The sequence below is a fragment of the Modestobacter sp. VKM Ac-2982 genome (assembly GCF_026967935.1).
In the GTDB taxonomy this organism is placed as follows: Bacteria; Actinomycetota; Actinomycetes; order Mycobacteriales; family Geodermatophilaceae; genus Modestobacter.
Window position 1 is genome coordinate 948,067 of record NZ_JAPVBL010000001.1, and the last position, 346,511, is coordinate 1,294,577.

317 protein-coding genes and 3 tRNA genes (1 of these 320 running past the window's edge) are annotated in these 346,511 nt (G+C 74.1%); 193 read left to right on the forward strand and 127 right to left on the reverse strand.

Features of this window, described 5'->3' with window-relative positions; translation table 11 throughout:
- From O2W20_RS04795 to O2W20_RS04825, 7 genes are all read left to right on the forward strand, one after another.
- Positions 1–385 carry the 3' end of an ABC transporter permease gene (locus tag O2W20_RS04795; protein WP_269170586.1) on the forward strand. The gene continues 896 nt to the left of window position 1, outside the view, so 385 of the gene's 1,281 nt are visible here — the last part of the coding sequence; its start codon lies beyond the left edge, outside the window; the stop codon is at positions 383–385.
- A complete protein-coding gene (locus O2W20_RS04800; RefSeq protein ID WP_269170587.1) occupies positions 385–801 on the forward strand; it encodes a cytidine deaminase in 417 nt (138 codons plus the stop codon). The genes O2W20_RS04795 and O2W20_RS04800 overlap by 1 nt, the downstream gene beginning before the upstream one ends.
- Positions 798–2,081 carry a thymidine phosphorylase gene (locus tag O2W20_RS04805; protein WP_269170588.1) on the forward strand — a complete coding sequence of 428 codons (1,284 nt, stop codon included), beginning with the start codon at positions 798–800 and terminating at the stop codon, positions 2,079–2,081. The genes O2W20_RS04800 and O2W20_RS04805 overlap by 4 nt, the downstream gene beginning before the upstream one ends.
- A 139-nt stretch (positions 2,082–2,220) precedes the next feature.
- Entirely contained in the window at positions 2,221–3,123 is a 903-nt protein-coding gene (locus O2W20_RS04810; protein ID WP_269170589.1) for an ABC transporter ATP-binding protein, read from the forward strand.
- A complete protein-coding gene (locus O2W20_RS04815) occupies positions 3,120–3,935 on the forward strand; it encodes an ABC transporter permease (RefSeq protein WP_269170590.1) in 816 nt (271 codons plus the stop codon). The genes O2W20_RS04810 and O2W20_RS04815 overlap by 4 nt, the downstream gene beginning before the upstream one ends.
- A 41-nt stretch (positions 3,936–3,976) precedes the next feature.
- Positions 3,977–5,056 carry an adenosine deaminase gene (locus O2W20_RS04820; protein WP_269170591.1) on the forward strand — a complete coding sequence of 360 codons (1,080 nt, stop codon included), beginning with the start codon at positions 3,977–3,979 and terminating at the stop codon, positions 5,054–5,056.
- A 228-nt stretch (positions 5,057–5,284) separates the two neighbouring features.
- Positions 5,285–6,925, forward strand: coding sequence for a DEAD/DEAH box helicase (locus O2W20_RS04825; protein ID WP_269170592.1), 1,641 nt, complete (start codon positions 5,285–5,287; stop codon positions 6,923–6,925).
- Positions 6,926–7,017: 92 nt separating this feature from the next.
- Here the strand turns inward: O2W20_RS04825 and O2W20_RS04830 are convergent, their stop codons facing one another.
- The 4 genes from O2W20_RS04830 to deoC all read right to left on the reverse strand — a co-directional run bounded on the left by O2W20_RS04830 (position 7,018) and on the right by deoC (position 11,818).
- The gene (locus O2W20_RS04830) at positions 7,018–8,448 is read right to left on the reverse strand and encodes a hypothetical protein (RefSeq protein ID WP_269170593.1); all 1,431 of its coding nucleotides are present in this window, start codon (positions 8,446–8,448) and stop codon (positions 7,018–7,020) included.
- Between the two features lie 66 nt (positions 8,449–8,514).
- Positions 8,515–9,381: an aldehyde dehydrogenase family protein gene (locus tag O2W20_RS04835; protein ID WP_269170594.1), complete on the reverse strand. Its 867-nt coding sequence runs from the start codon at positions 9,379–9,381 to the stop codon at positions 8,515–8,517.
- Positions 9,381–10,823: an aldehyde dehydrogenase family protein gene (locus O2W20_RS04840; RefSeq protein ID WP_269170595.1), complete on the reverse strand. Its 1,443-nt coding sequence runs from the start codon at positions 10,821–10,823 to the stop codon at positions 9,381–9,383. Before O2W20_RS04840 ends, O2W20_RS04835 begins: the two co-directional genes overlap by 1 nt.
- Positions 10,823–11,818 (reverse strand): deoxyribose-phosphate aldolase, encoded by a 996-nt coding sequence (gene deoC / locus O2W20_RS04845; protein ID WP_269170596.1) that lies wholly within the window; start codon positions 11,816–11,818, stop codon positions 10,823–10,825. Before deoC ends, O2W20_RS04840 begins: the two co-directional genes overlap by 1 nt.
- A gap of 195 nt (positions 11,819–12,013) precedes the next feature.
- Between deoC and O2W20_RS04850 the strand changes: the two genes are divergently transcribed.
- Complete coding sequence (locus O2W20_RS04850) at positions 12,014–13,216, forward strand: HNH endonuclease signature motif containing protein (protein WP_269170597.1); 1,203 nt, start codon at positions 12,014–12,016, stop codon at positions 13,214–13,216.
- 137 nt (positions 13,217–13,353) lie between these two features.
- The gene (locus O2W20_RS04855; protein WP_269170598.1) at positions 13,354–14,214 is read left to right on the forward strand and encodes an alpha/beta fold hydrolase; all 861 of its coding nucleotides are present in this window, start codon (positions 13,354–13,356) and stop codon (positions 14,212–14,214) included.
- A gap of 156 nt (positions 14,215–14,370) precedes the next feature.
- Here O2W20_RS04855 and O2W20_RS04860 read toward each other — a convergent pair whose 3' ends face one another.
- Positions 14,371–14,781, reverse strand: a complete 411-nt coding sequence (locus O2W20_RS04860; protein WP_269170599.1) for a hypothetical protein — start codon at positions 14,779–14,781, stop codon at positions 14,371–14,373.
- A 127-nt stretch (positions 14,782–14,908) separates the two neighbouring features.
- On the opposite strand from O2W20_RS04860, the gene O2W20_RS04865 reads away from it, so the two are divergent.
- From O2W20_RS04865 to O2W20_RS04885, 5 genes are read left to right on the forward strand one after another with little or no spacing between them, the layout of a single operon-like run.
- A complete protein-coding gene (locus O2W20_RS04865; RefSeq protein WP_269170600.1) occupies positions 14,909–15,553 on the forward strand; it encodes a maleylpyruvate isomerase family mycothiol-dependent enzyme in 645 nt (214 codons plus the stop codon).
- Positions 15,554–15,584: 31 nt separating this feature from the next.
- The gene (gene upp / locus O2W20_RS04870) at positions 15,585–16,208 is read left to right on the forward strand and encodes a uracil phosphoribosyltransferase (RefSeq protein WP_269170601.1); all 624 of its coding nucleotides are present in this window, start codon (positions 15,585–15,587) and stop codon (positions 16,206–16,208) included.
- A gap of 4 nt (positions 16,209–16,212) precedes the next feature.
- Complete coding sequence (locus O2W20_RS04875; protein ID WP_269170602.1) at positions 16,213–17,100, forward strand: Gfo/Idh/MocA family protein; 888 nt, start codon at positions 16,213–16,215, stop codon at positions 17,098–17,100.
- Complete coding sequence (locus O2W20_RS04880; RefSeq protein ID WP_269170604.1) at positions 17,097–17,525, forward strand: DUF805 domain-containing protein; 429 nt, start codon at positions 17,097–17,099, stop codon at positions 17,523–17,525. Before O2W20_RS04875 ends, O2W20_RS04880 begins: the two co-directional genes overlap by 4 nt.
- A gap of 28 nt (positions 17,526–17,553) precedes the next feature.
- Positions 17,554–17,988 carry a DUF805 domain-containing protein gene (locus tag O2W20_RS04885; protein WP_269170605.1) on the forward strand — a complete coding sequence of 145 codons (435 nt, stop codon included), beginning with the start codon at positions 17,554–17,556 and terminating at the stop codon, positions 17,986–17,988.
- A gap of 10 nt (positions 17,989–17,998) precedes the next feature.
- Here the strand turns inward: O2W20_RS04885 and O2W20_RS04890 are convergent, their stop codons facing one another.
- From O2W20_RS04890 to O2W20_RS04900, 3 genes are read right to left on the reverse strand one after another with little or no spacing between them, the layout of a single operon-like run.
- Entirely contained in the window at positions 17,999–19,627 is a 1,629-nt protein-coding gene (locus O2W20_RS04890) for a phospho-sugar mutase (protein WP_269170606.1), read from the reverse strand.
- Positions 19,624–20,478, reverse strand: coding sequence for an NAD-dependent epimerase/dehydratase family protein (locus tag O2W20_RS04895; protein WP_269170607.1), 855 nt, complete (start codon positions 20,476–20,478; stop codon positions 19,624–19,626). The genes O2W20_RS04890 and O2W20_RS04895 overlap by 4 nt, the downstream gene beginning before the upstream one ends.
- Positions 20,475–21,293: a purine-nucleoside phosphorylase gene (locus O2W20_RS04900; protein WP_269170608.1), complete on the reverse strand. Its 819-nt coding sequence runs from the start codon at positions 21,291–21,293 to the stop codon at positions 20,475–20,477. Before O2W20_RS04900 ends, O2W20_RS04895 begins: the two co-directional genes overlap by 4 nt.
- Before the next feature lie 74 nt (positions 21,294–21,367).
- On the opposite strand from O2W20_RS04900, the gene O2W20_RS04905 reads away from it, so the two are divergent.
- The 8 genes from O2W20_RS04905 to O2W20_RS04940 all read left to right on the forward strand — a co-directional run bounded on the left by O2W20_RS04905 (position 21,368) and on the right by O2W20_RS04940 (position 31,607).
- The gene (locus O2W20_RS04905; protein WP_269170609.1) at positions 21,368–22,516 is read left to right on the forward strand and encodes a glutamate--cysteine ligase; all 1,149 of its coding nucleotides are present in this window, start codon (positions 21,368–21,370) and stop codon (positions 22,514–22,516) included.
- Complete coding sequence (locus O2W20_RS04910) at positions 22,513–23,757, forward strand: amidohydrolase (protein ID WP_269170610.1); 1,245 nt, start codon at positions 22,513–22,515, stop codon at positions 23,755–23,757. The genes O2W20_RS04905 and O2W20_RS04910 overlap by 4 nt, the downstream gene beginning before the upstream one ends.
- Before the next feature lie 50 nt (positions 23,758–23,807).
- Complete coding sequence (locus O2W20_RS04915; protein ID WP_269170611.1) at positions 23,808–25,736, forward strand: methylmalonyl-CoA mutase family protein; 1,929 nt, start codon at positions 23,808–23,810, stop codon at positions 25,734–25,736.
- Complete coding sequence (gene scpA, locus O2W20_RS04920) at positions 25,733–27,943, forward strand: methylmalonyl-CoA mutase (protein WP_269170612.1); 2,211 nt, start codon at positions 25,733–25,735, stop codon at positions 27,941–27,943. The genes O2W20_RS04915 and scpA overlap by 4 nt, the downstream gene beginning before the upstream one ends.
- On the forward strand, positions 27,940–28,962 hold the full coding sequence (gene meaB, locus O2W20_RS04925) for a methylmalonyl Co-A mutase-associated GTPase MeaB (RefSeq protein WP_269170613.1): 1,023 nt from the start codon (positions 27,940–27,942) through the stop codon (positions 28,960–28,962). Before scpA ends, meaB (O2W20_RS04925) begins: the two co-directional genes overlap by 4 nt.
- A 119-nt stretch (positions 28,963–29,081) precedes the next feature.
- The gene (locus tag O2W20_RS04930) at positions 29,082–30,488 is read left to right on the forward strand and encodes an NAD(P)H-quinone dehydrogenase (protein WP_269170614.1); all 1,407 of its coding nucleotides are present in this window, start codon (positions 29,082–29,084) and stop codon (positions 30,486–30,488) included.
- Between the two features lie 208 nt (positions 30,489–30,696).
- Positions 30,697–30,870 (forward strand): hypothetical protein, encoded by a 174-nt coding sequence (locus O2W20_RS04935; protein WP_269170615.1) that lies wholly within the window; start codon positions 30,697–30,699, stop codon positions 30,868–30,870.
- Between the two features lie 374 nt (positions 30,871–31,244).
- Positions 31,245–31,607, forward strand: coding sequence for a hypothetical protein (locus tag O2W20_RS04940; RefSeq protein WP_269170616.1), 363 nt, complete (start codon positions 31,245–31,247; stop codon positions 31,605–31,607).
- 724 nt (positions 31,608–32,331) lie between these two features.
- Here O2W20_RS04940 and O2W20_RS04945 read toward each other — a convergent pair.
- The 5 genes from O2W20_RS04945 to O2W20_RS04965 all read right to left on the reverse strand — a co-directional run bounded on the left by O2W20_RS04945 (position 32,332) and on the right by O2W20_RS04965 (position 38,660).
- Positions 32,332–34,026 carry a S8 family serine peptidase gene (locus O2W20_RS04945; RefSeq protein ID WP_269170617.1) on the reverse strand — a complete coding sequence of 565 codons (1,695 nt, stop codon included), beginning with the start codon at positions 34,024–34,026 and terminating at the stop codon, positions 32,332–32,334.
- A 387-nt stretch (positions 34,027–34,413) separates the two neighbouring features.
- The gene (locus tag O2W20_RS04950) at positions 34,414–36,165 is read right to left on the reverse strand and encodes an acetyl/propionyl/methylcrotonyl-CoA carboxylase subunit alpha (RefSeq protein WP_269170618.1); all 1,752 of its coding nucleotides are present in this window, start codon (positions 36,163–36,165) and stop codon (positions 34,414–34,416) included.
- 49 nt (positions 36,166–36,214) lie between these two features.
- Positions 36,215–36,817, reverse strand: coding sequence for a Maf family protein (locus tag O2W20_RS04955; protein ID WP_269170619.1), 603 nt, complete (start codon positions 36,815–36,817; stop codon positions 36,215–36,217).
- A complete protein-coding gene (locus O2W20_RS04960) occupies positions 36,814–37,032 on the reverse strand; it encodes an acyl-CoA carboxylase subunit epsilon (RefSeq protein ID WP_269170620.1) in 219 nt (72 codons plus the stop codon). The genes O2W20_RS04955 and O2W20_RS04960 overlap by 4 nt, the downstream gene beginning before the upstream one ends.
- Positions 37,032–38,660: an acyl-CoA carboxylase subunit beta gene (locus tag O2W20_RS04965; RefSeq protein ID WP_269170621.1), complete on the reverse strand. Its 1,629-nt coding sequence runs from the start codon at positions 38,658–38,660 to the stop codon at positions 37,032–37,034. Before O2W20_RS04965 ends, O2W20_RS04960 begins: the two co-directional genes overlap by 1 nt.
- Positions 38,661–38,680: 20 nt before the next feature.
- Between O2W20_RS04965 and O2W20_RS04970 the strand changes: the two genes are divergently transcribed.
- The 4 genes from O2W20_RS04970 (at position 38,681) to O2W20_RS04985 (ending at position 44,302) form a co-directional block, all read left to right on the forward strand.
- On the forward strand, positions 38,681–39,511 hold the full coding sequence (locus tag O2W20_RS04970; protein ID WP_269170622.1) for a biotin--[acetyl-CoA-carboxylase] ligase: 831 nt from the start codon (positions 38,681–38,683) through the stop codon (positions 39,509–39,511).
- Positions 39,512–39,542: 31 nt separating this feature from the next.
- Positions 39,543–40,106 (forward strand): PH domain-containing protein, encoded by a 564-nt coding sequence (locus O2W20_RS04975; protein WP_269170623.1) that lies wholly within the window; start codon positions 39,543–39,545, stop codon positions 40,104–40,106.
- A 90-nt stretch (positions 40,107–40,196) separates the two neighbouring features.
- Positions 40,197–41,345, forward strand: coding sequence for an exonuclease SbcCD subunit D (locus tag O2W20_RS04980; protein WP_269170624.1), 1,149 nt, complete (start codon positions 40,197–40,199; stop codon positions 41,343–41,345).
- Positions 41,342–44,302, forward strand: a complete 2,961-nt coding sequence (locus O2W20_RS04985) for an AAA family ATPase (RefSeq protein ID WP_269170625.1) — start codon at positions 41,342–41,344, stop codon at positions 44,300–44,302. The genes O2W20_RS04980 and O2W20_RS04985 overlap by 4 nt, the downstream gene beginning before the upstream one ends.
- 73 nt (positions 44,303–44,375) lie before the next feature.
- Here the strand turns inward: O2W20_RS04985 and O2W20_RS04990 are convergent, their stop codons facing one another.
- On the reverse strand, positions 44,376–44,924 hold the full coding sequence (locus tag O2W20_RS04990; protein ID WP_269170626.1) for a GtrA family protein: 549 nt from the start codon (positions 44,922–44,924) through the stop codon (positions 44,376–44,378).
- Positions 44,925–45,025: 101 nt separating this feature from the next.
- Here O2W20_RS04990 and O2W20_RS04995 point away from each other — a divergent pair, with 101 nt between their 5' ends.
- From O2W20_RS04995 to O2W20_RS05010, 5 genes are all read left to right on the forward strand, one after another.
- Positions 45,026–46,231 (forward strand): 5-(carboxyamino)imidazole ribonucleotide synthase, encoded by a 1,206-nt coding sequence (locus O2W20_RS04995; protein ID WP_269170627.1) that lies wholly within the window; start codon positions 45,026–45,028, stop codon positions 46,229–46,231.
- An 11-nt stretch (positions 46,232–46,242) separates the two neighbouring features.
- Complete coding sequence (gene purE / locus O2W20_RS05000; protein ID WP_331254099.1) at positions 46,243–46,746, forward strand: 5-(carboxyamino)imidazole ribonucleotide mutase; 504 nt, start codon at positions 46,243–46,245, stop codon at positions 46,744–46,746.
- Between the two features lie 866 nt (positions 46,747–47,612).
- Positions 47,613–48,107 (forward strand): class I SAM-dependent methyltransferase, encoded by a 495-nt coding sequence (locus O2W20_RS22750; protein ID WP_442928932.1) that lies wholly within the window; start codon positions 47,613–47,615, stop codon positions 48,105–48,107.
- A gap of 103 nt (positions 48,108–48,210) precedes the next feature.
- A complete protein-coding gene (locus tag O2W20_RS05005) occupies positions 48,211–48,687 on the forward strand; it encodes an IS66 family transposase (protein ID WP_269170629.1) in 477 nt (158 codons plus the stop codon).
- Between the two features lie 319 nt (positions 48,688–49,006).
- Positions 49,007–50,161, forward strand: coding sequence for an acyl-CoA dehydrogenase family protein (locus O2W20_RS05010; RefSeq protein WP_269170630.1), 1,155 nt, complete (start codon positions 49,007–49,009; stop codon positions 50,159–50,161).
- A 33-nt stretch (positions 50,162–50,194) separates the two neighbouring features.
- Here O2W20_RS05010 and O2W20_RS05015 read toward each other — a convergent pair whose 3' ends face one another.
- The 7 genes from O2W20_RS05015 to O2W20_RS05045 all read right to left on the reverse strand — a co-directional run bounded on the left by O2W20_RS05015 (position 50,195) and on the right by O2W20_RS05045 (position 55,869).
- Entirely contained in the window at positions 50,195–51,403 is a 1,209-nt protein-coding gene (locus O2W20_RS05015; protein ID WP_269170631.1) for a PucR family transcriptional regulator, read from the reverse strand.
- A 100-nt stretch (positions 51,404–51,503) separates the two neighbouring features.
- Positions 51,504–51,884 (reverse strand): STAS domain-containing protein, encoded by a 381-nt coding sequence (locus O2W20_RS05020; RefSeq protein ID WP_269170632.1) that lies wholly within the window; start codon positions 51,882–51,884, stop codon positions 51,504–51,506.
- A 26-nt stretch (positions 51,885–51,910) separates the two neighbouring features.
- A complete protein-coding gene (locus O2W20_RS05025; protein ID WP_269170633.1) occupies positions 51,911–52,234 on the reverse strand; it encodes a TraR/DksA family transcriptional regulator in 324 nt (107 codons plus the stop codon).
- 484 nt (positions 52,235–52,718) lie between these two features.
- The gene (locus tag O2W20_RS05030) at positions 52,719–53,540 is read right to left on the reverse strand and encodes a DUF1028 domain-containing protein (RefSeq protein WP_269170634.1); all 822 of its coding nucleotides are present in this window, start codon (positions 53,538–53,540) and stop codon (positions 52,719–52,721) included.
- Between the two features lie 16 nt (positions 53,541–53,556).
- The gene (locus O2W20_RS05035; RefSeq protein WP_269170635.1) at positions 53,557–54,225 is read right to left on the reverse strand and encodes a CoA transferase subunit B; all 669 of its coding nucleotides are present in this window, start codon (positions 54,223–54,225) and stop codon (positions 53,557–53,559) included.
- Position 54,226: 1 nt separating this feature from the next.
- Positions 54,227–55,024 carry a CoA transferase subunit A gene (locus tag O2W20_RS05040; protein WP_269170636.1) on the reverse strand — a complete coding sequence of 266 codons (798 nt, stop codon included), beginning with the start codon at positions 55,022–55,024 and terminating at the stop codon, positions 54,227–54,229.
- Positions 55,025–55,065: 41 nt separating this feature from the next.
- Positions 55,066–55,869: a TIGR03089 family protein gene (locus O2W20_RS05045; RefSeq protein ID WP_269170637.1), complete on the reverse strand. Its 804-nt coding sequence runs from the start codon at positions 55,867–55,869 to the stop codon at positions 55,066–55,068.
- An 82-nt stretch (positions 55,870–55,951) separates the two neighbouring features.
- On the opposite strand from O2W20_RS05045, the gene O2W20_RS05050 reads away from it, so the two are divergent.
- The 3 genes from O2W20_RS05050 (at position 55,952) to O2W20_RS05060 (ending at position 58,855) form a co-directional block, all read left to right on the forward strand.
- A complete protein-coding gene (locus O2W20_RS05050) occupies positions 55,952–56,488 on the forward strand; it encodes a phosphatase PAP2 family protein (RefSeq protein ID WP_269170638.1) in 537 nt (178 codons plus the stop codon).
- Between the two features lie 29 nt (positions 56,489–56,517).
- Complete coding sequence (locus O2W20_RS05055; protein ID WP_269170639.1) at positions 56,518–57,501, forward strand: decaprenyl-phosphate phosphoribosyltransferase; 984 nt, start codon at positions 56,518–56,520, stop codon at positions 57,499–57,501.
- 73 nt (positions 57,502–57,574) lie between these two features.
- Positions 57,575–58,855, forward strand: coding sequence for a lipopolysaccharide biosynthesis protein (locus O2W20_RS05060; protein ID WP_269170640.1), 1,281 nt, complete (start codon positions 57,575–57,577; stop codon positions 58,853–58,855).
- Positions 58,856–58,879: 24 nt separating this feature from the next.
- On the opposite strand, the gene O2W20_RS05065 is transcribed toward O2W20_RS05060, so the two are convergent.
- Positions 58,880–60,421 carry an LCP family protein gene (locus O2W20_RS05065; protein ID WP_269170641.1) on the reverse strand — a complete coding sequence of 514 codons (1,542 nt, stop codon included), beginning with the start codon at positions 60,419–60,421 and terminating at the stop codon, positions 58,880–58,882.
- 628 nt (positions 60,422–61,049) lie between these two features.
- On the opposite strand from O2W20_RS05065, the gene O2W20_RS05070 reads away from it, so the two are divergent.
- The gene (locus O2W20_RS05070) at positions 61,050–62,687 is read left to right on the forward strand and encodes a DUF4214 domain-containing protein (RefSeq protein ID WP_269170642.1); all 1,638 of its coding nucleotides are present in this window, start codon (positions 61,050–61,052) and stop codon (positions 62,685–62,687) included.
- A 129-nt stretch (positions 62,688–62,816) separates the two neighbouring features.
- Here the strand turns inward: O2W20_RS05070 and O2W20_RS05075 are convergent, their stop codons facing one another.
- Both O2W20_RS05075 and O2W20_RS05080 read right to left on the reverse strand, forming a co-directional pair.
- Positions 62,817–64,007, reverse strand: coding sequence for an ABC transporter ATP-binding protein (locus O2W20_RS05075; protein ID WP_269170643.1), 1,191 nt, complete (start codon positions 64,005–64,007; stop codon positions 62,817–62,819).
- 3 nt (positions 64,008–64,010) lie between these two features.
- Positions 64,011–64,952 carry an ABC transporter permease gene (locus O2W20_RS05080; RefSeq protein WP_269170644.1) on the reverse strand — a complete coding sequence of 314 codons (942 nt, stop codon included), beginning with the start codon at positions 64,950–64,952 and terminating at the stop codon, positions 64,011–64,013.
- A 961-nt stretch (positions 64,953–65,913) separates the two neighbouring features.
- Here O2W20_RS05080 and O2W20_RS05085 point away from each other — a divergent pair.
- The 4 genes from O2W20_RS05085 (at position 65,914) to O2W20_RS05100 (ending at position 71,498) form a co-directional block, all read left to right on the forward strand.
- Complete coding sequence (locus O2W20_RS05085) at positions 65,914–66,144, forward strand: hypothetical protein (protein ID WP_269170645.1); 231 nt, start codon at positions 65,914–65,916, stop codon at positions 66,142–66,144.
- 11 nt (positions 66,145–66,155) lie between these two features.
- Positions 66,156–68,360: a hypothetical protein gene (locus tag O2W20_RS05090; RefSeq protein ID WP_269170646.1), complete on the forward strand. Its 2,205-nt coding sequence runs from the start codon at positions 66,156–66,158 to the stop codon at positions 68,358–68,360.
- The gene (locus O2W20_RS05095) at positions 68,350–69,468 is read left to right on the forward strand and encodes a glycosyltransferase family 4 protein (protein ID WP_269170647.1); all 1,119 of its coding nucleotides are present in this window, start codon (positions 68,350–68,352) and stop codon (positions 69,466–69,468) included. Before O2W20_RS05090 ends, O2W20_RS05095 begins: the two co-directional genes overlap by 11 nt.
- A 344-nt stretch (positions 69,469–69,812) precedes the next feature.
- Positions 69,813–71,498, forward strand: a complete 1,686-nt coding sequence (locus O2W20_RS05100; RefSeq protein WP_269170648.1) for a SpoIID/LytB domain-containing protein — start codon at positions 69,813–69,815, stop codon at positions 71,496–71,498.
- A 115-nt stretch (positions 71,499–71,613) separates the two neighbouring features.
- Here the strand turns inward: O2W20_RS05100 and O2W20_RS05105 are convergent, their stop codons facing one another.
- Genes O2W20_RS05105 through O2W20_RS05120 form a run of 4 tightly spaced genes read right to left on the reverse strand, consistent with a single transcriptional unit; the run spans position 71,614 to position 76,767 of the window.
- Positions 71,614–73,131, reverse strand: a complete 1,518-nt coding sequence (locus O2W20_RS05105) for a glycosyltransferase (protein ID WP_269170649.1) — start codon at positions 73,129–73,131, stop codon at positions 71,614–71,616.
- An 8-nt stretch (positions 73,132–73,139) separates the two neighbouring features.
- A complete protein-coding gene (locus tag O2W20_RS05110; RefSeq protein ID WP_269170650.1) occupies positions 73,140–74,657 on the reverse strand; it encodes a glycosyltransferase family 4 protein in 1,518 nt (505 codons plus the stop codon).
- Positions 74,654–75,640: an FkbM family methyltransferase gene (locus O2W20_RS05115; protein ID WP_269170651.1), complete on the reverse strand. Its 987-nt coding sequence runs from the start codon at positions 75,638–75,640 to the stop codon at positions 74,654–74,656. Before O2W20_RS05115 ends, O2W20_RS05110 begins: the two co-directional genes overlap by 4 nt.
- Positions 75,641–75,669: 29 nt before the next feature.
- Entirely contained in the window at positions 75,670–76,767 is a 1,098-nt protein-coding gene (locus tag O2W20_RS05120; protein ID WP_269170652.1) for a glycosyltransferase family 4 protein, read from the reverse strand.
- Positions 76,768–76,873: 106 nt separating this feature from the next.
- Here O2W20_RS05120 and gmd point away from each other — a divergent pair, with 106 nt between their 5' ends.
- Together gmd and O2W20_RS05130 are read left to right on the forward strand one after the other, a co-directional pair.
- On the forward strand, positions 76,874–77,860 hold the full coding sequence (gmd, locus tag O2W20_RS05125; RefSeq protein WP_269170653.1) for a GDP-mannose 4,6-dehydratase: 987 nt from the start codon (positions 76,874–76,876) through the stop codon (positions 77,858–77,860).
- The gene (locus O2W20_RS05130) at positions 77,857–78,846 is read left to right on the forward strand and encodes a GDP-mannose 4,6-dehydratase (RefSeq protein ID WP_269170654.1); all 990 of its coding nucleotides are present in this window, start codon (positions 77,857–77,859) and stop codon (positions 78,844–78,846) included. Before gmd ends, O2W20_RS05130 begins: the two co-directional genes overlap by 4 nt.
- A 77-nt stretch (positions 78,847–78,923) precedes the next feature.
- Here O2W20_RS05130 and O2W20_RS05135 read toward each other — a convergent pair whose 3' ends face one another.
- From O2W20_RS05135 to O2W20_RS05150, 4 genes are all read right to left on the reverse strand, one after another.
- Positions 78,924–80,465 carry a glycosyltransferase gene (locus O2W20_RS05135; RefSeq protein ID WP_269170655.1) on the reverse strand — a complete coding sequence of 514 codons (1,542 nt, stop codon included), beginning with the start codon at positions 80,463–80,465 and terminating at the stop codon, positions 78,924–78,926.
- Complete coding sequence (locus tag O2W20_RS05140) at positions 80,462–81,982, reverse strand: glycosyltransferase family 4 protein (RefSeq protein WP_269170656.1); 1,521 nt, start codon at positions 81,980–81,982, stop codon at positions 80,462–80,464. Before O2W20_RS05140 ends, O2W20_RS05135 begins: the two co-directional genes overlap by 4 nt.
- Positions 81,979–82,752, reverse strand: a complete 774-nt coding sequence (locus tag O2W20_RS05145) for a hypothetical protein (RefSeq protein ID WP_269170657.1) — start codon at positions 82,750–82,752, stop codon at positions 81,979–81,981. Before O2W20_RS05145 ends, O2W20_RS05140 begins: the two co-directional genes overlap by 4 nt.
- A 65-nt stretch (positions 82,753–82,817) precedes the next feature.
- Positions 82,818–83,909 carry a glycosyltransferase family 4 protein gene (locus O2W20_RS05150; RefSeq protein ID WP_269170658.1) on the reverse strand — a complete coding sequence of 364 codons (1,092 nt, stop codon included), beginning with the start codon at positions 83,907–83,909 and terminating at the stop codon, positions 82,818–82,820.
- Positions 83,910–84,085: 176 nt separating this feature from the next.
- Between O2W20_RS05150 and O2W20_RS05155 the strand changes: the two genes are divergently transcribed.
- The 7 genes from O2W20_RS05155 to O2W20_RS05185 all read left to right on the forward strand — a co-directional run bounded on the left by O2W20_RS05155 (position 84,086) and on the right by O2W20_RS05185 (position 92,686).
- On the forward strand, positions 84,086–85,813 hold the full coding sequence (locus tag O2W20_RS05155) for a glycosyltransferase family 39 protein (protein ID WP_269170659.1): 1,728 nt from the start codon (positions 84,086–84,088) through the stop codon (positions 85,811–85,813).
- A gap of 76 nt (positions 85,814–85,889) precedes the next feature.
- Positions 85,890–87,080: a glycosyltransferase family 4 protein gene (locus O2W20_RS05160; RefSeq protein ID WP_269170660.1), complete on the forward strand. Its 1,191-nt coding sequence runs from the start codon at positions 85,890–85,892 to the stop codon at positions 87,078–87,080.
- A 12-nt stretch (positions 87,081–87,092) separates the two neighbouring features.
- On the forward strand, positions 87,093–88,025 hold the full coding sequence (locus O2W20_RS05165) for a glycosyltransferase family 2 protein (RefSeq protein ID WP_269170661.1): 933 nt from the start codon (positions 87,093–87,095) through the stop codon (positions 88,023–88,025).
- Between the two features lie 50 nt (positions 88,026–88,075).
- On the forward strand, positions 88,076–89,158 hold the full coding sequence (locus O2W20_RS05170) for a mannose-1-phosphate guanylyltransferase (RefSeq protein ID WP_269170662.1): 1,083 nt from the start codon (positions 88,076–88,078) through the stop codon (positions 89,156–89,158).
- A gap of 40 nt (positions 89,159–89,198) precedes the next feature.
- The gene (locus tag O2W20_RS05175; protein ID WP_269170663.1) at positions 89,199–89,969 is read left to right on the forward strand and encodes an SDR family NAD(P)-dependent oxidoreductase; all 771 of its coding nucleotides are present in this window, start codon (positions 89,199–89,201) and stop codon (positions 89,967–89,969) included.
- Between the two features lie 41 nt (positions 89,970–90,010).
- On the forward strand, positions 90,011–90,946 hold the full coding sequence (locus O2W20_RS05180; protein ID WP_269170664.1) for a DNA-3-methyladenine glycosylase family protein: 936 nt from the start codon (positions 90,011–90,013) through the stop codon (positions 90,944–90,946).
- Between the two features lie 93 nt (positions 90,947–91,039).
- Complete coding sequence (locus tag O2W20_RS05185; protein ID WP_269170665.1) at positions 91,040–92,686, forward strand: hypothetical protein; 1,647 nt, start codon at positions 91,040–91,042, stop codon at positions 92,684–92,686.
- A gap of 30 nt (positions 92,687–92,716) precedes the next feature.
- On the opposite strand, the gene rfbA is transcribed toward O2W20_RS05185, so the two are convergent.
- Positions 92,717–93,580 (reverse strand): glucose-1-phosphate thymidylyltransferase RfbA, encoded by an 864-nt coding sequence (rfbA, locus tag O2W20_RS05190; RefSeq protein ID WP_269170666.1) that lies wholly within the window; start codon positions 93,578–93,580, stop codon positions 92,717–92,719.
- A gap of 111 nt (positions 93,581–93,691) precedes the next feature.
- Between rfbA and rfbB the strand changes: the two genes are divergently transcribed.
- Both rfbB and rfbD read left to right on the forward strand, forming a co-directional pair.
- Positions 93,692–94,687 carry a dTDP-glucose 4,6-dehydratase gene (gene rfbB, locus O2W20_RS05195; RefSeq protein ID WP_269170667.1) on the forward strand — a complete coding sequence of 332 codons (996 nt, stop codon included), beginning with the start codon at positions 93,692–93,694 and terminating at the stop codon, positions 94,685–94,687.
- Positions 94,684–95,580 carry a dTDP-4-dehydrorhamnose reductase gene (gene rfbD / locus O2W20_RS05200; RefSeq protein WP_269170668.1) on the forward strand — a complete coding sequence of 299 codons (897 nt, stop codon included), beginning with the start codon at positions 94,684–94,686 and terminating at the stop codon, positions 95,578–95,580. The genes rfbB and rfbD overlap by 4 nt, the downstream gene beginning before the upstream one ends.
- Positions 95,581–95,617: 37 nt before the next feature.
- Here the strand turns inward: rfbD and O2W20_RS05205 are convergent, their stop codons facing one another.
- Genes O2W20_RS05205 through cofD form a run of 3 tightly spaced genes read right to left on the reverse strand, consistent with a single transcriptional unit; the run spans position 95,618 to position 98,289 of the window.
- A complete protein-coding gene (locus tag O2W20_RS05205; RefSeq protein ID WP_269170669.1) occupies positions 95,618–96,220 on the reverse strand; it encodes a dTDP-4-dehydrorhamnose 3,5-epimerase family protein in 603 nt (200 codons plus the stop codon).
- Positions 96,221–96,268: 48 nt separating this feature from the next.
- The gene (locus O2W20_RS05210) at positions 96,269–97,333 is read right to left on the reverse strand and encodes a coenzyme F420-0:L-glutamate ligase (protein ID WP_269170670.1); all 1,065 of its coding nucleotides are present in this window, start codon (positions 97,331–97,333) and stop codon (positions 96,269–96,271) included.
- Positions 97,330–98,289, reverse strand: coding sequence for a 2-phospho-L-lactate transferase (cofD, locus tag O2W20_RS05215; protein WP_269170671.1), 960 nt, complete (start codon positions 98,287–98,289; stop codon positions 97,330–97,332). Before cofD ends, O2W20_RS05210 begins: the two co-directional genes overlap by 4 nt.
- A gap of 318 nt (positions 98,290–98,607) precedes the next feature.
- Here cofD and O2W20_RS05220 point away from each other — a divergent pair, with 318 nt between their 5' ends.
- On the forward strand, positions 98,608–98,937 hold the full coding sequence (locus O2W20_RS05220; protein WP_442928933.1) for a WhiB family transcriptional regulator: 330 nt from the start codon (positions 98,608–98,610) through the stop codon (positions 98,935–98,937).
- Positions 98,938–99,075: 138 nt separating this feature from the next.
- Positions 99,076–99,939: a hypothetical protein gene (locus tag O2W20_RS05225; RefSeq protein ID WP_269170673.1), complete on the forward strand. Its 864-nt coding sequence runs from the start codon at positions 99,076–99,078 to the stop codon at positions 99,937–99,939.
- Here O2W20_RS05225 and O2W20_RS05230 read toward each other — a convergent pair.
- Positions 99,914–101,410 carry a hypothetical protein gene (locus O2W20_RS05230; protein WP_269170674.1) on the reverse strand — a complete coding sequence of 499 codons (1,497 nt, stop codon included), beginning with the start codon at positions 101,408–101,410 and terminating at the stop codon, positions 99,914–99,916. The genes O2W20_RS05225 and O2W20_RS05230 overlap by 26 nt on opposite strands.
- A 40-nt stretch (positions 101,411–101,450) precedes the next feature.
- Positions 101,451–101,909: a metallopeptidase family protein gene (locus O2W20_RS05235; RefSeq protein WP_269158658.1), complete on the reverse strand. Its 459-nt coding sequence runs from the start codon at positions 101,907–101,909 to the stop codon at positions 101,451–101,453.
- Positions 101,910–102,096: 187 nt separating this feature from the next.
- Here O2W20_RS05235 and O2W20_RS05240 point away from each other — a divergent pair, with 187 nt between their 5' ends.
- The 11 genes from O2W20_RS05240 to hpf all read left to right on the forward strand — a co-directional run bounded on the left by O2W20_RS05240 (position 102,097) and on the right by hpf (position 114,301).
- Positions 102,097–102,447 (forward strand): DUF3499 domain-containing protein, encoded by a 351-nt coding sequence (locus tag O2W20_RS05240; RefSeq protein ID WP_269170675.1) that lies wholly within the window; start codon positions 102,097–102,099, stop codon positions 102,445–102,447.
- A gap of 92 nt (positions 102,448–102,539) precedes the next feature.
- Positions 102,540–103,919 (forward strand): phosphomannomutase/phosphoglucomutase, encoded by a 1,380-nt coding sequence (locus O2W20_RS05245; RefSeq protein WP_269170676.1) that lies wholly within the window; start codon positions 102,540–102,542, stop codon positions 103,917–103,919.
- Positions 103,916–104,122: a Trm112 family protein gene (locus O2W20_RS05250; protein ID WP_269170677.1), complete on the forward strand. Its 207-nt coding sequence runs from the start codon at positions 103,916–103,918 to the stop codon at positions 104,120–104,122. Before O2W20_RS05245 ends, O2W20_RS05250 begins: the two co-directional genes overlap by 4 nt.
- Complete coding sequence (locus tag O2W20_RS05255) at positions 104,119–105,261, forward strand: SIS domain-containing protein (RefSeq protein ID WP_269170678.1); 1,143 nt, start codon at positions 104,119–104,121, stop codon at positions 105,259–105,261. Before O2W20_RS05250 ends, O2W20_RS05255 begins: the two co-directional genes overlap by 4 nt.
- A 4-nt stretch (positions 105,262–105,265) precedes the next feature.
- Positions 105,266–106,513 (forward strand): mannose-6-phosphate isomerase, class I, encoded by a 1,248-nt coding sequence (gene manA / locus O2W20_RS05260; RefSeq protein ID WP_269170679.1) that lies wholly within the window; start codon positions 105,266–105,268, stop codon positions 106,511–106,513.
- Between the two features lie 159 nt (positions 106,514–106,672).
- The gene (gene ahcY, locus O2W20_RS05265) at positions 106,673–108,157 is read left to right on the forward strand and encodes an adenosylhomocysteinase (RefSeq protein ID WP_269170680.1); all 1,485 of its coding nucleotides are present in this window, start codon (positions 106,673–106,675) and stop codon (positions 108,155–108,157) included.
- Positions 108,158–108,333: 176 nt separating this feature from the next.
- Positions 108,334–109,041 (forward strand): MtrAB system response regulator MtrA, encoded by a 708-nt coding sequence (mtrA, locus tag O2W20_RS05270; RefSeq protein ID WP_269170681.1) that lies wholly within the window; start codon positions 108,334–108,336, stop codon positions 109,039–109,041.
- Positions 109,042–109,060: 19 nt separating this feature from the next.
- Positions 109,061–110,809 (forward strand): MtrAB system histidine kinase MtrB, encoded by a 1,749-nt coding sequence (gene mtrB, locus O2W20_RS05275; protein ID WP_269170682.1) that lies wholly within the window; start codon positions 109,061–109,063, stop codon positions 110,807–110,809.
- Positions 110,806–112,545, forward strand: a complete 1,740-nt coding sequence (locus tag O2W20_RS05280) for an LpqB family beta-propeller domain-containing protein (protein ID WP_269170683.1) — start codon at positions 110,806–110,808, stop codon at positions 112,543–112,545. The genes mtrB and O2W20_RS05280 overlap by 4 nt, the downstream gene beginning before the upstream one ends.
- A 73-nt stretch (positions 112,546–112,618) precedes the next feature.
- Entirely contained in the window at positions 112,619–113,530 is a 912-nt protein-coding gene (locus O2W20_RS05285; protein WP_269170684.1) for a ComF family protein, read from the forward strand.
- Between the two features lie 27 nt (positions 113,531–113,557).
- The gene (hpf, locus tag O2W20_RS05290; protein WP_269170685.1) at positions 113,558–114,301 is read left to right on the forward strand and encodes a ribosome hibernation-promoting factor, HPF/YfiA family; all 744 of its coding nucleotides are present in this window, start codon (positions 113,558–113,560) and stop codon (positions 114,299–114,301) included.
- Positions 114,302–114,485: 184 nt separating this feature from the next.
- On the opposite strand, the gene O2W20_RS05295 is transcribed toward hpf, so the two are convergent.
- Together O2W20_RS05295 and O2W20_RS05300 are read right to left on the reverse strand one after the other, a co-directional pair.
- Entirely contained in the window at positions 114,486–115,040 is a 555-nt protein-coding gene (locus O2W20_RS05295) for a GNAT family N-acetyltransferase (RefSeq protein ID WP_269171006.1), read from the reverse strand.
- Between the two features lie 5 nt (positions 115,041–115,045).
- Complete coding sequence (locus O2W20_RS05300; RefSeq protein ID WP_269170686.1) at positions 115,046–115,498, reverse strand: TIGR03618 family F420-dependent PPOX class oxidoreductase; 453 nt, start codon at positions 115,496–115,498, stop codon at positions 115,046–115,048.
- 87 nt (positions 115,499–115,585) lie between these two features.
- Between O2W20_RS05300 and secA the strand changes: the two genes are divergently transcribed.
- On the forward strand, positions 115,586–118,675 hold the full coding sequence (gene secA / locus O2W20_RS05305; RefSeq protein WP_269170687.1) for a preprotein translocase subunit SecA: 3,090 nt from the start codon (positions 115,586–115,588) through the stop codon (positions 118,673–118,675).
- Between the two features lie 90 nt (positions 118,676–118,765).
- Here the strand turns inward: secA and O2W20_RS05310 are convergent, their stop codons facing one another.
- Together O2W20_RS05310 and O2W20_RS05315 are read right to left on the reverse strand one after the other, a co-directional pair.
- Positions 118,766–119,365 (reverse strand): Rv3235 family protein, encoded by a 600-nt coding sequence (locus tag O2W20_RS05310; protein WP_269170688.1) that lies wholly within the window; start codon positions 119,363–119,365, stop codon positions 118,766–118,768.
- Positions 119,366–119,399: 34 nt separating this feature from the next.
- Positions 119,400–120,131, reverse strand: coding sequence for a hypothetical protein (locus tag O2W20_RS05315; RefSeq protein ID WP_269170689.1), 732 nt, complete (start codon positions 120,129–120,131; stop codon positions 119,400–119,402).
- A gap of 90 nt (positions 120,132–120,221) precedes the next feature.
- Here O2W20_RS05315 and O2W20_RS05320 point away from each other — a divergent pair, with 90 nt between their 5' ends.
- Positions 120,222–120,791 carry a hypothetical protein gene (locus O2W20_RS05320; RefSeq protein WP_269170690.1) on the forward strand — a complete coding sequence of 190 codons (570 nt, stop codon included), beginning with the start codon at positions 120,222–120,224 and terminating at the stop codon, positions 120,789–120,791.
- A 9-nt stretch (positions 120,792–120,800) separates the two neighbouring features.
- On the opposite strand, the gene O2W20_RS05325 is transcribed toward O2W20_RS05320, so the two are convergent.
- Positions 120,801–121,046 (reverse strand): helix-turn-helix domain-containing protein, encoded by a 246-nt coding sequence (locus tag O2W20_RS05325; RefSeq protein ID WP_269170691.1) that lies wholly within the window; start codon positions 121,044–121,046, stop codon positions 120,801–120,803.
- Between the two features lie 200 nt (positions 121,047–121,246).
- Between O2W20_RS05325 and O2W20_RS05330 the strand changes: the two genes are divergently transcribed.
- From O2W20_RS05330 to O2W20_RS05345, 4 genes are all read left to right on the forward strand, one after another.
- Complete coding sequence (locus O2W20_RS05330; RefSeq protein ID WP_269170692.1) at positions 121,247–122,011, forward strand: SAF domain-containing protein; 765 nt, start codon at positions 121,247–121,249, stop codon at positions 122,009–122,011.
- Positions 122,011–123,288, forward strand: a complete 1,278-nt coding sequence (locus tag O2W20_RS05335) for an AAA family ATPase (RefSeq protein WP_269170693.1) — start codon at positions 122,011–122,013, stop codon at positions 123,286–123,288. The genes O2W20_RS05330 and O2W20_RS05335 overlap by 1 nt, the downstream gene beginning before the upstream one ends.
- 106 nt (positions 123,289–123,394) lie before the next feature.
- Positions 123,395–124,789: a WS/DGAT/MGAT family O-acyltransferase gene (locus O2W20_RS05340; RefSeq protein WP_269170694.1), complete on the forward strand. Its 1,395-nt coding sequence runs from the start codon at positions 123,395–123,397 to the stop codon at positions 124,787–124,789.
- 122 nt (positions 124,790–124,911) lie between these two features.
- Positions 124,912–125,415: a DUF6912 family protein gene (locus tag O2W20_RS05345; RefSeq protein WP_269170695.1), complete on the forward strand. Its 504-nt coding sequence runs from the start codon at positions 124,912–124,914 to the stop codon at positions 125,413–125,415.
- A gap of 8 nt (positions 125,416–125,423) precedes the next feature.
- Here the strand turns inward: O2W20_RS05345 and O2W20_RS05350 are convergent, their stop codons facing one another.
- A complete protein-coding gene (locus tag O2W20_RS05350; RefSeq protein WP_269170696.1) occupies positions 125,424–129,599 on the reverse strand; it encodes an FtsK/SpoIIIE domain-containing protein in 4,176 nt (1,391 codons plus the stop codon).
- 180 nt (positions 129,600–129,779) lie between these two features.
- Here O2W20_RS05350 and O2W20_RS05355 point away from each other — a divergent pair, with 180 nt between their 5' ends.
- Complete coding sequence (locus O2W20_RS05355; RefSeq protein ID WP_269170697.1) at positions 129,780–130,073, forward strand: WXG100 family type VII secretion target; 294 nt, start codon at positions 129,780–129,782, stop codon at positions 130,071–130,073.
- A 63-nt stretch (positions 130,074–130,136) separates the two neighbouring features.
- On the opposite strand, the gene O2W20_RS05360 is transcribed toward O2W20_RS05355, so the two are convergent.
- Both O2W20_RS05360 and O2W20_RS05365 read right to left on the reverse strand, forming a co-directional pair.
- A complete protein-coding gene (locus O2W20_RS05360; protein WP_269170698.1) occupies positions 130,137–131,066 on the reverse strand; it encodes an MFS transporter permease in 930 nt (309 codons plus the stop codon).
- Complete coding sequence (locus O2W20_RS05365; RefSeq protein ID WP_269170699.1) at positions 131,063–131,551, reverse strand: hypothetical protein; 489 nt, start codon at positions 131,549–131,551, stop codon at positions 131,063–131,065. The genes O2W20_RS05360 and O2W20_RS05365 overlap by 4 nt, the downstream gene beginning before the upstream one ends.
- 118 nt (positions 131,552–131,669) lie before the next feature.
- On the opposite strand from O2W20_RS05365, the gene O2W20_RS05370 reads away from it, so the two are divergent.
- Positions 131,670–132,200, forward strand: a complete 531-nt coding sequence (locus tag O2W20_RS05370; RefSeq protein ID WP_269158684.1) for a MaoC family dehydratase — start codon at positions 131,670–131,672, stop codon at positions 132,198–132,200.
- A gap of 67 nt (positions 132,201–132,267) precedes the next feature.
- On the forward strand, positions 132,268–132,582 hold the full coding sequence (locus tag O2W20_RS05375; RefSeq protein ID WP_269170700.1) for a hypothetical protein: 315 nt from the start codon (positions 132,268–132,270) through the stop codon (positions 132,580–132,582).
- A gap of 24 nt (positions 132,583–132,606) precedes the next feature.
- Here the strand turns inward: O2W20_RS05375 and O2W20_RS05380 are convergent, their stop codons facing one another.
- Entirely contained in the window at positions 132,607–133,020 is a 414-nt protein-coding gene (locus tag O2W20_RS05380) for an NUDIX domain-containing protein (RefSeq protein WP_269170701.1), read from the reverse strand.
- Positions 133,021–133,120: 100 nt separating this feature from the next.
- Here O2W20_RS05380 and O2W20_RS05385 point away from each other — a divergent pair, with 100 nt between their 5' ends.
- The 5 genes from O2W20_RS05385 to O2W20_RS05405 all read left to right on the forward strand — a co-directional run bounded on the left by O2W20_RS05385 (position 133,121) and on the right by O2W20_RS05405 (position 136,593).
- Positions 133,121–133,747, forward strand: a complete 627-nt coding sequence (locus tag O2W20_RS05385; protein WP_269170702.1) for a DUF6758 family protein — start codon at positions 133,121–133,123, stop codon at positions 133,745–133,747.
- A gap of 190 nt (positions 133,748–133,937) precedes the next feature.
- A complete protein-coding gene (locus O2W20_RS05390; protein ID WP_269158687.1) occupies positions 133,938–134,093 on the forward strand; it encodes a hypothetical protein in 156 nt (51 codons plus the stop codon).
- Between the two features lie 8 nt (positions 134,094–134,101).
- Positions 134,102–134,773, forward strand: coding sequence for a PH domain-containing protein (locus tag O2W20_RS05395; protein WP_269170703.1), 672 nt, complete (start codon positions 134,102–134,104; stop codon positions 134,771–134,773).
- A 56-nt stretch (positions 134,774–134,829) separates the two neighbouring features.
- Positions 134,830–135,687 (forward strand): PHP domain-containing protein, encoded by an 858-nt coding sequence (locus O2W20_RS05400; RefSeq protein ID WP_269170704.1) that lies wholly within the window; start codon positions 134,830–134,832, stop codon positions 135,685–135,687.
- Between the two features lie 51 nt (positions 135,688–135,738).
- Positions 135,739–136,593: a RecB family exonuclease gene (locus O2W20_RS05405; RefSeq protein ID WP_269170705.1), complete on the forward strand. Its 855-nt coding sequence runs from the start codon at positions 135,739–135,741 to the stop codon at positions 136,591–136,593.
- Between the two features lies 1 nt (position 136,594).
- Here O2W20_RS05405 and O2W20_RS05410 read toward each other — a convergent pair whose 3' ends face one another.
- Entirely contained in the window at positions 136,595–137,005 is a 411-nt protein-coding gene (locus O2W20_RS05410) for a VOC family protein (protein WP_269170706.1), read from the reverse strand.
- A gap of 261 nt (positions 137,006–137,266) precedes the next feature.
- Positions 137,267–137,893, reverse strand: a complete 627-nt coding sequence (locus O2W20_RS05415) for a LysE/ArgO family amino acid transporter (RefSeq protein ID WP_269170707.1) — start codon at positions 137,891–137,893, stop codon at positions 137,267–137,269.
- A gap of 77 nt (positions 137,894–137,970) precedes the next feature.
- Between O2W20_RS05415 and O2W20_RS05420 the strand changes: the two genes are divergently transcribed.
- Positions 137,971–138,849, forward strand: a complete 879-nt coding sequence (locus tag O2W20_RS05420) for a LysR family transcriptional regulator ArgP (protein ID WP_269170708.1) — start codon at positions 137,971–137,973, stop codon at positions 138,847–138,849.
- 71 nt (positions 138,850–138,920) lie between these two features.
- Positions 138,921–139,229, forward strand: coding sequence for a hypothetical protein (locus O2W20_RS05425; RefSeq protein ID WP_269170709.1), 309 nt, complete (start codon positions 138,921–138,923; stop codon positions 139,227–139,229).
- Here O2W20_RS05425 and O2W20_RS05430 read toward each other — a convergent pair.
- From O2W20_RS05430 to O2W20_RS05445, 4 genes are read right to left on the reverse strand one after another with little or no spacing between them, the layout of a single operon-like run.
- The gene (locus O2W20_RS05430) at positions 139,219–140,091 is read right to left on the reverse strand and encodes an oxygenase MpaB family protein (protein WP_269170710.1); all 873 of its coding nucleotides are present in this window, start codon (positions 140,089–140,091) and stop codon (positions 139,219–139,221) included. The two genes, O2W20_RS05425 and O2W20_RS05430, sit on opposite strands and share 11 nt — an antisense overlap.
- Positions 140,088–141,023: an alpha/beta fold hydrolase gene (locus O2W20_RS05435; protein ID WP_269170711.1), complete on the reverse strand. Its 936-nt coding sequence runs from the start codon at positions 141,021–141,023 to the stop codon at positions 140,088–140,090. The genes O2W20_RS05430 and O2W20_RS05435 overlap by 4 nt, the downstream gene beginning before the upstream one ends.
- Before the next feature lie 45 nt (positions 141,024–141,068).
- Positions 141,069–142,217 carry an outer membrane protein assembly factor BamB family protein gene (locus O2W20_RS05440; RefSeq protein WP_269170712.1) on the reverse strand — a complete coding sequence of 383 codons (1,149 nt, stop codon included), beginning with the start codon at positions 142,215–142,217 and terminating at the stop codon, positions 141,069–141,071.
- 14 nt (positions 142,218–142,231) lie between these two features.
- Entirely contained in the window at positions 142,232–144,040 is a 1,809-nt protein-coding gene (locus O2W20_RS05445; protein ID WP_269170713.1) for a DEAD/DEAH box helicase, read from the reverse strand.
- 263 nt (positions 144,041–144,303) lie between these two features.
- On the opposite strand from O2W20_RS05445, the gene O2W20_RS05450 reads away from it, so the two are divergent.
- Complete coding sequence (locus tag O2W20_RS05450) at positions 144,304–144,978, forward strand: ferritin-like fold-containing protein (RefSeq protein WP_269170714.1); 675 nt, start codon at positions 144,304–144,306, stop codon at positions 144,976–144,978.
- A gap of 120 nt (positions 144,979–145,098) precedes the next feature.
- Here the strand turns inward: O2W20_RS05450 and O2W20_RS05455 are convergent, their stop codons facing one another.
- Entirely contained in the window at positions 145,099–145,329 is a 231-nt protein-coding gene (locus O2W20_RS05455; RefSeq protein ID WP_269170715.1) for a DUF3107 domain-containing protein, read from the reverse strand.
- A gap of 77 nt (positions 145,330–145,406) precedes the next feature.
- Positions 145,407–146,075, reverse strand: a complete 669-nt coding sequence (locus tag O2W20_RS05460) for a TetR/AcrR family transcriptional regulator (protein ID WP_269170716.1) — start codon at positions 146,073–146,075, stop codon at positions 145,407–145,409.
- A 93-nt stretch (positions 146,076–146,168) separates the two neighbouring features.
- Here O2W20_RS05460 and O2W20_RS05465 point away from each other — a divergent pair, with 93 nt between their 5' ends.
- The 10 genes from O2W20_RS05465 (at position 146,169) to O2W20_RS05510 (ending at position 161,018) form a co-directional block, all read left to right on the forward strand.
- A complete protein-coding gene (locus O2W20_RS05465) occupies positions 146,169–147,209 on the forward strand; it encodes an alpha/beta fold hydrolase (RefSeq protein ID WP_269170717.1) in 1,041 nt (346 codons plus the stop codon).
- 75 nt (positions 147,210–147,284) lie between these two features.
- The gene (locus tag O2W20_RS05470; RefSeq protein ID WP_269170718.1) at positions 147,285–148,202 is read left to right on the forward strand and encodes a DUF3152 domain-containing protein; all 918 of its coding nucleotides are present in this window, start codon (positions 147,285–147,287) and stop codon (positions 148,200–148,202) included.
- A gap of 135 nt (positions 148,203–148,337) precedes the next feature.
- Positions 148,338–149,273, forward strand: coding sequence for an ABC transporter ATP-binding protein (locus tag O2W20_RS05475; protein ID WP_269170719.1), 936 nt, complete (start codon positions 148,338–148,340; stop codon positions 149,271–149,273).
- On the forward strand, positions 149,270–150,913 hold the full coding sequence (locus O2W20_RS05480; RefSeq protein ID WP_269170720.1) for a hypothetical protein: 1,644 nt from the start codon (positions 149,270–149,272) through the stop codon (positions 150,911–150,913). Before O2W20_RS05475 ends, O2W20_RS05480 begins: the two co-directional genes overlap by 4 nt.
- Before the next feature lie 110 nt (positions 150,914–151,023).
- On the forward strand, positions 151,024–152,184 hold the full coding sequence (gene moeZ, locus O2W20_RS05485; RefSeq protein WP_269170721.1) for an adenylyltransferase/sulfurtransferase MoeZ: 1,161 nt from the start codon (positions 151,024–151,026) through the stop codon (positions 152,182–152,184).
- A gap of 96 nt (positions 152,185–152,280) precedes the next feature.
- Entirely contained in the window at positions 152,281–152,868 is a 588-nt protein-coding gene (locus tag O2W20_RS05490; protein ID WP_269170722.1) for a TIGR03086 family metal-binding protein, read from the forward strand.
- A 474-nt stretch (positions 152,869–153,342) separates the two neighbouring features.
- The gene (locus tag O2W20_RS05495) at positions 153,343–153,981 is read left to right on the forward strand and encodes a hypothetical protein (protein WP_269170723.1); all 639 of its coding nucleotides are present in this window, start codon (positions 153,343–153,345) and stop codon (positions 153,979–153,981) included.
- A 10-nt stretch (positions 153,982–153,991) separates the two neighbouring features.
- On the forward strand, positions 153,992–154,309 hold the full coding sequence (locus O2W20_RS05500; RefSeq protein WP_269170724.1) for an MGMT family protein: 318 nt from the start codon (positions 153,992–153,994) through the stop codon (positions 154,307–154,309).
- 140 nt (positions 154,310–154,449) lie between these two features.
- Entirely contained in the window at positions 154,450–157,641 is a 3,192-nt protein-coding gene (locus tag O2W20_RS05505; RefSeq protein WP_269170725.1) for an ATP-dependent helicase, read from the forward strand.
- Positions 157,638–161,018 carry an ATP-dependent DNA helicase gene (locus O2W20_RS05510; protein WP_269170726.1) on the forward strand — a complete coding sequence of 1,127 codons (3,381 nt, stop codon included), beginning with the start codon at positions 157,638–157,640 and terminating at the stop codon, positions 161,016–161,018. Before O2W20_RS05505 ends, O2W20_RS05510 begins: the two co-directional genes overlap by 4 nt.
- A 31-nt stretch (positions 161,019–161,049) precedes the next feature.
- Here O2W20_RS05510 and mnhG read toward each other — a convergent pair whose 3' ends face one another.
- The 7 genes from mnhG to O2W20_RS05545 form a co-directional block, all read right to left on the reverse strand.
- Positions 161,050–161,403, reverse strand: a complete 354-nt coding sequence (mnhG, locus tag O2W20_RS05515; protein ID WP_269170727.1) for a monovalent cation/H(+) antiporter subunit G — start codon at positions 161,401–161,403, stop codon at positions 161,050–161,052.
- A complete protein-coding gene (locus O2W20_RS05520; RefSeq protein WP_269170728.1) occupies positions 161,400–161,657 on the reverse strand; it encodes a monovalent cation/H+ antiporter complex subunit F in 258 nt (85 codons plus the stop codon). The genes mnhG and O2W20_RS05520 overlap by 4 nt, the downstream gene beginning before the upstream one ends.
- Positions 161,658–161,660: 3 nt before the next feature.
- The gene (locus tag O2W20_RS05525; RefSeq protein ID WP_269170729.1) at positions 161,661–162,083 is read right to left on the reverse strand and encodes a Na+/H+ antiporter subunit E; all 423 of its coding nucleotides are present in this window, start codon (positions 162,081–162,083) and stop codon (positions 161,661–161,663) included.
- Complete coding sequence (locus O2W20_RS05530) at positions 162,080–163,615, reverse strand: monovalent cation/H+ antiporter subunit D family protein (RefSeq protein ID WP_269170730.1); 1,536 nt, start codon at positions 163,613–163,615, stop codon at positions 162,080–162,082. Before O2W20_RS05530 ends, O2W20_RS05525 begins: the two co-directional genes overlap by 4 nt.
- On the reverse strand, positions 163,612–164,037 hold the full coding sequence (locus O2W20_RS05535) for a sodium:proton antiporter (RefSeq protein ID WP_269170731.1): 426 nt from the start codon (positions 164,035–164,037) through the stop codon (positions 163,612–163,614). Before O2W20_RS05535 ends, O2W20_RS05530 begins: the two co-directional genes overlap by 4 nt.
- Entirely contained in the window at positions 164,034–166,808 is a 2,775-nt protein-coding gene (mbhE, locus tag O2W20_RS05540) for a hydrogen gas-evolving membrane-bound hydrogenase subunit E (protein WP_269170732.1), read from the reverse strand. Before mbhE ends, O2W20_RS05535 begins: the two co-directional genes overlap by 4 nt.
- 72 nt (positions 166,809–166,880) lie before the next feature.
- Positions 166,881–167,768, reverse strand: coding sequence for an alpha/beta fold hydrolase (locus O2W20_RS05545; protein ID WP_269170733.1), 888 nt, complete (start codon positions 167,766–167,768; stop codon positions 166,881–166,883).
- A 61-nt stretch (positions 167,769–167,829) separates the two neighbouring features.
- Here O2W20_RS05545 and O2W20_RS05550 point away from each other — a divergent pair, with 61 nt between their 5' ends.
- Both O2W20_RS05550 and O2W20_RS05555 read left to right on the forward strand, forming a co-directional pair.
- Positions 167,830–169,251 carry a M20/M25/M40 family metallo-hydrolase gene (locus O2W20_RS05550; protein WP_269170734.1) on the forward strand — a complete coding sequence of 474 codons (1,422 nt, stop codon included), beginning with the start codon at positions 167,830–167,832 and terminating at the stop codon, positions 169,249–169,251.
- Positions 169,252–169,330: 79 nt separating this feature from the next.
- Entirely contained in the window at positions 169,331–170,200 is an 870-nt protein-coding gene (locus O2W20_RS05555) for a DUF2510 domain-containing protein (RefSeq protein ID WP_269170735.1), read from the forward strand.
- A gap of 9 nt (positions 170,201–170,209) precedes the next feature.
- Here O2W20_RS05555 and O2W20_RS05560 read toward each other — a convergent pair whose 3' ends face one another.
- On the reverse strand, positions 170,210–170,419 hold the full coding sequence (locus tag O2W20_RS05560; protein ID WP_269170736.1) for a hypothetical protein: 210 nt from the start codon (positions 170,417–170,419) through the stop codon (positions 170,210–170,212).
- A 112-nt stretch (positions 170,420–170,531) separates the two neighbouring features.
- Here O2W20_RS05560 and O2W20_RS05565 point away from each other — a divergent pair, with 112 nt between their 5' ends.
- Genes O2W20_RS05565 through nudC form a run of 3 tightly spaced genes read left to right on the forward strand, consistent with a single transcriptional unit; the run spans position 170,532 to position 174,186 of the window.
- Positions 170,532–171,845, forward strand: a complete 1,314-nt coding sequence (locus O2W20_RS05565) for a M16 family metallopeptidase (protein WP_269170737.1) — start codon at positions 170,532–170,534, stop codon at positions 171,843–171,845.
- On the forward strand, positions 171,842–173,227 hold the full coding sequence (locus O2W20_RS05570) for a M16 family metallopeptidase (protein ID WP_269170738.1): 1,386 nt from the start codon (positions 171,842–171,844) through the stop codon (positions 173,225–173,227). The genes O2W20_RS05565 and O2W20_RS05570 overlap by 4 nt, the downstream gene beginning before the upstream one ends.
- Positions 173,224–174,186 carry an NAD(+) diphosphatase gene (gene nudC, locus O2W20_RS05575; RefSeq protein ID WP_269170739.1) on the forward strand — a complete coding sequence of 321 codons (963 nt, stop codon included), beginning with the start codon at positions 173,224–173,226 and terminating at the stop codon, positions 174,184–174,186. The genes O2W20_RS05570 and nudC overlap by 4 nt, the downstream gene beginning before the upstream one ends.
- A 58-nt stretch (positions 174,187–174,244) precedes the next feature.
- Here the strand turns inward: nudC and O2W20_RS05580 are convergent, their stop codons facing one another.
- The 3 genes from O2W20_RS05580 to O2W20_RS05590 all read right to left on the reverse strand — a co-directional run bounded on the left by O2W20_RS05580 (position 174,245) and on the right by O2W20_RS05590 (position 175,877).
- Positions 174,245–174,760, reverse strand: coding sequence for a uridine kinase (locus O2W20_RS05580; protein ID WP_269170740.1), 516 nt, complete (start codon positions 174,758–174,760; stop codon positions 174,245–174,247).
- A 149-nt stretch (positions 174,761–174,909) separates the two neighbouring features.
- Entirely contained in the window at positions 174,910–175,509 is a 600-nt protein-coding gene (locus O2W20_RS05585) for an ANTAR domain-containing response regulator (protein WP_269170741.1), read from the reverse strand.
- A 104-nt stretch (positions 175,510–175,613) separates the two neighbouring features.
- Entirely contained in the window at positions 175,614–175,877 is a 264-nt protein-coding gene (locus O2W20_RS05590; RefSeq protein ID WP_269158725.1) for a mycoredoxin, read from the reverse strand.
- Between the two features lie 145 nt (positions 175,878–176,022).
- Between O2W20_RS05590 and O2W20_RS05595 the strand changes: the two genes are divergently transcribed.
- From O2W20_RS05595 to O2W20_RS05610, 4 genes are all read left to right on the forward strand, one after another.
- A complete protein-coding gene (locus O2W20_RS05595; RefSeq protein WP_269171007.1) occupies positions 176,023–178,083 on the forward strand; it encodes an ATP-dependent DNA helicase UvrD2 in 2,061 nt (686 codons plus the stop codon).
- A 150-nt stretch (positions 178,084–178,233) separates the two neighbouring features.
- On the forward strand, positions 178,234–178,596 hold the full coding sequence (locus tag O2W20_RS05600; protein ID WP_269170742.1) for a hypothetical protein: 363 nt from the start codon (positions 178,234–178,236) through the stop codon (positions 178,594–178,596).
- Positions 178,597–178,756: 160 nt separating this feature from the next.
- Positions 178,757–179,095 carry a WhiB family transcriptional regulator gene (locus O2W20_RS05605; RefSeq protein WP_269170743.1) on the forward strand — a complete coding sequence of 113 codons (339 nt, stop codon included), beginning with the start codon at positions 178,757–178,759 and terminating at the stop codon, positions 179,093–179,095.
- Positions 179,096–179,217: 122 nt separating this feature from the next.
- The gene (locus O2W20_RS05610; protein ID WP_269170744.1) at positions 179,218–179,382 is read left to right on the forward strand and encodes a hypothetical protein; all 165 of its coding nucleotides are present in this window, start codon (positions 179,218–179,220) and stop codon (positions 179,380–179,382) included.
- A gap of 159 nt (positions 179,383–179,541) precedes the next feature.
- Here O2W20_RS05610 and O2W20_RS05615 read toward each other — a convergent pair whose 3' ends face one another.
- Both O2W20_RS05615 and O2W20_RS05620 read right to left on the reverse strand, forming a co-directional pair.
- Entirely contained in the window at positions 179,542–180,864 is a 1,323-nt protein-coding gene (locus O2W20_RS05615; protein WP_269170745.1) for an ABC1 kinase family protein, read from the reverse strand.
- 16 nt (positions 180,865–180,880) lie between these two features.
- The gene (locus O2W20_RS05620) at positions 180,881–181,885 is read right to left on the reverse strand and encodes a ThiF family adenylyltransferase (protein WP_269170746.1); all 1,005 of its coding nucleotides are present in this window, start codon (positions 181,883–181,885) and stop codon (positions 180,881–180,883) included.
- 417 nt (positions 181,886–182,302) lie between these two features.
- On the opposite strand from O2W20_RS05620, the gene O2W20_RS05625 reads away from it, so the two are divergent.
- Positions 182,303–182,926: a M48 metallopeptidase family protein gene (locus O2W20_RS05625; RefSeq protein ID WP_269170747.1), complete on the forward strand. Its 624-nt coding sequence runs from the start codon at positions 182,303–182,305 to the stop codon at positions 182,924–182,926.
- A gap of 192 nt (positions 182,927–183,118) precedes the next feature.
- Here the strand turns inward: O2W20_RS05625 and O2W20_RS05630 are convergent, their stop codons facing one another.
- Positions 183,119–184,549, reverse strand: coding sequence for a zinc-dependent metalloprotease (locus O2W20_RS05630; protein ID WP_269170748.1), 1,431 nt, complete (start codon positions 184,547–184,549; stop codon positions 183,119–183,121).
- Between the two features lie 279 nt (positions 184,550–184,828).
- Between O2W20_RS05630 and O2W20_RS05635 the strand changes: the two genes are divergently transcribed.
- The 12 genes from O2W20_RS05635 (at position 184,829) to O2W20_RS05690 (ending at position 197,824) form a co-directional block, all read left to right on the forward strand.
- Positions 184,829–185,851: a YlbL family protein gene (locus O2W20_RS05635; protein ID WP_269170749.1), complete on the forward strand. Its 1,023-nt coding sequence runs from the start codon at positions 184,829–184,831 to the stop codon at positions 185,849–185,851.
- 237 nt (positions 185,852–186,088) lie between these two features.
- The gene (locus O2W20_RS05640) at positions 186,089–189,055 is read left to right on the forward strand and encodes a UPF0182 family membrane protein (RefSeq protein ID WP_269171008.1); all 2,967 of its coding nucleotides are present in this window, start codon (positions 186,089–186,091) and stop codon (positions 189,053–189,055) included.
- Positions 189,056–189,120: 65 nt separating this feature from the next.
- Positions 189,121–189,194, forward strand: a tRNA-Met gene (locus tag O2W20_RS05645).
- A 181-nt stretch (positions 189,195–189,375) separates the two neighbouring features.
- Positions 189,376–189,879: a hypothetical protein gene (locus O2W20_RS05650; protein WP_269170750.1), complete on the forward strand. Its 504-nt coding sequence runs from the start codon at positions 189,376–189,378 to the stop codon at positions 189,877–189,879.
- A gap of 393 nt (positions 189,880–190,272) precedes the next feature.
- Positions 190,273–192,438 carry a DEAD/DEAH box helicase gene (locus O2W20_RS05655; RefSeq protein ID WP_269170751.1) on the forward strand — a complete coding sequence of 722 codons (2,166 nt, stop codon included), beginning with the start codon at positions 190,273–190,275 and terminating at the stop codon, positions 192,436–192,438.
- Between the two features lie 51 nt (positions 192,439–192,489).
- Positions 192,490–192,566: transfer RNA gene (locus O2W20_RS05660), tRNA-Met, on the forward strand.
- A 122-nt stretch (positions 192,567–192,688) separates the two neighbouring features.
- A complete protein-coding gene (gene galT / locus O2W20_RS05665) occupies positions 192,689–193,834 on the forward strand; it encodes a galactose-1-phosphate uridylyltransferase (protein ID WP_269170753.1) in 1,146 nt (381 codons plus the stop codon).
- Entirely contained in the window at positions 193,831–194,991 is a 1,161-nt protein-coding gene (gene galK, locus O2W20_RS05670) for a galactokinase (RefSeq protein WP_269170755.1), read from the forward strand. Before galT ends, galK begins: the two co-directional genes overlap by 4 nt.
- Before the next feature lie 101 nt (positions 194,992–195,092).
- Complete coding sequence (locus O2W20_RS05675) at positions 195,093–195,380, forward strand: GNAT family N-acetyltransferase (RefSeq protein ID WP_269170757.1); 288 nt, start codon at positions 195,093–195,095, stop codon at positions 195,378–195,380.
- 42 nt (positions 195,381–195,422) lie between these two features.
- Positions 195,423–196,295 (forward strand): polysaccharide pyruvyl transferase family protein, encoded by an 873-nt coding sequence (locus tag O2W20_RS05680; RefSeq protein ID WP_269170759.1) that lies wholly within the window; start codon positions 195,423–195,425, stop codon positions 196,293–196,295.
- 72 nt (positions 196,296–196,367) lie between these two features.
- Positions 196,368–197,642, forward strand: coding sequence for a cytochrome P450 (locus tag O2W20_RS05685; protein WP_269170760.1), 1,275 nt, complete (start codon positions 196,368–196,370; stop codon positions 197,640–197,642).
- A complete protein-coding gene (locus O2W20_RS05690; protein WP_269170761.1) occupies positions 197,639–197,824 on the forward strand; it encodes a ferredoxin in 186 nt (61 codons plus the stop codon). Before O2W20_RS05685 ends, O2W20_RS05690 begins: the two co-directional genes overlap by 4 nt.
- A 4-nt stretch (positions 197,825–197,828) precedes the next feature.
- Here O2W20_RS05690 and O2W20_RS05695 read toward each other — a convergent pair whose 3' ends face one another.
- Both O2W20_RS05695 and O2W20_RS05700 read right to left on the reverse strand, forming a co-directional pair.
- A complete protein-coding gene (locus O2W20_RS05695; protein WP_269170762.1) occupies positions 197,829–198,692 on the reverse strand; it encodes a glycosyltransferase family 2 protein in 864 nt (287 codons plus the stop codon).
- 84 nt (positions 198,693–198,776) lie between these two features.
- A complete protein-coding gene (locus O2W20_RS05700; RefSeq protein ID WP_269170763.1) occupies positions 198,777–199,046 on the reverse strand; it encodes a helix-turn-helix domain-containing protein in 270 nt (89 codons plus the stop codon).
- 44 nt (positions 199,047–199,090) lie between these two features.
- Between O2W20_RS05700 and map the strand changes: the two genes are divergently transcribed.
- On the forward strand, positions 199,091–199,861 hold the full coding sequence (gene map / locus O2W20_RS05705; RefSeq protein ID WP_269170764.1) for a type I methionyl aminopeptidase: 771 nt from the start codon (positions 199,091–199,093) through the stop codon (positions 199,859–199,861).
- Positions 199,862–199,966: 105 nt separating this feature from the next.
- Here map and O2W20_RS05710 read toward each other — a convergent pair whose 3' ends face one another.
- The 3 genes from O2W20_RS05710 to O2W20_RS05720 all read right to left on the reverse strand — a co-directional run bounded on the left by O2W20_RS05710 (position 199,967) and on the right by O2W20_RS05720 (position 203,088).
- The gene (locus O2W20_RS05710; protein WP_269170766.1) at positions 199,967–201,106 is read right to left on the reverse strand and encodes a cystathionine gamma-synthase; all 1,140 of its coding nucleotides are present in this window, start codon (positions 201,104–201,106) and stop codon (positions 199,967–199,969) included.
- Positions 201,103–202,500, reverse strand: a complete 1,398-nt coding sequence (locus tag O2W20_RS05715) for a cystathionine beta-synthase (protein ID WP_269170768.1) — start codon at positions 202,498–202,500, stop codon at positions 201,103–201,105. The genes O2W20_RS05710 and O2W20_RS05715 overlap by 4 nt, the downstream gene beginning before the upstream one ends.
- An 84-nt stretch (positions 202,501–202,584) precedes the next feature.
- The gene (locus tag O2W20_RS05720; RefSeq protein ID WP_269170770.1) at positions 202,585–203,088 is read right to left on the reverse strand and encodes a hypothetical protein; all 504 of its coding nucleotides are present in this window, start codon (positions 203,086–203,088) and stop codon (positions 202,585–202,587) included.
- A 542-nt stretch (positions 203,089–203,630) separates the two neighbouring features.
- Here O2W20_RS05720 and O2W20_RS05725 point away from each other — a divergent pair.
- From O2W20_RS05725 to O2W20_RS05735, 3 genes are all read left to right on the forward strand, one after another.
- Positions 203,631–204,332: a GAF and ANTAR domain-containing protein gene (locus tag O2W20_RS05725; protein WP_269170771.1), complete on the forward strand. Its 702-nt coding sequence runs from the start codon at positions 203,631–203,633 to the stop codon at positions 204,330–204,332.
- A gap of 87 nt (positions 204,333–204,419) precedes the next feature.
- Positions 204,420–205,808: an FGGY family carbohydrate kinase gene (locus O2W20_RS05730; RefSeq protein WP_269170772.1), complete on the forward strand. Its 1,389-nt coding sequence runs from the start codon at positions 204,420–204,422 to the stop codon at positions 205,806–205,808.
- 98 nt (positions 205,809–205,906) lie between these two features.
- Positions 205,907–206,197 carry a hypothetical protein gene (locus tag O2W20_RS05735; protein WP_036340278.1) on the forward strand — a complete coding sequence of 97 codons (291 nt, stop codon included), beginning with the start codon at positions 205,907–205,909 and terminating at the stop codon, positions 206,195–206,197.
- 25 nt (positions 206,198–206,222) lie between these two features.
- Here O2W20_RS05735 and hisN read toward each other — a convergent pair whose 3' ends face one another.
- Both hisN and O2W20_RS05745 read right to left on the reverse strand, forming a co-directional pair.
- Complete coding sequence (gene hisN / locus O2W20_RS05740; RefSeq protein WP_269170773.1) at positions 206,223–207,026, reverse strand: histidinol-phosphatase; 804 nt, start codon at positions 207,024–207,026, stop codon at positions 206,223–206,225.
- 119 nt (positions 207,027–207,145) lie between these two features.
- A complete protein-coding gene (locus tag O2W20_RS05745; RefSeq protein WP_269170774.1) occupies positions 207,146–207,328 on the reverse strand; it encodes a DUF2795 domain-containing protein in 183 nt (60 codons plus the stop codon).
- Positions 207,329–207,381: 53 nt separating this feature from the next.
- On the opposite strand from O2W20_RS05745, the gene O2W20_RS05750 reads away from it, so the two are divergent.
- Positions 207,382–207,918 carry a DUF2087 domain-containing protein gene (locus O2W20_RS05750; protein WP_269170775.1) on the forward strand — a complete coding sequence of 179 codons (537 nt, stop codon included), beginning with the start codon at positions 207,382–207,384 and terminating at the stop codon, positions 207,916–207,918.
- Between the two features lie 2 nt (positions 207,919–207,920).
- The gene (locus O2W20_RS05755) at positions 207,921–208,652 is read left to right on the forward strand and encodes a peptidase E (protein WP_269170776.1); all 732 of its coding nucleotides are present in this window, start codon (positions 207,921–207,923) and stop codon (positions 208,650–208,652) included.
- Between the two features lie 12 nt (positions 208,653–208,664).
- Here the strand turns inward: O2W20_RS05755 and rsgA are convergent, their stop codons facing one another.
- From rsgA to O2W20_RS05775, 4 genes are read right to left on the reverse strand one after another with little or no spacing between them, the layout of a single operon-like run.
- On the reverse strand, positions 208,665–209,696 hold the full coding sequence (gene rsgA / locus O2W20_RS05760; protein ID WP_269170777.1) for a ribosome small subunit-dependent GTPase A: 1,032 nt from the start codon (positions 209,694–209,696) through the stop codon (positions 208,665–208,667).
- A complete protein-coding gene (aroA, locus tag O2W20_RS05765; protein ID WP_269170778.1) occupies positions 209,693–210,982 on the reverse strand; it encodes a 3-phosphoshikimate 1-carboxyvinyltransferase in 1,290 nt (429 codons plus the stop codon). Before aroA ends, rsgA begins: the two co-directional genes overlap by 4 nt.
- A complete protein-coding gene (locus tag O2W20_RS05770) occupies positions 210,979–211,434 on the reverse strand; it encodes a YdeI/OmpD-associated family protein (RefSeq protein WP_269170779.1) in 456 nt (151 codons plus the stop codon). Before O2W20_RS05770 ends, aroA begins: the two co-directional genes overlap by 4 nt.
- Before the next feature lie 55 nt (positions 211,435–211,489).
- Positions 211,490–212,959: an NAD-dependent succinate-semialdehyde dehydrogenase gene (locus O2W20_RS05775; RefSeq protein ID WP_269170780.1), complete on the reverse strand. Its 1,470-nt coding sequence runs from the start codon at positions 212,957–212,959 to the stop codon at positions 211,490–211,492.
- Between the two features lie 142 nt (positions 212,960–213,101).
- Between O2W20_RS05775 and O2W20_RS05780 the strand changes: the two genes are divergently transcribed.
- Complete coding sequence (locus tag O2W20_RS05780; protein ID WP_269170781.1) at positions 213,102–213,848, forward strand: SOS response-associated peptidase; 747 nt, start codon at positions 213,102–213,104, stop codon at positions 213,846–213,848.
- Between the two features lie 20 nt (positions 213,849–213,868).
- Positions 213,869–215,422 (forward strand): fused MFS/spermidine synthase, encoded by a 1,554-nt coding sequence (locus O2W20_RS05785; RefSeq protein WP_269170782.1) that lies wholly within the window; start codon positions 213,869–213,871, stop codon positions 215,420–215,422.
- 3 nt (positions 215,423–215,425) lie between these two features.
- Here O2W20_RS05785 and ybaK read toward each other — a convergent pair whose 3' ends face one another.
- Positions 215,426–215,905 carry a Cys-tRNA(Pro) deacylase gene (gene ybaK, locus O2W20_RS05790; protein WP_269170783.1) on the reverse strand — a complete coding sequence of 160 codons (480 nt, stop codon included), beginning with the start codon at positions 215,903–215,905 and terminating at the stop codon, positions 215,426–215,428.
- A gap of 246 nt (positions 215,906–216,151) precedes the next feature.
- Between ybaK and O2W20_RS05795 the strand changes: the two genes are divergently transcribed.
- Both O2W20_RS05795 and rsrA read left to right on the forward strand, forming a co-directional pair.
- On the forward strand, positions 216,152–216,844 hold the full coding sequence (locus O2W20_RS05795) for a sigma-70 family RNA polymerase sigma factor (RefSeq protein WP_269170784.1): 693 nt from the start codon (positions 216,152–216,154) through the stop codon (positions 216,842–216,844).
- Positions 216,841–217,224, forward strand: a complete 384-nt coding sequence (gene rsrA, locus O2W20_RS05800; RefSeq protein ID WP_269170785.1) for a mycothiol system anti-sigma-R factor — start codon at positions 216,841–216,843, stop codon at positions 217,222–217,224. The genes O2W20_RS05795 and rsrA overlap by 4 nt, the downstream gene beginning before the upstream one ends.
- A 79-nt stretch (positions 217,225–217,303) precedes the next feature.
- Here the strand turns inward: rsrA and O2W20_RS22755 are convergent, their stop codons facing one another.
- Entirely contained in the window at positions 217,304–217,378 is a 75-nt protein-coding gene (locus O2W20_RS22755) for a 50S ribosomal protein bL37 (RefSeq protein WP_014742531.1), read from the reverse strand.
- Positions 217,379–217,608: 230 nt separating this feature from the next.
- Here O2W20_RS22755 and O2W20_RS05805 point away from each other — a divergent pair, with 230 nt between their 5' ends.
- Both O2W20_RS05805 and O2W20_RS05810 read left to right on the forward strand, forming a co-directional pair.
- Positions 217,609–218,661: a biotin carboxylase N-terminal domain-containing protein gene (locus tag O2W20_RS05805; protein ID WP_269170786.1), complete on the forward strand. Its 1,053-nt coding sequence runs from the start codon at positions 217,609–217,611 to the stop codon at positions 218,659–218,661.
- Positions 218,662–218,762: 101 nt separating this feature from the next.
- The gene (locus O2W20_RS05810) at positions 218,763–218,987 is read left to right on the forward strand and encodes a biotin/lipoyl-binding carrier protein (protein WP_269170787.1); all 225 of its coding nucleotides are present in this window, start codon (positions 218,763–218,765) and stop codon (positions 218,985–218,987) included.
- 8 nt (positions 218,988–218,995) lie between these two features.
- Here the strand turns inward: O2W20_RS05810 and O2W20_RS05815 are convergent, their stop codons facing one another.
- Positions 218,996–219,490: a GNAT family N-acetyltransferase gene (locus O2W20_RS05815; RefSeq protein ID WP_269170788.1), complete on the reverse strand. Its 495-nt coding sequence runs from the start codon at positions 219,488–219,490 to the stop codon at positions 218,996–218,998.
- 88 nt (positions 219,491–219,578) lie between these two features.
- Here O2W20_RS05815 and O2W20_RS05820 point away from each other — a divergent pair, with 88 nt between their 5' ends.
- The gene (locus O2W20_RS05820; protein WP_269170789.1) at positions 219,579–221,060 is read left to right on the forward strand and encodes a sensor histidine kinase; all 1,482 of its coding nucleotides are present in this window, start codon (positions 219,579–219,581) and stop codon (positions 221,058–221,060) included.
- Positions 221,061–221,150: 90 nt separating this feature from the next.
- Here the strand turns inward: O2W20_RS05820 and O2W20_RS05825 are convergent, their stop codons facing one another.
- Entirely contained in the window at positions 221,151–221,402 is a 252-nt protein-coding gene (locus O2W20_RS05825; RefSeq protein WP_269158766.1) for a WhiB family transcriptional regulator, read from the reverse strand.
- A 289-nt stretch (positions 221,403–221,691) separates the two neighbouring features.
- Positions 221,692–222,657, reverse strand: a complete 966-nt coding sequence (locus tag O2W20_RS05830; protein ID WP_269170790.1) for a diacylglycerol/lipid kinase family protein — start codon at positions 222,655–222,657, stop codon at positions 221,692–221,694.
- An 89-nt stretch (positions 222,658–222,746) separates the two neighbouring features.
- Here O2W20_RS05830 and O2W20_RS05835 point away from each other — a divergent pair, with 89 nt between their 5' ends.
- A complete protein-coding gene (locus O2W20_RS05835; RefSeq protein ID WP_269170791.1) occupies positions 222,747–223,229 on the forward strand; it encodes a hypothetical protein in 483 nt (160 codons plus the stop codon).
- A gap of 46 nt (positions 223,230–223,275) precedes the next feature.
- Here O2W20_RS05835 and O2W20_RS05840 read toward each other — a convergent pair whose 3' ends face one another.
- The 6 genes from O2W20_RS05840 to sodN all read right to left on the reverse strand — a co-directional run bounded on the left by O2W20_RS05840 (position 223,276) and on the right by sodN (position 227,903).
- A complete protein-coding gene (locus O2W20_RS05840; protein WP_269170792.1) occupies positions 223,276–224,058 on the reverse strand; it encodes an HAD-IIA family hydrolase in 783 nt (260 codons plus the stop codon).
- A 25-nt stretch (positions 224,059–224,083) separates the two neighbouring features.
- Positions 224,084–224,566: a GNAT family N-acetyltransferase gene (locus tag O2W20_RS05845; protein ID WP_269170793.1), complete on the reverse strand. Its 483-nt coding sequence runs from the start codon at positions 224,564–224,566 to the stop codon at positions 224,084–224,086.
- Positions 224,563–225,360 (reverse strand): CDP-diacylglycerol--serine O-phosphatidyltransferase, encoded by a 798-nt coding sequence (gene pssA, locus O2W20_RS05850; protein ID WP_269170794.1) that lies wholly within the window; start codon positions 225,358–225,360, stop codon positions 224,563–224,565. The genes O2W20_RS05845 and pssA overlap by 4 nt, the downstream gene beginning before the upstream one ends.
- An 11-nt stretch (positions 225,361–225,371) precedes the next feature.
- Positions 225,372–226,037 (reverse strand): phosphatidylserine decarboxylase, encoded by a 666-nt coding sequence (locus tag O2W20_RS05855; RefSeq protein WP_269170795.1) that lies wholly within the window; start codon positions 226,035–226,037, stop codon positions 225,372–225,374.
- A gap of 77 nt (positions 226,038–226,114) precedes the next feature.
- Positions 226,115–227,347, reverse strand: coding sequence for a PP2C family protein-serine/threonine phosphatase (locus O2W20_RS05860; protein ID WP_269170796.1), 1,233 nt, complete (start codon positions 227,345–227,347; stop codon positions 226,115–226,117).
- A 151-nt stretch (positions 227,348–227,498) separates the two neighbouring features.
- Positions 227,499–227,903, reverse strand: coding sequence for a superoxide dismutase, Ni (gene sodN, locus O2W20_RS05865; protein WP_269164662.1), 405 nt, complete (start codon positions 227,901–227,903; stop codon positions 227,499–227,501).
- Positions 227,904–227,953: 50 nt separating this feature from the next.
- On the opposite strand from sodN, the gene O2W20_RS05870 reads away from it, so the two are divergent.
- Positions 227,954–228,331 (forward strand): S26 family signal peptidase, encoded by a 378-nt coding sequence (locus O2W20_RS05870; protein ID WP_269170797.1) that lies wholly within the window; start codon positions 227,954–227,956, stop codon positions 228,329–228,331.
- A 10-nt stretch (positions 228,332–228,341) separates the two neighbouring features.
- Here the strand turns inward: O2W20_RS05870 and O2W20_RS05875 are convergent, their stop codons facing one another.
- The 6 genes from O2W20_RS05875 to O2W20_RS05900 form a co-directional block, all read right to left on the reverse strand.
- Positions 228,342–229,046, reverse strand: coding sequence for a metal-dependent hydrolase (locus O2W20_RS05875; RefSeq protein WP_269170798.1), 705 nt, complete (start codon positions 229,044–229,046; stop codon positions 228,342–228,344).
- Positions 229,047–229,153: 107 nt separating this feature from the next.
- On the reverse strand, positions 229,154–229,339 hold the full coding sequence (locus O2W20_RS05880) for a DUF6104 family protein (protein WP_269158777.1): 186 nt from the start codon (positions 229,337–229,339) through the stop codon (positions 229,154–229,156).
- Positions 229,340–229,356: 17 nt separating this feature from the next.
- Positions 229,357–233,298 (reverse strand): multifunctional oxoglutarate decarboxylase/oxoglutarate dehydrogenase thiamine pyrophosphate-binding subunit/dihydrolipoyllysine-residue succinyltransferase subunit, encoded by a 3,942-nt coding sequence (locus O2W20_RS05885; protein ID WP_269170799.1) that lies wholly within the window; start codon positions 233,296–233,298, stop codon positions 229,357–229,359.
- 183 nt (positions 233,299–233,481) lie between these two features.
- Positions 233,482–234,309 (reverse strand): ankyrin repeat domain-containing protein, encoded by an 828-nt coding sequence (locus O2W20_RS05890; protein ID WP_269170800.1) that lies wholly within the window; start codon positions 234,307–234,309, stop codon positions 233,482–233,484.
- Between the two features lie 41 nt (positions 234,310–234,350).
- Positions 234,351–235,118, reverse strand: coding sequence for an ABC transporter permease (locus O2W20_RS05895; RefSeq protein ID WP_269170801.1), 768 nt, complete (start codon positions 235,116–235,118; stop codon positions 234,351–234,353).
- Positions 235,118–236,005 (reverse strand): ATP-binding cassette domain-containing protein, encoded by an 888-nt coding sequence (locus O2W20_RS05900; protein ID WP_269170802.1) that lies wholly within the window; start codon positions 236,003–236,005, stop codon positions 235,118–235,120. Before O2W20_RS05900 ends, O2W20_RS05895 begins: the two co-directional genes overlap by 1 nt.
- 409 nt (positions 236,006–236,414) lie before the next feature.
- On the opposite strand from O2W20_RS05900, the gene O2W20_RS05905 reads away from it, so the two are divergent.
- Complete coding sequence (locus O2W20_RS05905; protein WP_269171009.1) at positions 236,415–237,476, forward strand: adenylate/guanylate cyclase domain-containing protein; 1,062 nt, start codon at positions 236,415–236,417, stop codon at positions 237,474–237,476.
- A 59-nt stretch (positions 237,477–237,535) separates the two neighbouring features.
- The gene (locus O2W20_RS05910) at positions 237,536–239,173 is read left to right on the forward strand and encodes an ABC-F family ATP-binding cassette domain-containing protein (RefSeq protein WP_269170803.1); all 1,638 of its coding nucleotides are present in this window, start codon (positions 237,536–237,538) and stop codon (positions 239,171–239,173) included.
- A gap of 79 nt (positions 239,174–239,252) precedes the next feature.
- On the opposite strand, the gene O2W20_RS05915 is transcribed toward O2W20_RS05910, so the two are convergent.
- The 3 genes from O2W20_RS05915 to O2W20_RS05925 form a co-directional block, all read right to left on the reverse strand.
- Positions 239,253–239,324, reverse strand: a tRNA-Arg gene (locus tag O2W20_RS05915).
- Positions 239,325–239,453: 129 nt separating this feature from the next.
- Complete coding sequence (locus O2W20_RS05920) at positions 239,454–240,152, reverse strand: DUF305 domain-containing protein (protein ID WP_269170804.1); 699 nt, start codon at positions 240,150–240,152, stop codon at positions 239,454–239,456.
- A gap of 38 nt (positions 240,153–240,190) precedes the next feature.
- On the reverse strand, positions 240,191–241,003 hold the full coding sequence (locus O2W20_RS05925; RefSeq protein WP_269170805.1) for a DUF3105 domain-containing protein: 813 nt from the start codon (positions 241,001–241,003) through the stop codon (positions 240,191–240,193).
- A 211-nt stretch (positions 241,004–241,214) separates the two neighbouring features.
- Between O2W20_RS05925 and argS the strand changes: the two genes are divergently transcribed.
- The 9 genes from argS (at position 241,215) to prmC (ending at position 252,881) form a co-directional block, all read left to right on the forward strand.
- Entirely contained in the window at positions 241,215–242,876 is a 1,662-nt protein-coding gene (argS, locus tag O2W20_RS05930) for an arginine--tRNA ligase (protein WP_269170806.1), read from the forward strand.
- Positions 242,873–244,366 carry a diaminopimelate decarboxylase gene (gene lysA, locus O2W20_RS05935; protein WP_269170807.1) on the forward strand — a complete coding sequence of 498 codons (1,494 nt, stop codon included), beginning with the start codon at positions 242,873–242,875 and terminating at the stop codon, positions 244,364–244,366. Before argS ends, lysA begins: the two co-directional genes overlap by 4 nt.
- The gene (locus tag O2W20_RS05940; protein WP_269170808.1) at positions 244,363–245,658 is read left to right on the forward strand and encodes a homoserine dehydrogenase; all 1,296 of its coding nucleotides are present in this window, start codon (positions 244,363–244,365) and stop codon (positions 245,656–245,658) included. The genes lysA and O2W20_RS05940 overlap by 4 nt, the downstream gene beginning before the upstream one ends.
- A gap of 37 nt (positions 245,659–245,695) precedes the next feature.
- Entirely contained in the window at positions 245,696–246,787 is a 1,092-nt protein-coding gene (thrC, locus tag O2W20_RS05945; RefSeq protein WP_269158790.1) for a threonine synthase, read from the forward strand.
- On the forward strand, positions 246,788–247,747 hold the full coding sequence (thrB, locus tag O2W20_RS05950) for a homoserine kinase (RefSeq protein WP_269170809.1): 960 nt from the start codon (positions 246,788–246,790) through the stop codon (positions 247,745–247,747). It begins immediately after the preceding gene.
- Positions 247,748–248,002: 255 nt separating this feature from the next.
- Positions 248,003–250,408 carry a transcription termination factor Rho gene (rho, locus tag O2W20_RS05955; protein WP_269170810.1) on the forward strand — a complete coding sequence of 802 codons (2,406 nt, stop codon included), beginning with the start codon at positions 248,003–248,005 and terminating at the stop codon, positions 250,406–250,408.
- A gap of 167 nt (positions 250,409–250,575) precedes the next feature.
- Complete coding sequence (gene rpmE, locus O2W20_RS05960) at positions 250,576–250,806, forward strand: 50S ribosomal protein L31 (protein WP_036340197.1); 231 nt, start codon at positions 250,576–250,578, stop codon at positions 250,804–250,806.
- A gap of 123 nt (positions 250,807–250,929) precedes the next feature.
- The gene (prfA, locus tag O2W20_RS05965; protein WP_269170811.1) at positions 250,930–252,009 is read left to right on the forward strand and encodes a peptide chain release factor 1; all 1,080 of its coding nucleotides are present in this window, start codon (positions 250,930–250,932) and stop codon (positions 252,007–252,009) included.
- Between the two features lie 14 nt (positions 252,010–252,023).
- Positions 252,024–252,881 (forward strand): peptide chain release factor N(5)-glutamine methyltransferase, encoded by an 858-nt coding sequence (gene prmC, locus O2W20_RS05970; RefSeq protein WP_269171010.1) that lies wholly within the window; start codon positions 252,024–252,026, stop codon positions 252,879–252,881.
- Here prmC and O2W20_RS05975 read toward each other — a convergent pair.
- The gene (locus O2W20_RS05975; RefSeq protein WP_269170812.1) at positions 252,851–253,612 is read right to left on the reverse strand and encodes an endo alpha-1,4 polygalactosaminidase; all 762 of its coding nucleotides are present in this window, start codon (positions 253,610–253,612) and stop codon (positions 252,851–252,853) included. The two genes, prmC and O2W20_RS05975, sit on opposite strands and share 31 nt — an antisense overlap.
- 50 nt (positions 253,613–253,662) lie before the next feature.
- On the opposite strand from O2W20_RS05975, the gene O2W20_RS05980 reads away from it, so the two are divergent.
- The 14 genes from O2W20_RS05980 to O2W20_RS06045 all read left to right on the forward strand — a co-directional run bounded on the left by O2W20_RS05980 (position 253,663) and on the right by O2W20_RS06045 (position 266,588).
- The gene (locus O2W20_RS05980) at positions 253,663–254,304 is read left to right on the forward strand and encodes an L-threonylcarbamoyladenylate synthase (RefSeq protein ID WP_269170813.1); all 642 of its coding nucleotides are present in this window, start codon (positions 253,663–253,665) and stop codon (positions 254,302–254,304) included.
- Between the two features lie 442 nt (positions 254,305–254,746).
- The gene (gene glyA, locus O2W20_RS05985) at positions 254,747–256,054 is read left to right on the forward strand and encodes a serine hydroxymethyltransferase (protein WP_269170814.1); all 1,308 of its coding nucleotides are present in this window, start codon (positions 254,747–254,749) and stop codon (positions 256,052–256,054) included.
- A gap of 3 nt (positions 256,055–256,057) precedes the next feature.
- Positions 256,058–257,308, forward strand: a complete 1,251-nt coding sequence (locus O2W20_RS05990) for a glycosyltransferase family 4 protein (protein WP_269170815.1) — start codon at positions 256,058–256,060, stop codon at positions 257,306–257,308.
- Positions 257,305–257,775: a hypothetical protein gene (locus O2W20_RS05995; RefSeq protein ID WP_269170816.1), complete on the forward strand. Its 471-nt coding sequence runs from the start codon at positions 257,305–257,307 to the stop codon at positions 257,773–257,775. Before O2W20_RS05990 ends, O2W20_RS05995 begins: the two co-directional genes overlap by 4 nt.
- Before the next feature lie 334 nt (positions 257,776–258,109).
- Entirely contained in the window at positions 258,110–258,937 is an 828-nt protein-coding gene (gene atpB, locus O2W20_RS06000; protein WP_269170817.1) for a F0F1 ATP synthase subunit A, read from the forward strand.
- Positions 258,938–259,049: 112 nt separating this feature from the next.
- Entirely contained in the window at positions 259,050–259,280 is a 231-nt protein-coding gene (atpE, locus tag O2W20_RS06005) for an ATP synthase F0 subunit C (RefSeq protein WP_014377627.1), read from the forward strand.
- Between the two features lie 55 nt (positions 259,281–259,335).
- Complete coding sequence (locus tag O2W20_RS06010; RefSeq protein ID WP_269170818.1) at positions 259,336–259,944, forward strand: F0F1 ATP synthase subunit B; 609 nt, start codon at positions 259,336–259,338, stop codon at positions 259,942–259,944.
- Positions 259,944–260,774, forward strand: coding sequence for a F0F1 ATP synthase subunit delta (locus tag O2W20_RS06015; RefSeq protein ID WP_269158801.1), 831 nt, complete (start codon positions 259,944–259,946; stop codon positions 260,772–260,774). The genes O2W20_RS06010 and O2W20_RS06015 overlap by 1 nt, the downstream gene beginning before the upstream one ends.
- Positions 260,775–260,839: 65 nt before the next feature.
- Positions 260,840–262,477 carry a F0F1 ATP synthase subunit alpha gene (gene atpA, locus O2W20_RS06020; protein WP_269158802.1) on the forward strand — a complete coding sequence of 546 codons (1,638 nt, stop codon included), beginning with the start codon at positions 260,840–260,842 and terminating at the stop codon, positions 262,475–262,477.
- A gap of 2 nt (positions 262,478–262,479) precedes the next feature.
- Positions 262,480–263,448 carry a F0F1 ATP synthase subunit gamma gene (locus O2W20_RS06025; protein WP_269158803.1) on the forward strand — a complete coding sequence of 323 codons (969 nt, stop codon included), beginning with the start codon at positions 262,480–262,482 and terminating at the stop codon, positions 263,446–263,448.
- A gap of 90 nt (positions 263,449–263,538) precedes the next feature.
- Positions 263,539–264,984, forward strand: a complete 1,446-nt coding sequence (gene atpD / locus O2W20_RS06030; RefSeq protein ID WP_269158804.1) for a F0F1 ATP synthase subunit beta — start codon at positions 263,539–263,541, stop codon at positions 264,982–264,984.
- A gap of 295 nt (positions 264,985–265,279) precedes the next feature.
- The gene (locus O2W20_RS06035; protein ID WP_269170819.1) at positions 265,280–265,525 is read left to right on the forward strand and encodes a hypothetical protein; all 246 of its coding nucleotides are present in this window, start codon (positions 265,280–265,282) and stop codon (positions 265,523–265,525) included.
- 218 nt (positions 265,526–265,743) lie between these two features.
- Positions 265,744–266,133 (forward strand): F0F1 ATP synthase subunit epsilon, encoded by a 390-nt coding sequence (locus tag O2W20_RS06040; RefSeq protein WP_269170820.1) that lies wholly within the window; start codon positions 265,744–265,746, stop codon positions 266,131–266,133.
- 50 nt (positions 266,134–266,183) lie between these two features.
- Positions 266,184–266,588: a DUF2550 domain-containing protein gene (locus O2W20_RS06045; RefSeq protein WP_269170821.1), complete on the forward strand. Its 405-nt coding sequence runs from the start codon at positions 266,184–266,186 to the stop codon at positions 266,586–266,588.
- Between the two features lie 91 nt (positions 266,589–266,679).
- On the opposite strand, the gene O2W20_RS06050 is transcribed toward O2W20_RS06045, so the two are convergent.
- Positions 266,680–267,285, reverse strand: a complete 606-nt coding sequence (locus O2W20_RS06050) for a cob(I)yrinic acid a,c-diamide adenosyltransferase (RefSeq protein WP_269170822.1) — start codon at positions 267,283–267,285, stop codon at positions 266,680–266,682.
- 87 nt (positions 267,286–267,372) lie between these two features.
- Between O2W20_RS06050 and murA the strand changes: the two genes are divergently transcribed.
- Entirely contained in the window at positions 267,373–268,668 is a 1,296-nt protein-coding gene (gene murA, locus O2W20_RS06055; protein WP_269170823.1) for a UDP-N-acetylglucosamine 1-carboxyvinyltransferase, read from the forward strand.
- A gap of 1 nt (position 268,669) precedes the next feature.
- Here murA and O2W20_RS06060 read toward each other — a convergent pair whose 3' ends face one another.
- Positions 268,670–268,990 (reverse strand): hypothetical protein, encoded by a 321-nt coding sequence (locus O2W20_RS06060; RefSeq protein WP_269170825.1) that lies wholly within the window; start codon positions 268,988–268,990, stop codon positions 268,670–268,672.
- A gap of 113 nt (positions 268,991–269,103) precedes the next feature.
- Here O2W20_RS06060 and O2W20_RS06065 point away from each other — a divergent pair, with 113 nt between their 5' ends.
- The 3 genes from O2W20_RS06065 to O2W20_RS06075 all read left to right on the forward strand — a co-directional run bounded on the left by O2W20_RS06065 (position 269,104) and on the right by O2W20_RS06075 (position 271,921).
- The gene (locus tag O2W20_RS06065; RefSeq protein WP_269170827.1) at positions 269,104–271,119 is read left to right on the forward strand and encodes a methylmalonyl-CoA mutase family protein; all 2,016 of its coding nucleotides are present in this window, start codon (positions 269,104–269,106) and stop codon (positions 271,117–271,119) included.
- Positions 271,120–271,181: 62 nt separating this feature from the next.
- A complete protein-coding gene (locus tag O2W20_RS06070; protein ID WP_269170828.1) occupies positions 271,182–271,676 on the forward strand; it encodes a DUF2975 domain-containing protein in 495 nt (164 codons plus the stop codon).
- The gene (locus O2W20_RS06075) at positions 271,676–271,921 is read left to right on the forward strand and encodes a helix-turn-helix domain-containing protein (RefSeq protein ID WP_269170829.1); all 246 of its coding nucleotides are present in this window, start codon (positions 271,676–271,678) and stop codon (positions 271,919–271,921) included. Before O2W20_RS06070 ends, O2W20_RS06075 begins: the two co-directional genes overlap by 1 nt.
- A 24-nt stretch (positions 271,922–271,945) precedes the next feature.
- On the opposite strand, the gene O2W20_RS06080 is transcribed toward O2W20_RS06075, so the two are convergent.
- The 4 genes from O2W20_RS06080 to O2W20_RS06095 form a co-directional block, all read right to left on the reverse strand.
- Positions 271,946–273,013, reverse strand: coding sequence for a Gfo/Idh/MocA family protein (locus tag O2W20_RS06080; protein WP_269170830.1), 1,068 nt, complete (start codon positions 273,011–273,013; stop codon positions 271,946–271,948).
- A 61-nt stretch (positions 273,014–273,074) separates the two neighbouring features.
- Complete coding sequence (locus O2W20_RS06085) at positions 273,075–274,256, reverse strand: sensor domain-containing phosphodiesterase (protein ID WP_269170831.1); 1,182 nt, start codon at positions 274,254–274,256, stop codon at positions 273,075–273,077.
- Between the two features lie 79 nt (positions 274,257–274,335).
- The gene (locus O2W20_RS06090) at positions 274,336–275,067 is read right to left on the reverse strand and encodes a YqjF family protein (RefSeq protein WP_269170832.1); all 732 of its coding nucleotides are present in this window, start codon (positions 275,065–275,067) and stop codon (positions 274,336–274,338) included.
- A 4-nt stretch (positions 275,068–275,071) separates the two neighbouring features.
- Positions 275,072–275,722 (reverse strand): DedA family protein, encoded by a 651-nt coding sequence (locus tag O2W20_RS06095; protein ID WP_269170833.1) that lies wholly within the window; start codon positions 275,720–275,722, stop codon positions 275,072–275,074.
- A gap of 305 nt (positions 275,723–276,027) precedes the next feature.
- Between O2W20_RS06095 and O2W20_RS06100 the strand changes: the two genes are divergently transcribed.
- Positions 276,028–277,404 carry a dicarboxylate/amino acid:cation symporter gene (locus tag O2W20_RS06100; protein WP_269170834.1) on the forward strand — a complete coding sequence of 459 codons (1,377 nt, stop codon included), beginning with the start codon at positions 276,028–276,030 and terminating at the stop codon, positions 277,402–277,404.
- Positions 277,405–277,450: 46 nt separating this feature from the next.
- Here O2W20_RS06100 and O2W20_RS06105 read toward each other — a convergent pair whose 3' ends face one another.
- Complete coding sequence (locus O2W20_RS06105; protein ID WP_269170835.1) at positions 277,451–278,371, reverse strand: hypothetical protein; 921 nt, start codon at positions 278,369–278,371, stop codon at positions 277,451–277,453.
- A gap of 98 nt (positions 278,372–278,469) precedes the next feature.
- On the opposite strand from O2W20_RS06105, the gene nucS reads away from it, so the two are divergent.
- From nucS to O2W20_RS06120, 3 genes are all read left to right on the forward strand, one after another.
- Positions 278,470–279,156, forward strand: a complete 687-nt coding sequence (gene nucS, locus O2W20_RS06110) for an endonuclease NucS (protein WP_269170837.1) — start codon at positions 278,470–278,472, stop codon at positions 279,154–279,156.
- Positions 279,157–279,237: 81 nt separating this feature from the next.
- Positions 279,238–281,019: a 3-hydroxyacyl-CoA dehydrogenase family protein gene (locus O2W20_RS06115; protein ID WP_269170838.1), complete on the forward strand. Its 1,782-nt coding sequence runs from the start codon at positions 279,238–279,240 to the stop codon at positions 281,017–281,019.
- A 72-nt stretch (positions 281,020–281,091) separates the two neighbouring features.
- Entirely contained in the window at positions 281,092–281,346 is a 255-nt protein-coding gene (locus O2W20_RS06120; RefSeq protein ID WP_269170839.1) for a hypothetical protein, read from the forward strand.
- A 49-nt stretch (positions 281,347–281,395) separates the two neighbouring features.
- Here O2W20_RS06120 and O2W20_RS06125 read toward each other — a convergent pair whose 3' ends face one another.
- From O2W20_RS06125 to mce, 5 genes are all read right to left on the reverse strand, one after another.
- Complete coding sequence (locus O2W20_RS06125) at positions 281,396–282,037, reverse strand: class F sortase (protein WP_269170840.1); 642 nt, start codon at positions 282,035–282,037, stop codon at positions 281,396–281,398.
- Positions 282,034–282,936, reverse strand: coding sequence for a DUF4397 domain-containing protein (locus O2W20_RS06130; RefSeq protein ID WP_269170841.1), 903 nt, complete (start codon positions 282,934–282,936; stop codon positions 282,034–282,036). Before O2W20_RS06130 ends, O2W20_RS06125 begins: the two co-directional genes overlap by 4 nt.
- Positions 282,937–283,016: 80 nt before the next feature.
- Positions 283,017–284,363 (reverse strand): hypothetical protein, encoded by a 1,347-nt coding sequence (locus O2W20_RS06135; RefSeq protein WP_269170842.1) that lies wholly within the window; start codon positions 284,361–284,363, stop codon positions 283,017–283,019.
- Between the two features lie 78 nt (positions 284,364–284,441).
- The gene (ccrA, locus tag O2W20_RS06140; protein WP_269170843.1) at positions 284,442–285,773 is read right to left on the reverse strand and encodes a crotonyl-CoA carboxylase/reductase; all 1,332 of its coding nucleotides are present in this window, start codon (positions 285,771–285,773) and stop codon (positions 284,442–284,444) included.
- Positions 285,774–285,873: 100 nt separating this feature from the next.
- Positions 285,874–286,326 carry a methylmalonyl-CoA epimerase gene (mce, locus tag O2W20_RS06145; RefSeq protein ID WP_269170844.1) on the reverse strand — a complete coding sequence of 151 codons (453 nt, stop codon included), beginning with the start codon at positions 286,324–286,326 and terminating at the stop codon, positions 285,874–285,876.
- Positions 286,327–286,542: 216 nt separating this feature from the next.
- Between mce and O2W20_RS06150 the strand changes: the two genes are divergently transcribed.
- The 3 genes from O2W20_RS06150 to O2W20_RS06160 are packed head-to-tail and all read left to right on the forward strand — an operon-like array spanning position 286,543 to position 290,275.
- Complete coding sequence (locus O2W20_RS06150) at positions 286,543–287,748, forward strand: acetyl-CoA C-acetyltransferase (protein WP_269170845.1); 1,206 nt, start codon at positions 286,543–286,545, stop codon at positions 287,746–287,748.
- On the forward strand, positions 287,745–288,776 hold the full coding sequence (meaB, locus tag O2W20_RS06155; RefSeq protein ID WP_269170846.1) for a methylmalonyl Co-A mutase-associated GTPase MeaB: 1,032 nt from the start codon (positions 287,745–287,747) through the stop codon (positions 288,774–288,776). The genes O2W20_RS06150 and meaB (O2W20_RS06155) overlap by 4 nt, the downstream gene beginning before the upstream one ends.
- Before the next feature lie 23 nt (positions 288,777–288,799).
- Positions 288,800–290,275 (forward strand): phytoene desaturase family protein, encoded by a 1,476-nt coding sequence (locus tag O2W20_RS06160; RefSeq protein WP_269170847.1) that lies wholly within the window; start codon positions 288,800–288,802, stop codon positions 290,273–290,275.
- A 73-nt stretch (positions 290,276–290,348) separates the two neighbouring features.
- Here the strand turns inward: O2W20_RS06160 and O2W20_RS06165 are convergent, their stop codons facing one another.
- Positions 290,349–291,224 carry a hypothetical protein gene (locus O2W20_RS06165; protein ID WP_269170848.1) on the reverse strand — a complete coding sequence of 292 codons (876 nt, stop codon included), beginning with the start codon at positions 291,222–291,224 and terminating at the stop codon, positions 290,349–290,351.
- A gap of 198 nt (positions 291,225–291,422) precedes the next feature.
- Between O2W20_RS06165 and O2W20_RS06170 the strand changes: the two genes are divergently transcribed.
- Genes O2W20_RS06170 through O2W20_RS06185 form a run of 4 tightly spaced genes read left to right on the forward strand, consistent with a single transcriptional unit; the run spans position 291,423 to position 295,096 of the window.
- Positions 291,423–291,932, forward strand: coding sequence for a MarR family winged helix-turn-helix transcriptional regulator (locus O2W20_RS06170; protein ID WP_269170849.1), 510 nt, complete (start codon positions 291,423–291,425; stop codon positions 291,930–291,932).
- A gap of 49 nt (positions 291,933–291,981) precedes the next feature.
- Entirely contained in the window at positions 291,982–293,673 is a 1,692-nt protein-coding gene (locus O2W20_RS06175) for an acyl-CoA mutase large subunit family protein (RefSeq protein ID WP_269170850.1), read from the forward strand.
- Positions 293,674–293,699: 26 nt separating this feature from the next.
- Positions 293,700–294,074: a VOC family protein gene (locus tag O2W20_RS06180; RefSeq protein WP_269170851.1), complete on the forward strand. Its 375-nt coding sequence runs from the start codon at positions 293,700–293,702 to the stop codon at positions 294,072–294,074.
- A 47-nt stretch (positions 294,075–294,121) separates the two neighbouring features.
- Positions 294,122–295,096, forward strand: coding sequence for a tetratricopeptide repeat protein (locus O2W20_RS06185; protein ID WP_269170852.1), 975 nt, complete (start codon positions 294,122–294,124; stop codon positions 295,094–295,096).
- Positions 295,097–295,207: 111 nt separating this feature from the next.
- Here O2W20_RS06185 and O2W20_RS06190 read toward each other — a convergent pair whose 3' ends face one another.
- The 5 genes from O2W20_RS06190 to O2W20_RS06210 form a co-directional block, all read right to left on the reverse strand.
- Positions 295,208–296,644 carry a neutral zinc metallopeptidase gene (locus O2W20_RS06190; RefSeq protein ID WP_269170853.1) on the reverse strand — a complete coding sequence of 479 codons (1,437 nt, stop codon included), beginning with the start codon at positions 296,642–296,644 and terminating at the stop codon, positions 295,208–295,210.
- Between the two features lie 209 nt (positions 296,645–296,853).
- The gene (gene glgB, locus O2W20_RS06195; protein ID WP_269170854.1) at positions 296,854–299,916 is read right to left on the reverse strand and encodes a 1,4-alpha-glucan branching protein GlgB; all 3,063 of its coding nucleotides are present in this window, start codon (positions 299,914–299,916) and stop codon (positions 296,854–296,856) included.
- Positions 299,917–299,971: 55 nt separating this feature from the next.
- Positions 299,972–301,339, reverse strand: a complete 1,368-nt coding sequence (locus O2W20_RS06200) for a maltokinase N-terminal cap-like domain-containing protein (RefSeq protein WP_269170855.1) — start codon at positions 301,337–301,339, stop codon at positions 299,972–299,974.
- Positions 301,339–303,207: a maltose alpha-D-glucosyltransferase gene (gene treS, locus O2W20_RS06205; protein WP_269170856.1), complete on the reverse strand. Its 1,869-nt coding sequence runs from the start codon at positions 303,205–303,207 to the stop codon at positions 301,339–301,341. The genes O2W20_RS06200 and treS overlap by 1 nt, the downstream gene beginning before the upstream one ends.
- Positions 303,208–303,307: 100 nt before the next feature.
- On the reverse strand, positions 303,308–305,314 hold the full coding sequence (locus O2W20_RS06210; RefSeq protein ID WP_269170857.1) for an alpha-1,4-glucan--maltose-1-phosphate maltosyltransferase: 2,007 nt from the start codon (positions 305,312–305,314) through the stop codon (positions 303,308–303,310).
- 160 nt (positions 305,315–305,474) lie between these two features.
- Between O2W20_RS06210 and glgP the strand changes: the two genes are divergently transcribed.
- Together glgP and O2W20_RS06220 are read left to right on the forward strand one after the other, a co-directional pair.
- Positions 305,475–308,024 (forward strand): alpha-glucan family phosphorylase, encoded by a 2,550-nt coding sequence (gene glgP, locus O2W20_RS06215; RefSeq protein ID WP_269170858.1) that lies wholly within the window; start codon positions 305,475–305,477, stop codon positions 308,022–308,024.
- A gap of 156 nt (positions 308,025–308,180) precedes the next feature.
- Positions 308,181–309,149: an FHA domain-containing protein gene (locus tag O2W20_RS06220; protein WP_269170859.1), complete on the forward strand. Its 969-nt coding sequence runs from the start codon at positions 308,181–308,183 to the stop codon at positions 309,147–309,149.
- 45 nt (positions 309,150–309,194) lie between these two features.
- On the opposite strand, the gene O2W20_RS06225 is transcribed toward O2W20_RS06220, so the two are convergent.
- Positions 309,195–309,608, reverse strand: a complete 414-nt coding sequence (locus tag O2W20_RS06225; RefSeq protein ID WP_269170860.1) for a winged helix-turn-helix transcriptional regulator — start codon at positions 309,606–309,608, stop codon at positions 309,195–309,197.
- Between the two features lie 81 nt (positions 309,609–309,689).
- Between O2W20_RS06225 and O2W20_RS06230 the strand changes: the two genes are divergently transcribed.
- Positions 309,690–310,517 carry an NAD(P)H-binding protein gene (locus tag O2W20_RS06230; RefSeq protein WP_269170861.1) on the forward strand — a complete coding sequence of 276 codons (828 nt, stop codon included), beginning with the start codon at positions 309,690–309,692 and terminating at the stop codon, positions 310,515–310,517.
- Positions 310,518–310,524: 7 nt separating this feature from the next.
- On the opposite strand, the gene glgX is transcribed toward O2W20_RS06230, so the two are convergent.
- Complete coding sequence (glgX, locus tag O2W20_RS06235; RefSeq protein WP_269170862.1) at positions 310,525–312,687, reverse strand: glycogen debranching protein GlgX; 2,163 nt, start codon at positions 312,685–312,687, stop codon at positions 310,525–310,527.
- Positions 312,688–312,751: 64 nt separating this feature from the next.
- On the opposite strand from glgX, the gene O2W20_RS06240 reads away from it, so the two are divergent.
- The 8 genes from O2W20_RS06240 (at position 312,752) to O2W20_RS06275 (ending at position 321,030) form a co-directional block, all read left to right on the forward strand.
- Positions 312,752–313,552, forward strand: coding sequence for an ABC transporter ATP-binding protein (locus O2W20_RS06240; RefSeq protein ID WP_269170863.1), 801 nt, complete (start codon positions 312,752–312,754; stop codon positions 313,550–313,552).
- Between the two features lie 56 nt (positions 313,553–313,608).
- A complete protein-coding gene (locus O2W20_RS06245; protein WP_269170864.1) occupies positions 313,609–314,394 on the forward strand; it encodes an enoyl-CoA hydratase/isomerase family protein in 786 nt (261 codons plus the stop codon).
- Positions 314,395–314,437: 43 nt separating this feature from the next.
- On the forward strand, positions 314,438–315,547 hold the full coding sequence (locus O2W20_RS06250; RefSeq protein ID WP_269170865.1) for a PLP-dependent cysteine synthase family protein: 1,110 nt from the start codon (positions 314,438–314,440) through the stop codon (positions 315,545–315,547).
- Between the two features lie 117 nt (positions 315,548–315,664).
- Positions 315,665–316,444: an electron transfer flavoprotein subunit beta/FixA family protein gene (locus tag O2W20_RS06255; protein WP_269158845.1), complete on the forward strand. Its 780-nt coding sequence runs from the start codon at positions 315,665–315,667 to the stop codon at positions 316,442–316,444.
- Between the two features lie 35 nt (positions 316,445–316,479).
- Entirely contained in the window at positions 316,480–317,442 is a 963-nt protein-coding gene (locus O2W20_RS06260) for an electron transfer flavoprotein subunit alpha/FixB family protein (protein WP_269170866.1), read from the forward strand.
- A gap of 198 nt (positions 317,443–317,640) precedes the next feature.
- Positions 317,641–318,831, forward strand: coding sequence for a cysteine desulfurase family protein (locus O2W20_RS06265; RefSeq protein WP_269170867.1), 1,191 nt, complete (start codon positions 317,641–317,643; stop codon positions 318,829–318,831).
- 1 nt (position 318,832) lies between these two features.
- Positions 318,833–319,930, forward strand: coding sequence for a tRNA 2-thiouridine(34) synthase MnmA (gene mnmA, locus O2W20_RS06270; RefSeq protein WP_269170868.1), 1,098 nt, complete (start codon positions 318,833–318,835; stop codon positions 319,928–319,930).
- A gap of 41 nt (positions 319,931–319,971) precedes the next feature.
- On the forward strand, positions 319,972–321,030 hold the full coding sequence (locus tag O2W20_RS06275) for a methionine synthase (protein ID WP_269170869.1): 1,059 nt from the start codon (positions 319,972–319,974) through the stop codon (positions 321,028–321,030).
- 9 nt (positions 321,031–321,039) lie between these two features.
- Here the strand turns inward: O2W20_RS06275 and O2W20_RS06280 are convergent, their stop codons facing one another.
- The gene (locus O2W20_RS06280) at positions 321,040–321,435 is read right to left on the reverse strand and encodes a hypothetical protein (RefSeq protein WP_269170870.1); all 396 of its coding nucleotides are present in this window, start codon (positions 321,433–321,435) and stop codon (positions 321,040–321,042) included.
- 143 nt (positions 321,436–321,578) lie between these two features.
- Between O2W20_RS06280 and O2W20_RS06285 the strand changes: the two genes are divergently transcribed.
- Positions 321,579–322,778, forward strand: a complete 1,200-nt coding sequence (locus O2W20_RS06285) for an HNH endonuclease signature motif containing protein (RefSeq protein ID WP_269170871.1) — start codon at positions 321,579–321,581, stop codon at positions 322,776–322,778.
- A 69-nt stretch (positions 322,779–322,847) separates the two neighbouring features.
- Entirely contained in the window at positions 322,848–325,031 is a 2,184-nt protein-coding gene (ligA, locus tag O2W20_RS06290) for an NAD-dependent DNA ligase LigA (RefSeq protein WP_269170872.1), read from the forward strand.
- 26 nt (positions 325,032–325,057) lie between these two features.
- Here ligA and O2W20_RS06295 read toward each other — a convergent pair whose 3' ends face one another.
- Entirely contained in the window at positions 325,058–325,720 is a 663-nt protein-coding gene (locus tag O2W20_RS06295) for an ACT domain-containing protein (RefSeq protein ID WP_269170873.1), read from the reverse strand.
- Positions 325,721–325,916: 196 nt separating this feature from the next.
- On the opposite strand from O2W20_RS06295, the gene gatC reads away from it, so the two are divergent.
- Genes gatC through O2W20_RS06320 form a run of 5 tightly spaced genes read left to right on the forward strand, consistent with a single transcriptional unit; the run spans position 325,917 to position 330,011 of the window.
- On the forward strand, positions 325,917–326,216 hold the full coding sequence (gene gatC, locus O2W20_RS06300) for an Asp-tRNA(Asn)/Glu-tRNA(Gln) amidotransferase subunit GatC (RefSeq protein WP_269158853.1): 300 nt from the start codon (positions 325,917–325,919) through the stop codon (positions 326,214–326,216).
- The gene (gene gatA, locus O2W20_RS06305; RefSeq protein WP_269170874.1) at positions 326,213–327,745 is read left to right on the forward strand and encodes an Asp-tRNA(Asn)/Glu-tRNA(Gln) amidotransferase subunit GatA; all 1,533 of its coding nucleotides are present in this window, start codon (positions 326,213–326,215) and stop codon (positions 327,743–327,745) included. Before gatC ends, gatA begins: the two co-directional genes overlap by 4 nt.
- Positions 327,742–327,954 (forward strand): hypothetical protein, encoded by a 213-nt coding sequence (locus O2W20_RS06310; RefSeq protein WP_269170875.1) that lies wholly within the window; start codon positions 327,742–327,744, stop codon positions 327,952–327,954. The genes gatA and O2W20_RS06310 overlap by 4 nt, the downstream gene beginning before the upstream one ends.
- Positions 327,951–329,459 (forward strand): Asp-tRNA(Asn)/Glu-tRNA(Gln) amidotransferase subunit GatB, encoded by a 1,509-nt coding sequence (gene gatB / locus O2W20_RS06315; protein WP_269170876.1) that lies wholly within the window; start codon positions 327,951–327,953, stop codon positions 329,457–329,459. Before O2W20_RS06310 ends, gatB begins: the two co-directional genes overlap by 4 nt.
- A 9-nt stretch (positions 329,460–329,468) precedes the next feature.
- Positions 329,469–330,011: a GNAT family N-acetyltransferase gene (locus O2W20_RS06320; RefSeq protein ID WP_269170877.1), complete on the forward strand. Its 543-nt coding sequence runs from the start codon at positions 329,469–329,471 to the stop codon at positions 330,009–330,011.
- A gap of 16 nt (positions 330,012–330,027) precedes the next feature.
- On the opposite strand, the gene O2W20_RS06325 is transcribed toward O2W20_RS06320, so the two are convergent.
- Complete coding sequence (locus O2W20_RS06325; protein ID WP_269170878.1) at positions 330,028–331,209, reverse strand: PQQ-dependent sugar dehydrogenase; 1,182 nt, start codon at positions 331,207–331,209, stop codon at positions 330,028–330,030.
- Positions 331,210–331,274: 65 nt separating this feature from the next.
- On the opposite strand from O2W20_RS06325, the gene O2W20_RS06330 reads away from it, so the two are divergent.
- Entirely contained in the window at positions 331,275–332,240 is a 966-nt protein-coding gene (locus tag O2W20_RS06330; protein WP_269170879.1) for a 2-hydroxyacid dehydrogenase, read from the forward strand.
- A gap of 59 nt (positions 332,241–332,299) precedes the next feature.
- On the opposite strand, the gene O2W20_RS06335 is transcribed toward O2W20_RS06330, so the two are convergent.
- Together O2W20_RS06335 and O2W20_RS06340 are read right to left on the reverse strand one after the other, a co-directional pair.
- The gene (locus O2W20_RS06335) at positions 332,300–332,662 is read right to left on the reverse strand and encodes a PH domain-containing protein (protein ID WP_269170880.1); all 363 of its coding nucleotides are present in this window, start codon (positions 332,660–332,662) and stop codon (positions 332,300–332,302) included.
- Between the two features lie 45 nt (positions 332,663–332,707).
- The gene (locus tag O2W20_RS06340) at positions 332,708–333,535 is read right to left on the reverse strand and encodes a helix-turn-helix transcriptional regulator (protein ID WP_269170881.1); all 828 of its coding nucleotides are present in this window, start codon (positions 333,533–333,535) and stop codon (positions 332,708–332,710) included.
- Positions 333,536–333,659: 124 nt separating this feature from the next.
- Here O2W20_RS06340 and O2W20_RS06345 point away from each other — a divergent pair, with 124 nt between their 5' ends.
- From O2W20_RS06345 to ilvC, 7 genes are all read left to right on the forward strand, one after another.
- Entirely contained in the window at positions 333,660–334,637 is a 978-nt protein-coding gene (locus O2W20_RS06345; RefSeq protein WP_269170882.1) for a bile acid:sodium symporter family protein, read from the forward strand.
- Positions 334,638–334,650: 13 nt separating this feature from the next.
- Entirely contained in the window at positions 334,651–336,420 is a 1,770-nt protein-coding gene (gene ilvD / locus O2W20_RS06350; protein WP_269170883.1) for a dihydroxy-acid dehydratase, read from the forward strand.
- An 87-nt stretch (positions 336,421–336,507) separates the two neighbouring features.
- Positions 336,508–339,147, forward strand: a complete 2,640-nt coding sequence (locus O2W20_RS06355; protein WP_269170884.1) for a putative bifunctional diguanylate cyclase/phosphodiesterase — start codon at positions 336,508–336,510, stop codon at positions 339,145–339,147.
- Positions 339,144–341,918, forward strand: coding sequence for an EAL domain-containing protein (locus O2W20_RS06360; protein WP_269170885.1), 2,775 nt, complete (start codon positions 339,144–339,146; stop codon positions 341,916–341,918). The genes O2W20_RS06355 and O2W20_RS06360 overlap by 4 nt, the downstream gene beginning before the upstream one ends.
- Before the next feature lie 249 nt (positions 341,919–342,167).
- Entirely contained in the window at positions 342,168–344,126 is a 1,959-nt protein-coding gene (locus O2W20_RS06365) for an acetolactate synthase large subunit (protein WP_269170886.1), read from the forward strand.
- A 2-nt stretch (positions 344,127–344,128) separates the two neighbouring features.
- Positions 344,129–344,653, forward strand: coding sequence for an acetolactate synthase small subunit (gene ilvN / locus O2W20_RS06370; RefSeq protein WP_036340025.1), 525 nt, complete (start codon positions 344,129–344,131; stop codon positions 344,651–344,653).
- Positions 344,654–344,723: 70 nt separating this feature from the next.
- Positions 344,724–345,749, forward strand: coding sequence for a ketol-acid reductoisomerase (gene ilvC / locus O2W20_RS06375; RefSeq protein ID WP_269158866.1), 1,026 nt, complete (start codon positions 344,724–344,726; stop codon positions 345,747–345,749).
- An 82-nt stretch (positions 345,750–345,831) separates the two neighbouring features.
- Here ilvC and O2W20_RS06380 read toward each other — a convergent pair.
- Positions 345,832–346,511, reverse strand: a 680-nt coding sequence (locus O2W20_RS06380; protein WP_269170887.1) for a hypothetical protein, incomplete at its 5' end; no start/stop codon positions are given.

The following is a 346,511-nucleotide window of genomic DNA, read 5'->3' on the forward strand; positions in this document are numbered from 1 at the left end:
CGGCCGCGGGTTCATCGGCCTGGCCGCACTGATCTTCGGCAACTGGCGCCCGGGCGGCCTGGCCGCCGGTGCGGGCCTGTTCGGCTTCGCCGACGCGCTGCAGCTGCGCAGCCAGACCGCGGTGGTGGCGTTGCTGCTGCTGGTGACCTTCCTGCTCGCCGGGGTGGCCGTGTGGCAGCTGTTCCGTGGCAAGCGGATGCAGGCGGTCATCGCGGCGGCCTTCGCGGCCGCCACGCTCGCCGCCTTCCTGACCATCGAGGAGCTGCCCGACGGCATCGTCTCCTTCACCCCGCACCTGACCACGCTGCTGGTCCTGTCGCTGGCCTCGCAACGGCTGCGGCCGCCGAAGGCCGACGGGCTGGTCTACCGACGAGGAGAGCACTAGTGGACGTCGACTGGGACGCGCTGCGGACGTCCGCCCGGGAGGCGATGACCCACGCGTACGCCCCCTACTCGCAGTTCCCCGTGGGGGTGGCCGGCCTGGTCGACGACGGCCGCGTGGTCACCGGGTGCAACGTGGAGAACGCCTCCTACGGGCTCGGCCTGTGCGCCGAGTGCGGCATGGTCAGCGACCTGGCCCGCTCCGGCGGTGGGCGGCTGGTCGCGGTGGCCTGCGTGGGCGGCGACGGTCAGCCGCTGATGCCCTGCGGTCGCTGCCGGCAGCTGCTGTGGGAGCACGGGGGAGCCGAGATGCTCATCGAGACGGTGTCGCTGGGGATCGTGCCGATGCGCGAGGTGCTGCCGGACGCCTTCGGTCCCGAGGACCTGGTGGCCGCGGCGGGACGGGGGCAGGGGGCATGACGCAGCCGTTCGACGCCATCGACGTCATCCGGGCCAAGCGGGACGGGCGGGTGCTCACCCCGGAGCAGATCCGCTGGGTGGTCGGGGCCTACACCGATCGGGTGGTGCCCGACGAGCAGATGAGCGCGCTGCTCATGGCCGTCTTCTTCCAGGGCATGTCCGCCGACGAGCTGGCGGCCTGGACGCAGGCGATGATCGACTCCGGCGTCCGCAAGGACCTGTCCTCGCTGGGCCGACCGACCGCGGACAAGCACTCCACCGGCGGCGTCGGCGACAAGATCACCCTGCCGCTGGCCCCGCTGGTCGCCGCCTGCGGGGTCGCCGTGCCGCAGCTGTCCGGCCGCGGGCTCGGGCACACCGGCGGCACCCTGGACAAGCTCGAGTCGATCCCCGGGTGGCGGGCCGACGTCGGTGAGGAGGCCTACCTGGCGCAGCTCCGGGACGTCGGCGCGGTCATCTGCGCCGCGGGCTCGGACCTCGCACCGGCGGACAAGGTGCTCTACTCCCTCCGGGACGTCACCGGCACCGTCGAGTCCATCCCGCTGATCGCCAGCTCGATCATGAGCAAGAAGATCGCCGAGGGCGCCGACGCCCTGGTGCTGGACGTGAAGACCGGGTCCGGTGCGTTCATGCGCGACCCGGCCGACGCCCGCACGCTGGCCCGCACCATGGTCGGGTTGGGCGAGGCGGCCGGCGTGCGCACCGTGGCGCTGGTGACGGCGATGGACCGGCCGCTGGGCCGGGCCGCCGGCAACGCCGTCGAGGTGGCCGAGTCGGTCGAGGTGCTGGCCGGGGGTGGTCCGGCCGACGTCGTCGAGCTGACCCTCGCCCTGGCGCGGGAGATGCTCGCCGGCGTGGGACGGGACGACGTCGACCCCGCCGACGCCCTCGCGGACGGCCGGGCGATGGACGTCTGGCGCCGGATGATCGCCGCCCAGGGCGGTGACCCCGACGCCGCACTGCCGCAGCCGACCGAGCGGCACGTGGTGACCGCGCCGGCCACCGGCACGCTCACCCGGCTGGACGCCTACGCGCTCGGTGTGGCGGCGTGGCGGCTGGGTGCCGGCCGGGCCCGCAAGGAGGACCCGGTGTCGGCCGCGGCCGGCGTCGTCTGGACCGCCGGGGTGGGGGAGCAGGTGACCGCCGGGCAGCCGCTGCTGGAGCTGCAGACCGACGATGCCGCCCGCATCCCGCGCGCGCTGGAGGCGTTGGAGGGCGCGATCGGCGTCGACACCACCGACGAGCCGCTGCCCCTGCTGCTCGACCGGATCACCGCCTGAGCCCACCGGCTGCATCCGTGATCATGGAGCCGGCGTGGGGACGCGCCGCCGGGGATCGGCGAGTCGTCCCGCCGGCTCCATGATCGTCGGGGGGAGGGGTGGCGCGGCAGCACAGCCGGGGAGAGGACACTGACCGTTCGTGACCCGAACGCCCGCCGCACCCGCGCCCGGAGCGGTCCAGCCCGCCGCCCCACTCGATCCGGATGCCGCGATCAGCATCCGCGGCCTGGTGAAGCGCTACGGCGACCGCAACGCGGTCGACGGCGTCGACCTGGACATCCGGCGTGGGGAGATCTTCGCCCTGCTCGGGCCCAACGGCGCGGGGAAGACCACCACCGTCGAGGTGCTGGAGGGCTACCGCGCGCGGGACGGCGGCGAGGTCCGGGTGCTGGGCGTGGACCCGGCCGACGGCGGGCGGCGCTGGAAGGCCGAGCTCGGCATCGTGCTGCAGTCCGGCGCCGGGGACAGCCAGCTCACCTGCCTGGAGCTGCTGCGCGCCCAGGCCGCCTACTACCCCGCACCACGTGACCCGGCCGAGGTGCTGGAGCTGGTCGGGCTCACCGAGAAGGCCGGCTCCCGCGGGCGCACGCTCTCCGGCGGCCAGCGGCGCCGGCTGGACGTCGCGCTGGGCATCGTCGGCCGGCCGCGACTGCTCTTCCTGGACGAGCCCACCACCGGCTTCGACCCAGAGGCCCGCCGGCAGTTCTGGTCGCTGATCCGCTCGCTGCGCGACCTCGGCACCACGATGCTGCTGACCACGCACTACCTCGACGAGGCCGAGGAGCTCGCCGACCGGGTGGGTGTCATCACCCGGGGCCGGCTGGTCGAGGTGGCCGTCCCGTCCGTGCTGGGCGGGCGAGGGCAGGCCCCCGCCGTCGTCAGCTGGACCGAGCACGGCGTCCGGCGCACCGCGGAGACCGCCGCCCCGACGGCCTTCGTCGCGGAGCTGGCCACCCGCTTCCCCGGCGAGGTGCCCGACCTGGCCGTCGCCCGCCCGACCCTCGAGGACGTCTACCTGCGCATGATCGGTGACCCCGCATGACGATGACCGAGGAACGCTCACTGCCGTCGATCGGCAGCGTCTGCCGGACCCGGGCCGGGGTGGAGCTCAAGGAGTTCTTCCGGCAGCGGGAGTCGGTCGTCTTCACGCTGATGTTCCCGGTGATCCTGCTGCTGGTGTTCGGCGCGGTGCTGGACTACGAGCTGGGCTCCGGGGTGAGCTTCACCCAGTACTTCATGGCCGGTGTGATCGCCGCGGGGATCCTCGGCGCCAGCCTGCAGAACATGGCCATCGGCATCGCGACCGAGCGCAGCGACGGCACCCTCAAGGGCCTGGCCGGCACGCCGATGCCCAAGAGCGCCTACTTCGTCGGGAAGGTCGTCCAGGTCCTGGTCGTCACCGTGGCGATCGTGGTGATCCTGCTGGTCATCGGCGTGGTGTTCTACGGCGTCGACCTCCCGTCGGGGACGGAGTGGCTGACCTTCGCCTGGGTGGCGGCACTGGGCTCGGCGGCCTGCACGCTGCTGGGCATCGCCGTCTCGAGCCTGGCCCGCAACGGGCGCTCCGCCTCGGCGACGGTCACCCCGGTGGCGCTGGTCCTGCAGTTCATCTCCGGGGTGTTCTTCCAGTTCAGCGAGGTCCCCACCTGGCTGCAGACGATCGCCGCGGTCTTCCCGCTGAAGTGGATGGCCCAGGGCCTGCGCTCGGTGTTCCTCCCCGACGCGCTGGCCGCGCAGGAGCCGGCCGGCAGCTGGGAGCTCGGCCGGGTGGCCCTGGTGCTGGGCATCTGGTGCGTCGTCGGCCTGGTCCTCTGCGTGCGCACCTTCCGCTGGCAGGACCGCGTCGACCGGTGACGCAGCGCAGGGTCCCCGGAACGCCTGGGTAACGTGCGGGGATGCCCGCCGCGCCCCTGAACGCCGACAGTCTCGCCCGCGCGCCGAAGGTCCTGCTGCACGACCACCTGGACGGCGGGCTGCGGCCGCGGACGGTGCTGGAGCTGGCCGAGGAGGTCGGCTACCGCGACCTGCCCGCCGACGAGCCGGAGGCGCTGGGCCGCTGGTTCCGCGAGTCCGCCGACTCCGGTTCGCTCGAGCGCTACCTGCTGACCTTCGCGCACACCGTGGCGGTGATGCAACGCCCGGAGGCGGTGCAGCGGGTGGCCCGCGAGTGCGCGCTGGACCTGGCCGCCGACGGGGTCGTCTACGCCGAGGTGCGGATGGCGCCGGAGCTGCTGACCGCCGGTGGGATGTCGCTGGACGACGCGGTCGAGGCGATGCTCGACGGCTACGCCCAGGGCAGCCGGGAGGCCGCGGCCGCCGGGCACCCGATCCTGGTCGGCGCGCTGCTGTGCGCGATGCGCCAGGCCGACCGCTGGGTCGAGGTCGCCGAGCAGGTCGTGCGGCACCGGGACGCCGGGGTGGTCGGCTTCGACCTGGCCGGGCCGGAGGACGGCTTCCCGCCGGACCGGATCCCGGCGGCGATCGAGCTGCTGGACCGGGCCGGTGCCCACCGCACCGTGCACGCGGGGGAGGCGGCCGGCATCGAGTCGATCCGGGCGGCGCTGGACGGCGCCGGCGCCGAGCGGCTCGGCCACGGGGTGCGGATCGCCGACGAGGTGCCGGCCGACGGCCCGCTGGGCGAGCTGGCCGAGCGGGTGCGCGAGGAGCAGGTGCCGCTGGAGGTCGCGCCGTCGTCCAACGTGCAGACCGGCGCCTACCCGACGCTGGCCGACCACCCGGTCGACCGGCTGCACCGGGCCGGCTTCACGGTCACCCTCAACACCGACAACCGGCTGATGAGCGGGGTGTCGGCCACCAGCGAGCTGGCCGCGGTCGTGGACACCTTCGGCTGGGGGTGGGACGACGTGCAGACGGTGGCCGAGCGGGCGCTGCGCGGCGGTTTCGCCGACGACGCCGTGCGTGCCCGGGTGTTCACCGAGGTGCTCCGACCGGGCTTCGAGGCACTGCGCTCCTGACTCGCGCGAGCAGGGTCACCCGCGCTCGGGAATCTTCTGGGCGTCGGCGCTGCTAACCTGGACGTGCCGGTGAACGCCGGTCATCCTCCCGGGCGGTCCTGCCCGGGCACAGCGCATCCGTGCAGATCACGCGTCATAGCAGACGCCCCCGATCACCAGCGTGGACGCCGGGCATCCGGCGACCACCATCACCACGGGACGCGCGCCGATCTGTATCGGAGTCCCCGCTTGTCCTCGTTCGACTCTGTCGACGTCCAGAACGCCCCCGCACTGCAGGACGCCGCGGCTGACGCCGCCGTCCTCGACACGCCCCCCACCGAGGCCCCCGTGGCCGAGGCGGCGCCCGAGCCCACCGGCCCGACCTTCGCCGAGCTGGGCCTGCCCCAGCCGCTGGTCACCGCGCTGGAGCGCAAGGGCATCCGTCACCCCTTCGCCATCCAGACCTCCGCCCTGCCGGACGCCCTCGCCGGGCGCGACGTGCTCGGCAAGGCCGCCACCGGCTCGGGCAAGACGCTGGCCTTCGGCCTGCCGCTGCTGGCCCGGCTCGGTGCCGAGCCCGGTCAGGGTCGCCGCGCACCGCGTGGCCTGATCCTGGTGCCGACCCGCGAGCTGGCCCAGCAGGTGCACGACAACCTGGCTCCGCTGGGGCAGTCCAACGGCGTCCAGCTGGCCGCCGTCTACGGCGGTGCCTCGATGTACCGCCAGATCCAGCAGCTGCGTCGCGGTGTCGACGTGCTGATCGCCACCCCCGGGCGGCTCCAGGACCTGATCAACCAGGGCGAGGCCACCCTCGCCGAGGTGATCGTCTCCGTCATCGACGAGGCCGACTTCATGTCCGACCTCGGCTTCCTGCCGGTGGTCAAGGAACTGCTCGACCAGACCCGCCCCGACGGCCAGCGGCTGCTCTTCTCGGCCACGCTGGACGGCGAGGTCGACACCCTGGTGCGCCGCTACCTCAAGGACCCGGCCCGCCACGAGGTCGCCAAGGCCGAGGACAGCGGTCCGCAGGCCGAGCACCTGGCCTACAGCGTGTCCTTCCCGGACAAGCTGAAGATCGCCGAGGCGATGGCCGCCCGTCCGGGCCGGATCATCATCTTCGTGCGCACCCAGCACGGTGCCGACCGGCTGGCCGGCAACCTGCAGCAGGTCGGCATCGCGGCCGAGCCCATCCACGGTGGGCTCCCGCAGGCGGCCCGCCGCCGTGCGCTGGAGGCGTTCACCGACGCCCGCAGCCCGGTGCTGGTGGCCACCGACGTCGCCGCGCGTGGCATCCACGTCGACGACGTGTCGCTGGTCCTGCACTACGACCCGCCGGCAGACCACAAGACCTACCTGCACCGTTCCGGCCGCACCGCGCGCGCCGGTGCCGCGGGCGTCGTGGTCTCGCTGCTCCTGCCGGACCAGGTGGGCCAGGCCAAGCGCCGGTTCCGCCAGGCCAAGCTCGACCCGCAGGTGTCGCGGATCCGCCCGGGCGACGCCCCGATCACGGACCTCGTGGCCGGTGGCACGTTCGTCGAGCCGATCGTCCGCCCGGTGCGCGAGTCGCGCCGTCCGGCCGGCGGTTCCGGTGGGCGCCGTCCCTCCGGGGAGCGTCCGGGTGGCTACCGCGGTGGCCCGCGCCGTCCCTCCGGCGACCGCGAGCGCACGTACGGAGACCGCCCCTCGGGCGAGCGCTCCTACGGCGATCGGGATCGCAGCGCAGCTGGCCGTCCCTCCGGCGACCGCGACCGCTCGTACGGTGACCGCCCCTCGGGCGAGCGCTCCTACGGCGATCGGGATCGTTCCGGCGGCGGCGAGCGGCGCACCGGTGGCTACCGTGGCTCCAGCGACGGGCAGCGCCCCGGCGCCCGCCCGGCCCGCTCCTACTGAGCAGGGGGCCCCGTCCGCGAGGACGGGGCCCGAACGGCAACGGCCGGCTCCCGCATCGCGGGGGCCGGCCGTTGCCGTCTCGACGTGGTCACTCAGTCGTTGCGGAAGACCAGCACGGTGCCGACGTCGGTGAGGACGTCGCCCCACGCCGACCCCAGCGCTGAGGCGTCCTCCGCGGACAGCGGAGCCGTCGGTTCGGCCTCGCTGCGGGCGACGGCCCGGCCGAGCGGTGCACCGGGGGCGAGCAGTTCCTGCACGCGCGCCAGGCCGGCGTACTCGGCGAGGTCGAGGGCGCCCTCGGCCGGCTGCGCCAGGGCCTGGTGGGTCACCAGCCCGCCGGCGCCCTCGGCCACCTCGCGGAGCACCTCGGCCAGCGCCACCAGGTCGTAGCGGTCCTCGTCGGCCGGCAACGGCATGGTGTCGGTGTCGGCCACCTCGGGCCACGAGGCGATCTCGGTGAGGTCGTGCTCTTCGTCGCCGGCGCAGAACCGGGCCAGCTCCACCGGGGTCGAGAATACGAAGACCTTCCCGTCGCGACCGAGGAAGCGCGCCCGGTCGTCGACGTAGCAGCGCAGGGTGATCCCCGCGCCCTCCGGCACGACCAGCTCCACCGGCAGGATGCCGACCGCCTCCCAGAACTCCTGGGCGGCGGCGACGGCCGCAGGGGTCGCGGTCAGCCCGCTGCCGCTGCGGATGGTCCGGATGCCGGCGGTGGACGCCTGGGCCGGGCTGGCCGCGGTGGAGCCGGCGGCGGGGCGGGCGGCCGGGGCAGCAACGTCGTCGTCCTCGTCGTCGTCGTCACCGGGCTCGGCGGCGCGCGCCTCGGCCTCCTCGGCGGCGGAGGGGTAGTCCTCCACGGCGACGGTGCCGGCACCGGTCCAGTCCAGGTGCTCGTCGAGCTCCTCGAGGACGTCCTCCCACAGCTCGTCGACGGCGGTGCCCAGCCGCGCCCAGCTCTCCTCGCCGCTCCGCCCGAGGAACGCCCCGACGCCCAGGCCGAGGGCGGCGACCTCGGGACGGGAGACCAGCTCGGCGACGGCCTCGAAGCTGGTCTCGTCGTCGTCCAGGTCCTCGTCGTCCTCGTCGCCGGTGGTGTCGCAGCACTCGGCCAGCCGACCGACGATGTCGACGTCGGCCGCCAGCTCCTCGACGGCCCAGCGGTCGGGGTTCTCCGCGACGATGTCGTAGACGCCGTCGAGGTCGTAGCGGTGGTCCTCGTCGGGGGTGAGCTCGGCGGCGCCCAGCGTCGACACCGTCGGCCAGACCGGGTGGTCGGCCAGGTCGTGGTCGGTGCTCACCCGGCAGAACGCGGCGAGCGCGGCCGGCGAGGGGAACAGGTGGACGACGGCGGTGGGGCCGGGGGCCTCCGGGTCGTCGTCGTTGATGTCGGCCGGCACGTCGATCGTGCTGCCGAGGAACGCCTGCCACTCCTCGCCGTCCTCTTCCCACGGCGGCGCCCAGAGCGTGTAGCCCGTGCGGTCGTCGAGGGTCAGGGCGATGGGGACGATGCTGGGCCTGGGCACCCGTCCATCCTGCCCGGTGAGGCTGGGTCCTCGCAGGCCGGTATGGCTGTCTGCTGCCCGGTCCCGCTACACGCCGATCGGGTGCCAGACGGACTTGGTCTCCAGGAACGGCCGGAGCCGGGAGAGACCGGGGTCGGCGGTCCAGTCCGGCTCGTCGGTCGCGGCCCGCAGCACCCGCTTGATCGTCCCGGCGGCGGAGCGCTCCAGCTCCATCGCCAGCGGCGCCGGTGCGCCGGCCAGGTCGATCGCGTCGACGTCGGCGTGCTCGGCCAGCCAGGGGCCGATCTCCGCGGCGTCCCCGGTGAGCAGGTTGACCACGCCGCCCGGGACGTCGGAGGTGGCCAGCACCTCGCCGAGGGTGATCGCCGGCAGCGGGCGCTCCTTCGAGCTGACCACCACGGCGGTGTTGCCGGCGGCCAGCACCGGGGCCAGCACGCTGACCAGGCCGAGCAGGCTCGACCGCTGCGGGGCGAGGACGGCGACGACGCCGGTGGGCTCGGGGACGGAGAAGCCGAAGTACGGGCCGGCGACCGGGTTGGTGCTGCCCAGCACGGCGGCGAGCTTGTCGGTCCACCCGGCGTACCAGACCCAGCGGTCGATCGCGGCGTCGACGGCGGCGCGCGCCTTGGCGGTCGAGAGCCCCTCGCCGGCGGCGACCTCCTCGGTGAACTGGGCGGCGCGCCCCTCCATCACCTCGGCGACCCGGTACAGCACCTGGCCGCGGTTGTAGGCGGTGGCGCCCGACCACTTCCCGAACGCGGCGCGGGCGGCGACCACGGCGTCCCGGCCGTCCTTGCGGGAGGCCCAGGCGGCGTTGGCCAGGAAGTGGCCTCGGGTGTCGTGCACCTCGTAGGTGCGGCCGGACTCCGACCGGGGGAACGCCCCGCCCAGGTAGAGCTTGTAGGTCTTGCGCACGGTGAGCCGGTCGGACATCAGGAGTCGCTCCTCAGGTAGGCGGCGAGGCCCTGCCGGCCGCCCTCGCGGCCGTAGCCGGACTGCTTGTAGCCGCCGAACGGCGAGGTGGGGTCGAACTCGTTGAAGGTGTTGGCCCACACCACGCCGGCGCGCAGCTGGTCGGTGACCTTCAGGATCCGGGAGCCCTTCTCCGACCAGATGCCGGCCGAGAGCCCGTAGGTGGTGTTGTTCGCCTTCGCGACCGCCTCGTCGGGGGTGCGGAAGGTCATCACCGAGAGCACCGGGCCGAACACCTCGTCGCGGGCGATCCGGTGGGCGGGGGAGACGTCGGTGAAGACGGTCGGCTTGAACCAGAAGCCGCGGTCGGGCAGGTCGCCGTCGGGCTGCCAGCAGGTCGCGCCCTCGGTCTCCCCGAAGGCGGTCAGCTCCCGGATGCGGGCCAACTGCTCGGCCGAGTTGATCGCCCCCAGGTCGGTGTTCTTGTCCATCGGGTCACCGACCCGCAGCGTGCCGATCCGGCGCTGCAGGGAGGCGACGACCTCGTCGTGCACCGACTCCTGCACCAGCAGGCGGGAGCCGGCGCAGCAGACGTGGCCCTGGTTGAAGAAGATGCCGCGGACGATGCCCTCGACGGCCTGGTCGATCGGGGCGTCGTCGAAGACGATGTTCGCCGCCTTGCCGCCCAGCTCCAGGGTGAGCCGCTTCTCGGTGCCGGCGACCGCGCGGGCGATGGAGCGGCCGACCTCGGTCGAGCCGGTGAACGCGACCTTGTCGACGTCCGGGTGGCTGATCACCGCGCGGCCGGTCTCCCCGGCGCCGGTCACGATGTTCACCACGCCCGGCGGCAGGTCGGCCTGCTGGCAGATCTCGGCGAACAGCAGTGCGGTCAGCGGGGTGGTCTCGGCCGGCTTGAGGACGACGGTGTTGCCGGTGGCCAGTGCCGGGGCGACCTTCCACGCCAGCATCAGCAGCGGGAAGTTCCACGGGATGACCTGGCCGGCGACACCCAGCGGACACGGGGCCGGGCCGAGGCCCGCGTGCTCGAGCTTGTCGGCCCAGCCTGCGTGGTAGAAGAAGTGCGCCGCGGCCAGCGGGACGTCGACGTCCCGGCTCTCCCGGATCGGCTTGCCGTTGTCCAGGGTCTCCAGGACGGCGAACTCCCGGGCCCGCTCCTGCAGCAGCCGGGCGATGCGGAACAGGTACTTGCCGCGGTCGGCCGGGCGCATCGGGCCCCAGGTCTTGACGAACGCCCGGCGGGCGGCCCGGACGGCGCGGTCGACGTCCTCCTCGCTGCCGGTCGCGACCTCACTGAGCACCTCCTCGGTGGCCGGGTTGACCGTCTTCAGCGGCGTGCCGGTGCCGTCGACGAACTCGCCGTCGACGAACAGCCCGTAGCTGGGCCGGATGTCGACGATCGACCGGGACTCGGGTGCGGGCGCGTACTCGAACAGGCTGGTCATCAGTCCACGCTCACGTGGTCGGGGCCGGAGTAGTGGCCGGTGCGGAGCTTCTGGCGCTGCAGGAGCAGGTCGTTGAGCAGGCTGGAGGCGCCGAAGCGGAACCAGTCGGGGGACAGCCAGTCCGCGCCGACGGTCTCGTTGATCAGCACGAGGTGCTTGACGGCGTCCTTCGTCGTCCGGATGCCGCCGGCGGGCTTGACCCCGACCTGGCGGCCGGTGGCGGCGCGGAAGTCGCGGACGGCCTCCAGCATCACCAGGCAGACCGGCAGGGTGGCGGCGGGGGAGACCTTGCCGGTGGAGGTCTTGATGAAGTCGCCGCCGGCCAGCATCGCCAGCCAGGAGGCGCGGCGGACGGCGTCGAGGGTGACCAGCTCGCCGGTCTCCAGGATCACCTTGAGGTGCGCCGACCCGCAGGCCTCCTTGACCGCGACGATCTCCTCGAAGACGTCGAGGTAGCGGCCGGTCAGGAAGGCGCCGCGGTCGATGACCATGTCGATCTCGTCGGCGCCGTTCGCGACGGCGTCCCGGACGTCGGCGAGCTTGACCTCCCGGCTGGCCCGGCCGCTGGGGAAGGCGGTGGCGACGGCGGCGACGTTGATGCCGGTGCCGGCCAGCGCCTCCTTGGCGACGCCGGCCAGGTCGCCGTAGACGCAGACCGCGGCGACGGCCGGGCAGCTCGGGTCGGTCGGGTCGGGACGGCGGGCCTTGGCGGCCAGTGCGCGGACCTTGCCCGGGGTGTCCGAGCCCTCCAGCGTGGTCAGGTCGACCATGGAGATCGCCGTGTCGAGCGCCCACGCCTTGGCGGTCGTCTTGATCGACCGGGTGCCGAGCACCTTGGCCCGGGCCTCGGCCCCGACCTGGTCGACGCCGGGCAGGCCGTGCAGGAACGCGCGGAAGGCGTCGTTCGAGCGGGTGACGTCGGCGAACGGGTCGGGCAGGGTGCCCGTTCCGCCGCTGGTGTCGGCCAGCGCGTTCGGGTCCAGCACGTGGGTCATGCGCGCATTCTCCACTGCGGCTCCGACGGATCGGACACGGTGCGGCGCCCATCGCCCTTCTTGCGGCGCTGCTGGGTGGTCTGTCAAGGGGCTTGTCGCATCTGTGGACGGGCGTCTGACCTGGGCATTCGGCTTGCTCAGTGTCCTCCCCGGCGATAAGGTTCGTACGCACGTTCGAACGTTGCGGGAGGTGTCGTGAGCGAGTTGATGTCGGCTCTGGACGCCCTCGCGTCGGACGATCTGCACTCGCTCACCGACGGACAGGTGCTGGATCGGACGGCGTTGCTGGTGCAGCTCGGCAATCGTGTGGCGGCGGAGTTGACCCGCACGGTCCGCCGTGCGGACGTCATGCAGGCGGCGGAGCACGACGGGTTGAAGAGCATGCGGTCGTGGCTGACCGGGCACACCCGACTGTCGGCGAGCGACGCGTCGCGGATCCTGCGGTCGGGGCGGGCGTTGCAGCGCTTCCCGGCGCTGTCGGCCGGCTTCGCCGACGGGCAGATCACCGCAGGGCAGGTGAACGTGGTGGCCGAGAAGGTGGGGGAGTCCGAGGTCGCCCGGGCGGCCGAGCAGGGCATCGACCTGGCTGCGTTCGATCAGGTGTGGGCGCTGGTGGCGGCCGAGTCGCCGCACCAGTCGCTGGTGGCCGCGGTGCAGGCATTCGAGGACGCACTCGATCCCGACGGGCCGCAGCCGGATCCGACGGAGGGGCGGCGGCTGACGATCGCCAAGCACGCCGACGGCAGCGTCACCGGCCGGTTCGACCTGGACGCGGTGGGTGGGGAGAAGGTGCAGGCGGCGATCGAGTCGATCGTGCAGGCCGACCGCCCGAAGGGTGATGCGCGGACCCGGGCTCAGCAGAACGCCGACGCCCTCGTCCAGCTCTGCGACAACCAGCTCGCGTCGGGCAGCCTGCCGATCCTGCGCACGGTGAAGCCGCACGTGGTGGTGGGCATCGACCTCGACGACCTGGTCGACCCGGCCACTGGTGCCGGGGCGGCGGGGATGGGCTTCGGGGCGACGATCTCCGCCGCGCGCGCCCGGTGGATGGCCTGCGACGCGAGCATCTCCCGCATCGTGATGGGCCCCGACGGCGTGCTCCTCGACCTCGGGCGGGACCACCGGGCGGTCACCCCCGGGCTCCGCAAGGCCGTCGAGCGGCGGGACAAGGGCTGCGTGTTCGCCGGCTGCGGGGCCCCGTCCTGGTGGTGCGACGTCCACCACCTCATCCATTGGCTGCACGGCGGTGAGACGTCGCTGCAGAACTCGGCGCTTCTCTGCGAACGCCACCACACCAAGGTCCACCACGGGTTCCGGGTCCAGCGAGATCCCGGCGGACGATGGCGCACCTACCGCCCCGACGACACCGAGATCCTCATCGGTCCACCGCTGACCTGACGGCCTGGTCGGGCGTTCCACGACTCCTGGGCAGTCGACGACGCGTGCGCTCAGCCTGCTGCGGTGCGAGTCCGGCTCGGTCGGCAAATCCGTCGCGGTGGGTCTCCGCGCCGTGGTCGGATGCCCGGGTGGAGAGGATGGTCGAGGTCGCGCCGGACGTCCGGCTCTGGGTCGAGGAGACGGGCCGCGCGGACGGGTCGCCGCTGCTGCTGATCATGGGCGCCAATGCCTCGGGCCTCACGTGGCCGACCGGCCTCGTGCGCGCTCTCGGTGAGCGGCACCGCGTCATCCGCTACGACCACCGCGACACGGGACGGTCGACCTGGGCCTTCGACGTCCAGCCGTACGCGCTGCGAGACCTCGCGGACGATGCGGTCGCCGTCCTGGACGCGCTCGGCATCGCACGTTCCCACGTGGTCGGGATGTCGATGGGCGGCACGCTCGTCCAACTGCTGCTCCTCGACCACCCGGACCGTCTGCTCTCGGCCACCCTCTTCGCAACGGCGGCGTTGGAGGGCGCAGGCTCGGACGGCGCCCCTCCCGCAGCCTTCACCGACACCGATCCTCGGCTGCTGGAGCTGTGGCAGCACCTCGCGGACCCACGTGACCGGGACGCCGAGGTCGCCTGGCGGGTGGAGCACTGGCGGCTGCTGAACGGCACAGGCGTTCCCTTCGACGCGGAGGAGTTCCGCCTCATGGAGGAACGGGTCATCGACCACGCCGGGCGGCACGACAACACGGCGGCGCACGCGCGAGCCGACCAGGCTGGGCTGGCCCGCGGCGCGGAACTCGCCCGGGTGACGGTCCCGACGTTGGTCATCGAGGCGCCGAACGACCCGATCAACCCGCCGCCAGCGGCCCATCGCGCCGCGGAGGCCGTCTCCGGCGCCACCGTCGCGACCGTGCCGGGGATGGGGCACGCACTGCCATCCGCGGTGGTGGGGCCCCTGGCCGCCGCCGTGCTGGTCCACACCGGAGGCGTCGACGCCCAGCACTGAACGCGTCGGCCGACTCCACCTCCCGACGCGTCCACACCGAGCCGTGCATCCCTTCTCGGGCGGTTGGGCAGCCCGACAGGACGGTGCGTTCGCCGACTGTGGTGCCCGGCTGTCTGTCCCGGCCTGCGGTGGTAGCCGGTGGGGAGATGGCCCCGGTCAGCAGCCGTTGACAGGTGGGATGACGCCGAGGAGGTAGCGGTCGTCCTCGGGGACCACCTGCCACGCCAGACAGCTGTCGCTGCCTGCCGGCGCGCGCACCACGATGACGTCGCCTGGGCCGGAGTCCCGGACCACGGCCTCCAGATCGCCTCCCGTGGCGGGGAGCCCGGCGAGGAGCTCCTCGGCGTAGTCAGCTGGGGAGTCGTCCACCAGGAGAGCCTGCAACGCCTCGGCGTCTCGCTGGGTGAGGGACGACGCTGCCTGGGTGGCCAGTGCGTCCACCGTCGGTGCACCGGGCTCGGGCACGGTGGCGATCTCGATCACGATGAAGGCGACCCAGGCGGTCAAGGCGATCAGGCCGAGTGTCGCCAGTGCGCGGCCGGTGGGAGTGCGTGGTCCGCGAGCCATGCCGTCAGCCTGCCCGCTCGGCGGGACCGAGTCGGACTGGAGGAGTGTGACGTCCGGGTGCGATGAGTTCCTGGTGGCACGGGAGTCCTCGAACCGACCGACGTCCACCGTCCCGTGTGAGGAACCCGTGCCCGAGCCCCGCGTCGCCATGCTCCCCGAGGTCGCTGCTCAGCGGCGGGTGCTCGCCGACCTGCTCGACACCCTTCAGGACCACGAGTGGACGACGGCCTCGCTCTGCGTCGGCTGGACGGTGCACGACGTGCTGGCCCACGTGACCCTCTCCACCCGGCAGTCCACCGCCGGCATGGTGCTGCGCATTCTGCGGGCCCGCGGCGACTTCGACCGGGCCGAGGCCCGCGCCGCCCGGGAACGCGCCGCTGCACACCCGCCGACCGTGCTCACCGCGCACTTGCGCGAGACCGCCGCGCTCGACCGCCGGGTCGGGATGTCCAGCCGCTGGGACCCGCTGGTCGACGTCCTCGTGCACAGCCAGGACATCGCCCGCCCACTCGGCCGCCGGCTGCCGACACCACCCGACCTCGCCGTCCCGGCGCTGGAGCACGTCTGGTCCAACGTCTTCTACGGCCGCCCGGCGCGGCGGATGAGCGGGCTCCGCTTCGTGGCCACCGACACCGCCTGGGTGGGAGGCGACGGACGCGAGGTGTGCGGCACCGCCGGGGACCTCCTGCTGCTGGCCACCGGGCGACCGGTCTCGGCGTGCGGGGTCACCGGGCCGGGGGTCGGGGAGGCCGCCGCCCGGCTCCGCTCCTGACCTGCAGCCGCAGGCCGATACGGTGTGCGCCGTGCAGCTGACCGTCGTCGACCACCCGATCGCCCGCGCCCGACTGTCGCGAATGCGCGACGAGCGCACCGACAACGCCGCCTTCCGGGCCGCGTTGCGGGAGCTCACCCAGATCCTGGTCTACGAGGCCAGCCGCGACCTCGCGGTCGCCGAGGAGCCGATCACCACCCCGGTGACTGACACCACCGGCTACCGGCTGGCCGCCCCGCCGCTGATCGTGCCGGTGCTGCGCGCGGGCCTCGGCATGGCCGACACCGCGCACGGGATGCTGCCGGAGTCGCAGATGGGCTTCGTCGGACTGGCCCGCAACGAGGTGACCTTCCAGCCTGAGGCCTACATGGCCTCGCTGCCCGAGTCGCTCGTCGGCCGGCAGGTCTTCGTCCTCGACCCCATGCTCGCCACCGGCGGCTCGCTGGTGCACTGCTGCTCGCTGCTCACCGACCGCGGCTGCACCGACATCACCGTGCTCTGCGCCCTCGCCGCCCCGGAGGGGCTGAAGCGGCTGGAGGAGAGCGGCCTGCCGCTGCGCGTCTTCACCGCCAGCATCGACGAGCGGCTCAACGAGGACGCCTACATCGTCCCCGGCCTCGGGGATGCGGGCGACCGCCAGTTCGGCGCGGTCTAGGGCCATGCGGTTCGGGGTGCTCGGCACCGGCTTCTGGGCGACCGAGGTGCACGCCACCTCCTTGGCCGGGCACCCGGACGCCGAGCTGGTCGGCGTCTGGGGGCGGGACCTGGCCAAGGCGAAGGCCGCGGGGGCGCAGTTCGACGTCCCGGGCACCGACGACGTCGACGCCCTGCTCGCCGACGTCGACGCGGTCAGCTTCGCGCTGCCCCCGGACGTGCAGGCGCCCCTCGCCGAACGGGCGGCCGCCGCGGGCAAGCACCTGCTGCTGGAGAAGCCGGTGGCGCTGTCGGTCGCCGCGGCCGACCGGGTGGTCGACGCGGTGGAGGCGGCCGGCGTCGCCTCGGTGGTCTTCTTCACCAACCGCTTCCGGACGGCGACCTCCACCTGGCTCGAGCAGGCATCGCGGATCACCCTGGCCGGCGGGGCGGTCACCTGGCTGGGGCGGCTGGCCGGTTCGCCGTTCGAGACCCCGTGGCGGCTGGAGCACGGTGCGCTGTGGGACGTCGGACCGCACGCGCTCTCCCTGCTCGTCCCGGCGCTCGGACCGGTGAGCGCGGTACAGGCCGGCGCCGGGCTGGGCGACACCGTGCACCTGGTGCTCACCCACCCCGAGGGCCGCGCGAGCACGGTGACCGTCTCGGCGACCGTGGGAGAGCTGGCCACCGGCATCGACATCTGGGTGCACGGGGACGCCGGCCGGCTGGTGCTCCTGCCGGAGTCCGGCACGGCGGTCGAGGCCCATGCGGTCGCCGTCGACGAGCTGCAGGCGGCTGCGCTGACCGGCGGCGCGCACCCGTGCGACGTCAGGTTCGGGCGGGACGTCGTCCGGGTGCTGGAGGCCGCGCAGCGGTCGTTGCACACCGGCTGCCGGGAGACCGTCGGGGGATGAGCGGGAACGACGGCCGCGGCGGCCTGCTCGGCTGGTACGTGCCCACCGGGCGGATCCGGCGCAGCGACTGGTGGCTGCGGTACGTGCTGCTCATCGGCCTGTTCGGGCTGATGGCCTCGGTGGTGGACGCGCAGTGGTTCCCGGACAGCCACCCGCGGTTCGAGGACCGGCCGGGCAGCGTCGACGTGGCCGACGTCCTCTGGTTCTTCCCCGAGGAGGGCGGCCCGGTGACCGCGCTCGTCGCCCTGGTGCTCGCCGTGCCGAACGTCGCGGCCACCGTCACCCGGCTGCACGACCGCGACCACTCCGCCTGGTGGCTGCTGTGGAGCCTGCTCCCGGGCATCGGCTGGTTGGTCCTGTTGATCACCTGCGGGTTCCTCGGGACCCAGCCGCACCCGAACCGGTACGGGCCACCTCCTCGCTGACGCGCACGGCGCGAGGCAGACTGGGTGCGTGGACTTCTGGCAGTGGTACGTGCGCCGTGGCCGCATCGACCGGCGCACCTGGTGGTTGCAGTACGCCTTGCCGATCGGGGCGCTCAGCGTGCTGGCCCTGATGGCCGACGTGGCCCTGGGCAACAGCTCGCTGGAGAGCATCGCCATGGGCGAGACGGGCTACGGGCCGATCGTGACCACGATCGGGCTGCTGGCGATGCCGGCGTCGATCTCCAGCGGCGCGACCCGGCTGCACGACCGCGGCATGTCCGCGTGGTGGCTGCTGATCGGCCTGGTGCCGCTGTTCGGGCAGCTGGCGCTGCTGGTGATCACCGGCTTCCTGCCCGGCGACGGCGGCCCCAACCGGTACGGCCCGCCGCCGTCCGCGGCCCCGCTGGCGGCCCCGCAGCCCGAGCCGGCCCCCGAGCCGGAGCGGCCGCCCTACTGGGGCTGACGCCGGGCGGTCACAGCCCGAGCGCGGCGGCCATCTCCGCACGGAGCCGGTCCAGCTCGTCCGCGCCCCGGCTGCGGGCGGCCGGCAGCCCGTCGCCCTCGGGCACCGGGACGACGGTCTCCAGGTAGGCCTTGAGCTTCGGCTCGGTCCCGCTGGGGCGCACGATCACCCGCACGCCCTCGCCGGTCAGCCGGACCGCGTCCAGCGGCGGGGTGGCCTGGGCCAGGTCGACCACCTCGACCGGCCGCCCCAGCAGCTGGGCCGGCGGCTGGGCGCGCAGCCGGGCCATCGCGCCGGTGATGAGCGTGAGGTCCTCGACCCGCACCGAGTACTGGCCGGTGGCGTACAGGCCGTGCTCGACCGCCAGCTCGTCGAGCCGGTCGGTCAGCGTGCGTCCCTCGACCGCCAGCTCGGCGGCGAGCAGGGCGACCGCCAGGGCCGCGGAGACGCCGTCCTTGTCGTGCGCCACCGACGGGGACACCGCGTACCCCAGCGCCTCCTCGTAGCCGAAGACCAGGGGCGCTGCTGCCGACCCCGCCCGGATGATCCACTTGAAGCCGGTCGGGGTCTGCTCGAACGGCACGCCGTGCGCGCGGGCGAGCGTGCCCAGCAGCGAACCGCTCACCAGCGAGTTCGCGTAGGTGCCGCGCACCCCGCGGCGGAGCAGCCAGTCGCCCAGCAGCACGCCCACCTCGTCGCCGGTCAGCTGGCGCCCGCCCGCCACCACCGAGCAGCGGTCGGCGTCCGGGTCCTCGGCGATCGCGACGTCGGCGCCGGTGCGGTCGGCCAGCGCGGTCAGCAGGTCGACCGCACCCGGCTCCTCCGGGTTGGGGAAGGCGACGGTCGGGAACGCCGGGTCGGGCCGGTCCTGCTCCGCGACGCAGTGCAGCGCGGCGAAGCCGGCGGCCTCGAACACCTGCTGGGTGGTCGCCGAGCCGACGCCGTGCATGGCGGTGTAGGCGACCACGAGACGCCGGCGGGCCGCGGCGTCCACCCGGTCGGGCTCCAGGGCGCGCACCACCGCGGCGACGTAGTCGGCCTCGACGTCGTCGCCGAGGGTGGTCCACTCGTCCCCGAGCGGGATGTCGCGGGCCGGTCCGGTGGCCGCGATGGCGGCCTCGATCTCCCGGTCGGCCGGCGGCACGAGCTGCGCACCGTCGGCGAGGTAGACCTTGTAGCCGTTGTCCTGCGGCGGGTTGTGGCTGGCGGTGACCATCACCCCGGCGACCGCGCCCAGGTGCCGGACGGCGTAGGACAGCACCGGCGTGGGCAGCGGCCGGGGCAGCACGGAGACGGCGAACCCGGCGCCGGAGAGCACGGCGGCGGAGACGCGCGCGAACTCGTCGGAGCGGTGCCGGGCGTCGTAGCCGATCACCACGCCGCGACCGCCCTGGCCCATGTCGCTGAGGTACCGGGCCAGCCCGGCGGCCGCGCGACTGACCACGGCGGCGTTCATCCCGGCCGGGCCGGCGCGCAGCGGGCCGCGCAGCCCGGCGGTGCCGAAGGTCAGCGGGCCGGTGAACCGGCGGGCCAGCTCGGCCTCGTCCCCCGCGGCGACGAGCGCCTCCACCTCGGCGCGGTCACCGGCGTGCGGGTCGGCGGCCGCCCAGGCGCGGGCGGTGGTCAGCAGGTCGGTCATCGTGGGCCTCCACTCGGCTGGACCGGGCCCTGCGCGGCCTCGACCACGTCGACGTCCACGCCGGGCAGCGTGTACTCCCCGCCGACCCGGGCGTGCACCGGGTCGGCCGGGTCCGCCTCGCCCTGGGCGGCGATCAGCTCGGCGGCGTACGCCTCGGCGTCGTCGGCCGGCTCGTAGCCCAGCGCACGGGCGGCGGTGAGGTCCCACCAGCCGCGGGTGTTCGCCGAGACGCCCCAGACCACCCGGAAGCCGGGCGAGGGGGTGCGCAGCGCCGCGTCGACCAGCCGAACGGTGTCGCCGGGGGAGAGCCAGGTGGCCAGCTGGCGGACCGTCGTCGGCCGGGGGAAGGCGCTGCCGATCCGCAGGCAGACGACGTCCAGGCCGTACCGGTCGGCGTACAGCGAGCCGAGCGCCTCCATCGTCACCTTGGCCACGCCGTAGTAGGTGTCCGGACGCGGCGGCGCGTCGGCCTCGGTGAGCAGGCCGGAGGCCGGCCGGGAGGTGAAGCCGCTCGCGTGGTTGCTGCTGGCCAGCACCACCCGGGGGACGCCGGCCTTCCGGGCGGCCTCCAGCGTGGTGCGGGTGGTCTCGATGTGCGAGCGCACGATGGCCGGCCAGGTGGCCTCGCCGAGGATCCCGGCCAGGTGCACCACCGCGGCCGCGCCCTGCGCCGCCCCGGTCATCGCGGGCAGGTCGGCGGCGTCGGCCACCAGGTGCTCCTCGCCCGGGCGCGGGTCCTGGATCGGCGCCACGTCCAGGCTGCGCACCGCCCAGCCGCGCTCCGGCAGCCCCCCGCGCAGCGCCGTCCCGAGCCCGCCGGCCGCCCCGGTGACCAGCACCGGGCCGCTCATGGCATGCGCCCGATCAGCTCGACCAGGAAGGCGCCCAGCCGGCCGGCCGCGGCCTTGCCGGCCTCCAGCACCTCGAGGTGGTCCAGCGCCTCGCCGGTGATGCCGGCGGCGGCGTTGGTGACCATCGACAGGCCGAACACCTCCATCCCGGCCGCCCGGGCGGCGATCGCCTCCAGTGCGGTGGACATGCCGACCAGGTCCGCGCCGAGCGTGGTGAGCATCCGGATCTCGGCCGGGGTCTCGAAGTGCGGGCCGGGCAGCGCCGCGTAGACGCCCTCGGTCAGCGACGGGTCGATCTCCTTGGCCAGGGTCCGCAGCCGGGCGGAGTACAGGTCGGTGAGGTCGACGAAGGTCGCGCCCACCAGCGGCGAGCGGGCGGTCATGTTCAGGTGGTCGCTGATCAGCACGGCCTGCCCGACCCGGTGGTCCGGGCGCAGTCCGCCGGCGGCGTTGGTGAGGACGACGGTGCGCACCCCGGCCGCGGCAGCGGTGCGGATGCCGTGAACCACCGGCTCGACCCCGCGGCCCTCGTACAGGTGCGTGCGGCCCAGGAAGAGCAGCACCTTGTGCGCACCGACCTGGACCGAGCGGATCTCCCCGCCGTGCCCGGTGACGGTCGGGGCGGCGAACCCGGACAGGTCGCCGATGGCGACGCTGGCCAGCGTCTCGCCGAAGGCGTCGGCAGCCGGGGCCCACCCCGAGCCCATCACCACCGCGACGTCGTGGCCGCCGCCCAGGGCGGCGGTGAGCTGCTCGGCCGCCGAGGCGGCGAGGGCGACGGGGTCGGCAGGGTGCGCGGAGGTCGGCTGGCTCACCCCGTGAGCATAGGAACGACGGCCGGGCGGTCCATCGCCCGGCGGGTGTCCGTCGCCGTCTCTAGACTCGCGGGGTGCAGATCCCCTTCCACTCGTCCGAGCGCGCCAGCCTGGGAGTGGAGTGGGAGCTGCAGCTCATCGACCCGCAGACCCGCGAGCTGACCTCCGGCGCGATCGAGATCCTCGCCGAGCTCACCCCCGACGGCCTGGACGAGCACCCCAAGGCCAAGCACGAGCTGCTGCAGTCGACGATCGAGATCATCACCGGCATCTGCACCACCGTCGCCGAGGCGAAGGCCGACCTGGCGGGCACCCTGGCCGAGGTGGTCGGCGCCGCCGAGCGGCGCGGCCTGGGCGTGATGTGCGCCGGCAGCCACCCCTTCACCCGGTGGGACAGCCAGGAGATCTCGCCGAAGGAGCGCTACGCGGAGCTCGTCGAGCGGATGCAGTGGCCGGCCCGGCGCCTGCAGATCTTCGGTGTGCACGTGCACGTCGGCGTCCGCTCGCCCGACAAGATCATGCCGATCGTGAACGCGCTCACCCAGTACGTGCCGCACTTCCTGGCGCTGTCGGCGTCCTCGCCCTACTGGTCCGGCTGCGACACCGGGCTGGCGTCGGCCCGCACCAAGGTCTTCGAGGCGATGCCGACCGCCGGGCTGCCCTACCAGTTGGCCGACTGGTCGGAGTTCGAGGAGTACATGGGCACGCTGATCGACGCCGGCGCCATCGAGAGCGTCCGCGAGGTGTGGTGGGACATCCGCCCGCACCCGGACTTCGGCACGGTCGAGCTGCGGATCTGCGACGGCCTGCCCACCCTCGACGAGATCGGCGCGGTCGCCGCGCTCGCCCAGTGCCTGGTCGAGCAGTTCGACACCCAACTCGACCGCGGCTACACCCTGCCCTCACCGGCGGACTGGATCGTGCGGGAGAACAAGTGGCGGGCGGTGCGCTACGGGCTGGACGCCGAGATCGTCGTCGACGAGCAGGGCACCGTTCGCCCGGTGCGCGAGGCGATCTCCGACCTGGTCGAGGAGCTGCTGCCGACCGCCCGCAAGCTCGGCTGCGAGGCCGAGCTGGTCGACGCCCGGCGGGTCCTGGACGCCGGTGCGTCCTACCAGCGCCAGCGCGCCGTGGCCGCCGCACACGACGGTGCGCTGGCCCCGGTGGTCGACAGCCTGCTCGCCGAGCTCCGTGACGGGCTGCCGGCGACGGGAGCGGCGTGAGCGGCGGGGAGGCGACCAGCGCGGCAGAGGTCCTCGGCCGGGCCGTCGACGCCTGGTCGGAGGCGCACCAGCCCGAGCTGGTCGCCGTCCGCCGGCACCTGCACGCCCACCCTGAGCTCGGGTTCGCCGAGCACGAGACGACCGCCTTCCTGGAGCAGCGGCTCACCGCGGCGGGCCTGGCGCCCCGCCGGCTGAAGTCCGGCACCGGGCTGGTCTGCGACGTCGGGGGCGACCCGGACGCCGGGCCGGTCGTCGTGCTGCGCGCCGACATCGACGCGCTGCCGCTGGCCGACCTCAAGGACGTCCCGTACGCCTCCACCCGCGAGGGGCTATGCCACGCCTGCGGCCACGACGTGCACACCACGGTGCTGCTCGGGGTCGCGCTGGCGCTGGCCTCGCTGGACGACCTGCCGGGCACCGTGCGGTGCGTCTTCCAGCCCGCCGAGGAGCAGGTGCCCGGCGGTGGGCTGGAGGTCGTCGACGAGGGCGTGCTGGCCGGTGCGACCCGGGCGTTCGCGCTGCACTGCGACCCGTCGCTGACGGCCGGTTCGGTCGGGCTGCGCACCGGGGCGATCACCGCGGCCTGCGACCGGGTGGAGGTGACGCTCACCGGGCCCGGCGGGCACACCGCCCGCCCGCAGCTGACCGTCGACCTGGTGCACGCGATGGGCCAGGTGGTCACCGAGGTCCCCGGGCTGCTGTCCCGGCTGGTCGACCCGCGCGCCGGCGTCTCCCTGGTGTGGGGCGCGATCAGCGCCGGCGTCGCGGCCAACACCATCCCGGAGACCGGGCAGCTGCGCGGCACGCTCCGGGTGCTCGACCGCGCGGTGTGGAGCGAGGCCGAGGACCTGGTGCGCCGGCTGGTCACCGAGGTCGCCACGGCGTCGGGGGCCCGGGTGGCGATCGACTACGTGCGCGGGGTGCCGCCGGTGGTCAACGACCCGCGCAGCGTGGCCCTGCTCCGCTCCGCGGCGTTGGAGACGGTGGGCAGCGACGGCGTGGCGCTGTCCCCGCAGAGCATGGGCGGGGAGGACTTCGGCTGGTTCGCCGAGGTGCTGCCGATCGCCCTCGCCCGGCTGGGCACGCACGGCAGCGGCGAGACGTTGGACCTGCACCGCGGCACCTTCGACGTCGACGAGCGGGCGATCGGGGTCGGGGTGCGGTTGCTGGCCCGCACGGCGCTGCACGCGCTGGCGGCCGACGCCGTACCCGCTGGTACGCCCGTCGGTCCGGCCCTGTAGACCTCTTCCGACGCACTTCCCTCAGGCACCTGAGAGGCGGGGACCCGACGATGAGCTTCACCGACCAGCAGGGCGCACGGCCGCCGGCCGAGCCGGCCGCGCCCGACCTGCTGACTCTCGCCGGGGAGTTCCCCGCCGCCAGCCGGGACCAGTGGCGTGAACTCGTCGCGGGGGTGCTGCGCAAATCCGGCCGGGACGAGCTGCCCGACCCGGTGGAGGAGGCGCTGGTCCGCACCGTCGCCACCGGGGTGACCGTTGCCCCGCTCTACACCGCCGAGGACGCCGGGGACCTGCCCGCGCTGGCCGGCGTGCCCGGGCTGCCGCCGTTCGTTCGTGGTTCGCGGGTCGGTGCCGCGGGGGTGACCGCGGCCGGTGGTGCGGACTCCGACGTCCCCGGGGGCTGGGACGTGCGGCAGCGGCACGCCGACCCCGACGTGGCGCGCACCCGGGAGGCGATCGCCGCAGACCTGGAGAACGGCGTCTCCTCGCTGTGGCTGGTGGTCGGCGACGGCGCGGTGCCGGCCGGCGCGCTGGGCGAGGTGCTCGCCGACGTCCTGCTGGACCTGGCGCCGGTGACGCTGCAGGGCGGGCCGGCCGCCGCGGACGCGTTCCTGGCGCTGGTCGAGGGGCGCTCCGACCTGGCGCCGGGCGGCTGCCTGGGGCTGGACCCGCTGAGCGTGCAGGTGGCGACGGGGGAGCCGCAGGACCTCACCGGCCTGGCCGACCTCGCCCGCCGCGCCCCGGCGGGCTGGCGCACCGTCGTCGCCGACGGGACGGTGTTCGCCGACGCCGGTGGCTCGGTGGTGGAGGAGCTCGGCTGCGCGGTCGCCGCCGGGGTGGCCTACCTGCGGGCGCTCACCGAGGGCGGGCTGGCCGTCTCCGACGCCTTCGGCCAGCTGGAGTTCCGGCTGTCGGCCGGCGCCGACCAGTTCACGACGATCGCCGCGCTGCGCGCCGCACGGCGGCTGTGGGACCGGGTGGGCGAGGCGAGCGGCGTCCCCCCGGAGGGCCGGGCGATGCGCCAGCACGCGGTCACCTCGAACGTGATGGTCACCCGGCACGACCCGTGGGTGAACATGCTGCGGACCACGGTGGCCTGCTTCGCCGCCGGTGTCGGGGGAGCCGACGTGGTCACGGTGCAGCCCTTCGACGCGGCACTCGGGCTGCCCGACGCCTTCGCCCGGCGGATCGCCCGCAACACCCAGAGCCTGCTGGTCGAGGAGGGGCACCTCGCGCGGGTGCTCGACCCGGCCGGTGGCTCCTGGTACGTCGAGTCGCTGACCGAGTCCCTCGCCCAGGCCGCCTGGGCGTGGTTCACCGAGATCGAGCGGGCCGGCGGGCTGGCGGCGGCGCTGACGTCCGGACTGGTCGCCGACCGGATCGGCGCCGCGTGGGCCGAGCGGCAGGAGCGGATCGCGCACCGCACCGATGCGATCACCGGTGTCACCGAGTTCCCGAACCCGACCGAGGTGCTGCCCGTCCGTCGTCCGGCCGCGGAGGCGCTGCCGCCGGCCCCGGGTGGGCTGCCGCGGGTGCGGGCCGCGCAGGCGTTCGAGCAGCTGCGCGACCGGGTCGAGTCCGTCGATCCCCGACCGCGGGTGCACCTGGCCACGATCGGGCTGGTCGCCCGGCACACCGCCCGGGCCACCTTCGCGGCCAACCTCTTCGGGGCCGGGGGGCTGGCGGCGCCGACCGGGGACGGGGTGGACGGCCTCGCCGGGACGACGGTGGCCTGCATCTGCGGCAGCGACCGGGACTACGCCGACTCCGCTGCCCCGCTCGCCGCCGAGCTGCGGGCCGCCGGTGCCACCCAGGTCTGGCTGGCCGGGCCGCCGTCCCTGGCGGTGGACGGCGTCGACGGGTACCTGTACGCCGGGTGCGACGCCCTGGACGTCCTGGGGAAGGTCGTGGCTCAGTTGCTCCCGAGGGGCCAAAGTCGCGACTTTGGCCCTACAGACGGCCAGGAGGTGTCGGCATGAGCGCGATCCCCGACTTCGGTGGCATGGAGCTGGGCCGCCCGCAGCCGACGGCCACACCGGACGACTGGGCGAAGGCCTACGCCGACGCCACCGGCCGGGACGTCGGCGAGGCGACCTGGCAGACGCCGGAGGGGATCGCCGTCCCGCCGCTGTTCACCGCCGCCGACCTGGCCGACGTCGACTTCCTGGACACCCTCCCGGGCATCGCGCCCTACCTGCGCGGGCCCTATCCGACGATGTACACGACCCAGCCGTGGACGGTGCGGCAGTACGCCGGGTTCTCCACCGCCTCGGAGTCCAACGCCTTCTACCGGCGCAACCTGGCCGCCGGGCAGAAGGGGCTCTCGGTCGCCTTCGACCTGCCCACCCACCGGGGCTACGACTCCGACCACCCGCGGGTGCCCGGCGACGTCGGGATGGCCGGGGTGGCGATCGACTCGATCCTGGACATGCGGCAGCTCTTCGACGGCATCCCGCTGGACAAGATGAGCGTGTCGATGACGATGAACGGCGCCGTCCTGCCGGTGCTGGCGCTCTACGTGGTCGCCGCCGAGGAGCAGGGGGTGAAGCCGGACCAGCTCACGGGGACGATCCAGAACGACATCCTCAAGGAGTTCATGGTCCGCAACACCTACATCTACCCGCCGAAGCCCTCGATGCAGATCATCAGCGACATCTTCCGGTTCACCTCCACGCAGATGCCGCGGTACAACTCGATCTCCATCTCCGGCTACCACATCCAGGAGGCCGGGGCGACGGCCGACCTGGAGCTGGCCTACACCCTCGCCGACGGGGTGGAGTACCTGCAGGCGGGCAAGGCGGCGGGCCTGGACGTCGACGTCTTCGCCCCCCGGCTGAGCTTCTTCTGGGGCATCGGCATGAACTTCTTCATGGAGGTCGCCAAGCTGCGGGCCGGCCGGCTGCTGTGGGCGAAGCTGGTGAAGGAGGCGGGGGCGACCAAGGACAAGTCGATGTCGCTGCGCACCCACTGCCAGACGTCGGGCTGGTCGCTGACCGCGCAGGACGTCTACAACAACGTCGTCCGCACCTGCCTGGAGGCGATGGCGGCCACCCAGGGGCACACCCAGTCGCTCCACACCAACGCCCTGGACGAGGCGCTCGCGCTCCCCACCGACTTCTCCGCCCGGATCGCCCGCAACACCCAGTTGCTGCTGCAGCAGGAGTCCGGGACGACGCGGGTCATCGACCCGTGGGGCGGGTCGGCGTACGTGGAGAAGCTGACCTACGACCTGGCCCGCCGGGCGTGGGCGCACATCCAGGAGGTCGCCGAGCACGGGGGCATGGCGCAGGCGATCGACGACGGCATCCCGAAGCTGCGGATCGAGGAGGCTGCGGCCCGCACCCAGGCGCGGATCGACTCCGGCCGCCAGCCGGTGATCGGGGTGAACAAGTACCGGGTCGACGCCGACGAGGCGGTCGACGTCCTCCGGGTCGACAACGCCGACGTGCTCGCCCAGCAGAAGGCGAAGCTGGCCGAGCTGCGCGCCTCCCGGGACGGCGCCGCGGTGACCGAGGCGCTGGGCCGGCTGACCGACGCCGCCCGCGCCGCCGCAGAGGGACGGCGCGGGGACGAGCTTTCGTCGAACCTGCTCGCGCTGGCCGTCGACGCCGCGCGGGCGAAGGCGACGGTGGGGGAGATCTCCGACGCGCTGGAGGTCGTCCACGGCCGGCACTCCGGTCAGGTGCGCACCATCTCCGGTGTGTACCGCGACGAGGCAGGGGGAGCGGGCCCGGTGGACGAGACCCGTGCGCTGGCGGCGGCGTTCGCGGACGCAGAGGGTCGTCGTCCGCGGATCCTGGTGGCCAAGATGGGCCAGGACGGGCACGACCGTGGGCAGAAGGTGATCGCCACCGCCTTCGCCGACCTCGGGTTCGACGTCGACGTCGGCCCGCTGTTCCAGACGCCGGAGGAGGTCGCCCGGCAGGCGGTGGAGGCCGATGTGCACGTGGTCGGCGTCTCCTCCCTCGCCGCCGGCCACCTCACCCTGGTGCCGGCGCTGCGCGACGCGCTCGCCGAGCTCGGGGCCGAGGACGTGCTGGTCGTGGTGGGCGGGGTCATCCCGCCCGACGACGTCCCGACGCTGAAGGAGATGGGCGCGGCCGCGGTCTTCCCGCCCGGCACGGTGATCGCCGAGGCCGCGCAGGACCTGCTCCGCACCCTGTCCACCCGGCTCGGCCACGCGTGACGGGGGGCCAAAGTCGCGACTTTGGCCCCCCGGTCGGCCGGACCGTCGACGTCCCCGGGCTGACCGAGGGGGTGCTCGCCGGGGAACGGCGGGCGGTGGCGCGGGCGATCACGCTGGTCGAGTCGCGGCGGGCCGACCACCGGGAGGCGGCCCAGGAGCTGCTGGTGGAGCTGCTGCCGCACGCCGGGAACGCCCGGCGGGTGGGGATCAGCGGCGTCCCCGGGGTCGGGAAGTCGACGTTCATCGACTCCCTCGGCGTCGACCTGACCGCGGCGGGGTCGAAGGTCGCGGTGCTCGCGGTCGACCCGTCGTCGGCCCGCTCCGGTGGCTCGATCTTGGGCGACAAGACCCGGATGGCCCGGTTGGCCGTGGACCCGAACGCGTTCATCCGGCCGGCGCCCACCGCCGGCACGCTGGGCGGGGTGGCCCAGGCGACCCGGGAGTCGATGGTCGTCGTCGAGGCGGCCGGGTACGACGTCGTCCTGGTTGAGACCGTCGGCGTCGGGCAGTCGGAGGTGACCGTCGCAGAGATGGTCGACTCCTTCCTGTTCCTCACCCTGGCCCGCACCGGTGACCAGCTGCAGGGGATCAAGCGCGGGATCCTGGAGATCGCCGACGTGATCGCGGTCAACAAGGCCGACGGCCCGGGCGAGGTCGACGCCCGCCGCGCCGCCCGGGAGCTGGCGGGGGCGATCCGGATGCTGCGCGGGCACACCGAGTGGGACGTCCCGGTGCTCACCTGCGCCGGGCTCAGCGGGGCCGGACTCGCCGAGGTGTGGGCGAAGGTCGTCGAGCACCAGGACCGGATGCGGGCCTCCGGTCAGCTCGACGAGCGGCGCCGGGGACAGCAGGTGCGCTGGACCTGGCAGCTGGTCCGCGACGGGCTGGAGCACCAGCTGCGCGAGCACCCCGCGGTGCGGTCGGCGACGCCGGAGCTGGAGGCGGCCGTGCTGGCGGGGGAGCTGACCCCCGCACTGGCCGCCCGCCGGCTGTTGGACGCCTTCGCATCGTCCCTCTGACTCCTCGGTGGGCCCCGGCCGCTCCTCGGGGTGCCCGCCCGCGTGGGTGGGCGACGGCGGGCCTGGCAACAGGGACAATGGCCGGTGCACACATCGGTTCAGCACTGGGAGCAACGACCATGACCCGCATCGTCATCATCGGCGGCGGCCCGGCCGGGTACGAGGCCGCGCTCGTCGCCGCCCAGCTCGGTGCGGACGTCACCGTCGTCGAGCGCGACGGCATCGGCGGCGCCAGCGTGCTGACCGACTGCGTGCCGTCGAAGACCTTCATCGCCTCCGCCGGTGCGATGACCTGGGTCCGCGACTCCGTCGCCCTGGGGGTCACCGGCACCGAGCTGGGGCGGGCTGCGCTGGACCTGGCGACGGTGAACAGCCGGATCAAGGGGCTTGCCGTCGCGCAGTCCTCGGACATCCACCACCGCCTGGAGTCCGAGGGGGTCCGGATCATCCGTGCCTCGGCCCGGCTGGCCGACGAGAAGCTCGGGCTGACCGTGCACCGGGTCGAGGTCGTGGACGCCGACGGGCAGGTCGCCGAGACGCTGGAGGGCGACGTCGTCCTCATCGCCACCGGTGCCGACCCGCGGGTGCTGCCCGGTGCCGAGCCGGACGGCGAGCGGATCCTGTCCTGGCGCGACGTCTACGAGCTCCAGGAGATGCCCGAGCACCTGATCGTGATCGGCTCCGGCGTCACCGGTGCGGAGTTCGCCTCCGGCTACCTCGAGGCCGGAGTGCCGGTCACCCTGGTCTCCTCCCGCGACCAGGTGCTGCCCGGTGAGGACGCCGACGCCGCGGCCGTCGTGGAGGAGGTCTTCCAGTCCCGGGGCGGCCGGATCGCCGAGCGCAGCCGCGCGGAGAGAGTCGTGCGCACCGAGAAGGGCGTGCGGGTCGAGCTGACCGACGGCCGCGTCGTCGAGGGGTCGCACGCACTGATGACCGTGGGCACCGTGCCCAACAGCGGTGGGATGAACCTGGAGGCGTGCGGCATCGAGCTCACGCCCGCCGGGCACGTCGTCGTCGACCGGGTCTCCCGCACCACCGTCGCCGGCGTCTACGCGGCCGGCGACGTCACCGGGGTCTTCCAGCTCGCCTCCGTCGCGGCCATGCAGGGCCGGATCGCCATGTGGCACGCCCTCGGCGAGGCCGTGGCGCCGATCCGGCTGAAGACCGTCTCGGCCAACGTCTTCACGCACCCGGAGATCGCCACCGTCGGGGTGCAGGAGAAGTCGCTCACCGAGGACGGGGACGTCGAGGTCATCCGGCTGCCGCTGGTCACCAACGCACGGGCGAAGATGGGCGACCTGCACAGCGGGTTCGTGAAGCTCTACGCCCGCCGCTCGACCGACGTCGTCATCGGCGGCGTGGTCGTCGCGCCCGGGGCGTCGGAGCTGATCCTGCCGATCGCGCTGGCCGTGACCAAGGGGCTGACCGCCGGCGACCTGGCGCAGACCTTCGCGATCTACCCGTCGCTGTCCGGCTCGATCACCGAGGCCGGGCGCCGGTTGATGGGCATCGAGGACCTGGACTGAACCGCGTGAGTGAGCGGTAGGAGCGGGCGCGTCCGGTGTGATCGGAGTACCGAAGGGTTCGGCTCAACATCGTCCCGGCGGTGCCGAGGGTCGCTTCGGCCCGCCGATTCAGAAGTCGATGTCACCTGACCGTGTTCTCCGTATCCTCCGTGGGCCCCGCGCCTCCGGCCCTCTGCTGCGCGCCGTCGCGCTGGCTGGAGCCCTCGGCGTGTCGTTGCTGGGTGCCGTCGTGGCCTCCTCCGTCGCCGTCACCGCCGCGGACACGGGCACCTCAGTTGTCGCTGCGGACCCGGGCAGCACCGTGGTCGGTGAGCTCGTCCACGTCATGGCGGAGGACGAGAGCCCGGTACGGCTCGTCCGGACGGCGCCGCGGACCGGCTGAGCTGGGTGCAGACCGATGCGGGTCCCGTGCGCCTCCCCACCGAGCAGGTCGCCACCGTGCCCGCGGGGTCCACGGTGGCGCTGACCGTCGGCGGACCGGTCGCGGACCAGGCCGGCGAGCACGGCCACGGCACGGCTCGCACGGTCTTCGACGGTGAGGTCCTCGCGTCCCCCGGGCGTCACCGAGCCGGCGTTGTCCCCACGCGCCGGCCTGACCAACAAGGTGACCGCGATGCTGGTGGCGCTGGCGGGGACCGCGCCGGACGGCACGCGGCTGCGGGACGTGGTCGCCGCCGTCGATGGCCCCGTGGCCGACTTCTGGCCGAGCAGACGGGCGGCGCGATCACCGTCGGCGTCACCGACGAGCGGGACTGGGTGGCCACCTCCGCCGGGTGCGCGACACCCGAGGCCATGTGGGACGAGGAGGCCGCGACGGTCGGCTTCGTCGCCGGCCCCGGGAAGCACCTGCTGCCGCGGTTGAGCGGGGAGACCGCGGCCCAGTCGGGGTGCTTCTACGCGCTGGCGCAGGTGGGCGCCGCGCCCGCGTCCGACGGTCGGCTGTACGTGCGCGACACCGCGGTCTCGTTGATCGCTCACGATCTCGGGCACGACTTCAGGCTCAGCCACTCGTCGGCCGAGCAGTGCGACGGCGCGGTGGAGGCCGGTACCTGCCGGCTGGCCGCCTACGGTGACTACTACGACGTCATGGGGCCTCCGGGGGATGGCTCGGCGCGCTGAACGCGGTCCAGGCTGCGGCGCTGGGCGTGCTGGCCGACGGTGCCGCCCGGACGCTCGCCAGGGTGACGGCGGCACGACCGTCACCCTGGCATCGCTGGCGGGAATCTGAGGACTTCGTGCCGTGCGGCTCATCAACGCCGAAGGCGTGGAGTACGGGCTCGGATTTCGCTCCGCTACCGGGCAGGAGGCCTGGCTGGGCACCTCCGAAAACGTGTACGGGGTCGATGTCGGGATCCTGCTGCACGGTGCCGGCCGGCTCCCCGACACCTCCCTGCTGCTCGACGGCACACCGGAGTCCGTCGGCCCGGTGGGACGCCGGCCTGTCGTCCGCACTCCCGGTGGGCGTCTGCGGCACGGTGGACGTGGACGGAAGCCTCTCCCCGGCGTCGACTTTGGCGTCGACGGCTCCGGTCGTCCTCGCTGTGCCCCGGCCAGCGGTCGTCCTGGCGCGGAGCGCCGCCGGCGACGACTCCACCGATGGCGGCCTCGTGCCGACCTCCGTTCGCAGGCCCTGCCGCTGCCCGCCTCCTGGCCGGCTTCTTCTGCGCGATGGCACGTCGGCGTGCCGCCAGGGTCCGTAGCCGGTACTGAGTCTGAGGCCACGCGTCGGGACGTAGGAGTCGATCAGTAGGACGGGCGCGCGCAACCACCGCGAGACGGGCGTGGAGGACGGAGCCGTCAGCGTGGGGATGATGAACCCGGCTCCGGTGGAGGTCGGTAGCCGTCAGACGCCCTGCCGGTACTCGGCACTGGAGACGATGCCGGCGATGATCTCCTCGTCGCGGGCGCCTCTCTGGATGGCGCTGACCCAGTTGACCGCTCCGGTGCTGTCGATGTTGCGGCGGAGCAGGTTCACGTAGTACCCGTCGACGACGGACCGCAGGTACTCGGTCGAGTAGACGAAGCCCCGGGCGACGTCCTGCCGGCTCGCGCCCCCGTGGAGCCGGCCCTGCCAGGAGTCGACCTCGCTGGTCGCGGCTGCGCGGCCGAGGACGGACTGGTACAGGTTCGCGATCCATGTCCGGTCATCGGAACCGGCCTGCAGGTAGGACTCCTGCGACGCGATGAATCCGGCTTGCATCTGCTCGATGTGCAGCCCACCGCCCATAGCGGTCAGCCAGTTCGCCAGGCCCTCGCTGTCCGGGCCACGTCCAAGATACCTCTGGTAGGAGGCGGCAATGAGCCGGCTGCGGAACTCCTGGCTGTAGGTGATGCCGTTGGCCACCTCACCGTAGGCGACGCCCCGCGAGAGGGACGTGACCCAGGAGTTCAAGCCGATCGGGTCGGGCGCGCGCTGGAACAGGTCCTGGTAGACCTTGGTCACGTATCTCTCGATGGCTGCCGTGTTTAGTAGCCGGTACGCATCGACGAGGCCGTACCCGGTGTTGTTGTCGAAGCCGGAGGCCTCCAGGTCGATCGCGGTGGAGAGGAGGGCCGTTCGCACCTGCGCCGGGGTGCTCCCCGGACGCGCGTGCAGGTAACGGGCGACGACGCCGGACACGTACGGCGCAGCCATGGAGGTTCCGCTCAGATACCCGTAACCGCCACCGGTCTGAGTGGAGGCGGAGGAGACCCCAGGTGCGGAGATCAGGTTGGTGGGCCCGCTGTAGCTGAACGGTGCGGAGACGCGGGTGGTCCCCGTCGCGGCCACCGCGATGGCGCCCGGCGACGCGGCCGGGTAGTTCACCGCATTCCCGGTCTGCCGGTTGTTGCCGGCTGCCGCCACGACGACGATCCCCTGGTCGACCGCGTACTGCACCGCGGTGTCCAACGCGGAGCTGTAGGGCCCGCCGAGGCTCAGGTTGATGACGTCGGCGCCCTTGTTGACCGCTTCCGTGATGCCCTGCGCCGCGGCTCCGGACGTTCCGCTGCCGTCGGCGCTGAGGACGCGGATGGGGATGACGGAGGCGCTGCTGATGCCCTCGATACCCAGCCCGTTGGCGGCGGTGGCAGCGATCTGCCCGGCGACGTGGGTGCCGTGCCCGTGCGGATCCACGCAGCCGTCGCCCGCCGGGTCGACCGTCGAAGCGTCGGAGGCGAAATCCGCGCCGAGGGCGCAAAGGACACGTCCGGAGAGGTCCTCGTGCGTGGCGTCCACGCCGGTGTCCAGCACGGCGACCGTCAGCCCCGAACCATCCGGCGTGCCGGCGGGGAGACGGCCGATGCCGAGGTCGTCCAGCCCCCACTGGTAGGAGCGGAGCGGGTCCACCGTCCCGGTGAGCGCGACGGGTGTGTCCACGGAGACGTCCACAGCACCGGGCAGCGAGCGCAGCTCGGCCGTGACGGCGGCGATCTCGGAGGGGGCAGCCTGGCGCGTGACCACCTCGGCCACGCCATCGGTGACGACGATCGCCGAGACGCTGTCCAGCGTCCCCTGCGGCTGATGGGTGGTCTCCGCACCCGGCGCGACCTGGGGCACGTCGGCGGGATCCGTAGCGCCGGACCCGTCGGGGAACTGAGGGATCTCCGCTCGTGCGGGGACGCCGCCGACGACCGACCCCAGCAATGCCACGGCCAGCACGGCGGGCAGGGCCGAACTCAGGCGGAGACGGCAGGCGAGGACGGACGGCACGGGCGGCACTCCTCGGGACGGCGATATGCCTGTCCCATCGGATCGCAGCCGCGCGGACTTGAATCGAGTCATCCGGACGGGGGACATACGCAGTCCGTCGACCCGGCATCGGGGTCCGGGAGCGTCCAGCCGAGCTCGGTTGTCCGAGTGCCCCCGGGGCGAGATGGTGACGATCGCGATAGGAGCCCGCGACCGACCACGGTCACGGGGTCCTTCGTCCTGCCGGGGTCCGGCTCACCCGTCGGTGTCGGCGATCGTGCAGAGGACGGACCCGCTGGTGACGCTGGCGCCGACCTCGGCGGCCAGCCCGGACACCGTGCCGGCCTTGTGCGCCACGATCGGCTGCTCCATCTTCATCGCCTCGAGCACGACCACCAGGTCACCGGCGGCGACGGTGGCGCCGTCGGTCACCGCGACCTTGACGATCGTGCCCTGCATCGGGGCGGTGAGGGAGTCGCCGGAGGCGGCCGACCCGCCGCCGCTGCGTTTGCGCGGCTTGGCTGCACCGGCGGCCGGCGCCGCCCCGCCGGCGGCCAGCCCGGCGGGCAGCGACACCTCCAGGCGGCGGCCGCCGACCTCCACCACCACGGTCTGCCGCGGCTCGGGCTCGTCGGTCTCCGCGGCGGGGCCGTACGGCTGGACCTGGTTGTCCCACTCGGTCTCGATCCAGCGGGTGTGCACCGTGAACGGCTCACTGGTGAAGGCGGGGTCGGCCACGACCGCCCGGTGGAACGGGACGACGGTCGGCATCCCCTCCACGACCAGCTCGGCCAGCGCACGGCGGGCCCGCTGCAAAGCCTCGTCACGGGTCGCACCGGTGACGATGAGCTTGGCCAGCATCGAGTCGAACGCACCGGCCACCTCACCCCCGGTCTCGACCCCGGAGTCCCAGCGCACGCCCGGCCCCTGCGGGATCTCCAGCCGGGTCACCGGCCCGGGCGCGGGCATGAAGTTGCGGCCGGCGTCCTCGGCGTTGATCCGGAACTCGAAGCTGTGCCCGCGCGGGGTGGGGTCCTCGGTGATCTCCAGTGGCAGGCCCTCGGCGATCCGGAACTGCTGGCGGACCAGGTCGATGCCCGAGGTCTCCTCGCTGACCGGGTGCTCGACCTGCAGCCGGGTGTTGACCTCCAGGAAGGAGATCGAGCCGTCGGTGCCCACCAGGTACTCCACGGTCCCGGCACCGACGTAGCCGGCCTCGGCGCAGATGGCCTTGGCCGAGGAGTGGATCCGCTCCCGCTGGTCGTCGGTGAGGAACGGTGCGGGGGCCTCCTCGACCAGCTTCTGGTTGCGCCGCTGCAGCGAGCAGTCCCGGGTGCCGACGACGACCACCGTGCCATGCGTGTCGGCCAGCACCTGGGCCTCCACGTGCCGGGGCTTGTCCAGGAACCGCTCGACGAAGCACTCGCCGCGGCCGAACGCCGAGACGGCCTCGCGCACCGCGGAGTCGAACAGCTCGGGGATGTCCTCGAGGGTGCGGGCGACCTTGAGGCCGCGACCGCCGCCGCCGAAGGCGGCCTTGATGGCCACCGGCAGCCCGTGCTCCCGGGCGAACGCGACCACCTCGTCGGCGTTCGCCACCGGGTCCTTGGTGCCGGGCACCAGCGGGGCGCCCGCCCGAGTGGCGATGTGCCGGGCGGCGACCTTGTCGCCGAGGTCGATGATCGCCTGCGGTGACGGGCCGATCCAGGTGAGGCCGGCATCGATCACGGCCTGGGCGAAGTCGGCGTTCTCCGACAGGAAGCCGTAGCCGGGGTGCACCGCGTCGGCGCCGGACCGGCGGGCGGCGTCGAGGACCTTGTCGATGACCAGGTACGAGTCACCGGGGGTGCTGCCCCCGAGGGCGAAGGCCTCGTCCGCCGTCCGCACGTGCAGCGCGTCCCGATCAGGGTCGGCGTACACGGCGACGCTGGTGAGCCCGGCGTCCCGGCAGGCGCGCGCGACCCGCACCGCGATCTCGCCGCGGTTGGCGATCAGGACCTTCTGCACGTTGGTTCTCCCTTGACAGGCGGGGCGGGCTGAGCGGCGCCGAGCGCGGTCAGCGTCGCCAGAGGTCGGTGATCGCCAGGCCGAGCTTGGCGAGCTGGGTGCGCAGCAGCGGCATCGAGAGGCCGAGCACCGCGGACGGGTCGCCCTCGATCCGGCGCACGAACGGGGCGCCCAGCCCGTCGAGGGTGAAGGCGCCGGCCACCCCCAGCGGTTCACCCGTGGCGAGGTAGGCCTCCAGCTCCTCCGGCGTCGGCGTGGCGAAGTGGACCACGGTGGAGGAGACGCCGACGTCCCGTTGGGCCACCCCGCCGTCCCGGACGTCGAAGACCGCCTGACCGGTGTGCAGGACGCCGCTGCGCCCGCACATCCGCTGCCAGCGGACCCGCGCGTCGGCGGTGTCGGCCGGCTTGCCGAGCGCCTGGCCGCGGAACTCGAGCACCGAGTCGGCGCCGATCACCAGCGCGTCGGTCTGGTCCTTGGCGACTGCGGCGGCCTTGGCGGCGGCCAGCAGGGCGACCAGCTCGCCGACCCGGGGTGCGGTCACCGCCGTCTCGTCGACGCCGCTGACCACCACCTCGGGGTTCAGCCCCGCCTGGCGCATCAGTTGCAGGCGGGCCGGGGACTGCGAGGCGAGCACGAGACGCCGGGTCATGACGCCCGTCCCGAGGCACGCCAGCCACCGGGACCGGCCAGCAGCGGCCGGCGCAGCACGTCGGCCCGCTCGGCCCACACCCCGACCGGGGTGGGACGCCGACGGGGGCGGCGCTGGGACAGGGCCGCCACGACGACGGTCAGCGCGGCGAGCTCCTCGGCACTGGGCTCGCCGCGGACCACCTGGAGCAGCGGAGGCTGGGTCTGTTCGGTCATCAGAGTGGGATGTTCCCGTGCTTCTTGGCGGGCAGGGTCTGGCGCTTGTTGGCCAGCAGCCGCAGCGCCCGGACGACGTGGACGCGGGTGTGCGACGGCGGGATCACCGCGTCGACGTACCCGCGGTCGGCGGCGATGTAGGGGTTGGCGAGCGTGTCCTCGTAGTCGGTGACCAGCTCGGCGCGCAGCGACTCCGGGTCCTCGGCCGCGGCGAGCTCCTTGCGGTAGAGGATGCCGACGGCGCCCTGGGCACCGATCACCGCGATCTGGGCGGTCGGCCAGGCCAGGTTGACGTCGGCGCCGAGGTGCTTGGAGCCCATCACGTCGTACGCGCCGCCGTAGGCCTTGCGGGTGATCACGGTGATCTTCGGGACGGTGGCCTCGGCGTAGGCGTAGATCAGCTTGGCGCCCCGGCGGATGATCCCGTCCCACTCCTGCGAGGTGCCGGGCAGGAATCCGGGGACGTCGACGAAGGTGAGCACCGGGATGTTGAAGGCGTCGCAGGTGCGCACGAACCGCGCGGCCTTCTCGCTGGCGTCGATGTCGAGCGTGCCGGCGAGCTGGGTGGGCTGGTTGGCCACCACGCCGACCGGGCGTCCCTCGACCCGGCCGAAGCCGATCAGGATGTTCGGCCCCCACAGCGCCTGGACCTCGAGGAACTCCCCGTCATCGAGGACGTGCTCGATGACGGTGTGCATGTCGTAGGGCGTGTTCGGCGAGTCCGGGACGAACGTGTCCAGCTCGCGGTCGTCGTCGGTGAGCGCCTCGGGGAGGGCGATGTCGACCGGGGCGACCTCGATCGCCGGCAGGGGGTCGAGGTTGTTGCTGGGCAGGTGCGACAGCAGGGCCTTCACGTAGTCCAGCGCGTCGGCCTCGTCCTCGGCCAGGTAGTGCGCGACGCCGGACTTGGTGTTGTGGGTGCGGGCACCGCCGAGCTCCTCGAGGGTCACGTCCTCCCCGGTCACCGTCTTCACCACGTCGGGGCCGGTGATGAACATCTGGCTGGTCTTGTCGACCATGACGATGAAGTCGGTGAGCGCGGGGGAGTAGACGTGGCCACCGGCGGCGGCGCCCATCACCAGGGAGATCTGCGGGATGACCCCGGAGGCGTGCACGTTGCGCCGGAAGATCTCGGCGTAGAGGCCGAGGGAGACCACGCCCTCCTGGATCCGCGCGCCACCGCCCTCGTTGATCCCGATGACCGGGCAGCCGTTGCGCATGGCCAGGTCCAGCACCTTGACGATCTTCTCGCCGTAGACCTCGCCGAGGCTGCCGCCGAACACGGTGACGTCCTGGGAGAAGACGCAGACCGGCCGGCCGTCGACCGTGCCGTACCCGGTGACGACGCCGTCCCCGAAGGGCCGCTTGGCGTCCATGCCGAAGTTGGTGGACCGGTGCCGGGCGAACTCGTCGAGCTCGGTGAACGAGCCCGGGTCCAGCAGCGCCTCGATCCGCTCCCGGGCGGTCATCTTCCCGGCGGCGTGCTGCTTGTCCACCGCGCGCTGCGACCCGGCGTGCGTTGCTTCCTCCACCCGCCGCTCGAAGTCGGCCAGCTTGCCGGCGGTGGTGTGCAGGTCGAGGTCGGCGGGGACGTGCTCTCCCGCGCTCTCCAGTTCGGCGGCACTCACAGCGCCGTAGCGTAGGTGACGTGCCCGACAGCCCCCGCACCGCAGCTCCTCCCGCCGACCGGCCGGGCCTCGACGCCGCCGCGCTGACCGCCGCCCTCACCCCCGGCAGCGGTCTCTGGCGGGCGGTCGAGGTGGTCGAGGCGATCGGGTCGACGAACGCCGAGCTGGTCGCCCGTGCGGCCGACGGTGCCGCCGAGGGGCTGGTGCTGGTGGCCGAGCACCAGGAGGCCGGGCGCGGACGACTGGACCGCACCTGGGTCTCCCCGCCGCAGGCGGGGCTGACGGTCTCGGTGCTGCTGCGGCCCGACGTCCCGGCGGCCCGGCGGGCCTGGCTCTCGCTGCTGACCGGGGTGGCGCTGGCCGAGGCGGTCGGGGAGGTGGCAGGCGTCCGCACCTCGCTGAAGTGGCCCAACGACCTGCTCGCCGCCGACGGCCGGAAGCTGGCCGGCATCCTGGCCGAGAGCTCGGGCAACGCCGTGGTGGTGGGCGTCGGGCTCAACGTCTCGACCCGCACCGACGAGCTGCCCGACACCGGCACCTCCCTGGAGCTGGTGCGCCAGGAGCCCGTCGACCGGCCGGCGGTGCTGCTGGCCTTCCTGCGGGCGCTGGACCAGCGCTACGCCCGCTGGTCGCAGGTGCTCGGCGACCCGGTCTCCTCCGGCCTCGCCCAGGACTACCTGGGCTGGTGCAGCACGGTCGGTTCCGCCGTCACCGTGACGATGCCCGACGGCTCGGCCCTCGACGGGGTCGCCGAGGCGGTGGACTGGGACGGCCGGCTCGTCGTCCGCACCGACGCCGGGGTCCTGGAGCTCGCCTCCGGGGACGTGCGACACGTCCGGCGGGGCCGGTGACGCACTCAGGCGGGTAGGTCATCCTGGCGACGTGGCCTACCCCGACAAGGTGCTCGGTGCCGACGAAGAGGTCGAGCGCCACCTGCACCCCCACTGGTTGACCGTCTTCTGGCCCGTCGTGGCGTTCCTGGCGCTGGTCGGCCTGGCCTCCTTCGGCGCGGCGATCGTGCCGGCCGGGGATCAGCAGGGGATGTGGCGGCTGGTCGTCGTCGGGGTCGCCGTCCTCCTCGCGGTGTTCCTGGTCGTCATCCCGCTGCTGCGCTGGCGCACCACGCACTACGTGATCACCACCCACCGGCTGCTGTACCGGGTCGGCATCCTGTCCCGGCACGGCCGGGACATCGGCCTGTCCCGGATCACCGACGTCTCCTACCGGCAGACCGTGTGGGAGCGGCTGGTCAACTCCGGCACCGTCTCGATCGAGACGGCGGGGGAGGGCGGCCCGACCGTGTTCCGCGCCATCCCCGACAGCGAGGGGGTGCAGCAGCTGCTCAACCAGCTGGTCGAGGAGGACGCCGACCGGCGGGCGCGGGAGAGCGCGGCCCACCTCGGCGAGTACCACCGGGGCGACACCCACCCGACCGAACAGTTCTGAGCTGCACCAGCGCTCCCGGGCGCCCGCCGGACCGGTCCGTCACGGCGTGCCTGGACGGTTCTGTCGGAGGGGACACCTAACGTCCCGGGCATGCGGCTGCTGCACACCTCCGACTGGCACATCGGCCGCTCCCTGCACGGCACCGACCTGCTCGCCGAACAGGAGCAGGTCCTGGGCGGGCTGGCCGACGCCGTCCGGGCGGAGTCCGTCGACGTGGTCCTGGTCGCCGGTGACGTCTACGACCGCGCCGTCCCCTCGGCCGATGCCACCGGGGTGCTCGACCGGGTGCTCATGCGGCTGCGCAGCGCCGGTGCCCAGGTGGTCCTCACCCCGGGCAACCACGACTCGGCCCGCAGGCTGGGCTTCGGCGCGGGGCTGATGGCCCGGTCCGGGGTGCACGTCCGGGCAGTGACGCCGACGCTCGACGAGCCGGTGCTGCTGAGCGACGAGCACGGTGACGTCGCGCTGTACGGCCTGCCGTACCTCGAGCCGGAGGTGGCCCGGCACGAGCTGGGGCTGACCGACGCGCGCGGCCACGAGGCGGTCGTGGGCGCGGCGATGGACCGGGTCCGGGCCGATCTGTTCCTCCGCCCGGGCACCCGATCGGTGGTGCTGGCGCACGCCTTCGTCGGCGGCGGGCTCCCCAGCGAGAGCGAACGGGACATCTGCGTGGGCGGGGTCGACCTGGTCTCCGCCGCGATCTTCGACGGCGTCGACTACGTCGCGCTGGGGCACCTGCACCGGCCGCAGTCGCTCAGCGACCGGATCCGCTACAGCGGTTCGCCGCTGGCCTACTCCTTCGGCGAGGCCGGCCAGCAGAAGCAGGCCTGGCTGGTCGACCTCGATGCTCACGGGCTGGCAGAGGTGCGGCCCGTCCCGCTCCCGGCGCCCCGCCAGCTGACCGTGCTGCGCGGCGAGCTCGCCGCGCTGCTCGCCGACCCGGGGCTGGAGGCGGTGACCGAGCACTTCGTCTCCGCCCAGCTCACCGACGCGGTCCGGCCGGCCGACCCGATGCGCCAGCTGCAGGGTCGCTTCCCGCATGCGGTCCACCTGGAGTGGGCCGGCACCGGCACCGCCGGTGACCAGCGCAGCTACACCGAGCGGCTGGCCGGCCGCAGCGACCTGGAGGTCGCCGGGGAGTTCGTCGCCCACGTCCGCGCGGTGGCCGCCACTCCGGCCGAGCTCGAGCTGCTGGGCCGTGCGCTGGCTGCGGCCGCGCACGAGGAGTCGCTGGCATGAGGGTCCACTCGCTCTCCCTGACCGCCTTCGGGCCGTTCGCCGACCGGGTCGAGGTCGATCTCGATGACGTCGGCCGGGACGGGCTCTTCCTGCTCTGGGGCCCGACCGGGGCCGGGAAGACGACGCTGCTCGACGGGGTGGTGTACGCCCTCTACGGGACGGTCCCCGGGGCGCGCGGGGAGGAGAAGCGGCTGCGCAGCGACCACGCCGATGAGCAGGTGCGCACCGAGGTGACCTGCGAGGTGACGCTCGGCGGGGAACGGCTGCTGGTCGTCCGCCGGCCCGAGCAGCAGCGGCCCAAACGGCGCGGCACCGGCTGGACGACCGAGCAGGCCAAGCTGACCGTGCAGCGGTGGACGACCGCCGGCTGGGAGCCGGTCAGCACCCGGATCGACGAGGGCTCCGAGCACCTGCGGAGCCGGCTGGGCCTGTCGGCCGAGCAGTTCTGCCAGGTGGTGTTGCTGCCGCAGGGGGACTTCGCGCGGTTCCTGCGGGCCGAGCCGGAGGACCGCGGCCGGCTGCTGCGCACGCTCTTCGACGTAGGGCGCTTCGCCCGGATCGAGGACTGGCTCGCCGACCAACGCACCGTCGCGCGCGGGCAGTGGGACGAGGTGCGGCTGCGGGCCAGCACCCTGCTGGCCCGGGTGGCCCAGGTGGCCGACGTCGAGGTGCCCGAGGAGCTGGCGCCGGAGCTGGTCGGCGCCACGCCGCACGCCTCGGCCGGCGCCTGGGTGCAGCGCGTCCGGGCGGAGGTGGCGACGCGGCTGGCCGACCGGGAACAGGAGGCAGAGCGGGCAGCCGCCGAGGTCGAGCGGGTCGACGCCGTGCTGGCCACCGCGCGAGCCGAGCTGGACCGGCACGACCGGCGCGACCGGGCCCGGGCCGAGCTCGCCCGGCTGGAGGCCGAGGCGGCGGACCTGCTGCCGTTGCGTGCGGCGCTGGACGCCGGGGGTCGGGCCGAGCCGGTCCGGGACGTGCTCGAGGCGGCTGGTCGTGCGGCACTGGACGCCGAGGGTGCTGCGGACCACCTGGCGTCGGCCCGCGACCGCTGGGCTGCGGTGGCCGCCGGTCGTCCGGCCGACACGGTGCTCTCCCGGGCGCTGCGGGACGAGATCGCCGCACTGCGGGCCCTGCTGCCCGACGTCGACCGCGCCGCCGAGCTGGCTCGCTTGGTCGGCCAGGCCACTCGCCGGGTCGATGCCCTCCACGCCCGCTGCGCCCAGGACGAGGCCGCCGCGCTGGAGTGGCCGGCCCGGCTGGCCGAGCAGGAGGCCCGGGTCGTCGAGGCCGCGGAGGCGGCATCGAGCCTGCCCGGGCTGACCGCCGTGCTCGAGGGTCGGCGTGCCGCCCTCGCCGCGGCCCGGGCGGCCGGTGAACTGGCTGGTCGGCAGGACGCGCAGCGCAGCGCCGTCGACGCGGCCCGCGAGGCCTGGCTGGACGCCCGCGAGACGTGGGGCGACCTGCGGACCCGGCGGCTGGACGGGATGGCCGCTGAGCTCGCCGCCGCGCTGGCCGACGGCCACGACTGTCCGGTGTGTGGTGCGCTGGAGCACCCCCGGCTGGCCCAGCACGACGGTCCAGTGGTGACCCAGGCCGACGAGGACGCCGCCCGCACTGCGGCGGAAGCTGCCGAGGCCCGGCTCGCCGACCTGCGCACCACGCTGGAGGAGACCGACCGGGAGCTGGCGGTGCTCCGTGCCCAGGCAGGACCGGAGCCGCTGGCCGACAAGGAGCACGCGCTCGCCGAGGCGGCCCAGCAGGAGGCGCAGGCGCGCACCAGGGCAGGCACCTTGGACGGCGCACGCCGGGCACTGGCCACGCTGACCGCCGAACGGGACGCTGCCTCGGCAGCCACTGCCGCGGCCCGCGAGGAGCTGGCGCGGCGGACCGCCGAGCGTGCGGCAGCACAGGAGACGCTCGCGACGGTGCAGCAGCGGCTGCTCGCCGCGCAGGGCGCGGACCCCGGCATCGCCGCCCGGATCACCCGCCTCACCGCCGAGGCCGAACGGTGCGAGGCGCTCGTGGACACCGAGGGCGCGGAACTGCGCGCCCGCACGGCGGCCGACGCGGCTCGCCGGCTCGCCGAGGAACGCGTCGCCGACGCCGGGTTCCCCGACCTGCTGGCTGCCGCGGGGGCACTGTTGGACCGGGCCACCGCCGCATCGACCGGTCGGCGGGTGGCCGAGCACGACCAGCGGTGGTCGGTGGTCACCGCGACGCTCGCCGAACCGGAGCTGGCCGACCTCGCACCCCGGCCGGACCTGGACGCGCTCACCGCCGGCTGCCGCGGTGCGACCCGTACCCGGGAGGCCGCCGTGGGTGCGCTCGCCGAGGTGCGGCGCTGCGCCGACGCCCTCGAGTCGCTCACCGCTGACCTCACCGAGATCGAGGTGGAGCTGGACGACTGTCGGGCCCGCGCCGAGCAGGTCACCGCGCTCGCCGACCTGGTCAACGGCCGCGGGGCCAACACGCTGCGGATGCGGCTGCAGTCCTTCGTGCTCGCCGCCCGGCTGGAGCAGGTCGCGGCCGTGGCCAGCCGGCGGCTGCGGGACATGTCCGGCGGCCGGTACACGTTCCTGCACAGCGACGCCCAGGGTCGGCACGGGGCCCGGGGAGGGCTGGGCCTGGACGTCCTCGACGAGTACACCGGCGCTCGGCGACCGACGAAGACGCTCTCCGGCGGCGAGAGCTTCATGGCCTCCCTGGCCCTGGCCCTGGGCCTGGCCGACGTCGTCACGGCCGAGAGCGGTGGGGTCCGGATCGACACCCTCTTCGTCGACGAGGGCTTCGGCACCCTGGACCCGCAGTCGCTGGACGCGGTGATGACCGTTCTGGACGAACTGCGCCGGGGTGGCCGGACCGTCGGGGTGATCAGCCACGTCGAGGAGCTGCGGACCAGGATCAGCAGCCGCCTGGAGGTCGTCTCCGGGCGACATGGCTCCCGGCTGGCGGCCTGAGCTCTGCCCGGTCGGGTCCCGGACGCAGACCGCGGCCGGTCCCGCCCACGGAGCCCTTGGGCTGCCCGCAGGGTCAGCTGGACAGCGGGGCGCGGCGCTCCGTCTGCTCGGTCGGTCCGGCAGGCTGCGGCTGCTCTGGGACGACGGGGGAGAGCCCGTCGCGGTCAAGACCTGCGTCCACGGTTGCGAGGAACACCCAGCGGCGGTAGGCCAGGTAGCGGATCACCGTGCCCAGGACGATCGAACAGACGTTGGCCACCTGCAGCACCAGGGCGCTGTCCTGTCCCAACGGGTAGCGGACCACCGCGACCACGGCCAGGCCGAGCAGGAGCGTGACGCCGTTGATCGCGGCGAAGAGCAGGTACTCGCGCGCGACGCCCGAGCGGGCCCGGTGGGAGAACGACCAGTAGCGGTGACCCACGTACGCCGCGGTCATCGAGATGACGGTGGCCGCCGCGTTCGAGGTGACCGCTCCCACGCCGAGGTGTGCGTAGAGCAGCTGGAAGCAGCCGACCTGGATCAGGAAGCAGATGGCCCCGACCACGCCGAAGGCCCCCAGCTCCTTGCCCAGAAGGCTCGCTGTCGCGCTGACCCCGCTCAGGAGGTCACGGGGTGAACGCACCGGTCGATTCTAGGGATGGTGGCGCGTCCCGGCCCGGCGAACGGTGGGCACGTGCTGGTCAGCGCAGGCGGATGCCACGCAGTCACTAGGCTGACGGCACCATGCACGCACCTCTGCACCCAGTCACCGGCCTGCCCGTGGTGGCGATGGTCGGTGGCGGTCAGCTCTCTCGTATGACCCAGCAGGCAGCGATCGCACTAGGGCAGTCGCTGCGGGTGTTGGCCGCTGACCCGGCCGAGTCCGCCGCCCTCGTGGCCGCCGACGTGCAGTTGGGTGACCACAACGAGCTCGCCGACCTCCGGCGCCTCGCCGCGGGCGCCACCGTGGTCACCTTCGACCACGAGCACGTGCCGACCGAGCACCTGCGTGCGCTGGAGGCCGACGGCCATCGGGTCGCCCCCGGTCCTGCCGCCCTGGTGCACGCCCAGGACAAGCTGGTGCTCCGCCGGGCGCTGGCCGAGGCGGGGGAGCCCCAGCCGGCCTGGGCCGAGGTCTCCACGGTGCACGACGTCACAACCTTCGCCGACGGCGTCGGCTGGCCGGTGGTGCTGAAGACACCGCGGGGCGGCTACGACGGCAAGGGCGTCTTTGTCGTCTCCGGCCCCGACCAGGTCGCCGAGCTCCTCGAGCGGCACGGCACCCTGCTCGCCGAGGAGCGGGTGGCGATGGTCCGTGAGCTGTCGGCGCAGGTGGCCCGCTCGCCGTTCGGCCAGGTCGCGGTCTGGCCGGTGGTCGAGACGATCCAGCGGGACGGCGTCTGCAACGAGGTGCTCGCCCCGGCGCCCGGCCTGTCCGAGGAGCTGGCGATCGCCGCCCAGGAACTCGCCGTCCGGATCGCCGACCGGCTCGGCGTGGTCGGGATGCTGGCCGTCGAGCTGTTCGAGACCGCCGACGGTGTGCTGGTCAACGAGCTGGCCATGCGCCCGCACAACTCCGGGCACTGGACCATCGAGGGCGCCCGGACCAGCCAGTTCGAGCAGCACCTGCGCGCCGTCCTGGACTACCCGCTGGGGTCCACGGCGATGACCGCGCCGGTGGTCGTGATGGCCAACGTGCTCGGCGGCGCCACCGCGGACGACGGCTGGGACGGGCCCGGTCTGGACGAGCGGATGCACCACCTGATGGCGCACTGGCCCGACGTGAAGCTGCACTGGTACGGCAAGGGCCAGCGACGCGGCCGCAAGCTCGGGCACGTCACCGCACTGGGCGTGGACCTGGCCGAGGTGCGCGCCCGCGCGGTGGCCGCGGCCCGGTACCTGGCCGACGGCGTGGTCGACCCCGCGTTCGCCTTCGAGACCGAGCACTGAGGAGTGGCACCGTGAACGACCCGATCGTCGGCATCGTCATGGGCAGCGACTCCGACTGGCCGATGATGGAGCCGGCCGCCCAGGCGCTGACCGAGTTCGACGTCCCGTGGGAGGCGCATGTCCTCTCCGCGCACCGCACCCCACGGCGGATGCTCGACTACGCCGAGTCCGCGCACCTGCGGGGCCTGCGCGTGGTCATCGCCGGGGCCGGGGGAGCAGCGCACCTGCCCGGGATGATCGCCGCGGCGACGCCGCTGCCGGTCATCGGCGTCCCCCGGCCGCTGGACCGGCTCGACGGTCTGGACAGCCTGCTGTCCATCGTGCAGATGCCGGCGGGCGTCCCGGTGGCCACGGTGTCGATCGGCGGTGGCCGCAACGCCGGCCTCCTCGCGGTGCGCATCCTGGCGGCAGGTGACGACGTGCTGCGCGCGGCCGTGGAGCGGTTCCAGGCCGAGCTGGCCGACTCGGTCGTCGAGCGGGACGCCCGGCTGCAGGACCGTCTCCCGCCGCGCTGAGCCGGGTCGCCACAGCGCGACCGCAGGCAGTTCGACGAACCGGCATGTCAGCACGCTGAACAGCATGACCGCGCCCACCCAGACGGCGACGCTGAGCGCCGCCGAGGCCAGCGCCGGGACGGCGAGGGGCGCCACGGCCTGGAGGAGGCACCCGAGTAGCTCAGGACGCCGAGTTCGCGCAGCGCCCAGGGCACGCGGCGGTTCCGCAGCGCGATGCCCGCGCACAAGACCGCGTAGGCGGCGAACCACGCGGTCACCATCGCGACCAGGCTGCGCGTTCCCGTGGGGTCGCAGGCTGGGCCGAGCCCGGGGCTTGGAGGACTTCTGCGACGAGGCAGCCAACCGCCGCGTCAACTCCGCGAGCTCCGGGTCCCGCTCGGCGATCCGCGCGTCCTGCTCGGAGATCCGCGCCTGCAGCTGGGTGATCGTCCGCTCATGCGCGGTCACCAGCGCTACCAGCTGCTCGTAGGCCGGGGCGGTCTTGACCGATCCTTCAGACCCGAACGGCGATCCCGGCTACGAACGCCAGCGACCACCTGGATGGTCACGAAGCGATATGCCTGGGTATCACGAGAAAACGGGTCGCACCGGTGCAGCATCCGGTTGGCGGGTGATTACTTGCCGTCACAGTTCGGGGCTTTGAGGGCATGGGCGCATAGGTTCTTGCCATGCGGATCAAGCTGTTGGATGTAGGACGGCGCAAATTGGCTGCCTCTGTGTCGCGGAGGTCTCGGGCGCGCAAGGCGGAGTGGCTACGGCGACAGATCCAACCAGGAAGCAGTGTTCTCCTTGTAGGTGTCAGCACCCTCCGTAAGCCGGGGATCGGGGTGGGCAACCTCCGTAAGCCGGGGATCGGGGTGGGCAACATGGTCGAACGAGACGTGGCGCAATACGCCGACGTCCATGCCCTTGTCTATGGGCGTGGCGATCCTGCTCTGGGGTGCCCCGTCACCAGGGGTGACGCGTGCGCCCTGCCTTTCCGGGCCAACTCCTTCGACTACGTGTTCAGCAACGCTGTCATCGAGCACGTTGGAGGGCCTGACCGCGGACGGATGATGCTGGCCGAAAGCCGTCGCGTGGCGCGAAAGGGCGCCTTCCATACGACGCCAAACCGTTGGTTCCCGGTAGAGACGCACACCCAGGTGCCACTCCTGCATTGGCTTCCCCGCCGCTGGCAGCGACGCGCCTTCGCAATCGTGGGCAAGCATCACTGGAGTCCCGAAGCTTACTGGCTCTTCAGTGCCCGAGGCCTACAAGAGCTTGATCCCCTCTTCGAGGTTGAACGTGCCACCTTTGCAACCCTTGTCGCATCGTGGCGTCCTGCGCCAGCGGCAATGACACAGACGGTTCCGGCGACGTGACCATTCAGCTGGTGGCGGGGGATCCGGACGTTGCCGCTCGTCACCTCGGGCAGATCGGTTGGCCTGTTCGTCAGGCGGCCAGGGTGACGTCGAGGCGCGGCAGGTGACTGGCTCTGCCCGCGGTCGCACCCGCGGTCGCCACGTTCGTGATCGGGTTCGGCCGCTCCCGGCCGAGTCCCGGCCGGCCGGGACAGCGCCGCCCCGGGTCGTCGGCGGCCGGGTCATCTCCGCCGAGCTGATCGGCGCCACCACCCAGGCCGCCCCCGACGGTGCGGTCGGCCGCCGGCACCGGCACCGGGCCCTGGCCCGCCGCATCCGTCGACGCCTCGATGACCACCTGCGGTTCGCCACCGACCTACGAGTGCCGTTCGACGACAACGCCGCCGAGCGCGACATCCGTGAGGCCGAGATCAAACGGAAGGCGTCCGGCGGCATGCGCACCCTCGCCGGCGCCCAGGACTTCGCCGCCATGCGCTCCTACCTGGCCACCGCCGCCAAGCACGGCCGCCGCTCCGTCGACGGGCTCGCCGAGCTGAGCAGCGGCAACGTCTGGATCCCCCGAGCCGGTGCCGCACGGTAGTGCCAGGTCGCGACGTGCTGCAGCAGGAGGAGGCGACGGCCACGCGTGCAGCAGGTCCAGGAAGTTCCGCCGTCGTCCTGGAGGCGCCTGCTCGGCAGCCCGACCAGCGAAGGGACGGGGGCGGTCGCGGAGGGAGGCCAGGAGCGGCACCGGCTGCCCTGGGGTCCACGACGGGGTCCCGCAAAGCCGCCGTCCCGCCTGCCACCTGTCTCGGGGGTTGCCGTCTGGCTCACCCGGCACGGTGTCGGCGGGCCCGGGAACCTCCCGCGGCGGGGTGAGGATGCTGTCGATCGGGCGTCGGCGGGCCTAGCATCTACTCGTGGGTAACAACGCTGGGCCGTACGGGCTGACCGAGGAGCACGAGGCGATCCGCGAGGCGGTCCGCGAGATCGCCGAACGTGAGATCGCCCCCTTCGCCGCGGAGGTGGACGCCGAGTCGCGCTACCCGGTGGAGGCGCAGAAGGCGCTCACCGCGGCGGGCTTCCACGCCACGCACGTCCCCGAGGCCTACGGCGGTGAGGGCGCCGACGCGATCGCCACCTGCATCGTGATCGAGGAGGTCGCCCGGGTCGACGTCAGCGCCTCGCTGATCCCCGCCGTCAACAAGCTCGGCTCGGTGCCGGTGATCCTGTCGGCGTCCGAGGACCTCAAGCAGCGGGTGCTGCCCTCGATCGCCGTCGGTGATGCGATGATCAGCTACGGGCTCTCCGAGCGGGAGGCGGGCTCCGATGCCGCGGCGATGCGGACCCGGGCGCGGCTCGAGGGCGACAGCTGGGTGCTCAACGGCACCAAGGCGTGGATCACCAACGCCAGCGTCTCCGAGTGGTTCACGGTCATGGCCGTCACCGACCCGGAGAAGGGTGCCAAGGGCATCTCCGCGTTCGTCGTGCACCGCGACGACCCGGGCTTCGCCGTGGGGCCCAAGGAGAAGAAGATGGGGATCAAGGGCTCGCCGACCTGCGAGCTCTACTTCATTGACTGCACCATCCCGGCCGACCGGATCGTCGGGGAGCCCGGCACCGGGTTCACGACGGCGCTGCGGACGCTGGACTTCACCCGGCCGACCATCGGTGCCCAGGCGGTCGGGGTCGCCCAGGGCGCGCTGGACGCCGCGGTGGCCTACACCAAGGACCGTCGCCAGTTCGGCTCCGCGGTCAGCGACTTCCAGGGCGTCCAGTTCATGCTCGCCGACATGGACATGAAGATCCAGGCCGCCCGGCACCTGGTGTACGTCGCTGCCGCGGCTGGTGAGCAGGGGAGCCCCGACGTCACCCGGGTCTCCGCGGCGGCCAAGGCGTTCGCCTCCGACGTCGCCATGCAGGTGACCACCGACGCCGTCCAGCTGTTCGGCGGGGCCGGGTACACGCAGGACTTCCCGGTCGAACGGATGATGCGCGACGCCAAGATCACCCAGATCTACGAGGGCACCAACCAGGTGCAGCGCATGGTGATCGCCCGGAGCCTCCTGAGGTAGATCGCCGGCTGGTCGAGGTCGGCCGGATCCGGGTCAGGTGTCCAGTGGCAGCGGCCTGGCCGGCCACTCCAGCAGGCGGGCACCCAGGACGGCGGCGTGCAGTGACAGCCGCTGGTCGGGCCGCCCGACGCTGTAGCCGCTGAGCTCGGCGACCCGGGCCAGGCGGTAGGTGACGGTGCGCACCGAGACGTGGAGCCGCTGGGCGGCCTCGGTGGCGACGTCCCCGGCGTCGAAGTACGCCAGCAGGGTCTCCAGCAACACGCCCGCCCCGTTGCGGCTGCGCTGCAACGGGCCCAGCACGTCGCCGACCAGGTCCGCGATCGCCGCCTGGTCCCGGCCCAGCACCCGGTAGACCAGCAGGTCGCGGGCGTGCACGACGTCGGTGTCCAGGCCGAGCCGGTCGGCGAACACGAGGGCCTCACGGGCCTCCTCGTAGGACCGGGCGACGCCGTAGGCGCCGGGGAACGCGCGCCCCGCGGCCACCCGCCAGCGCCGGCCGCCGTCGACCTGGTCGAGCTGGGCACAGATCAGCGCACCGAGGTCCACCGCCCGGGAGGTCGCGGTGGCACTGCCCGCCGGCACGACGACGACCACCCGCGCGTCCTTGGTGGCGACCAGCACGTCCCGGTCGCCGAAGCGGTCCACGACGGCGCGCTCCAGCGCGATGGCCGCGCGGTCGACCGGCCCCTCGGGCCCTCGCACCGCGGCGAGGGCCACGTGGTGGGCCTTGCCCAGGTCGATGCCGAAGGGCTCGGCGCGCGCGACCATCCGGGCGACGTCGGCGTCCCCGCGGAGCAGGTCGTCGACGAACCCACGCCGCAGCGCCTCCTCGTGGCGGATCATCTCCCGCCGCTCGGACTGGTGGCCGTCGACGAGGACCCCGACGGCGTCGTCGAGGACCCGCAGCACCGCCTCGCCGGCCTGGCGCACCTTCTCCGGGTCACTCGAGCGCACCACCGCCGGCAGCTGCCGCCACAGCCGCCAGGACGCGGACAGGTAGAGGTCCACCGCACCCCGGGCACTGACGCCCTGCGCCGCTGCTCGCCGTCCCAGTTCACGGACCGCGGCCAGCTCCCACGGCGCCGGACGACGCCCGTGGATCGCCGCGTCGGCCAGCATCGGCAGGTAGTCGCCGAGGAGGTCCACCGGGGCGGAACAGGCGGCTGCCGCCGACGATGCCACGGCGTCCAGCCAGTCCTCACCCGTCGCCGGTCCTTCGCCGAGCTGCCGGTCGTCGGTCATCGGCTCTCCTCCGTCTCACCGGCACCCTGGATCCCGTTGCCCGACGTCGGCAACGCCAGCATCCCCCAGTTGACCGTGGTGGCCCGGGCCGACCGACGTCTCAGCGGTCCGGTTGCGGGAAGGGGACGTCGCCCACCAGCGAGCCCAGCCGGGTCAGCTGGAGCGGGTCCAGGACGGAGCGCCGGCCGGCGCACCGCAGGACCAGCCGGGCACCGCGCCGCCGGCAGCGACGGTGTGCCCGGGAGAGCGCGGTGACGCCGGCGGCACCCAGCACGGTGACCTCCGCGAGGTCGACGACGAGCTCGCGGAGGTCCCGCTGGGCGGTCTGGCTGTCCAGGCACAGCCGGAGGAGTGGGGCGGTGGCGCTGTCGACCTCGCCGGTGACGTCGACGAGGACACAGCCCGGCCGGTCCCCGCGCACGGCGATGACGGACAGCACCGGGTCGTCGGGCACGGCATGAGCGCCGGACGGAGCGGACACGGGGCGGCTCCTCGCGGGCAGCGTGGTCACAGGCAGGAGACGCAGGTCGCCGCGAACGGGCGGAACTCGAGTCGCTCCGGGGGGATGGCCGATCCGCAGTGCGCGCAGGCGCCGTACCTGCCGGTCGCGATCCGGTCCAGCGCCGCGTCGATCTCCTCGATCGTGCGCAGCAGGCTGTCGGCCCGGCGGAGGGCGACCGGGTCGGGCACCGATGTGACCGTCTCGGCCAGGGCGAGTTCGCGCTGACGGAGGCAGTCGGCGCGCTGGGCCTCCAGCAGCCCCCGGGAGGACGTCCAGTCCCTCCCCGGGGTCGCGGAGGGTGTGGCGCTGGCTGTGGCGGTGGTGCGCATGGACTGCTCCTGGGGACGACGGAGAGCACGCCCCACCGGATCGGGGCGCGCGAGGAGGAACGGGGGACCGCAGTGGGTCAGGTGCGCCGAGGGGGCGCGCGGTCCTGGCTGCGGCGCAGCACGTCCAGGCCACGCAGGCCGCGCGCCCGCAGGCTCGTCGCCAGGGCCAGCCGCTCGGCTCCGGTGACCGGCGACCGAGGACGTCCGGGTGGCACGGGAAGCGCAGCCGTACCGCTGTGTGGTGCGGACACCCCGGTCACCTCCTCGTCGCCGGCAGGTCCAGGCGCCAGCTGTCACGGACAGCGCCCAGCACCTGGGGACCTGGGGTGAGCCTGCCCGCACACCGGGGAGGGGGACAGGTCGGTGACCGGCCATCCCGATCGCGGTGGAGTTGCCGGTCACCGGCAACCCCGGGCACCGGACCGGCTGCCCTGTGCCCACGCCAGGGGCGGGCGTCCTGGTGCGCGACCGGGCGACGGCCTCCTCAGTCCAGCAGTCGGGAGACGGCGGAGAGGCGGGCGTCGCCGGCCATCGAGGCGAGCCACGTGGACCAGCCGGGCCGGTTCCTGACCGCCTCCAGGGCGCTGCGAGCTCCGGCCCGGTCACCGCGGCGGGAGGCGGCCAGCGCCGCGTACAGGTCCCGGGCGCCCTCCGGGGCGAAGACGGCGAGCGTCTCGTAGTCGCGCTCGTCGTAGGCCCGCTGCAGGTTGCGCAGCATGCGCAGCTGGGCGACGGGGTCGCCGGAGTCGTCGACCCGCAGGTCCACCCGGACTCCGTCGTCGTCCTCGCTGGCCGGGGCCCCGCTGACCACCTGCAGCGCGGCGGACTGCCGGCCACGCAGGTCGCCCCCGGCGTCCTGCCCCGCGGTCAGCGCGGCGATCAGCCGGTCGGCCAGCGCCCCGCCGGTCGCGGTGAGCGCCTGCGCCATCGCCGGCAGCACGTCGGGGGACGCGAGCATGTTGCCCTGCACGCTGAACCCCTCGCCCAGCACGTGCCCACTGGTGGGCAGGGACCCCGGGCCGGTGTCGGCGGCCACCCGGCCGGCCGGGTCCAGGACGGCGATCTGCCGGTCGGCGTCCTCGGCGGCGTGCGCGGCCCGGCGCACCAGGTCCTGCGGTGAGGCGCCGTCGGCCAGGCCGGCCAGCAGGGAGCTGCCCAGCCCTCGCCGGCTGCGCGCCTGGACCGCGATCACCCCCACCCCGGGCCGGACCGTGGGGACGGCCCGGCCGACCGCCAGGATGCAGGAGGAGACCGCGATGCCCAGGTCGCCCGTCGCGGCGTCCCGGGCGATGACGGAGAAGGTCATCGGTCCCGGGGCTCGGTCAGACGGTGGCCGGCAAGGCCATGGTGGGCACCTCACCGTCGACCTGCAGGGGGGCGCCGGTGGCGGCGACGACCTGCTCGACGGTGACGCCCGGTGCGGTCTCGCGGAGCACCAGCCCGGCCTCGGTGACGTCGATGACCGCCAGGTCGGTGATGATGCGGTCGACGCAGCCCTTGCCGGTCAGCGGCAGGGAGCACTCCTCGACGATCTTGGGGGAGCCGTCGCGGGCGACGTGCTCCATCATCACGATCACCTCGCGGGCACCGTGCACGAGGTCCATCGCCCCGCCCATCCCGTTGACCATCTTCCCGGGGATCAGCCAGTTGGCCAGGTCACCGCGGGTGTTGACCTGCATCGCGCCCAGGACGGCGACGTCGATGTGGTGGCCGCGGATCATGCCGAAGGACAGCGAGGAGTCGAAGAAGCTGGCCCCGGGCAGGATCGTGATCGTCTCCTTGCCGGCGTTGATCAGGTCGGCGTCCTCCTCGCCCTCGAAGGGGTAGGGGCCGACGCCGAGCACGCCGTTCTCGCTCTGCAGCACCACGTGCACCCCGTCGGGGATGTGGTTGGGCACCAGGGTGGGCATGCCGATGCCGAGGTTCACGTACTGGCCGTCCTGCAGGTCCAGGGCGACCCGGGCGGCGAGCTCGTCGCGGGACAGTGCCATCTCAGGCCTCCGTGGTCTCGGTGCCGGCGGCTGCGGGTGCGGCCGCGCCGGGGCGGGGGCGGGTGGTGCGCTTCTCGATCCGCTTCCCCTCGTCGCCGACGACGACCACCCGTTGCACGAACACCCCGGGCAGGTGCACGGCCTCGGGCGGGATCTGCCCGGGCTCCACCAGCCGCTCGACCTCGGCGATGGTGACCGCCGCGGCCATGCCGCACAGCGGGTTGAAGTTGCGGGCCGACTCGCGGAAGACCAGGTTGCCGTGCCGGTCACCGACCGCCGCGCGGACCAGGCCGAAGTCGGCGGTCAGCGCCGTCTCCAGCACAAAGTCCTGGTCGCCGAACCGGCGGACCTCCTTGGGCTCGCTGGTGGCCACCACGTTGCCCTCGGCGTCGTAGCGCACCGGGATGCCGCCGTCGGCCACCAGGGTGCCCACCCCGGTGGGGGTGTAGAAGGCCGGGATGCCGGTGCCCCCCGCGCGGAGCCGCTCGGCCAGTGACCCCTGCGGGGTCAGCTCGACCTCCAGCTCGCCGGAGAGGTACAGCCGCGCCAGCTCCTTGTTGCCGCCGACGAAGGAGCTGATCGTCTTGGCGATCCGCCCGGCGTAGAGCAGCACCCCGAGCGCCTGGTCGTCGACCCCACAGTTGTTCGAGATCGTGGTCAGGTCCTTCGCGCCCTGCTCCAGCAGCGCGTCGATCAGTGCGACCGGCACCCCGCACAACCCGAACCCACCGACCGACAGGGTGGCCCCGTCGGCGATGTCGGCCACGGCCTCCCGTGCGCTCGCGACGACCTTGTCCATGCGCTGACCACCATCCGTTCGAGGGCTGGGCAGGCGGTGCGTCAGGCGGGGCGGCCCAGCTCGCGGATCCCGTCGAGCTTCAGCCCGAGCGTAGCGGTGACCCGTTCGGCCTCCGCGCGACGTTGCAGGCCGGACGGTGCGGCCGCGCGGCAGAGCACCAGCGAGGCCCCGGCGGCCAGCGGCGCGAGCAGCCACGCCACCGGTCCGGCCTCCGTCGCCGCCTGCTGGTCGACCAGCACCCGGTCACCGGCGACGAGGCCCAGCCGCCCGGCCAGCTCGGTCGCCGTCTCGACCAGGGCGGCCAGGCTCAGCTCGCCTCCGCCGAGCACCAGACCGACCCCGGCGGGGTCGACCGGCTGCCAGGGGGCGAAGACGTCGCCGTGGCCCCGCACCTCGAGCGCGAAGTCACGGGCCGGGCCGGTGTAGCCGGTCATCCCCATGCCCAGCGGGTGCAGGGACAGGCCCAGCAGCTCGTCCAGGCCCAGCTCCTCCAGGGCGGGCAGCCGGTCGGCGTCGGCCAGCACGACGTCGGCGTCGGTGAGCCGGTCGTCGTCCTCGGCGGCGGTCTCCCAGACCGCGGCCCCGCAGCTCCACACCCCGAGCAGCACCGCAGCCGTCTGCCAGTGCACCGGCAGGGCCAGGCCGACGGTGCTGCCCGGGCCGACGTCGAACTCCTCCTGCAGCAGGTTGGCGGTCTTGGCCACCCAGTTGGCCAGGGTGGTGGCGGAGAGCTCGGTCCGCTCGCCGGAGACGTCGTCGTAGAAGGTGATCAGCGGGGCCGCGGCGTCCCGGCGGAGGGCGGTGGCGAGCAGGTCCGCCGGGGTGAGGGGAGCGGTGGGAGGCACGGGACCAGAGTGACAGGTGCGCGACGAACCTCTCCTTCACGTGCCTGTGTGGGCGGCGGGGCGCAGCTACAGTCACTCCTCGATGAGCGCAACCCCTGGCACCGTGCTGCTCCGGTTCGACCACTCCCTGCTCCGGTCCACGCGGCGGACCCTCGGCGGCACACCGGCAGTCCCGGTGGCCCAGGGGCTCTCCCACTTCGGTGAGCACGCGATCGGCTGGATCGCCCTCGGTGCCGCCGGCTGGCTGCGTGGCCGGGACCGGGCCGACTGGGCTGCCGCGGTGATCGGTGTCGTCGCTGCCCACGGGGCCGGCGTCGTGGTGAAGCGGGTGGTCCGCCGGGTGCGCCCCGCGCTGGACGACGTCCCGGCGCTGGTGGCCACGCCCAGCCGGTTGTCCTTCCCGAGCGCGCACAGCTGTTCCACCGCCGCGGCGGCGGTGGGCTTCGCCCCGATGGTGGGCCGGCCGGTCATGGCCGCGGTCACCGGCGCCATGCTGGTCTCCCGGGTGCTGCTCGGCGTCCACTACCCCTCCGACGTCCTCTGCGGTGCGGCCCTGGGTGCCGGCGTCGCCACCGTCGTTCGACGTCGCATGACCCCGACCGCCGGCCGGAAGGCGTGACCGTGAGCGTGCACCCCGACTCGACTCCCGTGACCGACTCGCCGACCACCGCGGTGGGGGCGGCGCCGGCCCCGCTCACCGCGGTCGACACCGCCGGGCCGGCCAAGGTCCCGCCGCCGCCGCGCACCCCCGGCTTCCGGGGATCGCGGCCGTGGGGCGTCGTCCGCGCGCTGCGCCCGCGCCAGTGGGTGAAGAACGGGCTGGTGCTCGCCGCCCCACTGGCTGCGGGTGAGGTCTTCGACCCGGACGTCATGGGCCCGACGGCGGTCGCCTTCCTGCTGTTCTGCCTGTCGGCCTCCGGGGTCTACCTGGTCAACGACTCGATCGACGTCGAGGAGGACCGCCGGCACCCGAAGAAGCGGTACCGCCCGATCGCCGCCGGCCTGGTGCCGCGGCCGCTCGCGGTGGCGCTGGCCGTGGTGCTCTTCGCCGTCGCCCTGACGACCGCGGTGCTGCTGACCCGGCCGGAGCTGGCCGGGGTGCTGGGCGCCTACGTGGTCATCCAGCTCGCCTACTGCGTGTTCCTGAAGAACCAGCCGGTCATCGACCTGGCCGTGGTGGCGTCCGGTTTCCTGCTGCGCGGCATCGCCGGCGGTGTCGCCGCGGGCCTAGTGCTGTCGCAGTGGTTCCTGCTGGTGGCCGCCTTCGGGTCGCTGTTCATGGTCGCCGGCAAGCGCTACTCCGAGCTCGTCCTCGTGGGCGACGAGGCGGCCACCCGCAAGACGCTGCAGGAGTACTCGGCCAGCTACCTGCGCTTCGTCTGGAGCCTGTCGGCCGGTGTGGCCGTGACGGCCTACAGCCTGTGGGCATTCGAGATGGCCGAGACCCAGGACGGCGTGCCGTGGGCGACCATCTCCATCGCGCCGTTCGTGATGGCGATCCTGCGGTACGCGCGGGACGTCGACAAGGGCGCCGCCGGCGCTCCGGAGGAGATCGTCCTCGCTGATCGCACGCTGCTGGTGCTGGGTCTCCTCTGGGTCGCCACGATGGGCGTGGGCGTCTTCACCCGCTGACCGGCGCGCGCCCCACCGGTCCCGCCGGACGGTGCGTGCCGGCCCGGGAGCGTGGCGTTAGAGTCCCTCCGACATGGTCGTGGTCAGCAGGTGGCAGGCGCTGCGCACTCGTTGGGCGCCCGTGGTGGTGCCGCTGCTCCGCCTGGTCACCGGCGTCGGGGCCTCCGCTCTGGCGACGTACGCCTACCTGATCCTGGTCGCCCGTGAGCTGGGCCCGGAGGGCTACGCCACCTTCTCCGCCTTCTGGGCTGCGGTGGTCATCCTCGGCGCCGGCGTCTACCTCCCCATCGAGCAGGAGACCGCCCGTCGGGGTGTCGGCACCCCGGACGTGACCAGGCCGCGCCGGTTGGGCAGCACCGCGCTCGTCGCCGCCCTGCTGGTGACCGCGGGGCTCGGCGTCCTGCTGCTGGGCAGCTGGCCGGCGCTGTCGGGGTTTTTCTCCGACGACGTCCTCCTGGCCGCAGCTCTGGTGCTGGGCGGGCTGGGGTACTCCGCGCAGTTCCCGGTCCGCGGCCTGCTCTCGACCGGGCGGCGGTACGGGCGGTACGCCTCGGTCCTGGGCACCGAGGCACTGCTGCGGGTGCTGCTGGTGGTCGCCCTGGTCGTCGTGGCCGACCCCGGGCCGGCTGCGCTGGCGGCGGTCGTCGGTCTCGCCGCCCTGGGGTCCGCGCTGGCGGGCGTCACCCGGACCGGGGTCGGCCTGTTCGCCGACGGGGGAGCACTGCACTTCCTGCGCTCGGCCGGCATGCTCATCGCCGGCGCGGTCGCGCTGCAGACCCTGCTCTACAGCGGCGTCCTGGTCGCTCGGGCCCTCGCGCCCCCCGGCCAGGCGGTCCTGGCCGGACAGCTGCTGGCGGCGGTCACGGTCACCCGGATCCCGATCTTCCTGTTCCAGTCGGTCGAGAGCCTCGTCATCCCGCGGATCGCCGAACTCGCGTTCAACGGTGACACGGTGGCGCTGCGGCAGGCGGTGCGGCGGCTGGTCGGCGTGGTCGCCGTGCTCGGGACGGTCGCCGCCGTGGGTTCGGCGACCCTGGGGCCCTGGCTGGTCGAGCTGATGTTCGGGCCGGAGTTCCGTGTCTCCCGTGGGGCGATGACGCTGCTGGGCGTGGGCACCGGGATCTTCATGCTCGCCGTGGCCGCCTCCGACATCACGGTGTCGCTGGCCGGCCACGCCCAGATGGCGGGGAGCTGGCTCGCCGGACTGGTCGCCGGTGGCCTGTCCTTGTGGGCACTGGACGACCTCGTGCTGCGGATCACCGTCCCGCTGATCGTCGGCTCCTGCGTGGCCGCGCTGCTGGCGGCCACCGCCGCCCGTTCCCGGCTCCTGGCTGCGGTGGCCGCAAGTCACTGATCCCGCCCGCTCTGGGCGGCCCGGTCAGTTGATGCAGCCGGTGTCAGCCGCGGTGCGCTGGTCCTCGCCCTCCGTCGTGGGCGCCGGCGCCGCAGGGGCGGTCAGTGCCTGCCCGACGCCGTTGAAGTCCTCGCCGAGCACCAGCTGGACGGTACCGCTGGCCGCGTCGTCGACGACCTTGGTGACCGCGCCCGGGACCTGGGCGGCCAGCGCCGCCGCCAGCGCCTCGTCCCCGGCGGCGTGCCGGATCTCGGTCACCTCGTAGTCCATCGAGTCGGCGTTCGCCGTCCCGGTGACCTGGAAGCCCGCCGCCGTCAGGTCGTTGCCGGCGCTGCTCGCCAGACCGGAGATGCCGGAGCCGTTGTAGACCTCCACGTCCACGTCGGCCGGGCTGACGACCTCCGGGGCCCCGGCCGGCGCTGCCTCGGCCACTGCCGGCTCCGGCTCGGGCTCGGCGTTGAGCTCGGCGAAGAAGGCGTGCAAGGCGTCCTCGTCCTCGAGCCGGAGGATGTAGCGGCCCGCGTCGTCCTCGTCGTCGCCGACGTAGGGCACGGTCTGGAAGTCGATGCTGCCCGGCGTCACCGACTGCATCTGCTGCGCCAGCTGCAACAGGTTCAGGTTCTGGTCGACGGTCAGCGCGTCGGCGGCGGCCTCGACCAGCTCGCGCTGCTTGCCGAGGTCCAGCAGCACGTTGTCGCTGAGCATCTTGCGGATCATGCCGGCGATGAAGGTCTGCTGCCGGATGATCCGGTCGAAGTCGCCGCGCGGCAGGCCCTTCCGCTGGCGCACGAAGGCCAGCGCCTGCTCGCCACTGATCGTCTGCACGCCGGCGGGCAGGTCGATGCCGGAGAAGCTGTCCTTCGCCGGTTCGCAGAGGTTGACCTCGACCCCGCCGACCACGGTCGACAGCTGGAAGAAGCCCAGCAGGTCGACCTCGGCGTAGTGGTCGATCCGCAGGCCGGTGAGCGAGCTGATCGTCTGGATCAGCAGCTGCGCCCCCGCCGCCTGCACGGCCGCGTCGGAGGCGCCTTCGGGCGCCTCCATCCCACCGTAGGCGTAGGCGGCGTTCAGCTTGTCCCAGCCGTAGCCGGGGATCTTCACGTAGGAGTCGCGGGGGAAGGAGACGAACGACGCCGCAGAGCCGTCCGCGGGGACGTGCACCAAGATCATGGTGTCGGTGTTCAGCCCGGCGTTGGCCTCCGTGTTGAGCAGGGCCAGCTCCTCCTCCGTGGCACCTGCGCGGCTGTCGTTGCCCACCAGCAGCAGGTTCATCGCCTCGCCCGTGCCGACGACCTGGTCGTTGCCCGACGTCGGGATGGCGTTGGTCCGGTTGACGCTGGCGTCGGCGACGCGGCCGAGGTACCAACCCCAACCGCTCGTGACCAGCAGCACCAACGAGAGCAGCCCGGCCACCACCCGGCCGCTGGCGGCGAGTCGGCCGTGCCCACCGTGGGCCGCCCGGTCCGCCGAGCCGGTCACGTGCCGCGGCGCCCGGCCGGCGCGGGGGTCGAGACGTGGGGGCAGTGGCCGGGAGCTGCCAGCAGGGTGGTCGTCGCTGTAGGTCACAGTCGTTCCTCACGTCGGGCGGGCCGGCTCGGTCTAGCCGCTCAGCAGTCTCGAGACCCGGACCAGGCGTCAGTGGCGACGATACGTGCCGTCACCGGGACGACCGGGCAGCTGAGGAGGCGTCATCGCGTCGTTCTGTCACTCATCCCCGCTCTGTCACATCAAGCGCACGGCCCCCAACCAGCAGGTGGCGGGAGACGAGGTGGGCCGGGTCGTGGTGCTTTCTCGCACCAGCGGCTTCAGAAGGCACGCCGCGTTGCCGATGACCTCAACGTCACCACCGCCGGCATCACCGCTGACGGACGTACCCGCTCATCGGAGGACTCCCATCGTGCGCCGACTGCCAGTCGCCTCAGTCGCCTTCCTGGCGCTGACGGGAACGCTGCTCGCGCTGCCCGTCTACGCCGCCCCCGCTCCTTCACCGCACCCGGTCGAGTCCGAGATCCAGGAGATCGCCCTGGGCTCGGTGCTCGACCCGACCGATGTCGCTGTCGTGGCGACCGACGGGGTCGTCGCACCGGACGGCGTGACGGAGGCCGAGGCGACGGCGCCGGTCGCCGAGGCTCCGGTGTCTGAGGCTCCGGTGTCTGAGGCTCCGGTGTCTGAGGCTCCGGTGTCTGAGGCTCCGGTGTCTGAGGCTCCGGTCGCCGCGGCGGACGCCGAGCTGGACGCGGATGCCGTCGTCGCCTCGGGGGACGAACTGCAGGGCGTGCCGGTGCTGACGGTCTCCGACCCGGACGCGGGCTTCTTCGAGAGCGTCGGGGTGACCTGGCGTGAGACGCCGGCGGTCGTGGACGTCGTGGTCCAGGTCCGCGTCCGTTCGGAAGGTGGCCAGTGGGGTGAGTGGACGACCCTCGAGTCGGAGGGCGTGGTGCAGACCCCGGGCACCGGAGGGGCCGACGAGGAGGTGCGCGCCGGGACCGCCCCCTACTGGACGGGCCCGGCCACCGGGGTCGAGGTGATCGTGCAGGGCGCCGGCGGGGCCGTTCCCGAGGACGTCCGGGTCACCATGATCGACCCGGGCACGAGCGAGGCTGACAGCCTCCCGTCCGCGGCGCCGGTCAGCCAGGCCGGTGCGGCCGTGGCGATGCCCCCGGTGGTCACCCGCGCTCAGTGGGGAGCCAACGAGGCGATCATGAACTGGACGCCGAAGTACGCGTCGACCATCAAGGCGGCGACCGTCCACCACACCGCCGACAGGAACGACTACGCAGCGGCCGACGTCCCCAGGATCCTGCGGTCCATCCAGGCCTACCACAGTGTCACGCGCGGCTGGGGCGACATCGGCTACAACGTGATCGTCGACAAGTTCGGCCGGATCTTCGAAGGTCGGTACGGGGGACTGAGCTCCACGGTCATCGGTGCCCACGCGCTCAGCTACAACTCCGGCACGTTCGGGGTGTCGATGCTGGGCAACTACGACAAGGTGGACGTCCCGCAGGCGACCGTCGATGCGCTGTCGGCGATCATCGCGTGGAAGTTCTCGCTCTACGGGGTCGATCCGAGCGGGACCACGGTGCTGAACAGCAGACCACTGCCGACCATCTTCGCCCATCGCGAGGTGGGCAGCACTGTCTGCCCGGGCAGGTACGGCTTCGCCCGGCTGCCGGCGATCCGCGCCTCCGTGGCCGGTGGCCTAGGGCAGGCCGCCTTCGTGCGTGCCCTGTACCAGGACATGATGAACCGCGGGCCCGATGACGTCGGCCTGGGAGGATGGACCAGCTCCCTGATCGCGGGAGTCGACCGGCGCGTGGTGTCCCGGGGGTTCTCCAACTCCTCCGAGTACCGGATGCTGTCCATCACGCTGGCGTACAGGCAGGTCTTCGACCGGGCGCCGGACCCCAGCGGCGTGGCGACCTGGATGAGCGCCATCGCGGGAGGCGCCGTGCGCATCGACGACCTCCGACCGGCGCTCATGGCCAGCGCGGAGTTCTACCTCCGGGGCGGCAGCAGTGACACGGCCTTCGTGGACAACATCTACCGCGCGGCTCTCGACCGCGGTGCGAGCACGTGGGAGGTCGGCTACTGGGCCGACGTCCGTCGCCGCTCGGGTCCGGAGGCCGTGATCAGGTCGGTGTGGGGATCGGTCGAGGCGGCCAAGCGGCGGGTCGACCAGGTCTACCAGTACTACCTCGGCCGGACGGCCGGCCCTGCGGAGCAGACCAGTTGGCTCGACGTGATCATGGGATCGGGTGACGAGCAGCTCCGCGAGGAGGTGGTCGCGAGCTGGGAGTACTTCGCCCGGTCCGGCCTGCGGTTCCCCTGACCGAACGCGACGACGGGCCCCGGGCACGTGCTCGGGGCCCGTCGTCGCGTTCCGGACCGGGGCCGGCGGGGCTGCGTGCGCGGACGCCGGTGGCGGCTGCGCCTGCCTCACCGGGTGGGCAGGGGGTGGTCAGGAGGAGGCGAGGCTCGGCTCGGCGCCGAGGAAGCCCACGGACCGCCCGTCGGTGGTGACGCTGAAGGACGCCGCCTGGGGCAGGCGGTGGATCTCGGGCCCGGCCCACACGGCGAGAGCCCCGTGGACCTCGTACTGCCCCCCGCCGAGCCACACGTTGCGCAGCTGGACCTCAAACGTCCCACGCCCGGTCAAGGGCGGCATTCTGGTCCCCATCAACTGGGTGTTGGTGCCGTACAGGCTCTGGCCGGAAGGGGTGTCGATGCCCACGCCCAGGACCCAGTCGTCGAGGGTCGACGCCGCTTCCACGTCGACCTGGACCCTGAGGTCGTCCCCAGGTGCGATCTGGGTGATGGGTGAGCCGTCGTCGCCGATCAGGCGGACGGCGGTCACCGTGGCGTGGTGCTGGGGTTCGTGGGCCAGCTCCGTGCGTTGTTCGGCCTGCCGCACCACCTCGAAGTCTGCGCGAAGCGTCCGAGCGGCGAGAGCCGGGTCGCCGTCGACCACGACCCGCCCGTTCTCCAGCACCACCGCCCGATCGCAGAGGTCGACCACCTGGTCGAGTGCGTGGGTGACCAAGATGATCGTGCGCCCCTCCTTCTGGAAGGAGCGGATCTGATCCAGGCACTTGCGCTGGAAGGGCTCGTCGCCGACGGCCAGCACCTCGTCGACGAGCAGCACGTCGGGGTCGACGTGCACCGCCACCGCGAAGGCCAGCCGGACGTACATGCCCGAGCTGTAGAACTTCACCTGGGTGTCGATGAAGCGCTCGATGCCGGAGAAGTCGACGATCGCGTCGAAGTACTCGTCCGTTTGGCGCTGGGACAATCCGAGGATCGAGGCGTTCAGGTAGACGTTCTCCCGGCCGGTCAGGTCGGGGTGGAACCCAGCGCCCAGCTCCAGGAGGGCGGCGAGGCGTCCGCGTCGTTCGACCGTGCCCGAGGTGGGCTGGAGGATGCCGCCGATCGTCTTGAGCAGGGTGCTCTTGCCGGAGCCGTTCGGGCCGATGAGACCGACGGTGGTGCCGGCGGAGATCTCCAGGTCGACGTTGCGGAGGGCCCAGAAGTCCTCCCGGTGCCGTCGGGACCGCCCTGCGTTGACCAGTCGCTCCTTGAGCGACTTGTCCTTGCGGATGACGAACCGCTTGGAGACGTCGTGCACTCGCACGACGGTCGGACTGTCGGCCACGGGTCAGATCTCCTGGGCGAAGTTGGCTTCGAGACGGGCGAAGGCGCGCTGGGCCAGCCACAGCAGGACCACACCGATGCCCAGCATCACCAGCAGTCGGGCGCCCAGCGCGTCCGGGAAGGGCTGATCGGTGCCGGCCACCCAGAGGCCGCGCTGCATGGCCAGGACGGCGGAGGTCACGGGGTTGGCCAGGTACAGGTTCTGCAGGAACCCGTCGTCGATGGCCGAACGGACCAGCTCCCAGCTGTACACGACGGGGGAGAGCCAGAAGAGCACGGTCAGGCTGATCTCGACCAGGTAGGCCACGTCGCGCAGGTAGACGTTCACCGCGGAGAGCACCAGGGCGAAGGCCGTGGCGTAGACCAGCAGCACGGCGAGGGCCAGCGGCACGAAGAGCAGTCGGGAACCGGTCGGTATGGAACCGGTGACGATCAGCGCGACGATCAGCACGATGAACTGGGTCGCGAGGGTGAAGAGGGCCGAGCCGACGACGCTGAGCGGGAAGACCTCCCGGGGGAGATAGACCTTCTTGATCAGCCCACCGTTGTTGACGATCGACCCGGTCCCTGCAGAGACGACCTCGGCGAAGAACTGCCAGGCGATCAGGCCGGTGAAAATGTAGATGGCGAACTCGGGGATCGAGCGTTCAGCGCCGAGGAACTTGCCGATTGCGACGTAGTAGACGAGCAGGATCGTGAGGGGCCTGATCAGACTCCACAAGAACCCGAGCGTGCTGTCCTTGTACCGGGCCTTTAGCTCCCGGCGGACCAGCAGGACGAGCAGCTCACGGTAGGCGGCGAGGTCCCTGACGGACTTGAGTGTGCCCTTGAGGAACCCATGTGCGGGTCCGGCCGACTCCAGCGGCTCCTCGGCAAGGCGCCGCATCCGCTCGTCCGCCGCCGAGCCGGCGGCGGCCGGACGCAGCTGTTCAGTATCGCTGCTCATCTCACTCCAACTCCAGACTTAGCACGAGCATTCTGCAGACGTGGTCGGCGTGAGTTCCCGTTGCTGCGTTCATCCGCTACCGACTCAGAACTCCTGGCGGGGGCCGTGCGGCGTGCGGGCGAGTGAATCGCGGCAGGCCTACCGTCGTCGTCGCTGCCGATGACGTACTGGGGCGAGGCCGCATCGGTGACACCGGGTTCGAGGTGAGGACCTGCGCCCACCAGAACTCGGTTCAGCCCCCTTGCAGTCGAGGTCGCCGGTCGTCTCGTGCCCGCTCTGGGCCGACTGTCGTCTTCGGGGACTGTACGCGTCGAGGGGGTGCGGATCATGTTCATCCCGGTGATCTGCGACCGGTGGCCCGTCCTGTCCCACGTGTCCCGCGAGCCCCCGCCGGTGGGGCGGTACGTGAGTCGCTCGACGGGGGCAGGTCGCACGGTGCCGTCCGTTGCACCTGGGGACGCGCGGTCCACGGGGCGGGGACGTGGCCGAGAGAGCTGCGGCCTCGGTGGCGACCGTGCGGCCGACCGCAGCGTCCACGCCCAGGCCCTAGGCGTGGGGTCGGGCGCAGCGGCCTGAGGGAGCAGCCGTGAGGGCCTCGACCGACGCAGGCCGACCGGCTCAAGTGGGCGGTGGTCCTCCGCCCGCCCCTGGGTGCTGCCGCCACTGCTCTAAGGTGGCGCCCTGGACGTGCGGGTGCCTGCGCGGCCGGCGCCGGCGGAAGCCGGTTTCCGGTGGCCGGCCAGCACCACGTCACTCGGTCCCCGTCTTCCTGTTCCAGCGCCTGGAGGCCCCTCGTCGTGCCGCGGATCGCCGGAGTCGCCGCGGGTAAGGGCGGCGGGCGCTACGTGCGGGTCCGCAGCCCGTGACGTGGGTGGCGCCTGTGGTCGGTGGGGCGCCGGTCACGGACGGCTTGCCGGACGGTCGGGCCGTCGGCCGCCACCCAGGGCACAGTGCCAGCACGATGGCGCTGCGCGGTGGGAGCGTGGCGGCGCTCCCGGCCGCATCGGGTGGGCAACGCTGCTACAACCGGATGTTCGGTGGACAGGTCGCTGGCCCCGTCGACACCGCCGCCCTGCTCGTCTTCCTGTCCGACTCCATCCAGCAGGTCATCGCACCGTTGCTGGCCGGATCGGCCACCGGGTCCACCCTGCATGCCAGGCCGGCCGGGGCGCCCATCCGTGAACTGACCTAGTCGAGGCCCCGATGCTCATGACCGTCCTGCTCGTCGCTGCCGCCTGGGGGCTGCTCGCCCTGCTCGGGCTGGCGCTCCTGGCGTCGGTGGCCCCCCAGCTCCGGCACGCGCTCCTGCCGGCGGCCCCGTTGGTGGGCGTGACGTTCCTGGTCGCCGCGCTGCACACGACCGGCCTTTTCCTCTCGGTACGCCGGGGGCTGGTGGTGGTCCTGGTACTGGCGGTGGTCGTCCTGGTCGTCGGCGTCCGTCGCGGTCGGGCTCGTCCGCTCCTGGACCGGCCCTCGGCGGGGTGGTCGCTCGCAGGGCTGGCGCTGGGGATCCCGTTCGCCCTCGTCGCGTTGGCCCCGAGCGCGATCCTGGACAGCGCGCGCGTCGTCAGCCCGTCGGCGAACAACGACGCCGTCTGGTACGTCTCGGTCAGCTCGTGGCTGGCGGACCACCCGATCACCGACGTGCCGATGATCCCGGCGGCGCCGATGGACGTGGCGGACCCGGGCGTCCCCGGCGACGGCCCGGCCGTGTCCGCGCTGACCTTCCCGCTGCGGGTCGGTCAGGAGCTCGTCCAGGCGTCTTTGAACACCGTGACGGGCACGTCGCCGGTCACCACCTTCACGCCCTGGCTGGCCGTCTGGGTGCTGTTGCTTCCGGGAGGGTGTCTTGCCGCCGCCGCCCTCCTCCGGCTCGGTCGTGCCGTCGGCGTCCTGTCCGGGGTGGTGATGGCCAGCTCGGTCGTCCTGGTCCAGCAGGTCTACAACCAGAACGCCGCCTCCGTGCTGGGCATCGCGCTGGCCCCGCTGGTCCTGGCCGGCGTGGTCGCCGCCCTGGAGCGGGACCGGCGCATGCCCGTGCTGCTTGCCGGGCTGTTGTTATCCGGGCTGGTCGGGACCTACTCCGAGTACGCCCCGTTCGTCGCCCCCGCGCTCGTGGCAGCGTTGCTGCTGCGGCGTTCGGGGCTCGGGGCTGCCGCCGCCCGGGGGGCTGGCGTGCTGCTGGCGGCCGTCGCGATCGCGCCACTGGCGTGGTACCGCGCGGTGCAGGGTCTGATCGGCGTCCGGGGAGGGGCCGCGGACGCCTTCCCGTCCCCCTTCCGCGACGCCCCGCTGCATGTCGTGCTGAACAGGCTCGTCGGGGTCGCGCCTGCCGGGGCCGGCGACGAGCGCAGCTGGTTGGCGGTGCTGCTGGCTGCGTTGGTCGTCGCCGGCGTCCTGCTGGGCATCGTGCTCGGACCACAGCGAGGCCTGTGGCTCGGACTGCTCGGGGCGGCCCTGCCCTTCATCGTCTGGCTGTCGGTCCAGCGGCTGGGGTACACCCAGCGCAGGGCGGTCGAGATCGTGCTCCCGCTGGTGCTGTTCATCGCGGTGGTGGGGTGGGTGAGCCTCGTCCGCCGGCTGTCCCGGCGCTCGGTGACGGGCGGGCAGCGGCAGGTCCGGGTGGTGCGGTGGTGGGCCGGGGCCCCGGTCGCGGTCGTCCTCGCAGCGGCGCTGCTGGGGTCCCTGGTGGTCTTCGCCGGCGTGAACGTGCGCTCGTCCCTGGCCGCTTTCGCCCGGGCCGACCTGGCGCCCCGGCACGTCGACTCGGACTTCTCCGAAGCGCGGCAGTGGGTGGCCGCCGCGGGAGAGGAGGACGTCTCAGTGCTCGTGCCGTCCTTCTTCGACCAGCAGTGGATGACCTTGGCGCTCCTGGACGACGAGCAAGTCGAGTACCCGGCGATCCGGCCCGACTACTTCCGGACCGAGTCGTTCTGGAGTGGCGGTGTGGACCGCTACTGGCTGGTCGGGATCGGCGTCCAGGTGGACGCCGATCCTGCCGTCGTCGTCCACGCCAACGACCGCTTCCGCATGCTGGACCTGAGCCGGGGTGAGGCGGTCATCGCCGCCCCCTACGGACTGACCGACTGGGACACCGGGCTCTGGGCCGACGGTGGGGCGACCACCGTGAACGCGCAGGCCCAGGCGCTGGTGGTCCGTACCCCGGGGACCGGCTCGGCGGTGACCCTCACGCTCAGGGCGCCCCTGGGCGAGCCCGTGGACGTGGCGGTAGGCGCTGCAGGCGCGCCCCCGGTCGTCGTCGACGACCTGGCGCTCCAGCCGGTCGCGGCGCCGGTGGAACTGCCCGCCGGGACGGCGCCGGTGCTCGTCGACCTCCTCCCCGAGGCGCCGGTCGGCGCAGCGGGTCCCCAACGGATCGAGATGGCAGGTGTGCAACGTGTCCCGTGAGCACGACGTGGTGATGGCCCTGACCTACTACAGCCCTTACGTGAGTGGCCTCACCGAGGCGGCGCGGGTGGTCGCCGAGGGGTTGGCGGCGGCCGGTCGCCGCGTCCTCGTGGTGACCACCAGGCACGATCAGGCGCTGCCTGCCGAGGAGTGGGTCAACGGGGTGCAGGTGCGCCGAACGCCGGTGGTCGCCCGGCTGGGCAAGGGCGTCATCAGCCCCACGTTCCCGCTGGCCGTCGCGGCTGCCGCGCGCCGTGCCGGGGTGCTCAACCTGCACCTGCCGCTGTTGGAGGCAGGCCCGATCGCGCTGTTGGTCCGAGGCACCCCGGTGGTGCTCACGTACCAGTGCGACGTCTCGCTGTCCGCTGGCCGGGCCGACCGGCTGCAGGAGTCGGTGATGGACCGGACGGCGCGGCTCGCCATGAGGCGCAGCGCCGTCGTGGTGCCGTCCAGTGACGACTACGCCGAGCACTCGCGACTCGCGGGGGCGATGGACGGGAAGTCGCAGGCGATCGCGCCACCGTGTCTGGACCGGGCCGGCGGTCGACCGGCGTTCCGGGACGGGACGGGGCTCCACGTGGGGTTCGTCGGACGGATCGTCGAGGAGAAGGGCCTGGAGTACCTGGTCGAGGGCTTCCGCCGGCTGACCGACCCGGCGGCCAGGTTGCTGGTCGCCGGAGACCACACGCGGATCGCGGGGGGCAGCGTCGTCGACCGGGTCCGGCGGGCAGCGGGTGAGGACAACCGGGTGCGCTTGCTGGGCTTCCTCCCCGACGAGTCGCTCCCGGACTTCTACGCCTCGCTGGACGTGTTCGCGTTGCCGTCGGTCAACAGCTTCGAGGCGTTCGGCATCGTCCAGGTGGAGGCGATGATGACCGGCGTCCCCGCGCTAGCCAGTGATCTCCCCGGAGTGCGCATCCCCGTGCAGCGGACGGGCTTCGGGATCGTGGTCCCGCCTCGGGACCCGTCGGCGATCCACCAGGCCCTGGTGGAACTGCAGGGATGGCCTCTCGACCGGGCCGTCGGCGCAGCCGAGACACGTAGTCGGTACGGGGCGGCCTCATCGATCGAGCAGTACGCGCGGCTGTTCGACACACTGGCGGACTGACATACCCGGAGCTCCCCGGCGTGGTGCCAGTGGACGATCGGGTTTATCAGGTCTGATGGCGCTGGTCGCAGTGTGTCGTGACCCCGCGCGACGACACGCCCACCATTGGGATCGATGGTCGTCTGCGCGGAACCGGTTTGCTCCGCGCGCCCCACGCAGGGCCCTCAGACAGTAGGTGGTTGGTGAAGGCATCGCTTCGCGACGGCATCCGCCGCCCGGTGCTCAGACGCATCCTGGTTGCATCGGCCCTCGTCCTGGGTCTGGTGATGTCGGGCCTCCCGATGGCCACCGCCGCGGACGGGGAGCTGACGTTCTCCGGCCGTGGGTACGGTCACGGTCGGGGCATGGGTCAGTGGGGCGCCTACGGATACGCCGTCGATCTCGGAGCCAACTACCGGGACATCCTCGACCACTTCTACGGCGGGACCTCCCTGGCGGGGGACGTGGGCAACCCCGCGGTCAGCGTCGAGCTGTTGAGCCTGAGGTCGCGCGAGACGGTGCTGACCGGCCCCGGCCTGGCGATCAACGGGGTGGCCCTGGGGGCCAACGCCGTCCGCATCCGCGGCGTGGCCAGCAACACCTTCCAGGTCCTCGTCGGCGACGGTTGCGGAGGTCCGTGGTCGGTGTGGTCCGGTGCCGCCAACGGCCAGCTCGCCTCCGGGCTCACGGTGACCGGTGAGCTCCGCATGTGCGAACCCGGCCAGGTGCGCGCCTACCGGGGCAACATCGCCGTGCTGGACGGCGGGGGCTTCCAGACCACCGTCAACACGGTGCTGTTGGACGACTACCTGCGGGGGGTCCTCCCGCGGGAGATGCCGGCCAGCTGGGGCTCGGCAGGCGGCGGGCGCGGCATGGAGGCGCTGAAGGCCCAGGCGGTCGCCGCCCGGAGCTATGCGCTGGCGTCCCAGTGGCGGGCCTACGCCAAGACCTGTGACACCACGAGCTGCCAGGTGTACCGAGGTGCCTACGTCCAGCCCTCGGGAGGCGCGGTCTCCTGGCTCGAGGACGGGCGGACCGATGGCGCTGTGGCGGCCACCTCCGGCCAGGTCCGCCGCTGGCCGAACGGGGGGGTGGTCCGGACGGAGTTCAGTGCGTCCACCGGCGGCCACACCGCCGGGGGGAGCTTCCCGGCGGTGGCGGACCGAGGCGACGCTACTGCGGCCAACCCCAACCGCTCGTGGACGGTCGCCTTCTCCCGGGCGGACGCCGCAGCGCGGTTGGGACTGGCGTCGATCACCGGCGTCCGGGTCACCGAGCGCAACGGCCTCGGGGCAGACGGCGGCAGAGCGGTGACCGTGGTCTTCGACACCTCCAGCGGGAGCAGGTCCTTCACCGGCGCCCAGGTGCGTTCGGCGCTGGGACTCAAGAGCGACTGGTTCTCCGTGGCGTTCGCCCACTCCACCTCGGGCCGTGCCTTCGCCCAGGCGTTGTACTCCGACGTCCTGGGACGGCCCGGCGATCCCGGCGGGATCGACAACTGGGCGAGAGCGGTGGACGCCGGCGCGGAGAGGTACGGCGTCGCCCACGGCTTCGCCAGCTCCTCGGAGCGATACGCCCAGTGGGTGAACACCACCTACGTCCTGGCCCTGCGTCGGGCTCCCGATGGGGGCGGTGCCGAGGCCTGGCTCAACTACCTGCGCGCCGGCGCGACCCTCAACGACCTCAACGCAGCCGTCTACGGATCGCAGGAAGCGCTGAACACGCTGGGCGGCGGTGAGGTGCAGGGGTGGGTCGACGCGGTCTACCGACTGCTGCTCGGGCGGGGCGCGGCGCCCGAAGAGCAGACGTCCTGGGCCCGCGTGGCGGCTCAGGCCGGCCGGAACCCGGTGGTAATGGCGATCTCGCAGTCGCCGGAGGCCCGCAACCGCCGGCTCGAGGAGTACTACCAGGTGCTGCTCGGACGCGCCCTGGACGACGGCGGCCGGAGCAGCTTCTCCGGCCTGCTCGCTGGCCGGGGAGACGTCGACGTGGTCGCCCTCCTCGCTGCCAGTCCCGAGTACCGGCAGCGCGCCGAGGCCAGGTTCCCGTGACGTGACGTGACGTGACGTGACGTGACGTGACGTGACGTGACGTCGTGCCGCGGCCGGCCGCAGCGCCCGGCGTCCTGACCTCGGTCGGGACGCCGGGCGCTGTGGCCGGTGTGGGTCAGGACGTCGGCGCCGGCCCTGCCGTCAACGTCGTCCACGTCCGGGCGGCGTAGTCGTCCCAGCTGGACGCCGGCCGGCGTCGGGCCTGCTCGGACAGCCGGGCGTGCTCGGCCTCGTCGATGAGGACGGTGCGGAGGGCGGCCGCGATGCTGTGGTCGTCGCGTGGGTCAACCAGGAGCGCGCCGCCGTCCTGGGCGATCTCGGCCATCGCGCCGTACCCCGAGGTGATCACGGGGGTGCCGCAGGCCAGGGACTCCGCCACCGGCAGGCCGAACCCCTCGTTGAGCGACGGGAACACGGTGCACCGCGCCACCCGGTAGGCCGCCCAGAGCTCCCGGTCGGTCATCGTCGTGACCGTCTCGACCGGGCGGTTGCGCCCTCGAGCGTCCTCGAGCGCCTGCTGGAAACGTTCGTCGTTCCAGGAACGTCCGCCGACCAGCACCAGGGTGAAGGGCACACCCTCACGCCACAGCAGTTCAGCCGCATGCAGCAGGGCGAGGTGGTTCTTCCGGGGTTCGTGGCTGCCGACGCAGAGCACCATGGGCACGCCCGGGACGACGTGACGGGCGTGGATGGCCGCCAGGTCCTCGGGGGTGGTGGCGGGCACCTCCGCGGGGAGCAGGTCGGCCGTGATCGCCGGACCCGTGCGCCCGGTCGAGGCGAGCATGGCCCGCCACCCCCGGTACTCCACCGCTGCGGCTTCTGAGATCGTCGACACCTGGTCCATGTGCCGGACAGCCGCCAGATTGTGGGCGAAGGCCTCGCCCACACCGAGAGCGGTCGTCTCCGCGGTCGTGACGGGCACGCAGTCGAACCCGATGACACCGGTCCGCGACCTGGCGAACTGGGCGATGGCGGCGATCCGCTCGTTGCGGTCCCGCTCAGGCGACAGCTCCGGCAGGAGATAGGTCGACCGCCAGGGCACGAGGACCACCTCCGGCGGCCCCGCGGCTGGGACCTCGCCTTCGCCGGTCAGCGCCTTCGTCCGCTCGGCACCCTCCAGCGGACGGAGCTGACGGTAGTCGGGACTCCAGGCGACGAGGGTCACCTCGTGGTCCCGCGCCCACCGGCGGGTGGTCTCCCTCGCCACCCGCTGGATGCCCGTCGCGAGCCCGGCCCGGGCGGTGTGCTCCAGGTCGACGAGGACCGTGTCCGTCACGACGCGCACCTCCGGCCAGTGCTGGCCGAGGACCCAGTTCCGCACCGTCCGGACCGGGGTGCTGCCGAAGGCGGCCGCGACGCCGTCCAGGCGGATCGCCCGGGTCGTCCGGGTGACGGTCGTCGGCGTCGTGAGCTCGCCGTCCAGGACCGAGGTCGCCAACCAGACCGACGACGGGTCGGCGTCAGCGAGCAGCTCCTCGAAGGCGGCGATCAGCTCCGACCGCCGCTGCGGTGCCGACCCGGACAGCGTCGACACGACCGTCGACAGCCGGGCGAGCAGGGTGGCTCGCTCTCTCGGCGAGGCCGCGTTCAGCCGGCCGGACAAGGAGATGGCGGGTGCAACCCGGGTGGACATACGCCTGCTCATCGAATCTCCACCTCGCTCCGGCCTGCGCTCACCAGGGCGTCCCACAGCTCACGGGCGTAGTCATCCCACGTCCGGGGTGGCCGGCGGGAGGCCTGGAGACGGAGCTCGGCGATCAGGTCGTCGTCCGTGAGCAGACGCCTCATCTGCGCGGCGATCGCGAGGTCGTCGCGTGGGTCGACGACCACCGCACCACCCTCCTCGGCCAGCTCGCGGGTGCTCCCGAAGTCACTGGTCAGGCAGGGGGTGCCGCAGGCCAGGGACTCGGCGACGGGCAGCCCGAAGCCTTCGTGCAGGGAGACGAACACGGAGAACCTCGCGCGGCGCATCGTCCGCCACAGCTCCGCATCGGAGATCGCGGTGCGGCGTCGGACCGGTCGGCCCGCGGACCGCAGCCGGTTGAGCAGGTCGTCGAACTCGGTCACCCAGCCGCTGCCACCGACGAACTCGACCTGGAACCGGAGCCCGGTGCGCCAGAGCCGCTCGGCGGCGTGCAGGACGGCGAGCTGGTTCTTGCGCGGCTCGAAGCTGCCGATGCAGAGCACGAGCGGCGGGTCGAGCTGAGCGGTCGGCTCACCGGCGGGCACCTCGACGGGGAGAGCGCACTCGGTCACGACCGGACCGGGGAGCCCCTGCGCGGCGAGCATGTCACCGAAACCACGGAACTCACCGGTGGCCGCGGCACTGATGCCGGCCACCCGGGATGCGTGCTTGACCGTCTCAAGGTAGCGCATGAAGCGGTCGGGCAGCTGGGTCTGGATGAGGTCGGGGCTGATGGCGGGGATGCAGTCGTAGCCGATGAGGTTCACGGTGTTCCCGGAGAAGCGCGCCGCCGCCGCCAGGGCCGGGCAGTGGGTGGGGGAGGGGTTCTCCGGCAGGAGCACCGAGGAACGCCAGGGCACGACCAGCCGCTGACGTTCCGCCGGTGGGGTGCCGTCCGGTGGGGGGACCGTGCGTCCCCAGCGGAGGACCCGGTCCTCCTCGAAGTCCGCGATCCGACGCATCGCACCGCCGGCCTCGGTCCAGGCCACCAGGGTCAGGTCGTGCGCCTGCGCCCAGCGGGGCACCGTCTCCCGGACCACGCGCTGGATCCCGGTGTGCAGGTTGTAGCGGGCGCTGAAGTCGACGTCGACCACTACGGCGTCGGCGACGACGTCCATCTCGACGTCGGCCGCGCCGGCGTGCCACGCGGCCGCGTGCCCCGCCTCGAGCAGCCAGCGGCTGAACTCCGCCGCGTTCATCAGGTCTCGGGCCCGGAGGGCGCCCAGGACCTCGTCGGACCCGGGCATGGCGCCGCCCATCGCGGTGAGTAGCAACCAGAGCGCCTCGGTGCCGAGCTGCGCATGGACGTGCTCGACGAGTCGGCCGTACAGCTCCGACGTCGCCACCGCGGGGTCGACCGCCCGGCTCGCCGACTCCAGCCCCAGCGTCTGCGCCGTCACCTGGAGGCGCTGGTGCAGGACCGCCAGGCTCTCCTCGGCGGCCGAGACGTCGGGCAGGGCTGCCGCTGAGGTCATCGCCATCCCCGCAACCGCCGGCTCTGGACGGCCCGGAGCGGGGCCGTGACCCGCCAGGAAACGGTGGCCTGGGTGTCGGCCAACTGCTGGCGCAGCCGGACCACCTCGTGGCCCTGGGTCGCGGTACCGGCACCGGTTGCGCTCGCCCAGCGGGCCAGCACCGCCCCCCGCCACCTGATCACCTCCTGGATCAGCTCCTCGTTCTGACTCCGCAGGAGCGCCGACTCCTCGTCCCGCCGGGCCTGCAGCTGGTGGAGCTCGCTCTCCCAGACACGTTCGCGGTGGGTGATGAAGTCGTCCAGCGGGTTGGCCGGCACGCTCAGCGCCTCGCGCAGCTCCGCGGCCCGTTCCGTGGCGACGTAGAACCGGGAGAGCCCGTCGAAGAGGCAGAACTCGTAACCGCCCGCGGTGACCAGCTCCTCCCACTCGAGGTGGGTCTGGCGCGTGCTGTTCGGCGCGGTGGCCTCCACGACCAGCACCCAGGGACGCCAGCGGCGCAGGTCGACCGTCGCCAGCACCGCACGCTCGGAGCCCTCGGTGTCGACCACCATGAAGTGGATGTCGTCGCTCGGGGTCAGGTGCTCGGACAGCACGTCGTCCAGACGTCGGGCCGGTACTTGCGCATCGCGGGTGGCCCAGCCACTGCCGCGGTGCACTCCGGCGATCGCGTCGTCCAGGGTGGAGAGGCCGGTGCCCTCGATCACGTGCATGGTCACGGTGTCGACCGCCGCGTCGGTGATCGCCGCCTGGACCACCACGTCGTTCGGACGCGCCTCACGGAACGCCTCGACGAACTCGGAGACCGGCTCGATCTCGATCCCGGACCAGCCGCGGTCGTAGAAGGCGCGGGTGATGGAGCCACCGACTGGGTGGTTGGCGCCCACCTCGACGTACCGGCCGGCCGGTACGTCTCGGAGGGCGCGCCACAGGACGACGTCCTCGGCGTTCTGGGCGTAGGAGACGAAGCGCTGGTCGGGAGGCACCTGGCGATCTTACGGTGCAGCGCCGGACCTCACCGGGTCTCGGCGGCGCTGCGGTAGGCGGCCAGGTGCGCCTGTGCACTGGCGCTCCAGGTGAACCGGGCTGCCTGCGCACGCCGGGTCTGCTCGTCACCGGTGGCGCTGGGCAGCCGGGTCATCGCCTCGGCCCAGGCGTCGGTGTCCTGGGTGGGCAGGAGGGTCGCCTGCCCACCCGCCACCTCGCGATGGGCCGGGATGTCACTGGCGAGCACGGGTCGCCCGGCCGCCAGCGCCTCCAGGACCGGCAACCCGAAGCCCTCGTAGTGCGAGGGCATGCAGACGGCCGCAGCGCCGGCCACCGTCGCCCGCAGCTCGGCGTCGGCCAGGTAGCCGGCCAGCACCACCGCGTCGGGGTCCGGCGGGTCCCCCTGCCAGCGGTCACCCCAGCCGGCCGGGCCCACCAGGACCAGACGGGGGACCGACGGGTCGGCCTCCCGGGCCGCCGCATGGGCCCGCAGGAGGGTGCCCAGGTTCTTGCGTGGTTCGAGGTTGCCCATGAAGAGGAGGTACCGGCCGGGCAGGCCCAGCCGCCGACGGCTCTCCGTGTCCGGCGGGTCGGCGGCGGCCCACCGGGGGTCGACCCCGTGGTGGGCGACGACGACCCGCTCGGACGGCAGCGAGTACTCGGCTCGGATCTCCTCGGCCATCGCCTGACTGACGGCCAGCACCGTGGCGCCGCGACCCAGCGCCTGCGGCACCAGGTCGGCGTAGGCGGCGGCGTCGCCGGTGACGGTCTCCCGGTACCTGAGGTAGGCCAGGTCGTGCACGGTGACCACGCCGGCGGCCCGCGCCAGCGGTGGGAGGACGAAGTTCGTGCCGTGGAACACGTCGACCCGCCCGGTCAGGGCCTCGGCCGGGGGCCACGTCCACCGTGCCCATGCGCGCCGCAGCAGCCGGGCCGGTGCCCGCCGAGGAGCGGGCCGGGTCCGCGCCGGCAGCACGCCGGGCACGGCACCCCGGACGCTGAACAACGTGAGCAGCACCTCCGGGCCCTCGACCAGACCGGCCAGTCCGTCCACCAGGCCGTGGACGTAGTTGCCGATGCCGCTGCGTTGGCCGAGCAGGGGAGTGGCGTCCAGGGCGATGCGCACGGGGCTCCTGTGTCAGGTGGTGGGAGGACCGGTGACTGAGGACCACGGCGTCGACACGTCCCCGTTACGCTAACCAGAGTTCCATGCCTCGAGGATTGAAGGACGTATGAAGCGCGCACTCATCACCGGCGTCACCGGCCAGGACGGTCTCTACCTGTCCGAGCTCCTGCTGTCCAAGGGGTACGAGGTCTACGGCCTCATCCGCGGCCAGAACAACCCCAAGGCGGAGCTCGTCCGGCGCACCGTCCCGGGAGTGAAGCTGCTGACCGGTGACATCACCGACCTCGCGAGCCTCATCCGGGCCTTCGGCGAGGCGCAGCCCGACGAGGTCTATAACCTGGGCGCCATCTCCTTCGTGGCGTACTCCTGGGAGAACGCCAAGCTCACGTCGGACGTCACCGGCCAGGGTGTGCTGAACGTCCTCGAGGCCACGCGGCTGTACGCGGGCGACGACATCTCCAAGGTCCGCTTCTACCAGGCGTCGAGCTCGGAGATGTTCGGCAAGGTGCAGGACGTGCCGCAGCGCGAGACCACCCTGCTGTGGCCGCGCTCCCCGTACGGCGTGGCGAAGGTGTTCGGCCACTACATGACGATCAACTACCGCGAGTCCTACGGCATGCACGCCTCGTCGGGGATCCTGTTCAACCACGAGTCGCCCCGCCGCGGTCCCGAGTTCGTCACCCGCAAGGTGACGCAGGCGGTCGCCCGCATCTCGCTGGGTCTCCAGGACAGCATCTCGCTGGGCAACCTCGACGCGAAGCGTGACTGGGGCTTCGCCGGCGACTACGTGGACGCCATGTGGCGGATGCTGCAGCAGGACGAGGCGGACGACTACGTCGTCGCGACCGGGGAGACCCACTCCATCCGCGAGCTGCTCGACGTCGCGTTCTCGCACGTGGGCATCGACGACTGGGAGGGGAAGGTCGTGCAAGACCCGCGGTTCTTCCGGCCGGCGGAGGTCGACCTCCTCATCGGTGACCCGACCAAGGCCCGCGAGCGGCTGGACTGGACGCCCAAGGTCGGCTTCCTTGAGCTGGTGCGGATGATGGTCGAGTCCGACGTCGCACAGCAGAAGGAGCTCGCGGGCCGGTGAGCGCGGTCCGCGCCCTCGTCACCGGGGCCACGGGCCAGGACGGGGGTTACCTGGTCGAGCAGCTGGTGGGCCAGGGGGTCGAGGTCCACGCGCTGGTGCGTGGGGCCGGCGGTGCGTCGAGCGCCCTGAGGAGCACCGAGCTCCCGGCAGGGGTGCACGTGCACCGCGGGGACCTGACGGACGGTCTCTCCATGGACCGGCTGGTGCAGGAGCTGGAGCCCACCGAGGTGTACAACCTCGGTGGGCTCAGCTCGGTCGCGCTCTCCTGGGAGCAGCCGGCGCTGACCGCGCAGGTCAGTGGGGTCGCCGTCGGGCACCTGCTCAAGGCGTCGTACGACCTGCAGGAGCGGACGGGTGTCCCGGTGCGCTTCGTGCAGGCGTCCAGCGCAGAGATCTTCGGCCGCTCCGAACGCGTGCCCCAGGACGAGACGACCCCTGTCCGCCCGCTCTCCCCCTATGGTGCTGCCAAGGCGTACGCGCACCACCTGGTCGGGGTCTACAGGGCTCGGGGGCTGCACGCCTCCAGTTGCATCCTCTACAACCACGAGTCCCCCCGGCGGCCGCAGACTTTCGTCACCCGCAAGATCACCGTGGGAGCGGCACGTATTGCGCGGGGACTACAGGACCAGCTGGCGATGGGCAACCTCGACGCCCGCCGGGACTGGGGCTGGGCCCCGGACTACGTAGCGGCGATGACCGCGGCTGCCAGGGACGAGGCCGGCCGGGACTACGTCGTCGCCACCGGGGTCTCGCACAGCGTCCGGGACTTCGTGGCGGCCGCGTTCGCGGCGGCGGGCATCACCGAGTGGGAGCGGCACGTCACCTTGGACCCGCGGTTCGCCCGGCCGTCGGACGCGCCCGAGCTCGTCGGGGACTCCAGCAGGGCCAGGCAGCTCCTCGGCTGGTCGCCCACGACGACCTTCCCCGAGGTCGTGACCCGGATGGTCGAGCACGACCTGGCCCTCCTGGACGCCCAGGGCGACTGAGCTGCGGACGTCATCCCGAGTGCCACCGCCCCGTCCGGGGCGGTGGCACTCGGGACCGTGGCGGCGATGCCTGCGGCTCACCAGGCGACGAGGTGGTCCCAGAGCTCGTCGGCGTAGGTGTCCCAGCCGCGGACCGGTCGCGATCTGGCGGCCCGGCTCAGCTCGGCGTGCAGCTCGTCGTCGACCAGCAGGCGGCGCATCCCGTCTGCCAGGCCGTGGTCGTCGTGCGGGTCGACCGTGAGGGCGCCGCCCCCGGCAGCCAGCTCCCGCATGCTGCCGAAGTCGGACGTGACCGCCGGCGTGCCTGCTGCCAGCGACTCCGCCACGGGCAGGCCGAAGCCCTCGTTCAGCGAGGGGAACACCGTGAAGCGAGCCAGCCGATAGGCGGCCCACAGCTGTCCGTCCGACAGCTTGCTCGCGGTGTCGACCGGCCTCCCTGACCGCTGCAGCTCACTGAGCAGGCGGGTGAAGTCGGCGCTTCCCCAGGAGTTGCCGCCGATGAAGCTCAGGCTGAACCGTTGGCCCTCGCGCCAGAGCAGCTCGGCGGCGTGCAGGACGGCGAGGTGGTTCTTCCGTGGTTCGTGGCTGCCGATCGCCAGGACCAGCGGCAGGCCGCCGATGACGAAACGCTGCCGCGCCGACGCCGTGTCGTCGTCGGTGGGGAGGGCGCCCTCCACCGGCAGCGGCACCGAGGTCACCGCAGGCCCGGACAGCCCGGTGGCCGACAACATGGCCCGCCAGCCGGAGTACTCGGTCGCCGCCGCCCCGGAGATGGCGGCGACCCGGTCGAAGTGGCGCACCGCGGCGAGGTTCCCGGCGAAGACGCCCGCGAAGCCGAGCTGGGTGGTCTCCGCTGAGGTGATCGGCACGCAGTCGAAGCCGATCACGCCGGTCCGGTTTGTGCTGAGCTCGGCCATCGCCAGCAACCGAGCACTCCGTGGCGGTTCGGCGGCCAGTTCCGGGACCACGTAGGTGGCCCGCCACGGGACGATGACGACCGGGTCGGCCTCACCTGGTGGCCGGGGGGTGATCGGCCCGCGGTCGGCGCGGCGACGTTCGACGGCACCGCGGAGGACCCGGCGCAACTCCGTGGGGGTGAGCTCGCGCATGGCGTCGAAGCCCTCCGACCAGGACACCGGCGTGCACGTGCGCGAGCCGAGCCACCGGCGGGTGGTCTCCCGGGCGACACGCTGGATCCCGGTGGTCAGATCCGTGGACGCCGTGTGCGCCACGTCGACCAGGACCTCACCCGAGGCCAGCCGTACGTCCCAGCCGGCGCTCTCGTCGGTCGTGTGCTCGGCCACGGCGGCCCACAGCGACGCCCCGGCGTCGAACTCGCTCGCCCGGGCGACCTCCACGACGGCGTGCCGATCGGGGAGCCGCCCGGTCAGTGCGGCGAGGGTCAGCCACACGTGTGCCCGGTCGCAGTGGTCGACCACGTCGCCGAGGACGGCGCCGAGCGCGGCCGGCCGATCGATCAGGGTCGGCGTCGCCGGCGCCGCGCCGAGTGCCGTGCGGACCAGGTGCACCCTGCGGGCCCAGGCTGCCGCATGGGTGGCGGGGGACAGTGGTGGCGGCGCGGCCCGGCGCATCCGGTGCCGCTCCCTCACACGGTTCACGAGCCACCCTCTCCCTCGACCAGCCAGGTCCACAGTTCCCCGGCGTACGTGTCCCACGTGCGGACCGGGCGCTCGCCGATCTCAGCCCGGAGCCTGGCCAGCTCGTCGCGGTCGGTCAGCAGTCGGCGGAGGCCGTCACTGATCGCGTCGTCGTCCCGGGGGTCGACCATGAGGCAACCCCCCTGTTCGGCGATCTCACGCTGACTGCCGAAGTCCGTGGTGAGGACCGGCGTCCCACAGGCGAGCGCCTCGGTCACCGGCAGCCCGTACCCCTCGTGCAAGGAGAGGAAGACCGCGACGTCCGCGGCGCGCAGCTCGGCGACGAGTTCGGCGTCGCTCACCCGGCCGAGCTCCAGCAACGGTCTGCCCTGGGCGTTCAGCCGCTCGATGGCCGGCCGGAGCTGGTCCTCCGACCAGCCCGGACCACCGACCAGCCGGAGCTCGAAGTCGATCCCCTGGCGCCACAGCCGCTCGGCTGCGTGCAGGACCGCACGCTGGTTCTTGTGCGGTTCACGACTGCCCGGGCAGACGACCACCGGGCGGGTGGTGGCAGGGTGGGAGGGAGCGCCCGAGGGTGGCAGGACCTCGGTGACCAGGCCGACGGTGCGGACCTGCGGACCGGGCAGCCCCTGAGCGCGCACCGCGTGGGTGAACCCCTCGAACTCCGCCGACGCCGAGCGGCTGATCCCGGCGATCCGGTGGACGTGCTTGACCACCGACAGGTACTGGGCGAAGGCGACTGCGTCCTGGAACGGCCGCGTGTCCGCGCTGGTGATCGGGATCATGTCGTAGCCGATGACGGACACCGTGTTGCCGGAGAAGCGCGCGAGTGCGGTCAGCGGGTCGCTTACCCGCCCGTTGGGGACGTCGGCGAGCACGACGACGCTCTCCCAGGGGACGGTGAGCCGGATCGGTGGACCGTCCCCGTCGGGCAGCGGGTGCGTGGCACCGTGCCGGAGCGTCCGCGCGGCCTCCGGGGCGGTGAGGGTGCGGAACGTCGAGTACTCGTCGGTCCAGGCGACCGGGCGCACCACCATGCGGTCGCGGCTGGTGTCGGCCCAGCGCGGCAGCGTCTCCCGGACAACGCGGTGGATGCCGGTGTGGGTGTCATGGCGGGCCGAGAAGTCCACGTCGACGAGGACGCCACCGGCCACGACGTCCATCGGCAGGTCCAGCCGGCCGCGGCCGCGCTCGTGGAGCATCTCGGCGAGCAGGTCCGACTCGGCTTGGTGGGCCGGCAGCAGCTCGAGTCGTCGGCCGAACTCGATCACCTGCGCCGGCGTCGGGAAGGCCCCGAAGGCCGCGGTCAGCAGCAGCCAGCGGGCACCGACCCGGTCGGCCGGGCGGCAGTGCTCGACCAGCTCGGGGAGGAGCGCCGCGGTCGCAGTCCCGGGGACGGTGCTCGAGGAGGTCGTCCACTCCTCTCCGAGCAGGGTGACGGCGACCTGGGTGAGACGTTGGTCCAGGGCGGTCAACAGCCGTGCGCTGTCCAGCCCCGGCATGCGGGCGCGGGTCATCGCACCCGGACCCGGCCGAGCAGCGGGCGCACCGCCCGCAACGGGCGGGTCACCCGCCAGGAGAGGGTCTGCTGGAAGGCGAGCACCTGCCTGCGGAGCAGTTCCCGCTCGTCGTCGCCGTCCTCACGGGCCTCGACCAGGGACACCGCATCGGCCCACCGGGTGAGAGCCTGCGTCCGCCAGTGGGTCGTCTGGTCCACCAGCTCCTGGTTCAGCTCGAGCGCGGACAGGTGGGCGCGGCTGATGAAGCCGTCCCGGGCGCAGGCCGGGTGGCCCAGTGCGTCGCCGAGCTCCGCGGCGCGGTCCGCGGCGACGTAGAACCGGGAGATGCCGTCGAACAGGCAGGCCGTGTAGCCGGCCGCGCGCAGGTCGTCCTCCCAGTCCTCGGGTCGCTCGGCCGCTGCCTCCGGCTGGGCCAGCTCCACCACCAGCACCCAGGGCCGCAGTCGCTGGAGGTCGACACCGCGCAGCAGTTCGCTGGTGGCTCCGGGGGCGGCCACGGCCACGAAGTGGAGGTCGTCGCCGGGGGCCCACCCGCCGGCGCTCATCCGGGCATCCAGCCCGGCGGCCCTACCGGCGTCCTCGGGCGTGACGTCGAGGGAGAGGCCGTGCCAGCCGCGGTCGGCGAACGCTCGTCCGACCGAGCCCTCCGCGGTCGAGCGGCTGCTCACCTCGACGTACCGGCCGCTCGGGAGGTGTCCCAGCGCCCTCCACAGGACGACGTCCTCGTGGTTCCGGGCATGGGACACGAAGGCGGTCTCGGGCGACACCGCTCGATCATAGGGAGACCGGGACGGTCCGGCGGGGACCGTCGCGGGCGGCGCGCCGCGGCGGCTCAGCCGCGGCGTGGGCCCCGCTCGGTCGCCCAGCGCAGGACGTCGATCGTGGCCTGCGCGCTGTTCGACCAGCTCAGCTGGGCAGCCCGGTGGGCCGACGCGGCACGGAGCGCCGGCTGGCGGGCCGGCTCGACGGCAGCCGCGAGCCCTCGGGCGACGTCCGTCACGTCCCTGGGGTCGACGAGGACCGCGGCCCCACCGGCTGCCTCCTCCGTTGCCGTGTCCCGGGACGTCACGACCGGCGTACCGTGCGCCATCGCCTCGGTGACCGGCATCCCGTAGCCCTCTCGGAGTGACGGGTAGCAGAAGACGAGCGCACCGGCGTAGGCGGTCTGCAGGTCGTGGTCGGAGACCCGGCCGAGCAGGCGCACCCGGCCGGCGGTGGAGCCGGTCAGCCGAGACCGCTCCGACCCCCATCCGTCCGGCCCGACAAGTACGAGGTCCAGGTCTGCCCCGCCGGCGAGCAGCTGCTCGAAGGCGGAGACGAGCGTGGGGAGGTTCTTGCGCGGCTCGCGGGTGCCGGCCCACAACACGTAGGGCCGGCTCAGCCCGAAGCGCTCACGGAAGGCCACCAGGTCCTGCGGCACCGTGGTGGCTGGTCGGACCCCGTGCGGGACGACGTGCACTCGCTCGGGGTCGAACCCCGCCTCGACGACGTCGGCTCCGGTGACCGACGACGGGACGACGACGGCTGTCGCCTCGTCCCGGGCGATCGCCAGTCCGCGCCGGAAGAACGTCACACCTCGCGGGGTGAAGTGTTCGGGGTCGTGGAGGAACGCCAGGTCGTGGACGGTGACGACCAGTGGTCGCCGGCTGCCCGGGACGGCCCAGGTGGTGGCGTGCACGACGTCGTCCGGGCCACCCGCGCGCGGCACCCTCCACCGGGACCAGGTCTCGTACAGCGCGGCGCGGGGCAACGGGACCGCCCGCACCGGGACCTCCGGGCCGAGTGGTGGCCGAGCCCCGTGCCGGTGCAGGGCGCTCACCCCGCTCACCGCGACGTCGGCCCGGCCCGCGTACTCACGAAGGAGCTCACGTATGTAGGTGCCCGAGCCGCCGGGCACCTGTTGCCAGCACTGTTCGACCGTCATCGCGATGCGGAGGGGAACGGGTCCGTGCACCCACCCAACCTAGGCGTGCGGCCGTGCGGCGCTGCTCTCGACGGCGTCGGTCCGCGGCTAGGCTGCCGGCGAGTTCGGGGCCGACGGGGACGATCGGCCGCTGGAGCCGTCGTCACCGCCCGTGCGGTCGACATCGAGGGGGCGTCGTGACGACCGAGGGGCGCAGCGCACCTCCGCCGCAGGCGGAGCCCGTGCCGTCGCCGGCCCGGTGGCGGACCGGCTCCTGGTCGCGGCCGGGTCGCCGTCGTCTGCTGGTGGACCTGCTCCTGCTCGCCGCCTGGACCGTCGCCTTCTGGGGCCGATGGGTGCTGCGCGACTTCGGGGACCTGCGGCTGTCCAACTCGGGGGACTCGGAGTCCTTCGAGTACTACCTGGTGTGGAACCTGCACGCACTGCTGCACGGCGAGAACCCGTTCTCCACGCCGCACCTGTACGCGCCGGACGGGCTGGACCTCAGCAATGCCATCTCCATCCCGTCCGTGTCGCTCCTGGTCGCACCTGTCACGGCCCTGTTCGGGGGGACGGCCGCCTACAACACCGCCTTCCTGTTGTCGGTGTTCTCCGCCGGGACTGCGGTCTTCCTGCTGGCCCGGGAGCTCTTCCACACCAGGTGGGGAGCCCTCCTCGCGGGGGCCGTGACGATCGTGAGCCCCTACTTCACCGGTCACGCCCTGGGTCATCTGAACCTGATGTGGGTGTTCGGCCTGCCGTTACTCGCCTACCTGGTCGCGCGGACGGTGCGGGGACGGCTGCGACGTCGCTGGCTGGTCCTGGTGACCGGCGCGACGGTCGCCTTCACCATCGGTGCGTCGACCGAGCTGTTCGTGACGGAGTCGGTGTTCGCCGTTGTCGCCCTGGTGGTCGCCGGGGTGGTGGCGACACCAGACCTGCGCCGACGGCTGCTGCTGAGCCTGCCCTGGCTGGCCGGCGGTGGGGTGCTCGGCCTCTTGCTCGCCGGTCCGGTGGTCATAGCCGGCCTCCGTGCGGGCATACCCGAGACGGTCGCCAACCCACCGTCGGCCTACCCCACCGACCTGACCAACGTCGTGGCACCCACCCGGACGACCTTGATCGGGGACAGCTTCTTCGCCGGTCTGCGTGCCAGCTGGCTGGGCAACGACGCAGAGAACACCGGCTACGTGCCGGTCGTCCTGCTGCTGCTCACCCTGGTCACGCTGGTCGTCGCACGGACCCGAGCGACGGTCGGCCTCGTGCTCTTCGCCGGTGTCGCCTTCCTGTGCAGCCTGGGACCGGTCCTGACCATCGCCGGCCAGCAGACAGTCCCCCTCCCGTGGACCTGGGCCACGTCCCTGCCCGGGCTGGACCACGCCCTGCCTTCGCGCTTCTCCGCCTTCGTCTTCATGGCCTTGTCGGTGCTCATCGCCCAGGCGTGGGTCACCCGCGGCGTGCCCCGGTGGGCGGTCGGCGCGACGGCAGCGGTCTCGGTCGTCCTTCTCCTGCCGAACCTGTCGGAGTGGTCCTTCCCCGTCGACGTGTCCGACCCACCGTTCGTCACCAGCGGGGCGCTGGCCGAACGGATCGAGGACGGGGACAACGTCCTCGTGCTGCCCGCCGGCCAGTGGGGTCCGGGCATGCGGTGGGTGACCGAACTGGACTTCCGGTTCGACCTGCCCACGGGGAACGGTGGAGGGGCGGAGCTGCCGCCCGCTCTGCACGAGCCGCTGCCGGTGGCGTTGTTCGTGCAGGACCTCACCTACGACTACGAGAGCAAGCTGCTGCCCTACCTGGAGGAGGTGGACGTCGAGCTGGTGGTGGTGGACGCCGCCCACCCGGAGTGGAAGGCCGTCATGGACCGGGTCCTCCCGGGAGCTGCTGAGGCCACAGGTGGCGTCTGGGTCTATGAGGTCCCCTAGGCGGCTCGCGGGTGTGCGGCGCGGCCACCTCCGGCCGGCGTCGGCCGTAGAGTGGCCCGGTGTCGGTGAGACGGGGATGACCGTGCGAGTCCTCGTCGATGTCACGGCCATCCCACAGGACCGGGGTGGGGTCGGCCGCTACCTGGACGGGGTGCTGCCGGCGCTGGGGCAGCTCGACGTGGACCTCGTCCTGGTGGCCCAGGCGCACGACGTCGCCGGCTTCCGCACGAGCGTCCCGACGGCGCAGGTCGTCTCCGCGCCGGCTCTCGTGGCCCGCCGCCCGGTCCGGTTGCTGTGGGAGCAGACCCTGCTGCCGCTGCTGGCCCGGCGCTGCGGCGCCGACGTGGTGCACAGCCCGCACTACACGTTGCCGTTGCTGGCTGGCCGGCCGGTGGTCGTCACCGTCCACGACGCCACGTTCTTCACCGACCCCGGACTGCACACCCCGACCAAGGGGCGCTTCTTCCGGACCGCCACCCGCCTCGCCGGCCGGCTGGCGGCGGCGCTGGTGGCCCCGTCGCGGGCCACTCGCGCCGAGGTCGTGCGCGAGGCAGGGGTGGACCCGGGGAAGGTGCACGTGGCCTGGCACGGGGTGGACACGTCCGTCTTCCGGCCACCGGCTCCGGGTGACCGGTCACGGGTGCCGGCGTCGCTGGGGCTGACCGGCCGGTACATCGCCTTCCTGGGCACCATCGAGCCGCGCAAGAACGTGCCTGCGCTGATCGCCGGGTGGGTCCAGGCCGTTCGTGACCTCGACGATCCGCCGGCCCTCGTGCTGGCCGGCGGGGCCGGCTGGGACGACCGGGTGGACGCAGCCGTGGCCGCCGTGCCGGGGCACCTGACCCTCCTGCGCCCCGGTTACCTGCCGCTCGCCGACCTGCCGGGCCTGCTGGGCGGTGCGGAGGTGGTCGCCTACCCCAGTCTCGGTGAGGGCTTCGGCCTGCCGGTGCTGGAGGCGATGGCTTGCGGTGCCACGGTGCTCACCACCGAGCGGCTGGCGCTGCCCGAGGTCGGCGGGGACGCCGTGGCCTACTGCGAGGTCGACAGCGACTCGATCGGCCGGGCGCTGGCGGACCTGCTGGCCGACCCGGCGCGCCGCTCGGCGCTGGCGGACCGGGCGCGGGGACGAGCTGCGACCTTCACCTGGGAGCGCGCCGCACAGGTCCACCTCGAGGTCTACCGGCAGGCTGCGGGCAGCGGCCCGTGGTGGCGCCGCTGGCCGGGCCGTCCAGCACCGCACGCCGGTGCCGGCGGCCGCCCCGTCTAGGGTCGCCGTGTGGTGACCTCGGCAGCGCGGCTGCGTGTCGTGGCGGTGACCTACTCACCCGGGGAGTCCCTCACCGCCTTCCTGGAGTCCCTGCCGCAGGCGACGAGCCGCCCGCTGGACGTCGTGCTGGCCGACAACGGCTCCACCGACGGCGCGCCGGAGGCCGCCACCGAGCGCTGGCCGTGGGTGCGGCTGCTCCGCACCGGCGGGAACGTCGGGTACGGCGCTGCGGTGAACGCCGGGCTGGAGGGGGCCATGACCGGTCACGCACTGATCGCGAACCCCGACGTCCGGTTCGAGCCCGGTGCGGTCGACGAGCTGCTCGCGGGCGCGGAGCGGTGGCCGCGAGCGGCCACCCTGGGCCCGGCCATCCGCACGCCCGAGGGCCAGCTCTACCCGTCGGCGCGGGACCTCCCGCTGCTGTCGACCGGCGTGGGCCACGCACTGCTGGGCTGGCTGTGGCCGGCCAACCCCTGGACCGCCCGCTACCGCCGGGAACGGGAGGCCCCCCGGGAGCGACCGGCCGGTTGGCTCTCTGGGTCCTGCCTGCTCGTCGACCTCGAGGCGTACTGGTCGGTGAGCGGCTTCGACCCCGGGTACTTCATGTACTTCGAGGACGTCGACCTGGCCCGTCGGCTCTCCCGGCGCGGCTGGCAGCACGTCTACGTCCCCTCGGCCGAGATCGTGCACGAGGGCGGCCACGCCACCCGGCGCCAGCCGCACCGGATGCAACGCGTGCACCACACCAGCGCGCTGCGCTACCTCGCCGCCGACCACCCCGGCATCCGCAGAGCCCCCCTGCGGGCGGCGCTCCGGGCGGGGCTGGGCGGCAGGATGCTCGTCTCCTACGTCAGCAGCCGCGTGGCAGCGGGGGCGCGGCCGCAGCACTCCGCGGCCGAGCTCCCCGGCCGACGCAGCCGGTTCCGGGCCCGCGCGCACGGCTGACCGGTTCTCCTCCACCACCACGGAAGGCAATGATGCGACACGCAGTGATCATGGCGGGCGGATCGGGCACTCGGCTCTGGCCGCTGTCCCGGGCCGAGCGGCCCAAGCAGCTGCTCGACGTGGTGGCCGCCGAGGACGGCTCCGCGCACAGCCTGCTGGCCGAGGCGTTCACCCGGCTGCAGGCTGTGCTGCCGACGGAGCAGATCTGGGTGTGCACCGCGGCCCGGTACGGCGACCAGGTGCGGGCCGCGCTGCCCGAGCTGCGGGCCGACCGACTGGTGCTGGAGCCGGTCGCCCGGGACACCGCGAACGCCGTCGGGCTGGCCGCCGCACTCGTCGCCGACGTCGATCCCGACGCCGAGCTGGCCGTGGTCAGCGCCGACCACGTGATCCGGCCGGTCGAGCGGTTCGCCGACGCGCTGCGCACCGCCTACGACCTGCTCGCCGTCCGGCCGCGGGCGCTGGTGACCCTCGGCGTCACCCCGACGTCGCCGGCCACCGGCTTCGGCTACGTGCAGAAGGGCGCGCCGACCGAGGTGGCCGGTGCGAGCGAGGCCGCCTCGTTCCGGGAGAAGCCTGACCTGGCCACCGCCGAGCAGTACCTGGCCAGCGGCGAGTACGTCTGGAACTCGGGGATGTTCGTCTGGCGGGCGCAGACGGTTCTGGACGCGCTCGCCGACCACCTGCCGGAGTCGGCCGCCGGCCTGGGGCGCATCGTGGCTGCGCCGGCCGGTCCCGAGCGTGACGCGGTGCTGGCCGAGGTCTTCCCGACCCTGCCGAAGATCAGCGTCGACTACGCCGTTCTGGAGCCGGCCGCCGCGGAGCCCGGCCGGGTGGCCGTCGTGGACCTGGACGTCGACTGGCTGGACGTCGGTTCCTGGCCGGCCCTGGCGAACACGCTGACCGCCGACGACGCGGGCAACGCCACCCGCGGGCTGACCGTCCTGCTGGACAGCTCCGGCAACGTCGTCCTGAGCGACGACCCGGAGCACCTCGTCGCGCTGGTCGGGGTGCGCGACAGCGTCGTGGTGCACACCGCGGACGTCACCATGGTCTGCCCGGTCTCCGACGCCGAGCGGGTGAAGGCGCTGCTCGGCGCGGCCCAGGAGCGCTTCGGGGCGAGGTTCGGCTGACCCCTCGGCGGGCTCGCACGGGCTGGTTAACCTCGGCGGCATGAAGAACCTCGACGTCGCCGCTGTCGTCACCGGAGGGGCCTCCGGCCTCGGTGAGGCCACCACCCGGGCGCTGACCGCCGCCGGGGTGGCGGTCACCGTCCTGGACCTGCAGGAGGACCGCGGGCAGGCGCTGGCCGCCGAGCTGGGGGGCCACACGACCTTCGTGCGCACCGACGTCACCGACGAGGCGTCGGTGCAGGCGGCGATCGAGGACGCGACCGGGAAGGACCGGCCGCTGCGGATCGCGGTCAACTGCGCCGGCATCGGCTGGGCCCAGCGGGTGCTCGGCCGCGACGGCGCCCCGCACGACCTGGCGCCGTTCACCCGCACCGTGACGGTCAACCTGATCGGCACCTTCAACGTGCTCCGGCTGGCCGCCGCCGCGATGGCCCGCACCGAGCCCGACGAGGACGGCGAGCGGGGCGTCGTCGTCAACACGGCCTCGATCGCCGCGTACGACGGCCAGATCGGGCAGATCGCCTACGCCGCGTCCAAGGGCGGCATCGTCGGGCTGACCCTGCCGGCGGCGCGCGACCTCTCCTCCGTCGGCGTGCGGGTCTGCACGATCGCCCCCGGCCTGGTCGACACCCCGCTGCTCGCCTCGCTGCCCGAGGAGGCCCGGACGGCGCTGGCCGCCGGCATCCCGTTTCCCAAGCGGCTGGGCCGCCCCGAGGACTTCGCCGAGCTGGCGCTGGACATCGTGCGGCACGGCTACCTGAACGGTGAGGTCGTCCGGATGGACGGCGCGCTGCGGATGGCACCGCGCTGACGGCAGCGCACATCAGGGACGAGCGCACCGGGGGGAACGCAGTGGGGGAGCAGCTGTCGGTCGTCGATGCACCGGCCCACGACCAGGTCTGGACGCCGGACTGGCCGCTGGACGTGCGCCGGACGCTGTCCCGGGACCGCCGGGGCACCGGCGACCCGACGCTGCGCTACGCCGAGGACGGCGTCTGGCGGACGACGACCACCCCCGACGGCCCGGCCACCGTGCGGCTGACCGGAGGGCCGTCGGCCATCCGGGTGCAGGCCTGGGGACCGGGCGCAGCGTGGGCGGGCCGGCGCGCACCCCGCTGGCTGGGTGCCGACGACCGGCCGGCGGACTTCGACCCGACCCCGCACCCGCTCGTGGCCCGGTTGCACCGCGGGGCGCCGTGGCTGCGGCTGGGCAGCACCGGGCGGGTGTGGGACGCACTGGTGCCCGCCGTCCTGGAGCAGAAGGTGACCGGCATCGAGGCGCACCGCACCTGGCGGGAGTTGCTGCGGCTGGCCGGTGAGCCGGCGCCCGGACCGGCGCCGGCGGGGATGCGGGTGGTGCCCTCGGCCGAGCGGGTGCTCGCGGTCACCGACTGGCAGTGGCACGGCTGCGGGCTGGACGGCGCCCGCCGCCGGTCGCTGCGGGCGGTCGCCTCGGTCGCGTCCCGGCTGGAGGCCGGCGTCCACGACGACTGCGCCGACCTGCGCCGCCGGCTGCAGTCGGTGCCGGGCATCGGCGTCTGGACCGCGGCCGAGGTGGCCCAGCGCGCCGTGGGCTGCCCGGACTCGGTCAGCGTCGGTGACTACCACCTGAAGAACCTGGTGGGCTGGTCGCTGGCCGGCCGGAAGACCGACGACGCCGGGATGCTCGAGCTGCTGGAGCCCTGGCGCGGGCACCGGCAGCGCGTCGTCCGGCTGCTGGAGATCGGCGGCAGCATGCCGCCCAAGCGGGGCCCCCGGATGGCCCCGACGCAGTACCGCTCGATCTGAACCGACCCGTCCACGGTGCTCCGCCGCGTCGGACGGGTCCTGGCCGACGGGGGTGACAGACTCCCCGCGACCGGGACCGGGGGGACGGAGATCATGAGCAGCGCTACCGAGCTGGACCGACCGGTGGTGGGAGGGTCGACCGTCGAGCGCGGTCGGCCCCGCAGCCTGACCGGGCTGTCGGTGCTCGCGGTGCTGCTCCCGTTCCTGGTGGTCGGCATCCGGCTCAACCTGACCGGTGCGGTCACCCCCGGCGGCGAGGCCGCCCTGGCCGACCTGCACGCCCGCGACGCGGCCGGGGTCGACCAGCTGGTCGGCCCGTGGGTGAGCGCGGAGGCGTCGCAGCCGGGGCCGGTCTGGTTCTACCTCCTCGCCGCGTTCCGCTCGGTCTACGGCGACTCGGGGGCCGGGTTGGTGGCGGCGTCCCTGACCCTGCACGCACTCGCGGCCGCGCTCCTGGTGCTGGCGGTCGGCCGTGCCCGGCCCTGGGACCGCCCGCTGCTGGCCCTCGTCGTCCTGCTGGTCGTGGTCCGGCTGCCGCCGGTCACGTTCGTGCAGGTCGAGGGCCCGGCTGCCCTGCTGCTGCCGACGGCGCTCGCCCTCGTCCTGGCGGCCCGCGCCGCGATCGGCAGCGCCCCGGCGTTGGCCGGGCTCGCGGTGGTCGGCACCGTGCTGGTGCAGACGGACGTCCGTACGGCGCCGCTGGTCGCGCTGCTGGCGGCCGTCGCGGCGGTCGGCTCGTCCCGCGCCTGGCGGCGCGGGAGCGGCGACCCACGGTCCACCGCGGGCGGCCGCGGGCTCCTGGCCGTGCTCATCGGCGCCCTCGCCACCGTGGCGTTGTGGGTCCCCCCGCTCTGGCAGCAGCTGCGGCCCGGCGCCCGTGGTGGGAACCTCGGCCGGCTCGCGCACGAGGTGTTCGGCAGCTCACCGGAGTCGGTGGTGTCTTGGCGAGGAGCGGTCCAGGCCGTCGGTCAGTTGCTCGGTGCCCCCCTCCGCGGGGAGTCCGGTGGGTCGGTGCCGCTGGACGTGGCGGGCGCGTCGCCGGCTGCCGCCCTGACCGTCGTCGCCCAGGTGGCCGCCGCCGTCGTCGTGGCGGGGGTGGCCCGGCGCCGGGGCCGGCCGTTCGTCGCCGCTCTCGGGCTGGTCCTGGCCGTCGCGACGGTGGCCGCCGTGTCAGCGGCACGGTCCGTGGTGGGGCAGCTCTCCAGCGGCAGCGTGCTGTGGGTGATGGTCCTCCCGATGCTGCTGCTCGCCTGTGTGGCGTGGTTGCTGGCCGGGGAGCTGGTCGGCAGGCGCCCGGGCACCCGGCGCTGGGGCCGTCCCGTGGTCGGGGTGGCGCTCACCGCCACTGCCGTGGTGGCGACGGTGGGGCTGTTCGGCGGGGCTGAGGACCTCACCGACCGGCCGGGCGTCGAGGCCGCCGCCGAGCTGGTCCGGCAGGCGGTGCCGGCAGAGCAGGACGACCAGGCGCTGGTCCTGGACGTCCGTGACCAGCGGTCGTGGCCGACGCTGGCCGGGCTGGCCAACGAACTCGACCGGGCCGACCGGCGGGTCACGGTGGAGGAGCCCTGGGTAGAGGCGTTCGGCGCCAGGCGCACGGCGACGGGCGAGGGGACGTGGCGGGTGACCCTGGTCACCGTGGCAGACATCCCGGCCGTGCCGTACGGATCGGTGATCGGCACGGTCCAGACCGACCTCGGCGAGACCGCGGTCGTCCTCGGCCCGCCGGCTCCGCCGGGCTGACCGCGGCCGAGCCGCCGGCCCGTGCGCGGGTCAGCCGCCGAGCAGGCCCAGCAGGTAGGCGCCGTAGCCGCTCTTGGCCAGCGGCTCGGCCGCGGCGCGGAGCCCCGCATCGTCCAGCCAGCCGTTGCGCCAGGCGACCTCCTCGATGCAGCCGATCTTCAGTCCCTGCCGCTCCTCGACCACCGAGACGAACTCGGTGGCCTGGCGCAGCGAGGCGAAGGTGCCGGTGTCCAGCCAGGCGGTCCCACGGTCCAGCACGGTGACGGTGAGCCGGCCCTGCCGCAGGTAGTGCTCGTTGACGGCGGTGATCTCCAGCTCGCCCCGTGCACTGGGGGTGATGCCACGGGCGACCTCGACGACGTCCGGGCCGAAGAAGTACAGCCCCGGGACGGCGTAGGAGCTCTTCGGCACCGCCGGCTTCTCCTCGATGGAGAGCACCCGGCCGGCGTCGTCGAACTCCACGACGCCGTAGGCCGCCGGCTCGGCGACGTGGTACGCGAAGACGTGCCCGCCGTCGGGCTCGGGCAACCGGGACAGGGCGGTGCCCAGACCGGCGCCGTAGAAGATGTTGTCGCCCAGCACCAGGGCGGCCGCCTGGCCGTCGAGGAAGTCCGCGCCGATGAGGAACGCCTGCGCGAGCCCCTCCGGCCGGGGCTGCACCGCGTACTCGATCCGCATGCCCAGCCTGCTGCCGTCACCCAGCAACCGGGCGAAGGAGTCGCGGTCCTCCGGGGTGGTGATGACCAGGACCTCGCGGATCCCGGCCATCATCAGCGTGGACAGCGGGTAGTAGATCATCGGCTTGTCGTAGACCGGCATGAGCTGCTTGCTCACGCCGAGGGTGATGGGCCACAGTCGGCTGCCGGTTCCCCCGGCGAGGATGATCCCGCGCACCCGGCGACCTTAGGTGCCGGGCGCCGTGGAGCGGGAGTGCCGCTCACCCCGGTGGATGAGGTGAGCCGTGGCACGCTCCACCGTCCGCCGGCGTCGCCTAGCGTCTCGGGCATGCGCGTCTTCGTCACCGGCGGTGCCGGCTTCATCGGTTCGCACTACGTGCGCACCATGCTCTCCGGCGGGTACCCGGGCTTCGTGGACGCCGAGGTCACCGTCTTCGACAAGCTCACCTACGCCGGCAACCTGGCCAACCTCGCCCCGGTCTCCGACAGCCCGCGCTACCGCTTCGTACAAGGCGACATCTGCGTCGCCGCCGACCTGGACGCCGCCCTGCCCGGGCACGACATGGTGGTCCACTTCGCCGCGGAGTCCCACGTCGACCGCTCGATCACCGGTGCCGCCGGCTTCGTGCTGACCAACGTGCTGGGCGCCCAGCAGGTGTTCGACGCCGCGCTCCGGCACGGCGTCCGCCGGGTCGTGCACGTCTCCACCGACGAGGTCTACGGCTCGATCGACTCCGGATCGTGGACCGAGGACCACCTGCTCGAGCCCAACTCGCCCTACTCGGCGGCGAAGGCGGGCAGCGACCTGATCGCTCGGGCCTACGCGAAGACCTACGGGCTGGACGTCTCGATCACCCGGTGCAGCAACAACTACGGGCCGTACCACTTCCCGGAGAAGGTCATCCCGCTGTTCGTCACCAACCTGCTGGACGGGCTGACGGTGCCGCTCTACGGGGAGGGCGCCAACGTGCGCGACTGGCTGTTCGTCGACGACCACTGCCGGGGGATCCAGCTGGTGCTGGAGAAGGGCCGGCCGGGGGAGTTCTACAACATCGGCGGTGGGCGGGAGTTGTCCAACAAGGAGCTCACCGAGCAGCTGCTGGCGGCCACCGGCCGCGACTGGAGCCACGTGGAGAACATCGTCGACCCGCGCGGCGGCGGTCACGACCTGCGCTACTCCGTCGACCACTCCAAGACCGCTGCGCTCGGCTACGCCCCGCGCATGAGCTTCGAGGACGGTCTCGCGCTGACCGTCCAGTGGTACCGGGACAACCGCGCCTGGTGGGAGCCGCTCAAGGCCGCCGCGGCGACCGCCCGCTCGTGACCGCCCCGACCTCCTGGCTGGTCACCGGCGCGGGCGGACAGCTCGGCACCGACCTGCAGGCCGTGCTGGCGGCGGACCGTCCGGACGACACCGTGACCGCGCTCGGCCGGGCCGGGCTCGACCTCACCGACGAGGCGCAAGTGCGCGCGCGGGTCCGCGGGTGGCTGGACCGGGCCCGGACGGCCGGTGCGCGGCCGGTGGTGGTCAACGCGGCGGCCTACACGGCGGTGGACGCGGCCGAGGACGACGAGGCGACCGCGCTGCTGGTCAACGGAGCCGCCCCGGGCTGGCTGGCCGAGGAGCTGGCCGGGCGCGGCCGGCTGGTGCACGTCTCCACCGACTACGTCTTCGCCGGCACGGCCAGCATGCCGTACCGGGTCGACGACGAGCCCGCACCGCGCACAGCCTACGGCCGGACGAAGCTGGCCGGGGAGCAGGCGATCGCGGCGGTGGACGACGACGCCGTCGTCGTCCGGACCTCCTGGGTGCACGCCGCGCACGGCAGCAACTTCGTGCGCACCATGCTCCGGCTCGAGCACGAGCGGGACACCGTGTCCGTCGTCGACGACCAGACCGGCAGCCCGACATGGTCGGCCGACCTGGCCCGCGGGCTGGTCGAGGTGGCGCTGGCGCCGGCCCGCGGTCTGCTGCACGCCACGAACGGCGGCGCGACGACCTGGTTCGGGCTCGCCCGGCTCGTCTTCGAGCTCGCCGGCGCGGATCCGGGGCGGGTGCAGCCCACCACGACCGACGCGTTCCCCAGCCGGGCGGTGCGCCCTGCCTACAGCGTGCTGGACCCCGCCGCCTGGGTGGCGGCCGGCCTGACGCCGTTGCCGCCCTGGGCGGCGTCCGTGCGCGCCTGCGTCGACCGGCTCGGCGCCCTCCACAGCTGACGCGAGGCGGCCGGAGCCTCGCCCCCGCCCCGAGGGGTCAGCTGGCACGCACCTCCGCGTACCGCGCCCGGCACTGGGCCATGGTCGGCAGCAGACCCTGATCACGGGCTGCGGCGAGGGTGGGCGCGGCGAGGTCCTTGGCCGACAGCTCGAACTCGACGTCGGCCGGCCAGGGCAGGTCCAGCTCGGGGTCCATCGGGTGTACGCCGAACTCCCGGCCGGGGGAGTAACCGGTAGACACCAGGTAGGTGACCGAGCTGGCATCGGCGAGGGAGACGAACGCGTGTCCCAGCCCCTCGGCCAGGTAGACCGCGCGCGGCTGCTCGCCGTCCAGCAGCACCGTGTCGTGCACGCCGAAGGTGGGCGACCCGACCCGCAGGTCGACCACCACGTCGAGCACCGTGCCGGCCGGGCAGTAGACGTACTTCGCCTGGCCGGGGGGCACCGAGGCGAAGTGCACGCCCCGCAGCGCGCCGCGGGCGGAGACGCTGTGGTTGGCCTGGGCGATCCGGAAGCCCGGGCCGATCGCCTCGGCGAGCACGTCGGCGCGGAACCACTCGGTGAACCGGCCGCGGGCGTCGCCGTGCGGGACCAGGTCCAGCGCGTAGGCATCGAGGACGGCGAGTTCACGGATCTGCACGGGTCGACGCTAACGACCGCCGTCGGAGGCGTGCACCGGGTCTCCCCCTCAGGTGGGGGTGCGCCCCAGCCACAGCCGGCCGGCCAGCGACGCACCGCCGAAGGTCGCGGCCGGCTCCCACCGGGTCGCCCAGCCCTCGGCCTGCAGCTGGACCAGCGCCGCACCGACGACCGCGCCGAGGGCCAGCGAGGTGACCGGGGTGATCGGGTCGGCCAGGTGGACGTCGACGACGTCGCCGTCGTCCCCCTCCTCGCTGCCGTACCGGAAGACCACGGGGAACTCCGGCAGCGCCGCCACGGCGGTCCGGAAGGCCTCCGTGACCGCGAGCAGGGCGCCGTCCCGGTGGGCGATCGAGGGGGCGCTGGTGCGGCTGCCGACCAGGTCCCGGGTGCCGGTGGGGAACAGGTCGCCGGCGCCGAGCCGGACCAGCGGACGGGTGCCCTGGTCCGGTGCCGGTGGCCGGAACCGCAGGCCGCGCACCACCGCCACCGGGAGGCCGCCGAGCTTGCCCTTGACCAGGTCACCGGCGGCGGCCAGCTCGTCGACCACCGCCACCTGGGTGGTCTCCAGCCGGTTGCCGTGCGTGTCGACGGCGCCGCGGTGGTCGACCAGTGCGGGCAGCCCCGCCGCCCCGATCGCCACGTCGGTGACGCCGTCCCGCCAGGGCCGACCGAAGGTGTCGCTGACCACGACCGCCACGGTCACCCCGAGCAGCTCGTGCAGCCGGTCGCGCAGCCGTCGGGCCGAGGCGTCGGCGTCCTCGGGCAACAGGACCAGGGTGTCGGAGGCGACGTTGGAGGCGTCGATGCCGGCGGCGGCCACCACCCAGCCGTGCCGCGTCTCGACGATCGACAGCGGCCCGCGGCGGGCGACCACCCGCACCGTCTCGGCGGTGATGGCCTGCTGGCGGGCGGACTCACGATCGGTGCCCGGGGGGACCGACACCAGGTTGCCCTCGACCTTGGACACGACCTTCGAGGTCACCACCAGGACGTCGTCGTCGCTCAACCAGGGGGCTGCGGCGGCGACGGCGCCGGCGAGGTCGTCGCCGGGGGAGAACTCGGGCAGCCCGGCCACCGGCAGCACCGAGATGCCCGCCGGTGGTGCGGTCACCGGTGTCCTGCTCCGGCTGCGTCCAGCGCGGCCTGGGCCAGCGCCCGCGTCGCCTCCGGTGAGCTCATCAGCAACGGGACGGCGCGCACGTCGACGCCGGGCACGGTGGCCTGGTCACCGGTGTGCACCAGCCAGGCGTCCAGCAGGCCGCCGGTGGACCGGGCGCCGTAGTGCCGGCCGACGCCCTCCGCGCTGACCTCGACGCCGACCACGGGCAGGCAGCGGTCGGCCATGCCGCGCAGCGCGGCGCCGTCGACGATGGGGGAGATGCCGACCACCCGGCCGGTGGCGGCGCGGACCGCGTCGCGGATCCCGGGCACCCCCAGCACGGTGCCGATCGAGACGACCGGGTTGGACGGCGCGAAGACCACCGCGTCGGCGGTGCTGATGGCCTCGACGACGCCGGGGCCGGGGCGGGCGTCGTCCACCCCGACCTGGACGAAGCCGCTGGCGGCCAGGGCGGCCCGGTGCCGGATCCACCACTCCTGGAAGTGGATGGCGCGCGGGCGGCCGGTGTCGGGGTCGTCGACCACGACGTGCGTCTCGACCCGCTGGTCGCTCATCGGCAGCAGCCGCACCCCCGGCTGCCAGCGCTGCGCGAGGGCGGCCGTGACGTCGGAGAGCGGGTAGCCGGCGTCGAGCATGCGGGTGCGGACCAGGTGGGTCGCGATGTCCCGGTCGCCGAGGCCGAACCAGGTCGGTTCCGCACCGTAGGCGGCCAGTTCGTCCTTGACCGTCCAGCTCTCGTCCCGGCGGCCCCAGCCACGGTCCTCGTCGATCCCGTCACCCAGCGTGTACATGACGGTGTCCAGGTCGGGGCAGATCCGCAGCCCGTGCAGGGTCACGTCGTCGCCGGTGTTGACCACGGCGGTCACCTCGGCGTCGGGAGCCGCCGCGAGGACGCCGCGGAGGAAGCGGGCGCCGCCGACGCCGCCGGCGAGTACGACGATGTGCACCCGACCATCGTGCCTGATCGGCAGAACTCCACGGCGGACCCGGGTCCGCGCCAGACGATCTGCACGAAACCGCCCGGTCTCGATGGCAGATGGTGTGGAAGAGCACGGCGTGTCGGGGTGGGCTGTGACCGCTCCAGGACGAGTTGTCACCTGTGGGACAGATGTGGTGCTGCGTTACACCGGCCCGACTTGACCTCGACTCAACGACACGCGTGTAATTCCGATGTCGTCATCAGGTGCTGGCGACTGGGACCCGCCCAGCAGCACGCGCCGGGACGCAGCGAGAGGGGACGCAACGTGATGGCCGAGGTGTCGTGGTTGACCGAGCACGAGAGCTCTGCAGCAGGCCCCACCCCGGCCTCCTCCGGGCGGGACGCGCTGGGGAGGGCGGACGTCTTCGACGCCGGGCTCCCGGGCGTGGACGCCGAGGAGCAGAGCTGGCAGGAGCGTGCGCTGTGCGCCGAGACGGACCCGGAGGCGTTCTTCCCGGAGAAGGGCGGCTCCACCCGGGAGGCGAAGAAGATCTGCACCGGCTGCGAGGTCCGCGCCGAGTGCCTGGAGTACGCCCTGACCATGGACGAGCGCTTCGGCATCTGGGGCGGGCTCTCCGAGCGTGAGCGCCGCCGCCTGCGTCGCCAGGCCGGCTGACGAAGACCTCGTACCTCCCGCACCTCCTCCCGCTCGGTCGGCGCAACGACGCGCCGACGTCGCTCGTCACCGAGTGCGCCACCCGACTGCTCCGCAGCCCTGGCCCACCGGCCCTCGCCCGTGTGGTCGACTGGGCCCGTGCACACCCGGGTCGCCGACGGCCGCACCGCCGTCGTCCGTGAGGTCCGCGCCGCCGCACCCCTCCTGACCGGGGTCGCCGCCCCGCTCCCCGCCCGCCCGCCATGGCTCACCGCCGCGCTGAACGTGCAGGCCGGCCACCCGTTCGGCCGGGTCCGCCCCCGGGCCGTGCTGGTCGGGGAGGACGCGGACAGCCGTCCCGTCGGGGCGGCCCTGCTGTCCTTCCGGCGTCGCGGCGTCGGCACCGTGGTCACCCTGCTGGGTGCCGAGCCCGGCCCGCTGCCCCCGGGACGACCTCAGTCCCGGCTGCCGGCCCGGGACGACGAGGTCGCCGCGCGGCTCGCCGCCGGGGTGATCGACCTGCTGGACCGGGTCCGGGGCCCGTGGACCCTCCGGCTGACCGGGCTCCCGCTCGGCGACCCGACGGTGCGGCACCTCGCTGCCGGGCTGCCGGACGCCCAGTTGGCCACCGCGCGCAGCCGGCGCCTGGTCGACGAGCTGGACACCGTCGCCGATGTCGTCCGCAGTCGGGACCCGGTCGAGGTCGAGCGCTGGCTGCCGGCCGTGCTGGCGCAGCTCCCCGCCGCGCAGCGGGACTTCGTGCGCGCCGCGGCCCGGCTGCACGCCGCGACCGGCGAGCTGGAGGTCGCCGTCGTCCCGGCGGACGACGGGCCGAGGGCCCTGCTGCTCACCCTGCTCGACCGGGGCGCCGCCGGGGAGGAGCGCTGGCCGTGGTGGGGGACGAGTGACGTCGGCGGGCTCCGCCGCGAGCTCGGTGCCCCGGCGGGCACGCTCACGGCCGTCGCCGGCCTCGCCCAGCTGGGCCGCCGGGGGGCGCTCAGCCGGGGTGCTGCAGCCGGCTGACCCCGCGGTCGGGTGCGGTGGCCGCGCTGTCCAGCCCGATCCGGACGACGCCGGTCGCCGGGGCCATGCCCTCCTGGCGCGGGCCGTCGGGCGCGATCGAGGCGGCCAGCCGGTAGGCCCGGCCGGTGTAGCTGGGGGCGCTGCCGTTCGGGCGCGTGTAGGTGGGGAAGAGGCCGGTCAGCTCGATGCGGTCGCCGTCACGGGCGACCTGGAGCTCCGGGCCGGCCAGGTCGGCGTACTCGGTGATGCCCCGGGCACAGCCGGCGGCCACCGGGTCGGCAGGGGGCTCGTCGGTCAGGCAGTTGTACGTGGGCAGCCGGACGTGCGCCAGGGCGCGTCGGCCGTCGGTGGTGAGGCTGACGCTGGGGTAGGTGACGGTCAGCCCCACGGCCCGCTCCTCCAGCACCACCCCGCCGAAGGTCGCCGTCGCCGCGACGCCGTCGGTGCCCAGCGGGACGGAGGAGAGCGCCAGGGCGCCCGCCTCGGGCTGGGCCGCGGCGTCGGGTGACCCGCTCTCCGGGGGCGGCGTGGCGGGCGCGGGACCGGCCGGGGTCGGTGCGGTCGCCGTCGTCCCGGTGGCGGCGCCGTCCGCCGCGGTGGCGTCCAGGCCGACGTCTGCGGACCGGCTCGTGGGTGTACCCACCGCCACGGCGGCGAGGACCAGCAGGGACGCCGCCGTGAGAGTGGTGGCGGACAGGGCCGTGCGCGACAGCGTGCCGCCGGGTGTCCGGACCGCGGTCGACGTGGCGCCCGTGCCGGTGGTCCGTGGCTGCGCTGCCGTCGGCCGGGCGCTGGCGGAGCCGGGCGGGGCCTCCAGGAAGCCGGGCAGGTCGTCGAGCACCTCGGCGTCGGTCGTCCGGTGACCGGCGTCGCGGGCGACCGGTCCAGCAGCCCGCCCCCCGGTCAGGAGGGCCGACGCCAGCGCGGCACACAGGCCGGCGGCGAGGGCCAGCAGCACCGAGACCAGCACCCACCGCGCTGGGGCCGGCGAGCCGGTGACGCCGGCCGCCGAGGCCTCCCGGCCCGGCTCGACGTCCACGAGCTCCTCGTCGGTGCCCCGCTCGACGAGCCGGTCGACCACGGCGCCGGCCGCGGCCACCGCGGTGTCCCGGTCGGGCAGCGTCACCCGGACCGCGACGGTGGCCGTGCCGGGAGCGTGCTCGGCAGCGGTGGCCTCCTCGAGCTCGGCCAGCGGCACCTCGGCCAGCGCCGGCTCGTCGGCCTGCGCCGCGGCCAGGACCTCGGCCGACCCGGCGAGCGCGGTGTACCGGTCGGCCAGCAGCACTGCCGAACCGGCGCCGGCCTCGGTGCGGGGGGTCACGGTCAGGGTCGCGGTGGCCGTCGTCGTCCGGGGCTGGAGGGCCAGCAGCACCAGGCCGACGGTGAGGACGACGAGGCCGGCGACGACCCCGGTCACGACGGCCCGCCGGGCACCGTGCCGGCCGGGCCGGCTCTGGTCAGCTGCGCTCATCTCGGCGCCCAGCATGGCAAAGGGGTCGGCCGCGGCCCGTTCAACCGGCGGGGTCGATCTCCTCGGGGTCCCGTCCCAGCAGCACCGCCACCTGGTCGACGACGACGTCCCGCACCAGGTCGGCGAGGTCGTCGCGGTCGGCAGCGCGGATCTCCAGCGGACGGCGGTAGACCACGATCCGGGCCGGGTGCTCGTGCCCGCCCTCCCGGTGCGCGGGCAGCACGCGAGCCAGCGGGACGCTGCCGTCCTCCAGCACGTCGGCGTCCAGCACCACGTCGTCGGGGCTGGTGTGGTCCACCCAGGGCACGTCCTCGACGGCGAACTCGACGCCGGCCAGCTCACGTTCCCAGCGACGCTCCAGGTCCTCGACCGCGTCCAGGACCAGGTCGTCGAACTGCTCGGCGCGGCTGCGGGACAGCGGCACCGTCGGTGGCACGAGACGACCGCGCAGGCCGCGGCCATGGCGGTCGCGCCGGGCGCGGGAAGGGAGGCGGTCCATCGCGGCAGGAGCCTACGGCCTCAGCGGACCGCAGCGGTGCCGGCGACCAGCCGGGGACGCCGGGCGGGGGGACGGCTGAGGCGGGTGGGCCAGGACGGGGAGGAGGGGGTGGACGTGCGTGATCCGGTGTGCCTCCTCCCCAGACGGCGTCGGCTGCGGATAGTGTGCCCGGCGTGAGGAACCGGTGGTGAGGCAGTCACGTCGCTGTTCGCGCAGCGGCTGCGCGCAACCGGCGGCGGCCACCCTGACCTACGTGTACGCGGAGTCCACGGCCGTCGTCGGCCCGTTGGCGACCTACTCCGAGCCGCACAGCTACGACCTGTGCGAGTTCCACGCCGAGCGGCTCACGGTGCCCCGGGGCTGGGAGGTCGTCCGGCACGAGATCGACGCCGACGACCTCGGCCCGACCGGTGACGACCTGCTGGCGCTGGCCGACGCAGTGCGAGAGGCGGCCCGTCCGGAGCCGCCGCGCGACCCGGCCGACGACGGCAGCGGCACCCGTCGCGGCCATCTGCGCATCCTCCCCAACCTCCCCTGAGACGCTGGGGCGCCCGGCGCCCACCGCGCCGTTAGGGTCGACCCGCCGGCGGTCACTCGGGCCGCGGTCACCGACTGCGAGGATGAGCTGCGTTGCCGGACCTGACATCGATCATCAAGGCCTACGACGTGCGCGGAGTCGTCCCCGACCAGTGGGACGAGACCGTCGCCCGCGCCATCGGGACCGCCTTCGCCGAGTTCGTGCACCAGGAGACGGGGGCGACCTCGGTCGTCACCGCCCACGACATGCGCGACTCCTCGATCCCGCTGTCCCGGGCCTTCGCCGAGGGCGTGCTGTCCCGCGGGCTCGACGTCGTCGAGGCCGGCCTGGGCTCCACCGACATGCTCTACTTCGCGGCCGGCTCGCTGGAGATGCCGGGCGCGATGTTCACCGCCAGCCACAACCCGGCCCAGTACAACGGCATCAAGCTGTGCCGGTCCGGGGCCGCGCCGATCGGCCAGGAGTCCGGGCTGGTCCAGATCCGGGAGTGGGCCGAGCAGCTGCTGGACGGTGCGACCGTGTTCGACCGCGACCCGGGCCGCCCGGGCACGGTGAGTGGTCGGGACGTCGCCGTGGAGTACGCCACCTACCTGCGGGGCCTGGTCGACCTCTCCGGCATCAGGCCACTGAAGGTCGTCGTCGACGCCGGCAACGGGATGGGCGGGCACACCGTCCCCGTGGTCCTCTCCGGGCTGCCGCTGGAGATCGTGCCGATGTACTTCGAGCTCGACGGGTCCTTCCCCAACCACGAGGCGAACCCGCTGGACCCGGCGAACCTGGTCGACCTGCAGGCGGGCGTCCGCGAGCATGGCGCCGACATCGGCCTGGCTTTCGACGGGGACGCCGACCGCTGCTTCATCATCGACGAGCGCGGCGAGCCGGTGAGCCCCTCGGCGATCACCGGACTGGTCGCCGTCCGCGAGCTCGCCAAGGGGACCGGGACGACGATCATCCACAACCTGATCACCTCCCGGGCGGTGCCGGAGATCGTCCGTGAACACGGGGGCAACCCGGTGCGGACCCGGGTGGGTCACTCCTTCATCAAGGCGGAGATGGCCCGCACCGACGCCGTGTTCGGCGGTGAGCACTCCGCGCACTACTACTTCCGCGACTTCTGGCGGGCCGACACCGGCATGCTCGCCGCGATGCACGTGCTGGCCGCGCTCGGCGAGCAGTCCCGCCCGTTGTCGGAGCTGACCGCCGCGTACGAGCGCTACGTGGCCTCGGGCGAGATCAACTCCACGGTCGCCGACCAGGCCGGCCGGGTGGCCGCCGTCCGCGAGACCTACGGCGACCACGACGGGGTGACCTTCGACGAGCTCGACGGCCTGACGGTCTCCCTGCCCGACGGCGCGTGGTTCAACCTGCGGGCCAGCAACACCGAGCCCCTGCTCCGGTTGAACGTCGAGGCCCCCGACGCAGCACGCATGGCGCAGGTGCGCGACGAGGTGCTCGAGGTGGTCCGCGCATGAGCGGCCCGGCCACCGGCGGCGGGACGCTGGGCATCGACCCCGAGCTGCTCGCGATCCTCGCCTGCCCGGACACGCACCACACGCCGCTCACCGTCGACGTCGGGGCGAGCGAGCTGGTCTGCCCGACCTGCTCGCGTGCTTACCCGGTGCGCGACGGCATCCCGGTGCTGCTGCTCGACGAGGCTCGGCAGCGGAGCTCATGACCTCCCCCGAGCTCGCCGAGGAGGTCCTCGACGACCTCGAGCTGCTGCGTGCCCGTGACCCCCGGGGGCTGTTGCCGGCGGTCGCGGGTGCCGGGGCCCAGGTCCGGGAGACGACGCAGCTGACGCAGGAGGCCGGGCTGCAGCGGGCGACCTCGGGTGGCCGCCCGCGTGGGCTCGTGATCGTCGGGCGGCGCGAGGGGGCGGTCGCCGCGGCGGTGCTGCGGGCGCTGCTCGGCCCGGCCAGCCCGGTGACCGTGGACGTCGTCCCGGGGCCGGACCTCCCGGTCTGGATGGGCCCCTCGGACATCGCCGTGGTGGCCACCCGGACCGGCGCCGGCCGGTACGCCGTCACCCCGGCCTACGAGGCCGCCCGCCGCGGCGTCGTGCTGGTCGGCATCGGCGCCGAGGGCGCCCCGCTGCACGGCGCGTGCGCCAGCGCCCGGGCGCCCTACGTGCCGCTGCCGGCCTCCCGGGTGCAGCACACCGCGCTGTGGTCGCTGCTCACCCCCATGCTGCTGCTGGCTGCCGACCTGGGACTCGTCGCGGAGGACGCCGCCGACACCGAGCTGGTGGCCGCGGCGCTGGACGAGGTGGCGGCGGAGTGCGGACCGGCCCGGGAGTCGTTCGTGAACCCGGCGAAGACCCTGGCGCTCGAGCTGCTGGACGCGCTGCCGGTCATCGCCGCCGAGGGCCCGCTGGCCGGGGCCGCGGCCGGCCGGGTCGCCGATCAGCTGGCCACCCTGGCCGGGCTGCCGGTGACCGGCTTCCGGCTGCCCGACCAGCGGGTCGCCGCGTGCACCGTCCTCGGCGGCCTGCTGGCGCCCGAGGGTGGGCAGGACGACTTCTTCCGCGACCGGACCGACGACGCCGGCCGACGGCTGCGGCTGATCACCATCCGCGACGCGGACGCCGGCGAGCACGACGCCGGGGAACGAGACCCACGGTCGGCCGGGGAGGCGATGCAGGAGGTGCTGCGCACCGCGGCGGCGCACAACGTCCCGGTCAGTGCGCTCGCCGAGCAGGCCGAGCCGGAACGGCACCCCCGGCTGGCCAGGCTGGCCCGGCAGCTCTCCGTCGCCGACTTCAGCGCCGTCTACCTGGCGCTGGCGCTGGACCACGAGCGGGCGTTCCACACCTGAGCGGGTGCACGACTCGGTGGACGTGGTCGGCGGTTCGGCCGTGGACGCCGCTGGGCCGGAGGTATCGTCCGGCGCGATGTGGCAGATGACGAACGCCGTGCGCCATTACCCCTGGGGATCCCGCACGGTCATCCCCGAGCTGCTCGGACAGCCCTCACCGGCTGACCAGCCGCACGCGGAACTGTGGATGGGCGCGCACCCGGGGGAGCCGAGCGTGCTCTCCGACGGTCGACCGCTGGACAAGGCGATCGCCATGGACCCGGAGACGATGCTGGGTGCAGAGGCCCGGCACCGCTTCGGTGACCGGCTCCCCTTCCTGATGAAGGTCCTCGCGGCAGACGAGCCGCTGTCCCTCCAGGCGCACCCGACCACCGCTCAGGCAGAGGTCGGGTTCGCGGCGGAGGAGGCCGCGGGCGTCCCGCTCGACGACCCGACGCGGACCTTCAAGGACCCGTTCCACAAGCCGGAGATCCTGCTGGCGATCACGCCGGTCGAGGCGCTCTGCGGCTTCCGCCCGCTCGTGGAGTCGCTGCACTGCCTGGCCAAGCTCCAGCTGACCGAGCTGCTGCCCACCGTCGCCGCACTCGCCCACGGGGGCCTGCGGACGGCGATCCCCCAGCTGCTCGCACTGTCCGAGCGGCGCCGCGAGTCGCTGGTCAGCGCGGTGGCGGACAAGGCGGCGAGCTTCGTCGCCAAGCACGACCCCGAGTTCATCAACACGTACCGCTGGGCGGAGAACCTCGCCGAGGCGTACCCGGGTGACCCGGGCGTGGTCATCTCGCTCCTGTGCAACCACCTCACGCTGGCGCCGGGTGAGGCGGTCTTCCTGCCCGCCGGCAACCTGCACGCCTACCTCAGCGGTGCCGGTGTCGAGGTGATGGCCAGCTCGGACAACGTGCTGCGCGGCGGGCTGACGAGCAAGCACGTCGACCTGGCGGCGCTGATCGAGGTCCTGGACTTCACCGACGGCAAGGTGCCGGTCATCCACCCGGTGCTCGGCCGCGGTGGCCTGCGGTATCCCGTGCCCGTCGACGACTTCGACCTCACCCGGTGCCAGGTCGACGTCGACCCCGGTGTGCTGACCACAGCCGGGCCGCAGGTGGTCTTCTGCGCGGAAGGCGTCGCGGTGCTCACCGGCGCGGACGGCGACCTGACCCTGCGGCAGGGACAGTCGGCGTTCGTGCCGGCCGGGCAGGCGGTCTCCGCCCGCGGGCCCGCGGTGCTCTACCGCGCCACCACCGCGCAGCCCTGACGGGACCGCGGGGCCGCCGGGTGGAGCACGCCGGCGGGTAGGCTCGACCGTGGCACGAGCCCCGCCGAAGCCTCGGCATGCTCGCTCGCCCCGCAGCCGCGGGGACACAGCGACCGACAGAGCCCGCCCGCCCCGGGCAGGGCCGGACACTGGAGCGACATGACCGCCAGCACTGGCACCCGCACCCTGACCGACGGCGACTTCAAGGTCGCCGACCTCTCCCTGCACGGCTTCGGCCGCAAGGAGATCTCCCTCGCCGAGCACGAGATGCCCGGCCTGATGGCGCTGCGCGCCGAGTACGGCGACGCCCAGCCGCTGGCCGGCGCCCGCATCGCCGGATCGCTGCACATGACGATCCAGACGGCCGTGCTGATCGAGACGCTGGTCGCCCTCGGCGCCGACGTCCGCTGGGTGAGCTGCAACATCTTCTCCACCCAGGACCACGCGGCCGCCGCGATCGTCGTCGGCGACGGCACCCCCGAGGAGCCCACCGGCGTGCCGGTCTTCGCCTGGAAGGGCGAGACCCTGCCGGAGTACTGGTGGTGCACCCAGCGGCTGTTCGAGTTCACCGACGCCGACGGCACCCTCATCGGGCCGAACATGCTGCTGGACGACGGCGGCGACGCCACCCTGCTCGTGCACCTCGGCACCCGCTTCGAGGCCGACGGCGTCGTCCCGGACACCACCGAGGCCGACTCCGAGGAGTACGGCGTCATCCTCGACGCGCTGCGCACGAGCCTCACCGAGGACGACCAGCGCTGGACCCGGATCGGTGCGGCCATCAAGGGCGTCACCGAGGAGACCACCACCGGGGTGCTGCGGCTCTACGAGCTCGCCCGCGAGGGCCGGCTGCTCTTCCCGGCGATCAACGTCAACGACTCGGTCACCAAGAGCAAGTTCGACAACCTCTACGGCTGCCGGCACTCGCTGATCGACGGCCTGAACCGCGCCACCGACGTGATGATCGGCGGCAAGGTCGCCGTCGTCTGCGGTTACGGCGACGTCGGCAAGGGCTGCGCGGAGTCGCTGCGCGGCCAGGGTGCCCGGGTCATCGTCACCGAGATCGACCCGATCAACGCCCTGCAGGCGGCGATGCACGGCTACGAGGTGACCACGCTCGACGAGGTGATCGGCAAGGCCGACATCATCATCACCACGACCGGCAACAAGGACATCATCTCCGCCGAGCAGCTGGCCTCGACCAAGCACCAGGCGATCATCGGCAACATCGGTCACTTCGACAACGAGATCGACATGGCCGGCCTGGCCCGCACGCCGGGCGTGGTGCGGACGACGATCAAGCCGCAGGTCGACGAGTGGCGGTTCGCCGACGGCCACACGATCATCGTGCTCTCCGAGGGGCGGCTGCTGAACCTGGGCAACGCCACCGGGCACCCGAGCTTCGTGATGAGCGCGTCGTTCTCCAACCAGACGCTGGCCCAGATCGAGCTGTGGGGCAACCGCGCCGCCTACGAGGGCCAGACCCCCGGCGTCACCGTGCTCCCCAAGAAGCTCGACGAGCACGTCGCCCGCCTCCACCTGGACGCCCTCGGGGTGAAGCTGACCACGCTGAGCAAGGTGCAGGCCGACTACCTCGGCGTCCCGGTCGAGGGCCCGTACAAGAGCGACCACTACCGCTACTGAGGAAGGACCGCCCTTCCCCCCACGCCTCGCAGGCTCGGCGCGGGCCCCTGAAGGGTGGCCGCTCCAGCACGTCACCTGGTCGCAGCCCGGGCCCGAGGGGGCCCGGGCTGCTCCGTCCGGGGAGTCTCCCGGGCGGGGCGGACCGCTGGGTGGACTTCGTCACGCATTATGGGTCCGTGCCACCTTCAGCTCCCACTGCCGGGACCAGCCGCGGCCGCGTCCTCGTCGTCGACGACGACGCCGCCCTCGCCGAGATGCTGGGCATCGTGCTGCGCCGGGAGGGCTACGAGCCGGCGTTCGTCTCCGACGGGGCACGGGCCGTGGCGACCTTCCACCAGGTCCGCCCGGACCTGGTCCTGCTGGACCTGATGCTGCCCGGCCGCAACGGCCTGCAGATCTGCGCCGACATCCGCACCCAGTCCACCGTGCCGATCGTGATGCTGACCGCCAAGGGCGACACGATCGACGTCGTCCAGGGCCTGGAGGCCGGGGCCGACGACTACGTGACCAAGCCGTTCAAGCCGGTCGAGCTGGTGGCGCGGGTGCGGGCACAGCTGCGCCGTGGGGAGAGCGGTCAGGCGGAGACCCTGGCCATCGGCGACGTGCAGATCGACGTCCCGGCGCACCAGGTCACCCGGGACGGCGAGCCGATCGCACTGACCCCGCTGGAGTTCGACCTGCTGGTGGCCCTCGCCCGCAAGCCCCGGCAGGTCTTCACCCGGGAGCTGCTGCTCGAACAGGTCTGGGGTTACCGGCACGCGGCCGACACCCGGCTGGTGAACGTGCACGTCCAGCGGTTGCGCGCGAAGGTGGAGCGCGACCCGGAGAAGCCCGAGGTGGTCCTCACCGTCCGCGGGGTGGGCTACAAGGCCGGCCCGCCGTGACGTGGGCACCCTGCCGGTCGTGAGCACCCCGCCGGTCGTGAGCACCCCCACCGGGGAACCGGCCGCCGACCGGGCCGGCGTGGCGGCGCCGGGCAGTGCCGCCGCCGGCGCGCCCGGGTCCCGGCCTGCCCGTCGTCCGCCGTCTGCACGGGTCCGCCGCCGGGTGCGCCGCACGCGGCGGCGCGCAGTGGTGGTCGGGGGGCGTGCCCTGCGCCGCGCGCTGCACGCCTGGCGGTCCTCGCTGCAGGTGCGGATCGGCGCCATCACCATGCTGGTGGCCAGCACGGTCGTGGTGATCGTGAGCCTGGTGCTGTTCAGCCAGATCAGCGACCAGCTGCTCCGGGTCAAGCGCGACGCCGCCATCGATCAGGCGCTGAACGGGGTGGCGTACGCCCAGACCGAGGTCAGCGGCATCGCCACCGGTGACTCGGCGAGCGTGCGGTCCACGCTGGCCCGCACGGTCACCGGGCTGACGTCCCGGGGTGGTGCAGCCGGTGACTTCGACGTCGTGATGGTCTACGGCTCCGGCGACCAGGAACGTCCGGCGTGGAGCCGGCTGGAGATCTACCCCGCCCTCCCGGCCGACCTGCGTGCGGAGGTGGCCGACGGGTCACCGGCCTACCGGTACGCGGAGGTGCCCGGTGCGCAGGGTGAACCCGTGCCCACCCTGGTGGTGGGCGCGCCCGTGCCCACCGACGCCCGCAGCGGCGACCGGGTGGAGGTCTACTTCGCCTTCCCGCTGGACCAGGAGCAGGAGAGCCTGGGGCTGATCCGCAGCACCGTGGTGATCAGCGGGACGGCGCTCGTGCTGTTCGTCGTGGGCATCGGTGTGCTGGTGACGCGGCTGGTCGTCGGCCCGGTGCGCCGCGCCGCCGGAGGCGCGCAGCGACTGGCGGCCGGGCACCTGGAGGAGCGGCTGGCCGTGCGCGGCGAGGACGACCTGGCGCGGCTGGCCACCAGCTTCAACGCGATGGCCGAGAGCCTGCAGAAGCAGATCACCCAGCTGGAGGCGCTGTCGCACCTGCAGCAGCGGTTCACCTCCGACGTCTCGCACGAGCTGCGCACGCCGCTGACCACCGTGCAGATGGCGGCGGACGTGCTGCACGAGGCGCGCGCGGACTTCGACCCGGCCGTCGCCCGCTCCGCGGAGCTGCTCCGGGCGGAGCTGGACCGTTTCGAGGGGCTGCTGACCGACCTGCTGGAGATCAGCCGGTACGACGCCGGTGCGGCGACGCTCGAGGCGGAGGCGCAGGACCTCGGCCCGCTGGTCGAGCGGGTCGCCGCCGGGATGACCGTGCTCGCCGAGCGGCACGGCTGCACGCTGGAGGTCGACGTCCCGGCGTCGGCGGTCATCGCGGAGGTGGACGGGAGACGGGTGGAGCGGGTGCTGCGCAACCTGATCGGCAACGCGATCGAGCACGGGCAGGGTCAGCCCGTCGAGATCACCCTGGCCGCCAACCGGTCGGCGACGGCGATCACGGTGCGCGACCACGGGGTCGGCCTGGACCCGGTGGCGGCCCAGCACGTGTTCGACCGGTTCTGGCGCGCCGACCCCTCCCGGATGCGGACCGTGGGCGGCAGCGGCCTCGGCCTGTCGATCAGTCTCGAGGACGCCCGGCTGCACGGTGGCTGGCTGCAGGTGTGGGGCCAGCCCGGGCAGGGTGCCCAGTTCCGGCTCACCCTGCCGCTGACCGCCGGCGCCGACCTGGCCAGTTCCCCGCTCCCGCTGCGACCGGCGCCCACGCGCCTCGTCGGGGGCGCGTCGTGACCGGCCCCCGCGCCGGCCGCCTGGCCCCACTCGTCGCGTTGCTCGCGGTGTCCGTGCTGGCCGGCTGCAGCACCGTGCCCAGCAGCTCCCCGACGGTGCGGATCACCCAGGCGGCCGCCCCGCCGGCCGGCGCTGTCGGCATCGAGCCGCCGGCGCCGGTGCCGGGCGCGACCCCGGAGGAGGTCGTCCGTGGGTTCATCGACGCCAACGCCAGCACCGTCCGCAACCACCCGGTGGCCCGCCAGTACCTGACCGAGGAGGCCGCGACGGCCTGGCGCGACACGGAGGGGCTCACCGTCATCAGCGGCGACTACGCACCGGTGCGCACCGCACCCGGCGTCGTGGAGGTCACCGCCGCCCAGGTCGGCACCGTCGACCAACGCGGCAGCTTCACCGTCGGCACCGGGGAGGTCTACAACCACAGCTTCACGCTCACCGACGAGTCGGGGGAGTGGCGGATCAGCGACCCGCCCGATGGGCTGCTGATGCTCGAGCCGGACTTCGCCCGCACCTACGAACCCGTCGACGCCTACTTCCTCGACCAGTCCGGCACCCGGGTGGTCCCCGACCCCCGCTACCTGGTCGAGGGCGGTGCCCAGCCGAACACGCTCGTCGAGCGCCTGCTCGACGGCCCGTCCCCGCAGATCTCCGCCGGTGTGCTCAACCCGCTGGCCGGTGCGGAGCTGCGCAGCACGGTGAGCACCTCCGGCCGGACGGCGACGGTCGACCTCACCTTCCCCGCCGACGTCGACGACGCGACCCTGCAAGCGGCCTCCGCACAGCTGGTCTGGTCCCTGGACCAGCTGGACGTGACCTCGGTGGTGGTGCTGCGTGACGGGCAGGAGCTCGGCCTGCCGGACGTGCCCGAGGAACAGCGGGTCGACGACTGGCAGCAGTACGACCCCGACGTCGTCCCGGCCGACGCGGTCGGGCACTACGTGGCCGACGGTGCGCTGCGTCGCGCCTCCGACGGCAGCGCCGCACCCGGGCCCGCGGGGGAGGGGGTGTACGGCCTGGAGTCGGCGGCGGTCTCGGTCGACGGCCGGACCGGTGCGCTGGGGCTCACCGCCGGGGTGTCGACCTCGGTCTCGCCGTCGGGAGCGCCGGCCACGCTGTACGCCGGTCAGTACGGCGGGGAGCTGGTGCCCGCGCTGACCGGCAACAGCTTCACCGAGCCGACGACGGCCGGCACCCGGGCCGAGGTGTGGACCGTGCGGGACGGCTCCGAGGTGATCAGGCTGCCCGAGGGTGGGGCGCCGCAGACCGTCAGCGCCCCCACGCTGCCCGGACTCGGCCGGGCGACCACGTTCCAGCTCTCCCCGGACGGCTTGCGGGCCGCCGTGGTGATCGACGGCCCCGAGGGCGGGCAGCTCTACGTCGGGACGGTCGTCCGGGCCGAGGACGCGGTCAGTGTCCGGGACCTGCGGTCGGTCGCCCCCGCGATCCGGCAGGTCGTGGACGTCGCCTGGCGGAACGCCGGGTCGCTGCTCCTGCTGGCCGGTGACCCGAGCACCGGGCGCACCGTGCCCTACGAGGTGAGCGTCGACGGCTGGGGGCTCAGTGAGCTGACCACCTCGGGGCTGCCCGCGCAGCCGACCGGCGTCGCCGCCGCACCGGGGCGTCAACCCCTGGTCAGCGCCGGCGGCACGCTGTGGCAGCTGCCCGGGGGCAACTGGGTCACCGCCGTGCGCGGGGCCGAGCCGCTGCCCGGAGGGGCGCCCTTCTACCCGATGTGACCGGGCGGCGCCGGCCGTCGTCCTCACGTTCCCCCGGGTCCCCAGCGCCGTGCCGTGTGACCGGGATCCGGCCGTGGACCGGCAGGCTGCCGGCATGGTCAGCGCCGGCGACATGGACGGGGGCGGCGGGGTGGCCGGGGTGCTGCGGGCCGGGAGCTGGGCACTGGCCGACCTGGTCCTGCCCCGCAGCTGCGCCGGCTGCGCGCGGCCCGGCGACGTCCTGTGCCCGGCCTGCCGGCGTCGGCTCACCCGACCCCGGCTGGCCGAGCCGCGGCGGCACCCGCCCGGCTTCCCGCCGACCGTGGCGGCCGGCGCCTACGCCGGGCCGGTGCGCCCCGCGGTGCTGGCCTTCAAGGAGCACGGCCGGGCCGAGCTGGCCGGGCCGCTGGGCACGGCGCTGGCGCTGGCCGTCGGCGTCGTGCTGGCCGGTGCGGCCGGGCCGGCGACCGCGCCCGTCGTCCTCGTCCCGGTGCCGAGCTCGGCGGCGGCGGTGCGCCAGCGGGGCCGGGACCACGTGCGGGAACTGGCCGACCGCGCCGTGGCCGAGCTGCGGGCAGCCGGCGTGCCCTCCCGGACGGCGCCGGTGCTGGGCAGGCTGCGGGGGCGGGCCGGGCGCACCCGGGACTCCGCCGGCCTGGACGCCGCCGCCCGGCGGGCCAACCTGGCCGGCCGGTTCCGCGTGCTGCCCGCCGGGCACCGGGCGTGGGCCGGGGTGCCCGCAGGTGGCCGGCTGGTGCTCGTGGACGACGTCGTCACCAGCGGAGCGACCCTGACCGAGGGGGCCCGGGCACTCGCCGGGGCCGAGGACACGCCGTGGCGGGACACGCCGGTGGTGGCCGCGGTCGTCGCGGCGACTCCACGACGGGTCCATCGGCCGTTCGCCGCGGCGCCACCTGGGTCGTTCACGGTGCGTGGTCGAGGTGGAGCGGGCCCGGACCCTGCTTCCACTGTCGGGACCGGGGTACAGCGTCTAGCGTCGGGTTGATCACACCCCGCTCAACTGGGAGGTCCCATGGAGATCGTGGTCCGTGGTCGTAACGTCGAGGTGCCCGAGCACTTCCGCCAGAAGGTGGAGGACAAGGTCGGCCAGCTGGAGCGGTTCGACGGCAAGGTCATCCGCATCGACGTGGAGCTGCTGCACGAGAAGAACCCTCGGCAGACAGCCAACGCCCAGCGCGTGGAGATCACGCTGCGGGGCAAGGGGCCGGTGGCCCGCGCCGAGGCGTCAGCCCCTGACTTCTACGCCGCGCTGGAACTCGCGGCCGGCAAGCTCGAGAACCACATGCGGCGGGCCAACGACCGTCGTCGCGTGCACCACGGCCGGCGCACGCCACCGAGCGTGCGGATCGACGGCGTCCCCACGGTCGAGGAGCCGGTGCTCGACGGGGTGGGCAGTGCCCCCGTCGGGGAGCCGGACGGGACGGGGTCAGCCGACGTCGAGGCCGCGCTGGCCGACGGCCCTCTGGTGACCGACCTGGACGAGCACCTGCCCGGCCGGATCGTCCGGGAGAAGGTGCACCCGGCCACCCCGATGCACATCGACCAGGCCCTCTACGAGATGGAGCTCGTCGGCCACGACTTCTTCCTCTTCCTCTGCGCCGACACCGGCGTGCCCTCGGTCGTCTACCGGCGGCACGCCTTCGACTACGGGCTGATCCGGCTCGGCGCCCCGGCCGACGCCGAGGACAGCGCGGCTCCGGCCGCCGCCGTCGCGGCATCCGCGGCGGCGGGGGACCTCCAGCCCGCGCACGCCTGACCCGCTGCCCCGGCGAGCCGCCCTCCGCACCGCGGAGGGCGGCTCCTCGCCGTTCAGCGACCGTGCCGGGTCGACTGATCTCGGTTCAGGGCGCCACCAGGTGGGTTGAGCCGGGTCGGCGTGCGTTGAGCCGGGGCGTGACGCGGCTCAACGGTCGGCCAGGCGGGTCGGCCCTCGGGCGGCGTCAGTCGCCCGGCAGTCGGGAGAAGACCGCGGCGTCGCCCCGGCTGCCGTCCCGGTAGGCCAGGTAGGAGCGCAGCACGCCCTCCTGGGTGAACCCGGCTCTCCTGGCCACGTGCTGCGAGCCGGTGTTGAGCACGTCGGCGACCAGGTACACCCGCGGGGCGCCGAGGCCGAGCGCCCACTCGGCCAGCGCGTGTGCCGCCTCCGCGGCGTACCCGCTGCCGCGGGCATCCGGGGCGATCCAGTAGCCGACCTCTGGGCCGAGCGGGTGCTGGCCGATCCGGTGCACGCCGGCGGATCCGACGAACCGCCCCTCGGCCTCGATCGCCACGGTGAGGCCGGTGCCCTCGCGGCGCATGGCCGGGGCCTCGCCGGTGACCCAGGCGGCTGCGTCCGCGCGGGTGTAGGGCACCGAGACGGCGGAGATCCAGCGGGCGATGTCCGGGCTCTGGCAGGCGGTCCACACCGGCTCGACGTCGTCCTCGCGGAAGGGGCGCAGCACCAGCCGGTCGGTGCGCACGACTTCCGTGGTCAGGTCGATGCTGCGCAGGTCCATCCCGGTCACTGCGGCTCCTCGGGACCCCGCCAGCGTTCGGCGTTGCCCAGCACCCGGTCGATCGAGATCTCCAGCACGACCCGGGCCGGGTTGACCCGTGGCTGCTGGTAGCGGACGGCGTACCGGGCCTCGGCTTCGGCGACGGAACCGGCGTCCTCGCGCACCACCGCCGTCCCCTCCAGCGTCGTCCACACCTTGCCGTCGACCTGGCAGACGGCCACCCGGGCCGGCCCGCCCTGCGCCTGCCCGCCCCGCACGTGCCGGACCTTCGCCGAGGTGCCGGAAGTGATCACCCGGGCGGTGCCGGTGGCGGCGTCGAGGGTGACGCCGACCGGCACTACGTGCGGGCTGCCGTCGGCGCGCAGCGTGGTGAGCGTGGCCAGGTGCCGCTCGGTGAAGAAGGCCACCACCCCCGGTCCGAGCAGCGGGGGAGGTGCGGAGTCTGCGGCAGAGGACACGTCGCGGAGGGTACGAGTCCGGCGGTCCGGGCAGGACGCTCGGCCGCGCCGGGACCGGTTCACAGCCGCGCCGCCTACGCTGGGGTCGTGGTGTTCAACAAGATCCTGCGTGCCGGTGAGGGCAAGATCGTCCGACGGCTGACGAAGATCGCCGACGCGGTGGAGGCCCTCGAGCCCGACGTCACCGATCTGACCGACGCCGAGCTGCGCGCGAAGACCGATGAGTTCAAGGAGCGCTACGGCGACGGGGAGACCCTGGACCACCTGCTCCCCGAGGCGTTCGCCGTGGTCCGCGAGGCGGCCACCCGCACGCTGGGCCAGCGGCACTACCGGGTGCAGCTGATGGGCGGTGCCGCGCTGCACCTGGGCAACATCGCCGAGATGAAGACCGGTGAGGGCAAGACCCTGACCGGTGTGCTGCCGGCCTACCTGAACGCGCTCAGCGGCGACGGCGTGCACGTGATCACCACCAACGACTACCTGGCCCAGCGCGACGCCGAGTGGATGGGCCGGGTGCAGCGCTTCCTGGGCCTGTCGGTCGGCACGATCGTGTCCGGCCAGAAGCCCGACGTGCGCCGGCAGCAGTACGCCGCCGACATCACCCACGGCACGAACAACGAGTTCGGCTTCGACTACCTGCGCGACAACATGGCCTGGAGCAAGGGCGACCTGGTGCAGCGCGGTCACGCCTTCGCCATCGTCGACGAGGTCGACTCGATCCTCATCGACGAGGCGCGCACCCCGCTGATCATCAGCGGCCCGGCCGAGACGAGCGCCAAGTGGTACGGCGAGTTCGCCCGCATCGCCCCGCTGATGAGGCGTGACCGGCACTACGAGGTCGAGGAGGCCAAGCGGACGATCTCCATCACCGAGGAGGGCGTGGAGTTCGTCGAGGACCAGCTCGGCATCGAGAACCTCTACGAGGCCGCCAACACCCCGCTGATCAGCTACCTGAACAACGCGCTGAAGGCCAAGGAGCTCTACAAGAAGGACCAGCAGTACATCGTCACCGACGGCGAGGTCCTCATCGTCGACGAGTTCACCGGTCGAGTTCTGTCGGGCCGGCGCTACAACGAGGGCATGCACCAGGCCATCGAGGCCAAGGAGCGGGTGAAGATCAAGGACGAGAACCAGACTCTCGCCACGATCACCCTGCAGAACTACTTCCGGCTCTACGAAAAGCTCTCCGGGATGACCGGCACGGCCCAGACCGAGGCCGCCGAGCTCAACCAGACCTACTCCCTCGGCGTCGTGCCGATCCCGACGAACCGGCCGATGGTCCGTGCCGACCGCGCCGACGTCATCTACAAGACGGAGAAGGCCAAGTTCGACTCCGTCGTCGAGGACATCGCCGAGCGGCACGAGGCGGGTCAGCCGGTGCTGGTCGGCACCGCGAGCGTGGAGAAGTCCGAGCTGCTGAGCAAGTACCTGCTCAAGCGGGGCATCCCGCACGAGGTGCTCAACGCGAAGAACCACGCCCGGGAGGCGTCGATCATCGCGATGGCCGGGCGGCTCGGCGCCGTCACCGTCGCCACCAACATGGCCGGCCGCGGCACCGACATCCAGCTCGGCGGCAACGCCGAGTTCATCGCCGACGAGGAGCTGCGCGCCAAGGGGCTGTCCCCGGCAGAGACCCCGGAGGAGTACGAGGCCGCCTGGGACGACGCCCTCGCGTCGGCCAAGGCGCAGGTCAAGACCGAGCACGACCAGGTGACCGAGGCCGGTGGCCTGTACGTGCTGGGCACCGAGCGGCACGAGAGCCGGCGGATCGACAACCAGTTGCGTGGTCGATCCGGGCGCCAGGGCGACCCGGGGGAGTCGCGGTTCTACCTGTCACTCGGCGATGACCTGATGCGCCGGTTCAACGGCCCGATGCTCGAGTCGATGATGACCACCCTGCGGGTCCCCGACGACCAGCCGATCGAGTCCAAGATGGTCAGCCGGGCGATCCTGTCCGCGCAGACGCAGGTCGAGCAGCAGAACCACGAGGTCCGCAAGGACGTCCTCAAGTACGACGAGGTGCTCAACCGGCAGCGCACGGTCATCTACGACGAGCGTCGCAAGGTGCTCGACGGCGAGGACCTGCACGTGCAGGTGCAGACGATGGTCGACGACGTCGTCATCGCCTACGTCAGCGGTGCGACCGAGACCGGCTACGCCGAGGACTGGGACCTCGAGCAGCTGTGGGCCGGCCTCAAGGCGCTGTACCCGGTGGGCCTGGACCGGCAGGAGCTGCTCGACCGGGTCGCCGATGGCGACCAGGCGGCGCTGACCGCGGACGTGCTGAAGGAGGAGCTGCTCGCCGACGTGCACACCGCCTACGCCGCCCGCGAGGAGGCGCTCGGTTCCGAGGTGATGCGCGAGCTCGAGCGGCGGGTGCTGCTCACGGTGCTGGACCGCAAGTGGCGCGAGCACCTCTACGAGATGGACTACCTGCGGGCCGGCATCCACCTGCGTGCGATGGCCAACCGCGATCCGGTCGTGGAGTACCAGCGCGAGGGCTACGACATGTTCAACGCGATGCTCGACGGGATCAAGGAGGAGTCGCTCGGCTTCCTCTTCAACCTCGAGGTCAAGACCAAGGAGCAGCAGGCAGCGGAGGCCGCGCAGAAGCAGGCGGCCGCCGAGGCGGAGGCGCTCTCCCGGGCGCAGGCCGGGACCCAGCGCGTGCTGGCCCGGCAGGCCGCCGCCGCAGCCCAGGCGGCGGCCGCTGCCCCGGCCGCGCCGGCCGCTCCCGCGGAGCCGGCCGCGCCGACCCCGCCGGCCGAGTCCACCGCACCGGCCGCCGAGCCGGTCGCCCCTGCAGCGGACGGCAACGGCACGGCTCCGGCCGTGCCGGCTGCTGCGCCGACGTCCAACGGCGGAGGGACGACGAGCTCGGCCCGGCGCACCCGCAAGGCCGCCCCCGCGGCGGCTGCCGCGCCGGCGCCCACGGAGTCGGCGGCGCCGGCGTCCACGGGCACCGGGCCGGAGCTGGACGTCAAGGGCCTGGAGGCCCCGGACCAGACGGAGCTGAGCTACAGCGCCCCCAGCCTGGACGCGTCGCCCAAGGACGGTGGCCGGGCCAAGGCGGCGAAGACGGCGACCGTCACCGGCACCAAGGAGACCCCCCGCAACGCGCCCTGCCCGTGTGGCTCGGGCAAGAAGTACAAGCAGTGCCACGGCGTCGCAGGCTGACGCACTGAACCCGGCGACGCCCCGCTGACCACCTGGTCGGCGGGGCGTCGCCGGGTGGTCCGGGACCCGCGCCACCGGGTGGGGAGCCGGTCAGCCGACCTGCAGGGCCGTGCACCGCCAGCGCCCGTCCACCCCCTCCAGCCGGGCGGCGACCGCATGCGCCCGGCCGCCGCGCCGGGCCACGGCGCTGATCTCGGCCACCCCGTCCACCGGTTCGCAGACCCGTACCGAGCTCAGCAGCAGTGGAGCGGTCCCCTCGGTGCACCAGCGCGGGCGGCGACGCCCGCTGAGGGCCTGGAACAGCGCTGGGCTCACCAGGGACTGCAGCTGGCTGATCGGCCGGCGGCCGGCGAACGCCTCCAGGGTGAGGGTGACCAGTCGGCGGCCGACGGCCTGCGGGTCGGGCAGCTCGGCCCGGCGCGTCCAGGCCGGCCCGAAGTCCGCCGCGTCACCGGCCGGCCGGGCCGGCCGGTCCAACCGGGGCCGCGGGCCGGGCGGAGGTGTCGGCCGTGGTGTGCGCCGGCCCGGGACCAGCAGCCGCACCGGCAGGCCCTCCTCCTGCAGGGGAGGTCCGGGGGTGCGGACGACGACGAGCTGCAGCCGCCGGGGGGCCGACGCCGGCGCAGCGGTCAGCGGCTCGGACGACGGGGGAGCAGGTGGTGCGGGAGAGAGCTGCGGCGCGGCGGTCATCGGTGTCTCCTCGGGAAGGCGGATCGGGGGCGGGTCAGGTGGGAGGCCGCAGCACCTGACCGGGCAGCAGCAGGTCCGGGTCGGGGCCGATGACGGTGGCGTTGGCCGCCCACCACGCCTGCACGGCGGCGGCGACCTCGGCGTCGGTGACCGGCTGCTCGGCATGGCGGTCGGTGAGCCAGTCGCGAGCGATGTCCCAGAGGCAGTCGCCGCGGAGGACGACGTGGTCGCCGGTCTCCGGCCCCGGCCAGTCGGGCGCCCGGGCTGCGTCCTCCGCCGGGGCTGTGCGTTCCGCCGCCGCCGGTGCGTCCGGCCAGTCGGGCTGCACGACGGGTGCCGCAGGCCCCGACGGCCAGCCGGCGGTGGCGGGGCTCGTCTCGGCCGAGGCGACGGCGAGGGGACCCGGACCGCTGGGCAGCGCGATGGGCGCCGCAGTGCTGAGGCCGACCCCGATCGCGATCGCCGCGACCCGCCGGGCGCCGGCCGGCAGCACCCCGCGCAGCAGCACCCCGGCCGTCCGGCCGGCCAGGCCGGGCGCCGCGGTGGCTGCGGTCAGCAGCAGGCCGAGTGCGCCCCAGGCCCAGCAGAGCCACGCCAGGGCGGTCACCGCCACCAGCACGAGGGCGTCCGCCCCGGCGGTGTCGACCAGCCGCTGGGGATCGTCCAGCGCAGCGCGGATCGTCCCCGGCTCCGACCCCAGCCGGCGCAGGCCACCGGCGACCAGGGCGAACGCCGGCGCCGTCACCGCCCAGCGCACTGCCGACATGCCCGCTCCGCTCACAAGGAGGACCAAACACCACCAATCGAAGCAAACGCAACCAAACGCAAGGATCTGTGGACGGGCTAACCTCCGGTCATGCGCTGGGAGCAGTTGTTCGCCGACCTCGAGGGCCAGTTGGCCGAGCAGGAGGCCGCCGTCCAGCAGGGCGACGAGGCGTCCCGGGCACGCGCCGAGCACGGACGGATCCGGCTGGCCGACCGGCTACGGGGCTCGGCCGGGCAGGAGGTCTCGCTGAGCTCCCGCGGTGCCGGTGAGCTCACCGGCCGGCTCGTCGACGTCGGCGTCGACTGGGTGCTGCTGGTCGATCACCAGCGTCGCGAGGTGCTGGTCGCGCTGGGGGCGGTGAGCGCCGTCTCCGGGCTCACCGCCGTGACCGCCGTGGCCGACACGGCCGGTGTCGTGGACCGGGCCCTGGACCTCCGCCGGGCGGCTCGGGCACTGGCCCGGGACCGGGCCGCACTGCACTGCCTGTTGGTGGACGGCGCCGTCCTGGCGGGGACCGTCGACCGGGTCGGGGCGGACTTCCTGGAGGTGGCCGAGCACCCGATCGACCAGCCCCGGCGCCGTGGGGCGGTCACCGGGGTCCGGGCGGTGCCGCTGGACGCGCTCGTCGCGCTCCGGACGTCGGAGCCGGCGGCCGGCTGAGCGGCTCGCTCAGCGCGCGGAGTCCACCTCGGCGTCGTCGGCGGCCGGCTCCTCGGCGACGGCGGACGAGCGCGCCTCGGCGTACTTCTGCTGGATGAAGCGCTCCAGCTCGTCCTTCTCGACCCGCCACTGACCCCGACCGCCGATCTGGATGGCGATCAGCTCCTTGCGGCGCACCAGCGCGTAGGCCTGTGACCAGGAGACGTTGAGGATCTCCGCGACGTCGTCGAGGGTCAGGAAGCGCTGGGTGGCCATGGGGTCGGAGTTCTCCCGTCGAAGGTGCCCGCCAGTGTGGCAGTCGGGTGAAAGGGGCCCGGATGGTCCACCCGAAGGTGTGGACAACCGCTGCGCACCGGCTCGTCCCTCGGTCATGATCCCCCTCCGCGACCGCGTACGGCGAGGTCAGCCGGGTGACCGGCCCGAGACGGACAGACAGGGCGAGGGATGACCGACCGATGAGCGCGCCCACCGTGGCGCCGTCCACCGTGCGCGCCGACACGGCTCCACCCTGCCCGGCGGCGCGTCGGGTCCGCCCGCCCCGCTGGCTGGACCTGCGGCTGGTGCTCGGGGTGCTGCTCGTACTGGGCTCGGTCCTGGTCGGCGCCCGGGTGGTGACGGCTGCGGACGCCACCGTGCCCGTCTGGTCGGCTGCCGGCGACCTGGCGGCCGGCACGGTGCTGTCCGAGGCCGACCTGGTCCCGGTCTCCGTCCGGCTGGACGACGTCGCGGAGGCCTACCTGGCCACCAGCACCCGCCCGGCGGGGCGGGTGCTCGCCCGCGCGGTGCGGGGCGGAGAGCTCCTGCCGCGATCGGTGCTCGAGGAGCCGGGTGACCTGGTGCAGCTCGCGCTCCCGGTGCAGGCCGGCTACGTCCCGCCCGGGCTCGACCGCGGGCAGGTGGTCGACGTCTACGCCGTGGCCGACCCGGTGGTGGGCGGGTCCGCGCCGACCGGCGGCGGGGTGGACGTCGTGGTCGCGGCTGCACCGGTGCAGGCGGTCACCGGGCGTGGGGACGGCGTCCTCTCCACGGCCACGTCGACGGTGCAGGTGGTCGTCGCCGTGCCGGCCGAGGACGCCGCCGACGTGCTCGCCTCGATCCGGGGGCGCGGCCTGGTGGTCGTGGTCCGGAACTCCGTCGAGGCTCCACCCGGCACGGGTGGGCCCACGGCCGACCGCAGCGACACACCGTCCGCAGTCGTCCCGGCCGGGCCGGTGGACTGATGGCCCTGCAGGTCTTCACCGCGGTGACCGGCGCGTCCTGGGAGTCCGAGCTCGTCGGGGCGCTGGACCGCGAGGACCACGGGGTCACCGTCGTCCGGCGCTGCGTCGACGTCGCCGACCTGCTGGCCGCCGCGACGACCGGCACCGGTCAGGCGGCGCTGCTGTCGGCCGAGCTGCGCCGGCTGGACGGCACGGCGGTGGCCCGGCTGACCGCCGCCGGCATCGCGGTCGTCGGGCTGGTCGAACCCGGGGACACCCGGGCGACCGACCGGCTCCGCCAGCTCGGCGTCGTCCGGGTGCTGCCCGCCGACGCCCCGGCCGAGGAGATCGCCCGCGCGCTCCGGGACGCCGTGCGCGGCGGGCCGGTGGGTGGCCACGAGGTCGGCGACCCGCGGTCGGCGCTGCCCGTGCTGGGGCTGCCGCCCGAGGAGTCGGCCCGCCCGGCCGGCCGGGGCCGGGTCGTGGCGGTCTGGGGCCCGACGGGCGCGCCCGGTCGCACCACCGTGGCCGTCGGGCTCGCCGACGAGGCGGCCCGCCTCGGGGTCTCCACGCTGCTGGTGGACGGGGACGTGTACGGCGGTGTGGTCGCGCAGGTGCTCGGCCTGCTGGACGAGTCCCCCGGCGTGGCAGCGGCCGCCCGGCAGGCGGCGGCCGGGACGCTGGACGTCGCGGCGCTGGCGAGACTGGCCTGGGCGGTGCACCCGGACCTGCGGGTGCTGACCGGGCTGGCCCGGGCCGACCGGTGGCCCGAGCTGCGGCCGCAGGCGGTCGCGGTGGTGCTCGAGGAGGCTCGGCGGCTGGCCTCGCTGACCGTGGTCGACTGCGGGTTCTGCCTGGAGGAGGACGAGGAGCTCTCCTTCGACACCGCCGCGCCACGCCGGAACGGAGCCACCCTCACCGTGGTCGAGGAGGCCGACGTGGTCCTCTGCGTCGGCGGAGCCGACCCGGTCGCTCTCCAGCGCACCGTCCGGGCGCTGGCCGAGCTGCGCGAGGCGCTCCCGGACGTGGAGCCGGTCGTGGTGGTCAACCAGCTGCGCCGGGGTCCGGTGCCCGGCGACGCGCGGCAGGAGATCGCCGGTGCGCTGAGCCGCTTCGCCGGCCGCGAGGTCCGGGCCTTCCTGCCGGCCGACCGGCGGGCCACCGATGCCGCCCTGGCGGCCGGACGGACCCTGGCCGAGGTGGCCCCCGCCTCCCCGCTGCGCACGGGGCTGCGCACGCTGGCCGCCCAGCTCAGCGGGGTCACCGAGCCGGCCGGGCGGCGTCGGCGTTCGCGCTGAGCCGTGCCGCCCCGACCGTTGCACCTGCCGGGCCGGGCGGGGGTGGGCTGACCGGTCGTGATGCCGGGGCCGTAGCGTGGACCCGGCACCAGTGAGGGAGGTCACGTTGGTCGAACGGCTCACCGCGTTGGACGCGTCCTTCCTGTACCTGGAGGAACCGGGCACGCCCATGCACGTCGGTGCGGTGCTGGTCCTGGAGTGCCCGTCCGGGACGCTGGACCACGACGCCCTGATCGAACTGGTGCGCGCCCGGCTGCCACTGGTGCCCCGGTACCGGCAGAAGGTGCTCGAGGTGCCCGGCCACCTGGCGAACCCGGCCTGGGTCGACGACCCCGACTTCGACGTGACGTACCACGTCCGACGCTCCGCGCTGCCCCGGCCCGGCACCGAGGAGCAGTTGCTGGACCTGGTCGCCCGGCTGACCGCCCGGCCGCTGGACCTCAGCCGGCCGCTCTGGGAGATGTACCTCGTCGAGGGGCTGGCCGGTGACCGCACGGCGGTGGTGACCAAGACCCACCCAGCGCTCGTCGACGGTCTCGGGGCGATCGACATCGGGCAGGTGATCCTCGACCCGGACCCGGAGGCAGACCCCGCGCCGGCCGCACCGGACGAGTGGCGCCCGCGCCGCCCGCCGGGGTCGGCCGCCCTGGTCTGGGAGGCGGTGGAGGAGTACCTGCAGCGCCCGTCGGCGGTGCTCGAGACCGCCCGCACGGCGGCGGGCGACCTGCGCGCCACCGCGACCCGGTTCGCCGGGGTGGCCGGTGGGCTGGTGACCGCGGTGGCGCGCACCGCGGTGTCCCCGGCGCCGGTCAGCCCGCTGAACGCGCCCATCGGCCGGCAGCGCCGGGTGGCCGTCGCCCGCGCCGACCTGGCCGACCTGCGGCTGGTGCGCAAGGCGCACGGCGGCACGGTCAACGACGTGCTGCTGACCTCGGTGACCGGCGCGCTGCGGGAGTGGCTCCTCTCCCGGGGTGAGCCGGTGGTGGGCAGCTCCTCGGTCCGCGCGCTGGTGCCGGTGTCGGTGCGGGCCGAGGAGGACGGCGGTGCCAACGAGGTCCGGTCCTTCCTGGTCGACCTCCCGGTGGGCGAGCCGAACCCACGGGTGCGGCTGGCCCGGATCAGCTTCGCGATGCGCGGCCTGGCGCCCAGCGGGCAGTCGGTCGGGGCGGACACGCTCAGCGCCCTCTCCGGGTTCGCCCCACCGACGCTGCACGCCCTCGGTGCCCGCGCCGCCAGCGGGCTCTCCCGTCGGCTGTTCAACCTGGTCGTCACCAACGTGCCCGGCCCTCAGGTGCCGCTCTACGCCGGCCCGGCGCGGATGGTCGAGGTCTACCCGGTGGTGCCCCTGGTCCGGGGGCAGGGGCTGGCGATCGGGCTGACCAGCTACGACGGCACCGTCTACTTCGGGCTGAACGCGGACCGGGACAGCGTCAGCGACGTCGACGACCTGGCCGACCTCATCGAGCAGGAGATCGCCTACCTGGTGGAGGCGTCGCGCTGACGGAGGCCGGTTGATCCCCGGCCCGGGCGTGCGTCCGGGGCCCACACAACGGCGCCTGGGAAGATCGTCGGGTCGGCGGCGTTGGTGTCGCTGGGAACTGTCGACCAGGAGGAGGCGAACCGGTGCGCGTGTACCTGCCGGCCACGACGACCGTGCTGCAGCGGTTGCTCGACGAGGGCCGACTCGAGGGGCCGCACACGGTCTTCACGGTCACCCCGCAGCTGCGGGACTTCTACGAGCTGAGCGATGACGACGAGGAGCTCGAGTACGCCGCGCTGCTCGCCGCGGCGCGGGCGAGCCTCCGGTTGATGGACGTCGACCCGCTGGCCGCCCGCCGCCGGGTGGTGCTCGCCGCGGACGTCCCGGACACCTCGGTGACCCCCATCCACGACGAGGGCGCCGACGCCGGCGCCGCGCGGACCACGGCCGACCTGGCCACCGGCGACATCGCCAGCGCGCACGTCGACGGAGCCGAGGCCGAGGCGGACGTCCGCGCGGCGGTCGCCGTCGTGCTGGAGGCCGACCTGGGCAGCGAAGAGGCGCAGTTCGTCGTCGACCAGGCGGAGGGGCACGAGCTCGCCTGGTACGCGACCCAGGAGATCGGTCCGGCGCTCGAGCTGCTCTGACCGGTCGGTCACCGGGTGCCCGGTGCGGAACGGTGCCGGGCGACCTGCACCCGGATGACCTCGTGCGGGGTCACCAGCCAACCTGATCCAGGCCGCGGGGGCAGCGGTGTCCGGGGCACCCGGAGGCCGAGCAGTTCGGCGTCGCCGGGTGCCGGCCGCAACAGCACGGCGGTGCGGTTGCGCCGCAGCGCGGCCGCGGGACCACGGAAGGCCCCGGCGACCTCCGCGGCGGTCCCGGCCCCGATGACCGTCACCCGGCCGGTCGATGAGCTCTGTGAGGCCAGCAGGTCACCGACCTCGTCGGAGAGCGAGCTCAGGTCGTCGGCGAGCACGAGCACCCGGGACGCGTCGTGCCCGGCCAACCAGCTGCGCACCCCGGCGGGGTCCGTCCCAGACAGCTGGGCGGGCAGGTGCATCGGTCCGCCGCCGCCCTCTCCGGTGACCGGTGCGGGTGCGGTGACCAGCTCGAGCACGGCCGCACCGGCCGACCGAGCGTGGCTGCCGAAGGCCCGGAGCGCGCTGGACCGGCCGCTGCCCGGTGGGCCGACCACCAGCAGGCCGCCGGTGCGGGCGAGGTCCACGCCGACCGCCTCCCCGCCGTCGCCGCCGGGGCCGACCGGCAACCACCACGTCCCCGGTCGGTCGCCGGCGGGTGCCGGAGCGGGCAGTGGCAGACCCGGGTCCGCGGGCAGCTCGACCACCCGCACCGGCGGTTCGGCGGACGACGCCCCCGGCTGGTCGGTCGCGGACGCGAGAGGGGTGCGGGGCAGCGCCAGCTGACACTCCGCGGCGTCCTCGCCGACCAGGGCGCGCCCCGGCGGCCGGTGGCCCGGCACCGCACGCGCGGCCACACCGACCACCGCGTAGTCGGCCCGGTCGGGCAACGGCAGCACCAGGCGCTCCCGGACGGAGCCCGCCAGTCGTCCACCCGGGACGGCGCGCTCGGCGGTCAGGGCGACCGTCAGGCCGACGGCAGCACCGTCCCGCGCCAGCCGCAGCAGTGCCGCCGCCCCGGTGGCGGGATCGGCCGCCTCCAGCTGCGCGGCCACGCTCTCGTAGCCGTCGACCAGTAGCAGGAGCAGCGGCGCGGGTGCCGCACCACCGCCGCGGCGCCGGTCCACCTCCTCGGTCAACCGGGCGAGCAGCCGCACGGTGCGGTGCGCGTCGTCCCGGCCGACGGCCGTGCCGGTGTGCGGCAGGGCCGCGGCCAGGGTCACGAGGCCGCCGCCCCCGTGGTCGAGCACGTGCACCTGCAGGCCACCGGGCGGCAGGTGGTGGACCGCCTCGCCCAACACGGTGCGCAGCGCGGTGGTCCGCCCGCTGCGGGGCCCGCCCACCACCAGCCACCCGCCACCGGCGTCCAGGTCCAGCTCCAGCGGTGCCTGGAGCTGCGCGTCGGGGGAGTCGCGGAGGCCGAGCCGGAGCCGGGACGCCGGTGCCTCCGGCGCCCAGCGGTCGAGCGCCGCAGCGGCGAGCTGGTCGGGCAGCGGGGGGAGCCAGGGCCGGTGCGGCGGGTCGATGGCGTCCGCCCGTGCCCGTGCCCCGAGCGCCGCGACCAGACGCTGCAGGTCACTTGCCCCGCCGTCGGGTGACGCGGACTGCGCCGGCCCCGGCCGTGGCGGCCAGTGACGGCGCGCGACGGCCAGCGGCGCACCGACCGGCGCCGCGCGCCCGGAGACCCGCGCCACCTGCAGCAGCACGGCCGGCCCGTTGCCGGTCCGCAGGTACGCCCGGCCCGGGCGGTCGGGGGGCAGGTGCGCGGGCAGGGTGCTGCCGAGCACGTCACGGGCATCACCCTCGTCGGTGGTCCGCAGGCAGATCCGCAGCGAGCAGTTGGCCCGGATCTCCGGGCTGACCACACCGGCCGGGCGCTGGGTGGCCAGCACCAGGTGGACGCCCAGCGACCGGCCGCGCTGGGCGATGCCCACCAGGCCGGTGACGAAGCCCGGGAGCTCCTCGGCCAGGGTGGCGAACTCGTCGACGACGATCACCAGGCGGCTGGCGGCGACCGGTGCCGGCAGGGCCGCGAGGTCGCGCACACCGTGCTCGGCCAGCAGGCGTTCCCGGCGGGTCAGCTCCGCGGAGAGTGACCGCAGCGCCCGCGCCGTGGACTGGGTGTCCAGGTCGGTCAGCATCCCCACGGTGTGCGGGAGCGTCGCCGCCTCGCCGAAGGCGGCTCCGCCCTTGTAGTCGATGAGCAGGAAGCTGCACCGGTCCGGTGGGTGGTGCTGGGCCAGGCTGGCGACGAGGGTCTGCAGCAGCTCGGACTTGCCCGAGCCGGTCGTGCCGGCGACGAGCGTGTGGGGACCGTCGGCGACCAGGTCGATCCGGGCCGGCCTCTCGCCGGTGGCGCCCAGCGTGGCCAGCAGGCGGCTGCGATCCCGGTCCCAGGTGCCGGACGCCTGGCTGTCCCGCGGGTCCAGCCGGAGCCCGGCGGTCGGCAGGTCGAGCAGCCGGGCCGTGTCGGGCAGTTCACCCGCGGACGCCGGGACGGCGAGCCGGGCCAGGTCCCGGGCGATCCGGTCGGCGGTCCCTGCACCGACCGCGTCGAGATCGACGAACCGCTCCTGGTCGGCGCCGGGCAGCCGCAGCCGACCTCCGGTGCCGGTCTCCCCGGTGACCTGCAGCCGGGCCAGCGCCGGCAACGCGAGGGCGGCCTCGGTCCCGGCGAGGTCCAGCCGTACGGCGTGGGCAGCGGAGCCCGCGACCAGGGCGGCGGTCGCCGGGTCGATCGGGCCGTCCACCACGACCACCGTCCGGGGTGGAGCGCCGCCGCCGCCGCCGGCGGCAGGGGCACCGGACAGCGCGGCCAGCAACCGGTCGGGGACGGGCTCGCCCGGGACGATCACGCCCTGCAGCTGGGGCAGCCAGCGGCACCACCGCCAGTCCGCGAGGTGGTCCCGGCCCGCCACCAGCACCACCCGCAGATCCGAGGGAGGGGCCAGGACGGCCAGCTGGCAGACCAGTGCACGGACCACGCCGAGGACCGCTGCCCGCGGCCCGACGATGCCCAGGCCGCACCCGTCCTGGAGCGGCAGCGCCACCGGCAGGTGCTCGCCCGGGACGGTGGCACGGTCCCCACCGGGCTCGGCGCTGGTCACCGAGGTGGGGCCAGGGCCGGTGCCCAGTCGCACGCTGAGTGCAGCGGCGGCCGAACCGGTCCGGGACCACAGCGGGCTGCTGCGCCGACGCGCGGCGGCGGCCAGCAGGGCGAGGTCGGGGTGCGCGGCCTCCTGCGCCGCGCGGTGGGCGGCGACCGCTCGGCCGAGCTCGGCGTCGGCCCGGGCGAGCGCCACGGCGTGCGCAGCCACCTCCCGGCGGTGGCCGCGGCGGCCGGACAGTCGGTCCGACGTCCAGCTGGCCACGGCGACGACGGGGCTCAGCAGGGCGAAGAAGAGGAAGTGCGGCGTGGCGAGGAGCCAGGCCATCAGCACCCCGCCGACCGCCGGGAGCGCGACGGCGACCCAGCCCAGCCGTCGCCGTGCCGGCTCCGGCGGGGCCGCCGGCCGGAGCACCGTCGTGCTCGCCGGAGCCGGCGGGGACCAGGGGAGCGGGCGGACGTGCACCCGTCCTGCCGGCGCGGCAGCGGACTCCAGGCCGGCGCCGCGTGGGCCGGTCAGCCGGAGGGCGCTGCCACCCAGCCGGAGCGTCGCGTCCACCGGCCACTCCTGGTCAGCGGGGCCCACTGCGGAGACCGCGCCGGTGCGGTCGGTCAGCGTGGTGCCGTTGGAGGACCCGAGGTCGGCGACCGTGACCCGCCCCTCGGCCACCGAGACGACGACGTGACGGCGCGAGACGTCCGGGTCCTCGAGGGTCAGCCCGCACGCCGCGCCGCGGCCGACGACGAGCGCACCCTGGCCGAGCGCGACCGTGCGGCCGGCGTCCGCCCCGGCCACCACGTGCAGCTCGAGCGCACCGCCCTCGGCCGGCTCCCGGGGCCCCGGGCGGCCCCACCCCAGGAGGGCGCCGTGGCGCAGGACCTCGGACCCCAGCGGGGTGCTGGCCGGCAGCGCACTCGAACCGGACCAGAGCTGAGCCGGCGGGAGGTGGAGCTGTTCGGAGAACCCGGCCAGGACGTCGCCGAGCACGGCCTCGTCCGGTGCTCGCACCTCGACGTCGAGAACGCCGTCGGGGGCCTGCAGCGTCCAGCAGCGGACGGTGTGCTCGACAGGCGCCGTCGTCATGCGGGACACCGCACCGGGGAGCTGGACACCCGGTCATGGTGCCGCTGGCCGGCGGCGTCGCGGGGCCTCGACGAGCATCTGTGGACGGCCGGGCCGGTTGTGGACAGCTGCGGTCCCGCCCGCTCGGGCGGTCCTAGGTTCGGAGCCCGCCGGGAGGTCCCCGGCAGGTGAGGAGCAGTCATGAAGGTCGACATCGCGACGCTGAACACGATGGCAGGACAGTGCCGGGCGGAGGCCGCCGACACCTCGGCCCGGCACGCCACGCTGTCCGCCGGGATCAACAGCTCGGTGCTGGAGGGGTGGACCGACAGCCAGGCCGCGGTCCAGTTCAGCGAGCTGTACGAGAAGTGGCGACTGTCCAGTCAGGGCATGAGCGAGGCGCTCACCGGCATGGGCCAGCTGCTGACCAGCGTCGCCTCCGCGTACCAGCAGCACGAGGCCGAGATGGCCGCCCGGATCGGCGCGATGCTCTGACGCCGGCCGGCCGGTCGGACGCCGACGCAGGCGGTGCGCTGCTGACGGGCCCGGCCGGGCCCGTCAGCCTGGGACGGGGCTCCCGGGCACGGCTGGGACGCCGCCCAGGGTGTCCCGGCGCTGGAGCACCGACAGCCGCTCCCACGGCAGGATCGACAGGATCGCGATGCAGTGCGGCAGGAAGATGATCGTGACCCCGGCGTAGACCATCGCGTGGAAGCCGAGCAGGAAGAGCACCAGCCCGATCCGGGCCCGGTCGGTGCGCACCAGCAGGATCAAGGGTGCGGCCAGCTCGAGGACGATCATCACCCACTGCGCCGTCGGCAACAGCCAGGCGACGTCCAGCGTCCACATCGACAGGTCGGTGCCCCGGCGGACCAGCGCGCGGGTCAGCGTGGCACCGGTCGCCCAGTCCCAGCCGCCGAACCGGATCTTCGCCCAGGCGGCGAGGAAGTAGGTGAGCATCACGGTGACCAGCACGGCCGCCATGGCAAAGCCGGCGGCCTCCGAGGAGCGCCGGTCCCGCAGCCGCGCCCGGCCGATCGTCGGCAGCACCGCCAGGGCGACCAGGAAGGCGATCCGGTCGTGGTCGACCTTCCCGTAGCTCATCGCGATGACCATCCACTCCGAGTAGAGGAGGAAGACGGCGAGGCCGAGCAGCCGCGGCGCACGGCCGGTGGCGGCGGCCACCGCGGCGACCACGAGTGCCCACTGGACGACCAGCACGAGGGTGTGCGTCGGGGTCGGCAGGTGCAGCAGCCGGCCGATCAGCAGCGGCGCGTACCAGTCGGTGGGCACGTCGGCGTGGGCACGCACCCACGCCGTGGTGAGGAAGACGTCGACCGGGATGAACAGGTAGGCGATCACCCGGAACACCGCGATCCGGGCCAGCGGCACGGGGCGGAACCACCAGCGGGGGGTGCCGGGGACGGCCGGCGCCACCTCCGGGCGCACCGGCGCGGCAGTGCCTGGGGTGGTCGCTGCGGTGCTCACTCGCCGTCCTCCAGCTGGTGCTCGATCAGCACCCGGTCGCTGACCTCACCGGTCCGCTGGCCGTCCTCGAGGTCGATGCGGCGCTGCACGACCTGCACCTCGACCAGCTCCTCGGCGTCGGGGTTGCGCTCGGCGTAGGAGTCGGCGAGGAGCCCGAGCAGCGAGGGCTCCCGGAAGATGCGGGGGAGCTGGCCCTCGAACTCGGCCCGTCGCAGCCCCACCTCGCCGCCGGAGAGCCGGACCTCCTCACCCGTGGCGGTCAGCCCGACCACCCGGGTCGAGACGACCGGGGTGTCGGGGTTCGCGCGGGTGGAGTACATCCGGAACGGGCCGAAGGGGAAGGTGTCGTCGTCCCCCCACACGGTGCCGGCCAGCAGCAGGGCCAGCACGATCGCGGCCGCAGCCAGCCGGATGCGCCGCCCGCCGGGGGTCAGGCGCTCGACCTCGGCCTCGGCCGGCAGGTCAGGGGCGGACTGCAGGTGCACCGGGCCATCGTAGGATCGGCGCCCGTCCAGACGGGTCATCGTCGCTCCGTGGCGGGCAGCCGGGGCGCACGTGTGCACCCGGGGCCCCGGCAGTCCCACCTGCGTCGTCCGTCGCCCGATGTCGACCAGCGGGAGCAGCCAGATGCAGTTCGGCCGGTACTACGAGGAGTTCGAGGTCGGCGCCACCTACAAGCACTGGCCCGGCAAGACCGTCACCGAGTACGACGACCACCTGTTCTGCCTGCTCACCATGAACCACCACCCGCTGCACCTGGACGCCCACTACGCCGCGGAGACCACCGACTTCGGCAAGAACGTCGTCGTCGGCAACTACGTCTACTCGCTGCTGCTCGGCATGAGCGTCCCCGACGTCTCGGGCAAGGCGATCGCCAACCTCGAGGTCTCCTCGCTCAAGCACGTCGCCCCGACCTTCCACGGCGACACGATCTACGGCGAGACCACCGTGTTGGACAAGACGGAGTCCCGCTCCAAGGACGACCGCGGTGTCGTCCACGTCGAGACCATCGGCTACAAGCAGGACGGCACCGTGGTCTGCGTCTTCCGCCGGAAGGTCATGGTGCCCAAGCGCTCCTACGGCGAGGCCCGCGGCGGGGAGCAGCCCGGGCGTCCCGAGCCCGTCCGGCGGTGACCGGCCCCGGGCACGCCGTGCCGGCGGACGCCGCCGGCCACCGCGCCGGCGGAGAGGGCGGTGGGTGATGGACCCGATCTCTGTCCTCGTCGGGGTGGGGGCGGTGCTGCTGGGGCAGGCCATCGGCTACGTGCAGGGGCGCCGCCACCGGGCTCCCAAGCCGATCCAGGCGATCTGCGGGTGCGGTCACGGCATGTCGATGCACAACGCGGAGACCGAGCGGTGCCACGGGATGATGAACGGCGACCCGCTCAAGTACGACTCCGACAAGGAGCCCACCGCGTACAAGCAGGTCCCCTGCACCTGCCAGCGGTACGTCGGGCCGCTCCCCATCGACCAGGTGTTCTCACCGCCCCTGCTGCCGCCGTCGGACCCCAGGTGAGTGCGGCTCCGGGTGCTCGCGAGCTCAGTGGGGGAGCACGCCCCAGCCGGAGAGCGCGGTGAGCACGCCGGGCGCCGTCTCCAGCGCGGTCAGCCCGGCGGCGTCCACGAAGACGGCGTCGTCGGCGTCGTCCGCGGCCACCGGCTGTCGCCCGGGCTCGACCACGGTGCACAGCCAGTCGGTGACGGTGAAGACGACGCCGTCCCCGTCGACCCGCACCCGGCCCAGCACCCGCACCGGGCGCACGGCCAGCCCGGTCTCCTCGGCGGTCTCCCGCACGACGGCGTCGGCCTCGGACTCGCCGGGCTCCACCCGCCCGCCCGGCACCGACCACAGGCCCGCGCTCGGGGCGTGGCCCCGGCGGATCAGCAGCAGGCGGCCCCGCTCGTCGTGCACCACGGCGCCGACGCACGCCACCTCCGGCCGCGGGTCGTCCACCTCGGAAAGGGTACGGGCGGCCGGGGACCCGGTGCCCGGGACGGCGGGACGCTGAGGCGATGCTTGACGAACCCACGGCAGAACAGGACGGTGAGCGGCGATGAGTGTCTCCCCGGTGTGCCCGCGCTGCGGCGAGGTGCTGGTCATCCGCCCCGGCTCGGCCGACGAGGGCTGGTGCCACGTGCACGCAGCCGTCACCCCGCTGCACCACACCGCCGTGGTCGCCCACGACGCGATCAGCGCGGTGTGCGCAGACGCCCGCGTACCGGCCTGGGTGCCCGACCCGATGCCCGGCGGCTGGGCGGTCACCGGGCTGGCCTGGGGTGGTGAGCCCGGGGCCCGGGCGATCGTCGTCGCCTGCGCCGGCCCGGCGCCGCTGGGTGGCTCCGCCGAACTGGTGCTCGTGGCCGAGGAGCCCGGCACGGGCCTCGGCTGCGGTTACGCCGGGCTGCCCGGCGTCGACCCGGGAGAGCTGGTCGGTGCCGGCCCCTCCACCGTGGCGGTCGAGGCCGCGGGGCAGCGGGTGCCGCTGTGGCTCGTGCCGGTGGGCGACGACCGCGCCGCCTACGTCGGGGAGGCGCACGGCGTCTGGCTGTGGCTGGTCACCTGGCCGGCGTCGGCCGCCTGGTTGCTGGCCGAGGACCTCGCGCTGCTGGACCTGCGGGAGCGGGTCTACCCCGACCTCCCGCTCGGCCCGATGACCGATCGGCTGCTGCCCGGCCGCTGAGCGGACGGGGCGAACCGGCCGGAGTGGATCCGTTCGACACGCCCTCGGCGTGGCGAGTGGTGTTCCGGGTGGGGCTGCTGTTACCCATGGGTCCGCGGTCCGGACGGCCGTCGAGGTGTACCGCCGTCGGCCCGCTCGCCTGGTCGCTGCCGGGTCCGCCTGGCCACCTGAGGAAGGGAACGGTGCGACCTTGCTGAAGAAGGTGCTCATCTGGCTGGCGATCGCCTTCGTCGTCTTCTACGTGATCCAGCGGCCCGAGGACGCAGCCGGCATCGTGCGCAGTGCCGGTGGCGCGCTCAGTGACGCGGCCGACTCCCTGTCGGCCTTCGTGGAATCACTGGTCTGAGCGCGGCCGTGTCCGGCCCCCGCTCGAGGCGCCCCCGCTGGGGCAAGGACGCCGAGAAGTACCTGCTCCCCGATGAACCACCGGTCATCGCCACCCGCCGCCACCCGGCGGTGCTGGCGCGCCCGGCGCTCCGGGGCGTCCCGGCGTTCGCGGTCGGGGTGTGGTTCCTGCAGCTCGACCCGGACGACGGCTTCTCGACCGTCGTCGGCCTGGTCGTGGTCCTCGGTGCGCTGCTCTACCTCGGCCTGCACGTCGGGGAGTGGTGGGTCCGGCACTTCCTGATCACCCGGCGGCGGGTGCTGATGACCTCCGGGGTGTTCATCCGGACCGTCGCCGTCATGCCGCTGCGCCGGATCACCGACCTGACCTGGAAGGAGACCGGCTGGGGTCAGGTCCTCGGCTACGGCACCTTCCGGTTCGAGTCCGCCGGCCAGGCGCAGGGCCTGGACGAGATCACCTACCTGCCGCACGCCAACGCGCTGTACAAGAGGCTGTCGGAGCTGATGTTCGGCACCGACTTCTCCACCAACCCGGTGAGCTCCGACGAGGACGCCGAGGGGTCGATGAACGCCGACGATCGGGGTGCCGAGGCAGCTCCCGAGCAGCACATGCCGCCGCCGCTGCAGTCGGGGCGCCGGCACGACACCGCCCCCATCCGGCGCACCCGCCCACCGTCCTGACCGGTCCCCGCGACCGCGCCGCGACGCACGCCGGGCCGGTGCGGCACGCTGGGGGCGTGCGCATCGACCTGCACACCCACTCCTCGGTCTCCGACGGCACCGACAGCCCCGCCGCCCTGGTCGCCACCGCGGCCGCGGCCGGGCTCGACGTCGTCGCCCTCACCGACCACGACACCACCGCCGGCTGGACCCTCGCCGAGCAGGCGCGCCCGTCCGGTCTGACGCTGGTGCCGGGGATGGAGCTGTCCTGCCGGTACTTCCCGGCCGGTGAGACGCCGATCAGCGTGCACCTGCTGGCGTACCTGTTCGACCCGCTGCACCCCGCCTTCGCCGCCGAGCGGGTGCGGCTGCGCGAGGAGCGGCTCAGCCGGGGGGAGCGGATCGTCACCGCGCTCGCCGCCGACGGCTACCCGATCGTCTGGGCGGAGATCGTCGCGCGCAGCGAGGGTGGGGTGGTCGGGCGGCCGCACGTGGCCCGGGCGCTGGTCGACGCCGGCGTGGTCGACTCGGTCGACCACGCCTTCGCCACGCTGCTGCACCACGGCAGCCCCTACTACCTGACCAAGGCGGACACCGACGTGCTCGACGGCATCCGGTTCGTCCGCGCCGCCGGCGGGGTGCCGGTGTTCGCGCACGGTCTGGCAACGAAGCGGGGCCGGGTGGTGGGAGACGACGCGATCGCCGAGATGGCGGCCGCCGGGCTGCTCGGCCTGGAGGTCGAGCACCCCGACCACACGCCCGACCAGCGGGCCTACCTGCGTGCCCTGGCGACCGGGCTGGGGCTGATCCAGACCGGGTCCAGCGACTACCACGGCACCAACAAGCGCACCCCGATCGGCGCCTGCACCACCGACCCGGCGCAGTTCGAGGCGCTGCTGGCCGCCGGCACCGGCAGCGCCGCGTTCGCCGACTGATCCTGTCGGTCACCGCGGCTACCGTGGCGGCGTGACGACGGGGGGAACGCGGTGAGCGACCAGCTCGAGATGCCGGGCATGCCCAAGCGGCTGTTCTCCTGCACGCCGAGCAAGTTGGCAACCTTCGCCGACTGCCCGCGCCGCTACCGGTTCGCCTACCTCACCCGGCCGAGCCCGCCGAAGGGCCCGCCGTGGGCGCACAACACCGTCGGCTCGGCGGTGCACGCGGCGCTGCGCTCGTGGTGGGAGCTGCCGGTGGAGAAGCGCACCCCGGCTGCGGCCCGGCAGCTGCTGTACAGCGGCTGGTCACGAGCCGGGTTCCGGGACGACGAGCAGGCAGCGCAGTGGCGGGCCAGGGCGGCGGCCTGGATCACCGACTACGTCGCCGAGCTCGACCCCACCGACGAGCCGGCCGGCACCGAGCGCACGGTCGGCGCCACCACCGAGGCGCTCGCGCTGTCGGGCCGGGTCGACCGGATCGACCGCCGCGGCGACGAGCTGGTGGTCGTGGACTACAAGACCGGCCGCGTGCCCAGCACCGAGGATGAGGCGCGCGGCTCACCGGCGCTGGCGCTCTACGTGCTGGGCGTCCGGCGCACGCTGCGGCGGCCGTGCAACCGGGTCGAGCTGCACCACCTGCCCTCGGGCACCGTGGCCGCCTTCGAGCACACCGACCGGTCGCTCGCCAACCACGTGCGGCGGGCCGAGGACATCGCGGCCGACATCGGCACCGCCACCGAGGCGCTCGCCGCCGGCGCGGACGCCGACGAGGCCTTCCCGCCGGTGCCCGGCCAGCAGTGCAGCTGGTGCGACTTCCGCTCCAGCTGCCCGACCGGCCAGGCGGCCGCCCCGGCCCGGGAGACGTGGAGCTTCCTGCCCACCGAACCGGTGGCGGCGGCCGAGTGAGTCAGCCGGCTGCCGAGCCGGCCGGGACGTCGGTGTAGCGGGCCGTCAGCACTTCCAGCAGGTGGCCGTCCGGGCCGCGGAAGTACAGCCGCCGTCCGCTGCCGTCGGGGTTGACGTCGCCCACCTCGCCAGGACGGCGCCCGGGCGGGTCGGCGGTGTACGGCGTCCCGTCGGCGTCGAAGCGGGCCCGGACCCGGTCGAAGTGCTCCTCGCCGATCAGGAAGGCCAGGTGCAGGGGTTCCACGGCCGGGGCCGGGGCGAAGTTCAGCACGATCGTGTCGTCGAGCTGCACGGACCGGAAGAAGCCGTCCGTGTAGGGCTCGCGCAGTTCGAGCAGGTCGACGAACCAGTCGACGGCGGCGTCCCGGTCGGTGACCGGGACGATCATGTGGTGCAGGGCAGCAGTGGGCACGGGTGCTCCGAGAGGTGAGGTACCGGCCACGCGAGCGGCCGGGGAGTGCGCAGGGGGAACCGGCTCAGGCCGGGCTCATGACGTGGTGCGGACGGGGCGGCACCGGGGTGGACACGGTGCGCGGGAGGCTGCTGGCGGAGGCGGCCCGCGAGGCCGCCCCGGGATCACGTGCGGGCCGGGTACCCGACTCGCTCACGGCTCGTGGCCGACCCGGCAGTCATGGCGGCGACCGTAGCGCCGGAGCCGGCCGGAGCACAACGCTCAGCCGCCGGTCGCGCCGCGGACCGCGAGGGACGCCGCGAGGGCGACCATGACCACGGCGATCCCCGCGTCGAGGACCTGCCAGGAGCGCGGGCGGGCGAAGACCGGCCGCAGCAGCCGCGCGCCGTAGCCGAGCCCGACGAACCAGACCGCGCTCCCCACGGCCGCCCCGGCACCGAACCACCAGCGACGGTCGTCGTAGGTGCTGGCCAGCGAGCCGAGCAGCACGACCGTGTCCAGGTAGACGTGCGGGTTGAGCCAGGTCAGCGCCAGGGCGGTGGAGACGGTCGCCGCCAGCCCGGCGCGGGCGCCGCTGGAGTCGGGGAGCAGGGCGGCCGGGCGCCACGCCCGTCGGGCGGCCAGCAGGCCGTAGACCAGCAGGAACGCCGCGCCGGCGAAGCAGACGACGGTCACCACGCCCGGCGCCCGGGCGACGAGTGCACCGGCGCCACCGACCCCGGCGGTGATCAGCACGACGTCGGAGAGCAGGCAGACGGCGACCACCGCGGCGACGTGCTCACTGCGCAGCCCCTGCCGCAGCACGAGCGCGTTCTGCGCGCCGATCGCCACGATCAGCGACAGCCCGAGCCCCAGTCCGGCGGCAGCGGCGAGGAGAGCGGAGGACATGACCAGGACGCTAGGTCGGCGTCGTGCGACAGACCAGCTCACTTTCCTCACGTACCTGAAGCGTGTCTGATGGTGGCATGGACCTCGACCTGGCTCAGTTGCGCGCCTTGGAGGCGACCGTCCGCACGGGCACGTTGGACGCCGCCGCGGGTGCGCTGCACGTGACGCCCTCGGCGATCAGCCAGCGGATCAAGGCCCTGGAGACCACGACCGGCCGGGTGCTGCTCGTACGGAGCAGGCCGGTGCAGCCCACCGAGTCCGGGCAGGCGCTGCTCCGGCTGGCCCGGCAGATCGACCTGCTCACCGCCGACGCCACCCGCGAGCTGGACGGCACCGCGCACGGCCGGGTCGGCCTGCCGATCGCGGTCAACGCCGACTCGCTGGCCACCTGGGTGCTGCCCGCGCTGGCGCCGCTGGCCGGTGAGCTCGTCCTCGACCTGCACCGCGCCGACCAGGCGCACACCAGCGCGCTGCTGCGGTCCGGGACGGTGATGGCCGCCGTCACCGGCGACGCCGACCCCCTCCCCGGCTGCAGCGCGACCCGGCTGGGCAGCATGCGGTACCGGCCGCAGGCCGCGCCCGCCTTCGCCCGTCGGTGGTTCACCGACGGGGGGACGGCGGAGTCCCTGGCCCGGGCGCCGGTCGTCGTCTTCGACCGCAGCGACGACCTGCAGCACGCGCACCTGCGGGCCCGTGGGGTCGACCCCACGCAGCCGCCGATGCACTTCGTGCCCTCCTCGGCCGACTTCCTGACCGCAGTGCGACTGGGCATGGGCTGGGGGATGGTCCCCGACCTGCAGGACACCGAGGGCGGCCTGGTGGTGCTCGACCCGGCCGGTGCGGTCGACGTCGTCCTGCACTGGCAGCAGTGGCGGCTGCGGTCGCCGTCGCTGGACCGGGTGGCCGACGCCGTCCTCGCTGCCGCGCGTCGGGTGCTGCTGCCCGGCACCACGTGACCGGCTTGCCCCGGCCCCGGCGGATGACCAGACTCGGGCACCTGACGGCGGACGAGTGAGGAGGTCGGGCGGTGCTGCGTTGGTCCGCGCTCGGCCTCGCCGTCCTCATCGCCGGGTGGCTGGGCGCGGAGGTCTGGCGCGACTCGGGCGTCTTCACCGTCGTGCTGCTGGGGCTGCCGGCCCTCGTCTGTCTGATCGCAGTGCTCGCGTCGGGCAGCCGGTACGCCCGGGTGGTCACCTGGGGTGCCGCGGCGGTCGTGCTCGGCTGGTCGCTGGTGCTGGGCCTGGGGGTCGGCTTGTTCTTCCTGCCGGTGGCCTTCCTGCTGGCGGCCGCAGCGGCCCGGCACGACCCGCTGCGGAGCCGCCCGCTCAGGCGCTGAGCGGCTCCAACGCGGCCACGCGGTCCCGGGCGGCTCGCACGATCGGCGACTCGCGCACCCGCGCCGGTACCGCCAGGGTCGTCTGCCGGAAGGCCTTGAGCCCGGCGGTCGCCGCGGTGTCGGTGACCCCGAACCCCGGCAGGCCGTAGAGCCGGCGGGCCCAGCCGGGCAACGTCGCAGCGCCGAGGGAGGCCAGCGTGCTCCACGCGGGCCGGGCCGGGGTCAGCAGCTGCACCCAGCCCGGCATCGGCGGCACCAGGATGAAACGGGAGGCGGTGCGCGCCGCGGGCGTGACGGCCAGCTGGGCCCGGACCCGGTCGAAGTAGGCCTCGAGCTCGGCGACCGTGCGCGGCACGTCGGCCTCCTCGGCTCCCACCAGGACCGCGGCGACCACCTGCTCCTCGACGTACCGGTCGGCGTCGGCGTCGGTCAGCGGCACCCCGGCCCGGCGGGCGGTGGACAGCAGGGAGTCCACCTCGCAGTTGTGCACCCAGAGCAGCAGGTCGGCGTCGTCGACGTTGAAGTGCCGGCCGGTGGTCTCCTCGACGCCGGACTTCCCGCGGTGCAGCCCGCGCACCCGGCGGACCTGCCGCAGCGCGTCCCGCCGGGTGCCGAACGTCAGCGTCGCGACGTACTCGGCCGTCCGGGTCAGCCGTGCCCAGGGGTCCTCGGCGAAGGCCGTGGAGAACTGGTGGACGCCGCCCATCGCCACCGGGTGCAGCGCCTGCAGCAGGAGCGCCCGGATGCCGCCCACCGAGAACGCCGGGTCGCTGTGCACCCGCCAGGTGACGCTGTCCGGCCCGAAGAAGCCGAGCAGGTCCTCCCGCTCGGTGAAGTCCTTGATCGACGGGGTCGGCTTCATCGCAGCGCGCCGGCGGTGTCGTCGGCGGCGGTGGTCAGCGAGCCGCGTGGATCGCTCCAGAAGGAGAGCAGCACCTGCAGGGTGCGGGCAGGGTTCTCGATGGCGGGGGAGTGCACCGCCTGCGGGATGACCTCGTGCCGGGCGTGCAGCCGCGCGGCCATCTCGGCCTGGACCGCCGGGCTCCACGCGTCGTCGGCGACGCCGTGGGCCACCAGCACCGGCACGCCGGTCGCGGCCAGTTCGGCCACCCGGTCGGGCTCGGCGAGCATCGCGTCGGCCATCCCCAGCAGCCCCGCAGCGGTGTTGGCCAGGAACCGGCGGGTGAGGAACGCCCGCGTCGGCGCCGGGACCGCCTGGGCCTGCGGATCGGTCATCGCCAGCTGGTCCAGGGTGTCGCTGACCAGCTGGACGCCACCGGCCTCCAGGAGCGGGGGCAGGTGCTCCAGCAGCTCGGTCCGGGGGCCGGTCAGTGCGGCCGGGCCGCTCCCCAGCAGGGTGAGCGAGTCGAACAGCGCCGGCTCGGCGAGCACCGCTGCCCGGGCGACGAGACCACCGAAGCTGTGCCCGAGCACGTGCACCGGGTCACCGGTCTCCTCGCGCAGCCGGTGGGCGACCGCGACCACGTCGGCGGCGAGGTCGGCCACCGAGTACTGCGCCGGGTCGTCCGGGCCGGGCGACTCGTACTGCCCGCGCTGGTCCATCGCCACCGTCCGCACCCCGGCCTCGCCGAGCGGCGACAGCAGCGGCGCGAAGTCCTCCTTGCTGCCGGTGTAGCCGGCCACCAGCAGCACCGTCGGGCCGTCGCAGGCGCCGGTGTCCAGCGCGGCGATCGGGCCGGCCCGGCCGGGGAAGGTCACCCGGGCTGCATCGTGCACCGCCAGCTGGCGGAGGTCGTCGGGGGCGGTGTGCTCGGAGCCACCAGGCAGGACCATGACCCGAGTGTGCCTCGCCGTCCGGCCCCGCGCCGCCACGGGTGACTACCGGTGTGCGGACACCTGCGCAGGGGTGACGTAGACGACGACCGGACCGACCAGCGACGTGCGTCCGCCGGCCGGGACGGCGTCGGCGGTGGACCAGCGCGCCAACTCGGTCCCGTCGGCGAGGCTGCGCTGCACGAACGCGCCGTCCTCCGGCACGGTGACGGCCTCGCCGTCCCCGGTCGCGGGCAGCCCGAGCGCCGGCACCTGCCAGCGCGGCAGCCCGGTCGCCTGGTCCAGGGCCAGGAGCTGACCACGTGCCCAGAGCAGGGCCACGTCGTCGACGCCGACCTGCTGCAGCGGCTCGGTCGCGGCCTCGCTCCCGGCCGGCAGGGCGGGGAGCGGGACCTCGCTCAGCGGCGTGCCGTCCAGCGGGGACAGGACGTGCACCCGGTCGCCGACCACGACGTCGACCAGCCGGTCGACCCCGGCCAGTCGTGGGGTGGCGTCGCCGACGTCCAGGTCCCGGGTCCAGATGACGTCGCCGGCGAACCCGTCCAGCAACCGCACCTGAACCGCCGCCAGGCCGCTGCACCGCTGCAGCACGACCACCCCGGAACTCCCGACGTCGGACCCGACGAGCCGGCAGCCCTCCGGCGGCGCGTAGCGCCACCGGGTGTTGTCGCCCGCCGGGTCGATCGTGACGATCCCGGTCGGGCTGCTGGCCAGCAGGATCTGGTCGGTGCTGGCCAGGTCGACGTCGGTGCGGAACCGGACGTTGCGGTACCACTCCCGGGCTCCGGTCGAGGCGTCCAGCCCGGTCAGCTCGTTGCAGCGCCCCGTGGTGCGGAAGGCCACCACCACGATGCCGTCGACCGCGGTCGCGTCGCAGAGGGTGGCGTTGGCCCGCCGGTAGTGCCAGGCCTCGTCACCGGTCGCGGCATCCAGCATGGCCACGCCGTCCTCGTCGGTGACCAGCACCCGGCCGCTCTCGACCGCGTGCCGCGGCGCCGGGCCGGTGGCCGCCGACCAGGCCTGCGCGAGCTCGGCAGCCGGTGTCTCGTCGGGGACGGCGGCCGGCGCGGCCGTCGTCCGGGAGGTCGCCGCCACGTCGGACGCACGCCACAGCAGGACGGCGACGGCGGCCACCACGAGGGTGACCGCCGTCCATGCCCACACGCGCAGCGGCAGGCGGCGTACCAGGGGCATGCGGTGGTGGTGGCTCAGGCCGAGGGCTCGGCGCCGCCGCCGCCACTGCCGCCGCGGCCACCGCGACGGCGGCGACGCCGTGGCCGGCCGCCCTCACCGCCGTCCGTGGACGCGGCCATGGCGGGCGACCCGCTCTCGGCACCGGGACCGTCGATCGCCGCAGCGGCCCCGGCGGCGGCGGCGCCGTTGCCCCGGGTGCGCTGCCGCGGACGGCTCTTGGGCGGCCCGGCCGTGGGCTGGTCGTCCTCGGCGGGGGAGCTGCTGCGGCCCGGGCCGGAGGAGGTGCCGCCGGCGCGCTGGCGCTTGCCGGTCTCCCCGAGGTCCTCGAGGGTCTCGGCGCCCAGGCCCTCGCGGGTGCGCTGGGCCCGGGGGAGCCGCCCGGTCGACGTCGTCGGGACGTCGAGGTCGCTGTAGACCCACGGCGAGGTGGAGTAGGTCTCCGGCGGGTCGGCGAAGTCCAGGTCCAGGGCCTTGTTGATCAGCTGCCAGCGGGGGATGTCGTCCCAGTCGACCAAGGTGACGGCGACGCCGGTGCTGCCGGCGCGGCCGGTGCGGCCGATCCGGTGCACGTAGGTCTTCTCGTCCTCGGGGCACTGGTAGTTGACGACGTGGCTGACCCCGGTGACGTCGATGCCGCGGGCGGCGACGTCGGTGGCGACCAGCACGTCGACCTTGCCCGCCCGGAAGGCCCGCAGCGCCTGCTCGCGGGCGCCCTGGCCGAGGTCACCGTGCACGGCGGCCGCGGCGAAACCGCGGTCGACCAGCTCGTCGGCGACCTTCTGCGCGGTCCGCTTGGTGCGGCAGAACACCATCACCAGGCCACGGTCCCGGGACTGCAGCACCCGGGACAGCAGCTCGGGCTTGTCCAGGTTGTGCGCCCGGTAGATGAACTGCGTGGTCTGCGGAACCGTCGAGCCCTCGTCGTTGCCGTGCGCCCGGATGTGCGTGGGCTGGGTCATGAACGACCGCGAGAGCGTCACGATCGGGCCGGGCATCGTCGCGGAGAAGAGCATCGTCTGCCGCTTGTCCGGGACCATCGCCAGGATGCGCTCGATGTCGGGCAGGAAGCCCAGGTCGAGCATCTCGTCGGCCTCGTCGAGGACCAGGCCGCGGACCTTGCCCAGGATCAGGTCTCCCCGCTGCGCCAGGTCGAGCAGCCGGCCGGGGGTGCCGACGACGACCTCGACGCCGGCCTGCAGCGCGGCGACCTGCGGTTCGAAGGCGCGGCCGCCGTAGATGGCCTGCACCCGGATGCCGCGCTTGGCGCCGGCGGCGGACAGGTCCCGGGAGACCTGGACGCACAGCTCACGGGTGGGGACGACGACGAGGGCCTGCGGCACGCCGTCGCCGCCCTCGGCCGGGGGGACGACGCGCTGCAGCAGCGGGACGCCGAAGCCCAGCGTCTTGCCGGTGCCGGTGCGGGCCTGCCCGATGAGGTCGTTGCCGGCCAGGGCGAGCGGGAGCGTCAGCTCCTGGATGGCGAAGGTGCGGGTGATCCCGACCTCGGCCAGCGCGGCCACGATGTCGGGGTGCACGTCGAAGTCGCTGAACAGCGGGCTGTCGGGGGCGACGGGCGCGCCGCCCAGCTCCTCGACCTGCTGCTCGAGCTCCTCGGGAGCGGGCGCGCCGGTCTCGGCGTGCTCCAGCTCCGGAGCGGCGGGGGTGCTGCTGGCAGTGGCTGTGTTCTCGGTGGAGGTCAGTTCTCTCGCCTCGGTCTGGTGGGGGACCGCGGTGCGTCGTCGGTGCCTGAACTCGGTCTCGAGTTCCAGCGTTGCCCGACTCGCTCGCCGGTCCCGGGGTCGGTTCCGGGATGTTCGATCCAAGCGCCGACGCGGCCAGCAGACCGGGCGTCGAGTGCAGACTGCCCGGGAGACGGCCCTCGGAGGGCCGGCCTCGAGGAGGTGATCCGGCGGTCATCAGCGCACACGGAGATTGCGCACGAACAACGAGCCTGGCGGCCCGCCGATTCCATCCTAGCGTGACCAGCCCGTTAGCCTCGCTGGGCTGCCGTGCGACACGGGCCCGAAGGTGTCGCGACGGCGGCCGACGGCGCACCCGCGCCGGTGGCGCACCAGGAGGGGGAGCCGTGACCAGCGTCGAGGAGAGCCCCGGCCGACCGGCCGCTGAGCCGGCGGTCATCGACCTGCTGGGCGTGCTGGCCTACGCCGAGCTGACCGCGTTCGACCGGCTCGCCGAGGACGCCCGGTTGGCGCCGACGCTCGAGGGCCGCGCCGCCCTGGCCCGGATGGCCGCGGCCGAGATCGGGCACCACGACCGGCTGACCCAGCGACTGCGCGAGCTCGGCGTGGACGTGGCCCGGGCGATGGCCCCGTTCGTCGCCGCACTGGACGCCTTCCACGACGGCACCCGGGCCAGCACCTGGCTGGAGGGGCTGGTCAAGGCCTACGTCGGTGACGGGCTGGCCACCGACTTCTACCGGGAGGTCGCGGTGTTCCTGCCGCAGCCGGACCGGGCGCTGGTCGAGGAGGTCCTCGCCGACACCGGGCACGCCGACTTCGCGCTCCGGGAGGTCCGGGCCGCCCTCGCCGCCGACCCCACGCTCACCGGCCGGCTGGCGCTGTGGGCGCGCCGGTTGGTCGGCGAGGCGCTGACCCAGTCCCAGGCGGTCATCGCCGAGCACGAGCAACTGGCCGACCTGCTCATCGCCGGCACCGGGGACCTGACCGGGGTGGGCCGGCTGCTCCAGCGCCTCACCACCGCCCACTCGGTCCGCATGCAGGCCCTCGGCCTGAACCCGTGAGGGAGGACCCCGGCGCCCCCCACACCTCGCGAGCTCGGCGCGGGACCCTGCGCCGGGGCCGGGACACGCGACAGGGCGCCACCGCGGTGCGGTGGCGCCCTGTCGTGGTCGTGCGGTCGGTCAGCTGCTGATGAAGCCCACCCGGCGCTGGTCGGCCTCGGCGATCTCGACGTAGGCGATCCGGTCGGTCGGGACGACGACGCGCCGACCGCGCTCGTCCACCAGCGTGAGCAGGCCGTCCTTGGAGCCGGTCATGGCCTTGGACACCTCGGCCGCGATCTCGTCCGGGCTCTTGGGGCTGTCGATGACCAGCTCGCGGGGGGAGTGTTGGACACCGATCTTTACTTCCACGCGGGGATGCCTCCTCAGGTCCGGCTACTGACCACCCACGCTAGTCCAGCCCGGCGGCAGGCATCCGGTCCAGCCGGTCAGCCGTCAGCGAACGTGGCCGGTCCGTCGGCGTCCTCACGCAGCGGGAAGCCCGACATGCCGCGCCAGCCCAGGGACGACGCGAGCGCCACGGCCTCGTCCCGGGACACGGTGCCCTTGCGGGCCAGCCACCACCGGGCGCTCGTCTCGGCCAGCCCGGTCATCCCTGCGGACAGCAGCAGCGCCCGCTCGGGGTCCGCGCCGGTCTCCATCGCGATGACCTCGGCGATGGCCTCGATGCACTGCCGGGCGCCGCGGTCGGCGATCCGCCGGACGTCGGGGTCGTTGCGCAGGTCGGACTCGAACACCAGCCGGAACGCCTCGCCGTCGGCGTCCACGAAGTCGAAGTAGGCGCCGACCGCACCGTCGACCCGCTCGCGGTTGTCCTCGGTGCCGGCCATCGCCTCGCGCACCCGGTCGGTGAGCTCGTCGACCTGCTGTTCCAGCAGCGCCAGGTAGAGCTCCCGCTTGCCGGGGAAGTGCTGGTAGAGCACCGGCTTGCTGACCCCGGCCCGGTCGGCGATGTCGTCCATCGCCGCGGCGTGGAACCCCTGGGCGACGAAGACGTCCTGGGCGGCCCGGAGCAGCTGCAGGCGCCGGGCACCGCGCGGCAGCCGGGCGGTGCGGCGGGCGGCCGGCGGCACGGGTACGGGTCGGCTGGGTCGCATGGCCCGGCGATGTTACCGGCGCACCGCACGGACGACGCCCCGCCCCGGTCCGTTCGCCGCGGCGTCACGGCGCGGTGATCTACCGTCGGGTGGGTGACCGACGCCCGGCTGTCCTCGGTGCCGCTGCCGCGGCCCGGTGCCCTCCTCCCGCCCTGGCCCGGTGCGATGGTGCCGATCACCGGCGGCGAGGTCTTCGTCCGGCACACGCCCTGGTGCGGCCCGCTGCCGGGCAGCGACCCGGTCGAGGGGGAGGCGCCGCACGAGCGGGCGCTCTACGTCCACGGGCTGGGTGGCGCCTCGACCAACTGGACCGACCTGGCGGCATTGCTCGCGGTCCGGTTCGACGGCTGGGCCCTGGACCTGCCCGGGTTCGGCCAGTCGGCGCCGCCGCCCCGCTACTCCATCCACCGGCACGTCCAGGCGGTCGTCGACGTCCTGGAGTGGATCGTCGCCCGGCCCGGCCCCGGGCAGGGCCGCCCCGTGCACCTGGTGGGCAACTCGCTCGGCGGCCTGGTCAGCGTGTGGGTCGCCGCCCGCCGTCCGGACCTCGTCGCGACCCTCACCCTGATCTCCGCCGCCATGCCGGTCTACCGGGTCCCGGCGGCGTTCGACCGGGCGATCGCGCTGGTGCTGCTGCCCGGCGTCCCGGCGCTGGCCGAACGGCGGCTCGCCGGCGCCAGCCCCGAGCAGCGCGTCCGCGGGCTGCTGCAGATGTGCTTCGGCGACCCGAGCCGGGTGCCGCCGGAGCGGGTCGCCGAGGCGGTGGAGGAGACCCGGCGCCGGGACGAGCAGCCCTGGGCGGGCCAGGCGCTCACCCGCAGCCTGCGCGGCCTGATGAGCTCCTACCTGCGGGTGGGGCGGGCCAACGCCTGGCGGATGGCCCGCTCGGTGCGGGCGCCGTCCCTGGTGGTCTGGGGGGACCGGGACAAGCTGGTCGACCCCGAGCTCGCGCCGAGACTGGCCGAGGTGCTGCCCGACGCCCGGTTGCAGGTGCAGGCGGGCATCGGGCACCTGGCGATGCTGGAGGCCCCGGAGCCCACGGCTCGGGCGGTGCTCGGCCTGGCCGAGGACGCCGCACGGGAGTGCGAGCGGGACCGCACCGACGGTGCCGATCTCCCCACCGGACAGGTGTGACCGACCTCCGCCGGACGACGCCGCACCGGGTCCGCGTCTCCCGGGGTGCCGCTGCGTCGTGAGATCCTGGCCGCCGTGACGAGCTCGGGACGCCGCCCGTCCGGACGACGGCCGGGAGCCGAACCGCTGGTCGCCCGCCGTGACCCGGCCCGCTCCGTGCGCCCCGCCGTGCTGCCACGCGGCCGGTTCCGCCGGTTCGTCCGCCGGTACGGCTGGCGGGCCTACGCCGTGCCGTTGCTGGCCATCGCCACCCTGGTGACCCTGGTGGACGTCGTCCGGCCGGGCGGCGGCGGGGGCCCCGCCCCGACGTCGACGGCCGCGGCCGACCTGTCCGCGCCGGCCACCCCGATCGCCCCGCAGGTCACCGAGGCCGAGGGGGAGGGGATGCCGGCCGCGGCGTCCAGCACACCGACATCGGCCCCGGCGGAGGCCGTCCCCGCCGCACCGACCTACGTCGAGCAGGGCGCCGGGAGCGTGAGCGTGGTCGACGGCACGTCCGGGGTGTACGGCACCGGGCCGCTGGAGCGCTTCGTCGTGGAGATCGAGGACGGCATCGGCGTCGACGGCGCCGCGTTCGCCGCCGCCGTCGAGGCCACCCTCGGTGATCCCCGGTCCTGGGGGAACGGCGGCCGGCTGTCCTTCCAGCGGGTGGGTGCCGCCGAGGCCGCGGCCGGCGCGTACGAGTTCCGGGTCAGCCTGGTCAGCCCGGGCAGCATGGAGGTCTACTGCCCCGGCGTCGGCACCGGCGGCTACACGTCCTGCCGCTACGGCGAGCGGGCGGTCATCAACCTGGCCCGCTGGGAGACCGCCGTCCCCGACTACGGCGGGGACATCACCACCTACCGCCAGTACGTGGTCAACCACGAGGTCGGGCACGCCCTCGGTCAGGGTCACCAGCCCTGTCCCGGCGCCGGGCAGCTGGCCCCGGTGATGCAGCAGCAGACCCTCGGCCTGCAGACCTGCGTGAAGAACGCCTGGCCGTTCCCGTCGTGACCCTCCGGACCACACCCCGGCCAGGTGCCGTTCTCGAAGGGCTCCCGACGGACGTGCAGCGGGTCTAGGGTCTCTGCTGGTGCGCCGGGAAGCCTGGTCGGCAGTCGTGTTCCCGACTGCGATCGGAGGGCTCCGATGCCCGTCCCTGCCCCTGCCGTGCCCGCGCTGCGCGCCGAGCACCTGAGCAAGCGGTTCTCCCGGACGGTCGCCGTCGACGACCTCTCCCTGTCGGTCTCCCCGGGAGAGGTGTTCGGCTTCCTGGGCCCGAACGGAGCCGGCAAGTCCACGACGATCCGGATGGTCCTGGGGCTGCTGCGCCCCTCCGGTGGTCACGTCGAGGTGTTCGGCGTCCCCGCGCACGACGTGGGCCGGGCACACCGCCACCTCGCGTACGTCCCCGCCGACGTCGCCCTCTGGCCGGCGCTGACCGGGCGGGAGTGTCTGGACCTGCTCGCCGGCGTCGGCCCGGGCACCGACCTGGACTACCGGGCCGAGCTCGTCGAGCGGTTCGCCTTGGACCCGGACCGGCGGTCGCGCACCTACTCGACCGGCAACCGGCAGAAGGTCGCCCTGGTCGCCGCGTTCGCCACCCGCGCGCCGCTGCTGGTCCTGGACGAGCCGACCAGTGGGCTGGACCCGCTGATGGAGCGGGAGTTCCGCCGCTGCGTGACCGAGGCCGCGGACCGCGGGCAGACGGTGTTCCTGAGCTCGCACCAGCTCGCCGAGGTCGAGGCGGTCTGCGGCCGGGTGGGCATCCTGCGTCAGGGCCGGCTGGTGGAGGTCGCCGGGCTGCGGGAGCTGCGGCGGCTGCGCCGCTCGGAGATCAGCGTGACCCTGGCCCACCCGGTCGCCGCGGGAGTCGGGTTCGACGGCGTCGACGGCGTCGCCGACCTGCAGTGGCGCTCGCCGGTCGAGCTGACGATGACGCTGGCCGGGCCGCCCGCCCCGGTGCTGCGTGCACTGGCCGGTCTGGAGGTCGTCGCCCTCGACGTGCGTGAGCCCTCGCTGGAGGAGCTCTTCCTCGACTTCTACGGCGACCACCGGTCCTCGCGCGAGGAGCTGCGGGCATGACCGCCGGCACCGCGGCCGCCCCCACGACGTCCGCGGCGGGGAGGGCGCCGGAGCCGGGTGCGGCCGGCTGGGTGGTGACCGCACTGGCGGTGCGGTCGGTCAGTCGGGGCGCCGTCCTGGTCGCCGGGGTCGCCGCGGGCATGGCGGCGCTGGTCGCGGTCCAGCACCGGCAGCTGGACCAGGAGCTGGCCGGGGCGTCGCTGGCGGCGCTGGCGGAGAACCCGGCCATCCGCACCCTGTTCGGCCCGCCGGTCGCCCTCGACGACCCGGGCGGTTTCACCGTGTGGCGCACCGGGACGGCGATCGCGGTGCTCGTCGGCGTCTGGGCGGCGCTCGCCGCGACCCGGGTCACCCGGGGCGAGGAGGAGGTCGGCCGCTGGGACCTCCTGCTGGCCGGCCGGCTGAGGCTGCCGGCCGTGCTGCTGCGGCACCTGGCCGTGCTCCTCGGCGCGGCCGCGCTCGTCGGCGCCGGCACGGCCGCCGGCCTGGTGCTGGCCGGCACCGCGACGACCGGCGCGGTGCTGTTCGGTGCGCTCATCGGTGGCACCGGCATGGTGGGGGCGGCGCTGGGCGCGCTCGCCGCGCAGCTGCTGGCCGAGCGCCGGGCCGCCGCCGGTCTGGCGGTGGGGGTGCTGCTGGCCGGTCTGCTGACCCGGATGGTCGCCGACGGGGTGCCCGCGCTCGGGTGGCTGCACTGGCTCAGCCCGTTCGGACTGCTCGGCCGGAGCGCCCCGTTCGCCGCCGACCGGGTGCTGCCGCTGGTCGTGCTGGCCGCCGCCGTCGCCCTGTTGGTCGCGGCGGCGGCGACGGTCGCCACGCGCCGGGACGTCGGCAGCGGGCCGTGGCGTCGCTCCGGCGCCGTCGCGTCCGGCACCCGGGAGCTGCGGTCGCTGCCCGCGCTGGCGGCCCGCCACACCGGCCGCCCGGTCGTGGGCTGGGGGGCCGCCGTGGTCGCCTACTTCCTGCTCATCGGCCTGCTGGCCACGACGATGACCGACTTCCTGACCGAGAACCCGCGCTTCGCCGAGCTGGCCGCCCGGGCCGGCTTCGCCGAGCTCGGCAGCGTGCGGGGCTACGTGGCCTCGCTGTTCACCCTGCTGGCCGTGCCCGTCGGCGGGTTCGTCGCCAGCCGGGTCGCCGCCACGGCGGCCGACGAGGTCGCCGGCCGCCTCACGCTGCTCTACTCGCTGCCGGTGCGCCGGGTCCGCTGGCTGGCCGCCGAGCTGACCGGCGTGGCCACCGGCGCCGTCCTGCTCGCCGGTGTCGCCGGGCTGGCGACCTGGCTGGGCGCCACCTGGGTGGGTGCGGACCTGTCCGCCGGTGCGGCGCTGGCGGGGGTGCTGAACGTGCTGCCGATCGTGGCGGTGTGCCTGGGTGCGGCGGTCGCGGCGCTGGCGTGGGCGCCGGCCGCCGTCCTGCCGCTGGGGGTGCTGCCGGCCGCCGGCGGCTACCTGCTGCTGGTGCTCGCCGACACCCTGGCCTGGCCGGGCTGGGTCCGCGGGCTGTCGCCCTTCGCCCACGTCGCGGCGGTGCCCGCCGAGCCGGTGGACGTGCCCGGGCTGGCCGGGCTGCTGGTGGTGGCCGCAGCGCTGACCGCTGCAGGCCTGGCCGGGTACCGGCGGCGGGACCTGCGCGGATGACCCCGGGCCGGACGCGGGAAGAGGACCGCGTGCCACGCTGTTGGGCAGATCAGGACACCGGCCCTTGGAGCCGGTCAGCCCTGTGACCACAGTCGTGTGAGGAGCGCTCCGTGCAGTTGCCACCCCTGGTGGAGCCCGCCGCTGACCTGTCGATCGACGAGGTCCGCCGCTACAGCCGCCACCTGATCATCCCCGACGTCGGGATGGACGGGCAGAAGCGGCTCAAGAACGCCAAGGTGCTGGCCGTCGGTGCCGGTGGCCTCGGTTCGCCGGTGCTCATGTACCTGGCCGCCGCCGGCGTCGGCACGCTCGGCATCGTCGAGTTCGACACCGTCGACGAGTCGAACCTGCAGCGCCAGATCATCCACGGGCAGTCCGACGTCGGCCGGTCCAAGGCCGAGAGCGCCCGTGACTCGATCAAGGAGATCAACCCCTTGATCGACGTGCGGCTGCACGAGACCCGGCTGGACTCCGAGAACGTCGAGGAGATCTTCAGCCAGTACGACCTGATCGTCGACGGCACCGACAACTTCGCCACCCGCTACCTGGTGAACGACGCCTGCGTGCTGCTCGGCAAGCCCTACGTCTGGGGCTCGATCTACCGGTTCGACGGCCAGGTGTCGGTCTTCTGGAACGAGCACGGGCCGAACTACCGCGACCTCTACCCGGTGCCGCCGCCGCCCGGGATGGTCCCCTCCTGCGCCGAGGGCGGTGTCCTGGGCGTGCTCTGCGCGACCGTCGGCGCCATCCAGGCCACCGAGGCGGTCAAGCTCATCACCGGCATCGGCGAGACCCTGCTGGGCCGGCTGATGGTCTACGACGCCCTGGAGATGACCTTCCGGGAGATCAAGGTCCGCAAGGACCCGGAGGGCGAGCCGATCACCGGCCTCATCGACTACGAGGCGTTCTGCGGCGTCGTCTCCGAGGAGGCCCAGGAGGCCGCCGCGGGCTCGACGATCACCGTCGACGAGCTCAAGGACATGATGGACGCCGGCAAGGACTTCGCGCTGATCGACGTCCGGGAGCCCAACGAGTACGAGATCGTCTCCATCCCGGGCGCCACGCTGATCCCCAAGGACGAGATCCTCTCCGGCCGGGCGCTGGCGCAGCTGCCCAACGACAAGCCGATCGTGCTGCACTGCAAGACCGGCGTCCGCTCGGCCGAGGCGCTCGCCGCGGTCAAGAACGCCGGCTTCAAGGACGCCGTGCACGTCCAGGGCGGCGTGACCGCGTGGGCCACCCGCATCGACAAGGCACTCCCCACGTATTGAGCGGACCCTCTCGCTCGGGGGCCGTTCCCTCGTGTTGCCGCCGGGCCCCGGTACGCCACTGCGCGTGCCGGGGCCCGGCTGCGTTCTACTGAGGGCATGCCCGATCCCCGCCGTGCCGACCTGCTGATGCGGTTCCAGCGTGCTCAGGCGCAGTTCACCGACCGGGTGGACGCCGTCGAGCCCGGTGAGTGGGATGCCCCCGCGCTGCCGGAGTGGAGCGTCGCGGACCTGGTGGCCCACCTGACCGGCGAGCAGCTGTGGGTCCCGCTGCTGTTGGCCGGGGAGTCCCCGGACGCCATCGGCCCGCAGGTCCCGACCGACCCGGCCGAGCTGCTGGGCGGGGACCCGTTGTCGGCGTGGGAGTCCGCAGCAGACGCCGCGCTGACGGCCTGGGCCGCCGACGACGCGCTGTCCGGGACCGTGCGGCTGTCCGCCGGACCGGCACCGGCCAGTGACCACCTGACCGAGATGACCGTCGACCTGACCGTGCACGCCTGGGACCTCGCCCGGGCGGTCGGCGGGGACACCGTCCTGGACCCCGAGCTCGTGGCGGAGGCGTTCCGCCATGCCGAGGAGCACCTGGGCGAGGACGGCGTGCCCGGCGTGTTCGACGCCCCGGTCGAGGTGCCGCCGGGTGCGGACCTGCAGACCCGGATGCTGGCCCGGTTCGGTCGCCGGGCCTGACCGGCCCCCGGGCCGTCGGCAACGCGCCGTCGGCATCCGGACCCGGGGTGACCCGCGCGGCCTAGGCTGCCGTCCCGACACAGCCGAGCCGGAGGTCGCCCGATGAGCCAGCCACCCCAGGGTCCGCCCCCGCCCGGCGCGGACGGGCCCTCGCCGTCGGGTGGACAGCCGCCGCAGGGCGGTGGCTGGGGCCAGCCGCCGGGCCAGCCCGGTGGCTGGGGTCAACCGGCACCGGGGCAGCCCGGGGGTGGCTGGAGTCAGCCACCCGGCCAACCCGGCGGATGGGGGCAGCCGCCCGGTCAGCCCGCGCCCTGGGGGCAGCCCGGACCAGGTCAGCCCGCGCCCTGGGGGCCGTCCGCCCCTGGCCAGCCGCCGGGCGCGTACGGCGCCCCCGGCCAGCCGCCGTACCCGGGTCCCCCCGACCAGGGCGGGTCGACCGCCTCCGGTGGCGGTGACGACGAGCGCACGAAGCGGGTGACGGTCTTCGCCATCATCGCCGCGATCGTGCTGCTCGTCATCGTCGCGGTGGTGCTGACCCTGACCCTGACCGGGGACGACGAGGACGACCCCGTGCCGACGGCCGGTGCCGTGAGCTCGTCGTCCGCGCCGTCGTCCTCACCGTCCGCGCCCTCGTCCTCCTCTTCGCCGTCCTCCTCCTCGCCGGCCCCTGCCCCGGCGGGTCTGCTGGCGCAGCTGCCCAGCGACTTCACCGACTGCCAGGAGGGACAGCTCGAGGGCGACGGGGACCTCGCGGCCGCCGTCTGCGGGCCTGCGCTCACCCAGCCCGGCCCAGCCGGTGCCGTCTACTACGAGTACCCGGACGAGACCACCCTGACCTCGGTGTTCGCCGACGACGCCGCGGAACTGCGGCTCGGCGAGCTGCCCGAGGGCGACGACTGCTCGACCACCACCGGCCACGGCGAGTGGACCGACCCCAGCGGCGTCACCGGTGGTCTGGTGGCCTGCGCCCTGCTGCCCGACGGCGACGTGGTGATCGTGTGGACCGACGACGAGCACCTGATCGAGGGCGCCGTCCACGCACCGGGGACGACGCAGGACGACGTCGCCGCGCTGTACGAGTGGTGGACGGTCAACAGCTACTTCACCGGCTGAGGTCGGCACCGTGCGAGGCACCGGACCCGAGTCGCACTCGGCGGAGGACGTCGACGAGGCCGTCTACGACGTGGTCGAGTCGATCCCGCCCGGCAGGGTGAGCACCTACGGCGCGATCGGGCGGTTGGTCGGTGTGGGGCCGCGCCGGGTCGCCCGTGCGCTCTCCGCCGGTGGGGCGGCGGTGCCCTGGCACCGGGTCGTGCGCGCGGACGGGACGGCGGCCGAACCGGTCCGGGTGCGGCAGCTGGAGCTGCTGGCCGGGGAGGGCGTGCCGCTGCGCGGTGCCCGGGTCGACCTCGCCGCCGTGGGCTGGCCGGACGGCGCCTGAACCGGACTGTCGTACCCCCGTGGTCTCATCGGGACGTGCGGGGGGAGACGGGGAGAGCAGCGGTGGTCACGGCGGAGTCGTCGCCGGCCGGGTCGTCGCCGGCCGGGTCGTCGTGGGCGGGGTCGTCGTCGGCTGGCCCGGTGTACCGCCTGGTGCAGTCGGAGCCGGAGCCGGTGGTCCGCCCACAGCTCGACCCGACCCAGCAGGCGGTGGTCGACCACCGGGGTGGGCCGCTGCTGGTCCTGGCCGGCCCCGGCACCGGGAAGACCACCACGATCGTCGAGGCGGTCGCCGCGCGGATCGACGCCGGCGCCGACCCCGAGCGGCTGCTGGTGCTCACCTTCAGCCGCAAGGCCGCCGCCGAGCTGCGCACCCGGATCACCGCCCGGGTCGGGCGCACCATCCGCGAGCCCGTGGCCCGCACATTCCACTCCTACGCCTTCGGGGTGCTGCGCCGGGCCGCGGTGCTCCGCGGTGAGCCCGCGCCGCGGTTGCTGACCTCCGCCGAGCAGGACGCCGTGCTGGCCGAGCTGCTGCGGGGGGACGCCGACGAGGAGGGCGCCGTCCGCTGGCCCGCCGAGCTCGCCGCCGCGCTGGGCACCGACGGCTTCCGGGACGAGCTGCGCGAGCTGCTGCTGCGGGCCACCGAACGCGGCATCGACAGTCGGCGGCTGTCCGCCTGGGGCCGTGAACGCGGGCTACCGCACTGGGAGGCAGCCGCGGACTTCCTCCGGCAGTACCAGGACGTCTCGTACTTCGCGACGGTCGCCCGCGGCGGGGCCTCCGGGTACGACCCGGCCGAGCTGGTCCGCACCGCCATCGACGAGCTGCACGGCGACCCCGAGCTGCTGCGCACCGAGCGCGAGCGGGCGGGCTGGCTGTTCGTCGACGAGTACCAGGACACCGACCCCGCGCAGGTGGAGCTGGTCGAGCTGCTCGCCGGGGGTGGCGGCGACCTGGTCGTCGTCGGCGACCCCGACCAGGCGATCTACGCGTTCCGCGGGGCCGAGCCACGCGGGATCATCGACTTCCCGAGCCGCTTCCGGCACCGCGACGGCCGGCCGGCCGACCGGCTGTCCCTGGGCGTCTGCCGCCGCTCGGGCACCGAGCTGCTCAGCGTCAGCCGACGGGTCGCCGAGGGGCTGCCCGGGCCGTGGGAGCACCGCCGGTTGGCGGCGGGCGAGCACACCGACCCCGGCGCCGCGGAGGTGCACGTCTTCGACTCACCGTCCACGGAGGCCGCCTTCCTGGCCGACACCATGCGCCGCGCGCACCTGCTGGACGGCGTGCCGTGGTCGCAGATGGCGGTGGTGGTCCGGTCGGCCACCGCCGGCCTCGGCGCGGTCCGCCGGGCGCTGAGCCAGGCCGGGGTGCCGGTGGCCGTCTCCGCGGACGACGTCGCGCTCGCCGGTCAGCCAGCCGTCCAGCCGTTCCTGGCGGCGCTGACCGCGCTGCTGCCGGCCCCCGGTGCACCAGCTGCCGAGGGCGAGTCGCCGCCGGAGACGGGGCTGGACGAGCCCGGCGCCGAGGCCCTGCTCGCCTCCCCGCTGGGTGGGGCGACGGTGCTGGACCTGCGGCGGCTTCGCCGCGCAGTCCGCCGGGAGCTCGCCACGCGGGGCGAGGACCCGGCGGTCCGCGGGGCGCCGTTGGCGGCGGTGCTGGCCGACGCCACCCTGCTCGACGCGCTGCCCGAGCACCTGGCCCGGCCGGCGCTGCGGGTGGCCCGGGTGCTGTCGGCCGGCCGGCTCGCGCTGGCGGCCGACGGCAGCGCCGAGGACGTCCTGTGGGCGATGTGGCAGGCCAGCGGGCTGGCCACCCGCTGGGCACGCGCGAGCGCAGCCGGGGGTCCGCCGGGGGCGGTGGCCGACCGTGACCTGGACGCCGTCGTCTCGCTGTTCGACGCCGCCGCCGGCTTCGTCGACCGCCTCCCGCACGCCACCGTGGCCGCGTTCGTCCAGCACCTGGGCGCCCAGCAGTTGCCCGGTGACAGCGGCGCCGCGCGGGCACCGATGGGGGAGACGGTGCGGCTGCTGACCGCGCACGCGGCCAAGGGCCTGGAGTGGGACCTGGTGTGCGTCGCCGGGGTCCAGGAGGGCGTCTGGCCCGACCTGCGCAGCCGGGTGAGCCTCCTCGGTGCCGAGGACCTGGTCGATGCCGCCGGTGGCACCGACCCGGCCACGCTGGACCGGCGCACCCAGGCGATGGCCGAGGAGCGGCGGCTGTTCTACGTCGCCTGCACGCGGGCCCGCCGCCGGCTGCTGGTCACCGCCGTCGACGGCGCACTGGACGGCGGCGACGCCGGCGCGACCGCCTCGCGCTTCCTGGACCTCGTGGTGCCGCCCCCGGCCGACGGGGACGGCGCCCGGCCGCACACCCCGTTGCCGCGGCAGCTGACCCTCGCCGCGCTCGTCGCCGAGCTGCGCCGGCACCTCACCGACCCGCACACGGCGCCGGCCCGCCGGGCCAGCGCTGCTGCGGTGCTGCGCCGGCTGGCCGAGGAACGGGTGCCCGGGGCCGACCCGGCGGGCTGGTGGGGGCTGGCCCCGCTGTCCGACGACGCGCCGCTGGTCGACCCGGCCGAGGTGGTGCCCGTCCGGCCCTCGGCGATCGACACCTTCCAGCGGTGCCCACTGCGCTGGGTGCTCGGCGCGGTCGGCGCCGAGGCGGCCCCCGAGGCCACCCGCACCGTGGGGTCGGCGGTGCACGACGTCGCCCAGCAGGTGGCCGAGGGGCTGCCGCCCACAGCGGCGCCCGCTGCACTGGACACCGAGCTGGACGCCCTGGACCTGGGGCCGGGCTGGTTCGACCAGCGCCAGCGGGACCGGGCCCAGGAGATGCTGACCAAGTTCCTGGCCTGGCACGCCCGCGCCGACCGGGAACTGGTCGCGGCGGAGGAGGACTTCGACGTCACCGTCGGGCGGGCGCGGCTGCGCGGGCAGGTCGACCGCCTCGAGCGCGACGCCGAAGGCCGGCTGGTCGTCGTGGACCTGAAGACCGGCAAGACCGCCCCGCGGGCGGTGGAGGAGCACGGGCAGCTGGCGGCCTACCAGCTCGCCGTCACCGAGGGCGCCTTCGCCGCACACGGCACGGCCACCGGCGGGGCGGCGCTGCTGCAGGTCGGCGGCTCGCAGAAGGCGGCCAAGGAGCACGTGCAGTCGCCGCTGCCCCCCGACGTCGACCCGCGGGAGAGCTGGGCGGGCGAGCTGATCGCCGAGGTCGGCGAGGGGATGGGGGCCGGGGAGTTCGTGGCACGCACCGACACCGACTGCGAGCGGTGCGCCTTCCGCCGCAGCTGCCCGATGCAGGAGTCCGGCCGGCAGGTGACCCGATGACGCCGCGGACCGCCGCCTCCGACGGGCAGCTGAGCTTCGACCTGCCGGGGATGGTGCCGGTGGTCGCGCCAGAGCCGCCGCGCCTGCTGACCCCGTCCGAGACCGCGGTCCGCAGCGGCGTCGGCCACTCGCCGTCCCCGGAGCAGGCGGGCGTGGTCGCGGCTCCGGTCGACCGGCCGCTGGTCGTGGTCGCCGGTGCCGGGTCGGGGAAGACCGAGACGATGGCCGCCCGGGTCGCCTGGCTGGTCGCCAACCAGCTCGTCGCCCCCGAGGCGGTGCTCGGCCTGACGTTCACCCGCAAGGCGGCCAGCGAGCTCAACGCCCGGGTGCGCAAGCGGCTCGGCGCCCTGGCCGAGCACCCGGACACCGACCCGGGGCTGCGGGAACGGCTCGCCGTGGCGGCGCCGACGGTCGCGACCTACCACGGCTACGCGGCCAGCATCGTCGCCGAGCACGGGCTGCGGATCGGGGTCGAGCCCGGCTCGGGCGTGCTCGGGCCGGCCATGTGCTGGGGCCAGGCGGCCACCGCCGTCGCCGCGCACACCGGCGACATGAGCGACGTCGCCCTGGGCCTGGTCACCACCACCGAGGACGTGCTGCAGCTCGCCGCCGAGCTGGGGGAGCACGACATCACCCCCGACGCCCTGCGGGCCTGGACGGCGCGGTTCGAGTCCCAGCTGCGCGGCTACGCAGACGCCGGGCGGAAGAAGGGGCCGTACGCCGAGGTGCTCAAGCTGGTGGCCCGGCAGCGGGCCCGGGTCGCCCTGCTGCCCATGGTCGAGGCGTTCCAGGCGCGCAAGCGGGCGGCCGGGGCGATCGACTACGCCGACCAGGTCTCCCTGGCCGCCCGCGTCGCCGTCAGCTCAGCGGAGGTGGGCCGGCGGGAGCGCGCCCGCTGGCGGGTCGTCCTGCTCGACGAGTACCAGGACACCAGCGTCGGCCAGCTGCGGATGCTCGAGGCGCTCTTCGGCGGACCAGGCGGGCACCCGGTGCTGGCCGTCGGTGACCCCCGGCAGTCCATCTACGGCTGGCGGGGTGCCTCCGCCGGGACGATCGAGCGGTTCGCCCGCACCTTCCCCGGCACCCCCGAGCGCCCGGCCGAGCGGCTCACCCTGTCCACCAGCTGGCGCAACGACCGGGCGGTGCTGGCCGTGGCCAACACGGTGGCCGCCGCGCTGCCCGAGCCCGAGCAGCCGCTGCCGGACCTGCAGAGCTCGCCGGTCGCCGGGGGCGGCGCGGTGCGCTGCGGGCTGTACGAGACGGTCGCCGAGGAGACCGAGGCGCTGGCCGACCGGCTCGAGCAGTGCTGGAAGGGGACGGCCCCGGCGACCGGTCGGGGCGACGGGGACACCGACGGCGGCCGTGTGCCCCGGCCGACCATCGCGGTGCTCGCCCGGCGCCGGGCTCAGCTGCCGGGCATCGCCGCCGCGCTGCGCGCCCGCGGCCTGCCGGTGGAGGTGGTCGGGCTGGGTGGGCTGCTCGACGTCCCCGAGGTCTCCGACGTCGTCGCCACGCTGCGGGTGCTGGTCGACCCGAGCGCCGGCGACGCGCTGGGCCGGCTGCTCACCGGCGCCCGCTGGCGGATCGGGCCACGCGACCTGGCGGCGCTGGAGGCACGGTCCCGGGCGCTGGTCCGGGAGCGCCGCAGCCCGTCACCGGAACCGGTCGAGGACGGCACCCCGCCGCAGGCCGGTGCCCCGGCGAGCCCGGTCCTGCCCCGGGAGCGCGGCAGCATCGTCGAGGCCCTGGACGACCTCGGCCGCCCCGAGGCGTACTCGGCAGAGGGGCACCGGCGGCTCCGGCGGCTGGCCAACGAGCTCTCCGGGCTGCGGTCCCGGCTGGGTGAGTCGTTGCCCGACCTGGTCGACGAGGTGGTGCGCAGTCTCGGCCTGGAGACCGAGCTGGCCAGTCACCCGGACGTGACCCCCGGCGGTGCCCGCGCGCACCTGGACGCGCTGCACGAGGTCGCCGCCGAGTTCTCCGAGCTCGCCGAGCTGCCCTCGCTGCCGGCGTTCCTCGGCTACCTGGCCGACGCCGAGGTGCGGGAGCGGGGCCTGGAGCCCGGCGAGGTGGCGGTCAACCCGGAGGCGGTCCAGCTGCTCACCGGGCACTCGGCCAAGGGGCTGGAGTGGGACGTCGTCGCGGTGCCCGGGATGACCGTGGGCCAGTTCCCCGCCAAGGGTGATGCGTCGGACTCCTGGATCCGCGACCCGGGCGCCGTCCCGGTCGACCTGCGGGCCACCGACCGCGCCGAGCTGCCCAGGCTGCACCTGCCGGTCCCGGGCTCCGGCGACCAGGCCGCGGTGCGCGACGCGCTGGAGGACTACGTCGAGGAGTGGAAGGACTTCGGCCTGGCCGAGGAGATCCGGCTCGGCTACGTCGCGGTGACCCGGGCCAAGCACCTGCTGCTGTGCTCGGGCAGCTGGTGGCGCGACGGGAAGACCGTCTGCGGTCCGTCGTCCCTGCTCCTGGCGGTCAAGGGCGCCTGCGAGGACGGCGCCGGCGTCGTCGACGCCTGGGCGGAACCCCCGGCCGACGACGCCGAGAACCCGGCCCTGGCCGAGTGGCCGGTGGGCGTCTGGCCGGCCGACCCGCTGTCGGCCGGCCGTCGCCGCTCGCTCACCGCCGCTGCCGACCTGGTCGCCGCGACCCAGCCGCACCCGTTGACCACCGAGGCCCTCGGCGCGACCGACGACCCGCTGGTGGCCGACTGGCTGCGCGACGCCGACCTGCTGCTGCGCGAGCGGGCCGAGCACTCCCGCGGCACGGTCGACGTCCCGCTGCCCACCCACCTGTCGGTCTCCGCGCTGGTCGCGCTGCGCCGTGACCCCGGCGAGCTGGCCCGTCGGCTGCGCCGGCCGATGCCGGCGGCACCTGCGCCGCTGGCCCGGCGGGGCACCGCCTTCCACGCCTGGCTGGAGGAGCGGTTCGGGGCCGCCCGGCTGATCGACCTGGACGAACTGCCCGGCAGCGGGGACGCCGGGGCGGCCCCCGACGCCGCGCTCACCGCGCTGCAGCAGGCCTTCCTGGCCGGGGAGTGGGCCGACCGGCAGCCCGTCGACGTCGAGGCGCCGTTCGAGACACCGCTGGGGCCGCTGACCCTGCGCGGCCGGATCGACGCCGTCTACGCCACCCCCGACGGCGGCTACGAGGTCATCGACTGGAAGACCGGTCCGGTGCCGGGGGCCGCCGAGCTCGCCGCCGCCGCCGTCCAGCTGGCCGCCTACCGGCTGGGCTGGTCCCGGCTGACCGCCGTGCCGGTGGAGCGGGTCAGCGCCGGCTTCCACCACGTCGCCGCCGGGGTCACCCTGCGGCCGGCCGACCTGCTGGACGAGGCCGGCCTGCTCGCCCTGGTCACCGGAGGTCCGGCCGGCTGAGGTGCGCCTCGTCCGCCGAGGCCCGGGCGCCTCACGTGCCGCCGGTCTCGTCCTCCGGGGCGGGAGCGTCCCGTTCGTCGCGGACGGTCGCCGGGGCCAACGGTGCGCCGGACAGGTGCGCCGCCTCGGCGATCTTGTAGCCCGCGATGGGCACGGTGAACAGCTGCAGCGCGATGGCCACCAGCAGGGTCAGCACCGCCGAGACCCCCGGTGCCAGCACGACGACGCCGAACAGGACGCAGACCAGTCCCAGGCTCGCCGCCTTGGTGGCTGCGTTGGCGCGGTTGTAGACGTCCGGCAGCCGGACCAGGCCGACGCCCGCGGCGCCGATCAGCAGGACGCCGATGACCGCCAGGCCCTGGCCCAGCACGCTCTGCAGGGTCATCGGGCCCGCTCCGCGACCAGCCGCGCGAACGCCACCGTGGCGAGGAAGCCGACCAGCGTGGCGACGAGGACCAGGTCGAGCAGCGCCGGGGTGCGCAGGCGCACGGCCAGCAGGGCGATGCCGGCGACGACGACCACGAAGCCGTAATCGACGGCCAGCGCCCGGTCGGCGTCGGTGGGGCCCGTCACCAGCCGCCAGGCGGCGACCAGGAGGGACAGGGCCAGGACGGCGAGCGCCACGTCCAGCACGACCACCGCTCAGCTCCGGCGGTCGTCGTCGGGGACCCGGGCGTCGGGCCGTGGGGTCACCGGCCGCAGGGCAGCGAGCATCTGGTCCTCCAGTTCGTGCAGTTCGGCACGGAACGCGTCGGGGTCGCCGGCGTGCATCCCGTGCACGGTCAGCAGTCGCCGCTCCCGGTCCAGCTCGATCGGCAGCGTGCCGGGGGTCAGCGCGATCAGGCTCATGAACGTCGCCACCTCGAACGGTGTCCGGCTGTGCACCGCGATGACGACCACGGCCGGCGCCACCTGCTGCCCGGGGGTCAGGACCTCGCGGGCGACCGCGACGTTCGCACGCAGGAACCGGACGAGGAACCGCGCGGCGAAGGCCGTGACCCGCCAGGCGCGGCGTGCGCTGCGCTGCGGCAGCGAGGCCGGGCCGGCCCCGGGGTCGGTGCTCATCGCCCGGTCACCGCCGCCACCCAGCCGGAGGGGTCGGCCAGTCCGGCACCGGCCGCGGCGCTGACGGAGAGCAGCGGCTCGGCCCAGAGCCCGAGGACGACGGCGGCCGCCGCGAGGAACACCGGCGGGGCGAGCACCAGCGGCCGCACCCGGCTCCCGAGGGCGCTGGTCACGGCCGGCGCACCGCCGTCCACGGCTGGTCCCTCGGTGCCCTCACCCTCGGCGTCCTCGGCAGGCGGCTCCCAGAAGACGCCGTTCCACAGCTTCACCATCGACAGCAGGGTCAGCAGGCTCACCCCGACGACGAGGGCCACCGCCAGGTGCTGCCCCGCGGAGGCGGCCGCCGAGGCCACCCCCAGCTTGGCGACGAACCCCGACAGCGGTGGGATGCCCGCCAGCGTGAGCGCGGCGACGGCGAAGGTGCCGGCCAGCAGGGGTTCCCGCCGGGCCAGGCCGCCGAGCCGGTCGAGCTCCCCGGTCCCGTAGCGGTGTTCCACCACCGCCGCACACATCAGGAGTGCCGTCTTGACCAGCACGTACTGGACCAGGAAGAAGACCGTGGCGCTCAGCCCGGCAGCGGTGGAGAGGGCCAGCCCGACGAAGACGTAGCCGATCTGGCTCACCATGTGGAAGGTGAGGACCGGCCGCATCGCGTGCTCGCCCACCGCGCCGAGCACGCCGATGACCATGGTCAGCAGGGCCACGGCCATGATCACCCACAGGTACCGCGGTGTGCCCCCGTAGACGACGGAGTACAGCCGGATGACGGCGTAGACGCCGACCTTGGTGAGCAGCCCGGAGAAGAGCACGGCGACGGCCGGCCCGGTCCGCGAGTAGGTCTGGGGCAGCCACCCGTGCAGCGGGACGACCGCCGACTTCACGCTCAGCGCGAGCAGCACCACTGCCGCGGCGAACCCGACGGCCGGCGACGACTCGCCGGCGCCGGCCAGCTCACCCAGGTTCACCGTGCCCGCGGCGCCGTAGACGAGACCGACCCCGGCGAGCAGGACGGTCGAGGCCATCAGGCTGATGCTGACGTACAGCCGGGCGGCGGCCAGCCGCTCGGCCCCGCCGCCCGCGGCGAACAGCAGGTAGCTCGGCACGAGCATGACCTCGATGAAGACGAACAGGTTGAACAGGTCGGCGGTGAGCACGGCGCCGGAGACCCCGGCCATCAGGACCAGCACGAGGGGGACGAAGGCCGCGTCCTCGTCCTCGCCGAGGGCTGCGGCGAACGGCAGGCTGACCAGGACCAGCAACGAGGTGACCGCCAGCATCACCGCACTGAAGGTGTCCGCGGCGAAGACGATCGCGATCCCCGGCTGCCAGCCACCCAGCTGGAGCACGGGCACCGACCCGTCCGACGTCGCGGCGAGCAGGAAGCCGGCGAAGACGAGCACCCCGCCGGCGGCGGCCGGCCCGACCACCCGGTCGAGGCGGGTGGTGTGCGGCCGGAGGTGGTGCACGAGCGCCAGCAGCCCGGACAGCAGCAGCGGCCCGGCCACCGGCAGGACGAGGAGGCCGCCGGTCACGACGCCCCGCCCTCGGATGCGTCGGTGCGCCGGCCGCGGTCGGCGGTCGCGTCGTCCCGATCCGCGTCGTCCCGGTCTGAGCCGTCCGCGAGGGACGGTGCATCGGAGCGGGCGGGCGGATGGCCGGTCGTTGCACCCGGATCGCCCGCCCGGGCCAGGGCGAGCATGTACACGGTGATCCCGAAGGTGATCACCACCGCGGTCAGCACGAAGGCCTGGGGGAGCGGGTCGGCGGCCACGTCGGCCTCGGTCTCCCCGAGCAGCGGGGCGCCGCGCCGCTGCATGCCGCCGGCGGAGACCAGGAGGACGTTCACCGCGTGTCCGAGCAGGACGAAGCCCAGGACGATGCGCAGGAGCCCCCGCCGCAGCAGCAGGAAGACCCCGCCGGCCACCAGGAGGCCCACCACGAGTGCGGCGCTCACGGCGCCTGCTCCGGGACTCCGCTGGTGACCAGCGGACCGGTGACCGGGGGACCGGGCGGCTCGTCCGCAGCGGTGCGGTCCGGCTGCTCGAGTCGCGTGACGGCGGCCGCGAGGAGGCCGAGCACCAGCAGGTAGACCCCCAGGTCGAAGAGGAACGTGGAGCCGATCCCGAGGGCGTGCAGCAGCGGGAGCTCGACCGGGGTCAGGAAGGCCCGGCCCTGCACGGTGGGCAGCGCCCCGACGGCCACCACGAGCACCAGGCCCGCGCCGGCGAGCCGGTCGGGCCGGGTCAGCCGGCCGAGGAAGGTGCCGGAGCCGTGGGTCAGCTGGTTCAGCGCGATCGCGGCCCCGGCGACCAGGGCGGCGATGAACCCACCGCCCGGTTCGTCGTGGCCCCGCCAGAGGAGGAAGGCCGAGAGCAGGAACATGCCCGGCACCAGCACCCGGCCGCCGACCTCGAGCACGGCGTCACCCCGGGCACCCGGTGTGACGGTGCGGCGCCGCTCGGAGCGGCCGAGCACCAGGGCCGTGCCCAGCGCGGTCGTGCCCAGCACGACGGCCTCACCGAGGGTGTCCAGTCCGCGGTAGTCGACCAGGATCGTGTTGACGACGTTCGTGCCACCGGTCTGCTCTTCCGTCGAGTCGAGAAAGTGCTCACCGACCGCGGAGAGCTCCCGGCGGCCGGTGAACGCGAGGGTGGCCAGCGTCGCGGCCACGCCGGCCCCCAGCGCCAGCGCGGCGGCCGGGACGGCCGCACGCCGCGGGCTGCGCACGAACCGGCTCGGGACGCCCCGCAGCACCAGGACCGCCACCACCGCGGTCATCACCTCCACGAGCATCAGGGTGAGCGCGACGTCGGGGGCCCCGGCGAGGAGGAACCACGTCGCCACGAGCAGGCCGGTGATGCCGACCAGCCCCACTGCCGCCAGGGTCGAGCCGGTCAGCACCGCGGCCGGCACGACCACCGCCAGCAGCCCGGCGACCACCCAGTCGAGGGGGCGGTCGGTGTCCGCGCGCGAGGGCAGCCCACCGACGACCAGGGCCCCGACCCCGCCCAGCGCGACCACCGCCACCAGCGGGCGGCTCAGGTGCGCGGCGGGGGAGGAGGTGCGCTCCGGGCCGCCCACCACGTGTCCGAGCGCGATCACCCCGTCGTGTCCCCGGTCGAACAGCCGACCTGCATCGGGGAGACGGAGGCGCTGCAGGGCTCGGTCGACGGGAGCGCGGAAGCCGAACAGGACCAGCCCGAGCACGATCGTCAGCGCGGACATGGCCAGTTCCGGGCTCAGCCCGTGCCAGAAGTACACCTCCGGGGGGTCCCCGGCCGGGGCGACGTCGCTGGCGGCCGAGACGATCATCGGGCTCAGCACGCTGACCGCGGGGCCGAGCACCAGGCCGAGCCCCGCGGCGACGGCTCCGGGCAGCAGGAAGGCGGCCGGGGGCTCGGAGACGTCGGAGTGCTGCTCGGAGCCGCCGAACCCGCCGTGCACGATCCGGGCGGCGTAGGCGAACGTCAGCACCGAGGCGGTGACCCCCAGCGCCAGGGCCACCGGGCCGGCCCACGGCGCGCCCTCGGCCTCCAGCAGTCCGATGAACAGGTACTCCTTGCTCACGAAGCCGAGCATCGGGATGACGCCGGCCAGCGAGAGGGCGGCCAGCACCGTCGTCGCCGCGGTGACCGGCATCGCCCGCCACATGCCGGAGAGCTCCCGGATGTCGCGGGTCCCGGTCTCCTCGTCGACGATCCCGGCGAGCATGAACAGGGTCGCCTTGAACAGTGCGTGGGCGAAGGTGTGCAGCACGGCGGCCGCCAGTGCCTCCGGCGTCCCGACCCCGATGACGGCGACCAGCAGACCGAGCTGGCTCACCGTCGAGTAGGCGAGGATCCCCTTCAGGTCGTTCTCCCGCAGCGCCAGGAACGCGCCGGTCACCGCCGTCAGCAGGCCGATGCTGATCAGCGCCGTCGACCAGGCGGACTCCTCGGCGAACAGCGGCGAGAAGCGCAGCAGCAGGTAGATGCCGGCCTTGACCATGGTCGCCGAGTGCAGGTATGCGCTCACCGGCGTCATGGCCACCATCGCGCCGGGCAGCCAGAAGTGGAAGGGCAGCTGTGCGGACTTCGTGCACGCCGCCAGGACGAGGAGCCCACCGATCGGCCAGGCCAGCCCGGAGTCCAGCACCCGGTCGGGCTCGGCGAGGATCGTCGCCAGGTCCGTCGTCCCCGCGGCGACGGTGAGCAGGACCACGGCAGCGAGCAGCGCCAGGCCACCGGCCGCGGTCACCAGCAGGGCCTGCCGGGCCGGGCGGGCCGCGGCGGCGCCGGCGGTGGAGATCAGGAAGAAGGAGCAGACCGTGGTCAGCTCCCAGAAGACGTACAGCAGGACCACGTCGGCCGCCAGGACGAGGCCGAGCATGCTGGTCGCGAAGAGGGTCAGCAGCAGGTAGACGGTGCCGTGCGGCTCGTCCTCGGCGAGGTAGCCGGGGCAGTAGGCCATGACCAGGGCACCGACGCCCAGCACGATGAGGCAGAAGACCCCGGCGACGCCGTCCAGGCGCAGCGACAGCGAGACGCCCAGCGACGGGAGCCACTCCCACGACGCGGTCTCGGTGTCACCGGCCCACACCCGCGGGGCGGCTGAGGCGAGCAGCGCCGCGACCGCCAGGTAGCCGGCTGCCAGCGGGTACCCGGTGTTGCGGCCGAGGCGCCGGGCCAGCGGCGGTGCGGCCACGGCGAGCGCGAGCATGCCCAGCAGGGCGAGGACGAGGAGCACCGCTCAGTCGTCAGCCGGGCAGGTGGCCGCCGCGGGAGCGGGGCAGTGCGGCGGCACGGTCACCAGGCCGCGCTACCCGAGCCCGCTCCTCGTCAACCCGGCGTCCGTCGCCGGGGCGGCCGCCCCCCGCGCGACCCGGTCCAGCACCGCCCGGGCGAGGTCCTCGGGCGCCTGCTCGGGGACCCAGTGGCTGATCCCGGGGAGCTCCACGAAGCGGTAGTCGCCGGTCACCTGGTCCGCGCACGCCTCGGCCGCGATCCGGCCCACCGCGACGTCGCCGTCGCTCCACACGTACGTCGTCGGCACCTCCACCGGGTCGACCCGGGTGGCCGAGCTCATCGCCCGGTACCAGTTCAGCGCGGCGGTGAGTGCGCCCGGCGCCGAGAGCTGCTGCACGTAGACGTCGACCGCCTCGGCGGGCACGCCCGGGGCGTCGAGCATCCGGCGCAGCCGCCGGGCACCGTCGGCCAGCAGCACCTCCTCGGCCTTGCCGGCCTGCCAGAAGAGCTTGATGTAGGCCGATCGCTCCTTCTGCTCCGGGTCGGCGCGGAAGGCCAGCGTGTAGGCCGTCGGGTGCGGCACCGAGACGGCGGTCAGCGTGCGCACCCGGTCGGGGTGCCAGCCGGCCAGCCCCCAGGCGACGTTCGCGCCCCAGTCGTGCCCGACGACGTCGGCGACCGGCACGTCCAGCGCGGTCATCAGGTCCGCGGTCACCTGCACCAGGTTGGTCAGGGCGTAGGCGTCCACCTCGCCCGGACGGGCGCCGGGGGAGTAGCCGAGCTGGTCGGGGGCGTAGGTGCGCAACCCGGCCTCGGCCAGCAGCGGGGTGACCGCCGACCAGCTCAGCGACGTCTCCGGGAAGCCGTGCAGCAACAGCACCGGCGGGCCGTCCTCCGGCCCGTCCGTCCGCACGTCGAAGGTCAGGTCGCCCACGTCCACCTGCAGCATCCCCACGGCCATGCAGGGAACCTAGCCCGGTACCTGGGCCGTCGCGTCGGTGCGGCGGGATACGGTCCACGGCGTGAGCAGCTCCGCCGAACGCGACTTCGTCACCGCCCACCTCGACGACCTGCACGCCGACCTCGACGCCTGGCTGCGCATCCCGTCGATCTCGGCCGACCCGGCGCACGCCGGCGACGTCGCGGCCAGCGCCGAGTGGCTGGCCGAGGCGCTGCGCCGCACCGGGTTCCCGACCGTGGAGGTCTGGCCGACCGCCGGGGCGCCGGCCGTCTTCGCCGAGTGGCCGTCCGCCGACGCCGGGGCGCCGGTCGCCCTGGTCTACGGGCACCACGACGTCCAGCCGGTCGACCCGCTGGAGCTGTGGGAGCACCCGCCGTTCGAGCCCACCCGGGTCGAGGGCCCCGACGGGCCGGAGCTGCACGCCCGCGGCGCCATCGACGACAAGGGCAACGTCGCCTTCCACCTGCTCGGCATGCGCGCCCACCTGGCCGCCACCGGCCGGGACACCCCCGCCGTGACGGTGAAGCTGGTCATCGAGGGCGAGGAGGAGTCGGGCTCGCCGTACTTCGCCGACCTGCTGCGCGCCCACGCCGACCGGCTGGCCTGCGACGTCATCGTGGTCAGCGACACGGGCATGGCCGCCCCCGACGTCCCCAGCGCGGTCACCGCCATGCGCGGGCTCGCCGACGCCGAGATCACCCTCCGCGGCCCCGCCGTCGACCTGCACTCGGGCTCCTTCGGTGGCGCGGTGCCCAACCCGCTGCACGCCATGGCCGAGCTGCTGGCCGCGCTGCACGACGAGTCCGGGCGGGTCACCCTGCCCGGCTTCTACGACAAGGTCCGGCCGCTCACCGACCGCGAGCGCGAGCTGATGGGCCGCGTGCCGTTCGACGAGCAGGCGTGGCTGGCCGGCCCGGCCGCCTCCCGGGTGGCCACCGGCGAGGCGGGCTTCAGCACCCTGGAGCGGATCGGCGCCCGCCCGACCGCGGAGGTCAACGGCATGTGGGGTGGCTACACCGGCCCCGGCCACAAGACGATCGTCCCCGCCGAGGCGCACGCCAAGGTGACCTTCCGGCTCGTCGCCGACCAGGTGCCCGCCGACCTGGGCGAGCAGGTGCGCGCCTGGGTGCAGGGGAACACCCCCGCCGGCATCGAGGCCGACGTGCACGTCCCGCCCGGCGGGGTCCCCCCGTGCCGCAGCGACATCGACCACCCGGCGATGGACGCCCTGCTGCGGTCGATCGGGCAGGCCTTCGACACCGGCGCCGACCAGGTGCTGTTCACCCGCGAGGGCGGCAGCGGCCCGGAGGCCGACCTGGCCGGCATCCTCGGGGCCCCGCTGCTGTTCCTCGGCGCCGGGCTGCCCACCGACCGGATCCACTCGCCGAACGAGCGGGTGCTGCTGCCGATGCTGTACCGCGGTGCGGAGGCCGCTGCCCACCTGTGGCGCGAGCTGGCCGCCGTCCCGTTCCCGGCGCGCTGAGCAGCGGCGGGGAGTGCCGAGGATGAGCGGGCCGGGCCCGGGGGTGACGGGGCGGTCGACCGGTCAGGACGGCGCACCCGTGCCCGGTTGGTACCCCGACCCGGACGGTGCCCCCGGGCTGGTCCGCTGGTGGAACGGCCTCACCTGGTCCGACGTGACCACCCCGGCCGGGCCCGGCGTCTCCGTCGGCCGGGGGTTCGAGGCCCCGCCGGCCCAGGCCCCGGCGCCGTCCTGGGACTCCTGGGGCAGTCCCGAGCCATCCCGGCCACGTCGCAGCCCGCGGCTGATCGGCCTCGGCGGGTTCCTGCTGGTGCTCGTGCTGGTGCTGGCCGGGCTGCTGGTCAACGCCGCAGGGGGCACCGACCCCGAGCCGGACGACGAGTCGCCCGTGGCCGCGGCCGCCCCTGCGCCCGGCCAGGAGTTCCCGCCGGGCACGGTGCGGATCATCGACGCGGCCGCCGGCATCTCCTACCCCTTCCTCGGCGACGGCTGGTTCGAGTGGGACCGCGGGGTGCAGCTGGAGACCACCGAGGTGGCCGGGCAGTACTTCGTCACCCAGGAGGAGCTGCCCGGCGAGAACGGCGTCTTCATCGCCCAGTGCACCTCCGGGCCACTGGTCCCCGCCTACGGCTGGGCCGGCCCGGAGAGCCTGCAGTCGACCGCGACCGCACTGGCCGACTCGGTGCGGACCCGGTACTACCCGGAGCCCAACGAGCGTGTGGTCCGCCGGGACGAGGCGGTGACCGTCGACGGGGCGGCAGCCTGGGTCGTGGAGTTCGACCTCACCTGGGACGTGCCGGGCTACGACTCCAGCGGTGAACGGGCGGCTCTGCTCCTCGTCGACGTCGGCCGGCCCACGCCTGCGCTCCTCTACCTCTCGATCCCCAACACCCACGCCGAGCTGTACGGCGCCATCGACCGTGTCCTCGCCGACGTCCAGGTGCTGTGACCGCCCCGCTCACGTCCCCGTACGCCCGAGCCGCCAGGCCACGAGTCGGTAGGTCGGCAGCAGCACGGTGAGGACGCCGAGGACGACGGCGAGACCCGGGTCGAAGGTCATCGCCCAGAGCGTCGCGGCGACGCCGACGACGGCCCCGAGCAGACACACCTGTCGGTACGCCCGGACGAAGCCGGGTCCGTCCGAGGGTGGTCCGGTCCGTCCGGTCATGGTGATCGAGCTGACAGAGCGGTGCCCGTGAGGCGACGGATGTCGTCCGGTCGGGTGGTGGGGGGTCGGTCCCGGCGGCGGCGTGTCGGGGTGCGCGGTTAGGGTCGTCGGCGTGACAGCAGCTGGGCCAGACCTGACCCTGCGGCACCCGGTGGAGCGGTTCACGCTCGACAACGGGCTGCGGGTCGTGCTCGCGCCGGACCGGAGTGTCCCCGTCGTCGCCGTGAGCGTCTTCTACGACGTCGGCATGCGCTCCGAGCCGCCGGGCCGCACCGGCTTCGCGCACCTCTTCGAGCACATGATGTTCCAGGGCTCGGCGAACGTGCCGAAGATGGAGCACGCCCGCCTCGTCCAGGCCGCCGGCGGCACCTTCAACGGGTCGACCCACCAGGACTACACGAACTACTTCCAGGCCCTGCCCGCCGAGGCGCTGGAGCGGGCTGTCTTCCTGGAGGCCGACCGGATGGCGGCCCCGGCGATCACCGAGGAGAACCTCCGGAACCAGATCGACGTGGTGAAGGAGGAGATCCGGGTCAACGTGCTGAACCGGCCCTACGGCGCCTTCCCGTGGCTGCAGCTGCCGGGGATCGCGTTCGAGAGCTTCGCCAACACGCACGACGGCTACGGCTCCTTCGTCGACCTCGAGTCCTCCACCGTCGAGGACGCGACCGACTTCTTCTCCCGCTACTACGCCCCGGCCAACGCGGTGCTGTGCATCGGTGGCGACCTGGACGTCACCGAGACCGAGGCCCTCGTCCGCCGCTGGTTCGACCAGGTGCCCGCCCGTCCGGCCCCGCCGGCGCCGGCCGTCGGTGAGCCCTCGCCCACCACGGTCCGCCGCGGTGTGGTCGAGGACCGGCTGGCGCCGGCACCGGCCGTGGCGATCGGCTGGCGGGTGCCCGACCCGGTCGGCGACCTGGACACCTACCTGGGCACGGTGCTGCTGGCCGAGCTGCTCAGCGAGGGCGACGCGTCCCGGCTCGAGCGCCGGCTGCTGCACACCGACCGGCTGGCGGTGGCGCAGAGCACCTACCTCGGCCTCTTCGGTGACCCGTTCGACGTCCGTGACGCCACGCTGCTGGTCAGCCAGGTGCACCACCCGGCCGACGTCCCGGTCGACCGGGTGCTCACGGCGGTGCACGAGGAGGTCGACAAGGTGGCCACCGACGGTGTCCCCGCCGACGAGCTGGCCCGGGTGACCGCGCGCACCGAGGCGCAGCTGCTCCAGCAGGCCGACTCCGTGCTCGGCCGCACCCTCGGGTTCGCCTCCGCCGAGCTCATCCACGGCCGGGCCGAGCTGGCTGGCGAGCTCGCCGCCCGGCTGGCCTCCGTCACTCCCGACCAGGTGCAGGCGGCGGCCCGCGGGCTCTCGCCGGACACCACCGCCGTCCTCGAACTGCGCGCGACCGGAGGAGCAGCCCGATGAGTGCCCCCGTGCTGGACCTCTCGCTGGTGCCGCCGCTGGGCGAACCGCGGCCCGCCGTGGCGCCCGAGGTGCACCAGACCACGCTGCCGAACGGGCTGCGGCTGGTCGTCGTCCCGCGGCCGGGTGTGCCGCTGGTCGAGCTGCGCCTGCGGGTGCCCTTCGCCGCCTCCGCGCCGCGGGCGGCGGCCACCCACGCAGCCCGGACCGCCCTGCTGGCCAGCGCCGTCCTGCTGGGCACCGCCCGGCACGACCAGCTGGAGATCGCCCAGCTGCTGCAGGCGCACGGCGCCGAGCTGTCGGTCTCGGCGGACGCCGACCGGCTGCTGTTCTCCACCACGATGCTCCCCGACGGGCTCGGCGCCGTCCTGGGCGTGCTGGCCGAGCTGCTCGGCGCGCCGACCTACCCGGCGGGCCTGGTCGACGCCGAGCGGGCCCGGGTGGGGGAGCGCATCCTCATCGCCCGGTCCCAGCCCGGCGTCATCGCCCGCTCGGCCCTGGCCGCCCGGCGGTTCGGTGCCCACCCGTACGCGCAGCAGCTGCCCGCGGCCGACCTCGTCGCCGCGGTCACCCCGGCGGCCCTGCGCAAGCTGCACCGGGAGCGGGTCCTGCCCGCCGGCAGCACGCTCGTGCTGGTCGGTGACGTCGACCCGGCGGCCGCGGTCGACGTCGTCGGCAGCGCTCTGGCCGGCTGGGTCGCCGAGGGCAAGGCGGTCGCTGCTGCGCCGGTGCCCACGCTCGTCCCCGGCCCGCTGGAGCTGGTGCACCGGCCCGGTGCGGTGCAGTCCAACGTGCGACTGGGTGGTCCCGCGCCGGGCCGCACCGATCCGCAGCTGCCCGCGCTCCGGCTGGCCAGCATGGTGTTCGGTGGCTACTTCTCCTCCCGGCTGGTGGAGAACATCCGCGAGCGCCGGGGCTACACCTACAGCCCCCGCAGCTCGGTCGAGCACCTGATGGCCGGTTCGTCGTTCACCGTCGAGGCCGACGTCGCCACCGGCGTCACCGGCCCCGCCCTGCTCGAGACCGTGTACGAGCTGGGCCGGATGGCGCTGACGCCGGTCACCGAAGCCGAGCTCGACTCCGCCCGCCGGTACCTGCTGGGCACGCTGGCCCTCGGGACGGCGACGCACGCGGGGCTGGCCAGCACGCTGTCTGCTCTGTTCGGCGCCGGGCTGCCCGGCGAGTGGCTCGCCGAGCACCAGCAGGCGTTGGCCGCGGTGACCATCGAGGAGGTCACCGAGGCGTCCCGGCGGTGGCTGTCGCCGGCCGGGCTGACCGCGGTCGTCGTCGGGGACGCCGAGGAGGTCGCCGACCAGCTGCGCGTGCTCGGCCCGATCGAGGTCACCGCCCCGGCCGTCGATCCGGTGCCCGAGTCGCTCGCGTGAGCGTCCCGGCCGGCGGCAGCACCCCGGCGGACAACCCCCCGCCACCGGCCCGCGGCGACTGGCCGGAGGACCGGCACGCCGGGGCCGGCACCGACGTCCCGCTGCTGTCCCGCACCGCGCACGACCGCGGCCACCTGGCCCGCTCACTGACCGACCCGGCGCAGGGTCGGCCGGTTCGTCTGCTGCGGGTGGACGAGCGACGCACGGTGCCGGTGCACGAAGGTCCCGACGGTCCCGAGCTGGTCTTCGAGGAGCAGGCGGCCTGGCCGGAGGGCGCCATCTACCTCGGGGAGGCCGAGGGCATCGCCTACGGCGCGCTCCGCGTCGCTCGCTCGCTGAGCGTGGCCGGCCGACCGGTCGACTCCTGGGCCGGCCTGCGCGAGGTCGGGGGCGCCCTCGGCGACCTGGACGCGGGTCTGCTGGTCCAGGCGGTCGGCATCATCGAGTGGCACGAGCGCAACCGGTTCTCCCCGATCACCGGCGCGGCGACCACGATCGAGCGGGCCGGCTGGGTGCAGCGCGACCCGGACAGCGGCCGGGAGATCTTCCCGCGGACCGACCCGGCGGTGATCATGCTGGTCCACGACGGGGGCGACCGCTGCGTGCTGGGTCGTCAGGCGGTCTGGCCGGCGGGCCGGTTCTCGATCCTGGCCGGCTTCGTGGAGCCCGGTGAGTCCGCCGAGGCCGCGGTGGTCCGCGAGGTCGCCGAGGAGGTGGGCATCGCCGTCACCGACGTCCGCTACGTCTCCAGCCAGCCGTGGCCGTTCCCGCAGTCGCTGATGCTCGGCTTCGTCGCCCGCGCGACGAGTGAGGAGCTGCGCATCGACCACGACGAGATCGAGGAGGCCCGGTGGTTCAGCCGGGAGGAGCTGCGCTCGGGCACCGGCCCGCAGGCGCTGCCGCCGACGGTCTCGATCGCCCGGCACATCATCGACCGCTGGGTGGCCGGCGAACTCTAGCAGGACCCCCCTGCCCCCACCCCTCGCGAACTCGCGGCGGGCCCCTGGAGCGGGGCCGTCAGCCCCAGCGCCCCTGCAGGACCAGGGCCGGCCGGTCGGCGTGGTCGGCGAGGACCACCGCGTCGGCAAGCGCCACCGGGTCCACCTCCTCGTCGTAGCGGTCGAAGGCCGGCAGCTCCCAGACCCGGTCGGCGGGTGCCCGCCGCCTCCGGGCGGCCGGGCTGATCCGCAGGTGGACGACGGCGTCGAACGCCAGCCCGAGCCCCTGCAACAGCGAACCGGCGACCAGCAGGACCCCGCCGGCCGGGGCGGGGCGGTACTCCGCCCGTGCGGCCCGGTCCCGCTGGAGGTCCCACAACGCGGGCAGGTGCTCCCCGGTGCCACGAGGCCCGCACCGGTCCAGCACCTCACGGGCCAGCGCGCCGGCGTCCAGCCAGTCGCTGTACCGGGCATCCGGGTCCGTGCGGCCGTGCTCCAGTCGCAGGGAGGCAGGTCGGTAGAAGCCCTCCGCCGGGACGACGACCGCCGGCCGGCTCAGCGTGGGCAACCGAGCGGCCACGGCGTCGGCGAGCACCCGTGGACCGGTCGTCCCGGGCGCACCGGGCAGCTCCGGTCCGTCGACGGCGACCCGGAGCGAGGCGGCCCCGGGTTCGGGCGGCAGCTGCGACAGCAGTTCGGCGAGCCGGTCGGCCAGCGCATCGGGGGAGAGCGGGAGTGGAGCGGTCAGCTGGGGGCCCCGGAGACGACGTCGCGGGTCGGGAGTGCGTCGAGCACCTCCGCGGCGAGCTCGGCGGCGGGCCGACCCTGGGACCTGGCCTGGCGGCGCAGCTCCTCGAACGCCGCGCGGGGGGTGGTGCCGTGCCGCTCGGCCAGGACGCCGATGGCCCGCTCGATCGAGACCCGGGCGGCCAGCGCGTGCTCCAGCTGGGAGACGGTGCGGCGCAGCGCGGCGACCTCCTCGGCGCGTGGGTCGTCACTCGCGGCAGCACAGGTCTCGGCCGTGGCCGACGGGCCGGCGGTGCGGGCCGCCCGTCGCGCCTGCCGGTCGGGCTCCGGCGTGGCGCCCAGCTCGCCGGCCACCAGGTCGGCCAGCGTCATCGCCTCGATCAGCGCCAGCCCGTCGACCCGCTCGCCCCAGCCCGCGGCGGAGTCGCCGACCGAGCCCCCCAGCACGTCACCGAAGGAGGGCAGGGGGCTGAGCACGGACCAGCCGCGCCTGGTGCGGACCACGAGGGCCGCCGGGCCGCCGGACGGGCCCACCAGGACGTCGGTCGGCAGCGCGACCGACACCGGCCAGCTCCCAGGCAGGGGTGCTCCGGTCATCGGCGTCATCACGGCCTCCCTCGGTGCCGGGGCCCGGTCGGCGGGAGACGATCCGCAGCTCCCGGGTGGACGATCATCGCTCCCCGGGGGCCACGGACCAGGGATCACGCGCCGGGGAGCTGCGCGAGCTGGGCCTTCACCTGGTCGATGCTGGGGTTGGTGAGCGCCGATCCGTCGGCGAACACCAGCGTCGGGACGGTGCGGTTGCCCCCGTTGGCCTGCATGACCAGGTCGGCGGCGCTCTCGTCGACCTCGATGTTGACCTCGGCGTAGTCGATCCCGTCGCGGTCCATCAGCTTCTTCAGGCGCATGCAGTAGCCACACCAGTTCGTGGTGTACATCGTGACCGCGGCCGTCGGAGTGCTCATCGGGTGGATCCTCCCTCGTGTGTCCCCCGGGAGGCCACCCGGGGAGGGTGGCCCCGTACCCGGGGTCTGCCGCTGGCGGAACGCACCGGGCCTGGGGATCCTTCCCCCGGCCGTCGGACGCGGCTGGGAGGATCGGGTCGTGGCGATGCAGCGGGTCGACGACGAGCGGGTGCACCAGGGCGTCGCCGAGGGGCCGACCGGGCCGGAGGCCGTGCTGGCGGGCCTGGACGAGCAGCAGCGGGCCGCGGCCGAGGCCGTGCGCGGGCCGGTGTGCATCCTCGCCGGTGCCGGGACCGGCAAGACCCGGACCATCACCCACCGGATCGCCTACGGCGTGCACCTGGGCGAGTACGTCCCCGAGCAGGTGCTCGCGGTGACCTTCACCGCCCGCGCGGCCGGCGAGCTGCGGGGTCGGCTGTCGGCGCTGGGCGTCGGCGGGGTCCAGGCGCGCACCTTCCACGCCGCGGCGATGCGCCAGCTGCGGTACTTCGCCCCGCGCGTGCTGGGCGGGCCGATGCCCGAGCTGATCGAGAACAAGCTGCGCGTCGTCGCCGGGGCGGCGACCCGGGCCCGGCTGACCACCGACCGGACGAGCCTGCGCGACCTGGCCGGTGAGATCGAGTGGGCGAAGACGACGCTGGCCACCCCGGAGGACTACCCGGCGCGCGCCGCGGCCGCCGCCCGGGACCTGCCCTTCGACGCTGCCGCCGTCGCCGAGGTCTACCGGCAGTACGAGTCGGCCAAGCAGCGCGACGGCGCTCTGGACTTCGAGGACCTGCTGCTCGTCACCGCCTACGCGATCGAGGAGCACCGCGACGTCGCCCGCGAGGTGCGCGCCCAGTACCGGCACTTCGTCGTCGACGAGTACCAGGACGTGAACCCGCTGCAGCAGCGGCTGCTGGACGCCTGGCTGGGCGGCCGGGCCGAGGTCTGCGTCGTCGGCGACCCGAACCAGACGATCTACTCCTTCACCGGCGCCGACCCCGAGTACCTGCTGGGCTTCGCCGACCGCTACGGCGACGCCGAGGTGGTCAAGCTCGAGCGTGACTACCGCTCGACACCGCAGGTGGTCGGGCTGGCGAACAAGCTGATCGGCCAGGCTCCGCGACGCAAGGGCCTGCCCGGGCTGCGGCTGCTGGGGCAGCGGGCCGAGGGGCCGGCTCCCCGGTTCGTCGAGCACGCCGACGAACCGGCCGAGGCCGCAGCGGTGGCCCGAGCCTGCCGTGAGCTCGTCGACGGTGGTCTCCCGGCCAGCGAGATCGCGGTGCTCTTCCGGATCAACGCCCAGTCGCAGGTGTACGAGTCCGCGCTGGCCGACCTCGGGGTGCCCTACGTGCTCAAGGGCGGCGAGCGGTTCTTCGAGCGGCCGGAGATCCGTGAGGCGGTCCTGCTGCTGCGCGGGGCCGCGGCCGGCGGCAACGACCCCGGCGCGCTCGTGCCCGCCGTCCGCGACGTGCTCGCCTCCACCGGCTGGGTGGAGCACCGGCCACCTCCCGGTGGCACCGCACGGGACCGCTGGCAGTCCCTGGCCGCACTGGTCGACCTCGCCGTCGACCTGGTGGCCGAGCAGCCCACGCTCGACCTGGCCGGCTTCGTGGCGCACCTCGCCGAGCGGGCCAACGCCCAGCACGCCCCCACGGTGCAGGGGGTGACGCTGGCCTCGATGCACGCGGCCAAGGGCCTGGAGTGGGACGCCGTGTTCGTCGTCGGGCTGGTCGACGGCGTCCTGCCGATCGCCCAGTCGCACTCGCGTCCCGAGGCGGTGGAGGAGGAGCGCCGGCTGCTGTACGTGGCGGTCACCCGGGCCCGCGAGCAGCTCACGCTCTCCTGGTCACTGGCCCGCAACCCCGGTGGCCGCCGCTCCCGACCGCGCAGCAGGTTCCTCGACGGCCTGACGCCGGACGCGGCTGCCACGCCCCACCGTCCGGCCAAGCGACCGAAGGTCGTCCTCGAGGGCGAGGCCGGGGAGCTGTTCGACAGGTTGCGGGCCTGGCGCAGCACCACCGCCGAGGCGGCGTCGGTGCCGGCCTACGTCGTCTTCACCGACGCCACCCTCCAGGCCATCGCCGAGACGCGTCCCACCACGGTGCGCGAGCTGTCGGCGCTGCCCGGTGTGGGGGCGCGCAAGCTCGACCTCTACGGCGCCGAGGTCCTCGCGGCCATCGAGGGCCGACCCGCCCCTGAACAGGGCGAACACGCGCCCTGAGGAATCTCGGTTAATTCGATTGACCGGTCTCCGGCAGCTCCCCTAGCCTTCGTGCCACCACCTGGGAGTGATCCAGGACGCACGATCCCGCAGCAGACCGCAGGGAGACCGGCCGCCAGGCCGGGCTCCGACCCCGGAAGGAGGGGCCCCGTGAACAGCACCGACATCACCACCGCCGGCGTGCGCACCGTGACCTCGCCGGCCGTCGGCCTGCGCTGCTCCACCCCGGCCGAGTGGGTCGTCTCGATGGCGACCGCCGCCGCTCCGCACCGCGGCACTGGTCTGCCCTTCGCCGGGTCGGCCACTGCCGTCCGCCTCCGCGGCCTGACCGCCGCCGCCGGCACGACCGGCCTGTCCACCACCGGCGCACGTCTCGGCGCCGATGCCCTGCCGTCCGTCCAGACCACGTCCGTCCAGAACACCGCCCTGAAGGGGTACGCCGTCATCGGCGCCCCTGCTCGGCACACCAGCAGCACCCCGGGTGACCTGCCCCCGGAAGACCCACTGGGCTAGCACAGCCCAGCAGGTCCTCCTCGAGGCCGCGGAACCCGGACACCGGGTACCGCGGCCTTCGTCTTGCTCCAGCCTCTCGACGAGCCTCCGCGGACCCCGACCACCGGTCGGCGGGGCCCCGTCGACCGGCCGCACAGACGAAGGAAGAGGAGGAGCGGCCGTGCCGACCACGATCGACCCCGCGACGTCCCATCGCCGACCCGGGCTCGACCGCACGCACGTGTCCACCCAGCGGCCGGTCCGGGAGGGCACCCGTCGGGGGCTGCCCTGCCGGGTGCAGGACCCCGACCTGTGGTTCGCCGAGAGCCCGGCGCAGCTCGAGCAGGCCAAGAGCCTGTGCGGCGAGTGCCCGATCCGGACCACCTGCCTGGCCGGGGCGCTCGACCGCGCCGAGCCCTGGGGCGTCTGGGGCGGGGAGATCTTCGACCACGGGGTGGTCATCGCCCGCAAGCGTCCCCGTGGCCGCCCGCCCAAGGTCCGGGCCGAGGCCGCGGCATGAGGCCACAGCACCCGAGCACCCGGCTCTCGCCGGTCCGGCGCCCCCACCGGGGGCGGCCGGCCACCCGATGCACCTCCACCCGGCCACCGCCCAGCGGTGCCGTCTCACCCTGAGGGACCACGATGTACTCGTTCGACCAGGACCTGACCAGATCCCACATGAACCGGCGGATGGCCGAGGCGGAGGCGTCCGCCCGGGCTCGTCGGCTGATCACCGCCCGGCGCTGGGCGCGCAAGGCGGAGCGGGCTTCTCAGCGGGCCGCCCGCGCCAGCTCCGCCGTCTGGTGACGACGCAGTCGGCGGGAGCACCGTGGAGGCACGACCGCGCGGCAGCAGCCGCTGTCCGTTCCGGCCGCTGGGCCACCGGCTCCCGGTCGGAACGGACCCCATCGCTCCGCCCGAGCCGGGGCGGCACCGGGCCGCGGTGTCGCCCGTGCGGACGACAGGTCAACCGGCGAAGCCGGGCAGCCACTCCTCGCAGACGCCGCGGTAGGGCGCCTCGGCGTCGAGCTGGCAGAGGACGGCGATCGACCCCATCGTCACCCGGTGGATCAGCAGGTAGGCCGGCGGCAGGTTGAGCTGGCGGCCCAGCCGGCTGGCGTCACTGCGCGGGTCACCGATCCGGTTGGCCTGCTCCTGTATCCACGCCCGGTTGAACTGGAACGAGGGGGCCGACACCGGGGCGAGGAAGGGCAGCAGGAAGTCCAGCACCCCCTGGGCGTCGACCTGGATGTTCTCGCGGACGAAGCCCTCGGCGCGCAGGTCGGCCAGCACGTCCTCGGCGCGGCCCTCCAGGGCCCAGCGGACGAGCCGGCCGATCGGCTCGGGGTGGCCGCCGGGCAGCCGGGCCGTGGCACCGAAGTCGATGACCCCCAGACGGCCGTCGGGCACCAGCCGGTAGTTGCCCGGGTGCGGGTCGGCGTGCAGCAGCCCGGCGCGCTGCGGCCCGGAGAAGTGCAGCACCGCCATCAGCAGTCCCGCCCGGTCGCGCTCCTCCCGGGTGCCGTTGGTGATGATTTGGGACAGCGGGACGCCCTCGAGCCACTCGGAGACGATCACCTTCGGCGCGCTGGCCACCACCCGGGGGACGACGATCTGCTCGTCGTCGGCGTACGCGGCGGCGAACGTCCGCTGGGCGTCGGCCTCCAGCCCGTAGTCCAGTTCCTCCTCCGCACGGGCCTTGAGCTCGGCGATGAGCGGCTTGACCTCCATGCCGGGGAAGAGCACCGCGAACATCCGGGCGAACCGGGCGAGCTGGTTGAGGTCGGCCATCAGGGCGGTGCCCGCACCGGGGTACTGGATCTTCACCGCGACGTCCCGGCCGTCCCGCCACGTGGCCCGGTGCACCTGGCCGATGCTGGCGGCCGCCGCCGGGGTGTCGTCGAAGTCGCGGAACCGCTGCCGCCAGCTGCCCCCCAGTTGCTGGGCCAGCACCGCGTGCACGGTGCGGATCGGCATCGGCGGCGCCGCCTCCTGCAGCTTGACCAGCGCCTCGCGGTAGGGCCCGGCCATCTCCTCGGGCACGGCGGCCTCGAAGATCGACAGCTGCTGCCCCAGCTTCATGGCCCCGCCCTTGAGCTGGCCGAGGACGGCGAAGAGCTGCTCGGCCGTCTGCTGCTGGAGTTCTGCGCTGACCTCCTCGGCATCACGCCCGGAGAGCCGCTTGCCGATGCCCAGGGTGGCTCGCCCGGCGGCGCCGAGCGGCAGGGCAGCGAGCCTCGCCGTTCGGGACACCGCCCCCCGCGGGATGTCCCGTTCGGTGTCACTCACCACACCAGTGTCCCCTCTACGGCGGCGACGTGCCCCGACCGCCCCCATGACAGGCGCATCCGGGGTGCGGCGGCCAGCGGCGGAGGCGGGGGAGGAGGCCGGGCGGGCGCAGCTCGAGGGCCGCCCCCACGGTCACCGGGTCGTCCCCGCCGTCCAGGTGGGCCAGCACCTGCACGGCGGCGGTCAGGGCGGTGAGCAGGCAGGTGACGGTCGCCCCGCTGGCGGCCGGCTCGACGGCGGCGAGCTGGGCGGCCAGGCGGGGCCACGCCGGGTCGTCGTCCCGCCGCCAGGCGTCGGCGCAGCGCAGGCACCCGCCGGCGCCGCCGGGCAGGACGAGCGGGCCGACGACGCCGGTCTCCTCGCGCACCGTGGCCACCAGGTGCGGCGTGCCCGCCTGGTGCAGGGCCGCCGAGAGGGGATCGGCGGCCGCCCAGGGGCGGCACAGGACCACCAGGTCCGGTGCGCGGTCCGGGGGGAGCGGGCGGAGGTCGGTCAGCGGACTGGCCCGCCGGACGGCGTCGGCCGCGGCCAGCGCCCGCGGGCGCCCCTCGTCGGCCGCCGTCACCCCACCGACGACGGCGTCCCCGGCGCGCGTAGGGCCCCGGTCCCGGACGTGCACCGACCCCACCCCGCTGGCGGCCAGCACCGCGGCGAGCGGGACGCCCACCCGGGTGGCGCCGTCGACGACGACCGCGCTCTGCCGGCGGGCGCTCCACCGCCCGCCCGTGCCCGCCCGGGGGACCGCCGCCGGCAGCTCCAGCCCGGCCCGGGCGAGCGCGGCCGGGCCCGGATCGGCCGCCAGCAGATCGGCGGCCGCCAGGTCGTGCAGCAGGCCGGTGCCGCGCAACCCGGCCAGCAGGCCGTCCACCACGTCGCCGGGCACGCCCTCGGCCACCCACTCGGTGCGCACCGCACGCTCGCTGCGGCGGCCGTCCAGTCCGCGCAGCCGGGCGGCGACCTCGTCCCCGGCCGGGTGGACGCGCAGCCCGTCACGCCCGTCGACGCCGCCGATCTGCAGCACGTCACGTCCGGGTCGAGCCGGAGCAGCGGCGTCGCGGCGGGCAGCAACGGGTGCGGGCTCTCGGTCATCGCAGGGAGGGTGCCAGCGCGGTGGCCCCGCTCGCAGTCGTCGTCCACAGGCCGGGGAGTGCGGCCGCCGACCTCGTCCCACAACCTGTGGACAGTGCTGTGGACGCGATGTTGACCACCAGGCGTGTCGCTGTGCACGACCCGGGGGAGCGGGCGGGGACGATGCCCGTCGAGGTCGTCCACCGGCGCGCTCACCTGCAGGAACGCGCGACCGAACCTGTGGAGGGAGCGGACCCGTCCATCGTTCGGGGGACAGCCGCCCGCCCGGTGTCCACTGTCCGTGTGCACCTGTCCACGACCGGGTGTCCTCACCCGGGAGGTCCGCCGTCCGGCCCGATACGGTGCGTGCGTGGAGAAGCGACCTGACCGCCGCGCGCCGGCTGCGTCGACGGCGGTCCCCGCCGTCCGCACGGCGCCCCGTCCGGTGCCGGAGGTGGAGGTCCGCCGCAGCGCCCGACGTCGCCGGACGGTCACGGCCTACCGGGAGAACGGGCGCACCGTGGTGCTCATCCCGGCGGCGTTCAGCGCCGCCGAGGAGCGGCGCTGGGTCGATCAGATGGTCGCCAAGCTGCAGACCCGCGAAGAGCGGCGTCGCCGCACCCTCGGCTCCGACGACGACCTCATGGCCCGGGCGATGGAACTGTCCCGGGCACACCTGGACGGGCGGGCCGTGCCGGCCAGCGTCCGCTGGGTGGACAACCAGAACCGACGCTGGGGGTCGTGCACCCCGGCCGACCGCACGATCCGGCTGTCGAGCCGGTTGCGGGGCATGCCGGAGTTCGTCGTCGACTACGTGCTGGTCCACGAGCTGGCGCACCTGCTAGAGGCCAGTCACGACGAGCGCTTCTGGGCGCTCGTGCACGCCTACCCGCGCGCCGAGCGCGCACTGGGCTTCCTCGAGGGCGTCGAACACGGCTCCGCTGGCGACCGGGCAGCCGGCGACGACGAGCTGGAGCCCGGCGCCGTCGACTGACGAAGGTCGAAGGACCCCGTCCTCCTCACCCCTCGCAGGCTCGGGGCGAGCCTCTGGACGGGGCCGTTCCCCCCACCACTCGCACGCTCGTGGCGGGTCCCTGCAGCGGGGTCACTCCAGCACGTCACCACGCTCGCGGGGCCCTGCGGCGGGGCCGACCCCCGCCACGGGCTCGTGGCGGGGGCCGGGCGGTCAGGCGCGGGGCTCGGCTCCGCCGTCCTCGTCGTCCGGTGCGCTCTCGCCCTGCTCCGGCGTCGTGCCCTCCGACTGCTCCCGCAGGCCGTCGGTGAGCTCGGCGAACGGGTCGCCCGCTCCCTGGCGGGAGACGAAGTCCAGCGGCTCGTCCAGGTCGTCCGACGTGGGCAGCAGGTCCGGGTGCGACCAGAGCCGGTCACGCTCGGCCGGGCCGTGCTGCTGGGCCATCGCGCCCCAGACCGTGCTGGCGTCGCGCAGCCGTCGCGGGCGCAGCTCCAGCCCGACCAGGGTGGCGAAGGTCTGCTCGGCCGGCCCGCCCGAGGCCCGCCGCCGGCGCATCGTCTCGGCCAGCGCCGAGTGGCCGGGCAGTCGCTCGGCGGCGGCCGCGGAGACGATGCTGTCCACCCAGCCCTCGACCAGGGCCAGCAGCGTCTCCAGCCGACGCAGCGCCATCTGCTGCTCGGGGGTCTCCTCCGGCTCGAGCAGCCCGCTGCCCAGCAGCTTCTGGATGCTCTCCGGGTCGCTGGGGTCCAGGCCGCCCTCCATGCCGCTCATCGCGTCGTTCAGGCCCCGTTCGATGGCCTCGCGGTCGACGTGGATGCCCCGTGCGTAGGCGTGCACGGCGTCGGTCAGCTGCTGACGGAGCCAGGGCACGTGGGCGTACAGCCGCTGGTGGGCGGCCTCGCGCAGCGCGAGGAAGAGGCGGACCTCGTCCTCGGGACGGTCCAGGCCCTCCCCGAAGGCGGCGACGTTCTGCGGCACCAGGACGCCGGCGCCCTGCGGTCCCAGCGGCAGGCCCACGTCGGTGCTGGTGGTGACCTCGTCGGCGAGCCGGGCCAGCGCCTGACCCACCTGGGCGCCGAACATGACCCCGCCCATCTGGCCCATGATCCCGGCCAGCGGACCGGCGAAGGACGCCGCCTCGGCCGGCAGTGCGCTGGTCATGGCGGCGACCACCCGCTCGGCCAGCGGGTCGATCAGTGCGGTCCAGGCTGGCAGCGTCTGCTCGACCCACTCCACCCGTGACCAGGCCAGGCCCCGGTCGACGCCGGAGGGCAGGTCGGTGACCTGGTCCAGCCAGAGGTCGGCCAGCCGCAACGACTCGGTCACGGCCGCCTGCTCACCGGCGGACGTCGGCTGGTGGCCGGGGGCCAGCTGGCTGATGGCGCCCTGTCGGGCGAGGTCCCAGTTCACCGGGCCGCCCGACCAGTTCATCAGCTTCTGCAGCTCGGCGAACAGCGGCATCTTGCCCAGCAGCTCCGCCGGGTTGCCACCGCCCGCTCCGCCCGCGCCGAAGAGTGCGCCGAGGCCGAAGGGGTCGTTGCCCGGCACATCGCCGCTCTGTCCGCCGCCGCCCTGCCCGCCGGGCTCGCCCCGGCGCTCGGGGTCGCGGTCAGGGGGCCCGAAGCCGAAGGGGAGATCGCTCATGGTCCCACCGTAACCGCGTGCGACCCCGGCCGACCGCCGTCCGGACCCGCCACCGGACGCACCGCCCCGACGGGGCGCTGACCTGCGTCGGACCGGCGACCTGCGCTGGTCACCTACGCTCGCCGTTCGACGGGCCGCCCGCCGGGCCGCGGGTCCGGCGACGGTGGCGGACCCGCCGAGGGCGGTCGACCGTCAACGAGGAGGGGTCGTGGTCGAGGGCGCAGGCGTGAGGACGGCGACGTCGCGGAGGGAGCCGGGCGCCGCCGGTGCGGTGCGCCGGTGACCCGGCGGACCACGGTGCTGGTGGCCGGGACGGCGCTGTTGCTGTTCTTCGGCGTACTGGGGACGCTGCTCCCGGTGCCCTTCGTGGCCCAGGTGCCCGGCCCGACCTACAACACCCTGGGCGACATCGACGGCACGCCGATCATCAGCGTGGAGGGCCGGGAGCCCAACGACGTCTCGGGCAACCTGAACCTGACCACCGTCGGCATCCCGCAGGACCAGCTGACGCTGGTGGGCGCGGTGCAGGGCTGGTTGGACGACGAGGTGGTGGTCGTCCCCCGCGAGCAGGTCTACCCGCCGGACCGGTCGGTGGAGGAGACCCAGGCGGAGAACCGGCAGGCATTCCTCACCTCGGAGCAGGCCGCCCGGGGCGCCGCGCTGGGCGAGCTGAGGTACCCCGAGGCGGTCGTCGTCCAGGAGCTCGCCGAGGACTCGGCGTCGGAAGGCAGCCTGGAGGCCGGCGACGCGATCGACGCGGTGGACGGCACGCCCACCCCGGACATGGACGCGCTGTCGGCCGTCCTGGCGGAGACCCCGCCCGGTGCCTCGGTGGTCGTCGACTACCGGCGCGGCGGCGAGCCGGGGTCGACGACGGTGACCACGTCCCCGGCAGCCGAGGGCGAGGGGTCAGCGCTCGGCGTGCTGGTGCTGCAGACCCCGTACGCGCCGTTCGACGTCGGGATCGAGGTCGCGGACGTCGGCGGCCCCTCCGCCGGCCTGATGCTCGCCCTGGGGATCATCGACCTCGTGGGCGACACCGACCTCACGGAGGGCGCCGTCATCGCCGGCACCGGGACCATCGACACCGAGGGCGTGGTGGGGCCGATCGGCGGCATCCCGCTCAAGCTCGTCGCGGCCCGGGAGATCGGGGCCGAGCTCTTCCTGGTGCCCGCCGAGAACTGTGCCGAGGCGCTGCAGAACCCCCAGGAGGGCCTGCCGACGGCCCGGGTGGCGACGCTGGACGACGCGCTGACCGCGCTGGAGGACCTGCGGGCCGGGCGGACGCCCACGCCGTGCTGACGTCGAGACCCTCCCGTGCCGACACCCCGACCTGACACCAGCTGTCAGCGATCCGTGACCTGCTCGTGACCCTGCTGGGAACCCGGCGCCGCTGACAACAGTTGGAGGGGGCGGACCCCAGCGGTCCCGCCCGCCGCCCCTGGCGGTTCCCAGGCCCCTGTGATCGTGTTCCCCGGCCGGGCCCCTGAGCCCGCGCTGCCTCGCAAGTCGCAAGAAGACAGGAGACCGACCGTGGCCATGCGGCCCCCCGTGCCGGTGCCGACGCTGTCCCGGCGCGCCAAGCTGGTCATCGGCGTCGTCGCCGTGCTGCTGGTGCTCTTCACCGTGATCGGCACGCTGACCAACGTCTACGTCGACTACCTCTGGTTCGACGAGACCGGCTTCACCGAGGTGTTCTGGACCGAGGTCCAGACCCGTGCGCTCCTGTTCGCCGTGGCCGCGCTGGCCACCGGTGGGCTGGTCGCCCTCGCTGTGTACCTGGCCTACCGGTTCCGCCCGACGTTCCGGCCGATGTCGCTGGAGCAGCAGAACCTCGAGCGCTACCGCCAGTCGGTCGAGCCGCGGCGCAAGCTGGTGCTGGCCGGGATCGGTGTCGTCCTCGGCCTGTTCGCCGGCATCACCGCCCAGGGCAGCTGGCAGACCTGGCTGACCTACCGCAACTCCACCGACTTCGGGACGGTCGACCCGCAGTTCGGGCTCGACATCTCGTTCTTCGTCTTCGACTACCCGTTCTACCGGCTGGTGCTGGGCTTCGGCTTCGCCATCGTCCTGCTGGCGCTGATCGGGTCGGTGCTGACCCACTACGTGTTCGGTGGCCTGCGGCTGCAGACGCCGGGTCAGAAGCTCACCGGCGCCGCGCGCGTGCAGCTCTCGGTCCTGGTCGGGGCGTTCGTGGCCCTGAAGGCGGTCGCGTACTGGCTGGACCGCTACGAGCTGGTCTACTCCAACCGCGGTGAGGTCTTCAGCGGTGCGTCCTACACCGACCTGAACGCCCTGCTGCCGGCGAAGAACATCCTGGTCGGCGTGGCGGCGATCTGCGCCATCGCCTTCTTCGCCAACATCCTGGTGCGCAACACGTTGCTGCCGGCCGCGGCGCTGGTGCTGCTGCTGGCCTCCAGCCTGGTGATCGGCGTGGCCTACCCGGCCATCGTGCAGCAGTTCGTCGTCAACCCGAGCGCCAACCAGCGCGAGGCGCCCTACATCGAGAAGGCCATCGCGGCCACGCGCGACGCGTACGGCCTCGATGACGTCGAGTACGTCAGCTACGCGCAGGACACCGCCGGCGATCCCAATGTCGGTGCCGTCCTGTCCGAGCTGCGCAACGACGACCAGACCATCCCGAACGCGCGCCTGCTGGACCCCAACGTGCTCAGCGACACGTTCACCGCACGCCAGCAGATCCGCAACGTCTACGGGTTCCCGGAGAAGCTCGACATCGACCGGTACACGATCGACGGCCAGACCCAGGACTACGTGGTCGCCGTGCGCGAGCTCAACAGCGACGGACTGAGCGAGAACCAGGACAGCTGGATCAACCGGCACACCGTCTACACCCACGGCAACGGCTTCGTGGCCGCCCCGGCGAACCAGGTGACCGCCGGCCGGGAGGGTGGCGAGCCCAACTTCACCACCGGGAACCTGCCCACCACCGGCAACATCCCGGTGGACCAGAGCCGCGTCTACTACGGCGAGCTGATGAGCGACTACTCGGTGGTCGGTGCCCCCGAGGGGGTGGCCCCGCGGGAGTTCGACCAGCCGGAGGGCGGCTCGGACGAAGGGCAGATCAACAACACCTATGACGGTACGGGCGGCATCGCGGCCGGGAGCTTCTTCCGCCAGCTGACCTTCGCGATCTTCTACCGCGAGCGGAACTTCCTGCTCTCCGAGGCGGTCAACGAGGAGTCCAAGGTGCTGCACGTCCGCAATCCGCGGGACCGCGTGCAGAAGGCCGCACCGTTCCTCGAGGTCGACGGCGACCCCTACCCGGCGGTGATCGACGGGCGGATCGTCTGGATCCTCGACGGCTACACCACCTCGGACTCCTACCCCTACGCCGAGCAGATGGAGCTGGGCGAGGCCGCGACCGACGCCCTCACGGGCACCGGCACCACGGCGCTGCCGAACGAGACGTTCAACTACATCCGGAACTCGGTGAAGGCCACGGTCGACGCCTACGACGGCAGCGTGACGTTGTACGAGTGGGAGTCCGACCCGGTCCTCCAGACCTACATGAAGGCGTTCCCGGGCGTCGTCGAGCCGCGGGACTCGATGGGCGAGGAGCTGGAGAGCCACATGCGGTACCCGGAGGACCTGTTCAAGGTGCAACGGGAGATCCTCACCCGCTACCACGTCGACGACCCGGTCGACTTCTACAACCAGAACGACCGGTGGCAGATCCCGGACGACCCGACGCAGGAGACCACGCAGGACCAGCCGCCGTACTACATCCTGGCCCAGCGCCCGGGTGACGAGGAGGCCAGCTTCCAGCTGACCAGCCCGATGAACGCCTTCGAACGGCAGAACCTGTCGGCGTTCATCTCGGCCTCGAGTGCGCCGGAGACCTACGGGGAGATCCAGGTCCTGCAACTGCCCGGCAACACCCCGTTCCGTGGACCGGGTCAGGTGCAGAACGCCTTCGAGACCAACAACCTGATCCGGCCCGACCTCACCCTGTTCAACAGCGACAGCTCCGAGGCGGTGTTCGGCAACCTGCTCACCCTGCCCATCGGGGACGAGGGGCTGCTCTACGTCGAGCCGCTGTACGTCCGGTCCTCGGGCGAAGGCGGGTTCCCGCTGCTGCAGAAGGTCCTGGTCAACTTCGGGGACCGGATCGGCTACGCCAACACCCTCTCCGAGGCCCTGGACCAGGTCTTCGGCGCCGGGGCGGGGGAGTCGGCCACCGACAGCAACGACATCGCCGACACCGTCGACGAGGACGCCACCCCGGACGTCGTGCCCGAGCCGATCCCGGACCCTGAGGTGCCGGTGGGGGGCCCCGCGACGGGCGACGGGCCGGGCGACGAGGCGGCGACCCCGGAGATGGCCGACGCGGTCTCGGACATCAACGCTGCGCTGGACGCGCTCCGGACGGCCCAGCAGGGTGGCGACTTCGCCGGCCAGGGCGCAGCGCTGGAGGACCTGGAGGTCGCGGTCGAGGCCTACCAGGCGGCGCAGGCGGCAGCCGAGGCGTCACCGGGCGGCTGAGCTGGGGGCGGGGAGGGGGCCTGAGTGCCCCCTCCCCGCACAGCTGGTAGGGTTGCTCTTACCGACGCGGGGTGGAGCAGCTCGGTAGCTCGCTGGGCTCATAACCCAGAGGTCGCAGGTTCAAATCCTGCCCCCGCTACAAGAGACAGTGCCCCTCACAGAGACTGTGGGGGGCACTGTCGTGTGTGGGCGTGCCCCGGTGGCGGACACGTGCCGGCGTCGCCGCATCCACGGGTGGGCAGGTGAGGTCGCGGCCAGTCCGCCGACCTCCTGACCCTGTACCGGGGGATCGGGGCGCCGTCGTCGCTAATCTGCTCGGCATGCGCGCCCGCCTCGCCGTCCGCACACTCCTGTCCGCCGGCGCGCTGGTGGTGGTCAGCGCCTGCGGCGGGGAGCCCGACGAGACGACCGTCACCACCGGCGGCGCCACGTCGAAGGCCGAGCAGGACACCGGGTCGGATGCCGACGCCGCGTCCTTCTGCTCCGACATGGACGAGGTCTTCCGGGGGCTGGAGACGTCGGCGGAGCGCGAGGACGTGGCGGCCGGCGATCCGCGTGCCGTGCGCGACGTGCTCGGCGGGTTGACCGACCAGCTCGCGGCGATGGAGCCGCCAGTGGAGCTCGACGGTCAGTTCTCCGCCGTGGTCGGGGCAGGGCAGGACGCCATCGAGCAGACCGAGGGGGCAGTTCCGGTCTCGCCGGAGGGTCTGGCGGCGTGGCAGGGGGCCTTCGACGACTACTCGGCCCGAAGTGCGCCGCCCATGGACGACATCATGGAGTACGCGCAGGACAAGTGCAGCGTCTCTCCGCCCAGCACCAGCTGACCGTCGGGCGGAGAGGTCCGCTCGAGCGGGTCACGCTGGGGCGGTGTTCGTTCGTGCCGGGTCCTCCTGCGGTGCCGGTGTCCCTGGCCGGGAAGAGGGCCGAGCAGATGGCCGTTAGCATGGGTCCAGCACCTGCCTCAGGGACCTGTCGCTCGTTCGGCGACGACGTCTCCCGTGCGGTGGGTGCCCCGGCCATCGAGTGGTGGCTGCAGGTCCCCACCGTGGGTGGGCTGTCCGGCCCCGATCACGTCGATCTGCTGCAGATCCGTGGGGCCGGGTCGTGATCCGGAGCGACCGTCCTGGTCGCCTCCTCGCGACAGCCGTCACCGCGATCGCGGACCTGTGTGCGGCACCCGCCGCGGCCACCGGGCCGGGCGTTCCAGAGGAGGATTCTTGGCTCGACGAGGCCAGGCCCAGGCGGGCACCCGCCGTGGCGCCCCACGCACCCAGCGACGCATCCGGGACCGCGACGAGGGCGACCTCATCGCGGTGCTCGCCCGCACCGTCCGGGAGGTCGAGGCGGCCGCCCAGCGCGGTCGCGTGACCCCCGCCGTGCGCGCGAAGTTCCAGGTGGTGGCGCTGCTGGTGCGCGAGGAGCACGCCCGGGTCCGGGCGGAGGAGTCCGGCAGCGACAGCCGCCGGACCGAACAGCTCAAGCGGCTCGACGGGATCGGGACGATCCTCGCGAAGACCGCCGTGCGGGACTCCGGAATGCTCGCCCTCCTCGCCGAGGACGCGGTCGTGTCCGAGGCGGCCAGGTCGCTCAAGCGGCAGCTGCTGGAGTCCGTCGGCGTCGAGCCGGTCCCCGACGAGACGCCGGCGCCGGAGCCCGCCGCCGCCGCCGTCGCCCCTGAGCGCCAGGTGGTGCCCCAGTCGGTCGTGTCGCGGCAGCTGGCCAACCCGTTCCTCGCCCCGGACTTCTCGGCCGTCCGGCCGGTCGCGCCCCGGCCACGTCGGCTGGCCGGGTGGGAGCTGATTGGTCCGCTGCTGAACTCCTTCGAGCGTGCGTCCGGTGGCGCCCCGGCCTGCCTGGACCTGCCGTTCCCGACCAGCCGGTTCACCCCGGCCGGGCTGGACCTGATGCCGCACCAGGGACAGCTGGTCGCCGCGGCTGCCGCCGGGCACCGGACGTTCCTGCTGGCCGACGAGCCCGGACTCGGGAAGACGGCGCAGGCGCTGCTCGCTGCCGAGGCGGCGGACGCCTACCCGCTGCTCGTCGTCGTGCCGAACGTCGTCAAGACCAACTGGGCACGTGAGGCCGGGCTCTGGACGCCGCACCGCACGGCGACCGTGATCCACGGCAACGGGGAGACGATCGACGGCTTCGCGGACATCGTCGTCGTCAACTACGAGGTCCTGGACCGCCACGTGGGCTGGCTGGGCGACTTCGGCTTCGGCGGGATGGTCGTCGACGAGGCGCACTTCATCAAGAACAAGACGTCGCAGCGCTCTCAGCACGTGCTGGAGCTCTCCCAGCGGATCCGCACCCGCAACCCCCGACCCCTGCTCATGGCGCTCACCGGGACGCCGTTGATCAACGACATCGAGGACTTCCGGGCGATCTGGCAGTTCCTCGGCTGGATCGACGACGCCAAGCCGCTCGCGGAGCTGATGGACGCCCTGGAGGAGACCGGCCTCACGCCCGCCGACGCCGGGTTCTACGCCACGGCCCGCCGGTGCGTCATCGACCTGGGCATCGTCCGGCGTCGGAAGGTCGACGTGGCCGCCGACATCCCGGCCCGCCGGATCGCCGACCTGCCCGTCGAGCTCGACGGGGCTGCCGGTCGGTCCATCCGCGCGGCCGAGCGCGACCTCTCGCGCCGGCTGGTGAAGCGCTACGAGTCCGCACTCGCGGCCCGCGAGTCCGCCACCGTCGTCGAGGGCATCGACGCCGGCCTGGTGCGCCAGGTGGCCCGCTGGGAGCTGAAGGACGCGACGTCGACCAAGGCCGGGGAGAACGTCTTCAGCATGATGCGGCGGATCGGCGAGGCGAAGGCCGGCCTCGCCGCCGACTACGCCGCGCAGCTCGCCCGCAGCGCCGGCAAGGTCGTCTTCTTCGCCAAGCACATCGACGTCATGGACACCGCCGAGGACGTCTTCACCAAGCAGGGTGTGCGCTTCTCCTCGATCCGCGGTGACCAGACGCCGGGGGCGCGGCAGCGGAACATCGACGCGTTCGTCAACGACCCGGACGTCTCCGTCGCGGTCTGCTCGCTGACCTCGGCCGGCGTCGGGCTCAACCTGCAGGTCGCCTCCAACCTGGTGCTCGCCGAGCTCTCCTGGACCGACGCCGAGCAGACCCAGGCCATCGACCGCGCCCACCGCATCGGCCAGACCGAGCCGGTCACCGCCTGGCGGATCATCGCCGCGCAGACGATCGACGCCCGGATCGCCGAGCTGATCGACAGCAAGGCCGGTCTCGCGGCCCGCGCACTGGACGGGTCCGACGAGGAGGTCGGTTCCTCGACCGACGTGCAGCTCGAGGCGTTGGTCGCCCTGCTGACCGATGCGCTGGAGGCGGCGGCCGCGCCGGTCCCCGCCGCCGAGATCACCCTCTGACCCCCCCCCGGTGCAGGTGGTCCGCGGCGTGGGGTAACGTTCTCCTTGCGACGCGGGGTGGAGCAGCTCGGTAGCTCGCTGGGCTCATAACCCAGAGGTCACAGGTTCAAATCCTGTCCCCGCTACCAACCGGAGGGCCCGGTCACCGTCATGGTGACCGGGCCCTCCGTCTGTGTGCGCCCAGCCGGTTGTGCAGACTCTGGCTGCTGCGGGAGGACCCGGCAGCGCCGTCGATGAGGAGGACCTCCGGATGGACGCGGGACCGATCGCCGACCGGGCACGTCGATGGCCGGGACAGGTCACCGAGCGGACGTTGGCCGACGGGCGGCCGATCCTCTACTTCGACGACGAGGCGTCCGACGGCCCGGTGCACACCACGGCCGACGCCCGTCCCTTGCTGGAGGCGCCGCGGGCGGGAGAGGTCCGCTACGACGTCCTCACCGGTGAGTGGGTGACCATCGCCGGGCACCGGATGAACCGCACGTTCCTGCCCAGCGCAGCCGACTGCCCGCTCGACCCCACCCGCGACCCGGCCCGCCCGACCGAGGTGCCCGACAGCGAGTACGACGTCGCCGTCTTCGCCAACCGCTTCCCGAGCTTCGCGCCGCAGACCGCCGGACCGGTCGAGGGGGCGCCCGCCGTCCCGTTCGGCCCGGCCGACGCCCCCGCCTACGGCCACTGCGACGTGGTGGTCTTCTCCAGCGACCACGACGCCGCGGTGGTGGACCTGCCGGCTGCGCGCATGCGCACGATCGTGGAGGCCTGGGCGCAGCGGACGGCGGCGCACTCGGCCGATCCCGGGGTCGCCGAGGTCTTCGTGTTCGAGAACAGCGGCCAGGAGATCGGGGTGACCCTGACCCATCCGCACGGGCAGGTCTACGCCTACCCCGTCGTCGCGCCGCGCACCGGCCAGCTGCTCGAGCAGGCCCGCCGGCACCGGGACGCGACCGGCGGCAACCTGCTGGCCGACGTGCTGGCCGCGGAGCAGGCCGAGGGCACCCGGGTCGTGCTGGCCGGCGAGCACTTCACCGCCTACGTGCCGAGGGCCGCCCGCTGGCCGGTGGAGGTGCACCTGGCACCGCACCGCGACGTGCCCGACCTGGCCGCCCTGGACGACGCCGAGCGCGCCGAGCTGGCCGGGCTCTACCAGGAGCTGCTGCGCCGGGTGAACCGCTTCCACCCCGGCGTCGAGCGGGTGCCCTACATCTCCGGCTGGCACCAGGCACCGACCGGCGAGCAGCGCGACCTGGGCCGGCTGCACCTGCAGCTGTTCTCGCTGCTGCGGGCCCCCGGGAAGCTGAAGTACCTGGCCGGCTCGGAGTCCGGGATGGGCGCCTGGATCAACGACACCACGCCGGAGCGGATCGCCGAGCGGCTGCGCGAGGTGGCGTCGTGACCGCGCAGGAGCAGGGTGACCTCGCCGTCGCCGAGCTGCGGGCCACCTGGGGGAGCGACCCGGACGGCGTCTGGGCCGCACCCGGCCGGGTCAACCTGATCGGGGAGCACGTCGACTACACCGGCGGGCGCTGCCTGCCCTTCGCGCTGACCCGGGTGACGGCCGCCGCGGTCCGCAGGCGGGACGACGACCGGGTCCGGATCAGCAGCACCGACCCCGACGCCGCACCGTTCGAGGGGACGCTGGCCGACCTCGGCCCCGGCGACGTCTCGGGCTGGGTGGCCTACGCCGCGGGCACCCTCTGGTCGCTGCAGCAGGCCGGCGTCGAGCTGCCCGGCCTGGACCTCGCGGTGAGCAGCGACGTGCCGCTGGGCGCCGGGCTGTCCAGCTCGGCCTCGCTGGAGGCGGCGGTGGCGCTGTCGGCGGCCGAGCTGGCCGGTCGGGCCGACGACCGCGAGCTGCGGCACCTGCTGATCCAGGCCGCGATCCGGGCGGAGAACGAGGTCGTCGGCGCCGGGACCGGCGGGATGGACCAGACCGTCGCGCTTTTGGCCGAGGAGGGCTCGGCGCTGCTCATCCACACCCGGGACTCCCGCACCGAGCCGGTGCAGCTGGGGCTGGCCGAGGCCGGCCTGGAGCTGATGGTCATCGACACCCGGGTCTCCCACACCCTGGCCGACGGCCAGTACGCCCAGCGCCGCGCCGACTGCGAGGAGGCGGCCCGCCAGCTCGGCCTGGAGTGGCTCAGCGACGCCACCCCGGCCGACGTGGCCCGGCTGGGCGACCCGCGGCTGCAGGCCCGCACCCGGCACGTGGTCACCGAGAACCAGCGGGTCGACGAGGTCGTCGAGCTGGTCCGGGCCGGCCGGGTCGCCGAGATCGGGCCGCTGCTCGACGGCTCGCACACCTCGCTGCGGGACGACTACGAGGTGTCGGCGGTGGAGCTCGACGTGGTCGTGGCGGCGGCCCGGGCAGCCGGTGCGCTCGGCGCCCGGATGGTCGGTGGCGGGTTCGGGGGCTCGGCCATCGCCCTGATCCGCTCCACCGACGCCCAGGCGGTCGGGGACGCGGTCACGGCTGCCTGCCGCGAGCGGGACCTGACCGTGCCCGGCATCCTCACCGTCACCTCCGGCCCGGCGGCCCGCCGGCTGTCCTGACGTGGGGCCCCCGTGCCCCCACCGCTCGCGCGCTCGCGGCGGACCCCTGCACGGGGGCGGTCCCGGGGAACACCCCGGCCGTGACGGGAGTTCCGCAGAGCATGGAGCCGACCGTCACCGACGCCCCCCAGGACAGCCGCTACGAGATCCGGGACGGCGACCAGCTGCTCGGCCAGGCCGTCTACCAGCGCCGCGGCGACCAGGTGGTCTTCACCCACACCGAGGTCGACAGCGACGCCGGGCAGTCCGGGCTGGGCAGCACCCTGGTCCGCGCCGCCCTGGACGACGTGCGGAGCAAGGGCGGCACCGTCGTCCCGATGTGCTCGTTCGTGCGCGGCTGGATCGAGCGCCACCCCGAGTACCGGGACCTGGTCGCCGACGAGGGCTGAGGCCGCTGCGGGCGCGCGCCGCGCGCCTGAGAAGCTGGGGGCATGCGTGTCCTGGTCACCGGTTGGTTCAGCTTCGACGAGGTGATCGCCACCATCGGCGACGAACTGGGTGCCGATGCGGTGGTCGGCTGGCTCACCGAGGCCGGCATCGACCACGACGTCGCCTGGGCGCCCTACCTCCAGCGGGGCGCGCACTGGCGCGACGTCGACCCGGCCGACTACACCCACCTGGTCTTCGTCAGCGGTCCGCTGTCGGACACCCCGTTGCTGCGGGAGCTGACCTCGGCCTTCGCCGGGGCGCAGCGGTGGGCGGTGAACGTCTCGGTGGTCTCCGAGGCCGGGCGTGGGCTGTTCCACCAGGTCTGGGAGCGGGACGCCCCCGGCATCGCCCGGCCGGACCTGGCGATCGGCACCACCACGCCCGACGTCCCGGTCCTCGCCGTGGCCTTCGCGCCGCCGCAGGAGGAGTACGGCGACCGGAGCCGGGCCGCCCAGGTGCGGGGCGCGATCGAGGGCTGGCTGGGGGCCCGGGCGATCCCGTGGTTCGAGCTGACCATGGACCTGTACGAGAAGCCGCACGAGCGGTTCCCGCTGCAGGTCGAGGCGCTGGTCCGCCGCGCCGACGTCGTGGTGAGCATGCGGCTGCACGCCCTGGTGCTCGGGCTGGCGCACGGCGTCCCGGTGGTCGCCTGCGACGCCGTCGTCGGCGGGGCGAAGGTGACCGCCCAGGCCGCGGCGCTCGGCTGGCCGGTCGTGCTGCCCGCCGAGCAGGTCGACGCCAACGCCCTGGACGCGGCGTTGGAGCACGCACTGTCGGGCACGCTGACCGAGGAGCTGGCCGAGGCCCGGCGCCGGGGCGCGGCCGGCAACCAGGCGGCGCGCGAGTGGCTCCTCCGGGAGCTCACCGGCGGGTGAGGTCAGGTCTGTGACTCCGGTCACGCCTGGGTTAACGTCGGGGTGCTGTACCCGTCTGCCTGGAGGCCGACCGTGAGCTCACCGACGCTGGACCTGGACACCGTCGACCTGTCCGACCGGTCGTTCTGGGGTGCTCCGCCGGAGCAGCGACACGCGGTCTACGACCAGCTGCGCCGCGAGCGCCCGTTCGCGTTCTTCGCCGAGCCGGTGATCCCCTACATCGAGCCCGGGCCCGGCTACCACGCGGTGACCCGCTACGCCGACGTCGAGGCGATCAGCTGCCGGCCCGCGCTGTTCTCCTCCGGCGCCGGGGCGGTCTCCATCGCCGACATGCCCCCGGACCTCAACGAGTTCTACGGGTCGCTGATCAGCATGGACGACCCCCGGCACGGCAAGATCCGGCGGATCGTGGCCAAGGCCTTCACGCCGCGGGTGCTGGAGAAGCTCGTGGGGAACGTGCAGGCCGTGGCCGACGACGTGGTCACCCGCGCCCGGCGCACCGCCGAGGACGGCGACGGCACCATCGACGTGGTCGCCGACCTGGCCGCACCGATCCCGCTGCGGGTCATCTGCGACATGATGGGCATCCCGGACGGCGACCGGGCCCTGGTGCTGCGGCAGTCGAACGTCATCCTCTCCGGCGGCGACCCGGAGCTCGTCGAGGACGAGGAGCAGATGGTCACCGCCTTCTTGAAGGCGGGCGAGGAGCTCGCCGGCCTGATGGCCCGGCTGGCCGCGGAACGGCACGCGCACCCGGCCGACGACCTGACGACTGCGCTGGTCACCACCGAGGTCGACGGTGAGCGGCTGACCCACCAGGAGATCGCCTCGTTCTTCATCCTGCTGCTGGTCGCCGGCAACGAGACGACCCGCAACGCGATCTCGCAGGGGGTGCTGGCGCTCTCGGAGCACCCGGGCGAACGCGCGCGGTGGGCCGCCGACCCCGGGCTCACCCGCACCGCGGTGGAGGAGATCGTGCGCTGGACCAGCCCGATCAGCTGGATGCGGCGGACGGCGACCCAGGACGTCGAGCTGTCCGGGCAGTCGTTCCCGGCCGGGTCGAAGTTCCTGCTCTTCTACGGGGCGGCCAACCGCGACCCCGCCGTCTTCGCCGACCCACACCGGTTCGACCTCTCCCGGGACCCGAACCCGCACGTCGGGTTCGGCTCCCGCGGCCCGCACTTCTGCCTGGGCGCGCACCTCGCCCGCCGGGAGATCGGGGTCGCCTTCCGGGCGTTCGCCGATCAGCTGCCCGACCTGGAGGTCATCGGCCCACCGGCCCGGCTGGAGTCCTCGTTCGTCAACGGGCTCAAGCGGCTGCCAGCCCGGCTGACGGGGGTGCGATGACCCGGGTGGTGGTCGACCGCGAGGTCTGCATGAGCGCGGGGGTGTGCGAGGTGGAGGCGCCGGAGGTCTTCGAGCTGGACACCGCCGGCCGGCTGCAGGTCGGTCAGCCGACCGACCTCACGGCGGTGGAGACCGCGGTGCGCGCGTGCCCGACCGGGGCGCTCTCGCTGGTCGAGGACTGACTGCTCACCCCAGCGGGCGCAGTGCGGTGGCGAACCGCTGTTCCAGCCGGGCCGGCACGGGTCGGCGCTGCCGCAGTGCGGCGGGCAGCCGGCGCAGCACCCCGGCCAGTGCCCGGCGGGCAGCCGCGTCCGCCGTCGCCCGCCGGGCCAGTCGGCCGGTCGCGGCCAGGGCCACCGGCAGCGGGCGGCGCAGCCAGTCGACGAGCACGTCGTTGCGGGTCTGCAGCGCCCACCGGGCCGGGCTGGGGGCGTCCGGGCCGGCGGGGTCGTGCCAGGCGACGACGTCCTCGCTGAACACCAGCTGCCACCCGGCGGCCGCCAGGTCCAGGGCCAGCAGGTGCTCCTCGCCGCCGAAGAACAGCAGCGGGGAGAAGCCGCCCACGGCCAGGTGGGCGTCCCGGCGGACGACGGCGGCGAACGCGGGGAAGCTCAGCACGTCGGGACCGGCGGCGGAGCGACCGAGGACGGCGGCGCGGTGCTTGCGGGTCACGGCGTCCTCGCTGCCGTCCCCGGCCAGCCGCACCCGGCCGACCACCACGGCCAGCTCCGGGTGGGCGTCGAGCAGGTCGGCGGCGGCCTCTAGGGCGTCCGGCTCCCACCAGGAGTCGTCGTCGGCGAAGGCCACGTAGCGGGTGCCGGCCCGCTGGACGCCGTGGTCGCGGGCGCCCGCCCCGGCGTTGGCCGGGAGGCGCAGCAGGTCGACCCGGGGGTGTCCGGACCGGACGGCGTCGGCGGTGCCGTCGGACGACGCGTTGTCCACCACGATCACCGGTGGCCCGCCGGGGGAGTCGAGCCGGTCGAGGGACCGCAGCAGCGACTCGCGACGGTCCATGGTGGCGATGACGACGCTGACCCGGGGCTCGCTCACGACCGGCTCCCTACCCGTCCGCCCGGCACCTGCACGGGTGGTCACGGTGTGGGACCGGCCACCCCGGACCCGCCCCGTCCGCGTTCAGGCGGTGAGGGCGGTGCCCTCGGCCGGGGTGTGCAGCGCGGCGACCAGGGAGTCCAGTGGCAGGTCCAGGGCGTCGGCCAGCGCGGCGACGGTGAAGAAGGCCGGCGTCGGGACCCGGCCGGACTCGATCTTGCGCAGCGCCTCGAGGCTCACGCCGGAGGCGGCGGCGACCTCGGCGGGGGAGCGGTCACCGCGCGCGGCGCGGAGCAGGCCACCCAGCCGGCGGCCGCGCTCGCGCTCCTCGGGGCTCAACGGCGGTCGGACCATGGTCGTGATAGTAATACCGGGATACCAATACTGGAAGGGTTGAGATGATCGAGCTGCGCACACCAGGGGAGATCGACGCGATGCGCGCCGCCGGGGCGGTCGTCGCCGACATGCACGCCGCGGTGCGGGCACTGGCCGCACCCGGGGTGCGGCTGAGCGAGCTGGACGCCGCGGCCCGCCAGGTCCTCGCCGACGCCGGCGCCACCTCGCCGTTCCTCGGTTACGCGCCCTCGCCCACGACCCCGCCGTTCCCCGGGGTGGTCTGCCTGTCGGTCAACGACGTGGCGCTGCACGGCATCCCCACCACCCAGCAGCTCGAGGACGGCGACCTGCTCAGCGTCGACGCCGGGGCGACGCTCGACGGCTGGGTGGGCGACGCGGCGACCACCTACCCGGTGGGCACCCCGCGCCCCGAGGACCTGCGGCTGGTCGAGGTCACCACCCGGGCGTTGGAGGCCGGGATCGCCGCTGCCGTGGTCGGCAACCGGGTCGGGGACATCTCCGCCGCGATCGCCGCGGTCGGCCGGGCCGGCGGCTGCGGCATCAACACCGACCAGGGCGGGCACGGGGTGGGGCGCACCATGCACGAGGCGCCGCACGTGCCCAACGAGGGCCGGGCCGGCCGCGGGCTGCCGCTGCGCGCGGGGCTGGTGATCGCGATCGAGCCCTGGTTCCTGGCCGGCGGCAGCGACGACTACCGGGTCGACGCCGACGGCTGGACGCTGCGCAGCGCCGACGGCAGCCGCGCCGCCCACGTCGAGCACACCGTGGCCGTCACGGCGGATGGCCCCCGCATCCTCACCCTCCCCGCCTGATCGGTGCGAAGCCCCCGGGCATAGGAAGCTGTTCACCCGGTTCCAGCGCGCAGAGCGGGTGGAAAGCCTCCTATGCCTGGGGCCAGGTGGCCTGCGGTCAGGCGGCTAGGCGAGCGCCTGGTCCAGGTCGGCCAGGAGGTCGTCGACGTCCTCGATGCCGACCGACAGGCGCACCAGGTCGGCCGGCACCTCCAGCGGTGAGCCGGCGGCGCTGGCGTGGGTCATCCGGTGCGGGTGCTCGATCAGCGACTCCACGCCGCCCAGCGACTCGGCCAGGGTGAACAGCGACGCGCGCTCGCAGACCCGCAGCGCAGCCTCCTCGCCGCCCTTCAGCCGGAAGGAGACCATCCCGCCGAAGCCGGACATCTGCTTGGCCGCGATGTCGTGGTTGCGGTGCTGCGGCAGCCCCGGGTAGAGCACGTCGCCCACGGCTGGGTGAGCCAGCAGCCACTCGGCGATCCGGCCGGCGTTCGCGCTGTGCCGGTCCATCCGGACGCCGAGGGTCTTCAGGCTGCGCAGCACCAGCCAGGCGTCGAAGGGGCCGTTGACCGCGCCCATCGCGTTCTGGTGGTAGGCCAGCCGCTCGCCGAGATCGGCATCGGCGACCACCAGCGCCCCGCCGACGACGTCGGAGTGCCCGCCGAGGTACTTCGTCGTGGAGTGCACGACGACGTCGGCGCCCAGCGTCAGCGGCTGCTGCAGGTAGGGGCTGGCGAAGGTGTTGTCGACGACCAGCAGCGTCCCCGAGGCCTGCGCGATCTCGGCCAGCACGGCGATGTCGGAGACGTTGAGCAGCGGGTTGCTCGGGGTCTCGCACCAGATCACCCGGACGTTCTCCGGTGCGACCGCAGCCCGGACGGCGTCGAGGTCGTTGAGGTCGACCGGGGAGTGGGTGACCCCCCACGGCTCGAGCACCCGGGAGATGAGCCGGTAGGTGCCGCCGTAGGCGTCCCCGCCGAGCACCACCGAGTCACCCGGCCGGCACACGGTGCGCAGCAGGGTGTCCTCCGCGGCCAGCCCGGAGGCGAACGTCATCCCGCGGGCGCCCTGCTCGAGCGAGGCCAGGGCGGTCTGCAGGGTGTCCCGGGTGGGGTTGGCGCTGCGGCTGTACTCGTAGCCGCCGCGCAGTCCGCCGACGCCGTCCTGCTTGTAGGTGGTGGTCAGGTGCAGGGGCGGGATGACCGCGCCGGTGGCGGGGTCGGGGTCCTGCCCGGCGTGGATGGCGCGCGTGTTGAACCCGGTCATGGCCCCACCGTAGGAGCCGGGATGCCGACCAGGTGGCCCAGCACGTCCTGCCGGGTGACGACGCCGGCCGGCTTCCCGTCCACGTGCACCAGCAGCGCGTCAGCGTCGCCCAGCGCCCCGACCGCGGCCGAGACCGGCTCGCCGGAGCCGATGATCGGCAGCGGGGGGGACATGTGCCGCTCGACCGGGTCGGCCAGCGACGCCCGGCCGGTGAACAGCGCGTCCAGCAGGGCCTTCTCCGCGACCGAGCCGACCACCTCGCCGGCGGTCACCGGCGGCTCGGCCTTCACGACCGGCAGCTGGCTCACCCCGTACTCGCGCAGGATGTCGATCGCGTCGCGCACCGTCTCGTTCGGGTGCGTGTGCACCAGCGTCGGGGTGCTGCCGGACTTCGCGTCCAGCAGTTCGCCCACGGTCTCACCGCCGCCGGCGTCCAGGAAGCCGTAGTCGGCCATCCACTCGTCGTTGAAGATCTTGTTCAGGTAGCCGCGGCCCCCATCGGGCAGCAGTACCACCAGGACGTCGTCCTTCGTCAGCCGCTCGGCCACCCGCAGGGCCGCCACGACGGCCATCCCGCAGGACCCGCCGACCAGCAGGCCCTCCTCGCGGGCCAGCCGCCGGGTCATCGCGAACGAGTCGCCGTCGGAGACCGCGACGATCTCGTCGGCGATCGACTTGTCGTAGGCCTCGGGCCAGAAGTCCTCGCCGACACCCTCGACCAGGTAGGGCCGGCCGGTGCCGCCGGAGTAGACCGAGCCCTCCGGGTCGGCGCCGATGACCTGGACCCGGCCCTCGCTGGCCTCCTTGAGGTAGCGGCCGACGCCGGAGATGGTGCCGCCGGTGCCCGCACCGGTGACGAAGTGGGTGATCTTCCCCTCGGTCTGCGTCCAGATCTCCGGCCCGGTGGTCTCGTAGTGCGAGCGCGGGTTGTTCGGGTTGGCGTACTGGTCGGCCTTCCAGCCGCCCGGCGTCTCCCTCGCCAGCCGGTCGGAGACCGAGTAGTAGGAACGCGGGTCGGCCGGGTCGACGGCGGTCGGACAGACGTGCACCTCGGCGCCGTAGGCCCTGAGCACGTTGATCTTCTCCTGGCCCACCTTGTCCGGGCAGACGAAGATGCACTTGTAGCCGCGCGTCTGGGCGACGATGGCCAGGCCGATGCCGGTGTTGCCGCTGGTCGGCTCGATGATCGTGCCACCCGGCTGCAGGGCCCCGGACGCCTCGGCGGCCTCGACCATCCGCAGCGCGATCCGGTCCTTCACCGAGCCGCCCGGGTTGACGTACTCGACCTTGGCCAGCACCAGCGGCGCGTCCGGGCCGAGGTGGGCGGTCACGGCGTTGAGCCGGACCAGCGGGGTGTTGCCGATGAGCTCGACGACGGACTCGGCGTACTGCACGGGGGCTCCTGCTCTGCGGGTGGGCCGGCGGCGGATCGCGCGCACCGGCGTACCCGACCATCCCACCAGACGTGCGGGTGCGCCTCAGTACGGCAGGTAGTAGGTGAGCAGGTCCGCGTGCAGCGGGGGGAAGAGCGCCTCGTCGAGGTCGGCGACGGCCGGGGTACACGTCCGGCCGCCGCCGGGACAGCCCGTGCGGGCCGAAGAGCAGGGCGCCCAGCCGTCGGCCCAGGCGCGGCCGGGGAAGCTGCCCGGGCGGTCGGTCACCCGGACCGGCCGGCCCGCGGCCAGCGCCGCCACACCGGCCAGCAACCTGGCGGCCGCGGCGTCGTCCACCGCGGTCGGCTCGGCCACCAGCACGTCGTCGTCCGGCTCGGGGACCCGGACGGAGGCGACGACCGCACTGTCCCGCTCCAGCACCCAGGTGGTGCTCGCCTCGTGTGCCACCAGCCAGCGCAGCCGGGCGGCCGGGTGCGGCATCGCGACGTCCGCACCGGCCTGGGCGGCGTCCTGCAGCCGGGCCAGCGCCGGCAGGTCCGCCGGCGTGGCCGGCCGCAGCCCCGCCGCCGGGGCCGGGAGCGTGTGCACCGGCCGGGCCGGGGGGACGTCGATCGCGTACTCGTAGCCGAAACAGCCGGTAGGAGTACGGGATCCCGATCATCACCTGGAGCAGGTCGCCCCGGGCCGCGGAGCGGTCGTGCGCCCAGGCCATCAGCGCCCGCACCAGGCCGCGGCCCTCGTAGGCCGCGTCGGTGGCCACCAGCTCGACCTGGCCGGCGGGCGACGGCGGTGGCCTCCCAGCCGGTGTCCGGGTCCTCGACGACCAGCCGCTGGTCCAGGGCCTCGGCCGGCTCACCGCGGTCGACCAGCAGCGCGCCGACCTGCTCGAGGTCGCCGGGACGGCAGCCCCGCAGCACGAGCCCGCCGGGCAGGACCTGCTCGACAGCCGTCGGGGTCGTCCTGCGGAACCTGGCGAAAGAGTCGGCGTGACGGCAACCGGGTTCTCCGCCCGGACGTGCCGACCGCCGCTTTACGCCGTATACCCTCGTGCGGCCGGGCGCGTCACCCCCGGCCAGGCGGACATCGAACCCACGGTCCACCCGCCGCACTGGAAAGGGACCCACGAGACGATGACCGAGAGCCTTGGCGCACTGCACCAGGAGCTGGCCGGCGTCGTCCTCGTGGGACGGGAGCTGCCTGAGGTGTTGACCGAGATCGTCAAGATCTCCCACCGTGCGATCCCTGGTGCCGAGGCGACGTCGATCACGCTGATCCGTGACGACCGCCCCTTCACCGCTGCCTTCGACGGGCAGATCGCCATGGACGCCGACGAGCTGCAGTACGAGTACGGGTACGGCCCGTGCGTCGACGCAGGGCGGTCCGGGGAGGTCTTCCTCGTGGACGACATGCGCCACGAGGAGCGCTGGCCCGAGTACGCACGGCAGGTCGCGGGGATGGGGGTGCTCAGCTCGCTGTCGATCCCGCTGCCCTTCCAGGGCGCGAACATCGGCGCGCTGAACAACTACGCCCGTCACCCCGGGGCCTTCGGCCCGGCCGACCTGACCCTCGGCGAGGAGGTGGCGGCCTTCGTCGCGATCGCCGTCGGCAACGCCGAGGCCGCTGCCCGGGCGACCGACGACGTGGCCAACATGCGTCAGGCGATGGCCTCCCGCGCGTCGATCGAGCAGGCCAAGGGCATCCTGATGGAGCGCTACAAGATCACGCCCGAGCAGGCGTTCACGCTCCTCACCCACGCCTCGCAGCGCACCAACGTCAAGCTGCGCGACGTCGCCGAGGAGCTCACCGCGACCGGGCTGCTGCGCGGCAGCTGACGGCGGCTGGCGGCCTGGTCCGGCGCGGGGCCAGGATCACGGCGTGAGGCAGATGCAGTGCGGATCCACAGCGGGGCTGGGCGCCCGATGACCGTCGTGCTCGGGGCCGACCTCGGCACCAGCGGGCTCAAGCTCGCCGCGCTGGACCTCGACGGTGCGGTCGTCGCGGAGGCCGAGGTCGGCTACCCGGTCGACCGCCCGCGGCCGGGCTGGGCGCAGACGCAGGTCGCCGTCTGGCTGCGGGCGCTGGACGACGCCCTCGCCGCCGTGGCCGGGACGCTGGGCGACCGGCCGGTGGCCGCCCTGGGGCTCTCCGGCCAGATGCACGGTGCCGTGCTGGTGGACCGGTCCGGCGCCGCGCTGGCCCCGGCACTGCTGTGGCCCGACCAGCGCGCGACCGGGGAGCTGCAGCGCTGGCGGGAGCTCCCCGGACCCGACCGCGCCGCGCTGGCCAACCCCCTGGCCGCCGGGATGACCGGACCGCTGCTGGCCTGGCTGGGTGTGCACCACCCGGAGCTGGTCGCCCGGGCGGCGACGGTGCTGCTGCCCAAGGACGCTGTCCGGGCCGCACTGGTGCCCGACGCCGACCCGGCCGTCACCGACCGCAGCGACGCGTCGGCGACCCTGCTGTGGGACGTGCCCGGCGACCGCTGGTCGGCCGCGGCCACCGTCGCGGCCGGCGCCGACCCGGCCCTGCTCCCGGCCGTCGTGCCGGGGTCGACCGTCGTCGGGGTGGCGCCTGTGCTCGGCGGGGGAGTGCCGGTGGTGGTCGGTGGCGCCGACACCCCGCTCGCGCTGCTGGCCGCCGGCACCACCACCGGCGTCCAGGTCAACCTCGGCTCGGGTGCCCAGGTCATCCGGCCGCAGGTGTCGCCGCAGCCGGCTGTCGACCCCGCCGTGCACTGCTACGCCGACGCCGAGGACGGCTGGTACGCCATGGCCGCGCTGCAGAACGCCGGCACCGCGTGGGCCTGGGTGCGCGAGGTGCTGGGCCTGGACTGGCCGGCCTTCGCCGCCAGCCTGGCCACGACCCGGCCGGGGGCCGGGGGAGTGGTGTTCTCCCCGTTCCTGACCGGCGAGCGGGGCGGGGTCGCCGGGCCGGCCGACCGCGGTGGCTGGACGGGGCTGTCGGCCGACACCACCCGGGCCGACCTCGCCCGCGCGGCGCTGGAGGGCGTGGCGTGCGCCGTGGCGGCGGCGCTGGACCTGCTCGGGCCGGGCGCCGGTGGGCCGGTCGTGCTCACCGGTGGAGGAGCGCGGGACACCGGGGTGCAGCAGCTGCTCGCCGACGTGGTCGCCCGACCGGTCCAGCACGTGCAGGTCCGGAGCGCATCGGCGGCCGGCGCCGCGGTGCTGGCCGCCCGCGGGGTGGGACTGGACCTGGTGCCCGCGCGGGCGGCCGGGCCGGTCGTCGAGCCGGGGCGGGCGGAGGAGTCCGGCGCCGTCCGCGCACGCTGGGCAGCCGCCCGGGGCTGATGCCGGCCCGTCGCGCGGAACGTCGGCGCTGCTGGCACCGTTGACGTCGACGAGCGGCCCGACCGGGAAGCGCAGGAGAGCAAGGGGGTGGGCGCACCATGGCGTCGCTGATGAACAAGGTCATGCAGTTCGCGAACAGCCCGAAGGGCAAGCAGGTCATCCGGCAGGCGACGGACAAGGCCCAGCAGCTGGCCAAGGACCCGAAGACCCGGGCGAAGTTCGACAAGGTCGCGAACAGCCCGAAGGGCAGGCAGGTGATCCGGCAGGCGACGGACAAGGCCCAGCAGCTGGCCAGCGACCCGAAGACCCTGGCGAAGATCCAGGACGTCCGGCGCCGGGTGCAGGGCGGCCGCGGCGGCTCCGGCACAGGGTCGGGCACCTCGGCCTGACCCGTTCGACCCGTGCCGGCGGCGCTCACTCCCCCCGGGGGGCGAGCGCCGTCAGCACGTCGGGGTGCAGGACGCCGTTGCTGGCCACCGCGCTGCCGCCGGCCGGCCCGGCGTTGCCGGCCAGGTCGCTGAATGCGCCCCCGGCCTCGCGCACGATGACGTCGAGGGCGGCGAGGTCCCACAGGGACACCTCGGGCTCGCAGGCGACGTCGACGGCCCCCTCGGCCACCATCATGTAGCTCCAGAAGTCGCCGTACGCGCGGGTCCGCCACACCGCGCGGGTCAGGTCGAGGAACGGCTCCAGCCGGTCCTGCTCCTCCCAGCCGGAGAGGCTGGAGTAGGACAGGCTCGCATCGGCCAGCGCGCCCACCTGCGAGACCGTGCAGCGGGTGGCGTTCTCCAGCCGGCGTCCGGTCCAGGCGCCGGTGCCCGCCGCGGCCCACCACCGCCGGTTCAGTGCCGGTGCCGAGACCAGCCCGACCACCGGCAGGTCGCCGTCCAGCAGGGCGACCAGGGTCGCCCACACCGGGACGCCGCGGACGAAGTTCTTGGTGCCGTCGATCGGGTCGATCACCCACCGGCGGTCTCCCCGGCCGGTGCTGCCGAACTCCTCGCCGAGCACCGCGTCCCGGGTGCGGGCGCGGGCCAGCGTGCTGCGCAGCTGCTCCTCGACCGCGTGGTCGGCGTCGGTGACCGGGGTGAGGTCTGGCTTGGTGTCCACCCGCAGGTCCTGCGCCCGGAACCGGTCCAGGCTGATCGCATCGGCCTGGTCGGCCAGTACGTGCGCCAGGCGCATGTCCTCGTTGTATCCCCGCTGGCCAGCCGTCATGGCCCGAACCTAGCGGGCGGGGTCGGCGCGACCCCGCCCGCCGACGGCGACGTGCTGGCGCGGCCCCCTCTCAGGGACCCACCCCGAGGCTGCGAGGGGTGGGGGGAGAGGGGGTCCTCCTAGTTGAAGACGGCCTTGCTGACCGCCGCCGGGGTGTCGTACTCCTGGTCGTCGATCCCCTTCAGGGCGTCGAGGACCTCGCCGCTGCCTCCGTGGGACTCCGCGTGCTTCACCACGTCGTCCTTCTTCGCCGGGTAGTCCATGCCGGACAGGGCCTTCTGGATGTCGATCGGGCTCACCATGGCGCATCGGGTACCCGACAGCTGTGCCGGCGATGCACGGATACCGTCGGGGCGTGGAAGCCGGGAGCATCGTCGGGCTGTTGGCCGATCCGGTGCGGCTGAAGGTCGTCGCCGCGCTGGCTCTCGGCGCGAGCACGATCCAGGACGTCGCCGACATGTCGGGACTGTCCCTGAAGGAGGTCGCGCTGGCCGCGCGGCGGTTGGCCCGGGCCGGCCTGGTGCACCGCGACGGTCACCTCCTCACGCTGCACGCCGAGCGTTTCGGGGAGGCGGCCCGGGCAGCGGCCGCCACCGCCCCGCCGGCGCCGCAGCTGTCCGCCGATCCGGGGGCGGACGCCGTGCTGCGCGCCTTCGTCCGGGACGGCAGGCTGGTCTCCGTCCCCGCGCAGCACAGCAAGCGCCGGGTCGTGCTCGAGCACCTCGTGCACGTCTTCGAGCCGGGTGTCCGCTACCCGGAGCGGGAGGTCAACGCACTGCTGGCCGCCTGGCACCCGGATGTGGCCGCGCTCCGCCGATACCTGGTGGACGAGGCGCTGCTGACCCGGGAGTCGGGGGTCTACTGGCGCAGCGGCGGATACGTGGAGGTGTGACGGTGCGACGACAGGTCTTCGCGTTCTCGGGTGTGATCCAGCCGCGGCCGGGAGAGCGGGGCAACCGGCCGCTCCTGGAGCACGTCCTGGCGCTGGGTGCGGCCCGTCGCACGGACGGCGGGCCGGTGCGGCTCTGCTACCTCCCGACGGCGGTGGGCGACGACCCGGCGGCGGTCTCGGCGTACCAGCGGGTCTTCGGGGGCCGGGACGACGTCGTCCTGAGCGTGCTGCGGCTCTTCCCGCAGCCCAGCGTCCCCGACGTGCGCAGCCACCTGCTGACCCAGGACGTCGTGCTGGTCGAGGGCGGCAGCGTGGTGAACCTGATGGCGGTCTGGCGGGCACATGGCCTGCACACGGTGCTGCGCGAGTGCTGGGAGGCCGGGGTGGTGCTCGCCGGGCCGAGCGCGGGCAGCCTGTGCTGGCACGTGGGCGGGCCCACCGACTCGTGGTCCGACCGCCTCGACCCGTTCACCGACGGGCTGGGGTTCCTGCCGTACAGCAACGGCGTGCACGACGACCTGACCGACCAGCCGCGCCGGGAGACCTACCGCCGGCTGGTCGCCGCCGGGACCCTGCCGGCCGGCCACGCGACCGAGGACGGTGTGGGGCTGCACTACGTGGGCTCCGAGCTCGCGGAGGCGGTGACGGTGCGGCCCGGAGCCCGGGCGTGGCGGGTGGACCCGGACGAGCGCAACGGCTGGACCGAGCGCGCGATCACCCCCCGCGAGATCTGACGGCGGACCCGGTCAGTGGCCGGGGGTGACGTGGCCGGGGGTGAGCTGGCCGACGGCGGTGAGCAGTCGGCGGAAGCTGCCCAACCGCTCCCGCGCGGCGGGTGTGCCCTGGGCGGCCCAGGGGTCCAGGGCGCACTCCGGGTCCGCGGCGGTGTGCCCGCAGGCGGGCGGGCAGTCGACGGCGGCCTCGGCGAGGTCGTCGAAGGCGGCCAGCACGTCCTGCGGGGTCACGTGCGCCAGCCCGAAGGAGCGGATGCCCGGGGTGTCGATCAGGGTGCCGCCCCCGGGCAGGTCCAGCAGGACCGCCGAGGAGGACGTGTGCCTGCCCTTGCCGATCTTGCTCACGTCGCCGATGGCCCGGAAGGCGCCCGGGATCAGCCGGTTGAACAGCGTCGACTTGCCGACCCCGGACTGGCCGACCAGCACGCTCATCTGGTCCCGCAGCCGGGTCACCAGCTCATCGAGCGGCGCCTCGCGGGACATCGGGACCGCGTCGACCTCCAGTCCGGCGTACCGGTCCAGCAGTGGCTGCGGGCTGGCCAGGTCGGACTTGGTCAGCACCAGCAGTGGCGACAGCCCCCCGGCGTAGGCGGCGACCAGGCATCGGTCCAGGAAGCCGAGCGCCGGCTCGGGGTCGGCGATCGAGGTGACGACGACGAGCTGGTCGGCGTTGGCCACCACGATCCGCTCGGTGGGGTCGGTGTCGTCGGCGGTGCGGCGCAGTGAGGTGACCCGGTCGGCGATCGTCACGATCCGGGCCAGGCTGTCGGTGCGTCCGGAGGTGTCGCCCACCAGCCGCACCCGGTCCCCGACGACGACGCCGTGCTTGCCCAGCTCGCGGGCGCGCATCGAGGTGACGTCGACGGGGGTGCCCCCGGGGCCCTCGACCCGGACGGTCATCCGGCCGCGGTCCACCGCGATCACCAGCCCGGGCACGGCCTCCTCGTGCGTGGGGCGGGTGCGGGTGCGCGGGCGGGAGCCGTGCCGTGAGGCCCGGACGCGGACGTCGTCCTCATCGGACCGGCTGTCCATCTTCCGGCTCACGCGGGCACCCCGGCGTCCTCGCCGAGCAGACCGGCCCAGCGTTCCCGGAAGTCCGGCAGCGTCTTGGTCACCGCCCCCGGGTCGGTGACCTCGATGCCGTCGACCGCCAGGCCCAGCACCGCCGCCGCGTGCACCATCCGGTGGTCGGCGTAGGAGTCCAGCCGGGCCGGGCGGGGCCGCCCCGGGGTGATGACCAGCCCGTCGGGCAATTGCTCGACCCGGGCGCCGACGGCGCTGAGCACCTCGTCCAGCGCCTGCAGCCGGTCGGTCTCGTGGCCGCGCAGGTGGGCGATGCCGGTGAGCCGGGACGGCCCGTCGGCCAGGGCGCACAGTGCGGCGAGCACCGGGGTCAGCTCGCCCACCTCGCCCAGGTCGGCCTCGAGGGGGGCGATCCGGGCGCCCCCGCTGACCTGGAGCCCGGCGGGGGTGCGGGTCACCGCGGCCCCCATCGCGGTGAACAACGCGTCGAGCTGGGCGCCGGGTTGGGTGGTGTCGGTCGGCCAGTCGCGCACGGTCACCCGGCCGCCGGTGACGAGGGCCGCAGCGAGGAACGGTGCGGCGTTCGACAGGTCCGGCTCGACGACGCGGTCCAGCGCGGCGATCGGGCCCGGCGCGACGCGCCACCCACCGTCGGTCCGGCTCACCTGCACGCCGTGCTCGGCGAGCGTCCGGACGGTCATCTCCACGTGCGGCAGGGACGGCAGGCTCCCGGCGAGGGTCAGCTCGATGCCGCTGTCGAAGCGGGCCGCGGCCAGCAACAGCCCGGACACCACCTGGCTGGACTCGCTGGCGTCGACGGTGACCGCACCGCCAGGCACCGCACCGGTGCCGTGCACGGTGAACGGGGCCCGGCCGCGGCCGTCGTCGTCGACCCGGACGCCGAGGTCCCGGAGGCCGGCGATCAGGCCGGCGTTGGGTCGGTCGCGCAGCCGGGCGTCGCCGTCGATCCGGACCGGCCCGGCGGCCAGTGCGGCGACCGGCGGCAGGAAGCGGAGCACCGTGCCGGCCAGCCCGGCGTCCACCTCGGCCGGCCCCCGCAGCGGCCCGGGGGTGACCAGCCAGTCCGCGCCGTCGGCGACGATGTCCACCCCGATCGCCCGCAGCCCGGCGGCCATCAGGTCGGTGTCGCGGGCGCGCAGCGGGCGCACCAGCCGGCTGGGCCCGTCGGCGATCGCGGCCAGCACCAGGGCGCGTGCGGTGATCGACTTGGACCCGGGGAGGGTCACCACGGCGTCCACCGGGGTACGGCGGGCGGGCGTCGTCCAGACCTCGGTCATACCGCTCATCCTGCCCTGCCGGCCTCCTCGGCCAGCGCCGCGACGATGGTCGCGACCCGACGCTGCCGGGTCGCCGCCGTCTTCGCGCCCTCGACGGCGAGCACGTGCCGGAGCCGTGCGCTGTAGGAGAGGGACCCGAAGCGCTGCCCGGCCGCCGGCTCGGCGTCCAGTGCTGCGGCCAGGTCCGGCGGGACGTCGACCTCGCGCGGCTCGGTGTCCAGCACGACGTCCACCTCGACCTGGTCGCCGGCGGCGACCCCGGCTGCCGAGCGACGCCCCGCGCTCAGCGGGATGAGGAAGCGCCCGCCCGTGCTGGCGATCGACGTCCGGTAGCCGTGCCCGCCGACGGTCACCGTCACCGCCGGCTTCCGCCCGCCGCCGAGCGCCTCGACCACCTCCGGCGGCACCGGGATGCCGGTGGCCGTCCTGCCGTGCAGCTCGACCGTGGAGGTGAACCTCATGGGCCAGGAGGATGGCAGCTCCGGGCACTGCCGCGACAGTGCCCGGAGCCTGGGTTCAGCCGCCGACGTGCTGGGCCGGCGCCGCCTGCTTCTTCGGCGGCATCGTGCGCACCAGCCGGCGGTTGGCGAACTCGAACATGCCCAGCTCGGAGAGCTCGCGTCCGTAGCCGGACCGCTTCACCCCGCCGAAGGGCAGCTCGGGGGAGGAGCCCGACGGCTGGTTGATCCAGACCATCCCCGACTCCAGCCGGTCGGCCACCTCGCGGGCCCGCTCGGTGTCGCCGCTGTAGACGGCCGCCGAGAGCCCGAAGTCGCTGTCGTTGGCCAGCGCGACGGCCTCGTCGGCGTCCTTCGCCCGGTAGACGACGGCGGCCGGCCCGAAGAGCTCCTCGTGGTAGGCCCGCATCTCCGGGGTGACGTCGGCCAGGAGCGTGGCCTGGACGAAGGCGCCGTCGTGCTCGGGGCGGCCGCCACCGGTGAGCACGGTGGCGCCCTTGTCCACGGCGTCCTGGATCTGTGCGGCGAGGTCCTGCGCGGCCCGCTCGGTGGACAGCGGGCCCAGCGTCGTGGCCGGGTCGGCCGGGTCGCCGGGGGAGAAGCTGCCGAAGGCCTGCTGCAGGCCGGCGACGACGTCGTCGTAGACCTCGTCGAGCACGATGATCCGCTTGGCGGCGATGCAGGCCTGGCCGGTGTTGGCCATCCGCGCCATGGTCGCGGCCTTGACCGTGCGGCCCAGGTCGGGGGCGTCCAGCACGATGAACGGGTCGCTGCCGCCCAGCTCCAGCACCGACTTCTTCAGGTGCTTGCCGGCCAGCTGGGCCACGCTGGCCCCGGCCCGCTCGCTCCCGGTCAGCGTCACGCCCTGCACCCGCCGGTCGGCGACGACCTGCTCGACGTCGGCGATCCGCAGGAACAGGTTGGTGTAGACGCCCTCCGGCGCCCCGGCGTCCCGGAACAGCTGCTCCAGGGCGAGGGCGCACTGCGGGTTGTTCTCCGCGTGCTTGAGCAGGACGGTGTTGCCCAGGGTCAGGTTCGGGCCGGCCACCCGCACCACCTGGTAGAGCGGGTAGTTCCACGGCTCGATCGCCAGCAGGACGCCGATCGGCTCGTTCACCACCTCGGCCTCGCCGCCGCCCATCACGTCGATCGGCTTGGGCGCCAGGAACCGCGGGCCGTTGGTGGCGTAGTACTCCAGGATGCTGGCGGCCAGCTGGACCTCACCGGCGGCCTCCTGGATCCGCTTGCCCATCTCCCGGGTGATCAGGGCGGCGAGCTCGTCCTGCCGCTCGCGCATCAGCTCGGCGGCCCGGCCGACGACGGCGGCGCGCTCCTCCACCGACCGGCGGCGCCAGTCGCCGAAGGCGGCGTGGGCCCGCTCGACCACGCCGTCGATGGCGTCGGTCTCCAGGAAGGGGAACTCCTTCTCCGTCTTCCCGGTGTAGGGGTTCACCGTCGCGTACGGGCGTGCGCCTGCGTCGCTGGCGGTCTTCGGCTGCTCGGTCGAGGGAGCCTGGGTGGTCGTCACGTGATGTGCCCTCCGTCGTGCTTCGTCGCGGTGCGTCGGGTCTGTGGTCTCCGTCCTACCCCTCTCTGCACCGGCGACGCACGGCGGGTCGTCGGTGGGCGCACCTACGCTCGGGGACGTCGTCGTCCGGGAGGAGCCCGTCATGTGTGGTCGGTACGCCGCCAGCCGCCGTCCTGAGGACCTCGCGCTGGAGTTCGAGGCCGTCCCGGCCGAGGGCCAGGCCCCGCTGCCGGCCGACCACAACGTCGCCCCCACCAAGGACGTGTACGTGGTCCGGCACAAGAAGGAGCGGGACGCCGAGGGTGCGCTCACCGGCGGCGGGCACCGCGAGCTCCGGGTCGTGCGCTGGGGCCTGGTCCCCTCCTGGGCCAAGGACGTCTCGGTCGGCAACCGGATGCTCAACGCCCGGGTCGAGTCGTTGGCCGAGAAGCCCGCGTTCCGCACCGCGGCGGCGAGCCGACGCTGCCTCGTCCCGGCCGACGGCTGGTACGAGTGGGCGCCCCGGCAGGACCGCCCCGGCAAGCAGCCGTTCTACGTGACCCCGCAGGACGGGTCCGGGCTGGCCTTCGCCGGGCTCTGGGAGGTGTGGGGCCGGGGCGAGGACCGGCTGTACAGCTGCACCGTGGTCACCGCACCCGCCGTCGGCGCACTCGCTGAGGTCCACCCCCGGATGCCGCTGGTGCTGCCGCCCGACCGCTGGGCGGAGTGGCTGGACCCGGCCCGCGAGGACGTCACCGAGGTCGCCGCCCCGACGCCACCGGAGCACGTCGAGCGGCTGGAGATCCGCCCGGTCGGCCCGGCCGTGGGCAACGTGGCCCACAACGGGCCGCAGCTCACCGCGCGGGTGGAGTCGGTCAGCGAGCCCGCCGACCAGCCCGCCCTGTTCTGACCGTCCCCCCGATCCCCGAGGTGAGCCCGCTGGACCCGCACCCGACCACCGCGTCGACCGACCCGGAGCACGTCCAGGTCTCCGCCCGGGCGCTGCCCGACTGGATCGCCGCGGGCGTGACCTTCCTGTCCTCCGGGGCGGTGCTCGTGATGGAGGTCGTCGGCCTGCGGCTGATCGCCCCCTACGTCGGCATCACGCTGCAGACCAGCACCGCGATCATCGGGTTTGCGCTGGCCGCGATCGCGATCGGCGCCTGGGCCGGTGGGGCCGCCGCCGACCGCACCGACCCGCGACGGCTGATCGCGCCGCTGATGATCGCCGGCGGGGCCCTGGTGGTGGCGGTGCTGCCGCTGGTCCGGTTCGCCGGGGAGCTGCTCACCGGCGCCGCGGCCGGCAACGTGCTGCTGCTGGCCGCGGTCGCCGTCGTCGTCCCGGCCGCGTTGCTCTCCGCCGTCCCGCCGATGGTGGTGGCCCTGCAGCTGGGCGACCTGGCCCGGACCGGTTCGGTGGTCGGCCGGCTGTCGGGCATCGGCACGATCGGGGGCATCGTGGCGACGTTCGCCACCGGCTTCCTGCTGGTCGCGATCCTGCCCAGCAGCGTGATCCTGGTCGGCACCGGGCTGCTCGTCGTCGTGGTCGGGGTGGCGCTCGCCGTGCTGCTGCGCCGCCGGACCCCCGGGGTGGCCGGCCGGCTCCCGGTCGGGCTGCTCGCCCTGGCCGTGGCCGCCCCGGTGCTCGCCGCGGTGGCGCCGACGCCCTGTGAGCGGGAGACCGCTTACCACTGTGCCCGGGTGGTCGCCGACCCGGCGCGCGACACCGGCCGGGTGCTGGTGCTGGACACCCTGCGGCACTCCTACGTCGACCTGGCCGACCCGACGTACCTGGAGTTCGAGTACGTCCAGGCGATCGCCTCGGTCACCGACGCGCTCGCCCCGGCGGGTGAACCGCTGTCCGCGCTGCACGTCGGGGGTGGTGGGCTGACCCTGCCCCGCTACCTGGCCGAGGTGCGGCCGGGCACGCAGAGCCTCGTGCTGGAGGTCGACCCCGGCGTCGTCGCGATCGACGAGCAGGAGCTGGGGCTGGAGACCTCCGACGAGCTGGAGGTACAGGTCGGCGACGCCCGGGTCGGGCTCGGGGCGGAGGCCCCCGGGGAGCGGGACCTCGTGGTCGGGGACGCCTTCGGCGGGCTGTCGGTGCCGTGGCAGCTGACGACGGTGGAGGCGCTGCGCCTGGTCGACGACGCGCTGGCCGAGGACGGCGTCTACGCGGTCAACCTCATCGACCACCCGCCGCTGTCCTTCGTCCGCGCCGAGCTGGCGACCCTGCAGCAGGTCTTCGACCACGTGCTGCTGCTGGCCCGGGCGCCGGCGCTGGCCGGCGAGGCCGGCGGGAACGTGGTCGCGGTCGCCTCGCAGCGTCCGCTGCCGGCGACGGAGATCGCCGCCGAGCTGGAGGAGCGCGGGCTCGCCTGGCAGGTGGCCGAGGGGCCCGAGCTCGACCGCTTCATCGGGGACGCCGGCGTCCTCACCGACGACTTCGCGCCGGTCGACCAGCTGCTGACGCCCTACGGCTGAGCATCAGCTGCGGGTGATCGCGGCGGTCCGGGCCCGGGTCAGCCGCACCAGGTCCGCCGGTGACAGCTCCACCTGCAGCCCGCGCCGCCCCGCGCTGACCAGCACGGTCGGGAAGGCCAGTGCGCTGTCGTCGACCACGGTCGGCAGCGCCTTCCGCTGGCCCAGCGGGCTGATCCCGCCCCGCACGTAGCCGCTGCTCCGCTCGGCGTCGGTCGGGTCGGCCATGGTGGCCTTCCGGCCGCCGGCGGCGGCGGCCAGCGCCTTGAGGTCCAGCTGGCCACTGACCGGCACGACGGCGACGGTGAGGGCGCCGTCGACCCGGGTGACCAGGGTCTTGAACACCTGCGCCGGATCGGCGTCCAGGGCGGCCACCGCCACCTCGCCGTAGCCGTGTCCGTCCGCGCCGTCGGCCGGGTCGTACTCGTGCAGGGAGTAGGCGGCCCGCGCCTGGTCCAGGGTCCGCACCGCCGGTGTCGCAGCCACGGCGCAGCAGCCTAGGCCGGACGCACCGGCGCCGGGAGGCGGTTTCCCCGACGACCGTCCCGGACGGGGAATCGAGCCCGGGTGCGTGCCGTTGCACCGACCGTGAGCAGCACAGTCCCGGGCGCCCCGGCGCGCATCGCGCGCGGTTCCGCGCCCGCCCGCCGTCCCCCCGGCCGCCCCGGCCGCACCCGGCTAGGATCGAGCGACGTGGTCGCCCGTTCCCGGGCGCCGCAGAGAGGACGGTCGGTGCCCGAGGAGCCCGCGAGCGACAGCCCCGTCGTCGAGACGGGGAAGCCCGATGAGACGCCAGAGGCGCGCGCCGACGGCAGTCGTGCCGAGCTCGCCGAGACCCGGGCCCAGCGCGACGCCCGCTTCGAGCGTGACGCCCTGCCCTACCTGGACCAGCTGTACCCGGCAGCGCTGCGGATGACCCGCAACCCCGCCGACGCCGAGGACCTGGTGCAGGAGACCTTCGTCAAGGCGTACTCCGCCTTCCACCAGTTCGCCGAGGGCACCAACCTCAAGGCGTGGCTGTACCGGATCCTGACGAACACCTACATCAACAGCTACCGCAAGAAGCAGCGCCAGCCGCAGCAGTACCCCACCGAGCAGGTGCAGGACTGGCAGCTCTACGCCGCCGAGGAGCACACCTCCAGCGGCCTGCGCTCCGCGGAGATGGAGGCGCTGGACCACCTGCCCGACACCGACATCAAGGAAGCGCTGCAGCAGCTGCCGGAGGACTTCCGGCTCGCGGTCTACCTCGCCGACGTCGAGGGGTTCGCCTACAAGGAGATCGCCGAGATCATGGGCACGCCCATCGGCACGGTGATGTCCCGCCTGCACCGCGGTCGACGCGGTCTGCAGAAGCTGCTGGCCGACTACGCCCGGGAACGCGGCTTCGTCGCGGCCGGAGCTGCTGAGGAGGCGACCCGCTCATGAGCACCGACGCTCACGACGGCGCCCGGCACGACCTCCACGGTGACGACGTCACCTCGTGCGACGACGTGCTCTCGCACGTCTTCGAGTTCCTCGACCACGAGACCGACGACGCCCGCCGGGCGGTCATCGCCGAGCACCTCGAGGACTGCTCGCCGTGCCTGCGCCAGTTCGGCATCGAGCAGGAGTTCAAGGCGCTGGTGCGGCGCCGCTGCGGCGGTGACCCCACGCCGATGGGCCTGCGGGACCGGATCAAGGTGCAGCTGACGACCGTCTCCTTCGAGGAGGACGGCACCCAGGTGCGCGTGGAGAAGGCCAGCTTCGAGTCGACGACCACGCACGTCTACGGCGAACAGCCGCCGGGGGAGCGCCCCACCGCCTGACGGCGGCGGAGCGCTCTCCGGCCCCCTTGCAGGGACCCACCGCGAGCTTGCGAGTGGTGGGGGGCAAGGGGGTCCTTCTTCAGGCGTTGGGGCGCTTGCCGTGGTTGGCGCCGCTCTTCTTGCGGGCGCGCCGCTTGCGTCCACGCTTGGACATCGCTGCCCCTCCTCTCTGTGCTGCACCCGGGCAGGTCGCCCCGGTGCGGATCGGTCCCGGTGCTGCGGTGCAGGACACCTCACCACCGGCCAAGCTGACCCTGCAAGGCTCTCACGGGTGGGCCGGGCACCGTGCGCTGGTGCGCGGTCGGCGCCGGTGGTGACCCGGGCCCCGGGAGGATGCCAGTACGGCCGGTGCGCAGGACGGCGCGCCGGGAAGAGGAGGACGACGTGGTCCAGGCAGTCGACAGCGTGCTCGTGGCCGGTCGCGGGCCGATGGCCTGCGCGGTGATCCGGGCGTGCGGTCAGCTGGGCGTGAAGGCCGTGGCCGTCCACTCGGAGGCCGAGCGCAACGCGCGGCACGTGCGGATGGCCGACGAGTCCGTGCTGCTGGGTCCCGCCCCGGCGGCCGAGTCCTACCTCGACGTCCGCCGGTTGGTCGAGGCCGCCCGGCGCACCCGGGTCGACGCGGTGCTCCCCGTTCCGCCCGCTCTCGCCGGGAACGCCCGGCTGGCCGCCGCGGTCGCCGACGCCGGACTGGGCTGGGTCGGCCCGGAGGCCGGGGTGCTGGAGCGCCTCGGCGGCGACGGGGTCGAGCCGGCCAGCGAGAGGGGCTTCCTGGCCTGGGTCAGCGCCGAAGGGCTGCACCACGTCACCCCGGTGCTGCGCGACCGCGCCGGGGGCACCCCACGGGTCTCCTGGACGCCCCCCGACGGGCTGGGCTCACTGCCCGCGGCCGCCCGGCGGCTCCCGGAGCTCGGCTGGCGTGGGCTGGTCACCGTGGGCATCGACCCCGGCGGTGAGCTCGCCGAGGTCGCGGCCGGCTTCTCCCTCGACATCGCCGTGCTGGAGCGGGCACACGGACTGGACGCCGTCGCCCTGGCGCTGGGCCGTGTGTCCGGTGCGCCGGCGGGCGGGCTCCCCGACGACGCCGAGGGACCGCCGTACGCCGGGCTGGCCGTCCAGCTGCGGTCGACCCTGCCGCCGGGGACCGAGGGGCGCGTCACCGGCCGGCTGCCCGACGTCCGGCCCCAGGGCGGGCGAGTCGCCGGGGACACCGAGCTGGTCGCGGTGAGCGGCTACGACGAAGGCGACCGGCTCGACGGCTGGTACGACGCGCTGCTGGCCACGGTCAGTGCTGCGGGCCCTGATGCGGCGAGTGCGGCACGGGTTGCGACGGAGGTCCTCACCGGCCTCCCGGAGACAGGCGTCCCGCACGACGGTCCGGCGGTGTGCACCGTGCTGCGCCGCATCGCCGGTGCGCTGGTCCCCGGCTGCAGCTGAGCCGGCGCTCGGCACGCTGCGGCGTCCGGCCCTCCGCGTGCTTTCATGTGCAGACCGTCGGCTGAGGCGGGTCGGGCCAGGTCAGGGAAGAGGAGGCGCCGGTGGCGGTCGAGGAGATCCACGCCGAGATGGTCTCCAGCGTGTGGAAGGTGCTCGTGGCCCCCGGCACGGAGGTCGCTGCCGGCGACACGCTGGTCATCCTCGAGTCGATGAAGATGGAGATCCCGGTGCTCAGTGAGCGCGCCGGCACGGTGGGCGAGCTGCACGTGGTGGAGGGCGAGGTCCTCCAGGAGGGCGACCTGATCGCCACCGTCCTCCCCGGCTGACGGGCCTCTCAGAGGTCCAGCGCGTAGACCCGCAGGTCGACGCCGGGCACCGGCGTCCAGTCCCGCTCGGGCAACCGGGTGAACCCCAGCTGCCCGTAGAGCCGGTGTGCCGCGGCCATCCGGTCGCCGGTGGACAGCACCATCCGCCGCTTGCCGGCCGCCCGCGCCCGGTCCAGGCAGGCCCGCACCAGCGCTGCCCCGATGCCCTGCCCGCGCGCCGCGGTGTCGACGGCGAGCATCCGGAACGCCGCCTCGTCCGCGGACTCGACGACCTCGCCGAAGTCCCCGGACAGCACCAGCGCCACGCTGCCGACGATGCGCCCGTCCTGGTCGCGAGCCACGAGCAGCTCCGCCCGATCCGCCCGGCCCGCCACGTCGGCCAGCTGGGGCAGGTACTCGGCGGGCGCGAGGTCCTCGGCGGCGTAGACGGCCACGGTCAGCTCGGCGATGCGGGCGAAGTCCGCGGGCCCGGCCGGGCCGACGACGGGTGCGGGGGAGGCCACCGGAGCAGGGTAGACACAGGACCCTGTCCCCCTTCTCCCTCGCAGGCCCGGGTGCGGCTCCGGACGGGGCCGTAGGCTCCGGCCCACGATGAGCAGCCTGTCCGAACGTCTCACCCGCGGCTCGGCGAGCCCCTCCCAGGTCGACCACGCGCGCCGGCTGGTGGCCGACTGGCAGCTGCTGGCCGACCTGTCCTTCGCCGATCTCACCCTGTGGGTGCCGCTGCAGAGCGGGGCCTGGTGGTGCGTGGCCCAGGTCCGCCCGCTGACGGCGCCCACCAGCCAGCCGGAGGACCTGGTGGGCAGCGAGGCCACCGGGGCCGATGCCGAGCCGCTGCTCCGTGCCCAGCGGGAGGGCCAGCCGATCACCGACGGGGAGCCCGATCCGGCCGGGACCAGCCTCCGTCATCGGGAGGTCATCCCCGTGCGGCACGACGGCGCGGTGGTCGCGGTGCTGGCCAAGGACACCAACCTCGCGGCGACCCGGTCCCCGTCGACCCTCGAGCTGACCTACCTCGACATCGCCGCCGACCTGTCGTTGATGGTGGCGGCCGGCACCTTCCCGCCGCGGATGCTGGACGACGCGGAGATGAGCCCACGCGTGGGTGACGGGCTGGTCCGGCTGGACGGCACCGGGCACGCGGTCTACGCCAGCCCGAACGCGTTGTCGGCCTACCGCCGGATGGGGCTGACCGGGGACGTGGTCGGCGCCGACCTGGCGGAGGTGACGCGCTGGGTCTCGGCGGACCGGGTGGCCGGTGAGGCGGTGGCCGCGAGCATCGCCGCCGCGGTCGCCGGCCGGTTCCCCGAGCCGATGGACGTGGAGAACGACGCGGCGACCATGCTGGTCCGGGCGCTGCCGCTGCAGGCCCCCGGCGGTGAGGCGGGTGCGCTGGTGCTGGTCCGGGACGTCACCGACGTGCGCCGCCGGGACCGTGCGCTGATGACCAAGGACGCCACCATCCGGGAGATCCACCACCGGGTGAAGAACAACCTGCAGACCGTGGCCGCGCTGCTGCGGCTGCAGGCCCGGCGGATGACCGAGCCGGCGGCCCGGGCGGCGCTGGAGGAGTCGGTGCGCCGGGTGGCCTCGATCGCGGTGGTGCACGAGACGCTGGCCGGCAGCCGGGAGGACGTCGTCGAGGTCGACGACGTCCTGGACCAGGTGCTGCCGATGCTCGGCGACGTGACCTCGGTGGGGCCCGCGGCGCGGATCACCCGCGCCGGCGCGATCGGGGAGCTGCCCGCGGCCTGTGCGACGCCGCTGGTGATGGCGGTGACCGAGCTGCTGCACAACGCCGCCGAGCACGCGTTCGAGGACGGCGAGCCGGGGACGATCGTGCTCGCCGCCGAGCGGACGGGTGACGACCTGGTGGTCCGGGTCCGCGACGACGGCCGAGGTCTGCCACCGGGGTTCGACCCGGCGGCCAGCACGGGGCTCGGGCTGCAGATCGTCCGAACGCTGGTGACCAGCGAGCTGCACGGGACGCTGGAGATGGGCCCGCCGTCGGACGGTGGCCCGGGGACCGAGGCGGTGCTCAGCCTCCCGGGTGCCGGTCGCCCGCGCCGGTGAACGCAGCAAGGGCCGCTCCGGTACGGAGCGACCCTTGCTGTACGGCCTCGCTGCAGGTGCCCGAGGTGGGCGTTGCTGAGCGGTCCTTCCTCAGGCGGTGCGGACCCGGGTGCGTGCGGTCCGACGCTTCAGGGCACGGCGCTCGTCCTCGGACAGACCGCCCCAGACCCCGGAGTCCTGACCGGAGGTCAGGGCCCAGTCCAGGCAGGACTCGACGACCGGGCAGCGGCGGCACACAGCCTTGGCCTGCTCGATCTGGACGACTGCCGGGCCCGTCGTCCCGATCGGGAAGAAGAGCTCCGGGTCCTCGTCCCGGCAGAGCGCGCGGTGGCGCCAGTCCATGGCGGTGTACTCCTCGATCTCGTCAGGGTGTCCGGTCGTCGGTCCGAAGACCGCCCCCGCAGGTCCGTGCGCTGGTGACAGCACGAAGAACGACGACCGCCTGCTGTGTTACCAGCAGGTTGCTTGCTTGTGATGCTTTCACGAGTGGACGCACTGTCAAGCAGTTCGCCGGGCGTTCGACGGCGCTCGTGAGCAACCTCACCACGCCCCGCAGGACCTCGCCACTCCGTCGTACCCCACTCGGCGCGTCCGTGCACCACCCCGTGGGGTCCCGTTGTCGAGCCCTCCGTCACACGACGACGCGCAGCGCCTCCGGGACCGACCGGACGCGGAGTCCGGTGGCGGTGCCCAGGTGGTCACCGTCCAGCTGCCAGCCCTGGGGGCGGGTGGACGTCAGGGTGAGCTCCCCGAGGTCGTGCCAGCGGTGCACCCCGCGGCCCCGGGCGTCCGGCCGGGCGGCCATGGTCTGGCGCAGGTGGTGCAGCATCCGGACGACGCCGACCCGACCCATCGCGAAGACGTCCAGGCCGGTGTCGAAGGACGCGTCGGGGCTGGGGTCGATCGGGCGGGCCCCCAGGTAGGTCCACGGGCTGACGTTGGACACCAGGGCGAGGAACAGCCCGTCCACGGGGGGCTCGCCGGGCAGGTCGAGGGTCATCGGCGGACGACGCCGGTCTCGGCCCAGCAGGAACGCGTTGACCCCGGCCCCGATGTAGAGGCTGCCGGTGGACCGCCGCCCCTGGGCGCGCTGGGCCTCGACCCGGGAGATCACGTCGGCGTCGTAGCCCATCCCGGCGGCGAAGACGAACCAGCGGGGCGTGGTCCAGCCCTCCGTCGTCCCCTCCTCGCCGGTCAGCGCGGAGGCGGTGCCGAGGGAGATCAGGCGGGTGCGGCCGGCGCGCAGCGAGTCGAGGATCTCCCCGGTCGCCTCGACCGGGTCGCGGGAGCGGCCGAGGGCGCGGGCGAAGACGTTGGTCGACCCGCCCGGGACGACGGCGAGCATCGGCACCCGGGGCCCCGGACCGGCCGTCAGCAGCCCGTTGGCGGCCTCGTTGACGGTGCCGTCGCCACCGAGGGTCACGACGACGTCGACGCCGTCCGCCGCGGCCTGGGCGGCGAGCTCCCGCGCGTGCCCGCGGTGCGCGGTCTCGGCCAGCTCGACCTGCAGTTGGCTGGAGAGCGCCCGGACCAGCACGTCGCGCACCTTGCGGGTGGTGGTCGTGGCCGCCGGGTTCGCCACCAGCAGCGCACGCATGCCGCTCAACATAACGACCGGCCCTGGGGCGACCGTGCGGCACGTCCGGTGCACCGGGAGGCGAGGTGCCCGCGCGTAACCTCGTCGGCGTGTCAGGTCAGGACGGACAGACCCCGGGCCGTCGTCGGCCGCGGGCAGAGGGGCTGCTCGGGAAGGCCGCCCAGCCCACCGCACCGCGCCCGGCCCGGCCCGGCACGGGGGCGCCGACCGCCGTCCGGCGGGCCGCCCTGGTGGTCGCCGTGGAGGCGCTCGCACTGACCGCCCTCGCGCTCACGCTGCTCGTGCTGACGCTGACCGGCTCACCGGACAGCGTCGGCCGGGCGCTGGCCGAGGTGGTCTACGTGGGGCTGGGGGCGGCGCTGCTGGCGGCAGCAGCGGTCGGGTTGTGGCGGGTGTCCGGCTGGGCCCGCGGCCCGGTCATCGTGCTGCAGATCCTGCTGGGCCTGCTCGCCTACAACGCGGCGTTCGAGGCGCAGCAGCCGTTGATCGGCCTGCCGGTGCTGGCCCTGGTCGCCACCGAGTTGTGGTTGCTGGCCACCCCCGAGGCCCGGCTGGCCTTCTTCGAGCGCTAGGCCCCCCTCGCAGGGTCCGGCCGCGAGCCTGCGAGTGGGTCCTTCCTCAGATCAGCTCGATGACCTCGGCGATCGAGGGCAGCACCCGGCTGGGCCGGAACGGGAACCGGCTGACGTCCTCGGCGCGGGTCGAGCCGGTGAGCACCAGGATCGTGTCCAGCCCCGCCTCGATGCCGGCCACGACGTCGGTGTCCATCCGGTCGCCGATCATCGTGGTGGACTCCGAGTGCGCCTCGATCCGGTTCATCGCACTGCGGAACATCATCGGGTTGGGCTTGCCGACGAAGTAGGGCTCGGCGCCGGTGGCCTTGGTGATCATCGCCGCCACCGAGCCGGTCGCCGGCAGCGGGCCCTCGGGGGAGGGGCCGGTGACGTCGGGGTTGGTGGCGATGAACCGGGCGCCGGCGCCCACCAGCCGGACCGCCTGGGTGATCGCCTCGAACGAGTAGGTGCGGGTCTCGCCGAGGACGACGTAGTCCGGGTCGGTGTCGGTCATCGTGTACCCGGCCTCGTGCAGCGCCGTGGTCAGGCCGGCCTCGCCGATGACGTACGCCGAGCCGCCGGGCAGCTGGGAGGCCAGGAAGTCCGCCGTGGCCAGCGCGGAGGTCCAGATGGCCTGTTCGGGCACGTCGAGGCCGCTGCGGGAGAGCCGGGCGGAGAGGTCGCGCGGGGTGAAGATCGAGTTGTTGGTCAGCACCAGGAACCGGCGGTTGCGCTCGACCAGCCGGGCCAGGAAGTCAGCGGCGCCGGGCAGCGCCTTGCCCTCGTGCACCAGGACGCCGTCCATGTCGGTCAGCCAGCACTCGGACTCGCCGCGTTCGGTGGTCACGCCGTTCTCCTGTCGGTCGGGTGGGTCAGCGACGGTCGGCCGCGAACCGGGGCAGGGCGTCACCGGTGAGCCGGAAGACGGTCCACCCGTCCATCGGCACCGCACCGGCAGCTCTGTAGAACTCGATGGACGGGGTGTTCCAGTCCAGGACGGACCACTCCAGCCGGGCGAACCCGCGGGCCACGCACTCGTCGGCCAGCGTGCGCAGCAGCTCCCGGCCCAGCCCCGTCCCCCGATGCGCCGGGGAGACGTAGAGGTCCTCCAGGTACAGCCCGTGGGTGCCGCGCCAGGTGGAGAAGTTGAGGAACCACAGCGCGAAGCCGGCGATCTCGCCGTCGCCGGCCAGCGCCACGTGCCCGAACAGGGCCGGGGACTCCCCGAACAGCGCGGCGTGCAGCTGGTCGGCGGTCATCTGGGCCTCGTGCTCGGACTCCTCGTAGGCGGCCAGCTCACGGACCAGCCGGAGCACGGTCGGGACGTCGTCGGGCCGGGCCCGGCGCACGCTCACGACAGCGCCTCCTTCACCCGGTCGGGGACCAGCCGGCCCAGCGGGGTCAGCACCGGCATCACCAGCGGGGAGACGAGGTAGCTGTAGGCGACCACCAGGCTGGTCACGGTCGGGACGGTGAGCAGGCCGACGACGACCAGGACGACCGACGTGACCAGGCCGTAGGGCTTGCCGCTCTTCGGGCTGACCAGGGACCGGAACGAGCGGTAGCGGATGTTGCTGATCATCAGCAGCCCGGGGACGACGACGACCAGCAGCACCCACAGCCGGTCGCGGCCCTGCATCAGGTCGGCGAAGGCGTACACGCTGGCCAGCACGACCCCGGCCGCGCCAGGGCTGGGCAGGCCGGTGAAGAAGCGCTTGTCGGCCGTCGGGTCGATCGTGGTGTTGAAGCGGGCGAGCCGGATGGCGGCGCAGGCGACCCAGAGGAAGCAGGCCACCCAGCCCAGGGCGTCGAGCTCGTCCCGGCCGTCGGAGAAGAGGGCGAAGACCAGCAGGGCCGGGGCCAGGCCGAAGGAGACCAGGTCGGCCAGCGAGTCGAACTGCAGGCCGAACGGGGAGACGGCGCCGACCAGCCGGGCCACCGCGCCGTCGGCGATGTCGAACACGACCGACAGCGCGATCAGCAGGCAGGCCAGCCGGTACTCGCCGCGGAACGCGACCAGGATGGCGCCGAAGCCGCACATCATGTTGGCGAGGGTGAAGAGGCTGGGCAGCCACGAGCGAGCCCGCCGCCGCCCGCCGCGCACGGACCCCCGGACGAACTCGACGGTGGTGGTGCGCCTCCCTGGCATCCGCCGGCTCCTCAGCTGGGGGAGGACCAGCGGGCGATGACGGTCTCGCCGCCCCGCACCCGCTGCCCCTTCGTGACGGTGACGGTGCACTCCGGGGGGACGAAGACGTCCATCCGGGACCCGAACTTCATCAGCCCGATCCGCTCACCGGTGGCCACCTGCTGTCCCGGCACCACGCGGGTGACGATCCGGCGGGCCAGCACGCCGACGATCTGGCGGAAGACGACCGTGCGGTCGCCGTCGCGCACCCACAGTTCGCTGTGCTCGTTGCGGTGCGCGCTCTCCGCCCGGTAGGCGGCCAGGAAGCTCCCCGGCGTGTACGTGGAGGAGGTGATCCGGCCGCCGAAGGGAGCGCGGTTCACGTGCACGTCGACGACGGACAGGAAGACGCTCACCTGCTGCCAGTCGCCCTCGGGGGCCACCCCCGGTTGGGGATCGCCGGCGACCATGACGACGCCGTCGGCCGGGGAGAGGACGTCGTCGGCCGGGGGCGGGGTCGAGTCGCACCGCCGGTCGGGGTCGCGGAAGAAGACGGCCATGTACGCCGACAGGGCGAGCAAGGGCCACGTCAGGGCACGGGCCGCACGGGGACCGCTGCCCCGCCCCAGGGCGGTGGAGACCGCCGCAGAGGCCAGGGGAACGGCGAGGAAGGGCCAGCCGGCCCGGTCGATGCGCATCGCAGACCGAGGCTACCGGGAGGGGGCCGGAACGCCTGCGGACGGCGGCGTCACGGCGGGTGTGCGCTCCGGCCGGTTCACGGGGAGGCGAGCAGGTCGCTGGCCCCGGTCTGGCTCACGCGGTCGCGCGGCGGGCCGCCGTACCAGTCGAGGCAGACGACGGAGGCGTCGTCCCGCAGGATGCCACCGGTGGCGCGCAGCACCGCCTGCCCGAGCTCGTGCACGACCTCCCGGGGGTGCAGCGCGGCCGTGGCGGCCAGTGCGGCCGCGACGTCGAGGGATGCCGCGTTGCGCTCCTGCATCCCGTCGGTCACGAAGACGACCCGGTCGCCGGGCTCCAGCACGAAGCGCTGGAGCCGGTACTCGGTGCCGGCCTGGACGCCGAACGGCAGGTCGATGGCCAGCTCCACCTCCTCGACGCGGCCGTCGCGGAGCCGCAGCGGGAACGGGTGCCCGGCGTTGACGATCTCGGCCTCGAGCGTGTGCAGGTCGACACGCAGGACCTGGCCGGTGACGAACTCGCCGGGCGCCGAGTGCGAGCTGACGGCGTCGTTGGCGTTGCGGGTCTGGTCGCCGAGGCCGAGCCCGCGACGCCGCTCGTTGCGCAGGCTGCCGACCAGCAGGGTGGCCAGCAGCGCCGCGCCCACCTCGTGTCCGACCGCATCGCTGACCGAGACGTGGAGGGAGTCCCGGTCCAGGGCGTAGTCGAAGGTGTCCCCGCCCACGGTGGCGGCCGGCTCCAGCCACCCGGCCAGGGTGAACTGACCGGCCTCGCAGGTGAAGGCGCTGGGCAGCAGGCGACGCTGGATCTCCGCGGCCAGCGAGAAGGGGGTCGTGCGCTGACCCCACTCGAAGAGGTCGGTGTGCCGCCGGTTGGCGATGATCACGTAGGCGAGCGCGTGGCCGGCCGCGGAGATGTCGGCCAGCTCCTGCTCGTCGGGCGGCTCGGGCAGCACCAGTTCCAGGACACCGATAGCGTCGCCGCGGTCGGTGACCGGGACGAGCACGCAGGTGCCCCCGTCACCGGTCTGCACGACCGCCTGCTGGGTGCGCAGGACCTGCTCGTGCACCGTGCCCGCCAGCCGCAGGGTCTCCGCGTGCTCGGGACCCCGGACACGGGAGCCCTCCGGCGCGCGGCTCGCCGTCCCGAGTCGGACCAGGGCGTGCCCGCTGAAGTCGGCGATCAGGAACGAGACCTCGGTGGCGCCGGCGAGGGTGGCGAGCTCCGCGGTGACCGCGGTGACGGCGTCGATCGGCGCGGCTGCCTCCACCCGTTCGAGCAACGAGCGCAGGTCGAAACGGGGGCTCACGGGGCTGCTGGTCTCCTGGGTCGGGCGAGCTGCCACCGACCGGCAGCAGGTACGACACTGCCGGGCCACCCCGGAGGGGATGACCCGGCAGTCCGGCCCCGTCCCGAGGTCCACCCCGAGCGTGCGAGGGGTGAGGAGGACGGGTCATCGATCAGGCGGCGGCCTTGGTCTCCCAGAAGATCTTGTCGATCTCGGCGATGTAGTCGAGCAGCTTCTGACCCTCGGCGGGGTCCATGCTGCCCTTGCCGCCGGCGGCGCCGGCCTGCTTGGTCGCCTTGTTGAACAGCTCGTGCAGCTGCGGGTACTTCTCGAAGTGCGGGGGCTTGAAGTAGTCGGTCCAGAGCACCCACAGGTGGTGCTTGACCAGCTCGGCCCGCTGCTCCTTGATCAGGATGGCGCGGGTGCGGAAGACCGGGTCCTCGTTGCCCTGGTACTTCTCCTGGATGCCCTTGACGCTCTCGGCCTCGATGCGGGCCTGGGCCGGGTCGTAGACGCCGCAGGGGAGGTCGCAGTGCGCGGTGGCCTCCACGGCGGAGAACATGCGGAACAGACGCATGGGTGTGCCTCCGGGTTCGCGGGGATGGGTCTTCTGCGACCCTACCCGCGGTGATCAACGAGGACACGTCGAGAAGTGGCAGCCCGGACGACCCGCCCGGGCTGTCGACCCGTTGGGTCTCGGCCCGGGTCACCGGGCCCTCGATGACCCCGACCGTGCGGCACGGCGACCGGCTGCTGGTGCGCCGGGTGGCGGTCGGGGCGTCCGTGCCGGGCGGCACCGTCGTGCTCGCCCGCTTCCCGGCGCGGCCGGAGCTGCTGGTGGTCAAGCGGGTGCGCCGTGCGGTGCCCGGCGGGCACTGGGTGGAGGGGGACAACCCGCTGGTCACCGACGACTCCCGGGCCTTCGGGACGGCGGTCGTCGTGGGCCGGGTGGTGGGCCGGCTGTGGCCCCGGCCGGGGAGGCTGCGCCCTGCCCCGCCCGGCTGACGGGCCGGCGTCAGCCGAGGCGGTCCAGCAGGGGGGCGACGAGGTCGTGCGCCGCGGTGTTCAGGTACAGCAGGACGACGGTGGCCACCAGGAACAGCGGGACGAGCACCGCCTTCTCCACGATCGCACCGGTGCGCAGGTGCACGGGCGCCAGTCGGCTGCGCCGGACGAGCCAGAAGACCGGGACGGGCACCCCCTCCTTGGTCAGCCAGTCGCCGGCGATGTGGGTCAGCGTGCCGAGGACGACGGCCAGCGGTAGCCACCCGGGCGCCGGGCTGTGCTCGAGCAGCAGCCACGCGCCGCCCCAGGAGAGCGCCAGGTTGCCGATCACGGTGTTCTCCGCACGGCCCGGGATGACGAAGTGCAGGGCCCGCAGCGCCAGCCCGATCGCGAGCGCCATCAGCAGCAGGGTGGACCAGCGGTGCCACGTCGCGGCGGTGGCCAGGAGCCCGAACGCCAGCGAGCCGAGAACCGCGTCGTGGGTCCCCCAGCGGTGTCCCCGCGCGACCGTGTTGACGAGCCCGGACGGGACGTCGGTCAACGGGCCCCACATCCCGGAGATCGTGGAACCCCGCTGGTCCAGGTCCGGGAGCATGGCGAACCCGCCGACGGCGGAGACCCAGGCGACCTGGGCGACCGTGCCGTGCACCGGGACCCAGGGGAGCGTCGCGGCGCCGGCGGCCAGGCCGGAGAGGGCGTGAGAGTGACCGAGCACCTACGCAGCGTGCCGCCACCGCGGCCAGGTGCCCAGGAGGCGCGCGAGGAGCGGCGGGAACGGCCACCCGCCCGGGACCCGTGCCGGGCCCGGGCGGGTGTCAGTCCTCAGTCCTCGTCGACGTCGTCCGTGCCGCCCCGGGCCAGCCAGGTGGCCAGCCGCTCGACCGGCACCTCGAAGTCGGGGTGCTGGTCGACGAAGGCCTGGAGCTGGTCGGCCAGCCAGGAGAGCGAGACCTGCTCCTCGCCCCGCCGGCCGGCCAGCTCCTCGATGCCGCGGTCGGTGAAGTACATCGTCGTGCCCCGTCGCGTCAGTCGGCGAAGGCCCGCGCGACCAGCTGACGCTGCTCGACCTCGTGCACCTTGGCCGAGCCCACGGCCGGGCTGGCCGAGGCCTTCCGGGACACCCGGCGCAGCGTGCGCCCGGCCGGCAGGTGCTCGGGCAGGTTGACGGCCATGAACTGTGCTGCGCCCATGTTGGCCGGCTCCTCCTGCACCCACACGACGTCGTTCGCCTCGGGGTAGGCCGCCAGCGCCTCGGCGATCTCCTCGTCCGGCAGCGGGTAGAGCTGCTCGACGCGGAGGATCGCGGTGTCGGCGGTGCCGTCCTTCTCCCGCTGGGCGAGCAGCTCGTAGCTGATCTTGCCGCTGCACAGCAGGACGCGGTGCACCGCGGAGCCGTCGAGGGCCTCCCCGCCCACACCCGGGTCGGGCAGCACCGGGCGGAACCGCTGCTCGGTGAAGTCGTCCACCGGGCTGACCGCCGCCTTGGCGCGCAGCAGGGACTTGGGCGTGAAGACGACCAGCGGGCGGTGCACCTCCGACAGCGCCTGGCGGCGGAGCAGGTGGAAGTAGTTCGCCGGCGTGGAGCAGTTGGCGACCGTCATGTTGTTCTCGGCCGACAGCTGCAGGAACCGCTCGATCCGGCCGCTGGAGTGGTCGGGCCCCTGGCCCTCCAGCCCGTGCGGGAGCAGCATCACGACGCCGGATCGCTGGCCCCACTTGGCCTCGCCGGAGCTGATGAACTCGTCGATGACCATCTGGGCACCGTCGACGAAGTCGCCGAACTGGGCCTCCCAGAGCACGAGGGCCTTGGGGTTGGCCACCGAGTACCCGTACTCGAAGCCGAGCGCGGCGTACTCCGACAGCAGCGAGTCGTAGACGAAGAACTTCGCCTGGTCCTCGGAGAGGTTCAGCAGCGGGGTGTGCTCGCTGGCGGTCTCCCGGTCGATGAGCACCGAGTGCCGCTGGACGAACGTGCCGCGGCGGGAGTCCTGCCCGGCCAGCCGCACCGGCACGCCCTGCATGAGCAGCGACCCGAAGGCCAGCAGCTCGCCCATCGCCCAGTCGACACCGCCCTCGCTGGCCATCGCCGCCCGGCGCTCCAGCATCCGCTGCAGCTTCGGGTGCACGGTGAAGTCGGTGGGCAGCGAGACGTGCGCGTCGCCGATGGTCTTGAGGACCTCGGGCGTGATCGCCGTGTCGACCGTGGCCTCCTGCGGCGAGCGGGGGTCCATGACCGGCTCGGGCCCGGAGGAGTCGCGGGCGTCGTGGGTCTCGGCGAAGGCCCGCTCGAGCTGCCCGCGGTAGTCCTTCAGGGCCTCCTCGGCCTCGGCCAGCGTGATGTCGCCACGGCCGACCAGCGCCTCGGTGTACAGCTTCCGGACCGAGCGCTTGCGGTCGATGATGTCGTACATCAGCGGCTGGGTCATCGACGGGTCGTCGCCCTCGTTGTGCCCGCGGCGGCGGTAGCAGACGAGGTCGATGACGACGTCCTTCTTGAACTCCTGGCGGTAGTCGACCGCCAGCTTCGCCACCCGGACGCAGGCCTCCGGGTCGTCGCCGTTCACGTGGAAGACCGGGGCGCCGATCATCCGCGCGACGTCGGTCGAGTAGAGGCTCGACCGCGCGGCCGCCGGGCTGGTGGTGAAACCGACCTGGTTGTTGATGACGACGTGCACGGTGCCGCCGGTGCGGTAGCCGCGCAGCTGGGAGAGGTTCAAGGTCTCCTGCACCACGCCCTGGCCGGCGAACGCCGAGTCGCCGTGCAGCAGCAGGGGCAGCACGGTGAAGCCGCCCTCGCCCTTGTCGATCATGTCCTGCTTGGCCCGCACGATGCCCTCGAGCACCGGGTTGACCGTCTCCAGGTGGCTGGGGTTGCTGGCCAGCGACACAGCCACCGAACGGCCCTCGTGCTCGAAGCTGCCCTCGGCGCCGAGGTGGTACTTCACGTCACCGGAGCCCTGCACGGTGCCCGGGTCGATGTTGCCCTCGAACTCACCGAAGATCTTGGCGTAGCTCTTGCCCAGCACGTTGGCCAGCACGTTGAGCCGGCCGCGGTGGGCCATGCCGATCGCGACCTCCTCGATCCCGTGCTCCGAGGAGCTCACCAGCACCTCGTCCAGCAGCGGGATGACCGACTCGCCGCCCTCCAGGCTGAACCGCTTCTGACCGACGTACTTGGTCTGCAGGAAGGTCTCGAACGCCTCGGCGGCGTTGAGCCGGCCGAGCACGCGCTTCTGCTTGTCCCGGCCGGGCTGGTCGTGCTTGACCTCGATGCGCTCCTGGAGCCACTGGCGCTCCTCGGGGTCGGTGATGTGCATGTACTCGATGCCGACGGTGCGGCAGTAGGAGTTGCGCAGCACGCCGAGGATGTCGCGCAGCAGCATCGTCCGCTCGCCGGCGAAGCCACCGACCGGGAAGGGCCGGTCGAGGTCCCACAGGGTCAGCCCGTGCTGGACGATGTCCAGGTCGGGGTGGGTGCGGACCTTGAACTCCAGCGGGTCGGTGTCGGCCATGAGGTGGCCGTTGCGCCGGTAGGCCTCGATGACCTCGATGACCCGGGCTTCCTTGTCGATCTGGCCCTCGTGGCTGACCCGCTTGTCCGGCACCCAGCGGACCGGCTCGTAGGGGATGCGCAGCGAGCGGAAGACGTCGTCGTAGAAGCCGTCCTGGCCCAGCAGCAGCCCGTGCATCCGGCGCAGGAAGTCGCCGGACTCCGCGCCCTGGATGACCCGGTGGTCGTAGGTCGAGGTCAGCGTGATGATCTTGGAGACGGCCATCTCGGCGAGGGCCTCGGGGCTCATCCCCTGGAACTCGGCCGGGTAGTCCATCGCGCCGACGCCGACGATCGTGCCCTGGTTGGTGGTCAGTCGCGGCACCGAGTGGTTGGTGCCGATGGTGCCGGGGTTGGTGAGGCTGATCGTCGTGCCGGAGAAGTCGTCCATCGTCAGCTTGCCCGCCCGGGCCCGCCGGATGATCTCCTCGTAGGCGCCCCAGAAGGCGGCGAAGTCCATGTCCTCGGCGGCCTTGATGGAGGCGACCACCAGCGAGCGGGTGCCGTCGGGCTTGGGCAGGTCGATGGCCAGGCCGAAGTTGACGTGCTCGGGCTGGACGTGGACGGGCTTGCCGTCGACCTCGGCGAAGGCGCTGTTCATGTTCGGGAAGTCGTCCAGCGCCCGGACCAGCGCATAGCCGATCAGGTGGGTGAAGGAGATCTTCCCGCCCCGGGCGCGGGCCAGGTGGTTGTTGATGACGATGCGGTTGTCGACCATCAGCTTGGCCGGCACCGCCCGCACGCTGGTGGCCGTCGGCACGGTCAGCGAGGCGTTCATGTTCTTCACGACGCTCGCGGCGGCCCCGCGCAGCGGGGTGCGCTTCGGGCCGGTGTCGTCGCCCTCGGCGCGGCCGGGACCCGGCTTGACGACCGGCTTGGCCGGCGCCGCGGGCTGCTGCTGGGAGGCGCGCTCGGCGGCCCGGGCCACGACGGTGCCCTCGGACCGGGCGTCGCTCTCGGCGGCGCGGGAGGCCGGGGCGGCAGCCCCCTTGTCGGAGGAGCCCTTGTCGGAGGAGCTCTTCGCCGAGGCGCCCGTGGCGCCCTCGTCGGACGAGCTCGTGCTGGCGGGTGCCGGCTTCGGTGCGGCGGGACCCGACTGGGTCATCTGCGGTGCGACCTCTCGGCTGGGCGCGGGGGAGGCGTAGGTGGTGGCCGACGGCGTCGATTCCGCCTGGGCGCTCCGGGGCTCGGACGGTTCCGGCGACGGGGCCGGTTCGGCCGGCTCCGTCGTGCGGTCCTGTCCGTCGGCGACCGGGCTGCCGGGCCGGTAGTCGGCGAAGAAGTCGTGCCAGGCCTGGTCCACGCTCCGTGGATCGGCGAGGTACTGCTGGTACATCTCCTCGACCAGCCACTCGTTGGTACCGAAGCCCGCCACCGGGTTGGCGGAGTGGGCAGGGGACGGCTGGGATGAGCTCACGCTTGACACGGGGTCGAGTGCCTTCTTCGTCGAGGGACGTCGTTGGACCGGGTGCCGACTTTACGCCCCGGCTCCGGCGGTGCAGTGATGCTCCGTGAGTTGCCGCACGTGTCCCGGGTCACCGGCCCTGCACGACCCACGAGAACCGGCACCGCGCGGTCCGGTCTGCGCGCTGGGCCGAGCTCATCCGGTGGCACCGGCGGTGACCAGCATCTCGACGAGCGCGTCGGCCTCCGGCGCGTCCCCGCTGGCCGCGGCGCGCTGCCGTGCGGCCGCCACCCGGGCGATGTCCAGCGCGGAGGCGCCGTCGTGGGTGGTGGCGTCCACGTCGGCCCCCGCCTCGAGCAGCAGCCGGACCACCGCCGGGGCGTCGGGCCCGGGACCGGCGACGGCGTCGTGCCCGGAGCCGGCGACGGCGGAGTGCAGGGCGGTGCGGCCGGTGGCCGCGTCACGGCGGTCGACGTCCGCCCCCGCGTCGAGCAGCGCCTGCACGACCGCCGGCGCGCCGGCGGCGGCTGCGGCGTGCAGCGCGGGGCCGGGTGCCGCACCGCGCCGCAGCAACAGCGCGACGGCGTCCAGGCGGGCGCCGGCCGCCGCCCAGCTCAGCAGGTCGACCTCGGTGTCCGGGTCGTTGAGCGGGGTGCCGTCGTCCACTGCCCGGGACAGCGTCTGCAGCTCACCCAGGAACGCCGCCGAGGCTGCGTCGACGGGGGCACCGAGCTCGCGGAGCACCTCGACCAGGTGCGGTGTGTGCGCTATGGCCAGGTGCAGCGGGGTGCGGCCGTCCTCGGTGCGGGCGCTGGTGTCGGCTCCGGCCTCCACCAGCGCGGTCACCATCGGCGCGTGCCCGGCGGCCACGGCCAGGTGCAGCGGGGTCCAGCCGTCGGCGCCGTCCCGCTCGATGCCGGTCGACAACAGCTGCGGCTGGTCCTGCACCGCCGTCCGGACGGCCGTCAGGTCGCCGTCGGTGACCAGCCGGCCCAGTCGCTGGGCGGTCATCCGGCTGGTCACGCAGCGGCCCCCGGCATGGTCGGGCCCCGGTGCGTGCGCACTCAGACCACGTCCCGGCGGACGGCCAGCAGGGTGCCGAGCAGGGCGGCGGCCAGTCCGTAGCCCAGCAGCAGGAGCACGCCCTGCCACTGCTCCAGGAGGTCCGGGCCCTGGAAGGTGGCCGTCATCGCCTCCAGGGCGCCGCCGGGCAGCCACTTGTAGGCCCCCGAGGTCGCCGGGATGCTGCGCAGCAGCGGCTCGACGACGTAGAGGTAGACGAGGGCGGCGACGATGGCCCCCACCTGGTTCTTCAGCAGGGCACCGAGCCCGACGCCGATCAGCGTGTAGACGACCAGCGCCAGACCGGCGAAGGCGAGCACCTCCAGGTTCTCCCCGGTCAGCTCGGGTGCGTTGCCGCGGGCGTTGCCGTAGACCAGCACGACCGCCACGGTGACCGCGCAGACGAGCACCGCGTAGGGGACGGCCACGAGGGCGTAGGCCAGCAGCTTGGCGATCACCACCCGGCCACGCTGCGGGGTCGCCAGGAAGGTGGGCGTCGCGGTGCGGTGCCGGTACTCCTGGGTGATCCCGATGATCCCGAGGACGACGGAGATGACCGTCGCGTTCGTGGCGATGGAGAAGGCCAGCCGCGCGTACTCGGGCGAGTCCAGCGGCGGCAGCCCGCTGTCCTGGTTGCCGGCGAAGGCGGTGAACAGCGCAGCGAACGCACCGGAGAGCACGCAGGCGCCGAGCAGCAGCCCGATCCAGACCCGGGTGGTGAACAGCTTCGTCCACTCTGCACGGACCAGCCGTGCGACGACCGTGCCCATCACGCGGCTCCCTGCTCGGCGTGGGCGGCGGCGTACTGCTCCTGACCGGCGGTGAGCTGGAAGTAGATCTCTTCCAGTCCGCTGGTGTGCGACCGCAGCTCGTGCAGCTCGATCCCGCCGGCGAAGGCCCGCCGACCGACCTCGTCGGTGCTCAGCCCGGTGACGGTCAGGCCGTCGGGGATGGCATCGGTCGGGGCCACCGTCGTCCCGGTGGTGCGCAGCAGGTCGGCCAGGGCGGTGCTGTGCGGGCTGCGCACCAGCACGCTGCCGGCGTTGCCCGAGCGCAGCTCGGCCAGCGTCCCCTCCCGGACGAGCTTCCCGGCGCCGACGATCACCACCCGGTCGGCGGTCTGCTCGACCTCGGCCAGCAGGTGGCTGGAGACCAGCACGGTGCGGCCCTGGGCGTGGGCCAGGTGGCGGAGGAAGCCGCGCAGCCACTGGATGCCCTCCGGGTCCAGGCCGTTGGCCGGCTCGTCGAGAACCAGCACGGCCGGGTCGCCCAGCAGGGCCGTGGCCAGGCCGAGGCGTTGGCGCATGCCCAGGGAGTAGCCCCCGGCCCGGCGCCGGCCGGCGGTGCCGAGCCCGACCTGGTCGAGGACCTCGTCGGCGCGGCGGACCGGCAGGCCGGTCGCACGGCAGTAGACCCGCAGGTGGTCGCGGCCGCTCCGGGCGGGGTGGAACGCCGTCTCCAGCACCGCGCCGACCTGGCGCATCGGCTCGGGCAGCCCGGCGTAACGGACGCCGTTGAACGTGGTCGTGCCGGTGTCGGGGGTGATGAGGCCCAGGGCCATCCGCAGCGTGGTGGTCTTCCCTGCGCCGTTGGGGCCCAGGAAGCCGGTCACCTGCCCCGGCTCGACGGTGAAGCTGAGGTCGTCGACCGCGCGCACCTTGCCGAACGTCTTCGTGAGGCCTGTGACCTCGACCCGGACGGGGTCGACGGCGGCCGATCTGACGCTGGTGATCTCGCCCTCCTCGTTCCGCCGGCGGGTCCGGCACCGCGGCCATCCAAGCGCACCGACCGGGTGCAGCGCGAGGACTCCGCGGGCGGAGAGTGACCGGTGGCACGTCCTCGGCCGCGAGTTCGGTAGGTTCCGCGCGGATGGGCGAACCCGCACACCGACGGATGTCCCAGCAGCGCCGTGGACGCGCCCGACGAACGTCCTCCGAGGAGGTCCGGTGAACGTCTCTCGCAGCCTCGTCGGCCCGTCGGCCGGTACGCACCGCGCGGGCTGAGCGCTGCCGACGTCCGAACCGGGTGCCGCCGGCGGCCCCGACCCCCGCGAGTCCCTGGAGCGGCTGCTCCTCGAGGGGCCCCGCCGGTACACCCGCCGACAGGTGGCCGAGCTGGCCGGCATGCCACCCGAGCGCACCCAGCGGCTGTGGCGGGCCCTGGGCTTCGCCGACGTCCCCGAGGGCGACCCCGCGTTCACCGACGCCGACGTCACCGCCCTGGCCCGGCTGTCGGCGCTGATCGACTCGGGCTTCGTCGAGCCCGGCGCCGAGGCATCCATCGCCCGCGCCATGGGGCAGTCGTTGTCCCGGCTGGCCGACTGGCAGACCGACATGCTGGCCACCCTCCTGACCGCTCCCGAGGCTGCGCCGGCGGACCGTGCGGCGGTCGAGGCCGAGGCCGTCCGGTCCACCGAGAGGCTGCTGCCGCTCATGCGCGAGCTCCAGGACTACGTCTGGCGCCGGCACCTGGCCGCCAACGCCGGCCGGCTGTTCCTCGCCGCCCCGGGTGGTGGTGACCGGCGGGAGCTGGCGGTCGGCTTCGCCGACCTCGTCGGCTATACCTCGCGCAGCCGCGGCATGGGCGGCCGGGAGCTGGGCGTGATGGTCGAGGACTTCGAGGGGCTGGCCGCCGACGTCATCGCCCGCTTCCGCGGTCGGGTGGTGAAGACGGTCGGGGACGGCGTGCTGTTCACCTGCGCCGACCCGGTGGACGCGGTGGAGATCGCGTTGCTGCTCCCCGAGGAGTGGACCGCCGCGGACCGTCCACCGCTGCGGGTGGGCGCCGCCCACGGCCCGGTGCTGACCCGGCTCGGGGACGTCTACTCGCCGGTGGTCAACCTGGCCAGCCGGCTCACCTCGATCGCCCGGCCCTCGACCGTGCTGGTCGACCAGCAGCTGGCGCGGGAGCTGCGCGGCGTCCGGGAGTACCGGGTGCGGCCGCTGCGCCGGGTGTCGGTGCGCGGCTACGACAACCTGCGCCCGTGGCTGGTCCGCCGCAGCGCCACGGGTGGCGAGGCGCCCGGGGTGGCCGCGTTCGAGGAGCTGCTCGACGAGATCGCCGACGACGTGCTGGCGGCGCCCGAGGAGGAGGAGCTGCCCGGCGGCGCCGGTCCCTTCGCCGACTGAGTCTGTCCCCGCCGGGGCCACTCGCCGGTCGTCCGGCCGCCGGGCGGCACCATGGGCGCGTGTCCGCCACGCTGCTCGCCCGTGGACTGGCCGCCGGTCACGGCGCCCGGGTCCTGTTCGCCGACCTCGACCTGGTGGTCGCCCCCGGCGACGTCGTCGGCCTGGTCGGGGTGAACGGCGCCGGCAAGTCCACCCTGTTGCAGACCCTCGCCGGGGTGCTGCCCGCCGAGTCGGGGGAGATCGCGCTCAGCCCCCCGTCGGCGACGGTCGGGTACCTCCCGCAGGAGACCGACCGCCGGCCGGGGGAGTCCGTGCTGGACCTGCTGGCCCGCCGCACCGGGGTCGCCGCCGCCGAACGGGCGATGGAGGAGGCCACGGAGGCGCTCACCGCCGGTGCCCCGGGCGCCGACGACCGGTACGGCGACGCCCTGGAGCGCTGGCTGGCCCTCGGTGGTGCCGACCTGGCCGAGCGCGCCGAGGCGGTGGTCGACTCGGTGGCCCCCGGTGTCGCGCTGGACGCGGCCACCATCGGGCTCTCCGGCGGGCAGGCCGCCCGGGTCGGGCTGGCGTCGCTGCTGCTGAGCCGGTACGACGTCCTGCTCCTCGACGAGCCCACCAACGACCTCGACCTGGCCGGGCTGGAGCAGCTGGAGCGCTTCGTCGCCGGCCTCCGCACCGGGGTGGTGCTGGTCAGCCACGACCGGGAGTTCCTCGCCCGCACCGTCACCCGGGTGGTCGAGCTGGACCTGGCCCAGCAGCTGGTCCGGGTGCACGACGGCGGCTACGACGCCTACCTGGTCGAGCGGGAGGTGGCCCGCCGGCACGCCCGCGAGGAGTTCGAGGAGTTCGCCGACACCAAGGCCTCGCTGGAGTCGCGGGCCCGGATGCAGCGGAACTGGATGGCCAAGGGCGTCCGCGACTCGATCAAGAAGTCCAAGGACGGCGACAAGCACATCAAGGCGGCCAACCGGTCCTCGTCCGAGAAGCAGGCCGCCAAGGCCAAGCAGACCGAGCGGCGGATCGAGCGGCTCGAGGTGGTCGAGGAGCCGCGCAAGGAGTGGGAGCTGCGGATGGAGATCGCCGCGGCTCCGCGGTCCGGCGCCGTGGTCGCCACGCTCCGTGGCGCCGTCGTCCGTCGTGGCGGGTTCACGCTCGGGCCGGTGGACCTGCAGGTCGACTGGGGTGACCGGGTGGCGATCACCGGGGCCAACGGGTCGGGGAAGAGCACGCTGCTCGCCGCGCTGCTGGGCCGGTTGCCGCTGGACGAGGGGACGGCGGCGCTCGGCTCGGGCGTGCGGCTGGGCGAGGTGGACCAGGTCCGGGGCAGCTTCCTGGGGGACGAGCCGCTGGCTGCGGCGTTCGGGGCCGAGGTGCCCGACCTGCCCGATGCCGAGGTGCGCACGCTGCTGGCCAAGTTCGGGCTGCGCGCCGACCACGTGGTGCGGCCGGCCGGCACCCTGTCGCCGGGGGAGCGGACCCGAGCGGCGCTGGCGCTGCTGCAGGCCCGCGGGGTCAACGTGCTGGTGCTCGACGAGCCGACGAACCACCTGGACCTGCCGGCGATCGAGCAGCTGGAGCAGGCGCTGGCCGACTACACCGGCACGCTGCTGCTGGTCACCCACGACCGCCGGATGCTCGAGGTCGTGCGCACCACCCGGCGGTTCGCGGTGGCCGACGGCCGGGTCCAGCAGGGCTGACCGGGCCCGGAGACGACGCCGCCCGCCCGGACGCGATGTCCTGGGCGGGCGGGGGGTCGTGGTGCGAGCTGGGCTGGTGTGCCCCCGGCAGGATTCGAACCTGCGCCCCTGCCTCCGGAGGGCAGTGCTCTATCCCCTGAGCTACGGGGGCTCGTCCACGCTTCCTGCTGTCCTGCGGTGCTGCGATCGTGCTGCGCTCCGCTCCCGCTCGGCGCCCGTGGCACGTTACCAGCCCGCGGCTGGCGCACCGGCAGGGGCCCCGGCGACCCCGCCGACCGGGTCAGGGCGCCGGCAGGGGCTCCCCGCCCCGGGCCCGGAGCATCGCCGCCATGGTGGTCGTCTCGGCGTCCTGGGTCTCCGCGATCGAGCGGGCCAGGCGCTCCACGACGTCCACGTCGGCGTGCTCCTGGCCGTACTCGGCCATGGCCAGCCCGCCCTGGTGGTGCCGGATCATCAGCTGCAGGAACATCCGGTCGAACGCCGTCCCGGACAGCGAGCGCAGCTCGGCGAGCTCCGCCTCGGTCGCCATCCCCGGCATCAGCGCCGCGCCGGCGGTCTCGGGGCCGGCCATGTCGTGCCCGGCCATCTCCCCGTCCGACATCCAGGCCATGGTCTCCCCGCCGGTGAACGGCAGGTCCCACAGCGCCAGCCAGCCCTGCATCCGGCCCAGCTGGTTGGTCTGCGTGGCCGAGATGTCGAAGGCGAGCTGACGGATCTCGGGGTCGGTGGTCTCGGTGAGGGCCAGGTTCGCCATCTCGACCGCCTGCAGGTGGTGCCGGGACATGTCCCGGGAGAACCCGGCCGCCACCGAGTCCGTGGTGGGCTGCTCCTCCCGGCCGACGCCCAGCGCCACGGCCAGCCCGCCACCGGCCAGCAGCAGTCCCACGGCGATCACCGCCACCAGGACGCCGGTCAGCCAGCCCCGGGGCCGGCCGGAGCTCGTCGCTCCACGGTCGTCCTCGGTCGCGGGGTGGGTCATCGGGTCCTCTCAGGTGGCGTGCCGGGGGTGGAGGTGGGTCAGGGGGTCGAGGTGGTCTCGGGCGCCGGGGTCGACGTCGTCGGTGCGTCGGTGACCATCGCGTCGGTGCCCCGGCTGCTGCCGTCCTCCACGACCGGGTCGGTGATGAACAGCGGGTTCTCGCAGCTGGCCCCGACCTCGGGGTAGAAGTCGGCGTTGTAGGTCATGAAGTCGGCGTACTGCTGCACCCGCATGTCGTCGGCGGAGTCGACGGTCAGCTGGTGGTTCCACGACTGCAGGCTGATCGGCGAACCGAGCCCGACGTAGGGCGAGAGCATGAGCCCGGACGTGCCCTCGACCAGCTCCTCCAGCGTGGCGAGGTCGCCGTCGGTGATCAGCTCGGGGTCGTAGGTGATCCACGTGGCGCCGTGCTCCATGGAGTGGACGGCGTTCTCGTGCCGGATGTCCACGTCGTAGACGGTGCCGGTGCAGTCGGCCCACTCGCCGTCGTGCGGCCCACCGACCGGCGGGTTCTCGGTGTAGCTGACCGGCGTGGTGACGTGTTCCTGGCCGGCGGCGTACTCGAAGGTCTCCAGGCCGGCGATCTGGCTGGCCTCAGTGACCCGGTTGGCGTTCGACTCGTTCACCTGGACGACGGCGTAGCTGATGACGGCCGCGGCGAAGACGACCACCGCGACGGCTGCGGCGATCAGGCCCCAGGGCTTCTGCTTGGTGACCACGTTGGCCGGCGGACGGGTCCGCCCGCGGCCGCCAGAGCCCTTTCCGGGCACCCGCTGGCTGCCGGCACCGGACCCTCCACGGGAAGCGCCGCCGGTCGCGCGGCTGTTCTCGGGCTTGGGGTCCTTGGCCACTGCCGCTCCTCGTTCGCTGTGCGTCGTGAGCCGCGCCCTCCCGTGGGAGCCGCACGCTCGCGTCCGTCCCGGGCTGCTCCCGTCCGGCGGCTGCGAGTCTAGGTCGCGGACCTGTGTGGTCCCTGACCGTCGGCGGTCACTGCAGAGGTGTCCCGGCACACAGTCGGCGGGCAGGTCGGAACGGGGATGCCCCGCTCCGTACGATCGAACGGTGACACCCGAGCAGCTCAGCGACGTCGTCCGTTCCGCAGTCGCGGCGGCCGTGGAGCGCGGCGTGCTCTCGGTCGCCGTCCCCGACGAGGTCGTGATCGAGCGGCCGAAGAACCCCGAGCACGGCGACTACGCCACCAACGTGGCGCTCCGGCTGGCCAAGGCCGCCGGCCGGCCGCCGCGCGAGGTCGCCGAGGTGCTCGCCGGCGAGCTGCGCGGCGTCGAGGGCGTCTCCGCGGTCGACGTCGCCGGGCCCGGCTTCCTCAACGTCACCCTGGCCAAGGACGCGCTCGGTCAGATCGCCGTCCGGGTGGTCGCCGCCGGGGAGGCCTACGGGTGCACCGAGGTGCTGGCCGGCCAGCGGCTGAACCTGGAGTTCGTGTCGGCGAACCCGACCGGCCCGGTGCACATCGGCGGCACCCGCTGGGCCGCCGTCGGCGACGCCCTCGGCCGGTTGCTGACCGCCAGCGGCGCGCAGGTGACCCGGGAGTACTACTTCAACGACGCCGGCGCGCAGATCGACCGCTTCGCGCTGAGCCTGCTGGCCGCGGCACACGGGCGGCCGGTGCCGGAGGACGGGTACGCAGGCGACTACATCGCTGAGATCGCCGCCCAGGTGGTGGCCGCCGAGCCTGGCGTGCTGGAGCTGCCCGAGGCCGAGCAGCAGGAACGGTTCCGGGTGCTCGGCGTCGACCTGATGTTCGCCGAGATCAAGCGCACGCTGGCCGACTTCGGCGTCGTCTTCGACGTCTACTTCAGCGAGCGCACGCTGCACGAGACCGGGGCGCTGGAGAAGGCGGTGGCCCGGCTGCGCGAGCAGGGACACGTCTACGAGGCCGACGGCGCGGTCTGGCTCCGGACGACGACCTTCGGGGACGACAAGGACCGGGTGCTGGTCAAGGGCGACGGCGAGACGACCTACTTCGCCGCCGACTGCGCCTACTACCTGGACAAGCGCGAGCGCGGCTTCGACAAGGTGGTGATCATGCTCGGCGCCGACCACCACGGCTACATCGGCCGGTACAAGGCGCTGGTCGCCGCACTCGGCGACGACCCGGACACCAACCTGGAGATCCTGATCGGCCAGTTGGTCAACCTGGTCCGCGACGGCGAGCCGCTGCGGATGAGCAAGCGGGCCGGCACGGTGGTGCTGCTGGAGGACCTGGTGGCCGCCGTCGGCGCCGATGCGGCCCGGTATGCCCTGGCCCGGGCCTCGGTGGACCAGCAGATCGACCTGGACCTGGACCTGTGGAGCCGGCAGACCAACGACAACCCGGTCTTCTACGTCCAGTACGCCCACGCCCGGATCTCCTCGCTGCTGCGCGGCGCGGCCGACCTCGGCCTGCCGCTGGGCGAGGCCGGCGACGTGGACACCGCGGCGCTCGCCCACCAGCGGGAGGGTGACCTGCTGCGGGCGCTGGGGGAGTTCCCCCGGGTGATCGCCTCGGCCGCGGAGCTGCGGGCCCCGCACCGGGTGGCCCGGTACCTGGAGGAGCTGGCCGGCACCTACCACCGGTTCTACGACTCCTGCCGGGTGCTGCCTCGCGGTGACGAGGAGGCCACGCCGGTGACGACCGCCCGGCTGTGGCTGTGCGCGGCGACCGCGACGGTGCTGCGCAACGGTCTGGCCGTCCTCGGCGTCTCCGCCCCGGAGCGGATGTGAGGGCGCACCCGGCCGGTCCGCTGCACGGGAACATCGCGCCGCCTCCCGCGGCCGGCCCGGCGCCGACCGACCTGGGCGTGTTGGACCCGCAGGTCTGGCCGCGGTCGGCCCGGCGGGTCGACGGCGAGCTGGAGCTGGGTGGGCGCCGGGTGACCGACCTCGCCCGGCAGCACGGGACGCCGCTGTTCGTGCTCGACGAGGGCGACTTCCGCGGCCGGGCCGCCGACTTCGCCGACGCCTTCGTCGACGCCGACGTGCACTACGCCTCCAAGGCGTTCCTCTGCGGGCAGGTGGCCCGCTGGATCGCCGACGACGGGCTGCACCTGGACGCCTGTAGCGGCAACGAGCTCGCGGTGGCGCTGGCCGCCGGCTTCCCGGCCGAGCGGATCGCGCTGCACGGCAACAACAAGTCGCTGGTCGAGCTGCAGCTCGCGGTCGACGCCGGGATCGGCCACGTGGTGCTGGACTCCTTCGACGAGATCGACCGGCTGGTGCCGCTCGGGGAGGCCCGGGTGGCCGCCGGCGGCGCGCCGGTGTCGGTGCTGATCCGGTCGACGGTGGGCATCGAGGCGCACACCCACGAGTTCATCGCCACCGCCCACGAGGACCAGAAGTTCGGCTTCTCGCTGGCCACCGGTGACGCGCTCACCGCGGCCGTCCGGGTGATCCGGGAGCCGGGGTTGCACCTGGCCGGCCTGCACAGCCACATCGGCTCGCAGATCTTCGACACGGCCGGCTTCGAGGCCGCCGCGCACCGGGTGGTCGGCCTGCTCGGCCAGGTGCACCAGGCCACCGGCGAGGTGCTCGGCGAGCTCAACCTGGGCGGCGGCTTCGGCATCGCCTACCTCGCCGAGGACGACCCGGTCAGCCCCGAGGACGTCGCGGTGAAGCTGCGGTCGGTCATCGCCGCCGAGTGCGCTGCCCTCGGGCTGCCGGTGCCCCGGCTGGCCGTCGAGCCGGGCCGCGCGATCGCCGGTCCGGGCACCGTCACGCTGTACGAGATCGGCACGATCAAGCCGGTGCGGCTCGGGGCCAGCGGCGCACCGGGCACCCCGCTGGTGCGCAACTACGTGTCGGTCGACGGCGGGATGAGCGACAACATCCGCACGGCCCTCTACGACGCCAGCTACACCTGCGTGCTGGCCAACCGCAGCTCCGACGCCCCGCCGGCGCTGTGCCGGGTGGTCGGCAAGCACTGCGAGAGCGGCGACGTGCTGGTCCGCGACCTGTGGCTGCCGTCGGACGTGCAGCCCGGTGACCTGCTGGCGGTCGCCGCCACCGGCGCCTACTGCTGGTCGATGGCGAGCAACTACAACTACCTGCTGAAGCCGCCGGTGGTCGCCGTGCGGGACGGGGTGGCGACTGAGATCGTGCGGCGTCAGACACTGTCCGACGTGTTCGCCCTCGATGCCGTCCTCGCCGACGTGCCCGCCCCCAGCCCGGCGATCGACCAGCCGGCGCCCGAGCACGCCGCAGGAGCCCAGTCGTGAGCGATTCCTTGAAGGTGGCCCTGCTGGGCTGCGGCACCGTGGGTGGCGCCGTCCTGCGGCTGCTGTCCGAGCAGGCCGACGACCTGACCGCCCGGATCGGGCGCCGGGTCGAGGTCGCCGGGGTCGCGGTCCGCCGCCCCGACCGGCACCCCGAGGTGCCCGCCGAGCTGCTGACCACCGACGCCGAGGGGCTGGTCACCCGCCCCGACGTCGACCTGGTGGTCGAGGTGATCGGCGGCATCGAGCCCGCGCGCACCCTGCTGCTGGCCGCCATCGGCGCCGGGAAGTCGGTGGTCAGCGCCAACAAGGCGCTGCTGGCCGAGGACGGCGTCGCGCTGCACGCCGCGGCCGCCGAGGCCGGGGTCGACCTCTACTACGAGGCCGCGGTCGCCGGGGCGATCCCGCTGCTGCGCCCGCTGCGCGAGTCGCTGGCCGGTGACCAGCTCCGGCGGGTGGTCGGCATCGTCAACGGGACGACGAACTACATCCTGTCCCGGATGGTCGAGACCGGTGCCGGCTTCGGTGAGGCGCTGGCCGAGGCGACCGAGGCCGGGTTCGCCGAGGCCGACCCGACCGCCGACGTGGACGGCTTCGACGCCGCCGCCAAGGCCGCGATCCTGGCCTCGCTGGCCTTCCACTCCCCGGTCACCGCCGCCGACGTGTACCGCGAGGGCATCTCCGCGGTCTCCGCGGCCGACGTCGCCCGGGCCACCGAGATCGGCTGCACGGTCAAGCTGCTGGCGATCTGCGAGCGGGTCGCGGGCAGCGACGGCGCCGACGACTCCGTCGCCGTCCGGGTGCACCCGGCGATGATCCCGACCACCCACCCGCTGGCGGCGGTGGGCGGCGCGTTCAACGCCGTGTTCGTCGAGGCGGAGGCGGCCGGTGAGCTGATGTTCTACGGCCAGGGCGCCGGGGGGCAGCCCACGGCCAGTGCGGTGCTGGGTGACCTGGTCGCGGTGGCCCGCAACCGGGTCGCCGGCGTCGCCGGGCCGGGGACGACGGGCTACGCCGGCCTCACCGTGCGGCCGATGGCGGACACCCCGACCCGCTACCACGTCAGCCTCGACGTCGCGGACAAGCCCGGCGTGCTGGCGACCGTCGCGCACGAGTTCGCGGCGCAGGGCGTGAGCATCGCCACCGTCCGCCAGGACGGGCACGGCGACGCCGCCACGCTCGTGATCGTGACCCACCGGGCCCCGGACGCGGCGCTGGCCACGACCGTCGCCCGGCTGCGGGAGATGTCGGCCGTCCGGGGCGTGACCAGCGTGCTGCGGGTGGAGGGGCTGTGACCGGGGTGTGCTGCGGAGGCGAACGGGTGATGTGGTCATGAGCGCAGGGCTCCCGACGGGGCTGCGCGCCCCGGTCTCGCCGTACTGGCCGGGCCTGATCGAGGCCTACCGGCACCGGCTGCCGGTGAGCGCCGCGACCCCCGTGGTGACGCTGCAGGAGGGCGCCACCCCGCTGCTGCCGGCGCCGGAGCTGTCCCGCCGCACCGGGTGCGAGGTCTGGCTGAAGGTCGAGGGGGCCAACCCCACCGGGTCGTTCAAGGACCGCGGCATGACCATGGCCATCTCCAAGGCGGTGGAGGAGGGCGCGCAGGCGGTGATCTGTGCCTCCACCGGCAACACCAGCGCCAGCGCGGCGGCCTATGCCGCCCGGGCCGGTCTGGTCTGCGCGGTGCTGGTGCCACAGGGCAAGATCGCCACCGGCAAGCTGGCCCAGGCGCTGGTGCACGGGGCGAAGCTGCTGCAGGTCGAGGGCAACTTCGACGACTGCCTGACCCTGGCCAGCAAGCTGGCGATCGACTACCCGGTGAGCCTGGTCAACAGCGTCAACCAGTACCGCATCGAGGGCCAGAAGACGGCGTCCTTCGAGATCGTCGACGTGCTCGGCGACGCCCCCGACGTGCACTGCCTCCCGGTCGGCAACGCCGGCAACATCACCGCCTACTGGCAGGGCTACCGCGAGTACGCCGCCGACGGCCCGGCCACCCACACGCCCCGGATGTGGGGCTTCCAGGCCGCCGGGGCCGCGCCGATCGTCACCGGCAGGGTCGTCGAGCAGCCGAGCACCATCGCCACCGCCATCCGGATCGGCAACCCGGCGTCCTGGACCAAGGCACTGGACGCCCGGGACACCTCCGGCGGCCGGATCGACGCGGTCACCGACCGGGCGATCCTGGCCGCCTACCGGCTGCTGGCCCGCAGTGAGGCCGTCTTCGTCGAGCCGGCGTCGGCCGCATCGGTGGCCGGGCTGCTGCAGGTCGCCGAGGCCGGCGGGCTGGAACCGGGCCAGCGGGTCGTCTGCACGGTCACCGGCAACGGCCTGAAGGACCCGGAGTGGGCGATCTCCGGTGCCCCCGTCCCGGTCACCGTCCCGGTCGACGCCGCCGCCGCGGCGGCGCAGCTGGGGCTCTGAGTGGCGCAGCTCCCAGCGGTCCGCGTCCGGGTCCCGGCGACGAGCGCGAACCTCGGGCCGGCCTTCGACTGCGCCGGCCTGGCGCTGTCCTGCTGGGACTCCGTCGACGTCGCCGTCACCGACGGCGGGCTGACCGTCGAGGTGGCGGGCGCCGGGGCCGGTGACCTGCCCACCGACGAGTCGCACCTGGTGGTGCGGGCGTTCCGCGCCGCCTCGGCCGAGCTGGGCTGGACGCCGCCCGGGCTGCGGCTGTCCGCGCACAACGCCATCCCGCAGGGGCGGGGGATGGGCTCCTCCGCCGCCGCGGTGACCGCCGGGGTGCTGGCGGCGTGGGCGCTGTGCCCCGACGTCGCCGAGGTCGACGAGGACGCCGTGCTGCGGCTGTGCTCGGAGCTCGAGGGTCATCCGGACAACGTGGCCCCGTGCCTGCTCGGTGGGGCGACGCTGTCCTGGACGACGGCCTCGGGGGCGCGCGCCGCGCGACTGGCCGTCGACCCGCGGATCGTCCCGGTGCTGTTCGTGCCGGCCACCACGCTGTCCACGCACCTGGCCCGGGGGCTGCTGCCGGAGTCCGTGCCGCACGGTGACGCCGTCCACGCCGCCGGCCGCTCCGCGCTCCTGGTGCACGCGCTCACCCGGGACCCGGCGCTGCTCCTGGAGGGGACCGAGGACCGGCTCCACCAGGCGCAGCGGGCACCCGCCATGCCGGAGAGCGCCGCCCTCCTCACCCGGCTGCGCACCGACGGGCACGCGGCCGTCGTCTCCGGCGCCGGCCCGTGCGTGCTGGCGCTGGCGGTGCTGGGTCCGGGCGAGGACGTCGCTGCGCCGGCTGCCGCGGCCCAAGTCAGGGCGCTGGAGGAGCGGACGCCGGCCGGCTGGGAGTGCCGTCCGATGGCCGTCGACCCCACCGGCGCGGTCGTCACCCCGCGGCCCGGTGATCACGATGCGGTATCGTCCTGAGCGCCCGGAACACACCCGTGACGGACTGTGTTGTGAGCACTGTCGGCCTGTGTCTAGGCTGACGACGTAGCCGCCTCCGGGCGAGCCTCACGCGGGGCGTTGCAGACGGTCGATCCGTCGCCGTTGAACCCCTCGCATCCACAGACCCGCGCACTCCCGATCGATCCGACGAGTCCTCCACCGGGCTCTCGCGTTCCGGGGCCGGGTCACCTCCTGCGCTGGTAGGCGCAGGTCACCGCAGGGAAGGACCTGTACGTGAGCGAGAGCACCGACCTCATCGACGGCGCGCACGACGCCGCCCCGTCCGACGAGGCAGCTGCCGAGAGCGCGACGGCACCCCGTTCGCGCCGCCGTGGCAGCGGACTGTCCGGCATGCTGCTGCCCGAGCTGCAGCGCCTGGCCGGCGAACTGGGCATCCCCGGGACCGGCAAGATGCGCAAGAGCGACCTCGTCGCCGCGATCTCCGAGCGCCAGGTCGGCGGCGCTCCCGCCGCTGAGGCGCCCGCCGCTGCGCCGGCCACCGCCCCGGACGTGTCGGCTCCCCGGGCCGACGAGGCCGTCACCGGTGGTGCCGCTGCGTCGGCCGCCCCCCTGGAGGCCCCCGTCAGCGGCGGCGCCAACAGCGGCCCGGTGACCGGCACCGACGCCGCCTCCACCGACGCCGCCTCCACCGACGCCGCCTCCACCGACGCCGCCTCCACCGACGCCGCCCCCACGGGCCGTCGCCGTCGCGCGGCCAGCCGTCCGGCGGGTGCGCCCACCGTCGACTCCACGGCCAGCACCCCCGACGCGCCGGCGAGCCCGGTCGCAGCGGACGAGGTCGCCCAGCCGACCGCGGCCGAGGGGACTGCCGAGGACACCGACCAGGCTCCGCCGGCCGACACCCGCACCGGCGGCGACCGGCCGCAGCGCAGCCGCAACCGGGACCGGGCCGAACGTGCCCCCCGGGAGGGTGGCGAGCGCGAGGAGCGCACCGCCCGCGAGGACCGCAACCGGGACGCCGGCAACCGCGACGAGCGGGTCACCCGCGACTCCGGCACCCGCGAGGACCGGGCCCGCGAGGACCGGCCCCGCGAGGACCGGCCCCGCGAGGACCGGCCCCGCGACGCGGGCAACCGCGACGCCGACAACCGGGACGAGCGGGGCAACCGCGACTCCGGCAACCGTGAGGACCGCAGCCGGGGCTCCAGCCGGGACGAGCGGGGCAACCGGGACGGCGCCGACCGTGACGGCGAGCAGCGCGGCGGGCGGGACCGCACCGACGGCGAGTCCGGTCGCCCGGGTCGCAACAACCGGGACGGCAACCGCACCGACGGGCCCGGGAACCGCGGCGACGCGGGAGCCAACCGCAACGACACGCGTGGCGACACCCGTGGCGAGGCCCGGACCGACGAGGACGACGACGACTTCGAGGGCGGCCGCGGTCGCCGCGGTCGCCGGTACCGCGACCGGAACCGGCGCGGTGGCAGCGCCGGTGGCCGTGAGCGCTTCGACCAGGGCGAGCCCACCGTCAGCGAGGACGACGTCCTGCTGCCGGTGGCGGGCATCCTGGACGTGCTGGACAGCTACGCGTTCGTCCGCACGTCGGGGTACCTGACCGGCCCCAACGACGTCTACGTCTCGCTGTCCCAGGTGCGGCGCTACGGCCTGCGCCGCGGCGACGCCATCACCGGGGCGGTGCGCCAGCCCCGTGAGGGCGAGAAGAAGGACAAGTACAACGCGCTGGTCCGGCTGGACTCGGTCAACGGGCTGGACCCGGAGCAGGCACGCAACCGCCCCGAGTTCACCAAGCTGACCCCGCTCTACCCACAGGACCGCCTGCGGCTGGAGACCGAGTCGCACCTGATGACCACCCGGCTCATCGACCTGGTCATGCCGATCGGCAAGGGCCAGCGGGCGCTGATCGTCAGCCCGCCGAAGGCCGGCAAGACGATGGTCCTGCAGTCGATCGCCAACGCGATCACGACCAACAACCCCGAGGTCCACCTCATGGTGGTGCTGGTCGACGAGCGGCCCGAAGAGGTCACCGACATGCAGCGCTCGGTGAAGGGCGAGGTCATCGCCTCGACCTTCGACCGGCCGCCGGCCGACCACACCACGGTCGCGGAGCTGTCGATCGAGCGGGCCAAGCGCCTGGTCGAGATGGGCCACGACGTCGTCGTCCTGCTCGACTCGATCACCCGGCTGGGTCGCGCCTACAACCTGGCGGCCCCCGCCAGCGGGCGCATCCTCTCCGGTGGTGTCGACTCCACGGCGCTCTACCCGCCGAAGCGCTTCCTCGGTGCGGCCCGCAACATCGAGAACGGCGGCTCGCTGACGATCATCGCCTCGGCGCTGGTCGAGACCGGTTCGACGATGGACACGGTCATCTTCGAGGAGTTCAAGGGCACCGGGAACGCCGAGATCAAGCTGGACCGGCGGCTGGCCGACAAGCGGGTCTTCCCGGCGGTCGACGTGAACGCCTCGGGCACCCGCAAGGAGGAGATCCTCCTCTCGCCCGACGAGCTGGCGATCATCATCAAGCTGCGCCGGGTGCTGTCGGCCCTGGAGCCCCAGCAGGCCCTGGAGCTGCTGCTCGACCGGATGCGCAAGACGCGCAACAACATCGAGTTCCTGATGCAGGTGCAGAAGACGACGCTGGGCGTGAACGAGAAGGACTGACGAAGGCCCCCTGCTCCCCGCCGGGTGCCAGCTCGCGACGGGGCTCGGCAGGGGGGCCGTACACTGGGCGATCGAGCCTCCGCCGTCACGGGTCGCCCAGTTCCCCGACGGTGCATGACCAGCAGACTGACCAGCAGACCACGAGACCAGAGAGAGGGTGTACCGGCATGAAGGCCGACATCCACCCGCAGTACAACGTCACCGAGGTGACCTGTGGTTGCGGTAACACGTTCACCACCCGCAGCACCTCGCCGTCCGGTCAGCTGACCGTCGAGGTCTGCTCGGCGTGCCACCCCTTCTACACCGGCAAGCAGAAGATCCTGGACACCGGTGGCCGCGTCGCCCGCTTCGAGAAGCGGTTCGGCAAGCGCGCCGCCGGCACCCCGGCCGACAAGTAGCACCCCCGACGGCGCCTGCGCCGCCCTGCACCAGGGCGGCGCAGGCGCCGTCGTCGTGTCCGCACCCCGGCCGGGGCCCGCGAGATCGAGCAGCAGCGGGATCGAGCAGCAGGAGGAGTGCCCGTGAGCAGCAGCACCGGAGCCGGCAGCGACCGGCTCGCCGGCCTGCTCGCCGAGCACCGTGAGCTCGAGGCCGAGCTCGCCGACCCGGCGGTGCACGCCGACGCCGCGCGGGCCCGCCGGCTGGGGCGGCGCTACGCCCAGCTCGCGCCGGTCGTGGAGACCGCACGGGCCCTGGACGCGGCGGCCGACGACCTCGCCGCCGCCCGCGAGCTCGCCGGCGAGGACGCCTCCTTCGCCGCCGAGGCCGAGGAGCTGGCCGGCAGCGTCGGTGAGCTGACCGGCCGGCTCACCGAGCTGCTGCTGCCCAAGGACCCCGACGACGAGAAGGACGTCATCCTCGAGATCAAGGCGGGGGAGGGCGGGGCGGAGTCGGCGTTGTTCGCCGGCGACCTGCTGCGGATGTACCTGCGCTACGCCGAGCGGCGCGGCTGGGCGACCGAGGTCCTCGACGCCGTCCCGGCCGAGCTGGGCGGGTACAAGGACGTCGCCGTGGCGATCAAGTCGCGCACCGACGAGGGGATCTTCTCCCGGCTGAAGTTCGAGGCCGGGGTGCACCGCGTGCAGCGGGTCCCGGTGACCGAGTCCCAGGGCCGGATCCACACCTCGGCGGCCGGGGTGCTCGTGCTCCCCGAGGCCGAGGAGGTCGACGTCAGCGTCGACCCGAACGACCTGCGCATCGACGTCTTCCGCTCCTCCGGGCCAGGCGGGCAGAGCGTCAACACGACCGACTCGGCGGTGCGGATCACCCACCTGCCCTCGGGGATCGTGGTGAGCTCGCAGAACGAGAAGAGCCAGCTGCAGAACCGGGAGTCCGCGCTGCGGGTGCTGCGTTCCCGCCTGCTCGCCGCCGCGCGGGACGAGGCCGCCGCCACCGCGTCGGACCAGCGGCGCAGCCAGGTGCGCACGGTCGACCGCAGCGAGCGGGTGCGCACCTACAACTTCGCGGAGAACCGCATCGCCGACCACCGGGTCGGCTTCAAGGCGCACAACCTCGACCAGGTGCTGGACGGCGACCTGGACCCGGTGCTCGACGCGCTGACCGCGGCCGCGACCGCCGAGCTGCTGGCGGCCGGCTCCTGACCGCCGCCCGCACCCTGCTCACCGACGCCGCGCGGCGGCTCGCCGATGCCGGGGTGGAGTCGCCGCGGGTGGACGCCGAGCTGTTGCTCGCCGCCGTCCTGGGCACCTCCCGCGCCGCCCTGCTCACCGCCGGTGACGTGCCCGCGGCCGCCGCCGAGCGGTTCACCGGGTGGATCGAGCTGCGCGCCGACCGGGTGCCGCTGCAGCACCTCACCGGCACCGCTCCGTTCCGGCACCTCGAGCTCGCCGTCGGGCCCGGGGTGTTCGTGCCCCGCCCGGAGACCGAGCTCATCGCCGGCTGGGTGCTCGAGCGCGTCGCCGGGCAGGACGCGCCGCTCGTGGTCGACCTCGGCAGCGGGTCCGGGGCGATCGCGCTGTCGGTGGCCCACGAGCACCCCGGCGCGCGGGTGGTCGCCGTGGAGCGGGACGCCGGGGCCATCGAGTGGACCCGGCACAACGCCCGCACCCGGGCCGCGGCCGGCGACGCCCCGGTCGACGTGCGCGCCGGGGACATGACCGACCCGTTGCTGCTGGCCGAGCTCGACGGCACCGTCGACGTCGTCGTCTCCAACCCGCCCTACGTGCCGGACGGCGCCGGGCTGCCCCGGGAGGTCGCCGAGCACGACCCGCCGCTGGCGCTGTGGGGCGGGCCGGACGGGCTGGACGTCGTCCGTGGCCTGCTGGGCACCGCCGCCCGGCTGCTGCGGCCCGGCGGGTGGCTGGGCATCGAGCACGCCGATCAGCAGGGGGCCTCGCTGCCGGCGCTGGTGCGGGCTCACGGCGGCTGGGCCGGGGTGGCCGACCACGCCGACCTCGCCGGCCGGCCGCGCTACACCACGGCTCAGCTGGCCGGGCACCACTCCGCCACGTAGGCAGGGTCGCCCGGTACCGAGACCGCCAGGTCGCGGCGCTGCACGCTCAGGCCCGCGACACCGCAGGCCGCGGCCAACCCCTCGTCGGTGTACTCGACGTCGAGCACCACGTCGTAGGCGTCGGTGAAGGCCGAGCACTCGTCGTAGGCGCCGCAGTCCTCGACCACGGCGAAGTCGAACCCCAGGCCCGTGCCGGCCAGCTCGGGGGCGTTCTTCTGCGCGACGGCAAGACCGGCGGCGTGCGCCCGGTCGACCAGCAGCCGCGCCATCGCCGCCGCGTCGGCCCGGTCCAGCAGACCCCCGGACCGGGTCCAGCTGTCCAGGTTGTCCAGCTCGACGGCGGCGAACCCGTCGGCGGCGCAGCCGGTGAGCCAGCCGCCCACCCGCTCGGCGAGACGCTCGCGCCGATCGGCGGTGGAGACGTCCAGCAGGTGCTCCCCGGGCCAGTCCGGGTCCTCGACGAGGGCGCCGCCGTCGCGCAGCAGCAGGTCGGCGGGGAGCTCCCTGGTGCCCGGCTGGCTCTGGAACGCGTTGACGTAGCAGACCGGGTACCCGTCGTCCGCCGGCTCGGCGGTGCGGTCACGGACCACCACCTGCACGCCGTCCGCCGGCGGGTGGGCCCCGCCCAGCTGGTAGTCGAAGCGGGCTCCGGTGGCCGGTGTGCTGACCTGCGCCGCGGGCGCCCCGGCCTCCCCGCAGCCGGCCAGCAGCAGCACGAGGGACGTCGCCACCGCCCACCTGTGCACGAGGCCGCAGCTTAGGTGGAGCAGACTGCGCACTCGTGCCCGACGTCTATGACTGCAGTGACCCCGACCAGCGCGAGGCCGGGCTGACCGAGGCCGCCATGGCGCTGTCCCGCGGGGAGCTGGTCCTGCTCCCGACCGACACCGTCTACGGCGTGGCCGCCGACGCCTTCACCCCGGCCGCGGTGGCCCGGCTGCTGGCGGCCAAGAACCGGGGCCGGAACATGCCGGTCCCCGTGCTGGTGGGGGAGGCGTCGACGCTGGCCGGGCTGGTCGTCGTCGTGCCCCCGGTCGCCCACCAGCTGGCCGAGGCCTTCTGGCCCGGCGGGCTGACCCTGGTGGTCGAGCATGCGCCGTCGCTGGCATGGGACCTCGGGGACGCCGAGGGGACGGTCGCCGTCCGGCTGCCGGACGACGACGTCACCCGGGACCTGCTGCGCCGCACCGGCCCGCTGGCGGTCTCCAGCGCCAACCGGTCCGGCCGGCCGGCCGGTACGACCGCGGCGGAGGCGGCCTACCAGCTGGGCGAGCACGCGGCGGTGGTCCTGGACGGCGGGCCACGCACCGGGTCGGCGCCCAGCACCATCGTCGACTGCACGGCCCCGACCCCCCGGGTGCTGCGTCTGGGTGCGATCAGCCTGGAGCAGCTCCGCGAGGTCGTCCCGGAGATCACTGACTGAACTGCGACCCTGACGGGCCGCCCCGCGGCCAAGGACCGTCCCCCGGCTGCGCGGAGCCGCTTCGTGCGATGCCGGCGGGACCCTCCGGGCCCGCGCCGGCCTCCCACAGTCGTCCTCCGGACGACGCCGTGGGCTGGTCTCGAGGTCGTCGTCAGGTGGTGGTCGCGTCTCGGGTGGTGTCGTCTCGGGTGGTCGCGTGATGGCTGTCCGGTCTCGCGGTCCGTGCGGTGGTGGGCCTGTCCCGAGATCGTGACCCGGTCCTGGCCGGAGGCCGCCCGCCGGCGGGGGACGAAACGGCTCGCCGCGCCCCGGGGGACGGCACCTGGCCGCGGTGCGATCCGGAGGATCGCGAGGTCATAGCGATACCGTGGTGCGACAGCCGCGCGCCTCTCACGACGAGTGCACGCGGGCACCGGCACCGAGCAGCAGGAGTGCACCCGCGATGAGCACCCCGGCCACCACCCCCTACTGGGGCCCCGACTTCGACGCCCTGGCCGACTTCGACCCGGAGATCTCCGGAGTCGTCCTCGACGAGCTCGACCGGCTGCGGGGTGGGCTGCAGCTGATCGCCAGCGAGAACTTCACCAGCCCCGCCGTCCTGGCCGCGCTGGGCAGCACGCTGTCGAACAAGTACGCCGAGGGTTACCCGGGGCGGCGTTACTACGGCGGCTGCGAGGTCGTCGACCGCGCCGAGGAGATCGGCATCGCGCGCGGCAAGGAGCTCTTCGGCGCCGAGCACGTCAACCTGCAGCCGCACTCCGGCGCCAGCGCGAACCTGGCGGCCTACGGCGCCTTCCTGCAGCCCGGTGACACCCTGCTGGGCATGGCGCTGCCGCACGGCGGGCACCTGACCCACGGCACCAAGGTCTCCTTCTCCGGCAAGTGGTTCAACGCCGTGCAGTACGGCGTCGACGAGAAGACCGAGCACATCGACTACGACCAGGTCCGCGACCTGGCCCGCGAGCACCGGCCCAAGCTCATCGTCGCCGGTGGCTCGGCGATCCCGCGGCTGATCGACTTCGCCGCCTTCCGGGAGATCGCCGATGAGGTCGGCGCGATCTTCATGGTCGACGCGGCCCACTTCATCGGCCTGGTGGCCGGCAAGGCGATCCCCTCGCCGGTGCCCTACGCCGACGTCGTCACGTTCACCACGCACAAGGTGCTGCGCGGCCCCCGCGGTGGGGCGATCGTCTGCAAGGCCGAGCACGCCAAGGCCATCGACAAGTCGGCCTTCCCGATGATGCAGGGCGGCCCGCTGATGCACGCCATCGCGGCGAAGGCGGTGAACCTCAAGGAGTGCCTGCAGCCTGAGTACCAGACCTACGCCCGTCAGGTGATCACCAACGCCCAGGCGCTGACCGAGGGCCTGGCCGCCGAGGGCCTGCGCCCCGTCGCCGGCGGCACCGACACCCACCTGGCCCTGCTGGACCTGCGCAAGGTGACCGACACCGCCGGCGAGCTGGTCACCGGGAAGGTGGCCGAGGCCCGCTGCGACGCGGCCGGCATCGTGCTCAACAAGAACGCCATCCCGTTCGACCCGCAGCCGGCCTCGGTCGCCTCCGGCGTCCGGGTCGGCAGCCCCTCGGTCACCACCCAGGGCATGGTGGAGAGCGACATGAAGTCGATCGCCTCGCTCATCGGCACCGCCATCCGGGACGCCGACGGCTCCCGGACGACCGAGGTCGCGGCCGGGGTGCGCGAGCTGGTCGGCGCCCACCCTGCCTACCCCGAGCCCACGCGCGTCGGCTGAGCCGTGCGCGAGTACGCCGTCGTCCTCCTCGCCGCCGCGCTGGTCACCTTCCTGGCCACGCCGGTGGTGCGGGTGGCGGCGGTCCGGTTCCGGGTGATGGCGGCGGTCCGTGACCGCGACGTGCACGTCATCCCGACCCCGCGGGGCGGGGGAGTGGCGATGTACCTCGGCGTGGCGGCCGGCGTCCTGGTCGCCTCGCAGCTGCCCTCGCTGCAGCGGAGCTTCGAGTTCAGCACCCAGACGATCGCCGTCCTGGTGGCCGGCGGGCTGATCTGCGCCCTCGGGGTCCTCGACGACCGGTTCGGTCTCGACGCGCTCACCAAGCTCACCGGCCAGATCGCCGCGGCCGGGGTGATGGTGCTGCTCGGCGTGCAGCTGGCGTACGTGTTCCTGCCGGTCGCCGACATCGGCACGCTGTCCCTGGGCCCGGACGTCGGGGTGCCGGCGACGATCCTGCTGACCGTCCTCACGGTCAACGCGCTCAACTTCATCGACGGGCTGGACGGCCTGGCCGCCGGGGTGTCGGCGATCGCGGCGCTGGCCTTCTTCGCCTACAGCTACAACCTGGGCCTGGTCGGCTTCGACGACGTGGCCAGCGCGCCCGCCCTGATCACCGCCGTGCTCGCCGGGGCCTGCCTGGGCTTCCTGCCGCACAACTTCAGCCCGGCCCGGATCTTCATGGGCGACTCCGGCTCGATGCTGGTCGGGCTCATGCTGTCGGCCGCGGCGGTCTCGGCGACCGGACAGACCGACTCGCAGACCCTCGGCTCGGCGGCCAGCCTGCTGCCGCTGACCCTGCCGCTCCTCGTGCCGATCGCGGTGCTCTTCATCCCGTTCATCGACCTGCTCATGGCCGTGGTGCGCCGCACCCGGCGCGGTCGGTCACCGTTCAGCCCGGACAAGATGCACCTGCACCACCGGCTGCTGTCGATCGGGCACTCGCACCGCCGGGCGGTGCTCATCATGTACTTCTGGGCGGCGCTGCTCAGCTTCGGCGCCGTCGCCCTGTCCATCACCGGTGGCACCGTCGAGGTCCTGGTCATCGTCGGCGCCCTGCTCGTGGTGGGCGTCGTCGTGGTGCTGAGCCCCCGTGCCCGCCGCGCGGCGATCGCCGCCCGCGAGGCCGAGCTCGCGGCGATGAAGGACCGCAGCCGCGCCGCCCACCCGGCCAGCCGGGCGGTCCGGAAGGGTGCCGGGGCGCCACGTCCGCCGTCTCCTGCCGCACCGTCCACCCCGGCCGGGGTGCGCCGGTGAGCGGCGTCCGGACGACCGGGGACGCACCCTGGGACCTGTCCTTCCTCCGGGTCGGCCTGCTCGTCACCGCTGCGGTGACCGGCGTGGCCGCTGTCGTCGTCGGGGTGGCGCTGAGCTGGGCAGATGCGCTCACCGTGCTCATCGGCGCGGCGGTCGTCACGGCGTTCTTCTGCGTCTCGGGGCTGGTCGTGGCCTGGGCCGGCAAGGTGGACGACACCTGGACGATGCCGGCGGCCCTGGGCACGTTCGGGCTCAAGGCGCTGGTGCTGTTCCCGCTGCTGACCGGCCTGCCCGCCGAGGGGTGGCCGGACCGTCAGGTGCTGGCCTGGACCGTCGTCGTCGGTGCGTTGCTGTGGAGCGGCGTGCAGCTGCGCTGGGTGTGGACGCGGCAGCTGTTCTACGTCCCGCCGCCCACCCCACCGGGGGGTCGGCGGCATTCCCCGGAAAACCCGGCCCCGCCCGGCTGATAGTGTCCGAACCGATGGCCGAGGACACCTCCGAACCTGGGGGCGCACGACCACGACCTGCGCGTGCAGCTCGTCAGCCCAGCGGGGCTGACATGGGCTGGGCGGTCACCGGGACGCTCCTGTCCGGGATGGCGGTGTGGGGCGGGGTCGGGTGGCTGATCGACCAGTGGCTGGACACGCGAGTGTTCTTCCCGGTCGGGATCATCCTCGGCGTGGCAGTGGCCATCTACGTGGTGGTCAAGACCTATGGCGAACCCGACCCGGTCCCCGGGCGGAGTGCCGGACACCCCCCGGGCGGACGACGGAGCCGGCCCAGGACGCAGAAGGGACAACGGTGACCTCCAGCGCCCACGCGCTCGGCGACGTGCTCGCTGTGGAGAGCGACCCCGGCGGCGGCTTCACGCCCCCGGGCATCGGTGAGTTCTACCCCGAGGTTCTGACCAGCTTCTCTGTGCTCGGTGTCGGCTTCGAGATCACCCGGATCACGATCATCGCCTGGGTGGCCACGCTGGCCATGATCGCCTTCCTGGTGGCCACGGTCCGCAAGCCGCAGATCGTCCCCGGCAAGATGCAGTTCATCGGCGAGACCGGCTACTCGTTCATCCGCGACGGGATCGCCCGCGACGTGGTCGGCCCCAAGGGCCTGCCGTTCGCCCCGTTCCTCGCCTCGCTGTTCTTCTTCATCCTGGCGAACAACCTGATGGCGATCATCCCGTTCGCCCAGATCTCGCCGATGTCGAAGTTCGCCTTCCCGCTGGTGCTGGCGCTGATCTGCTGGGTCGTCTACATCGTGGTCGGCATCAAGAACCAGGGGCTGTGGCCGTACTTCCGGGACATCATGTTCCTGCCCGGCGTGCCCAAGCCGATGTACCTGCTGATCACGCCGCTGGAGCTGCTGCAGAACTTCATCGTCCGGCCGTTCACGCTGGCGATCCGGCTCTTCGCGAACATGTTCGCCGGCCACATGCTGCTGGTGACGTTCGCGCTGGGCGCCACCTACCTGCTCTCCGTCGGCAACTTCTCGGCCGTCTTCGGGCCGATCTCCGCGCTGATGGCGATCGTGATGACGTTCTTCGAACTGCTGGTCATCTTCCTGCAGGCCTACGTCTTCACGATGCTGATGGGGACCTACCTCAACGGCTCCGTCGAAGCGGCGCACTGACCCGCACCACGGTGGCCCGCACGCCGGGCCGCCCCCATGGACTGCACCACCCGCACGACCCCGCCAGCCGCCCGGTGACCACCGGGCGACGACACAGGAGGAACACCCCGCAATGATCGAGGTACTCGCAGAGCTCGAGGGCAGCATCGGTTCGGTCGGCTACGGCATCGCCACGATCGGCCCCGGCATCGGTGTGGGCCTCGTCTGGGCCGCCTACATCCAGGCCACCGCTCGTCAGCCCGAGTCGGCTGGCCTGACCCGTACCTACGCCTTCCTGGGCTTCGCCCTGGCCGAGGCGCTGGCACTGATCGGCTTCGTCGCTCCCCTCGTCTACGGCACCTGATCCGAACTCGTCGGACGAGTTCGGTCACTGACACCCAGACGAGGACGTTGAGAGCATGAGCATCCTGGCTGCGGAGAGCGCGAACCCGCTCCTCCCGCCCGTCGGCGAGATCATCGTCGGACTGATCGCCTTCGCGGTCCTGCTCTTCGTGGTGGTCAAGTTCGTCGCCCCGCGGTTCGAGCAGGTCTTCCAGGCGCGCCGTTCGGCCATCGAGGGCGGCATCGAGCGGGCCGAGGCCATGCAGGCCGAGGCCGAGGCGGCGCTGCAGCAGTACCGGGCCCAGCTCGCCGAGGCCCGCAACGAAGCCGCCCAGATCCGGGACTCCGCCCGGGCAGAGGGGCAGCAGATCATCGAGCAGCTGCGCGCCCAGGCCCAGGAGGAGTCGGCCCGGATCGTGGCCCGCGGCGAGGAGCAGCTCGCTGCCTCCCGTCAGCAGGTCGTGGCCGAGCTGCGCGGCCAGATCGGCACCCTCGCCGTCGAACTGGCCGGCAGGGTGGTCGGCGAGTCGCTGGCCGATGACGCCCGCCGCAGCGGGACGGTCGACCGGTTCCTCGACGAGCTCGACGAGATGGCTGCGAGCAACCCCGCCGGGAACGGTGGGGCGCAGCCGGCCTCGGGCGCCGCGACCGGCAGCACGGTCTACGTCCCCGAGGGCAACCGCTGATGGACGCGTCCAGTCGGGCTGCGATGGAGGAGTCGCGGGCGAGCCTGCAGGAGAAGTCCCAGGGGGCTCGCAGCCGCAACCACGGTGACGTCCTGCTCACCCTGGCCGACGAGCTCTTCGCCGTGGCGCAGCTCCTGCAGAGCCAGCCGTCGCTCCGGCGGGCGCTGTCGGACGCCTCCGTGCGACCCGACGACCGCGCCGGTCTGGCTCGGCGGCTGCTCTCCGGTCAGCTCGGTGCCGACACCATGTCGGTGGTCGAGACGGTCGTGCGGCAGCGCTGGTCGCGACCGCGGGACCTGGTGGAGGCCACCGAGACCCTCGCCACCGAAGCCGCACTGGACGCGGCCGACGCGCGTGGCGAGCTGGAGGGCGTCGAGGACGAGCTGTTCCGGTTCGGCCGCATCGTGGCCGGGGACGACGACCTCGCCCGCATCCTGGGTGACCGGTCCGCACCGCGGGAGGGCAAGACCGCCCTCCTCGACCGGCTGCTGGCGGGCCGGGTCAGCCCGGTGACCGAGCGGCTGGTGCGGAACGCGCTGACCAGCCCGCACGTCCACAACCCGGAGAACGAGGTCGAGCGGCTCTCCACGATGGCCGCCCGGCGCCGGGGGCGCTCGGTCGCCCACGTGACCTCGGCCGTCCCGTTGACGGCCGCGCAGGAACAGCGGCTGACCGACGTGCTCGGCCGGCTCTACGGGCGGACGATGGGCCTGCAGGTCCAGGTCGACCCCGACGTGCTCGGTGGCCTGGTCGTCCGGGTGGACGACGAGATCATCAACGGCAGCATCGCTGCGCGACTCGAGGCCAGCGGCCGGCGACTCGCCGGCTGAACCAGCTCGACCGCGACCGCGGCACCGCACCACCACAGACACCAGCAGGAAGAGGACGCAGAGCCATGGCCGAGCTGACGATCTCCGCGGACGAGATCCGCAGTGCGATCCAGAACTACGTCTCCGACTACACCCCGGACGTCTCCCGGGAAGAGGTCGGGGTCGTCACCGAGTCCGGCGACGGCATCGCCCGGGTCGAGGGCCTGCCCTCGGTCATGACCAACGAGCTGCTCGAGTTCGAGGGCGGCGTGCGGGGACTGGCGCTGAACCTGGACGTGCGCGAGGTCGGCGTCGTCATCCTGGGTGACTTCTCCGGGATCGAGGAGGGCCAGACGGTCCGCCGGACCGGCGAGGTCCTCTCGGCGCCGGTCGGCGACGGCTTCCTCGGCCGGGTCGTCGACCCGCTGGGCAACGCCATCGACGGTGGCAGCCCGATCGAGAGCACCACCCGGCGCGCTCTCGAGCTGCAGGCGCCCAGCGTGGTCCAGCGGCAGTCGGTGCACGAGCCGATGCAGACCGGCATCAAGGCCATCGACGCCATGACGCCGATCGGCCGTGGCCAGCGTCAGCTGATCATCGGTGACCGGCAGACCGGCAAGTCGGCGATCGCGCTGGACACGATCATCAACCAGAAGCAGGCCTGGGCGACCGGTGACCCGGCGCAGCAGGTTCGCTGCATCTACGTGGCGGTCGGTCAGAAGGGCTCGACCATCGCGGCGACCAAGGCCGCGCTCGAGGACGCCGGCGCGATGGAGTACACGACCATCGTCGCCGCCCCTGCCTCGGAGGCCGCCGGCTTCAAGTACATCGCCCCCTACACCGGCTCGGCCATCGGCCAGCACTGGATGTACGAGGGCAAGCACGTCCTGATCGTCTTCGACGACCTGTCCAAGCAGGCCGAGGCCTACCGCGCCGTCTCGCTTCTGCTGCGCCGTCCGCCGGGTCGCGAGGCCTACCCCGGCGACGTCTTCTACTTGCACTCCCGGCTGCTGGAGCGTTGCGCCAAGCTCAACGACGAGCTGGGCGCGGGCTCGATGACCGGGCTGCCGCTGATCGAGACCAAGGGCAACGACGTCTCGGCGTACATCCCGACCAACGTCATCTCGATCACCGACGGTCAGATCTTCCTGGAGACCGGGCTCTTCAACTCCGGTGTGCGCCCGGCGATCAACGTCGGCGTCTCGGTGTCCCGGGTCGGTGGCTCGGCACAGATCAAGGCGATGAAGTCGGTCGCCGGCCGGTTGCGGCTGGACCTGGCCCAGTTCCGTGAGCTCGAGGCGTTCGCCTCGTTCTCCTCGGACCTGGACGCCTCCAGCCGGGCGACCCTGGAGCGCGGTCAGCGTCTGGTGGAGCTGCTCAAGCAGGGCCAGTACTCGCCGTACCCGGTGGAGCGCGAGGTCGTCTCGCTGTGGCTGGGCACCACCGGCAAGCTGGACCGGGTGCCGGTGCCCGACGTGCGTCGCTTCGAGGCCGAGTTCCTGGACTTCCTGGACCGGGGCGACAGCATCGCCTTCGACTCGATCCGGACGTCGAAGAAGCTCGAGGACGACACCGTCTCCAGCCTGGAGTCCTCGGTCGAGCAGTTCTACGGCCAGTTCACCACCTCCGAGGGTGAGTCCTTGCAGGGCAACGAGCCCGAGGTCGAAGCCATGGACGCTCGTGAGCGGGGCCAGGAGACCGTCCAGGTCAAGCGGGCCGGCTGACGATGGCTGGTTCCCTCCGCGCGCTGCGCCGCCGGATCCGCTCCACCCAGTCGACGAAGAAGATCTTCTCGGCTCAGGAGCTGATCGCGGCCGCGCGCATCGTGCGTGCCCAGGCCCGGGTCGAGGCCTCCAAGCCCTACGCCCGGGAGATCACCCGCGTGTTGTCGGCCCTGGCGGGCTCGGCGAGCCTGGACCACCCGCTGCTGACCGACCGGGAGAACCCCCGGCGGGTCGCCGTGCTGGTGGTCACCTCCGACCGCGGGTTCGCCGGCTCCTACAACGTCAACGTGCTGCGGCGGACAGAGGAGCTGCTCGCCCTGCTCCGCGACGAGGGCAAGGAGCCGCTGCTCTACGTCGTCGGCCGCAAGGGCGAGACGTACTACCGGTTCCGGGACCGGGACGTCGAGGAGACCTGGACCGGGTTCTCCGAGCAGCCGGGGTACGAGGACGCCCAGGAGATCGGTCGGACTCTCATCACCGCCTTCACGGCCGGTGAGGACGACGACGAGACCGGCGGGGGTGCCGACGACGTGCTCGGCGTGGACGAACTGCACATCGTCTACACCGAGTTCCGTTCCCTGCTCTCCCAGGTGCCGGTGGCCAACCGGATGGCGCCGCTGGTCGTGGAGGAGGTCGACGAACTGCGCGACGATCGCGACGTCCAGGCCGAGGAGTCCCGCAGCAGCGACATCACCCCGGCGTATGAGTTCGAGCCGTCGGCCGAGCAGCTGCTGGACGCGTTGTTGCCGAAGTACGTGACGACCCGGATCTACGCGGCGCTGCTCGAGGCAGCTGCCTCGGAGTCGGCGTCGCGCCGCCGGGCCATGAAGTCGGCGTCGGACAACGCCGAGGAGCTGGCCAAGAACCTCTCCCGGCAGGCCAACGCGGCCCGTCAGGCAGAGATCACCCAGGAGATCAGCGAGATCGTCGGCGGCGCCGACGCGCTCGTGTCGGCCAACGCCGACGACTGAGCCAACCGCCCCGTCCGCGGCGTCAGCCGCCGCGGACGGGGACACTCAACACGCGAGACCACCGAGCGCCAGGGCAGGAGAGCAGCACAGATGACCGTCACCGAGGAACGTCCGTCCAGCCAGGAGACCGTCGGCGCAGGCCGCGTCGTCCGGGTCACGGGCCCGGTCGTCGACGTCGAGTTCCCCCGCGACGCGATGCCCGAGCTCTTCAACGCCCTCAAGGTCGAGGTCACCCTCGCCGACCTGGGCAAGACGCTGACCCTCGAGGTCGCCCAGCACCTGGGCGACAACGTGGTCCGCACCATCTCGATGGCCCCGACCGACGGTCTGGTCCGCGGCGCCCCGGTGAGCGACACCGGCTCCCCGATCATGGTGCCCGTCGGCGACGTGGTGACCGGGCACGTGTTCAACGCCCTGGGCGAGTGCCTGGACACGCCGGGCTACGCCGAGGACGCCCTGCACTGGTCGATCCACCGCAACGCACCCAAGTTCGACCAGCTCGAGGGCCGCACCGAGCTGCTCGAGACGGGGATCAAGGTCATCGACCTGCTGACCCCCTACGTCCGCGGCGGGAAGATCGGCCTGTTCGGCGGTGCCGGCGTGGGCAAGACGGTGCTCATCCAGGAGATGATCCGCCGCGTCGCCCAGGAGTTCGGTGGCGTGTCGGTGTTCGCCGGCGTCGGCGAGCGCACCCGTGAGGGCAACGACCTCATCACCGAGATGACCGAGTCCGGCGTCATCAACTCGACCGCCCTGGTGTTCGGCCAGATGGACGAGCCGCCGGGCACCCGGCTCCGGGTGGCCCTCTCGGCCCTGACGATGGCGGAGTACTTCCGCGACGAGCAGGACCAGGACGTGCTGCTCTTCATCGACAACATCTTCCGGTTCACCCAGGCCGGCTCCGAGGTCTCCACGCTGCTGGGGCGCATGCCCTCCGCGGTCGGCTACCAGCCGACCCTGGCCGACGAGATGGGCACCCTGCAGGAGCGGATCACCTCGACGCGGGGCCGCTCCATCACCTCGCTGCAGGCCATCTACGTGCCCGCCGACGACATCACCGACCCGGCGCCGCACACCACCTTCGCCCACCTCGACGCGACGACCGTGCTCTCCCGGCCGATCTCGGAGAAGGGCATCTACCCGGCCGTCGACCCGCTGGACTCGACCAGCCGGATCCTCGACGCGCAGTACATCGGGCAGGAGCACTACGACATCGCCCGCGAGGTCCAGCGGATCCTGCAGCGCTACCAGGAGCTGCAGGACATCATCGCGATCCTCGGCATCGACGAGCTCGGCGAAGAGGACAAGCTCACCGTCAACCGGGCCCGTCGCATCGAGCGGTTCCTCTCGCAGAACATGTTCGTCGCCGAGGCGTTCACCGGGCAGCCGGGGTCCTACGTCCCGCTCACCGAGACCCTGCAGGCCTTCAAGGCGCTGACCGTCGGCGAGTACGACCACGTCCCCGAGCAGGCCTTCTTCATGTGCGGTGGCCTCGAGGACCTCGAGCGGAACTACGACAAGCTCAAGAAGAGCTGATCGAGGACCCCTCGCCCCCGCCGCTCGCGACGGGGCCCGGCGAGGGGTCGTCCCAGCACCGGGTCCACGGCCGGGCACCCCCTCGGGGGTGCCCGGCCGTGGCGTTCTCCGGCGTCCTGCGCCGATCCAAGGCCGGGGACCGGTGACGGTCCGCGCGCGGGTGGCGCCGGTGCGCTGGCGGCGCGCCATCCCATCGGGTGGGCCGCGGCCGAGGGCCTCAAGTTGGGGCGGCCGGGTGACGAACATGTCCATCGGAACGTCCGAGCGGCGGGCGTCATGCACAGGAGTTCGACTCGTGCACACCTGGCACCTGGCAGCGGCGCTGCGCAGCGGGACGACGATGACGGCGACCTCGATGAGCGGGACGACCCGCGACGCAGCACCGGACGACGCGATGGAGTGGAGCTGGCCGCCGTACGCGCCGCTGGCAGTGGACGGTGAACCGTTCGACACGACCGAGTGGGCGCCGCCGTCGGTGGTCTGGCACCCCCAGCTGCGGCTCGGGCGCTGGACGGTGGTCTACCGCCGCACCGCCTGCTGACCGACCCCCTGCCCGCACCGCCGGCCGGTTGACGGCGGCGCGCTCGACGGGAGCCCGCTCCTCCCCAACCGGGGTGTGTCCGCAAGGCCGGTGACAGCCTGTGGCGGAAGCAGGGCCACGCCGCCGGTACAGTGGGGGAGACCCGCTGCCGCTCCGACCGGACCGGCGGCCCGCATCACCGGCCTGGCTCGGGCGGTCGATGACCCTGGAGGACATACGTGGCGACCCTGCAGGTCGAGCTCGTGGCCGTGGAGAAGATGCTCTGGTCCGGTGAGGCCAGCATGGTCATCGCCCGTACCACCGAGGGTGAGCTCGGTGTCCTGCCCGGCCACTCGCCCCTCCTGGGAGAGCTCGCCCCCGGGGGCGTCGTGCGCATCCGCACGGAGTCCGGTGAGGACCTCGTCGTCGCCGCGCACGGGGGTTTCCTGTCGGTGACCGAGCGCGGGGTCTCGATCCTCGCCGAGACGGCGGAGATCTCCACCGACATCGACGTGGAGCGGGCCCGTGAGGCGCTCCGCCGCGCAGAGCAGGCCGGGGACGACCCGGAGGCGCTCGCCGCGGCCCGGCGAGCCCAGTCCCGGATCCGCGCCGCCGGCCAGGACGCCTGACCGCCGACCGAGTCCGTACCTGACCCGCCTCGGCTGACGAGCCCCGCCCGGTGACCACCGCCGTCCTGGTCCTCGTCGGGCTGTTGCTGGTCGCCCTGGTCGCCGCCTTCCTGCTGCGCCGGCGGTTCCTGCTCTCCGGGCTGGGGGCGGTCACCATGTGGCTGCGAGCCCCCGGCACCTCCCGCTGGGCCGTCGGCGTCGCCTGGTACTCCGGCGACACGTTGCTCTGGTACCGCGCACTCTCCCTGTCGGTCCGCCCGAACCGGCGGCTGTGCCGCGCCCAGTTCCAGGTCGACGCCCGGCGTCGACCGACCGCGGCGGACCTGTCGCTGCCCGACGACAGCGTGATCCTGACCGTGCGCACCGGAGCCGGGCCCCAGGAGCTCGCGATGGACTCCTCGACGGTGACCGGGTTCCTGTCCTGGATCGAGTCCGCCCCGCCGGTCGACCGCTGAAGAAGGACCCTCCTGCCCCCCACCGCTCGCGAGCTCGCGGCGGGCCCCTGCAGGAGGGCCGAGCACGTGCGCCGTTCGGCTCGGGCCGGTCCTAGCTCTCGCGGGCGGCGCGCTGGGCGTGCACGCCGCTGTGCGCGCCGGGCTCCCAGAGCACGTCGCCGTCCGGGTTGGCGCCGCGGGCGAGGATGAAGAGCAGGTCCGACAGCCGGTTGAGGTATCGGGCGGTCTCGGTGTTGGTCCGCTCCGCGTCGTCGTCCAGCAGTGCCCAGACGCTGCGCTCGGCCCGCCGGGCGACCGTCCGCGCCGTGTGGAGCAGCGCGGCCAGCGGGGTGCCTCCCGGGAGGACGAACGAGGTGAGCGCGGGCAGCTCGGCGTTGGCCGCGTCACAGGCCGCCTCGAGTCGCTCCGTGTACGCCGCGGTGATCCGCAGCGGCGGGTGCTCCGGCGCCTCCTGGATCGGGGTGGAGAGGTCGGCGCCCACGTCGAACAGGTCGTTCTGCACGCTGCGGAGCAGCTCGGTGACCTCGGTCGACGGCCCGCCCAGGGCGATGGCGACCCCGATCGCGCTGTTGGTCTCGTCGACGTCGGCATAGGCGATCAGCCGCGCATCCGTCTTGGCCACCCGGGACATGTCCCCGAGGTGGGTCTGCCCGGCGTCACCGGTGCGCGTGTAGATGCGGGTCAGCCGGACGGTCATGGTCCCGAGACTAGGCCGGACCAGGCGGTGCGTCGCCACCCCCGCGCCCGGTCGGGCTCCGTCCGCACGCGCCTCTAGGCTGGGCGGGTGGACTGCTTCGAGGTGACCGGCGGGTCGTCCCTGCGCGGACGCGTCCGGGTCACCGGCGCCAAGAACAGCGCGCTGAAGCTCATGGCGGCAGCGCTGCTCGCCCCGGGCCGGACGACGCTGGACGAGGTGCCCGACATCCTCGACGTCACGATCATGAGCGAGGTGCTGCGGCGCCTGGGCTGTGGTGTGACCTTCGAGCGCTACCCGCTGGAGCCCGGCGGCAGCCCGAGCGGCGGCGGCCGGGTCCTGATCGACGTCCCCGAACGGCCCTCCAGCGAGACCGACTACGACCTGGTCCGCCGGATGCGCGCGTCGATCAGCGTGCTCGGCCCGCTGGTGGCCAGGCTGGGCACCGCCAAGGTGGCCCTGCCCGGCGGCGACGCCATCGGTTCCCGCGGGCTGGACATGCACATCGCCGGGCTGGAGCGGCTCGGCGCGACCGTGGTGAACGAGCACGGCTTCCTGATCGCGACCGCCCCCAAGCTCGTCGGCACCTCGATCTGGCTCGACTTCCCCTCGGTGGGGGCCACCGAGAACCTGGTGATGGCCGCCGCCCTCGCCCAGGGGACGACGATCGTGGACAACGCCGCCCGCGAGCCGGAGATCGTCGACCTGTGCCGGATGCTGGTCGCGATGGGCGCCCAGATCGAGGGTGCCGGCACGTCCACCATCACCGTGGAGGGCGTCCGGGAGCTGCGGCCGGTGGCCTACTCGACCGTCCCGGACCGCATCGTCGCGGGCACCTGGGCGATCGGTGCGGTGATGACCCGGGGCGACCTGGTGATCGAGCGGGCGGTGGCCGAGCACCTCAGCGTGCCGCTGGAGAAGCTCGTCAACGCCGGGGCGACCGTGGAGTCCCGGGACGACGGCATCCGGGTGGCGATGGCTGACCGGCCGCGGGGCATGGACATCGTCACGCTCCCGTTCCCCGGCTTCCCCACCGACCTGCAGCCGATGGCCGTGGCGCTGGCCGCGGTCTCCAGCGGCACCGCGCTGATCACCGAGAACGTCTTCGAGGGCCGGTTCATGTTCGTCAACGAGCTGGTACGGCTCGGGGCCGACGTGCGCATCGACGGCCACCACGCGGTCGTGCGGGGCCGGGAACGGCTCTCCAGCGCGCCGGTGCTCGCCACCGACATCCGCGCCGGCGCCGGGCTGGTGCTCGCCGGGCTGTTGACCGACGGCGTCACCGAGGTGCAGGACGTACACCACGTCGACCGCGGCTACCCGGACTTCACCGAGCAGCTGCGCGGGGTGGGCGTGCAGATCGAGCGGACCCAGCGGCCGGGCTGAGTCAGCGCCCCCCGAAGGACAGCGCGAGCGCGCGGGCGCGCTGGAGGTCCTCGGGGAAGACGAGCACGTCGGCCCGGTGCGCGGCCGGCTCGCGGATCGTGGACCGGATGCCGGCGTCGCTCAGCACGGCCCGCAGGGCCAGCGCCGACTCCCGGCGGGTGAGCGTGGCCACCGGTGTCAGCAGCTCCTCGCGCTGCACCGGGGTGCCCGACGTGCTGTCCGAGGCGAAGGCCCAGCGGAGGAACAGCCCGATCAGCAGCAGCATCAGGAAGGCGATGACCGGTCCCACGGCGTAGTGCAGGCTCCCGGCGTCGATCGGCACGCTGACCCCCTCCGGAGGGGCGCGGCCGGCCGGCCACGAGCCCGGCCCCGAGTGTGCCACCGCGGGGGGAGGCCCGTGGCTACTGGTGAGTAACCGCCCTACACTCCGCTGGCATGCCGTTCCCTTCAGCGCCGAAGGACCGCGACCGTCCCTGGGTCATGCGCACCTATGCCGGCCACTCCTCGCCCGCGGAGTCCAACGCCCTCTACCGGCGGAACCTCGCCAAGGGCCAGACCGGGTTGTCCGTCGCCTTCGACCTCCCCACCCAGACCGGCTACGACCCCGACGACGAGCTGGCCGTTGGGGAGGTCGGCAAGGTCGGGGTGCCGGTGGCGCACATCGGTGACATGCGGGCCCTGTTCGACGGCATCCCGCTGGACGAGATGAACACGTCGATGACGATCAACGCGACCGCGATGTGGCAGCTCGCGCTCTACCAGGCGGTCGCGGAGGAGCACGGCCACGACGTCGCGCAGCTGGCCGGGACGACGCAGAACGACATCATCAAGGAGTACCTGTCGCGGGGGACCTACGTCTTCCCGCCGGCGCAGAGCATGCGGCTGATCACCGACATGGTCGCCTACACCGTGACGGCGATGCCGCGGTGGAACCCGATCAACATCTGCAGCTACCACCTGCAGGAGGCCGGGGCCACGCCGGTGCAGGAGATCGCCTACGCGATGAGCACCGCGATCGCCGTCCTGGACTCGGTGCGCGACTCCGGGCAGGTGCCGCCCGAGCGCTTCGGTGACGTCGTCGCCCGGATCTCCTTCTTCGTCAACGCCGGGGTCCGGTTCGTGGAGGAGATGTGCAAGATGCGCGCCTTCGGCCAGCTGTGGGACGAGCTGACCGCGGAGCGCTACGGCGTCGCCGACCCGAAGCAGCGGCGCTTCCGGTACGGGGTGCAGGTCAACTCCCTCGGCCTGACCGAGGCACAGCCGGAGAACAACGTCCAGCGGATCGTGCTGGAGATGCTCGCGGTCACGCTGTCCCGGGATGCCCGGGCGCGGGCGGTGCAGCTGCCGGCCTGGAACGAGGCGCTCGGCCTGCCACGGCCCTGGGACCAGCAGTGGTCGCTGCGGCTGCAGCAGGTCCTGGCGTTCGAGACCGACCTGCTGGAGTACGAGGACCTGTTCACCGGCTCGGTGGTGGTCGAGCGCAAGGTCGCCGAACTGGTCGAGGGCGCCCGGGTGGAGATCGCCCGGGTGCAGGAGCTGGGCGGCGCGGTGGCCGCGGTCGAGTCCGGCTACATGAAGAGCGAGCTGGTGGCCTCGCTGGCCCAGCGCCGGCGGCGGATGGAGAGCGGGGAGGACGTCGTCGTCGGGGTGAACCGCTACACGACCAGCGAGCCCAACCCGCTGCTGGCCGATCTCGAGACCGCGATCCAGAGCGTCGACCCGGCGGTCGAGGCGGCGGCGCAGGCGGCGGTGCAGCGGTGGCGCGAGGAGCGGGCGCCCGGGGCGGTGGCCGCGGCGCTCGACGAGCTGCGCGCAGCCGCGGCCACCGACCAGAACCTGATGGCCGCCACGCTGCGCTGCGCGCGGGCCGGCGTGACCACGGGGGAGTGGGCCGGCGCGCTGCGCGCGGTGTTCGGTGAGTACCGGGCCCCGACCGGCGTGGGTGGCGCCAGCGCCGGTGCGGCCGACGCGAGCCTGACCGAGGTGCGTGAGCTGGTCCGGCGCACCGGCGCAGAGCTCGGGGGGCGGCTCCGCTTCCTGGTCGGCAAGCCCGGGCTGGACGGGCACTCCAACGGTGCCGAGCAGATCGCCGTGCGGGCCCGGGACGCCGGGTTCGAGGTGGTCTACCAGGGGATCCGGCTCACCCCGGCGCAGATCGTCTCCGCGGCCGTCGAGGAGGACGTGCACGTGGTCGGCCTGTCGGTGCTCTCCGGGTCGCACCTGCAGGTCGTCCCGGCGGTGCTGGCCGGCCTGCGGGCGGCCGGCCTGGACGACGTCCCGGTGGTCGTCGGCGGGATCGTCCCCGACGGCGATGCCCGGCGGTTGCGGGACCTCGGCGTGGCCCGGGTCTTCACGCCCAAGGACTACGGGATCACCGACATCATGGCCGAGGTGGTCGCCGTCGTCCGGGAGGCGAACGGCCTCGCCGAAGACGCCCCGGTGCCCGTCTGAGGGCAGGGCGGCTCGACCGGCCGTCTGTTGACTTTCGATCGACAGCGAGCGATTGTCGATCCATGCCACACGTGCATCCGCTGGTGCTCCCGATCCGGTTCCTGCTCGCGCTGTTGTTCACCGCCCTGGTCGCCGCCCAGATCTGGGTGGCACCCGGGATGTTGCCGGACCTGGCCGACCCGTCGCTGGAGCAGTCGCTGGTGCGGGGGACGATGTTCGTGGCCTCGATCGTGGGGCTGGCGTGCGTGCAGGTCGTCGTCGTCTGCACCTGGAAGCTCCTGACCATGGTCCGGCGGGACTGCATCTTCAGCACCAGCGCGCTGCCGTGGGTGGACGCGATCGTCGTGGCGATGGTCGTCGGCTGGCTGATGCTGCTCGGCGCCTTCGTCAGCTCGTACTACTTCGTCATCGACGAGGTCAGTGACGACCCGGGGCCGCCGGCCCTCCTGCTGGTGCTGCTGCTGGTGGGGGCCGTGGTGGGGCTGCTGATGGCGGTCATGCGCGCGCTGCTGCTGCAGGCCACGACGCTGCGCAGCGACATGGAGGCGGTCATCTGATGCCGATCGTCGTGCGCATCGACGTGGAGCTGGCCAAGCGGAAGATGAGCGTCGGCGAGTTCGCCGAACGGGTCGGGCTCACCCCGGCCAACGTGGCGGTGCTGAAGAACGGCCGGGCCAAGGCCGTCCGCTTCAGCACCCTGGAGGCGATGTGCCGGGTGCTGGGCTGCCAGCCCGGTGACCTGCTCGAGTGGGTCGAGGACGAGCACGCCGAGCCGCTCGCGGTGCAGGCGGCCCACCGGTGACAGACCGATGGTCCGCCCCGGCCGTCACCCGAGCCGGACGACGACGCCCTCGGTGGCGCTGCGGCGGGCGGCGTCGAGCACGGTGAGCGAGGCGACCGCGTCCTGCGGCTCGACCGGCACCGCACCCAGGCCGCGGACCGCGGCGGCGAACGCCGGGTAGAACGTGTCCCAGGCGCCGGGCAGGGTCGGCACCCGGTACTCGTGGTCCCCCCGCCGGACCCGGCCCCAGCGCGCCTCCGGCTCGGCGCCCCACTCCGGACCGCGGGTGGCCGGTGTCTCCCCGGCGACCAGCGCCTCCTCCTGGCCGTCCATCGGCCCGCCGACGACGTAGCTGCCGGCCGTGCCGGTGACCCGGAACCGGTTGCCCGGTGCGCCCTCGCTCCAGCTGCCGGCCAGGTGCGAACGGGCGCCGCCGGCGTGCGTGAGGGCGACGAAGACGTCGTCGTCCAGCCCGCTCTCGCGCACCCGCCACTCGGCGTAGACGGAGGACACCGGGCCGAGCAGCACCAGCGCCTGGTCGACCAGGTGGCTGCCGAAGTCCAGCAGCGTGCCACCCCCGGACGGCGCCGGGCCGGGCTCGGGGGTGAACCGCTCGAAGCGGGACTCGAACCGGGTGATCGTGCCCAGCGTCCCCGCCTCGGCCAGCGCCTGGACGGTGCGGAAGTCGGAGTCCCAGCGGCGGTTCTGGTACGGCGCCAGGGGCAGGCCGAGCCGGCGGGCCCGCTCGGCGGTGGCCCGTGCGGCCGGGGCGTCCAGCGCGAACGGCTTGTCGCAGACGACGGCCAGGCCGAGGTCGAGCGCCTGGTCGGTGAGCGCGGTGTGGGTGTCGGCGGGGGTGGAGATCGCCACCGCCTCGACGCCGGCCGCGGCCAGCTCGGGCAGGGACCCGACGGCGGTCACGCCCGGGTGCTCCTGGCGGAGCAGCTCGCGCCGCTCGGCCGAGGAGGTCGCCACGGCGACGAGGTCGCACTCCACCGCGGCGGCGAGCAGCGGGGCGTGGAAGTACCGGCCGCCGAAGCCGTACCCCACCAGTCCGAACCGAACGGGCTCCACCACGGTGCTCCCCACCTCGACGACGCGTGACCGGATCATCCCCTGTCCGCTGTCGCCGGCATCGCGGGGCTCAGCTCCAGGGGCGGACGGGCGCAGTACCTCAGAGCAGGGGCGCCGGACGGCCGAACAGGTACCCCTGGCCCTGGCACACGCCCAGGGACCGGAGCGTGCGGACCTCGGCGGGGTCCTCGATCCCCTCGGCCACCAGTCGGGCACCCGTCGCGGTGGCGAAGCTGACCATCGCGGTGACCATCGCCTGCTTGGCCGGGTCGGCGTGCACGCCGGTGACGAGTGCGAGGTCCAGCTTGATCGCGTCGGGGTGCAGCCGCAGCACGTGCCGGAAGCTGGCGTACCCCGCACCGGCGTCGTCGACGGTCAGGCCGATGCCGGCGTCGCGGAGACGGGTCAGGGCTCGTCCCAGGGCGTCGTAGTCGTCCACCGGGCTGTGCTCGGTGACCTCGACCGCGACGTCCAGGTGCCGATGGTCCAGCAGCAGGTCCGTGACCGACGGGCACAGCAGCGCCGGCGGGGAGAGGTTGATCCCGAGTGGGCGCCCTGCGGGGAGCCGTGGTGCCACGGCGAGCGCAGCGCGCGCGGCCAGCTCCTCCAGCTGGGTGCCGAGCCCCGCGGCCGCAGCCGCACTGAACAGCCGCTCCGGCCCGTCGGCGATGCCGGGGAACCGGGCCAGCGCCTCGTAGGCCACGACCTCCTCGGTGGCCAGGTCGACGATCGGCTGGACATGGGTGACGACCGCGCCCTCGCTCAGCACGTCGCGCACCCGGCCGGCGGGGTCGGCCGGGGGTTCGGGCAGCGGCTCGGCCAACCGGTCGGCGATGAGGTCGGCCAGGAGCTCCAGGGTGCGGGCGGCCGCGCCGTCCAGGTGCGCGCCGTCGTCCCGGCTCACGCAGCACAGCATCCCGACCGGGCGGCCGTCGGGCGCGCGCACGGGGGCGCCCACGTAGGAGCCGATGCCGAGGTCGGCGGTGACGGCCAGGTCGCGGGTGCCGGGGTGCCGGCGGGCGCCGGTGACCACCGGGGGCAGTTGCCCGCTGAGCACCCGGACGCAGAAGGAGCCCTCCAGGGAGGGCTCCATCCCGGGGCGCACGTGCATGGCGTCCAGTGCGCCGGTGGCGGCGCGGATCTGCTGGCTGCTCTCGGTGAACGTGGACATCCAGGCGACGTCCATGCCCAGCCGGGTGCGCGCTGCGTCCAGCACCCGGTGCAGCCAGGCGGGGGAGAGCGCGACGGACGGCGGGGTCGGCGACGTCGGGCTCCCGGTCACCCCGGCAGTCTCGCCCAGGACGTGCGCCGGCGGAACCATCTCGTCCCGATCCGTCGGCGGGTCGCCCGATCGGCCCGGGTCACGGCACCCGCGGGCCGAACCGGACGTCGACGCCGGGGGAGAAGAGCACGCTGTCCGGGGCGCCGCCGACCGCGGGCAGGCCGGCGGCGGCGACCAGGTCGTCCTCCAGCTCCAGCAGCTCGGCGGCGTGCAGCGGCCACTCCGGGTGCTCGTTCGGCCAGTAGGCCAGCCGGCCCAGGGTGGTCTGGTGCAGGCCCCAGCGGCTGGTGAGGAACCGCGGCAGCGGGCCGGGGTCGGCCAGCCGGGCCCCCACCCGGACGGTGATGCGGCCGCCGGCGCCCCGGGGACCGGGCCAGCGGCGGGCCGCCTGGTAGGTGATCCGGTCGCCGTCGCGGGCGATGCGCATCCGGGACCAGAGGTAGGGCAGGTGCGCGATCCAGCGGGCGGCCAGGACCGGCAGCAGCCGGTCGGCCTCCAGCGACCGGAAGACCACGCCGCGCCGTCCCTGGTCGTCGACCGAGTAGAGCCGCACGTTCGTCTCGGCGAACGAGCCGAGGTAGGGCAGCCCCGGCGCCCCGAGCAGGCCGATCCGGCGCATCCGGAAGGGGATGAGGCCGACGTACGTGACGCCGTCCAGCACGTCGGGTCGGGCGCCGGCCGGCAGCAGTGGGGCGACCAGGGCCGGGTCGACCGCCCAGTGCAGGAACGTGACGTCCCGCCAGCCCTGGGTGAAGACGGTCCGGCGCACCGGTCGCGGGGAGGTGGGGGTGACGTCCTCGACGGTGCTCACCCGGTCAGCCTGCCCCCACCTCGGCCGGCGTGCGCTCGGCCACCGCGTCGACGGGGGGCCGGCGGCGGTGGACGAGGAGGCGGACGCCCTCGCCGAGTGCGGCCAGGACCAGGGCCAGGCCGAGGCCCAGCAGCAGGCCGCGCAGCGGGTCCCGCTCGAAGGCCAGCCCGCCGACGTACCCGATCCCGGCGGACCAGCCGGCCCAGGTGAGGGCGGCCAGCGCGGCGAAGGGGGTGAACCGGCGCAGTGGCCAGCCCACCGCCCCGGCGGTCAGCGTCACCGCCGTCCGCAGGCCCGGTACGTACCGGGCGGTGACCAGCAGGACCCCGCCGCGCGCGGCCAGCAACCGGGCCGCCCGGTCCAGCGCCGCCCGGCGCCGGCCGCCCGGCCGGGCCCAGGCATGCAGCCGGGGGCCCGCCCGGTGCCCGATCAGGTAGGAGGCGTGGTCACCGGCGAAGGCCCCCAGTGCGGCCACGGCGACGACCGCCGCCAGGTCGGGCTGCCCGGTCGCGGCGAAGACGCCGGCGGTGATCACCACGCTCTCGCCGGGCACGACGGGCAGGAAGCCGTCGAGGGCGGCCAGCGAGAACAGGACCAGGTACACCCACGGGGAGGCCATCAGCTCCTGCACCCAGCCGAGCACGGCGTCGGTCACGGTCGGCTCCCCGGGAACGGCATGCCCCGAGCCTGCTCGGCGGGGGAGCGGCGCACATCCCCCTCAGGTCCCCCCCGGCATCCCCCGCGAGGATGACGGGACGCCGACGGTCGACCGCCCGGTGATGACCTCGCTCACGCGGCGGAATGGCGGACGGCGATGGCGGCCTTGATCGGCACGTGATCGATCTCTGGTGGCTGACGCGGCGTCGCGTCATCGACCACGGGCGGATGACCACCTCGCGCTGAGCGCACCCGGTCCCGACCCGTCCGCCACCCCGCACCGCCCCAGAGAGGCACCCTCCCGTGCTCGCACGTCTCCGCCGCGTCCCCTTCGCGGTCCAGGTCCTGCTCGGCCTCGTCGTCGGCATCTCCCTCGGCCTGGTGGCCCGCGCGATGGGCCCGGTCGACGGGTCCTTCGTCGACGGCGCCCTGGTCCCCGGCACCGACGCCAACTGGCTGACCAGCACCCTCACCACCATCGGCAACACCTTCGTGGGGCTGCTGCGGGCGATCGTCGTCCCGCTGATCGTCACCGCGATCATCGTCAGCATCGCCAACCTCAAGCAGGTCTCCAACGCCGCCCGGCTGGCCGGCCAGACCCTGCTGTGGTTCGCGATCACCTCGCTCATCGCCGTCTCCATCGGCATCGGGCTCGGCCTCCTCACCCAGCCCGGCAACCGGAGCTCGGTCGACGCCGGACTCGCCGAGGCCCCGGCGACCACCGGTTCCTGGTGGGACTTCCTGACCGGGCTGGTCCCGGCGAACTTCCTCGGACTGGAGGGGAACGGCGACGGCGGGGTCAGCTTCAACGTCCTGCAGCTGATCGTCGTCTCGGTCGCCATCGGGGTCGCGGCGCTGAAGGTCGGTGCCGCCGCAGACCCGTTCCTGTCGGTCACCCGCTCGGTGCTGGCGATCGTGCAGAAGGTCCTCTGGTGGGTCATCCTGCTCGCGCCGCTGGGCACGGTCGGGCTGATCGGCAAGGCCGTGGCCAGCTACGGCTGGGAGTCCCTCGGCTCGCTCGGGGTCTTCGTCGGCGCGGTGTACGCCGGCCTGGCGATCGTGCTGCTGGTCGTCTACCCGGTGCTGCTCAAGCTGCACGGGCTGTCGCCGGTGCGCTTCTACGCCGGGGCCTGGCCGGCGATCCAGCTGGCCTTCGTGTCCCGCAGCTCCATCGGCACCCTGCCGGTGACCCAGCGGGTCACCGAGACCGAGCTGGGCGTCCCGCGCAGCTATGCGTCCTTCGCGGTGCCCCTCGGCGCGACGACGAAGATGGACGGCTGCGCGGCGATCTACCCGGCGCTGGCCGCGATCTTCGTGGCGGAGTTCTTCGACGTCGACCTCTCGATCACCGACTACCTGCTGATCGCGCTGGTGTCCGTGGTGGGCTCCGCGGCGACCGCGGGCGTGACCGGCGCGGTCGTGATGCTCACGCTCACGCTGTCCACGCTGGGCCTGCCGCTGGCCGGCGTCGGCCTGCTGCTGGCGGTCGACCCGATCCTCGACATGGGCCGGACCGCCACCAACGTGACCGGCCAGGCGCTGGTGCCCACCATCGTCGCCAAGCGCGAGGGGCTGCTGGACCTGGAGCGGTTCCGGTCGACCCGGCCGGCGGAGCCGCTGACCGCCGTCGCAGAGCGGGACGGCGTGGACGGCGACCTGCGCTCGCCGCAGCCGGTCTGAGCCGGGGTGCTCCCCGGGCCGCTCGGTCCGGGGAGCACGACGGTCCTCAGTCGGTCAGGTCCGCGCAGCCGGACTCGTGCGGCAGCAGCGGGCGGAAGGTGATCGACCAGCGGGCGCCGTCCGCACCGACCCAGGGGGTCAGGGCGTTGGCGTCCCGGGCCGCGGCGGCGACGGCCTGCGCCTCCTCGCCCGTCGCCGTCACGCAGCTCACGCCCGGGGCGATCGGCTCGCCCGGCAGGGCCGGCCCCGGCCAGGTCAGCTCCCGGTGGGTCAGGTCGTCGTTGGGCTCGGTCCACGGCCTGGCCAGCGCCGCGACCGTCTCCGGGCTGTACTGCTCCGGCGTCTGACCCTCGCTGTAGAGGGTCTGCGAGAGGTCGGTCAGGTCGTCGAGCAGGTCCCGCAGCTGTGCCCGCCCCTCCTCCTGCTCCTCGGTGAGCCCACCGGCGCCCGGTTCCCCGGGGAGCCCGCCGGTGCTCTCCCGGAGTGCGTACACCTCTCGCTGCACGGTGCGCTCCGCGGTGTTCAGGGTGAACCGGGTGGAGGTGGCATCGGCCAGTGGTGGGGAGCCCAGGTCGGTCGTCTCGGCGATGCCGGCGTCCAGCATCCGTTCGGCGAGCTCCTGCACGGTGGCCTGGTCGACCTGCTGCACCAGGACGTTGGGCCAGGCCGGCCCGGGGTACATCTCCGGCACCGGCCCCTGGGTGATCACCCGGCCGTCGGCGTAGACGCTCACGATCGGCAGCCGCGCGGCCAGCATCTCCGGCGTGGTGAAGCCGCCGACGTCGGCGACCTGGAGCACCAGCGCGTCCTCGCCCTCGGGCAATGAGACGGTCTCGGACTCCGTGGGCGTCTCGCTGGACGGGCCGGGTGGCGCGGCCCCGGTGCCGCCCCGTTGGGCGCAGGCGGTCAGCAGCAGGGTCGCCAGCGCGAGACCGACGGCGGGACGGAGGGCAGGTGAGTTCCGCACAGGGAGTACACGGCTCGGCGGCCCAGGGGGTTCCACGGGCTCCTGCGTGCTCCCGCCGGTGCGGAGGGCCGGCGGGACGGCCGGTAGCGTCGTCGTCCGTGCGCCTGGTCATTGCCCGCTGCTCCGTGGACTACATCGGGCGGCTCACCGCCCACCTCCCGCCCGCCACCCGGCTGCTGCTGGTCAAGGCCGACGGTTCGGTGTCCATCCACGCCGACGACCGGGCCTACAAGCCGCTGAACTGGATGAGCCCGCCGTGCTCGGTCAAGGAGGACCTGACGGACTCTCCGGACGGCGGCACAGCGGGCACCTGGACGGTCACCAACAAGGCCGGCGAGCAGCTGATCATCACCATCGAGTCGGTCGAGCACGACTCCCGGCACGACCTCGGCGTCGACCCCGGCCTGCAGAAGGACGGCGTGGAGGCCGACCTGCAGCGACTGCTCGCGCTGCACGTGGAGACCTTCGGCGAGGGGTGGTCGCTGGTGCGCCGGGAGTACCCGACCGCGATCGGCCCGGTCGACCTGCTCTGCCGGGACGCCGGTGGCACGACGGTGGCCGTGGAGATCAAGCGCCGCGGCGAGATCGACGGGGTCGAGCAGCTGACCCGCTACCTGGAGCTGCTGAACCGCGACTCGCGGCTGGCCCCGGTCAAGGGCGTGTTCGCCGCCCAGGAGATCAAGCCGCAGGCCCGGGTGCTGGCCGCCGACCGCGGCATCGAGTGCCTGACCGTCGACTACGCCGTCCTCAAGGGCACCGACGACCCCTCCCAGCGCCTCTTCTGACCGGGGCTACCGGCCGGTAGCGCCCGGGCGACCCGGTGGTGCGAAACTTCTCGGGATCACCGACGGTGGAGGGATGGCAGCGTGGCCAGAGAACTGACCGAGGTCGGCGTGGTGGGGCTCGGCACGATGGGTGCCGGCATCGCCGAGGTGCTCGCCCGGGCCGGGTTGTCGGTGACGGCGGTCGAGGTGACCGACGAGGCACTGGAGCGCGGCCGGGCGCACGTCGAGCAGTCGACCGGCAAGGCCGTCGCCCGCGGGAAGCTCGAGGCCGGCGACCGCGACGTCATCCTGTCCCGGATCCGGTTCACCACGGCGATGGAGGACCTCGCCGTCGCCGAGCTGGTCGTGGAGGCCATCCCGGAGCGGATGGAGCTCAAGGCCCAGCTGTTCTCCAAGCTGGACGCCATCTGCCCGCCGGACACCATCCTGGCGACCAACACCTCCAGCCTGTCGGTCACCGAGCTGTCGGTCACCACCGGCCGCCCCGGCAAGGTCATCGGGATGCACTTCTTCAACCCCGCTCCGGTGATGAAGCTGGTCGAGATCGTGCGCACGGTGGTCACCGAGCCCTCGGTGGTCGAGGACGTCGAGGCGCTGGCCGCGCGGCTGGGCAAGATCGACGTGACGATCGGCGACAAGGCGGGGTTCATCGCCAACGCCCTGCTGTTCGGCTACCTCAACCACGCCGTCTCGATGTTCGAGAACCGCTACGCCAGCCGCGAGGACATCGACGCCGCGATGCGCCTGGGCTGCGGCCTGCCGATGGGCCCGTTGGCGCTGATGGACCTGATCGGGATCGACACCGCCTACGAGATCCTCGTGACGATGTACCAGCAGTCGCGCAACCGGCTGCACGCCCCCGCGCCGATCATCAAGCAGATGATGACGGCCGGGCTGCTGGGCCGGAAGAGCGGCCGCGGCTTCTACACCTACGCCGGCCGCGACTCCGCCGAGGTGGTCCCGGACGCCGCGACGCCGGCCACCGGAGGTGCCGCCGAGGGGGCCCGCCCGATCCGCAGCGTCGGCGTGGTGGGCTCCGGGACGATGGCCGTCGGGATCGTCGAGGTGGTCGCCAAGGGCGGCTACGACGTCACCTTCGTGGCCCGGACGCTGGACAAGGTCGAGGCCGTGCAGCACGCGCTGACCCGGTCGCTGGACAAGCAGGTCGCCCGCGGCCGGCTGGACGAGGCCGAACGGGACGCCGCCCTGGCCCGGGTCACCGGCTCCGCGCAGCTCGACGACCTCGCCGGGGCCGACCTGGTCATCGAGGCCGTGGTCGAGCACCTGGGCGTCAAGCAGGCGCTGTTCGCCGCACTCGGGGAGATCGCCAAGCCCGGCGCGGTGCTCGCGACCACGACGTCCAGCCTGCCGGTCATCGAGTGCGCCAAGGCCAGCGAGCGCCCCGGTGACGTCGTCGGCCTGCACTTCTTCAACCCCGCACCGGTGATGAAGCTGGTCGAGGTCGTCTCCACGATCGCCACCGAGCCCGACGTCGCTGCCACCGCGCACGCGCTGTGCGCGCAGGTGGGCAAGCACGCGGTCTCCTGCACCGACCGGGCCGGGTTCGTCGTCAACGCGTTGCTGTTCCCCTACCTCAACGACGCGGTCAAGATGCTGGAGGCGCACTACGCCACCGCCGACGACATCGACGCGGCGATGAAGGTCGGCTGCGGTTACCCGATGGGCCCCTTCGAGCTGCTGGACGTCGTCGGCCTGGACGTCGCCCTGGCGATCGAGCGCGAGCTGTACACCGAGTTCCGCGAGCCCGGGTTCGCCCCGGCACCGCTGCTCGAGCACCTGGTGACCGCCGGCTACCTGGGCCGCAAGGCCGGGCGCGGCTTCCGCGACCACGCGAACCGGTAGCCGGTGCCCCGCCGAGGTGGCTCACGGCGTGGTCCGGGGCGTGCCCGGTCCGCGCAGCCGGGGCGTGGGCCGGTGGCGGCCCGGCAGCCGGTCGAGGAGGCCGCGGACGGCGACTGGGTGGTGCGGCCGCTCACCGGGGCGGGCAGCGACAAGAGCTACCGCTGCCCGGGCTGTGACCAGCTGATCCCGCCGCGGACCCCGCACGTGGTCAGCTGGCCGGCCTACGCCCGGGACTCCGACCTGGACCCGTGGGACACCGACTCGGCGTCGGACTGGCGGCGGCACTGGCACACCGCCTGCTGGCGGGCCCGCGACCGTCGCCGCTGAGGGACCCCACTGCCCCCACCACTCGCGAGCTCGCAGCGGGGCCGTTCCGTCATCCTGCGGATGCGTGGACGACGACGTTGTCGGTGTAGCTGCGCCGCGAGCGGTCGAAGGTGCCGCCGCAGGTGATCAGCCGGAGCTCGGCGCCGGTGGTCGGCCCGTAGACCTCCTCGGTCGGGAAGTCGCCCTTGGGGTGGGCGGACACCCGGGTCACCGTGAACGTCACCGGCCGGCCGTCGCTGCCGGTGACGACCACCTGGTCTCCGGCGGTGAGCTCCTCCAGCCGGGAGAACACCCCGGGCCCGGTGTGGTCGTCGACGTGCCCGGCCAGCACCGCCGGCCCCACCTCACCGGGCACCGGGCCGGCGGCGAACCAGCCCGCCTGCTGGACGTCCGCCGGGGGCACGAGGGCACCTGCGCCGTCCACGCCGATCGGCACGAGGTCGGTGTCCACGCCGATCGCGGCGATGCGCAGCCCGACCGGGGGCGCCACGGCCGGCTCCGCCGGCACTGCCGCAGCGGGGCCGAGGAGCGCCGGCGCGGGGGGAGACGCCACCGCGGTGCTGCGGACGGCATCGGCGGGGTGGTCCACCAGTGCCACCCCACCGGCGAGGACGGCCACCGCGAGCAGCCCCGCGCGCAGCGCCGTCAGCTGGTGGCGGCCCGGTCGGGAGGCCCCCTCGGGACCCGTCATCGCCGGCGGGTCAGGAGGTCCGGAGGTGGCTGCGGGTGCCCGGGACGGGGCCGGCGCAGGCCGACGGCCAGCAGCAGTGCGGTGAGCGACAGGGCGGCGAGGGCTGCGCGGCCGACCGGCGGGCCGTCGTCCGTGGCCGTACCGCCGCCGCCGGCCTCCACGCCGCCGACCGGCACGACCCCGGGAGCTGCGGCGTCCAGGGTGACGCGCACGGTGAGCCCACCGTCCGCGCGGTCCAGCACGAGCACGGTGTGGACCGACCCGGCAGCGAGGTCGACCGACAGCTCGACCGGGGTGCCGCCAGAGTCGGTGACGAGGAGCGTCCGTGCGCCGCCGGGCACGTCGACGGGCTCGGTCGAGTCGGCGAACGCCAGGTCCGCGGCCAGCACGGTGCCTCCGCCCAGAGCGACGTCCAGCGGGGAGCCGGTCGCCGCGGCGTTGACCACCCGGACCCGGGCAGCCCCTGCCGGCGGCAGCGTGAGGTCGTCGGTGCGGACGGCGAGGCCCAGGTCGGCGAACCGCCCCACCGCGGCGACCGTGGTCGCGGTCCCGGGGGCCACGGTCACGGCGGTGGCGAGCACCGGAGGACTGGCCGGGTCGGCGCCGGCCGCCCGCGCGCTCACGGTGTAGCTGCCGGCGGGGACCCGCTGGTAGGCGGACACGTCGCCGTAGCCGAGCGCGGGCAGCAGGACCTGGGCGCCCGGGGCCGAGACCGAGTCGATGGAGGCATGGTCGATGAACGCGTCGATCGACGGGGTGTCGGGGGAGAGGTGCATCATCCGCACCAGGCCGGTCTCCTCCGCCGGTGCGGCCGCCGCCCCGGGTGCCGCCAGCAGCCCGAGGGAGCACAGGGCGGCGCTGAGCACGGCGATCAGCACGGTCCGAGACAGCCCGGGCACGGTGTTCCCCTCCGGTGGTGGTGGATCACCCTCCCCCGGCCCGGTGCGCCGGACGGGTCCGTCGAGGAGCAGGGCGGCGGTCAGCCCCGGTTCGCCGGGGGCTGACCGCCCTGCCCGGCCGGCACGGCCGGGGTCGGCTGGACCCGGGTGGCCGGACCGCGGGCAGGTACCGGCGGCGTCTGCCGCACGCCGGGCTGGGGTCGCTGCTGAGGAGCCTGCTCGGCCGCCGGCTGCTCCGCCGTCGTCCGGTCCTCGGCCGGAGCCTGCTGGGCGGGAGCCTGCTGGGCCGGCGTGCTCTGGGTCGGGTGTGCCGGCGCCGGGGTCCGGACCGGCTGCTGCGCGCCGGCCGCGGGTGCCGGCTGGGCCGGTACCGACTCGGTCCGGACCGCCTGGACCGGGACCGCCTGGGTCTGGGCGGCCGCCGGCTCCGGGGTGGGCTGCGTGGCCGGCGCCGGGCGCTGCTCCGCACCCGGCTGCTCGCCGGCGGCCGCCTGCTCCTGCTGGGCGGACTCCACCGTGGCGGGCTGCTGCGGCCGGGCCGCCTCACGCTGCTCGGCCGGAGCAGCCGGGTGGGCGTCCTCCGCCGGCTGTGGCTGGTCGGAGAGATCCGGCAGCCGGCCGAGCAGCGTGCGGACGTCGGCCAGCCGGCGGGTCAGGTCGTCCCGGATCTTCCCGATCGCGGCCGCGGCGGCCTCGGCCTCGGCGACCGTGCGGTGGGCCCGCTCGTCTGCCTCGGCGACCCGCTGCTGGGCGGTGGCGATCGAGGCCTCCTCGCGCTCTTGCTCCTGCCGGGCGGCATCGCTCCGGCGGGCGCGCTGCGCGATCTCGAAGTCCTGCTCCGCCTTGGCACGGCGAGCCTGGGAGTCGTTGTCGAGCCGGGTCACCCGCTCCTGGGCCTTGGTGACCAGGTCGTCGGCGCGGGCCTGGGCGACCGCGGCGATCTGCTCGGCGTGCTGCCGCGCCTCGGCGACCAGGCGTTCGGCCTCGGCCCGGCTGGCGGCCGAGCGCTCCCCGAGCGCCCGCTCCTCACCGGCGATCCGCTCGCGGATCGCCTCTGCCTCGGCGGCCACGGCCGCCTGCAGCTGGGCGGCCTGCTCCTCGGCCGAGCGCCGGATCTCCCCCGCTTCGTCCTGGGCGAGCTGCAGCATGTTGGAGATGCGCTCGCCCATGTTCTCGAACGTGGGGGCGCTCGCGCTGGCGGCCCGGCGTCGCAGCGACTCGACCTCGCCGTGCAGCGCCTGCAGCTGACGGGCGAGGTCGGCCGACCGGGACACGGCGGCGTCCCGGTCGGCCAGCGCCACGTGCAGGTCGGCGTCGAGACCGGCCAGCGTCTCGGCGACCTGGTCGCGGTCGTACCCCTTGCGCACCACGTCGAAGGTGGGGCCGCCGTCGCGGTAACCGAACTCGTCGTCGCGGGGGTCGCTCATGGCGTCATCCTCGCATTGATCGAAGGTGTGGTCAGCGTGTCGAGGGCCGCACCCAGCGAACTCCCAGGCAGCCCCTCGTCAGACGTCCCGGAAGCGGTTGATCGCGGTGAGGTGCCGTTCCCGCTTGGCGTGGTCCTTGACGCCCAGGCCCTCTTCCGGGGCGAGGGTCAGCACGCCGACCTTGCCCTGGTGCAGGTTGCGGTGGACGTCGTAGGCGGCCTGGCCCACGTCGTCCATGGCGTAGGTCTTGGACAGCGTCGGGTGGATCAGCCCGCGGTCGATCAGCCGGTTGGCCTCCCAGGCCTCGCGGTAGTTGGCGAAGTGCGAGCCGACGATCCGCTTGAGGTTCATCCAGAGGTAGCGGTTGTCGTACTGGTGCAGGAAGCCGCTGGTCGAGGCGCAGGTGACGATGGTGCCGCCCTTCTTGGCGACGTAGACGCTGGCGCCGAAGGTCTCCCGCCCGGGGTGCTCGAAGACGATGTCGGAGTCGTCCCCACCGGTCAGCTCGCGGATCTTCGCGCCGAGCCGCTGCCACTCCTTCGGGTCCTGGGTCTCCTCGTCCTTCCAGAACCGGTAGCCCTCCGCGGAGCGGTCGATGACCAGCTCGGCGCCCATCCGGCGGACGATCTCGGCCTTCTCCGCGCTGCTCACCACGCACACCGGGATGGCCCCGCCGTTGAGCGCCATCTGGGTCGCGTACGAGCCGAGCCCGCCGGAGGCGCCCCAGATGAGGACGACGTCGCCCTGCTTCATGTCCGCGCCGTTGTGGCTGACCAGCTGCCGGTAGGCGGTGGAGTTGACCAGCCCCGGGCAGGCCGCCTCCTCCCACGTGAGGTGCGCCGGCTTGGGCATGAGCTGGTTGCTCTTGACCAGGGACAGCTCGGCCAGGCCGCCGAAGTTGGTCTCGAAGCCCCAGATCCGCTGCTGCGGGTCCATCATCGTGTCGTCGTGGCCGGCCGGGTCCTCGAGCTCGACGGACAGGCAGTGGGCGACGACCTCGTCGCCGGGCTTCCACCTGTTGACGCCGGGGCCGACCCGGACCACGACGCCGGAGAGGTCCGAGCCCACCACGTGGTAGGGCAGGTCGTGCTTCTTGGTCAGCTCGTTGAGCCGGCCGTACCGGGCGAGGAACCCGAAGGTGGAGACCGGCTCGAAGATCGACGTCCAGACGGTGTTGTAGTTCACCGAGGAGGCCATCACCGCGATCAGCGCCTCGCCCGGACCGATCTCCGGGGTCGGCACCTCCTCGACGTGCAGTGCCTTGCGGGGGTCCTTGTCCTTGGTGGGCAGGCCCTCGAACATGTCCTGCTCGTCGCGGCGGACCAGCACGGCGCGGTAGGACTCCGGTGTCGGAAGCCCTCCGATCGCGTCGAGCTGGTCGGCGAGGACGGCGTCCCTGATCTGGTCCATGCGTGCGCTCCCGGGTCGTCATTGGCTCGGAGGGTGCAGGTGTGGCGCGGAGGTTACTGACCAGTAGCTCCGGTTGGCCAGGTCATGTGACCCAGGCAACTCATCCGTGGGCGGCGGGCTCGACCAGCTCGATGAGCACCCCGCCGGCGTCCTTCGGGTGCACGAAGTTGACCCGGCTGCCCGACGTGCCGCGCCGGGGCTCGTCGTAGAGCAGTCGCATGCCGCGCTCGCGCAGCGTCGCGCTCGCCGCCTCGACGTCGGCGACCCGGAACGCCAGCTGCTGCAGGCCCGGGCCGGAGCGGCCGATGAACTTCGCGATCGTCGACTCGGGGGTCAGCGGGGCGAGCAGCTGGACGCGGGTCTCGCCGTCGCCCACCGCGAGCATCGCCTCGCGCACGCCCTGCTCGGTGTTGGTCTCCTCGTGCACCGAGTGGATCCCGAAGGTCGCCGCGTAGAAGGCGATCGCCTCGTCCAGGTCGGGGACGGCGATGCCGACGTGGTCGATCGTGCTGAACAGGCCGGTGTGCGCGTCGTCGGGCACGGCGGAGGTCATGCGCGCATCCTGCCGCTGCCGATCGCCGACGGGGAGCCCGTTGTGACGGGCTTCACGTCCTGCCGGTGGCCTCCGTCACCGGCAGGGACCCGGCGGACGACGCGAGCCCTATCCTGACGACAACCCGTGGTGTCCCGACGGTCTGCCCCGAGGGACCACGCGGTGTCCTGCCGAGACGGTCGCCAACGGCGGTGACCGGGAGTCACTGGAGCCTCGATGAGCCAGCCCGCATCCACCCGTTCCGTCATCGTCGGGGGTGCCCGCACCCCGATGGGCCGCCTGCTCGGCTCGCTGAAGGACTTCTCCGCCGCCGACCTGGGCGGCGTGGCGATCAAGGCGGCGCTCGAGCGCGCCGGCATCACCGGCGACCAGGTCGACTACGTGATCATGGGCCACGTCATCCAGGCCGGGGCCGGCCAGAACCCCGCCCGGCCCGCCGCCGTCGCCGGTGGCATCCCGATGTCGGTGCCCTCGTTCACCCTGAACAAGGTGTGCCTCTCCGGCCTCGACGCGATCGCCCTGGCCGACCAGCTGATCCGGGCCGGTGAGTTCGAGGTCGTGGTCGCCGGCGGCATGGAGTCGATGACCCAGGCCCCGCACCTGCTGCCCACCTCGCGCACCGGCACCAAGTACGGCGACGCCACGCTGGTCGACGCGATGGCGCACGACGGCCTGACCGACACCTTCGACCAGGTCGCCATGGGCGCGCTGACCGAGCAGGCCAACAGCCGGTACGGGCTGACCCGCGAGGAGCAGGACGCCTTCGCCGCCGCCAGCCACCAGAAGGCCGCCGCCGCGCAGAAGAACGGCCTGTTCGACGACGAGATCACCCCGGTGCTCATCCCGCAGCGCAAGGGCGACCCGATCGAGTTCCGTGAGGACGAGGGCATCCGCCCGGACACCACCGCGGAGAGCCTGGGCCGGCTGAAGCCCGCGTTCTCGAAGGACGGCACGATCACCGCCGCCACCTCCTCGCAGATCTCCGACGGCGCCTGCGCGGTCGTGGTCATGTCCGCGGCGAAGGCCGCGGAGCTGGGGCTGACCGTGCTCGCCGAGATCGGTGCGCACGGCGTGGTCGCCGGGCCGGACGCGACGCTGCAGAGCCAGCCCGCGCGGGCGATCGCCAAGGCCTGCGCTCGGGAGGGGATCGACCCCGCCGACCTGGACCTGGTCGAGCTCAACGAGGCGTTCGCCGCCGTCGGCATCGTCTCCACCCGCGAGCTGGCGGTCGACGAGGAGAAGGTGAACCCCAACGGGGGCGCCATCGCGCTGGGCCACCCGGTCGGGATGAGCGGTGCGCGGATCGTGCTGCACCTGGTGCTGGAGCTGGGCCGCCGCGGTGGTGGGGTCGGTGCCGCGGCGCTGTGCGGCGGCGGTGGCCAGGGCGACGCGCTCGTCCTGCACGTACCCGCCCGGGCGTGACCTCCCAGCCCGAGGACACCGCCGTCCAGACGCCGGCCGCCGTGGTCCCGTCCGGGCGGCGGGGTCGCCGGGCGGCCGACGTCGGCACCCTGGTCTCTCGTGCCCGCGAGGGGGACGCCCGCTCGGTGGCCCGGCTGATCTCGCTCGTCGAGGACGCCAGCCCGCTGCTGCGTGAGGTCGCCGCCGCGCTGGCGCCGCACACCGGCCGGGCCCGGGTCCTCGGGCTCACCGGCCCGCCCGGGGTGGGGAAGTCGACGACGACGACCGCCCTCGTGCGGGCCTTTCGCGAGGCCGGCCAGCGGGTCGGCGTCCTGGCGGTCGACCCGTCGTCCCCCTTCTCCGGCGGCGCGCTGCTGGGCGACCGGGTGCGGATGCAGGACCACGCCGGGGACGGCGGCGTCTTCATCCGCTCGATGGCCTCCCGCGGCCACCTCGGCGGGCTGGCCTGGGCGACCCCCCAGGCGCTGCGGGTGCTCGACGCGGCCGGCTGCGACGTCGTCCTGGTGGAGACCGTGGGGGTCGGGCAGTCGGAGCTGGAGGTCGCCTCGCTCGCGGACACGACGCTGGTCCTGCTGGCACCGGGGATGGGCGACGGGATCCAGGCGGCGAAGGCCGGGATCCTGGAGGTCGCCGACGTCTTCGTCGTCAACAAGGCCGACCGGGACGGCGCGGACACCACCGTGCGCGACCTGCGGGCGATGCTCTCCCTCGGCGGCCGGCACACCGAGTCCGGGGCCTGGCGCCCGCCGATCGTGAAGACGGTCGCCTCCCGCGACACCGACAACGGGGTCGCCGACGTCATGGCCCGGCTCGAGGAGCACGGCGACTGGCTGGCCTCCTCGGGCGAGGGGCGCCGGCGCCGCGTCGAGCGCGCCGCCCGGGAGGTCGAGGCGATCGCGGTGGCCGGGCTGCGGGAGCGGATGGGCGACGTCTCGGGGTCGGCGGCGCTCGGTGCGCTGGCCGAGCAGGTGGTGGCGGGGGACACCGACCCCTACCGGGCGGCCGACGAGCTCATCGCGCACCTGTAGGAGGCGGCGGGCAGGATGGCGGCGTGAACGGGACCCCGGATGCCGTCGTCGTCGGAGCCGGACCCAACGGGCTGGCGGGTGCGCTGCGGCTGGCCGCGGCCGGGCTCTCGGTGCGGGTGGTCGAGCGCGGTGACCGGGCCGGTGGGGGCCTGCGCACCGAGGAGGTGACGCTGCCCGGGTACCGGCACGACATCTGCGCCTCGGTGCACCCGATGGCCGCGACCGCGCCGTTCTTCCGCGAGTTCGACCTCGCCTCCCGGGGGGTCCGGCTGCTCCAGCCGGAGATCAACTTCGCCCACCCGCTGGACGGCGGCCGCGCTGCCCTCTCCCACCACTCGCTGGAGCAGACCGCGGCCGGGCTGGGCCGGGACGAGCGCGGCTACCGCCGGCTGTTCGGGCCGCTGCTGCGCCAGGCGGACGAGATCACCGACTTCTTCCTGACGTCGGCGTTCCGGCGGCTGCCGCCGGTCAAGGGCTTCGCCGGGATCGCCGGCTTCGGTCTGCAGGGGCTGCCCAGCGTCGGGTGGCTGGCCCGCCGGTACTTCGACGACGACGAGGCCCGTGCGCTGATCGCCGGCGCCGCCGCCCACGGGATGCTCGACCTCAGCCGCCCGCTCACCGCAGCACTCGGCATGTTCCTGGGGATGATGAGCCACCACCACGGCTGGCCGCTGATCGAGGGTGGTTCGCAGCAGCTGGCCGACGCGATGGTCACCGCGCTGGAGCAGCAGGGTGGTGAGGTCGTCACCGGCCACGAGGTCACCGACCTGCGCGAGTTCGACGGCGTCCCGGCCGTGCTGCTGGACACCTCACCGAGCGCGTTCGTCGCGATGGCCGGCAACCAGGTCACCGACGGCTACCGGCGCTGGGTGAAGCGGTACAAGCACGGGCCCGGGGTGTTCAAGGTCGACTGGGCGCTGTCCGAGCCGGTGCCGTGGACCGATCCCGACGTCCGCCGGGCCGGCACCGTGCACGTCGCCGGGACGATGGAGGAGACGATCGCCGGGGAGGCTGCACCGGCCGCGGGGCGGATCACCGACAAGCCCTACGTGCTCGCCGTCCAGCCCACGGTCGTCGACCCCTCCCGTGCGCCCGACGGCGGGCACGTCTTCTGGGCCTACGTGCACGTGCCGCACGGCTCGACCGTCGACATGACCGAGGCGATCGAGGCGCAGGTCGAGCGGTTCGCCCCGGGCTTCCGGGACACGATCCTGGCCCGGCACACCATGCACGCCGGGGAGATGGAGCGCTGGAACCCCAACGACATCGGCGGGGACATCTCCAACGGCGAGGCGTCGCTGCGGCAGATGCTCGCCCGGCCGGTGCCGCGGTGGAACACCTACAAGACCCCGGTCCGCGGCACCTACCTGGCGTCCTCGGCGACCCCGCCCGGGCCTGCGGTGCACGGCCACTGCGGCGACAACGCCGCCCGGGTGGCCTTGCGTGAGGTCTTCGGCATCCGGGACGCCCCGGCGCTCCGCCCCGCCCCGCGCCCCTGACCCCGGCGCTGCCCTCGCCGAGTGTCGAGTCGTCGACCTGTCGCCCCCGCGGGAGGGGTCGATGAGTCGACACTCAGCGGGCCAGTTCGGCCGCGATCCGGGTGATCAGCTGATCGGGCCGGTGCAGGTCGGCCGCGGTCACGAAGAGGACCCGCCAGCCCGCGGCGAGCAGTCGGTTGAGCCGGCGGCGGTCGGCGGCGAACTGGCCGGGCTCGGCGTGCCAGAGCCCGTCGTACTCCAACGCCAGCCGCTGCTCGGGCCAGGCGAAATCGACCCGGGCCACGAACACCCGCCCGTCGTGCACGGAGTGCTGGGCGACCGGCGTCGGCAGCCCGGCGCGGTGCAGCAGCAGCCGCAGCCGGGTCTCCTGGGGTGAGCCGGCCAGCCCGTCGGCCAGTGCTGCAGCAGCCCGGGCCCGCCGGCACCCTCGACCGGTGGCCGCGGCAGCCATGGCCCGGACGTCGCCGAGGTCGAGCAGGCCGGCGGCGGCGAGCTGGTCGATGAGCACCACGGCCTCGTCGAGCGGGCTCTCGGCGCCCAGCGACACCGCCGTCCGCTCGGGTGTGGTGACCGGGACACCGCGCCGGCGGGTGACGTCCGCAGGGAGGAGCTCTGCGCGGCGGACCCGTACGCCGCTGACCACGCTGGTCCGCGTCGCGGGCGGCACGGTCAGCTCCACGTCGTCCTCCGGGCCGGCTGCGGCCAAGCCCCACAGGACGGCGGCGCTGGCCCCGGTGACGACCGAGCCAGGGAGCAGTACCGACGCGGCGGCCACGGCCCGCAGCTGGTGCGTGACGGTCAGGTCGGCACACGCGTAGACGTCGCGGAAGAGCCGGTGCCAGGCGCTGCTGTCCAGTTGCCGCCGGGTGAGCAGCCCCGCCCCGACCGCTGCGGTGCCGCGGAAGACGCGTCCACGTAGCGCCGGTGGACGGCGCGCGGGTACGACCACCGGGCGAGCCTGGCCGACACGGGGCGGTGACCGTGCCCGCCGTCCACAGGCCTGCCGCGGCCGAGCCGCCGACTGTCGACTCGTCGACGTGTCCCTGCATCGACAGAGGTCGACAGCTCGACACTCGACGGCGGCGCCCGCGGAGGCGGGGGCCCGGCGGAGGCGAGGGAGCGTCGGCGGAGAACTAGCCTCCCGGTCATGGTGCGACCGCTGGGCCTGCCGTTCGACCCGATCGAGCGCGCCGCCGAGAGCTGGGCGCAGCACTTCGGCCCGGCCGCCTCGATGCGGGCGGCGACGAGCGTGTTCCGGGTGCAGCAGATCCTGCTGGCCCGCTTCGACGAGGCGCTCAAGCCGCACGGGCTCACCTTCGCCCGCTACGAGGTGCTGGTCCTGCTGACCTTCTCCCGGACCGGGCAGCTGCCGCTGAAGGTGATCGGCAGCCGGCTGATGGTGCACCCGACCAGCGTCACCAACGCGATCGAGCGGCTGGTGGCGGCCGGGTACGTCGAGCGGCGGCCCAACCCCGCCGACGGCCGCGGGGTGCTGGCCGCGATCACCGACGCCGGGCGGGACGTCGTCCCGGCAGCGACCGAGGCGCTGACCAGCCAGGACTTCGGGCTGGCCGACCTGCCCGAGGCGGAGCTGGACGTGCTGTTCGACGTGCTCAAGAAGGTCCGGCTCGGCGCGGGGGACGTCGCCGTCGACTGATCCGCCCAGGGGTGGCCGCAAAGTAGTTGGACGTCCTAGCATCTAGGGCATGACGCATCCCCCGGGCAACGAGGCCCGCAACCGGTGGCAGCAGCGCTACGACGCGGCGCTGGCCGCCGGGCGGGTGCGCGACGCCGACTTCAGCACGCTCTCCGGGATGGAGGTGCAGCCCGCCTACGGACCGGCCGACGAGGCCGCCGTCCCCGGTTTCGAGCGGATCGGCTATCCCGGCGAGTTCCCGTTCACCCGCGGGCTCCACGCCACCGGCTACCGCGGGCGGGCCTGGACGATCCGCCAGTTCGCCGGCTTCGGCAACGCCCGGCAGACCAACGAGCGGTTCCGGTCCCTGCTGGCCGAGGGCGGGGGCGGGCTGTCGGTCGCCTTCGACATGCCGACCCTGATGGGCCGGGACTCCGACGACCCGCTCGCGCTCGGCGAGGTCGGCCACTGCGGGGTGGCGATCGACTCCGCGGCGGACATGGACGTGCTCTTCGAGGGCATCCCGCTGGACCGGACCACGACGTCGATGACGATCAGCGGCCCCGCCGTCCCGGTGTTCTGCATGTACCTGGTCGCCGCCGAGCGCCAGGGTGCCGACCTCGCGAAGCTCGACGGCACGCTGCAGACCGACATCTTCAAGGAGTACATCGCGCAGAAGGAGTGGCTGTTCGCCCCGGAGCCGCACCTGCGGCTGATCGGCGACCTGATGGAGTACTGCGCCGCGGAGATCCCGGCCTACAAGCCGATCTCGGTGTCCGGCTACCACATCCGGGAGGCCGGCTCGACCGCCGCGCAGGAGCTGGCCTACACGCTGGTCGACGGCTTCGCCTACGTCGAGCTGGGGCTCTCCCGCGGGCTGGACGTCGACGTCTTCGCCCCGGGCCTGTCGTTCTTCTTCGACGCGCACATCGACTTCTTCGAGGAGATCGCCAAGTTCCGGGCCGCCCGGCGGATCTGGGCCCGCTGGCTGCGCGACGTCTACGGTGCCCGCACCGACAAGGCCCAGCAGCTGCGCTTCCACACGCAGACCGCCGGCGTCTCGCTCACCGCCCAGCAGCCGGACAACAACATCGTGCGGACGGCGGTCGAGGCGCTGGCCGCGGTTCTCGGCGGCACCAACTCGCTGCACACCAACGCGCTCGACGAGGTGCTCGCCCTGCCGAGTGCGAAGGCCGCGCAGATCGCGCTGCGCACCCAGCAGGTGATCGCCGAGGAGACCGGGGTGCTGAACGTGGCCGATCCGCTCGGTGGCTCCTGGTACGTCGAGGCGCTGACCGACGAGCTGGAGCGGCAGGCGGAGGAGGTGTTCACCCGGGTCCGGGACATGGGCGGCGACGGCACGATGACCGCCGGGATCCTGCGCGGGATCGAGGACGGCTGGTTCACCGGCGAGATCGCCGAGGCGGCGTTCGTCTACCAGCGCGCGCTGGAGAAGGGCGAGAAGAAGGTCGTCGGCGTGAACACGCTGACCGGTGCCGGCAGCGCGGCCGACGACCTGGAGATCCTCCGGGTGAGCCACCAGGTGGAGACCGACCAGCGGGCCGAGCTGGCCGGCCGGCGGCAGAGCCGGGACGACGCCGCAGCGCGGGCCGCCGTCGCCCGGATGGTCGAGGTGGCCCGGACCGGGGAGAACATGGTCCCGGCGATGCTGGAGGCCGCCCGGGCGGAAGCGACGCTGGGCGAGATCTGCGACGCCCTGCGCGCCGAGTGGGGCACCTACACCGAGACCGCCCGGTTCTGACGTACCCGCCGGGCAGCATGCCCGGCATGGCAGACCACACCGGGCACCGTCACCACGCCATCGACCACGTCGAGCTCACCGTCCTCGACCTCACGGAGGCGCAGCGCTTCTACGCCGACGCCTTCGGCTGGGAGTTCACCGCCTACGGCGACACCTACGCGGGCATCCGCGGTCCGTCCGGCGACCCGGCACCGGAGGTGGGCGGTCTGGCCGTGGGCACCGACGTGCGCCCGGGCGGCCCGCTGGTGCTGCTCTGGTCGGCCGACCTCGACCGCACCCTCGCTGCGGTGGAGGCCGCCGGGGGCCGCATCGTCCAGGGGCCCTACGACTTCCCGGGTGGCCGGCGGTTCCACTTCACCGACCCGAGCGGCAACGAGTTGGGGGTCTGGTCACCGGCCTGACCCGGACCCAGGGCGGTCCGTCGCCGGCGAGTGGGATGATCGAGGTCATGCAGCCCAACCGTCCCGCTCGAACCGATCCCCGGGCCGCTGCCCAGCAGGCCCAGATGGCGGCGTCGCTGGCCGGTGCGGTCGACCTCGCCGCTGTCCAGGCGCGCAACGAGGCGGCAGCCCGCGCCGCGGCCGCCCCGCCGCCGAGCGCCGCCGCACCCGCCGGTGCGCCCGGCAGCGCCGTCGTCGACGTCACCGAGGCGACCTTCCAGAGCGAGGTCCTCGACCGCTCCTTCCAGGTCCCCGTCGTCCTGGACCTGTGGGCCGAGTGGTGTGGACCGTGCAAGCAGCTGTCGCCGGTGCTCGAGCGGCTGGCCGCCGAGGGCGCCGGTTCCTGGGTGCTGGCCAAGGTCGACGTCGACGCCAACCCGGCCCTCGCCCAGGGCCTGCGGGTGCAGGGCATCCCGGCGGTCAAGGCCGTCTGGCAGGGCCAGCTGGTCGCCGAGTTCACCGGCGCCATCCCCGAGCAGGAGGCCCGGCAGTTCGTGACCGAGCTGGTGGCCGCCACCAGCGGCGGTGCGGTGCCCGGCGCCGCCGAGGACGAGGGTGAGGCGCAGGAGCCGGAGGACCCGCGGCTGGACGCGGCCGAGGCCGCCCTGGACCGGGGTGACCTGGCCGCCGCCGAGGCGGCCTACCAGTCGATCCTCGAGACCGAGCCCGAGCACCCGGTGGCCGGGCTGGCGCTGCGTCAGGTCCGGCTGTTCCGCCGGGCCGAGGAGGCCGGGCCGAACGCCCTGGCCGCCGCCGAGGCCGCGCCGGACGACATCGCCGCGCAGACCCGGGCGGCGGACTTCCTGCTCGGCACCGGTGACGTGGACGCCGCCTTCTCCTGGCTGCTCGACGTCGTCCGGCGGACGGCGGGCGAGGAGCGCGACGCAGCCCGGCAGCACCTGGTGGAGCTGTTCGGGATCGTGGGCGACGACGACCCGCGCGTCGGCCCGGCCCGCCGCGCCCTCATGACCGCCCTCTTCTGAGCCCCGCTCAGCAGTGATCAGGTCCCCTGATCAGACACTGTCCCCCCGCACCAACGTTGATGCGGGGGGACAGTCGGTGATCAGGTGACCTGATCACTGCGGCGGGGTGGGTCAGGCGCCGATGTCGCAGGCGGCCAGGCCCTCGACCACCCCGCTGCGGAAGACGTCGACCAGCTGGAAGCCGGTGAGCTCGACGCCGGGCAGCACTGCCGGGTCGGTGGCGTGCTCGAGCAGGAACGAGACGCTCTCGTCGGCGTCGCCGGGGGAGATGCTCAGCACGGTGCTCTGCTCGCCGAGCACCGCCGCGGTGAACGCGCCGGACAGGCAGACGGCGGACCGCAGCGCGTCCTCGCCGTCCACGGACAGGCCCAGCTGGTCGCGGGCGGCGAGCGCGTAGGGGATCGCCACCGCGGTCAGCACGGCGTAGTCCCCGCCCTCCTCGGCGGCGTACAGCGGCCGGGTCAGGTCGACCTCGTCGTAGCGCACGGTCGCGTCGGCGGAGCAGTAGAGCAGGTCGACCTCGTCGTCCTCGCCTGCGCAGTCGGGGGCCACCCCGGAGAACGGCTCGATGTCCGGCGGCGTGAAGTCCTCGCCCAGCTGGTCGAAGGCCCGCTGCCAGAACTCACCCAGCCCCTCGGGCAGGAAGGCGCCGACCGTCTGGTCGTAGGGCGCGTCCCCGCCGGTGGCGAACTCCAGGTCGCTCTGGAACGCACCCTGGGTGTAGGGCCGGTCGGCGCCGAACGAGTCGCGGCAGGCCTCCGGCCCGTCGTCGAACCCCTGCTGGAAGGCCGACACCCGGTCGAAGTAGGACCCGTGCGCCTCGCCCTCGTCGAGGCCGGTGCCCACCGGGTCGCGCAACAGCAGGTAGCCGCGCAGCACGTCGTCCAGCTCGGCCGGGCGGATGGAGTTGTGCGCGGCGTTGCCCGCGGCGACCCAGGCCGTCCAGGCGCCGGCGAAGCAGTCGGCCTGGGTCTCGATCGCGATCGACGCCGGCAGCGGGTAGCCCACCCGGCCCTGGACGGCGTGCCCGAACTCGTGGGCCATCACCAGGGCGGGGATGAACCGGCCGTAACCCTCGCTGCCGACGGTGCCGAAGGCCAGGGCGCCCAGGAACGAGCGGTCGTACTGGATCGCGTCACCGTTGGCGTACTCGCCGCCCGGCGGGCAGTAGAAGGCGTTGTCCAGGACGGAGTCCGGCGTCTCCCCGCAGCCCACCTGCCCGTTCGGGTACTGGGCGGGGTCCAGGTCGCCCGGGTCGACGGAGTAGTAGCCGCCGGCCAGCGGGGTGAAGCCCTGGCCGAACGTCGGGGTGAACTGCGCGGTCCAGTAGGTGGTGAGGTCGGCGAGCGCGTTCCGGGCGAGGCGGTCCACCTCGTCGTCGGTCGCGCCGATGATCGGGAACTCCTCGGGCGTGACGTCGCCCAGCGGGCCGGCTTCAGGGCTGGCCCGACCCTCGATCACGGTCACCGCGCAGCCGGAGAGCAGGGCCGACCCGAGGAGCACGCTCGCGACGGCACCGGCGAGCAGCCGGCGGGGCGAGGAGGACATGTGTTCCGATCCGTTCAGGCCGCCCGCGGCGGCAGCACCCCTCCATCCTGCCGGACCGTGCCGGGTCCGGCAGGCAGGGCAGCCCGGTGGCGAGCGCCGGTCGAGCCGCCGGGACGGCGACGGGGCGGGGACCCTCGCAGGTCCCCGCCCCGTTCCCGGTCGGCCGGGCGATCACCCCCGGCCGGTCAGCCTCGTTCGATCAGCTCAGCTCAACGCTCGATCGGCTCCAGCCCGCTGCCCGGACCCTCGGCCGCGCCGGAGGCCTCGGCCGCGGCGATCTCTGCCTGGTCGGCCGGTGTGCCCTCGTCCGGGCGCTCCGGCTCCGGGCCCTCGTGCACGAACCACACGGTGCCCAGCGGCGGCGCGGTCAGCGTCGCCGACCACGGCTGCCCGTGCCAGGACTGCGCGACTGCGTCGATGCCGCCGAGGTTGCCCACCCCGGAACCGCCGTAGCCCTCGAAGTCGGTGTTGATCACCTCGCGCCAGCGCCCGCCGCGGGGCAGCCCGATCCGGTACTTCTCGTGCGGCTGGCCGGAGAAGTTCGCCACGCAGGCCAGCAGCTGCCCGCCCTTGCCCACGCGCAGGAAGGTGAGCGTGTTGCCACCGGCGTCGTTCGCGTCGATCCACTGGAAGCCGGCGGGGTCGACGTCCTGGCTCCAGAGCGCCTCGCTGTCCCGATAGACCGTGTTGAGGTCGGTCACCAGCTCCAGCACGCCACGGTGCGCCGGGTCGTCGAGGTGCCACCAGTCCAGCGACCGGCTCTCGGCCCACTCCGACAGCTGCCCGAACTCCGAGCCCATGAACAGCAGCTGCTTGCCGGGGTGGGCCCACATGTAGCCCAGGTAGGCGCGCAGGTTGGCCAGCTGCTGCCAGCGGTCGCCGGGCATCTTCCCGAGCATGGAGCCCTTGCCGTACACGACCTCGTCGTGGCTGATCGGCAGCACGTAGTTCTCCGAGTACGCGTAGACCATGGAGAACGTCAGCTGGCCGTGGTGGTAGCTGCGGTACACCGGCTCGTTGGCCATGTAGCCCAGCGAGTCGTGCATCCAGCCCATGTTCCACTTGAAGCCGAAGCCCAGCCCGCCGAGGTACGTGGGCCGGGTGACGCCCGGCCACGCGGTCGACTCCTCGGCGATCGAGATGACGCCGGGCACCTCGCGGTAGAGGGTGGCGTTCATCTCCTGCAGGAAGGCCACGGCGTCGAGGTTCTCCCGGCCGCCGTACTGGTTGGGCGTCCACTCGCCGTCGTTGCGCGAGTAGTCCAGGTAGAGCATCGAGGCGACCGCGTCGACGCGGATGCCGTCGATGTGGAACTCCTTCGCCCAGAACAGCGCGTTGGCGACCAGGAAGTTGCGCACCTCGGGGCGGCCGAAGTCGAACACGTAGGTGCCCCAGTCGGGCTGCTCACCGCGCTTGGGGTCCGCGTGCTCGTACAGCGGCGTGCCGTCGAAGCGGGCCAGCGCCCAGTCGTCCTTCGGGAAGTGCGCGGGCACCCAGTCGACGATGACGCCGATGCCGGCCTGGTGGGCGGCGTCGATGAGGTACCGCAGGTCGTCGGGGGAGCCGAAGCGCGACGTGGGGGCGTAGTAGGAGGTCACCTGGTAACCCCACGAGCCGCCGAAGGGGTGCTCGGCCAGCGGCATGAACTCCAGGTGGGTGAACCCGGCGTCCTTCACGTAGGCGACCAGCTCGTCGGCCATCTCGCGGTAGGAGAGCCCCTGCCGCCAGGAGGCCGCGTGCACCTCGTAGACGCTCATCGGCTGCTCGTGCCACTTGACCTCGGCGCGCTGGGCCAGCCACTCGGCATCGTTCCACTCGTGGGTGGAGGCCGTCACCACCGAGGCGTTGGCCGGCGGCACCTCGGTGGCGAAGGCCATCGGGTCGCTCTTGACCTGCCACTGCCCGTCGGCGCCGAGGACGTGGAACCGGTACCGGGTGCCGACCTGGGCGCCGGGCACGAAGATCTCCCAGACACCGGAGGAGCCCAGCGACCGCATCGGGTAGGCGCGGGCCTGCCAGTAGTCGAAGTCGCCGGTGACCTTCACGCCCCGGGCGTTGGGCGCCCAGACGGCGAAGGAGACGCCGTCCACGCGGCCGCCGGGGGTGTCGTAGCCGATCACGTGCGCACCGAGGACGGTCCACAGCTTCTCGTGCCGGCCCTCGCGGATGAGGTGCTGGTCGAGCTGGCCCAGCGTGGGCAGCCAGCGGTACGGGTCGTCGACGGTGAAGGTGTCAGTGCCGCCCTGCCCGTCGGGGTAGACGACCTCGATCCGGTAGTCGCCGGGCTGCTGGGGGAGCCGGGCCTCGTAGACACCGCCGCGGAAGATCTGGCGGGCCTCGTGGCGGCTGCCGTCCTGGTCGACGACCGCGACGGCCTCGGCGTCCGGGCGCAGCGTGCGCACGGCCCAGCCCTCGGGCAGGCGGTGCACGCCGAGCACGCCGTGCGGGTCGAAGGACCAGCCGTCGACGACCGCGGCCAGCTGCTCCTGGCTCACCTCACTGGCGGAGGGGGTGGCCTCGGCAGGCACCGAGGTGCTGACCGGGACCTCGCCCTCGGGGAGTGCCTCCACGAGGCCGGCGGCAGCCGGCTCGGGTGCCTCGTCCGGCGCCGGCGGCAGGTCGGCGACCTCGCCGGTGGCCAGGTCGGCGGTGGTGGTGGCCGCCGCGCCGGGCTCGGAGGAGGTCTGCGCCGGGGAGCTGCCCCCGGTGCCCCCCTGCGCGCCGTCCTCGGGGGCCTGCGGGGTGCTCGGCTCGGCCGGGTCGGGGCTCGGCGGCTCCGGCTGCGGGGCAGACGGAGCTGTGGGGTCGCCCGGCTCGGCGATCGGCGCCGGTGCGATCACCGGCGCAGCGGTGACCTTCTTGGCCGCCTTCCGCGGTGCCCGCTTGGCCGGGGCGTCCCCGGCCTCGGCCGGCGCGGCCTTCTTCGCCGCCCGCTTGGCGGTGGTGCGAGCCGCGGGAGCGGTCTCCGCCGCATCGTCGGTGATGCTCGTCTGGTCACCGGCGGGCGCCTCGGCGGCGACGGTGGTCTTCGCCGGTGCCTTGCGGGCCGTCGTCTTCTTCGCCGGTGCGTCGGCGGCGGCCTTCTTCGCCGGCGCCTTCTTCGCAGCGGCCTTGCGGGTGGCCTTCGTGGCCGGGGCGGGCGCGTCGTCGGTCGCGCTCGCCTGGCGGACCTCCTCGGTCTTCTCCTCGACCCGGCGCATGAGCTCGGCCTTGTCGGCGGGCTCGCTGGTGGTGTCCGTGCCCTGCGGGGTGCTGGCGTCGTCGGTGCTCATCGGTTGTCCTTCCAGGTCCGAATCGGTGTCGTGCTGGTCGTCCGGCCGGGGGTCGTCATCGGCCGGCCGTCAGCCGGGACAGCGAACTGAGCGGGATCATCAGCCAGTGCGGTCGGTTGCGCGCCTCGTACACACACTCGTACACCGCCTTGTCGGCCTCGAAGGCCCGCAGCAGCGCGGAGTCGCTGGACAGGGTGAGGCCACCGGCGGCGGAGTAGCCCTCGCAGAAGGCGCGCCGGTTGCGCTCGGCCCACTCGTGCGCCCGGTAGACCCGCTGCGGGTCGTCGGGCTGCTCGACCAGCATGTGCCGGGCGGCGTAGTCGAAGGAACGCAGCATCCCCGCGACGTCGCGCAGCGGGGTGTCCAGCTCGCGCCGCTCGGCCAGCGGACGAGCCGGCTCGCCCTCGAAGTCCAGCACGATCCACCCCGTGGTGGTCCGCAGCACCTGGCCCAGGTGGAGGTCGCCGTGCACCCGCTGGCGCACCACCGGCTCGGTCGTGTCGGCGACCGCGGCGTACAGGCTGCGCAGCGCGTCGGCGTGCTCGGCGAGGTCGGGGACGACGGCCAGCGCCGCCTCCAGCCGGGCGGTCATCTGCCCGGCGACGGCGGCGTACCAGTCGCGGTCGGCCGGCTCGGTGGGGAGCACCCGGGCCAGGTCGGCGTGCACCGAGGCGGTCGCCTCGCCCAGCCGCTCGCTCTCCCCGGCGAAGTCGCCGCCGACCTCGTCGGCGTGCAGGTCGGCCTCGGCGTACAGGTCGCGGACGCTGGAGGTGGCCAGCCGCCACCCGTCGCTGGCGTTGGGCAGGAAGGTCTGCAGCATCGCGACGGTGGCCGGCTCCAGCCCGTTCGGGTCGTCGATCTCGATGTACCCGAGCAGCCCGGCGATGTGCTGGTTCTCCGCCTGCCGCAGCGCGTCGTGGATCTCCACGTCGGGGTTCAACCCCGGCTCGAGCCGGCGGAACAGCTTGAGGATCGCGCTCTCGCCGTAGACCAGCGAGGTGTTGCTCTGCTCGGTGGAGATGACGTCCCCGGGCAGGCCCTCGGGGATGTAGGCGACGCCGGCCGGGTGGAAGCGCATGGGCCCGACGGTGGAGGCCGCGACCAGGTGGGTCAGCCACGGCACGGTGGCGTCCCGGTCCCGCATGGCGTCGTAGGCGTAGTTCTCACCGTGGGAGCCGGAGACCGCGCCGACGAAGGCGCCGGCGAGCTCCTCGGCCGGCGCGCTGCGCCAGGACAGCGGCACCAGGTAGGTGTCACTGGCCCCGTCGGTGTACTCGACACGGACGCGGTGCACCGAGAGCGCCGGGTCGGACTGGTCCAGGAAGAAGCCCTCCTCGGTCACCCCCGCCCACTCACGGCCCTTGCCGCCGAACCAGCGCTGACCGGGCATCCAGTCGGCCAGCATGTCGGTCAGAGCGCTCATCAGGACTCTCCGTGGGTCGGGTTCGTGGGGGCCTCGGCGCCGAGGCCGGAGGAGGTGTCGGCGGGGCCGACCACCCCGGCCTCGAGCAGCGACTGCGCCACGCTGCTGCTGGCGGTGGTCTCCCAGTCCTCTTCCTCCTCCTCGACCGCCGGGGCGGCGGGCTTGGAGAGCTCGAACCAGTAGAAGCCGTGCCCGCCGAGCGTGAGCATGTAGGGCAGGACGCCGATCTGCGGGAACTGCACCCGCCCGGTCAGCTCGACGGGGGTGTAGCCCTCGAAGCGGCGGAGGTCGAGCTCCACCGGCTGCGGGAACCGGGACAGGTTGTTGACGCACAGCACCACGTCGTCCCCGAACTCGCGCACGAAGGAGAGCACCGTCGGGTTCCGCGAGCCGATCTCGGTGTAGCCGCCGACACCGAAGGTCGGGTGCTGCTTGCGCACCGCGATCATCGTGCGGATCCAGTTCAGCATCGAGTTCGAGTTCCGCAGCTGGGCCTCGACGTTGGTGACCTGGAAGCCGTACTCCGGGTCGGCCACCAGCGGCAGGTGCATCCGCTGCGGGTCGGCGGTGGAGAAGCCGCCGTTGCGGTCCGGGGTCCACTGCATCGGGGTCCGGACGCCGTCCCGGTCACCGAGCCAGATGTTGTCGCCCATGCCGATCTCGTCGCCGTAGTACATGACCGGCGAGCCCGGCAGGGACAGCAGCAGGGCGGTGAAGAGCTCGAGGGTGTCGATGTCGTTGTCGAGCAGGGGCGCCAGCCGCCGGCGGATGCCGATGTTGGCCTTCATCCGGGGGTCCTTGGCGTACTCCCCCCACATGTAGTCGCGCTCCTCGTCGGTGACCATCTCCAGGGTCAGCTCGTCGTGGTTGCGCAGGAAGACGCCCCACTGGCAGTTGTCCGGGATGTCCGGCGTCTGCGCCATGATCTCCGAGATCGGGAAGCGCTGCTCCCGGCGGACGGCCATGAACAGGCGAGGCATGACCGGGAAGTGGAAGGCCATCTGGCACTCGTCGCCGTTCTCGCCGAAGTACTCGACGACGTCGGCCGGCCACTGGTTCGCCTCGCACAGCAGCACCCGGTCGGGGTACTCGGCGTCGACGATCTTCCGCACCTTCTTGAGGAACTCGTGGGTGCGGGGGAGGTTCTCGCAGTTGGTCCCCTCCTCCTCGAAGAGGTAGGGGACGGCGTCGAGCCGGAAGCCGTCGATGCCCAGGTCCAGCCAGAAGCGCAGGGCGTCGATGATCGCCTCCTGCACCTTCGGGTTCTCGAAGTTCAGGTCGGGCTGGTGGCTGAAGAACCGGTGCCAGAAGTACTGCTTGCGGACCGGGTCGAACGTCCAGTTCGAGCTCTCGGTGTCCACGAAGATGATCCGGGCGTCGGCGTAGCCGGTGTCGTCGTCGGCCCAGACGTAGAAGTCGCCGTAGGGCCCTTCGGGGTCGCTGCGACTGGCCTGGAACCAGGGGTGCTGGTCCGAGGTGTGGTTCATGACGAAGTCGATGATCATCCGCATCCCACGCGAGTGGGAGGCCCCGATCAGCTCCTTGAAGTCCTCGATGTCCCCGAACTCGGGGAGCACCGCGGTGTAGTCGCTGACGTCGTAACCGCCGTCACGCAGCGGGGAGGCGAAGAACGGGGGCAGCCAGAGGCAGTCGACGCCGAGCCACTGCAGGTAGTCGAGCTTGCCCAGCATGCCGCGCAGGTCGCCGATGCCGTCGGCGTTGCTGTCGGCGAAGCCGCGGACGAGCACCTCGTAGAACACGGCGCGCTTGAACCACTCTGGGTCGCTGCCCGGGGGCGGCAGCGCTGACTGGTTGGCCGACTGCTCGCCCGTGCCGGGGGTCGACTGTGCGGGGACGGGGAGGGTCATGAGGGGGAGTCCTAGAGGTTGAGCTGGGCTGGCGGGGTGGGGCCTGCCTGCCGGGGCCCGCCGCGAGCTGGCGAGCGGTGGGTGGCAGGCAGGCCCTTCTTCACTGCGGCGTGGGGGACGTGGACAGGCTGCGGTGGACGGTGAAGACGTGCGCGGGCTCCCGGTAGGGGTCCAGCTCGACGTAGTTGGCCTGGCCCCAGTCGTAGTGGGCCCCGGTGATGTCGTCGGTGACCGAGAAGCGGTCCGACCAGTCCAGTCCCAGCGCCGGCATGTCCAGCGCCGTGGTGCCGATCTGGGTGTAGGTGCTGTTGAGCGACACCACCACGAGCACGCAGTCGTCGGACCCGGGGTCGGTCTTGGAGAAGCAGAGCACGTTCGGGTTGTCGATCGCGTGGAACCGGAGCGTGCGCAGCTGCTGGAGGGCCGGGTGTGCGCGCCGGATCTCGTTCAGCCGGCGCAGGTAGGGCGCCAACGATCGTCCGGAGGAGTCCGCGGCGGCCCAGTCGCGCGGTCGCAGCTGGAACTTCTCGGTGTCCAGGTACTCCTCGCTGCCCGGCCGCAGGCCGACGTGCTCGAACAGCTCGTACCCGGAGTAGACGCCCCAGGTCGGGCTCATCATCGAGGCCAGCACCGCGCGGATCTTGAACATCGGCGGGCCGCCCACCTGCAGGCTCTCGTGCAGGATGTCCGGGGTGTTCACGAAGAAGTTCGGCCGCATGTAGTGCGCGTTCTCGGCCAGCTCCCGGCCGTACTCCTCCAGCTCCCAGCGCTCGGTGCGCCAGGTGAAGTAGGTATAGCTCTGGGTGAAGCCGATCCGCGCCAGCTGGTGCATCATCGCCGGCCGGGTGAACGCCTCGGCGAGGAAGAGCACGTCGGGGTCGGTCTTCTTGACCTCCCAGATCAGCCAGTGCCAGAAGTTCAGCGGCTTGGTGTGCGGGTTGTCCACCCGGAACACCCGGACCCCGGCGTCCATCCAGTGCCGCACGACCCGCAGCACCTCGGCGTAGATGCCCTCGGGGTCGTTGTCGAAGTTGATCGGGTAGATGTCCTGGTACTTCTTCGGCGGGTTCTCCGCGTAGGCGATCGTGCCGTCGGGCTTGGTGGTGAACCACTCGGGGTGCGAGGTGACCCAGGGGTGGTCCGGCGCCGCCTGCAGGGCGAGGTCGAGCGCGACCTCCATGCCCAGCTCGCGCGTCCGGCCGACGAAGGCCTTGAAGTCGTCGAGGGTGCCGAGCTGGGGGTGGACGGCGTCGTGGCCGCCCTCGTCGCTGCCGATCGCCCACGGTGAGCCGACGTCGTCGGGCTGCGCCACCAGGGTGTTGTTCTTCCCCTTGCGGTTGACCTTGCCGACCGGGTGGATCGGCGGCAGGTACACCACGTCGAAGCCCATCTCGGCGATCGCCGGCAGCCGCTCGGCGGCCTGGGCGAAGGTCCCGTGCGTCGGGCTGCCACCGACGACCGGGCCCTCCGAACGGGGGAAGAGCTCGTACCAGGAGCCGTAGAGGGCCCGGGAGCGGTCGACCCACAGCTCGTACCGCTGCGACCCGGTGACCAGCCGGCGCACCGGGTGGTCGTGCAGGACCTGCTGCAGGGCCGGGGAGAGGGCCGGGGCGATCCGGGCGGTCAGCTCCAGCGACCCGTCGCGCAGCACGGCGGCCGCACCGGTGAGCGCCTCGCGGTGCTCCTCGGGTGCGGCGGCGGACACCTCCTCGAGCAGCCGGGCGCCGGACTCCAGGTCGTTGGCCAGCTCCTCCGGGCCCTGGCCGGCCTCGACCTTGACCTCGACGTCGTGGTGCCAGGTGCTCAGCGGGTCGTCCCAGGCCTCGACCTGGTACGTCCACAGCCCCTCGCGGTCGGGCACGACCGTGGCGGTCCAGCGGTCGGGTTCCGGGCCGAACTTCGTCATCCGGAGCAGCGGCGCAGCCGACGGCTCCTCGCCGGGGGGCGTGAAGACGACGTTGGCGGCCACGGCGTCGTGGCCCTCACGGAAGACGGTGGCGGTGATCGGCAGGTGTTCACCGACCACGGCGCGGGTCGAGAACGACCCGCAGGACACGACGGGGGCGACATCAGAGATGCCGAGGCGGAGGTCAGCGCGGCCAGTCATCGGGGCAACGCTATCCAGATCATCAGCTGGGCACACGTCGGCGGGGGGCGGGCTCCACCGGGAGGGGGAGTGACGGGTGGGGGCGGAGTGGCCCCAGGCGGGGCCGGACCGATCGCCGTCCAGCACCGTGCGTGAGCGTCGTCACGCTAGGGTCTCGGAGGTGCGAGCCCTCCGCAGACTCACCGTCCGCGCCTCCCTCCCCGAGGCACTGATGCCGCTGTCGCAGCTGGTCACCAACCTGCGCTGGTCCTGGCACCCCGAGACCCGCGACCTGTTCGAGGCGCTGGACCCCGAGCTCTGGACCAGCTGTGGTGGCGACCCGGTCAGGGTCCTCGGCGAGGTCAGCGCCGAGCGGCTGGCCGCGCTGGCCGACGACCCGGGCTTCCTGGCGCAGCTGACGACGGTCGCCGCCGACCTCCGCGAGTACCTCGACGCACCGCACTGGTACCAGTCCCTGGGCGCCGATGCGCCGGCCACCATCGCCTACTTCTCCGCCGAGTTCGGCATCACCGAGGTGCTGCCGCAGTACTCCGGCGGGCTGGGCATCCTGGCCGGGGACCACCTCAAGGCGGCGTCGGACCTGGGCGTCCCGCTGATCGGCGTCGGTCTGCTGTACCGGTCGGGCTACTTCTCCCAGGGCCTGTCCGCCGACGGCTGGCAGCTGGAGCACTACCCGGCGCTGGACCCGCACGGCCTCCCGCTGAAGCTCGTGCGCGACGCCGACCGCAACGCCGTGGTGATCGCCGTGCCGCTGCCCGAGGGGCGCACGCTGTACGCCCACGTCTACCGGGCCCAGGTCGGCCGGGTGTCGCTGCTGCTGCTCGACAGCGACATCGAGGAGAACAGCCCGGCCGAGCGCGGGGTCACCGACCGGCTCTACGGCGGCGGCGAGGACCACCGGCTCCGCCAGGAGATGCTCCTGGGCATCGGTGGCGTGCGTGCCCTGCGGGCTTTCTGCTCGCTGACCGGCACCCCGCCGCCGGAGGTCTTCCACGCCAACGAGGGACACGCCGGCTTCCAGGGCATCGAGCGGATCCGGGAGCTCACCGAGTCCCACGGCCTGTCCTTCACCGAGGCGCTGCAGGCCGTGCGCGGTGGCACGGTCTTCACCACCCACACGCCGGTCCCCGCGGGCATCGACCGGTTCCCCAAGTCGCTGATCGAGCGCTACTTCGCCGGCTTCGGCGTCCCGGTCGACCAACTGCTGACGCTGGGTCAGGAACCAGACCCCGGCACGTTCAACATGGCGCACATGGGCTTGCGGCTGGGCCAGCGGGCCAACGGGGTGAGCCAGCTGCACGGGCACGTCAGCCGGGACATGTTCGGTCCGCTGTGGCCGGGCTTCGACCCCGACGACGTCCCGATCGGGTCGATCACCAACGGCGTGCACGCCCCGACCTGGACCGCACGCGAGCTGGTGGAGCTCGGCACCCAGACCACCAGCCAGGGCGATCCGCTCGAGGTGGACGGCGAGGTGCACTTCGACGGCGTCGACCGGATCCCCGCCGCGGAGCTGTGGCGCACCCGCCGGCTGCTGCGGGGCCGGCTGGTCGAGGAGGTGCGCCGGCGGGTGCGGGCCACGGCGCTGTCCCGCGGGGCGGCCGAGGCCGAGCTCGACTGGACCGAGACCGCGTTCGACCCCGACGTGCTGACCATCGGCTTCGCCCGTCGGGTGCCCTCGTACAAGCGGCTGACGCTGATGCTCCGCGACCCCGATCGGCTGAAGGCGCTCCTGCTGGACGAGGAGCGGCCGGTCCAGCTGGTCATCGCCGGCAAGAGCCACCCGGCCGACGACGGCGGCAAGCAGCTGATCCAGCAGATGGTGAAGTTCGCCGACGACCCGGAGATCCGGCACCGGATCGCCTTCCTGCCCAACTACGACATCGGCATGGCCCGCCACCTGTACTGGGGGTGCGACGTCTGGCTGAACAACCCGCTGCGGCCGCTGGAGGCCTGCGGCACCTCGGGGATGAAGTCGGCGCTCAACGGCGGGCTCAACCTCTCCATCCGCGACGGGTGGTGGGACGAGTGGTTCGACGGCCAGAACGGCTGGGCGATCCCGACCGCCGACGGCGTCGAGGACCCGGAGCGGCGGGACGACGTCGAGGCGCAGGCTATCTACGACCTCCTCCACCGGCAGGTGGTGCCGCGCTTCTACGAGGTCGACGCCGACGGCCTGCCCACCCGCTGGGTGGAGATGGTGCGGGACACCCTGCGGGAGACCGGACCGAAGGTGCTGGCCACCCGGATGGTGCGGGACTACGTGCAGCGGCTCTACGTGCCGGCCGCCGGCGCTGCCCGCTCGATGGCCGCCGGCGGGTACGAGGCGGCCCGTGCCGAGGCGGCCTGGCGGGCGAAGCTCCTGGAGCACTGGTCCGGTGTGCGGGTGGCGCACGTGGAGGCCACCGGAGTGGGCGAGACGCCGGAGATCGGTGGGGGCATCGACCTGCGGGCCGAGGTCGAGCTGCCCGGGCTGGCGCCGTCCGACGTCCTGGTCGAGGCGGCCTACGGCCGGGTCGACGACGCCGACGGGCTGCACGAGGTGACCACGCTGGCGCTGCGGCACGAGAGCGCGGACGGCTCGCGGCACTGGTTCACCGGCACCGTGCCGCTGAAGCGCACCGGCGCGTTCGGGTACACGGTGCGGGTGCTCCCGCACTCGGCGCACCTGGTGGTGCCCGCGGAGCTCGGCGTCGTCGTCAACGCCTGAGCGGGGGGAGCGCGCTGGTCATCTGCCCCCGGTCGGTGTCCATCCGGGTGGGACGGTCGGGGCCACTGGGGCGGGTCGGGCGCGATGGACAGAGCTCGCGGCGTGCCACGCGCCCGTGGGTCACGGGATCCCGGTCCGGTCATTAGGCTGGCCGTCATGCCCGACCGCTGTGAGGTCCTCCCCGGAGACTCTGTCGTAGCCCGCCGTGGCGGTGGCCTGCTGTGGGTCGACGCCCCCGGGTCGCCGGCGCTGGTGGCGGCCCTGCACGCCTGTCTGGGGGTCGCCGGCCCCGGGGCCGAACGCGTGCTCGGCGCGGTCGCCGCCCAGGTGTCCCGGCTCGCCGACGGGCCGGCGTCCTTCGCCCTCGTGCTCGCCGACACCTCCGGGGGCACCGGGGCCGGCGTCGCGCTCTGGTCGGGCAAGGGCCAGCCGGCCGTGGACGGCGTCCCGGTCTCCGGCTCCGCGGTCGACGGCTGTACGCTCGCCTCCGGGTTCGCGCTCGGGCAGACGCTCTACGTCGGCCCCGGCCAGCCCGCCGCGGCGATGCCCCCGGGGGTCGCGCTCGACCTCGTCGAGGGCACGGTGCCCGGTTCCGGCGCGCTGCTGCAGCTCGCGGCGGCCGCGTCGCCGTCCGTCGCCGTCCCGCCGGCCACCTCGCTGCCCACCGGCGAGTCCTTCACCGCGGCCTCCGACGCCGGCTTCGGCAGCTCCGGGCGGATCGCCAGTGCGCCGGTCGGCCAGGGCGGGGAGCAGACGGCCTTCTGGCGGCCCGAGCCGCCGGCCGCGCCGGTGCTGCGCTTCGACGACGGTCTGGTCGTCACCGTCGACGAGGACCTGGTGCTCGGTCGCCGTCCCGACGGCCACGACCTGGTGACGACCGGCAACGCCCGGCCGGTGCCGATCGCCGACACCCAGAACGTGCTCTCCTCGGCCCACGCCGCCATCCAGCGCGCTGGTCGGGAGGTCTCCCTGACCGACCTCGGGTCGCTCAACGGCACCCACGTCGCCGGTCCGGAGGCCACCGAGTGGACCCAGCTGGAGCCGGGCGTGCCGCACCCGCTCGCCGACGGCGACCGGCTGCTGCTCGGCTGGACCGTCATCACCTTCGAGCAGGCCGCCGAGTGACCTGCGGCCCCCGCGGGGGCCGCAGGGAGACCGGCTCGTCGCCGGTCAGCGGACGTCGGACCCCGGATTGGCGGCGTCCCACTCCGCCCGCGAGCTGGTGATCGCCTCCCGGTTGGTCGCGGACCAGTCCGCGAGCACCCGCACCAGGCCGCTGAGCTCGCGGCCGCGCCCGGTCAGCTCGTAGGTGACCGTGGCGGGCACGGTCGGGTAGACGGTGCGGGTCACCAGCCCGTCGCGCTCCAGCCGCCGCACGGTCAGCGTGAGCATCCGCTGGGAGACGCCCACGACCGCCCGCTGCAGCTCGGTGAAGCGCCGGGTGCCTGCGGAGAGCTCGGCGATGACCAGCACCGACCAGGTGTCGCCGACCCGGTCCAGGACGTCGCGGATCCCGCAGTCCGGATGGGTGGGAGAACCACAGGGGTCGAGCAGGTCGGTTCCCCCGGTGTGCCCTGCTGACATGGAAGTGCCTCCTTGTCCGGCCCCGGTGGGCCGTCGACGATCACGTCGGTCGTGATCGTCCCCCTCGAGGAAGAAGTCCCCATGCTGCTTGTCACCGGCGCGTCCGGTCAGCTCGGCTCCCGCATCCACGCCGGGCTGGTCGCCGCGGGGCTCCCGGTGCTCGCCGGCAGCCGCACCCCTGGCGCGTTCGGCGCCGCCGGCCGGCTCCTCGACCTGGACGACCCGGCGACGCTGGACCTCACCGGCGTCGGCGTCCTGGTGCTGGTGTCGGCCGGGTACGCCGAGGACGACGTCGTCCTCGCCCGGCACGACCGGGTGCTCACCGCCGCCGAGCGCCAGGGCGTCGGGCACGTCGTCTACACGAGCCTGACCGGGGCGGGGGACCACCTCGGGTTCGCCCTCGCCCACCGCTGGACCGAACGGCGGCTGGCACGTAGCGGGCTGCGCTGGACGGTGCTGCGCAACGGCCTCTACGCCGAGCTGTTCGGGCAGCTGGCCGCCCCGCAGGACGGCGTGGTCACCGCCCCGTTCGGCACCGGCGCACTCGCCGCGGTCGCCCGGCAGGACCTGGCCGACGTCGCCGTCCGGGTCGCGGCCGACGTCGCCACCGATCCCGACGCCCACGTCGGCCGGGTCTACGAGCTGGCCGGCACCACGGCGTTCACCGCAGCCCAGCTGGCCCGGGCCTGGGGCGCGGAGCACCGGCCGGTCACGCTGGGGGCGCAGCGCGCGGCGCTGGCGGGTCTGCACCTGCTGCCGTTCCAGCCGGCGATGCTGATGTCGATGTACTCCACGGTGGCTGCCGGCCTCCTCGCCGGCACCGGCAGCGACCTGCCCGACCTGCTGGCACACCCGCCCCGGGACGCGCTGGCCACCGCCGTGGCTGCCGGGGCGCCCGGGCCGGTCTGACCGCGGCTCAGGCGGACGCGTGCGCCGACGGTGACGGGGTCCGGACCACCCGCATCGCCCAGACGGAGTGGCCGGGCAGCTGCGCCGGGCCCGGGGGCAGCGCGGTCGGCCGCGGGGGAGTGCCGGTCGGGTACTCGGTGGCCAGCACCAGCTCGTAGCCGTCCCCCCACGGCGGACCGGGGAGGACGACGTCGACCGGGTCGGCGCCGGCGTGGAACCAGATCAGCCAGGAGTCGTCGATGACCGGGCGCCCCTGCTGGTCGCGGTGCCGCATGCCGCGGCCGTCCAGGTACATCCCGAGGGTCTGCAGGCCGGTGTCGAACCAGTCGCTGCTGGTGAGCTGGTGCCCGCCCGGGGCGAACCAGGCCAGGTCCCGGGTGCCGCCGGTCCCGGCGATCTCGGTGCCCTCGAAGAACGCCTCCTGCCGGAGCACCGGGAACTGGCGGCGCAGCCCGACCAGGGTGGCCACGAAGCTCCACAGGTCCGGGTCGATCGCACCCCAGTCGAGCCAGGAGACCTCGTTGTCCTGGCAGTAGGCGTTGTTGTTGCCGCCCTGGGTGCGCCCCAGCTCGTCACCGGCGGTCAGCATCGGCACCCCGGTCGACAGCAGCAGGGTGGCCAGGTGGTTGCGCACCTGCCGGGCTCGCAGCTCGCGCACCGCCGGGTCGTCGGTCGGGCCTTCCACGCCGCAGTTCCAGTTCCGGTTGTGGCTCTCGCCGTCCCGGTTCTCCTCGCCGTTGGCCTCGTTCCGCTTGTGCTCGTAGCTGACCAGGTCGGCCAGGGTGAAACCGTCGTGCGCGGTGACGAAGTTGACCGAGGCGAACGGACGGCGGCCGTCGGAGCGGTAGAGGTCGGAGGAGCCGGTGAGCCGGTAGGCCAGGTCGCGCACGCCCACCCGCGCGCCGGACCAGACGTCGCGCACGGTGTCCCGGTACTTGCCGTTCCACTCCGTCCAGGGCGGCGGGAAGTTGCCCACCTGGTAGCCGCCCTCGCCGACGTCCCACGGCTCGGCGATCAGCTTCACGGTGCTCACCACCGGGTCCTGGTGGACCACGTCGAAGAACGCCGACAGCCGGTCGACGTCGTGCATCGAGCGCGCCAGGGCGGAGGCCAGGTCGAAGCGGAAGCCGTCGACGTGCATCTCGGTGACCCAGTAGCGGAGGGAGTCCATGAGCAGGCCGAGAACGGCAGGCCGGCGCACGTCCAGGGTGTTCCCGCAGCCGGTGTAGTCGGTGTAGCGGGAGCGGTCTTCCCCGTCGAGCCGGTAGTACCCGGCGTTGTCGATCCCCTTGAGGGACAGGGTCGGGCCGATGTGGTCGCCCTCGGCGGTGTGGTTGTAGACGACGTCGAGGACCACCTCGATGCCCGCGGCGTGCATCGCCTTGACCATCGCCTTGAACTCGGTGACCTGCGCACCGCCGGTGCCGGCCGAGCTGTACGCCGCGTGCGGGGCGAAGTAGCCCAGCGTGTTGTAGCCCCAGTGGTTGGTCAGCCCGCGGCGGAGGAGGTGCGGCTCGCTGACGAAGTGGTGCACCGGCAGCAGTTCGACCGCGGTCACGCCGAGGGACACCAGGTGCTCGACGAACGCCGGGTGGGCCAGGCCGGCGTAGGTGCCGCGCAGCGCCGGGGGGACGTCGGGGTGGGTCATCGTGGCGCTCTTGACGTGCACCTCGTAGATGACCGTGTCGGTCCACGGGGTGCGCAGCACCCGGTCGCCGTCCCACGGGAACGAGTCGTGGATGACCACCCCGCGGGGCACGAACGGCGCCGAGTCGGTGGGGTCGGCGGCGGACGGGTCGTGCGCGGACCAGCCGAAGAGCGCGTCGTCGAGCACGAGCTCGCCGTCCACGGCCCGGGCGTAGGGGTCCAGCAGCAGCTTCGCCGGGTTGTACCGGGCTCCGGAGGCGGGTTCGTGCGGGCCGTGCACCCGGTAGCCGTAGCGCTGCCCCGGGCCCACGCCCGGCAGCCGGCCGTGCCACACCTGGTGGGTCGTCTCCCGCAGCCGCTGCCGGTGCTCGGTGCCGTCGGGGTCGAAGAGGCACAGGTCGACCGCCGACGCGCCGGCCGACCACAGGGCGAAGTTGGTGCCCGTGCCGTCCCAGTGGGCACCCAGCGGCGCCGGCGAGCCGGGCCACACCTCCACCGGTCGGTCACTCGTCCACGCGGTCACCCGGGCATCGTGCCCCACCGGCGGGGCCGAACCGGGTGACCACGGCGCTCGGCGGGTTGGTTGGATGGCAGGCGTGTGGACTGAGCCGGTCGTCGAGATCCGCGGAGTGGACGTCGTCCGGGGCCAGGCGCACCTGCTGCGCGCGGTCGACTGGACGGTCCGACCCGACGAGCGCTGGGTGCTCCTGGGCCCCAACGGGGCGGGGAAGACGACGCTGCTGCAGCTGGCCGGCGCACAGCTGCACCCCACCCGCGGGGAGGTGGGGATCCTCGGGGAGACCCTCGGCGCGGTCGACGTCTTCGAGCTGCGCACCCGGATCGGGCTGACCAGCGCGGCGCTGGCGCAGCGGATCGAGCCGGGCGAGCGGGTCGGTGACGTGGTGGTCAGCGCCGGGTACGCCGTCGTCGGCCGGTGGCGGGAGCGCTACGGCGTGCACGACCTGACCCGGGCGGCGCTGCTCATGCAGCAGTGGGGCGTGGCCCGGATGGCGCACCGGCCCTTCGGCACGCTGTCGGAGGGCGAGCGCAAGCGCACCCAGATCGCCCGCGCGCTGATGACCGACCCGGAGCTGCTGCTGCTCGACGAGCCCGGCGCCGGGCTGGACCTGGGCGGCCGGGAGGACCTGGTCACCCGGCTGTCGGACCTCGCCCGCGACGAGCACGCGCCGGCGCAGGTGCTGGTGACCCACCACGTCGAGGAGATCCCGCCGGGCTACACCCACGCGCTGCTGCTGCGCGGCGGTGAGGTGGTCGGCTCCGGCCCGGTCGAGGACGTGCTGACCGCACCGCTGCTGTCGGAGGCGTTCGGCCTGCCGCTGGACGTGCAGCGCGAGAACGGGCGGTTCAGCGCCCGTCGTGCCACCTAGGGTCTGACCCACCACCGATCACGGACACCGACGTCCCGCCGCACACGGAGGCCCGTATGGCAGCGCCCGAGTTCGTCACCCTCCAGGTCGAGGACGGCGTCGGCACCATCCGGCTCGACCGGCCGAAGATGAACGCGATCGACGAGCAGTTGCACTGGGAGGTGCGGGCCGCGGCGCTGGAGGCCGGGGAGCGCGCCGACGTGCGGGCCGTCGTCCTCTACGGCGGGGAGCGGGTGTTCGCCGCCGGGGCCGACATCAAGGCCATGTCGCAGCTGACCGGCGCGAGCATGGTGGCGTGGGGCCGGGAGCTGACCTCCTCGTTCACCACGGTCGCCCGCATCCCGAAGCCGGTGATCGCCGCGATCACCGGCTACGCCCTCGGCGGCGGCTACGAGCTGGCGCTGTGCGCGGACTTCCGGATCATGGGCCGCGGCGCGAAGGTGGGGCAGCCGGAGATCCAGCTGGGCGTCATCCCCGGTGCCGGTGGCACCCAGCGGCTGGCCCGGCTGGTCGGCCCGGCCAAGGCCAAGGACCTGGTGTTCACCGGCCGGCACGTGGGCGCCGAGGAGGCCCTGGAGATGGGGCTGGCCGACGCCGTCGTCCCCGACGACGAGGTCCACGCGACCGCCGTGGCGATGGCCCGCAAGTTCGCCGAGGGGCCGCCGCTGGCGCTCGCCGCGGCGAAGCGGGCCATCGACGAGGGGCTGGACGGCACCCTGGCCGCCGGGCTGGAGCTGGAGAGCCGGCTGTTCGCCGAGCTGTTCGACACCGAGGACCAGGCGACCGGGATGCGCTCGTTCCTGGAGCACGGTCCCGGCAAGGCCACCTTCACCGGTCGCTGACCACCTCGGGGTGCCGGCGTCGTCGGTGCGGGAGCATGCCCTGGTGACCGCCGTGCGCCCCACCGATCTCGACCGCTCCGACCCCGGCGGGCGGGCCTGGGTCGACCGGGCCGTCGCGCTGGTCGACGCCGACGCGCACCGGTCTGCCGACACCCACCTGCTGGTCTACCCGCTGCCGCCGGAGTGGGGCATCGACCTCTACCTCAAGGACGAGTCGACCCACCCCACCGGCAGCCTCAAGCACCGGCTGGCGCGTTCGCTGTTCCTGTACGCGTTGTGCTCGGGTCAGCTGCACGAGGGCAGCACCGTGGTGGAGAGCTCCAGCGGGTCGACGGCGGTCAGCGAGGCCTACTTCGCCCGGATGCTGGGGCTGCCCTTCGTGGCGGTGATGCCGGCGACGACGAGCGCGGAGAAGATCGCCCTGATCGAGTTCCACGGCGGTCGCTGCCACCTGGTGGCCGATGCGGGGACCGTCTACGACGAGGCGCGCCGGATCGCCGCCGAGACGGGCGGGCACTACCTCGACCAGTTCACCAACGCCGAGCGGGCCACCGACTGGCGCGGGAACAACAACATCGCCGAGTCGGTCTTCGATCAGCTGAGCCGGGAACGGCACCCGGTGCCGGAGTGGGTCGTCGTCGGCGCCGGCACCGGTGGCACCAGCGCCACGATCGGCCGGTACGTCCGGTACCGCCGGCTGCCCACCCGGCTGGCCGTCGTCGACCCGGAGGGCTCGGCGTTCTTCCCCGGCTGGCGGGACGCCGACCCGGCCACCGTCGGTCGTGGTTCGCGGATCGAGGGCATCGGCCGGCCCCGGGTGGAGCCCTCGTTCGTCCCGACCATCGTCGACCGGATGGTCTGCGTGCCCGACGCCGCCTCGCTGGCGGCCATGCGCCACCTGAGGCAGGTGACCGGGCGCCGGGCCGGCGGGTCGACCGGCACCAACCTGTGGGGGGCCTTCGGGCTCATCGCCGAGATGCTCGCCGCCGGCCGCACCGGCAGCGTCGTCACGCTGCTGTGCGACGGCGGGGAGCGCTACGCCTGCACGTACTACGACGACGCCTGGGTGGCGGCGCAGGGGCTGGACCTGGCCCCGCACACCGCCGTCCTCGAGCACTTCGCCCGCACGGGGGAGTGGACCGTGGCCGAGTGAGCCAGGTCACCCGGCCCCTCCCTGCGCGCCGGGTGTTACCCGCAAGTAGCCTCGATGATCGGCACGAGGCGGGCTTCGCCCGCGCCCACCCGAACCACCGCGGAGGTTGGTCTGACGATGAACATCGTCGTTCTGGTCAAGCAGGTCCCCGACTCCGGCAGCGAGCGGAAGCTGGACCCGTCGGACAACACCGTCGCGCGGGCCACCGCCGACAACGTGATCAACGAGATGGACGAGTACGCCATCGAGGAGGCGCTCACCGTCAAGGAGGCGCAGGGCGGTGAGGTCACGGTCCTGACCGTCGGCCCCGACACCGCCACCGATGCCATCCGCAAGGCCCTGTCGATGGGCGCGGACAAGGCCGTGCACGTCAGCGACCCGGCGATCCACGGCTCCTGCGCCGTGCAGACCAGCGCCGTCATCGCCGCCGCGCTGTCGCAGCTGGAGTACGACCTGGTGCTGTGCGGCGCCGAGTCCACCGACGGTCAGGTCTCGGTGATGCCGGCGCTGCTGTCGGAGCGGCTGGGCATCCCGCAGCTGTCCGGCGCCCGCAAGCTGACGATCGAGGGCTCGATGGCCAAGATCGAGCGGCAGACCGACGGCGGCTACTGGGAGGTCGAGGCGCCGCTGCCGGCGATCGTCTCCACCTGGGACACGATCAACGAGCCGCGCTACCCCTCCTTCAAGGGGATCATGGCCGCCAAGAAGAAGCCGGTCGAGACCAAGACCCTCGCCGACCTGGGCATCGACGCGTCGACCGTGGGCCTGGCCACCGCCACCAGCAAGGTCGTCGACTTCGCCGGCCGCCCGCCCAAGGGCGAGGGCGTGAAGGTCGCCGACGAGGGCGACGGTGCCGACAAGCTGGTCGGCTACCTGGCCGCCCAGAAGATCGTCTGACCGGCGCGCGACTCAGAGCTGAGGAGAGAACAGACATGGCAGAGGTCCTGGTCCTTGCCGAGCTGAACCCCGCCGACGGTGGGCCCCGCAAGTCGACGCTGGAGGCGCTGACCGCCGCGCGTGTGCTCGGTGAGCCCGCCGCCGTCGTCATCGGTGCCCCCGGCACCGCCGCGGGCATCAAGGACGTGCTGGCCGAGTACGGCGCGGCGAAGATCTACGTCGCCGAGTCCGACGACGTCGACGCCTACCTGGTGGCCCCCAAGGCCGAGGTGCTGGCACAGCTGGTCGCTGAGAAGGCACCGGCCGCGGTCGTCATCCCCTCCTCCCCGGAGGGCAAGGAGATCGCCGGCCGGCTGGCCATCAAGACCGGCAGCGGCTTCCTGACCGACGTCACCGAGATCGCCGCCGACGGCACCGCCACCCAGGTGGCGTTCGCCGGGGCGACGATCGTGCACTCGCAGGTCACCGTCGGCACGCCGATCTACACCCTGCGCGGCAACTCGGTCACCCCCGAGCCGGCCCCGGCCGCCGGCACCGAGGAGACCGTGCAGGTCGCGGTCTCCGAGGCCGCCAAGCGCACCCGGGTGCTCGACCGGGTCGTGGAGCAGAAGTCCAACCGGCCTGAGCTCACCGAGGCTGCGATCGTCGTCTCCGGCGGTCGCGGCGTGGCCAGTGCCGAGAACTTCTCGGTGATCGAGGGGCTCGCCGACTCCCTCGGTGGCGCCGTCGGTGCCTCTCGCGCCGCCGTCGACTCCGGCTTCTACCCGCACTCCTTCCAGGTCGGGCAGACCGGGAAGACCGTCTCGCCGCAGCTGTACATCGCGGTGGGCATCTCCGGGGCGATCCAGCACCGCGCCGGGATGCAGACCTCGAAGACGATCGTCGCGGTCAACAAGGACCCCGAGGCACCGATCTTCGAGCTGGCCGACTTCGGCGTGGTGGGCGACCTGTTCACCGTCGTCCCGGCGGCCACCGAACAGATCAGCGCCCGCAAGTAGCACCGAGGGCTCTCCTGCGCTCCCTCATTGGGGCAGCGGGAGGGTGGAAGAGCACGTCGCGTCGGGCGCCGGCCTCCGGGTCGGCGCTCGACGCACGTCGCGGCCACAGGGACGAGGAGGCGGGCAGGCGGTGTGGACTTCCACCTGTCGGACACGATCGGGTTGCCCTCGGCGCACGAGGCATACGCTGGCTCTGCCATGACCTACCTCGACCACGCGGCGACGACCCCCATGTTGCCGGTCGCGCTCGCGGCCATGACCGAGCAGCTGGCCCGGGTGGGCAACGCCTCGTCCCTGCACGCCAGCGGCCGGGAGGCCCGGCGGGTCGCCGAGGAGTCGCGGGAGCGACTGGCCGCCGCCCTGGGGGCGCGGCCGTCGGAGGTGCTGTTCACCGGCGGTGGCACGGAGGGCGACAACCTCGCCGTCAAGGGGCTGTACTGGGCCCGCCGCACGGCCGACCAGGGGCGCCGGCGGATCGTGGCCAGCCCGGCGGAGCACCACGCCGTCCTGGACAGCGTCGAGTGGCTGGAGAAGCACGAGGGCGCCGAGGTCACCTGGCTGCGCGTCGAGCCGACCGGCCGGGTCACCCGTGACGCGCTGGCCGAGGCCCTCGGCGACGGGCGGGACGTCGCCCTGGCCACGGTCATGTGGGCCAACAACGAGATCGGCGCCGTCAGTGACCTGACCGCGCTCGCCGCGCTGGCCCACGAGGTCGGGGTGCCGCTGCACACCGACGCGGTGCAGGCGATCGGCCAGCTGCCCCTGGACTTCGCCGCCAGCGGTGTCGACGCGCTGACCATGACCGGGCACAAGGTGGGCGGCCCGATGGGGGCCGGCGCGCTGTTGCTGCGCCGGGACGCCGAGTGCACCCCGCTGCTGCACGGCGGCGGGCAGGAACGCGACGTCCGGTCCGGCACCCTGGACGTCGCCGCGATCGTCGGGCTGGCTGCGGCCACGCACGCCACCGTCGCCGACCGGGCCGAGCGCGCTGCCCGGGTGGCCGCCCTGCGCGACCGGTTGGTCGCCGGCGTCGTCGCCGAGGTGCCCGACGCCCAGCTCAACGGCCCACCGCTGGACGACGTGGTGGCCGGTGGTCCGGGGCGGCTCCCGGGGAACGCCCACCTGTCGTTCCCCGGCGCGGAGGGCGACGCGCTGCTCATGCTGCTGGACGCGCGGGGGATCGAGTGCTCCACCGGGTCGGCGTGCAGTGCGGGCGTCGCCCGGCCCAGCCACGTGCTGCTGGCTGCCGGCGCCGACCCCGCCCGGGCCCGCAGCTCGTTGCGGTTCAGCCTGGGCCACACCTCGACCGACGCCGACGTCGACGCGTTGCTCGAGGTGATCGGCCCGGTCGTGGAGCGGGCCCGGCGGGCCGGGACCGGGCGGCACTGAGATGCGACTGATCGCCGCCATGAGCGGGGGAGTGGACTCCGCGGTCGCCGCCGCGCTGGCCGTCGAGGCGGGGCACGACGTCACCGGGGTGCACCTGGCGCTCTCCCCGGACCGGCAGACGCTGCGCAGCGGTGCCCGGGGCTGCTGCAGCGTCGAGGACTCGCACGACGCCCGGCGGGTCGCCGACTCCCTCGGCATCCCCTTCTACGTCTGGGACCTGGCCGACCGGTTCCGCGAGGACGTCATCGACGACTTCGTGGCCGAGTACGCCGCGGGCCGGACGCCGAACCCGTGCCTGCGCTGCAACGAGAAGATCAAGTTCTCCGCGGTCCTCGACCGGGCCCGGGCGCTGGGCTTCGACGCCGTCGTCACCGGTCACCACGCGCGGCTGGCCGACGGCGAGCTGCGCCGCTCGGTCGACCCGGCGAAGGACCAGTCCTACGTGCTCGGTGTGCTCTCCGCCGAGCAGCTGGCCGGCGCGGTCTTCCCGCTCGGTTCGATGACCAAGGACCGGGTGCGGGAGCTGGCCGCCGAGCGCGGCTACGCGGTGGCCACCAAGCCGGACTCGCACGACATCTGCTTCATCTCCGACGGCGACACCCGCGGCTTCCTCGCCCGGCGGCTGGGCGAGCAGCCCGGTCCGGTCGTCGACGCCGCGACCGGTCAGACCGTCGGGACGCACGCCGGCGCGCACGGCTTCACCATCGGCCAGCGTCGCGGGCTGGGGGTGACCGCCGGTGACCAGCGCCCGCGGTACGTGCTGGGGATCGAGCCGGTCAGCCGCACCGTGACCATCGGCACCGCGGAGCAGGCGGAGGTCGATGAGGTGCACACCGGGGCCCCCACGTGGACCGGGCCGGTGCCCGACCTGCCGTTCCGGGCGCAGGTCCAGCTGCGCGCCCACGCCGTGCCGGTCGCCTGCGAGGTCTCCCTCGCCGAGGACGGCGGGCTGTGCCTGGTGCTCGGCGAACGGCAGCGTGGGGTCGCGCCGGGGCAGTCGGCGGTGCTCTACGCCCCCGACGCCGAGCGGGGCGACCTGGTGCTGGGGCAGGGCGCGGTGCTGGGCGCCCGTGAACGACCGGAGCCCGTGCTGAGCTGACCGTCCCCGGTGCTGGCGGGACGGCGGGCTACGGTCGGCACGTGACCTCGGCGACGGATCTCCCGGACGACAGCACCGGGCCGGGCCGCGAGCCCGGCACCGGCGACGACGTACGACCGGCGCTGCCCGTCTGGGGGCCGGCCACCGGCATCGGGTCCCTGCCCGGCAGCGACCCGGTCGAGGCGATGCGGCTGGTCGTCGGCGAGCTGCCGGACCTCCCGCACCTCCCCGAGCTGCCCGGCCGCGGCCCCGGCTCGGACCTGATCGGGCGCGCTGCCGCCCTGTTGGTCGACCTCTACGTCGACCTCACCCCGGCGGGCTGGCGGCTGGTGGCCCGCCCCGGTGCCGACCTGCGCCGGGCCAAGGAGGCGATGGCCCGGGACCTGGACGCCCTCTACGAGGTGGCCGAGCGGTACGTGGGGCCGTTCAAGGTCCAGGTGGCCGGGCCGTGGACCCTGGCCGCCGGGCTGGAGCGCACCCGCGGCGACCGCGCCGTGGTGGACCCGGGGGCGCGCCGCGACCTCGCGCAGTCCCTCGCCGAGGGGATCGCTGCCCACGTGGCCGCCGTCTCCTCCCGGGTCCCGGGGGCCTCGGTCCTCGTCCAGTTCGACGAGCCGTCGGTGCCCGCCGTGCTGCAGGGCGGACTGCCCACCGTCAGTGGGTTCGGGAAGCTCTCGGCGGTGGAGTCCCACGTCGTGGAGGAGCAGCTGACCGGGCTCGTCCAGCGGGTGCCGGCGCCGGTCGTCCTGCACTGCTGCGCCCAGCGCGCCCCCCTGGACCTGTTCCGGGCCGCCGGGGCACAGGGGCTGTCCTTCGACCTGGGGCTGGTGCAGGACCTCGACGCCGTCGGCACCGCCATCGAGGCAGGCACCCACCTGTTCGTCGGCGTCGTCCCCGGCACCGACACCGACGTGGGCCGGCCGAAGGCGACCGCCACCCGCGTGCAGGCCTGGTGGCGCGAGCTCGGGTTCCCGGCCGAGGAGCTGGTCGGCGCCGTGACGCTCACGCCGTCCTGCGGTCTGGCCGGGGCGAGTGAGGCCTACGCCCGGACGGCGATGGCGCACGTCCGCGAGGCGGCGAAGTACCTCCTGCCGGAGTGACGGCCCGGCTCAGCGGAGGCTCCCGACCTCGCTGACCGGGACGTCGTCACGCGGGCACGTCCACCAGGCGGCGGCGTACCGCACCCGCGCCTCGAGGGGGTGGGTCTCGGGGTGCTGCGGGCAGCGCAGCCAGTTGGTCGGAGCGCACCCCCACAGCTCCTCGACGACCCAGTCCTGCACGCCGTCGGCCACCTGGACGACCTGGTGGGGCAGCGGGAGGTGGAGCTCCACGAAGACGCCCTGACCGCTGGCGCGGCCCCACAGCACGGCCCGGGCCGTGGGTGGCCCACCGTCGTCCTGGCCGATGCCGGGCCAGTCGGCGTCGACCCGGCGAGGGAGCGGCCCCGACGTGGCGCGGAGGTCGTCGAAGACCGGCTGGAGAGCGCGCTCGAGGTCCGGGTGCACGGGGTCATGGTCTCGTCCTGGCAGGGGTCGTCAAGAGGTCTCCTACATCTGTGGACAAGGCGTTGACCTGGGGATTCGCGTTGTGGGAGCTCTTCTTCGGCGGTAGTATTCGTACAAGCGTTCGAACTGGTCGGGAGGTGTCTGTGAGCGAGTTCCAGTCGGCTCTGGACGCCCTGGCGGCCGAAGATCTGCACGGGTTGAGCGACGGGGCCGCGTTGGACCGGGTGGCCGTGCTGGTGGCGTTGCAGAACCGGGTCGCGGCGGAGTTGACCCGCACGGTGCGGCACGCGGAGCTGACGCAGGCCTGCGAGCACGACGGGTTGAAGTCGATGCGTGCGTGGTTGATCGGTCATCCCCGGTTGTCGCAGACGGAGGCGTCGCGGATCGTGCGGTCGGGGCGGGTGCTGGAGCACTTCCCGGCCTTGGCGGCCGGGTTCGCCGAGGGTGTGGTGACCGCCGGGCAGGTGAACGTGGTGGCGGAGAAGATCGGCCCCCGCGAGGTCGCCCGGGCCGAGGAACAGGGCATCGACCTGGGTGCCTTCGACCAGGTGTGGGCGCGCGTGGCCACCGAGTCCCCGCACGAGTCGCTGGCCGCCGCGGTGCAGGCCTTCGACGACGCCCTGGACCCCGACGGTCCCGAGCCGGACCCCACGGAGGGGCGTCGGCTGACGATGGTCAAGCACGCCGACGGGACCGTCACCGGCCGCTTCGAGCTGGATGCCGCCGGTGGGGAGAAGGTGCAGGCGGCGATCGAGTCGATCGTGCAGGCCCACCGGCCCAAGGGTGATGAGCGGACCCGCGCGCAGCAGAACGGCGATGCCTTCGTGCAGCTGTGTGACAACCAGCTGGCGTCGGGGAACCTGCCGATCCTGCGCACGGTGAAGCCCCACGTGGTGGTGGGCATCGACCTCGAGGACCTGGTCGACCCGGCGACCGGTCCTGGTGCCGGGGAGATGGGGTTCGGGGCGACGATCTCCGCCGCCCGCGCCCGTTACCTGGCCTGCGACGGCAGCACCTCCCGGATCGTGATGGGACCCGACGGGGTGCCGCTGGACCTGGGGCGGGACCACCGGGTGGTCACCCCCGGGCTGCGCAAGGCCGTGGAACGCCGCGACAAGTCCTGCGTGTTCGCCGGCTGCGGCGCGCCGTCGTGGTGGTGCGACGTCCACCACCTCATCCACTGGCTGCACGGCGGGGAGACCTCGCTGCAGAACTCAGCCCTGTTGTGCGAACGGCACCACACCAAGGTCCACCACGGGTTCCGGGTCGAACGCGATCCCGGCGGACGATGGCGCACCTACCGCCCCGACGGCACCCAGATCCTCATCGGCCCACCGCTCTAGTGCTGCCGCGGCGCGTCGGGCTGCCTGGGCCGCCGTTTCCCGTCCGACCCGCCGGATACCGTCTCGTCCGTGAGCAGCGAGGCTGAGCTGGAGCAGGACACGGTGGACGCGGCTGACCAGCCCGCGGTCGAGGCGCCCGTCGACCGGCAGGACGTCACCGAGGTCCCCGACGAGGCGCGCACCCGGCACCGGGACCTGTCCGAGGAGCTCGACCGGTACGCCTTCGCCTACTACGTGCAGGACGCCCCGCTGGTCAGCGACGGCCAGTACGACGAGCTGATGGGTGAGTTGAAGGCGCTGGAGGCGGCCCACCCGGCCCTTGTCACGCCGGATTCGCCCAGCCAGAAGGTCAACGGCGGCTTCGGCGCCACCTTCGCCCCGGTCACCCACCCGGAGCGCATGCAGAGCCTGGACAACGCCTTCTCCTCCGACGAGCTCTCCGCCTGGGCCGCCCGCGCGGAGCGGGACGGCGCTGCCGGTGCTGGCTACCTCTGCGAGCTGAAGGTCGACGGGCTGGCCATCGACCTGGTCTACGAGGGCGGCCGGCTGGTCCGGGCGGCCACTCGCGGCGACGGGACGACGGGGGAGGACGTCACCGCCAACGTGCGCACCCTGGCCGTCGTCCCCCAGCAGCTGACCGGGGACGACGTGCCGGAGTTCCTGGAGGTCCGCGGGGAGGTCTACTTCCCGGTCGCCGCGTTCGCCGAGGTCAACGCCGGGCTGGTGGAGGCGGGCAAACCGCCCTTCGCCAACCCGCGCAACGCCGCGGCCGGTTCGCTGCGGCAGAAGGACGCCCGCGAGACGGCGAAGCGCCCGCTCAGCATGGTGGTGCACGGCATCGGCGCCCGCCGCGGTTTCGAGCCCGCCCACCAGTCCGACGGCTACGAGCAGCTGCGCGCCTGGGGGCTGCCGGTCAGCGAACGGTACGAGGTGGTCGAGGACCTCCCCGGGGTCTGGGCCTACATCGAGCGCTACCGGGAGCAGCGGCACGCCGTCGAGCACGAGATCGACGGCGTCGTCGTCAAGGTCGACCAGGTCGCCCTGCAGCGCCGGCTCGGCTCGACCAGCCGGGCACCCCGGTGGGCCATCGCGTTCAAGTACCCCCCGGAGGAGGCGACGACGAAGCTGCACGACATCCGGGTCAACGTGGGCCGCACCGGACGGGTCACCCCCTTCGCCTACATGGAGCCGGTCAAGGTCGCCGGTTCCACCGTCCAGCTGGCCACGCTGCACAACGCCAGCGAGGTCAAGCGCAAGGGCGTGAGGATCGGCGACACCGTGGTGATCCGCAAGGCCGGCGACGTGATCCCGGAGGTGCTCGGCCCGGTCGTGGCGGCCCGCGACGGCTCCGAGCGCGAGTTCCTGATGCCCACCCACTGCCCCGAGTGCGGCACCGAGCTCCGCCCGGAGAAGGAGGGTGACGCCGACATCCGCTGCCCGAACGCCCGGTCCTGCCCGGCGCAGCTCCGGGAGCGGGTCTTCCATGTCGCCGGCCGCGGCGCCTTCGACATCGAGGTGCTCGGCTACGAGGCGGCGACCGCCCTGCTGGAGAGCCGGCTGCTCACCGACGAGGGCGACGTCTTCACCCTCGACGAGGACGCGCTGTGCCGCACCGACTTCTTCACCAGGAAGGACGGCACCCTCTCCGCCAACGGCAAGCGGCTGCTCGCCAACCTGCAGACCCGCAAGGACGTCCCGCTGTGGCGGGTGCTCGTGGCGCTGTCGATCCGGCACGTCGGGCCGACGGCGGCCCAGGCGCTCGCCCGCGAGTTCCGCTCGATCGACCGGCTGATGGCCGCGACCGAGGAGGAGCTCGCCGCCGCCGAGGGCGTCGGGCCGACCATCGCCACCGCGGTGCGAGACTGGTTCACCGTCGACTGGCACCGCGACGTGGTGGAGAAGTGGCGGGCCGCCGGCGTCCGGATGGCCGACCCCGAGTCCGACTCCGGGCCCGGCCCGCTCACCGGGATCACCGTCGTCGTCACCGGCTCGCTGCGTGACCACAGCCGGGACCAGGCGATCGCCGCCATCCAGGAGCGCGGGGGCAAGGTCACCGGCTCGGTGTCGAAGAAGACCGGCTTCGTCGTCGTCGGCGCCGACCCCGGCAGCAAGTACGACAAGGCGATCGCGGTGAAGGCGCCGGTCCTGGACGACGACGGCTTCACGGTCCTGCTCGAGCAGGGGCCGGACGCCGCCCGCGAGGTGGCCACCATCGGCGACGGCGCGGCGGCCGCCGATCCCGCCGGCGCCTGACGGCCCCGCTGCAGCGGGGCACTCCTTCAGTCGGCCGGTGGGAGCCGGGTGACCGTCGCGGCGAGCCCGGTCAGGTGGGCCAGCCGCAGCAGCTCCGAGCGGCGGAACACCGGCCCGCCGGACCGGCCCAGCAGCACAGCGGTGCCGGGGTCCAGCGGCGCAGCCATCATCTCCACCGCCATCTCCTGCCAGCGGCGCGGCACCCACTCGCCCTCGCTGGGCAGCAACAGGGGCGTGATCAGCGGCAGCCACGGGGTGCGGACGCCCTCCAGCGACGGCGCGGCGTCCGATGCGGCCAGCACGGTGAGCTGGTCGGCTGACCCGGCGAGCACCACCGCCCAGCCGCTGCGGAACACCCGAGGGAGCTCGGTGGCGAGCACCTTGGCGGTGCCGTCCCCGGCCGGGGCCAGCGCCTCCAGCAGCTCCAGCTCCCGGTGGGTGTCCATCGGACCGGCGAACGGGCGCAGGGACTCGACCTGCACGCCGGGCACGGCGGTCGCTGCGGTGATCAGGCTGTCGGCGACCCGGTCGGCGGGGAGCTCCACCACGATGTCGTCGACGGCGACGCCGTTCCCGCGCTCGAGGACGTCGACGGAGACGATGTCGATGCCCGCATGGCCGAGCGCCGTCGCGACGGCGCCGAGCGTGCCGGGCCGGTCGGGGACGACCAATCGCAGAAGGTAGGACACGGATTCCCCCGGACGGCGTGCTGGAGCTGGTCGATCGCCGTCGATCGCGGACAGGGGGCAGCCTCCCCCATGAAGGGCCCCCGGACCAACCCCGGCTCGCGGTCGGGCGGCCACGGCGTCCCACGTACAGTGGCTGGGTCGTGGAGCGAGTCGAGGCCGGGCCCGTCCGGCCGCCGAAGTGGGGTCCCAGCGCAGCATGAGCAGCATCTCCCGTGAGGACGTCGCACACCTGGCGCGTCTGTCGCGCCTGGCCGTCACCGACGAGGAGCTGGACCGGTTCGCCGGGCAGCTCGACCAGGTGCTCGCCGCCGTCGCCCGGGTGGGTGAGGCCGCGGTGGCCGACGTGCCGCCGATGACCCACGCCGTCCCGCTGACCAACGTGCTCCGCCCCGACGAGGTGACCCCGAGCCTGTCGCGCGACGTCGTGCTGGCCGGTGCGCCCGCCGCCGAGGACGGCCGCATCCGCGTGCCGCGCATCCTGGGGGACGCCGAGTGACCGGCACCAGCAGTGACCTGACCCGCGTCGACGTCGCCGGGCTCTCCCGGCTGCTGAGCTCCGGGGAGGTGAGCGCCGTCGAGGTGACCCGTGCGCACCTGGACCGGATCGCCGCCGACGACGGCCGGCTCGGCGCCTACCTGCACGTCGAGGACGACGCCGCGCTCGCCGCGGCCGCCGCGGTCGACCAGGCCCGTGCCACCGGCGCCGAGCTCGGCCCGCTGGCCGGGGTCCCGGTGGCCCTCAAGGACCTGGTGGTCACCGAGGGCGTGCCGACCACGAGCGGCTCGAAGATCCTCGAGGGCTGGCTCCCGCCCTACAGCGCCACGGTCGCCACCCGGCTCGCCGAGGCCGGCACCGTGCTGCTGGGCAAGACCAACATGGACGAGTTCGCGATGGGTTCCTCCACCGAGAACTCCGCGTACCAGGTGACCCGCAACCCCTGGGACACCGACCGCATCCCCGGCGGCTCCTCCGGTGGCTCCAGCGCCGCGGTCGCCGGGCACCTCGCGCCCTGGTCGATCGGCACCGACACCGGCGGCTCCATCCGGCAGCCGGCCGCCGTGACCGGGATAGTCGGGCACAAGCCGACCTACGGCTCGGTCTCCCGCTACGGCCTGATCGCCTTCTCCTCCAGCCTGGACCAGGCCGGGCCGATGGCCCGCACGGTGCTGGACGCCGCGGTGATGCACGAGGTCATCGGCGGCCACGACCCGCGCGACTCCACCAGCATCGACACCCCGCTGGCCCGGCTGGCCGACGCTGCCCGCGAGGGCGCGGCCGGCGACCTGCGCGGCGTGCGGGTCGGTGTCGTGCGCGAGCTCGGCGGCGAGGGCCACACCGACGGCTACGAGCCCGGCGTGCTGGCCCGCACCCGCGAGGCGATCGAGGTCCTGGCCGGGCTGGGCGCCGAGGTCACCGAGGTCTCCTGCCCCTCGTTCGACCTGGCGCTGCCGGCCTACTACCTGATCGCGCCGAGCGAGGCCTCCAGCAACCTGGCCCGCTACGAGGGCGTCCGGTTCGGCCTGCGGGCCGGTGACGACGGCAGCCGCGACCTCGACGAGGTCATGGCGCTGACCCGGGAGCAGGGCTTCGGCCCGGAGGTCAAGCGGCGGATCATCCTGGGCACGTACGCGCTCTCCAGCGGGTACTACGACGCCTACTACGGCCAGGCGCAGAAGGTGCGCACGCTGATCACCCGGGACTTCGGTGCCGCCTTCGCCGACGTCGACGTGCTGGTCAGCCCGACCATGCCCACGGTCGCCTTCCCGATCGGCGCCCGGGTCGACGACCCGATCGCGATGTACGCCGCCGACCTGTGCACGCTGCCGGCCAGCCTGGCCGGGCTCCCCGCGATCTCGGTGCCCAGCGGGCTGTCCGACGGGCTGCCCGTGGGGCTGCAGGTCATGGCCCCGGCGCTGGCCGACGAGCGGTGCTACCGCATCGCCGCCGCCCTGGAGGCCGCGCAGGACGCCGCCCGTGGGCACCGGCTGCTCGACGAGCTGGGCGCCCCGGCGGGTGCCGCGTGAACGGGCCCATGAAGGCAGCCTGGGGGCTGACGGTCTTCGTGATCGTCGCCGGCGCGGTGCTGTGGGCCGTGACCGGCCAGGCGATCTTCGCCGTCTTCATCGTCCTCGGCGTGCTGACCGCCATCGGCGCCTGGTTCACCACCCGCAGCGCCACCACCGGCCGCAGCACGACGTCCGGCCCGATCGACCACCCGGAGGAGAAGCCATGACCAGCACCGCCGACCGGCTGGTCGAGTTCGACGAGGTCCTGACCCGCTACGAGCCGGTCATCGGGCTGGAGACCCACGTCGAGCTGGGCACCGCCTCCAAGATGTTCTGCGGCTGCGCCACCACCTTCGGTGCCGAGCCGAACACCCACACCTGCCCGGTGTGCCTGGGCATGCCCGGTTCGCTGCCGGTGGCCAACGCCGCCGCCATCGAGGCGACCATCAAGATCGGCCTGGCGCTGGGCTGCCGGATCGCGAACTGGTCGCGGTTCGCCCGGAAGAACTACTTCTACCCCGACATCCCCAAGGGGTTCCAGACCAGCCAGTACGACGAACCGCTGTGCGTCGCCGGCCACCTGGACGTCGAGGTCGACGGGACGACGCACCGCGTGGAGATCGAGCGGGTGCACCTGGAGGAGGACACCGGCAAGAACCTGCACGTCGGTGGGGCCACCGGGCGCATCCACGGCGCCGACCACTCGCTGATCGACTTCAACCGGGCCGGCATCCCGCTGGTGGAGATCGTCACCCGCCCGGTGCCCGGCGCCGGCCGGCTGGCCCCCGAGGTCGCCCGCGCCTACGTCACCGAGCTGCGCGAGATCGTCCAGGCCCTCGGCGTCTCCGACGTCCGGATGGAGCAGGGCAGCCTGCGCTGCGACGTGAACATCTCGCTCAACCCGGTCGGCGACCTGGAGTGGGGCACCCGCACCGAGACCAAGAACGTGAACTCGCTGCGGTCGGTCGAGCGCGCGGTCCGGTTCGAGATGCGCCGGCAGGCCGCCGTCCTCGACTCCGGCGGCCGGATCGTGCAGGAGACCCGGCACTTCCACGAGGACACCGGCACCACCTCCTCCGGGCGCAGCAAGGAGGAGGCGACCGACTACCGGTACTTCCCCGAGCCCGACCTGGTGCCGCTGGCGCCCGACGCGGACTGGATCGAGAAGCTGCGCGCCGAGCTCCCCGAGCTGCCGGCCGCCCGGCGCACCCGGCTCCAGCAGGAGTGGGGCATCTCCGGCACGGAGATGACCTGGCTGGCCAACGCCGGCGCCCTGGGCCTGGTCGAGCAGACCGTCGCGGCCGGCGCCTCCCCTGGTGACGCCCGGAAGTGGTGGCTGGGTGACCTGGCCCGCCGGGCCAACGAGGCCGGCACCGAGCTCGGCGAGCTGGCGGTCACCCCGGCGCAGGTCGCCGAGCTGGTCCGGCTGGTCAACGAGGGCACCATCAACGACGGGCTGGCCCGCCAGGTGCTCGACGGCGTGCTGGCCGGCCAGGGGGACCCGGCGCAGGTCGTCCAGGCGCAGGGGCTGGCCGTGATGGGGGAGTCCGACGAGCTGGTCGCCGCCGTCGAGGCCGCGATCGCCGGCGCCCCCGACGTCATCGCCAAGGTCAAGGCCGGCAAGGTGCAGGCGCTGGGCGCGCTCGTCGGGGCGGTCATGAAGACCACCCGCGGCAAGGCCGATGCCCCCACCGTGAAGCGGATGCTGGAGGAGCGGGTGCTGGGCTCCTAGCCTGGTGCGGTGGGGCTGCCCGCCGTCGAGCTGCGCCCGCTGCGGCGGGCGGACCTCCCGCTGCTCTGCCGCTGGCTGGCCGAGCCGCTGGTCGCCCGGTGGTGGGACGACGACCCCGGCCCCGCCGCGATCGAGCGGCAGTACGGCCCGAGCGTCGACGGCACCGATCCGACGGCGGTCTTCCTCGGCGTGCACGAGGGTGAGCCGTTCGGGCTGGTGCAGGTGTACGCGTTCGCCGACGAACCGGAGTCGCTCGCCGAGCTGTCAGCGATCTGTGAGGTGCCGGCGGGGGCGCTGAGCATCGACTACCTGGTCGGCGAGCCGGGGGCCCGCGGCCGGGGGCTGGGCGCGGCGATGATCGCCGCTGCGGTGGCCCGGGGCTTCGCCGACCACCCCGAGGCGCAGGACGTCCTCGTGCCGGTGGCCCGGGGCAACGTGGCCTCCTGGCGGGCCCTGCGCCGCGCGGGCGCGACCTGGTACGCCGAGGGTGAGCTGGTGCCGGACAACCCGGTCGACCCACCCGACCACGTCGTCCACCGCTTCACCCGGTAGCCCGGGCGGCCTCGCGTCAGAGCGGAGAGCCGGCCGAGGACGTCGGCGGGAGCACCCGCAGCACCTTGTCGTCGTCCTCGCTCGGCGTGCCCACCCCGTCGCGGTTGGAGGTGGTGATCCACAGCGCGCCCTCCGCGTCCAGGGCGACCGTCCGCAGCCGGCCGTGGTCCTCGTCGAGGAACGCGGTGGGCTCCTCGACCGGGACCCGCGACCCGTCGAGCTCGACGACGTGCACCTGCTGCCCGTCGAGCGCCCCGAGGAAGACGTAGGGGCCGGTGACCGCGCAGCCGCCCAGCCCGCCCTCCTCGCCGGGCACCTCGAGCACCGGTGCGATGCCGCCCGGCCCGAAGTCACCGCCGGCGACGAGGGCGTTGAGCTCGTCGGCACCCTGCAGCGCGTCGTCGGTCCCGTAGAGCTGTTCGTCCCCGCCCTGGCAGAGCGCGGTGACGTCCCGGTGGCCCCGGGTGAAGACGGGGCCCGGGCCGACGGGCTGGCCGAAGACGTCGACGGCGAGCACCTTGCCGGCCAGCGACGCCGGGTCGGCCGCCAGCGCCGGGTCACCGACGTCGCCGGTGCCCACGTACAGCACGCCGTCCAGCCCGAAGAGCAGCCCGCCGCCGTTGTGCACCTCGCCGCGCGGGATGCCGGTCAGCACGGGGTTCGGGGTGCCCCCGATCGGGAAGCGGACCACCCGGTTGTCGGTGGCGGTGGAGACGTAGGCGTAGACCAGCCCGTCCTCGGTGAACGTCGGGGAGAGCGCCAGCCCGAGCAGGCCGCCGTCGCCGCTGGTGTCGATGCCCGGCACGGTCATCAGCTCCCGGGGCGCCGAGCGGTCGGGGAAGACCTGCAGCAGCCGCCCGGTCTCCCGCTCGCCGACCACCGCCGTCCCGTCGGGCAGCAGGGCCAGGCCGGTGGGCACGGTGAGCCCGGTGGCGACCACGCTCGGGTCACCGGCCTGCTCCTCCCCGGTGCCCGGGGTGGAGGGCTGCCCGGGCGCCGGGATCGGGGTGCTCTCCTGGGGCGGGGCGACCTGTGGTGGCTGCCCCTGCGGCACCTCGCGGAACGGGCCGGCCGGCTCGTAGCCGCCGCCGCAGCCGGCCAGCAGCAGCCCGCCCAGGAGCAGCCCGCCCAGGAGCAGCCCGCCCAGGAGCAGTGCCGTCCGTCGCCGGGCACCGGGTGCCGCCGTCCGCCGTCCCACCCCGGCAACAGTACGGCGGCTGGCCGCCGCGCCGCCGTCGACCGACCCCCCTAGGGTCGGGACCCGTGCCCGACGTCACCGGTCCCGACACCGCCCCCACGCTGCCCCTGGGCCCGGAGGAGGCGCTGCACGTGCTCGTCCCCTCCCGAGCCCTCGCCGAGGCGGTCGCGGCCGTCTCACCCCGCATCCGTGCCCACCGGCTCCCCGACGAGGGGCTGCCCACCGGGGAGGCGACGCAGGCACAGGTGCTCGTGCCGCGCGGTGGCGGGGAGATCCCCAGCGAGGTGCTCGACGCCCTGCCGCAGCTGCGGCTCGTCCAGCTGATGAGCGCCGGGGCGGAGAAGTTCGTCGGCCGGCTGCCCGAGCGGGTCACACTCTGCAACGCACGTGGTGCGCACACCCCCTCGACCGCGGAGTGGACGGTCGCCGCGACGCTGGCCGCACAGCGGGGCATCCCGCACTTCACCCGCGCGCAGGACGCCGGCCGCTGGGACTTCCGCACCGAGCACTCGCTGATCGGCGCGAAGGTGCTGATGGTGGGCGCCGGCGACATCGGCCGCACGATCGGCCGGATGATGGCCGGCTTCGACGTCGACCTCACCTACGTCGCGCGCACCGCCCGCGACGGCGTGCGCGGCATGGAGGAGCTGCCCCAGCTGCTGCCCGAGGCCGACGTCGTGGTGCTCATCGTGCCGGTGACCCCGCAGACCACCGGCCTCGTCGACGCCGCCTTCCTCGCCGCGATGAAGGACGACGCCCTGCTGGTGAACGCCGCCCGCGGGGTGGTCGTGGACACCGACGCGCTGCTGGCCGAGCTGACCTCGGGGCGGCTGCGCGCCGCGCTGGACGTGACCGACCCCGAGCCACTGCCCGCCGGGCACCCGCTGTGGTCGGCGCCCAACCTGCTGCTCACCCCGCACGTGGCCGGCGCGGTGCCGGACACCAACGCCCGCGCCACCGCCGCCGTCACCGAGCAGCTCACCCGGGTGCTGGCCGGCGAGCCGCTGCGCAACGTCGTCGCCGACTACTGAAAGGACCCCCGCGCCCCCGACCCTCGCGAGCTCGGGCCGGGCCCCTGCGCGGGGGCCGACTACAGGGCGGGGATGCGGCCGCCGGAGAGGGCGGCGAGGCGGGGCAGGTCGCGGGCGCGCAGCACCGGCAGCTGCACCTGGGTGCCGGCGGTCGTGACCAGCCACAGGTCGGCGCGCTCGCCGACCCGGACGCCGGCCAGGTCGTCCCAGGCGATGGTGCGGCGGGCGACCAGCGACCGCGCGGTGATCCCGTCGTCCCCGACGTCGACGCCGACCCGGAACACCCAGACCGCCAGCGCCAGGGGCACCAGCAGCAGCAGGAACGCCCACGGGCTGGCGACGGTCACGGGCAGCACGCAGATGGTCAGGAAGAGGACGGGGACGAGCGAGATCCGGCTCATCCGCATCCGGGCGACAGCCACCCCCCGATGCTCCCAGATCCGGCACCCCGGCCGGCCGGGGACGCCTCAGCCGCGGCTCAGCCGGGCCAGCCGCGCGGCGCTGTCGGTGCCCGCGGCCGCCGTGTAGACGACCAGGTGCAGGTCGGCGGAGTCGGCCAGGGTGAGCTGGTGGTGCTCCAGCAGCAGGCTGCCCACCCGGGGGTGCTCGAAGCGGCGCTCGCTGGAGCTGAACGACTCGACGTCGTGGCTCGCCCACCCGGCCCGGAAGTGCTCGCTCGCCTCCTGCAGCCGGGTGACCAGGTCGACGACGGCCGGGTCGTGCACCCGGCTGCCGACCTCGGCCCGGAACTGGGTGAGGAAGCGCCGGCTGTCGGTGGCCCAGTCGCCGAGCAGGCTCCGCACGGCCGGGTCGGTGAACACGACCCACAGCAGGTTCCGCTCGTCCTCCGGCGCCGTGGCCACCCCGGGGTACAGCCGCTCGTAGGCGGTGTTCCACCCGAGGATCGACCAGCTGTGCGTGAGGACGAAGGCGGGGGAGGGGCCCAGCGCGTCCAGCAGCCGCACGGCGTGCGCCGGCAGCTCTGCCGGGCCGGGCTCGGCCGGCGCCGTCGCAGCGTGCCCGGTCAGCCGCAGCACGTACTGATGCTCGGCCGGCGAGAGCTGCAGCGTCCGGGCGACGGCGTCCACCACCTGCCGGGACGGCGAGATGTCCCGGCCCTGCTCCAGCCACGTGTACCAGGTGTGGCTGACCCCGGACAGCAGGGCGACCTCCTCGCGGCGCAGCCCGGGGGAGCGCCGGGCACCGTGCCCCGGCAGCCCGGCCGAGGCCGGCGTCACCTGCCGCCGCCGGGACCGCAGGAAGGCCGCCAGCTCGGTGCGCGGTGAACCGGTCATGCGGTGCCTCCTCGGGACGGGTCTGGGTGGTGGTGCCAGTACCAGCATCAACGCTCTCCTTGTGCCCCCGTCGACCGGCCCGCACGCTGGGCCGGCGCACCGCTGCGCGCGAGGGGGGATCAGGGTGGACCGGGTCAGGGTCGTCAGTTCGTTCGTCGGGCGTTGGTTCGCCGTCATCGTCGTGCTCGCGGGCGCGCTGGCGCTGGCGGTCCCCGGGGCGTTCGCCGGGGGCACGGCGGCGATCCCGTGGCTGCTCGCGGTGATCATGCTCGGGATGGGCATGACCCTGCGGCCGGTCGACTTCGCGATCGTGGCGCGCCGCCCCTGGGCGCTGCTGGCCGGGGTGGCCACCCAGTTCGTCGTCATGCCCGGGCTGGCGTTCGGGATCGCCCAGGTGCTCGACCTGTCGCCGGCGCTGTCGGCCGGGATGGTGCTGGTCGGCTCGGCGCCGGGCGGCACCGCGTCGAACGTGATCGTCTACCTGGCCCGCGGCGACACCGCCCTGTCGGTGGCGATGACGTCGGTCTCCACCCTGCTGGCGCCGCTGCTCACCCCGCTGCTGGTGCTGTGGCTGGCCGGGCAGTACCTCTCGGTCGACGGCGCCGGGCTGTTCACCTCGATCGTGCAGATCGTGCTGGTCCCGGTCCTCCTCGGGCTGCTGCTCCGTCGGGTGGTGCCGCGGCTGATCGAACGGCTGCTGGACCTGCTCCCGCTGGTCTCGGTGGCCGGGATCGCCGTGGTGGTGGCGATCGTCGTCGCCGCGAGCGCGGACACCCTGCTGTCGGTGGGCCTGCTCGTGGTCGTGGCCGTCGTCGTGCACAACCTGCTGGGCCTGGGGCTGGGCTACGCGGTGGCCCGCGTCTGCGGCTTCGACGAGCAGGGCCGGCGCGCGGTCAGCATCGAGGTCGGGATGCAGAACTCCGGCCTGGCCGCGGCGCTGGCCACCGCGCACTTCTCCGCCGCGGCGGCGCTGCCCGCGGCGCTCTTCTCCGTCTGGCACAACGTCTCGGGCTCGCTGCTGGCCGGCCACTGGGCGCGCCGCAGCGCCGCAGCGGAGTCCGAGCCCACCCTCCCGGCCGGTGCCCCCGGCCCCCGTCCCTGATCAGGAGCACGCCATGACCACCACCCAGCCCACCGCCGGGCCCGCGGCCACCGGCCTACCATCGCCGGTCGTGACGACCGTCGAGGACCGCCCCACCAACAACGACCGCAGCGTCGACGTCAAGCCGCGCAGCCGCGAGGTCACCGACGGGGACGCCAAGGCCCCGGCCCGGGCCATGCTCCGCGCGGTGGGCATGGGCGACGACGACTTCGCCAAGCCGCAGATCGGCGTCGCCTCGTCCTGGAACGAGATCACCCCCTGCAACCTGTCGCTGGACCGGCTGGCCAAGCGGGCCAAGGAGGGCGTGTTCGCCGCCGGCGGCTACCCGCTGGAGTTCGGCACGATCTCCGTCTCCGACGGCATCTCGATGGGCCACGAGGGGATGCGCGCCTCGCTGGTCTCCCGTGAGGTCATCGCCGACTCGGTCGAGACCGTGATGTTCGCCGAGCGCCTGGACGGGTCGGTGCTGCTGGCCGGCTGCGACAAGTCGCTGCCCGGCATGCTGATGGCCGCCGCCCGGCTCGACCTGGCCAGCGTGTTCGTCTACTCCGGCTCCACCCTGCCGGGGAAGCTCGGGGACAAGGACCTCACCCTGATCGACGTCTTCGAGGGCGTTGGCGCCTGCGCCGCCGGGAAGATCACCCGCGACGAGCTGACCGCCATCGAGAAGGCCGCCTGCCCCGGGATGGGCTCCTGCGGTGGCATGTACACCGCGAACACGATGGCCAGCGTGGCCGAGGCGCTGGGCATGGCCCTGCCCGGCAGCGCGGCGCCGCCCGCGCCCGACGCCCGCCGCGACGCCATCGCGATCGCCTCCGGCGAGGCCGTGGTGAACCTGCTCCGCCAGGGCATCACCGCCCGGCAGATCATGACCAAGGAGGCGTTCGAGAACGCCATCACCGTGGCCATGGCGCTGGGTGGCTCGACCAACGCCGTCCTGCACCTGATGGCGATCGCCCACGAGGCCGACGTCGACCTCACCCTGGACGACTTCAACCGGATCGGTGACCGCACGCCGCACCTGGCCGACGTGAAGCCCTTCGGCCGGTTCGTGATGACCGACGTCGACCGGATCGGCGGCGTCCCGGTGGTCATGCGCGCCCTGCTGGACGCCGGTCTGCTGCACGGCGACGTGCTCACCGTGACCGGCCGGACGCTGGCCGAGAACCTCGCCGAGCTCAGCCCGCCGGACCCCGACGGCGCGATCATCCGCGCGATGTCCGACCCGATCCACAAGACCGGTGGGCTCACCGTGCTGCGCGGGTCGCTGGCGCCGGAGGGCGCGGTGGTGAAGTCCGCGGGCTTCGACGCCGACGTCTTCGAGGGCACCGCTCGGGTCTTCGACGGTGAGCAGGGTGCGATGGACGCCGTCACCGAGGGCACCCTTGCCAAGGACGACGTCGTGGTGATCCGCTACGAGGGCCCGCGTGGTGGCCCCGGCATGCGCGAGATGCTCGCCGTCACCGGTGCGATCAAGGGCGCCGGGCTGGGCAAGGACGTGCTGCTGCTCACCGACGGGCGGTTCTCCGGCGGCACCACCGGCCTGTGCGTGGGGCACATCGCGCCGGAGGCGGCCGACGGCGGCCCGATCGCCTTCGTCCGCGAGGGCGACCGGATCCGGCTCGACCTGGCCGCCCGCACGCTGGAGCTGCTGGTGGACGACGCCGAGCTGGCCCGGCGCCGGGAGGGCTGGGCGCCGCCGGCGCCGCGCTACACCCGCGGGGTGCTCGCCAAGTACGCGAAGCTGGTCGGCTCCGCGGCCCAGGGCGCGGTCTGCGGCTGACGTCCGCACCGGCCCGGCCCCGCCCGAACGGGTGAGGCCGGGCCGTCCGCCCTGTTGCCGGCGCACTCCTGCGTCGACAGTCCTGAGGTGCAGCAGACGCGCCGGTGGCGGACCCGTGGGTGGCTGCTCGCCGTTCCGGTGCTCACCGGGGCCGCGGGCGGTGCCGCCCCGCTGGCTGCCGACCTGCTCCTGTTCGCGGTCGCCCTGGTCACCGCCGGGCTGCTGTGGCGCACCGGGGGCCGGGGCTCCGGCGGCCTGCGCGGCTGGCGCCTGCTCGCCCTCGCCGTGCTCCTCGGGCTGGGCACCAGCCTGCTCGCCGGGCTGCTGACCGACCCGCCGGCCGAGGGCCGGTTCGACGCCACCGGTCAGCTGGTCCAGCTGCCGGCGGCGCTGCTCGCGCTGGTCGCCGTGCTCACCCTGCTGTCCCCGGGGCGGCTGCGCCGCGGCGGTGCCCGGCTGGCCACCGAGACCGCCCTCTTCTTCTGCGCCTCCCTCGTGCTGGCCCAGGTGCTCGTGGTCGGACCGGCGATGCGCACCCAGCCCTTGGAGGGCGCGGACCGCGTCGTCCTGGAGGTCGCCTGCCTGGTGACCGCCTCGGTGCTGTCCGCCGTCCTCCTGCTGATCGCTGCGTCCCCCGGACCCCGGCGGGGCGCCGGCGCGCTGCTGCTGCTCGCCGCGGCGACCTGGGCGACCACGCACGGCCTGGCGATCGCCGGGGAGGACCTGCAGCTCGCCGCCCTGGGCGGCGCCGCGCCCGCCGGTGAGCTCGTCAGCCTGCTGCTGCTCTGCCTGGCGGCGCTGCGCGACCCGGGCGCCCACGACGAGGCACCGCCGACCCGGGCCAGCGCCCGGATCAACGTGGTCGGCCAGCTGCTCCCGCACCTGGTGACCGTGGCCGCCGGGGTGGCCTACCTGGGGGCTCCGCTGCTCGGTGCCGCGCCGTCCCCGGCCGCCACGATCGCCCTGCTCAGCTGTCTGTCCCTCACCGCCGTCCACCGCGCCGCCGCCGCCCGGGACGAACACCGGGTCGCCGCGCGGCTCCGGCGCAGCGAGGCCTACTTCCGCTCGCTGGTCCGCTCCAGCAGCGACGCGGTGCTCATCCTCGACGGCGACCTGCGGATCAGCTGGGTGGCTCCCGCGGTGGAGCCGGCCGGGAGTCCGGGCCTGCGGGGCCGGTCCCTGCCGGAGGTCGTGCACCCGGAGGACGCGGTCGAGGTGGCCGCGTGGCTCACCGGCGAGGGGTCGGGCGGGGTCGTCCTCGGCCTGTGCAGCTTCCGGCTGGCCGACCGCACCGGCGCCTGGCGGGTCTTCGAGGCCGGGGTCACCGACCTGCGCGGGGACGCCGACGTCGCCGCACTCGTGCTGCACTGCCGCGACGTGACCGCGCGGCTCGACCGGGAGCTCGAGCTGCGCTCGCTGGCCTTCGTCGACCCGCTCACCGGCCTGCCGAACCGGGCAGCCCAGCGGCTGGCCCTGGCCGAGTTGCTGGCCGGTGAGGACGACGGGCCGACCGACGCCGCACTGCTGCTGGTCGAGCTGCACGGCCTGCGTGCGGCCCTGGAGAACGCCGGAAGCGAGGTCGTCGAGACGACGCTGACCGAGGTCGCCCGCCGGTTGCGCGCGACGGTGCGCGGCGAGGACCAGGTGGCCAGGATCGGCACCGAGCTGTTCAGCGTGCTGGCGCACGGGACCGGGGACGAGCTCGACCGGCTCGCCGCCCGCTGCCTGGCGGCGATCGAGGCGCCGATCGTGACCGATGCCGGCATCGTGGACCTGTCCGGGGCGGTCGGGCTGGTCCCGCTGGACCCGGGGCTGTCCGAGGGCCAGGCGGTCGACCGGGCCGAGCTCGCCGTCGTGGCCGCCCGGGCCGCCGGAACTGGCTCGGTGCGCCGGTACCGGTCCGAGCTGTCCGCTGCCCGCGACCGCCGGGAGCAGCTGCGCGAGGACCTGGTCGGCGCCCGGGACCGCGGCGAGCTCGCACTCGCCTGGCAGCCGATCGTCGCCCTGGACGACCAGCGGGTCACCGGCGTCGAGGCGCTGCTGCGCTGGCAGCACCCGGTGTACGGGGAGGTGCCGCCGGAGGAGTTCCTGCCGGTCGCCGAGCGGGCCGGCCTGGTGGTCGACCTGCAGCGCTGGGTGCTGCGCGAGGCGACCGCCGCCGCGCTGACCCTGCCCCGGAGCGGCGTGGCGCTGAAGCTGGCGGTCAACGTCTCGGCCGCCCACCTCGCGGCCGGCACGCTGGTCGGGGACGTGACGGCTGCCCTGCGGGACAGCGGTCTGCCGCCGGAGCGACTGGTCGTGGAGATCGCCGAGTCCAGCCTCGAGGTGGGCGCGCTCGCCGACGACGTGGCGGCGCTGCGGCTGATGGGCGTGCGCCTGGCCCTGGACGACTTCGGCAGCGGACGCTCCTCGCTGCCGGCCCTCGGCCGGCTGCCGATCGACATCATCAAGCTGGACCGCAGCCTGCTGTCCCGGGTCGACCGGGACCCGTACAGCCGGGCCGTCTGCCAGGCCGTGGTCGCGCTGGCCGCGACACTGGGCATCGACGTCGTGGCCGAGGGCGTGGAGACGACCAGTCAGCTGACGGCGCTGCGCGCCCTCGGCTGCGGGTACGCCCAGGGCTTCCTGCTCGCCCGCCCGATCGGGCTGGCCGGGCTGGTGCAGCTGCTGGAGTCCGACACCGGGCGGCTGTGGCCCGGGGTGGCCGGCCGGGTGGGCGCGTCGTGACCGTGCTGTCCGCTCCGTCGCCCGGTGTCCCGGCGCTGCCCCTCGCGCCCGCGGTGGCGCGCTGGCCCCGGGCCACGGTGCTGTCCCTGCTCGGTGCGGTCGCCGGCGGCCTCGCCGTCGTGGAGACGCTCTGGCCCGCGGCCTCCGCGCACTCGGCGCCGGCGGTGCTCAGCGCAGCGTCGCTGGCCATCGGCGTGCTCGTGGTGCGGCACGCGAAGCGGCTGGACCGGGAGTCGGCGGCGCCCTGGCGGGCGTTCGCCGTGCTCGCTGCGCTGCTGACCCTGGGCGAGGCGATCGCCGCCGTCCGCGGGGCCGGGGTGAACGCGGTGACCGCCGGGCCGCAGGACGTCGCGCTGGTCGCCGCGGTCCCCTTCGCGCTGCTCGGCTGCGCCCGGCTGATCCGGTCGGCCGCCGTCGGGATCGGTGCGCGGGTGGCGCTGGACGCCGCCGTCGCCCTGATCGCCCTGTCCGCGCTGGCCGAGATGGTGATCGGCACGGCGCTGGGGCGCACGGCCGACTCCGTCGACGACCTCATGACGCGGGGCTACCCCGCCGCCGGCGTGGTGCTGTGCACCGTCGGGCTGGTCACCTTCGCCGGGGTGGGCCAGGCCCGCCGGGCCGCCGCCGGGTGGCTGCTGGCCTGCTTCGCCTCGGTGGCCGTGGTGACAGTGAGCGGCGCCATCGCCGTGGCCGGCCCCTCCATCGTCACCGACGTGGTCAGCGGCACCGCCTGGCTGGCCATGCTGGCCTTCGGCACCCTCGCCATCGCCGCCGACCCGGGGCGGTCCACCGACCCGGACGAGCCCCCCGAGGTGCCGCTGCTGGGCGTGGTGGTCGGCTACTGCGCCGCGTTCGGCGTGGTCCTCCTCCTGCTGGTCGGCCGGATCGCCGGACGGTCGATCCTGCCGGTGGAGGCGGGCGCCGCGGCCCTGCTGCTGCTGCTCACCTTCGCCCGCACGCTGGTGTGGGCGGCGGACGGCGCGCGGCTGACCCGGCAGGTGCTGCGCACCGAGGCCTACTTCCGGACGCTGGTGCACAGCGCCGCCGACATCGCCATCGTGCTGGACCACCGCGGTCGGATCACCTGGGACTCCACCGCGGGTCACCACCCGCACGGCTGGACGGCGCGGGACCTGGAGGGCCGGCAGTTGGTCGAGTTCGTCCACGCCGAGGACCGGGCGGAGCTGGTGGCGGCCCTCGCCGCGGGCGGCGACCCGGGGCAGGGCCGCGGGCGGGTCTTCCGGCTGCGGGGCAAGGACGGCACCTGGCGGCCGTACGAGACCGTGCGGGTGGTGCCCTCCAGGACGCTGGACGCGCTGCCGAGCGCGGCGCCGGGTGCCCTCGACGCCGCCGGCCTGGTGCTGCACCTGCGCGACGTCGACTCGCGCCGGCACAGCGAGCGCGAGCTGGAGCGGATGGCCTACACCGACTACCTCACCGGGCTGCCCAACCGCGCCCGGCTGATGGCCGCCCTGGCCGGCGCCCGGAGCCGGGCCGCAGAGGGGGAGGTCTCCTGCGTGCTGCTGCTGGACCTGGACGGCTTCAAGGCGGTCAACGACATCGCCGGGCACGAGGCCGGTGACCTGCTGCTGACCGAGGTCGCCGACCGGCTGCGCGCCTCGGTCCGGGACCGCGACCTGGTCGGCCGGCTGGGCGGCGACGAGTTCGCCGTCGTCGTCCGGGCCGACCTGGACGAGGCCACGGCGCTGGCCGAGCGGATCATCGCCGAGCTGGCCGGCGTCCACCGCTCGGTGCCCACCCCGGGCGCCGACCCGGACCTGGTCTTCGACGTCTCCTGCAGCATCGGGGTGACCGAGCTGAACCCGGCCGACGAGGTCGCGGTGGCGATCCGGAACGCCGACCTGGCGCTGCGCGCGGCGAAGGCGGCCGGCAAGGGGTGCGTCCGCCGCCACGGCGAGACCGCCGACAGCGCCACCGTCCGGCGCACCCGGCTGGCCCGCGACCTGCCCGACGCGCTGTCCCGGGGGGAGCTGCGGCTGGTCTACCAGCCCGTCGTCGGCGTCGCCGAGCGCCGGGTGCTGGGCCTGGAGGCGCTGGTCCGCTGGGACCACCCGGTGCTCGGTGAGGTGTCGCCGGAGGAGTTCGTGCCGCTGGCCGAGGACGACGGGCTGATCGTGCCGCTGCAGCGGTGGGTGCTGGAACAGGCCACCGCCGAGCTCGCCGGGCTGGTCCGCCAGGGGCGTGACCTCCGCGTGGGTGTCAACATCAGCGTGCGGCACCTGCAGTCGGGCAGCCTCGTGCCCGACGTCGCCGCCGCCCTGGCCCGGGCCGGGCTGCCGGCGCAGCGGCTCATGCTGGAGGTGACCGAGTCGCTGTTCATCGGTCAGCCGGACCGGGCCGACGGTGACCTGCAGACGTTGCACGACATGGGCTGCGTCATCTCCCTCGACGACTTCGGGCGGGGGTACTCGACCTTCGCCTACCTGGCCCGGCTGCCGGTCGACGTGCTGAAGATGGACCGCGAGTTCCTCGCCGGCATCGCCGACGACGCGCGCAGCGCGGCGCTCGTGCACAGCGTGATCGAGCTCGGGAAGCGGCTGTCCATCGACGTCGTCGCCGAGGGCGTGGAGACCTCGGGGCAGCTGGCGGCGCTGCGCGACCTCGGTTGCCGGTACCTGCAGGGCTTCCTGCTGGGCCGTCCGACCAGCCCTGCGGAGCTGCCGGCGGTCATCGACGCGTTCGACCCCGACCTGCTCGACGCCGTGTCCGGGCAGGCGCCGTTCGCGGCCGTCGTCCCAGGAACCGTGTAGCCGTTTCCCACGACGTGGGATGACACGGTTGACGCGGTCGTGCTGCGGGGCGCACAGTGTCCCCGTGCCACGCACTCGTCTGCTCGTAGCGATCCGCTAGCGCGCCGGTCCCTCCCGACCGACGCGCCACCCCTCCGTGCCAGCCGGCACGAGGGGTTTTTTGTTGGCCGGGCACCGTCTGGCCGACTCCCCGCCCACCGACAGGCGTCCGCCGCAGCACCCCACCCCGCGCCCAGGGAGATCGTCGAGATGAGCACCACCAGCACCGGCCGCACCGCCGCGGCCCACCCCTCGTCCGCAGCCGGTCCCGCGGCCGGCCCGGCTCCTGGCGCCGGTCCCGCGCCGGCGACGGCGGTCCTCCCCAGCGAGGCCGCCGCCCAGGCCACCCTCGGGGTGGAGACGACCGCCCGGTCGATGGCCGAGGCGGCCGCCGAGCCGGTCTCCGGCATCACCGGGGCGCAGAGCCTGGTCCGGTCGCTGGAGGCGGTCGGTGTCGAGGTGGTCTTCGGCATCCCGGGCGGGGCGATCCTGCCGGCCTACGACCCGCTGTTCGACTCCGCGCTGCGGCACGTGCTGGTCCGGCACGAGCAGGGCGCCGGGCACGCCGCCACCGGGTACGCCCAGGCGACCGGCCGGGTGGGCGTCTGCATGGCCACCTCCGGGCCGGGCGCCACGAACCTGGTGACCCCGCTGGCCGACGCCTACATGGACTCGGTGCCCATGGTCGCGATCACCGGGCAGGTGCCGACCGCCGCCATCGGCACCGACGCCTTCCAGGAGGCCGACATCCGCGGCATCACCATGCCGGTGACCAAGCACAACTTCCTGGTCACCGACGCGGCGGAGATCCCGCAGAAGATCGCCGAGGCCTTCCACCTGGCGAGCACCGGGCGCCCCGGGCCGGTCCTGGTCGACATCCCCAAGGACGTCCTGCAGGCCACCACCGACTTCAGCTGGCCGCCGCGGATCGACCTGCCCGGCTACAAGCCGACCACCCGTCCGCACGGCAAGCAGGTGCGCGAGGCCGCGGCGCTCATCGCCGCCGCCCGCCAGCCGGTCCTCTACGTCGGGGGCGGCGTCCTCAAGGCCGGCGCCGCCGAGGAGCTGGCCGAGCTGGCCGAGCTGACCGGCGCCCCGGTGGTCACCACGCTCATGGCCCGGGGCGCCTTCCCGGACAGCCACCGGCAGAACCTGGGCATGCCGGGCATGCACGGCAACGTCACCGCGGTCACCGCGCTGCAGAAGGCCGACCTGCTGGTCGCCCTGGGCGCGCGCTTCGACGACCGGGTGACCGGCGAGCTGTCGAGCTTCGCGCCGAACGCCGCCGTCGTCCACGCCGACATCGACCCGGCGGAGATCGGCAAGAACCGCAAGGCCGACGTGCCGATCGTGGGGGACGCCAAGGCGACGATCGTCGAGCTCGTCGCCGCCCTGCGCGCCGAGCACGAGGCGGGCCGGACCCCGGACCTGGACGCCTGGTGGGAGCAGCTGGAGGACTGGCGCACTCGTTACCCGCTGGGCTACGACTGGCCCGAGGACGGGATGCTCTCCCCGCAGTACGTGATCGAGCGGCTGGGTGCGATCGCCGGCCCGGACGCGATCTACGCCTCCGGGGTCGGGCAGCACCAGATGTGGGCCGCCCAGTTCATCTCCTACGAGAAGCCGGGCACCTGGCTCAACAGCGGCGGGCTGGGCACCATGGGCTACGCCGTCCCGGCCGCCATGGGCGCCAAGTACGGCATGCCCGGCACCACGGTGTGGGCGATCGACGGCGACGGCTGCTTCCAGATGACCAACCAGGAGCTGGCCACCTGTGCGATCGAGGGCATCCCGATCAAGGTCGCCGTCATCAACAACGGCAACCTCGGCATGGTCCGGCAGTGGCAGACCCTGTTCTACGAGGGCCGCTACTCCAACACCCACCTCAACACCCACGGCGGCAAGGAGGGGACGGCCCGGCAGGTCCGCATCCCCGACTTCGTCACCCTCGCCGAGGCGCTGGGCTGCGTGGGGCTGCGCTGCGAGTCCAAGGACGACGTCGACGCGGTGATCGAGAAGGCCATGGCGATCAACGACGCCCCGGTCGTCATCGACTTCATCGTCGGCTCCGACGCCCAGGTGTGGCCGATGGTCGCGGCCGGGGCCAGCAACGACGAGATCCTGGCCGCGCGCGACGTGCGCCCGGTCTTCGGAGAGGGACAGGTGTAGGGATGACGCGTCACACGCTCTCGGTCCTGGTGGAGAACAAGTCCGGCGTCCTGGCCCGGGTCTCGGCGCTGTTCAGCCGGCGCGGGTTCAACATCGAGTCCCTCGCCGTGGGGCCGACGGAGAACCCGGACCTGTCCCGGATGACGATCGTGGCCGACGCCGAGGCGCAGCCGCTGGAGCAGATCACCAAGCAGCTGAACAAGCTGATCGAGGTGATCAAGATCGTCGAGCTGGACACCGCCGCGGTGCAGCGCGAGCTGTTGCTGGTCAAGGTGCGTGCACCGCTGGCCGACCGCGCCCAGGTGCTGCAGACCGCCGAGCTCTTCCGGGCCCGGGTGATCGACGTCAACACCGACACCGTCACGCTCGAGGCGACCGGCACGCCGGACAAGCTGCAGGCGCTGCTGGCCGTCCTCGCACCGCTCGGCATCAAGGAGATGGCCCAGTCCGGCACCGTCGCACTGGGCCGCGGACCGCGGTCGATGAGCGGCGCCGGTACCTTGCGCCCGGTCGAGCGCTCCGCCTAGTCCCACCCGCCCGAACCACCACCAAGATGGCCATTTTGGTGGCCCGTCCACTGAAGGAGCACACAACCGCATGGCCGCCGAGATCTTCTACGACGACGACGCCGACCTCTCGATCATCCAGGGGCGCACCGTCGCCGTCCTGGGCTACGGCAGCCAGGGCCACGCCCACGCGCTGTCGCTGCGTGACTCCGGCGTCGACGTCCGGGTCGGCCTGCCCGAGGGCTCCAAGAGCCGGGCCAAGGCCGAGGCCGAGGGCCTGCGCGTGGTCACCCCCGCCGAGGCTTCCGCCGAGGCCGACCTGATCATGATCCTCGCCCCGGACCACGTGCAGCGGACGCTGTACGCCGAGTCGGTCGAGCCCAACCTGCAGGACGGCGACGCGCTGTTCTTCGGCCACGGCTTCAACATCCGCTTCGGCTACATCAAGCCCCCGGCCGGCGTCGACGTCGCGATGGTCGCCCCCAAGGGCCCCGGGCACCTGGTCCGCCGCGAGTTCAGCGACGGCAAGGGCGTGCCCTGCCTCATCGCCGTCGAGCAGGACGCCAGCGGCAGCGCCCAGGCCCTCGCGCTCTCCTACGCCAAGGGGATCGGCGGCACCCGCGCCGGCGTCATCAAGACGACGTTCGCCGAGGAGACCGAGACCGACCTGTTCGGCGAGCAGGCCGTGCTCTGCGGCGGCATGTCCGCGCTGGTGGCAGCCGGGTTCGAGACCCTCACCGAGGCCGGCTACCAGCCCGAGATCGCCTACTTCGAGTGCCTGCACGAGCTCAAGCTGATCGTCGACCTCATGTACGAGGGCGGCATCGCCAAGCAGCGCTGGTCGGTCAGCGACACCGCCGAGTACGGCGACTACACCTCCGGCCCGAAGGTGGTCGACGCCCGCGTCAAGGAGTCGATGCAGGAGGTACTCGCCGCGATCAAGGACGGCTCGTGGGCCGCTGCCTTCATCGCCGACCAGGACGCCGGGGCGCCGGACTTCAAGGCCAAGCGCGCCGCGGCCGAGGCGCACCCGATCGAGGAGACCGGTCGCAAGCTCCGTGGCCTGATGAGCTGGGTCAGCGCCAGCGACGACTACACCGGCACCGCCGCCCGCTGAGGCAACACCCCGCTCCGGCGGGGTGAGACGACACGGCCCCCGCAGCGTCTGCTGCGGGGGCCGTGTCGCGTTCGGGGGGAGGTCAGCGGGTGGCTGCCCGCTGGGCCCGGCGGGCGGCGAAGTAACGGCTGGCCGGCTTGAGGCAGACCAGCAGGACCGTCGACACGGCGGCGGCGACCAGCAGCAGGGAGAACAGGATGCCGCCCGGGGCGCCGTCGCCGAGGCTGCCGAGCAGGGTCAGGCCGGTGAACGCGATGGCGATCGACCCGCCGACGATCAGCAGCACCCGGCTGCGGCCGGTCAGCGCCCAGACCGAGCCCCAGATCATCAGCACCGTCCACAGGACCGTGATCAGCCCGAAGGCCAGCGAGATGCCGCCCACGGCGCCGAGCCCGCCGCCGACACCGGGGACGAGCTCCTCCTCGAAGCCCTCGAAGCCCTCGGCGCCGGCGAGGGCCGCCGCACCGAAGACGATCAGGAAGAAGCCGACCAGGACGCCGAACGCGGCGAGCACGAAGCCGAGGACGGCCGCGGTGATCACCCCGCCGGGACGGGCGGTCGCCGGGGACTCCCCGTAGCCGTACTGCCCGTAGGACTGTCCCTGCTGGCCGTACGGGTCGGGCTGGCCGTGCTGCTGCTGGCCGTAGGGGCCGTACTGGCCGTACGCCTGCTGCCCGTACTGGCCCTGCCCGTACTGGCCCTGCCCGTACTGGCCCTGCCCGTACTGGCCCTGCCCGTACTGGCCCTGCCCGTACTGGCCCT

Excerpts from the sequence above, each read along its gene's own strand:
- O2W20_RS04875 (WP_269170602.1), top strand. The coding sequence starts at position 16,213 with ATGCGGTTCGGGGTGCTCGGCACCGGCTTCTGGGCGACCGAGGTGCAC.
- O2W20_RS05675 (WP_269170757.1), top strand. The coding sequence starts at position 195,093 with ATGGAGCCGACCGTCACCGACGCCCCCCAGGACAGCCGCTACGAGATC.
- O2W20_RS05430 (WP_269170710.1), bottom strand. The coding sequence starts at position 140,091 with ATGAAGCCGACCCCGTCGATCAAGGACTTCACCGAGCGGGAGGACCTG.
- ilvN (WP_036340025.1), top strand. The coding sequence starts at position 344,129 with ATGACGCGTCACACGCTCTCGGTCCTGGTGGAGAACAAGTCCGGCGTC.
- O2W20_RS06080 (WP_269170830.1), bottom strand. The coding sequence starts at position 273,013 with ATGATCCGGTCACGCGTCGTCGAGGTGGGGAGCACCGTGGTGGAGCCC.
- O2W20_RS05440 (WP_269170712.1), bottom strand. The coding sequence starts at position 142,217 with ATGCCCCTGGTACGCCGCCTGCCGCTGCGCGTGTGGGCATGGACGGCG.
- O2W20_RS05050 (WP_269170638.1), top strand. The coding sequence starts at position 55,952 with ATGAGCGCAACCCCTGGCACCGTGCTGCTCCGGTTCGACCACTCCCTG.
- O2W20_RS04915 (WP_269170611.1), top strand. The coding sequence starts at position 23,808 with ATGAGCTTCACCGACCAGCAGGGCGCACGGCCGCCGGCCGAGCCGGCC.
- atpE (WP_014377627.1), top strand. The coding sequence starts at position 259,050 with ATGATCGAGGTACTCGCAGAGCTCGAGGGCAGCATCGGTTCGGTCGGC.
- O2W20_RS05090 (WP_269170646.1), top strand. The coding sequence starts at position 66,156 with ATGCTCATGACCGTCCTGCTCGTCGCTGCCGCCTGGGGGCTGCTCGCC.
- O2W20_RS05105 (WP_269170649.1), bottom strand. The coding sequence starts at position 73,131 with ATGTCCACCCGGGTTGCACCCGCCATCTCCTTGTCCGGCCGGCTGAAC.
- treS (WP_269170856.1), bottom strand. The coding sequence starts at position 303,207 with ATGACCCTCCCCGTCCCCGCACAGTCGACCCCCGGCACGGGCGAGCAG.
- O2W20_RS05830 (WP_269170790.1), bottom strand. The coding sequence starts at position 222,657 with ATGCGTGCGCTGCTGGTGGCGAACCCGGCGGCCACGACCACCACCCGC.
- O2W20_RS06365 (WP_269170886.1), top strand. The coding sequence starts at position 342,168 with ATGAGCACCACCAGCACCGGCCGCACCGCCGCGGCCCACCCCTCGTCC.
- O2W20_RS06265 (WP_269170867.1), top strand. The coding sequence starts at position 317,641 with ATGACCTACCTCGACCACGCGGCGACGACCCCCATGTTGCCGGTCGCG.
- O2W20_RS05040 (WP_269170636.1), bottom strand. The coding sequence starts at position 55,024 with ATGGACAAGGTCGTCGCGAGCGCACGGGAGGCCGTGGCCGACATCGCC.
- O2W20_RS05460 (WP_269170716.1), bottom strand. The coding sequence starts at position 146,075 with ATGCGACCCAGCCGACCCGTACCCGTGCCGCCGGCCGCCCGCCGCACC.
- O2W20_RS05030 (WP_269170634.1), bottom strand. The coding sequence starts at position 53,540 with ATGACCTTCTCCGTCATCGCCCGGGACGCCGCGACGGGCGACCTGGGC.
- gatC (WP_269158853.1), top strand. The coding sequence starts at position 325,917 with ATGAGCAGCATCTCCCGTGAGGACGTCGCACACCTGGCGCGTCTGTCG.
- O2W20_RS06190 (WP_269170853.1), bottom strand. The coding sequence starts at position 296,644 with ATGTCCTCCTCGCCCCGCCGGCTGCTCGCCGGTGCCGTCGCGAGCGTG.
- O2W20_RS05730 (WP_269170772.1), top strand. The coding sequence starts at position 204,420 with ATGACCGTCGTGCTCGGGGCCGACCTCGGCACCAGCGGGCTCAAGCTC.
- O2W20_RS06150 (WP_269170845.1), top strand. The coding sequence starts at position 286,543 with ATGAGCCAGCCCGCATCCACCCGTTCCGTCATCGTCGGGGGTGCCCGC.
- O2W20_RS05100 (WP_269170648.1), top strand. The coding sequence starts at position 69,813 with ATGGGTCAGTGGGGCGCCTACGGATACGCCGTCGATCTCGGAGCCAAC.
- hpf (WP_269170685.1), top strand. The coding sequence starts at position 113,558 with ATGGAGATCGTGGTCCGTGGTCGTAACGTCGAGGTGCCCGAGCACTTC.
- O2W20_RS05570 (WP_269170738.1), top strand. The coding sequence starts at position 171,842 with ATGAGTGCCCCCGTGCTGGACCTCTCGCTGGTGCCGCCGCTGGGCGAA.
- O2W20_RS05035 (WP_269170635.1), bottom strand. The coding sequence starts at position 54,225 with ATGGCACTGTCCCGCGACGAGCTCGCCGCCCGGGTCGCCCTGGACCTG.
- O2W20_RS22750 (WP_442928932.1), top strand. The coding sequence starts at position 47,613 with ATGGTCGAACGAGACGTGGCGCAATACGCCGACGTCCATGCCCTTGTC.
- O2W20_RS06245 (WP_269170864.1), top strand. The coding sequence starts at position 313,609 with ATGGCAGCGCCCGAGTTCGTCACCCTCCAGGTCGAGGACGGCGTCGGC.
- O2W20_RS04820 (WP_269170591.1), top strand. The coding sequence starts at position 3,977 with ATGCCCGCCGCGCCCCTGAACGCCGACAGTCTCGCCCGCGCGCCGAAG.
- gmd (WP_269170653.1), top strand. The coding sequence starts at position 76,874 with ATGAAGCGCGCACTCATCACCGGCGTCACCGGCCAGGACGGTCTCTAC.
- O2W20_RS05825 (WP_269158766.1), bottom strand. The coding sequence starts at position 221,402 with ATGGACTGGCGCCACCGCGCGCTCTGCCGGGACGAGGACCCGGAGCTC.
- galT (WP_269170753.1), top strand. The coding sequence starts at position 192,689 with ATGGACGCGGGACCGATCGCCGACCGGGCACGTCGATGGCCGGGACAG.
- aroA (WP_269170778.1), bottom strand. The coding sequence starts at position 210,982 with ATGAGCGGTATGACCGAGGTCTGGACGACGCCCGCCCGCCGTACCCCG.
- O2W20_RS05585 (WP_269170741.1), bottom strand. The coding sequence starts at position 175,509 with ATGACCGGAGCACCCCTGCCTGGGAGCTGGCCGGTGTCGGTCGCGCTG.
- O2W20_RS06240 (WP_269170863.1), top strand. The coding sequence starts at position 312,752 with ATGGCAGGCGTGTGGACTGAGCCGGTCGTCGAGATCCGCGGAGTGGAC.
- O2W20_RS06175 (WP_269170850.1), top strand. The coding sequence starts at position 291,982 with ATGACGCATCCCCCGGGCAACGAGGCCCGCAACCGGTGGCAGCAGCGC.
- ahcY (WP_269170680.1), top strand. The coding sequence starts at position 106,673 with ATGACCGCCAGCACTGGCACCCGCACCCTGACCGACGGCGACTTCAAG.
- O2W20_RS05335 (WP_269170693.1), top strand. The coding sequence starts at position 122,011 with ATGGCCCTGCAGGTCTTCACCGCGGTGACCGGCGCGTCCTGGGAGTCC.
- O2W20_RS05590 (WP_269158725.1), bottom strand. The coding sequence starts at position 175,877 with ATGAGCACTCCGACGGCCGCGGTCACGATGTACACCACGAACTGGTGT.
- rfbB (WP_269170667.1), top strand. The coding sequence starts at position 93,692 with ATGCGCGTCTTCGTCACCGGCGGTGCCGGCTTCATCGGTTCGCACTAC.
- ccrA (WP_269170843.1), bottom strand. The coding sequence starts at position 285,773 with ATGGACCAGATCAGGGACGCCGTCCTCGCCGACCAGCTCGACGCGATC.
- O2W20_RS04895 (WP_269170607.1), bottom strand. The coding sequence starts at position 20,478 with ATGAGCGGCCCGGTGCTGGTCACCGGGGCGGCCGGCGGGCTCGGGACG.
- O2W20_RS05745 (WP_269170774.1), bottom strand. The coding sequence starts at position 207,328 with ATGGTGAGCCCGATCGACATCCAGAAGGCCCTGTCCGGCATGGACTAC.
- O2W20_RS05735 (WP_036340278.1), top strand. The coding sequence starts at position 205,907 with ATGGCGTCGCTGATGAACAAGGTCATGCAGTTCGCGAACAGCCCGAAG.
- O2W20_RS05610 (WP_269170744.1), top strand. The coding sequence starts at position 179,218 with ATGTACTCGTTCGACCAGGACCTGACCAGATCCCACATGAACCGGCGG.
- mnhG (WP_269170727.1), bottom strand. The coding sequence starts at position 161,403 with ATGACCCTGCAGAGCGTGCTGGGCCAGGGCCTGGCGGTCATCGGCGTC.
- O2W20_RS04995 (WP_269170627.1), top strand. The coding sequence starts at position 45,026 with ATGCACGCACCTCTGCACCCAGTCACCGGCCTGCCCGTGGTGGCGATG.
- O2W20_RS05385 (WP_269170702.1), top strand. The coding sequence starts at position 133,121 with ATGAGTGTCTCCCCGGTGTGCCCGCGCTGCGGCGAGGTGCTGGTCATC.
- scpA (WP_269170612.1), top strand. The coding sequence starts at position 25,733 with ATGAGCGCGATCCCCGACTTCGGTGGCATGGAGCTGGGCCGCCCGCAG.
- O2W20_RS05490 (WP_269170722.1), top strand. The coding sequence starts at position 152,281 with ATGCCCGATCCCCGCCGTGCCGACCTGCTGATGCGGTTCCAGCGTGCT.
- O2W20_RS05150 (WP_269170658.1), bottom strand. The coding sequence starts at position 83,909 with ATGACGGTCGAACAGTGCTGGCAACAGGTGCCCGGCGGCTCGGGCACC.
- O2W20_RS05880 (WP_269158777.1), bottom strand. The coding sequence starts at position 229,339 with ATGTACTTCACCGACCGCGGCATCGAGGAGCTGGCCGGCCGGCGGGGC.
- O2W20_RS05325 (WP_269170691.1), bottom strand. The coding sequence starts at position 121,046 with ATGGCCACCCAGCGCTTCCTGACCCTCGACGACGTCGCGGAGATCCTC.
- O2W20_RS04980 (WP_269170624.1), top strand. The coding sequence starts at position 40,197 with ATGCGGCTGCTGCACACCTCCGACTGGCACATCGGCCGCTCCCTGCAC.
- O2W20_RS05895 (WP_269170801.1), bottom strand. The coding sequence starts at position 235,118 with ATGGGCACGGTCGTCGCACGGCTGGTCCGTGCAGAGTGGACGAAGCTG.
- O2W20_RS05110 (WP_269170650.1), bottom strand. The coding sequence starts at position 74,657 with ATGACCTCAGCGGCAGCCCTGCCCGACGTCTCGGCCGCCGAGGAGAGC.
- O2W20_RS04960 (WP_269170620.1), bottom strand. The coding sequence starts at position 37,032 with ATGACCGAACAGACCCAGCCTCCGCTGCTCCAGGTGGTCCGCGGCGAG.
- atpD (WP_269158804.1), top strand. The coding sequence starts at position 263,539 with ATGACCGTCACCGAGGAACGTCCGTCCAGCCAGGAGACCGTCGGCGCA.
- ilvD (WP_269170883.1), top strand. The coding sequence starts at position 334,651 with ATGACCACCACCCAGCCCACCGCCGGGCCCGCGGCCACCGGCCTACCA.
- O2W20_RS04855 (WP_269170598.1), top strand. The coding sequence starts at position 13,354 with ATGGTCGAGGTCGCGCCGGACGTCCGGCTCTGGGTCGAGGAGACGGGC.
- O2W20_RS05080 (WP_269170644.1), bottom strand. The coding sequence starts at position 64,952 with ATGAGCAGCGATACTGAACAGCTGCGTCCGGCCGCCGCCGGCTCGGCG.
- glgB (WP_269170854.1), bottom strand. The coding sequence starts at position 299,916 with ATGAGCACCGACGACGCCAGCACCCCGCAGGGCACGGACACCACCAGC.
- gatB (WP_269170876.1), top strand. The coding sequence starts at position 327,951 with ATGACCAGCACCGCCGACCGGCTGGTCGAGTTCGACGAGGTCCTGACC.
- O2W20_RS06230 (WP_269170861.1), top strand. The coding sequence starts at position 309,690 with ATGCTGCTTGTCACCGGCGCGTCCGGTCAGCTCGGCTCCCGCATCCAC.
- atpA (WP_269158802.1), top strand. The coding sequence starts at position 260,840 with ATGGCCGAGCTGACGATCTCCGCGGACGAGATCCGCAGTGCGATCCAG.
- O2W20_RS06065 (WP_269170827.1), top strand. The coding sequence starts at position 269,104 with ATGCCGTTCCCTTCAGCGCCGAAGGACCGCGACCGTCCCTGGGTCATG.
- O2W20_RS04985 (WP_269170625.1), top strand. The coding sequence starts at position 41,342 with ATGAGGGTCCACTCGCTCTCCCTGACCGCCTTCGGGCCGTTCGCCGAC.
- O2W20_RS05545 (WP_269170733.1), bottom strand. The coding sequence starts at position 167,768 with ATGGCCGTGGGGATGCTGCAGGTGGACGTGGGCGACCTGACCTTCGAC.
- rsrA (WP_269170785.1), top strand. The coding sequence starts at position 216,841 with ATGAGCACCGACGCTCACGACGGCGCCCGGCACGACCTCCACGGTGAC.
- O2W20_RS04880 (WP_269170604.1), top strand. The coding sequence starts at position 17,097 with ATGAGCGGGAACGACGGCCGCGGCGGCCTGCTCGGCTGGTACGTGCCC.
- pssA (WP_269170794.1), bottom strand. The coding sequence starts at position 225,360 with ATGCCAGGGAGGCGCACCACCACCGTCGAGTTCGTCCGGGGGTCCGTG.
- O2W20_RS06340 (WP_269170881.1), bottom strand. The coding sequence starts at position 333,535 with ATGACCGGTTCACCGCGCACCGAGCTGGCGGCCTTCCTGCGGTCCCGG.
- O2W20_RS05025 (WP_269170633.1), bottom strand. The coding sequence starts at position 52,234 with ATGCGCACCACCGCCACAGCCAGCGCCACACCCTCCGCGACCCCGGGG.
- thrC (WP_269158790.1), top strand. The coding sequence starts at position 245,696 with ATGAGCGCAGGGCTCCCGACGGGGCTGCGCGCCCCGGTCTCGCCGTAC.
- O2W20_RS05435 (WP_269170711.1), bottom strand. The coding sequence starts at position 141,023 with ATGGTCCTGCCTGGTGGCTCCGAGCACACCGCCCCCGACGACCTCCGC.
- O2W20_RS06220 (WP_269170859.1), top strand. The coding sequence starts at position 308,181 with ATGCCCGACCGCTGTGAGGTCCTCCCCGGAGACTCTGTCGTAGCCCGC.
- O2W20_RS05480 (WP_269170720.1), top strand. The coding sequence starts at position 149,270 with ATGACCGCCGGCACCGCGGCCGCCCCCACGACGTCCGCGGCGGGGAGG.
- O2W20_RS05060 (WP_269170640.1), top strand. The coding sequence starts at position 57,575 with ATGGTCGTGGTCAGCAGGTGGCAGGCGCTGCGCACTCGTTGGGCGCCC.
- O2W20_RS05855 (WP_269170795.1), bottom strand. The coding sequence starts at position 226,037 with ATGCGCATCGACCGGGCCGGCTGGCCCTTCCTCGCCGTTCCCCTGGCC.
- O2W20_RS05510 (WP_269170726.1), top strand. The coding sequence starts at position 157,638 with ATGACGCCGCGGACCGCCGCCTCCGACGGGCAGCTGAGCTTCGACCTG.
- O2W20_RS04860 (WP_269170599.1), bottom strand. The coding sequence starts at position 14,781 with ATGGCTCGCGGACCACGCACTCCCACCGGCCGCGCACTGGCGACACTC.
- O2W20_RS05310 (WP_269170688.1), bottom strand. The coding sequence starts at position 119,365 with ATGACCGCCGCGCCGCAGCTCTCTCCCGCACCACCTGCTCCCCCGTCG.
- O2W20_RS04835 (WP_269170594.1), bottom strand. The coding sequence starts at position 9,381 with ATGTCCGACCGGCTCACCGTGCGCAAGACCTACAAGCTCTACCTGGGC.
- rpmE (WP_036340197.1), top strand. The coding sequence starts at position 250,576 with ATGAAGGCCGACATCCACCCGCAGTACAACGTCACCGAGGTGACCTGT.
- O2W20_RS05350 (WP_269170696.1), bottom strand. The coding sequence starts at position 129,599 with ATGACGACGGCGCCTGTCGAGCACACCGTCCGCTGCTGGACGCTGCAG.
- O2W20_RS05770 (WP_269170779.1), bottom strand. The coding sequence starts at position 211,434 with ATGAGGTTCACCTCCACGGTCGAGCTGCACGGCAGGACGGCCACCGGC.
- O2W20_RS05370 (WP_269158684.1), top strand. The coding sequence starts at position 131,670 with ATGTCGACCAGCGGGAGCAGCCAGATGCAGTTCGGCCGGTACTACGAG.
- O2W20_RS05330 (WP_269170692.1), top strand. The coding sequence starts at position 121,247 with ATGAGCGCGCCCACCGTGGCGCCGTCCACCGTGCGCGCCGACACGGCT.
- O2W20_RS05375 (WP_269170700.1), top strand. The coding sequence starts at position 132,268 with ATGGACCCGATCTCTGTCCTCGTCGGGGTGGGGGCGGTGCTGCTGGGG.
- O2W20_RS06180 (WP_269170851.1), top strand. The coding sequence starts at position 293,700 with ATGGCAGACCACACCGGGCACCGTCACCACGCCATCGACCACGTCGAG.
- ilvC (WP_269158866.1), top strand. The coding sequence starts at position 344,724 with ATGGCCGCCGAGATCTTCTACGACGACGACGCCGACCTCTCGATCATC.
- O2W20_RS05320 (WP_269170690.1), top strand. The coding sequence starts at position 120,222 with ATGCGCTGGGAGCAGTTGTTCGCCGACCTCGAGGGCCAGTTGGCCGAG.
- O2W20_RS06135 (WP_269170842.1), bottom strand. The coding sequence starts at position 284,363 with ATGAGCGACCCCCGCGACGACGAGTTCGGTTACCGCGACGGCGGCCCC.
- O2W20_RS06185 (WP_269170852.1), top strand. The coding sequence starts at position 294,122 with ATGCAGCCCAACCGTCCCGCTCGAACCGATCCCCGGGCCGCTGCCCAG.
- O2W20_RS05315 (WP_269170689.1), bottom strand. The coding sequence starts at position 120,131 with ATGTCGGCAGTGCGCTGGGCGGTGACGGCGCCGGCGTTCGCCCTGGTC.
- O2W20_RS04955 (WP_269170619.1), bottom strand. The coding sequence starts at position 36,817 with ATGACCCGGCGTCTCGTGCTCGCCTCGCAGTCCCCGGCCCGCCTGCAA.
- O2W20_RS06050 (WP_269170822.1), bottom strand. The coding sequence starts at position 267,285 with ATGACCGTCCGGCTGACCCGCATCTACACGCGCACCGGTGACGCCGGG.
- O2W20_RS05250 (WP_269170677.1), top strand. The coding sequence starts at position 103,916 with ATGAGCGGCCCGGCCACCGGCGGCGGGACGCTGGGCATCGACCCCGAG.
- deoC (WP_269170596.1), bottom strand. The coding sequence starts at position 11,818 with ATGACCCACGTGCTGGACCCGAACGCGCTGGCCGACACCAGCGGCGGA.
- O2W20_RS05255 (WP_269170678.1), top strand. The coding sequence starts at position 104,119 with ATGACCTCCCCCGAGCTCGCCGAGGAGGTCCTCGACGACCTCGAGCTG.
- O2W20_RS04805 (WP_269170588.1), top strand. The coding sequence starts at position 798 with ATGACGCAGCCGTTCGACGCCATCGACGTCATCCGGGCCAAGCGGGAC.
- O2W20_RS04930 (WP_269170614.1), top strand. The coding sequence starts at position 29,082 with ATGACCCGCATCGTCATCATCGGCGGCGGCCCGGCCGGGTACGAGGCC.
- O2W20_RS06015 (WP_269158801.1), top strand. The coding sequence starts at position 259,944 with ATGGACGCGTCCAGTCGGGCTGCGATGGAGGAGTCGCGGGCGAGCCTG.
- O2W20_RS05920 (WP_269170804.1), bottom strand. The coding sequence starts at position 240,152 with ATGACCCACCCCGCGACCGAGGACGACCGTGGAGCGACGAGCTCCGGC.
- O2W20_RS05175 (WP_269170663.1), top strand. The coding sequence starts at position 89,199 with ATGAAGAACCTCGACGTCGCCGCTGTCGTCACCGGAGGGGCCTCCGGC.
- O2W20_RS05230 (WP_269170674.1), bottom strand. The coding sequence starts at position 101,410 with ATGAGCGCAGCTGACCAGAGCCGGCCCGGCCGGCACGGTGCCCGGCGG.
- O2W20_RS05640 (WP_269171008.1), top strand. The coding sequence starts at position 186,089 with ATGCGGCCCCCCGTGCCGGTGCCGACGCTGTCCCGGCGCGCCAAGCTG.
- O2W20_RS06225 (WP_269170860.1), bottom strand. The coding sequence starts at position 309,608 with ATGTCAGCAGGGCACACCGGGGGAACCGACCTGCTCGACCCCTGTGGT.
- O2W20_RS06075 (WP_269170829.1), top strand. The coding sequence starts at position 271,676 with ATGCCGATCGTCGTGCGCATCGACGTGGAGCTGGCCAAGCGGAAGATG.
- mnmA (WP_269170868.1), top strand. The coding sequence starts at position 318,833 with ATGCGACTGATCGCCGCCATGAGCGGGGGAGTGGACTCCGCGGTCGCC.
- O2W20_RS06070 (WP_269170828.1), top strand. The coding sequence starts at position 271,182 with ATGCCACACGTGCATCCGCTGGTGCTCCCGATCCGGTTCCTGCTCGCG.
- O2W20_RS05475 (WP_269170719.1), top strand. The coding sequence starts at position 148,338 with ATGCCCGTCCCTGCCCCTGCCGTGCCCGCGCTGCGCGCCGAGCACCTG.
- O2W20_RS05085 (WP_269170645.1), top strand. The coding sequence starts at position 65,914 with ATGGCGCTGCGCGGTGGGAGCGTGGCGGCGCTCCCGGCCGCATCGGGT.
- O2W20_RS06025 (WP_269158803.1), top strand. The coding sequence starts at position 262,480 with ATGGCTGGTTCCCTCCGCGCGCTGCGCCGCCGGATCCGCTCCACCCAG.
- mce (WP_269170844.1), bottom strand. The coding sequence starts at position 286,326 with ATGACCTCCGCCGTGCCCGACGACGCGCACACCGGCCTGTTCAGCACG.
- O2W20_RS05525 (WP_269170729.1), bottom strand. The coding sequence starts at position 162,083 with ATGAGCACCGACCCCGGGGCCGGCCCGGCCTCGCTGCCGCAGCGCAGC.
- O2W20_RS05700 (WP_269170763.1), bottom strand. The coding sequence starts at position 199,046 with ATGGTCCGACCGCCGTTGAGCCCCGAGGAGCGCGAGCGCGGCCGCCGG.
- sodN (WP_269164662.1), bottom strand. The coding sequence starts at position 227,903 with ATGCGTCTGTTCCGCATGTTCTCCGCCGTGGAGGCCACCGCGCACTGC.
- O2W20_RS06125 (WP_269170840.1), bottom strand. The coding sequence starts at position 282,037 with ATGACGGGTCCCGAGGGGGCCTCCCGACCGGGCCGCCACCAGCTGACG.
- O2W20_RS05725 (WP_269170771.1), top strand. The coding sequence starts at position 203,631 with ATGACCGAGAGCCTTGGCGCACTGCACCAGGAGCTGGCCGGCGTCGTC.
- O2W20_RS05780 (WP_269170781.1), top strand. The coding sequence starts at position 213,102 with ATGTGTGGTCGGTACGCCGCCAGCCGCCGTCCTGAGGACCTCGCGCTG.
- O2W20_RS05170 (WP_269170662.1), top strand. The coding sequence starts at position 88,076 with ATGGCGGGCGGATCGGGCACTCGGCTCTGGCCGCTGTCCCGGGCCGAG.
- O2W20_RS05015 (WP_269170631.1), bottom strand. The coding sequence starts at position 51,403 with ATGACCGACGACCGGCAGCTCGGCGAAGGACCGGCGACGGGTGAGGAC.
- O2W20_RS05630 (WP_269170748.1), bottom strand. The coding sequence starts at position 184,549 with ATGAGCGATCTCCCCTTCGGCTTCGGGCCCCCTGACCGCGACCCCGAG.
- O2W20_RS05160 (WP_269170660.1), top strand. The coding sequence starts at position 85,890 with ATGACCGTGCGAGTCCTCGTCGATGTCACGGCCATCCCACAGGACCGG.
- glyA (WP_269170814.1), top strand. The coding sequence starts at position 254,747 with ATGAGCACCCCGGCCACCACCCCCTACTGGGGCCCCGACTTCGACGCC.
- O2W20_RS05595 (WP_269171007.1), top strand. The coding sequence starts at position 176,023 with ATGCAGCGGGTCGACGACGAGCGGGTGCACCAGGGCGTCGCCGAGGGG.
- O2W20_RS06200 (WP_269170855.1), bottom strand. The coding sequence starts at position 301,339 with ATGAGCGCTCTGACCGACATGCTGGCCGACTGGATGCCCGGTCAGCGC.
- O2W20_RS06210 (WP_269170857.1), bottom strand. The coding sequence starts at position 305,314 with ATGACTGGCCGCGCTGACCTCCGCCTCGGCATCTCTGATGTCGCCCCC.
- O2W20_RS05420 (WP_269170708.1), top strand. The coding sequence starts at position 137,971 with ATGGACCTCGACCTGGCTCAGTTGCGCGCCTTGGAGGCGACCGTCCGC.
- O2W20_RS06010 (WP_269170818.1), top strand. The coding sequence starts at position 259,336 with ATGAGCATCCTGGCTGCGGAGAGCGCGAACCCGCTCCTCCCGCCCGTC.
- O2W20_RS06260 (WP_269170866.1), top strand. The coding sequence starts at position 316,480 with ATGGCAGAGGTCCTGGTCCTTGCCGAGCTGAACCCCGCCGACGGTGGG.
- O2W20_RS05690 (WP_269170761.1), top strand. The coding sequence starts at position 197,639 with ATGACCCGGGTGGTGGTCGACCGCGAGGTCTGCATGAGCGCGGGGGTG.
- O2W20_RS05650 (WP_269170750.1), top strand. The coding sequence starts at position 189,376 with ATGCGCGCCCGCCTCGCCGTCCGCACACTCCTGTCCGCCGGCGCGCTG.
- hisN (WP_269170773.1), bottom strand. The coding sequence starts at position 207,026 with ATGACGGCTGGCCAGCGGGGATACAACGAGGACATGCGCCTGGCGCAC.
- O2W20_RS06170 (WP_269170849.1), top strand. The coding sequence starts at position 291,423 with ATGGTGCGACCGCTGGGCCTGCCGTTCGACCCGATCGAGCGCGCCGCC.
- O2W20_RS05355 (WP_269170697.1), top strand. The coding sequence starts at position 129,780 with ATGAAGGTCGACATCGCGACGCTGAACACGATGGCAGGACAGTGCCGG.
- O2W20_RS06255 (WP_269158845.1), top strand. The coding sequence starts at position 315,665 with ATGAACATCGTCGTTCTGGTCAAGCAGGTCCCCGACTCCGGCAGCGAG.
- map (WP_269170764.1), top strand. The coding sequence starts at position 199,091 with ATGATCGAGCTGCGCACACCAGGGGAGATCGACGCGATGCGCGCCGCC.
- O2W20_RS05680 (WP_269170759.1), top strand. The coding sequence starts at position 195,423 with ATGCGTGTCCTGGTCACCGGTTGGTTCAGCTTCGACGAGGTGATCGCC.
- O2W20_RS05235 (WP_269158658.1), bottom strand. The coding sequence starts at position 101,909 with ATGGACCGCCTCCCTTCCCGCGCCCGGCGCGACCGCCATGGCCGCGGC.
- O2W20_RS04840 (WP_269170595.1), bottom strand. The coding sequence starts at position 10,823 with ATGACCAGCCTGTTCGAGTACGCGCCCGCACCCGAGTCCCGGTCGATC.
- O2W20_RS05185 (WP_269170665.1), top strand. The coding sequence starts at position 91,040 with ATGAGCAGCGCTACCGAGCTGGACCGACCGGTGGTGGGAGGGTCGACC.
- O2W20_RS05560 (WP_269170736.1), bottom strand. The coding sequence starts at position 170,419 with ATGACCGGACGGACCGGACCACCCTCGGACGGACCCGGCTTCGTCCGG.
- O2W20_RS05295 (WP_269171006.1), bottom strand. The coding sequence starts at position 115,040 with ATGGACCTGCGCAGCATCGACCTGACCACGGAAGTCGTGCGCACCGAC.
- O2W20_RS04815 (WP_269170590.1), top strand. The coding sequence starts at position 3,120 with ATGACGATGACCGAGGAACGCTCACTGCCGTCGATCGGCAGCGTCTGC.
- O2W20_RS04890 (WP_269170606.1), bottom strand. The coding sequence starts at position 19,627 with ATGACCGACCTGCTGACCACCGCCCGCGCCTGGGCGGCCGCCGACCCG.
- O2W20_RS05710 (WP_269170766.1), bottom strand. The coding sequence starts at position 201,106 with ATGACCGGGTTCAACACGCGCGCCATCCACGCCGGGCAGGACCCCGAC.
- O2W20_RS05140 (WP_269170656.1), bottom strand. The coding sequence starts at position 81,982 with ATGACCCGCGCCCGCATGCCGGGGCTGGACAGCGCACGGCTGTTGACC.
- O2W20_RS05820 (WP_269170789.1), top strand. The coding sequence starts at position 219,579 with ATGAGCAGCCTGTCCGAACGTCTCACCCGCGGCTCGGCGAGCCCCTCC.
- O2W20_RS05415 (WP_269170707.1), bottom strand. The coding sequence starts at position 137,893 with ATGTCCTCCGCTCTCCTCGCCGCTGCCGCCGGACTGGGGCTCGGGCTG.